The organism is Sorangiineae bacterium MSr12523 (assembly GCA_037157775.1).
GTDB lineage: Bacteria > Myxococcota_A > Polyangia > Polyangiales > Polyangiaceae > Pendulispora > Pendulispora brunnea.
On record CP089982.1, the window covers coordinates 1,152,037 to 1,613,409 of the forward strand.

The 461,373-nt window shown below is 64.8% G+C and carries 285 protein-coding genes and 2 pseudogenes (2 of these 287 cut by a window edge); 147 read left to right on the top strand and 140 right to left on the bottom strand.

Features of this window, described 5'->3' with window-relative positions; translation table 11 throughout:
• The 5 genes in view from LZC95_04950 to LZC95_04970 are tightly spaced (at most 44 nt apart) and all read left to right on the top strand, a layout consistent with a single transcriptional unit that may run on beyond the window.
• Positions 1-945, top strand: the 3' portion of a protein-coding gene (locus tag LZC95_04950; protein ID WXA96183.1) for an aldehyde dehydrogenase family protein. The gene continues 471 nt to the left of window position 1, outside the view; 945 of the gene's 1,416 nt are visible here — the last part of the coding sequence; its start codon lies off the left edge, out of view; its stop codon occupies positions 943-945.
• Positions 942-2,411 (top strand): sugar ABC transporter ATP-binding protein, encoded by a 1,470-nt coding sequence (locus tag LZC95_04955; protein WXA96184.1) that lies wholly within the window; start codon positions 942-944, stop codon positions 2,409-2,411. Before LZC95_04950 ends, LZC95_04955 begins: the two co-directional genes overlap by 4 nt.
• Positions 2,408-3,316, top strand: coding sequence for an ABC transporter permease (locus LZC95_04960; protein WXA96185.1), 909 nt, complete (start codon positions 2,408-2,410; stop codon positions 3,314-3,316). Before LZC95_04955 ends, LZC95_04960 begins: the two co-directional genes overlap by 4 nt.
• 23 nt (positions 3,317-3,339) lie before the next feature.
• The gene (locus tag LZC95_04965) at positions 3,340-4,302 is read left to right on the top strand and encodes a substrate-binding domain-containing protein (GenBank protein ID WXA96186.1); all 963 of its coding nucleotides are present in this window, start codon (positions 3,340-3,342) and stop codon (positions 4,300-4,302) included.
• Positions 4,303-4,346: 44 nt separating this feature from the next.
• Entirely contained in the window at positions 4,347-6,161 is a 1,815-nt protein-coding gene (locus LZC95_04970) for a discoidin domain-containing protein (protein ID WXA96187.1), read from the top strand.
• 1 nt (position 6,162) lies between these two features.
• Here LZC95_04970 and LZC95_04975 read toward each other — a convergent pair whose 3' ends face one another.
• Positions 6,163-8,715: an aminopeptidase gene (locus LZC95_04975; protein WXA96188.1), complete on the bottom strand. Its 2,553-nt coding sequence runs from the start codon at positions 8,713-8,715 to the stop codon at positions 6,163-6,165.
• A 503-nt stretch (positions 8,716-9,218) separates the two neighbouring features.
• On the opposite strand from LZC95_04975, the gene LZC95_04980 reads away from it, so the two are divergent.
• The 3 genes from LZC95_04980 to LZC95_04990 all read left to right on the top strand — a co-directional run bounded on the left by LZC95_04980 (position 9,219) and on the right by LZC95_04990 (position 13,644).
• Positions 9,219-10,031 (top strand): hypothetical protein, encoded by an 813-nt coding sequence (locus tag LZC95_04980; GenBank protein ID WXA96189.1) that lies wholly within the window; start codon positions 9,219-9,221, stop codon positions 10,029-10,031.
• A 69-nt stretch (positions 10,032-10,100) separates the two neighbouring features.
• Complete coding sequence (locus LZC95_04985; GenBank protein WXA96190.1) at positions 10,101-11,648, top strand: ABC transporter substrate-binding protein; 1,548 nt, start codon at positions 10,101-10,103, stop codon at positions 11,646-11,648.
• A gap of 274 nt (positions 11,649-11,922) precedes the next feature.
• A complete protein-coding gene (locus LZC95_04990) occupies positions 11,923-13,644 on the top strand; it encodes a protein kinase (GenBank protein WXA96191.1) in 1,722 nt (573 codons plus the stop codon).
• Here LZC95_04990 and LZC95_04995 read toward each other — a convergent pair.
• From LZC95_04995 to LZC95_05015, 5 genes are all read right to left on the bottom strand, one after another.
• Positions 13,622-16,708, bottom strand: coding sequence for a CusA/CzcA family heavy metal efflux RND transporter (locus tag LZC95_04995; protein WXB00300.1), 3,087 nt, complete (start codon positions 16,706-16,708; stop codon positions 13,622-13,624). The two genes, LZC95_04990 and LZC95_04995, sit on opposite strands and share 23 nt — an antisense overlap.
• Before the next feature lie 71 nt (positions 16,709-16,779).
• A complete protein-coding gene (locus tag LZC95_05000) occupies positions 16,780-18,399 on the bottom strand; it encodes a FixH family protein (GenBank protein WXA96192.1) in 1,620 nt (539 codons plus the stop codon).
• On the bottom strand, positions 18,396-19,871 hold the full coding sequence (locus tag LZC95_05005) for a TolC family protein (GenBank protein WXA96193.1): 1,476 nt from the start codon (positions 19,869-19,871) through the stop codon (positions 18,396-18,398). The genes LZC95_05000 and LZC95_05005 overlap by 4 nt, the downstream gene beginning before the upstream one ends.
• 21 nt (positions 19,872-19,892) lie before the next feature.
• Positions 19,893-20,303 (bottom strand): hypothetical protein, encoded by a 411-nt coding sequence (locus tag LZC95_05010; protein ID WXA96194.1) that lies wholly within the window; start codon positions 20,301-20,303, stop codon positions 19,893-19,895.
• Between the two features lie 228 nt (positions 20,304-20,531).
• Positions 20,532-21,392, bottom strand: coding sequence for a hypothetical protein (locus LZC95_05015; protein ID WXA96195.1), 861 nt, complete (start codon positions 21,390-21,392; stop codon positions 20,532-20,534).
• A 406-nt stretch (positions 21,393-21,798) separates the two neighbouring features.
• Between LZC95_05015 and LZC95_05020 the strand changes: the two genes are divergently transcribed.
• Together LZC95_05020 and LZC95_05025 are read left to right on the top strand one after the other, a co-directional pair.
• Complete coding sequence (locus LZC95_05020) at positions 21,799-23,004, top strand: glutathione-dependent formaldehyde dehydrogenase (protein ID WXA96196.1); 1,206 nt, start codon at positions 21,799-21,801, stop codon at positions 23,002-23,004.
• Between the two features lie 158 nt (positions 23,005-23,162).
• The gene (locus tag LZC95_05025) at positions 23,163-23,597 is read left to right on the top strand and encodes a response regulator (GenBank protein WXA96197.1); all 435 of its coding nucleotides are present in this window, start codon (positions 23,163-23,165) and stop codon (positions 23,595-23,597) included.
• Positions 23,598-23,621: 24 nt separating this feature from the next.
• Here LZC95_05025 and LZC95_05030 read toward each other — a convergent pair whose 3' ends face one another.
• The 18 genes and pseudogenes from LZC95_05030 to LZC95_05115 form a co-directional block, all read right to left on the bottom strand.
• Positions 23,622-24,998, bottom strand: a complete 1,377-nt coding sequence (locus LZC95_05030) for a sigma-54 dependent transcriptional regulator (GenBank protein ID WXA96198.1) — start codon at positions 24,996-24,998, stop codon at positions 23,622-23,624.
• Positions 24,995-26,416 (bottom strand): ATP-binding protein, encoded by a 1,422-nt coding sequence (locus tag LZC95_05035; protein WXA96199.1) that lies wholly within the window; start codon positions 26,414-26,416, stop codon positions 24,995-24,997. The genes LZC95_05030 and LZC95_05035 overlap by 4 nt, the downstream gene beginning before the upstream one ends.
• An 81-nt stretch (positions 26,417-26,497) precedes the next feature.
• Positions 26,498-27,238: a DUF4412 domain-containing protein gene (locus LZC95_05040; protein WXA96200.1), complete on the bottom strand. Its 741-nt coding sequence runs from the start codon at positions 27,236-27,238 to the stop codon at positions 26,498-26,500.
• 93 nt (positions 27,239-27,331) lie between these two features.
• Positions 27,332-27,547: a hypothetical protein gene (locus LZC95_05045; GenBank protein WXA96201.1), complete on the bottom strand. Its 216-nt coding sequence runs from the start codon at positions 27,545-27,547 to the stop codon at positions 27,332-27,334.
• Between the two features lie 27 nt (positions 27,548-27,574).
• On the bottom strand, positions 27,575-28,807 hold the full coding sequence (locus LZC95_05050) for a cytochrome P450 (GenBank protein ID WXA96202.1): 1,233 nt from the start codon (positions 28,805-28,807) through the stop codon (positions 27,575-27,577).
• Positions 28,804-29,529, bottom strand: coding sequence for an alpha/beta fold hydrolase (locus LZC95_05055; protein ID WXA96203.1), 726 nt, complete (start codon positions 29,527-29,529; stop codon positions 28,804-28,806). The genes LZC95_05050 and LZC95_05055 overlap by 4 nt, the downstream gene beginning before the upstream one ends.
• Complete coding sequence (locus LZC95_05060) at positions 29,526-30,695, bottom strand: acyl-CoA dehydrogenase family protein (protein WXA96204.1); 1,170 nt, start codon at positions 30,693-30,695, stop codon at positions 29,526-29,528. The genes LZC95_05055 and LZC95_05060 overlap by 4 nt, the downstream gene beginning before the upstream one ends.
• On the bottom strand, positions 30,692-30,952 hold the full coding sequence (locus tag LZC95_05065) for an acyl carrier protein (protein ID WXA96205.1): 261 nt from the start codon (positions 30,950-30,952) through the stop codon (positions 30,692-30,694). Before LZC95_05065 ends, LZC95_05060 begins: the two co-directional genes overlap by 4 nt.
• A 119-nt stretch (positions 30,953-31,071) precedes the next feature.
• The gene (locus LZC95_05070; GenBank protein ID WXA96206.1) at positions 31,072-32,196 is read right to left on the bottom strand and encodes an HAD-IIIC family phosphatase; all 1,125 of its coding nucleotides are present in this window, start codon (positions 32,194-32,196) and stop codon (positions 31,072-31,074) included.
• On the bottom strand, positions 32,193-33,062 hold the full coding sequence (locus LZC95_05075; GenBank protein ID WXA96207.1) for a 3-hydroxyacyl-CoA dehydrogenase NAD-binding domain-containing protein: 870 nt from the start codon (positions 33,060-33,062) through the stop codon (positions 32,193-32,195). The genes LZC95_05070 and LZC95_05075 overlap by 4 nt, the downstream gene beginning before the upstream one ends.
• Positions 33,059-33,790, bottom strand: a complete 732-nt coding sequence (locus tag LZC95_05080; protein WXA96208.1) for a class I SAM-dependent methyltransferase — start codon at positions 33,788-33,790, stop codon at positions 33,059-33,061. The genes LZC95_05075 and LZC95_05080 overlap by 4 nt, the downstream gene beginning before the upstream one ends.
• A 24-nt stretch (positions 33,791-33,814) precedes the next feature.
• Positions 33,815-35,149 carry a hypothetical protein gene (locus LZC95_05085; protein ID WXA96209.1) on the bottom strand — a complete coding sequence of 445 codons (1,335 nt, stop codon included), beginning with the start codon at positions 35,147-35,149 and terminating at the stop codon, positions 33,815-33,817.
• 22 nt (positions 35,150-35,171) lie between these two features.
• Complete coding sequence (locus tag LZC95_05090; GenBank protein WXA96210.1) at positions 35,172-41,231, bottom strand: SDR family NAD(P)-dependent oxidoreductase; 6,060 nt, start codon at positions 41,229-41,231, stop codon at positions 35,172-35,174.
• A pseudogene (locus LZC95_05095) lies at positions 41,228-60,925 on the bottom strand (SDR family NAD(P)-dependent oxidoreductase). The gene LZC95_05090 and the pseudogene LZC95_05095 overlap by 4 nt, the downstream one beginning before the upstream one ends.
• An 88-nt stretch (positions 60,926-61,013) precedes the next feature.
• Entirely contained in the window at positions 61,014-66,512 is a 5,499-nt protein-coding gene (locus LZC95_05100; GenBank protein WXA96211.1) for an SDR family NAD(P)-dependent oxidoreductase, read from the bottom strand.
• A gap of 2 nt (positions 66,513-66,514) precedes the next feature.
• Positions 66,515-85,159 (bottom strand): SDR family NAD(P)-dependent oxidoreductase, encoded by an 18,645-nt coding sequence (locus LZC95_05105; protein ID WXA96212.1) that lies wholly within the window; start codon positions 85,157-85,159, stop codon positions 66,515-66,517.
• Positions 85,152-93,134, bottom strand: a complete 7,983-nt coding sequence (locus LZC95_05110) for an SDR family NAD(P)-dependent oxidoreductase (GenBank protein ID WXA96213.1) — start codon at positions 93,132-93,134, stop codon at positions 85,152-85,154. Before LZC95_05110 ends, LZC95_05105 begins: the two co-directional genes overlap by 8 nt.
• Before the next feature lie 762 nt (positions 93,135-93,896).
• Positions 93,897-95,837: a pyrroloquinoline quinone-dependent dehydrogenase gene (locus LZC95_05115; GenBank protein ID WXA96214.1), complete on the bottom strand. Its 1,941-nt coding sequence runs from the start codon at positions 95,835-95,837 to the stop codon at positions 93,897-93,899.
• Positions 95,838-95,950: 113 nt separating this feature from the next.
• On the opposite strand from LZC95_05115, the gene LZC95_05120 reads away from it, so the two are divergent.
• Together LZC95_05120 and LZC95_05125 are read left to right on the top strand one after the other, a co-directional pair.
• On the top strand, positions 95,951-96,784 hold the full coding sequence (locus LZC95_05120; protein ID WXA96215.1) for a methyltransferase domain-containing protein: 834 nt from the start codon (positions 95,951-95,953) through the stop codon (positions 96,782-96,784).
• 66 nt (positions 96,785-96,850) lie between these two features.
• Entirely contained in the window at positions 96,851-98,287 is a 1,437-nt protein-coding gene (locus LZC95_05125) for an aminotransferase class V-fold PLP-dependent enzyme (protein WXA96216.1), read from the top strand.
• Here the strand turns inward: LZC95_05125 and LZC95_05130 are convergent.
• The 9 genes from LZC95_05130 to LZC95_05170 all read right to left on the bottom strand — a co-directional run bounded on the left by LZC95_05130 (position 98,238) and on the right by LZC95_05170 (position 107,260).
• A complete protein-coding gene (locus LZC95_05130; protein ID WXA96217.1) occupies positions 98,238-99,809 on the bottom strand; it encodes a hypothetical protein in 1,572 nt (523 codons plus the stop codon). The two genes, LZC95_05125 and LZC95_05130, sit on opposite strands and share 50 nt — an antisense overlap.
• Positions 99,810-99,822: 13 nt before the next feature.
• On the bottom strand, positions 99,823-100,461 hold the full coding sequence (locus LZC95_05135; GenBank protein ID WXA96218.1) for a TetR/AcrR family transcriptional regulator: 639 nt from the start codon (positions 100,459-100,461) through the stop codon (positions 99,823-99,825).
• Between the two features lie 172 nt (positions 100,462-100,633).
• A complete protein-coding gene (locus LZC95_05140) occupies positions 100,634-101,317 on the bottom strand; it encodes a hypothetical protein (GenBank protein WXA96219.1) in 684 nt (227 codons plus the stop codon).
• A gap of 59 nt (positions 101,318-101,376) precedes the next feature.
• Complete coding sequence (locus LZC95_05145) at positions 101,377-102,126, bottom strand: ABC transporter ATP-binding protein (protein WXA96220.1); 750 nt, start codon at positions 102,124-102,126, stop codon at positions 101,377-101,379.
• Positions 102,123-103,586 carry a hypothetical protein gene (locus tag LZC95_05150; GenBank protein ID WXA96221.1) on the bottom strand — a complete coding sequence of 488 codons (1,464 nt, stop codon included), beginning with the start codon at positions 103,584-103,586 and terminating at the stop codon, positions 102,123-102,125. The genes LZC95_05145 and LZC95_05150 overlap by 4 nt, the downstream gene beginning before the upstream one ends.
• 53 nt (positions 103,587-103,639) lie before the next feature.
• Positions 103,640-104,656, bottom strand: coding sequence for an extracellular solute-binding protein (locus tag LZC95_05155; GenBank protein ID WXA96222.1), 1,017 nt, complete (start codon positions 104,654-104,656; stop codon positions 103,640-103,642).
• An 18-nt stretch (positions 104,657-104,674) separates the two neighbouring features.
• The gene (locus LZC95_05160; protein WXA96223.1) at positions 104,675-105,829 is read right to left on the bottom strand and encodes a chromate transporter; all 1,155 of its coding nucleotides are present in this window, start codon (positions 105,827-105,829) and stop codon (positions 104,675-104,677) included.
• Positions 105,830-105,842: 13 nt separating this feature from the next.
• A complete protein-coding gene (locus tag LZC95_05165; GenBank protein ID WXA96224.1) occupies positions 105,843-106,502 on the bottom strand; it encodes a hypothetical protein in 660 nt (219 codons plus the stop codon).
• A 113-nt stretch (positions 106,503-106,615) separates the two neighbouring features.
• Positions 106,616-107,260, bottom strand: coding sequence for a DUF1080 domain-containing protein (locus tag LZC95_05170; protein WXA96225.1), 645 nt, complete (start codon positions 107,258-107,260; stop codon positions 106,616-106,618).
• Positions 107,261-107,362: 102 nt separating this feature from the next.
• On the opposite strand from LZC95_05170, the gene LZC95_05175 reads away from it, so the two are divergent.
• Entirely contained in the window at positions 107,363-108,361 is a 999-nt protein-coding gene (locus tag LZC95_05175; GenBank protein WXA96226.1) for a chromate resistance protein, read from the top strand.
• Between the two features lie 23 nt (positions 108,362-108,384).
• Here the strand turns inward: LZC95_05175 and LZC95_05180 are convergent, their stop codons facing one another.
• Entirely contained in the window at positions 108,385-109,128 is a 744-nt protein-coding gene (locus tag LZC95_05180) for a hypothetical protein (GenBank protein WXA96227.1), read from the bottom strand.
• A 504-nt stretch (positions 109,129-109,632) separates the two neighbouring features.
• On the opposite strand from LZC95_05180, the gene LZC95_05185 reads away from it, so the two are divergent.
• From LZC95_05185 to LZC95_05195, 3 genes are read left to right on the top strand one after another with little or no spacing between them, the layout of a single operon-like run.
• Positions 109,633-111,219, top strand: coding sequence for a VCBS repeat-containing protein (locus LZC95_05185; protein ID WXA96228.1), 1,587 nt, complete (start codon positions 109,633-109,635; stop codon positions 111,217-111,219).
• Positions 111,220-111,232: 13 nt separating this feature from the next.
• On the top strand, positions 111,233-111,556 hold the full coding sequence (locus tag LZC95_05190; protein ID WXA96229.1) for a hypothetical protein: 324 nt from the start codon (positions 111,233-111,235) through the stop codon (positions 111,554-111,556).
• Between the two features lie 10 nt (positions 111,557-111,566).
• On the top strand, positions 111,567-112,613 hold the full coding sequence (locus tag LZC95_05195; GenBank protein ID WXA96230.1) for a hypothetical protein: 1,047 nt from the start codon (positions 111,567-111,569) through the stop codon (positions 112,611-112,613).
• Positions 112,614-112,686: 73 nt separating this feature from the next.
• Here LZC95_05195 and LZC95_05200 read toward each other — a convergent pair whose 3' ends face one another.
• Both LZC95_05200 and LZC95_05205 read right to left on the bottom strand, forming a co-directional pair.
• Positions 112,687-114,438: a phosphoenolpyruvate carboxykinase (GTP) gene (locus LZC95_05200; GenBank protein ID WXA96231.1), complete on the bottom strand. Its 1,752-nt coding sequence runs from the start codon at positions 114,436-114,438 to the stop codon at positions 112,687-112,689.
• 192 nt (positions 114,439-114,630) lie between these two features.
• Positions 114,631-115,632: a sigma-54 dependent transcriptional regulator gene (locus tag LZC95_05205; GenBank protein WXA96232.1), complete on the bottom strand. Its 1,002-nt coding sequence runs from the start codon at positions 115,630-115,632 to the stop codon at positions 114,631-114,633.
• A gap of 51 nt (positions 115,633-115,683) precedes the next feature.
• On the opposite strand from LZC95_05205, the gene LZC95_05210 reads away from it, so the two are divergent.
• Positions 115,684-116,211, top strand: a complete 528-nt coding sequence (locus LZC95_05210; protein ID WXA96233.1) for a hypothetical protein — start codon at positions 115,684-115,686, stop codon at positions 116,209-116,211.
• Between the two features lie 34 nt (positions 116,212-116,245).
• Complete coding sequence (locus LZC95_05215) at positions 116,246-116,935, top strand: tetratricopeptide repeat protein (protein WXA96234.1); 690 nt, start codon at positions 116,246-116,248, stop codon at positions 116,933-116,935.
• Between the two features lie 2 nt (positions 116,936-116,937).
• Here the strand turns inward: LZC95_05215 and LZC95_05220 are convergent, their stop codons facing one another.
• Positions 116,938-117,822 carry an NAD(P)-binding domain-containing protein gene (locus LZC95_05220; protein WXA96235.1) on the bottom strand — a complete coding sequence of 295 codons (885 nt, stop codon included), beginning with the start codon at positions 117,820-117,822 and terminating at the stop codon, positions 116,938-116,940.
• A gap of 201 nt (positions 117,823-118,023) precedes the next feature.
• Here LZC95_05220 and LZC95_05225 point away from each other — a divergent pair, with 201 nt between their 5' ends.
• A complete protein-coding gene (locus tag LZC95_05225; protein WXA96236.1) occupies positions 118,024-118,647 on the top strand; it encodes a hypothetical protein in 624 nt (207 codons plus the stop codon).
• A gap of 18 nt (positions 118,648-118,665) precedes the next feature.
• Entirely contained in the window at positions 118,666-119,877 is a 1,212-nt protein-coding gene (locus tag LZC95_05230; GenBank protein ID WXA96237.1) for a hypothetical protein, read from the top strand.
• On the opposite strand, the gene LZC95_05235 is transcribed toward LZC95_05230, so the two are convergent.
• Together LZC95_05235 and LZC95_05240 are read right to left on the bottom strand one after the other, a co-directional pair.
• Positions 119,874-120,257 carry a hypothetical protein gene (locus tag LZC95_05235; protein WXA96238.1) on the bottom strand — a complete coding sequence of 128 codons (384 nt, stop codon included), beginning with the start codon at positions 120,255-120,257 and terminating at the stop codon, positions 119,874-119,876. The two genes, LZC95_05230 and LZC95_05235, sit on opposite strands and share 4 nt — an antisense overlap.
• A gap of 92 nt (positions 120,258-120,349) precedes the next feature.
• On the bottom strand, positions 120,350-122,746 hold the full coding sequence (locus LZC95_05240; GenBank protein WXA96239.1) for a DUF5110 domain-containing protein: 2,397 nt from the start codon (positions 122,744-122,746) through the stop codon (positions 120,350-120,352).
• 46 nt (positions 122,747-122,792) lie between these two features.
• On the opposite strand from LZC95_05240, the gene LZC95_05245 reads away from it, so the two are divergent.
• A complete protein-coding gene (locus LZC95_05245) occupies positions 122,793-123,113 on the top strand; it encodes a hypothetical protein (GenBank protein ID WXA96240.1) in 321 nt (106 codons plus the stop codon).
• Positions 123,114-123,122: 9 nt separating this feature from the next.
• Here LZC95_05245 and LZC95_05250 read toward each other — a convergent pair whose 3' ends face one another.
• The 5 genes from LZC95_05250 to LZC95_05270 are packed head-to-tail and all read right to left on the bottom strand — an operon-like array spanning position 123,123 to position 127,904.
• Positions 123,123-124,772, bottom strand: a complete 1,650-nt coding sequence (locus LZC95_05250) for a serine/threonine protein kinase (GenBank protein WXA96241.1) — start codon at positions 124,770-124,772, stop codon at positions 123,123-123,125.
• A gap of 3 nt (positions 124,773-124,775) precedes the next feature.
• Positions 124,776-125,357, bottom strand: a complete 582-nt coding sequence (locus LZC95_05255; GenBank protein WXA96242.1) for a hypothetical protein — start codon at positions 125,355-125,357, stop codon at positions 124,776-124,778.
• On the bottom strand, positions 125,354-126,661 hold the full coding sequence (locus LZC95_05260; GenBank protein WXA96243.1) for an ABC transporter substrate-binding protein: 1,308 nt from the start codon (positions 126,659-126,661) through the stop codon (positions 125,354-125,356). Before LZC95_05260 ends, LZC95_05255 begins: the two co-directional genes overlap by 4 nt.
• 39 nt (positions 126,662-126,700) lie before the next feature.
• Positions 126,701-127,579 (bottom strand): hypothetical protein, encoded by an 879-nt coding sequence (locus tag LZC95_05265; GenBank protein WXA96244.1) that lies wholly within the window; start codon positions 127,577-127,579, stop codon positions 126,701-126,703.
• A gap of 10 nt (positions 127,580-127,589) precedes the next feature.
• Entirely contained in the window at positions 127,590-127,904 is a 315-nt protein-coding gene (locus LZC95_05270) for a hypothetical protein (protein ID WXA96245.1), read from the bottom strand.
• A gap of 517 nt (positions 127,905-128,421) precedes the next feature.
• Here LZC95_05270 and LZC95_05275 point away from each other — a divergent pair.
• Positions 128,422-129,216 (top strand): trypsin-like serine protease, encoded by a 795-nt coding sequence (locus LZC95_05275; protein ID WXA96246.1) that lies wholly within the window; start codon positions 128,422-128,424, stop codon positions 129,214-129,216.
• Positions 129,217-129,423: 207 nt separating this feature from the next.
• A complete protein-coding gene (locus LZC95_05280) occupies positions 129,424-130,353 on the top strand; it encodes a dienelactone hydrolase family protein (protein ID WXA96247.1) in 930 nt (309 codons plus the stop codon).
• On the opposite strand, the gene LZC95_05285 is transcribed toward LZC95_05280, so the two are convergent.
• Positions 130,350-130,541 (bottom strand): hypothetical protein, encoded by a 192-nt coding sequence (locus LZC95_05285; GenBank protein ID WXA96248.1) that lies wholly within the window; start codon positions 130,539-130,541, stop codon positions 130,350-130,352. The genes LZC95_05280 and LZC95_05285 overlap by 4 nt on opposite strands.
• Positions 130,542-130,622: 81 nt before the next feature.
• The gene (locus LZC95_05290) at positions 130,623-131,024 is read right to left on the bottom strand and encodes a hypothetical protein (GenBank protein ID WXA96249.1); all 402 of its coding nucleotides are present in this window, start codon (positions 131,022-131,024) and stop codon (positions 130,623-130,625) included.
• Positions 131,025-131,254: 230 nt separating this feature from the next.
• Here LZC95_05290 and LZC95_05295 point away from each other — a divergent pair, with 230 nt between their 5' ends.
• Together LZC95_05295 and LZC95_05300 are read left to right on the top strand one after the other, a co-directional pair.
• Positions 131,255-131,566, top strand: coding sequence for a hypothetical protein (locus LZC95_05295; protein WXA96250.1), 312 nt, complete (start codon positions 131,255-131,257; stop codon positions 131,564-131,566).
• Between the two features lie 176 nt (positions 131,567-131,742).
• On the top strand, positions 131,743-133,443 hold the full coding sequence (locus tag LZC95_05300; GenBank protein ID WXA96251.1) for a serine/threonine protein kinase: 1,701 nt from the start codon (positions 131,743-131,745) through the stop codon (positions 133,441-133,443).
• Between the two features lie 5 nt (positions 133,444-133,448).
• On the opposite strand, the gene LZC95_05305 is transcribed toward LZC95_05300, so the two are convergent.
• Entirely contained in the window at positions 133,449-134,990 is a 1,542-nt protein-coding gene (locus LZC95_05305) for a BMP family ABC transporter substrate-binding protein (GenBank protein ID WXA96252.1), read from the bottom strand.
• A 248-nt stretch (positions 134,991-135,238) separates the two neighbouring features.
• Here LZC95_05305 and LZC95_05310 point away from each other — a divergent pair, with 248 nt between their 5' ends.
• Positions 135,239-136,000 carry a class I SAM-dependent methyltransferase gene (locus LZC95_05310; protein ID WXA96253.1) on the top strand — a complete coding sequence of 254 codons (762 nt, stop codon included), beginning with the start codon at positions 135,239-135,241 and terminating at the stop codon, positions 135,998-136,000.
• Positions 136,001-136,020: 20 nt separating this feature from the next.
• Here the strand turns inward: LZC95_05310 and LZC95_05315 are convergent, their stop codons facing one another.
• Positions 136,021-137,271, bottom strand: coding sequence for a hypothetical protein (locus LZC95_05315; GenBank protein ID WXA96254.1), 1,251 nt, complete (start codon positions 137,269-137,271; stop codon positions 136,021-136,023).
• Positions 137,272-137,342: 71 nt separating this feature from the next.
• Positions 137,343-138,206 carry a S1 family peptidase gene (locus LZC95_05320; GenBank protein ID WXA96255.1) on the bottom strand — a complete coding sequence of 288 codons (864 nt, stop codon included), beginning with the start codon at positions 138,204-138,206 and terminating at the stop codon, positions 137,343-137,345.
• A 400-nt stretch (positions 138,207-138,606) separates the two neighbouring features.
• Between LZC95_05320 and LZC95_05325 the strand changes: the two genes are divergently transcribed.
• On the top strand, positions 138,607-139,227 hold the full coding sequence (locus LZC95_05325; GenBank protein WXA96256.1) for a hypothetical protein: 621 nt from the start codon (positions 138,607-138,609) through the stop codon (positions 139,225-139,227).
• Here the strand turns inward: LZC95_05325 and LZC95_05330 are convergent.
• Both LZC95_05330 and LZC95_05335 read right to left on the bottom strand, forming a co-directional pair.
• Entirely contained in the window at positions 139,224-139,811 is a 588-nt protein-coding gene (locus LZC95_05330) for a hypothetical protein (protein WXA96257.1), read from the bottom strand. The two genes, LZC95_05325 and LZC95_05330, sit on opposite strands and share 4 nt — an antisense overlap.
• A gap of 27 nt (positions 139,812-139,838) precedes the next feature.
• The gene (locus tag LZC95_05335; GenBank protein WXA96258.1) at positions 139,839-140,957 is read right to left on the bottom strand and encodes an aminotransferase class I/II-fold pyridoxal phosphate-dependent enzyme; all 1,119 of its coding nucleotides are present in this window, start codon (positions 140,955-140,957) and stop codon (positions 139,839-139,841) included.
• A gap of 101 nt (positions 140,958-141,058) precedes the next feature.
• Here LZC95_05335 and LZC95_05340 point away from each other — a divergent pair, with 101 nt between their 5' ends.
• From LZC95_05340 to LZC95_05360, 5 genes are all read left to right on the top strand, one after another.
• Positions 141,059-141,580 carry an RNA polymerase sigma factor gene (locus LZC95_05340; GenBank protein ID WXA96259.1) on the top strand — a complete coding sequence of 174 codons (522 nt, stop codon included), beginning with the start codon at positions 141,059-141,061 and terminating at the stop codon, positions 141,578-141,580.
• A complete protein-coding gene (locus LZC95_05345; protein ID WXA96260.1) occupies positions 141,577-142,245 on the top strand; it encodes a hypothetical protein in 669 nt (222 codons plus the stop codon). The genes LZC95_05340 and LZC95_05345 overlap by 4 nt, the downstream gene beginning before the upstream one ends.
• A gap of 92 nt (positions 142,246-142,337) precedes the next feature.
• Positions 142,338-144,104 (top strand): caspase family protein, encoded by a 1,767-nt coding sequence (locus tag LZC95_05350; GenBank protein ID WXA96261.1) that lies wholly within the window; start codon positions 142,338-142,340, stop codon positions 144,102-144,104.
• Positions 144,105-144,155: 51 nt separating this feature from the next.
• The gene (locus LZC95_05355; protein ID WXA96262.1) at positions 144,156-144,665 is read left to right on the top strand and encodes a hypothetical protein; all 510 of its coding nucleotides are present in this window, start codon (positions 144,156-144,158) and stop codon (positions 144,663-144,665) included.
• A 419-nt stretch (positions 144,666-145,084) separates the two neighbouring features.
• Positions 145,085-145,549, top strand: a complete 465-nt coding sequence (locus LZC95_05360) for a hypothetical protein (GenBank protein WXA96263.1) — start codon at positions 145,085-145,087, stop codon at positions 145,547-145,549.
• 353 nt (positions 145,550-145,902) lie between these two features.
• Here LZC95_05360 and LZC95_05365 read toward each other — a convergent pair whose 3' ends face one another.
• A complete protein-coding gene (locus LZC95_05365) occupies positions 145,903-148,161 on the bottom strand; it encodes a molybdopterin-dependent oxidoreductase (protein ID WXA96264.1) in 2,259 nt (752 codons plus the stop codon).
• A gap of 47 nt (positions 148,162-148,208) precedes the next feature.
• On the opposite strand from LZC95_05365, the gene LZC95_05370 reads away from it, so the two are divergent.
• Both LZC95_05370 and LZC95_05375 read left to right on the top strand, forming a co-directional pair.
• Positions 148,209-148,706 (top strand): helix-turn-helix transcriptional regulator, encoded by a 498-nt coding sequence (locus tag LZC95_05370; protein ID WXA96265.1) that lies wholly within the window; start codon positions 148,209-148,211, stop codon positions 148,704-148,706.
• Positions 148,707-148,729: 23 nt separating this feature from the next.
• Positions 148,730-149,197 carry a nuclear transport factor 2 family protein gene (locus LZC95_05375; protein ID WXA96266.1) on the top strand — a complete coding sequence of 156 codons (468 nt, stop codon included), beginning with the start codon at positions 148,730-148,732 and terminating at the stop codon, positions 149,195-149,197.
• Positions 149,198-149,327: 130 nt separating this feature from the next.
• On the opposite strand, the gene LZC95_05380 is transcribed toward LZC95_05375, so the two are convergent.
• Together LZC95_05380 and dauA are read right to left on the bottom strand one after the other, a co-directional pair.
• Positions 149,328-149,792 (bottom strand): universal stress protein, encoded by a 465-nt coding sequence (locus tag LZC95_05380; protein ID WXA96267.1) that lies wholly within the window; start codon positions 149,790-149,792, stop codon positions 149,328-149,330.
• 6 nt (positions 149,793-149,798) lie between these two features.
• Positions 149,799-151,571: a C4-dicarboxylic acid transporter DauA gene (gene dauA, locus LZC95_05385; GenBank protein ID WXA96268.1), complete on the bottom strand. Its 1,773-nt coding sequence runs from the start codon at positions 151,569-151,571 to the stop codon at positions 149,799-149,801.
• Between the two features lie 152 nt (positions 151,572-151,723).
• Between dauA and LZC95_05390 the strand changes: the two genes are divergently transcribed.
• Entirely contained in the window at positions 151,724-152,227 is a 504-nt protein-coding gene (locus tag LZC95_05390; GenBank protein ID WXA96269.1) for a formylmethanofuran dehydrogenase subunit E family protein, read from the top strand.
• An 8-nt stretch (positions 152,228-152,235) separates the two neighbouring features.
• On the opposite strand, the gene LZC95_05395 is transcribed toward LZC95_05390, so the two are convergent.
• Positions 152,236-152,610: a hypothetical protein gene (locus tag LZC95_05395; GenBank protein ID WXA96270.1), complete on the bottom strand. Its 375-nt coding sequence runs from the start codon at positions 152,608-152,610 to the stop codon at positions 152,236-152,238.
• 402 nt (positions 152,611-153,012) lie between these two features.
• Here LZC95_05395 and LZC95_05400 point away from each other — a divergent pair, with 402 nt between their 5' ends.
• On the top strand, positions 153,013-153,294 hold the full coding sequence (locus LZC95_05400; protein ID WXA96271.1) for a hypothetical protein: 282 nt from the start codon (positions 153,013-153,015) through the stop codon (positions 153,292-153,294).
• Between the two features lie 208 nt (positions 153,295-153,502).
• Positions 153,503-154,474: an ester cyclase gene (locus LZC95_05405; protein WXA96272.1), complete on the top strand. Its 972-nt coding sequence runs from the start codon at positions 153,503-153,505 to the stop codon at positions 154,472-154,474.
• A gap of 77 nt (positions 154,475-154,551) precedes the next feature.
• Here LZC95_05405 and LZC95_05410 read toward each other — a convergent pair whose 3' ends face one another.
• Complete coding sequence (locus tag LZC95_05410) at positions 154,552-155,421, bottom strand: NAD(P)-dependent oxidoreductase (GenBank protein ID WXA96273.1); 870 nt, start codon at positions 155,419-155,421, stop codon at positions 154,552-154,554.
• A gap of 64 nt (positions 155,422-155,485) precedes the next feature.
• On the opposite strand from LZC95_05410, the gene LZC95_05415 reads away from it, so the two are divergent.
• The 3 genes from LZC95_05415 (at position 155,486) to LZC95_05425 (ending at position 158,111) form a co-directional block, all read left to right on the top strand.
• The gene (locus LZC95_05415) at positions 155,486-156,367 is read left to right on the top strand and encodes a VOC family protein (protein WXA96274.1); all 882 of its coding nucleotides are present in this window, start codon (positions 155,486-155,488) and stop codon (positions 156,365-156,367) included.
• Positions 156,368-156,449: 82 nt separating this feature from the next.
• Positions 156,450-157,136, top strand: coding sequence for a TetR/AcrR family transcriptional regulator (locus tag LZC95_05420; GenBank protein WXA96275.1), 687 nt, complete (start codon positions 156,450-156,452; stop codon positions 157,134-157,136).
• A 42-nt stretch (positions 157,137-157,178) separates the two neighbouring features.
• A complete protein-coding gene (locus LZC95_05425) occupies positions 157,179-158,111 on the top strand; it encodes an MBL fold metallo-hydrolase (GenBank protein ID WXA96276.1) in 933 nt (310 codons plus the stop codon).
• Here LZC95_05425 and LZC95_05430 read toward each other — a convergent pair.
• On the bottom strand, positions 158,108-158,914 hold the full coding sequence (locus tag LZC95_05430) for an SDR family oxidoreductase (GenBank protein ID WXA96277.1): 807 nt from the start codon (positions 158,912-158,914) through the stop codon (positions 158,108-158,110). The genes LZC95_05425 and LZC95_05430 overlap by 4 nt on opposite strands.
• A 90-nt stretch (positions 158,915-159,004) precedes the next feature.
• Here LZC95_05430 and LZC95_05435 point away from each other — a divergent pair, with 90 nt between their 5' ends.
• The gene (locus tag LZC95_05435; protein ID WXA96278.1) at positions 159,005-159,958 is read left to right on the top strand and encodes a GlxA family transcriptional regulator; all 954 of its coding nucleotides are present in this window, start codon (positions 159,005-159,007) and stop codon (positions 159,956-159,958) included.
• On the opposite strand, the gene LZC95_05440 is transcribed toward LZC95_05435, so the two are convergent.
• Positions 159,955-160,845 carry an SDR family oxidoreductase gene (locus tag LZC95_05440; protein ID WXA96279.1) on the bottom strand — a complete coding sequence of 297 codons (891 nt, stop codon included), beginning with the start codon at positions 160,843-160,845 and terminating at the stop codon, positions 159,955-159,957. The two genes, LZC95_05435 and LZC95_05440, sit on opposite strands and share 4 nt — an antisense overlap.
• 89 nt (positions 160,846-160,934) lie before the next feature.
• Between LZC95_05440 and LZC95_05445 the strand changes: the two genes are divergently transcribed.
• The 17 genes from LZC95_05445 (at position 160,935) to LZC95_05525 (ending at position 221,769) form a co-directional block, all read left to right on the top strand.
• A complete protein-coding gene (locus LZC95_05445; GenBank protein ID WXA96280.1) occupies positions 160,935-161,525 on the top strand; it encodes a TetR family transcriptional regulator in 591 nt (196 codons plus the stop codon).
• A gap of 467 nt (positions 161,526-161,992) precedes the next feature.
• Positions 161,993-162,178 carry a hypothetical protein gene (locus tag LZC95_05450; GenBank protein WXA96281.1) on the top strand — a complete coding sequence of 62 codons (186 nt, stop codon included), beginning with the start codon at positions 161,993-161,995 and terminating at the stop codon, positions 162,176-162,178.
• A gap of 238 nt (positions 162,179-162,416) precedes the next feature.
• A complete protein-coding gene (locus LZC95_05455; protein ID WXA96282.1) occupies positions 162,417-163,247 on the top strand; it encodes a metallophosphoesterase in 831 nt (276 codons plus the stop codon).
• A gap of 280 nt (positions 163,248-163,527) precedes the next feature.
• The gene (locus tag LZC95_05460) at positions 163,528-164,304 is read left to right on the top strand and encodes a 4'-phosphopantetheinyl transferase superfamily protein (protein WXA96283.1); all 777 of its coding nucleotides are present in this window, start codon (positions 163,528-163,530) and stop codon (positions 164,302-164,304) included.
• Positions 164,305-164,574: 270 nt separating this feature from the next.
• Positions 164,575-165,783 (top strand): acyl-CoA dehydrogenase family protein, encoded by a 1,209-nt coding sequence (locus LZC95_05465; GenBank protein WXA96284.1) that lies wholly within the window; start codon positions 164,575-164,577, stop codon positions 165,781-165,783.
• A gap of 631 nt (positions 165,784-166,414) precedes the next feature.
• Complete coding sequence (locus tag LZC95_05470; GenBank protein ID WXA96285.1) at positions 166,415-166,618, top strand: hypothetical protein; 204 nt, start codon at positions 166,415-166,417, stop codon at positions 166,616-166,618.
• A gap of 98 nt (positions 166,619-166,716) precedes the next feature.
• Positions 166,717-167,274, top strand: coding sequence for a DUF3291 domain-containing protein (locus LZC95_05475; GenBank protein WXA96286.1), 558 nt, complete (start codon positions 166,717-166,719; stop codon positions 167,272-167,274).
• A gap of 112 nt (positions 167,275-167,386) precedes the next feature.
• Complete coding sequence (locus LZC95_05480) at positions 167,387-183,973, top strand: SDR family NAD(P)-dependent oxidoreductase (GenBank protein ID WXA96287.1); 16,587 nt, start codon at positions 167,387-167,389, stop codon at positions 183,971-183,973.
• Complete coding sequence (locus tag LZC95_05485) at positions 183,970-194,517, top strand: SDR family NAD(P)-dependent oxidoreductase (protein WXA96288.1); 10,548 nt, start codon at positions 183,970-183,972, stop codon at positions 194,515-194,517. Before LZC95_05480 ends, LZC95_05485 begins: the two co-directional genes overlap by 4 nt.
• Positions 194,514-200,822 (top strand): type I polyketide synthase, encoded by a 6,309-nt coding sequence (locus LZC95_05490; protein ID WXA96289.1) that lies wholly within the window; start codon positions 194,514-194,516, stop codon positions 200,820-200,822. Before LZC95_05485 ends, LZC95_05490 begins: the two co-directional genes overlap by 4 nt.
• A gap of 17 nt (positions 200,823-200,839) precedes the next feature.
• A complete protein-coding gene (locus LZC95_05495) occupies positions 200,840-215,161 on the top strand; it encodes an amino acid adenylation domain-containing protein (protein WXA96290.1) in 14,322 nt (4,773 codons plus the stop codon).
• 180 nt (positions 215,162-215,341) lie between these two features.
• Complete coding sequence (locus LZC95_05500; protein WXA96291.1) at positions 215,342-217,513, top strand: FkbM family methyltransferase; 2,172 nt, start codon at positions 215,342-215,344, stop codon at positions 217,511-217,513.
• A 136-nt stretch (positions 217,514-217,649) separates the two neighbouring features.
• Positions 217,650-218,501: a 3-hydroxyacyl-CoA dehydrogenase NAD-binding domain-containing protein gene (locus LZC95_05505; protein WXA96292.1), complete on the top strand. Its 852-nt coding sequence runs from the start codon at positions 217,650-217,652 to the stop codon at positions 218,499-218,501.
• A 29-nt stretch (positions 218,502-218,530) separates the two neighbouring features.
• Positions 218,531-218,788 carry an acyl carrier protein gene (locus LZC95_05510; protein WXA96293.1) on the top strand — a complete coding sequence of 86 codons (258 nt, stop codon included), beginning with the start codon at positions 218,531-218,533 and terminating at the stop codon, positions 218,786-218,788.
• 17 nt (positions 218,789-218,805) lie between these two features.
• The gene (locus LZC95_05515; protein WXA96294.1) at positions 218,806-219,930 is read left to right on the top strand and encodes an HAD-IIIC family phosphatase; all 1,125 of its coding nucleotides are present in this window, start codon (positions 218,806-218,808) and stop codon (positions 219,928-219,930) included.
• 61 nt (positions 219,931-219,991) lie between these two features.
• On the top strand, positions 219,992-220,516 hold the full coding sequence (locus LZC95_05520) for a dihydrofolate reductase family protein (protein ID WXA96295.1): 525 nt from the start codon (positions 219,992-219,994) through the stop codon (positions 220,514-220,516).
• 38 nt (positions 220,517-220,554) lie between these two features.
• Entirely contained in the window at positions 220,555-221,769 is a 1,215-nt protein-coding gene (locus LZC95_05525) for a cytochrome P450 (protein ID WXA96296.1), read from the top strand.
• A gap of 170 nt (positions 221,770-221,939) precedes the next feature.
• Here LZC95_05525 and LZC95_05530 read toward each other — a convergent pair whose 3' ends face one another.
• Positions 221,940-223,100: a beta-lactamase family protein gene (locus LZC95_05530; protein WXA96297.1), complete on the bottom strand. Its 1,161-nt coding sequence runs from the start codon at positions 223,098-223,100 to the stop codon at positions 221,940-221,942.
• Between the two features lie 356 nt (positions 223,101-223,456).
• On the opposite strand from LZC95_05530, the gene LZC95_05535 reads away from it, so the two are divergent.
• A complete protein-coding gene (locus LZC95_05535) occupies positions 223,457-225,235 on the top strand; it encodes a hypothetical protein (GenBank protein ID WXA96298.1) in 1,779 nt (592 codons plus the stop codon).
• Positions 225,236-225,343: 108 nt separating this feature from the next.
• Here LZC95_05535 and LZC95_05540 read toward each other — a convergent pair whose 3' ends face one another.
• Positions 225,344-227,047: an amidohydrolase gene (locus tag LZC95_05540; GenBank protein WXA96299.1), complete on the bottom strand. Its 1,704-nt coding sequence runs from the start codon at positions 227,045-227,047 to the stop codon at positions 225,344-225,346.
• 151 nt (positions 227,048-227,198) lie between these two features.
• Between LZC95_05540 and LZC95_05545 the strand changes: the two genes are divergently transcribed.
• The 6 genes from LZC95_05545 to LZC95_05570 all read left to right on the top strand — a co-directional run bounded on the left by LZC95_05545 (position 227,199) and on the right by LZC95_05570 (position 234,596).
• Positions 227,199-229,604, top strand: a complete 2,406-nt coding sequence (locus LZC95_05545) for a hypothetical protein (protein ID WXA96300.1) — start codon at positions 227,199-227,201, stop codon at positions 229,602-229,604.
• A gap of 175 nt (positions 229,605-229,779) precedes the next feature.
• Positions 229,780-230,358, top strand: a complete 579-nt coding sequence (locus tag LZC95_05550; GenBank protein WXA96301.1) for a hypothetical protein — start codon at positions 229,780-229,782, stop codon at positions 230,356-230,358.
• An 82-nt stretch (positions 230,359-230,440) separates the two neighbouring features.
• A complete protein-coding gene (locus tag LZC95_05555; protein WXA96302.1) occupies positions 230,441-231,310 on the top strand; it encodes a LysR substrate-binding domain-containing protein in 870 nt (289 codons plus the stop codon).
• Positions 231,311-231,369: 59 nt separating this feature from the next.
• Positions 231,370-232,050, top strand: coding sequence for a TetR/AcrR family transcriptional regulator (locus tag LZC95_05560; GenBank protein WXA96303.1), 681 nt, complete (start codon positions 231,370-231,372; stop codon positions 232,048-232,050).
• Between the two features lie 168 nt (positions 232,051-232,218).
• Positions 232,219-233,391, top strand: a complete 1,173-nt coding sequence (locus LZC95_05565) for a hypothetical protein (GenBank protein WXA96304.1) — start codon at positions 232,219-232,221, stop codon at positions 233,389-233,391.
• Entirely contained in the window at positions 233,388-234,596 is a 1,209-nt protein-coding gene (locus tag LZC95_05570) for a beta-lactamase family protein (protein WXA96305.1), read from the top strand. Before LZC95_05565 ends, LZC95_05570 begins: the two co-directional genes overlap by 4 nt.
• 11 nt (positions 234,597-234,607) lie before the next feature.
• Here LZC95_05570 and LZC95_05575 read toward each other — a convergent pair whose 3' ends face one another.
• Positions 234,608-237,160 (bottom strand): aminopeptidase, encoded by a 2,553-nt coding sequence (locus tag LZC95_05575; GenBank protein WXA96306.1) that lies wholly within the window; start codon positions 237,158-237,160, stop codon positions 234,608-234,610.
• Positions 237,161-237,449: 289 nt separating this feature from the next.
• On the opposite strand from LZC95_05575, the gene LZC95_05580 reads away from it, so the two are divergent.
• Entirely contained in the window at positions 237,450-238,991 is a 1,542-nt protein-coding gene (locus LZC95_05580) for a hypothetical protein (protein WXA96307.1), read from the top strand.
• Positions 238,992-239,000: 9 nt separating this feature from the next.
• Here LZC95_05580 and LZC95_05585 read toward each other — a convergent pair whose 3' ends face one another.
• Positions 239,001-241,001 (bottom strand): pyrroloquinoline quinone-dependent dehydrogenase, encoded by a 2,001-nt coding sequence (locus LZC95_05585; protein WXA96308.1) that lies wholly within the window; start codon positions 240,999-241,001, stop codon positions 239,001-239,003.
• Between the two features lie 308 nt (positions 241,002-241,309).
• Here LZC95_05585 and LZC95_05590 point away from each other — a divergent pair, with 308 nt between their 5' ends.
• From LZC95_05590 to LZC95_05605, 4 genes are all read left to right on the top strand, one after another.
• Positions 241,310-243,067: an FG-GAP-like repeat-containing protein gene (locus LZC95_05590; protein WXA96309.1), complete on the top strand. Its 1,758-nt coding sequence runs from the start codon at positions 241,310-241,312 to the stop codon at positions 243,065-243,067.
• Between the two features lie 124 nt (positions 243,068-243,191).
• Positions 243,192-244,568 (top strand): FAD-dependent oxidoreductase, encoded by a 1,377-nt coding sequence (locus LZC95_05595; protein WXA96310.1) that lies wholly within the window; start codon positions 243,192-243,194, stop codon positions 244,566-244,568.
• On the top strand, positions 244,565-245,014 hold the full coding sequence (locus tag LZC95_05600; protein ID WXA96311.1) for a nuclear transport factor 2 family protein: 450 nt from the start codon (positions 244,565-244,567) through the stop codon (positions 245,012-245,014). The genes LZC95_05595 and LZC95_05600 overlap by 4 nt, the downstream gene beginning before the upstream one ends.
• Positions 245,011-245,547: an ester cyclase gene (locus LZC95_05605; GenBank protein ID WXA96312.1), complete on the top strand. Its 537-nt coding sequence runs from the start codon at positions 245,011-245,013 to the stop codon at positions 245,545-245,547. Before LZC95_05600 ends, LZC95_05605 begins: the two co-directional genes overlap by 4 nt.
• Here the strand turns inward: LZC95_05605 and LZC95_05610 are convergent.
• A complete protein-coding gene (locus tag LZC95_05610) occupies positions 245,544-247,028 on the bottom strand; it encodes a PLP-dependent aminotransferase family protein (GenBank protein ID WXA96313.1) in 1,485 nt (494 codons plus the stop codon). The two genes, LZC95_05605 and LZC95_05610, sit on opposite strands and share 4 nt — an antisense overlap.
• Before the next feature lie 135 nt (positions 247,029-247,163).
• Between LZC95_05610 and LZC95_05615 the strand changes: the two genes are divergently transcribed.
• The 5 genes from LZC95_05615 to LZC95_05635 all read left to right on the top strand — a co-directional run bounded on the left by LZC95_05615 (position 247,164) and on the right by LZC95_05635 (position 258,809).
• The gene (locus tag LZC95_05615; protein WXA96314.1) at positions 247,164-248,726 is read left to right on the top strand and encodes a hypothetical protein; all 1,563 of its coding nucleotides are present in this window, start codon (positions 247,164-247,166) and stop codon (positions 248,724-248,726) included.
• A 16-nt stretch (positions 248,727-248,742) separates the two neighbouring features.
• Positions 248,743-252,087, top strand: coding sequence for an AAA family ATPase (locus LZC95_05620; protein ID WXA96315.1), 3,345 nt, complete (start codon positions 248,743-248,745; stop codon positions 252,085-252,087).
• Positions 252,084-255,437 carry an AAA family ATPase gene (locus LZC95_05625; protein WXA96316.1) on the top strand — a complete coding sequence of 1,118 codons (3,354 nt, stop codon included), beginning with the start codon at positions 252,084-252,086 and terminating at the stop codon, positions 255,435-255,437. The genes LZC95_05620 and LZC95_05625 overlap by 4 nt, the downstream gene beginning before the upstream one ends.
• The gene (locus tag LZC95_05630; protein ID WXA96317.1) at positions 255,434-257,725 is read left to right on the top strand and encodes an AAA family ATPase; all 2,292 of its coding nucleotides are present in this window, start codon (positions 255,434-255,436) and stop codon (positions 257,723-257,725) included. Before LZC95_05625 ends, LZC95_05630 begins: the two co-directional genes overlap by 4 nt.
• A gap of 292 nt (positions 257,726-258,017) precedes the next feature.
• Positions 258,018-258,809 (top strand): SGNH/GDSL hydrolase family protein, encoded by a 792-nt coding sequence (locus LZC95_05635; GenBank protein WXA96318.1) that lies wholly within the window; start codon positions 258,018-258,020, stop codon positions 258,807-258,809.
• 4 nt (positions 258,810-258,813) lie between these two features.
• Here LZC95_05635 and LZC95_05640 read toward each other — a convergent pair whose 3' ends face one another.
• The 7 genes from LZC95_05640 to LZC95_05670 form a co-directional block, all read right to left on the bottom strand.
• Positions 258,814-259,755, bottom strand: coding sequence for a hypothetical protein (locus tag LZC95_05640; GenBank protein ID WXA96319.1), 942 nt, complete (start codon positions 259,753-259,755; stop codon positions 258,814-258,816).
• Between the two features lie 11 nt (positions 259,756-259,766).
• Positions 259,767-261,173, bottom strand: a complete 1,407-nt coding sequence (locus LZC95_05645) for a serine/threonine protein kinase (GenBank protein WXB00301.1) — start codon at positions 261,171-261,173, stop codon at positions 259,767-259,769.
• Positions 261,174-261,494: 321 nt separating this feature from the next.
• Complete coding sequence (locus LZC95_05650) at positions 261,495-263,723, bottom strand: beta-propeller domain-containing protein (protein ID WXA96320.1); 2,229 nt, start codon at positions 263,721-263,723, stop codon at positions 261,495-261,497.
• A 66-nt stretch (positions 263,724-263,789) separates the two neighbouring features.
• Entirely contained in the window at positions 263,790-264,986 is a 1,197-nt protein-coding gene (locus LZC95_05655) for an acyl-CoA/acyl-ACP dehydrogenase (protein WXA96321.1), read from the bottom strand.
• A gap of 8 nt (positions 264,987-264,994) precedes the next feature.
• Positions 264,995-265,426, bottom strand: a complete 432-nt coding sequence (locus LZC95_05660) for a hypothetical protein (protein ID WXA96322.1) — start codon at positions 265,424-265,426, stop codon at positions 264,995-264,997.
• Positions 265,401-265,943, bottom strand: coding sequence for a hypothetical protein (locus LZC95_05665; GenBank protein ID WXA96323.1), 543 nt, complete (start codon positions 265,941-265,943; stop codon positions 265,401-265,403). The genes LZC95_05660 and LZC95_05665 overlap by 26 nt, the downstream gene beginning before the upstream one ends.
• Positions 265,928-267,472: a type I 3-dehydroquinate dehydratase gene (locus LZC95_05670; GenBank protein WXA96324.1), complete on the bottom strand. Its 1,545-nt coding sequence runs from the start codon at positions 267,470-267,472 to the stop codon at positions 265,928-265,930. The genes LZC95_05665 and LZC95_05670 overlap by 16 nt, the downstream gene beginning before the upstream one ends.
• A 64-nt stretch (positions 267,473-267,536) precedes the next feature.
• Between LZC95_05670 and LZC95_05675 the strand changes: the two genes are divergently transcribed.
• Positions 267,537-268,199, top strand: coding sequence for a nitroreductase (locus LZC95_05675; protein WXA96325.1), 663 nt, complete (start codon positions 267,537-267,539; stop codon positions 268,197-268,199).
• On the opposite strand, the gene LZC95_05680 is transcribed toward LZC95_05675, so the two are convergent.
• The 3 genes from LZC95_05680 to LZC95_05690 all read right to left on the bottom strand — a co-directional run bounded on the left by LZC95_05680 (position 268,187) and on the right by LZC95_05690 (position 274,014).
• A complete protein-coding gene (locus LZC95_05680; GenBank protein ID WXA96326.1) occupies positions 268,187-269,683 on the bottom strand; it encodes a hypothetical protein in 1,497 nt (498 codons plus the stop codon). The two genes, LZC95_05675 and LZC95_05680, sit on opposite strands and share 13 nt — an antisense overlap.
• A gap of 435 nt (positions 269,684-270,118) precedes the next feature.
• The gene (locus tag LZC95_05685; protein WXA96327.1) at positions 270,119-273,343 is read right to left on the bottom strand and encodes an efflux RND transporter permease subunit; all 3,225 of its coding nucleotides are present in this window, start codon (positions 273,341-273,343) and stop codon (positions 270,119-270,121) included.
• Complete coding sequence (locus tag LZC95_05690) at positions 273,340-274,014, bottom strand: hypothetical protein (GenBank protein ID WXA96328.1); 675 nt, start codon at positions 274,012-274,014, stop codon at positions 273,340-273,342. The genes LZC95_05685 and LZC95_05690 overlap by 4 nt, the downstream gene beginning before the upstream one ends.
• 907 nt (positions 274,015-274,921) lie before the next feature.
• On the opposite strand from LZC95_05690, the gene LZC95_05695 reads away from it, so the two are divergent.
• The 4 genes from LZC95_05695 to LZC95_05710 are packed head-to-tail and all read left to right on the top strand — an operon-like array spanning position 274,922 to position 282,903.
• Positions 274,922-277,582: a multicopper oxidase domain-containing protein gene (locus LZC95_05695; protein WXA96329.1), complete on the top strand. Its 2,661-nt coding sequence runs from the start codon at positions 274,922-274,924 to the stop codon at positions 277,580-277,582.
• The gene (locus LZC95_05700; GenBank protein ID WXA96330.1) at positions 277,477-280,608 is read left to right on the top strand and encodes an amino acid adenylation domain-containing protein; all 3,132 of its coding nucleotides are present in this window, start codon (positions 277,477-277,479) and stop codon (positions 280,606-280,608) included. The genes LZC95_05695 and LZC95_05700 overlap by 106 nt, the downstream gene beginning before the upstream one ends.
• Complete coding sequence (locus LZC95_05705; protein ID WXA96331.1) at positions 280,605-281,552, top strand: NAD(P)-dependent oxidoreductase; 948 nt, start codon at positions 280,605-280,607, stop codon at positions 281,550-281,552. Before LZC95_05700 ends, LZC95_05705 begins: the two co-directional genes overlap by 4 nt.
• Positions 281,553-281,559: 7 nt before the next feature.
• Positions 281,560-282,903, top strand: coding sequence for an aminotransferase class III-fold pyridoxal phosphate-dependent enzyme (locus tag LZC95_05710; protein WXA96332.1), 1,344 nt, complete (start codon positions 281,560-281,562; stop codon positions 282,901-282,903).
• A gap of 3 nt (positions 282,904-282,906) precedes the next feature.
• Here LZC95_05710 and LZC95_05715 read toward each other — a convergent pair whose 3' ends face one another.
• Both LZC95_05715 and LZC95_05720 read right to left on the bottom strand, forming a co-directional pair.
• Positions 282,907-283,695, bottom strand: a complete 789-nt coding sequence (locus tag LZC95_05715) for an ABC-2 family transporter protein (protein ID WXA96333.1) — start codon at positions 283,693-283,695, stop codon at positions 282,907-282,909.
• A gap of 9 nt (positions 283,696-283,704) precedes the next feature.
• Positions 283,705-284,508, bottom strand: coding sequence for an ABC-2 family transporter protein (locus LZC95_05720; GenBank protein ID WXA96334.1), 804 nt, complete (start codon positions 284,506-284,508; stop codon positions 283,705-283,707).
• Positions 284,509-284,581: 73 nt separating this feature from the next.
• Here LZC95_05720 and LZC95_05725 point away from each other — a divergent pair, with 73 nt between their 5' ends.
• From LZC95_05725 to LZC95_05735, 3 genes are read left to right on the top strand one after another with little or no spacing between them, the layout of a single operon-like run.
• A complete protein-coding gene (locus tag LZC95_05725) occupies positions 284,582-285,064 on the top strand; it encodes a hypothetical protein (GenBank protein WXA96335.1) in 483 nt (160 codons plus the stop codon).
• Between the two features lie 40 nt (positions 285,065-285,104).
• Positions 285,105-285,419: an NIPSNAP family protein gene (locus LZC95_05730; protein WXA96336.1), complete on the top strand. Its 315-nt coding sequence runs from the start codon at positions 285,105-285,107 to the stop codon at positions 285,417-285,419.
• Between the two features lie 10 nt (positions 285,420-285,429).
• On the top strand, positions 285,430-286,317 hold the full coding sequence (locus LZC95_05735) for a dihydrodipicolinate synthase family protein (GenBank protein WXA96337.1): 888 nt from the start codon (positions 285,430-285,432) through the stop codon (positions 286,315-286,317).
• Positions 286,318-286,362: 45 nt separating this feature from the next.
• Here LZC95_05735 and LZC95_05740 read toward each other — a convergent pair whose 3' ends face one another.
• Positions 286,363-287,421, bottom strand: coding sequence for an SDR family oxidoreductase (locus LZC95_05740; GenBank protein WXA96338.1), 1,059 nt, complete (start codon positions 287,419-287,421; stop codon positions 286,363-286,365).
• A 77-nt stretch (positions 287,422-287,498) separates the two neighbouring features.
• On the opposite strand from LZC95_05740, the gene LZC95_05745 reads away from it, so the two are divergent.
• The 3 genes from LZC95_05745 (at position 287,499) to LZC95_05755 (ending at position 291,476) form a co-directional block, all read left to right on the top strand.
• The gene (locus LZC95_05745) at positions 287,499-288,389 is read left to right on the top strand and encodes a LysR substrate-binding domain-containing protein (protein WXA96339.1); all 891 of its coding nucleotides are present in this window, start codon (positions 287,499-287,501) and stop codon (positions 288,387-288,389) included.
• A gap of 451 nt (positions 288,390-288,840) precedes the next feature.
• Positions 288,841-290,820, top strand: a complete 1,980-nt coding sequence (locus LZC95_05750) for a hypothetical protein (GenBank protein ID WXA96340.1) — start codon at positions 288,841-288,843, stop codon at positions 290,818-290,820.
• Positions 290,820-291,476 carry a hypothetical protein gene (locus tag LZC95_05755; GenBank protein WXA96341.1) on the top strand — a complete coding sequence of 219 codons (657 nt, stop codon included), beginning with the start codon at positions 290,820-290,822 and terminating at the stop codon, positions 291,474-291,476. Before LZC95_05750 ends, LZC95_05755 begins: the two co-directional genes overlap by 1 nt.
• A gap of 10 nt (positions 291,477-291,486) precedes the next feature.
• On the opposite strand, the gene LZC95_05760 is transcribed toward LZC95_05755, so the two are convergent.
• From LZC95_05760 to LZC95_05775, 4 genes are all read right to left on the bottom strand, one after another.
• Positions 291,487-292,251: a response regulator gene (locus LZC95_05760; protein WXA96342.1), complete on the bottom strand. Its 765-nt coding sequence runs from the start codon at positions 292,249-292,251 to the stop codon at positions 291,487-291,489.
• On the bottom strand, positions 292,248-293,294 hold the full coding sequence (locus LZC95_05765; GenBank protein ID WXA96343.1) for a histidine kinase: 1,047 nt from the start codon (positions 293,292-293,294) through the stop codon (positions 292,248-292,250). Before LZC95_05765 ends, LZC95_05760 begins: the two co-directional genes overlap by 4 nt.
• Before the next feature lie 10 nt (positions 293,295-293,304).
• Entirely contained in the window at positions 293,305-294,030 is a 726-nt protein-coding gene (locus LZC95_05770) for a hypothetical protein (GenBank protein ID WXA96344.1), read from the bottom strand.
• Between the two features lie 68 nt (positions 294,031-294,098).
• Positions 294,099-295,010, bottom strand: coding sequence for a LysR family transcriptional regulator (locus LZC95_05775; GenBank protein WXA96345.1), 912 nt, complete (start codon positions 295,008-295,010; stop codon positions 294,099-294,101).
• 81 nt (positions 295,011-295,091) lie between these two features.
• Between LZC95_05775 and LZC95_05780 the strand changes: the two genes are divergently transcribed.
• Positions 295,092-296,099, top strand: coding sequence for a pyridoxal-phosphate dependent enzyme (locus tag LZC95_05780; GenBank protein WXA96346.1), 1,008 nt, complete (start codon positions 295,092-295,094; stop codon positions 296,097-296,099).
• 3 nt (positions 296,100-296,102) lie between these two features.
• On the opposite strand, the gene LZC95_05785 is transcribed toward LZC95_05780, so the two are convergent.
• From LZC95_05785 to LZC95_05795, 3 genes are all read right to left on the bottom strand, one after another.
• Complete coding sequence (locus LZC95_05785; GenBank protein ID WXA96347.1) at positions 296,103-297,407, bottom strand: erythromycin esterase family protein; 1,305 nt, start codon at positions 297,405-297,407, stop codon at positions 296,103-296,105.
• Positions 297,408-297,592: 185 nt separating this feature from the next.
• Entirely contained in the window at positions 297,593-298,348 is a 756-nt protein-coding gene (locus tag LZC95_05790) for a MerR family transcriptional regulator (GenBank protein WXA96348.1), read from the bottom strand.
• A complete protein-coding gene (locus tag LZC95_05795) occupies positions 298,345-299,097 on the bottom strand; it encodes an alpha/beta fold hydrolase (protein ID WXA96349.1) in 753 nt (250 codons plus the stop codon). Before LZC95_05795 ends, LZC95_05790 begins: the two co-directional genes overlap by 4 nt.
• A gap of 156 nt (positions 299,098-299,253) precedes the next feature.
• Between LZC95_05795 and LZC95_05800 the strand changes: the two genes are divergently transcribed.
• Positions 299,254-300,741 (top strand): B12-binding domain-containing radical SAM protein, encoded by a 1,488-nt coding sequence (locus tag LZC95_05800; GenBank protein WXA96350.1) that lies wholly within the window; start codon positions 299,254-299,256, stop codon positions 300,739-300,741.
• Between the two features lie 292 nt (positions 300,742-301,033).
• Here the strand turns inward: LZC95_05800 and LZC95_05805 are convergent.
• From LZC95_05805 to LZC95_05820, 4 genes and pseudogenes are all read right to left on the bottom strand, one after another.
• A pseudogene (locus LZC95_05805) lies at positions 301,034-301,489 on the bottom strand (ATP-binding cassette domain-containing protein).
• A complete protein-coding gene (locus LZC95_05810; GenBank protein WXA96351.1) occupies positions 301,486-302,451 on the bottom strand; it encodes an ABC transporter permease in 966 nt (321 codons plus the stop codon). The pseudogene LZC95_05805 and the gene LZC95_05810 overlap by 4 nt, the downstream one beginning before the upstream one ends.
• Before the next feature lies 1 nt (position 302,452).
• The gene (locus LZC95_05815; GenBank protein ID WXA96352.1) at positions 302,453-303,544 is read right to left on the bottom strand and encodes a sugar ABC transporter substrate-binding protein; all 1,092 of its coding nucleotides are present in this window, start codon (positions 303,542-303,544) and stop codon (positions 302,453-302,455) included.
• A 77-nt stretch (positions 303,545-303,621) separates the two neighbouring features.
• A complete protein-coding gene (locus LZC95_05820; GenBank protein WXA96353.1) occupies positions 303,622-304,773 on the bottom strand; it encodes a mandelate racemase/muconate lactonizing enzyme family protein in 1,152 nt (383 codons plus the stop codon).
• A 57-nt stretch (positions 304,774-304,830) separates the two neighbouring features.
• Between LZC95_05820 and LZC95_05825 the strand changes: the two genes are divergently transcribed.
• From LZC95_05825 to LZC95_05850, 6 genes are read left to right on the top strand one after another with little or no spacing between them, the layout of a single operon-like run.
• Positions 304,831-305,562: a FadR family transcriptional regulator gene (locus LZC95_05825; protein ID WXA96354.1), complete on the top strand. Its 732-nt coding sequence runs from the start codon at positions 304,831-304,833 to the stop codon at positions 305,560-305,562.
• 11 nt (positions 305,563-305,573) lie between these two features.
• Entirely contained in the window at positions 305,574-306,503 is a 930-nt protein-coding gene (locus LZC95_05830) for a U32 family peptidase (GenBank protein WXA96355.1), read from the top strand.
• Positions 306,500-307,543 (top strand): alcohol dehydrogenase catalytic domain-containing protein, encoded by a 1,044-nt coding sequence (locus LZC95_05835; GenBank protein ID WXA96356.1) that lies wholly within the window; start codon positions 306,500-306,502, stop codon positions 307,541-307,543. The genes LZC95_05830 and LZC95_05835 overlap by 4 nt, the downstream gene beginning before the upstream one ends.
• The gene (locus LZC95_05840; GenBank protein WXA96357.1) at positions 307,540-308,985 is read left to right on the top strand and encodes an aldehyde dehydrogenase (NADP(+)); all 1,446 of its coding nucleotides are present in this window, start codon (positions 307,540-307,542) and stop codon (positions 308,983-308,985) included. Before LZC95_05835 ends, LZC95_05840 begins: the two co-directional genes overlap by 4 nt.
• 6 nt (positions 308,986-308,991) lie before the next feature.
• Positions 308,992-309,855: an SMP-30/gluconolactonase/LRE family protein gene (locus tag LZC95_05845; GenBank protein ID WXA96358.1), complete on the top strand. Its 864-nt coding sequence runs from the start codon at positions 308,992-308,994 to the stop codon at positions 309,853-309,855.
• 44 nt (positions 309,856-309,899) lie between these two features.
• Entirely contained in the window at positions 309,900-310,523 is a 624-nt protein-coding gene (locus LZC95_05850; protein ID WXA96359.1) for a class I SAM-dependent methyltransferase, read from the top strand.
• Here LZC95_05850 and LZC95_05855 read toward each other — a convergent pair.
• From LZC95_05855 to LZC95_05875, 5 genes are read right to left on the bottom strand one after another with little or no spacing between them, the layout of a single operon-like run.
• Complete coding sequence (locus LZC95_05855; GenBank protein WXA96360.1) at positions 310,520-311,197, bottom strand: DUF4328 domain-containing protein; 678 nt, start codon at positions 311,195-311,197, stop codon at positions 310,520-310,522. The two genes, LZC95_05850 and LZC95_05855, sit on opposite strands and share 4 nt — an antisense overlap.
• Positions 311,198-311,217: 20 nt before the next feature.
• On the bottom strand, positions 311,218-312,051 hold the full coding sequence (locus LZC95_05860) for an alpha/beta fold hydrolase (protein WXA96361.1): 834 nt from the start codon (positions 312,049-312,051) through the stop codon (positions 311,218-311,220).
• 5 nt (positions 312,052-312,056) lie between these two features.
• Positions 312,057-312,935 (bottom strand): alpha/beta hydrolase, encoded by an 879-nt coding sequence (locus tag LZC95_05865; GenBank protein ID WXA96362.1) that lies wholly within the window; start codon positions 312,933-312,935, stop codon positions 312,057-312,059.
• Positions 312,932-313,546, bottom strand: coding sequence for a TetR family transcriptional regulator (locus tag LZC95_05870; protein ID WXA96363.1), 615 nt, complete (start codon positions 313,544-313,546; stop codon positions 312,932-312,934). The genes LZC95_05865 and LZC95_05870 overlap by 4 nt, the downstream gene beginning before the upstream one ends.
• Positions 313,547-313,581: 35 nt before the next feature.
• The gene (locus LZC95_05875) at positions 313,582-314,040 is read right to left on the bottom strand and encodes a hypothetical protein (GenBank protein WXA96364.1); all 459 of its coding nucleotides are present in this window, start codon (positions 314,038-314,040) and stop codon (positions 313,582-313,584) included.
• A gap of 66 nt (positions 314,041-314,106) precedes the next feature.
• Here LZC95_05875 and LZC95_05880 point away from each other — a divergent pair, with 66 nt between their 5' ends.
• Positions 314,107-315,069, top strand: coding sequence for a YafY family transcriptional regulator (locus LZC95_05880; protein ID WXA96365.1), 963 nt, complete (start codon positions 314,107-314,109; stop codon positions 315,067-315,069).
• Here LZC95_05880 and LZC95_05885 read toward each other — a convergent pair.
• The gene (locus LZC95_05885) at positions 315,025-315,762 is read right to left on the bottom strand and encodes a TetR/AcrR family transcriptional regulator (protein WXA96366.1); all 738 of its coding nucleotides are present in this window, start codon (positions 315,760-315,762) and stop codon (positions 315,025-315,027) included. The two genes, LZC95_05880 and LZC95_05885, sit on opposite strands and share 45 nt — an antisense overlap.
• A gap of 211 nt (positions 315,763-315,973) precedes the next feature.
• On the opposite strand from LZC95_05885, the gene LZC95_05890 reads away from it, so the two are divergent.
• Positions 315,974-316,840, top strand: a complete 867-nt coding sequence (locus LZC95_05890) for an alpha/beta fold hydrolase (GenBank protein WXA96367.1) — start codon at positions 315,974-315,976, stop codon at positions 316,838-316,840.
• Between the two features lie 189 nt (positions 316,841-317,029).
• On the opposite strand, the gene LZC95_05895 is transcribed toward LZC95_05890, so the two are convergent.
• The gene (locus LZC95_05895; GenBank protein ID WXA96368.1) at positions 317,030-317,866 is read right to left on the bottom strand and encodes a hypothetical protein; all 837 of its coding nucleotides are present in this window, start codon (positions 317,864-317,866) and stop codon (positions 317,030-317,032) included.
• Between the two features lie 150 nt (positions 317,867-318,016).
• On the opposite strand from LZC95_05895, the gene LZC95_05900 reads away from it, so the two are divergent.
• Entirely contained in the window at positions 318,017-319,339 is a 1,323-nt protein-coding gene (locus LZC95_05900; GenBank protein ID WXA96369.1) for a DUF2156 domain-containing protein, read from the top strand.
• A gap of 6 nt (positions 319,340-319,345) precedes the next feature.
• Here LZC95_05900 and LZC95_05905 read toward each other — a convergent pair whose 3' ends face one another.
• Both LZC95_05905 and LZC95_05910 read right to left on the bottom strand, forming a co-directional pair.
• Positions 319,346-321,553, bottom strand: a complete 2,208-nt coding sequence (locus LZC95_05905) for a prolyl oligopeptidase family serine peptidase (GenBank protein ID WXA96370.1) — start codon at positions 321,551-321,553, stop codon at positions 319,346-319,348.
• A 9-nt stretch (positions 321,554-321,562) separates the two neighbouring features.
• Positions 321,563-322,564 carry an LLM class flavin-dependent oxidoreductase gene (locus LZC95_05910; GenBank protein WXA96371.1) on the bottom strand — a complete coding sequence of 334 codons (1,002 nt, stop codon included), beginning with the start codon at positions 322,562-322,564 and terminating at the stop codon, positions 321,563-321,565.
• 177 nt (positions 322,565-322,741) lie between these two features.
• Here LZC95_05910 and LZC95_05915 point away from each other — a divergent pair, with 177 nt between their 5' ends.
• Positions 322,742-325,048: a DEAD/DEAH box helicase gene (locus LZC95_05915; GenBank protein WXA96372.1), complete on the top strand. Its 2,307-nt coding sequence runs from the start codon at positions 322,742-322,744 to the stop codon at positions 325,046-325,048.
• Between the two features lie 1,481 nt (positions 325,049-326,529).
• Here the strand turns inward: LZC95_05915 and LZC95_05920 are convergent.
• The 6 genes from LZC95_05920 to LZC95_05945 all read right to left on the bottom strand — a co-directional run bounded on the left by LZC95_05920 (position 326,530) and on the right by LZC95_05945 (position 333,459).
• Positions 326,530-327,720, bottom strand: coding sequence for an MBL fold metallo-hydrolase (locus LZC95_05920; protein ID WXA96373.1), 1,191 nt, complete (start codon positions 327,718-327,720; stop codon positions 326,530-326,532).
• Between the two features lie 59 nt (positions 327,721-327,779).
• On the bottom strand, positions 327,780-328,487 hold the full coding sequence (locus LZC95_05925) for a VTT domain-containing protein (protein WXA96374.1): 708 nt from the start codon (positions 328,485-328,487) through the stop codon (positions 327,780-327,782).
• A 2-nt stretch (positions 328,488-328,489) separates the two neighbouring features.
• The gene (locus LZC95_05930) at positions 328,490-329,143 is read right to left on the bottom strand and encodes a hypothetical protein (GenBank protein ID WXA96375.1); all 654 of its coding nucleotides are present in this window, start codon (positions 329,141-329,143) and stop codon (positions 328,490-328,492) included.
• A gap of 60 nt (positions 329,144-329,203) precedes the next feature.
• Complete coding sequence (locus LZC95_05935) at positions 329,204-329,782, bottom strand: TetR/AcrR family transcriptional regulator (protein ID WXA96376.1); 579 nt, start codon at positions 329,780-329,782, stop codon at positions 329,204-329,206.
• A gap of 1,257 nt (positions 329,783-331,039) precedes the next feature.
• Positions 331,040-332,035, bottom strand: a complete 996-nt coding sequence (locus LZC95_05940) for a hypothetical protein (protein ID WXA96377.1) — start codon at positions 332,033-332,035, stop codon at positions 331,040-331,042.
• Between the two features lie 500 nt (positions 332,036-332,535).
• Positions 332,536-333,459, bottom strand: a complete 924-nt coding sequence (locus LZC95_05945; GenBank protein WXA96378.1) for an alpha/beta hydrolase — start codon at positions 333,457-333,459, stop codon at positions 332,536-332,538.
• Between the two features lie 93 nt (positions 333,460-333,552).
• Between LZC95_05945 and LZC95_05950 the strand changes: the two genes are divergently transcribed.
• The 6 genes from LZC95_05950 (at position 333,553) to LZC95_05975 (ending at position 340,361) form a co-directional block, all read left to right on the top strand.
• A complete protein-coding gene (locus LZC95_05950) occupies positions 333,553-335,607 on the top strand; it encodes a prolyl oligopeptidase family serine peptidase (protein WXA96379.1) in 2,055 nt (684 codons plus the stop codon).
• A 56-nt stretch (positions 335,608-335,663) separates the two neighbouring features.
• Positions 335,664-336,080, top strand: coding sequence for a MarR family transcriptional regulator (locus LZC95_05955; protein ID WXA96380.1), 417 nt, complete (start codon positions 335,664-335,666; stop codon positions 336,078-336,080).
• A gap of 69 nt (positions 336,081-336,149) precedes the next feature.
• Entirely contained in the window at positions 336,150-337,478 is a 1,329-nt protein-coding gene (locus LZC95_05960) for an SCP2 sterol-binding domain-containing protein (protein WXA96381.1), read from the top strand.
• A gap of 271 nt (positions 337,479-337,749) precedes the next feature.
• Positions 337,750-338,241, top strand: coding sequence for a hypothetical protein (locus LZC95_05965; protein ID WXA96382.1), 492 nt, complete (start codon positions 337,750-337,752; stop codon positions 338,239-338,241).
• A 197-nt stretch (positions 338,242-338,438) separates the two neighbouring features.
• Positions 338,439-339,248, top strand: coding sequence for a hypothetical protein (locus LZC95_05970; GenBank protein WXA96383.1), 810 nt, complete (start codon positions 338,439-338,441; stop codon positions 339,246-339,248).
• Between the two features lie 114 nt (positions 339,249-339,362).
• Positions 339,363-340,361, top strand: coding sequence for an MBL fold metallo-hydrolase (locus LZC95_05975; protein ID WXA96384.1), 999 nt, complete (start codon positions 339,363-339,365; stop codon positions 340,359-340,361).
• 25 nt (positions 340,362-340,386) lie between these two features.
• Here LZC95_05975 and LZC95_05980 read toward each other — a convergent pair whose 3' ends face one another.
• Genes LZC95_05980 through LZC95_05995 form a run of 4 tightly spaced genes read right to left on the bottom strand, consistent with a single transcriptional unit; the run spans position 340,387 to position 354,264 of the window.
• Positions 340,387-341,172, bottom strand: a complete 786-nt coding sequence (locus tag LZC95_05980; GenBank protein WXA96385.1) for a helix-turn-helix transcriptional regulator — start codon at positions 341,170-341,172, stop codon at positions 340,387-340,389.
• A 35-nt stretch (positions 341,173-341,207) separates the two neighbouring features.
• Entirely contained in the window at positions 341,208-344,234 is a 3,027-nt protein-coding gene (locus LZC95_05985) for a hypothetical protein (protein ID WXA96386.1), read from the bottom strand.
• The gene (locus LZC95_05990; protein WXA96387.1) at positions 344,231-347,275 is read right to left on the bottom strand and encodes a hypothetical protein; all 3,045 of its coding nucleotides are present in this window, start codon (positions 347,273-347,275) and stop codon (positions 344,231-344,233) included. Before LZC95_05990 ends, LZC95_05985 begins: the two co-directional genes overlap by 4 nt.
• The gene (locus LZC95_05995; GenBank protein ID WXA96388.1) at positions 347,272-354,264 is read right to left on the bottom strand and encodes a hypothetical protein; all 6,993 of its coding nucleotides are present in this window, start codon (positions 354,262-354,264) and stop codon (positions 347,272-347,274) included. The genes LZC95_05990 and LZC95_05995 overlap by 4 nt, the downstream gene beginning before the upstream one ends.
• A 197-nt stretch (positions 354,265-354,461) precedes the next feature.
• On the opposite strand from LZC95_05995, the gene LZC95_06000 reads away from it, so the two are divergent.
• From LZC95_06000 to LZC95_06015, 4 genes are read left to right on the top strand one after another with little or no spacing between them, the layout of a single operon-like run.
• Positions 354,462-356,231 (top strand): sigma 54-interacting transcriptional regulator, encoded by a 1,770-nt coding sequence (locus LZC95_06000; GenBank protein ID WXA96389.1) that lies wholly within the window; start codon positions 354,462-354,464, stop codon positions 356,229-356,231.
• Complete coding sequence (locus tag LZC95_06005; protein WXA96390.1) at positions 356,224-357,777, top strand: VCBS repeat-containing protein; 1,554 nt, start codon at positions 356,224-356,226, stop codon at positions 357,775-357,777. Before LZC95_06000 ends, LZC95_06005 begins: the two co-directional genes overlap by 8 nt.
• A gap of 13 nt (positions 357,778-357,790) precedes the next feature.
• Positions 357,791-358,339, top strand: coding sequence for a hypothetical protein (locus tag LZC95_06010; GenBank protein ID WXA96391.1), 549 nt, complete (start codon positions 357,791-357,793; stop codon positions 358,337-358,339).
• A gap of 43 nt (positions 358,340-358,382) precedes the next feature.
• Complete coding sequence (locus LZC95_06015) at positions 358,383-359,357, top strand: hypothetical protein (protein WXA96392.1); 975 nt, start codon at positions 358,383-358,385, stop codon at positions 359,355-359,357.
• On the opposite strand, the gene LZC95_06020 is transcribed toward LZC95_06015, so the two are convergent.
• Positions 359,350-363,054: an AAA family ATPase gene (locus LZC95_06020; GenBank protein WXA96393.1), complete on the bottom strand. Its 3,705-nt coding sequence runs from the start codon at positions 363,052-363,054 to the stop codon at positions 359,350-359,352. The genes LZC95_06015 and LZC95_06020 overlap by 8 nt on opposite strands.
• A gap of 278 nt (positions 363,055-363,332) precedes the next feature.
• On the opposite strand from LZC95_06020, the gene LZC95_06025 reads away from it, so the two are divergent.
• The 5 genes from LZC95_06025 to LZC95_06045 all read left to right on the top strand — a co-directional run bounded on the left by LZC95_06025 (position 363,333) and on the right by LZC95_06045 (position 369,715).
• Entirely contained in the window at positions 363,333-364,007 is a 675-nt protein-coding gene (locus tag LZC95_06025; protein WXA96394.1) for a class I SAM-dependent methyltransferase, read from the top strand.
• A 30-nt stretch (positions 364,008-364,037) separates the two neighbouring features.
• Positions 364,038-365,780 carry a bifunctional isocitrate dehydrogenase kinase/phosphatase gene (aceK, locus tag LZC95_06030; GenBank protein ID WXA96395.1) on the top strand — a complete coding sequence of 581 codons (1,743 nt, stop codon included), beginning with the start codon at positions 364,038-364,040 and terminating at the stop codon, positions 365,778-365,780.
• A 98-nt stretch (positions 365,781-365,878) separates the two neighbouring features.
• Complete coding sequence (locus LZC95_06035) at positions 365,879-368,041, top strand: beta-propeller domain-containing protein (protein ID WXA96396.1); 2,163 nt, start codon at positions 365,879-365,881, stop codon at positions 368,039-368,041.
• A gap of 112 nt (positions 368,042-368,153) precedes the next feature.
• Positions 368,154-369,431 (top strand): type II toxin-antitoxin system HipA family toxin, encoded by a 1,278-nt coding sequence (locus tag LZC95_06040; GenBank protein ID WXA96397.1) that lies wholly within the window; start codon positions 368,154-368,156, stop codon positions 369,429-369,431.
• Complete coding sequence (locus tag LZC95_06045; GenBank protein ID WXA96398.1) at positions 369,431-369,715, top strand: helix-turn-helix domain-containing protein; 285 nt, start codon at positions 369,431-369,433, stop codon at positions 369,713-369,715. Before LZC95_06040 ends, LZC95_06045 begins: the two co-directional genes overlap by 1 nt.
• On the opposite strand, the gene LZC95_06050 is transcribed toward LZC95_06045, so the two are convergent.
• Positions 369,716-370,783 carry a hypothetical protein gene (locus LZC95_06050; protein ID WXA96399.1) on the bottom strand — a complete coding sequence of 356 codons (1,068 nt, stop codon included), beginning with the start codon at positions 370,781-370,783 and terminating at the stop codon, positions 369,716-369,718.
• 140 nt (positions 370,784-370,923) lie between these two features.
• Here LZC95_06050 and LZC95_06055 point away from each other — a divergent pair, with 140 nt between their 5' ends.
• The 5 genes from LZC95_06055 (at position 370,924) to LZC95_06075 (ending at position 378,475) form a co-directional block, all read left to right on the top strand.
• Positions 370,924-371,637, top strand: a complete 714-nt coding sequence (locus LZC95_06055) for a siderophore-interacting protein (protein ID WXA96400.1) — start codon at positions 370,924-370,926, stop codon at positions 371,635-371,637.
• Positions 371,638-371,716: 79 nt separating this feature from the next.
• Positions 371,717-372,847: an AAA family ATPase gene (locus LZC95_06060; protein ID WXA96401.1), complete on the top strand. Its 1,131-nt coding sequence runs from the start codon at positions 371,717-371,719 to the stop codon at positions 372,845-372,847.
• Positions 372,844-373,272 (top strand): hypothetical protein, encoded by a 429-nt coding sequence (locus LZC95_06065; GenBank protein WXA96402.1) that lies wholly within the window; start codon positions 372,844-372,846, stop codon positions 373,270-373,272. The genes LZC95_06060 and LZC95_06065 overlap by 4 nt, the downstream gene beginning before the upstream one ends.
• Positions 373,269-375,035, top strand: coding sequence for a hypothetical protein (locus LZC95_06070; protein ID WXA96403.1), 1,767 nt, complete (start codon positions 373,269-373,271; stop codon positions 375,033-375,035). Before LZC95_06065 ends, LZC95_06070 begins: the two co-directional genes overlap by 4 nt.
• Positions 375,032-378,475, top strand: a complete 3,444-nt coding sequence (locus LZC95_06075) for a protein phosphatase 2C domain-containing protein (GenBank protein WXA96404.1) — start codon at positions 375,032-375,034, stop codon at positions 378,473-378,475. The genes LZC95_06070 and LZC95_06075 overlap by 4 nt, the downstream gene beginning before the upstream one ends.
• A 24-nt stretch (positions 378,476-378,499) precedes the next feature.
• Here the strand turns inward: LZC95_06075 and LZC95_06080 are convergent, their stop codons facing one another.
• The 5 genes from LZC95_06080 to LZC95_06100 form a co-directional block, all read right to left on the bottom strand.
• Entirely contained in the window at positions 378,500-379,204 is a 705-nt protein-coding gene (locus LZC95_06080; protein ID WXA96405.1) for a nucleotide-binding enzyme, read from the bottom strand.
• Positions 379,201-379,494 carry a sigma-70 family RNA polymerase sigma factor gene (locus LZC95_06085; protein WXA96406.1) on the bottom strand — a complete coding sequence of 98 codons (294 nt, stop codon included), beginning with the start codon at positions 379,492-379,494 and terminating at the stop codon, positions 379,201-379,203. The genes LZC95_06080 and LZC95_06085 overlap by 4 nt, the downstream gene beginning before the upstream one ends.
• Positions 379,469-379,930 (bottom strand): HD domain-containing protein, encoded by a 462-nt coding sequence (locus LZC95_06090; GenBank protein ID WXA96407.1) that lies wholly within the window; start codon positions 379,928-379,930, stop codon positions 379,469-379,471. Before LZC95_06090 ends, LZC95_06085 begins: the two co-directional genes overlap by 26 nt.
• 54 nt (positions 379,931-379,984) lie before the next feature.
• Positions 379,985-381,496 (bottom strand): tetratricopeptide repeat protein, encoded by a 1,512-nt coding sequence (locus LZC95_06095; GenBank protein WXA96408.1) that lies wholly within the window; start codon positions 381,494-381,496, stop codon positions 379,985-379,987.
• 177 nt (positions 381,497-381,673) lie between these two features.
• A complete protein-coding gene (locus tag LZC95_06100) occupies positions 381,674-383,125 on the bottom strand; it encodes a cellulase family glycosylhydrolase (GenBank protein ID WXA96409.1) in 1,452 nt (483 codons plus the stop codon).
• A gap of 270 nt (positions 383,126-383,395) precedes the next feature.
• On the opposite strand from LZC95_06100, the gene LZC95_06105 reads away from it, so the two are divergent.
• Together LZC95_06105 and LZC95_06110 are read left to right on the top strand one after the other, a co-directional pair.
• Positions 383,396-383,827, top strand: a complete 432-nt coding sequence (locus tag LZC95_06105) for a YeeE/YedE family protein (protein WXA96410.1) — start codon at positions 383,396-383,398, stop codon at positions 383,825-383,827.
• A complete protein-coding gene (locus LZC95_06110; protein WXA96411.1) occupies positions 383,824-384,246 on the top strand; it encodes a YeeE/YedE family protein in 423 nt (140 codons plus the stop codon). Before LZC95_06105 ends, LZC95_06110 begins: the two co-directional genes overlap by 4 nt.
• Here LZC95_06110 and LZC95_06115 read toward each other — a convergent pair.
• Positions 384,236-385,153 (bottom strand): crotonase/enoyl-CoA hydratase family protein, encoded by a 918-nt coding sequence (locus LZC95_06115; GenBank protein ID WXA96412.1) that lies wholly within the window; start codon positions 385,151-385,153, stop codon positions 384,236-384,238. The two genes, LZC95_06110 and LZC95_06115, sit on opposite strands and share 11 nt — an antisense overlap.
• A 53-nt stretch (positions 385,154-385,206) precedes the next feature.
• On the opposite strand from LZC95_06115, the gene LZC95_06120 reads away from it, so the two are divergent.
• The 3 genes from LZC95_06120 to LZC95_06130 all read left to right on the top strand — a co-directional run bounded on the left by LZC95_06120 (position 385,207) and on the right by LZC95_06130 (position 388,665).
• On the top strand, positions 385,207-386,055 hold the full coding sequence (locus tag LZC95_06120; protein ID WXA96413.1) for a hypothetical protein: 849 nt from the start codon (positions 385,207-385,209) through the stop codon (positions 386,053-386,055).
• On the top strand, positions 386,055-387,005 hold the full coding sequence (locus tag LZC95_06125) for a fatty acid desaturase family protein (GenBank protein WXA96414.1): 951 nt from the start codon (positions 386,055-386,057) through the stop codon (positions 387,003-387,005). The genes LZC95_06120 and LZC95_06125 overlap by 1 nt, the downstream gene beginning before the upstream one ends.
• Before the next feature lie 184 nt (positions 387,006-387,189).
• Positions 387,190-388,665 carry a L,D-transpeptidase gene (locus LZC95_06130; protein WXA96415.1) on the top strand — a complete coding sequence of 492 codons (1,476 nt, stop codon included), beginning with the start codon at positions 387,190-387,192 and terminating at the stop codon, positions 388,663-388,665.
• A gap of 194 nt (positions 388,666-388,859) precedes the next feature.
• On the opposite strand, the gene LZC95_06135 is transcribed toward LZC95_06130, so the two are convergent.
• The 4 genes from LZC95_06135 to LZC95_06150 are packed head-to-tail and all read right to left on the bottom strand — an operon-like array spanning position 388,860 to position 392,385.
• The gene (locus tag LZC95_06135) at positions 388,860-389,651 is read right to left on the bottom strand and encodes an ABC-2 family transporter protein (protein WXA96416.1); all 792 of its coding nucleotides are present in this window, start codon (positions 389,649-389,651) and stop codon (positions 388,860-388,862) included.
• A complete protein-coding gene (locus tag LZC95_06140) occupies positions 389,648-390,451 on the bottom strand; it encodes an ABC-2 family transporter protein (protein ID WXA96417.1) in 804 nt (267 codons plus the stop codon). Before LZC95_06140 ends, LZC95_06135 begins: the two co-directional genes overlap by 4 nt.
• Positions 390,448-391,458 carry an ATP-binding cassette domain-containing protein gene (locus tag LZC95_06145; GenBank protein ID WXA96418.1) on the bottom strand — a complete coding sequence of 337 codons (1,011 nt, stop codon included), beginning with the start codon at positions 391,456-391,458 and terminating at the stop codon, positions 390,448-390,450. Before LZC95_06145 ends, LZC95_06140 begins: the two co-directional genes overlap by 4 nt.
• Positions 391,459-391,470: 12 nt before the next feature.
• A complete protein-coding gene (locus tag LZC95_06150) occupies positions 391,471-392,385 on the bottom strand; it encodes a LysR family transcriptional regulator (protein WXA96419.1) in 915 nt (304 codons plus the stop codon).
• A gap of 49 nt (positions 392,386-392,434) precedes the next feature.
• Between LZC95_06150 and LZC95_06155 the strand changes: the two genes are divergently transcribed.
• Complete coding sequence (locus LZC95_06155) at positions 392,435-393,124, top strand: hypothetical protein (protein ID WXA96420.1); 690 nt, start codon at positions 392,435-392,437, stop codon at positions 393,122-393,124.
• Here the strand turns inward: LZC95_06155 and treZ are convergent.
• The 4 genes from treZ to LZC95_06175 all read right to left on the bottom strand — a co-directional run bounded on the left by treZ (position 393,119) and on the right by LZC95_06175 (position 398,165).
• Complete coding sequence (treZ, locus tag LZC95_06160; GenBank protein WXA96421.1) at positions 393,119-394,921, bottom strand: malto-oligosyltrehalose trehalohydrolase; 1,803 nt, start codon at positions 394,919-394,921, stop codon at positions 393,119-393,121. The genes LZC95_06155 and treZ overlap by 6 nt on opposite strands.
• 163 nt (positions 394,922-395,084) lie before the next feature.
• The gene (locus LZC95_06165) at positions 395,085-396,182 is read right to left on the bottom strand and encodes a hypothetical protein (GenBank protein ID WXA96422.1); all 1,098 of its coding nucleotides are present in this window, start codon (positions 396,180-396,182) and stop codon (positions 395,085-395,087) included.
• 135 nt (positions 396,183-396,317) lie between these two features.
• Positions 396,318-396,776, bottom strand: coding sequence for a MarR family transcriptional regulator (locus LZC95_06170; protein ID WXA96423.1), 459 nt, complete (start codon positions 396,774-396,776; stop codon positions 396,318-396,320).
• A gap of 36 nt (positions 396,777-396,812) precedes the next feature.
• Positions 396,813-398,165, bottom strand: a complete 1,353-nt coding sequence (locus LZC95_06175) for a glutamate-cysteine ligase family protein (GenBank protein WXA96424.1) — start codon at positions 398,163-398,165, stop codon at positions 396,813-396,815.
• A 504-nt stretch (positions 398,166-398,669) separates the two neighbouring features.
• Here LZC95_06175 and LZC95_06180 point away from each other — a divergent pair.
• Genes LZC95_06180 through LZC95_06205 form a run of 6 tightly spaced genes read left to right on the top strand, consistent with a single transcriptional unit; the run spans position 398,670 to position 418,194 of the window.
• Positions 398,670-403,964 (top strand): acyltransferase domain-containing protein, encoded by a 5,295-nt coding sequence (locus LZC95_06180; GenBank protein WXA96425.1) that lies wholly within the window; start codon positions 398,670-398,672, stop codon positions 403,962-403,964.
• Between the two features lie 2 nt (positions 403,965-403,966).
• Entirely contained in the window at positions 403,967-407,131 is a 3,165-nt protein-coding gene (locus tag LZC95_06185; GenBank protein ID WXA96426.1) for an acyltransferase domain-containing protein, read from the top strand.
• On the top strand, positions 407,128-414,879 hold the full coding sequence (locus LZC95_06190; protein WXA96427.1) for an amino acid adenylation domain-containing protein: 7,752 nt from the start codon (positions 407,128-407,130) through the stop codon (positions 414,877-414,879). The genes LZC95_06185 and LZC95_06190 overlap by 4 nt, the downstream gene beginning before the upstream one ends.
• Positions 414,876-416,228 (top strand): aminotransferase class III-fold pyridoxal phosphate-dependent enzyme, encoded by a 1,353-nt coding sequence (locus LZC95_06195; protein WXA96428.1) that lies wholly within the window; start codon positions 414,876-414,878, stop codon positions 416,226-416,228. Before LZC95_06190 ends, LZC95_06195 begins: the two co-directional genes overlap by 4 nt.
• 5 nt (positions 416,229-416,233) lie before the next feature.
• Entirely contained in the window at positions 416,234-417,172 is a 939-nt protein-coding gene (locus LZC95_06200) for a DMT family transporter (protein WXA96429.1), read from the top strand.
• Complete coding sequence (locus LZC95_06205) at positions 417,169-418,194, top strand: hypothetical protein (protein WXA96430.1); 1,026 nt, start codon at positions 417,169-417,171, stop codon at positions 418,192-418,194. The genes LZC95_06200 and LZC95_06205 overlap by 4 nt, the downstream gene beginning before the upstream one ends.
• A gap of 150 nt (positions 418,195-418,344) precedes the next feature.
• On the opposite strand, the gene LZC95_06210 is transcribed toward LZC95_06205, so the two are convergent.
• Positions 418,345-418,794: a DOMON domain-containing protein gene (locus tag LZC95_06210; GenBank protein WXA96431.1), complete on the bottom strand. Its 450-nt coding sequence runs from the start codon at positions 418,792-418,794 to the stop codon at positions 418,345-418,347.
• A gap of 68 nt (positions 418,795-418,862) precedes the next feature.
• Between LZC95_06210 and LZC95_06215 the strand changes: the two genes are divergently transcribed.
• From LZC95_06215 to LZC95_06225, 3 genes are read left to right on the top strand one after another with little or no spacing between them, the layout of a single operon-like run.
• Positions 418,863-419,432 carry a carboxymuconolactone decarboxylase family protein gene (locus tag LZC95_06215; protein ID WXA96432.1) on the top strand — a complete coding sequence of 190 codons (570 nt, stop codon included), beginning with the start codon at positions 418,863-418,865 and terminating at the stop codon, positions 419,430-419,432.
• Positions 419,433-419,489: 57 nt separating this feature from the next.
• Positions 419,490-420,644, top strand: a complete 1,155-nt coding sequence (locus LZC95_06220) for a methylated-DNA--[protein]-cysteine S-methyltransferase (GenBank protein WXA96433.1) — start codon at positions 419,490-419,492, stop codon at positions 420,642-420,644.
• Between the two features lie 13 nt (positions 420,645-420,657).
• Positions 420,658-421,536, top strand: a complete 879-nt coding sequence (locus LZC95_06225; protein WXA96434.1) for an AraC family transcriptional regulator — start codon at positions 420,658-420,660, stop codon at positions 421,534-421,536.
• A gap of 178 nt (positions 421,537-421,714) precedes the next feature.
• On the opposite strand, the gene LZC95_06230 is transcribed toward LZC95_06225, so the two are convergent.
• Positions 421,715-423,553: a peptidase M14 gene (locus LZC95_06230; GenBank protein ID WXA96435.1), complete on the bottom strand. Its 1,839-nt coding sequence runs from the start codon at positions 423,551-423,553 to the stop codon at positions 421,715-421,717.
• A gap of 257 nt (positions 423,554-423,810) precedes the next feature.
• On the opposite strand from LZC95_06230, the gene LZC95_06235 reads away from it, so the two are divergent.
• Positions 423,811-424,725 carry a LysR family transcriptional regulator gene (locus LZC95_06235; protein ID WXA96436.1) on the top strand — a complete coding sequence of 305 codons (915 nt, stop codon included), beginning with the start codon at positions 423,811-423,813 and terminating at the stop codon, positions 424,723-424,725.
• Here the strand turns inward: LZC95_06235 and LZC95_06240 are convergent.
• Entirely contained in the window at positions 424,703-426,064 is a 1,362-nt protein-coding gene (locus LZC95_06240; protein ID WXA96437.1) for a sigma 54-interacting transcriptional regulator, read from the bottom strand. The genes LZC95_06235 and LZC95_06240 overlap by 23 nt on opposite strands.
• Before the next feature lie 381 nt (positions 426,065-426,445).
• On the opposite strand from LZC95_06240, the gene LZC95_06245 reads away from it, so the two are divergent.
• The gene (locus tag LZC95_06245; GenBank protein ID WXA96438.1) at positions 426,446-427,069 is read left to right on the top strand and encodes a hypothetical protein; all 624 of its coding nucleotides are present in this window, start codon (positions 426,446-426,448) and stop codon (positions 427,067-427,069) included.
• Between the two features lie 95 nt (positions 427,070-427,164).
• On the opposite strand, the gene LZC95_06250 is transcribed toward LZC95_06245, so the two are convergent.
• Both LZC95_06250 and LZC95_06255 read right to left on the bottom strand, forming a co-directional pair.
• Positions 427,165-428,940 carry a serine hydrolase gene (locus LZC95_06250; protein WXA96439.1) on the bottom strand — a complete coding sequence of 592 codons (1,776 nt, stop codon included), beginning with the start codon at positions 428,938-428,940 and terminating at the stop codon, positions 427,165-427,167.
• A gap of 3 nt (positions 428,941-428,943) precedes the next feature.
• The gene (locus LZC95_06255) at positions 428,944-430,239 is read right to left on the bottom strand and encodes a DUF1343 domain-containing protein (protein WXA96440.1); all 1,296 of its coding nucleotides are present in this window, start codon (positions 430,237-430,239) and stop codon (positions 428,944-428,946) included.
• Positions 430,240-430,461: 222 nt separating this feature from the next.
• On the opposite strand from LZC95_06255, the gene LZC95_06260 reads away from it, so the two are divergent.
• Positions 430,462-431,130, top strand: a complete 669-nt coding sequence (locus LZC95_06260; GenBank protein WXA96441.1) for a hypothetical protein — start codon at positions 430,462-430,464, stop codon at positions 431,128-431,130.
• 142 nt (positions 431,131-431,272) lie between these two features.
• Here LZC95_06260 and LZC95_06265 read toward each other — a convergent pair whose 3' ends face one another.
• The 7 genes from LZC95_06265 to LZC95_06295 all read right to left on the bottom strand — a co-directional run bounded on the left by LZC95_06265 (position 431,273) and on the right by LZC95_06295 (position 439,749).
• Complete coding sequence (locus tag LZC95_06265) at positions 431,273-432,331, bottom strand: 2-oxoacid:ferredoxin oxidoreductase subunit beta (GenBank protein WXA96442.1); 1,059 nt, start codon at positions 432,329-432,331, stop codon at positions 431,273-431,275.
• Positions 432,328-434,175 (bottom strand): 2-oxoacid:acceptor oxidoreductase subunit alpha, encoded by a 1,848-nt coding sequence (locus LZC95_06270; GenBank protein ID WXA96443.1) that lies wholly within the window; start codon positions 434,173-434,175, stop codon positions 432,328-432,330. Before LZC95_06270 ends, LZC95_06265 begins: the two co-directional genes overlap by 4 nt.
• Entirely contained in the window at positions 434,157-435,947 is a 1,791-nt protein-coding gene (locus LZC95_06275) for an FAD-dependent oxidoreductase (protein ID WXA96444.1), read from the bottom strand. Before LZC95_06275 ends, LZC95_06270 begins: the two co-directional genes overlap by 19 nt.
• Positions 435,948-436,049: 102 nt before the next feature.
• Positions 436,050-437,312 carry a diaminopimelate decarboxylase gene (locus LZC95_06280; protein WXA96445.1) on the bottom strand — a complete coding sequence of 421 codons (1,263 nt, stop codon included), beginning with the start codon at positions 437,310-437,312 and terminating at the stop codon, positions 436,050-436,052.
• Positions 437,313-437,329: 17 nt separating this feature from the next.
• Complete coding sequence (locus LZC95_06285) at positions 437,330-438,355, bottom strand: 1-aminocyclopropane-1-carboxylate deaminase (GenBank protein WXA96446.1); 1,026 nt, start codon at positions 438,353-438,355, stop codon at positions 437,330-437,332.
• Positions 438,352-439,032 carry a GntR family transcriptional regulator gene (locus tag LZC95_06290; GenBank protein ID WXA96447.1) on the bottom strand — a complete coding sequence of 227 codons (681 nt, stop codon included), beginning with the start codon at positions 439,030-439,032 and terminating at the stop codon, positions 438,352-438,354. Before LZC95_06290 ends, LZC95_06285 begins: the two co-directional genes overlap by 4 nt.
• A gap of 360 nt (positions 439,033-439,392) precedes the next feature.
• Positions 439,393-439,749 (bottom strand): four helix bundle protein, encoded by a 357-nt coding sequence (locus LZC95_06295; protein WXA96448.1) that lies wholly within the window; start codon positions 439,747-439,749, stop codon positions 439,393-439,395.
• Positions 439,750-439,890: 141 nt separating this feature from the next.
• On the opposite strand from LZC95_06295, the gene LZC95_06300 reads away from it, so the two are divergent.
• Positions 439,891-440,508, top strand: a complete 618-nt coding sequence (locus LZC95_06300) for a four helix bundle protein (protein WXA96449.1) — start codon at positions 439,891-439,893, stop codon at positions 440,506-440,508.
• A 199-nt stretch (positions 440,509-440,707) separates the two neighbouring features.
• Here LZC95_06300 and LZC95_06305 read toward each other — a convergent pair whose 3' ends face one another.
• Positions 440,708-441,517, bottom strand: coding sequence for an endo alpha-1,4 polygalactosaminidase (locus LZC95_06305; protein ID WXA96450.1), 810 nt, complete (start codon positions 441,515-441,517; stop codon positions 440,708-440,710).
• Positions 441,518-441,983: 466 nt separating this feature from the next.
• Here LZC95_06305 and LZC95_06310 point away from each other — a divergent pair, with 466 nt between their 5' ends.
• The 9 genes from LZC95_06310 to LZC95_06350 all read left to right on the top strand — a co-directional run bounded on the left by LZC95_06310 (position 441,984) and on the right by LZC95_06350 (position 456,501).
• Positions 441,984-444,881, top strand: coding sequence for an endo alpha-1,4 polygalactosaminidase (locus LZC95_06310; protein WXA96451.1), 2,898 nt, complete (start codon positions 441,984-441,986; stop codon positions 444,879-444,881).
• The gene (locus LZC95_06315) at positions 444,868-446,016 is read left to right on the top strand and encodes a hypothetical protein (GenBank protein WXA96452.1); all 1,149 of its coding nucleotides are present in this window, start codon (positions 444,868-444,870) and stop codon (positions 446,014-446,016) included. The genes LZC95_06310 and LZC95_06315 overlap by 14 nt, the downstream gene beginning before the upstream one ends.
• Positions 446,016-448,763 (top strand): tetratricopeptide repeat protein, encoded by a 2,748-nt coding sequence (locus LZC95_06320; protein ID WXA96453.1) that lies wholly within the window; start codon positions 446,016-446,018, stop codon positions 448,761-448,763. Before LZC95_06315 ends, LZC95_06320 begins: the two co-directional genes overlap by 1 nt.
• Positions 448,764-449,015: 252 nt before the next feature.
• On the top strand, positions 449,016-449,432 hold the full coding sequence (locus LZC95_06325) for a hypothetical protein (GenBank protein ID WXA96454.1): 417 nt from the start codon (positions 449,016-449,018) through the stop codon (positions 449,430-449,432).
• On the top strand, positions 449,429-451,024 hold the full coding sequence (locus LZC95_06330; GenBank protein ID WXA96455.1) for a hypothetical protein: 1,596 nt from the start codon (positions 449,429-449,431) through the stop codon (positions 451,022-451,024). The genes LZC95_06325 and LZC95_06330 overlap by 4 nt, the downstream gene beginning before the upstream one ends.
• Positions 450,993-452,012: a hypothetical protein gene (locus LZC95_06335; protein ID WXA96456.1), complete on the top strand. Its 1,020-nt coding sequence runs from the start codon at positions 450,993-450,995 to the stop codon at positions 452,010-452,012. Before LZC95_06330 ends, LZC95_06335 begins: the two co-directional genes overlap by 32 nt.
• Positions 452,009-453,724 (top strand): GT4 family glycosyltransferase PelF, encoded by a 1,716-nt coding sequence (gene pelF, locus LZC95_06340; protein WXA96457.1) that lies wholly within the window; start codon positions 452,009-452,011, stop codon positions 453,722-453,724. The genes LZC95_06335 and pelF overlap by 4 nt, the downstream gene beginning before the upstream one ends.
• 4 nt (positions 453,725-453,728) lie before the next feature.
• Positions 453,729-455,099 (top strand): exopolysaccharide Pel transporter PelG, encoded by a 1,371-nt coding sequence (pelG, locus tag LZC95_06345; GenBank protein WXA96458.1) that lies wholly within the window; start codon positions 453,729-453,731, stop codon positions 455,097-455,099.
• Between the two features lie 217 nt (positions 455,100-455,316).
• Complete coding sequence (locus tag LZC95_06350) at positions 455,317-456,501, top strand: aminotransferase class I/II-fold pyridoxal phosphate-dependent enzyme (GenBank protein ID WXA96459.1); 1,185 nt, start codon at positions 455,317-455,319, stop codon at positions 456,499-456,501.
• Positions 456,502-456,575: 74 nt separating this feature from the next.
• Here the strand turns inward: LZC95_06350 and LZC95_06355 are convergent, their stop codons facing one another.
• From LZC95_06355 to LZC95_06375, 5 genes are all read right to left on the bottom strand, one after another.
• A complete protein-coding gene (locus tag LZC95_06355; protein ID WXA96460.1) occupies positions 456,576-456,740 on the bottom strand; it encodes a Flp family type IVb pilin in 165 nt (54 codons plus the stop codon).
• Between the two features lie 316 nt (positions 456,741-457,056).
• Positions 457,057-457,674, bottom strand: a complete 618-nt coding sequence (locus LZC95_06360) for a hypothetical protein (GenBank protein ID WXA96461.1) — start codon at positions 457,672-457,674, stop codon at positions 457,057-457,059.
• Complete coding sequence (locus tag LZC95_06365; GenBank protein ID WXA96462.1) at positions 457,671-459,587, bottom strand: thioredoxin domain-containing protein; 1,917 nt, start codon at positions 459,585-459,587, stop codon at positions 457,671-457,673. The genes LZC95_06360 and LZC95_06365 overlap by 4 nt, the downstream gene beginning before the upstream one ends.
• A gap of 11 nt (positions 459,588-459,598) precedes the next feature.
• Positions 459,599-460,075 carry an RlpA-like double-psi beta-barrel domain-containing protein gene (locus tag LZC95_06370; GenBank protein ID WXA96463.1) on the bottom strand — a complete coding sequence of 159 codons (477 nt, stop codon included), beginning with the start codon at positions 460,073-460,075 and terminating at the stop codon, positions 459,599-459,601.
• 308 nt (positions 460,076-460,383) lie between these two features.
• The gene (locus tag LZC95_06375) at positions 460,384-460,545 is read right to left on the bottom strand and encodes a Flp family type IVb pilin (GenBank protein ID WXA96464.1); all 162 of its coding nucleotides are present in this window, start codon (positions 460,543-460,545) and stop codon (positions 460,384-460,386) included.
• 296 nt (positions 460,546-460,841) lie between these two features.
• On the opposite strand from LZC95_06375, the gene LZC95_06380 reads away from it, so the two are divergent.
• Positions 460,842-461,373, top strand: the 5' end (the start) of a protein-coding gene (locus LZC95_06380) for a M48 family metallopeptidase (GenBank protein WXA96465.1). It continues 1,469 nt past the right edge of the window; the window shows 532 of its 2,001 coding nt (coding positions 1-532); it begins with the start codon at positions 460,842-460,844; the stop codon falls past the right edge of the window.

A 461,373-nucleotide genomic window follows, 5' to 3' on the forward strand; every position in this document is an offset into this window, starting at 1 on the left:
GCGCTGGCTGCGGGCAATGCCGTGATCGTGCAGCCGCCGGCACGGTGCCCGCTCACCCTGATGCGCATTGCGGAATTGATCCGCGAAGCCGGCGTACCCGCGCCCGCGCACCAAGTGGTGACCGGTGAGGTGCGGGTGTCCCAACTCTTGGCGCAGCTACCGGGCATTGCGGCCGTTACGCTCACCGGAAGTACGGCGGCCGGCCGTGAGATTGCGCGGCTCGGGGCGCAGACCTTGAAAAAGGTCATGTTGGAGCTTGGCGGCAACGATGCGCTGATCGTGTGCGACGACGCAGACGTCAAAGCGGCCGCGAGGGCCGTGGTGCTTGGCCGATTGGCACGTGGCAATGGGCAGATCTGTTGCGCGGTGAAGCGCGTTTACGTGCAGTCGGGCGTGCACGACGCATTCGTCGCGGCGCTGCTCGAGCAAACGGCGAATCTCGTGGTCGGCGATCAGCTGCTCGACACCACCGACGTCGGACCGCTCATCGCCGAGCAAGCGGCCCAGCGTGTCGAGGCGGCGGTGCGCCGGCTCGTATCGGATGGTGCCCGCTTGGTCGCGGGCGGTTCTCGCCGGGGCGCATTCGTGGATCCGACGGTCCTCGTGGGCGTGCCCAATGCCAGCCCGGCATTCGCCGAAGAGATCTTCGGCCCGGTGGCGCCGGTCGCGCGCTTTTCCGACCCCGCCGAGGCCGTGCGGCTGGCCAACGACTCGCCCTATGGATTGCATGCGGCGGTATTCACCCGCGACATTTCGAATGCCTTCCGCATTGCCAAGTTGCTCGACGTGGGCAGCGTCATGATCAACGGCTCGACGGCGCTGCGGGCGGAAAATCTGCCCTTCGGCGGCACCAAGGATACGGGCGGCTATCGGGAGGGCCTCCACGAGACCGTGCTCGATTTCACGCGGCAGAAGACCGTCGTGGTGATGGACGCCTTCGAATGAGCCGTCTCGAGCTTCGCGACGTGCAGAAGGACTTCAGCGGGGTGAAGGTCCTGCAAGGCATCGATCTGCGTGGCGGCGCCGGCGAGGTGCTGGCCGTGGTCGGCGCGAACGGTGCGGGAAAGTCGACACTGATCAAGATTTTATCCGGTGCGCTGCCAATGAGCGCCGGCCAAATGTGGATGGACGGTGCGCAAGTCGATCTGCGTTCACCGCACGATGCGCACGATCTCGGGATACGGACGGTCTATCAAGAGATGTCGCTCGTGCCCGAGCTGTCGGTCACCGAGAACCTGCTGATGGGCGCCTTTCCGGTGCGCTTCGGCATGATCGACTGGGGGGCGGCACACGCGCAGGCGGAGGACGTGCTTCATCGGGTGGGATTTGGCTCGATCCACCCGCGGACCAAGGCCAAGCGCCTGTCGGTGGCGCGCCAGCAGATGGTGGAGATTGCCAAGGCGCTGGTGAGCGAACCGCGCGTACTGGTGCTCGACGAGCCTTCGGCGGTGCTCGCAGGCTCCGATTTGGAGGCGCTCTTTGCATTGGTGCGCCAGCTGCGCGAGCGCGGTGTTTTGGTCATTTACGTATCGCATCGCCTGGCCGAGGTGCTCGATCTGGCCACGTCGATCGTGGTGATCAAAGACGGCCAGGTCATCGAGACGACGGAGCCTGCGAAGACGAGCGAGCAGGAATTGATCCGGCTCATGGCCGGACGGCGGCTGGAGCAGATTTATCCGGAGCGACGCGGGGCGCCGGGCGACGTGCTTTTCGCGGTCGACGCTCTCGGTCGCCCAGGGCAATTCGCAGATATCTCATTTCGCCTTCGGGCGGGCGAAGTCGTGGGATTGTTCGGCCTCGTCGGCTCCGGTCGCAGCGAATTGGCCCGATGCATTTTTGGCGCAGAACCGGCCGAATCGGGGTTTTCGAGCCCGGCGGAGGCCATTCGAGCCGGGCTGGCGCTGGTCACCGAAGACAGGGCCCGCAGTGGTCTCGTGCTCGGAATGACCGTGCGTGACAACATATCGATGACGACGTGGCGCTCGAACGATTGGAGCCCCCTCATCGATGCCCAGAGCCAAAAGCGCGACGTCGCGCGGATGGTGGAGCAGCTCGACATCCGCCCGGCCCACTGCGCATCGATGCAGGCCGTGCATCTCAGCGGGGGCAACCAGCAAAAAGTGGTGCTGGCCAAATGGCTGCTCACCGGCCCGCGCGTGCTCTTGCTCGATGAGCCCACCCGCGGTGTGGATATGGCAACTCGGGTCGATATCTATCGCACGATCGATGCATTGGCCCGGCAAGGATTGGCCATTTTGCTCATCTCCTCGGATCTGACGGAGGTGATCGGCGCCACGGATCGCATTCTCGTGATGAACCAGGGGCGCATCACCGGCGAGCTTCGCTCGGCCCACGCCACCGAGGACCAAGTCCTCACACTTGCGATCAAGGGCGCATCGGGTATGTCATGAAATGGGGATTCGCACTGGCCATCGCTCTTTTCGTGGTGCTGGCGGCATTGACGTCGAATGCATTTCTCACGCAGGCGAACATCACCAACTTGCTCAAGCAAATGGTGACCGTAGGCTTGCTCTCGTTTGGCATGCTGGTGGTCATCCTGACGGGCGGGATCGATCTTTCCGTCGGGTCGGTGGTGGCATTTGCGGGCATCGTTACCGCCGGTCTCGTGGCCCATTTGCCCATCCCGCTGGCCATGGCAATCGGTATCGTGAGCGGAATCGGCTTCGGCGCCATCAATGGCGCGCTCGTCGCCTGGTTTGCGCTCGCGCCGTTCGTCGTCACGCTCGCGTCGCTGACCACCATTCGAGGATTGGCCTTCGTTTATTCGGAAATCCCCATCTCGCCGGCCCAACCCGCCTTTCTCTGGCTCGGTACTGCGATGATCGGACCCGTTCCGCTCACCACGCTCATCATGCTGGCGGTCTTCGTGGCGGGGAGTGTATTTCTCGAACACACGCCCGCGGGCCGGTCCATCGTGGCCATTGGTGGAAATGCCGAGACGGTTCGCCTCGCGGGCATCGACGTGCGACGGCACGTACTCGGCGCCTACATTCTCAGCGGGGCATGCGCGGGCGTGGCCGGGGTCATCCTGGCCAGCCGGGTGGGCATTGCTCAACCCAGCGTGGGCGTTGCTTTCGAATTGGATGCGATTGCGGCATGCGTCATCGGTGGGGCCAATCTGGCCGGCGGACGCGGCTCCGCGAAGGCGACGTTCGGCGGGGTCCTCGTTTTGGTGCTCATCAACAATTTGCTCAACCTCTACGGCGTGCAGAGTTTCTGGCAGCAGGTTCTCAAGGGCCTCATCATCGTCGCGGTCATCCTCGTGCAGCGCACGAACCGATTCCGCACGGCCTGACCCACACCTTTTTGGAGATTGGAATGAAGAGCCATCGACTAGGTGCGTTGCTTTTGATCGGAGCTCTCGCCGCGGGCACGGCTTGCAAATCCGAAAAGGTGAACAGCGGAAAGTCGTACACCATCGGTGTGGCGAATTTCATGCTGAGCGGCCCCTATTTCAGTGGAATGGACGCGGCCATCGCGGCGCAGGCCAAGGGCAAAAGCGCCGGAGACGTCATGGTCAAAGTCATCAGCACGGATGCCAACGGCGATGCGGCAAAGCTTGCGGCGGACGTGGAAGATCTGCTCAGCAAAAACGTGGATGCCATCATCATCTCCGGTGGCCCATTGGAATCGGCCCCGGCCGCGCTCAATGCCATCAAGGCGGCGGGCAAGCCCGTCGTGCTCGTCGACCGGAAATTCGGCAGCGGCGAATACACGAGCTGGATTGGACCGGACAATGAAGCCATTGGCCGGCAAGACGGTGAGTTCTTGACGAAGCAGTTGTCCGGTACGGGCAAAGTGGCCATCATCAAGGGCGGCCCCGCGGACAACAGCATTGGCTTGGCGCGGACCAATGGCCTGAAAGCATCGCTCGCCAAGGCCCCCGGCATCACCCTCGTCGAAGCGCCTGGTTTCGGTGGGTGGGGCTCCGACGGCGGGCTCACGATCATGGAAAGTCTGTTGGCGACGCATCCCGATCTCGCCGCCGTCTTTTGCGAGAACGACGCCATGTGCCTCGGCGCACAACGGGCCATCGAAGCCGCGGGCAAGTCCAAGCAGATCGTCGTCGCGGGTGTCGACGGACAACGCGAGGCCGTGCAGGCCATCGTGGGTGGAACGAACTACGCCGTGACGGGGTTGAACAGCCCGAAGACCATCGGCAGCCTGGCCCTCGACCGGACGATGCAGATCCTCGGCGGGGCGAAGGTGGAAAAGGACACCGTCGTTCCGTCTCCTCAGATTACCAAAGACAACGCGGCCCAGTACCTCGACCCGAAGTGACGGAAGGGAGAGCTCCGATGTTGCGAACCATGCGACGAATGCCAATGCTAGCGGCGATCATCCTCGTGGCCATGGGCGGTTGCACAGTAGATACCGAATCGGAGCCCCATGCCGGCACCATTTCCGCGAATGTGGCCGCGGCGGCCCCGCCGGGCTGGCAACTCGTGTTCTTCGAGAACTTCACGACGCCGCTCGACACCAATGGCGCACCGTGGGTGCGCGACACGTACGCGACCGGTTTCGATACCATTAGCGACGACCCGGGGCTTTGGTACCACAATGATTACGGACCGGCGTGGGACGCTGCGCTGGCGTCCTTTCATACGTACCGCAAGGACATCCGATTTGGCCAGAGCGGGTGGTTGACGGCTTCGCTGTCCGCCCGCGATTTCAACAAGGACGGCGTCATCGAATCGCCGCCATCGATCACGACGCAGGCTTTGGGCAACGAGAAGGTCGCGGTCATTCGCGTGCCGGAGAGCACGGGCGGGGCCATTTTTCGGCCCACGAACAAACTGCCCGATCAATACCGCATCGAATACAAGCTCAAGACGCTCGACTTCGGCGGCAAACGCAATGGATCCATCGATTACGACGGCCGCACCAACGGGTACAGCACCGCCGGCTGCAAGACCCAGCATCCGTGGGGCGAAGGCCAGAATACGCCCGGCTGGGGTGGCGACGCCTCCGCACCCTATTGCGAATGGCAAAGTGTGCGCAACGGGCCGTACGGCTACAATGGCTTTCACTTTCTCACCATCGTGGATTTTGCCAATCCGGCGCCGCGCAACAACCATTTTTGGCACTACCACCGCAAGGTGCTGATGGACTCCTTCTCGCAGCATCCCGACCGCATCGGCAGCGGCACCGGCGGGCGGATCTGCGATGCCGCCACGAATACGTATTACAATTACCGGGACAGCAACTTCAATACCGTCAATATGTGGATCAGCGGGATGCCCAACTGGACGCCGGGCGCTGGAGGGCTTCCGGGCAATTCCCAGTGGTTCATGACCAGCTGCTCCGGCGGCGTGGCCGAAAACCAGCTCTCGACGGCGGGCGAGCTCCAGCCCGAGCTGATGCCCAATCAGTTCTATACGTTTGCCATCGAGCGCAGCGCAACGGGCTACACCCTCGAGGTCACCGGCAACTTTGCCCGCTCGGGTCAGCGGACCTTGCGCTTTACGCGCCCGTTCGTCGTGGGCAACGTACCGATTTGGCATTACAACACGAGCGCCGGCGAATACGACGGCCGGTTCAACGGCACCTTGGTCCAGAACGACGACCACGGAACGGGGCAATGGCCCGATCAATGGCCGGCAGGGTCGTCCTACCCCGATTATTTCGTCATTGGTGATTTGTACACCAACGTGTACGAAGGGCGCGCCAGCCTGACCGACATTGCGCTCTACGTTCCGCAGACGAACCCGCCGGCACGGAACCTGGCGCTGGACAAACCGGCGACGGCGTCCAGCCAATGCGCCGCCGCGGAAGCACCGGCGAAGGCCGTGAACGGCAGCTGGACGGGCGGCAACTCGGACAAATGGTGCGCGCTCGACGCGGAAAAATGGCTGCGGGTCGATTTGGGGAGCGCGCAGCAAGTCGGCAAGTTCGTGGTCCGACACTCGGGCGCCGGCGGTGAGAAGGTGGCGTGGAATACGCGCGACTTCGACCTTCAGGTCAGCACGGACGGCAATCAATGGACCACGGTCGCGCAGGTTCGCGGAAATACGGCCGACGTCACCACGCACACCTTTGCGCCGGTGACGGCACGGTACATCCGGCTCGACGTGGTCACGCCGACGAACGACAGCGACACGGCCGCCAGAATTTACGAATTCGAGGCCTATGCCAACTGAGTCAGAACCAATCGGCGCAGCGGGAGGGGTCGTCGATGAATGCGCGAATGTCCGGCTTCAAGTTGGCGTCGGACAGACCCTCGACGAAGCTTTGCCATGCGGGCGATGCGGCGTCGCCGATGACGGTGTAGGCGGCGCACAAAGCTTCCGTGTGCGTGATGCCGTTCCAATAATCCACGGGATCGTGAAGAACCGCGTTCAAACCCGATAGAAAATCCGCGTTGCCGGCCAAGGTGTCGGCCTTGATGGCAAATGCGCCCTCGATGGATGCCTCGAGCACCGCGAACGACTGCGATTGCGTGAGTCGTTCGACGAAAAAGGCGCGCCACGAAGGAATGGCCTCGGCCGGCACGCGGGAAGTGTACGCGTACTTCGATAGAGCTTTTACCGCTCGTTCCCGCTGATTCAGGGAGGTGGAGCGTTTGGCCACGTTGGTCCAAACGGACCACGCGCGCGCGGGTGGAAGGTCGAATTGCGAGAGATAGGCCACTCGGGCCTCGGACAAACCTCGGTCCGGGGGATTGGCCTCGAGCTTGGCCCAATCGGATGCGAACACGCTTTCGACGTCCACCACGTTGCTGCAGGCGGGAAAGCCCGTGGTTCGAACTTCTTGTAGGCCGATCGTGCTCGGCGGCGATCGGAGCGCTCGGCTCAATGCCTTGGACCATGCGGCGCGCAGATTGGGGTCGAGCGATGAATCGCTTGCCACCTCGCACGCCCGCTGAATGGCCAGCATCTTGGCGCCTTCTGCGCCCAGTTTCGCAACGAACGGCCCGAATTGCTCCGGCGAAAGGGCAGGCAGCTTTCGCGAGAGAAGCGCCGTGTGATGCAGCCCGCCCACGCGCAACCACTGCGCCAGCGCGCCGGCTCCCTTGGGCACGAGCAACGGAACGACACTCGATTCGTAGTTCTTTCCCGATGCGACGCTGTCTTGGGTCGCGAACTTCTTCGCATTCGGGTGAACATCGAGCGGGTCCACGACGAGAAATTCTCCCGGCGTTCGAGGCGCCAGCTCCACGCGTGCGTCCACCGTGAGCTCTTGATCGCGTTTCGTCCCGTCGGGGGCGATCCAACGCGCCACCATGGGCGTAACCAGAGCGCCATCGGGATCGCGCAACGTGACGAAGGCCCCCGCAGGTGCAGGTTCCACCTGCAGCCTCGGAATGCGCTTTGCCACCAGCGCGCGCTGCACCTGCGCGGTTGCCTCGGAGCCTAGGTGCGGAGCAAACTCGTGGACGAAGGCCTCGGTGCCAATCGTACCAAACCGATGCTCGCGCAGGATCTTGCGGAGCGTGCTCCAGAAAACGCGCTCGCCGGTGAGGTATCGAATTTGGCTGAGGACCCAATTGGCCCGCGCATAAGGCCCCGTGCCATAGGGGAGAATGGGCATCGAGCGGTCGCGCACGACGGGCTCACCGTCTCGCGGATCGCGCCGCTCCACCCCCAGGGTGCCCACGTTTCCCTCGTCCAAATAGCCGCGCATGTTCTCCATTTCGAGGAGCGTGGCCATTCCTTCCTTGATCCATAAATCGTAAAACGTCTCGACGGTGACGAGATCTCCGAACCATTGATGGCCGAGCTCGTGCCCTGCGATGTTGATGCTCGGGTATAGGGAGTAATCCAAGTACGCCTCGCCGAGGAGCGAGATCGTCGTGTTCTCCTCGCCCATGGCGCCGGGAGCGAATACTTGGGCATAGTGCTCGAATGGATAAGGGCCCAACAAGCGCTCGAAGGTCTCGAGGGCTCGAATGCTTTCCCGAAGTGCCGTGCGGTCGTCGTTGGGGATGCCGCGCCGGTGCCACAACGAGATGGGCAACCCCGAATGCGCGCGCCTTTCCTCGACCGCGAAGTCGCCGACGTTGAAGGCCATGAGGTACGTCGGCAGGGTGAATCCGCTGTCGTATTTGACGCGATGGGTACCGGTGTTCTCCTCGGCCTCGTCGAAAATGAGCCTCCCGTTGGCGAGCAATTTCTCGTTCGATGGGAGCTTCAGTTCGATGGAGAAGACCGCGCGGTCCGATGGCGTGTCGTGGCAAGGCATCCACGAGGGCTTGGACGATGGTTCCGAGAAGGTGAACGCCACGCGTGAGGCGGCAGGGTCTCCCTCGAGGGGCGGAAGCATGAAGAACCCATTCTCCAGGGAACCATCCGAGTAGACGCCTTGGGCTTCGTAGTCGATCGCGAGCTGCGTAGCTCCGCCGGCAAGCGGGGATAGGTCCACCCGCAGCTTTCGATGTTCCGCATCGACGCTGAACGGCAAAGGAATGCCGGTGGCCGAGCGCACGGCCTTGACTTGCACGGCACTGTCGAGGACCAATGTTTCGAGCCCTCGAGCCTTCACGGTGATCCCGACGGTCGCCACCAGTCGTTGGTGCTCCCAATCGAGCTCCCCTCGGAGATCGTAGCGTTCCACATCGTACTCGCCGCCGTCGTGAGGAGCGGCCTCGTCGGCGGCCGACACCTTCAAGGGGGCTGACTGGAGGCCGAGTCCGTCGCTCGAGCTCGAGCAAGAAGCGACCAACGATGCCCATGAGAACACCAGGAACGGGGCCACCCCCCATCTCCTGCAAAGCTTGGAGGCGCGCACCATAGCGGTAGATTTTAGAGGCGTCCCCGAACGGAGCTACGCAAATCATGCGACAATTAGCGACGAAATGGCGCCATTCGAGACGCGGCAGGGGGCATGAGACCGTTCTCGTCGGACACTTTCGACCAACTACCCCGCCGGGGGAATCGCGCACGGATGGAGCAGTCGGTACACGCGCGCCACGCTGCCGAGTCTCCTTCTGGCGGAAGGAGAGATTGCCGACGAAACCTCCCACCCACTCAATCTGCTGTTCTCGACTGTCGTTCGCGTTGGAGCGAATCGTTTGCCGACGATAATTTCGAATATCAGTGCATCGTGGGGCCAAAAAGGCAGGATCTTTTCATCGGCATGTGAATTAAGAGGTGAGTTGCCGAAAGTTTTTCGTCGCGCTCACGCGTTCACCCGCATCGCGCATCGTAAGCGATGGACCGAGTGATACTTGCGGGTCCAATTGTAGATAGGGGGATGACATGAAGAAGGCAATGTTGCTCGTTGTGGCCCTCGGGGTGTCGATTGCGACGACCGCGCAAGCCGCGGATCCGCCGGCTGCAGCGTCCCGCGGTTCGAGCGAGCCGACCCCTCAAGAGCAGGCGCAGATGCTTGCAGACCGCGCGTACCAAGCCTTCGATCGCGGGGATTATACCACCGCCATTGGCATGTACCTCGATTCGTATCGGCTCGTTCCCGTCTCCGAGGTCCTCTTCAACATCGCGAGCATCTACGACAAGAAGGTGAAGGCGCCGAAGCAGGCCCTCGAGTACTACCGCCGCTACGTCGAGGCGGTGGATGCTCAACCCGATCTGCTCGCGAAGGCGAACGCGCGCATCGCTGCGCTGGAGGCGGCGAGCTCCTCGCCTGCACCCGCTGCCGCCACCGCGCCCGCCGCCCCCGAGAGTTCCGCGGAGCAACCCGCGTCGAACGCCTGGTCCAGCCTTCGGATCGCAGGGGCCGTAACCGCGGGGGTCGGTGCCATCGGCCTCGGAGTCGGTGTCGTCTCGGCGATGGTCGCGAAATCGAAGCACAACGACGCGACCGACAAAGGGTGCTCCGGGAGTACCTGCCCGAACGACGCTGCGGCCAGCACCGAGCGGGATGCGGCCACGATGGCCAATGTTTCGACCGTTGGCTTCATCGCGGGAGGCGTCTTGGTGGCCGGCGGTGTCGCCTTGTTCTTGTTCGCCCCGAAGGGCGCATCTTCTCCGAAGAAAACCGGCGTCGTTGTCACCCCATCCGTCGACCCTCGTGGGGCGGGTGGAGTCGTCGTCTCCGGCCGCTTCTTTTGAAAAACACCGATTCGTGAGGGATTACCGAGCCGGTCGCCTACAAAGGTTGAGCGGAAAGGAGAGGGGAGCATGAAACCTCGTCACACCGTATTGCCGTTTTTGATCGCGTCCACGTTGGCCGTGAATGGATGTACAGGGATCCTGGGTATCGATTCGGATCCTCAAGTCGTGACCCAGTCCGTATCGAGTTGTCAGGGAACCGTCTACGTGCGCATCGCGTCTGATTTTTCAGGCACGGCCACGGACATTGCGATTCCCTACTTCTTCGGGATCTACGACTACTTGAGAACCCTCAACGACAACGGCGGGCTCCGAGGTTGTAAGGTCGATATTCAAGTAGGAGATAATAAGTACACGCCAGGCGACACGGAGAAAGTGGTCCAATCGTGGCGAGCGTCCGACGCGCATTGGAAGGACGTCAACACCGTCTTTCTGTTCGGGACGGGACCGACGACCGCCGTCGGACCGGAGCTCGAGCGCGAGAAAAAGCTGATCATCCCGGGATCGTATGCTGGTTCGCTCGCCTCGCCCGATCCCATCGACAAGAGTGTGACGTACACGCGGGTCAACGATTCGTTCCAGGAGGCCCAGTTCAACGACGCCAAAACGAGCTCGGGTTGGCCTTACGTGTTTTTCCCGGCGACGGACTACGCCACGGCCATTCGGGTCGCGATCAAGGCCGCATTCTCGATTCAACCGGGCCGCATGGCCTTCGCGCACGAGGTTAGCAACATCTGCGCGTACTGCACGGATCCGCTCGCCGCGGGCGCATCGTTCATTCCCTCCATCACGGGAATGTCGCTCGGTCGAGATCTCATCATTCCGCAAACCTCGAGCGAAGCGGATACGGACACCATCCTGCGGAACACCGCCGCGTACTTCGATGCGGAGATCAAGCATTTCATCAGCGCGAATACCGCGAGTTGGACCTACGATCCGGTGAGCTGGGTGTGGTCCGGAAACAGCGTGTTCGCATCCGCGATCCTCGCCCGCGGGGTGTCCATCGCGCAAAATACGATCGACGCCAGCCCCGAGGTACGCAAGATCCTCGAGGCCAATCCTACGAAGAAGTGGAAGCTTCGGGTCATGGCCAACAATTGGGGGATCGGCGAAACGGCTTCTGCGACGTGCGGGCCCGGCTGCAACAATGATTTGTTCTACGGGTTGTTCCCGGTGCCGCGTTATGGCGATATCCAGAATGCGACGGAGATGGTTCAGCTCATCGCCGTGCACGACAATTACGCCGCCAAGGACAATGCCTTACCGCCGGAGGCGCCCATTACCATGGTCCCACGTTCCACCGAGCGCCGGAAGCCCGAGAGCTTTCGCGATGTCCGCTACGTGCAGGGCTTTGCAGCCGCCGTCCTCTGGGAAAAGGCCATGAATCTGGCACTGGATGCGGGCCATCGAAACCCGACGGGCGAAGACCTCAAGAACGCGTTGGAGACGTTCCGGTTGGTCGACATGGGCGGTCTGACCGCAGGGCCCATATCGTTCTCGCCCAAGGATCATCGTCCCCAATCGAATGCGTCGATCTACAAACTCGACAGCAGCGGGCAATTGGCATTCGTCGACAAACTCTCGATTTCGCTCGTCAATGAATGGCTCGGCTACTGACGAATTCCGAAGACCGCGGGCTCGACCTCGCGGTCTTCGGGCGCCACGCCGGTGGCCGTCGAATGCTGAAATGCGTCGACGCGCCGGGAACTGCCTGCTTCCGCGAAACGCATGCTCGGCCGCTCACGTCCAAGATGTTGATCGGACTTGCAGTTGCCCACACATGCGCACTGAGGTTCGCTGCTTCGTATGTTCGCTTCTGCTGATGCAGGATGAAAGGGTTGGGTTTCTGAATCGCGCAACTCCTGACAGGAGAGGCGGGGAGTAGCCGACGATGATTGCACGCAGCTCCATTCCCGAGCCCATGTTGATGCAGGCCGCAGGAAGATATCGCCATATCTTGGAGCTCGGGCGCGGCGGCATGGCGGACATCGTTCTTGCCGTCGTTCAAGGGCCCGGCGGATTCAACAAGCTCCAAGTCGTCAAGCTGCTGCGCAAAGAACTGTCCTCGGACAGTGACTTTTGCACCATGTTCCTCGACGAGGCGCGGCTCGCGGCGCGAATCAACCACCCGAATGTCGTCCAGACCAACGAGGTGGGGTTCGACGGCGAACGGTACTTCATGGCGATGGAGTACCTCGAAGGCCAGAACCTCGATCATTTCATGAAGGCGGCTCGAGCGTCGGGCGGCATTCCGCTGGGCATTTTCCTTCGGGTGTTGTGCGACGTGTGCCAGGGTTTGCACTTCGCGCACGAGCTTCGGGATTTCGACGGTGCATCGCTCAACGTGGTCCACCGCGATATTTCTCCGCAGAACGTTTTCATCACGTACAGCGGAACCACGAAGGTTCTCGACTTCGGAATTGCGAAGGCGAACGATTCCAATACGGAGACGCAGGCCGGTACCTTCAAGGGCAAGGTCGCGTACATGGCGCCCGAGCAGATCGTGGCGCGGAACGAAGTGGATCGGCGCGCCGATATTTTTGCCGTCGGAACCATCCTTTGGCGGGCCGTCACGGGAAAGCGCATGTGGAGCGATCTTTCCGAGTTGGAGATCCTTCACAAGCTCGCCAGTGAGGACATTCCCGAGCCGGTCGCGCTCGAAGGTGTCCCGAGCAAGCTGGTCGATATCTGCCGTCGCGCGACGGCGGCGGACATCGATGATCGCTACAAGACGGCCGCCGAGATTTGCTCGGCCCTCGAGGAAGTCCTGGCGACGCTCCCGCATGCGACGCATGCCGATGTGGGCGCGCTGATCTCGGACCTCTTTGCGGAACATGCGCAAAAGGTGAGGGAGGCCATCGATGCTCGCCTTGCGTCGGCCGTTTCCAGCGTATCGCCCATGAATCTGCCGCCGTTCCCGGTCACGTCCCATTCGGCCGTGCTTCCGCTCAGCACGGGGCGCGGTGTCGCGGCGGGCGACGGCGAGCGATTGTCCGTGCGGGTCGAACTGAAGGCGCGTCGTCTCTTCGCCGCGTCCGGAGCGGTGCTCGCGCTGGCGGCATTGCTCGTATTCGGCGGTCGCATTCTGAGCAAATCCTCACTAAGGGCGGATCTTCACGCCGCGTCGGGTGCGAATGTGGCCCAGGCGGTGAAGCATGCTCCCGCGACGACGGTCAGGCTGGATAGCCAGCCCTCGGAAGCCACCGTCGAAAAGGATGGAGCCGTGCTCGGGCATACGCCGCTCACGGTCGATCTTCCGCCGGGCGCGCAGTCCCTCGTCGTAACGCGCGATGGCTATTACGAGGAGACCCTGAATATCGACGTTCCGGCGGACGCGACGGAGCCGATCCAGCGCGTCCTCACGCTTCGTTCGAAGGCATCGCCGTCGGGGGCGGATGCGTCGACGCCACGAGCGCGTTTCATGCCGAACCCGCGGCCGGGGGCAGGGCCGCAAGCCATGGCCAAATCGCAGGCGCCGAGCGCCGAGCCGCCCCCCGCGCCACCGCCGCCGTCGGCGACGACAACACACAGTGCCGAGCCGTCGAAGCCGAAGGTCAAGATCGTGGACGACAACGGACCTCGTCGGAAGATCACGGTGATAACGGACTCGTAACTCCGTCGTCATCGCGAAGGCCGCGTTGCTTCCAGATGGCGAAGATCGCGGGGTAGACGGTGAGCTCGAGAAGAAACGAGGTGACGAGCCCGCCGACCATCGGCGCCGCGATGCGCTTCATCACGTCGGCCCCGGTGCCCGTGCTCCAAAGGACCGGCACCAGGCCGATGATCATGGTGGCGACGGTCATCAGCTTGGGGCGGAGGCGCTTGGCCGCCCCCTCCACGATGGCTTCGCGCAGATCGCCGCGGGTGACGAGGCGGCCTTCGCGTTGATGGCGCTCGTGGGCCAAGGTCAAATAGAGGAGCATCACCACGCCGGTTTCCGCGTCGAGTCCGGCGAGGGCAATCACGCCGACCCACACGGCCACGCTCACGTTGTAGTGCAGCAGATAGAGAAGCCAGATGGCACCGACCAAGGAGAATGGCACCGCGAGCATCACGATGAACGTCTCGGTGACCGACTTCGTATTGAAATACAGAAGCATGCACACGATTCCCAGCGTGAGGGGGATAACCCACTTCAGCCGTTCTTTTGCGCGCTCGAAATATTTGAACTGCCCCACCCACGCTAGGCGCGTTCCCGGTGGAAGTCGAACCTCCCGTGCGACGGTTTCCTTCGCCTCGGCCACGTAATCGGCAATGGGGCGATCGGTGTCCACGAAGACGAAACCGACGAGTTTTCCGCCTTCGCTGCGAATCATGGGAGGTCCGAGCCGGCTGCGAATGTGGACCACCTGCGAAAGTGGGATCTGCGCCCCATCCGGGGTGGAGATGAGCGTGCGGCCGAGCACCTCGGGATCGTCGCGGAACTCGCGCGCGTAACGCACGTTGATGGGAAATCGCTGGCGGCCCTCCACGGTTTCCGAGACGTTCTCGCCGCCGATCGACTGGGCGACGACCATGTTGATGTCCTGAGCCGTCAGGCCGTGGCGACCGGCTTCTTCGCGATTGACCTCGAAATCGATGTAGAAGCCGCCGGTGGAACGCTCGGCGAACGCACTGCGGGTTCCGGGGACGGTGGCCACGGCGCGTTCTACGGCAATGGCCGCCTTTTCGATGGAGTCGAGATCGTCGCCGAATACTTCGATTCCGAGCGGGCTGCGCACGCCGGTGGCCAGCATTTCGGTGCGTGTCTGAATGGGCATCCACCAGACATTGGGCATGCCGGGCAAGCGGAGTTTTTCGTCCATCTCCTTGATGAGGCCATCCCACGTCACTCCTTTTCGCCATTCGGACCGCGGCTTGAGCACCACGGTGACCTCCGCCATGCCGAGCGGCGCCGGGTCCGTCGGGCTCTCGGCACGGCCCTCTTTGCCGAAGACGCTCACGACCTCGGGGAACTTTTTCAGCTCCCGATCCATGGCCTGGAGTAGCACCGCCGATTCGTTTTCGGACATTCCAGGCGGGGCGGTGGGCATGTACAGGAGAACGCCCTCGTTGAGCGGCGGCATGAACTCGTTACTCAGACGAAAGAGGGCAGGAACGGTGAGTGCCATGGCCGCGACGGCCAAGGCGATGACCTTCCAGCGGTGCGTGACCACGAACCGCACGACGGGCGCATACGCGGCCGTGAGCCAGCGGTTGAGCGGGTTTCGCATCTCGTCGTGCACTTTGCCGCGGATGAACAGAACGGCGAGCGCCGGCGTGAGGGTGACGGCCAAGACGGCGGCGAAGCCAATGGAGTACGTTTTGGTGAAGGCGAGCGGCTTGAAAAGCCGCCCCTCCGTGGCCTCCAAGGTGAAGACGGGCAAAAAGGAAATGGTGATGACCAGGAGCGAAAAGAAAATGGACGGCCCGACTTCCTGCATCGCCGAAACGATGGCGTCCCTGCGGGAGCCTTGGCGCCCCCCCTCGTCCCATTCGTGAAGTTTCTTGTGAATGTTCTCGATGATGATGATCGACGCGTCGACCATGGCACCGATGGCGACCGCAATACCGCCCAGGGACATGATGTTTGCCGTAAGGTGCTGCTCGCGCATGGGAATGAATGCGAGGAGCACCCCCACCGGCAGGGTGAGAATGGGAATGAGTGCACTGCGAACGTGCAAAAGGAAAATGAAAATAACGAGGCTTACGACGATCATCTCCTCGAGGAGCGTGTGCCGCAAGGTCTCGACGGAATCTTCGATGAGCTCCGAGCGGTCATAGGTGGTAACGACCTTTACGCCTTCGGGAAGGCCCTTTTCGAGTTCGCGCAGGCGCTCTTTCACTCCTTCGATGACCGTGAGCGCATTTTCGCCGTAGCGCATGATGACCACGCCGCCCGGCGCTTCCCCCTCGCCATTGAGCTCGGTGAGTCCGCGCCGGATGTCGGGGCCGAGGTCCACGCGGGCCACGTCCTTCACCCGAATGGGCGTACCCTCCACGACTTTGATGGGGCTCTGGCCGATGTCCTCGGGTTTCTTCACGTAACCGCGTCCACGAATGACTTGCTCGTGGCCCGCGATTTCCAGCACGCGCCCGCCCACCTCCTGGTTCGAGGCGCGCACCGCCCGAACCACCTCGTCCATGGTGATGCCGTAACCGAGCAGCTTGTTGGGGTCGACGTTGACTTGGTATTGCTTCACGTACCCGCCGACGCTCGCGACCTCGGCCACGCCGGGCACGCTGGCGAGCGCGTAACGGAGATTCCAATCTTGAAGCGCGCGCAGTTCCTGCAAATCGTGTTTGCCGCTTTTGTCGACGAGGGCATATTCGAATACCCAGCCCACGCCGGTCGCATCGGGGCCCAAGGTCGGATTCACGCCCTGCGGGAGCTTGGCGCGGGCCGAACTCATGTACTCGAGCACGCGGCTTCGTGCCCAATAGATATCCGTCCCGTCCTCGAAGATGACATTGACGAAGGACATGCCGAACATCGAGGTGCCGCGCACCGCTTGCACCTTTGGCGCCGATACGAGGGCCGCGCTGATGGGATACGTGATTTGGTCCTCCACCAGGTCGGGGCTTTGGCCCATCCACTCGGTGAAGACGATGACTTGCACGTCGGACAAATCGGGAATGGCATCGAGCGGTGTTTTTCGAAGCGACGCCACACCCCACGCCGATAGCGCGACGACCATGAGAATGGTGAGAAAAGGCCGGTGCGCGCACGCCGCGATGAGCCGCGCGATCCACCCTTGGTTTCGGGCGCTCACGGGGTGCTCTCCCAGTATTTGGCGGCGGTGCTGATGCGCGCTTCGGCGGCAATGAGAAAGACGCCCGACGTCACGACCACGTCGCCGGGTTTCAGCCCGTCGAGCACCTCGTACATGCCATCCGATTCCGCGCCGACGTGGATTTCCTGCGGGCGGAGCCGTCCTTCTCCGACGTCGACGAACACGAGGCGCCGGGGGCCGGTGTAGACGACGGCCGGCGCCGGGACCTGCACGCGTTTGCCCACGTCGGCGCCCAGTGAAACGCTCGCGTACATACCGGGTCGCAATTCGAGATCGCGATTGGTGAGCACCACGCGCACGCGGCCCGTGCGCGCCTTCGATTCCAAATAGGGATACACGTATCCAACCTTCGCCTGGTAGGAACGGCCCGGGAGGTAATCGAGCGTGACCGTCGCGGGCTGCCCCACGCGCACGTTCGCGAGATCGGCCTCGTACACATCGGCTTCGATCCACACCTTGTCGATGGCGGCAATGCGAAAGAGGCGCATTCCGGCTTCGACCGAGGCTCCCTCGACGACGTTCTTCTCGATGACGATGCCGCCGGCCGGTGACGGCACCGCGACGCTCTCCATGGGCGTGCCCTTTTTGGCCACGGCATCGATTTGGGCATCCGTCATTCCGAGAAGGCGCAGCCGCTGGCGTGCCGCCACCCGCAGGGATTCGACCCGATTCGGTCCCGCGTCCGATGCCGGCGGCGACGCATTCGCCCCCTGCGTGGCGAGCAGGAAATCCTGCTGCGCGTTGTAAAGCTCGGGGCTGTACATGGTAAACAAGGTTTGGCCTGCTCCCACGCGTTGGCCGGTCTGGCTCACTTGAAGCTGCGTGATCCAGCCGCGCACCTTGAGGTTGACGTCCGAAAGGGACGATTCATCGTAGGTGACCCGTCCCACGGCTCGAAACGAGCTGCGCATGGGGCCTTCGGTCACAGGCGCGGTGCGCACGCCAATGAGCTGACGGCGTGCTTCGTCGACCGTGACGAGTCCCTGTTCCTGTTGGTCTTTCGTGACGGGCGTAAGGTCCATTCCGCAAATAGGGCACTTGCCGGGCCCTGGCTGCTTCACCGAGGGATGCATGGAGCACGTGTAGTGATCGATCGCGCCGGGGGCTTCGGTGCTCGAGGACGTGCCGCCGCCCGTGGCGGAAAGCCCTTTGGTCCCGACGGTGAGGCTCATGCCCTGCGATCCCGAGGCCCCGCCTGCGCGAATGCTCAAAACGAGTGGCCAGTTGCCGCCCATCGGCAGATCGAATATCGCGCGGTAGCGCCCGTTCTTCTCGGCGGTCACTTTGGCGCTGCCCTTCATCTCCGGCATCGTCGCCATGGCCGGCATGTCGTAAACCAGCTCGATGGTCGCGCCGTCGACCGGCTTGCCGCCCGCATCGCGCACGTCGAGCACGAGGGCGTTGTCCTTCATGGCCGGTGGATCCGGCTCGAGTGCAGCCTTGACCGTGAATGGGCCCACCTGCATGGCGGTGGTTTCACCCGCACCCGAGACGCTCTTGCCGGTGAACCACGCGACGAGCGGACCGCGCAGTGCGATGCCGGCGACGCCGAGGATCGCGACGAACGCGATGGAGACGAGGAAGCGCCGGTTCATCGCGCCACCTCCTTCGCGTCTTTGGCGTCTTTACCATCCAAACCGGGAATGCGGCCGAGCGCCCGATCGAGTTCGGCCCTTCGCCGGTCGCAGGTGGCGCGCGCCATTTGGTAATCGAGCTCCACGCTGCGAAGGTTCTTTTCCGCGTCGATGACTGCGACGAACGGGTTTTGCGAGGCAATGAAGCCAGCCCGGGCCGCATCGACTTGGTTTCGCGCGACGGGAAGCAATCGCTCTTCGAACAGGTGGAGGACGTGCTTCGATTCTTCGAGCTGCTTGAGGGCCACCACCACCTGCGTCCGGGCCATGTCGGAAAGGCGAACCGCCTCGCTTTCGAAGCGTTGCCTCGCGGCATTGGCCTCGTCGACCATGGCGGCGCGGCGTCCGACTTGAATGGGCAAATTGAATCCGAGCCCCACCATCCAGCGGTGCTCGGGCATGTCCCACATCGAATTGTACGACGTGGAGACGGTGAAATCCGGATAGTACTCGCGATCGCTCTTGTCGGCCCGCGCTTGCTCGGCGCGTGCGTGCAGGCGTGCCGACTCGATGTCGGGGCGGCGCTCGAGCGCCTCGGCCTGCAAGCGCTTCGCATCGTGCACATCGCCCGAAGGCAGGGGGAGATCCTTCGGCGGGGGCAGGGGCAGCTCGGGATCGCGGTGCAGAAGCTCGTTCATCTGCGCGACGATCACCTCGCGCTGCGAGGTCAGGATGACCGCGTCGTGCTCCAGGTGCGTGAGCTCGGCCTCGGCCTGCAGGGGATCCTGCACCGACGCACGCCCCGCTTCGAATTGCGCCGTGGCGCCTGCCCGCAGGGTGCGCACCAGCGCAATGTGCTGCGCGTTGATTTCTTGAGAGCGAACGGCGACGAAGTATTGGTCGTAGAGCACGGACGCCGTGAGGGCGAGCTCCCGCCGCGTGGCCTCGAAGTCGCTTTTGGCCGCGCCGGCCTCCGCCGAGGCGACGGCGCTTTCCAAGTTGCGTTTGCCGAACCAGGGCAGCTTCTGGCTAATACCGACTTCGTAACCCGTTCGCACACTCGAGGAGCCGATGGAGAGCGGCGCCACGGAGAGGTCGACCATGGGATCTTCGAAGGAGCCGGCCTGTTTGATGCGCGCAATGGCCGCGCGCCACCCATGGCGCGCGGACTCGATGGTCGGATTGCGCTGCAGAACGGCGCGCACGTACGAGGGGCGATCGAGCGCGCTCGTTTCGAGGACGCGTTCATCGTCGGCCCGCGCGGCGGGCGAAGTCGGTCCCGCACGGTCGTAGTCCGCGCGCATCGCATCGAAGCTCGATGCGCCCGCCGTTGCACAGGCATTTAGAAATAAGAGAGCAAGTGCGATCCCATGGGCTCGCGCCATTCCAGCAAGCATTTCCCGGATTCCTTCCTCGATGCGAAACCGCGCACGCGTGCGCAAACGGCCAGCGCGCGGCATCGCGCCGGCCGGCTTCGAAATGCGAGGACGCACGAAGCATCCTCGCGGATCGCATCAAATGAGGAAGACGCCGAGCCGCGCGCAGGCCGCGGCCGGGGAGGGTGGTGGCCGTATCCGATGAAGATCTGCAGCCGATGGCGGATACCCCGATGGCGCCGCCATGGCATGGCGCCATGGATGATTCGGCTCGAGCACCGCGGTCAAAGGAGCCGCTGGCAGACCCGGCGGCGTTTCCGCCGTAGCGCTCGGCGGGAGTGCGGGCAGCGCGCCCGGCTCGCAGCAACACGGCGCCTTCGCCAGGACTGCGTGGGCATCGGGCGGCGATCCGTGCGGACAACAGCAATGCGCCTGCAGCGTCCCCATCGCTTGGCAGTACAGGTACGACCTGCCCGCCTGGGCGATTCCGCTCAGCACGATCAGCGTCGCCACCCACACCAAAAGCGCCATGGCCAGGCGTTTCAGCATGGATTTTGGCCTCGGCGATCGCACGTCGTCACAATTATCATCGGGAAACCTGCACGGCAAACTCGGCGAATGGGACGCTTTCCCTTCGTCTAGGCGCGACGCCCGCCAAGCGTGACAGGTGAATCCGACTCCATCGATGGACGTTCCAAAGCCCCGCCGATGCCATGTGGCAAGGGCGGGGCTCTCGACAGTATGGAACGCGTCCCTAGGACGAACCGTCTACCCGCGTCAGCGGCACTTGATGCCGGCGCTTGCGCGCGCGACCTTCACGTCGACGATGTCCGCGACGGTGACCCGCAGTGCGGCCGCGTCGATGGAGCCGCCATCGGCGCTCTTCTCCTGGTCGTTGATGGCGATGCGAACGATGCCCAGATCGATGATCTGGTTCGGGTCCGTGGAAACCTGGATGGGCTTCCCATTGATGCGCAGATTGAGGATATTTACACCGGCGGCCGAGCGGGCCTTGCCATCATCGCACCACGCTTTCGCGTCTTCCTCGACCACGTCCACGAGGATTCCGTGCTCGAGCAAGCCGCCCTTGCCGAAGAGGTCCGAAACGAGATCGGTCACACCGAGGTCGCTGAGGATCTGCCGCAGGTCGATGGCAATGGTTCCGCCGTGTCCATCCTCGCCGAGAACGTCGCCCAAGAGGCCGCCCACCGGCGCGTCACGGAAGAGCGCCGCATTGGCGACGGCCGCACGCGAAACGGTTTTGCCCTTCCCGCCCTCGGTCGAGGCATTCGCAACCCCAGCCTTCACGAGGTTGCCGGCGTTGAGGGTCAGCAGGCTGGCCGTCTGATGGCCACCGCTCGACGGAAGAGCCTTCGTATCCGACACGAAGACGGTGTCTTCGTAGTCTCCGAGCCCGTTGGGCTTACCCACTTTGACGGTCGCCGCAACCGCGCGGCCCGAGTACGATTTGCAATGGCAGGCATCTCCATCGGCCGCAGGATCTTGCTGAGCCGAGGGATCGCCGGTGAGGTTATTGCTGGACGAAGTATCGCTGTCGCCCGCAGCGCAGCCCATGACTCCAAGCGTGGCCGCAAAGAGTCCAAGCATGCCCGTGCGAATCAAGTTCGAGTTGATCATTGTCTTCCCCCCTGACTTACGCTTGCTCTACAATAAGCGCACGTCTCGTTCCCTCTGATGCAATGTGGGGAGATAGCGCGTCGACCCACTCGAAAAGACGATCGCCCGTGAGCTGCTTTTTTCTAGGCACTTCAAGTGTCATCGCATGATGTGCGACAGCCATCTACGCTTGCGCACTGTTTTAATAAAGGTCGTCCGTATGTCGAGGATTGGAAATGTTATTTGGGATTCGAACGTGAAGTTCCAAATCGGGAATCGCGGTCATTCATATAGTGTCGGTCGATGACGCGTATGCCTCCATATCCACTGCGTGGATGCAACGTGCCGTATCGGGGTGAGCCTTCGAACGCAGGGCTCGCCGATTCGGCACGAAATGCGCAACGTGACGTTCGCAAGGAGGCCGCGTATGAAAGCAGTCGTATTCCACGGTGTTGGCGACATTCGTCTCGACGATGTAAAGGAGCCCCGAATCCAAGAGCCCTATGACGCCGTCGTTCGCCTTACCGCGAGCGCCATCTGCGGTACGGATCTTCACATGGTTCGCGGGACCCTTCCAGGTATGAAACCGGGAACGATCTTGGGCCATGAAGGCGTAGGCACCGTGGAAGAACTCGGAAAGGGCGTGCGCAATTTCTCGAAGGGGGATCGGGTGGTGATCCCATCGACCATTGCATGTGGCGTCTGCGTATATTGCCGTGCTGGCTACTATTCCCAATGCGATCAGGCCAACCCACGGGGAACGGGCACGGCATTCTTCGGCGGACCGGAGGAGAGCGGGCCATTCCACGGCTTGCAAGCGGAATACGCCCGGATCCCCTTTGCGAATGTCGGGCTGGTCAAGCTGCCACCGGACGTGTCGGATGAACAAGCCATCTTGCTCTCGGACATTTTTCCCACGGCCTATTTTGGCGCCAAGCTGGCCGAGATCGAAGACGGCGACACGGTCGCTATCTTCGGTTGCGGGCCCGTCGGCCAATTTGCCATTGCGAGCGCGAAGCTGCTTGGCGCCGGACGCGTCTTCGCCATCGATGCCGTTCCCTCACGTTTGAGCATGGCGCGCGCACAAGGCGCCGAGGTGATCGATTTCAACCAAGAAGATCCCATCGAGGTGCTGCGTGAGCTGACCGGCGGTACCGGTGTCGACCGGGTCATCGACGCCGTTGGGGTCGATGCCGAGTGCCCGCACGAGGGGCCGGCCAAGCAAAAAGCCGAGCAGCGAGCGACCTTTGCGTCGGAGGTTTCCGCCGTCGCGCCGAAGACGAATCCTCGTGGCGACAATTGGCACCCCGGCGATGCGCCTTCCCAAGTACTGCGCTGGGCCGTGGAGGCGCTCGCCAAGGGCGGTTCGCTCGGCATCATCGGCGTTTACCCCAGCGGAGCCACGACGTTCCCCATTGGCACGGCGATGAACAAGAACCTCACCGTGAAGATGGGCAATTGCAACCATCGGAGATACATTCCCAAGCTCGTGGGGCTCGTTCGGAGCGGCATCATCGACCCCGCCGAGATTTTGACGCAAAGCGATCCGTTGCAATCGGCCATCGAAGCGTACCAGGCCTTCGACAAGCGCACCCCCGGTTGGACGAAAGTCGAACTCCGGCCTGCTGCATAACGGGTGAGGCTCTCCGTAGGTGTGTCCGGGGGGCCCTCCGTGTCGAAAAGAAACTTCGCGGCGCGCGGCCTCGACGTCTGACGTTTCGCGCAAATGGCGGGCTTTTTCGGCATCGTGATGTGGCACGTCCGCTGCTCTTGAAGACTGCGATGTGCAAGATGACTGTCCCTGGCGAGGCGGGGCGTGGCGGCGGATCTCAGCGCCGGCCGCTCCACGATCCGCCTCGCGTGCTCGTTGCAGAGGACGATCCCGAGATGCGGCGGATCGTGGTCGAAGCTCTGCGGCGCGACGGGTACGACGTTCGCGAGGCCGCCGACGGCGGGCGCTTGTTAATTTGCATCGATGCGCAAAGCGAGAGCCCGAGCGCGGAGATCGATCTCATCATCTCCGATGTTCGAATGCCCGTATGCACGGGGCTGCAAGCCCTCGATGCCGTTCGAAGGACACAGTCGCCCCTGCCCATCATCCTGATGACGGCCTTTGGGGATGACGAACTGCGCACCCACGCGGAGGCGCGGGGAGCCCTCCTCTTCGACAAGCCTTTCGCGCTCGAGGATTTGCGGGCTACGGTCAATATGCTGTGCCGAGGTTGATTCGCCCTCGGCCCAGGCGATACCTCACTCCGATTGCGCTTTCTCGCGGAGCTCGTAGCGCTCGAGCTTTCGATAGAGCGTTTTTCGCTCCAGCCCCAGCACGCGCGCCGCCGCAGCCTTGTTTCCGGCAACGGCGTCGAGAACGCGCAAAATGTAGCGCCGTTCCACCTCCTCGAGAGGGACGAGCTCCGCCGGATCGTTGCCGGCAATGAGGACGTGCGAAAATCGGTAGTCTCGAATCTTTTCCGGCAAGTCGTCGACGCGAATCTCCTCGAACCGGGTGAGCGCAACGGCGCGCTCGATACTATTCTGCAGTTCGCGGACGTTGCCGGGCCAAGCATAGGCGAGCAACTTTTGAGCAACTTCCTTCGAGAGACCCGTCACGTTCTTCTCCGACTGCGCCGCGAACATGCGAATGAAGTGCAGCGCAAGTGGGAGAATGTCGGCCTGCCGTGCCCGGAGTGGCGGCAATGGAATGTGAACGACATTGATTCGATAATAGAGGTCTTCTCGAAATCGCTTCTCGTCGATGGCCGATTCCAAGTCGCGATTGGTTGCGGTCACGATGCGTACGTCGATCGATACCTCGGACTTGCTCCCGAGCGGCCGTATTTTGCGCTCTTGCAGGGCGCGGAGAAGCTTCGGTTGAATCGACGGGGGCATGTCGCCGATCTCGTCGAGGAACAGCGTCCCGCCGTTGGCTTGCACGAAGAGGCCGGCGCTCGCGCTTTTGGCGTCCGTGAAGGCTCCGCGGATGTGGCCGAAAAGCTCGCTCTCGAGGAGCGACTCCGGAACCGCCGCGCAGTTGATGGCAATGAAGGGCCCCGCCTGGCGCCGGCTCCGGTCGTGAATGGCGCGCGCGACGACTTCTTTGCCCGTGCCGCTCTCTCCGGTCACCAGTATCGTGGCATCGGACCCGGCGACGCGGGAAATGAGATCTTGGGTGCGCCGCATGGCCGTGCTCTCGCCAATGAGCGTCCGATCACGCGGACGATCCAGGACCTCGAGCCGGAGCCGTTTGACCTCCTCACGCAGCCTGCGGTGGTTGGCGGCGCGGTCCACGGCAATCGCCAGGGCATCGATTTCGATGGGTTTGCTGATGAAGTCGTAGGCGCCTGCTCGTATGGCCGCGACCGCGGAATCGAGATTGCCAAATGCGGTGAGAACGATAACCGGTACATCGGGACGGTTGAGGGCGATGCGTTCGCACAGCTCGATACCGTTCATCTCGGGCATGTTCAGATCCGTGACCACGACGTCGAAATCGGTCGATTCGAGCAGATGCAGTGCGTCGCCGGCCGACGTCCGCCATTGCGCACGAAAGCCCCGCTTCCCCAGTCCGAGGGTGAGCGTCTCGCAGAGTGGCTGGTCGTCGTCGACGAGAAGGACGTCGGCGGTCACGTCGGTATCTCCCCGGGAAGGTGAATGGTAAACGTACTTCCTTTGCATGGTGTGCTCGTCACCTCGATGAACCCTCCGTGATCTTCCACGATACCGTGAGCCACCGATAATCCTAATCCGGTACCGCTGCCGACCTCCTTGGTCGTAAAGAAGGGCTCGAAAATGCGAGGTAGATGCTCTTCGGCAATTCCTTGGCCTTGGTCGCGCACACTGACGATGACGCCTTCGCTGGCGGTCGAATTGCGCGCGCGGTCGACGAGTACGTCGATGGTACCACCTCGAGGCATCGACTGAATCGCATTGACGAGGAGGTTGGTGACGGCCTGCTGAATTCCATCGCCGTCGATTTCCGCAATGAGCTCCGGTGGGCCCTCGACGAGCTCGATGTGCGCGTGGCTTTTGTCGGCCAGCGGTTGGAGCAGCTCGATCGTGTCGCGGGCGATGCGCCGTAGGTCACGTGGGGCCTTCTGTGCAGGTTTTCTCCGCGCGAACGTCAGCAGTTGCCGAATGATCTTGGCCATCTTGTTCGCGGCGTCGACGATGACGCGAGCGTAGTCGACCCGTTCGGGCGGTGTGACGTCCTCCGACTCCAGCAGCTGGGCGCGCGCCAGCACGATGTTCAGCGGAGTGCCGAGCTCGTGGGCGATGCCCGAGGAAAGCATGCCGACGGTCATGAGCCGGTCGGCATGGCGGAGCTGCTCGATGGTCCGGATGCGCGCTGCGGTTTCCTTTTCGGCTCGGCGTGTCGCTTCCTCGAGTCGGTCGCACATGGCATTCATCTCGCCGGCGAGAAAACCGAGTTCGTCCTTCTGCTTCAACGCGAGCGGCTGGGAAAAGTCGCCGGCGCCGATGCGGCGTGCTTTGGCCGATAGCGCACGAATGGGCCGGCCGACGAGCCATAGCCCGAGAACAATCGCGATGACGCTGCAAACGAGGACCATCGTCAATGTCGTCAGGAGGGTGTCGATGACGATTCTGTGCGACGCGCGCTCTTCGGCGTCCAACGATTCCGACAGCTCGACGACGCCGACCCGTTCCGTGCCCACCACGACGGGGGTGTCGCTCGAACGCTTGTCCCCTGCGGGTGTCCGCTCGATGCGCGTTGGGATGGTATCCGTCTCGAGGGCTTTGCGCGCGGCCTCGTCGTCGACCGTCGCGCTCGCGTCGACCCACCGCGCGTGCACGCGCCCTCCTTGCGCATTGAGCCGATCCACGGCCCGCAGTGCAGCGGTCCGGCCTTCCGAGCGCCACGCCGCAGAAACCGCCGCGCTCAAGGAGCGCCCGAGCAGCGCGTGATCTCCAATGCGATCGGCCTGGAGAACGGCGACCTCACGCCGCACGCGCAAATAGCCATTCGCTGCGAGAACCAGGCACATCGCTCCAACCATGGCGGTGGCGAGCTTCGGGACGAGTCTCATGAATACGGTATCCCATGAGGTGAATTGGCGGAAAAGGTCTGCCGTTTGCCTGCGGGGCAAGCTGCGTGCCGCTTACTCATCTCAAGGAAGGTAGCTGCCCTTCAAATCCAATTTGGCTTTCTTGAAGGTTCGCGGCACCTGGAAAACCGCATCGTCGAGCTTCTTGCGGACGATGGACGTGGCTTCGGCACGAAGCGTTTCATTCCCATCCCGGTCGTGGACGACGACGCGCAGCGGGAAGGCTCTCTCCTTGGTGAGGGCGGCGGCCCAGGGGGGCTCGACGCTTCCTGACTTTGGATAGCTCGCCAGATCGAAATAAGGAATTCCCTTTGCGGCGCAGACGTGGGCACCATCGCTGCCCCATTCGATCGTCCAGCCCTCGCATTCGAGGGTCGCGATCTTTTCGACTTTGCCGCTCTTCGTGATCGTTGGCGCGGAAGCGGTGCCACCGTTCACCGGAGCTTTCGTGTCGATCTCTTGGTAAGTTCGCGTCCAGTCGTCGAGTACATAGCCGCGATGCATGGCAACGTCGTCGATGGCATTGACATTCGTCGATGAAGGGACGGCACGCACCTTGTCTCCCTTGATCTTGTATCGAATCGATGCAGAAAGGTCTTCTTTGGATGCTGCGCCCTTCACGCTGACCACGATTTCGCCTTCGAAGGGCAGATTCGCGGCGGGGGGCTGCGGTGCGCTCGAAGTGGATGCCGCGGGCGTTGCCGACGGTGCCGTGGCCGCGGCCTCCTGCTTCTTCCCGCATCCGCAAAGTGCAAGGACACAGGCCGCGAATACGGCCTTTCTAGCGGTCGTGAACGTATCCATGTCACGAATATAATACATGGACGCGCCTTTCCCGCGGCCGCAGCGACTCGGGTTACGTGGTTGAGTCATTTCGACACAGTGGGTCGAAAAGACTCATAGGAAGTCGTGCCACATTCCGCCGTGGGCGAGGATTACACCGATGTTGATCAACGCGACGAGGACGAGCCCGATGGTGCCGCCGATGCGTGTTCGCGAAGTCCTCCGTCGCGGGTCGCGGGCGAGAAATATGGCCGCGAGCCCGCAGGTGATGGCCACGAAGATATGAACGCACAGGTAGAGCGCTTCGAGCACGCTCTCACCGTTAACCACGGACGATCGTCCTGTCCCGCGCATCAATCAGCGGATCGCGACTTCGTATTTCTTCATGGAGCGCATCAACGGGTGTGGTTCGAATTCCGGCTCGCCGAGGGGCTTCATTTCGGGGAAGCGGCTGAGCAACGAGGAGACGGCGGTGAGGAGTTGCATGCGTGCAAGGGCGGCGCCCAAGCAGGTGTGTTGCCCTGCGCCGAAAGAAATGGTGTGGCGCAGGTCGCGCCGAATGTCGAAGTGGTCCGGATTGGGGAAGGCTTCCTCGTCGCGCAAGGCGGCGGTGAGCAGGGGAATCACCATTTGGCCCTTTCGCAAGGGGATGCCTGCGAAGTCCATGGCCTCCGTGCAGTATTTGGGAAATCCCGTTTTGGCGAACATGTCGAACCGCAATGTCTCCTCCACGGCGTTGCGCAGCAGCGACGGGTCCCGCTGGACGGCCGCGAGATCGGCCGGGTGGTGGAGCAAGGTGTGCACGGCCCAGGCGATGCCGTTCTTGGTGGCGTCACCACCGGCCACGAAGAAGGCGAACACCAGGGAAAGGAGCTCGTCCTCGGACAGCTTGGCGCCTTCGTCGCGTGCGTCGATGAGGGTGCTCAAGAGATCGTCCGCGCGGGGATTGTCGCGGCGATCGTTGATGACCCGGCGCAACATGGCCACCCAGCGGGGCGTGGGAGAAATCGCCGCGAAGATCTCGTCGATGGGCAGCGCGATGTTCGCGCTTCGCGCGGCGGCGAGGCCGAAGGCGCAGAGATCGTCGCGCATGTCGAGCGGGATGGCCAGGAGATCGCAGATGACCCGCGATGGCAAAAGCCCCGCGAACTTGGCGACGTCCAGGCGATTCTCCGAGATGCTTTGCTCGAGGAGCTCGTCGATGGCCTCTTGAATGCAGGCCTGCATCCGCTCGACGCTGCGGGCGCTCATGGTGCTGCTCACCAACTTGCGCACGGGTCCGTGGCGGTGGTCGGGCAAAAGGCTCAATCCGTTGTCGATGAGCCTCTGGAAATCGGCGAGCTCGGGGGGCCATTGCTCGGGCGGGGCGAATTCCCACAATCGATAATTGTTGCTGAAGCGACGATCCGCCAGCATCGCTTTGACGTCGCGGTATCGGCTGATGACCACCGCCTGGCGGGCCTGCCATTGGTAGACGGGCGCGTTCTCACGCAACCACCGGAACGTCGGATGCGGGTCGACGAGAAAGCTCGGAGCATCCATGTCCAGGACGAAATCCTCTATCTTTTTCTCGCTCAAAATATCCATCATCGCATCTCCTTGATCGACAACGTCGTTGGCTGTGGGGCGAGTGCTCGCTCGATGATCCGCGCAATGCCGGGCCAGTGGGATTGAAGGAAGAAATGGCCGCCTCGAAGGACATGAAAGTCCCACCCGGCCGCTGCCACCTTCTGCCAACCTCGCACGAGATCGGGCGTGATGGCATCTTCGTCGCCGGCAAAGGCCGTTATGGGGATATCGTGCGCAGCATCCGCTCGCTCGTCACACGTTTCCAGTACCTCGAAATCCGCACGAACGACCCGGCAGAAGTACTGCATGAGCTCTTCGTCGGCGAGGACGGCCCGGGGGCAGCCGCCCAGTATTTCCAAGTAGGCGCGGAACTCGTTCTCGGTGAGAAGGTGCTTTGGCGCGGCGGCCGGCGCGCAGCCGGGGCCTGATTTCCCCGACAGAAAAAGGTGACTCGGCCCGCGAAGTCCCCGCGATGCAAACCGCAGTGCGAGTAGGTGCGCCACGAGTGCCCCCATGCTGTGGCCGAAGAAGGCGAAGGGTTCCAAGGACCGTTCGAGTCGCGGCTGGATTTGCCGTTCGTATTCGTCGAGAACGGCCTCCATGGAGGTGAGCAGGGGCTCGCGGAAGCGCATGCCCCGCCCGGGGAGCTCCAGCAGAATGGCATTCGTCCGCGAGAGGGCCTGCTTGAGTCCAAAGTACGATTGGGCACTTCCTCCGGCGTACGAAAAGCAAAATAGATTCATGGATATCCCGTCGCGCGTGCATACGTTTGCAGCCCGTAGTCGCCGAGGAGAAGCTGCTGGATCTGTGTGCTTCCCTCGATGATCTCCAGCACCCGTGCCTCGCGAAAGAGACGTTCCACGTCGTAGTCGCTGGAAAGGCCATTGGCCCCGTGCAGCTGCAGCGCGGCGGCGGTGGTTCGCGTGGCCACGCGGGCGGCAAATTGCTTGGCCACGTTGGTGGCCATGATGGCTTCGGGATCCGCGGCCCGCCGGAGTTCTCCCGCGTGCAGGCATAGCGCGCGTGCGGCGTGCGTGTCGGTGACGGCGTCGCCCACCATGGCTTTGACGAGTTGAAAGTCCTGCAGGGGCCTGCCGAACTGCTCGCGGCGAAGGGCGTACGACACCATGGCTTCGATGGCGGCTTGTGCGACGGCCACCGCGCTCCAAGCGACGCTGTAGCGGCCTAGATCCAGCGCCGTGGACGTGACGTAGGTGAACCCCGCGCCGGGCCGGCCCACGGCGTCGGCGCGGGAGAGCTTCACGTTGTCGAAATGAAGTTCGGCAATGTGCGAGCCACGCGCGGCCATCATGCCTCGAATCGGCTCGACCCTGACCCCCGCGAGCTGGCGCGGAACCAGAAACGCCGTGACAGCCCTCCCGTTTTCGCCGTTTGCGTCGCGCGCAATCACCAGAAAGACGTCGGCCAGCGCCCCGAGCGAGGTCCACCGCTTGGCTCCGCGAAGGATGAAGCCGTCGTCCGTCTTCTCGTAACACGTGCGCACCGAAGCGGCGTCGCTCCCCACATCGGGCTCGCTCAAGGCGAAGGCGGCGAGCGCCTCCCCGCGCGCCAGGCGCGGGAGCCATTCCGACTTTTGCGCGGCGGAGCCCCAGCGGGCGAGCGTGCCGGCCACGATGGAGGCGTGAACGGTCAGGATGTAACGTGTATTGCAACAGACTTTCCCGATTTCCTCCGTCACGAGCCCCCAGGTCACGGGATCGAGCGGGCGGCCTCCCCATTCGTCGCCCACGAGGGCGCCGAGAAGGCCCGCGTCCCCGAGCTCGCGCACGAGCTCTTTGGGCACGCCTCGCTCTTCGAATTCGGTCACGCGTGGATGGAGGCGCGCTCGGGCGAATGCGCGCGCCCCCTCCACGGCGGCTGTTTGCTCGGGTGTGAGCGAGAGCTTCATGACTCGATCGGGTTGCCGAGTTTTCGTTGGAGAAATTGCCGAATTTGGCTGATGGTGCTGAAGGTCGAGATATCCAATTCGTCGTCGGCGACTTTGATGTTGAACTCTTTTTCGATGAAGGTAACGAGCTTCAGGGCCATCATCGAGTTGACGAATCCCAATCGAAAGATGTCGTCGTCGTCGCTCAGGGTGACATTTTGCTTTTGTGCCAGCACATTTCCTTGGATGAATTTGCGTACGGATGAAATCGTGGCCATGGTGGTCCTTTTGTATGATTTGTCTGGAACGAAACTCTCGAATAGGAAGAAGGAAACCGCCAAGACGCCAAGGCCGCCAGGATCGCCAGCGGAAATGGCAATAAACCAAAAAGAAGGGTTTATGGTTGGTTCACTTGGCGATCCTGGCGGCTCTTTACTGGCGTCCTGGCGGCTTCTTCTTCTATTTGTGATGGGGTGGTGACGACGAGGTAATCGGGAAACGGCGGGGCGCGTGAGAGGTCGGCTTCGAGAATCTTCAAGGTGTCCGACGGCGCGCTGCCGTCGCGTGTGTCGGTGTCGCGGAAGCCGTTGAACTTGAAGGCGACGAGCATGGCGCGGTTTCGATCCGTGGGGACGAAGTCGGCCAAAAGGCGGACGCCTGCGCGTGCGGCCTCGCGCATGATGAAGCCGAGAAGCACGGTGCCGACGCCCCGCGACATCACGCGGCACGACATCAATAGTAACCGCAAATGCCATGTTGTCTCGTTCTTCTCGACCAACGCAAGTCCGATTTTGCCATACGAACCATAAACGTCGGTGAGCTCGCACATGTAGAGCGCGTGCCGATCGGAGCGTCGAAATGCATCGAGCTCCTCGTACGAATACGTCTTACCCGTGGCGTTGAGTTGGTTCGTGCGCACGGTCAGCTCCACGGCGCGCTCGAGGTCGTGCTCCCCGGCACGCGAGATGGCGAAGCGCATGCCCAGGCTCTCCAAGAACGCCTCGTTTGGCCCGGTGAAGGTCTCCTCGGCGCGTTTCCGCTGGTCGTCCTCGACGTACATCTGCCGCCGGCGCGCGGAATCGGAGGTAATGAACCGGGGAATCAAACGCCGATCGGCCACCAGCTCGCCATAGGTCTCGGCGGCCGCACATTGAACTTCCGTGTGCGTCGTGGCGACTTCATCGCGCTCGAAAGGATCGTCATCGATGAACAGAATGCTGTCGGCGCCGATGTTGAGATTCTGCCGAATGCGCGCGATGGATTCCGATTTCGCGCCCCAATGGATCTCCGGATAGAGAAAATAGTCCCAGAGCCCCTCCTCGCGAAGCTTGGCCGCGGCGTCCTCGAAATTGTTCTTGCTGGCAATCGAAAGCAAAATACCGCGCTCGTCCAAGGTGCGGAGGATGGTCGGGATCTCCGGCTTCAGCGCGACGGTGCCCGATTCGGTGAGCACGCCGTCCCACAGCGTGCCGTCGAGGTCCCACACCACGCACTTGACGTCTTTTCCGGTCGCCTGGGTCATGGTGTCTCCGCGTAATCGAAAAAGCCTTTTCCACTCTTTCGACCGAGCTGGCCGGCGTCGACCATCTTGACCAAGAGCGGGCAGGGGCGGAATTTGGGATCGCAGTAGCTTTGGTAAAGCACTTCCAAAGAATGGAGAATCGTGTCCAACCCGATCAGATCGCCGGTGGCCAGTGGCCCCATTCGGTGGCCGAAGCCGTCGGTGAAAATGCGGTCCACCTTGTCCGGTGAGGCCACGCGATCTTGCACGACGAATGCCGCCTCGTTGATGGTGAGCATCAAGATGCGATTGGTGACGAAGCCCGGGCTGTCGTTGACCACCACGGCCTCCTTGCCGAGGGAGCGGAGCAGCGCTTCGGCCTCGCCGATGGTTTCTTTCGAGGTATGGTGTCCGACGATCACCTCGACGAGATGCTTCAACGGCACGGGGTTGAGCAGGTGCATGCCGATGACCCGATCGGGGCGCGACATCCACGAGCCGACCTTGGTGATGGAGATGCATGACGAGTTCACCGCGTACACCGTTTCCGGGGACAGCAATGGCCCGAGCTCGCGGTAAACGCGTTGCTTGGCCTCGATGTTCTCCACGATGTTCTCGATGACGAAGCTCACCTCGTTCGCGTGCTCGTAGCGCGTGGTCATCACGATGCGCGCCAGCACGTCGTCCAATTGAATGCCGGCGTACCGCTTGCGATCCATGAGGTTCACGAGCCGCCACAACTCGGTAAAACGGGTCTTGGCACGGGCGAGTGCGCGTTCGTCGATGTCTTTCAGAATGACCGAGTGGCCGTGGCTCGCCAGATCGAGCGCGAGATCGGCTCCCATCGTGCCGGCGCCGACGACCAATATCGTACTTCCAGAGCTCATTGAACAATCCTCCTTCGCCGGCAGACGGCGCCCATCATGTCGTAAACGTACCCGCGGCTCGTCTCGACCCGCTCGACGTCGAAGCCATGGCCTTCGAGCATCGTTTGAAATTCGCGTGCGCTCCAGAGCTCGCGGTACCCCAGATTGAGCTCCGGGTGAAGTTCGTAAAACAGTCGCGATAGTGGTGTATCCATCGGCACCAAAAGAAGCAACCGGCCGCCGTCGTGGAGATGATCGGTATGCGCGCGCAAAATATCCGTCTTGTCCGCAAAGTGCTCGATGACGCCGAAGCTGCACACGACATCGAAGCGCTCGGCCGGGCGATAGGAAAAGAGGTCGGACATCACGTAATCGATGCTCGATTTGGTGTCGTCGTCGAGCGCGTCGAAGGCCCGGCGTGCTTCGGCGTTGTTGTCGACCAGGGTGCCTTTCATGCCGTAGGTCGAAACGAGCCAGCGCGTGAGAAATCCCGTGCCGGCGCCCAGCTCGAGGACGTTGCGCCCGCGCGTTGCCGACGGTGCCTCGAGGTCCCGGAGCAAGGCGCGGAGCATGCGGGTCACCACGAAGGTGAACTGCGGGCGGCTCTCTCGAAGAAGGCCCCGAAGGTCATTGACCAAGGTGAGTGGATCCACTTGGCCGAGGTGCCGATCGACATTGCCCCGTGCGAAAAAGTCGGACCAATCGAACGCGGCCCCGCGGTCGGGGAGCATATTGCGTGTCAAGTACATGGATATTCCTTCGTTCGGGTGAAATCAGGGCTGCCCGCCGAGGGCGCGGTAGATCATTCCGGGGGAAAGAAGCGCGGACGGTGGACTCACCAAGTGGAGGACTTCGAGCATCCGCTGGCTGACGGTCGCGGAGACCGAGCCCGCGCGCATCAACCGCTGCATGTACCAATTGGCCATGCGCCGTACCGCGGCGATCAGAAAGGGCGTGGGCCCGGCGGTGCCGGGAAGGGTCAAATCGCCGCCGGTGGCCATTTGCCAAAGCGGAACGACCGATTTCGCCGCACGCCGGTAGAAGGCGCGGGCGAGTTGCTCATCCAGTCCGGCGGTCTGCTCCAGCGTGGCATCCAGGGCCTCGGCCTGCAAGGTCGCCGACGTCATTCCCTGGCCGTAAACGGGATTGAGGCTGCATATGCCATCGCCCAACACGACCAGGCCGTGCGGCAGGCGCGTGGCCCGGGTAAAGTGGCGCAATTGGCTGGAGAGAAAGCGATACCCGACGACGGGCCCGAGCGGCTCGGATCGGGTCAAGAGATCGGCCACCACGGAGGAGGGTAAGCTTTTGGCGAATGCCAAATAGCCGGCGTCGTCAGTCGGCGGATGATCGCCGTGATACCCCGCGAGCGTCACCACCCAGCGGCCGCGTTCCATGGGATACAAGGCGCACAATCGCGTGGGCGGATCGGCGGAGACCATGGCAAAGCGCCAATCGCGCGTTTCTCCGGGCGGCGGACGAATCACACGGGTCGCGTAGCCCACGTCGATGGTGACGTTGTCCGTGGGCGGCGCCTCGTAGCCGAGCGGCGCGAGCCAGCGAAGCGAACGGGCTCCCCGGCCCGATGCGTCCACCACGAAGTCGGCGCGGTAGCTGATTCCATTGCCCAGCCGCACGCCGGTGATGCGCCGGCCGTCTTCGGTGCTCGTGAGATCGGCAACCGAGGTGTCGGCGCGCAGGATCACGCCGCGCAGATCGCGAACGCGTTCCCGTACGTAGTACTCGAGCAACGAGCGCGAGCAGGCGGGCATTTTCAAGTCGGAATCGAAGCGAATGCGCGTGCCCCCATTCATGTAAAAATGCCCGTCGCGCGTGAGGCTGATGGGAACGGCGCCGCCGGCGATCAATTCATCGGTGAATCCCGGGAACCAGCTTTCCAATCTTCGCTGGCCGGCGATGAGGAGACCGTGAAAATGGCGGCCCTGGGGAACCCCGCGTCGATCAGCCGGGCTATTGGGCAATGCATCGCGCTCGAAAATGGTAACCGTTTGAAAGTGATTGGCCAATGCGCGCGCGGCGCATAGACCGGCCATGCTCGCGCCAATGACGATGGCCGCACCACGCGGATGATCGAGTTGCTTGGACATGGATTCTCCGTTTTGGGTTGAATTAGAGCCAATCGTGAATGGCGCGCGCCGACGCGCCCGCGTGCTCGGCAATCATGGTGACGTGGTCACCCGGTATTTCGATGAGGTCGTGCGTGTGCTCCCAGTGCGCGCGCCACGCATCGCCATCGCCCATGCCCGGCAGGGGCTCCGCAACGCGAATGACCAGGGTACGTGCCGCAATGGCGGCGGGCCGATAGCCGGCGAAAAGGCGGAAATACCACATCATTGCGGTGAGCTCGTCGTCCATGCGGGGCGCGGAGTCGAGCTGCCCCATCCAGACGCGCCGCAGGGCCTCTTGAAAGCGCGGTGGAACCTCGTCGGGCAAGTACGTATCGAGAAGCACCACCCCGGCGGGCGAGACGCCCCGGCGTTCGAGTTCGCGCGCGACCTCGTAGGCAATCCACCCGCCCGAGGAGCATCCAACGAGTGCGAAGGGTTCGTCGGCGCTGCATCGAAGTACGTTGTCGGCGTGATCGCGAATGACCGAGGCAGCTTCGCGGGGGAGCGGCTCACCGCGGGCAAATCCGGTGTGCGGGAGAACCCATGTCTCGCGGAGATCCTTGAGCGATGCCGCCAGGCGGGCGTACTGAATGGGACCCGTCGGCGCGGCCAGCGAGGGAAAGCAGATCAAACGCGGTCGCACCTCGCCCCGGGCCAGGCAAACGGGGGCCGGGGCACTGTCCTGCGAAGCCTCGGCGGCCATGCGGGGGGCGCGTGCGCGGGCGGCGATTTCGAGCAGCTCCCAGGCGTGATCGTGCTGGCCCTCCGCGTAGGCCCTTCGGAAGAGGGCGAGCAGCCCGGCGGGCAGATCGAGCGCGGGCGCATGGTCTCCGTCGTCGTGCTCGGCCTCGAGCCTTCGTAAAATCGCCGCGGCGGCCTTGCGCGGGGTGGGGGACTCGAAGAGCAGCGCCGCGGGAAGCTTGGTCCCGAGGTGCGCGCTCAGTTCCTGGCGCAGCTCGACGGCCATGAGCGAGTTCAGGCCGAGCTCGAGCAGCGATCGATCGTGCGCCATGTCGCGCGCCGATCGAAGGCCGAGCTTTGCCGCTGCTTTTTCGCAGAAGATATCGAGCACCGCCCGGGCGCGCTCGGCCTCGGGCAGCCGCTTGATTTTCGCGCGCAGAAGCGGCGATGCCGAGGATCCGTTGGACGAGGGCGCCGCCACCAGGGCTCGAAGCAGCGGTGGAACGGCCTCGCCCGAGCCCGAGTCCGCGCGCGAAAGCGTAGCGCGCATGCGTCCGAGGTCGAAGGCCACGGGCACGGAGAGCACGTCGCCTGCTTCCAGGGCGCGCTCGAAGAGGCGCATCCCTTCGTCGACGGCGAGGGGCGCGAGGCCGAGGCGGCCCATGCGCGCGATGTCCGCTTGCTGAAGGTGCGCCGTCATGTTGCTTCGAACGGCCCAGTAGCCCCAGGCGAGGGCGGTCGCGGGAAGCCCGCGCGCCCTGCGATGATGGGCGAGGGCATCGAGGAAAGAATTGGCGGCCGCGTAGTTGCTTTGGCCGGGGCCACCGAGCAGGCCCGCGACGGAGGAGAACAGCACGAAAAAATCGAGCGGGAGGCCTTTCGCCGCGCGATGCAGGTTCCACGCGCCGGCGACCTTCGGCGCCATGACGGCGGCAAAACGCTCCGCGGTTTGCTTGCGCAGGACCCCGTCGTCGAGCACCCCCGCGCAATGGAAGATGCCGCGCAGTTCGCGCACCCGAGAAAGCGAGGACACGAGCGCGTGCACGGCACCGGCGTTGGCGACGTCGCACGCGAGCACCGTGACCGTCGAGCCCAATGCGCGCAGCGCATCGAGCGCTTGGACCGTTGCATCGTCCGTCGCCGGCAGCCGCGAAATGAGGGCGATGTGCCCGGCCCCGCGCTGGGCGAGCCATCGCGCCACCTCGAGCCCCAGCGCACCGAGTCCGCCCGTAACGAGGTACGTCGCACGTCGCTCGATCGCGGGCAGGGCCTCGTCCGTCGCCGGGCCCGGGCGCACGAGCCGGGGCGCGAGGAGCTGGCCATCGCGAATGGCCAGCTCGGGCTCGTCGTCCATCGCCAGCGCGGCATCGAGCAACTTCGCATCGACCTCGCCGGTGCCGACGTCGATGAGTCGAAGCCCGAGCTCGGGGTGCTCGTTGCGGGCGGTGCGGCCGAGGCCCCAGAGCGGTGCCTGCGCCAGCGACAGCGCGGGATCGGCATCGCCGGTGGCGACAGCGCCGCGCGTGAGCCATACGACGCGACGGGGCGGCTCTTCTCGGACCACGAGCGCCTGCAGCTCGGCGAGTGCTTCGGCTGTCTGCGTGTGCGTCTTCGCGACCAGGGTGTCGGGATCGTCCGATGGCGCGGGCCAATCGTGGAGGAACCCGTCGAAGCCCGGGCGGGTCTCGCGTGGAGGTACGCGTGTCCATCGCAATTCATATCGATGACGCTCCGCACCGGTTGCGCGACGCAGGGCGCCCTCGTCGGCCCGTTTGAGCCGAAGCCCGCGAAGCTCGCCCAACGGCACGCCATGGTCGTCGTAGAGCACCACCTCGACCCGATGGATTTCCTCGCTTTCGCGATGGCGTTCGACGCGCGCCCAGACGGCCGTCGCGCCCTCGCGCCAAACGGTCATGCCTTCGAGCGAGAAGGGCAGAAACATGCCCTGTTGGGCCTCCGCCTGCCATAGACCGAGCGCGTGCAAGACTCCGTCGAGCAGCGCAGGATGCATCGCGTACGCCGTCGCCTCGGATTGCAGCGCCTCGGGCAGCTCGCTTCGCACCCAGCGCACGGCGCCATCGCGAAACGATGCGCGCAGCGTCTGGAACGTGGGACCGTAGTCCAGGCCGTGTTCTCGAAGTGCGGCGTAATACCCGTCGAGGGATTCGGGCTCGGCGTGCTTCGGCGGAACCTCCCAGAGTGCCGGCGGCGGTGAGGCCGCGGCCTCGCACGGCTCGAAGAAGGCTTCCGCGTGGAGCGTCCAAACGACGTCGTCTGCGCGCTGCGCGACGGGGGCGCTGTGGATGCGAACGCGAAAGCCGATATCATCGGGGGCGACGCTCACCTGCACGCGAACTTCGCCGCGCTCGGGCACCAAAAGCGGTGTGTGCACCAGGGCTTCACGCAGCACCGGCACCCGTGTGGGATGGCTGGCCGAGGCAGCCGCCTGCGCAAGCCCGAACAGGGCCACCCCGGGGAGAAGCGTTCGCCCGAGCGCCACGTGATCGCTCACCCACGCCGGCGAGCGCCGCGACACGGTGCCGTTGAAGAGCCACGTGCCGCTGTCCGCGACCATGCTCGCGGCCCCGAGGAGCGGGTGCTTGCTCGGGATCCAACTCGGGCCGCCCGATGCCTTCGGCGCGCAGAGCCAATGCCGTTCGCGTTGGAAGGCGTACGTCGGAAGAGCGACCGTGAGGCCGGGCGGCAGAATCTTCGTCCAGTCGATGGCGAGGCCGTTGACGTGCAGCTCCGCAATCGAGAGAAGAAGGCGCCCCATGTCACCTTCGCCGCGTCGCAAGGAGCCGGTGACCACGCCGCCCTTCTCGTTTTTCTCGCCGCCGCGTGCCCCATCGAGGCTCGCATGCAAGGTAAAGGTCAGCGTGGGCATGGGGCTCGCCTCGACGAAGAAGCGATGGCCATCGGCCAGGAGCCCTTGAACCGCGTCTGCAAAGCGGACGGTGTGCCGCAGGTTGCGAAACCAGTAATCGGCATCCAGCGCGGTGTCTTCGAGTTTGCGTCCGGTGAGCGTCGAGTGGAACGCCACCGCCGGCGGCCGGGGCGCGATGCCCGCGAGTTGCTGCAGGATCTCGTCGCGAACGACGTCGACTTGCGCGCTATGGGAGGAGATCCCCACTTTGCGGGCGAAGACGTCGGCACCCGCGAGCTCGGTCATGAGTGCGTCGATGGCTTCATCGTCGCCGGACACGACGGTGGATCGCGGGCTGTTGATCGCCGCGATGGCCAGGCGCTCGCCCCCGCGCGCGAGGTACGGCGCCAGGTCGTCGGCTGCGAGCTCGACGGCGGCCATCGCGCCGCGGCCTTCCAGCTTTCCGAGCGCGCGGGCGCGCACCATGATGGCTCGGGCCGCGTCCTCGAGCGAGAGGGCGCCCGCAATGCAGGCGGCCGCGATTTCACCTTGGCTATGGCCCACGACGGCGTCGGGCTCGATGCCCAAGGATCGCCAGAGCGCTGCGAGCGACACCATCATCGAAAAAAGGGCAGGCTGCACCACGTCGATGCGCTCCAACGAGGGTGCCCCGGGCTCGCCGCGGAGGACGTCGAGCAGCGACCAGTCGATGTGCGGTGCCAAGGCCTGGGCGCACTCTTCGATGCGCGCGCGGAACACATCGGATGCCTCGAGCAGGTCACGCGCCATCCCGGTCCATTGCGAGCCTTGCCCCGGAAAGACGAAGGCGACCTTGCCTGCGGTGTCCGCATCGCCCACCACGACGTCGGCGTGCACGTTTCCCGCCGCCAGCGCATCGAGCGCAGTCAGCACCGCGTCGCGGTTTCGTGCGACGACGACGGCGCGACGCTCGAAGAGGCTGCGCGTCGTCGCAAGTGAGTGCGCCAGATCGACGAGCCCGAGCTCCGGATGCGCCTCCATGTGCTCACGCAGCCGCGCCGCCTGCGCACGCAACGCCGAATCCGTTTTTCCCGAGAGGAGAAACGCCGTGACGGTGTCGTCTTCGGCACGAGCCTGGTGCGAGGCCCTGGGAGGCTCTTCCAAGATGGCGTGCGCATTCGTCCCACTGAGACCAAACGACGAAATCGCCGCGCGGCGCGGATGGCCATTCACCGGCCACGGGGTGGCCGCACTCAAGAGGCGGACAGCGCCCGAGCCCCAATCGACGTGGTGCGACGGCACATCGGAGTGCAAGCTTTTGGGCAAGAGCCCGTGCTGCATCGCGAGCACCATCTTGATGACCCCCGCGACGCCGGCCGCCGCTTGCGTGTGCCCGAGGTTGGCTTTGATGCTGCCGAGCCAGAGCGGCTGCTCCTTCGGGCGATGACGCCCATACGTCGCGAGCAGGGCCTGCGCCTCGATGGGATCGCCCAGGGTGGTGCCCGTGCCGTGCGCCTCGACGACGTCGATGTCGCCGGGTGCGAGCTGCGCATTGAGAAGCGCCTGCCGAATGACCCGCTGCTGCGCGGGGCCATTGGGCGCGGTGAGGCCCTGGCTTCGCCCATCCTGGTTCAGCGCCGAAGCACGAAGGACGGCCAGCACGGGGTGCCCGTTTCGCTGCGCATCGGAAAGGCGCTCGAGCAAGAGCATCCCGATGCCCTCGCCCCAGCTCGCGCCATCCGCCTTTTCGGAGAACGGTTTGCACCGTCCGTCGGTGGAGAGCACGCGTTGGCGGCTGAATTCGACGAAGGACGTGGGCGTCGCCATGATGGTGACCCCGCCGGCAAGGGCGAGGGTGCATTCGCCGTTGCGCAGGGCCTGGCATGCGAGATGGATGGCGGTCAGCGACGAGCTGCACGCGGTATCGACGGTGACGGCGGGGCCGTGCAAACCGAGGGTGTAGGCCACGCGGCCCGAGGCGATGCTGCCGCCGCTTCCGATGGCCACGTACCCTTCGGAGCTTTCCGCGGCCTGCATCAAGTTGGCGCTGTAGTCCTGGTACATGATGCCGACGAAGACGCCGGTCGCACTGCCCTGCAGCGAGGTGGGCGCGATGCCCGCGCGCTCGATGGTCTCCCACGAGGTCTCGAGCAGCAGTCGCTGTTGCGGATCCATCGAGGCCGCCTCGCGCGGTCCAATCCCGAAGAAGGCGGCGTCGAAGCGATCGGCGTCGTAGAGAAAGCCGCCCTCGCGCACGTAGCTTTTCCCATGGGCATCGGGATCGGGATCGTAGAGCCCGTCCACGTCCCATCCGCGGTTGGTGGGGAAGCCGGAAATGGCATCCTTGCCTCCCTCGAGGAGCTTCCAGAATGCCTCGGGGCTGTCGGCGCCACCTGGGAAGCGGCAGCCCATGGCCACGATGGCCACGGGTTCCTTCGTTGCGGCCTCGATGTCACGATTGCGCTTCTTGAGGCGCTCGACTTCGCGCAGGGAGGTACGAAGGGCTTCGGTGATTTTGTCCTGGGAGATGGTCATGCAGGTTCCTCGGCGAGAGCAAGTTGAACGAGGGCGTCGAGGTTCATCGACTCGAGGGCATCGGGTTCCTCCTCCGTCGCGAGCGCCTCGACCTTCGGCGCCTCGCTCTCGGGAACGAGTTCGGCGCGAAGGAATTGGGTGAGCGCGTCGGGGGTCGGATAATCGAAGAGGAGCGTGGCCGAGAAGCGGAGGCCGGACGCGGACGCGAGTCGATTGCGAAGTTCGACGGCCATGAGGGAATCGAGGCCGAGCTCTTGGAGAGGACGCTGCGGTTCGATGGATGAAGGATGGGCATCGAGGACAGCGCCCACGTGCTCTCGAACGAAGTCGAGGAGCAGGCGTCGCTGGGCGGCCTCGTCGAGGGTGCGAAGCCGCGCGGCGAGCGGATCGACCTGCATGACGCCATGGCGCGCACCGCGTGCTGACGTTGCACGAACGAGGCCGCGGAAAAGCGGCGGCAGGGAATCGCCGCGGGCCGCGAGGGCTGCCGCATCGAAGCGAACGGGAACGAGCAGAGGCTCGGCGCGCGCGAGCGAGGCATCGAAGAGCGCGAGCCCCTCCGCGGAGGCAAGGGGAACGAGGCCCTGCCGGCGGATGCGCGCGCGGTCTTGCTCGGCAAGACGAGCGGCCATGCCGATGCCGTCCCAAGGTCCCCATGCGAGGGAGCTCGCCGGGAGGTCGCGGGCCAGGCGATGCGCCGCCAGCGCATCGAGTGCCGCATTGGCCGCCGCGTAGCTGGCTTGCCCCGGGCTGCCGAGCACCCCGGAAAGCGAGGAGAAGAGGACGAAGGCTCGCAGATCGAGGAGGCGGGTGAGTCGGTGCAGATGCCACGCCGCATCCAGCTTGGGCCGAAGGACCGCGTCGATGCGCTCGGGTGAAAGGGAGTCGAGGAGGCCATCGTCGAGGACCCCCGCCGTGTGCACGACGGCGGTCAGTGGATGTTCGGGCGCGATGCGGGCGAGCATTCGCGCGAGCGCGTCGGGATCGGCCACATCGCAGGGGCAAAGGTCGACGTGCGCGCCCGCGGCTTGCAGCTCGGCGACGAGATCGGGGGCGCCGGGAGCGTCGGGACCTTGGCGCGAGGTGAGGAGCAAGTGCCGCACGGCGTGCTGGTTCACGAGATGACGCGCCAGCTCGGCACCAAGGGCTCCGGTGGCGCCGGTGATCAAGACGGTGCCGTTCGGATCGAGGGCGCGCGTCGTGCCTGCGACCGGCCTGGCGCGCGCAAGGCGTGGAACGCGAAGGGTGCCCTGCCGAATCGCAACCTGAGGCTCGGCGAGGGCAACGGCCGCGTGGAGCGTGGGCATGTCCGCCTCGTCGGCATCGATGAGGACGATGCCGCGCGACGGGTTCTCGATTTGCGCGGATCGGGTCAGGCCCCAAAGCGGGGAATGAACGAGGTCGAGGACGTCTTCATCGGGCTGCGTGGCGATGGCGCGACGGGTGAGCACGACGAGCCGGCACGGCCCCAGGGCATCGTCGGCGAGCCACGCCTGCAGCCGCGCGAGCAAGCGGTGCGCGGCTCGATGGGCGCGGGCGGGGACGTCGGTGTCGCGTTCATCGCCGAGGAAGCCGAGCGCGACGACGTTCGGCAAGGGCGCGCCGTGCGCGATGGCATGACGGAGCGCATCGAGATCGGGGTACGCAGGGACCGTGTCGACGCCGGGTGGGGTGTCCCCGACGAAGGCCCACGTCGGGCTGGGGGAGGGCGCGGGAGCAGGCAGCTCGTTCCAGAGGACGGCGTGCAGCGGGGTTGCGGCGTTGTCCGCGAAGAACTGCGCCGCGGGCGCCCGCCGCGTGGAGAAGCCTTCGATGTGGGCGACCGGGACACCGTCCCTGTCCCAGAATGCAAGATCCGATATACTGACATCCGCGTCGGTGTCGATCGCGCCGCGCAACGCGTGCTCGGTCCACGCCGGAATCGAGGCGCGTCCGTACCAAACGAGGCGCTCGACGGCGAAGGGCACGCGGGCGATCTGGTTCGACGACGAGGGATGCTCCCCGCCCAGTGCGGCGGACGCGGTCCAAAAGCCGAGCCCGAAGGCGCTGTCGATGAGCCCACCGGGAAGGGGCGCATCGATGGGGCTGCCCTCCGGCACCGCCAATTGACCGAGCCCCGTGCGTTCACGGGTATATCCGACCTCGCGGAGCCAGCACCACTGGGGCCCCCAATCGATGTTCATCGATTGAAAGAGACGAATGACGGCATCGTGCGACGCTCGGCTCGAAGTCTCGCGCAGATCCGTCTGCAGGGAAGCGCGCTCCGGCACCGCACTGGGAGCGATGGTGGCCGTCACGTGCGTCGACCAGCCTTCTTCCCCGCGGGTGGAGAGCGTGGCCGAAAACCCCGTCGGGACCAGCGGTGAAAGTTGTACATGCAAGGTCGTCGGCTCGAGCGCGCCCTCGAACGTCAACGCTTTGACGAATTGGAGATCGCGCACCTCGAGGGGCTGGTCGGGCCAATGCGACGCCGCAACCGCGAGAAGCACGGCAACGTAGAAGGCACCGGGGACGACGATCTGTCCGTAGACGACGTGGTCGTGAAGGTACGACTGCACCGTCGGCCCGATGTCGAGCAGGTGCAGCCCCGACCCATCGGGCAGATCGATGCGCCGTCCCGCCAGCGGGTAGCGCCCACTCGAAGCGTCGCGGGCCTGCGCGGGACGGCGCGCGTTGCGCTCGAGCCAAAAGCTCTCCTGCTGGAAGGGATACGTGGGCAGTGCCACGCGCGATGGCCGAAGGGGCGCGAAGAAGGTCTCCCAGTCGATGGGATGACCGTGCGCGTGCAGCGCCCCGACAGCGGAAACGAGTGCCTCGACGCTGCGGTCTTTGCGCAGGGCCGTCACGAACGCGAGGTCGTCGTCGTGGTTCTCGAGGCAAGCTTGGGCAAGCGGCGCGAGGACACCGTGGGGGCCCACCTCGAGGAAGGTGGTGACACCCTGGGCGTGGAGCGACCGGATGCCATCGAGGAATCGGACGGCGTGCCGTGCGTGCCGGACCCAGTATTCGGCCGAGGCCATGTCGTTGGCCTGTCCACGCTGGCCGGTGAGGTTGGAGACGATGGGAATGCGCGGAGGCTGGTAGGAGAGCGTCTCGGCCACGCGCCGGAACTCGTCCAGCATGGGATCCACGAGGGGGGAGTGAAAGGCGTGGCTGACGCGCAGTCGGGTCGTCTTACGGCCGAGGGCTTCGAAGTGCCGCGCGATGGCTTGAACGGCGTTCTCGTCGCCGGCGATGACGGTGGACTGGGGCGCATTGAGCCCCGCAATGTCGACGCGCGCGTCGAGGTGAGGCCGGACCTCGTCCTCCGTGGCCTGGAGCACGATCATGGCGCCTCCCGGCGGAAGGGCCTGCATGAGGCGCGCGCGCGCTGCGACGAGGGTGCAGGCATCCTCGAGCGAGAGAACATCGGCCACATGGGCCGCGACGATTTCGCCGATGGAGTGCCCTAGAAGAACATCGGGTCGAAGCCCCCAGCCCTCGAGGAGCCGAAACAGCGCAACCTCGAGCGCAAAAAGCGCCGGCTGCGTGAACCCCGTCTCGTGGATGCGCGCATCCTCGGTAAGGAGCACGCCGAGCAACGCAGGATCGATGTGCGCGCACACGGCATCCAGCACCTCGCGAAACGCTGGGAAGGCCTCGTAAAGCGCCCGCCCCATGCCCGCATATTGGCTCCCCTGTCCCGTGAAGAGCACCGCGAGCTTCCTTCCGCGAAGGTTCGCACGGGGCGCCAGCGCCACCAGCTCCTGCTGCACCTGCTCGCGCCCCCGCGCCACGAACGCCGCCCGCCATTCGAAATGCGATCGCGTGGTCGCAAGCGAATACGCAATATCGACCAAGTTTGCATTGGGATTCGCCCCGATATGAGCACCTAGCCGCTCACCCTGCTCGCGCAGCGCTTTTTCCGTCTTCGCCGACAGCACGAAGATCGTTGTGCTTTCCTGCGGACTTAGGAGAGGCAGCTGCGGCGCCTCTTCGACAATGACGTGCGCATTGGTTCCGCTAAGGCCAAATGCGGATATCCCCGCACGCCGCACCTTGTTTCCGGCGTCCCACGTCAGCGCGGCATCCACCACGCGCACCGGCAATGCATCCCAATCGATATGCCGATTGCGCGGTGTCGTATGCAATGTCGGCGGCAGTGAACCATGCTGCAAGCACGCGACGATCTTCGCCACGCCCGCCAATCCGGCCGCCGACTCGAGATGGCCAATGTTCGACTTTACGGCGCCCAACAAAAGGGGGCTCTCCGGCTGGCGTCCCTCACCGTAGACCGCGGCCAACGCCTGCACCTCGATGGGATCCCCGAGCACCGTGCCCGTCCCATGGCACTCGATGACATCGACATCCCCAGGGCGCAATCGTGCATCCTCGAGCGCTGCCCGCAGCACCTTCTGCTGTGAAGTCCCGTTGGGTGCGGTGATACCGCTGCTCGCCCCGTCGTGGTTCACCGCAGACCCACGCACCACGGCCAGCACCCGCCGGCCATTCGCACGCGCCTCCTCGAGCCGCTCGAGGGCGAGCACCACCACGCCCTCGCCCCGTCCGTAACCGTCGGCGCCTTCGGAGAATGTCTTCGACCGCCCATCGGCGGCGAGCGCCCGCGTCCGCGACAGCGTCACGAACCCTTCCGCGGCGGCCATGACCTGGACGCCACCCGCCAGCGCCAGCTGGCACTCCCCGCGCCGCAGGGCCTGACACGCGAGATGCAAGGCTACGAGCGACGAGCTGCACGCGGTATCCACGGAAAGCGCGGGTCCTTGGAGGCCCAAGGTGAATGCCAGGCGGCCTGCGGCAAACGACGAATGCGTTCCGGTCACGGCATACGCCTCGGCGTCGTGATCCTGCAGACGCAACTCGTAGTCGCTGGGCCCGATGCCGACGAAGACGCCCGTCTGCGAATCGCGAAGCGACCCAGGAACGATGCCCGCGTCCTCGAGCGCTTGCCATCCCGCCTCGAGCAGCAGCCGATGCTGCGGATCGATGTGCCGCGCCTCCCGCGGGCTGATGCCGAAGAACGCGGCATCGAACCCGTCCACGCGATCCAGAAAGGCCGCGTGCCGGACATAGGACTTGTCCTTGGCGTCGGGATCGGGATCGTACGTCGCCTCGGCGTCCCAGCGAGCCCGCGGGACGACGCGCACGGTATCGACGGAGGATTCGAGGATCCGCCAGAAGCCGTCCAAATCGACGACGCCACCCGGAAGCCGCAAGCCGATGCCCACGATGGCAATCGCGGAGTGCTCTTCCTGGACGGATTCCCTGGGCGCATCGTGCGCCGTGGCGGCGGTGAGCCCGAGGGTTTCCAGCAAAAAGGCGGCGACCCGCCGAGGTGACGGGAAGTCGAAGGTGAGCGTCGCCGGCAGCGCGACGCGCGTTGCATGCTGCAAGCGGCGGCGCAGCTCGACGGCCATGAGGGAATCGAGCCCGAGATCGACGAAGCCCGTTTGCGGATCGAGGCGCGCGGGATCCTCGTGACCGAGGACGGCCGCGCATTCGGCGCGCACCATGTCGACGAGATGCTCGAGCCGTTCGCCATCGCGAAGGCCGCGCAATCGAACGACGAGCGCATGCTCCTCGCCGGCCACCGCGGGGGCCGACCCTTCGAGCGCGCGGACCGCATCGGGCAGCGCATCGAACAGAGGCCGATGGCGCGCCGCCGCAAAGGAGGGCGCAAATCGGGTCCAATCCACGTCGGCGACGGTGAGCGTCGCATCGTTGGTCTCGAGCGCGCCTGCGAGCGCAGACACCGCGCGGGAAGGCACCATCGGCGACAGCCCGCGCCGGCGCAGGTGCTCGTGGGCACCTTCACCCTCGGCCATGCCGCCGTCGGCCCAAGGACCCCATGCGATGGCCGTGGCCACGAGCCCGCGCGCGCGCCGGTTTTCCGCGAGCGCGTCCAGGTACGCATTGGCGGCGGCATAGGCCGATTGCCCTGCGCTTCCCCAGACGCCCGCAATGGACGAAAAGAGAACGAAGGCATCGAGCGGCTTGTCGCCAAGGAGCCGATCGAGGTGCGTTGCCCCACCCACCTTCGCGGCCAGGACGTTCTGCACATCGTCGAGCGAGGCTCGTTCGAGGGCTCCATGCTGGAGAACCCCCGCGGTGTGCACGACCGCGCGCACGTCGGGAATTCGATCGAGCAACGCGGCCAGAGCCTCGGCATCCGAGCTGTCGCATGCTTCGACGGAGACGCGGACCCCCATGGCCTCGAGCTCCTCGTGAAGCTCCTGCGCGCCGGGCGCACTCGATCCGCGCCGGCTGGTGAGGACGAGGTGCTCGGCACCTTCGCGCGCGAGCCATCGCGCCACATGGGCACCGAGCGCGCCCGTGCCGCCGGTGATCAGAATGGTCCCCCGCGGTTTCCACGTCGGTGCATGGGACGGCTCGGGGGCCCGCACGAGTCGCCGCGCGAACAGCCCCGAGGGCCGCAGCGCAACTTGATCTTCCCCGCGCCCGAGGGCGGCCACCATGCGCGACAGAGCGATCGCATCGAGCGAATCGGGCAAGTCGAGCAAACCGCCCCAGCACCGTGGATGCTCGAGCGCGAGCGCGCGGCCGAAGCCCCAGGTCAGCGCTTGGAGCGGCGACGCCAGCGGATCGGAGCGGCCGATGGATACGGCACCGCGCGTGAGAATCCAGAGCGGCGCCGCCAGGGAAAGTTCACCGAGGGTTTGCGTCAGGGCAAGGGTGGAGGCGAGGCCGCGCGGCACGGTGGAATGCGACGGCAAAGACACTGTGTCGAGCGCGAGCAACGAGACGATGCCCCGCGGAGCCGATGCGCGGTCGAGCGCCTCGCGCAAGCGTGCGGCGTCCTCGAGAACCACGGTCTCGACGTGCGCACCGTGCTCGGTGAGGGCACGCGAAACGGCATCGGCGAGGTCTCCATCGTGGGCCGAGCGCACGATCCACCAGGTGCCTTCGAGCCGCGTCGGCGGGGCCGCAGGCAGCGGCTTCCACGTGATGCGGTAGCGCCATGCATCGAGTGCGTCGCGATCGGTGCGTTCGCGGTGCCACGCCGAAAGCGCGGGCAACAAGGCGGCGAGCGATGCGCGTTGCGCGGGCTCGTCGATGCGCAGCGACGCGCTGAGCGCATCGAGGTTGCCCGCTCCGACGGCGTCCCAGAAGCGCCGATCCCCTGCGGTTGCCGGGCCATCCTGCTTCGTGGGAGCCTCGATCCAAAAGCGCTCGCGCTGGAAGGGATACGGGGGCAGCTTCACCCGAGAGGGGCCGAGGGGCGCGAAGAAAGCCTCCCAGTCGATGGGGTACCCGCGCACGTGCAGCGCACCGAGCGCCGCCACCAAGGAATCGGCGCCCCGATCCTTCTGCATGGTGTGCAGGAAGGTCAGATCGTCGGTCCCTTCGAGGCACGCCTGCGCGAGGGGGGTGAGCACGCCGTGCGGGCCGAGCTCGAGAAAGGTGGTCACGCCCTCGGCATGCAGCGTGCGGACGCCATCGAGAAAGCGGACCGGCTGCCGCACATGGCGCACCCAGTAATCCGCGGATGCGATGTCGCGAGGATCCACGCGCTCGCCGTCGAGGTTGGACACGATGGGGATGCGGGGCGGCTCGTACGAGAGGGTTTCGGCCACGCGCCGGAAGTCGTCGAGCATGGGCTCGACCCGTGGCGAGTGAAACGCGTGGCTGACGCGCAGGCGCGAGGTTTTTCGTCCGAGCGCCTCGAAATGCGCGGCCACGGCCAAAACCGCCGCTTCGTCGCCCGCCACCACGGTGGCGTTGGGTGCATTGAGGCCGGCGATGTCGACGCTCGGCGGGAGCAGCGGGCGCACCTCCTGCTCCGAGGCGCGAATCGCGACCATGGCACCGCCGGCGGGCAGTGCCTGCATGAGTCGAGCGCGCGCGGCCACCAGGGTGCATGCATCCTCGAGCGAGAAGACGCCCGCAACGTGCGCCGCGACGACCTCGCCAATGGAGTGCCCGAGAAGGGCATCGGGGCGAAGGCCCCAGCCCTCGAGCAGTCGAAAGAGGGCGACCTCCAGCGCAAAGAGCGCGGGCTGGGTAAATCCGGTTTCGTGAATACCGTCTTCGTCGGAAAAGAGCACATCGCGCAGCGGTCGCTCCAAAAGCGGATCGAGTTGCGCGCACACGCCGTCGAGCGATTCGCGAAACGCCGGAAACGCCTCGTACAGCGCACGCCCCATCCCCGCCCACTGGCTCCCCTGTCCGGTGAAGAGCACCGCAAGCCTTCCTCCGCGATGGCTCACGCATGGCGATAACCGCGCCAGCTCCTGCCGCATCTGCTCGCGATCGCGCGCAACGAAGGCGGCGCGCACATCGAAATGCGATCTTGCCGTCGCGAGAGAATAGGCCATATCGGTCAAGCTCGAATGGGGATTCGCCTCGAGATAGGCACTTAGCCGTTCACCTTGATCGCGCAGCGCCCTTGCCGTCTTCGCCGACAAGACAATGGCCGTGACGTTGTCGTTCGGGGTCGGGCGTGAGAATGGGCGCGGGGCCTCCTCCACGATGACGTGCGCGTTCGTTCCACTGAGTCCGAACGCCGAAACACCTGCCCGGCGTGCCCTATCGCCGGCGTCCCAGGTCACCGCGGCATCCACGATGCGCACGGGTAGCGCATCCCAATCGATATGCCGATTGCGAGGCGTCGTATGCAACGTCGGCGGCAATGCCCCACGCCGCAAGCACGCGACGATTTTCGCCACGCTCGCCAGCCCCGCGGCCGACTCGAGGTGCCCGATGTTCGTCTTCACGGCGCCAAGCCACAGCGGTCGATCCGGCGCGCGCCCCTCACCGTAGACGGCGGCCAGCGCCTGCACCTCGATGGGATCGCCGAGCGCAGTGCCCGTGCCATGGCACTCGACCACATCGATATCTGCGGCACACAATCGCGCATCCTCGAGTGCGGCCCGCAACACCTTCTGCTGGGAAGTGCCATTGGGCGCGGTAATGCCGCTGCTGGCTCCATCATGGTTGACCGCCGTCCCTCGCACGATGGCGAGCACGTCGCGTCCCCGTGCCTGCGCATCCTCGAGTCGCTCGAGCGCCATGACCACGACGCCCTCTCCTCGACCGTACCCATCGGCCGCTTCGGAGAACGTCTTCGAACGCCCATCGGCGGCGAGCGCACGGGTCCGCGACAGCAGCACGAACGGCTCCGGAGCCGCCATGACTTGAACGCCGCCCGCCAGCGCAAGCTGGCACTCGCCGCGTCGCAAGGCCTGACACGCGAGGTGCAGCGCCACGAGCGACGAACTGCACGCGGTATCCACGGAAAGCGCGGGGCCTTGGAGGCCCAAGGTGAACGCCAAGCGGCCCGCCGCAAACGACGTGTGCGTGCCGGTGACGGCGTACGCCTCCGCATCGTTTCGTCGAAGGCGCAACTCGTAATCACTGGGCCCGATGCCCACGAAAACACCGGTCCGCGAATCACGCAGCGTCCCAGGAACGATGCTCGCATCCTCGAGTGCCTCCCAACTCACCTCGAGCAGCAGCCGATGCTGCGGATCGATGTGCGCCGCCTCGCGCGGACTGATACCGAAGAACGCGGCATCGAACGCGTCCACGCGGTCCAGAAAGGCGCCTTCCCGCACATAGGATTTGTCCTTGGCGTCGGGATCGGGATCGTACACATCCTCTGCGTTCCACCGATCCTCCGGGACGCCGGAGACGGCATCCACGCCGTGTTCGAGCAGCTTCCAGAAGCCGTCCAGGTCGACGACCCCACCCGGAAGCCGCAAGCCGACACCCACGATGGCAATCGCACCGTGCTCCGCACCGGCGTTCTCGCTTGGCGCCGACGCCGCGATCTGCACGGCACGGTCGAGGCCGAGGGCCTGGAGCACGAAGCCGGCAACGTGACGGGGGGAGGGAAAATCGAAGGCGAGGGTGGCCGGCAGGGCTACGCGCGTCGCCCGTTGCAATCGCCGCCGAAGTTCCACGGCCATGAGCGAATCGAGCCCGAGGTCCGCGAATCCCGTTTGCGGATCGAGCCGCGCGGGCTCGGCGTGTCCGAGAACCGCCGCGGTTTCGGATCGCACCAGGCCCACGAGGTGCTCGAGCCTCTCCGCGGCGGATAGGCCGCGCAGCTGGGCGAGAAGCGCATGGTCCTCTCCGGACACGGGGCCCGCGGCTTCGAGCGCGTGGACGGCCTCGGGCAGGGCGCGCAGCAACGGGCGAGGCCGCGCCGCCGCGAAGGATGGAGCAAAGCGGCTCCAGTCGACATCGGCCACCGTGATGGCCGTCTCCTCGGGATCCTCTGCGAAGGCGAGCATCGCGCGGGAAGGCGCCATGGGTGACAGGCCGCGCCGGCGCAGGTGCTCGTGTGCGCCCTCGGCATCGGCCATTCCGCCGTCGGCCCAGGGGCCCCAGGCGATGGCGGTGGCGGCGAGCCCGCGTGCGCGCCGATGTTCGGCAAGCGCATCGAGGTACGCGTTGGCCGCGGCATAGGCCGACTGCCCCGCGCTGCCCCAAACGCCGGCCACCGAGGAGAAGAGGATGAAGGCATCGAGTGCTTTCTCGCCAAGGAGCCGATCGAGGTGGAAGGCCCCCGCGACCTTCGCCGCAACCACACGGTGCATGTCCTCCACCGAGGTCTGGGTGAGTGGCCGTTGTTCGACGACACCCGCGGTGTGCACGACCGCGTTCACCTCGCCGATTCTCTTCAAGAGCGCTTCGAGCGCATCGGCATCGGAGGTGTCGCACGCTTCGATCGAGACGCGGGACCCCAATGCCGTGAGCTCGTCATGCAATGCGCGTGCACCCGGGGCATCGGCCCCGCGCCGGCTGACGAGCACGAGGTGCTCGGCGCCACGATGGGCGAGCCACCGCGCGACATGCGCCCCGAGCGCACCCGTACCTCCGGTGATCAAGGTGGTGCCGCGCGGATTCCACGTTCGCGCAGTGTCCTTCGGCACCGCCCGGACAAGCCGCCGTGCGAACAGGCCCGAGGCGCGAAATGCGAGCTGGTCTTCGTCGTGCCCCAGCGCGAACACGAGCCGTGCGAGCGCCGCCGCATCGGGCGTCGCGGGGACGTCGACCAATCCGCCCCAGAGCTGCGGATGCTCCAACGCGAACACGCGCCCGAGGCCCCACGTCAAGGCTTGCAGCGGCGCGGCCAGCGGGTCCGAGCGTCCGATGGACACGGCGCCCTGCGTGAGAAGCCAGAGGGGCGCTTGCACGGAGCTTTCCGCGAGAGCTTGCGCGAGCTCGAGGTTGGCCGCGAGGCCACGCGGGATAGATGGTTGCTCGGGCAGCGATTCGATGTCGAGCGCGAGCAACGAGAGAATGCCTCGTGGCGGTGATTTCGCGAGCTGCGCGGCGAGGTTCTCATGTTCGAAGACCAGGACGTCTGCACCGTGTTGGGCCAGCGCGTTGGAAAGGGCTTTCGCGATCTCCGAGTCGAGCCCTTGGCGGGAGGTGACGATCCACCAGTTGCCCTCGAGGCGCGTTTCCGTCGCGACGGAGGAGAGCGGCTTCCACGCGATGCGGTAACGCCACGCCTCGACTTTGTTCCGCTCCGAGCGCTCACGGCGCCACGTCGAGAGAGCAGGCAGCAACGACGCAAGCGAGTCGCGCTGCTCGGGCGCATCGATGCGCAGCGACTCGTGCAGCGCTTCGAGATTGCCTTTTTCGACGGCATCCCAGAAGCGATCCTCCCCTGGCACCGCCGGCGCGTTGGCCGAGGGCGATGCTTCCAGCCAAAAGCGTTCCCGTTGGAAGGAATACGTCGGCAGCGTGATGCGTGAGGGCTGCGCAGGGGCGAAAAAGGCCTGCCAATCGATCTCGTGCCCGCGCGTGTGGAGGTTGGCGAGGCAGGCCACGAGCGAGGAGGATGCGTCGCGGTTCTTGTGCAAGGTGGGGATGAAAGCCAGGTCGTCGTCGGCCTCGAGGCAGCGCTCGGCGAGGGGAGCCAAGACGCCATGCGGCCCGAGCTCGAGGAAGGTGGTGACGCCCTGGGCGTGCAGAAAGCGGACGCCATCGAGAAAGCGGACCGCGTTGCGTGCATGGCGGACCCAGTAATCGGGGGATGCAATGTCGCTGGGCTCGACGCGGGTACCGGTCAAATTGGAAACAATGGGAATGCGTGGCGCGTTGTAGGTAAGGGTCTCCGCGACGCATCGAAAATCGTCGAGCATGGGCTCGACGAGGTGCGAGTGAAAGGCATGGCTGACGCGCAGCCGCGACACTTTGCGACCGAGGGCTTCGAAGTGGGACGCGAGGTCGAGGACGGCATCTTCGTCCCCCGCGACAACGGTGGAATTGGGAGCATTGACGCCCGCGATATCGACGCGCGCGTGGAGGAGCGGCCGCACTTCGTCCTCGGAGGCCTGCAGAGCGACCATGGCACCGCCAGGAGGAAGGGCCTGCATGAGTCGAGCGCGTGCGTTGACAAGGGAGCAGGCATCCTCGAGTGAGAACACGCCGGCAACGTGAGCCGCGACGACTTCGCCAATGGAGTGCCCCAGGAGAAAATCGGGACGAAGGCCCCAGCTCTCGAGAAGACGAAATAGTGCTACTTCGAGCGCAAAGAGCGCCGGCTGGGCAAATCCGGTTTCGTGAATCGAATCCGCGAGAGTGGAGTCCACGTGAATGGATCGTGCGACGCATGGAGCGCCGGCATCTTGCCGGCGGTCCGCCGGCCTCCGGCCGGCTGGAGGCGAGAGGAAAGCCGCCTGGAAGGCGGCGGACCGCCGGCTGGAAGCCGGCGCTCCATCGTCGGACCGTCGGCGAGAGGTGGGCGATCCATCGTCGGACCGTCGGCGAGAGGTGGGCGCTCCATCGTCGGACCGTCGGCCAGAGGTCGAGGGGGAAACATGCTCGAGGCGGGCGACTGCCGCGTCGAAGGCGTCGCGGAAGACGGGGAAGGCGTCATAGAGCGCGCGGCCCATGCCCTCGTACTGGGAGCCTTGGCCGGTGAAGAGCACGGCGAGCTTTTGGGAGCGCAGCGCATTGCAGGGGGTCGCCGCCGCAAGCGCTTGGCGGATGGACTCGACGTTGGGCGCCACGCAGGCAAGGCGCCATTCGAAGTGCGAGCGCCCCGTGGCAAGCGAATAAGCGACGTCGTGCAAATCCGCATCGGGCCGCTCCTCGAGGAACGCGCACAACTGCTCGACGTGAGCCCGCAACGCCGTCTCACCCTTCGCCGAAAGGAGCACCGGTACGCCCCCCGCCGTCCCTCCCCCCTCGACACCCTTGGCGTGAGGCGGCGCTTGCTCGAGCACGACATGCGCATTGGTTCCACTGAGCCCAAACGAGGAAACGGCGGCACGGCGAGGCCTATCCAATTGCGGCCAAGGCCTGGCCTCATCGAGCAGGCGCACAGTGCCATCGGCCCAATCGACATGGGGCGATGGCGCCGCCGCATGGAGCGTCTTGGGCAAGAGCCCATGCTGCATAGCAAGGACCATCTTGATGACGCCCATATTGGACTTAATGGTCCCAAGCCAAAGAGGAGCATCTTTCGAGCGCGCGCGCCCATAGGTGGCCATGAGCGCCGCAGCCTCGATAGGATCGCCCAGGGAAGTCCCGGTACCATGAGCCTCGACGGCATCAACGTCACCGGCAGCCAAATTCGCAGAGGCGAGCGCCTGACGAATGACCCTTTGCTGAGCAAGCCCATTGGGCGCGGTGAGGCCCTGACTCTTTCCATCCTGATTGAGCGCAGAGCCCCGAAGGAGCGCGAGCACGGGATGCCCAAGCCGGCGCGCATCGGACAGACGCTCCAGGAGCAACATGCCGACACCTTCGCTCCAGGCCACACCATTGGCATCCGCCGAGAACGACTTGCATCGCCCATCGGGCGCAAGGCCCCGTTGACGACTGAACTCGATGAAGCTGGTCGGGGTGGCCATGACGGTGGCCCCTCCCGCGAGGGCAAGCGAGCACTCGCCCTGACGGAGCGCCTGCGCGGCAAGATGGACCGCCACCAGCGACGAACTGCACGCCGTATCGACGGTAATCGCCGGCCCCTCGAGCCCGAGCGTGTACGCGATTCTTCCGGAGGCGATGCTCGGCGCACTGCCGATTCCAATCTGTCCTTCGAAGCTCTCCGGCGGCGCTTGAAAGAGCCGCGCAGCATAATCCTGATACATGACACCGACGAAAACGCCCGTGGAGCTACCCTGAAGCGAAGCCGGCGCAATGCCCGCACGCTCGAACGACTCCCACGCAGTCTCGAGCAAGAGCCGCTGCTGCGGATCGATGGTCAGGGCCTCGCGCGGACTGATGCCAAAGAACGCGGGATCGAAACCGAGCGCATCGCGAAGAAACCCGCCCTCGCGGACATAAGACTTGCCCTTGGCATCGGGATCCGGATCGTAAAGGCCGGCAAGATCCCACCCGCGGTCCGTAGGAAAAGCAGAAATGGCATCGGTGCCGTCGCAAAGAAGCTGCCAGAGTGCCTCGGGGGAGGTGACCCCGCCTGGAAAACGGCACGCCATCGCCACGATGGCCACGGGATCCTCCAGGTCCTTCAAGACCGTCTGCACCGCACTCGCGGCGGCGGGAACCGACTCCTCGCCGAGCAGCTCGGTGCGGAGCCACCGCGCAAGCCCATCGGGCGTCGGGTAGTCGAAGAGCAGCGTCGTCGAGAGCCGCAGACCCGTTGCCGACGCGAGTCGATTTCGAAGCTCGATGGCCATGAGCGAGTCGAGCCCGAGCTCCTGCAAAGGCCGCAACGGCTCGACCGACGCCGCCTGGACGTTGAGCACCGCGGCGACGTGCGTCCGCACCAGGTCGAGCAGCGCCCGAAGCCGCTCCGCCTCGTCGAGGGGGCGCAACCGCTCTTGGAGCGACGCATTGGCGCGACGGGATGCGCCCGTGCGCGCCTTGGAGGCCACGACCGCCGCATCGAACCGAACCGGCACCAGCAACGCTTCCGACCGGCCAAGCGCCGCATCGAACAGCATAAGCGCTTCCTGGGACGACATCGGAACGAGCCCTTGCCGTCGGATGCGCGCGCGATCCTGTTCCGGCAAACGCGCCGCCATCCCCACGGCCTCCCAAGGCCCCCACGCAAGGGAGCAACCCGGCAACCCTCGCGCACGACGGTGCGCCGCGAGTGCATCGAGCGCGCTGTTGGCCGCCGCGTAGCTCGCCTGCCCCGCGCTGCCGAGCGGGCCCGCGAGCGAGGAAAAGAGCACGAACGCCCGAAGATCGAGCGATGCCGTGAGCCGATGCAAATGCCACGCGCCATCGAACTTCGGTTGCAACACCGTTGCGAATCGCTCGGGCGAAAGGGATGCGAGAAGCCCATCATCGAGAACACCCGCCGCATGAACGACGGCTGTCAGCGGATGCTCCGGCGCGACATGCTCGAGCAGCTGCGTCAGCGCGTCGAGGTTCGAAACGTCGCACGCCCGCAGGCACACCTGCGCTCCCGCGGCCGCCAGCTCGGCGACGAGCTCCTCGGCGCCGGGTGCACCGGGCCCTTGGCGCGACGCGAGCAGCAGATGCCGCACGCCGTGACGGGCCACCAAGTGCCGCGCGAGCTCGGCGCCGAGGCCTCCCGTCGCCCCCGTAATGAGGACCGTTCCCTCCGCATCGAGGGGCTGCACGGATTCATCGCGGTTGGCCGTTGCACGTGCGAGTCGCGGCGAAACAAGCGAACCTTTTCGCAGCGCCAACTGCGTCTCCGGCCGAGCGAGGACCGCGCGAAGAAGCTTCCCATCGACGGCATCGACATCCACGAGCCGCGGCGCCCGCGTCGGGTGCTCGAGTTGCGCCGAGCGCACCAGCCCCCAGAGCGGTGCATGCACCAGGTCCGTGACATCGTCCTCCGACCCCGCCGCGACCGCGCCCTGCGTGAGCACCACGAGCTGGCACCCGGCGAAGCGTTCATCGGCAAGCCATGTTTGCAGCAAGGCGAGCACTCGGCCCGCGGCGACGTGTGCCCTGGCAGGCGTGCCCTCGTCGCCCGACGCTGACGCGCACGCGAGGATCACCACCTCGGGCCGGTGCGTCCCTTGCTCGATCGCCTCACGCAGCGTCTCCAGATCCGGATACACACCGGCCTCGAGGGCCGTGCCCAGGCCGAGCGAGTCCTCGCCCACGACGGCGCACGCCGCATCGCCGCCCGATTCGGAGAGAGGCAGCCGCGTCCACTCGAGGTGATGCATCGCCTCGTGAACGATGCGTGGGACTCCGCGCATCGACTCGAGGGACGCGGGCCTCGTGGACAGTGAATCGACGGTGGCCACGGGATGCCCCGCGGCGTCTGCAATGGCCATCGACACGGCGGCCGATTCTTCACGCCGCGAGAACCGAACGCGAAGCGACGTGGCTCCGGTCGCGTGAAGCGACACGCCCGTCCACGCGAAGGGCAGCGACAGCGGCCCCCCCTCGCGAAGGGCACGAACGCCGAGCGCATGGAGCGCCGCATCGAGCAGCGCCGGGTGAAGCAAGAACGCGCCCTCGGCGGGGCCCGACGGGAGCTCCACCTCGACGAAGAGATCCTCCCCCCGCGTCCACGCTGCGCGCAGCCCTCGAAACTCCGCCCCGTACGCGATCCCCACCGCCGCAAGTTCCTCGTAAACACTGGCCACATCCATGGGCACCGCCTGGGGCGGCGGCCAAGTGTGAAGGTCCGCGGGCAGCGCATCGTCCGCGCGCTGGAGAGCGCCGCTGGCGTGGAGGGTCCACGTGACGTCATCCGTGTTCGCATCCACGGGGCGGGCGTGAAGGGCGAGCGTTCGCTGCGCGGCATCGTCCTCGCGCCCGAGCACGAGTTGCACATCCACGGCACCCGCCTCGGGGAACGTGAGCGGCGCATGAAGCGTGAGCTCGCCCACCTGCGCAACCCCCGCGCGCTCCCCCGCGACCAGCGCAAGCTCGAGAAGCGCGGTTCCCGGCAGCACGACGGCACCGTGAACGGCGTGACCTGCCAACCAAGGATGGCTCGTCAGCGAAAGGCGACCCGTGAAGATCCACTCATCGCGCTCGGCCAGGTGAATCACCGCACCGAGCAGCGGATGCGACGCCGGCACGAGACCGAGCGATGGCGCATGAGTGGGGGCCGGGGCATTGAGCCAATAGTGCGTTCGCTCGAAAGGGTACGTCGGCAGCGCGACGGGCGCGGGCTGCGCGGGTGCGAAGAAGGCTCGCCAATCGACGTCGTGCCCGCGGGCATGGACCTCGGCGATGGCCGCGACGAGGAACGACTCGTCGCGGTCCTTGTGCAAGGTGGGGAGAAAGGCCAGGTCGTCGTCGGCCTCGAGGCAGCGCTCGGCGAGGGGAGCCAAGACGCCGTGCGGCCCGAGTTCGAGGAAGGTGGTGACGCCCTGGGCGTGCAGGAAGCGGACGCCATCGAGAAAGCGGACCGCGTTGCGTGCATGGCGGACCCAGTAATCGGGGGATGCAATGTCGCTGGGCTCGACGCGGGTACCGGTCAAATTGGAGACAATGGGAATGCGTGGCGCGTTGTAGGTAAGGGTCTCGGCGACGCATCGAAAATCGTCGAGCATGGGCTCGACGAGGTGCGAGTGAAAGGCATGACTGACGCGTAGCCGCGACACTTTGCGACCGAGGGCTTCGAAGTGGGACGCGAGGTCGAGAACGGCATCCTCGTCCCCCGCGACGACGGTGGAATTGGGCGCATTGACGCCCGCGATATCGACGCGCGCGTGGAGGAGCGGCCGCACTTCGTCCTCGGAGGCCTGCAGAGCGACCATGGCACCGCCAGGAGGAAGGGCCTGCATGAGTCGAGCGCGTGCGTTGACAAGGGAGCAGGCATCCTCGAGTGAGAGCACGCCGGCAACGTGAGCCGCGACGACTTCGCCAATGGAGTGCCCCAGGAGAAAATCGGGACGAAGGCCCCAGCTCTCGAGAAGACGAAATAGTGCTACTTCGAGCGCAAAGAGCGCCGGCTGGGCAAATCCGGTTTCGTGAATGGAATCCGCGCATGGAGCGCCGGCATCTTGCCGGCGGTCCGCCGGCCTCCGGCCGGCTGGAGGCGAGAGGAAAGCCGCCTGGAAGGCGGCGGACCGCCGGCTGGAAGCCGGCGCTCCATCGTCGGACCGTCGGCCAGAGGTCGAGAGGGAAAAATGCTCGAGGCGGGCGACTGCCGCGTCGAAGGCGTCGCGGAAGACGGGGAAGGCGTCATAGAGAGCGCGGCCCATGCCCTCGTATTGGGAGCCTTGGCCGGTGAAGAGCACGGCGAGCTTTTGGGAGCGCAGCGCGTTGTATGGAATGGCCGCTGCGAGCGCGTCCTGCAGCGCGCGTCGGTTTGGCGCCACGCAGGTAAGGCGCCATTCGAAGTGCGAGCGCCCCGTGGCGAGCGAATAGGCCGCATCGCGCAGATCCACATCGGACCGCTCCTCGAGGAACGCGCACAATTGCTCCACGTGCGCGCGCAACGCCGTCTCGCTCTTCGCCGACAGAAGTACCGGCACGGCCACCGCCGTCCCGCCCCCCTCGACGCCCCTGGGTGGAGGTGGCGCTTGCTCGAGCACGACATGCGCATTGGTTCCGCTGAGTCCAAACGAGGAAACGGCGGCACGGCGAGGCCTATCCAACTGCGGCCAGGGCCTGGCCTCATCGAGCAGGCGCACGGTTCCCGCAGCCCAATCGACATGCCGCGATGGCGCCGCCGCATGGAGCGTCTTGGGCAAGAGCCCATGCTGCATGGCGAGGACCATTTTAATGACGCCGGCCACCCCTGCAGCAGCTTGGGTATGCCCCATATTGGACTTGATGGTCCCAAGCCAAAGAGGCGCATCTTTCGAGCGCGAGCGCCCATAGGTGGCCATGAGCGCCGCAGCCTCGATGGGATCGCCCAGGGAAGTCCCGGTACCATGAGCCTCGACGGCATCGACGTCACCGGCAGCCAAATTCGCAGAGGCGAGCGCCTGGCGAATGACCCTTTGCTGAGCGAGCCCATTGGGCGCGGTGAGCCCCTGGCTCTTTCCATCTTGATTGAGCGCAGAGCCCCGAAGGAGCGCAAGCACGGGATGCCCAAGCCGGCGCGCATCGGAGAGCCGCTCCAGGAGCAACATGCCGACACCTTCGCTCCAGGCCACACCATTGGCATCCGCCGAGAACGACTTGCAGCGCGCATCGGGTGCCAGCGCACGCTGCCGACTGAACTCGATGAAGCTGGTCGGGGTGGCCATGACGGTGGCCCCTCCCGCGAGGGCAAGCGAGCACTCGCCTTGACGGAGCGCCTGCGCGGCAAGATGGACAGCCACCAGCGACGAACTGCACGCCGTATCGACGGTAATCGCCGGCCCCTCGAGCCCGAGCGTGTACGCGATTCTTCCCGACGCAATGCTCGGCGCACTGCCAATCCCCACATGCCCCTCGAAGATCTCGGGCACATGAAAAAGCCGCGCAGCATAATCCTGATACATGACACCGACGAAAACGCCCGTGGAGCTACCCTGAAGCGAAGCCGGCGCAATGCCTGCGCGCTCGAACGACTCCCACGCAGTCTCGAGCAAAAGCCGCTGCTGCGGATCGATGGTCAGCGCCTCGCGCGGACTGATGCCGAAGAACGCCGAATCAAAACCGAGAGCATCGCGAAGAAAACCACCCTCGCGGACATAAGCCTTGCCCTTGGCATCGGGATCCGGATCGTAGAGGCCCGCAAGATCCCACCCGCGGTCCGTAGGAAAAGCAGAAATAGCATCGGTGCCGTCGCAAAGGAGCTGCCAGAGCGCCTCGGGGGAGGTGACCCCGCCCGGAAAACGGCACGCCATGGCCACGATGGCGATGGGCTCGAACGACTTCTCCTCCACCTTGCGCAACCGTGTTTCGGCCGCGTGCAGCTCGTGTGTGACGCGTTTGAGGTACTCGGCGAGCTTCTCTTCACGAGCTGACATGGGCATTGTCTCCGAACTTCTGATCGAGGATGTGAAGCAACTCGTCGACCCCGGCGGCATCGACCTTTTCGCTGAACGTGGCATCGGCACCCGGACCGCCCGCCCACCGGCTCAGAAGCGCCCGCAGACGATGGGTGAGCGCCTCGCGCATGGCCTCGTTGGCATGGAGCTCCGTCAGCGCGCTTTCCACCCGATCGAGCTCCGCGCCCATCGCGAGCACCGATGCGCCGTTCGCCTTCGGTGCATCGGGCAGCATTTGCTCGAGCAGCAGCCCCGCGAGTGCCGCCGGGCTCGGATGGTCGAACAGCAGCGTTGCCGGAAGACGTAGTCCAGTTGCAGATGCAAGTCGGTTTCGAAGCTCGACGGCCATGAGCGAATCGAGCCCCAGTTCCTGCAAAGGCCGCAATGCCTCGAGCGCGTGCGGATCCGCATCGAGAACGGCGCCCACGTGCTGCCGAACCACATCGAGCAAGCTCCGAAGCCGCTCGGACGGCTCCAGCGCCCGCAGCCGTCGCGCGAGCTCTTCGCCTTGCCGCGCGGGCGCATCGATGCGCCGGGCCGGTGCACGCGCCAGGTCTCGCAGCATCGGCGGCAGCGAATCCCCGCGCGCGCCCAGGGCCGCGGAATCGAGGCACACCGGGACGAGCAACGCCTCGGGGCGGCCCAGCGCCGCATCGAAAAGCGCGAGAGCTTCCTCCGCGGAGAACGGGATCAACCCTTGACGGCGCAGGCGCGCCCGATCTGCCTCGGGAAGGCGTGCGGCCATGCCGGTGCCATCCCAAGGTCCCCACGCCAGGGCACATCCCGGCAGGCCCAGCGCATTTCGTTGGACCGCCAGTCCATCGAGTGCTGCATTGGCCGCGGCATAGTTGGCCTGCCCCGGCCCGCCGAGCACCCCGGCAAACGACGAGAAGAGCACGAACGCGCTCAGCCCGAGGTTCATCGTGAGCCGATGCAGATGCCACGCCGCATCGACCTTGGGCGCGAGCACCGCATCGAGGCTCTCGCGCGTGAGCGACGCGAGGAGCCCATCATCGAGCACGCCCGCCGCGTGCACGACGGCGGTCAGTGGATGCTCCGTTGCAACGTGCTCCAGCGATTGCGCGAGCTCGTCGGCACGACTCACATCGCAGGCCCGAAGGGTGACCCGAGCCCCCGCGGCTTGCAGTTCGGCGACCAGGTCCCCTGCGCGTGGTGCCTCGGGGCCACGACGCGAAAGCAGGAGCAAATGGCGCACGCCATGGCGGCTTACGAGGTGCCGCGCAAGCTCCGCGCCGAGCCCGCCCGTGGCCCCCGTGACGAGGACCGTCCCATTCGGATCGAGTGCCCCCAACGCCGGCGATGCCTTGGCCCGCACGAGGCGCGGCACGCGCAGTGTTCCTTGCCGCAAGGCCAACTGCGGTTCGGCGAGGGCGACGGCGGCGCGGATCGCATCGATGTCGAGCGCGTCGACGTCGAGAAGCGTCATCGGCCGGGCAGGGTGCTCGAGCTGCGCCGAGCGCGCGAGCCCCCAAAGCGGAGCGTGCACGACGTCGACCGTGTCCTCCGCCTGCGCCGCGACCGCCCCACGCGTGAGGACCACCAGCCGGCACGGCGCGAAAGCTTCGTTCGCGAGCCACGCCTGCAAAACGGCGAGAAGCCGCTGCGTGGCACCGTGCGCTCGCTCGGGCACGTCCGGCGCATCCGGTTTCTCGGGGGCGAACGCGACCGCCACCACATCGGGCAAGGGTATCCCTTGCGCAACGGCGCGACCGAGCTCGTTCACGTCGACATACGTGCGTGCCTCCAACGCGGCGCCCAAGCCGACGGCATCTTCCCCGACGACGGCCCATGTGGCGTTGGCTGGACCCGCCGGCGTCGCGATCTCTCGCCATGCCACCGTGTACAGATTCGAAGAGGCCTGGCCGGCAAAAAACTGCGCGGCGGGCGCGCGCCGGGTGGAGAACCCTTCGATGTGCGCGACCGGGGCACCCTCGGAATCCCAAAAGGTCATATCGGCATGCGTGACGTCGGCATCGGCCGCGGCGTCGGTGCGCAGTGCATGCTCGGCCCAGGTGGGAACGACGTGCCGTCCATACCAGACGACCCGCTCGATGCCGAACGGCAACCGCGGCACCTCGCTCGTCGTGGCGTGTCCGGCGCTCCAAATCTCGAGACCAAACACATTGTCGATGAGCCCACCCGGAATCGGAGCATCGTCGCCACCGACACCCTGCGGCGCATCGAGCCGCCCCAGCGCCACGCGCTCGCGAACGCGCGAAGCCTGCCGGAGCCAGCGCCATTGCGGACCCCACTCGATCTGGAGCGCACGCAGCACGTCCAGGTAATCGAGCGACGCCGGTTCCTCCGCCGGCGGGCGAAGGGGCGAACGCTGCGCGGACGGCGGAAGGGATGCCACATCGAGGGTCGCGGTCAGGTGCGTGGTCCACGCGTCGCCCTGCCTCGTGCAAAGGCGAACGGAGAACCCCGAGTTGCCCGCCCCACGCGCGAGCTGCAGATGCAGCGTGACGCACTCCGAGGCCCGCTCGAACGAGATGGGCCGCAGAAATTCGACCTGGCGCAGCTCGAGAGGCTGGTCCGGCCAATGCGACTCGGCCACCGCGAGAAGAATGGCGACGTAGAAGGCACCCGGCACCACGATGCGCCCGTAGACGAGGTGGTCCTGCAAATAGGGTTGGACCGACGGTCCAATATCGACGGTGTGCAAAACGGAGCCGTCCGGCAGATCGAACCGCCGCCCGGCGAGCGCATAGCGTCCCGCCGCCGTGCCCAGGGACGAGCCTTGGCGTTGGCCTGCTTCGACCCAATAGCGCTCGCGCTGGAACGGATACGTGGGGAGCGTTCGGCGCGAAGGCCGCAGGGGCGCGAAGAACGCCTCCCAGTCGACATGGTGCCCGCGCGCATGCACCGCCCCGAGCGCCGAGACGATCGCATCGACGCCGCGATCCTTCTGCATCGTATGCAGGAAGGTGAGCGCGTCGGTTCCTTCGAGGCACGCCTGCGCGAGCGGTGCCAGCACGCCGTGCGGCCCGATCTCGAGATACGTGGTCGCGCCCTCGGCGTGCAACGTGCGGACGCCGTCGAGAAAGCGGACGGCCTGCCGCACGTGACGCACCCAGTACTCGGCAGACGCGATGTCGCGCGCCTCCGCGCGCGTACCCGTTGCGTTGGACACGATGGGGATGCGGGGCGCCTGGTAGACGAGTTTTTCCGCGACCCGCCGGAAGTCGTCCAGCATGGGCTCGACCAGCGAGGAGTGAAACGCGTGGCTGACACGGAGCCGCGTCGTCTTGCGCCCGAGGGCCTGGAACTGCTCGGCCAGGGCCAGGACCGATTCTTCCTCCCCGGCGATGACCGTGGAGTTGGGCGCATTGATGCCTGCCACATCGACGCGCCCGCGAAGGCGAGACCGCACCTCGTCTTCGGAGGCTTGGATGGCCATCATGGCCCCGCCCGCCGGCAACGCCTGCAGAAGCCGAGCGCGCGCGGCCACCAGGGTGCACGCATCCTCCAGCGAGAAGGCGCCCGCCACGTGGGCCGCCACGATTTCTCCGATGGAGTGCCCGAGCAGAACATCGGGTCGAAGCCCCCACGCCTCGAGCAGCCGAAAAAGCGCGACCTCGAGCGCGAAGAGCGCCGGCTGCGTGAACCCGGTCTCGTGAATGCGCCCTTCGTCGGCGAAGAGGACCTCGCGCAGAGGCCGATCCAGATGGGGGTCGAGCTGCGCACAGACGGCATCGAGCGCGTCTCGAAAGACGGGAAACGCATCGTACGCGGCCCGCCCCATTCCGGCCCATTGGCTGCCTTGCCCCGTGAAGAGCACGGCCAGCTTCTTCGAGCCGATCACATGATGCGGCGCCAAGTTTGCCAAGGCTTCACGCACCTGCTCGCGGTCCCTCGCCACGAACGCGGCCCGCCACTCGAAATGCGACCGCGTCGTGGCGAGCGAATACGCCACATCGAGCAGCCCGGCCTCGGGATGCGCCTCGAGGTACGCCCCCAATTGCTCCCCCTGCGCCCGAAGTGCGGCCTCCGTCTTCGCCGACAAGATCAGCGTGGTGGTCTCGTCGGGAGGGCTCGCGATGGGCGGGGCAGGCGGCGCCTCCTCGACAATGACATGCGCATTGGTCCCACTGAGTCCGAACGCCGAGACCCCCGCACGCCGCAGCCTGTCCCCGGTGCCCCAAGGCACCACCGAATCCACGACCCGCACGGGCAACGTGTCCCAATCGATATGCCGATTGCGCGGGTTCGTGTGCAACGTTGGCGGCAGCGCTCCGTAGCGCAAGCAGGCAATGACCTTGGCCACACCCGCCAACCCTGCGGCCGATTCGAGATGCCCGATGTTCGTCTTCACGGCGCCCAAGAGGAGAGGCCGTCCCTCTTCACGTCCTTCGCCATAGACGGCGGCCAGCGCCTGCACCTCGATGGGATCGCCGAGCGCGGTGCCCGTGCCATGGCACTCGACGACGTCCACATCCGCCGGGCGCAGACGCGCATCCTCGAGGGCCGCCCGCAGCACCTTCTGCTGCGAAGTGCCATTGGGCGCCGTAATGCCGCTGCTCGCCCCATCGTGATTGACCGCCGTGCCTCGAAGGACGGCGAGGATCCTTCGCCCATTCGTGCGAGCATCCTCGAGCCGCTCGAGTGCGAGCACGATGACGCCCTCCCCGCGCCCATATCCATCCGCGCTCTCCGAGAACGTCTTCGAACGGCCATCGGGCGCCAGCGCCCGCGTTCGCGACAGCATCACGAACCCCTCGGGCGCCGCCATGATCTGGACCCCGCCCGCCAATGCGAGCTGGCACTCCCCGCGGCGCAACGCCTGACATGCGAGGTGCAACGCCACGAGCGATGAACTGCACGCGGTATCCACGGAAAGCGCGGGCCCCTGCAGTCCCAACGTGAAGGCCAGGCGCCCGGCCGCAAACGACGGCTGCCGCCCGGTGAGCACGTAGGCCTCGGCCTCGTCGCTTGGCCCGCGCACGAAGTCGTAGTCCCCGGGCCCGATGCCCACGAACACACCCGTCTGCGAATCCTTGAGAGCGCCCGGAACCACGCCGGCATCCTCGAGGGCGTGCCAACTCGCTTCGAGCAGCAGACGATGCCGCGGGTCGACGTTCTTCGCCTCGCGCGGGCTGATGCCGAAGAACGCCGCGTCGAACAGATCGATGCGATCCAGAAAGGCCGCCTCCCGCACGTACGACTTGTCCTTCGCGTCGGGATCCGGATCGTACACGTCGTCCGCGTTCCATCGGTCTTGGGGCACGAGGCCGATGGCATCGCCGCCGCTGGCGAGGAGATTCCAAAAGCTCTCGAGGTCGACGACCCCACCCGGCACGCGCAGACCCATCCCGATGATGGCGAGCGGCTCGTTCGATGCGGCTTGGCTCGCGGCCAGGCGGTCGCGCAGGCGTTCCACCTCACGAAGAGACCGAACCAGAGCTTCGCGGAGCTTCGATTGCGACGGGGTTTCCTGTCCCATGATCAGCTCACCTCCAGAAAGGTGCTTGCAACGGCGAGAAGGGCTTCGTCTTCGAGCGCTTCCAAATCGGTGCGAAGAGGGTCGTCTTTGGTGCCGCGCTTGCGCTCGAGGGTGCCGCTTTCGCGGGGGGCCTCCTCACCCAAGGCGTCGCGCAGCTGTGTAAGCACGAAGCTCGCCACCCTGTGCGGCGAGGGATGATCGAACGCGAGGGTCGCGGGCAAGATCACCCCGGCCTTTCGCTGCAAGCTTCGCCGAAGCTCCACGGCCATCAAGGAGTCGAGGCCAAGGTCGACGAATCCCGTGTGCGCATCCAATCGCGAGGCATCGGGATGGCCAAGGACTGCGGCCGTTTCCGTCCGCACGAACGCGACGAGATGCTCCATCCGCTCCACCTCGGAAAGGCCACGAAGCGTTGCGATGAAGACGTCGCCCGTGCTCTCCGCTGCAGAGGCGCGCGCGAGCTCCTCCACGACGCTCACCGCATCCGGAAGCGCATCGAGGAGCGGGCGACGCCGGCCCGATGCGAACGACGGTACGAAGCGCGTCCAATCGACATGGGCGACCGTGAGTGTGGCTTCGCCGTCGTCGACGGCTTGGCGCAACGCCGCGAGGGCGCGTGCGGCCGGCATGGGCAACAATCCGAGGCGCTGCAGGAAGCTGCGAGCCTCCGCACTCGAGCCCATCCCGCCCTCGGCCCACGATCCCCACGAGATGGCCGTGGCCACGAGCCCGCGTGCACGCCGGCTTTCGGCGAGGGCATCGAGGTAGGCATTGCCGGCGGCATAACCGGCTTGCTGCGCGCTGCCCCAGACGCCCGAAATGGAGGAGAAGAGGACGAAGGCATCGAGCGGCCGATCGCCGAGGAGCCGATCGAGGTGGAAGGCCCCGGCCACCTTGGCAGCCACCACGTCGTGCAGATCGTCGAGTGTCGTCTGCTCGAGTGCCTTCTGCTGCGTCACACCCGCGGTGTGCACCACCGCGCGCAGATCGCCGTGCCGCTCGAGAAGCGCGGCGAGGGCCTCCGGATCGGAGCTGTCGCACGCCTCCAACGAGACGCGTGCACCCATGGCCTGGAGCTCGTCGCACAGCTCGCGCGCGCCCGGCGCATCCGGGCCCCGCCGGCTGGCCAGCACGAGGTGTTCGGCTCCTTGCCCTGCGAGCCATCGCGCCACGTGTGCGCCCAGAGCTCCCGTGCCGCCGGTGACCAGGACGCTTCCGCGCACGTTCCACGCCGACGCGGGCATCGCGTCGCCCGAGGGGGCACGCACCAAGCGACGCGCGTACAGGCCCGAGGTGCGCAGCGCGAGCTGGTCTTCGTCGCCCGCGAGGCCCGCGACGAGTCGTTGCAACGCGGTTGCATCGAGGGTCGCCGGAAGATCGATCGACCCGCCCCAACGCTGCGGATGTTCGAGCGCGAGGACGCGGCCCAGGCCCCACGTCAGCGCTTGGAGCGGCGAGGCCAGCGGATCGGAGCGACCAATGGACACGGCGCTGCGCGTGAGGAGCCAGAGCGGTGCCACCACCCCGAGATCGCCCAAAGCTTGCGCGAGCGCGAAGGTGCCTGCAAAGCCGCATGGCAGCGTCGGATGCGCGGGCAGCGGGGCGGTGTCGAGCGCCAGGAGCGAGACAATGCCGCTCGGCGCCGGGCCGCGGTCCAGGATCTCCTGCAGGTGCGCCGCGTAGCTTGCGCGGTCTCCGTCTCGGTCCACGGTCACCCGTACGACCTGCGCACCATGGTCGGTGAGCGTGCGCGCCAAGGTGTCGGCTTCGCCTTGGCCCTCGGCGGTGAGCAGCCACCACGTGCCCTCGAGCCTCGCGCCCGAGGCCGACGGAGAGAGCGCCTTCCAAATGACGCGGTAGCGCCACGCATCCACGGTGTTGCGATCCGCGCGCTCACGATGCCACCGGGCAAGGACCGGCAGCACGGATGCGAGGGAATCGCGCTGCACGGGGTCGTCGATGCGGAGCGACGCGCTGAGGGCGTCGAGATTTCCTTTGGCAACGGCGTCCCAGAAGCGCGCATCGCCTGGGGCGGATGCATCCGTGGCATTCGTCGGCGCTTTGGCGTCCGTCCAGAACCGTTCGCGACGGAACGGGTACGTTGGAAGGGCAATGGTTCGCGCGCGCGGAAGGACGGCGTTCCAATCGAGCCGGAGTCCGGCCACGTGAAGCTCGCCGAGCGAGGCGAGCAGCCGCATCATGCTGCCTTCGTCGCGCCGCAGTGAAGGCAGCACGGTCCCATCGCGCTTCGCCGTCTCGAGGATGGTCTGCAAGGCCATCGAAAGAATGGGGTGCGGGCTAAGCTCGACGAAGAAGGTGAAACCATCCGCAACGAGCTTCTCGGTGGTCTCGGCGAAGCGCACCGGCTGGCGCAGGTTGCGGAACCAATAGGCCGCATCGAGCGTCTGCCCATCGATCGGCGCAGCCTCCACCGTCGAATACAGCGCCGTGGCACCGGCGCGTGGCCGCACGTCGTCGACGATGTGAAGGAGCTCGTCACGAATCGCATCCATGCAGGGCGAATGGGACGCAATGTCGACGCGCACCTTGCGCGCGAAGATTTGCGCGGCGGTCATTTGCGCGACGAAGTCGTCGATGGCCTCGGGCGCACCCGAGACGACCGTGGAACGAGGCCCATTGATGGCCGCCACGCAGAGGTGGTCGCCATAGGCTGCGATGCGCTGGGTGACGGTCTCGGCGTCGAGCTCGACCGACGCCATGGCACCGCGTCCCGCGACCTGCAGCAGCGCCTTGCTGCGGAGGGCCACGATCTTGGCTGCATCCTCGAGCGAAAGCGCACCCGCGACGCAGGCGGCGGCGATCTCGCCCTGGCTATGCCCAATGACGGCATCCGGCTCGACACCGAGTGAACGCCAGAGCGCCGCGAGCGAAACCATCATGGCGAAGAGGGCCGGCTGCACGACATCGACGCGTTCGAGCGAGGGTGCCCCGTCCTCACCGCGCAGCACCGCGAGCAGCGACCAATCGACGTGCGGGGCGAGTGCACGGTCGCACGCCTCGAGCTGCTCGCGGAAGGCGGTGGACGACGCGAGCAACGCACGCGCCATGTCGGGCCATTGCGAGCCTTGGCCGGGGAAGACGAAGGCGATCTTTCCCTCGCCCTTCTTCCTTCCCGATACGACGTGCGGTGCGGTCGCATCGTCGTGGAGGGCGGAGAGCGCGCCGAGCAACTCGTCGCGATCGCGCACGACGAGGGCGGCACGCCGCTCGAAGTGCGAGCGCGTGGTGGCCAGCGAATGCGCGATATCGGCGAGCGCGAGCTCGGGGTGCGATTCGACGTGCGCGCGAAGCTGCGCGGCCTGCGCGCGAAGGGCCTCCTCGGTCTTGCCCGAGACGGGGATCAACAGAGGGCCCGTGACGGCGGCTTCGTCGAGGGGACTCTCCGTGCGCGGCGCCTCCTCGAGGATGACGTGCGCATTCGTTCCACTGATTCCGAAGGCCGAAACGGCTGCGCGCCGCGCCCTCCCGTTCGTGGGCCATGGCGTGGCCTCGTGGAGAAGCCGCACCGAGTCGCCGGACCAATCGATGTGCGGTGACGGCGAATCGGCGTGCAGCGTCTTGGGCAGAAGCTCGTGCTGCATGGCCAGGACCATCTTGATGACCCCCGCCACGCCGGCCGCAGCCTGGGTGTGCCCCACGTTGGATTTGACCGTGCCGAGCCACAGCGGCCGCTCGGGCGAATGCTCGCGGCCATACGTCGCCATGAGGGCCGAGGCCTCGATGGGATCGCCCAGCGGCGTGCCGGTGCCGTGCGCCTCGACGGCATCCACGTCTTGGGGCGAGAGCTGGGCACGTGCGAGTGCCTGCCGGATCACGCGCTGCTGCGCAGGCCCATTGGGGGCGGTGAGGCCCTGGCTCTTTCCATCTTGGTTGATCGCGGATCCGGGAACGAGCGCGAGAACGGGATGCCCATTCTTGCGCGCGTCCGAGAGCCGCTCGAGGAGCAGCATGCCCGCGCCCTCGCCCCAGCCCGCGCCGTCGGCATTGGCCGCGAACGCGCGGCAACGGCCTCCGGGTGACAGTGCCTTGAGGCGGCTGAAGATGACGAGCGGCTCGGGGGTGGCAAACACCGTCGCACCACCCGCGAGGGCGAGCGAGCACTCACCGTTGCGCAGTGCCTGACACGCGAGGTGAATCGCCACCAGCGACGAGCTGCACGCCGTATCGACGGTGACCGTCGGGCCTTGGAGCCCCAGCGTGTACGCAATGCGTCCAGACGCAATGGCCGTGGACGTTCCCAATGCGGGATATCCATCTTCGGCCTCCCGCGGGGCCGGCACCGCAAGGCTGTAATCGTTGTAGCAAACGCCGACGAAGACCCCGGTCGGCGTCTCGTTCATCGAGAGAGGATCGATGCCCGCCCGCTCGAAAGCCTCCCACGACGTCTCCAGAAAGAGCCGCTGCTGCGGGTCGAGGTACATGGCCTCCCGCGGGCTCAATCCGAAGAAGGCGGGATCGAAGAGATCGGGCCGCTCGAGGAAGCCGCCTTCGCGCACGTAAATCTTGCCCTTGGCGTCCGGATCGGGATCGTAGAGCGCATCGATGTCCCATCCCCGGTCCATGGGGAACGCGGCGACGGCATCGCGTCCATCGTGAAGGAGCTGCCAGAGATCCTCCGGCGAGCGCACACTGCCCGGATAGCGGCAGCTCATGGCCACGATGGCAATGGGATCCTCGGTGTCGTGGGTCGGGCGCGGTGCGGTGGGCACTGCGGGGGAGGCCGCCGCCAGATCGCCGAGCAACTCGGTGCGAAGCCACCGTGCGAGCGCATCGGGCGTGGGGTAATCGAAGAGAAGCGTGGCCGATAGCCGGCGCCCGGAGGCGGAGGCAAGCCGGTCGCGGAGTTCGACGGCCATCAGGGAGTCGAGGCCGAGCTCCTGCAGCGGGCGCAAAGGCTCGATGGAGACGGGGTTGGCATCGAGCACGGTGCCCACGTGCTGCCGGACGAAGTCGAGCAGCATGCGGACTTGGTCGGCCTCACCGAGCGATCGAAGCCGCTCGGTGAGGGCATCGATGGCGCGGGCCGGCGCCTCGACTTTGCGCGCGGGTGCACGAACCAGGGAGCGGAGAAGCGCGGGAAGGGCATCTCCCCGCTGCGCGAGCGCTGCAGCATCGAAGCGCACCGGAACGAGCAGCGCCTCCGGGCGTGCGAGCGCGGCATCGAAGAGCGCGATGGCATCTTGCGTCGAAAGGGGCACGATCCCCTGCCGCCGGATGCGCGCGCGGTCTTGCTCCGGCAAGCGCGCGGCCATGCCGATGCCGTCCCAAGGTCCCCAGGCGAGCGAGCACGCCGGATACCCTTGGGCGATCCGGTGCGCCGCCAACGCATCGAGCGCACAATTGGCCGCCGCGTAATTGGCTTGCCCTGCGCTGCCGAGGACACCGGAGAGCGAGGAGAAAAGGACGAACGCGCGCAGATCGAGCGGGCGTGTGAGCTCGTGCAGATGCCACGCCGCATCGAGCTTGGGCCGAAGGACGGCATCGAGCCGATCCTCGGTGAGGGATGCGAGCAGGCCATCCTCGAGCACGCCCGCCGTGTGCACGACGGCCGTGAGCGGATGCTCGGGCGCGACGTGCTCGAGCAGCTGCGCGAGGTCGTCGCGGTTGGCGACGTCGCAGGCGTGGAGTACGACCCGCGCACCGGCCGCGCGCAGATCGGCGAGGAGCGTATCGGCCCCGGGGGCGGCAGGTCCCTGGCGCGACGTGAGGAGCAGATCGCGCACGCCATGGTTGACCACGAGGTGTCGCGCGATTTCGGCGCCGAGCGCACCCGTGGCACCGGTGATCAGGACGGTGCCGTTCGGATCGAGGGACCGCGTCTCCGCCTCCGCCTTGACCCGCGCGATCCGAGCTGCGTGCAGCTTGCCTTGCCTCAGGGCGAGCTGCGGCTCGGCGACGGTGGCCGCGGCGCGGATGGCCGGAGCATCGATGGCGTCGACGTCGAGCAGCACGATGGGCCGCGTCGGGTGCTCGAGTTGCGCCGAGCGCACGAGGCCCCCAATCGGCGCCTGCGCAGGATCGAGCGCCTCACCAGGGTGCACGGCGACGGCATTGCGGGTGATCACGAGGAGACGGCAGGGGGCGAAGTCGTCGTGGGCGAGCCACGGCTGCAGAAGAGCAAGCAGGCGATGCAGCACGCGATGGGCGCGCAGGGGTGCGTCGGCATCGGGCGCGTCGCTCTCGTCGGGCGCGAGGACGAGCGCCACCACCGCGGGCAATGGATCGCCCTGCGCGATGGCATCGCGGAGCGCATTCGGATCGGGGTAGGCGCGTGCATCGAGCGCGGTGCCGAGACGAAGGGCGTCATCGCCGACGACCGCCCACGTTTCCTGGGGCGCGGAGGGGGCCGGCAGCTCGCTCCAGGCAACGGAATACAGGTTGGACTGCACCTGGTCGGCGAAGAACTGCGTCGCCGGTGCGCGCCGGGAGGAGAATCCCTCGATGTGCGCAAGCGGCGTGCCCTCGGCGTCCCAGAAGGTCATCTCGGAGAAACTGACGTCGCCATCGGCCGTCTCGCCACGGAGCGCGTGCTCGGCCCACACGGGAACGGCATGCCGTCCGTACCAAACGAGTCGCTCGACGGCAAACGGCAGACGCGGCGTCGGGTTTTCGACCTCGCGCCCGCCCGCCTCCGAGCGAATCCAAAGCGCCAGGGCAAAGACACTGTCGACGAGACCACCGGGCATGGGCGCATCGTCCGACGGAACCTCCTCGGGCGCGTGCAGCCGCGCAAGGCCCGTACGCTCGCGGGTGCCATCGATCTGGTGCAGCCACCGCCACCGAGGACCAAAGTCGACCTGCAGTGCGCGCAGCAGTGTGTCGAGGCGCGAGGTGGCCTCGGGCGTTTCATCCGATGCGGGTGCCCGAAGGGGAGCGCGCTGCGAGTCGGGCGTAAGGCTCGAAGCATCGATGACCGCCGTCACATGGGTCGTCCACTCGTCGGCGTGGCGGGTGCAGAGGCGCACGGAGAACCCCTGCGGCGCGCGGGAGAGTTGAAGATGCAAGGTGACGCGCTCGCTGGTTCGCTCGAACGAGATGGGGCGTAGGAACTCCACCTGGCGCAGCTCCAGGGGTTGGTCCGGCCAATGCGCCTCCGCCACGGCGAGAAGGACCGCGACGTAGAAAGCGCCCGGCACCACGATGCGGCCGTAGACCAGGTGGTCCTGGAGATACGATTGGACCGCCGGTCCAATGTCGAGGGTGTGCAAAACGGTGCCATCGGGAAGATCGAACCGCTGTCCCGCGAGCGGGTAGCGCCCGGCCTGCGCGCCGCGGCGTTCGGCGCGCTCGATCCAAAAGCGCTCGGGCTGGAAGGAATAGGTAGGAAGGGCCACGCGCGATGGACGAAGAGGCTCGAAGAAGGCCTCCCAGTCGATGCGATGCCCACGGGCGTGGAGCGCGCCCACGGCGGAGGCGAGCGTCTCGACGCCGCGCGACTTGTGCAGGGTCGGCACGAACGCGAGGTCATCGTCGGGATCGAGGCAAGCCTGGGCGAGGGGAGAAAGCACCCCATGCGGGCCGAGCTCGAGAAACGTGCTCACACCCTCGGCACGAAGCGCACGGACACCATCGAGAAAGCGAACTGCGTGCCGCGCGTGCCGCACCCAATAATCGGGCGAGGCGATGTCGGACGCCTGGGCGTGAAGCCCCGTGAGGTTGGAAACGATGGGAATGCGTGGAGGCTCGTAGGAGAGCGTTTCGGCCACGCGTCGGAAGTCGTCGAGCATGGGCTCGACGAGCGGCGAGTGAAAGGCGTGGCTGACGCGCAGTCGCGAGGTCTTTCGGCCAAGGGCCTCGAAGTGGAGGGCGACGGCGCGAACGGCGTCGTCATCGCCGGCGATGACGGTGGAGTGCGGCGCATTGAGCCCGGCAATGTCGACGCGCGGGTCGAGCCGAGGCCGTACTTCCTCCTCCGAAGCTTGCACCGCGATCATGGCACCCCCGGGTGGAAGTGCCTGCATGAGGCGCGCGCGCGCCGCGACCAAGGTGCATGCATCGTCGAGGGAGAGCACGCCCGCGACATGAGCGGCGACGATCTCGCCGATGGAGTGCCCGAGGAGCAGATCGGGCCGAAGGCCCCACGATTCGAGAAGCCGAAAGAGGGCGACCTCCAGCGCAAACAGCGCGGGCTGCGCGACACCGGTCTCGTGAATGCGCTCGTCGTCGAGCCACTCGAAACGTGAGCGAACGTGATCGAAGACCTCGCGAAAAAGCGGAAAGCCGTCTCGAAGAACGACGCCCATGCCGGCGTACTGACTGCCTTGCCCCGTGAAGAGCACCGCCAGCTTCCTTCCGCGCTTCGCGTGCGAAGGCACCAGCGACGCAAGTCCCTGCCGCACCTGCTCGCGATTGCCCGCCGCAAAGGCCGCGCGCCACTCGAAATGCGACCGCGTGGTGGCAAGCGAATACGCCACATCGCCCAAGTTCACATTGGGATTCGCCTCGAGGTAGTCGCCCAATCGCTGGCCTTGCGCCCGCAACGCTCCCTCCGTCTTCGCCGACAAGACAAAGGTGGTGGCAACCGACGACGCAACGGATGGTTCTTCATGCTCTGGCCGCCCTGGCCCCTCCTCGATAATGACGTGAGCATTCGTCCCACTGAGTCCGAATGCCGAAACACCTGCCCGGCGCGCCCGATCCCCATTCGCCCAAGGCACCATCGCATCCACCACGCGTACGGGCAACGCATCCCAATCGATATGCCGATTGCGCGGCGTCGTGTGCAACGTCGGCGGCAGTGCCCCATGCTGCAAGCACGCAATGACCTTGGCCACCCCGGCCAAGCCCGCCGCCGACTCGAGATGTCCAATGTTCGTCTTCACGGCGCCGAGCAACAGCGGCCGCTCCGGCTCGCGTCCGTCACCGTAAACGGCAGCCAACGCCTGCACCTCGATGGGATCTCCGAGCGCGGTGCCCGTGCCATGGCACTCGACCACGTCGATATCGGTTGCGCGAAGCTGCGCATCGTCGAGGGCCGCCCGCAGCACCTTCTGCTGCGAAGTGCCATTGGGCGCGGTGATACCGCTGCTCGCCCCGTCGTGGTTGACCGCCGACCCGCGCACGACGGCCAGCACGCGCCGGCCATTCGCGTGCGCATCGTCGAGGCGCTCGAGGGCAAGCACGACCACGCCTTCCCCGCGCCCATAGCCATCGGCACCATCGGAGAAAGTCTTCGATCGCCCATCGGGCGCGAGCGCCCGCGTTCGCGATGCCAACACGAAGGGCTCCGGGGCGGCCATGACTTGGACGCCACCCGCCAGCGCAAGCTGGCACTCCCCGCGGCGCAAAGCCTGACACGCAAGGTGCAGCGCAACGAGCGACGAGCTGCACGCGGTGTCCACGGAAAGCGCGGGGCCTTGGAGGCCCAAGGTGAACGCCAATCGCCCCGCCGCAAACGAGGTATGCGTACCGGTGACGGCATAGGCCTCCGCGTCGTGATCCTGCAGCCGCAACTCGTAATCACTGGGCCCGATGCCCACGAAGACACCGGTCTGCGAGTCACGAAGCGCATCGGGGACCAGGGCCGCGTCCTCGAGAGCTTTCCAACTCGCCTCGAGCAGCAACCGATGCTGCGGATCGATGTGCCGCGCCTCGCGCGGACTGATCCCGAAGAAGGCGGCGTCGAACAGGTCCACGCGATCCAAGAAGGCCGCGTGCCGGACGTAGGACTTGTCCTTCGCGTCGAAATCCGGATCGTACACCGCATCGGCATCCCAGCGGTCCTCCGGGACCACGCGCACCGTGTCGGCGGACGTCTCGAGGAGATGCCAGAACGACGCGAGGTCGACGACGCCACCGGGAAGGCGCAAGCCCATGCCCACGATGGCGATGGGCGAGTTGCCGTCGGAAACGAGTGCGCGCGGTGCATCGTGCGTGGTCGCGGCCGCGAGCCCGAGGGCCTCGAGCAAGAAGCCCGCGACATGACGAGGCGATGGGAAATCGAAGGTCAGGGTCGCCGGGAGGGCCACCCCTGCCACGCGTTGCAAGCGGCGGCGCAGCTCGATGGCCATCAGGGAATCGAGTCCGAGATCGGCGAAGCCGGTCTGCGGATCGAGCTGCGCGGGATCGTCGTGGCCGAGCACCGCGGCGCACTCACCGCGCACGCGCTCGAGGAGGTACTCGAGCCGCTCGCCCTCGCCAAGGCCGCGCAGCCGCGCCGCGAGGCCGTCGTTGGCGTCGCCCGGCGCGGATGCCTCGCTCGCCTCGAGGGCACGGAACGCATCGGGGAGCGCGTGAAGGAGCGGACGCGCTCGCCCCGAGGCAAACGCCGGTGCAAATCGAGGCCAATCGACGTCGGCCACGGTGCGCGTCGCCGCGCCCTCGGAGAGCGCGCGATGCAGGGCTTCGAGCGCACGGGAAGGTGACATGAGCCGGAGGCCGCGCCGCTGCAGGAAGCTTTGCGCATCGGCGTCCGCCGCCATGCCGCCGTCCGCCCAAGGCCCCCATGCGATGGCGGTGGCGGCGAGCCCGCGGGCCCGCCGGTTCTCGGCCAGCGCGTCCAGGTAAGCGTTGGCCGCGGCGTAGGCCGATTGCCGCGCACTGCCCCAGACGCCCGCAATGGAGGAAAACAGCACGAAGGCATCGAGCGGCGCATCGCCGAGAAGGCGATCCAGATGAAACGCGCCGGAGACCTTGGCCGCGAGCACGTCGTGCAGATCGCCGATGGTCAGCGCGTCGAGCTCCTGCTGCCGAACGATCCCCGCCGCATGCACGACGGCACGCAGTCCCTGAAGCCGCCCGAGCAGCGCCGCGAGCGCCTCGGGATCGGCGCTGTCGCATGCTTCGATGGAGGCGCGAACGCCCAGCTCCTCCAGTTCGCGGCGCAGGACGCCGGCCCCCAGCGCCTCGGGACCGCTTCGGCTGGTGAGCACGAGATGCTCGGCACCCTGCCGCGCGAGCCACCGCGCCACATGGGCACCGAGCGCCCCCGTACCCCCCGTGATCAAGACGGTTCCGCGCGGTTTCCATGTAGGTGCAATGGATGCCTCCTGATGCCGCACGAGGCGACGCGACAGCAGGCCGGACGCGCGAAGTGCGATCTGGTCCTCGTCACCCGCCAGGGCGCCGACGATGGATGCGGCCAAACCGGCATCGAGGTGGGCGGGTAGGTCGAGCAATCCGCCCCACCGTTCCGGGTGCTCGAGCGCGATGACCCGTCCTATGCCCCATGTCAACGCTTGCCGCGGCGACGTCAGCGCGTCGTTCGCTCCGGCGGAGACGGCGCCTTGCGTGAGCATCCAGAGCGGCGCGCGAAGATCGACATCGCCCATCGCCTGCGCGAACCCGAGCGTCGCGGCGAGTCCGCGCGGCACGGTCTCGTGCCCCGGCAACGACTCCGTATCCAATGCCAGCAAGGAAACGATGCCGCGCGGCGCCGCCTCGCGGGCAAGCGCTTCACGAAGGCGTTCGACGATCCGCGCGCGGTCGTGCTCGTCGATCTGCAATGGCACGACATGGGCACCACGCTCCACGAGCGCGCGCGACAATGCCTCGACGAGCGCCTCGTCGACGATGCGCGTGGGGGTGACGAGCCACCACGCACCCTCGAGGGAACCCCCGACGGGTACCGTGGGCATCGACTGCCAGGAGATGCGATACCCCCACGCGTTCTCGGCGTTCTGCGGCACGTCGACCCAGAAGCGTTCGCGCTGGAAGGGATACGTGGGCAGCGCGACCTGCGAGGGCTGCTGGGGTGCAAAGAATGCGTCCCAATCGACGTGATGGCCGTGGGCATGGAGAGCTCCGACGGCGGCGAGGAGGCTCTCGTGGCCGTGGTCTTTGTGGAGCGAGTGCAGGAAGGCGAGATGGTCGGAGGAGCCCAGGCAGGCCTCGGCCAAAGGAGCGAGGACGCCGTGGGGCCCGATTTCGAGAAAGGTGGTGACGCCTTCGGCGTGCAACGTGCGGACGCCATCGAGAAAGCGGACGGCGTGCCGGACATGGCGCACCCAGTAATCGGGGGAGGCGATGTCGTGGGTTTCGGCGCGCCTGCCCGTGAGGTTGGAGACGATGGGAATGCGGGGAGGCTGGTAAGAGAGCGTCTCGGCCACGCGACGGAAGTCGTCGAGCATGGGGTCGATGCGGGGAGAGTGGAAGGCGTGGCTGACGCGCAGTCGCGAGGTCTTTCGACCAAGGGCCTCGAAGTGACGTGCCAGGTCGAGAACGGGTTCCTCGTCGCCGGCGACGACAATGGACTGCGGCGCATTGATGGCGGCAATATCGATGCGTGCGTCGAGCAAGGGGCGCACTTCGTCCTCGGAGGCCTGGAGCGCCACCATGGCGCCGCCCGGAGGAAGAGCCTGCATGAGGCGGGCGCGCGCGGCGACCAAGGTGCATGCATCGTCGAGGGAGAGCACGCCTGCGACATGAGCGGCGACAATCTCGCCAATGGAGTGCCCGAGGAGCAAATCGGGGTGAAGGCCCCAGGACTCCAGGAGCCTGAAGAGCGCGACCTCGAGGGCAAAGAGCGCGGGCTGCGCGACACCCGTTTCGTGAATGCGCTCCATATCGAGCGGGTCAAAGCGCGCAGTCACGTCATCGAAGACCTCGCGAAAGCGCGGAAAGGCGTCATAGAGCGCCCGCCCCATGCCTGCATACTGACTACCTTGCCCGGTAAAGAGCACGGCAAGCTTCTTCGTGTGCTTCACATTCGAAGCCACCAACGCCGCGAGCTGCTCGTGAACCTGCGCGCGATCGCGCGCGACGAACGCCGCGCGTACATCGAAATGCGATCGCGTGGTAGCAAGCGAATACGCAATATCGACCAAGTTTGCATTGGAATTCGCCTCGAGGTAATCGCCCAGTCGCTGACCTTGCGCCCGCAACGCCCCCTCTGTTTTGGCCGACAAGACAAACGGAGTGACGGCAACCGACGACGCTCCATGCGCTTCTTCATGCCGCCCTGGCCCCTCCTCGATAATCACATGCGCATTCGTCCCACTGAGCCCGAATGCCGAAACACCTGCCCGGCGCGCCCTATCCCCATTCGCCCAGGGCACCATCGCATCCACCACGCGCACCGGCAGCGCATCCCAATCGATATGCCGATTGCGCGGCGTCGTGTGCAACGTCGCAGGCAGTGCCCCATGCTGCAAGCACGCAATGATCTTGGCCACACCCGCCAACCCCGCGGCCGACTCGAGGTGTCCAATGTTCGTCTTCACGGCGCCGAGCAACAGCGGCCGCTCCGGCTCGCGTCCGTCGCCGTAGACGGCAGCCAACGCCTGCACCTCGATGGGATCCCCAAGCGCGGTGCCCGTGCCATGGCACTCGACCACGTCGATATCCGCCGCGCGAAGCTGCGCATCGTCGAGGGCCGCCCGCAGCACCTTCTGCTGCGAAGTGCCATTGGGCGCGGTGATACCGCTGCTCGCCCCGTCGTGGTTGACCGCCGACCCGCGCACGACGGCCAGCACGCGCCGCGCATTCGCGTGCGCATCCTCGAGGCGCTCGAGGGCAAGCACGACCACGCCTTCCCCGCGCCCGTAGCCATCGGCGCCATCGGAGAACGTCTTCGATCGCCCATCGGGCGCGAGCGCCCGCGTCCGTGACAGCAACACGAACAGCTCCGGCGCAGCCATGACTTGGACACCGCCCGCCAACGCAAGCTGGCATTCACCGCGGCGCAAGGCCTGACACGCAAGGTGCAATGCCACGAGCGACGAGCTGCACGCCGTATCCACGGAAAGCGCGGGGCCTTGGAGGCCCAAGGTGAAGGCCAATCTTCCCGCCGCAAACGAAGGCTGCGTCCCCAAAAGCGCATACGCCTCCCCATCGCTGGCCCGGCGCTGAAGAATCTCGTACTCGCTCGCTCCGATCCCCACGAACACGCCGGTTCGGGAACCCTCGAGCGACTCCGGAACGACCCCCGCGTTCTCCAGCGCCTGCCAGCTCGCCTCGAGCAGCAACCGGTGCTGCGGGTCGACATGCCGCGCCTCGCGCGGGCTGATGCCGAAAAAGGCGGCATCGAATCGATCCACCCGATCCAGGAAGGCCGCGTGCCGAACGTAGGCCTTCTCCTTGGCGTCGGGATCGGTGTCGTAGATGGCCTCTGCATCCCATCGATCCGACGGAACGGCTCGGAGCGTGTCCGTCGACTTCGCGAGCACCTGCCAAAGGCTCTCCAGATCGACGACGCCGCCCGGAAGCTGCAATCCCATGCCGACCACCGCAATCGCGGCGTTCTCGTGCGCGGTGCCCGTGGCACGACGCTCGGGCGTCGTCGTCGCGGTGGTGCCGCCCAGGGACTCGAGCAGAAAGCTCGCGACATGGCGCGGTGTCGGAAGATCGAATGTCACGGTTGCCGGAAGCGCAATTCCGGTTGCGCGGCGGAGGCGCTGCCGGAGCCCCACCGCCATGAGTGAGTCCAGCCCGAGGTTCGCAAAGCCCGTGCGCGCATCGATGCGCGACGCATCGCGATGGCCCAGAATGGCCGCCGTCTCGCGCAGCACCAACGTTTCGACGTGCGGCAGGCGCTCGCTCTCGCCGAGGCTGCGAAGGCGCTCGAGAAGCGCCCGCTCGTCCGTTGCGGAGGCCAGCCCATCGAGCGCACGCCGCGCCTCGGGCACCTCGAGGAGCAAGGGCCGCGTGCGCGCAGCCGCGAGAAACGGCGCGAATTGGGCCCACTGGATGTCGGCCACGAGCAGCGCCGGCTCCGCGCGACCCAGCGCTTGCTGCAACGCCTCGAGCGCGCCATCGGGATCCATGGGCAACAGACCGCGGCGGCGCAGGTGCTCTTCGACGCCATCGCCCGCCCCCATGCCATCGCCGGCCCAGAGTCCCCACGCGATGGCGGTCGCCGCGAGCCCGCGTGCGTGGCGATTCTCGGCGAGCGCGTCGAGGTACGCATTGGCAGCCGCATAGGCCCCTTGATGCCCATTGCCCAGCGTGCCCGCGACGGACGCGAAGAGCACGAAGGCATCGAGTGGCCTGTCGCCGAGAAGCCGGTCCAAGTGAGACGCACCCGCGGCCTTGGCGGCCAGCACGCGCTCCACGTCCTCGCGCCCCATCTGGTCGAGGGGCTGCTGCTGCGTCACGCCCGCCGCGTGGAAGACGGCGCGCAGATCGTCGAGCCGCCCAAGAAGCGCCGCCAGCGCGTCGGGATCCGAGCTGTCGCACGCCTCGAGGGAGACGCGTACCCCCAGGCCGGTGAGCTCCTGTTCGAGCTCCCGCGCGCCCGGTGCATCGGGACCTCGCCGGCTGGTGAGCACGAGATGCTCGGCCCCGTGGTGTGCGAGCCATCGTGCAACCCGAGCACCCACGCCTCCGGTTCCGCCGGTGACCAGCACGGTGCCGCGCGGTTTCCACGGCTGCGCGTCCTCGGGTTTCGTGAAGCGTGCCCGCACCAGCCGTCGCGCGAACAGGCCCGATGCCCGCAGCGCCATCTCGTCTTCATCGCGCCCCAGGGCCGCGACCAGCTTGCGCGCGGACGTCGCGTCCAACGACGCGGGAAGATCGAGCAGCCCGCCCCACCGCTCCGGGTGCTCGACGGCAAGCGTGCGCCCCAAGCCCCATGTCAGCGCTTGAATCGGCGCCGCGAGAGGATCGGAGGGCGCAACCGACACGGCGCCCTGCGTGAGCATCCAAAGCGGGGCCGCCAACGAGAGCTCCCCGAGGGCCTGCGTGAGCTCGAGGGTCGTGGCGAGGCCGCGGGGCAATGCCGCATGGCCGGGCAACGACTCCGTATCGAGCGCGAGCATCGAGACGATGGTGTGCGGCGCCGATGCTCCCGTTTCGCGCAAGAGCGCCACGATGCCCGCACGCCCAGCCGTGCTGTCGATGGCGATGGGCATCACGTGCGCGCCCTGGTCCGTGAGGGCGCGCGACAGCGTTGCGACAAGCTCGTGCCGCGGATCCTCTGCCGACGTCACGAGCCAAACGGTGGCGTCGATGCGGGGCCCGGCTTTCGTGGAGGGCAGCGCCTTCCAGGTGACGCGGTAGCGCCATGCATCGCCCGCCGCATCGTTCGACGGATCGGCGTCGACCCAGAAGCGTTCACGCTGGAAAGGATACGTGGGCAGCGCGATCCGCGAGGGCTGCTGGGGTGCAAAGAAGGCGTCCCAATCGACGTGATGGCCGTGGGCATGGAGAGCTCCGACGGCGGCGAGGAGGCTCTCGTGGCCGTGGTCTTTGTGGAGCGAGTGCAGGAAGGCGAGATGGTCGGAGGAGCCCAGGCAGGCCTCGGCCAAAGGAGCGAGGACGCCGTGGGGCCCGATTTCGAGAAAGGTGGTGGCGCCTTCGGCGTGCAAGGTGCGGACGCCATCGAGAAAGCGGACGGCGTGCCGGACATGGCGCACCCAGTAATCGGGGGAGGCGATGTCGTGGGTTTCGGCGCGCCTGCCCGTGAGGTTGGAGACGATGGGAATGCGGAGAGGCTGGTAAGAGAGCGTCTCGGCCACGCGACGGAAGTCGTCGAGCATGGGGTCGATGCGAGGAGAGTGGAAGGCGTGGCTGACGCGCAGTCGCGAGGTCTTTCGACTAAGGGCCTCGAAGTGACGTGCCAGGTCGAGAACGGGTTCCTCGTCGCCGGCGATGACAATGGACTGCGGCGCATTGATGGCGGCAATATCGATGCGTGCGTCGAGCAAGGGGCGCACTTCGTCCTCGGAGGCCTGGAGCGCCAGCATGGCACCGCCGGGAGGGAGAGCCTGCATGAGGCGCGCACGCGCCGCGACCAAGGTGCATGCATCGTCGAGGGAGAGCACGCCTGCGACATGAGCGGCGACAATCTCGCCAATGGAGTGCCCGAGGAGCAAATCGGGGTGAAGGCCCCAGGACTCGAGGAGCCTGAAGAGCGCGACCTCGAGGGCAAAGAGCGCGGGCTGCGCGACACCGGTTTCGTGAATGCGCTCGACATCGAGCGGTTCGAAGCGCGCACTCACGTCATCGAAGACCTCGCGAAAGCGCGGAAAGGCGTCATAGAGCGCCCGCCCCATGCCCGCATACTGACTACCTTGCCCGGTAAAGAGCACGGCAAGCTTCTTCGTGTGCTTCACATTCGAAGCCACCAACGCCGCGAGCTGCTCGCGAACCTGCGCGCGATCGCGTGCGACGAACGCCGCGCGCACATCGAAATGCGATCGCGTTGTAGCAAGCGAATACGCCACATCGACAAGATTCGTTTCAGGATGCGTCTCCAAATACGCACCCAATCGCTGGCCTTGCGCCCGCAACGCCCCCTCTGTTTTGGCCGACAGTACCAAGGTGGTGGCAAGGGATGGATCGCCGGCATCCTGCCGGCGGACCGCCGGCCTCTGGCCGGCTGGATGCGCTCCATGCTCCTCGATCACGAGGTGAGCATTCGTCCCACTGAGCCCAAATCCCGACACCCCCGCAATGCGCCGCCCATTAATCGGTGCCCACTCCACCCCTTCCGTCAAAGGACACAACGGCGTCCCCCCGAGCCGCACCAGCGGGCTCACATGCCGTAGGTGCAAGTTCGCAGGCAGCCTCCGATGCCGTAGCGCCAGCACCACTTTGATGAGCCCTGCCACCCCGGCCGCGGCCTCCAAATGCCCAATGTTCGTCTTGAGCGCGCCGAGCCACACCTTCGAGCCATCCTCCCGCGCGGCCCCAAACACCGCCCTCAGGGCATCCGTCTCAATCGGATCCCCCAGCGACGTCCCCGTCCCATGGCACTCGATGAATCCTATCGAATCCGGTGCCACCCCAGCGCGCCCCAATGCATCCCGAAGCAACGCCTCCTGCGCGAGCACATTGGGCGCCGTGAGCCCCGTGGAGCGCCCATCCTGGTTTACCGCGGAGCCTCGCACCAGGGCCAGGACCTCGTCGCCATCCCGTTTTGCATCCGAGAGGCGCTTGAGCACCACCATGCCGCAGCCCTCGCCCCGCACGAAGCCGTTCGCCGATGCATCGAACGTCTTGCAGCGGCCATCGGGCGAGAAGGCCTGGGTTCGCGCCAGGGCTGCCGTCGTGTGCTCCGACAGAATCAGATTCACCCCGCCCGCCAGCGCCAAATCGGACTCTCGCGTGAGCAAACTCTGACAAGCCATGTGAATGGCCACGAGCGAACTCGAACACGCCGTATCGAGCGTCACCGCGGGCCCGGAGAACCCAAATACGTACGAGAGCCGGCCCGCCGCGGTGCTGGCCATATTCCCGGTGACCTCGTAGGCATCGCGCTCCCCATCCGCACGGCGCTTCACGTGGTGTTGGTAATCGTTGAAGCAAAGCCCCACGAACACACCCGTTCGCGAGGCACGCAATCGATCCGGGACGAGTCCCGCATGCTCCAGCGCATTCCAGCCCACCTCGAGCAAAAGCCTCTGCTGCGGATCGAGTGCAACGGCCTCGCGCGGCGCAATACCGAAAAAGTCCGCATCGAAACTGTCCGGCTCCTCGTCGAGCAGACCCGCCCACCGAGGCACGCCTGCGGGCCATGGCCCTACGAGGCGCGAATCGGGCACCTCGCGGATCATGTCCTTTTGCGATTGCAAAGTCTCCCAGAACGGCTCGAGGCCGTCGCCTCCGGGAAACCGACAACCCATCCCAACGATGGCGATGGGCTCGCGCAATCGCGATTCCAATTCTTCGACACGGCTCTTCGCGTTTCGAAGCGCGAGGAGAATGCGTTGGGCATCGACGGGGGAACTACCATTTCGATCAGCCACCGAGAACCTCCTCGAGTTCCGTCAATTCTTTGAGCAGCGTGTCTTCCGCCACCGGGATTTCTGGCCACGGCACCGCGGCAGGCTCATTTTGCTTCTGCGTCGAATTCCCTTCGCCCTGCCCGCCGCACAGCCGCTCGACCAGCAAATCGGCCAATGCACGCGCCGTCGGGTACGTCCACACCACCGTGGAGGGAAGAGCCTGGCCGATGCTCACCTCCAATCGATTGCGAAGTTCGATGCCCATCAGGCTATCGATCCCCAGCGCCTTGAAGGGTGTTGCAGGATCGAGATGGGTTGGATCCGCACGTAGAACGCGCCCGATCTGCACGAGCACGTGCGCCGTCAGCTCGCGCCGCGCTTCGGCCACCGATGCCGTGCGCAGGTTCTGCAGCCAATCCACATCGCGCTGGCGGTCGGACGTGCGGGGCGCCTCGGCCAGCAACGCACCGAGGTAGGGCCATCCGGCGGCCTCGGGGTAGAACTCCACCCATTGGTGCACGTCCAGAGGGCAGACGGCGATATGCGGAAGATTGGCCAAGAGGGCTTTTGCGAACATGGTATTTCCGTCTTTCGGTGAGAGCAGATCCATTCCGCGCCCGGCGAGCCGTGCCCCGCGTTGCTCGTCCCTGGCCGCCAGGCCCACCTCGGAGAACGCTCCCCATGCGATGGATACGGCGGGCAGGCCCAGGCTCCTCCGGTGATGGGCGAGGGCATCGAGAAACGCGTTGGCCGCCGTGTAATTTCCCTGCCCCGGGCTTCCGAGCAAGGTCGTGATCGAGCTGTAGAGCGCGAAAAAGTCGAGGTCGAGATGCCGCGTAAGTTCGTGCAGCGCCTGCGCTCCCGCGACCTTCGGTGCGAGCACGCGTTCGAAGCGATCCACGGATTGGTCCACCAGCAGCCCATCGTCGAGGAGTCCCGCGGCATGCACGACGCCCTTGAGCGGATACTCCGCCGGGACCGCATCCAGCGCCGCCGTCAGCGCCGCGCGATCGGCAACGTCCCCCGCCATCACGGTCACGCGGGTGCCGTGCGCACGCATCGCCTCCACCGCCTTGCACTGCTCGTCCCGCGTGATGCCTTGGCGGCCCATGAGCACGAGGTGCCCTGCGTGGTGCTCGGCCATCCAGCCCGCGAGCGAGGCTCCAAGTCCGCCCAGACCGCCCGTCACCAGATACGTCGCATTCCGTTTTATGAGGGTCGCATTGGAATCGACCGGGGCGGTAATGCACGGGGGCTCCGGCTCGCGGACGCGCAATACGAATTTGCCAATGTGCTTGCCACGGCCCATTTCCCAGAAAGCGTCCTGCGCGCGGGAGAGACCCATCGTCTGGTGGACGAGCGGCGTCAGCGTACCGCGCCGGACGTGCTCGAGAACCTCGAGAAATACGGACCGCACGAGCGCGGGCTCGCGCTTCAACATGGTGGCCACGTCCACCAAGGTGAAGGACAAACCTTTCAGAAATGGCTTCAATCCGATGCCGCGGTTGGCGAGATAATCGCGTTTTCCCAATTCGACGAAGCGGCCGCCCTCCCGCAGAAGCCCGAAGCTCTTCTCCAAATATGGACTGGAAAGCGAATTGAGCACGACGTCGATGCCCTCGCCGTCGGTCCAGCGCTGGACGTCCTCCACGAATTGGTCGGAGTGCGAGTCGGAGACGAAGCGAATTCCCTTTTCGCGGAGCCATGCGCGCTTTTCCTCGGTGCCTGCCGTGGCGATGATGGTGGCACCCACGTGGCGTGCCCACTCCAAGGCCGCGAGTCCCACGCCGCCGGTGGCCGAGTGAACGAGCACGCGGTCCGTCGCCTTCAAACGCGCGACGTGATGAAGTGCGTAATACGCGGTCAAATGCACGATGGGCAACGTGGCCGCTTGCTCGAGGGTCATATCCTCCGGAACCCGGAAAACCAGCGATTCCGGCGCCGTGACGTGCGTTGCGAATGCATTCATCCCGAGCGCGAGCACGCGGTCGCCCTCGCGGAACGCCGAAACACCATGTCCCACCCGAACGACGCGCCCTGCACATTCGCAGCCCAGTCCCGCGCCCGGAATTTCACCCAATGCGGAGAGCACATCGAGAAAATTGAGCCCCGCCGTCTCCACCGCGATCTCGACTTCGCCCGAGCCCGGCGGCGTTCGCGTGAGTGGTGCGAGGCGCAGCGTGTCCGTCTGGCCGGGGGTGCCAATCTCGAGCCGATACGGCCGATCCCCCGCGGGCTCGAGGCGCTGGCGGATCGTCTCGGGCAGCGTTTGGCGTTGCAAGCGCGCCACGAACACCGCGTCGCCGCGCAGGGCGACCTGGTCCTCCTCCGTGTCGCTCAAGGCCAAAAGGGTCAGGGCTCGCAGCTCGGACGCATCCTCGAGGTCACCGAGGTCGACGCGAAGAGGCCGCAGCGACGCGTGCTCCGAGCGCACGGAGCCACCGAGCCCCCAGAGCAAAGCCTGCTCGGGGCGCACACCACCCGAGGCGCGTGGCGATTGCGAGCGATGGCAGACCATCACGAGGCGCGGTGGAAAACGCGATGTTCGCGATGCAAGCTCCTGCACGAGGTGCAGCGCGCCCAGCCATCCCGACGGGGCATCGAGCCCGCCGAGGAACATCACGCCGTGCAACGTCGGGTCGAAAAAGCGCGCGATGGCCGCGCGATGGCGCGCCAGGGAGGCATCGACGACGTCGACCTGAATGCCGCGCGCGTTCATCTCCGCCGCGACACGCCGGCCTGCATCGCCGGCGCCGGCGAAGATCACCCAGCGCTGTCGGGTCGGGCCCGAGGCCGTGTTCGCGAACCAAGGTTTACGCTCCTCCCATGCGACGGTGAGCAGGGCATCGGCCAGCGGCTCTTCGGCGCCCCGCGCCCCGCGTTCGAGCCGCGCCATGCGCAGCCCGCGGATCTCTCCAATGGACGCACCGTGGTCGTTCCATAGCGACAGGTGCGCAACGAGATCGCCCGCGGCGTCGCGCGTGACCTCGGCCTCGCACCAGGCGCGCGCAGTCGATGCCGTTTCACCCATGCGAACCTGCCCGACGAAAACGGGGACCATTGGCCCATCCTCCGGTGTGCATTCGGCCGCGGCGAACGCCACGTGGATGCACGCATCGAGGAGCGCGGGGTGAACGACATAGCCCGCAGCATGCGTGGCTTGCGCAGGCAACTCAGGCAACTCGACTCGCCCCAGCGCACGCACGCCGCCGGTTTGGCCAAAGAGCTCGCGGACGCCGCGGAATGCTGGCCCATATTTCAGGCCCATGCGCGACAGCATCGCGTAGAACGCATCGACCGCGCGCGCGTCCGTGCACCGCGCCTTTGCGACCTCGAGGGAAGGCGGCGCACCTTGCGCTGGGCGAAGGCCCGAACGGGCCCGCCCCGAAACGAGCTCCTGCCACGACGCCTCTCCGTCGGCGCGCGATAGATGGAATCGCCACGAGGCGGGGCCGTCTTCGCGCCAGGCCATTTGAACCAGCGCCTTCTCCTCGGAGAAAACGAGGGCCTCTTTGAGCTCGATGTCCTCGAGGACGATATCGCTGGAGGACGCTTTTGCGGCGGCCAAGGCCATTTCGATGGACGCGGCGCCGGGAAAAACACACGCCGCTTCGACCTGATGATCGCGAAGCCAGGGGAGCTCCTTCAGGGACAGCTCTCGCTCCGAAAAGACGACATCGGGAAGGGCCGACATGCGAAAGGGGCGCGTTCGTCCGGACGCTGCCGAAGCGCGCGGGGTCGCGGCCTCCACCCAGAAGCGCTGCCCTTGAAAGGGATACGTGGGCAGTGCGACCTTTCGCCCGAAGGGGAGCGTCGCACTCCAATCGAGCTCGAGCCCGGCGACGTGAAGCTCGCCCGCGGATGCCAGGAGCCGCGCGATGTCGCCTTCATCGCGCCGCAACGAAGAAACCACGATCCCCTCGCTTCCCGCAGCCTCCAAGGCCGATTGTACGGCGAGGGTGAGCACGGGATGAGGGCTGATCTCGACGAAGAAGGCGAAGCCATCGGCAAGAAGCTTGTCGACACCCTCCGCAAACCGCACGGGCTGTCGCACATTGCGAAACCAATAGCCGGCATCGAGCGAGGCGCCATCGATGGGCGTCGCGTCGACCGTCGAATACAAAGGAACGGTGCCATCGCGCGGGCGCAGGTCGCCGAGATCGTGGTGCAGCTGCTCGCGAATCGCCTCCATGCGGGGCGAGTGCGAGGCGATGTCGACGCGCACTTTGCGGGCGAAGACCTGGGCGTAGGACATTTCGGCGACGAAGCCGTCGATGGCCTCGGGTTCGCCCGAGACGACGGTGGAGCGAGGGCCGTTGATGGCGGCCACGCAAAGGCGATCGCCATACGATGCGATGTGTCGCGATACCGCGCCGGCGTCGAGTTCCACGGAGGCCATCGCCCCTTGCCCCGCGAGGCGAAGCAGGGCCTTGCTGCGAAGCGCGACGATCTTGGCGGCATCCTCGAGGCCGAGGGCGCCGGAGACGCAGGCCGCCGCAATCTCGCCCTGGCTGTGCCCGATGACGGCATCGGGCCGCACCCCGACCGATTTCCAAAGGGCGGCGAGGGAAACCATCATGGCGAAAAGCGCCGGCTGCACGACATCCACGCGTTCGAGCGACGGAGCCCCCGCATCGCCGCGCAGCACCGCGAGCAGCGACCATGCGACGTGCGGAGCCAGGGCCCGTTCGCACGCCTCGATCCGTGCGCGAAATTCCGAAGATGACACGAGCAGCGCACGCGCCATCCCGGCCCATTGCGAGCCTTGGCCTGGGAATACGAAAGCGACCTTGCCGTCCGCCTTCTTTCTTCCGGTCACGACACGCGTGTCGACCGCGCCGCTGCGCAGGGCCGCCAGCGCCCGCAGCAGCTCGGCCCGATCGTGCACGATCAGCGCCGCCCGCCGCTCCAATCGCGCGCGCGTGCTCGCCAGCGAATACGCGATGTCCGTGAAGGCGAGCTCGGGGTGCGCCTCCACGTGCGCGTGAAGCGCGGCAGCCTGCGCGCGCAGCGCCTCCTCCGTTTTGGCCGAGACCGGAACGACGCGATGGCCCGCGGTCTCTTCGCACGCGTGCATCCGCTCTCGAAGCGAGGGCTCCCGCACGACCAGCGCGCGTGTGCCCGTTACGGCGGACCACCTTGGATCGATGCCCAGCCGGAAGAGCGCGGCAAGGCTCTCCAGCATCGCCCCGCGTTCGTCCTCGTGGCGAAAGCACGACGGAAGCACGTAGGCCTCGGCGTTCATCGCACGCAGCGTCTCGTCGATCGGCTTGGTCAGCACCGCGTGCGGGCTCAACTCGACGAACACCGCCGGGCCGCCCTCCGCCAGCGCCTCGATGGCCGATCGAAAGCGCACGGGATTGCGCAAATTGGAGGCCCAGTAATCCGGCCCGCACTCGGGCCCGGCCAGCCAAGCATCCCACGCCGTTCCACGCATCGACAGACGGGCCGGCTTCGGCGAAATCCCTTTTACGCCCGCCCGCAGCCGTTCGAGCAAAGGATCCATTTGGCCACTATGGGAGGCGTAATCGATTTTCACGCGATGGCATTTGGCCCCGCGAGCGGCCAATTCTCCGCGTGCGCGCTCGATGGCGGGCAGCGATCCCGAGAGCACCGTCGAGCGAGGACCATTGAACCCCGCAATCACCAGGCCATCGCCATCGACGTCATCAACGAGAAAACGTACTTCGTCCTCCGGCAATGACACGGCCAGCATGCCACCTTGGCCCAGCGCATGTTCGGCGACGACCCGGCTCCGTTCGACGACCACGCGCAGGCCGTCCTCGATGTCGAGAATGCCCGCCAAGCAGGCGGCGGTGATCTCCCCCATGCTATGGCCGACCACGGCATCCGGCTCGATCCCCCACGCGCGCCACAGGGCGCCCAGGCCGAGTTGCACGGCGAAGAGCAAAACTTGTACGACGACCGCGTCCTCGAGGCGGGAGTGCGCCTCATCGGCCAGCAATTCCTCCACGATGGACCAACCCAGGAGCGCCGAGCCGTGCCGATCGCATGCCTCGATGGCGCTCCGAAACGACGGCTCTTGCAGCAGCAGCGCGCGCCCCATCCCGAGCCACTGCGAACCGTGTCCCGGGCATACGAACACGATCCGCGGAGGCCCCTCCACGGGTGGCTGCGCCTGAAGCCCTCCTGCGAGAAGCTCCGACAGACCGCGCACCAGCTCATCCGTGTCGCGGCCCATCACGGTCGCGCGATGCTTGGTTCCGGTGCTCGCCGGCGAGGTCGCTCGGCAAAGGGCCGTCGCATCATCCAAGGTTCGCAACCGGAAGGCGACATCCAAGGTGGCGAGTGCTTGCTCGCGAAGCTCCGTGGCGGTGTTCGCCCCCAGCGCGAGAAGAACCTTCGGGCTCGCCGGCGCCGCCTCGAGCACGGCGTGGCAATTGGTGCCCCCGAAGCCGAACGAGCTGATCCCGGCGCGCGGCGTTTCTCCATGATGCGGCCATGGTTCGAGCTCCGTCTGGACTTTTAGATTCAACGCCTCGAACGCAATATGCGGATTGGGTTCATCGAAATGAAGATTGCCCGGGAGCGCACCATGATGAAGCGAAAGCGCCACCTTGACCAAACCAGCCACGCCGGCGGCGGCCTCCAAGTGACCAAGGTTCGTTTTCACCGATCCGATGCGCAATGGCCGCTCGGCCGAATGATGCGGTCCGAAGACGGCACCGAGTGCACCCGCCTCGATGGGATCTCCGAGAATGGTGCCCGGGCCGTGTGTTTCCACGTAGTGAATCGAGCCCGGATCCACGGACGCCGCCGCATGCGCGGCCCGCAGCATGGCTTCTTGCGCTTGCGGATTGGGGGCGGTCAGGCCATTGGAGAATCCATCGTTGTTGGCGGCGGTGCCCCGAATGAGCGCATAAATGCGATCGCCATCGGCGATGGCGCGACGGAGTCGTTTCAAGACGACGACCCCGCCGCCCTCGCTGCGGACATATCCATTGGCCCCGCCGTCGAACGCGCGGCATTGCCCTCGGGGGTTCATCGCACCGAACTTGGTCATCGCCACCGTGCTTTCCGGGGAGGCAATGACGTGAACCCCGCCTGCGAGCGACATCGTTGTCTCGCCGAGTCGCAAGCTTTGGCATGCAAGGTGGACGGCCACCAACGAGGAGGAGCACGCCGTGTTGATCGTGAGGCTCGGTCCTTCCAGGCCGAGAAGGTAGCTCACGCGTGCCGAGATGATTGACGTATCCTGCCCCGTGGCGGTGTGCGTATCGATGGCCTGCGCATCGCCATGAGAAAGACGCGCGTAGTCGCTCCACATGGCGCCGGCGAAGACTCCCACGGGCAGGCCTCGAACCGTCGATGCATCGATCCCCGCGTCCTCGAGCGCGTGCCACGCCATCTCGAGAAAGAGGCGCTGCTGTGGGTCCATATGCTGCGCCTCGCGCGCCGAAATGCCGAAGAACGCGGCGTCGAATGCGTCGACCCTATCGAGGAAGCCTCCCCATCGGGTGCTCATCTTCCCAGGGGCCGCGGGATCCTCGTCGAAGTACGCATCGGCGTTCCATCGTTCGGCGGGCACCTCACGGATGCCATTCCTCTTCTCACAGAGGAGGGACCAAAATTCCTCCGGCGAGCGCACTCCGCCCGGCAAGCGGCACGCGATCCCCACGATGGCCACGGGCTCCATGGAGGTTGCATTCGCCCGCACGCGGGAAGAAGCCGACGCATCCTTGGACACGGACGGTGACGCTCCTGCATTGGCCGCGAGCGAGGCTGCATGCTGCGACAGCGCGCGCGGTGTAGGGTGCTGCCAAGCGACGGTGGGGGAGAGGTCGCGGCCGATGCGATGCGAGAGGCGCGCAATGAGGGCGGTGATTTGCCCCGACTCGAGGCCGAGCTCGCGGAACCGCACTGCCGTATCGATGGAGCCTGCACCCACCCCCAGCGAGTGAGCGATGTCTTCACGCAACCACGCGCACAAATCTGTCACATTCGTCGCAGACGAAGAGGGATTCGATGGTTTCATGTTTTCTCACCCGCCTCGCGTCCTGAAAACGCGAGAAAAATGACGGTGCCGCCCCAGGGAACGCGCTGCCGACCGCAGTCTAATACGAGGGTTCGCAATCTGCCACGCGATTTCGAATCGTCGGATTCACAAATGTGATTGGGAGTTTATATTCCAAATACCAATCGAAAGGACGGCGATATGCGCCGTCATGCTTGCTTGAGCCAAATATTAATTTATGGCTCGCAATTCGTGAGAGCGAGTTTTGGTAATGGCAAGCCGATGTAGACATTTATATTCGTGATGTCTACCGGTTACCGTCGGCGGTATAGCCTGTCCTTTACTGCGGTCAATGGGTTTGACGTCGTCGTCACGTGTGGAGCATATCGTCCACTCCACCGCATCGGAGTGGACGGCGGCGTCCAGTCAACCAATCGACGAATATCGCATTATAATGTCGATCGTTTGCATTGGCGTGTGCGGAAGAGACATCGTATATCGATTTAAGTCGGTAAATTCGTGCTACCTAGGTCGTGGCGTCGTGCGGCGTTTGCGCAAAGGCGCTGCCGCTTCCCTTCGCATATGCGAAACACGAACCGTGGCACCGGTATTGGATCGTGCGTGATAGGGGATTTTGCGTCCTTTCGACGTGCCCTTCGATCCATCCCAACGGTCAGGGTCGGACATGGCCGCCAAAACACGCGGACGAGCGCCAAATTGGCGCTCGTCGTACGAAACTTCATTTGCGCAATGCGGGTGACGATGCGCGTTCAACCCCGAAATTCACGGCAATGCGAAGGCTACCAAGTGATCTCCTGCCGGCCGCCCGAGCCCGATGCTTCCGCCCGCGGCAATGACCACGAACTGTCGCCCTTTGGGCGAGCGATAGGTCATCGGTGTGGCTTGTCCACCGGCCGGCAATGCGTGCTTCCACAGTTCGTGGCCGGTGTCGGTGTCGAAGGCACGGATGGCATCGTCTTGCGTAGCGCCGAGGAAGGCGAGGCCGCCGTCGGTGACGATGGGGCCGCCCAAGGTAAAGGAACCCCATGCCTCGGAGCCGGGCAGCTGCTCGGTGCCCGGGAATCGCCCGACGGGGATTTCCCATCGGATGCCGCCCGTCGTGAGATCGACGGCGACCAATTTTCCCCACGGCGGCTTGGTGCACGGCCGTCGCGTCGTGGGGTGCGACAGCAAGCGCCGCCCCACTTTGTAAGGGGTCCCGAGCTGCCCTTGGATGACCTCGCCCGGCAGCGGAGTATCCGGCTCCGAGCGCGGGATCAGCCTTACGACGTTGCCGAAGCGGTTGACGCTCGCAAAGAGCAAGGCGCGCCCTGCGTCGACGGCAACGCCTCCCCAGTTGATGCCGCCCAGCGAGCCCGGATATTCGATGGATCCGTGCAAACTCGGCGGTGTGAAGATGCCCTCCGACCGCGCACCCGCGATCATCGCGCGGCAATCTTCGCGTTCGGCATCCGTGACGCCCCATGCGTCCTCCGGGCGAAGTGTGGTATCCCCAACGAGATTCGGCGTCACCTGCGAAAAGGGCTGCGTCGGATGGGCTTCTTCGCCGGGAACGTCACTCGGGGGCACGGGCCGCTCCTCCACCGGCCAGAGGGGTTTGCCCGTATCGCGGTCGAGAAAGAACAGATTTCCCGCCTTGGTGGCCACGGTCACAGCGTCGATCGATTGGCCGTCACGCTGGATGCGCACGAGCGCGGGCGATGCCGGTACATCGTAATCCCACAAATCGTGATGAATGGCCTGGAAGGCCCACACCAGCTTTCCCGTCGATGCGCGCAGCGCCACCACCGAATTCGCGTGCGGTCCCGGGCCCTTGCGCATGCCACCGTAAAAATCGGGGGAAGGGGAGCTCGTGGGCAAAAACACGAGATCGCGTTGGGGGTCCGCCGTCATCACGCTCCAAACGTTGGCCGCCCGGGTGCGTGCGGCATCTTCCGGAGCCCAGGCCTCGTACCCGGGATCGGCGGGGCTGCGCGGAATCGGATCCCACGCCCAGATCAGCCTTCCCGTTCGTGCATCGAAGCCGCGAACGGTGCCCGGGGACACGTCGACCCCCACGTTGTCGGCCACGGCGGATCCCACGACGACGACATCGCCGACCACCGCGGGGGGCGACGACACGCTGTAAATACCGGGCGACGCGTCAGGGATCCCTTCGTTCAGATCCACGGTCCCACCCGTGCCGAAGCCTGGGCAGAGCTGGCCGGTTGCCGCGTCGATGGCCATCAGCCGCGCATCCGTGGTGGTCACGAAGAGACGCCGCGCGCATACGGCTCCGCCATCGTCGCGCCAGGCGCTGATCCCGCGCGAGACGAGGTAGCGACCCGGGACGTTGGTATCGACCTTCGGATCGAAGATCCATCGTGGTACTCCTGTATCCGGGTCGAGCGCGAACACGCGATTGTAGCCGCTGCTGACGTACAGCGTACCATCCAGATAAATGGGAGTCGCTTGAAACGTATTTGCTTTGGATTCGCCGGCGTTCGGCATATCGCCGGTGCGATACGTCCAGGCGACGCCGAGCCGTGCCACGTTGTCCCGCGTGATTTGCGCAAGCGGCGAATGCCGTGCACCGCCGGGATCTCGGCCATACGCAGGCCACTCGGTCGCTGCCTCGTCGAATGGGTCTTTGCAACTCCAACCTGCGGCGATGAGCCAAGCCAGACCCACGAAACCAGCATAGGGAAAAATTCGTATTGTCATGTTCGTTCATCGATGCACGACGCGGACCAACATTTTCGACGATCGAAAGATCCGCCGACCGGATCGAAAACGGCGCCCTCGAAGTCCATCGCCGTTGGGACTACATCGAATGCATGGACGAAATGAATCAACGGCAGATCGACGATTGGAACGGCGCGCGAGGGGCTCGGTGGCTCGCGCACCACGAATGGCTCGATCGAAGTTTCACCGCGTTTGGCGAGGCCGCTTTCAGCGCGGCGAATCTGCGCCCGGGCGAAGTCGTGCTCGACGTGGGCTGCGGCCCGGGCGCTACGACACGCGAGATCGTGCGTCGGGTGCTCCCCGGCGGACGCGGGGTCGGGGTCGACGTTTCGGGCCCGCTGATCGCACGGGCCCGCGAGCTCGCACAAGGCACGAATGTCGCCTTCGAGTTGGCCGACGCCAGCCGCCATGGTTTCGCCCCCGAGAGCTTCGACGTTCTGTTCTCCCGATTCGGCGTCATGTTCTTCGACGACCCCGAGGGAGCGTTCGCGCATCTTCGCACGGCGCTGCGACCCAACGGTCGCCTCGCGTTCGTTTGCTGGCGAGGCGCGATGGAAAACGATTGGTTCCGCGTTCCATATCGCGCTTTGCAGGCGGTGCTCCCGAATATGCCGCCCGTGGATCCGCTCGTGCCAGGGCCATTTGCGTTTGGCGACCAACAGCGCATTGAACGTGTCTTGCGCCAGGCGGGATTCACCAACATGGCGATCGCGCCCTTCGATGCACCGTTGTACGTCGCGGCCGATGCCGACGAATCGTTGGACCAAACGCTGCGCGTCGGCCCATTTGCGAGCATGTTGGCGGAGCAACCGGAGGATGTGCGTCGACGGGGCCTCACCTCGATCCGTACGGCATTGGCAGAGCGGGCCACCGATCAGGGCGTCTCACTTTCCGGCGCCGCATGGATCGTGACGGCTTCTGCGTGAACTGTTCTGCAGGAATCCATCGCGACTGTGTCTTTTGCCAAAGAGTGTGCTCCCTATAGTGGGGGCATGCACAAAGCGCCTTTGCAGGCGGCGTTCGACGCTGCCACGCAGTATCTCGAGCACGTAGCGGACAGGCCGGTCGCGCGGCCCGTCGCGGCCAGTACGCTTCGCGAGCGATTGGGCGGGCCTTTGGCCGACGCGGGGGAAGACCCGTCGGAGGTGATTCGCGCGCTTGCGAGCCATGTCGATGCCGGGCTCGTGGCCAGTGCGGGGCCTCGTTATTTCGGTTTCGTCATTGGAGGGTCGCTGCCTGCCGCCTTGGCCGCGGACTGGCTCACGGCGGTCTGGGATCAAAATGCGGCGCTCTACTTGACGTCGCCGGCGGCGTCGGTCGTCGAAACGGTGGTTGCGGAATGGCTGCTCGATCTCTTGGGCCTACCGGCGTCGGCCAGCGTCGGCTTGGTGACGGGAGGGCAAATGGCGAACTTCTCCGGGTTGGCCGCGGCCCGCGACGAAGTTTTGCGGCGGCTCGATTGGGACGTGGAAGAACGCGGTCTCGCGGCGGCCCCCAGGATCACGGTGGTGGTCGGGGCCGAAGCCCACGCGACCATTTACACCGCGCTGCGATTTCTGGGCATCGGCAGGGAGCAAGTCCGCGTCGTCGAAGCCGACGAGCAAGGGCGCATGCGAAGTGCCGCTCTGCAATCGACATTGGCGGCCTGCACGGGGCCCGTCATCGTTTGTGCCCAGGCCGGGTGCGTGAACACGGGCGCGTTCGATCCGCTCGGTGAGATCGCGCAGCTCGCACATGCGCGGGGTGCGTGGCTTCATGTCGATGGCGCCTTCGGCTTGTGGGCCGCTGCGAGCACGAGCAAGCGGGCGCTCGTCGCCGGCGCCGCCGAGGCGGATTCTTGGGCCATCGACGGCCACAAATGGCTCAACGTGCCGTACGACTGCGGCATCTCCATCGTTCGCGATTCGGCGGCCCACGCGCGTGCCTTGCGCAATGCGCGCGCAGCGTACCTCGTGGGGGCGGCGGGCGGCGAACGCGATGGCCAGGATTGGGGTCCCGAGTCCTCGCGACGGGCGCGCGCCTTTCCCATCTACGCGGCCCTGCGCTCGTTGGGCCGCCGGGGCGTGAGCGATCTGGTCGATCGCTGCTGCGCCCACGCGGCCGATCTCGCCGGGCGCCTCCGCACGCTCGAGGGGGCCACCGTGTTGAACGAGGTGGTGCTCAACCAGGTCCTCGTTCGATTTCACGCGCCAGATATCGATGCCGGGGAATTCACCCGCATGGTCATCCGCCACGTGCAAGAGGAGGGCACCTGTTGGCTGGGCCCCACCTCGTGGCACGGCACCACGGCGATGCGCATCTCCGTTTCCAATTGGCAGACGACCGCGCACGATATGGGACTTACGTTCGCCTCCATCGCACGCGCCGTCGAGCGCGCGGCTACTTCCGCTCGACCAGCACGCCTTCCGCCATCGCCGGGAGTGCGATGAACCGATCGACCAAGTCTTCCATCGTCTTTCCGTCGTTCGCCGCGAAGACGAAGAGGTAGGACTTCGCGGTGCGGGGCGCGGCATAGACGAAACCTGGCAGACCTTTACCGAGCGATGGCATGACCGCGGAACGCTTGCTGGCCGGCGCGAGCGTCTCGAGGAGTCCAGGGGAAGGTTGCCCCTGAACGAAAAGTGCCGCGTTCATGAAGGGGTGGGCCACGAGATAGGTCTTTGCTTCGACATCCAACGAGGTGTACTCGCGAAGATAGGGAAACCCCGCCCACGCAGCATCGCGCAATCGCTGGGCGGCGCTCCCGAATGGCGGTTCGGCAATCGATACTTCATTGTGCAAATAATCGATCGGGCGCGGCCGCCCTCCCTCGTACGACGCCTGCACGGCGGCGCCGAAGGTGCGCCAAAATTCAGGAGACGAAATGAGCGTGCCCCGATCGAGAACGGCTTGCATCGAGGGCAGCAGCTCGCGCGCCACCGATCCCGCGGCCCGATACTGAATGAAGCCGCGCGCGACTTGCGCCGAAAACGCATCGGGCGGCATATAGTGCCGGCCGACGATGCCATTGCCGAGGGTGGCCGCAACCGCCTCGTCGAGCATCCCGTACGCGGCGACGGAAAACGGATCGTCCGAAGTGCACACGCTGGTGAGGAGCGCGGCTTGGCGCTCCGGGGCCATTCGGAAGAACAGATAATGAAACAACTCGTGTGCGACGACATCGATGAGGCTTTCCGGCGTTCCCCCTTCGGGAGCCTCGACCACGGCATCTCCTTCGAGCTGATAGGCTACGCTCATTTTCCTGGCCGAACGCGGTTGGACCAGAACATGAATCTGGAACGTCGTTCCCGAAGGAAGATCCGATTCGTAAAAGTGAGCCGCCTTCTCGATGGTCGAATCCAAAAAGGAATCAGCTAGCACACGCTCAAATCCGTCGAAAAAAGCCGACCCTGCGGCGAACCCGCGCTGCCGCCACCACGTTCCAAATCGGGGCGCGAAGCGCTCGAGCACGTCGTGAAGCCCTGCCGCATCGGCGTCGCTCGAGAGCAACGCCATCGTCTGCTGATGCGCGTCCAAGGTGCGCGCGCGGAGGCCGGCGATGCGTTGGCGCTCCGCCACGTCGAACACACCGGACGAGGCCAAGAGCGGCTGCTCGGACCGGTGGAGGTCGAGCCGACGGAGCTCTCCTCCGTGCCGTGCACGCAGCGCTTTCCACTTTGCCAGGGCCGCTTCGTCCGCCGCATCGAGGCCGAATGTGGCCCAGAGCTCGCGATAGATGGCCTGCGCGCAGAAAGCAGCGCCCGTGATGCAATCGAGGTGATAGACGAGATTTGGCTGCTCTGCGAGATGAAGCGCATAGCGAACGCGGTGTCCCGTGACCACGGTGTCGCGCTCGAGCGCAGGTTGCGCTTTTGGAATCGAGCGAGGCTGCTCGACCGAGGCCCGGCCCGAACATCCCGTTGCGAGCAGGGCGAGGATGGCGGCGACGGCAATCACCCAGCGAACGGCCATGCATGCTCCAATCTTATTTCGTAGTTCCGGAATCACGATTGCGGCGGCTTCGCGGAGCGGGGCGTTCCGGTGTGGGAATTTGCGCCATGAGCAGGCCCGTGACGATGCGGACCAATTTATCGGTGTGCCGCGGCAGGTTCTCGGCGCCCTCGAGGAAGACGACCCGATAGAGCGTTTCGTTCACGGCGCCAATCACGGCGAGTGCGTGTGCCTCCTCGATGGCGCGTGCCTCCGGCCGGTGCGCCGAAACGTCTTGGCTCAACGCGACCAGCAGGCGGGCGATCTGACGATCGACGTCGAGGCGGCGCGCAATCACTTTGGGGCCGGTGGCCCATATTTCGACGAGAAAGGTGCGTGAGTACGCCGGGTGCTGGGCAAAGACTTCGAGCATGCGGCTCACCGACTGCTGCACACGCGAGTACAGATCCAGCTCGCGATCGTGGGGGCGGATGATGGTCGCGAGGATCTTTTCCGCGAAGTGTTCCGCCGCGGCAAGAGCACACGCGTCCTTGTCGGGGAAATAATCGTAAAAGGTTCGCTTGGCCAGACCGCCGAGCGCCACGAGATCGCCGATGGTGACGTTGGCATAGCCTTTCTCCGCCGCCAACTCGGCCATGGCATCCATCAATCGCGTACGCTGCGAGGTGCGCACTTCTTCGCGCGTAAGCCCGTGGCGGCCTCGCGGTAGCCGCTCGGCGTCTCCGCGTCGGACCGGTCCCGCTGAAGTGGATGTGTCTCGTTTTCGGGTCGCCACGTCGAGCTTCGACCTTACTAGAAACCCGCGGGTTCCCAAAGAAGGTGTCGCAGGGCGCGGCGGAGGCGCGTCACCGCCCGCGAACGGAGGTGGACTCGAGTTCGCGGAGAAAGCCTTTGGTGAGGGCGTGCAGCATCACGTGTGCATCGCGCGGCGGACCGAAGGTGGGGCGTGCGCGAGGCCCACGGCTGATGAAGGAGGCCACCGGAACGACGAGCCGGTCGTCCTCGGCGACGATGGTCACCTCGCGGTCGAACACCACGATGGCTCCCTGCTTCCCTTTCTCGGAGACATCGAGGGATTGCCGCATGGCCAGCTCGGATAGACGAGCGCGTTCCCAGGTGACGTGTTCCTCGACATGCCCTTTGTCGAATACGACATAGTGCAAATGCGTCGCGGACACGGCCAGATAGACACCGCAATCCTTGTCGACCACCTTGACGCCGGCAAACTGCCCCACGAAGTTGAACACCCCGCGCACGGCGGCGCCGGATGCCGACTTGGGAAAACCCGCCTCGACCACACCGACGATGCGCTCGTCGCCCACCAATCGGGCAAGCGGCGCAAACCAATCCTCGTCCCGAAGTGCCTGCTCCCGCAGCTCGGCCTCGGACAGCGAAGATTCGGCGACGCTCCGATCGAGCCGTTTGGTGACCGCCCCGCGCGCCGCCTTGGAGAGGAACGACGAGAGGAGCCAGGCGAATACTGCCAAGGCAACGAACCCGCCGATGACCAAGGGAAGGGGAACCGTCATGCCAAGTGCCCTAGCGGATCCCCGTCGACGGGTCTTGAACGAAATGCAGATGGCCAGCCTTACTCGAGCTTGCGCGCGTGCTCGTACCGTGTAAAGGCGAGGATGAACGCGCTGGCCGGCGCCATGGCCAGCGCCGCCGGCGTGCCGAGCTGCACGAGTTTTCCCTCCTCGAGGACGGCGATGCGATCGGCGAGGCGCATCGCTTCTCGGGGATCGTGGGCCACGACGAGGGCGGCCGCGTTCCGGGCACGGAGCAGCGACGCGAGGAGCTCGAGGATATCGTCTTTGAGCACGATATCGAGGTTCGTGAACGGCTCGTCGAGGGCGACCCATTTGGGCTCCAGCACCAGTGCACGTGCGAGGGCGACGCGCTGCTGCTGTCCGCCGGAGAGCTCGTGCGGTTTTCGATGCGCGAGTCCCGACAGGCCCACCTGGGCCAACATCGTTTCGATGGCGTGTGCACGTCGTGGCTTTGGAAGGCGCTTTGCCGCGAGCCCGAAATCCAAATTGTCGAATACCGTCAAATGCGGCCAGAGTGCGAGATCTTGAAAAACGGCCCCGGCGGTGCGCCCGTCGGGCGGAAGCAGAATACGGCCGGGAGCACTGGCCGGCTGTCCGCCGATAATAACGGCCCCTGAGGAAGGGGCAACGAGTCCGAGGGCGACGCGCAAGAGGCTCGTTTTTCCGCTTCCCGATGGACCTATCAGTGCGAGACTTTCTCCTTCGTGCAGCGAGAGGGAGACGTCGGACAGCACGGCCCGTCCGCCGAGTGACAGCGAGACGTGTTCCAGCTCCAGCACGATAGTCATGGGAGACTCCTCAGGACGATCGCTCCGATGCTCACGACGGCGAGCGTGAGGATCACCTGAAGAAGCGCGAGTGCGGCGACAACCGACGATGGGCCATTGGCCTCGAGGGTAAAAATGCGAACCGTGAGGGTCTCGCCGCCCGGCGGGTAGAAGAGGACGGCGGTCTCGAGATCGCGGAGGCAGAAGACCAAGGTGATGCCCATGGCCACTACGAGTTCACGAGCATGCATGGGCGCGACGATTCGAGAGAGCCGGCGGAAATATCCTGCGCCGGCCACGGAAGCGGCGTCTTCGTACGCTCGGGAGGTGTTCGCGATCGAGGCGGCCACGATGCGCAGGCCGAGTGCGGTGTAGCGCGCGACGAATCCCACGATGATGATGGCGAGGCTGCCGTACAGGACTTGCGTGGCAGGATGATTCCATGCGGCGATGATGCCCGAGCCCAGAACGGCGGATGGGAGGAAGAAACCGGTTGCGGCGACGCGATCCATGGCGCTTGCCCACACCGATCCGCGCGCGAGTGCGTGCCCCGCGAACAGGGCAATGCTCATGGTCATGGCTGCCGCCGCACCGGACACCGCGAGGCTGTTCACGAGACTCGAGCCGGTCCATGACCAGCATCGTCCAACGCCCGGAACGGCACGGGCCGCGAGCGCGAACAGCGGAAAGGCGGCGACGAGTCCCGCGGCTGCGGCCATGGCCAGCGGCCCTGCACCGAAATCGAGGGGAGAGCGCGCCTGCCATCGAAAACGGAGCGAGCCGCTCGACGGAGCAAGCGCCCGCTCTAACGCGATGAGAACGAGACCCAGCACGATCATCGGCAATCCGAGCGAGGCCGCTTCGCCGGGTGCAAAATCGACCCCGCCGAGCCGTGCAAACACCGCGGCACCGTACACGGGAACGCGCAAGAACATGGGCACGCCCACCTCGGAGAGCGTCAAGGAAAAGACGATGAGCGCCGCGACGGCAATGCGCGATCGCACGGCAGGCACCAACACGTGCGCGAGCACACGCCATGGGCGTGCCACGAGCAGGGCGGCTTCTTCGATCGACGGATCGAGGCCGGTGATCCCAAGCATCGTGAGCGCCGTTACGACGGGGGTGAACGCCGTCGTGAGAACCAACATGACCCCGGCGGGGCCGAAGAATAGGGCGGACGTGCGCACGGAGCCTGCGAGTCCGCGCTCACCGAGCAAGTGGAACCATCCGAGCGCGACGATGAACGGCGACAGAAAAAGCGGCAAAGCATGAATGGCCATCCACCATCGCCGCGCCGGAATTCGAGCACGCGCAAATACGGCTCCGAGTGGAATACCAAAGACCGCGGTGGCTGCCGTCACACCGAGGCCCAAGGCGACCGTGCGACCGAGAAGTACCCAGGTGGTTCCACGCGCGAGAACGGAGAGGCTTTGCGCGTCAATGCCGAGCAGTACGTGCGCGAGGGGCCACACGATCGCCATGCCCAGAGCTACGGCGGCGAAAAGAAGCGCGGCGGGTGCTTGCGCTCGTCGCGCTAGAGTCCAACCCATTGCTTGAGTCGACCTTGAAGGCGGTCCATGGCATCCGCAACCTTGGAGAAGTCCACGTTCATCGCGTGCAGATCGCTGACCCGCCGCACGCCCTCGGGCACCGGCACACCCGAGCGAAGCGGCATGTGCGCCCCGGACTCGGCCATCCGTTTCTCCGTGTCGGCGGAGAGAAGGCCGTCGATGAGCTTCTTCGAGCCCTCTGCGTGCGGTCCGCCCCGCACCCGCACGACGGCGCTAGGGATGACCAGCGTGCCGAGATCACGTTGGTCGGGATAGACCGCTTCGACCGGTGCGCCATCTTTGCGGGCTTCATCGGCATCGTCGGTGTCGGTCACGCCAAAGGCCACATCGCCGGAGGCGACGAGTCGCTTCACCTCCCCATTCGAGCTGGCCATGCGCGCGCCGTTCGCCCGTGCGGCATCGAGAAAAGCCATCAGTGCATCGTCGCCCCAAATCGATGCGAGCGCTGCCACGTGCATCGTCGTCGTTCCGAAAAGTGGATTCGCCAATGCGATTCGTCCTTTCCAATGCGCATTCACCAGATCACGAATCGTAGTGGGTCGCTCGCCAGCGGGGACTTTGGAGGTGTTGACGAGAAGAACCCTGGCGCGTGCGGCAATTCCGGTCCATGTTCCGTCACCTGCGCGCAGTAGCGCGGGGAGTGCGGCGGCTTCGGGCGAGACATACGGTTCGACGAGTCCGCGTTTGGCCAGCGAGAGTGGCCTCACGGGATCGCCTGACCAGAAGACGTCCGCCTGCGGATTGGAACCCTCCGCGATGATGCGGTTCATCACGCCCGTGCTCTTGGTCTCCTCGGTGTCGAAGACGGGACGAACTTTGATTCCGGTTTTCGACTCGATGGCCCGAAACACGGGCTCGGCGAAGACCTGATCGACGGACGTGTAAACCACCGCCTCCGAGCTGCCTCGCTTGCAGCCCACCATCACCGCGCCGAGGAGCGCCGCGCCGCCGGTCAACACCTCCCGTCGTGTCGCTTTCATGTCCTCGGCCTCACCATCTCACGACCAACCCCGGAGCAGCAACCCAACGGCGCCCGCGCCGAGGATCACCAACGGCTCTGGAGCCTTCTTCAGCTTCATCAGGGCGAGCAATGTCACGGCGGCAATGATGACCGTCGGCGCATCGAGAAGTGCCCGGCGACCCAACACGAATCCCGCGCCGGCAATCGCACCGGTTGCCGCGGCCGTGACGCCACTCACGAAGGCGCTGATGCTCGGGTTTTTCGCGTATCGCTTGAAGTAGGGCGCGGGAATCACCACGAAGAGGTAGCAGGGCAGAAAAACGCCGAGTGCGGCGATGGTCGCACCGAGTGGGCCCGCCACGAGGTAGCCGATGAACGCGACGGTGATGACGACCGGGCCCGGCGTAATCATGGCCACCGCTACCGCGTCGAGGAACTGTCGCTCCGTCAGCCAATGGTGCTCGTTCACCACGCCGCCGTGCAAGAACGGAACGATGGCTAGCCCGCTCCCGAACACGACGGCACCGCCCTCCGCGAAGAAGAGGCCGATCCTCCAAAGTGTCTCGTTGGACGCGGCGCCCGAAAGGCCCGTAACCACGATATCGAGTGGAAACATCGCCGACACTCCAGGTGTCGCCAGCGGCCCCGTGGGACGGCCGCGCAGAAAAAAGAGAAGCAATCCGCTGGCGAGAAAGAGCCACACGATTTCCGACTCCGTCCACGCGGTCACGCCGGCGTTGATCGCGAACACGGCCCAAAGGAGCCGATCTTTGATCAGCGTCATTTTGGCAAGTTTGACGACGCTTCGGGCGATGATCGCGATGACCGCGGCGCCAATTCCATAAAAGAGCCCCTTTATCCATTCGAGCCCGCCGAACCGCAAATAGGCGGCCGAAAGGGCCACGACCATGAGAAACGAGGGCAAAATGAACGCGACGCTGATGAGCGTCGCACCAAAGACGCCACCGCGTACCCAACCGAGGTACGTTGCGAGCTGGGCGGCGAGCGGCCCGGGCGCAAGTTGCGCGAGCGCAAGACCTTCGACGTATTCGTCTTTCGTGATCCATCGCTCGCGTTCGACGAGATCGCGTTGCATGTATCCTGCAAGTGCGATGGGACCGCCGAAACCCAGCGCCCCCAAGCGTAAGAAATAGAGGGCAAGAGCTCGAAGCGAATAAGAAGAATCGTTCATCGTGGAGAGAGCCCTATGCGCGCAACGCGGCGGCTGCCCGGCGCGCGCGCTCGAGGCGGCGGTTTACTTCGTCCCAGTGGATGTTGGCGAAAAAGGCGTCGATGTATTTCGCCGCCGCGGCACCGTAATCCATTTGATAGGCGTGCTCGTACATATCCATCACGAGCAAGGTGGCCGATGCCGAGAATGCCTGCGTGTGATTGCCAGACCAGAACGTATAGGGCACATCGCGGTGCAAATCCCACGTGGTCACGACCCAGCCGCTTCCACCGCCGAGGCTCGCGCCCGTTGCGCGAAAGAGCTCTTCCCAACGAGGGAAGCTGCCGTAAGCCTCGCCGAGCACCTTCTCGATGTCTCCGCTCGGGCGGCCGTTGCCACCGAGGTTCGCGAAATACAGTTCATGCAGTGTGGCCGAGTTGCGGAATGTGAGTTCGCTCTGTTTCAATCCACCCACCACGAAGGCGGGCGTCTCCTTCGTGACGCGGGAAAGCTCTTCCTCCACGCGATTCAAGTTTTTGACGGCGCCCGCGTAATTGTTGTCATGATGGGACACCATCAGCTTTTCCGAGAGCCCCTTGAGCGACGAGGGTTGGAAGGGCAGGGGCTTCACCTCGTGCTTGCCCGCGAACGCGATGCCCTGCGGGACGGGGTTCAGCAATGCGGAAGAAGGCATGGCCGTCCCCTTTGCTTGCGCGGCGGGCGCGCACCCTGGCGTAAATCCCGAAAGAAGGGCGGTGCCTCCGGTCGCTGCGGAAATCATCGCTCCACGTCTTGAAATCGCCTGCGTCATAGCGCCTCCACACTGAGGTCATCGAAATAGGTGACCGAGTCAGCCTTGGTCCATACTCCGGCACGCCCGGCATCGAGGAAGGTACCGTCGTGGTGATCGAGCACTTTCGTACCGTCCCATTTCACCTCGATGTGGTCGCCTCGCGCCTCGACTTGGAAGTCGTGCCATGCGCCGTTCTTCACGGTTCCACTCCACGTTGCGATCTGTTTGCGGCTGCCGTTCTTGACGACGTAGAGCCTCACGTTGTTCTCGAGCGCGTTGGCACGGGTGAGCACGTAATTGTTCTCGTCTTGGTAACGAAAGACGAGGCCGCACGCCTGGTCGACTTTGCCCGATACCGGCTTGCAACGAACTCGGACGCGTACGTCCTTCGGTGAAGGTTCATTCGCCACCGCCACGGGAAATCGATAATCGGTATTGTCCGTATCCACCTGCGCCAGCACGTTCGGCTTGCTGGGCGCATCGGGCTCGGCACGGACGATCCAGCGTCCCGGTTTGCCCTGGCCGGTCCGCCCGAAGGTGAAGCCTTGCGGCGCCGCCGAGACCGAGTCTTGGTCGAAACTTCGTGCATGCGGTGCGGTGTGCTCGCTCGTGGCGCCCAAGGCTGCGCCGAGGCAGAGACTCAAGAGTGCCATCCTCATCTTGCACCCTCCTAGGCTTTCCGTTGTCCGACGAAGAGCTGCCTGAACTCACAACTGTGATACCATGGGTGTCCAGTTGCACAACTGATATATTCGTCGGACATGCGCGACGAAACCCATGAGCCGCGGTGGCTCCTCCTTATTCATCAGATCCCCCCAAAGCCGGCGTACTTTCGCGCGAAAGTCGGCAGGCGGCTGGCACGGCTCGGCGCCGTCGCCATCAAGAACTCGGTTTACGTCTTGCCGCTCAACGAGCAGACCCACGAGGATCTGCAATGGGTCGCGCGCGAGATCGCCACAGAAGGCGGCGAGGCCACACTCTGCAAAGCCACCTTCGTCGAGGGGCTTCGTGATGATCAAATCGAGCTACTCTTCCATGCGGCACGGGATGCCGATTACATGCAATTGGCCGAGGAAGCGCGCCAGATCACCCGCGAACTCCCACCTCGTCTCGCGCGCGACGACGAACGCCGTCCCGTGCTGGAGTCGGACCTGGTGCGTTTGCGCAAGCGCCTGAGTGAGATTCTCGCCATCGACTTTTTCGCGGCCTCGGGCCGCGAATCGGCCGAATCTGCTCTATTGGCGTTCGAGAAGCGGTTTCGCCGTGGGGAAAAGTCGGCCCCTGAGGAGACGTCGCGTCCGCGACCCGAGGTGTACCGCGGACGCACCTGGGTCACGCGCAAAAACGTGCACGTCGATCGCATTGCGAGCGCATGGCTCATTCGCCGCTTCATCGACCCCGATGCGAGGTTCTCCTTCGTTCCGGGCCAGGGATACCGCGCCAAGGAGGGCGAAGTCACCTTCGACATGTACGAGGGCGAGTTCACACACGTCGGCGATGCGTGCACCTTCGAAACGCTGCTCGAGCAATTCGATATTCGAGAGCCAGGTCTCTCGGTCATCGCAGAAATCGTCCACGATATCGATGTCAAAGATGGCAAATTCGGTCGCGCCGAAGCCCCGGGCATTGCCGCGCTCATTGCGGGCATCGCCATAGCGGAACGAGAGGACGACGCGCGCATCGAGCTCGGGGGGCGCATGTTTGCGGCCCTTCTAGAGCTTTTCCGCCGAAAGCGCGGCGCACCTCGGAAGGATGAGTGACGAGGCCTGGACACCGCGCGGAATCAGCGCGCGATTTGCAGCACGGCGAACGATGCGATGATGTGCGGATCGAACGCCGTGTGATGATCGCGCGTTTCGACGGCGAGCATCATGTGGTCGACTTCGCACGCGAAGCTCACGCGCGGGGTGAGATGCATCGCGAGTCCCGCGCTGAACTGCACGGCGAATTCCTGCTGGCGAGGGAACAGCGGCATCAAGTTCGGATCGAAGCGCCATGTCCCGGCGCCGACGTGCACGAAGGGAACGAAGGGCCCCACCTGGGCGCTCAGGCGACCGACCAGGACGCGACTCGAACGCGTGAGCGGATAATGGTCCGTAAGGAGCGCACCGCGTCCGAAGATCGACACCGATCCATTCCAATCGCGTGCGACGAGCGACACCTGCACGGAGTCCCCAAGGGGTAACTCCGAAACACGGACGGCGGGCCTCGGGATACCGAAATGGCGTGCACGGTGGGGTGTGAGCGTCGCCCCGAATGCCGTGAGCTGAACGAAACGATCCCGAAAGGCGGGGTCCGGCGAAGGAAAGAGGGACTCCGCCGTCACCAGGAAGGAGAGGCGCCAAGGATCGGCCATCGTGCTCGCATCGGGATCGTTCGTGTGCGTCTTGTCATGAACGAAGCGAATGCTTTGCTCGACGAGGCGACCGAGATCGAACGTGCGCCCGCCCTGGTTCGACTCGGCGCGCGTGGGGCGTGCCGCCAAAGTCGTGACGAGTAGCACCAAGAGTCCCAGGATGCGGGGCACGCGGAAAGTGCGTCGCGTGCGCGGGGCGTTGGCTCCAGGCATCAATGGGGAATTCGTATCGCAAAGGACGTGCCCCGGTCGCGCAGGCCTCGGAGTCGTACGCGCACATGAAAACACAGTGCATGCGGAGCCATCGGTTAAACGATTGCGCCCGGGCCGCGCGCTGCGATTTTTCCCGTGTCATGGCGGTACTGCGTTGGTGTGCGTTCGTGCGCTCCTCGGGATCCGGTCGGAGAGGCGACCATGCGCCGAAACGACGTGTGTCCACCGCCCGTCGACCTTGCTGCCGTCCATCTCACCTGAACGGTGTCGTGGGCTGCCGTCTTTGTTGATTGTACTAAATTCGTACTTCGATGTTGCGTGTCTGCGAAGCAGAAAGCGCGCAACAACTGATCACGGTGGTCGAGATTCTTTTTGCTTCTTGACCGACCCTGAACGAAGACGCATAAGGACCTTCATTCGCGGAATCACGGCACGAGGAGCATCGCATTGGCCATCGACCGCATGAAATCCAAGTTGCGCATCCACGCGGAGGCCGTCGCATTTCTGGTAAGTCTCGCAGGCTGTGCCGCGGGCCATGCGGGGCCTGATCGCGTGTCGAATCGCATACCCGCAGCGCACCCACGGGAGCCGCTTGCGGCCATTTACGGCCGAGCGCCGCCGTTCGAAAGTGCCAAGGATGGCGCCTTCGCCACGGGCGTGGCGCTCACGGATTTCGACGGAGACGGGGCTCCGGATTTGATCGTCGCCAACGGCAACGATATGAGCCCGCAGCCTCTGACGCTCTATTTGAACCACGCCGCCACCAAGTCCGGTGCTTCGACCCCGTTCTCCGCTTACCCTGACTGGTACTCGGACGATATCGACTATCTCGGCAACGTCGCGGTGGGCGATATCGATGGGGACGGATGGACCGACGTCGCCGTCTCGGTTCCACTCGACAAGTCGCGGCACACCCAGGGCGGCGGCATCAAGATTTACATGAACCACCAGGGCCGTCTGGAGAGCCTGCCCTCGCAGCGGATTGCAGAAGGCTACGGTTCCTTCGATTGCGATCTCGCGGACATGAACGGAGACGGAAAGCTCGACCTGGCGGTGTCCGCGTTCAATATGCCGGTGCCGCCCCCCACCCAGGAGCGCAGGCGCGAACCGGCGCGCGTGTACCTGAACGAGGGAGGCCGGCTGCATCCCGCGCGAGATTGGACGAGCGAAAAGCCCATGTTCGGCTTCAGCGTGCATGCGGCCGATGTCGACCAGGACGGGTGGATGGACCTGGCCTTTGGCGGTGAAGACATTTCGCTCTTTCGAGGTAGCCCACCCGCACCGCGGTTTGCATTGAAAGCCGCATGGCAATCGGAGTCCACCGCCGGCGTCGTCTTTTCGATCGACTCCGGTCGCATTGGGCCCGGCCCGCATCTCGCGCTTGCCGCCACACGTACGTGTGTTCCAGGCGGTCCACCCTGCGTGAGCGATGTTGTGCTCTTTCGCCCGGATACGGCTCGATCTGAGTCGGTGTGGCGGTCGCGAACGGCCCATTACGCATCCATGTTGCTTCTCGCCGACGTGAACGATGACGGCTTTCTCGATTTGGTGGCCAGCCAATGGGGCGAAAAGGTAAAGGGCGGACCCTTGTGGTTCTTTCGCGGTCGCGCCGAGGGGACGTTCTCCCGTGAACCCGATTTCGAAACGGCGGGCAAGGGCATCGCCGTCGGGCAAGGGCTGGCCGTCGCCGACACGCGCAGCCGCGCCGTCACCGACCGAGAATACGTGTGGCGCAGCCACCAGGAGCCGCACGGCCCCGTGATCACGCTCCCGGAGCGTCGCGTCGTTTCGATCACCAGCGTCCGCGTTGCCGGACGCGAGGTGCCCCGGAACGGGTGGGCATTCGTTCCCGGCGAGAACTGGATCTCGCTTGCCGGCGGCATCGCGTCGGGCGTCGAAGTCCGCATCACATATCGCGCCTCGCCCGTCCACGATTTGGTTGAGGCTACGTGGGATTCCAACCGCGGGAATCTCTTCTTCGCGAGTGCCCTCCCGTCCCGTTTTGCGCCTGAAATCACGGATGCGGGGCTCGCCCGCACCTTGCCCTGAGGAGAATACCAAGATGAATATCCATTCCAACGGACACCTTCTCTTTTTGCTCGCGGATCTCGCACGGGACCGCCACCTGGTCGATCGATTGGCGCTCGACGCTCCTGCCGTTTTCCAGGAGTACGGCGTACCGCAGGAGACCCTAACTCTATTGCGCAGTCGCAACGTCGAGCACATCGTTGCGGAGGTTGCACGCCAGGCCGCGTTGCTGCTTCCCGTCGTGACCACACCTCCGCACGGGCTCTTGGCCTGGGCGTGGCCGGAAGAAGAGGAAAAGAAGAGCATCGAAGGAACGAAACCGGCGGCCGCGCGAACCACCCACGCAACGATGAGCTGATCGAACGAAGATGCCCACTCTGCCGCCGCGCGCGCTCGTTCGAGCGCTGTTGCCGTATGTATCCGAAACGCTGATTTCGCCTTCGGTGCGGTCCAGGCTCGAAGCCCATACCGCGCGTCTGCCGGCCATCTTCGAGTGGGGAATCTTCGAATGCCGCTTTGCGCCCGCCGTGGACCGCGTCGATATGCTTTTTCGCGTATCGCGCCCCGTGGCGGGCGCAAATGGCACGCAGCTGCCGGAGGAGTCCACTTGGCCCGCCGATCATGGCCTCGAGCCTATTTTGCCGTTTTTCCGTACCTGGCTCGCCGCGAACAATGAGCTCGCCGATGTGCCGCTGTTCTGGGTCGAGCACGATCTGGCGACCTCCGGCGCGAGTCCGAGTCCGAGTCCGAGTCCACCGTTCATTCAATTCTGTGTCGACCCGGGTTTCCCTCATGCCTCACGCGCGTTGCCCATCGTACCTTTGCGCGTGCGCGCTCTGGCCGAACGTGGCCTCGCGCCCTTGCTCGGAACGGCGGTGGACGGTGCCGCGCTCGATGGCCTTCGCAGGTGCGCGCAGAGGTTGCCTTCCAAGGGGCGCGTGCTCCACGTCGGGGTGATTCCGCATCGAGGCTCGCGCGACCTGCGCGTTCTCGCGGCCGTGCCGATGGAGAGCGTGCTCGATTGGCTCGCCGCGATCGAGTGGCCGGGCAATCGCGCCCTGGCGGCCGAAATCCATGGGTGGCTCGGCACACACTTCGAAATGGCATCCGTCCAGCTGGATCTCGGCGAGACCGTGCGTCCGTCCCTGGCCATGGAGTTTCCGCTGCCATCGCGCGATGGCAACCACCCTGCGTGGCGTGCGTTCATGCGCATCTTGATCGATCGCGGCCTCGCGAGCGCAGAAAAGAGCCGCGCTGCGCTCGATTGGATGGGCGACGCCACGCATGATCTGCCCGAGACACCCTGGCTGGTGAACCTGCAGCGGCAGCTCGACGTGAAAGTGTCGCTCTCCGCCGACGGGGAGCTCACCGCCAAAGCCTATTTGGGTTTCTGCCCGAGTTTCGTCCTCGTCTGAGAATCAGGCTGCACCTGCGCACGGAGCAGAAACCAAGCCAGGGTCGGCGAACCGCGAAGTCGAGCCGCGCCCCTCATTGGAGCGCGCTGCGGAGGCGAGCGATGAAGGCGCGGTGCTCCTGTTCGAGTCGTTCGGGCCAACGCGGCCCGAATTGATGCAGGAACGGCTCGTTCCTAAGGGCCTCGTCCAGCCACGCGCGCGGCTCCACGTCCATGAGCTCCTCGAATCGGTCCGGGCTCATATCCAATCCTGCGAGGTTCAAATCCGTCCGCGTGGGGATCCGCCCGAGCGGCGTTTCGATCGCGTGGCCGCGTCCCTCGACCCGCTCGAGGATCCATTCGAGAACGCGAATGTTCTCACCGAAGCCTGGCCATAGAAGCTTGCCTTCGTCATCGGTGCGGAACCAATTGACCTGGAAGATGCGCGGCGGGCGAGTCAATCGCTCGCCGATGCGCAACCAGTGACGAAAATACTCGCCCATGTTGATGCCGCAGAACGGCAGCATGGCCATGGGATCGTTGGAGGGCATTCCCCCGGAGCCGTTCTCGGCAATGGGCGTCTCGGAAACCAACGTTGCGCCCGTGTAGACGCCGTGCGCCCAGTCGTGCGTTTCGAAGACCAGTGGCACCAGCTTCGAGCGTCGCCCGCCGAAGAGGATGGCCGAAATGGGAACACCATTGGGCGCATCGAAGCTCGGACCCACGGTCGGGCATCGGCGCGCCGACACGGCGAATCTTGCATTGGGATGCGCCGCCGGACTCGAGTTTTTCGACGTCCAAGCCTTTCCGCGCCAGTCGATGAGCGTTTCGCCATTGGGAACTGGCTCGAGCCCTTCCCACCAGGGCGAGCCATCCGCACGCAGGGCCGTGTTGGTGAATAGAACATGCCGCGCCATGGCCGCGAGCACGTTGCGGTGCGTCTTTGGATTCGTGCCGGGCGCCACGCCAAAAAAGCCGGCGAGCGGGTTGAGCGCCCAAAGGCGGCCGTCGTCGCCGACATGCATCCAGCAAATATCGTCGCCGATGGTTTCCACCTTCCATCCGGGCAGCCCCGGTGTGAGCATGGCCAGGTTCGTCTTCCCACACCCATTGGGGAACGCGGCGGCGATGTACCGTGTGACGCCGCTCGGGCTGGTGAGGCCGAACACCGTCATGTGTTCGGCCATCCAGCCCTCCTCGCATGCTTCCGCACTGGCCAGGCGCAGTGCGTGGCATTCCTTGCTCAAAATGGCATTCGTCGCATATTCGGAGCCGAGGCTCCAAATGGTCTTCGTCTGCGGAAAATGAAAAACGAAGCGCCGGTGGGGCGAAAGATCGCCCACGCTGTGAAGCCCTTTGACGAAATGCGGATTCGGGCCGAGCTGGCGAATGGCGAGTTGGCCGACGCGGGTCATGATCCCGAGGCTCGCCGCGACGTAGGCGCTGTCGGTGATCTGAACTCCGATGCGCCCGTGCGAAGAGTGGGCCGGGCCGAGCAGGTACGGCACCACGTACATCGTTCGTCCGCGCATGATGCCGTCGTAACGAGGCCAGACGGTGCGTTCGGCGTCCTCCGGGCTCATCCACTCATTGGTGGGCCCGGCGTCATCTTCGTATTTCGTGCAGATGACCGACACGCGGTTACCGTCCTCACCGTCCATGGGATCCGTGCGATGAAGGAAGCTATGCGGGAATCGCTCGTTGAGCCGGACGAGTTCTCCGCTGGCGACCATCCGATCTTCGAGTGCTCGGGCTTCCAAGGGCGTTCCATCGCACCATCGGACGGCGTCGGGCTTGGTGTGTTCGGCGACCTTCTTGACCCATGCGTGAAGTTCCTCGTTCCTCATCCGCGTCTCCTCGCTCGAAAAGGGCAAGTCCCGATCCAGTGCGAGGATGCGGCGCTCTCCGAACGCGCGAGGACCCGCGCCGGCCCCTTTGGGGCCGTTCGGAGGCTCGATCGGCTAGAAACGACATTTTGTCGTAGCTTTTGAAGCGAACGACGCTCTGTTCAAAGCGAGAAGCACGCGATTCTCGTGTCGTCAATGCGTATGCGGCGCACGCGAGGCGTAGCGCTGCATCGTTCGAACGCTGATGCCCAGCCGGCGCGCCGCCCGCGAGCGGTTTCCTCCCTCGAGATCGAGCGCGGCACGGAGGATGAGATCGATAATCTCTTCGAGCGGCTGGTCGAGGCGCACTTCGAGAATTTCGAGCCCAGGCGAGGCGACGAGGTTCGCCGGGGTCGGAGGCATCGGGGCAGCCTCGCGCAAGGCGACCGGCAGATCGCGCGTGCGAACCTGCTTGCCATCGCGCAGAAGGCAAACGAGTTCCACGAGATTGCGCAGCTCCCGGACATTGCCGGGCCAGGAGTAATTGCGGAGAGCGGCCATCGCACTTCGCGTGAGTCGGGGCGGCTTGGTCCCGTGCATGGCCGATATCGTCGCGATGAATTGGCGCACGAGAACGGGCAGATCGGCAAGTCTGTCCCGCAGCGGAGGAACGTCCAGGCTGATGCCCTGAATGCGATAGAAAAGGTCGGCGCGGAATCGACCGAGTTTCACCTCCGCCTCGAGCGGCCGCAGGGTCGCCGTGATCAGCCGGATGTCGACGGCAATCTTCGTCGTTCCGCCGACACGCATGAACTTGCGATTCTCCAGGAAGCGTAGAAGCTTCGCTTGAACCCCGACGGGCATCTCGCCAATCTCGTCCAGGAACAAGGTTCCGCCGGCTGCCGCTTCCACCTTGCCCCGCGCGCGATCCGTAGCACCGGTGAAGGCGCCCTTTTCATGGCCAAATAGCTCGCTCTCGAACAGAGCCTCGGGGATGGCCGCGCAATTGATGGGAATGAACGGTCCCCCGCAGCGCGGGGACAAATCGTGAATGCGCCGTGCGAGCACCTCTTTCCCCGTGCCGCTCTCGCCAATGAAGGTGACGATCACGTCCTTGTCGGCAACCTTGCGAATGATGCGGTCGAGATCGCGCATCGCGGTCGACTGCATCACCGGTTGGAGAACGACGTCGAGCTGGCGCTTCGCACGAGGCATGGGACCAGGATAGGCCACGCGATGGCCTTCGCCCAATAGTCAGACCTCGAAATGCTACGACAAAGTGTCGCAAGTGCGGCCGATGCATGCTCGAAGCGCCCTGCGGCGGAACGCGATGCGCCGATCGACGCGCGAATCTTCGATGGCATCGCCGTTGCTGAAGCTTCGATTGGCATGCCGTCTCGTCCCGAGAATCCAGCGCTCCACGTCACCATCGTCTCCGACAATCCGGAAACGCGGGATGGTCTGGAGCGCTACCTGCGTGCGGCGGGCATCGAGGTGCGGAGCACGGCGCAGTTGGCCGACGCGTCGAAGCTCGTGCCCGTCCGCGTGGCCGCCCTCGTTTTGTTTCCCGACGACTTTGCGACGGACGCCGTCCTCGCGTCCCTCGCCGAGCTTCGCTCGCGCCGTCCTCGCATGCTTCCCGTTCTCGTGACCCGGGAGCCGAAGCCTTTTCAGGCCCTCCCTTTCTTGGCTGGGCGTGCTGCGCCGTTGATCGTGCCGAAACCGGCCTGGGGCTCGACGATCTTGGATGCCATTCGGGCTCACCTCGACGGTGGGCTCGGAGGACCAGCTTGACAGCAGGGGCGCGAACGCGTTCCTTGAACGAACGGTGGGGGAACGCGCGACGACGAAGGACGAGACGGATGCGGTGCAATGGTCCGTGCTCGTCGTGCCGCTCGTCGCCTGCATCGCGAGCGTCGTCTTGACCGGGGTGGCCACCAGCCTGCTGCATGCGCCCGACGCGCCGGCGCCGACCCCGGAATCGGTGCAGGTATCCACGGGCGATCCCGAACCCGCGACAACGAGCGAATCCGACGACGCGGACCCGTCGGATACGGCGGCGCCGCTGCAAACGAAAGATGGCCCCATCGAGCGTGCCCCGCGGCCCGGCTTCAAATCGGCACCGCCGACGAGCGAGTCGGCGGCGCTTTTTGCCGACGCCGGGCGCGCGCGCAGGGTAGGGGCCGTTCCAAAGGCCATAGCGCTCTATGAGCTATTGCAAAAACGCTATCCGGGAACGCCGGAGTCGCGTTCGGCGGATATGGCCCTCGCGCTCCTGTTCACGCGCCAGGGCATGCATGCCGCGGCGCTGGAGCACTTCGATCGCTACTTGAGGCACAGTCCGCAAGGAGATCTCGCGGCCGAAGCCATGTGGGGCAAGGCGCAGGTCCTCTCCATTCTGGGACGGAGCACGGACGCGTTCCGTACGCTCCAGAGATTGCAGCTTCTTCATCCCAATTCGCCCTACGCCATCGAGGCGCGCGCCCGATTGCAACCCGAGGCATCGCTAACGCAATAGGCTTACCCGCGCGCGGTTGGATTCCGAATCACGTCGAACAGACTCGTCCAGCTTTCGTGCCCGCGACCCGCGGCGATGGCACCATCGTATTGGGCTTTGACGGCCGCCGGTAGACCGATATCGATACCTGCTTCGGTACTGGCTTCGACGATATGATGGGCCGTGGCTCCCATCATGGTGACGTTGGCGAGCTCGCCCGGATGCCGGCCTTCGTCCAGGTGCTTCGCCGCCTCGGCCAAGTACGAAGAGATCGAGTTGAAGTTGTCCACCGCATAGGGCACGAACGACTTTGCCGAGACACCCGCCGAGCGAAGGAGGGCAGCGGCATGAAGATAGGCCGACAGCGATGTTAGGAAGATATCGAGCTGGGCCTGGTAATGGAGCTGCGCCAGGGCATGATCCTCCCCGAGGTAATCCGCTCGTCCGATGACCTGCAACGTCGATTGGTGGACTTCGAAGAACCTGCGCGGCCCGCTGTAGAAGACGTACGCGGCTTCTTGGCCCACCAGGGGCGCCGGAACCATCACGCCTCCAGCAATGAGTTGCGCACCGCGCTCGGCCAGCCACGCCGCCGCCTTGCGCGTCTTTTCCGGGCTGTCCGAGCTCAGATTGACGATGACCCGACCCGCGAGGGCATGGCTGGCCTCGCCAAGAATATCGTACATGGCCTGGTAGTCGGTCAGACTGAGAATGACCAATTCGTTGGCGGCGAGTGCATCGGCAACCGTGTCCGCGCGAATGGCTCCTTCGCGAACCAGATCGTCGGCCCGGCTGGCGGTGCGATTCCACACGGTCGTCGGGTGACCTTTCTTCAGCCATGCACGGACCATCGCCTGGCCCATTGGCCCCAATCCCATCACCGTCACCGGATTACGCTTGTCGTTCATCGTGCTCTCTCCATGCTCCTTCAAAAGCATTGCTTGGTTCTGACCCAATCATGGGGCCCCATGTCGAGGCCGTCGCGCACGTTTGGCCGTTCGAGGAGCACGTTCGGACGACATCGCGCCAGGAAGGTTCATTGAACAACTTCGACGCGAGCGGCCATTAAGGATCGTCGCATCGAGTCACGAACCACAGGACCGGATGCCATGGAATTCGTGCGTGAACTTTGCCGCATCGGCGGCAGCACCATCGTGGGCCAGAAGGTGGACATCGCGCGGCTTCGTGCCGCCTTTGGAGACGACGAATCCGCCCATGCCGTGAGTAGCCTTTTGGCGATCAAGAATGGCTTCTACGCGTTCAACCAGGCTCTACATGTCTTCTCGGACGCCGGAACGCCCCGCGAACCCGGCCTCATCGAGTGGAACTCGCCGAAATGCTGGAAGCAGTTTTACGGCGCCGCGGCGCGCGGTATCCATTTCGCGGAGGATTGCTTCGGAAATCAATTCCAATGCATCGATGGAAGAATATCGCTCTTGACGGTCGATCGCGCGACCTCGCGGGTGATTGCGGAGACCATCGATGACTGGGCGCACCTGATTCTCGACGACCCATGTCGGTGGGCCAAGCAACATGTGAGCGACGAGTGGCAGCGCAAGTACGGTCGGTTGGCTCCTGGTGACCGTCTGGTTACCGAAATTTCCCCGCTCGCGGGTGGGGATTTCAGCCACCTGAACGCAAGAGCCGAGGAAGAGATCGAGGCCATGCGTTATCGGGGACGGCGTCTTCGCGAACTTCAAAAGCACCCATGTGAGCGAATCAATTGGCATTAGCCTTCCGAAGAAGCCATCGTGAACGCCACCATGAACCTTCCGCAGGCGGGTGGGGCGTGGCGAGCCTCTTGGCTCGTCATCATGCTGTTTGCATTCGAGGCATGCATCACGACCTCCGAGGTTGGGCTCTATCCGCCGGAGGAAAAGGCCGGTGCGCCGGCCTTACCGCCGGATCCCGGAGGTGGCGCGGCTAGCGCCGATGGAGGTCTGCCCGTTGGAAAGAAAGAGCCGCCGCGCCTCGCCCCGGTGCGTACCCGAATTGCCGCGGGTGCCACGAGTACATGCGCCATCGATTCGAAAGGCGGCGCATTCTGCTGGGGGGACAAGGAACGGGGGCAGCGGGGCGCGGGCGATCGTCAGAACATCGATGCAAGCCGAGAGTACTACGTGTGGGGGCTAGACCGCGATGTCGACGCGATCTTCGGTGGAGGAGACGCTCACTGCGCGCGAAAGAGGAATGGCGAAGTCCTCTGCTGGGGCGATACGGTGTACGAAGAATCGACGGACGGCATCCTGCGACACAGTATCGAAGACACACCGCGTCCCATCGAGGGTCTTTCGGACATCGCCACGGTTGCCTTAGGCCAATATTTCGAGTGCGCTCTCACGACGAGCCGGCAAACGAAATGCTTCGGGCTGGACGACGACGAAGTGCCCGAGATGGGCGATGAAGGTGAAAGTTTGGCGGCGGGGCAGTCCGGGCATTTCGCGTGCGCGGTCACGACCGCGGGGGCATTGAAATGTTGGGGCGACAACGGCCGCGGCCAACCTGAAAACGATACGTCCCACCCCGCACCGCGACCGACGCCGGTTATGGGCCTCGAAACCAAGGTTACCGGCGTCGCCGTCGGAAGCGAGCACGCGTGTGCCATCGTATCCGGGGGCGTGCAGTGCTGGGGCAGAAATGACGATGGGCAGGCCGGCGCCATCGATTCCGACGAGTTCTTGACGCCTCGACGGGTTCCCCAACTCACGAACATCGTCGCATTGGCCGCGGGCGAGCGCCACACGTGTGCCCTCTCTCGAGCGGGCGCCGTTCATTGCTGGGGCAACTACAAGGCCGACGGTGTCCGTTCACCGGTGGAGCTCGTCATTCCCTCGGGTGCCGTGGAGCTGGTTGCAGGCAGCCGGCATACCTGCGCGCTACGCTCCAACGGTCTTCTCCAGTGTTGGGGGTCGAACGATCACGGCCAACTCGGTATTTATGGTGGCGACGGAGCCTCTCTCTAATGATCCGAGGATTTGCGCGCCACGCACCACCTTTTGGAATTGCGCTCCGTCATGGCATCGACGAGCCGTTCACCAGCGGTCAATACGGCCCTCAATTGCTCGAGATCGTCCAACAATCGTCTTATCCTTCGCCTTTCGCTCCTGCTCGAGGCGCCCTCCGAGCATGAAGTGAGATAACGCTCGCGGGCTGCGAGCCACTCCATCTCCTGACCGAAAAAACGGTCCCAACGAGCCAAGGAGGCGTCTTCGAGCGGATCGCAGCGCGCATGGGCATCGTTCAAGATTGCCACCTGCTCCGTGACCCGCCCGAGTGCCTCCTCGACGCGAAGTGCGAGGACGACGAGCGCCTCGACCGAGTATCGCTTCACGTGTTGCATCATGACAACCTGCTGCCTTTGAAATGCAATGGCTGCGGGCGAATCGATGCTTCATTCGAAATCAATGCGAACGCGATGATTCGTAGTTGGCGATCTCAATTCGTGAAATCCACCTGCACCGTGTCGGCGGTTCCCGCGGGCAGGCGCACCTCGCGGACGGTGTGCAGATCGCGAGGATCGCGGACACGGAGCCGATACGAGCTGAATCTGGGCGCCATGGATCCCTCGGCGGCGTCCCCTCGAACGGTGACCTTGCGCCCGTCTGTGGTGACGGAGATCGTTTGCCGAAAGTACACGCCGTTCTCGTAGGCATAGGTCAAGCCGTCGTCGTCGTACACATCGAACGATGTCCCGTGGCTCGATGGGTAGATGTCGAGCACCCCGCGCCCGCTGGGAAGAATGCCCCCTTCTCGGATGAAAAGAGGGATATCGAGCCAGCTGTGCGCGTCGACGGCATAGTGCAGTGTTTGCCCGCCTGGATGGACGGTGCCGCGGAAGTAGTCGATCCAGCGTGAGCCCTCGGGCAAATAGACGTCGACGGACGTGGCATCTTCCTCGACGACGGGGCGCGCGAGGAGAAAGTCTCCGAGCATCCACTCCGCGACGTCGTTGGTAGCCCTCGGGTCGGAGGGGTAGTCGTACATCAAGGGCCGCATCACCCCGACGCCCGTTTCGTAGAGGGTGCGCTCGTAGGCGTAGAGATAAGGGAGCAGGCGGTGCCGCAAAGCAATGGCTGCGGTGGCCGCCCGCTCGGCAATGGGGCCGTAAACCCATGGTTGGCGCTGCTCGTTGAAGGTTCCGTGCACGCGCATGATGGGGATGAGTGCCGCAAACTGCATCCATCGGGCGTACGCCTGCGGCGTGGGGTGTCCCCCGAAGCCGCCGGTGTCCATGGTGGGCCACGCTTGGCCGACGTTCACCAACGTCAGCATGCGTTGGCGCTGCTCGCGCATGGTCGCGAAAGCCTTCGGTCCGTCGTTGTTGCCGGCATCGATGTCGCCCGTCCACGTCGCATACGCGTAGCGCTGGGCGCCGAGGTAGTAATTGCGGCTCAGCGAGAAAACACGCTTGTCGGACACGGACCGCTGGCCCTCGTAGAGGGCGCGCTGCATGTTCGCGTGCTGAAGGGAATTCAGGACGAAAGCGCCGATGGCATCGGCCTCGTCGTTCCACCAGCCGGCGATTCCCGTGTCGAAGAGCGGTTTTGCGTGCGTCCAGTAGAAGCTTCGGCAGGTCTCCCCGGCAAAGTCGATATCCCGCGCGTAGCGACCCGAGAAATATTCTTCGTAGGGGTCCTGGCCCGGATAAAAGCAGTCGAGGCTTCCGGCTTCGATGGCCTGCCGCGTCGGCTCGTGGTCCACGTTCTCGATGAGGATGCGGGGTTTCATGATTCCCACGAGCGTGACCCCTTTGGCCGCCATATCGTGCGCGAATTTGCCCGATGCACCGTCAGGAAACTTGTTGGGATGAACGTTGCCCGGATTGCTCGTCGAGTTCCAGCGGAATTCGCCGAAGTCGTCTTCTCCCCATGCTTTGAAATCGAAATCGAGAACGAAGGCATCGAGTCCAATGCCCTTTGCCCGGTACGTATCGACGATTTCCGTCACTTCGTCCTGGGTCGTGCCCCACTCGCTGTTGGCGAAGCCAAGCGCCCATTTGGGCAGCATGGGCGCGCGGCCGCTCAGGATCGCGGTCGCGCGCATCGTGTCCTTGGGTCCTCCGGCTACGACGTAAAAGGCCGTGGCCTCACGGGACGCGCCGGAAAAATCCAACGTGCTCTCCGTCGCATCGAATTCGCCGTCCACCGAATCGACCACCAGGCCGTAGCGCGTCGTGAACGCGATGGGGGCGCCTCCGTTGCCTTGCGCCCCGGCCTTCACGCTCGCGCCCGCGTTGCGCACCATGTTGTCCTCCATGGTCACTTTCGGATCGTGAGGGTCTCCCGGAAGGGCGATGCCCGCCATTCCATAGAGCGCCTCGCCCGGCGCGCGATCGAGGCGCACGCCGCCCGGTTGAATTCCCCCGCTGGCCTGCTCCCGCACGAGCAACTGGCCGTCGGGACCAAAAACGGCAACCCGGGCGGGATGGCGCGCGATCTCCACGCGAAGTCCCCCGGTGCGCACGGTGATGGGATCCGACTGCGTGTCGGCATCCAGGATGTGCGGTCCCGCCGGCCAGCGCCCGTGGGGGTCGACAATGAAGCTCGGTGTCTCGGCTTGACCGCGCGGCCGGTATTCCACTTTGACCACGTCGGGCGCGAGAACGACCACATCGAGATGATCGGTTTCTTGCCCCGAGCCAAGCGTCAGATCGAGCGCATCACCGTGACGCGCCACATCGATCACGTCGCCCACTTCCTGATTCGCCCGCACGAGCGAAGAGCTGCCGGTGCCTCGGTTCGAGGGCGCCCGATCCCTCGCGGAGCAACAGGACGCACCGAGCCACGGCATGATCGCTGCCAAGGCCGTTAATGCCATATGAGATCGAGCCATCACTTTCTCCTATGTTGCGCGACTCGCCGGCCATATGCAGGTGCAGATGGACTGGGAGCACGAGACAATCTCCGAACTTCGCTATTCACAAGGATACGTGGAAGGCTGGACGGATGCCCAAGTGCGAAGCATTCTGCTCGTGCTCGAGGCGCGCGACGTCGAGGTTTCCAGTGAGCTGCGGGAACGCCTGTTCGCGTGCCGCACGCCCGAACAGCTCGAAGCGTGGCTTCGTCTTGCGGCCACCGCCCGGGGCACAAGCGAGTTAGCCGGCGGCCCCAGCGTGGTCCGCGCTCTCGTTGCGCGGGTGGAATTCGAATCCGGCAACTCGGAATTGGTCGTGAAGATCGTTCCGTCTTCAACTGAATGACTCCCATTACTAAAGGCACTCGGCCCGTATCTTTTTGATTCCGCGATCATCGATGTAATACGGTGCCGCGCAATTCGCCGCCTTTGGACCCGATGCGGCCGAGCTGGCCGGCGCCACTGGCGTGGGTGCCAGCGCCGGCGCCGATGGGTGCGGCGGGCTGGACGCCGCCGCTTTCGCGAGCGTGAGCGTTACTGTGGAGCTCTTGTCGAACGTGACTTGAACGCTGCCCGAATGGTAGCCGCGCGCCCGCCCGCGAAGCGCGTGGACGCTTCCGTCCGGTGTGGCCTTGCGGCGGAATGGATTGGTCGGCAGCCTCTCCTCGTCCAGAAACAGCGTGACGCCTGGCGTCGAGGATGCGAGCTCGATGGTAATCTCGTCCGACGCGGCTGCCGAAGCGGGCGACGACGGAAGGGGCCGATTGGTTTCGACGCCCGTCTCGGTCCCGCGAACCTGGTCTTGTGGCAGACGCGCCGGGCGCAGAAATCGAATCGTCACGGTGGCGAGCGCCCCGAGCAATGCGAGGGCGAGCAAGACGGCCGCGGCCCGGGGGCGTTTCGCTGGTTTGCTGGAAGACACCGGCGTGGGCTCGGTCATGGGCGGGGTCGATGCAACGGAATGTGCCAGCGGCACCGGGACGAGAAGGCGGTAATGTCCGGAGGTCAACGTATCCAACTTCCCGAGTTGCGCTTCGATGGCCGTCTTTCGCGCAGCGCGTACATCGGAGAAGAGCTCTGCCACGAAGCGACCGATATCGCGCGATCCGATTCGCGCGTTGGTGCGGCGCAACTCCTCTTCGAGCGCATTCGCGAAGTCGGCCGCCGTGGCATAACGATCGGCCGGATGCGGTGCCAGCGCCTTCATGCAGATCCGCTCCAGATTCTGCGAGATATCCGCCTTCAGGCTGCGCGGGTGGGGAATGTCGCCGTCGACGAGCTTGCGCATGATGCGCACGTCCGACTCTCCCTTCCAGAGCGGTTGCCCCGTGCACGCTTCCCAGAGCATGACGCCCACGCCGAAAATGTCGGCGCGCCGATCGACTTTGCCCGAGATTTGCTCGGGCGCCATGAATCGGACCTTGCCTTTGACCTTCCCCATTTCCGTGTCCATGCCCGGCGCGGCCATGGCTTTGGCAATACCGAAATCGAGAATTTTTACGCAGCCATCGAAGGTCACGAAGATGTTCTGCGGTGATACGTCGCGGTGCACCAATTGGAGCTTCTGGCCGTTGAAGTCTTCGAGCTCGTGCGCATGGTGGAGGCCTGCCAGCGTGTCGGCGAGCACCTGCAGGAGCATGGCCATCGGCACGCATCTGCCACCTTTGCGTGCACGCAGCAGAATTTGGGAGAGCGGCTGTCCGTCGAGGTACTCCATGACGATGACGGGTACACCGCCGTCGTCGTTGACCTCGTAGGTCTGGACGACATTCGGATGATTGAGGCGCGCGGCCAGCCGCGCCTCGTTGAGGAACATCTCGTAGAACTCCGGATCGTCCGCCAAATACCGCCGAAGCGATTTCAAAACCACCAACTTGTGAAAGCCCGCCAGGCCGCGCAGCGCCGCCAGGTAGACGCGAGCCATCCCGCCATGCCCGAGTTCTCCAATGACGAGATGCCGACCATCCATCGGCGGGGCATCGCCCTCGGGCTCGAATTGCACCATGGGTCAGCCACCCTCGCCCGACGTGCAGTGCGACATCACGCATTGGTGACTCGGGGCACACGTCTTTCCACACTGGCCACAATGCAGAGAATTCGTGTCGATGGGCGTCTCGCAGCCGTTTTCGGGCTTGCCGTCGCAATCGCCCCAATGGGGCAGGCAAGAACCCACGACGCAAGCTCCGTTCGTGCATCCTGCGAGCGCATTGGGGAGATCGCATTTCCCTCGGCAGCTCCCGCAGTGATTGGGGTCGAAATCGATGTCCGTCTCGCACCCGGTCAGGCCGTTTTCGTCACAATTCTCGAATCCGGGGCGGCACGCCGAAATGGTGCAGGTGCCGTTCGGCGCGCATCGCGCCGTGGCATTGGCCAGCGAGCACGGTGCGCATGTGTCGAGCGAGCATCCGGTGCGCGGGTCGGCCAAGCCCACGCACCGCTCGTTGCAGCTTTTCTGGCCCGTACCACATTGACCATTGTCCAGCGGATCGAGCTCCGCCGTGAAGGTGCACGCTCCGATGTAGCAGGCCCCCATGATGATGCCGGTCGTAGCCAATCGCACGAGAGGAGGCATGGTGCTGCTGGGATTCATCGAAGGCGCGCGTAAGTTGCACGAAGAACGCCCAAGGCTTTCTCCACATTTCGATCGACGAAGAATGCAGCGAGTGCAGCGCCCGTCGAGGTGACGTACTCCTCGTCGGCCGCCGAGCCGTGCGCGAGACTCGGGACAAGGTCCACCGTGGAGAAATCGCGAATCGTGGCGCGCGCCATCGCATCGAACTTCGAGGCATCGACGTCTTTGCGCGCGGGGATGGAGCCTTTTTTCATGCTGAACGCGGACTGAATTTCCCTGCTGCCGGCCAACCGAATGAACTCGATGGCGTTCGCACGCGACGTGGCGCCCCTCGGGAGGCAAAATGTATCGGTGATCACGATGAAGCTCTTCTCCGTACCGGGCGACGCAAATACGTCGAAGTCCGTCTGCGGTTCGAGACGCCCGCCTTTCTCCGAGCTGAAGAATCCCTTGGCCCAATCGCCCATGAAGGTCATCGCGGCTTCTCCGAGGGCAACCTTTTTGGCGGCTTGGTCCCACGAGAGCGTTCCGGAATCGGTATTGACGAATCCGAAAAGCGCATTCAGATCCTCCAAGCTACTTCGAACGATCGCCTCGTCTCCGCGCAGCCTTCCGGCGAAATAGTCGTTGAAGAATGCAGGGCCGCCACGGGCGAGCAACAAGTCCTCCCACATCATGAGAATGGGCCAGGGATATTTCGTGGCCAGCGCGAAGGGCGTTACCCCTCGCGCCTGGAGCGTTGTGGCGGCAGTTTTCAGCTCTTCCACGGTTTTCGGCACACGAATGCCATGCTTCGCAAAAACGTGAACGTTGTAGAATACACCATTGCCTCGATGGATGGTGAGCGGGACGGAGTAAATCCGTTGTCGGAAGCTCACGATATCGAGTAGTCGCGGTGGAAAGGCCCTCCTCCAGCCCTCCTCGTCGAAGAGAAAGGTCAGGTCCTCCATCTTGTTCGCCGAGTCGTCGGAGATGCCCTTGGGCTGGACCCACACCCCAATCAACTCGCGCCCGCCGTGAACCTGAAAGACATCTGGCGGCAGGTTGTCGGTCATGCGCTTTCGCAATTCGAGTTCGCGCGCCATGGTTCCGCCGGACGTGGCCCCGTTGATGACGGTGACGCTGGGGAATTTCCGCTCGTAGGCATCGACGATGACCCGCAGCGCTTCTTCTTCGCCTCCCGCCGTCCAGTTCGAGAATATCTCGACTTGCCCGTGATGCTGTTGGTCCGCATCGCGACCCGGCTGCTCGGTGCAGCTCACCGCCATCGAGAGAAGCGTCGTGATGACGAGCTTCGAGAAATGCCTTCGCGAAAAAAACATCTGCCTACTCCTCGGGTGCTCCTCGACCGGTCAGCTCCTTCAGAAGCTGCCGGCTACGTCGAGTCGCCCCAAACCGAGGCCCACCCGCATCCGAACATGGCCGGCTTTTGGATGTTGTCGTCTTCTTTCGTCTCGGCCCTCCTCTTTTTCGTCGCGCGGTACCTCCGGTCGGACGGCGAACCATAACGTCGCCCCCACGAGTGCTCCGATCCCAATGCCGAGCGAGATGTCGGCCAGCAAATAATCGGTTCGGACGGCCTGCATTCGATCGGCCGAGCAGAATGGTGCACACGTATCCGCGAGCTCTTGTTTCTTTCTTCCCGCCAGCACCGCGAACGTGGCGAAGCCACCGATGCCGGCGAGACCCAGGCCGCCCAACACGAATACAGGGGCAGGGATGGGCCGAACCCAATCGCCCTGTACCGGCGAATGCGGCTCCGTGGGGGCAATTGGGGGCGGGCGCCAGTTTGCCACGAGGGTTCGGCTCTTCTCGCCTTCGCGCACGAGGATCTTCTGCTCGATGCTGGGCTTTCCCTCCCTGGAGAATCGTACCGTGTGCAATCCAGGATCGAGCTCGATGGGGCGCCCGTCCAAGCTACTTGCGATAGGGCGACCGTCGAGTGCAACGGCAACGTCGAAGACGTCCCCCTCGTCGGATTTCGCCTCGACCAGAATCGAGGGGATGGCGTGATCGACCTGTCCGAGCCATTCGATGCAATCCGTACGCACGATGCCGGGGCACGTTTCCCCCGCACAAATGCGAAGTTTGGCCCGTGCGGAGAGCAGCTCCCCATTTTTGCGGGCCACTTGCGATTCCTCGTACGCATCGCGACACGCGACTTTGCTTTCTTGTGCCGCGCACGGAATCGCGGTCACGAGAAGGGTGAAACTCGTGAACAGAGAAATAGTAGCGTACATGGACTCCTCCTCAGACCCACGCGAGGCAATGAACGATGCTCGTAGGCTCGCGCGTGGGGATCTCCCTCACATACGCGACATTTCGGAGCATTCGCGCGATTTGGGTGACGAGAAGCAGGAATGCACGGCGAAAATAAGGAATCGTGGCCAGCGTGCACCCGACGTATTCCACGCGCGCATCCTTCGGACCCTCTTGGTAAATGGCAACGCCACCCCCGACGAAATACCGTCTCCAGAGGTGGGGAAGCTGACCGAGAACGGGCCACGGCGAAAATGTGAATCGTTTCGAAACCTGACTTGCGGTCGTCAGCAATAGGTTTTTCATCGGCCGCGCGAGTAGGAGCTCGACGGAGGCGTGCTCGTTTCTCGACATGCCCAAACGGTCGCATGCTCTGTAATGGACGGCCGCGATGTCGATGGGAAGCCACGCGCCAACCAGCAAGTTCAGAAGGGTTTCACGATGAGGATCGTTTCGGATTTGTGCCGTATACCGCGGATAGTGCCCGCAATCGCGCAAGGCGTTTTGGGAGGAAACGAGCAAGGTGCTCCATACTTGGGTCGTGGAAGGTATGCGTTCGCGGGGGCATTCGAACGGGATGACGGTCTGCTGCATGCAGCGTAATGGCTGCGCGTTGGACATCTCGTGAATGAAATTCGGCACGATCGGGATGGCCGAGTGCAGCCTGCGTGCGCTCATTTGATGCCAATCGAAGCATCGTTGGCCATTGCCATCATGATTGAGATTGGGCGCTATTGACAGGGCCCAATCGATTGGTCGCGGCGGAGCGCTGCGTCAGAAATTGAACCCCAATATCGCAAATGCCCCAACGATGGAGGTGGACATGATTCGTTATAATGGTGCCCCGGTGTCATTTCTCAGTGTGCTCGGCGTCGCGTTCATGATCATGGGGTGTGCCGAAAGTACGGAAAACCTCGATCGGCAAGCGGAGACGATGGATCGTTCCGCCACCCCCATCATCAACGGTGCCGCGGACAATCACGACGAAGTCGTTTCCCTCGCGGAGACCGAAAGCGGTGCGGGACTGTGCACGGGCACCATCGTCGCCACCAAAGGAAGCACGGGCTACGTGCTGACCGCGGCCCATTGCTGCGAACCCGGTGCGCTTCCCACGATCGTCGGGGTGGGGGCCGCCTTTCGGACTGCCGTAAAGCACCCGATCACGGACGTTTTGGCACATCCTTCGTACTCGGGGGAGGCCAGCTCGCCCTATGATTTCTGCATGGTCTCCTTCACGGGGGCTGACGCAAGCACGAAGACCATCCCGCCCATTCCGCCCGAATTGGACGCAGTCGAAGCCGGTGCGGCGTTGGATGCCGTCGGTTTCGGGCGAACGAATACCAATCCACAGGTCCCACTCACCGATCCAAGGCGACTTCACGTTATGTACCGTGTCATCGACTTCCCGAGCGATCGCCTGATCACGCGTTTCGACGGGCGTGAGGGCGGAATCTGCCCCGGCGACAGCGGCGGGCCCGATCTCCTTACCCTCGGCGAGAAGACGTATGTCTTCGGCGTGCACTCGACCGTCAGCACGGCCCACTGCAACGGGACCAGCAAGAGCGGCACGGTGTCCAAGGTTTATCCGTGGATCATGGCGTATATTCGAAGACCATGACGAATCGTATCTGCTGAAGAACGAAAAGCGGCGTCCTGCGCGCGTGGGCTCGTCAGGACGTCGTTTTCGCAGAACCGATCGCGATGGGGCTGAACCTTATGTGCCATCCGGTTGGTTCCTGGGCACCAGGTTTCCGATTCGTCCTGCGAAAACGACCGCTCGTCGGCCTTTGGTGGTCCGAGAAGTGTGCGCTCGTAGGTTTTCGCGATGAACGACCTCCAGCGGTACCTCGTCTCGGAAGTGGCCACCGATCACGTCGATGGCTTGATCACGCGTCGCGAGGCGATGCGCCGGCTGCTGCTCATGGGGATGACGGCCGCCGCCGCCTCCAGCCTCATTGCGGCATGCTCGGATTCGAAAGATCCCAACGCCCCGCCCAATGCACCTCCCTCGGACGCAAGCTTCGATGCGGGGCTGGACGCGGGCTCCGACGCGACGCTTGCCACACAAGAAATTACATTCGGCCCGCAGGGCAACCTGCTCGGTGCATGGGCGCAGGCCGCGAGCCCGCGCGGTGCGGTTCTCGTCATTCACGAGAATCGCGGATTGCTGGACCACTTTCGCGCGGTGGCCACGCGCTTTGCGTCGGCCGGCTATTCGGCCCTCGCCCTCGATTTGCTCTCCGAAGAAGGAGGCACCGCCGCGGTGGCACGCGAAAATGACGGCGGCGACGCGGCGGTCACTGCGGCGCTCAACAAAGTTGCAGGCGAGAACCCCGGGCGATTCGTCACGGATATGCGCGCGGCGTTGGACGAGCTCGCGCGCCGCACCCCCGGCGTCAAGCTCGGTGCCATTGGCTTTTGCTTCGGTGGAGGCATGATATGGCGACTCGTGGCTGCCAAAGATCCACGCCTTGCGGCCGCCGCGCCCTTCTACGGCCCGCTGCCCGACGGTGCCGACTTCACGGGCGCGGTCACCGCCGTTCTCGGCGTTTACGGCGCACTCGACACGCGCGTGAATGCCTCACAATCCGCCGCTCGAACCGCCCTGGAGAAAGCGTCGCTCCCGCACGAGATCGTGACCTATGAGGGGGCCGATCATGCTTTTTACAACGATACAGGTGCACGCTACAACGCCGATGCCGCGGCCAAGGCGTGGGCCAAAGTCCTTGACTGGTACGGCCAATACATCGGCTAACTTCGCCATCGGTGAAAGTAGAGCATCGCCAGGAACGTGATGACGCTCGTTCCCACGAGGAGGCCCAAAAGGAGCGACGATATGCCCTGCGTGGTGAATATGAACAACGACGCAGCGATGCCCGCGGCCAGCATGATGCGGAATGCGACGCGCGCCTCTTCCCATTGAACGGAGCTCAAGTGCTTCATGCGACACCTCCCACGAACCAAATTTGGATCGAACGAGGGGACTTCTCACGGCCTGTTTGCGATGACCTTCGGCCGTCCGGCTCAGGGGGAAGGCGACTCCGTCCGGCGTCCAATGCTTTCGAGGATTCGGTAGCCTTCGGCCAAGGTCGCGTACGTCAACGAGAGTAGGTCGCGCAGCCGCTCGAGCTCACGGTGCTGATGGGCCTCGATGGGCTCGCGCGACCACTCGTCGATTTGCTCGCGATGGATGGCGTGCACGGTGTGCTCATTGTCGAGGTGTCGCCCGATCTGGTTCAAGGTCGACTCGTCGGGTGGTAGGAGTTGGTTCGCCTGCAGCCGCCTCAACGCGTGAACCTGTGACCGTGCATCTTGCAGACTTTGCTTGATGAGAAACGAGATGACGGCAAATGTCCTCGGCGGCTCGTGATCCATGAAATGGTCCTCCCGGTCGCGGTTCAGCGTGAGGGTGTGCGTACGACGCATCCTGCCAAACTCCCGACCCTTTTTGCTGAAAATGGCCGAGTAATGTCCATTTGGTGCCAAAAAGGTGCGCGCTATTTTGTAATCGAAGGGTCATTCGCGCCCCGCGACAAATGGTCGCATGCCGGGCGACGAAAGGATGTTCACCCAACGATTTCTGGCCATAGGCGAGCATGGCTACGACCAAAAAAACGGGTCCCCTTCTCGGGAGGCCGATTCAAGCTCCGCTCCTCATGGGGCATCAGGTGAAGTTGCGCCAAAAACCAAGCAATGCGCGCCCCAACGTTTCGCCGCAGGAGCGCCTCTCGAAGCAATTGCTCTTCGATACGGCGGATCTTCTGGAAGATGTCAAATTGCTTACCAGGCGCCTGAGGAAGGAACTGCATTTGAGCGCCGGAGACGACGGCCGTCCCGTACACCCCGCGATCGAGGCGAGTCGGAGTGCGGAATCTGCACTTCGGCAGGTGCGCGGCCTGCTGATGGCTGGGCTGTCATCCCCTCGCGAGGATGACTCCGAGGAAATTACACCCGATGACTTTTTGTGATGACCGTCACCCACCGACCGATACATTGCCAATGTCGCGAACCGGCGAGATGGTATTCCAACTGATATCTCGCCCAACGCATTGCGTTGGGGGAAATGGCCAATCGTATTTGGGATTGGATTTGACAACAACGCATGGCTTTTCGATGATACCGCTCCTTCTTCGGTAGCGTCCGCATGTCCATCGATCGAAACGAGTGGCTGAAAAAGCTGTCCGCATCGGGCAAGTACCGGCTCGTCGCCGAGTTGGGGCGCGGAGGTATGGCCCATGTCTACCTCGCCATGATGCGAGGGCCTCACGGGTTTCACAAACTCGTCGTCTTGAAGGTGCCGCACCCTGGCGTTGCCGATAATCCCGAGATGATGGAGATGTTTCGCGAGGAGGCCCGGCTGGCCGCCCGACTGAATCATCCGAACATCGTGCAGACTTACGAAGTCATCCAGGAAGGCGATCGGGATGTCACCGTCATGGAGTACCTGGACGGGCAACCCCTTCACAAATTGATTGCGCACGGGAAGCGGCTCGGGCGCCCGGTGCCATGTGGGATGCATTTGCGCATCCTCTCCGAGGCGCTCACCGGATTGCACCACGCGCACGAGGCGAAAGACTTCGACGGGCGGCCGCTCGAGCTGGTGCACCGAGACATTTCGCCGCCCAATGTCTTCGTCACCTTCGACGGGGTGGTGAAGATTCTGGACTTCGGTATTGCGAAAACCGCGGAGTCGACCATCGAAACGGCATATGGGACCTTCAAAGGGAAGGTTCGCTACATGTCGCCGGAACATCTGCTCGGGCAAAAGGTCGATCGCCGCAGCGACGTCTTTGCCATGGGGGCCATGCTCTGGGAGGCTGCGGTTGGCGAATCGCTTTGGAAAGGGCGGGCGGACGTCGAGATCGTGAGCTCCGTCGTCGGCAATCAGGTGCCCTCTCCGCGAAGCGTGTGCGCCGATGTGCCCGCCGCCCTCGACACGATCGTGCGAAAAGCCATGGCGCACCGTCGAGACGCTCGTTATGCGAATTGCCTGGAACTCCAGGCCGACATCGAGGCATTTCTCGCCGCCGATAGGTCTACCGCGTTCGATCTTCGCACCAAGATGGCGGAGCTCTTCGAGCCGCTTCGTGCGGAACGACGGCGCCTCATCGAGGCGCAAATTCGAAAACTGTCCGCCGAGTCGACCGCAGAATACGTCGCGCTCGGGCGCGACTCCGCGGCGATGCCCAGTGCCGTGCGCTGGCCCACCTCGGTGTACGAGGCGCCGCCGCCCTCGAGCGCGTCATCCTCCGTCCGCGGGGTCGGAATGGATATCGTCATGGAGCCGTCGGAGAGCGCGGGCAATGCGCCGGCACCGAGGCGTCGCGCGAGAGCACTTGGATTGGGTGCGTTCGCGCTGCTTGCCGCTGCGACCGGAATCATGGTCGCCATGGGACAGCGGGAACCTATCGTGCCCGCGGAATCGTCGACCCCCGCAGCGCACGGCCTTCCCCCGGCGATCGAGCCACCCAAGGAAGACGTGGTGATCGTGGTGCGCACGGAACCTGCCGATGCGCGGCTTTTCGTGGACGGTGCGGGGGTACACGACAATCCGTGGATCCATCACGGCCCGGCGGAGCCTTCGACGCGCGAGGTTCGCGCCGAGGCCAAGGGATACGCGCCGCGAAAGGTACGTGTCGCCATGGATAAGGATGGCGACATCGTGATTCACCTCGCCAAGGAGGCCGCGGCGCCGTGGCACCCGCCCGCGCGTGCGCTACCCGCGCGCCCGGCGGCGGCGCCATCCTCGCCGCCTCCCAATTCAGCTTCCACGGAGCCTTCGGCAACGGCACCGGCAGGAAAGCTCGTACGCCCCGTCGATACGAGCGATCCCTGGAGCCGGTGAACTCTTCATAGGTTCTTCGAGCAGATGAACGCCTCGTTCGTCGTCACGCCCGGTGGGCGCAGCATCTCGTTGATGACTTTATCGGGATGAAGGACACGCTGGGCGTCGGGAACGGTGGCCGGCTTATCTGGCGAAGTTGGATTGTCGAGGTCCTCCTTTTCGACCAATCCCTCGGGCAACCAGCACATTCTCTCCTGCTCCTCGAGGGTCATCTTTTCGCCGTCCTCGCCAAAAATCTGCTTTGCGTCGTAGATGCCGTCGCCATCGCGATCCCGCTGGCCCGTCGTCGCGTAGGGCCGTCCTGCCGGACCGTCGTAGATATGTTGCCATCCTTGCTCCACGACGTCGTTCATGTAACCGCGAACCGAGGTGTCGTCGATTCCCGCGTTGTTATTCACTCGAAAGCCCGTCACGCTGTTTTCGTCGGCGGTCATTCCCAGGTGAAGGTTCGTCGCCGTATCCAGGAGATCGGCGTGAGCGTCTTTGAAAACTTTCACGTACAAAGGGCCCCAGTTGGCATGAGGGCTTGCCAGGCACGTTTGCATGGGCGCGCCGCTGAGGGAGTTGTTCACGAGCTCGTTGCATCCGTTGGCGTTATCGTTGCTGATCGAATACACGGGCCACGGGAGTTTTGGATGCGTGCGCAACCTTTCGACCAGCCTCACCGATCTTCCCGTATCCGAGGAGTGAGCAATGACGTCGGCACCGTCCTCGATGAGGCGATAGGTCAGCAGCTCCTCGCGGTACACCATGCCGTCGCCGAATTTCCCGTGGTACGGAAAAATGGGATCCTTGATGTAGTCGGACCAAAAGCCGAGCCATTGGATTTCCACCTTGATATCGGGCTGGAGGCCGCGCGCCCCCAAGGTGAATGCGGCGGCGTCACGCACGACCTCCGGCGTCACGAACGAGGCGATGAAGCCAAGGCGGCGCTTGTTCGTTTTCATCGCGGCCACCCGCCCGGCGAGCCACCAGGCTACCTCCGGTCTGTACCCGATCGAGAGGACGTTGCCTCCCGACTTGTTTCCGAGAACATTGATGAATTTTACGTTGGGATAGCGTTTAGCGCGTAGCAGCATTTCGTCGCGCTGGCTGAAGGAATTCAATACGACGACGTTTGCTCCGCGCTGGTTTACGGCAATGTCGATCTTTTGCGCAATCGCCCCGTGCTCGGGATCGGTCGGGTTCGGTAGTACATTTTCTTCCTCGTAGGCATTCACCCAGGGGAGCTTCTTTCTCGCGTATTCGAGTCCCTCGTGGTGCGTCAATGTCCAGCCTTCACCGGCCGTGTTCAATCCCACGTACAGCATGGCAACCGTGAGTGGCGGATGGCATTCACCGACGAAGCATTTCGTCGACCCGGGACAATCGGCGTTCACCGCGCAGCTTGCCACGCAAACGCGCTCGTTGCATCGCCCCGCGTGGCAGTCGTCATTGGTCGTGCACGTCGAGCCGATGCCGCGGCCGCGGATATCGCTTTCGACGAGCAGCGTGCACCCCACGGAGAAAGCGGCAACGCCGAGAATCCACAATCGTTTGGATAACATGAAAGGACCCTCCCAAGGATCGTATGGGAGCGAGCGATTGGTCGATGAACGACACCGATCGCGCTCGCAGTGACTACAGGTCTGCAAGTGCATCATGGCCGCGCTTCGCGCGAGCGTGTGACCAAATGATGGTGATGAACATTTCGATACGAAATGTCTGTCCAATCATTTGCATTGGAGTATAACCGTCGCCCCAATGACGGTGATTGTCCAAAAGGGCATTCGCCGCGGGCGGAGGACGAGGGGCCATGCGACGCGATTTTCCAACGGAGTTGGCTCGCCTCAGGGCGTTGGAACGATGGGCCGACCCCACGTCGAAAGCCCTGATCGAAGGCCTTGCCATTCGTCCGGAGTGGCATTGCCTGGAAATGGGGGCAGGCGCCGGGGCCCTATCGTATTGGTTGGCCGAGCGGTGCCCACGCGGTCGCGTCATCGCCGCCGAGATCGACCCGCGTTATCTCGACCCCTTTCCCGTACGCGAAAGGCGCATGCCCAATTTGGAGGTGACGCAGGTCGACCTCGTGAAAGACGATTTTCCGAGCGGCTCGTTCGACTTCATTCACGCCCGTTTTCTATTGTCGCACCTGCCGGACCGCGACGCGATTCTGCAGCGCGCCGTCGGGTGGCTCAAGCCGGAGGGCAGCATCCTCGTGGAGGACGCGTACATCCTTCCGCGCGACGAGCTAGCCCGTAAGGAGATCACGGCCGTGCATCACGCCTTTCTCGACAAGATGAGCGGGGAAGGTTTCGATGGCCGATGGATCCGCCGGGTGCCTTCGAAGCTGGCGAATCTCGAGGTCATGGACCTGCAAGTGGTCGCAACGCCCGTAACGTTTGGAATCGGTGATTCGATCGAGGAAAGCTGGAGCCTCGGCTTCGAACAGCACCTTCTCGCTTTTCTCCGTACGGGCGTTTTGACCTTGGACCAAATTACAACATATCAGAATATGCCACGGGCGGATGCGGTCTACATGCCGTGGCTACTCGTTTCGGTCTCGGGACACCGCTGATTTCGTGCGGGCGGTGATCATCAATAGCCAGGCGGCATCATGACCGTCCACAGAGGCACGGTGCGGCCGCGGCACGTGGCGGGCGACGGATCCTCTGCATCGGGGCACCAGGCGATGGGGCCGTTCAGATAATCCATGTACAAATCGTGGTATCCAGGGAATCCCGGCACGCTCGACCGATCGGCGCGCACGGTACCCCATGAATTTTTGACACGCAGGAACTGCACCGTGGTCGACGGCAAAAGCGCGGCTTCGAGCTTGGCCCGATCGGCCGCCTGGTTCGGATCGAGCGTCGTTCCGGCGGCCAAGAGTCCGAAGTTCTGCGTCATGGCCTGGTAATCCTCGAGCACGACCATGTGCCCGCCCTGATGTCCCGGGCCTCCGCTTGCACCGAGCGTCGTCATATTGAACGAGCCGCGCCGTGCGTTCGTGCTCTGCTCCAGCGCGTTGAAATCCACCGCCCACGACAAGACGACGGGTTGCCGATCGTGCAGCGCACGCTGCACGCGAATCATGAAGTTGCGCCGATTCGTCGCACTCGATGGATACTGTTCGCTATGCCAATCTCGAATGGCCTGTGACAAATTCGTGTCCTTGGGGACGCTCGGGCGCGAGCTGGCGGTGCGCTCCGTATAACGGACGCGAAATGCCGCGGGGGACAGAATGGGCGTGCCCTCGATTTCGGCGCCGTCGTCCAGCGTGCGGGAGGCATCGTCGCCGAAGGCGGTATCGAGCCACGTGCGCGTCGCCGTGGGGAGGCCCCACGCCTTGTCGAGCACACTTCGGACGAGCTTGCGGTCCGCACGTGCGCTCGCCGTCGAGAGCCGGCCGGAGCGAAGTTCCGCGTTGACCGCATCGAGGGCCTTTTTCTGCTGTGTCGACATCTCGACGCCATTGTCCGCGAGGACGAAGTCCGCCTGGCGAACCAGGCCTCGCATCGTGATGATCCGATGGGCCGTGGCCTCCCACCCACCGGTCTGGACCTCCGTCGCATCGTCTTCGGCGATCTGATCGAACCAATGCCAGTACGTCCAGTAGGACTCGGACGCTGTAAAGGACTCACCCGTTGCCGAAAGGTGCATCGACTCGACCCAGGCTGCCTCGGCGTAAAGCCAGCAGTTGCCGATGGACTGACGCTCCACGGGCGTCTGCGGCACATCGACGATTTCGTCCGAACGGGAGGCTACTTCGGAATCTTGATGGGGAATGCTGCACGCGGGGATCGACAGAACGGTACAAGTTGCCAATGCGAAATAGGAACGAGGTCTCATGACCGTGTATGGCTGCTTCCTGGGCTCGCCTTGTCGAAAAGAGACCTCGTGGGAGACGATTTCGAACGTTGTTATTCGGATTGCAGCTCGTGGCCGGAGGCTGCGGCCGCGCGCTGAATCACATCCTTGGCAGAACTCGTTTTCGTGTAAACACCCCAGGTTTTGCCGCCGCCGCCGGCGTTGTCGATGCAGTGGAGCACGGGGTGCCGTTCATCGGGCGACCCGTTGTCGCCGCGCGAGACGACTCCGATGACCGCGTGGGTCTTTTCGCTGAGCGCCGGTCCACCGCTATCCCCGTGGCATGTGGATTCGCCGACCTGAAAGTCCGCGGCCGTTCCGCGCTCAGGGGTGGAACCCGGCCGGACCGAGTCGATCTCGATGCCCGTGCGATGCTGGCGAACCGCGGGATCGTCCGTTTTTTCGGTCATCCCCCAACCGACGGCGGTGATCTTCTCGCCCGCGCGCGTGGAATCCGTCAATCGAACTTTGGCAATCTTCGCATTCGGAATTTCCCGATCGAGGAGAACGAGTGCGATGTCGTGACCACAGAGACCTTCGGTCGTCTGGTCGTGAAAGATTTGCTTGCCTTTGGCTGCCGGCTTCGTTCGGGCGCCCGGTCGGCGAGGCCCCACGAAGAATGACATGTTCTCGGCAGGAGAATCGTCGCCCAGCAGGCGAGGATCGCACGTGTCCGTAATGGTGGGGTCGTCGTCGTGGAGCTGCGACACGCAATGACGTGCCGTGAGAACGAGGTTGGGCGCGAGCAAGGTCGCCGTACATGCGTACATCCCGAGATCGGCGCGTATCTGCATGAGGACCGCTTCGTCTTCGCGGGCATCCGAGTCCGAGCCATGAATGATGGGGGCGGATGCGAGGCCCGTGGCATCGTCGATCCCCGTGTCGCCTGCGGACGAACACGCGACGAGAATGGACATCGAGAGACCTGTTGCGAGAACGGTCGAAGTCTTCATATGGATATATCCCTTTCGAAATGCGATTTCCCGCCGATGAGTGCGGGCGGCCATCTGCAATTATGAGACGCCGGCGCAAATTTTGAATGACATATTGCGTCAAATTTTCAAAATGGGACGATACGCGAAATCGAGTCATGAGAATCGGTAGTGGCCATTCGAGCACCGCATTCGATGGTGCGATATCGTTGTTGGTCTTCCCTTCCGCGCTCACATGGGAGGCCTGGCTCGGTGCTACCGGTTGCTAGAGCGACGCCGAGCTTCCGCCGGCGGACCGCCTTTCACTGGGAGAGACGCGCGCCATTGAAATACCGTAAGAGCGAATTGGTGAGCCAATACTCCAGCTCGAGGTTACTGCTTTGGTATGCGGAGCCGTCGAGCCGTCCTATGGGCCGTGGGTCTATGCCTGCCGGCGCTGCATGCGTGGGCTTGCAGCCTTGCCGAGGGCGGTTTCGGCCCGATGATGGGCGCCGACGCCACCGTGGATGCTTCGTTCAGCGTTCCAAAGGATACAGGCTCCGAGGAGGTGGCGCCGGACACCACCACGGACGCCGGCGTGGAGGACGCTGCGGATGCTGGCATGGACGCCGACGCAGACGAGCAATGCCGCCGGGCTTGCGACGGTGGCGTATGCGTCGCTGGCGCCTGCACCATCGAGTGCTCGCCGTCCTCTCCGTGCGGGCACGATCGTTGTCCCGCCGGCGTGCCGTGCAAGCTGCACTGCAAGGGCCAATTCGCGTGCGACGCCGTCGAGTGCACCAATTGTGAGGTGCGCTGCGACGGGCCGCAGGCCTGCAAGAACAAGATTTCATGCGAAGGGTCAGGCTGCGCCATCTTGTGCTGTGGAGCGCAATCCTGCCTGGGCAACGTGGAATGCGAGGGCGCGGGCTGCGGTGTCGTTTGCGATCCGAGCAATTCGGCGTGCGCCAACACCCCCAAATGCGAGAACGGCCTTCCCACCTGCGACGCCGGCCACGAATGCTAATGCGACGCGAAGATCCGGGCCATTCGGGTCAGATTCACGAGAACCTCGGTGTATTCGTACGCACCATTGATCCAAGGCATGGCGCAAGTGAGGTATTCGCTCGATAGCCGGAGCGTCGTCCAGCCGTCCCCGGAAGGATTGAAAAGGCGATGGGCCTCGGCAATGGTCTCGTTTCGCCCGCTGGTGCGATAACCGGCGGGGACGTTCGATTCCGACAAGATGCTCTCGAACTCGTCGAACAAGGCCGCACGATACTTGATGACGGGTCCCACGACTCCATTGAGCCGTTCGAGCAGGCCAGCGGGCAGCGCCGCGGGAAGGCGCGCGGAAAAGAAGACACAATGGCGATCCCCCGTACTGCCGCCGATGGAAAGTTGGATTTCGACCTCCAATTCGTCGTAAATCCCGCACAATCGCATGCTTTGCGGAGCCTCACCGAGGATCAGCGCGAACCCGTGGCGACTCGCCACCGTCTCCCATTCGCCGAGTCGAGCCCGAAGAAGTGCGCCGTTGGGATCGCGCGCGCTGCTTGCGAGGGCCCGTCGAAAACGCCAGAAATTCGTCCAGCGATTCAAGACATCCACGCGGGCCCCGCTTTCGTTGGTGCGAGATTACGACGTTGCGGCGAGGGCGGAGGCGAGATCCGACCAGAGATCTTCCAGGTGCTCGCAGCCGACGCTGAAGCGGAGGAGGCTGCCGGGCACGTGCTCCTGCCGCGGCAACTTGGCGCGCCGCTCGATGGTGCTCTCGACGCCGCCCAGGCTCGTGGCGGAGGTGATCACGCGCACGGCTTCGCAAATGGCGTCGGCGCGCTGGCTGCCGCCGCGCACCTCGAACGAGAGCACGGCGCCAAATCCGTCCATTTGCGCGGCGGCGCGCTGATGGCCCGGATCGTTGGGCAAGCCGGGGTAGCGCACGCGCGACACCTCGGCATGCTCGTGCAAGCGCTGCGCGAGGGCCGCCGCCGTTCTCTCGCCCTGCCGCAATCGAACGGGCATGGTTCGCAGCCCGCGCAATGCGAGGAACACCTCGAGACCGCCGGGGGTCGCACCCGCGAGTTCTCGCCGCCTTCGCAGGCGTTTGTACAAATCCGGATCGGCGGTCACCGTCAGCCCGAGCAGCAGGTCGGAGTGGCCACCAATGAACTTCGTCGCGCTGTGCACGACGATGTCTGCACCCATTTCAATCGGGCGCTGCAAAAGGGGAGTCGCAAACGTATTGTCGACGACCACCCGCACCCCGGCCGCACGTGCACCTTTGCACAATGCAGGAAGGTCCGCGACGTCGAGCAATGGATTGGTTGGCGATTCGAGCCAGAGCAAATCCGCGCCTTGCGCCGCGGCCAGGGTGGCTTCCGTGTCCGTGATGTCGACGGTGCGGATCTCCCAGCGCCCCGCTTCCTCGAACAGCGCGCGCATGGCGATGTACGAATCATTGGGCACGACGATGCGCGCGCCCGCGGGCAACAGATCGGCAACGGCCGCCGTCGCGCCCATTCCCGATGCGAACGCGAGCGCAGAGCCGCCCTCGAGCGCACCGACAGCGGCCTCGAGCGCAGTCCACGTTTCCGTTCCATCATCGCGCGCGTACTCGCCCGTGTGCCCCGCGCGGAAGTTGGACGCCATGACCAGTGGCACGTTCAGCGGCTCGTTGGCGCGTTTTTCCGTGCGCCCCGCGCTCACGCACACCGTTTCCGCATGCAGCCTCCCTGCAGAGTGCTCCTTGCTCATGCGCGCGAGAATACTCGCGATTTACGGCTCTGCCCAGGACGGCGACCTTTTTTGGCCGGATCGGGTCCGTGCCGGCGTCTTAGGGGGTGAGGATTCGCTTCGTGCCTGATTCACCCACCTCGTTTCCCGCTGCCTATGTTCGCTTCCTTGCGCCCGTGCGCGCGAAATGTCGACGTCTCCTCGGTTCGTCTGCCGAGGCCGAAGAGGTTGCTCAGGACGCTTTTCTTCGCCTGTGGCAATCGGGGTTCGCGGAGGCCGAGCTTCCGCCGAATGCCGATGCACGGCCCATCATGGCGTGGCTTTATCGAACTTGTACGCGCCTGGCGATCGATGCATTGCGAAAACGGCGGCGGAGCATCACCACCGACGATCACCGTGATACCGCCGAACGCGTTCCATGCGGTGTGGGCGTGGAGCAATCGATTGCGGCCAAGAAGATCATGTTGGCCCTTCACGCGCGCGTGCCAGGGGAGGAACTGGAAGCCGCGATTCTCTGTCGGATCGACGGTCTCTCGCACACGGAGACCGCCGAAGTTCTCGAGGTTTCGGAGCGCACCGTCCGGCGTCTGCTCGAGGGGTTCGACGTCCACGCCGACGCGTGGCGAAAGGAGTTTGCATCATGACGGCCAACGATTCACGGCACGAGGTGTCGACGTTTGCCCTCGACGTGTACTTTGCAAATGGCAAAACCGGGGATCCGGAGCTCGCCCGGCATCTTGCGACATGCGGGCGCTGCTCGGGCTATTTGGCCTCGCTCGAGGGCGATTCCATGTCCGCGTTGCCGGTGACGAGAAAGAAGGTTTCGCGCATTCGCACCATCATGGTGGCGGCGGCGGGTGCCGTGGCCTTGGCCGCGGCCATTGCCCTCGCGGTGCATTCGGTGCCCGACGAATCGACGGGATCGTACGTGGCCAGCAAAGGTGCTCCGGCCGCGCAAGCGCTCGTTCGCAGCGAAGGGCGTTCGCGCATCTGGGATGGCCGTTCACCCATTCGCCCGGGCGATGCCATTGCCCTTCGCGCCGGGTGCGAGGGATTCACGCACGTGGCCGTCGCGTCTCGGTCCGGGGATTCGTGGTCGCGGCTTTTCGATGGCGGCTGCCCCTCCGGGAGTGCGCCATTGCCATTCACCATGATTGCCGACGCTCAACCCGGCGACGAGCGAATTGCCCTCGTATTCAGCGGCGCCCGTCTCGACGACGATGCCTTTGGCTCGGCGGTCCGCCAGCGCCTCCAAACGAACAAAGTGTGGGTCATTGAATTCGTATTCCCCAAGGCCGTGAGTCCATGAGATTTTCCCTACTTCGAACGATCATTTCTGCCGGCGCACTTTTGGCGTCGAATCTTTTCACAACGGCTGCTTCGGCGACGCCTCCGGCCCACGTGCGCAGAGTCGCCGTGCTCATTGGCGCGAATGCGCCGCCCCGGGGCCGTTCTCCTCTTCGATTCGCGCACGACGATGCGACCCGCATGGGCAAAGTGCTCGAGAGCGTCGGCCGTTTCGCGCCGGCCGACGTTCATGTGCTGATCGAGCCGAGCCCCGCGGAGATCGGCCGCATTCTGGACGAAGTCGCCGCGCAAGTTCGCACGGCGGGGGCAGACGAGACGCTGTTCGTTTTTTATTATTCGGGCCACTCGGACGGGCAAACCCTATTTCCGCACGGCGAGCCGATGCCGCTCGCGGCACTTCGAGACCGGCTCGCGCACATCAACGCGCGCGTTCGCGTGGGCATTCTCGACACGTGCCGGGGCGGCGCATGGACGCAGGCCAAAGGGGTCTCGGTGGGCCCGCCGCTCGAGCCTGCGGATCTCGCCGCATTGACGAGCGAGGGCTCGGCGCTGGTGTCATCGAGCTCGGGCTTCGAGAATGCACACGAGGCGGAGGTCGTCCGTGGTTCGTTTTTCACGCACCACCTCGCCGCCGGGCTTCTCGGGGCCGCGGATCGGACGGGCGATGGCAACATTACGCTGCAAGAGGCATTCGACTATGCCAAAGAGCGCACCATCCGCGACAGCGCACGCTTTGCCACGGTGACGCAGCATCCGAGCTTCGATGTCCAGCTTCGTGGACGGCAGGATGTCGTGCTCGCGCAGGTGGCTTCGAGCCCGAGCGCGCTCGAATTGCAAGAATCGCAGGGACCCTTGGAGGTCATTCATCTTTCGAGCGGCATCGCCGTGGCGGAGGTGCCTGCCGGTCAGCGTCAGCTTCGCCTGGCGCTGCCGCCGGGCCGATACATGGTCCGTCGCGTGCAGAATGGACGCGTGCACTCGAAGGAAGTGGAAATCCCTGCGGGCGCAGCGGTGACGATGTCGGAGGGGCAGCTCGAGGCTTCGGGCACGGAAAAGCTCGCACTCAAGGGGGATGGCGAGGAGAAGCCGGTGCCGGTGAGCACGGCCAGCACCATGCCCAAAGGCTGGTTCGAGGCTCGAATCGGGGTCGGAATCTTGTCGGGGCCCGCGCGCTCGTGGGGGGAGCCGACGTACGCGGCCGATGGGGGCCCGCGGGCGAATGAAAACCAGCCCGACCAATACACTGCCCGCAACTTCCACGCGATTGGCGTTTTGACGTACGGAATCACCGACCGCCTTTCGTGGACGATTCCGCTGCCGGCCATTGCCTACCGATTCGGGGAACCAGGCAAGGTCGAAGTGATTCCGCGCATTGGATTGACCGGCTTCGATTACGCCGATGCCTGGGTCACCACACCCGACGCGGGCGTGACGGTGCGGATATGGACACACTACGATCAGAGCATCATTCTCGGTGTGACGGCACGAAGCCGAATGCGCTTGCACTCGAAGACCTCGGGCGGTCCGGGGCAGGCTCCGACGACATGGGGTACTCTTGCCACGGCCGGCTACAGTTGGACGATTCGCAATTCCGTAACATTGAATGCCGCCGTCGGCGTGGTCGACGATATTCGATTCAGCGACGACGAGCCCTATTACGGCAAATCGTCGATGATGACCCCCGGCCCGGAGCTGGTCATCGGCTCCTTGCAGAGCTTTGGCTACCGGCCGCTCCCGCTCCTGCAGGCGCACTTCACCCCGCACCTGTCCATCGACGCGTACGTATCCTTTGGCTTCGCCCTGCGCAACGCCGACGGCATCCGCGAACGTTACCTCGCGGGCTTGACTTGGAATTTCTGAACTTGGCTTCCTTGGTAAATTTTGGACCTGTTTCAAAGAGTAGGATGATGAATGAAGTCTTTGGTCATGGTATCTATTTTGATTGGATCGATGTGTGGCTGCAACAACGAGGTCATCGCCCCGGACCGAAAATCCGATCTCACGGGCAGTGATCTTTGCGCCTCGATCAACTTGCGCGCATCGACATGCGACGAGAAATCGAGCGAATCCCTCTCGAATTGCGACCGAACGGCGGACTTCATGGAGTGCGCCTACGAGCCACGCTTCGCACTCGATTACTCCGACTGCCGCGGCACCAAGGAGTGCAGCGCCAACGTCGACCACGCCGCGTGCATGGCCGCCGTGGGCCGCGCAAACAACGAAAAGGAGACCGCGGCCTGCATGGCCATGGCCCAGGCCTGCCGCGGCCAATGGAACATCGATGTCTGCACGTACCCCCGATTCCAGCCCATCTATCGAAAGCGCATGGAGGACTGCATGGCCCTTCCTTCATGCACCGAGCAAACGACCTGCATCGACAGCGTCGTCGCGGACATCAACGCGACGTGCCGCCAGCCGTAAAAACGTCGCGCCGGAAGCTGTTCATGGCTTCGTGAAGCCTCGGGTCGTTGATGCCCGTCGAGAACATCATTGACGGGTAGGCGGTGTGCGACACCACATGATGGTAAGCATCTGTGGCGAGCAGAGAGTCATTCGTGTTTCGTAGGTGGCTTGCAGGTCCTAGTTCACAATAATGACTGCTTTTGCCGGTTGTCGCTACGCGGTGTCAGTCCGAAATGGCTCGAACGCAATAGGCCGAAGCGGTGGCAACGCGTCGCCGACGGGAAACAATGAGGGCTGGGTTTGGAAGGACACCTTCGCTGGAACGACGCTGCAGGTAACGATTTGGACGTGGATGGAAATGTGGTACCAATTTCCCACCCGCAGTTCAACGAGCTCACATATATGATGTATGAGGGACCTACTAATTAGGAGAAGTGATGGAAGCGTTGGAAGATGCGAGTACCGCGCTCCCGCTGTTAAGAGAGTATCTGTTAATCGCGTTCAAATACGATTCGGCCCGTGCTGTCCTAACAATGATCTGCGACTATGCCGTCGTGAGCGAGGGTGCTCGACGCGCCTTCGTGATGTTGGTCTTTGAAGGGGTCGACCATTACGAAAGATCTGTTGGTGATTCCGGCGATTATTGCAAATTTGTCGATTCTTATCAGGCCGACACTCAAAGCGCTCCAATTGTTATTCAGGACGTCCGGCTGCATCGTGAAGGGACCGTTTTGTCGATGAATGTATTTCTGGGTACTGATTTTGGCGAATTTGAGTTTCGGTTCAAAAATATTAGTGGATTCGTTCGAAATGCGAAGGTTGAGCAGCAGGGTGATCGGTTTGTCTATAGGGATTGGCGAACGAATAGGGAGTTCGACTTTTTTAATCCATTTTCTCTTTAATTTTTGCTAGTGAGCGCGGCGAAGCTCGCCCGGGTGGTAATCGAGGGCTTCGCTCAGAATAGGTGACCGGTCCGGCGTTACGGCCCACCCCGTGACGACGCATACCATGTTTCATGGTCCGAAGTCGTGCGAACAGCGTTTCATCCAGCGCGCCATAACTGGCAGGATTCTCGAGCCCCGCGATATCCCACTCCACCGGTCCACGGCACGCGCACTCGAAGTCGTGCAAGCGCAAGCCCCGCGGTGTCACCAGAAGGTGACCGGTGTGAAATTCGCCGTGAAGCACCTGCTGCACCGTCCACGACGTTGCTCTTCATGAATAACACGGAGCACGTGGTTCGCGATCGACGACGCTAGGCGAGCGCCGTGCCGTCGGTGCGTTCGATGCGCGCGGGCACGTGTTTGTGCCACGGTGTGCCGGCGAAGGGATCGCGCTCTTCCAGGGCGGTGAGCTCGTTGGGGGCTACGCCGCCAAGGAGGCCATCGCCGCCGGGACCCGCGCCCATGCCATTGGGCAGCGATACGTGGCCGCGTTGCATGGCGTTGGATATCTCGGTGGCAACGATGACGCTGCCGCGCTTCGTCGTCAGGCGGACGGTGTCGCCGTCGCCGACGCCGAGCGCCGCGGCATCCTCGGGGTTCATGCGCAACGCACCGCTCGCGTCCTTCTTTCGCCACGACGGATCGCGAATAATCGTATTCGCCGTGAACGAGCGACGCTCACCCGCCGAGAGCACGAAGGGAAAGCGCTCATCGTGATCATTCGGCCCGGAGCGCATGCACTTCTCGAGCTCCTCGAGCAAATCCGGCAGCGAAACGTGAATCTTTCGATCCTTGGTGCCGATGCGTTGAAGCACCTCGCTCCATTCGTCGACGGCAAAGATCACACCGGACGGTGACGTCAGGATGGCCTCGAAGAGTCGCACGGCGGCTTCGATGGGCGTGCCACTGAATCCAGCGCGTGCAAGCTGCACGGGACTCTCGAAGGCCTTCTTGAGCACGAGGGCGAACATCACCGCGCCCTCGCGAACGGCCTCGGGCAACTTCAGTGTCCGATACAGAATTACCGGTGCCAGCCATTGGTACATTGGGTCGCTGAAGAGGCGTGCGGCAAACGCCTCCGCGTAGGCCGCGAGCCCTCGCGTGGCGGCTTCGCGCAGCGGGGCGAGCATCTCCTCGGTCACGGCCCCGAGCGCCTCGGCCAAGCGTGCGTGGATTTCCGCCTCTGGCAGGACCCCCTCCGGCCGATCGAAGAGACGCGGCCTCAGATGAAACGCGTTCGACGGAAAATCAAAATTGAAAAACGTGGCCTCTGCCTTTTCGAATTGTGTGGCGGCCGGCAGAACGTAATGGGCTTGCTTCGCCGTTTCGCTCATCGCCACGTCGATGACCACCACCGTGTCGAGCGCGGCCATTGCCTCGCGAAACCGCTTCGAGTCGGCCAGGGAGTGCGCCGGATTCGCGGCTTCGACGATCATCGCACGGTACCGCTTGGGATGATCGCTGAGGATCTCTTCGGCGATGAGGTTGCACGGTACGAGGCCCGCAATGATGGGCGCATTCGCCACGGGCGAACGCCGCGAGGCGCCGCCGCCCATGAATTGGACCAGCGTGGTCGGTGCGAAGTGCGTCCCCGGCCTGCCGATACTTCCCGTGAAGACGACGAGGAGCCGGTGAAGGTAGCTTACCAACGTCGATTGGCGATTCATCTGCACGCCCAGATCTTCGAAGCTTGCGAAGGCACGCGCATTTCCGATGATGCGTGCGGCGCGGCGGACGAGCTCCGGATCGATGCCCGCGTGTTCGCAGCATTCACCGAACGGAATCGCGCGCAGAACGTCCAGTGTCGGCTCGACCTCCACGGCATTTGCTTCGAGGAAATCGTGGCGCACCAGATCTTCCGTCACGATCACGTGGAGCATGGCGGCGAGCAGCCATGCATCCCGTCCCGGGCGAACTTGCAAATGGATATCCGCCAGCTCCGCGGTTTCGGTGCGCCGTGGATCGATGACGATGAGCGTGCGTGCGGGATCTTTCGCAATTTCTTTGAGCGTCACCCGCGCACGCGGGATCGAGTGCGAGTGCCACGGGTTCTTGCCGAGGAAAAGCCCCACGTCGCAATGCTCGAAGTCGGCACGGGTGTACGTGCCGAACATGCGATCGCTCACCCAGAACTCCCCCGTCTTCTCTTGTGCGAGCGCGTTCGAGCGCCAGCGCGACCCAAGGGCACGGCGGGTCGTGGGCGAATAGGCACCCGGAAGGTGATTTCCCTGTCCGCCGCCACCATAGTAAAAAATGGTATCGCCACCGTAGGTGTCACGCACGGCGGCCAGGCGCGCTGCGACTTCGCGAATGGCCGTGTCCCAATCGATGGGCTCGAAGGTGCCATCCGGACGCCGCCGGAGCGGCGTGGTCAGCCGATCGGGACCATGTTGATAATGGTCGAGGCGGTGAGCTTTTTCGCAGGCATATCCCTGGGAAACGGGATGCCGTTTGTCCCCGCGAAGACGGACGAGGTGCCGCCCATCCTCACCGCCCAGCTCGACTTCGAGCCCGCAATTGCATTCGCACAATATGCACGCTGTCTGTTTCCAGTCCGTGGTCGCGGCCATTTTCGGACTGTGGACAATTCGGTCCCTTCGTGCAACCATTTTTGGCCATGCGAACTCGTTTCGATGGAATGAACTGCTCAGTCGCCCAGGCGCTGGAGGTGCTCGGCGATTGGTGGACTCTTCTGATCGTGCGCGACGCATTCATGGGCATGCGCCGCTTCGGCGAGTTTCAAGAGAGTCTCGGCATATCGAAGAACATCCTCGCGCAGCGGCTGTCCCACCTCGTCGAGCGCGGCGTCCTCGAGCGGGTCGACGTGGGCGAGCACGGCACACACTACGAGTATGCGCTCACGCCCATGGGCAAAGACCTGGCGGTGGTGCTGACCGCCCTTCGTCAATGGTCCGATCGCTGGGTGCTCGGCCACGGCAACGAGCCGCTCTTGGTCTACGATCGCCGCACGGGCCGGCCCATTCCGCCACTCCGTATCTGCGGCGAGGATGGGCAGCCTTTGCGGGCACGCGATATGGAACTACGCCCCGGCCCGGGAATCACCGAGGAGACCTTGGCGCGTTATCGGGATCGTCTCTCGTCCGACAAGGGCTGAGTTTTTTGTCATAAGATGGGAGCATGCCCATCTCTCGAAACATAGCGGCACTGGCCGCGGGTGTGATGACATTGACGTTGCTCGATGGCTCCAGCCACGCGGCCACGCCTGCAGAACAAGCTGTATTGGCGCCTTTTCAAGCCACGTTGGACGGCATCGCCAAACGCGACAAGGCCATGATCCGCGCTCAGCTCTTGCCCGGCGGCAATGCGACGCTTCTCCGCGAAGGGGGACGGATCGTCCAGCTGCCGTTCGAAGCATTCGTCGAGAAGCTGCCCTCCACCGGCTCCGAGCGGCTCGAGGAACGCATTTACAATCCGCTGATTCGGATCGACGACAACATCGCGGTCATCTGGGCATCGTACGATTTCTTCATCGATGGCAAAGTGGACCACTGTGGGACGGACATGATCAACCTCGTCAAACGCGACGGGCGCTGGCTCGTCTCCGGCATCACGGACAACAGTCGCAAAAATTGCCCATCGCGCTGACCCCGGTCCTCGATCAGAAGAGGAAACCGCCAAGGCGCCAAGGACGCCAAGAGGATGGGGGTGCTGACGCGCCAAACACCAAATTCTTGGCGTCTTGGCGGCTCCTCTCTCTCTCTTCCGCGGAAACAATTCAGTGTGCGTTCCGCGCAAGGAGCGCGCACACCTCGGGCGATTTGGCCACGATGACGGTGCGCGGGGCCAGACGGACGACGTGTTCGGCAACCGAACCAAGCACGTGCCCGAGCCCCGTTCGGCCGTGGGTGCCGACCACGATCCATGATGCATGGACATCGGCGGCATACCGCAAAATCTCACGATACGCTTTGCCATAGCGCACGGCCGTCGACACACTCAATTCCGCGGGCAGCATTTTCCCTCGTCTGGCATGGTCAATCTCGGTCGCAACGTACGTTTCGAGCTCTCGTTTCAATTCATCCCATCGATCGACTTCGTGTTGCACGCTGTCGATGCGCTCCACCGTTTCATGCACGTGCAGCACGTGTAGGCTCGCGCAGCGCAGCAAAGGCGCAAGCTCCAGGGCGGTGTCCAGGGCATGTCGTGACGTTTCCGTGAGATCGGTCGCACATAGAAGCATGACGTGTTAGCCCCCTTGCACGACGTTGGCCGTGGTTTTTCGCAACGACGAAGGCATGGCATCGACGAGGCTCACGGCAAATTCCATCGCCGTTTGGGCATTGGCGCGAATGAAGAGACCTTGGTGCTTTGCCTCCAACTCGGCTTTGTCGAAAATGCGATGCGGTTTCGGAAGGGGGCCGGCGAGCACGACCTTCTTTTTCGCGCGCAGCACGCTCGAAATGGCATTTTCGAGCGCGACGAGCCCCGTGGCATCGATGACCGGCACGCGCTCGAGGCGAATCACCAGCACGTGAAACGCGTCCCCGGCCGTGGCGCGAAGCGTGGCGAGGGCCTTTTGCGCGGCCCCGAAGAAGAGCGGCCCATTGATTTCGTAGACCATGACGCCGTCGGGGAGCGACGAAGAGCGGCCACCCTCGCGCGAGGCGTCGAATTCGAAATGCGATTCGGTGAGCTCGGACATACGCCGCATGAACAGAATGGCTGCGAGCACGAAACCAACCGAGACGGCAATGACCATGTCGAAAAAGACCGTCAATCCAAAGCAGGTCACGAGCACGAAGACATCGCTCTTCGGCGCAATTTTCACGACGCCGATGAATCCGTGGATTTCGGACATGTTCCACGCCACGAGGAGCAAGAGCGCCGCGAGCGATGCCATGGGCACGTACGACACGCCGGGGGCCAAAACGAGCATGGCCAAGAGGACGACGACGGCATGTGTGACTGCGGCGAAGGGCGAGCGAGCCCCGGTGCGAATGTTCGTGGCCGTTCGCGCCAGCGCGCCCGTTGCCGCAATGCCACCGAAAATGGGCGCCACCACATTGCCGATGCCCAGCGCCACGAGCTCCGAATTGGGATCGTGTTTCGTATCCGTCATTCCGTCGGCGATGACCGCCGAGAGAAGCGACTCGATGGCACCGAGCATGGCGATGGCGAAGGCCGCGGGAAGTAGATCCTGCACGAGGCCGAATCCCACGCCTCGAACACCCCACGGCATGGAAGGCGACGGCAGGGTGGATGGGATGCCCGCGATTTCCACGCCATCGACGATGGTGTGAAAGCGGCTCCCAATCGTCGCGACCGCGAAGTCCGGATAGGCGCGATGCAGGAGCGCGCTGCCGAGCGACACCGCGCCAATGGCGATGAGCGGAGCCGGTATTCGTTTCACCACGCGCGGAATCAACAGAAGAAGCGCCAGCGTGACCGCCGCCACCCCGAGCTCCCGCGCGCTGGCCGTCGAACGCGCACCCCAGAGGGCCGCGATCTTTCCAATGTACGGATCGGGCATGGTTCCTGCGCGCAGCCCGAAAACGTCCTTGAGTTGCAGGGTGGCGATGACCGTCGCGATGCCGGTCGTGAAGCCCGTGGTTACCGGGTGCGGGATGTATCGAATGAGGTTTCCCAGGCGTGCCATGCCCATGGCGATGAGCATGAGCCCGGCCATGAAGCCCGCGCTGAGCAAGCCCGCGAGTCCATGTTTGCTGGCGATGGGCGCGAGAATCACCACGAACGCGGCCGTGGGGCCCGTGACTTGAAACTTGCACCCACCGAGCAGGGCCACGACCGCGCCCGCCACGATGGCCGTGTAAAGGCCATGCTGCGGCGGAACGCCGACCGCGATGGCCAGCGCCATCGACAGTGGCACCGCGACGATGCCCACGACGGTTCCGGCGAGGAGGTCCGTGCGTAGATCGGTGAGGCGATATCCTTTGGCGAAGACGCGCCGGAGCGCAGCTCCGATGGGCAAGGTGCTTTCTGGGGGATCGGGGGCGGTCATTCTGGGTCTGCGGTGCATCAGCAACCCAGATGCCATCGAGGATTTTTGCCGTTTCCGACCCATGGCTCGGTCCCCGAGCATGCGCGAGCGGCCGATGCGACAATTTGTCGTAGCGATGGACACCGCGCGCGTACGGAGCGACACTCCTGCGCATGCCTCGCATTCTCTCGATCGCGCTCTTGGTCTTGGCGGCCTGCACCTCGTCGGCTCCTCCGAACGCGCACCCCAGCGCGCCCGCGAGCGATGTGGCAATCGAGCGGGTGGCCGCCGTGCATGGTGGCGCAGGCCCTTGGGTGGTCGCGGGATACCGCATGGGGGAATATGCACGCACGAAGCTCGGCCTCGAGCGTGGCAGCTTCGATATGGATATCGTGCACTTTACACCGCGCGAGGTGCAGTATTCGTGCATCGCCGATGGCGCCGCCGCGGCCACGGGCGCGAGCCTCGGCAGATTGAATTTAACGCTTTCGGAGGCGCCCGCTCCCGAGACGCGAACGACCTATCGGCGCAAGTCGACGGGGCAGGCGATCACCTTGCGGGTCACCAAAGCGTTCGCCGCCCGCTATTCCAATGTTCCGCGCGCGAAGCTCGCGGATGCGGGCCGCGAGGTCCTGACCCTGCGCGACGAGGATGTTTTCGAAGTCGTGCCTTCGTAAAATAGACCTTACAACGATCGAGGCGCCACGGCCTTTCGTCGTGCCATGTGCTCTTTGAGTGTTCCGATCATCCACTCGCCCTCGGCCAACGTGGCGCGCGTATGCGCGAGAACCTGGCGCAGCCGGGTTAGCTCGCGTTGTTCGTGTGCGTTGGCCGGCTCGCGTGACCAACGGACGACGTACCCTTCGTAGATCGTTTGCACACCGAGTTCGTCCGCAAAAAACCGACTAAAACGGTCGAGTGTGGCGGCTTCCACCGCATCGCCCTTCGCGGACGCGCCTGCCAACAAGCCAAGTTGTTCGCGTGCGTGGGCCAATCCCTCTTCGACGAGAAGCGCTATGACGGGTAGCGATTCCGTCGGTCGTCGATTCGTGCACTGCATCTTCCCTCCACCATTTTGCGTAATGAATGGCTTGGGTGCCGTTAAGTTGGCATTAAAACGCGGTCAGCTTGCCTGAAAAAAGGCTGCTAACGACCGTTAGTCCTGCTTCGAAACGATTCAATAGTAGGCATTCACGCAAGCACGCTCGCGACGGTCCCAGATGGCGACCACATCGCAACGATCGCTCCCCGCAAAGCCTGTCGAGGGATCTAGCATAACGGTGTGGCTCACGAATAATGATTAATTCATCAACAATGCGTCGAGTGACCATCCGTTGCGAGTTGGACCATAGCGAGCATTAATATCGACGGGCGGGACAAGAAAAGGCCATAAGGCCGGCCACGTTGGCGCACTCATATCCAAATCGCGCGCGATGAAAGCGCGCGAGGAGAGGGTGTCGAAATGATTTGGCAAGATGGTTGGGCTCACGGTTGGGCCGAGGCTCGCGTGCATGATGTGCTTCTCTTGCTCGAGCTGCGCGGAATCGTAATCCCCGACGCGACCCGCCGGCGCATTCGTGCATGCTCCAGCGCTTCGCAGCTGGATGCCTGGTTCATCCGTGCCGCGACGGCCACCAACGCCTCCGAAGTCGTCGACGGTGACGACGGCTTGCGCTCGGTGGGCCACCTTCTACCGCGCCCGACGACCAAAGCCGTTCGCGCCTCCACGCCCGTCGACGACTGAAATCGATCGTACCGATGTGAAATTGTCATTCCCATCCGCAAGCATGGCGCGCCGAAAACCGGACTGAATGCCGCGTGACGCACGTGGGTCCTACGATTTCCCTACTGGATTCATAGGATGTGGTCGCTATTATCGCTTGAACTTATGATTGGAACGATTCAGGTTTGCAGCGACGAGCCGTAAAAATGAGGCGGTAAGGAGGCTTCGTTTGCTGCGAAAAGTCCATAGTCGAGCGCTCGCTCGGTACTTGGGGGAGGCGTGGAGTGAAGGACGTATCGAGGTTCTCGACCAAGTGGTTCACCCCCGATACGTCAACCATCGGGATGCGCAGTCGATGGGGCCCGCGGGGCTGAAACGAATTGCCACGTCGTTGCGCGAGGCATTTCCGGATCTGTGCTGCGACGTTCATGACGAGATTCACGACGGCGATCGCGTGGCCGTGCGCTTTACGATTAGCGGGACGCACACGGGAAATCTGTTTGGGATTGCCCCGACGGGCTGGCGTGTGGAAATCGGCCAGACCATCGTCAAACGCTTTCACGAGGGAAAGATCATCGAGGCCTGGCGCACGGCCTGGTTTACCAACGAGGAACGTCAGCGATATGCGGCTTTGCAGGCTCGCATTGCGGCTTCCGGCACACCCGATTTCGCCATGATTGGCAATGAGTTCGTGCTCGCATTGGCCATGCAAGGCGTGCAACGCTTCGGCGAAGCGCAGCGATCGGGCCTCGACCATGAAGTGCGCCTGGTGAACGAGCGATTGGCGCTCCTTTTCCGACCGGCCGCCGCACCGTCGCCCGGGTTGATCCGGCAGCTCCGTGAGTGCGTTCGCGACGTGCTCGCCAAGGGCGCGGGGCGCACGCTTTCCGTGAGCAGCGTGGCGCGCCAGCTCGGGGTGAGCCAGCGCACCCTTCAGCGCCGCTTGCAGGAGGCTGGGAGCAGCTTCAGCCAAGAAGTGGACGGCGTTCGGCGCGAGCTCGCGTGCTGGTACGTGGCCGATACGGATCGGCCCTTGAGCGAAATCGCATTTCAGCTCGGCTTTACCGAACCGGGATCCTTCTTCCGCACCTTTCGTCGCTGGACCAAGACGACGCCGCGGCGCTTTCGCCTCGGTCGAGCGCATATGGCGCGTGCGGGTGCAAGCGATGGACACGCTTGGATGGGGCTCGCGCACGCGTAAGGAATGGCGTCGGCCGTTCATTCCACGGCCTCCCGGACGTGCGGCAGCGATGACGTAGTGCGGTTTGCGTTCCATGGTCAGCGAAGTTCGGTCTCCAGAACCTCGATGATGGCGGCAATGTCATCGTCGTCGCGGCCCGTGGATTGTGCGCGACGGTAAACGTCCGATGTGGCGCGCAAGAGCGGTGTAGTGGCGCCACATTCGTCCGCCAATTCGCGTGCCCGCGCCAGATGGCCGAACATATGACGGAACGGACCCCGGCCGGGCCGAAAGGATCGTGAGACCATCAACGGCGCCTTGTTGACGAAGGTCGCCGAGGCGGCGGCGCTGGGCGCGAGCACCTCGATCATGCGCTGGGGGTCGAGGCCTGCGTGCACACCGAGGTTGAGCGCTTCGGCGGTCATGAGGTTGTGAACGCAAACCATGGTATTGGCGATGAGTTTCATCTTGGTGGCGGCGCCGAACTCGCCCACGTAGAAATGTTGCTCGGCCATGGCGTCGAAGATGGGCCGTAGCTCGTCGATCACCGCGGCTTCCCCCGATTTGAAGATAACGGCTTTGCGCTCGGCCACTTGGTGGGGCAATCCGCTCACCTCGCAATCGAGCATGATGGCGCCGCGCGCAGCCACGCGCTCCGCCTCGGCGCGTTTGTTGGAAAGAGGATAACTGCTTATGTCGATGATGACCTGCCCCGGACGAAGCACGGGCAACAACGCGTCGATGGTATTTTCCAGTGCGGCTAGGGTGGGTAGGCTCTGGATGATCACACTGGCGGCAGAGACGTGTGCGGCCTTGGTCATGGGGCGGCCACCGCGAGCCACGAATGCGGGATTGGCGCGAATGTCGTAGCCGAGGACCTCGAAACCTTGGGCCAAAAGGTTGGCCGCCATGGGTTCCCCCACATTTCCCAGGCCGATGAACCCCAAAAACGTTTTGCCCGCGTTCATCCCTCGCCGCTTTCGAAAAGTAAACTACACTGAGTAGTGTAATTTGTCGAGGAGGCGACGGACCATGATTGCGACGACACACCTGCGAGGCGTTTTGCTCGAGGCCCCCGATCTGACGACGGCGAAAGTTTTTTACGAGGACGCCTGGGGTCTCGAGTCCCTTCGTTCGAAGGAGGCGGCCGCGCTGTATTTCCGCGGGCGAGGGGACGAGCCGTGGATCTTCGGCTTGACCTCCGGCCCGCGCCGCCGTCTACGGCGGCTGCGGTTGGGGCTTGCCACGCGGGAGCACGTCGACCTTGCATACGCGGAATTGCAGCACGCGGGCGTGACCGTGGTGAGTCCTCCCGTCATGCTCCCGGGGCCGGGTGAATACTATGGTCTGCTCTTCAAGGATCCGGACGGGCAGCTCGTGGAGCTAAGCGCGACGCAGAAAACAGCCGGTCCCGGATGGATCGCCAAGTACCTGCCGGAGCGAATGAGCCACGTCGTGTTGAATTCTCCGAACGCCCGCGATACTGCTCGGTTCTATGTCGACATCCTCGGCTTCGCCGTCTCCGATTGGTACGAGCGCGACGCGATCATTTTCTTGCGTTGCAATCAAGATCACCACTGCATCGGGCTGAGCCAGTGCGAGCAGGCTTCGTTGAATCACGTAGCGTTTTTGGTGGACGATCAAGGAGCCGTTCTCCACGCCGGAGCGCGCGCGGGCAAGCGGGGGGCAAAGTCCATTTGGGGCCCGGGCCGGCATGGGCCCGGCGGGAATGTGTTCGATTACTTCGAAGATCCTTCGGGCTTCGTGGTGGAGTACACCGCCGAACTCATTCAGATTCCACCCGACACGCCGTGGAGCGCCCGGGAGTGGGAGCGCACATCCGCGAATGCGAACGTGTGGGGCACGGGCGGCCCCACGCCCCGAGCGCTCGAATTGATGGCCGGCCCCCGGTAAAATCAGCGAGCACGATCCTCGAACAGAAGAAGGAAGCCGCCAAGGCGGCAAGATTGGTGGATGTGCTGAAGGTGGGGGCGTGATGGAACGGCCCCTCCGCAATTCGAGTCGGAAGAAGCGAGAAGCCATGGTGGAGGCGGCCACTAGGCTGTTTCTCGAATACGGATTCGAAGGCGTCAGCATGGATACCATTGCCGAGCAGGCGAATGTATCCAAGCGGACGCTGTACAATCATTTCAATGACAAATATGCGTTGTTCGAAGCGGTGATGGCGCTGCTCTGCGAATCCGTCCTTCCCTGGCCAGGGCAGCCCAGTCAAGGCATTCAAGGCAGTCAAGGCGGGGGCCTGAATCGCGGAGAGGTGCGCGACACCCTGGAGAAGCTCGGTGTAGCGTTTCTGGGCAGCATCTACGCCCCCATCCAAATCGAGCTTTATCGCACGGTCGTCCACGATACGCGCCGCTTTCCGCAATTGGGCCTGATGATGCTGGAAGGCCCCATTCGGCGATCGCACAAGCTGGTGAGCGAGTACCTGCGCGCGTGGCAGGCGGCAGGAGAAATCGACGTTTCGGACCCCGATTTGGCCGCCGCTCAATTCGTGGGCATGTTGAAGGCCGATGTGCAGATGAAGCTCCTCTTCGACGCACGGCGGAAGGTGTCCCCCGGGGAGATTCGCCGGTTGGCTCGGACGGCCGTGGAGCTCTTTCTGAACGGCGCCGGCCCTAAAAAACGTCGCGCGGCGGTCTCCAAAAAGACACCGCGGCGGTAGCAAGGGCAATCTTGAAAGCTGGAGGTGCTATCCTCCGGCACCGTGCTCGACGTTCTCCGTCATATTTCCAGCCTGGCTTCCTTTGCAGCGCATCGCACGCAGCGCGAGCACGCCGACGGCGCGGTCTTGCGCGAGTTGAGCGCGGTTCCCTTGCCATTGCCCGCGGGGCTCGAGTTGGAATGGCTCGGCACCGCCGGATATCGATTGAGCTACGAGCAGCACACGCTGTTCATCGATCCGTATTTGTCACGCGTGCCGCTGCGCACGGTGCTGCGTCGCGAGCCCGCCTTGCCCGATGAGCCATTGCTCGAGCGGATGCTCGGCGGAATATCGGGCAAGGTCGCCGGCGTGCTCGTGGGGCATTGCCATTTCGATCATGCGCTGGATGTTCCGGCCATTGCGAAACGCTTTCGAACCCAGGCGTACGGCTCCACGTCGCTCGTGCGCCTGATGGAGCTTCACCGCCTTGGCGAATCGGCGGTGAGCGTCGAGCCGCATCGAAGTTACGAACTCGGGCCGTTCACGGTGACCTTCATTCCCAGCGTGCACTCGAAGCTCGTTTTGGGATATCGCGTGCCCTTCGAGGGGGAGCTCACCTGCGAGCACCTCGACGCGCTCTCGCCGGGCGCCTACAAGTGCGGCCAGACCTGGGGGATCCGCGTCGAGGTTGCAGGCACGAGCTTTTACCATCAAGGCAGCGCCAACCTCATCGACGACGAAATTCCTCGCCGCGGTGTCGACATTTTCCTCGCCGGCATTGCCGGCCGCCGGTTCACGCGCGATTACTGGTCGCGCATTCTCGGACGGCTCGATCCCAAGGTGGTCGTGCCCAGCCACTTCGACGATTTCTTCCGTCCGCTGGGCGCCCCTTTTGGGTTCTCCACCAATGTGAACCTCGCGGCATTTCCGGACGAGATTCGCCGAGTGAGCGCCGATTTCACCCTGGCGAGCCTCCCCGTTCGCTCGGTGGCTTAGCGATTCCGGGCGACGCCATATCGCGCCGCCGGCTCACTGTGCGACAAATTCGGGCGCAGCGCCTGACGCGCGGCCTCGAAGGCGTCCCAATCGGCGCTATTGGGCAATGACGGAATGGTGACGAATTCGCCCTGATCCAGTCCTGCCAGTGATGCGTCGACCAGCGCTTCGGCGGACATCACGATTTGCTCGGAAAGTTGCGCAAGCGGTCTGCCGGCGATGTCCCAAAAGTCCGTTGCCGTCGCGCCGGGGATGACGACATGAACGCGAATGCCCTTGTCGGAAAGCTCGTGTTTGAGCGATTGGCTGAAGGCCAACACGAAGGCCTTGCTGCCGCCGTACACGCCATTGAGTATCTCGGGCGAGATGGCTACGATGGATGACACGTTGATGATCGTGCCCCCACCGCGTTCGACGAAGTTCGGCACCGCCGCGTACGTCAATCGCGTGAGCGCGTGCACGTTGATATCGATCATGGCGCTCATCGCACCGATATCGGAACCGAGAAGTGGTGCCGTGGCACCCACGCCGGCATTGTTCACGAGCATCGCGATGTCCGTGTTGGTTCGAAGCTCGTGCTCGACGCGCCCGCTTTCGCCAGGATTGGCCAAGTCCGCAACGAGAACTCCGATCGAGCGGCCGGTCTCGCGCGAAACGCGGTCGGCCACGGCGTGCAGCCGCACTTCATTGCGTGCCACGAGCAGCAAATCGTGGCCACGCCTGGCGAGCCGATCCGCGTAAACGGCGCCGATTCCCGACGACGCGCCGGTGATGAGAGCCGTCCCTTTTGCATTGGTAGACATGAGTCCGTTTCCCTTTCAAAGGGCATTGTGGGGTCGCTTTCGCGTGTCGCAAATGTCATAGATATGACCGTTTAGGACATGGAGAAGAACATGCAACGCGTAGCCTTCATCGTCGCCCCGGACTTTCAGGTCATGAGCTTCGCCGCGCTCTCGGTGTTCGAATTCGCGAACGTCTCGGCGGACGCGCCGCTCTACGACGTTCGCGTTCTCTCGGAAACCGGCGGGCCCGTTCGCAGCTCCATGGGCGTATCCATCGAGACGCGCCGCTTTCGGACACCCGCGTCGTTCGACACCATCATCGTCGGCGGCTCGATGGACATCGTTCCCGCGTCCCCCGCGGTTCTTTCATTCGTGCGCAAAGCCATGAAGAGCGCGCGTCGCGTCGCATCCATCTGCACCGGGGCTTTCATTCTCGCGGAGGCGGGCGTTCTCGACGGCCGTCGGGTGACGACGCATTGGTTCGGCGCCCGCGATCTGCAGGCTCGCTTTCCCAAAGTAAAGATGGACGAAGATCGCATTTTCATCGTCGATGGCCCAATATGGACGTCCGCCGGCGCGAGTGCAGGTATCGACCTCGCACTGGGAATGGTGGAGGAGGATCTGGGGCCCGAGGTGGCCCGTGCCGTGGCCAAGAAGCTCGTGGTCTATCACCGCCGCGCCGGCGGCCAATCGCAGCATTCCGTCTTGTTGGAGCTGGAGCCGAAAACCGATCGCATTCAAAACGTACTCACGTATGCGAAACGGAATCTGCGAGCGCCGCTGTCCGTTCGGCAGCTCGCCAAGGTGGCACACCTAAGTCCGCGCCAATTCAGCCGCGCTTTCCGCGCGGAGACGGGCCGACCGCCGGCCAAGGCCATCGAAGACCTGCGCGTGGAGGCCGCGCGCATCATGATGGAGCGCGGGCAGGACTCCATCGATATGGTGGCACGCGAGAGCGGCTTCACCGGGCGCGAACACATGCGCCGTGCCTTCCTTCGTGCCTTTGGCCAGCCGCCCCAAGCCATTCGCCGCAACACCCGCGGTGAGGCCGCAAGTGGGGATTAGAAATAATGACCCGCGTCGAGATCCTCGAGCAGCCCGGGGTGGGTTGGTTGCCAATCGAGGAGCTCTCGGGTCAGCGCGCTGGATGTGGGGCTGTCCAATTGGAGGAGCGGTGCGAGCCAGCTGAAATGCGCGCCCGCATCCTCGGAGGCAATGGACCCGACGGGAACCTTCAAATGCCGGCCGATGACGTCGGCAATGGTGCGAATGGGGACTCCCGCGTCGGCAATCGCATGCACCGCCGACCCGGCCGGAGCCTTCTCCAGCGCCAGCCGAAAGAGGCGTGCGGCGTCGAGCCGGTGCACCGCCGGCCAGCGGGCTGTCCCGTCTCCGACGTAGCCGGAGACGGCCTTGTTTCGCGCTATTGAGACCAACGCCGCGAGAAACCCATGATCGCCCGGCCCGTGAACCGTCGGTGCAAGACGGACGATGCACGTACGCACACCGCGCGAAGCAAAGGAGAGCGTTGCCAGCACGCCGGCACGCCGTGGCGACTGAAATGAGTCCGGGGCCGGCTCGTCGCGTTCCGTGAGCACGCGCCCCGGAGCAAGACCGAGGACCCCCGAGGCGATGACGAGCGGCCTGCCCGAGCCCTCGAGCGCGGCGCCGAGCGTCTCGATGGCCCGATGTTCCGTGCGCGCCGAAGCCTCGAACCGCGAGAAGTCGTGAATGAATGCGAGATGGATGACCCCATCCGACGCGGCCGCGCCCGCGCGCAGGCTCTCGAGGTCCTCCAAATCGCCGCGAAGCACCTCCGCGCCGGCTGCGCGCAGGGCTTGGGCCGACGCATCGGACCGAGCGAGCCCGACCACGTGATGACCCGCAGAAATGAGCTCGGGAACGACCGCGGAGCCGATGAAACCGGATGCGCCGGTGACGAATACGCGCATGGAAAACCTCCTTGTGGCGAACGATGTCAGTCGCTGACATCACAGTTAACACCTGATGTCAGTGACTGCAATCGCGTAGGATCGATTTCATGAGCCGATGGGAACCCAACGCGCGCGAGCGGCTTCAGCAGTCCGCGATGGAGCTCTACACCGAGCGCGGTTTCGATCAAACGACGGTCGCGGAGATCGCCGCCCGCGCAGGGCTCACCGAACGGACCTTCTTCCGCTACTTCGCCGACAAGCGCGAGGTGCTCTTCTGGGGCTCCGCGATGCTGCAAGATTTTCTCGTGGAGAGGGTCGCCGGCGCTCCGGCCGGGACGCCGCCGATGGACGCGGTCACCGCGGCCCTCGAAGCCACCGGCCCCATGTTCGAAGAGCGGCGCGACTTCGCGCGCCAGCGCCATGCGCTCATCGTCGGCCATCCCGAGCTGCGGGAGCGCGAATTGATCAAGCTCGCCTCCCTCGCATCGGCCCTCACCGAGGCTCTACGCGGCCGCGGCACCGCCGACCTCATCGCGCGTCTCACCGCCGAAACGGGCCTCGCCGTATTCAAGGTAGCCTTCGAGCACTGGGTCCACGACCCGCATGAAAGGGAGCTCCCGAGCCACCTACGCGACGTCCGCACCGCCCTCGAAGCCATTGCCACGGGCAACACGATGGCGAATGTCCGGCACGGGTAAATGGAAAAAGTTCTTTAGATCGAGTTTCGGGTCGTGCACTTCTCGGTCCAGCAAGACCACGTCCACCTCATTGTCGAAGCGCACAACCTGTTAGGCAGAATGCGCGGACTTCCGATTCGGGTGGGTGCGAGCAATCGTGGTCTCACACGGCATCTGGAAAGAGCGGTATCGGATTGAATCACTTGGGCGAGGCCCGCGCCGCACTCCATGCCATTGCCACAGGCAACGCGAGGCCCAGTGCTTGGCAAGCGCCAAGCGCAGGAAGGGCCGTGCCAGATTGACGGCCTGGTAAACCGAAATATGGGTCGGAGGAAATACCGGCGTCGAGGTACTCCGATTGCGGGAACTATCTTGATTTACCCGATGGTGGATATTAGCCTCAATCAAGATGGAGCGCGCAAGTAGGCTAGCAAGACCATGTCCATCTCATCGTCGAAGCGGACGACAAATCGAGCTTGTCACGCGGAATGCGTGGACTTGCGATTCGGCTGGCGCGTGCGATCAATCGTGGTCTCACACGGCGTGGCCCCGTCTGGAAGGAGCGGTATCATGCTCACGCACTCACGCGACCACGAGAGGTTCGCAACGCGCTGCTTTACGTACTCATGAACCATAGAAAGCACGGTGCATCTCCAATTGCTCCGTCGTGTTGAATCCATTTGCCCGTCGGTTGGGATCGTCTCAAAATCTCGGGGCGCATCGGCGATGGGTATTCAAAATTGCCGATAGCGAAAGCTGGCCTAGGTTTCATTGGACGGGGCAGGGACATGATCTGGTCGATCTGGACCTCGCCAAAGAAACGCGCATCATGCGAAAAAACACGACCCGACCGCAGCTGGGAGCTTCCCGAGACGCGCGAAGCGCTTCTTCGTGATGCGCTAGACTGACGCCGTGCGCGTTCTTTCCATCGAGTCGAGTCCCGTATACGAAATGACGTACCTCGCCGCGGCGTCGGGTGGAGGAACGGAGAGCCGGAGGCTACCGGTGCTGCGGGCGTCCGTCGATGGATTGCCGGCAGGCCTGGATGGGCTGCTCCTCACGTCCGATCTGCAAGGCGTGGCTCCGCTTGCGTCTCAGGAAGGGGCAGTGGGGCTTCTGGGCGAGGTCTTGGCCGAGGACTGGCGCATGTTCGCCGAAACCGGCGAGCTGCCCTCACCCGGTGGCTTGGGCGTGGTGCTCGCCGGTGACCTCTATTCGGAGCCTGCGGCCAACAAGCGGGGTGCAAGCGGCGATGTGCGGCCCGTGTGGCGCGCGTTCGCGGAATCGTTTCGTTGGGTCGCGGGGGTGGCGGGCAACCACGATCGATTCGGGAACTCGCCGCGCGAGGAGGCCCGATTTGGAATGCAACCGGGCATGCACCTGCTCGACGACGGCCACGTCGTGACCTTGGACGGATTGTGCATCGGCGGTGTCGGCGGCATCGTGGGGGAGGCCGCGAAGCCGCGCCGGCGGGACGCTCGTTCGTTCGTTCGAGCCGTGCAGCGCGCCCTGGAGAATGGCGCGGAGCTGGTGGTGCTGCACGAAGGTCCGGATGTTCCGCACGATGGCCGCCGGGGCAACTCGGATGTGCGCAATGCCCTCGATCCTGGCATTTGGCGCGAGGGGCCGGCGCCTATCGTGGTCTGTGGGCATGTGCATTGGCACGAACCGCTCGCCGAAATTCGAGGTGGCGTGCAGGCCGTCAACGTCGATGGAAGGGCTATTTTGCTCGTGCGCGCGTAATCGTGTGCCAGTGTCATCCAGTTGGGCGACTGCCGCTCACGCCGTACAGGGCCAATGATGCGGTACCGTCGCAGCCAACACTGCAAACATGGATGAAAATCGATCCTGTGGTGTTGGCCTGGACGCGAACATGTCCTGGACGCCGAATTGTCGCTGAATCTCGTGGGTTTTCGGCATTTTTATGTGGCGCCGCCAGTACATTTGGACCGTTGAGCGTATAGTTACCAAGGAAGACGTGACGAGATCGAGACGAGCCTCGTCGTGCCAATCGTAGTTCGTTATGGTGGTGTCCGGTTCGAATGTTTCATTGTTTCCCGCGTTCGTGGCGCATCACAGCGTCGCGTTCGATCGCGAGGTTCCGTCGTCTTTCTCCGAAATCCCGATACCCGAATCGATTCAAAATGCGCCCATCAGGCGTCAGGTGGAATTTCGCGCAGGTCGTGAGTGCGCGCGCCGGGCTCTCAAAAGCCTCATGAAACACCTGACGACGAAACACCTGACGACGTCGAACTCCCTCGTTCTCGGCGATGCAGCCATTGCAGTCGGCTCGGACCGCGAGCCCGTCTGGCCCGAGGGAATCGTCGGAGCTATCACGCACACGAACGAGCTCGCGTCCGCCGCTGTCGCACGAGCGAGCGACACGCGCGGGATCGGCCTCGATGTCGAGGTGGTGATGTCGGAAGAAAATGCCGCCAGCTGGATGGCCAAGATCGCTGCGCCGCACGAGGTGGCCGAGCTCGCGCGCGCCATGAACTGGAGCCCGGCCACCGCGCTCACCGTGATCTTCTCCGCCAAGGAGACGCTCTACAAATGCTTGTACCCGCAGGTCCGTCGGTACTTTGGATTTCGCGCTGCCGCGATCGAGTCCGCTGACGCTTCCGGCTACCTTTCCGTGCGCCTCCTGGAAACGCTCACGCCGGAGCTCGTATCGGGCTGCTCTTTCGAGGGCCGCTTCGAAATTTGCGATGGCCTCGTCCGAACTGGGATGGTGCTTCCATCGAGCGCAGATGGAAAAGTGATCCGACGGCTCCCGGACTCTGCTCGTCCAGATGGGTGACATTGCGACATCGCGACGCCTCCACGTGGCCGGTGCAGCAGCCAAGATCATCGTATTGAACGTATATGAAAGAAGACCGGCAGGCCGGAGAAGAAGCGGAAGCAGGAGTCGAAGCCCACGCGGCGTAATCGCCAATCAATCGAATGCATTTCAAATTCGATTTGAAGAGAACATCATCGATGCTAAGTATGATTTCGTGGGAAAGTTTGCACTGGCATCGAAAATTGCTCCGCACACTGCGGAAAGCCCAAATCGGGGATGCTTGACGAAATGAACACGGGACTTGCTCCGGAACGACTTGCATTGGAACACCTGGCCGCAGAACATCTCGCCGCCCAGTCGGAGTTCCAGGAATTCGTCGAACGGCACATCGCACCGTTCGCCGACGAGTTTCATCGAACGCAGCGCACGCCCCCCGAGCTGGTTCGCACCCTTGCCGAACGCGGCCTTCTAGGTCTTTCCATCTCGAAAGAATTCGGCGGAGGCGGTCGCGATGCCATCACACTTGGCATCTTGGCTGGCACCATTGGACGAGCCTGTTCGTCCATTCGGAGCCTCCTCACCGTGCACACGATGGTGGCCCACGCGATTTCGCGCTGGGGAAGCCGGGCTCAAAAAGAAACGTGGCTCCCCAAGCTCGCCACCGGTGAGTGCATTGGCGCGCTGGCCCTTTCGGAACCCAATGCAGGAAGTGATGCCAAGAGTGTGGCTACACGCATTTCTTCCGATGGATCCGATTGGCGCATCGACGGGCACAAATCGTGGATTACCTATGGAGAGACCGCGACCCTCTTTCTCGTCGTCGGGCGCACGGAGGAGGGGCCCACGGCCTTCTTGGTCGAGCGAGAAACACCCGGTCTGAGCACGGAGCTGATTACGGATCTCATCGGCATCCGCGCCTCGATGACCGCGAGCGTTCGATTCGACGGATGCCGCGTTCCCGAGAAAAACCTGCTCGGCCGGCGCGGTCTGGGCGTATCGCAAGTAGCCTCGACCGCGCTCGACCTCGGCCGCTACACCGTCGCCTGGGGATGCGTGGGTATCCTCGAGGCCTGTCTCGAAGCCTCGATCGCGTATGCCAACCAGCGCGAGACGTTCGGATCGCTCATCAAAGAACACCAGTTGATCCGGCGCATGATTAGCAACATTTTTACGGATTTTCGCGCGGCCAAGCTGCTGTGCCTCGAAGCCGGCAGGCTCCGCGACGCGAAGAACCCGGGTGCCCTCGAAGCCGCGTCGGTGGCGAAGTATTTCGCGTCGACGGCGGCAGTTCGTGCAGCTTCCGATGCATTGCAAATTCATGGCGCGAACGGCTGCAGTGCCGACTATCCACTGCAACGCTACCTCGGTGATGCCAAGATCATGGAAATCATCGAGGGCAGCACCCAGATCCAGCAGGTGACGTTGGCGGAATATGCCTATCACGCCTATGCCGGTGTTCGGAGTCGGGGCGGCAATGCCCCCTGGCGGCATCGATAGGCAATGCCGTTCGGTTAGCCCGTACACGTTCCCGTTCCCCTTCCCGATCTTCTTCTCGGGCTTCTACGTGTACGGGAACGGGAACGGGAACGTGTACGGGGAAAGAGATTCGCTGCCCGCAGCCGGATCGTTGTACTCCAGGTGGGCGACTGGGAAGTGCGCCGGCAAGATTTATCATGGACTTGCAAGCCGCCGCTTACCCAGTTCCGGTTAGCGTACCTGGTTTATTCCCATAACGTGCAAATTGCCATTTGGGGGTGTGCCTCGATCCTGGACGTGACTGTGTCCTGGTCGCGAATTGGTGATTCATATTGCGGGATTATTAAGTTGGAATCGTTCTCAATCAATGCGTCGGATTGTTGACGCCACATCCTTGACCCGAGCGCGTGCAACGCTACAGTGAGATAAATTGACTAAGAACGACGTTTTGCCCCGACGCAACGACTCACGATCTTCGACTTCGAAAGGCCGGAAGCGTTGGGGCGCCCTGATAGCCTCTATCCTCCTCGCCATATCCGCCACGGCCTACTTTGGTTGCCGGCACGGCTCGAAGGTCGACTCCTCCGGCTCGCCCCTGGCCAATTCGGATTTCGAGTTTCGTCGCGAGACCTTCTCTGGCCGTGTCGAGAACGTGTTGGATGCAGGTTCGTACACGTACTTTTCGCTGCGCATGCCCGACGATCGCGAGCGCTGGGTCGTCGAGCTTTCGCGCTCGCATCGCAACGCCAGCTGGATGAACGTGAACAGCTACGGATTGCGTCGGAACTTCGATTCTCCTCGTTTGAACCGTCGTTTCGACGAGCTCTATTTCGTCTCGGTTTCCGATAGTAAATAGCATTTGTTACGTATTTGTCACATGGCCGAGGTTGATTTTTGCAGTCAATCTCGGCTGCTTGGTATTCACGAATTGATTGGATGAATATGGAGTGTAAAATGACACGTCTAGGCTATGTATTGGCGTCGGGCGCCGTGATGGCCATCGCCGTCGGTTGCTCGTCGTCGGACAACAACGACAATACGCCGCCCAAGAAGACCATTGCCGAACTCGCCAAGTGCGACGAGTCGGACACCGTCGACGACCTGCCCTGGAGCGGCACGCAGATCGACTCCGGCACGGGGAAGCTCAAAGAGCCGCTGCCCGCGGGCTTCGTCATCGCGACCACCGTCGGGTGGCCCACCGACGAAGGCCGTCCGGTGATTCAGCAGAAGACCATCGAGTCGATTGGCATTTCCTTCACCTATCCGGGATTGCTCGCGGCGAAGTTCGGCACCTCGAAGCGTTGCGGATCGGGCCGCAGTCTTTCGATTTGGAAGGACGAGGCATCGATGATGGCTTGGGTCATCGGCAAGGACCATCGCGCGGTGATGCCGCTGGCCGGTACGCACACGCACGGTTGGGAGACGACACATTGGTCCAGCGCCACGAACAACGAATTGCCCACGTGGGACGACGCGCGCGCGAAGCTGGACGCCGCACGCAATGGCAAGTGAATTCAGTTGATGACGTAACCGGAGACGGCCTCACGACAGCGTAGGTCGATCCCATTCACTCCAACGAAGAACCAAATCGGAACGTCGTTTCCGACGAGGGCGACGTGTATCCATGAGCCACGACAACGCTTCCGCCAGTTCATCCCACCGCCTCATCGACATCGAGAAGTTCGTTCGGGCCGAGCTCGCGAAGCTTCTCGCGGTCCATGCAGACCAGATTCACGCAGAGCAGATTCAGCCGGATCAGTCATTGCGCGATCTGGGCCTCGATTCAGCGCGCACGCTGTCCTTGGTCGAATCGTTGTCTCGATGGTTGGGGAGGCCGGTGCCCAGTTGGGTCGTGTGGCAGCACGCCACGGTCCGGGCGCTATCTCGGTATTTGAGCGAGGGGTCGGGCGGCGCCGTCCTCACGGAAAGCGCTCCGGAACGGGCATTGCGCGCGTTTTCGGAGAACCGTGAGCCCGTGGCCATCGTGGGCATGGGGTGCCGCCTGCCGGGAGGGGCCGATTCGCCCGAGCGCCTTTGGGACTCACTTCGAGCCGGCGTAGACGCGATTCGCGAGGTGCCGCAGGACCGTTGGAATATTCGCGAATGGCTCGACGCGGACGCGCGCACGCCGGGGAAGATGACCACGAAGTGGGGTGGCTTTCTGGACGACGTGGCCCGATTCGATGCCGAATATTTTCGTATTTCGCCCGCGGAGGCGAATCAAATGGACCCGCAGCAGCGCCTCTCGTTGGAGGTGTGCTGCGCCGCCCTGGAGGATGCCGGAATTCCGCTCCTGAGCCTCACCGGTTCGCGAACCGGCGTGTTTTTCGGCGCCATGTGGCAGGAGTACCATCTGCTGGCGGGGAGCGATCCCTCGGCCATCAAGACGCACTCCGCGGTGGGGTGGGACAATTCGATCATTCCGGCGCGGGTTGCTTATACGCTGGGATTGCAAGGCCCCACGATGTCGATTGCGACGGCCTGCAGCTCGTCGCTGGTGGCTTTGCACTTGGCGGTGCAGAGCCTCCGCCGGGGCGAGTCGGACATGGCCATCGCCGGCGGCGTCAGCTTGATGCTGCACCCGCACACCACGGTGGCCATGACCAAGTTCGGTGCGATGAATCCGGACGGCCAATGCCGTGCATTCGATGCCGGCGCCAATGGCTACGTGCGCGGCGAAGGCTGCGGCGCCGTCGTGTTGAAGCGATTGTCCGACGCGCTGGTCGCCGGAGATCGCATTTATGCCGTGGTTCGGGGAAGCGCCGTCAACAACGACGGGGCCTCGAACGGCCTGACCGCGCCCAATCCGCGCGCGCAGATCGACGTGGTGCGCGATGCATGGCGCGACGCGAACGTGGAGCCCAAAGAGGTGGCGTACGTCGAGGCGCACGGAACGGGCACCCTGCTGGGCGATCCCATCGAGGCCGAGGCCCTGGGAACGGTTTTCGGCGAGGGACGCGAGCAGGCGCTGCGCATTGGGTCGGCGAAAACGAATTTCGGCCATCTGGAGCCGGCGGCGGGCGTCTTGGGGCTCATGAAGACGGCCCTGTCGCTCTACCACGGTGAATTGCCGCCCAGTTTGCATTTCGAGCGGCCCAATCCGCACATCGATTTCGAGGCGAACAAGCTTTCCGTGGTCACCGAGCGGCAGCCGTGGTCCGGGCGCCGCTTGGCCGGGATCAGCAGCTTTGGCTTTGGCGGCACGAATGCCCATGCCGCGCTGGAGGGGCCCCCGCGCATCGTAAATGCCGTAAGGCCGTCGCCGGCGACGTCGGAAACGCCGAGGCTCGCCTTCTTCTTTTCCGGGCATGGTGGACAATGGCTGGGCATGGCGCGCGATCTGCTCGCCGGCGAGCCCGCCTTTCGCGCAACGCTCGGGGAGTGTGACGAGGCCGTTCGTGCGGTGACCGGATGGTCCGTGATCGAGGAGCTCGCGGCGGGCGAGTCGAACGCGCGCCTGCATCGCACGGACGTGATCCAGCCCGTGTTGTTCGCGCTGCAGGTGGCCCTCGCGCGCACGCTGCGCGCCTGGGGAATCGTGCCCGATGTGGTGTTCGGGCAAAGCATCGGCGAAGTGGCCGCGGCCGTGGTTTCGGGCGCGCTTTCGGTGCAGCAGGGGGCGCGCATCATTGCGGAGTGGTCGTCGCTCGTGGCGGAGCGCGCGAGCGGGCGGGGCACCATCCTGGTGTGCGATGTCGCGCCGGAGGCCGCGCAAAAGGTCGTGCGTGAATACCGCGGCGTTTCGCTGGCGGGGCATCTTTCGCCGGGGAACGTGGCCTTCTCGGGCACGCTCGATGCGATGGCGGCCTTGCAGAAGGCACTGGAAGCAGACGGCGTTCGCGTGCAGCGCGTTCACATCGACTATGCCTGCCACGGCGCGGAGATGCAGGCGCTGGTGCCCGAGCTGACGCAGCGCCTCGAGGGCATCGTCGGTGATCTGGGCATCGTGCCCATGTGGTCCACGGTGACGAACGGCCGCATTCAGGGGCCGGCGCTCGATGCCGCGTACTGGGCCCGCAACATGTGCGAGCCGATGTTCCTGTTGGAGACGGCGCTCGGCCTTGCGGCGGAAGGCGAGCTTCGCATCGTGGAGGTGGGGCCGCACCCGGTGGCCTTGCGCAGCTTCGAGGCGACCCTCGCCGGAACCTCCGCCAAAGTGTTCGCCACCTGCCGTCGCGGCGAGCCCGCGCGCGCGGGCCTGGAGGCACTGGCGGGCGAGCTCGGGCGCGATGGATTCGCCATCGATTGGGACGCGGTCGCGGGCAAGCGGCGAAACGAGGTCCTCGAGGCGCCCATCTGCCTGACCGTCTCGGGCAAGACGCCGCGCGCCCGCGCGGAAAACGCGGCGCGGGTCGTGGGCCTGCTCGAGGCCGATCCGGGGCTTTCGCTGACCGACGTGGCGTTCTCGCTGGCCACCACGCGGTCGCATTTCGAGGCGCGCGGTTCGGTCGTGGCGCGCAACACGGAAGAAGCCATCCAGGGGATGCGCGCCCTTGCAGAAGACCGGTCACGGCTGGGGTCGGAGTCGGGAAATGCCCGCAGCGGCAAGCTCGCGATCCTCTTCACCGGGCAGGGAAGCCAGCGTGCGGCCATGGGCGAGGCCCTCTATTCCGCATCCGCCGCGTTCCCGGTGTTCGCTGCCGCCATCGACGAAGTGTGCGCCGCACTGGATGCGCACCTCGATCGCCCGCTCCGCACGGTGATGTTCGCACCGGCCGGCACGGACGAAGCGCAGCTCCTGCACGAGACGCGGTACACGCAGCCGGCGCTGTTCGCGCTGGAGGTCGCGCTTTACCGCCAGTGGCAAGCGTGGGGCGTGGAGCCGGCCGTGCTCGCGGGGCACTCGATTGGAGAGCTGAGCGCGGCGCACGTGGCGGGCGTTCTCGATCTAGAAGATGCCGCCAACCTGGTGTGCGCGCGCGGGCGTCTGATGCAGGCGTGCCGCGCGGACGGGGCGATGGTCTCGCTCGAGGCGAGCGAGGCGGAGGTGCTCGAGGTTCTGAAGCTGGTCTCCGGCAGCGTGTCCATCGCGGGGCTCAATGGCCCGACGCACACGGTGTTGAGCGGCGACGAGAGCGCGGTGCTCGAGGCCGTGGAGCACTTTACCCAGCGCGGCCGGCGGTGGAAGCGGCTGCGCGTCTCGCACGCGTTTCATAGCGCGCACATGGACGGGATGGTCGCGGAGTTCGCGAAGGTGGCCGGCGCGTGCACCTTCCGCGCGCCCGCGCTCCCCATCGTGAGCACCGCCTCGGGCGCGTGGATGGGGCCCGAGCTTCCGGCCGGCGAGGGCATGCGCTCGGCGCAATATTGGGTCGCGCAAGCGCGCGAGGCCGTTCGCTTCGTGGACGCCATGACGACGTTGCACGAGCAGGGCATCACGCACTACCTGGAGTGCGGGCCGTCGGGGGTGCTGTCGGCCATGGGGGCCGCGTGCAATCTCCCGGAGGAAACCGGGAGCACGTTCGTGCCCAGCCTGCGCGACGCGAAGTCGGGCGAGCCGGACGATGCGCACGCATTGGTCTGCGCGCTGGGCGCGCTGCACGTAGCGGGCCACGGCCTCGACTGGAAGCGCGTCTTCGCGGGGCTCGGGGCGGCACGCGTGGCGCTGCCGACGTATGCGTTCCAGCGTCGCCGCCATTGGATCGAAGCGCCCGCGGCATCGTCCCGGGCGACCGCAGGCTCCAAGGCCGAACGCGCGCTGTGGGCCGCGGTGCACAATGGCGAGGCCGAGCGCGTGGCCGACATGCTCCATCTGAGCGACGGCGCTCGCGCGGACGTCGCGCCGCTGTTGCCGTACCTGGCGACGTGGCACGCCAAGCTGGACGAGTCGGCCGAGGTTTCCGATTGGCTCTACGAGACGGCGTGGGTTCCGGCCGAGGGCGAGTCGCTCGGGCATACCTCCGCGTCGGGGCACTGGGCGGTCATCGTTCCCGCCGCCGCGGCCGACGTTTCCGCGGCCGTCATCGGGGCGTTGGAGACGGCCGGTGCCACGGTCCACGCGATTCCCGCCGCTGACCGCGCGGAGCTGGCCACGCGCCTCGCCGCCGCGAAGGACGAATGGCGCGCCATCGTGACCTTGACGGCGCTGGACGAGGCGGCCGATGCCGCGCAGCCGTCGGTCTCGCGCGGCCTGTTGCAGACGCTGGCCGTCGCGCAGGCGCTGCAAGACGCGGGTGTGCGCGCGCCGCTCTGGACGGTGACCCAAGATGCCATCGCCACCAACGATGCGCGTCGCGCACCGATGCCGCGCTGGCAGCAGGCCACGGCCTGGGGCCTTGGGTTCGCCGTGGCGCAAGAGCACTCGGAGCGCCGTTGCGGCTTGCTCGATCTCCCTGCGGTGGTCGATGCGACCATTGCGAAGCAGTTCCTCTTCACCGTGACGGACGAGTCCAGCGAGGAGCACGTGGCGCTGCGCCCGTCGGGTCGTTACGTGCGCCGGCTGCGTCGCGCGAACGACGCTGCCGAGCTGCGAACGTGGACCCCGCGGGGCACGGCGCTGGTGACCGGCGGTAGCGGCGCGCTGGCCGCACACGTGGCCCGCTGGCTCGTCGAGCGCGGTGCGGAGCACGTGGTCCTTGCCTCGCGCCGAGGTGCGAACGCGGACGGAGCGGCCGTCCTCGAGGCGGAGCTCTCGGCCAAGGGCGCGCGCGTGACCTTCGCGCCCTGCGATGTCGCGGATCGCGGCCAGGTCGACGCCATGCTCGCGCGCCTCGAGCAGGATGCGGCGCCGCTGCGGGCGGTGTTCCACGTCGCCGGTGCCCTCGACGACAAGTTCCTCATGCACCTGGACGCGGCCAGCGTGGCTGCGACGGTTGCGCCGAAGGTGGGCGCAGCGTGGCATCTTCACGAGGCCACGCAGAAGTACGAGCTCGACGCGTTCGTTCTCTTCTCGTCCATCGTGGGCGTGTTGGGCAACGTCGGCCAGGCGAACTACGCGGCCGCCAACGCAGGCCTCGATGCGCTGGCGAGCTTCCGCCAGCGCGCCGGGCTTCCGGCAGTGAGTGTGGCCTTCGGTCCATGGGCCGACGGCGGCATGGCGCACGGCGAGGCGGAGACGCAGCTTCGTGAGTTGGGCCTCTCCCCGATGCCGCCGAGCGGTGCGCTGATGGGCCTCGAGGCGTGCGTGCAGTCGGGGCGCTCGCTGCTCGTGGCCAAGGTCGACTGGTCGGCGGCGGCCCCGGTGTTTTCCGGGAAGCGATGGCGCCTGCTCCTGCGCGGCATTCACGAGGCACGCGAGGCGCTGGCCTCGTCCGAGGTGGAAGCGCGCCGCGCCAATCCGTTGCTCGAGCAAGTGATCGGCTTGCCCGAATCCGAGCGAAAAGACTTTCTGCAACTGCTGCTGGCCACCGAGGCCGCGGCGGTGCTCGATACCGAGAACCCGCGCGCGCTCGACCCGAACAAGGGCTTCAACGATCTGGGCTTCGACTCGATGATGGCCGTCGAGTTCAGCCGGCGCGTGCAGCAGCGCACGGGCATCACGACCCCGCGCACCTTGGTGTTCGACCGGCCCAACTTGGTGACGATGGCGCAGTGGCTCTTCGAGCAACTGGTGCCGGTCGCCTCCGAGGCGAGCCGCGCGGATGCGGGCGGGCGTGCCGACGAGCCGCTGGCCATCGTGGGCATTGGCATGCGCATGCCGGGTGGGGCGAACGATCTCGACTCGTACTGGGAAGTGCTTGCGCAGGGCAAGGACACCGTGTCGGTCATTCCGAAGGACCGCTTCGACATCGACGCGTTCTACGACGCCGACCCCGACGCCGAGGGGAAAATCTACGTGCAAAAGGCGGCGTTGGTCGACGACGTTGCCGGCTTCGATGCGGCGTTCTTCGGCATCAGCCCGCGCGAGGCGGAGCCGATGGATCCGCAGCATCGCTTGCTGCTGGAGGCGGCATGGGCCTCGTTGGAACACGCCGGCATCCGTCCCCGCGAGCTGCGTGACTCGACCACCGGCGTGTTCGTGGGGGCGGGGCCGAGCGACTACGGGAAATATCGGCCGAGCGCGAACCACGATACGTACATGCTCACGGGCAACCTGCCGAGCTTCACCGCGGGGCGCCTGGCGTACCATCTCGGTCTGCAGGGACCTGCGCTCTCCGTGGACACGGCGTGCAGTTCGTCCCTGGTGGCCTTGCACCTGGCCTGCGAGGCATTGCGCAATGGCGAGTGCGATCTGGCGCTGGCGGGTGGCGTGCAGGTGCTCGCGGATCCTGCGGCGTTCATCGCGTTGTGCCGCGCGCACGCGCTCGCGCCGGATGGCCGCAGCAAGACCTTTTCGCAGGCCGCGAATGGCTATGGCCGCGGCGAGGGTACCGGTGTGCTGGTGCTGGCGCGCTTGTCCGAGGCCACGCGCCGCGGCCTTCCCGTTCTCGGTGTGATCCGCGGGACAGCGGTGAACCACGACGGTGCGAGCAGCGGCATCACCGCGCCGAATGGGTCGTCGCAGCAGAAGGTGCTGCGTGCGGCGCTGGCATCGGCCGGCCTGGCTCCGAACGACGTGGAATACATCGAGTGCCACGGAACGGGGACCGAGCTGGGTGATCCCATCGAGGTGCAGGCCCTCGCCGCCGTCTACGCGCAGCAGCGTGACGCGGCATCGCCATTGGGACTGGGCACCGCGAAGAGCACGATTGGCCATCTCGAGTCCGCCGCCGGCATTGCCGGGATCTGCAAGGTGCTCGCATCGTTCCGACACGAGGCGCTGCCACCGACGTTGAACAGCACACCGCGCAATCCGCACATCGCGTGGGACGAGCTCGCGGTGCGCGTGATCGACGAATTGACGCCCTGGCCCCGCCGGGCGAATGGGGCACCGCGGCGGGCGGGCATCTCGTCGTTTGGGTTGAGTGGGACGAATGCCCACGTGATCCTCGAGGAGCCCCCCGCTCCCGTGCCCGTGCCCGTGCCCGTGCCCGTGCCCGTCTGCATGATCCCGGTGTCGGCCCGCGACGAAGCATCGCTGAAAGCGCAGATCGCAAAATGGGGAACATGGCTCCGTGCTCATCCCGAGCAGCGGCTGGACGACGTGGCCTACACATCGTGGGCGCACCGGACCCAGTTCGAAGTGCGCGCGGCAGTGGTGGCACGCAGCGTGGAAGAGGCGGCGACGGCATTCGAACAAGGCCGTGTGCTGCGCGGGACGAGTGGCGGGCCCGAGATGAAACTGGCCGTGCTCTTCACGGGGCAGGGAAGCCAGCGTGCGGGAATGGGCCAAGGTCTGTACGCGGCCTTCCCGGAGTTTCGGCGCGCCTACGACGAGGTGATCGCGGCACTCGATACGCCGATCGACGAGTCACAGCTGGATCGAACCGAGTACACGCAACCTGCGCTGTTCGCGCTGGAGGTGGCGCTGTATCGGCAGTGGCAGGCCTGGGGCCTCGAGCCGAGCGTCCTGGTGGGCCACTCGATCGGAGAATTGAGCGCCGCGCACGTAGCCGGCGTGCTCAGTCTCACCGACGCCGCAAAGTTGGTCTGCGCCCGCGGCCGTCTGATGCAGGCCTGCGAAGCCGGCGGCGCGATGGCCTCGATCGAAGCCACCGAAGCAGAGGTGCTCGCAGTCCTCGAAGAAGGCGCATCCATCGCGGGATTGAACGGCCCACGGCAGACGGTGGTCAGCGGAGACGCCTCGGCCGTCCAATCCGTCATGTCGCACTTCGAGGCGCAAGGCCGTCGCGCGAAGCGGCTGCGCGTGTCGCACGCATTCCACAGCGCCCACATGGACTCGATGCTGGAGGCGTTCGCCAAAGTCGCAGAGAGCTGCACGTACCACGCGCCGACCGTGACCCTCGTCAGCACCTTGACCGGCGCCGTCGAAGAAATGGCGACCGCCGCCTACTGGGTCAAACAAGTGCGCGAGCCCGTTCGCTTCCTAAACGCCATGACAACGCTGCAATCGCAGGGCGTCACGCATTACCTGGAGTGCGGCCCATCGGGCGTGCTGACGGCCATGGCCACCGCATGCCTGCTCGACGACTCGCACGCGACCTTGGTGCCAAGCCTCCGCGGCGAACAAGACGAAGCACGCGACCTCGTGAGCGCACTGGGCGCGCTCCACGTGAGCGGCCTCGCCATCGACGTTCAAAAGATCTACGCCGACGCGCACTACGTCGAAGTCCCGACGTACGCCTTCCAGCGCACGCGCTATTGGCAAGACATTCCCCGCACGCGCAACGACCTTCGTGCGACCGGTCTCATCGCGCGTGAGCACCCGTGGCTCGGCGCCGTCACTACGCTCGCGGATGGACAGGGCCATCTGCTGACGGGCCGCATCTCGGCACGAGAGCACGCCTGGCTGAACGACCACGCCATCTTCGGCTCCGTCCTGGTACCCGGCACGGGCCTCCTCGAGCTCGCGCAGGCTGCCGCCGAAGCCGTCGGCGCCAGCGTCGTCGCGGAGTTGACCCTTTCCGAACCCCTGATCCTGCGCGACCAAGACACGGCCGTGCGCCTCCAAGTCCTCGTGGGGCCCGCCGATGGACAGGGACGTCGCGCCCTCGCCATCCACAGCCAGGACGACGGCACCTCGGATCCCGCGTCGTGGCGTCAGCACGCCACCGGCGAATTGCGCGATGACCGCGGCCCCGCCGAGCTTGCTCAATGGGACCTCACCGACACCCAGGCCGTCGATCTCGGTGACTTCTACGCGCGCCTGCAGACCCGCGGCCTCGCGTACGGCACGACCTTCCGCGGCTTGACCGAGCTCCGTCGGCGCGGCTCCGTCGCCTACGCGCGCGTCGTCCTTCCGCAGCCCGCCACCTCCAACGCCGCCGACTACGCGCTGCACCCGGCGCTGTTGGACGCTGCCCTGCACGCGGTGCCCGCGCTCCTCGACACTGCCGACGGCGTATGGCTTCCCTTCTCGTGGGCGGACACGGAGCTGTATGCCGCAGGCGCCACCGAGCTCCGCGTGCGCGTCGAGCTCGATGCGTCGGACGACGGCGTTCGTGCGAACGTCACCGCGTACGATCCGGCAGGAAGCCCGGTGCTGCGCGCCGGACGCCTCGAGCTTCGCCGTGCCCGCGCCGAGCAAATTCAGACGGCAACGCGCACCGAGCACCTGTACCGCGTCGAATTCCAGCCGCTTCCCTCGGTCCAAGACGCACCCGCGCAGGACGACACCCTGGTCATTGGCAGCAGTGGGGAGCTGAGCACCGCGCTGCGCGTGCCCGCCGTCGATGATGTGGACACGCTCCTCTCGTGGATCGACGCCGGCCAGACGCCCCCGCGACGGTGCATCGTAGACGCGACGAGATTCGCCGGTGGCGATGCCGCGACGGGCCTCTCGCCCCAGCGCGCCACGCTTTTCGCGCTGGGCATGTTGCAGCGCCTCCTCTCCGAGCCGCGCCTGGAGTCCACGGAGCTCGTTTGGGTCACGCGCGAGGCGGTGAACGTGCCCGGTGTGCGTCAGGCCATCGACTTGGAGCACGCACCGCTCTGGGGCCTCGTTCGCACCGCCCGCACCGAGCACCCCGAGCGGACCTTGCGCCTGCTCGATGTGGGCTCCGGCCCCATCGATCGCGCCTCGATGGACCGTGCGCTCGCGCATTCGGACGAGCCGGAGCTCGCCCTGCGCGAAGGCCGCATCCTCGCCGCGCGCCTCGTTCGCGTGACGTCCGACGCTTCGCCCCAGCAGGCCTGGCCTGGCTTCGCGCCGGAGGGAACGGTGCTCGTCACGGGCGGTACCGGCGAACTCGGTCAGGCGCTCGCACTTCATCTCGTGAAGGCGCACGGCGTCCGCCACCTGATTCTCACGTCCCGCCGCGGTGAAGAGGCCCCGGGCGCCTCGTCCCTCGTGGACGCGCTCAAAGCACACGGCGCCGAGAGCGTGCGCGTGCGGGCATGCGACGTCTCCCAGCGCGAGCACGTGGCCGAGGTGCTCGCGAACGTGGATCCGGTGCATCCTTGGACCGCGGTGATTCACCTCGCGGGCGTGCTCGACGACGCCACGGTGCAGAGCCAGAGCGAGGAGCGCTTCGAGCGCGTGATGGGCCCGAAGGTGCAGGGCGCACTGCATCTGCACGAGCTGACGGCGAGCATGGACTTGCGCGCCTTCGTCGTGTTCTCTTCCGCGGCGGGCACGCTGGGCAGCGCGGGTCAGAGCAACTACGCCGCGGCGAACACCTTCCTGGACGCCCTCGCCGCGCACCGCCGAAGCTGCGGACTGACCGCGACCAGCCTGGCCTGGGGACTCTGGTCGCAAGCCGGCATCGGCATGACCTCGCACCTGGGTAAGGCGGAGCTCGCGCGTCTTCGCCGTCAGGGCATCCTATCCTTGTCGGTCGCGGAGGGCCTGCACCTCTTCGACCAGGCGCTCCTGCGCGACGTCGCCGATTGGGTGCCATTGAAGCTGGACATCGCCGGCGCCGAGCGAAGCGACGCTCCGGTCCCCGCGCTCTGGCGAGCCTTGGTGCGCCCGCGCTTGCGTCGCGCCAGCGAAGTGCCGGGCGCCTCGGGCCTGCGCGAGCGCTTGCTCGCATTGCCGGAGGCCGAGCGCACGAAGTACCTGACGCAATTGGTCCAGCGCGAGATTGCCGCGGTGCTCGGCCTCACGCATCCAGGCGCGGTGCAGCCGCAGCACGTTCTGCGGGACATGGGGCTCGACTCGCTCATGGCCGTGGAGCTGCGGCGTCGTCTGGTCACGGAGACGGGCACCTCGCTGCCGGCGACCTTGGCCTTCGATCATCCGACGCCGGCCGCGATTGCGCAGCTCCTTCTCGAACGCGCCGCCCTCAAGGAAAAGATCGCGACACCGCGAAGCCGCACCTCTTCGCGCAACACGGACGAGGCCATCGCGATAGTCTCGATGGCGTGCCGTCTGCCGGGCGGCGTGGAAGATCCCGAGGCCTATTGGGCGCTTTTGCGGGACGGCCGCGATGCCATCGAGGAGTTCCCCCGCTGGCAGGAGCTCGACATCTACGATCCAGAGCCCGAGACGCCAGGCAAGACGTACGGCCGCGAGGGCGGATTCATGCACCGCATCGACGAGTTCGACGCAGGCTTCTTCGGCATCTCCGCGCGCGAAGCCACCTCGATGTGCCCGCAGCAGCGCTTGATCCTGGAGACATCCTGGGAGGCATTGGAGCGGGCCGGTTTGCTTCCCGAGAGCCTGCGCGAGAGCCGGACGGGCGTGTACGTGGGCTGGATGGGCTCCGACTATGGCAGCAACCAGCGCACGGAGATGGAGCTCTTCGACGGCTACCAAGGCACGGGCAGCGCGGCCAGCGTGGTCTCGGGCCGTGTGTCGTACGCCCTCGGCCTCCAAGGCCCCGCAGTCACAGTGGACACGGCCTGCTCGTCGTCGCTGGTGGCATTGCACCTGGCGTGCGTGTCGCTGCGCCAGGGCGAGTGCGAGTTGGCACTCGCGGGCGGCGTCTCGCTGATGTGCACCCCATCGCTGTTCGTGGAGTTCAGTCGCCTGAAGGGCCTTGCCAGCGATGGCCGCTGCAAGAGCTTCTCGGACGACGCCGACGGCACCGGCTGGGCAGAGGGCTGCGGCATCGTGGTGCTGAAGCGCCTCTCGGACGCGCAACGCGACGGCAACCGCGTGCTCGCCGTGATCCGCGGGTCGGCGGTGAACCAGGATGGTCGCAGTCAGGGCCTGACGGCGCCGAACGGACCGTCGCAGCAGCGCGTGATTCAAGACGCGCTGGCCGCGAGCGGCTTGGTGGCTGCCGACATCGACGCCGTCGAGGCGCACGGCACCGGCACGACCTTGGGCGATCCCATCGAAGCGGGCGCGCTCGCCGAGGTATTCGGCCCGGGGCGCGAGGCAGGAAGACCGCTGTACCTAGGTTCGTCCAAATCGAACCTCGGGCACGCCCAGTCGGCCGCGGGCATCGCGGGTGTGATGAAGATGGTGCTGGCCCTCGAGAACGAGTTGCTGCCGAAGACGCTGCACGCGGAGGTGCCGAGCCGGCATATCGCGTGGGAGGGCAGTGGCCTTTCGCTCCTGCGCGAAGCGCGCGAATGGGCGCGAGGTGCGCGGGTTCGTCGCGCCGGGGTATCGTCGTTCGGGATTAGTGGGACCAACGCCCACGTGATCCTCGAGGAGCCCCCCGCCCCCGTGCCCGCCCCCGTGCCCGTGCCCGTGCCCGTGCCCGTGCCCGTCTGCATGATCCCGGTGTCGGCCCGCGACGAAGCGTCGCTGAAAGCACAAATCGCGAAATGGGAAACATGGCTCCGTGCTCATCCCGAGCAGCGACTGGAGGACGTGGCCTACACGTCGTGGGCGCACCGAACCCAGTTCGAGGTGCGCGCGGCCGTGGCAGCACGCAGCGTGGAAGAGGCGGCGACGGCATTCGAACAAGGCCGCGTGCTACGTGGAGTGAACGGTGGGCCCGAGACGAAACTGGCCGTGCTCTTCACGGGGCAGGGAAGCCAACGTGCGGCGATGGGCCAAGGCCTGTACGCGGCCTTCCCGGAGTTTCGGCGCGCGTACGACGAAGTGATCGCCGCCCTGGACACACGAATCGACGAGTCGCAGCTGGACCGAACCGAGTACACGCAGCCGGCGCTGTTCGCGCTGGAGGTGGCGCTGTATCGCCAGTGGCAAGCCTGGGGCTTGGAACCGAGCGTCCTGGTGGGCCACTCGATCGGAGAATTGAGCGCAGCACACGTAGCCGGCGTGCTCAGTCTCGCCGACGCCGCAAAGTTGGTCTGCGCCCGCGGCCGTCTGATGCAGGCCTGCGAAGCCGGCGGCGCGATGGCCTCGATCGAAGCCACCGAAGCAGAGGTACTCGCAGTCCTCGACGAACGCTCATCGATCGCGGGATTGAACGGCCCACGGCAGACGGTGGTCAGCGGAGACGAATCGGCGGTCCAATCCGTCATGTCGCACTTCGAGGCGCAAGGCCGTCGCGCGAAGCGGCTGCGCGTGTCGCACGCATTCCACAGCGCCCACATGGACTCGATGCTGGAGGCGTTCGCCAAAGTCGCAGAGAGCTGCACCTACCACCCGCCGACCATGACCCTCGTGAGCACCTTGACCGGCGCCGTCGAAGAAATGGCGACCGCCGCCTACTGGGTCAAACAAGTGCGCGAGCCCGTTCGCTTCCTAAACGCCGTGACAACGCTGCAGTCGCAGGGCGTCACGCACTACCTGGAGTGCGGCCCGTCGGGCGTGCTGACAGCGATGGCGACCGCATGCCTCGGCGACGACTCGCGCGCGACCTTGGTGCCAAGCCTCCGCGGCGAGCAAGACGAAGAGCTCGACCTGGTCCGCGCCCTGGGCGCGCTCCACGTGAGCGGCTTTGCCCTGGACGTCCACAAAGTCTACGCAGGACGCGACGTACGCCTCACCGAGGCCCCCACGTACGCCTTCCAGCGTGAGCGCTACTGGCAAGATCTGCCGCGCGGCCGCAACGATCTTCGCGCGACCGGCCTCACCTCGCGCGAGCACCCGTGGCTCGGCGCCATCACCACCCTGGCGGAAGGCCAGGGTCACCTGCTGACAGGTCGCATCTCGGCGCGAGAGCACGCCTGGCTGAACGACCATGCCGTCTTCGGCTCCGTCCTGGTACCCGGCACAGGCCTCCTCGAGCTGGCGCATGCCGCCGCCGAAGCCGTGGGCGCCGGCGTCGTCGCCGAGCTCACCATCTCCGAACCACTCGTCCTGCGCGGGGACGCGGGTGTACGCCTTCAGGTCAACGTCGGCCCGGCCGACGACGCGGGCCGCCGCAGCCTCACCATCCACAGCCAAGACGAGGCCTCCGAGAACGCACCCTGGATCCGCCACGCCGACGGTGAGCTCGCCGACAACCCGTCGAACATCGCCCCGAGCGAAACCTGGAACCTTGCCGACACGCAGCCCATCGACCTGGCCGGCTTCTACGAGCAACTCCAGACGCGCGGCCTCGAGTACGGCCCCGCGTTCCGCGGTCTCGTGGAGCTGCACCGACGCGGCACGGTGGCGTACGGCCGTGTTGCACTTCCGCCCTTGGTCAAGAACGGCGCTGCGCAGTACCACCTGCATCCCGCCCTGCTCGATGCGGCGCTTCACACCTTGGTCGCCCTCACGACGGACGACGACAGCCGCGTGCTTCTCCCGTTCTCGTGGACCGGCGTGGAGCTGTTTGCCACGGCCGCGACCGAACTGCGCGTTCGCCTGGAGCTCTCGTCGGGCACAGAAGGCGCCCGCGCCACCCTCCTCGTCTCCGACGAAACCGGCGAACCGGTTCTCCGCGCCAGCTCCCTCGAGCTGAAAACCCTGGACCGCACCAGCGCCGCGCAGATGAAGGCGCCCTCTCGAGTCGAGCGCGAGCACCTTTACCGCGTCGCCTTCGAGCCGCCGCAGGACACGCCGCACGCGTCGTTCGAGACCGAGCGCGCCCTCGTTCTCGGCGGCGAAGGGGCCGTGAGCGGACCGCTCGGCCTCACCGCCATCCCCGATCTGCGTGCCCTCATGGCCCGCCTCGACGTGGGCGACCCGCCGCCGCGCAGCTTGATCATCGATGCCACCGGCACCGCCCGATCGAGCGCCCCGCAAATGCGCACGAGCACCGCGCACGTCGCCGAGCAGGAAGCGATTCTCGGCCTCACCATTCTCCAACGCGTCCTCGCGGATGCGCGGCTCGAGGGCACGGAGCTCACCTGGGTAACCCGTCATGCCGTGGGCGCGCGCGAAGATGACGCCCGCATCGACTTGGATCACGCAGCCGTGTGGGGCCTTCTCCGCTCCGCACGCATCGAGCGCCCGGAGCGCACCCTGCGCCTGGTCGACCTCGACGGCGAGCGCCTCGATCGCGATCTGCTCCTGCGCGCCCTCGCCATCCCCGGCGAACCCGAGCTCGCCCTTCGCGAAGGCCGCATCCTGGCTGCCCGCCTCGCCCGCGTCGAATCATCCCATGCGGAGCCCGGTCCCACGCTGTCCCTCGACTCCAGCGGCACAGTCCTCATCACGGGCGGCACCGGCGAGCTCGGACAGGCCCTCGCGCGTCATCTCGTTCTCGCGCACGGTGCGCGTCACCTGGTGCTCACCTCGCGCCGGGGGGCCGAGGCCGCGGGCTCGCTCGAGCTGATCGAATCGCTCACCAAGGCCGGCGCCGAAACGGTGCGCCTCGTCGCGTGCGACGTTTCGCAGCGCGACCAGGTCGCGAGCCTTCTCGCCAGCGTGCCCGCGGAGCATCCGTGGACCGCGGTCATGCACCTGGCCGGCGTGCTGGACGATGCGACCTTGCAGGGCCAGAACGCGGAGCGCTTCGAACGCGCCATGGGCCCGAAAGTGCACGGCGCGATGCACCTGCACGAGCTCACCGAGGAGATGCCGCTGCGGGCCTTCGTCCTCTTCTCCTCCACCTCGGGCACCTTGGGCGCAGCCGGGCAAAGCAACTATGCCGCGGCCAACGCCTTCCTCGATGCTTTGGCGGCGCATCGGCGCACCAACGACCTTCCCGGAACGAGCCTCGCGTGGGGCCTCTGGGCGCAAGCCGGCATCGGCATGACGTCGCACTTGGGCAAGCAGGAGCTCGCGCGCCTGCGGCGTCAAGGCATCCTGCCCATCGCGGTCGACGAGGGCATGCGTCTCTTCGACGCCGCGTTGACCCTCGGCGACGCGCACCTCGTGCCGTTCAAGCTCGACATGGCCAGCGCCGAGCGCAGCGGCTTCGTCGAGACGCAACCGCTTCTGCGCGGCCTCGCGCGTCCGTCGCGGGCGCGTTTGCGCCGCGCCGGCGAGTCGAAGCAAGGTGGCACGGGCCTGCGCGAGCGGCTGCTTCTCTTGGACGAGAGCGCGCGCCTCGCCTTCGTCACCGAGCTCGTTCAGCGCGAGGCTGCGGGCATCCTGGGCACGCCGCGCTCGTCGGCGGTGGAGGCGGACCACGTGCTTCGCGATCTCGGCCTCGACTCGCTCATGGCCGTGGAGCTCCGGCGCCGTCTCGTCTCGGAGACCGGCGTCTCGCTTCCTGCCACCCTTGCCTTCGACTACCCGACGCCCGGTGCGATTGCGGAAGTCGTACTGGGTCGCTTGGAGCTCGGCTCGGCCACGCAAGCGACCGTGCCCGACGATCCGGACTCGGTCCTCGGCTGGGTCCTCCAACGCGTAACCGCTACGCAACTTCACCAGAGCGGCCTGCTCGAGCGCCTCGTGGAGCTGGTGAATCGGCAAGCGACGAACGGCGCCCAAGCTGGTCAGAGCGAGGTGCCCGGCCCCGTCCTCCACGAACGAACCGTCGACGACCTCAACGCAGAACTGAACGCACTCCTGGGACTCAGCGCATGACAACCTCCGCCAACAACAAGATGGACCTCGCCCTGCCGGCCATCCGCCTCCTGCAGCAGCGCGCCGCCGAGTTGGAGGCTCGCAGTTTCGAGCCCATCGCCATCGTCTCGATGGCGTGCCGCCTGCCCAGCGGCATCGAGACGCCCGAGGCTTACTGGAACGCGTTGGTCGAAGGTCGCGATGCCATCGGTGCGTTCCCCGCACGCTGGGCCAGACTCGATCTTTACGATCCCGATCCCGAAGCCACCGGCAAGTGCTACGCGAACGAGGGCGGCTTCGTGCGGGACATCGAGCAGTTCGACCCCGCGTTTTTCGGCATCGCCGCGCGCGAGGCGAGCGCCATGGATCCGCAGCAGCGCCTGGTGCTCGAGACGGCGTGGGAGGCGCTGGAGCGTGCGGGGCGTCTGCCGGCCTCGCTCAAGAACACGAAGACCGGCGTGTACATCGGCGCGATGAACCCCGACTACGTGAGCAGCCAGCGCACGGACCTCACGCTCTTCGACGGTTACCAGGCCACGGGCAGCGCTTCGAGCGTCATCTCGGGCCGCGTTTCCTACGTGCTCGGTTTGCAAGGCCCCGCGGTGACGGTCGATACGGCGTGTTCGTCGTCGCTGGTGTCGCTGCACCTTGCCTGCACGGCGCTTCGTCAGGGTGAGTGCGATCTCGCGCTCGCGGGCGGCGTGACGGTGATGAGCACCCCCGCGACGTTCGTCGAGTTCAGCCGGCTCAAGGTGCTCGCGGCCGATGGTCGCTGCAAGAGCTTCTCGGCCAACGCCGACGGCGCGGGCTGGGCCGAAGGGTGCGGCATCGTCGTGCTCAAGCGCCTCTCGGCGGCGCAGCGCGATGGCGATCGCGTGCTGGCCGTCATCCGCGGCTCCGCGGTGAACCAGGACGGTCGCAGCCAGGGCCTCACGGCGCCGAACGGTCCCTCGCAGCAGCGCGTGATTCGCGATGCGCTGGCGGCCTGCCGCCTCACGCCCGCGGACATCGATGCCGTGGAAGCCCACGGTACGGGCACCGCGCTGGGCGATCCCATCGAGGCGGGCGCGCTCGTGGAGGTCTTCGCAGCGGGCAGGCCCGCGGACCGGCCCGTTCATCTGGGGTCGTCCAAATCGAACTTCGGGCACATGCAGGCTGCGGCCGGCGTGTCGGGCGTGATGAAGGTGGTGCTCGCGTTGCAGCATGGCCTCTTGCCGAAGACGCTGCATGCCGAGGAGCCCACGCCGCTCATCGATTGGGCGAAGAGCGGTCTCTCGCTCCTCCAAGAAGCGCGTCCGTGGCAGCCGAAACAGGGGCGTCCGCGTCGCGCGGGCGTGTCGTCGTTCGGCGTGAGTGGGACGAATGCGCACGTCATCATCGAGGAAGCGCCTGCGCAGCCGACGCCGTCGGCGCAACCGGCGGTACTGGAGGCGTACCCTCTTTTGATCTCGGGCCGAGACGAGGCGGGACTGCGCGCGCAGGCCGGTCGCTGGGCGGCGTGGTTGCGCGAGAACCCCGCGCAGTCGCTGTTCGACGTCGTGTACACGGCGGCGGAGCATCGGACCCACTTCGAATCGCGGGCGTCGGTCTCGGTGAAAAACGCGGCGGACGCGGTGGAGGCACTCGAAGCGCTCGCCGCGGGGCGTTCGCACCGCGCGGTGGTCCAGGCGACGGCGCAGAAGCGCGCCAAGGTCGTCTTCGTCTTCCCCGGGCAGGGAAGCCAGTGGCGCGACATGGGCAAGGAGCTTCTCGCGGCCTGCCCCGAGTTCGCCGCGGTGGTTGCGCAATGCGACGCCGCGCTAAGGCCATGGACGGGGTGGTCCGTCGCGGCGCTGTTGCGCGGCGAGGAGATGGCCGATGCGCCCCTCGATCGCATCGACGTCGCGCAGCCGATCCTCTTCACCATGTACGTGGGCCTCGCGGCCGCGTGGCGCTCGCTCGGTGTGGAGCCGGCGGCCGTGGTGGGCCACAGCCAGGGCGAGGTGGCCGCCGCCGTCGTCGCGGGCGCGCTGACCATCGAAGAGGGCGCGCGTGTGATTGCGGTGCGAAGCCGTGCCCTGCGCACGGTCAGCGGTCAGGGCGAAATGGCCGTGGTGGAGCTTCCCATCGCCGAGGTGGAGCGGCTCATTTCCCGCTACGACGGAGCCGTCTCCATCGCCGCGGTGAACACCGCGACCTCCACGGCCATCTCGGGCGATCCCGACATGGTGGCCGAGCTTCTCGACGAGCTGGACGAGCAGGGCGTCTTCTGCGGGAACCTGAACGCCGACGTCGCCTCGCACAGCGCGTACATGGATCCGATTCTGCCGGGCATCGCCTCCGAGCTCGCGGTGCTTCGGCCCAAGGCGGCGCAGGTGCCCTTCTACTCGACGGTCACCGGTGCGGTTCTCGGTGGTGAGGCGCTGGATGCTGCGTACTGGTGCCGCAACTTGCGCGAGCCGGTGCGGCTCGACATGGCCCTCGCGCAGATGCTCGCCCAGGGGCACGGCGTGTTCGTGGAGGTGAGCCCGCACCCGCTCCTGGCGATGCCATTGACGACGGGAACGTCGGAGGCGGGCGGGGTCGTGGTGGGCACCCTTCAGCGTGAGCAAGGCGGTCTGGCGCCGCTGCTCGCCAACCTGGCCACGTTGCACGCGTACGGCCACGACGTCGATTGGAAGCGCGCGTTCGCGCGGCAGGGGCAGCTCGTGGCGGAGCTTCCCACGTATGCCTTTCAGCGTGAGCGCTATTGGCAAGAGACCCCGGCCGAGCGGCGCGATGTGCGCCAGCTGGGGCTCGGGTCGCCGGATCATCCGTGGCTCGGCGCCGTCACCGCGCTGGCCGATGAACAAGGTCACCTCTGGACGGGGCGCCTCTCGCTCCGCGAGCACGGGTGGCTGAGCGATCACGCCGCCTTCGGCGTGGTGCTCGCACCGGGCACGGGGCTGCTCGAGTTGGCCCTGACCGCCGCCCGCGCCATCGGCGCCCCGCGCATCGCCGAGCTTACGGTGAGCGAGCCTCTGCTCCTCGCAAGCGACCCCGTTCGCCTCCAGGTGATGGTGAATGCACCGGACGGTGCCGGCCGCCGCGCCATCTCGATCTGGAGCCAGCGCGAGTCGGAGGACGGCGTGTGGACGCGCCACGCCGCCGGAGAATTGAGCGCCGAGGAAAAGGGCGCTCCCGAGCCCGGGCCGTCTCTTCCCGAGAACGCGGAGACCGTGTCGCTCGACGGCTTCTACGAGCGCCTCCGCGAACGCGGCCTGGAGTACGGGCCGGCCTTCCGCGGCCTCGTCGAACTGCGCCGCCTCGGGGCTGTCGCCCACGCCCGCGTGGCCCTTCCCGAGAGCGTGAAGGCGAGCGCCGGCGCCTACGGCATGCACCCCGCGCTTCTCGATGCCGCGCTCCACGCCCTGGCCGCGCTCTCCGAGGGCGCACTGCTTCCCTTCTCGTGGTCCGACGTGGAGCTGTTCGCCACCGGCGCCACCGAGCTCGATGTCCGTGTGGAGCTTGCCCATGCCCAAGGCGGCGACAGCGCCCGCGCGAAGATCCTCGTCGCCGACGCCTCCGGGCAGCCGGTGCTCCGCGCCGGAGAGCTCCACCTCCAGCGCGCGAGCGCCGAGCAATTGCAACGCTCCAAGGCGAGCGGCACGCGCGATCTCTACCGCGTCGAGTTTCAGCCGGTGCAGGCGCCCGCGAGCGCCGAGGAACCGCGCCGCGTCATCGTCGATGCGACGGGCGCCTTCGAGGGCAACGTCGGCGCCGCCGCGCAGGTTGCGGCCGTCGAGGCACTGACGAAGCTGCAGGCCATGGTTGCCGACCCCGAGCTGGAGTCGGCCGAGATCGTGTGGGTCACGCGAAATGCCGTGCGCGCGAGCGGCACGGAGACGCTGGACCTCGTGCACGCCCCCGTGTGGGGCTTGATTCGATCTGCGCGGAGCGAGACCTCGGACCGCGTGCTGCGTTTGCTGGACGCGGGCACCGAGCCGCTGGATGGCGACTTGGTCGAGCAGGCGCTCTCGATGGGCACCGAGCCCGAGCTGGCGCTTCGCGATGGCCAAATCCTGGGCGCGCGCCTGGTGCGCGTCTCCAGCGAGGGCGCGTGGAAGGGCCTCGACCCCGAGGGCGCGGTGCTGATCACCGGCGGCACGGGCGAGTTGGGCCAGGCGCTCGCGCGTCACCTGGTGGCGGCGCACGGTGTGCGTCACCTGGTGTTGACGTCGCGCCGAGGTCCCGACGCACCGGGCGCCGCGGAGCTGGTCGCATCCTTGAAAGAGCACGGGGCCGAGAGTGTGCGTGTGGTGGCGTGCGACGTGTCCGATCGCGCGCAGGTGGCCCACGTCCTCGCAGGCACCGCGTGGACCGCCGTGATGCACCTGGCCGGCGTTCTGGACGACGCCACCGTCCAGGGCCAACACGCGGATCGCTTCGCGCGGGTGATGGCGCCGAAGGTCCAAGGCGCGCTGCACCTCGACGAGCTGACCGCGGGCATGGACCTGCGCGCCTTCGTGCTGTTCTCGTCCGCCTCGGGGACGCTGGGCGCCGCAGGGCAAAGCAACTACGCCGCGGCGAACACCTTCCTGGACGCGCTCGCCGCCGATCGGCAGCGTCGCGGCCTACCCGCCACGAGCCTCGCGTGGGGTCTCTGGAATCCCGCCGGCATGGGCCTGACCGCGCGCCTTGCGCAGGCGGATCTCGCGCGTTTCCGTCGCCAGGGCATCGCCGCGCTGTCGATCGAGGAGGGCATGGGCCTGCTCGACGCGGCGCTGGCGCACGGCGACGCGCAGCTCGTGCCGGTGAAGGTCGACGCGACGGCGTTGCAGCGTGGCGTCGCCACCGAGGAGAGCCTTCCCGTTCTTCTGCGGTCCATCGTGCGGCCGCGTCTGCGTCGCGCCGCATCGGGCGACGCGAAGTCCTCGAGCCTGGGCGAACGCCTCGCGGCGATGCCCGAGGGCGAGCGCCTCAAATGGCTCGTGCAACTGGTTCAGCGCGAGGCCGCGGTGGTCCTGGGCCTTGCGGGCCCCTCGTCGGTGCAGCCGCAGCATGTGCTCAAAGAGCTCGGTCTCGATTCGTTGATGGCCGTGGAGCTGCGCCGCCGATTGGCGACGGAGACGGGCGTGTCGCTGCCGGCGACGCTCGCGTTCGATCATCCGACGCCGACCGCGATTGCGACCCTGCTTCTCGCGCGCACCTCGCTGTCGCGAGGCACATCGCCCGCCCGTTGGCACACCACGCGAACGACGCGCGCCAAGCACGACGAGCCGATTGCCATCGTATCGATGGCCTGCCGCCTTCCGGGCGGGGTGGAGAGCCCCGAGGGCTACTGGGACGTTCTGCGCGAAGGGCGCGACGTCATCGAGGAGTTCCCTGCGCGCTGGCAGGCGCTCGACGTGTTCGACCCCGATCCCGAGGCGATTGGCAAGAGCTACACGAACCGAGGCGGCTTCGTGCGCCGCATCGACGAGTTCGACGCGGGCTTCTTCGGCATCTCGGCCCGCGAAGCGGTGGCCATGGACCCGCAGCAGCGCTTGATCCTGGAGACGTCCTGGGAAGCGCTGGAGCGCGCCAAGTTGGTCGCGGAGGATCTGCGCGAGAGCCGGACCGGCGTCTACATCGGCTCGATGGGCTCCGACTACGGAAGCAACCAGCGCACGGAGATGGATCTTTTCGACGGCTACCAAGGCACGGGCAGCGCGGCCAGCGTCATCTCGGGCCGTGTGGCCTACGTACTGGGTCTCCAAGGCCCCGCGGTGACGGTGGACACGGCCTGCTCCTCGTCGCTGGTGGCGCTGCATCTCGCCTGCACGGCACTGCGGCAGGGCGAGTGCGAGCTCGCGCTGGCGGGCGGTGTGACGGTGATGAGCACTCCGTCGCTGTTCGTGGAGTTCAGTCGGCTGAAGGCCCTCGCAAGCGACGGCCGTTGCAAGAGCTTCTCGGCAAGCGCCGATGGGACGGGTTTTTCCGATGGCTGCGCCATGTTGGTGCTGAAGCGCCTTTCCGCCGCACAACGCGACGGAGACCGCATCCTGGCCGTGATCCGCGGGTCGGCGGTGAACCAGGACGGGCGCAGCCAAGGGCTGACAGCCCCGAACGGGCCGGCGCAACAGCGGGTGATTCGCGATGCGCTGGCCGCAAGCGGCTTGGTGGCCGCCGACATCGACGCCGTGGAGGCCCACGGCACCGGTACGACCTTGGGCGATCCCATGGAGGCGGGGGCTCTAGCCGAGGTCTTCGGGCCAGGCCGTGATGGCGAGCGCCCGCTCTATTTGGGGTCGGCCAAGTCGAACTTGGGTCACACGCAGGCGGCCGCGGGCATCGCGGGTGTGATGAAGATGGTTCTGGCCCTCGAGAACGAGCTGCTGCCGAAAACACTGCACGCCGAGGAGCCGAGTCCGCATGTCGCGTGGGAGGGCAGCGGGCTTGCGTTGTTGCGTGAGTCGCGTGCGTGGGGTCGTGGGGAACGGGTGCGTCGGGTGGGGGTGTCGTCGTTTGGCATCAGCGGGACCAATGCCCACGTGATCCTCGAGGAGCCCCCCGCTCCCGCTCCCGTGCCCGTGCCCGTGCCCGTGCCCGTCTGCATGATCCCGGTATCGGCCCGCGACGAAGCGTCGCTGAAAGCGCAGATCGCGAAATGGGAAACATGGCTCCGGGCGCACCCCGAGCAGCGGCTGGAGGACGTGGCCTACACGTCGTGGGCGCATCGGACCCAGTTCGAGGTGCGTGCAGCGGTGGTGGCGCACAGCACGGAGGAAGCGGCAGCGGCATTCGAGCAAGGCCGCGTGCTGCGTGGAGTGAACGGTGGGGCCGAGACGAAGCTGGCAATGCTCTTCACGGGGCAGGGAAGCCAACGTGCGGCGATGGGCCAAGGCCTGTACGCGGCGTATCCCGAGTTCCGGCGCGCGTACGACGAGGTGATTGCGCACTTCGATCGACCGCTGGACGAGTCACAGCTGGATCGAACGGAGTACACACAGCCCGCGCTGTTCGCACTGGAGGTGGCGCTGTATCGCCAATGGCAAGCCTGGGGCCTGGAGCCGAGCGTCCTGGTGGGCCACTCGATCGGAGAACTGAGCGCAGCGCACGTAGCGGGCGTCTTGAGTCTCGCCGACGCCGCAAAGTTGGTCTGCGCCCGCGGCCGTCTGATGCAGGCCTGCGAAGCCGGCGGCGCGATGGCCTCGATCGAAGCCACCGAAGCAGAGGTACTCGCTGCCCTCCAAGGCCGCATCTCGATCGCAGGATTGAACGGCCCGCGGCAGACGGTGGTCAGCGGAGACGAGTCGGCGGTCCAGGCAATCCTTGCGCACTTCGAGGCGCAAGGCCGTCGCGCGAAGCGGCTGCGCGTGTCGCACGCATTCCACAGCGCCCACATGGACTCGATGCTGGAGGCGTTCGCCAAGGTCGCGGAGAGCTGCACCTACCACCCGCCGACCGTGACCCTCGTTAGCACCTTGACCGGCGCCGTCGAAGAAATGGCGACCGCCGCCTACTGGGTCAAGCAAGTACGCGAGCCCGTTCGCTTCCTAAACGCCGTGACAACGCTGCAGTCGCAGGGCGTCACGCACTACCTGGAGTGCGGCCCGTCGGGCGTGCTGACGGCCATGGCCACCGGCTGCCTCGGCGACGACTCGCGCGCCACCTTGGTTCCAAGCCTTCGCGGCGAGCAAGACGAAGCGCGCGACCTCGTGAGCGCTCTGGGCGCCCTCCACGTGAGCGGCCTTGCCCTCGACGTCCGCAAGATCTACGCGGGCCGCGAAGTGCGTCGTGCAGAAGTACCGACCTACGCCTTCCAGCGGCAACGCTACTGGCAAGAGACCGCGAGCGCACGCAACGACGTACGCTCGGTGGGGCTCACCTCGCGCGAGCACCCATGGCTTGGCGCCGTCACCACCTTGGCCGAGGGCCAGGGCCACCTGTTCACGGGCCGCATCTCAGCGCGGGAGCACGCCTGGCTCAACGACCACGCCGTCTTCGGCACGATCCTGGTTCCCGGCACGGGTCTCCTCGAACTGGCCCACGCCGCTGCCGACGCGGTAGGTGCCCAGATCGTCTCGGAGCTGACCCTGGCAGAGCCCATGGTGCTGCGCGAGAAGGGCAGCCTGCGCCTCCAAGTCACCGTGGGTGCCGCAGACGCGGAAGGACGCCGCCCGATCGGCATCCATAGCCAGGACGAAGACGGCTCCGACCCGGCGGCGTGGCGCCATCACGCCATGGGTGAGCTTCGCGACGAATCGAACCTCGCGCCCGCAAGCCCCGAGTCCTGGGACCTCTCCGACGCCGAGCCGATCCCCCTGGAAGGCTTCTACACCCGCCTGCGCAGCTACGGCTTGGAGTACGGCCCGGTCTTTCAAGGCTTGGTCGAACTCCACCGCCGCGGCAACGTGGCCTACGGCCGCGCGGTGCTTCCCGAGGGTGCGCACGCCAAAACCTACGACCTCCACCCAGCTTTGCTTGACGCCGCATTGCATTCACTGGCCGCCCTCACGGAGACCGACGAAGCTCGGACCCAGCCGCCCCAGAGCGTCTTGCTCCCGTTCTCCTGGAACGATGTCGAGCTCCACGCGACCGGCGCGACCGAGCTTCGCATCCGCATCGAGCTGGAGACCGGCACCGAGCACGCGACCGCCAAGGTCCTCGTCTCGGACGCAGACGGTCAGCCCGTTCTTCGCATCGGCTCTCTGCTTCTGCAGCCCGCGAGCGCCGAGCAAATCCAAGCCTCGCAGCGCGCCGAGCACATGTACTGCGTGGAACTGCAACCCGTTCGCGCTTCCGAGAACGACGACTTGGCGCCCGCCGATGACGTCCTCGTCTCGGCCGACGATGTGAGCGCGCTCCTGGCGCGGCTCGACGCCGGCGAGCCGGCTCCGCGCAGCGTGGTCGTCGATGCCACGGAGCCGTCGGTGCCCCAAAGCTCCGAGCACGCCCGCCTCACCCTTGGCCAAGCGACCTTGCGCTCGACCCTCGAAGCATTGCGCACCTTGCAGCGTCTCGTCGCGGATCCGCGTCTCGAGTCAACCATGTTGACCTTTGTTACGCGGGAGGCGCTCGATGGCGTCGATCTGGAGCATGCCCCCATCTGGGGCTTGGTCCGGGCCGCGCGCAGCGAGCATCCGGAGCGCGCACTGCGCCTCGTCGACATCGGCTCCGAGCCCGAAGGCCGCACCCACTTGGATCGCGCCCTCGCCATCGCGAACGAACCCGAGCTGACCCTTCGCGATGGTGAAATCCTCGCCCCGCGACTCGTTCGCGCCTCCTCGCCGAACACCGCCGAGGCCACGCCCCGTCTCTCCCCGGAGGGCACCGTGTTGCTCACAGGCGGCACGGGCGAACTCGGTCGCGAACTCGCGCGTCACCTGGTGGTGGCCCACGGCGTGCGCCACCTCGTTCTGACCTCGCGACGCGGCATGGACGCGCCCGGGGCGCAGGCCCTCGTGGATTCGCTTCGGGAATGCGGCGCCGAGACCGTGCGCATCGCCGCGTGCGACGTGGCCCAGCGTGACCAAGTGGCCGCGCTCCTCGCCGGCGTCGAGCGCCCCTGGACGGCGGTCGTGCACCTCGCCGGCGTTCTCGACGACGGCACCTTGCAGACGCAGAACGCGGACCGTTTCGCGCACGTGATGGGCCCGAAGGTGGACGGCGCCGTGCACCTCCACGAGCTCACCCAGGACAAGAACCTCGATGCCTTCGTCCTCTTCTCGTCGGCGTCCGGCACCTTCGGAACCCCAGGCCAGAGCAACTACGCCGCCGCCAACGCCTTCCTCGATGCCCTCGCCGCGCACCGCCGTCGCCAGGGACAGCACGCCGTCAGCCTTGCCTGGGGCCTTTGGGCGCCGGGTGGTACAGGTTTGACCGCCGGTCTATCCAAATCGACCCTCGATCGATTCCGCCGCCAAGGCATCGCCGCGCTATCGACGGACGAGGGCCTTCGCCTCTTCGACACCGCCCTTCAACGGCCCGAAGCGCACCTCGTGCCGCTGAAGCTCGCCACCACGCCGAGCGATCCGCATCCGCTCCTTCGCGCTCTCTCCCGACGAACGCGGAAGCGCGCAGGAACGTCGCCGGCGGGCGAGTCCAATCTGCGCGAACGCGTGCTCGCACTGCCCGAGAACGATCGCCTGAAGTTCCTCACCACCATCGTTCGGCGCGAAGCGGCCGCGGTGCTCGGAGCCTCGGGCATCGACGGCGTGCAACCGCAGCACGTGCTCGCGGATCTCGGCCTCGATTCGTTGATGGCCGTGGAGTTGCGCCGCCGCCTTTCCGCGGAGGCCGGCGTTTCGCTGCCCGCCACCTTGGCCTTCGATCATCCGACGCCCGCCGCGATTGCGCAGCTCCTTCTCGACCGTACCCAGGCTCTTCCAACGCAAAGCCGGCGAAGGCTCACCAAAGCGCAGCTCGATGCCGTCGCGGAGCTGTTGCTCGGGGCCACGCCGGAGCAACTGGAAACGGCGGGTGTGGCGTCTCGCCTCTTCGATCTTCAACGCGCGCTGTCCCAAGTCGTCGTTCCGCAGCGCGCCCCGGTGGTGGACATCGACACCGCCAACACGGACGACCTCTTGGAATTTCTGGACCGCAAGCTCGGGATGGCCGAATGAACACGTCAGGTACGGAGAAGCTCGAAGTCTATTTGCGGCGCACCACCAACGCGCTTCTCGAGGCCGAGAAGAAGCTCGCCGCCGAGCGCGCGAGCCGCACGGAGCCCATCGCCATCGTGTCGATGGCCTGCCGTCTCCCCGGTGGCGTGGACAGCCCCGAAGCCTACTGGGAGCTGCTCCGCGAAGGCCGCGACGCCATCGAATCCTTCCCCGAACGATGGGACGCACTCGACGTCTTCGACCCCGATCCGGAAACCGCCGGCAAGAGCTACGTGCGCGAGGGCGGCTTCATTCGCGGCGCAGATCGATTCGACGCGGGCTTCTTCGGCATCTCGCCGCGCGAAGCCATGTCCATGGATCCGCAGCAGCGCTTGATCCTGGAGACGACCTGGGAAGCGCTCGAGCGCGCGTCGATGGTTCCGGAGTCGCTGCACGGGACCAAGACGGGCGTCTACCTCGGCACGATGGGCTCCGACTATGGTCACAGCCCGCGCGGGGATCTCGCGGCCTTCGATGGCTTTCAAGGCACGGGCACCGCATGCAGCGTGATCTCGGGCCGGCTGTCCTACGTGCTCGGTCTGCAAGGCCCCGCGGTGACGGTGGACACCGCCTGCTCGTCGTCGTTGGTGGCGCTGCACCTTGCATGCACAGCGCTGCGGCAGGGCGAGTGCGATCTGGCCCTTGCGGGTGGCGTGACGGTGATGAGCACCCCCGCGGTGTACGTGGAGTTCAGTCGCCTGAAGGGCCTCGCCGGCGACGGGCGGTGCCGCAGTTTTTCCGCGCAGGCGAGCGGCACCGGCTGGGCGGAGGGTTGCGGCATCGTGGTCCTGAAGCGCCTTTCAGCGGCCCAGCGAGATGGTGACCGTGTGCTGGCCCTGATCCGCGGGTCGGCGGTGAACCAGGATGGTCGCAGCCAGGGCTTGACGGCGCCGAACGGGCCGTCGCAGCAGCGCGTGATCCAGGACGCGCTGGCCGCAAGCGCCTTGGTGGCCGCGGACATCGACGCCGTGGAGGCACACGGCACCGGTACGACCTTGGGCGATCCGATCGAAGCGGGTGCACTGGCCGCCGTATTTGGCCCGAATCGCGAAGAGACGCGGCCGCTGTACCTGGGGTCGTCGAAGTCGAACATCGGGCACGCACAGGCGGCCGCGGGCATCGCGGGCGTGATGAAGATGGTGCTGGCCCTCGAAAACGAGCTGCTGCCGAAAACGCTGCACGCCGAGGAACCGAGTCCTCATATTGCGTGGGAGGGCAGCGGGCTTGCGTTGTTGCGTGAGTCGCGTGCGTGGGCTCGTGGGGAACGGGTGCGTCGGGCGGGGGTGTCGTCGTTTGGGTTTAGTGGGACGAACGCCCACGTCGTCCTCGAGGAGCCCCCCGCCCCCGCCCCCATGCCCGTGCCCGTGCCCGTGCCCGTGCCCGTGCCCGTCTCCCTTCTGACGGTGTCGGCCCGCGACGAAGCCGCGCTGAAGGCGCAGATCGCAAAATGGGCAACATGGCTGCGGGACCACCCCGAATCGCCGCTGGAGAACGTGGCGTACACCTCATGGGCGCACCGTACGCAGTTCGAAGTGCGCGCGGCGGTGGTGGCGCGCAGCACGGAGGAGGCGGCAGCCGCACTGGAAGCGGAGAAGGTGCTCCGCGGAATCTGTGGTAGCGGCGAGACGAAGCTGGCAATGCTCTTCACGGGGCAGGGAAGCCAACGTGCGGCGATGGGCCAAGGCCTGTACGCGGCGTATCCCGAGTTCCGGCGCGCCTACGACGAAGTGATCGCGCACTTCGATCGACCGCTGGACGAGTCACAGCTCGATCGAACCGAGTACACGCAGCCCGCGCTCTTCGCACTGGAGGTGGCGCTGTATCGCCAATGGCAAGCCTGGGGCCTGGAGCCGAACGTCCTTGTGGGCCACTCGATCGGAGAACTGAGCGCAGCGCACGTAGCGGGCGTCTTGAGTCTCGCCGACGCCGCAAAGTTGGTCTGCGCCCGCGGCCGTCTGATGCAGGCCTGCGAAGCCGGCGGCGCGATGGCCTCGATCGAAGCCACCGAAGCAGAGGTACTCGCTGCCCTCCAAGGCCGCATCTCGATCGCGGGATTGAACGGCCCACGGCAGACAGTGGTCAGCGGAGACGAATCGGCCGTGCAATCCGTCATGGCGCACTTCGAGGCACAAGGCCGTCGCGCGAAGCGCCTGCGCGTCTCGCACGCATTCCACAGCGCCCACATGGACTCGATGCTGGAGGCGTTCGCCAAAATCGCAGAGAGCTGCACCTACCACGCGCCGACCGTGACCCTCGTCAGCACGCTGACCGGCGCCGTCGAAGAAATGGCGACCGCCGCCTACTGGGTCAAGCAAGTACGCGAGCCCGTTCGCTTCCTAAACGCCGTGACGACACTACAGTCGCAGGGCGTCACGCACTACCTGGAGTGCGGCCCGTCGGGCGTGCTGACGGCCATGGCCACCGGCTGCCTCGGCGACGACTCGCGCGCGACGTTGGTTCCAAGCCTTCGCGGCGAACAAGACGAAGCGCGCGACCTCGTCAGCGCCCTGGGCGCCCTCCACGTGAGCGGCCTCGCCCTCGACGTCCGCAAGATCTACGCGGGCCGCGAAGCGCGTCGTGCAGAAGTGCCGACCTACGCCTTCCAACGGCAACTCTATTGGCAACAAACCCCGAGCGCACGCAACGACGTACGCTCGGTGGGCCTCACCTCGCGCGAGCACCCGTGGCTTGGCGCCGTCACCACCTTGGCCGAGGGCCAGGGCCACCTGTTCACAGGTCGCATCTCGGCGCGGGAGCACGCCTGGCTGAACGACCACGCCGTCTTCGGCACCATCCTGGTCCCCGGCACGGGCCTTCTCGAACTGGCCCACGCCGCCGCGGACGCGGTGGGCGCCCAGATCGTCTCGGAGCTCACCCTGGCGGAACCCATGGTGCTGCGCGAGAAGGGCAGCCTGCGGCTCCAAGTCACCGTGGGCGCCGCGGACGCGGAAGGACGCCGCCCGATCGGCATCTACAGCCAGGACGAAGAGGCAGCCGACCCCACCGTGTGGCGCCGTCACGCGGCGGGCGAGCTTCGCGATGAAACCGGCGAAGCCCCCACGGCTTCGTGGAACCTCACCGACGCCGAGTCGATCCCCCTGGAAGGCTTCTACGCGCGCCTGCGCAGCTACGGCCTGGAGTATGGCCCGGCCTTTCAAGGCTTGGTCGAGCTGCGCCGCCGCGACAACGTCGCCTATGGCCGCATCGTCCTCCCGGAGACCCTTCGCCCGAGCGCGTCGGCTTTCGCCATCCACCCCGCGCTCCTGGACGCCGCCCTTCACGCGCTAACGGTGCTCGCTCCCGAGCAGCAACACGATGACACCATCCTGCTTCCCTTCGCATGGACCGACGTCGAGCTCCACGCGACGGGCGCCACCGAGCTTCGCGTTCGCGTCGAGCTGGACGCCGGCGAGCACGCCCGCGCGAAGCTCGACATCACGGACGGCGCCGGCCAGCCGATTCTTCGCGTGGGCGCCCTCGTCCTGCAGCGCGCGAGCGCGTCCCAGCTCCAGGCCTCCAAGGCCACCGGCGCCGAGCACCTGTACCGCGTCGAGTTCCAACCGCTGAAGGGCACCCACGACAGCGCGCCCGCCTCCAGCGATACGGTCACCCTGAAGACCGTCGCCGACGCCGACGCCCTGATCCGCTCCCTCGACACGCACCCCGCGGGGCCGCATCGCATCCTCGTCGATGCGACCTTCGCCAACGAAGCCGCATCCCCCCTCTCCGAAACGACGGACGCGCTGACCCTCCTCCAACGCTTGCTCGCCGAACCCCGTCTCGCGGCGGCGAAGCTCGTTTGGCTCACGGCGGGTGCGGTCCACGCCACCGCCGACGACGCGCTGACCGATCTCCGGCGTGCCCCGCTTTGGGGACTGCTCCGAACGGCTCGCGCCGAGCACCCGGATCGCATCATCCGGCTCATCGATGTTGGCGCCGGCAACGATCGCAGCGACCTTCTCACCCAGGCCCTCGAGGCCGATGCCGAACCGGAGATTGCGCTGCGCGGCGAGCGACCCCTCGCGGCGCGGCTGGTGCGTGCACGCAGCTCGAAACAAGCTCTCACGTCGCCGGCTACGGCGCACTGGCAGCTCGATATCCAAGAGAAAGGCCGCCTCGACACATTTGCCTTGGTTCCGTCCGAGCTGCCGGAGGCGCCGGCACCTGGGTACGTTCGGGTCGCCGTGCGCGTGGCCGGGATGAACTTCCGCGACGTCCTCAACGCGCTCGACATGGTCTCGGCCCCGAAGCTCGGGCTCGAGTGCGCGGGGGTCGTCGTCGCCGTCGGTGCGGGGGTCGAGCACTTGCGGGCCGGTGATCGCGTGATGGGCCTGGGCACGGGCACCTTCGGCACCCACGTCGACACGGACGCGCGTTTGCTGGTGCGCATCCCCGACGCGCTGGATTTCGCGGAGGCCGCCACCATCCCGCTCGCCTTCCTGACCGCCCTCTATGCCCTCGACGATCTCGGTGCGCTTCGGGCCGGCGAGACGATCCTGGTGCACGCCGCCGCCGGCGGTGTGGGCATGGCCGCCGTGCAGCTCGCGAAACACCGCGGCGCACACGTTCTCGGCACCGCGAGCCCGGGCAAATGGGGCGAGCTGCGCAAGCTCGGTCTCGCCGATGACGCCATCGCCTCCTCGCGCGATGCGAATTTCGCCGGCGCATGGTCTCTGGCCAAGCGCCGCGTCGACGTCGTGCTCAATTCGCTGACCGGCGAATTCGTCGACGCCTCCTTGAATCTTCTCGCCTCGGGCGGGCGCTTCCTCGAAATGGGCAAGACCGATGTTCGCGATCCCAGCGACGTCGCCATCCTTCACCCCGGCGTCGGCTACCGCGCCTTCGACCTGATGGACACCTCGGCCGAGCGCATCGCCGAGATGCTCGGCGAGCTTGCCTCGCTTCTCGCCCAGGGCGCCATCCGCCCGCTTCCCCATGCCGCGTATGACCTGCGTGAGGCCCCGAGCGCATTCCGCTACATGGCGCAGGGGCGGCACGTCGGAAAGCTCGTCCTCACCGTGCCGCGCGCGCTCGACCCGCACGGAACGGTTCTCGTGACCGGTGGAACCGGTGAGCTGGGGCAGCTCGTTTCCGAGCACCTCGTGCGCCAGCATGGTGTGCGCCATCTGGTGCTCACCTCGCGGCAAGGCGCATGCGCACCCGGCGCCGACGAAATGGTGCGCCGCCTCCACGCGGCCGGCGCCGAGACCGTGCACGTCGTGGCATGCGACGCCGCGGACCGCGCCCAGATCGCCGAGGTCCTTGCGACGGCCACGGAGCGGCCGTGGACAGCGGTGTTTCATCTCGCGGGGCTCCTCGATGATGGCATGCTCGCGGGGCAAACGGCGGACCGATTCGCGCGCGTCATGGCGCCGAAGGCAGGCGGTGCGCTGCACCTGCACGAGCTCACGCGCACTATGGACCTTGCGGCCTTCGTGCTCTTTTCGTCGGCTGCCGGAACGCTCGGCGCAGCAGGGCAAAGCAATTACGCCTCCGCCAATGCCTTCCTCGATGCGCTCGCGGCGCATCGGCGTCAGCGCGGGCTTCCGGCGAGCAGCCTCGCGTGGGGCCTCTGGGTGCAGCAGGGCACCGGCATGACCGCGCACCTCGGAAAGAACGAGCTCGCGCAAATGCGCCGGCAAGGCGTGGTCCCTCTCTCGGTCGAGCAGGCGCTCGCCCACCTCGATGCCGTGCTCGCGCGACCGGAGCCGCACCTCGTTCCCATTCGCCTCGAGACCGCGACGTTGCAGCGCAAGTCCGACCATGGCGGTGAGCTGCCGCGCCTCCTCTCGGCGCTGGTGCAGGCTCGCGGACGCAAGACGGCCATCGCGGGCGAAGGCAAGCGCGGGCCCGCCGAGCAGCTGGCGGCTTTGCCCGAGGCCGAGCGGCTGCCCTGGTTGGTCGAGTTGGTGCGGGCCGAGGTGGCGTCGGTGTTGGGACTCGCAGGTGCGGACTCCATCGCGGGCGACAAGTTGCTGCGCGATCTCGGACTCGATTCGCTGATGGCCGTCGAGCTGCGCAACCGCCTTTCCAAGTGCGCGATGGTCACGTTGCCGACGACCTTGGCGTACGACTACCCGACTGCGCAGGCCATCGCGGAGCTTCTGCTCCGTCGCCTCGGACCGAAGCACACCGAAGTACGCAAGGAGGCGCCGCCTCCTCCGGAAGAAGCCGTGAATTGGGACGCGATGCGCGAAGCCGAAACGCTGACCCTCGCGCAAATGGATGAAGCACTCGATGCGCTCTTGGGCGCGGACGCACGCTGAGGCACGTGGAGAAATCGATGACGACGACGACCGATACGAACGAAGCGCGACTGCGGCGGGCCATGGCCGCGGTTCTCCAGCTGCAGCGACGCAACGAAGAACTCGAGCATCAACGCTCGGAGCCCATCGCCATCGTGGCCATGGCTTGCCGTCTTCCCGGCGGCATCGAGACGCCGGCGCAATACTGGGAGCTCCTCGCGCAGGGCAAAGATGCCATCGTGGGCTTTCCTTCGCGGTGGGACGGGCTCGATGTCTACGATCCGGACCCCGAGGCCATCGGCAAGACGTACACGCGCGAGGGCGGCTTCTTGCGCGACATCGAGCGGTTCGATGCGGGATTTTTCGGCATTTCGGCGCGCGAGGCGCAGTCGATGGATCCGCAGCAGCGGCTCGTGCTGGAGGCTTCGTGGGAAGCGCTGGAGCGCGCGGGCATCGCTCCGGAGTCCCTGCGCGAGAGCAACACCGGCGTGTACATCGGCGCGATGTCCTCGGACTACGGCTTCGAGCATCGCAGTGACTTGGATGCGCTCGACGGCTACCAGGGGACGGGCAACGCGAGCAGCATCATCTCGGGGCGAGTCGCTTATGTCCTGGGGCTGCACGGCCCGGCGGTGACGGTGGATACGGCGTGTTCGTCGTCGCTGGTGGCCTTGCACTTGGCGTGCGGCGCGCTTCGCCAGGGCGAGTGCGATCTTGCACTTGCCGGTGGCGTGACGGTGATCAGCGGTCCGGGGCAGTTCGTCGAGTACAGCCGCTTGAAGGCTTCGTCGCCCGATGGGCGCTGCAAGAGCTTCTCCGCGAATGCCAGCGGCGCGGGTTGGTCGGAGGGGTGCGGCATCCTGGTGCTGAAGAAGCTGTCCTCGGCCCAGCGCGATGGCGACCGCGTGCTCGGTGTGGTCCGCGCCTCGGCAGTCAATCAGGATGGACGGAGCCAGGGCCTCACCGCCCCCAACGGGCCGGCGCAGCAGCGGGTCATTCGCGATGCGCTCGCCGCGGGCCGTCTTTCGCCCGCGGACATCGATGCCGTGGAGGCGCACGGCACGGGGACCACCTTGGGCGATCCCATCGAGGCAGGGGCGTTGGCGGAGGTGTTCGGCGAAGGCCGCGATGCCGCACGGCCGCTGTACCTGGGCTCCTCGAAATCGAACCTCGGGCACACGCAGGCTGCCGCGGGCGTGGCGGGCATCATCAAGATGGTGCTCGCACTGCAACACGAGCGCCTTCCGAAGTCGCTGCACTCGGACGAACCGAGCCCGCACATCGCGTGGGAGAGCAGCGGCCTTGCCTTGCTGCAAGAGGAGCGCACCTGGACCCGCAACGAGCGCGTGCGTCGCGCTGGCGTTTCGTCCTTCGGCCTGAGCGGCACCAACGCCCACGTCATTTTGGAAGAGGCACCCCCGGTCCAGCCGTCGAGCGATGCAGCGGCTACGGATCGTGCCGCCTTTCCTCTCGTCATCTCCGCGCGCGATGAAGCGTCCCTCGCCGCGCAGGCCCGCCGCTGGGCCGAGTGGCTTCGTGACGAGCGCACGTCCTTGCGCGATCTCGCGTACACGGCGGCGGTTCACCGGTCTCACTTCGAGGCGCGCGCCGCGGTCGTGGTCCGCGATCGCGCCGAGGCCATCGAGGCGCTCACCGCCTTGGCCGAGGGCCAACCCCACCGCGCCGTTACCGTCGGCACCCGCGCCGCGGAAGGCAAGGTCGCCGTCCTCTTCACGGGCCAAGGCAGCCAGCGCGCCGAGATGGGGCTTCGCCTCCATGGTGCCTTCCCCGCCTTCACGCAAGCCTTCGACGAAGTCTGCGCCGCGTTGGACGCGCACCTCGATCGTCCGCTGCGCTCGGTCATCTTCGAAAAAGACTCCGAGCTGCTCCACGAAACGCACTACACGCAGCCGGCCCTGTTTGCTCTGGAGGTCGCCCTCTTTCGCCAATGGCAAGCGTGGGGCCTCGCACCCGGCGCGGTGGCCGGCCACTCCATCGGAGAACTCGCCGCCGCCTACGTCGCCGACGTCCTCTCGCTCGACGATGCCGCCAAACTCGTGTGCGCCCGCGGACGCCTCATGCAGGCCTGCGAAAAAGGCGGCGCCATGGCCTCCATCGCCGCCAATGAGGCCGAGGTTCTCTCCGCGATGAAGGGTGTTCCCGGCCGCCTCGCGATCGCCGGTCTCAATGGCCCCAAGCAAACCGTCATCAGCGGCGACGAAGCCGCCGTGCTCCGTATGATGGAGCACTTCGCGGCCCAGGGCCGCAAGACGAAGCGCCTGCGCGTCTCGCACGCGTTCCATAGTCCGCACATGGACGGCATGCTCGAGGCGTTCGCCAAGGTGGCCGAGACGTGCACCTACCGCGCGCCGAAGATCCCGCTGGTGAGCAGCGTCACGGGCAACTGGATGGGATCCGAGCTCGCCGACGGCGAGGGCATTCGCTCGCCCGCATACTGGGTGGAGCAGGTGCGCGATGCCGTGCGCTTCGTCGACACCGTGCAGACGCTGCATGCACGCGGCACCACCGTGTACCTCGAATGCGGTCCGTCGGGCGTCCTCACCGCCATGACCGCGGGGTGCATCCCCGACGACGGACATCGTCTTCTCGTCGCGAGCCTCCGCGGCGAGGACGACGTGCGCGATCTCGGCGTCGCTTTGGGAGCGCTGCACGTCACCGGACGTGGCCCGGTGTGGTCCAGCGCCTTCGCCGGCACCGGTGCGACCTGCGTCGATGCGCCGACGTACGCGTTTCAAGGGCAGCGCTATTGGCACGAGCCCGCGAAAGCCCGCGGGGACGTGCGCTCGGTGGGCCTCGAGTCGCGCGAGCACCCTTGGCTGGGCGCGGCCACGACCCTCGCCGAGGGCGAAGGGCATCTGCTCACAGGGCTTCTTTCATCGCGTGACCACGGCTGGCTCGTCGACCATGCCATCTTCGGCACCGTGCTTCTCCCTGGAACGGGGCTCCTCGAGCTCGCCCAGGTTGCCGCTCAGGCCGTGGGCGCGCAAGGTGTCGCCGAGCTCACGATTTCCGAGCCGCTCGTCCTCGCCGAAGGGCGCGACGTTCGCCTGCAGGTCGCCGTCTCGGGGCCGGATGCCGATGGCCTCCGCGCTATCGCGATCTACAGCCAGGAGCCCGAGTCGGGCGGGACGTGGAACCGCCACGCGACCGGCCAGCTCCGTCCGACGTGGGCCAGCGTAACGAGCGCGCGGGATGAAAGCTTCGCGGAGCTTGCGACGTGGAACTTGGGCGGCAGCGAACCCGCGGAGCTCGACGGCTTCTACACGCGCCTTCACGAGCAGGGGCTTCACTACGGTCCCACGTTCCAAGGCCTCACCGAGCTTCGCCGCCGGGGCAACGTCGCCTACGGCCGCGTGGTGCTTCCCGAGGCGGCCAAGGCCCATGCCGCGGCGTACGCGGTCCACCCTGCGCTGCTCGATGCTGCGCTGCACAGCTTGGGCGGTGCCCTCGAGGCCGGGGCGGAGCCGGGAACGGTGTGGCTGCCTTTCGCGTGGAACGACGTGGAGCTGTTCGCGAGCGGTGCCACCGAGCTTCGCGTTCGCGCCGAGGTCGATGGGAACGGGCGGGCCAAGCTTTGGGTCACCGACGGCGTAGGCCAACCGGTGTTGCGGGTGGGGGCGCTGGTCCTGCAGCGCGCACGCCTCGAGCAGCTGCAGGCGATCTCACGCTCCCGTGCCGACCATCTGTACCACGTCGAGCTGCAGCCGGTCGCGGCGAGCGAGGTTGCACCCTCGCTCGAAGGCACCGTGGTGCTCGGCGGCGACGGCACGTTGGCCCGCGCGCTCGGCGTGCCCGTCTTCTCCGACGCGAGCGACGCGTTTTCAATCCAGCGCGTGGTCCTCGACGCACGGACGGCAAATCCATCAAATCCAGAAGAGGGCATCGCCGAGGCGGCGCATCGGGCGGCGCTCGAGGCGCTTGCATCCGCGCAGCGGCTTCTCTCCGAACCGCGCTTCGCCTCCGCCGAGCTTCTCTGGGTGACGCGCGGCCTGGAGCATGCGGCCGTGCGTGGCTTCGTTCGGTCCGTGCGGAGCGAGCACCCGGAGCGCGTGGTTCGTCTCCTCGACATCGACACCGAAGCCTCCGATGCGCTGCTCACACGCGCCGTTGCCACCTCCGGTGAGACGGAGCTCGCCCTTCGCGATGGCCGCATCCTCGCCGCGCGTCTCGTGCGCACGCCGCCGGCGTCCGAGGTTCGTCCCGAGCTCGCGCCGGGCGGTGCCGTGTTGATCACCGGCGGCACGGGGGAGCTCGGGCAGGCGCTCGCGCAGCACCTCGTTCGCGCCCACGGCGTGCGTCACCTCGTCCTCACGTCGCGCCGGGGCATGGATGCTCCGGGCGCCGAGGCACTCGTGCACGGATTGAAATCGGCCGGCGCAGAGACCGTGCGCATCACCGCGTGCGACGTGGGCCACCGCGATCAGGTCGCGGCGCTGCTCGCCCATCCCGAGCACCCGTGGACCGCCGTCGTGCACTTGGCCGGCATCGTGGACGATGCCGCGCTGCCAGCTCAAAACGCCGAACGCTTCGCCCGCGTCCTGACGCCGAAGATCGACGGTGCCGTGCACCTGCACGAGCTCACCGCGGGGCTCGATCTTCGCGCCTTCGTGCTCTTCTCGTCGGCCGCCGCCACGTTCGGCGCCGCGGGCCAGAGCAACTACGCCGCGGCAAACGCCTTCCTCGACGCCCTTGCTGCACACCGCCGCGCGCGCGGCCTCGTGGCCACCAGCTTGGCCTGGGGCCTCTGGGAGCCGTCCGGCACCGGCATGACCTCGCACCTCGGCCACGCCGACCTTCAACGTCTGCGCCGGCAAGGCACCTCGCCGCTCTCGCTCGCCGAGGGCCTCCGCTTGTTCGACGTGGCGCTGGGCCGGCCCGAGGCCGCGCTCGTTCCGGTGAAGCTGGACCTCGCGCAGATGCGCCGCAGCTTCGACGAAGCGGTGCCCGCACTGATGCGCGCGCTCATCCGCGCTCCTCGCGTGGGTGTCGCCAAGGCCCAGGCGAGCGCGCAGCCTGCCTCGCAGCTCCGCGATCGCCTCGCGTCACTGCCCGAGACCGAGCGCCTCTCGGCCTTGACCGAGCTCGTTCAGCGCGAGGTCACTGCCGTTCTCGGCGCGCCCTCCCTCGTTGCTTCCAGCAAGCAGCTGCAGGAGCTCGGCCTCGATTCGCTCATGGCCGTGGACCTTCGCAACCGCCTCGCCAAGGCCACGCAAATCACGTTGCCGGCGAGCCTGGCGTTCGATCATCCGACGCCCGACGCCATCGCCGGGCACCTGCTCGCGAGCCTCTTCTCCGGGGCTGCAGCGGCCAACGCGTGGCCGGCCGTCGAACGCGCCGAGGCGCGCGACGTTCACCCGGCCACCGAGGGGCAGCGCCGTCTCTGGTTCCTCGAGCAGCTCCAACCCGGCAGCGCGCAGTACCACATGGCCGTGCGCCTCCGCGTCGAGGCCGACCTCGACCCTGCCTCCCTCGAGCGTGCCGCCCAATGGCTCGTCGCGCGCCACGAGGCCTTGCGCACCCGCTTCGAGATGCGCGACGGCGATCTCTGGCAGCTCGTCGACGACCGCCCCGCGCGTCCGCTCACCGTGGACGATCTTTCCGGCGTATCCGAACTCGAGCGGCCCGAAGCCCTTCTCCGCGTTCTGCGCGACGAAGAGACCACCCCCTTCGATCTGAGCGATGGCCGTCTTTTCCGCTGCCGCCTCATCGTTCTCGCACCGAAGGAGCAGGTCCTCTGCGTGACCATGCACCACACCATCACCGATGGTTGGTCGGTCGCGCTCCTGCTCGAAGAGCTCTTCGACGCCTACCAAGCCATCGACGCCGGCGGTGAGCCGTCGAAACCGGCCGCCGAGCATCACCTCGGCGACTACGCCCGATGGGAGCGCCGCTGCCTTCAAGAGGGCCACTTCGATAGCGCGCTCCGTCACTTCAAGGGCGAGCTGGCCGGTATGCGCCGTCTCGAGCTGCCGCCGCCGCCCGAGACGCCGAACCCGGGCGGAGACGCCGTCTACTTCACCGTGCCCATGGCGCTGCGTTCCTCGCTCGAAGCCATTGCCGCACGTGCCTCGGTGACGCCGTTCACGTTGCTCTCCAGCGCGTTCGCCGTGCTGCTTGCGCGCTACTCGGGCCAGGAGGACTTCGGCCTCGGCACGGTGCTCGCGAATCGCCAGATGGGCGGTGTCGACGGCACGGCAGGGTTCATCTCGAACACCTTGGTCCTGCGCTGCACCGTCGAGAACGACCCCACCTTCGAGGAGCTGCTCGGCACCATGAAGCCGCGCGTGCGCGGCCTGCTCGAGCACCAGCACGTGCCGCTCACCGAGGTCGTTCGCGGCTTCGAGGGGGAGCGCACGGGCGACGAGAATCCGCTCTTCCGTGCGGCCTTCATCTACGAGAGCTTGCCGCTGCCCACGCGCGCCGAGCAGACATGGCACACGCTGCCCTACGACAGCATCGTCGGCAACGTGCGCGGTGTCTCCAAGTTCGAGCTCGGACTCATCTTGACCCCGACCGCTGCAGGCCTGCGCGGTGAGCTCGAGTTTCTCCCCAGCGTCCTCGATCGCCCATCGGCCGAGCGCATGGCCAAGAACCTCGAGGCACTGCTCGCATCCATTGCCGAGGATCCCGCGCGCAAGGTCTCCCAACTCGGCCTGCTCGGCGACGACGAGCGCGCCTGGCTCGATGCGCACGCCGGTTCCCTCGAACCGGAAGGTGCGCCGTTCGTCTCCACCTTGGACCTCGTGCTCGAGCAGGTGCGGCGCACGCCCGATGCTATCGCGCTCGCCTCCAAGGACCGCGAGCTCACGTACGCCCAAATGGCCGAGCGTGCGGGCGAGCTTGCCCAGCGTTTGCGCGCCGCCGGCGTCGGTGCCGAAGACCTCGTGGGCCTCTACCTTCCGCGCTCCATCGACCTGTCGGTGGCGATGCTCGCGACGTGGATGGCCGGCGGTGCGTACGTGCCGCTCGACCCCGGGTTTCCCAAGGCGCGCATCGATCACATGATCGAAGACAGCGGCCTCCGGGTCGTCGTCTCCAGTGAGGCGCTGGCGGACAGCCTCGTCTACGAGGGCGTCCAGATCGTGCACGTCGATCGCGACGAAGTCTCCGTGCCCGTCACCATCGCCGAGCCGCTCGCCGCCTCGCGCCTTGCCTATGTGCTCTACACCTCGGGTTCGACGGGCAAGCCGAAGGGCGTCATGCTCGAGCACGGCCAATTCGCCAACTTCTGCCGCGCGATGGACGCCCGGGTCGACGCGGCGAACGGCAAAGCCACGGGCAAGACCTGGCTGGCGGTGACGAGCATCTCGTTCGACATCTCGGGCCTCGAGCTGCTCTGGACCTTGACCCGCGGCTTCCGCGTCGTCGTGGCCGAGGGTGGGGTGGCCGAGCTTTCCAGCTACGGCCGTTTCGCACCGACGCACCTGCAGTGCACGCCCTCGATGGCGCGCCTGCTCCTCGCCGACGCGGCCGGGCGCACCTTGCTGCAGGGCCTCGAGCGCATGCTCGTCGGAGGCGAGGCCCTCGATCGCGGTCTCGCGAAAAAGCTTCTCCGCGCGTGCAGCAACGGCCGCGTGATCAACATGTACGGCCCGACCGAGACCTGCGTCTGGTCGTCGACCTGGGAGGTGCGCGACGAGGCCATCTCGCTGGGTGAGCCCGTGCTGAACACCACGTTCTACGTGCTCGACCGCCATGGCCAGCGCGTTCCCAAGGGCTGCCTCGGGGAGCTCTGGATCGGCGGGCTCGGTGTTGCGCGCGGCTACTTGGGCCGCGACGAGCTCACACGCGAGCGCTTCGTCGCCGACCCGTTCCTGAAGCAGGGGAGGATGTACCGCACCGGCGACACCGTTCGGTACCGCGCCGACGGCACCCTGGAGTTCTGCGGGCGCGCCGATGCGCAGATCAAACTGCGCGGTCACCGCATCGAGCTCGGTGAAATCGAGTCCGTGGCCGGTGAGCATGCCGCCGTCCTCGAATGCGCCGCCGTCGTGCGCCGCGATCGCGACGATGATCCGCGCCTTTGCCTCTACTGGGTCCTCGCACCGGGCCGCGATGCCGCCACTGCCGAGCGCGATCTCACCGCGCACCTGGGCAAGCGCCTCCCCGTCTACATGGTGCCGTCGCAGTTCGTCCGCATGGAGGAGCTGCCGCACACGCCGAACAAGAAGGTCGATCGCAACGCGCTCCTTCGCCTGGCCGCCCCCGAGCCGGCGCGCCCCGTCGTTGCAAGTGCCGCGGCGGGCGACACGACGGAGCGCTTGGTGCACGACGCGTGGGCCCGGGTCCTCGGCGTCGCATCCATCGATCGCGATCGAGGCTTCTTCGAGATTGGCGGCACCTCGATGACCGCACTCGCCGCGCACCAGATCATCTGCAAGGGCGTAGGCCGCGAGTTTCCGCTCACCACGATGTTCCGCTACCCGACGGTGCGCAAGCTGACCGCCTTTCTCCAGGGCGAGACCTCGGCGCCGTTGGTCGAGGAGAATCGCGTGGCGAAGGGCGAGGGCTCCGGCGCCATTGCCATCGTGGGCCTCGCCGGACGCTTTCCGGGGGCGCCGAACCTCGACACCTTCTGGAACAATCTGCGAAACGGCGTCGAGTCCATCGTTCGCTTCAGCGACGAGGAACTGCGGCAGGCCGGGGTCACCGACGAGGAGCTGGCCGATCCGAGCTACGTGCGCGCCAAGGGCTTTCTCGCCGATGCGGATCTCTTCGATGCGGACTTCTTCGGCTATTCGCGCATGGAGGCCGAGGTTCTCGACCCGCAGCAGCGGCTCTTCCTCGAGTGCACGTGGGAGGCGCTGGAGCACGCGGGCATCGTCCCGGAGCGCTTCGACGGGAAGATCGCGGTCTTCGGCGGCGGCGGTTACGGTGGCTACGAGCCCGAGGCCCCGGAGGACGTGGCCTCGTTCTACCGCACCATGACGTCGACCAAGGACGACTACATGGTCACGCGCGTCGCGCACAAACTGAACTTGCGCGGCCCCGCACTCACCGTTCAAACGGCGTGCTCGACGGGTTTGGTCGCGCTGCATCTGGCGCGCGAGAGCCTGCTGCGCGGCGAATGCGATGCGGCGCTCGCGGGGGCGTCGTCGCTGTCGATTCCGCTCCAGCGCGGGTACGTCTACCAAGATGGCCTGGTCGTGTCGCCCGATGGCAAGTGCCGCGCGTTCGACGCCAAGGCGGCGGGGACCGTGTTCGGCAACGGCGTGGGGGCGGTGGTGCTGCGCCGGCTGGAAGATGCCGTGCGCGACGGAGAGCGCATTTACGCGGTGATTCGCGGCAGCGCGATCAACAACGACGGCTCGAACAAGGTCGGATTCACGGCCCCCAGCGTGGAGGGTCAATCCCGCGTGATTGCCTCCGCCCTGGCCACGGCGGGGGTGGGGCCCGAGGACATCGGCTTCGTGGAGACGCACGGCACGGCGACCACGTTGGGCGATCCCATCGAGGTGCAGGCGCTGCAGCAGGTCTTCGGCCAGTCCGAGCGCGCGGAACCGTGCGCCTTGGGTTCGGTGAAGACGAACATCGGTCACGTCGATGCGACGGCGGGTGTCGCGGGGCTGATCAAAGCGGTGCTCTGCTTGCACCACCGCGAGCTCGTCCCGACATTGCATTACGAGCGACCGAATCCCGAATTGGGCCTCGACCCGAATACCTTCTACGTGAATACCGCTTTGCGTTCCTGGGAGGCGTCGGACAAGCCGCGCCGCGCGGGCGTGAGTTCCTTCGGCATGGGCGGCACCAATGCCCACGTGGTGCTGGAAGAAGCTCCCGTGGCATCGGCGGCCAACGAGGCCGCGGGCAGCTTCCCCATCGTTCTCTCCGGTCGCAACGAGGCGGCGCTTCGCGCGCAGTCGGGGCGATGGGCGGAGTGGCTTCGTCAGCACCCCGGCACGTCGATTCGCGATATCGCCTACACCGCGGCGGAGCATCGCACGCACCTTGAGTGGCGCGCATCCGTGGTGGCGGGCTCGGTGGACGAGGCCATCGAGGGCCTGACCGCGTTGGCCGAGGATCGCCCGCAGCGATCGCTCACGCGCGGCAAGGCCGAGGGGCTTGGCAAGGTCGTCTTCGTGTTCCCCGGCCAGGGAACGCACTGGCGGGCCATGGGCAAGTCTCTGCTCGACGAGTCTCCGGCCTTCGCGGCGGCGCTCACCGCCTGCGACGAAGCCTTGCGCCCGTGGACGGGTTGGTCGGTGCTCTCCGTCGTCCGCGGCGAAGCCGTCGAAGGTGTGCCGCCCCTCGAGCGCGTCGACGTCGTGCAGCCTGCGCTGTTTGCGATGTACGTGTCGCTGGCTGCCGCGTGGCGTGCGATGGGCGTCGAGCCGGCGGCCGTCGTGGGCCACAGCCAAGGCGAGGTGGCCGCCGCCGTCGTGTCGGGGGCACTCACCCTCGAGCAGGGCGCGCGCCTCATTGCGGTGCGATCACGCGCACTCTGGAACGATGCCGAGCGCGGTGAAATGGCCGTCGTGGAGTTGCCCGTGGCCGAGGTGGCGCCGCTTCTCGAGCCGTACGGCGACCTTCTCTCCATTGCGGCGGTGAACAACGCGGGCTCCACCGTCGTATCCGGCGACGGTGAGGCGCTGCAGGAGCTGCTCGGCGATCTGGACGATCGCGACGTCATCTGCGGCGATCTCAATTCGGATTACGCATTCCACAGCCCGTACATGGACGTCTTGCTCCCGGGCCTTCGCTCGGAGCTCGCGGACCTCGCACCCAAGCCGACCGACGTGCCCTTCTACTCGACGGTGACCGGCGGCGTTCTCCCGGGCGAGGCCCTGACCATCGAGTACTTCTGCCGCAACCTGCGCGAAACGGTGCGCCTCGATCGCGCCGTCGATCGACTCGTCGCCGACGGCTTCCAGGTCTTCGTCGAGGTGAGCCCGCACCCGGTCCTCGCGCTGCCCATCACCAATGCGACCTTGGACGCGGGCGCCGTCATCGTGGACACCTTGGAGCGCGACCACGGCGGCGTGGTGCAGATGCTCCGCACCCTCGGCGTGCTTCACACCAAGGGCCACGCCATCGACTGGACGCGCGTCTTCGCAGGCACCGGTGCGCGCATCGCCGAGCTGCCGACGTACGCCTTCCAGCGGCAGCGCTACTGGCGCGAGGGCAAGAAGTCGCAACGCGCCGCCGGATCGCTCGAGCATCCGTGGCTCGAAACGGTGACGACCACGGCGGATGGTGCGAACCACCTCGTGATGGGGCGCATGTCGCTCTCGGAGCATCCGTGGCTGCGCGAGTATGCCGCCGGAGTCCCGAGCTCGGTGTTGGTCGAGCTCGCGCTCGCCGCTTGCCGAGAAATCGCGGGCCTTCGGCCTTCCACGTCGGCCTGCCTCGGCGGTGTCGCCTCCAGCCGCATCACGGAGTTGACCTCGCACGAGCCGCTCGTCATCACCCGCTCCGCGCGGCTGCAGATCCTCGTGGGCCGCGCCGATGTCCATGGCCGCCGTACCGTGAGCATCTACAGCCAGCGCGACGAGGCCGCGGATCCGCAGGCGTGGACGCGGCACGCCACCGGCGTCCTGGTGGACGAGGATGACGCGCACGATGGCGAGGCCGAGCTCGCGGTGCTTTGGCAGCGCGATCGCGCGGGCTTCCGCACGGCGGTCTTGCCCGAGTCGAAGAAGGCCAGCGCCGCGTCGTACGAGCTGCACCCGTCCTTGCTCGAGGCCGCCGTCCGTGAATTCGCAGGCGACGCGCTCGTGCCCACCGCGTGGCGCGACATCGAGCTGTACGCGACGGGCGCGACCGAGCTTCACGTGCGCGCCGAGCACCTCACGGTCGCCGCACCCGAGGAGCCGCGCCTTCGCCTCTGGCTGTGCGATCCCAACGGCGGGCCCGTGGCCCGGGTGGGCGAGGTTCGCCTCGCGCGGCCCGCCGCCGCGAAGGTGCCCTGCGCCGCCGAGCACCTGTACGCGACGGAGCTCGTTCCCGTTCGTCCCGCGCGCACCGTCGCCCCGGCGCCGACCATCGTTGCAATGGCTGACGTCGAAGCGTGGCTCGCCGGGTTGAACGCGCCGCCCGAGCGACTCCTCATCGACGCGACGTCCGCGTCGGGCGACCCGCTCGGTGCAACCACCGACGCGTTGGCGGTGCTCCAGCGGCTCTTGGCGGCGCCTGTGCTGGCGAGCACGCCGATCGCGTGGATGACCCGAAAGGCGGCCCACGACGTCGTGGAAAACCTGGCCCAGGCTCCCCTTTGGGGACTGCTCCGCGCCGCCCGCGCCGAGAATCCGGAGCGCAATTTGCGCCTGGTCGATCTCGACGACGGCACGCAGGCCGATGCTGCGCGCGCCCTCGCCACCGCCGGCGAGCCCGAGCTCGTCGTTCGTCGCGGTACCGTCCACGTACCGCGCCTGGTGCGCGCCGCGCAGAAGGCCGAGCCGATTCCGGCCCTGCGCCGCGATGGGACCGTGCTCGTCACCGGCGGTACCGGTGACCTCGGCGCCGCCATCGCGAAGCACCTCGTGCGCGCCCATGGCGTGCGCCATCTGGTCCTGACCTCGCGTCGTGGCCCCGAGGCTCAGGGCGCAACGGCCCTCCTCGAGGAGCTGCGCGCGCTGGGGGCCGAGGCGGTCCACCTCGTCGCTTGCGACATCGGCCGCCGCGACGAGGTGCAGGCACTTCTCGCGGGTGTCGACCCCGCGCATCCGTGGAGCGCCATTTTCCATCTGGCCGGCATCCTCGACGACGGCCTTCTGGCCAACCAGACGCCAGCCCGCTTCGAGGCCGTCATGACCCCGAAGGCCTTGGGCGCCCTGCACCTGCATGAGCTCACGCGCGGTCTCGAGCTCGATGCCTTCGTGCTCTTTTCCTCCGCCTCCGGCGTCATGGGCGCGGCGGGTCAGAGCAACTACGCCGCCGCGAACGTCTTCCTCGACGCCCTCGTGGCACATCGTCGCGGGCTCGGCCTGCCGGCGCTCAGCCTGGCCTGGGGCCTCTGGGCGCAGCAAGGAACGAGCGGCATGTCCGCGCACTTGAACAAGGCCGATCTCGCGCTCCTCAAGCGCCAAGGCATCGCCGCCCTCTCGCTGGACGAAGGGCTCGCGCTCTTCGATGCCGCCCTTTCCACCGACCGCGCGACCGTCGTTCCCGTCAAACTGGAGCGCGGCACCCTGCAGCGTGCGCTCGATCGAGGCGGCGAGCCGCCCGCCCTTTTGCGATCCCTGCTTCGCGCGAAACCGCGGCGGGCCGGCCGCGCATCCTCCACGCCGTCCGCCCTTCGCGAGCGCCTGCGTGCCATGCCCGAGGGCGAACGCCTCGCCTGGCTCACGCAGATCCTCCGCCACGAGGTGGCCGTCGTGCTGGCGCTCACCCCGGAGGCCGCCCCGCCCGAGCAACCGCTGCAGCAGCTCGGCATGGACTCCCTTCTCGCCGTGACCATCCGCGGCCAGCTTTCGCGGCTGACCGATCTGCCGATGACCACGGAAATCATCTTCCGTCATGCCAGCTGCTCGGGCATCGCGCGGCACCTCCTCGAGCGCCTCGTGCCCGAAACGTCCGTCGTTCGTGCCACGAGCGCGGAAAATCCCTGGCTCCGCGTTCTCAAGCCGGCCGCGCAGCCGCGTGCTCGCATCTTCTGCTTCTCCGGCATGGGTGGTGCGACCTCTGGGCACCTCCCGCTGATCCGGCACATTCCCGCCGATCTCGAGGTGGTGGCCACGCAGATGCCCGGTCGCGAGGCGCGCAAGAGCGAGGCCGCCGTGCACGATATGGATCGGTTGGCCGGCGACATCGCATCGGCCATTGCCGAGCACTTCGACGCGCCCGTCCTTCTTTACGGGTACTCGCAGGGGACGTGGCTCGCCCTCGAGGTGGCTCGCCGCCTCGAAGTGCTCCCTAACCGCCCGCCGCTCGCCTTCGTGGCCGCAACGGCCGTCCCGCCCACGACGGAAATGTCCGCCGGCGTGCGCGAGCTCGCCGAGATCACCGAGTCCTGGGAAGACGGAAACGTTCCCCTCAGCGAAATCGCACGCCGTTTCCAAGGAGCGCTCCCGGATGATCTCCTCAATAACGACGAACTGTTCGCCGAATATTTCATTGCACTACGCGACGATATGAAGCTCGCGCTCAATCACAAACGCGATCTCGCCGCGCGCGAACACTCGGCCCTGAACATTCCCATCGTGGCCATATCCGCCACGCACGATCCGCTCATCGAAAAAGAGACCATGAACATCTGGGCGTCCCTCACCACGGCGGATTTCCAGCATCGCAGCATCGAAGGCACCCACGCAGCCCCCATCGAAAACCCCGCCGCCATGGCTCGCGAACTCGTTCGCGCCGTCACCCTTTCGGACGACGTGCATCTTCTCTGCGCAGAATAGAAAATAATAGTCGCGAATATGGGTTGCGTAGTTGGTAATCGGAAGTAAATAGTAAATTCGAATACATTTTAACTCAGACGCTCGACGCGAGCAGGAACCTATCTGGTTATGACCCTATCCAATTCGATTGTGACAGCGCCCCCCGCGTCGGTCCCGCGCGCAGCTGTGGAGTCCGCAGCCGTGGGGACAGCGCCCCGCCTGCCGGTTGCCCTCATGTTCCCCGGCCTGGGAGATCATTACCTCGACATGGGGCTCGAGCTGTATCGCACGCAGCCCATCTTCCAGAAGAACGTCGACCTGTGTGCGGAGCTTTTGAAGCCCGAGCTGGGCGTGGACATTCGGGATATCATTTACCCGAATCGCGCATCGAACCCCGCGCCAGCAGCCACGCCGGCCCCGAGCAAAGGCATCGATTTGCGCAAGATGCTGGGCCGCGACAAGCCCTCCAAGGCGGAAGAAAACGCACCCATTCATCGGACTTGCTACACGCAGCCGGCGCTGTTCGTCGTGGAGTATGCGCTGGCCTCGCTCTGGCGCTCTTGGGGCCTTCGTCCCGACGCGATGATTGGCTATAGCCTCGGCGAGTACGTGGCGGCGTGCGTGGCCGGCGTGCTCTCTTTGCAGGATTCGCTCACCCTCGTGGCCCGCCGCGCCGCGCTCATCGAAACGCTGCCGCCGGGCGCCATGCTCGCCATCTCCCTGCCCGAAACGCAGGTGCTCCCGCTTCTCGGTGCGCACCTTTCGCTGTCGGCCATCAATGCTCCCGAGCTGTCCGTCGTCGCGGGTCCGCCCGAGGAAGTCGAAGCGCTCGAGCGCCGGCTCGCCACCGACGGGGTGGCCTCGCGCCGGGTCAAGTCCTCGCACGCGTTCCACTCGCACATGATGGAGCCCATTGCCGAGCAGGTCACCCAGCTGGCCAAAGGCTACGCGCTGAAGGCGCCGCGCATTCCCTACGTGTCCAATGTCACGGGCGCCTTCATCACCGCGGCGGAGGCGACGGATCCTTCGTACTTCGCGAAACATCTTTGCCAGCCGGTGCGGTTCTACGATGGCATCTCGCAGCTGCTCGGCGTCGAGCGCATTCTGCTCGAGTCGGGCCCCGGCCAAACCTTGAGCAGCATGGTCATGCAGCACGGCGGCACTGGCAGGAAGCCCATCGTCATTGCCTCCATGCGGCACTCCTACGATCCGCAGTCGGACGTCGCGGTCCTTGACAAGGCGGTGAGCCGCCTCTGGCAGGGCGAGGTTTCCAACCCGAGCCCCCAGCCCGCCGCCGCCGTCTCCGACACGGAAGACAAACTCGCGGGCATCTGGAAGAAGACGCTCAACCTCGAGACCCTCGATCGCGACGTCAGCTTCTTCGACTTGGGCGGCAACTCCCTCGTCGCCACGCGCCTCATCTTCCGCATCTCGCGCGTCTTCGGCGTCAAGCTCTCGCTGCGCCGCCTCTACGAGGTGCCGACCCTCGCGGACATGTCCAAGGCCATCGACGCCTTGAAGTCCGGCGAACCGGCGCCCACCAAGGCACCGAAGCCCTCGCAGCCCGGAAAAGGCGCCCTCAAGCCGCGCCTCCAGCTGCCGAACGGCTTGCACGTCACCCATCAGAACGAGGCGGAAACGCGCCACTTCTATTCGGATATCTTCGACCATCGAACTTACGCGAAAAACGGTGTCACCATCGAGCCGGGCGCGTGCGTCTTCGACGTCGGGTCGAACATTGGCCTGTTTACCTTGTTCGCGCACACGGAGACGAAGGGCGATATTCGCATCTTCGCCTTCGACCCGGCGCCGCCCATCTTCGAGATTCTCGGCCGCAACGTGGCGGAGCATGGCATCAACGCCACCCTGATCAACTGCGGTATTTCCAATCGCAACACGGAAGCGCAATTCACCTTTTACCCGCGCAGTGCCGGCATGTCGTCCTTTCATCCGGACGTTGCCGAGGAAAAGCACGTGCTGCGGTCCATCATGCGCAACCAGCGTCAGATTGGCATGGCCGACGTCGTCGACCAAGTCGCCGATTACACGGAGGAACTCCTCGACGCGCGCTTCGAGGCGGTGCCCTTCACCGCGAAATTGCGCCGCCTGAGCGACGTCATTCGCGAGCACGGCGTGGAGAAAATCGATCTCCTCAAGGTCGACGTACAAAAGTGCGAACTCGAGGTCCTCGAGGGGATCGACGAATCGGATTGGCCGAAAATTCGACAAATCGTGCTCGAGGCGCACGACGTCGACGACCGCGTCCACACCATCGAGACGTTGCTCAAGCAACATGGTTTCTCGGTCAAGACCGAGCACGACGAAATGTACGAAGGTACCAACATTCACAACATCTACGGCGTTCGCCATTAGCCCAATCCCGTTCAGTTAACCCGTACACGTTCCCGTTCCCGTACACGTCCCCGAAGAACGGCCGAGAGGGGAGAACGGGAACGGGAACGTGTACGGGGAACGGGAAGAGACCTCCTTTACGAAAGAAAAGACAGCCATGGAATTCAAATCAGTCGGAGTCGTGGGCGCCGGAGTCATGGGTGCGGGGGTGGCGCAGTCGCTGGCCCAAACGGGGCATCAGGTCGTACTGGTCGATATCTCGGACGACGTGCTCGCCAATGCGAAGAAGGAAGTGCGCAATGGTCTGCGTGCCTTTTCGCTCTTCAACAAGAAGGAAACCATCGACCACAAGGCCTCGATGGAGCGCATTTCCTACACGACCGATTACGAGCGTCTCGCCGAGGTCGACTTCGTCGTGGAAAACGTCACCGAGAAGTGGCCCATCAAGAAGGAAGTCTACGGGCGCATCGACACCATCTGCCGGCCCGACGTGGTGTTCGCGGTCAACACCTCGGCCATCTCCATCACCAAGGTCGGCGGCATCACCAAGCGCGCGCCCAAGGTCGTGGGCATGCACTTCATGAACCCCGTGCCGATGAAGCCCATGGTCGAAGTGATCCGCGGCTTCCACACGGCGCCCGAGACCATCGAAACCGCCAAACGCTTTCTCGCGGAGATCAACAAGCAGTGCGTGGTCGTCGAGGACATGCCCGGCTTCGTCTCCAACCGCGTGCTGATGCTCACCATCAACGAAGCGGCCTTCCTCATCCAGGACAAGGTCGCCTCGCCGGCGGACGTCGACCGCATCTTCAAGACGTGCTTCGAGCACCGAATGGGCCCGCTGGAGACGGCGGACCTCATCGGGCTCGATACGATTCTCTATTCAATCGAAGTTCTCTACGAGAGCTACAACGATAGCAAATACCGTCCGTGCCCTCTTCTGAAGAAGATGGTGGACGCAGGGCTCCACGGGCGAAAGAGCGGCCGGGGCTTTTTCTCCTACGAATGACCTAACCAAAGAACCAAACGGGAACCATCATGACCACGCAAGACAACAAATCCAAAATTGCCACGTACCTCGTTCGATTCTTCCCCGGCCACGAGCTTCGCGAGGACGAAGACATTTTCAGCCTCGGTTTCGTCAGCTCCATGTTTGCGATGCAACTCGTCACCTATGTCGAGCACGAGTTCGGCGTCGAGGTGGAGAACGAGGACCTCGAGTTGGACAACTTCCGCTCGATCCGTGCGCTGGACGCCTTCGTCACCCGCAAACTGACCCGCGCCAACGCTGCCTGATTCTCTCGGAGACCACCATGACGACGCTGAACATGAGTGAGCGGATTGTGGATGCGGTGAAGGAAAGGCCGCGGTCCGAAGAGAACAAAGAAAACAAAGAGAACAAAGAAAAGAAGAGCAGCAGCATCAAGTGCGTCGTGTGGGACCTGGACAACACGGTCTGGGACGGCGTTCTCCTCGAGGACTCCAACGTCACCTTGCGGCAGGACGTGGTGGATGTCATCCGCACGCTCGACGAGCGCGGCATTTTGCACTCGATTGCCAGTCGGAACGACCATTCCGCGGCCATGGCCAAGTTGAAGGAGTTCGGCCTCGACGAGTACTTCTTGTACCCGCAGATCAACTGGGGCAACAAGTCGGCATCCGTGGCGGCCATCGCCAAGGCCATCAACATCGGCTTGGACACCATCGCCTTCGTGGACGATCAGCCCTTCGAGCGCGACGAGGTTGCGTTCGAGCACGCGGTCGTGCGCTGCATCGACGCTGCGGATGCCGCGAGCATTCCCCGCCTGCCCGCGATGAATCCGCGCTTCATCACCGAGGACTCCCGAGTGCGCCGCAAGATGTACCTGGCGGACATCGAGCGCAAGAACGTGGAGGAGGCGCACGAGGGTAGCCCGGAGGCGTTTTTGGCCTCGCTCGAGATGGTCTTCGACATCTCGTCCGCGCGCGAGGAAGATCTGAAGCGCGCCGAAGAGCTGACGGTCCGCACGAACCAGCTCAACGCCACCGGCTACACGTATTCGTACGAAGAGCTGGACGTCTTCCGCAAGTCGCCCGACCACGACTTGCTGGTCGCTTCGCTCGACGACAAATACGGCACGTACGGTAAAATCGGCTTGGCGCTGGTCGAGCGCACGTCCGAGGTATGGACGCTCAAGCTCTTGCTGATGTCGTGTCGAGTCATGTCCCGTGGGGTCGGCACGGTGCTACTCAACGCCATCCTTCAGCGTGCCAAGGCGGCCGGCGTGAAGCTGCGCGCCGAGTTCGTGCCGACCGATCGCAATCGAACCATGTACGTCACGTACAAATTTGCGGGCTTCCGTGAGATCGAGAAACGGGGCAATATCTCCGTGTTGGAAAACGATCTCTCACGGGATCCGGATTTTCCGCCGTACATGAAAGTCACGGTCGACGTCTGATCGACCGGGACCAGCAAGAACGGCCCCCAAAGCGGGGCCTTGGGCGAAGGAAGGGTTCACCATGCGAAAATTGTCCTACTACATTGCCTCCACCGTCGACGGATTCATCTCGCATGCAGATGGAAGCCTCGAAGGCTTTTTGATGGAAGGCGACCACGCGAAAGACTTCTTCGAGTCGCTGCAGGCGTACGACACCGTGCTCATGGGCCGCGAAACGTACGATCTCGGGCGCAAGTTCGGCGTCACGAATCCGTATCCCGCCCTGGAGCAGTACGTTTTCTCGCGCACGCTGAAGGAGAGCCCCGACCCGGCCATCAAGCTGGTTTCGGAGAACGCGGCGGGCCTGGTTCGCGAATTGAAGAACCGGCAGGGCAAGGACATCTGGCTGTGTGGTGGTGCCAACCTGGCAACGCAGCTCTTCGCCGAAGGGCTGATCGACGAGGTCATCGTCAAGACGAACCCGGTTATCTTCGGCGCTGGAAAGCCGTTGTTCACCGAGCAAGTCAAACTGACCGCATTGGAACTCGTGGACAAAAAGTTTTTCAACAACGGCGTCGTGGTGCTTCGCTATCGCGTGAAGCACTGATTACTGCGACGGCCGCCGATACATTCGAGGAGCGGACGATGAAAGAAGAGTACCCGAAAGGCATCCAGTTAACCCCTCTCGACGACGCGTGGCGGGAGAATCCTTATCCCATCTTGAAGCGCATTCAAGACGAGGCTCCCGTTTATTACGATGACCAATTCGGGCGCTATATCGTATCTCGCCACGACGACGTGGCGAGCATCGTCAAAAATCGCAATTATTGGGTCGATGGCCGCAAGGGCAATCCCGGCACCTTCCCGCAGATGCTCATGGATCTGACGGAAGAGCCGATGATGATTGCCATGGACGATCCGGATCACAAACGGCTTCGCAACCTGGTGACCAAGGCGTTCAGCCAGAAGGCCGCCGAGGCCATGCGAGGCCGTATCCGGGAGATCTCCGAGGAGCTGCTCGACGCCATTGGCGACGAAACGGAGTTCGATTTCGCCCAGCGCTTCGCGGCGCCGTTTGCCATCACGGTCATCGCGGACATGATGGGATTTACCAAGAAGGAGGACCAAAAGCACTTCAACGAGTGGTCCGACACCTTCATGAATGCCATCTTCAGCGTCAACGCGACGGAGGAGCAGAAGGCCGCCGGCAAGGTCGTCGAGCAGAACCTGCGTGAGCTGTTCACTCAGGAGATCGCGGCGAATCGCAAGCAACTGCAGCGCGGCATCATCGGCGACATGGTTGCGGCGCAAGAGGGGAACGACCGCCTCAACGACGGCGAGATCGTACGCATGTGCATCCTGGTGCTCATCGCCGGGAACATCACCGCGCGCGACACCTTGGGCAATGGCCTCAAGGCGTTCCTCAAGCACCCCGAGCAGCTGCAAAAGCTACGCGACAATCCGTCGCTCATGCCCCGGGCCGTGGAGGAGATTTTGCGCTACGACTGCCCGGTCCAGTCCTCGGGGCGCATCCCCAACGAGGATACGGTGGTGAGCGGCTGCCCGATCAAAAAGGGCGAATACATCGCCACGTCGCTGTCCGCGGCCAACCACGATCCGCGCGCATATCCGAACCCGACGAAGTTCGATATCGAGCGCGAGGACGTGCACCATCACGCCTTCGGTGGCGGCTCCCACTTCTGCCTGGGCGCGAGCCTCGCCCGCGTCGAGCTTCAAGAGGCCTTTTCCGCCGTGTTCGCGCGCTACACGCACCTCGAGGTTTCCGACAAGGGCGAAGAATACGTCCGCGTCCCGAACTTCCGCGGCCTCTGCAAATTCTGGATCAAAGTGACCAAGTAGACGTCGCGCGCGTCGTGGTCCAAAGGAGAATTTGAACAGGGAGGCGGGGAGGCGGGGAGGACTTACGGCGCGAGGCGTCGCTGAACGCTTTTTTTTGGGGTTTCCATTTGGCCAGCGGGCAAAGTGGAAAACAAAAAACTCCCCGGCCTCCCCGCCTCCCTGTTCAATCCTCAGGTTGCGTACACCGAGTGCCAGAAGTCGCGGCACACTTTGGGGGGCGTCGGGGAGGTCCACGCTCGCTGCGTCATCAAAATGCCAATGAGCTTTTTCTCGGGGTCGATGTAGCACGACGAGCCAAATCCCCCGTCCCATCCGAACGATCCCGGTGAGCGCTTCAATTTGTCGCCCTCGGTGATGACAGCCATCCCAAAGCCCCAACCTTGGTGGGCGAAGAAATCGGGTATCCATTCGGATGCCCGTTTTTGTTCCTGGGTCAGATGATCGGTGTGCATCTCGTTTACGGATGCCTCGGAGAGGATGCGCACCCCCGCGTGCGCACCGCCGTGGAGCAACATGCTCGCAAAAGCGAAATAGTCGTCGGCCGTCGAAACCAGCCCCGCGCCGCCTCCAGGAAATGCCGGGGGACGGCTCCATTGGCCGGCGGGCTGGTCGAAGGCTTCCACCACGCCCAATTCGAAATTGGTCCAATATTGGACGGGCAATCGGTGGATCTTCTCGGCGGGAACGTGGAATCCCGTATCCTTCATACCGAGCGGCTCGAAAATGCGCTCGCGCAAAAAGGCATCGAACGGGCGACCGGACGCGCGTGCCACGAGTACGGCCAGTACGTCGGAACCTGTATTGTACAACCAAACGGTGCCCGGCTGGCACATCAAGGGCAACGTTCCCAGCCGTCGGATCCACTCGTCGGGCGCGGGCGTCGAAGCCGGGGTAGGGGCACCCATGCCAATGAGCAATTCATTGGCCGCTTGCATGATGGGATAAGCGCCTGACGGCACGAACAGCTGGCCGAAGCCCATGCGAAACGTCAAAAGGTCCCGCACTGTGATAGGGCGTTTTGCCGGGACGGTTTCGGAAAGGGGACCATCGATCTGCGCGAGCACGCGGCGATTCGCCAGCTCGGGGAGCCATCGATCCACGGCGTCGTCGAGGCGCAGCGTGCCCTCGTCCACGAGGATCATCGTGGCCGCCGCCGTGACGGGCTTGGTCATCGACGTAATGCGAAAGATGGTATCGCGCTGGACGGGTACATGGCTATCCATCGCCATCGTCCCGAATGCCTCGACGTGCACGTCGCCGGCTCGACTCACCAGCGTGACGATGCCGGGGACCTCCCCCCGCTCGACATAGTCATTCATCAGGTCGCGCATGCGTCCACTCCTCTGTTGAGCTTCGGTGCTTGTCGTCATTTGGTGTGCCATTTCGAGGAACTTTCGTCGTCGCTGGGCGTTCAAAAGGCTTCGGAGAGGAGCAGCCTATGCCTACGCGAACGCATGCCCTTATGGTTTCACTGTGTGCATTCGTTTCGTCCGGGATCGCGACGCTCGATGCGCGGGCCGAACCCGCCGTCAGCGGATCCGTAGAGGAGTGCTCTGTGCATTGCTCGATTCTGGAGCAGCTTACGATTTCCTCGGACAATGAGAAGAGGGTGGCGCACTTTACGTTGACGGGTCACGTTCTTGCCGCCGGCCCACAGTTCATCTCCTTATTTAACGAGCCGAGCACGGTGGGCATCCGAGACGCGAAATTGAACGGTGCGCCGGCGCTCATTGGCTTCGACGAGGATCGCTGGTTCGTTCGCACCGCGGAAAGGCGGTTTACGCTGACGGGCACCCTCGTCTTCGGCGAAGGCAGCAGGCTGGTCGTGGCGGGGCCCGTCAATGCCGTCGACGTGGCGGTGAAGCATGGGTCGGTGGAGACCGTGTCCGGCGACGACCGGACGCATTTCGACGCCGCGGAGTCGCTCGAGCTTCTCTTTCACACGCCGGAAAGCAAGGAGGCGGCCGAGGCCGAGGAGGTGCAGTCGGAATTCGGTGTGACGCGGATCCTCCGCGTGGGCGAGCGCACCAGCTTCGAGTACCGCATCGACATGTTCGATGCGCAAGGCCTGGGCGTGCAGACCTTCCCGCTTCGCACGGGCGAAGAGGTGGCAAGCGTCTTTGGCTCGGACGCGTGGGAGGTCAAAGGCGGAGAGCTCACGCTGCAACTTGCGAGAACGAAGGCGGTCGTGACCGTGCATGGGACCATTCCCAAGCTGGGGCCCATCGTCGTCCACCCGCGCTCGACGAATGGCGAGTGGCTCATCGTCGAATCCGATGCCGAGCACGAGGTGAAGGTGACCGGCGTGTCACCAGGTCCTTCCCGGCGCGAAATGCAGGTTCGCCCGGGCCAAGAGGTGACTGTGTCCGTTTCCAAACGCGTGCCCGGCGAGGACTGGCTGGGCGCCGCCGTGTGGCGGCAGGATCGGCAAGCCGTGCTCCTGGCGTCGGGGGGTCTGCTGGTGAACGACGCGATCACCTACGACAACGGGACCCTCGACGAGTTGCCGCTTCGAGTCCCGGGACGCCTTTTGTACGCCGCAACGGACGGTTCCCCGCAATTGTGGGGTAGCCAAGGGCCCATGGATATTGCCATTTCGCATGGCCGCCATACTCTGCAATTGCAGTCGAGGCAGGATACCGCGTTGCGCTGGCTCGGCGGTCGCCTCGACGTGGCGGGTCCCACTCTTCCGCTGGCCGCGAGCACCGCCGCGCTCTCCCTCGGGTTGCCGGCCCAAGTGCATCCCATCGTGAGCGTCGGTGGGGAGGAGCCGCATTGGTTCGTAGGGCACGTGCGCGATGCCATCGCGCTCGCAATGTCCATGGCGCTCGCATGGCTTGCATTTGCGCGCCGGCGCAGTCGCGTGGCGTGCGCCGTTTCCGCATTTGGCCTATGGTGCTTTGCGCCGGCGGTTTTTGCCGTCGCGGGCACGCTGGCGGTGGGCGGCGCGGTGTTTTTCGCAGCATGCAAGCGCATGGGCGCGGGATGGGCGCGCCGCCTGGTGATGGGGGCGGGCTTGGTCGCTCTCGCGGGGCCTGCCCTTTATCTGGGTCGCCTCGCCGCGCCCGAGGTGCGGGCGGAACATGCGCTGCTCGAGCCGTCGTGCGAGGAGTTCACCACGCTGCCTGCCCCGAAGGCCCCCAGCGATTCCGAGCAGGGCTCCTTTAGCGCGCAGCTGGCCATGCCCGACGCGCCCCGCACCCTCCGCATCACGCGGGCGATGGTCACATCAGGCCGGCCGTTTTCGCCCAGTGTGTATTACGTCACGGACAACTTCCTTTGGCTCGCATTCGGCGGCTGGCTGGTTGCCCTATCGTTCCTCGCCTGGACGCACCGCACCCATCTGGCACGCCTCCGCGGGCGCCTGCGAACCGCGTTCGTCCCGCAGGATTTGCCTCTCCCGCGCGAGCCTTACCGCTCCCCGGCCTCCTGCGTCCCCCCGTCGACCGGACTCGGCCCGGGCTAACTTTTCGCCACGTTGCCAGCTTCGCCGAATAGGCAGATTGAACCCCCAAAAACCTTCCCGCCTTCCCGCCTTCATGTGAACTCTCTCTGTTTCGAAGCCCAAGATGCGCTAGCGGTTCTCGTGCACGACTTGGCCGCCTGCGATGGTGAGGACGACGCGGGTGTCGGCGATCGTGTCTTTGGCGGTGTCGTCGAGGATGTCGCGGGAGAGGACGGCGATGTCGGCGAATTTGCCGCGGGCGAGGGAGCCTTCGTCGCGGTCGCGACCTGCGGCGATGGCGGCGCTGCGCGTGTAGGCGACCACCGCTTCGCGCGCGGAGATGCGCTCGGCGGCGTACCAGCCCTCGGGGTGCTTGCCATCGAGGGTGCGGCGGTTGACGGCGGCGTCGATTCCCGAGAGCGCCGACAGCGGTGCGACTGCCCAGTCCGAACCAAAGGCCAATACCGCGTGCACGTTCAACAGCGAGCGCCACGTGTACGAACTGGCCGCGCGCGAAGGGCCGATACGTCCCTCGACCCAGCGTCCATCGTCGATGGCGTGGTACGGCTGCATCGATGCGACGACCCCTGCGGACGCGAAGCGCCCGATGTCTTCGCGCCGCAGATGCTGCGCATGCTCGATGCGAAAGCGGTGCGCACGCCCCGGGTTCGCACGGGCCACGTTTTCGAACATGGAGAGCAACTCCGCATTGGCGCGGTCGCCAATCGCATGCACGGCGACGGCGAGGCCGGCGGCATCGGCTTCGCCAATCCACGCGCGCAGCTTCTCCGGCGGCGTCACGTAAAGCCCCGTCGAGCTGGGCTCATTGAGATAGGGCTCGAACAATCGCGCGGTGCTCGATCCAATCGAGCCATCGACGAAGCCTTTCACCCCGCCCAGGCGCAGCCAATCGTCATCGAAGTTGCCGCGTGACCGCACGCGCGCCGCCTCCGCGTATTCCGCTAGTGGCCAATACAGGTCCACCCGCACACCGAGCTCACCGCGCGCTCCGAGGCGCCGGTACACGTCGATCAACCGCGCACGCGTCGGGGGATCGCTGCCATCCATATCCTCCACGGCGGTGACGCCATTCTGGTGCGCTTCGCGTGCAGCGGCGCGCACGCCCTCGAGGATCTCCTCCTCCTCGAGCGGCGGCACCTTGGGCCACACCAGGTCCATCGCATTGTCGCGCAAAAGGCCCGTCGGGGTGCGCGTTCCCGGTTGGCGATAGACGACCCCGCCCTGCGGATCCCGCGTGCGCGCATCGATGCCGGCGAGCTGCAGTGCGCGAGCATTGGCCAATGCCATATGGCCGTCGTAGCGCATGAGGAACACGGGGCGATTCGGGACATATTTGTCGAGCAGCGCAGCATCCGGCAGACGCCCCGCGAGTGCGCGATCGTGATCCCAATTGCCGCCGAGCATCCACCGACCCGGCGGCAACTTGCGATCGGCCTCCACCAAGCGCCGTCCGAGCTCGGCCTCGTTGGCGGCGTCCTTGAGGTCGACCCGCGAGAGCCCGAGCCCGCCGAAGAGAAAATGGACATGGCTATCGCGAAATCCGGGCACCGCGCGCCGGTTCTGCAAATCGATGATCCGTGTATGCGCGCCGAGGAATGGCCGCACCTCTGCATCGCTTCCGACGGCGGCGATCCGGCCATGCGCGATGGCCAGCGCCTGCGCCTCCGGATGCTCCGGATCCGCGGTGAAAATGTGCCCGTGCACCAAGGCCACCTCCGCCTCGGTCGCCGACGACGTGGAGACGGCAGCCGGTTTCGTCGAACCACCGCATGCGACCGACAGGAGAAGCGCCAAGCCCAGAGAACGTTTCATGATGACGCCATTATGCCATCTAATACCGAGGAAGAATTCATTCTCGTCGGTGGCACACCGTGACACGGGGATCGGGCCATTTCCGGTGATTCGTACGTCGAAACCCATGTGGTTCGCGCGTTGCTTCGCTTCCGGAGTGGAGGTCCTTTTGATGACGATGATTTCAAATCGAACGACGGCCACGCTGCTCGTCGGAACGGCAGTGGCGGTTGCCGTCGCTGCGGGCTGTGGGGACGATGCCATGCACTCGAACACGAATCCGGATGGCCATCGCGATCCGGATAGCGGCGCAGGCGGCACTGGCGTGGACGCCGCGACGAACTCCGATGGTGGAGCGACCGAAGATGGGTCGGTAGCCGACCTCGATTGCGCGCCCACCGGCTTGCCGGATTCCATCCAGCGCGGCAATTGGGATTCCCGATTTACCGTGGCCGGCCTTTCGGGGCACGACGGAATCAGCCCCATGGTGCACGACTTTGCGCGCGATACCGACGGCTCGATTCTCGCGGCGGGGTATTTCCAATGGTTGGGAACCCAGAGGGTCGAGCCCCTGGTGCGATACAAAAATGGCCAATGGGAGCCGGCCCGCACCGAATGGAATCGCCCCGTTCCCCGCGGCGGGTTTCGCGCGATGGCGGTGCAGCCCCGAGGTTTGGCATTGGCCACGAACAATGGCTACAACGGACCCAGCGAAATCTGGCTGGACACCGGCGGCGGCTTTTCCGTGGTCGGTCACGCGGATGGTCCCATCCGCTCCCTCGCATGGTACGGCGGAAAGCTGTGGGCGGCCGGTACCTTCTTTTCCATGGACGGCACGGCACTTCGCAATATCGCAGTATGGGATGGTACCGCGTGGTCTGCTCCGCCCGGCGGCGGCCCATCGAACGATGGTCTCGTGTACAAGCTTTTCGTCTCCGACGAAGGCTTATTCGTCGGAGGCGCCTTCGATGGTATCGGTGGTATTGCGGCGAAGAACATCGCGGCCTGGAACGGAAGCTCGTGGAAGGGCTACCCCAACGACGAGCTCACGGTGGTCTTTGCCTTTGCGCGCGGTGCAGGCGGAGAGCTTTTTGCGGGTGGTTTCCGGCTCGATCGCATTGCGGGCGGAATCACGCGGTGGACGGGAGCCAATTGGGAAGCCGTGGGCGGCGGCGTGAGCGTCCAAGATCCCGCGGTCACCGGCGTGGTGAGCGATTTGGCGTTTCACGACGGTGCGTTGTACGCCACCGGTTGCTTCACGCACGTGAGCGAGCCATCGTCGAATCCCTCGACATCGCCGGCCCGTTCGTTCGCACGCTGGAATGGTTCGAAATGGGAATCGCTCGATGCCGTTCCCGCGTCCGACGTCCCCGGCAGCCCCTGGGCGAATTATCCCGTTTGCGGCTACGAGGGGCTCGGCATCTACGATGTCGTGCATCAACGCCTCTGGAGCGATGGTCCACGCTTGCTTGCCGGGGGAGGCTTCGCCGGCGCAGGCACCGTTCCATCGCAAAGCCTGATTGCCTACGATGGCCGGGATTGGATCGCGCAGGGAGGCCCGGGCGATCGAGGCCTCAATGGTTCATCCTCCGACATTGCCGTGGGCGGACCTCGTTGCGCCGTTCACGTGTTGGGCTCCATGAGCCACGCCGGCGGCAAGCGCGTGCGCTCGCAGGTCATTCGATACGACGACGGATGGACCGAATTGGGCGACGCATTGCCCAGCGGCAGAACATGCGGTCACATGGCCGTGGACCGGCGCGGGGCGGTCTTCGTCGGCTGCGCGAGTGGCGGTGGTCCATTCGAGCTCTTGAAGCTCGACGGCGCGAATTGGAGGACCATCGGACGAATCGATTGGGGCGATGGCGGAGAATTTGGCTCCGTGCACGACATGAAGATCGATTCCCATGACAAGCTATGGGTCGTCGGCGCCACGGGAGGCGACATTCAACCGGCCAAAGGATTCGTGGCTCGCTGGGACGACGATCATTTCACGACGGTGGAGAACTCCGTCGACGGCGCCATTCGGCGCATCGCGTTTCCTCGCGGGGCCCGCGACGAGGAGTTCGTCGTGGGAGGAACGTTCACCCATATCGGCCATCGCGAGCTCCTCCACATCGCGCGATGGGACGGCGCGAATTGGAGCGCACTCGGGCCGGGCATCGGTCAACCGGTGAGCGCCGTCGAATACGGTCGAAATGGCATTTATGCGAGCACCGAACCAAATTTCACCACGCATACGGTATCCACCGTGGCGCGTTGGGATGGTGCCCGATGGGCCGACCTCACCCAGACGACACCAGGCCTCCCCGCAGAACGCGCCGTCGACCATCTGCTGGAAATTGGCAATGAGCTCGTTCTCGCCGGAACCTTCGACACGGGCTCACCGACGGAAGGTCGAGGCGTCTACGTCTACGAAGGCTCCCGATTCGTTCCCTTGAAAGGCGGTATCCAGAGCGGCTTCATCTCGACCCTCACCGCCAGTCGCGATGCGCTGTGGTTCGGCGGTCCCATCGCCGTGGCCGGCGGAGATACGCAACCGCTGCCAACGGCGGGCATCGCGCGCTTTCATTGGTGAGCCGTTGGCGTCGTGGTGTCCAGTTGCAATCATCCGCGCCCATCTGTGCCACGCGCGACGCCTCGATCGTGCGACGTCGAACTACCGCGCGATTTAAATCGTATTGGCGATCTTTTTGCCTAGTTGCGACGGCGAAACCTTAGGAGGTCTCATGCGAAATTGGGCATTTGTAGCTATGTTGGCTTTATCCGCGTGCGCGGGAAACCCGAGTGAGAATTCCAATGCGACGCAGGATCCGCTCGGGCAGAAATCGGGCGGAGATACGCCGACAACGGGCGGTGGAGGTGGACCGACCAACCCTGCGAACATTCTTTGCGGCTGCTTCACCGGTGGTGGCTCGCCAGGCTCGCCGGGGAATCCTCCGGGACAGCCCCCGACGCAGCCCACCGAGCCGGGGACACCGCCGTCCAAACCGAATCGCGAGCCGGCGCCGGCGGGCTCCGGAGGATCGCATCCGCCTTCGCCGCCCGCCGGTATTCCCTGCACCGTGTTGCTCTCCGGCCCCGGCTCCGATCCCACGCAGCCTCCGCCAACGGGCGGCTCGGGAGGTGGCTCCACCGGCAGCAATCCCGACGATCCCGTCACCGGTTCGGGCGGCGGTGGTAACCCAGGGCATCCCGGTAGGAGCCTCACGGGCCACTATGCATGCATTTCAATTGGTTCGGATTTGCCAACGCCGCCCCCCACGCAACCGACGGAGCCGCCGACCCTGCCCGGCGACCCCACACCTTTGCAGACGGCGCACAAGCGTTGACAATCGAGCCTGATGCGGAATAACTGTTTCCGATTGCTATGGGAATCGCGGAATCGGAGCAGTGATGGACGTTTTGCGCGGCATGCGAACTTTTCGAAGTGTCATCACCACGGGAAGCTTCGCAGCCGCCGCGCGTTCCGCGCAGGTCACCACGGCGTCCATTAGCAAACAGGTTTCCCAACTCGAAGAGCACCTGGGCAGCCAGCTTCTGAATCGCACCACGCGCCGTCTCTCGCTCACGGACGCGGGGCGCATCTATTTGGAGCACTGCGAGCGCATTCTCGACGAGGTCGACGAGGCCGAACGCTCGCTGAACAACCTTCATGCGGAGCCGCGCGGCCGTCTGCGCATCGCCGTGCCCATGTCCTTCGGTCTACTTCGCATCGCGCCGCTTCTTGCGCCATTCGCGCTGCGCTACCCCGAGATCGAGCTCGACGTTGCACTCAACGACCGTGTGGTGGACCTCGTGGAGGAAGGGTTCGACCTCGCCATCCGCATCTTTGCGCGGCCGCTCGAGGACAGCGCCCTCATCATGCGCCGCATCGGTGGCGGAAAGCGCGTCGTCTGCGCCGCGCCCGCCTACCTGCGCGCGCGTGGCACGCCCAAGCATCCGCAGGATCTCGAAGCGCACGACTGCCTTCGATATGCCTTGCACGCCGCGCCGGCCGTTTGGGAATTCGACGGGCCACATGGCCAAGTCAGCGTGAAGATCCGGGGGCCGCTCCTCACGAACAACAGCATCGCCATTCGCGATGCCACGGTTGGCGGGCTGGGGATCGCGCTCGTGCCCGATTTCATCGTGACCAAAGAGCTCGCCGAGAAGCGAGTGAAGCCGCTGCTCGAACGCTATTCCGCCAGCGGCTACGGTATTTTCATGGTGGCCCCGCCGTCCCGGTACGTGGCGCCCAAAGTGCGCGCATTTGCAGAGTTTCTCACCGAAGCCCTCCGCTAATACGGCGGCGGCATTCGAATTGTCTGCCGTTGCTGCATGCATCGTTGCATACTCTTGTCGTGGCCCGACCGTCCGCCGATCGAACACGTGCCGTAGCCGCCCGCGCGCCCGGGCTGCAGCTCGGAGAACGCCAAGCGCGCGCCATGATCATGCAAGGTGCCGCGACCACCTTCGCGGAGCTCGGCTTGCGCGCCGCCTCCGTGGAGGACATCCTGAACGCGGCCGGCGTCTCCAGGCGCACATTTTACCGCCTTTACGGCAGCAAAGAAGACGTGGCGCTGGAATTGTATCGGCTCGGGACGAAGTTCCTGCTCGACGCCTGTGAGATGGCCGTGCGGGAGGAGAAGGATCCCATCCGCCAATTCGAACGATGCATCGACGCGCACCTCGGCAATGCGCGCCAGTTCGGCCGCCTGGTGTTCGTGCTCGGCGGGGAGGCTCAGCGGCAAGAATCGCCGCTGCACGCGCGGCGCATGCAGGTGCACGACTCCATCGTGGAGCTTCTCCGCACGAGCACCGCCAAGGCCAACCGCGCGCTCGAGCACGCCGATCCACTGCTCTTTCGCATGCTCCTTCTGTCCATCGAATCCATCGTGCGCATCCTCCTCGAGGAAGGCGACGAAGGGCGAAACGTCAGCGACGCAAGCCTCGCCCGCGCACGGCGCGTGATGGTCCGCGTGCTCACCGCCACGCTCGATGGCACCGGCCCGCGCGTCACGCCCATGCCGACGGTGGAATAGTTTCGCAAAATTGTATACGGCGTGTATACGTCTTATCTTTTTCGGCCGTCCGAGCGGCTAGTAAAAGGATAATTTCCTATTTCAACGAATTCCGTGGCGCCAGGCCATCAGGAGGTATACGTGATGTATACTTCGTTTCTGACCCGCTCTTCGTTCCTGGAAGGTGCCATGAAAACATCCGCAAAAACGCTGCTCGCCGCGGCGATGGGGGCCGGTGCGCTCGTTTCGACCACGTCCGCCCACGCTGCAGGCTTGAACGATCCGAATTGTGCGCCCACGGCCGCGCGCCCGTACCCGGCCATCGTCGTTCATGGCCAAGCTGGTAACTTCGAAGGAATGCGGGGCATCACGGACACGCTCGTCCAAGATGGCTACTGCGTGTACGCGAAGAATTACGGACACGTCCCGGGTGGTGCCAATGGGCAAGATCACTTGTCCGTTTCGGCCGGCCAGATTGGCGATTTGATCGACGAGGTCCTGGGCAGGACGGGCGCCTCGAAAGTGGATGTGGTGGGGCATTCGGCGGGCACCGGAGTTCTGGACAATTACATTTTGAAGAAGGGCGGGGCGGCCAAGGTTCATCGCTTGGTTTCCTTTGGCGGCCTTCACCATCCCTACGCGCACGCGGGGGCGCCCAAGTTCCTCGATGCGAGCCTGTTTTTGCCGAACCTCACGGCCACCGCACGCAAGTTCATCCCCGGCATTTCCGTTCAGCAGGTGGTGACCCTTGCGCTGGATACGTATGCCGCGGCGGGTGCGCCGCTCGGACCGGTCGATCCGGCCCTTGCCGCCACCGCGAAATCGAACTTCACGGCCGACCTGTTCGAGCCAGACTATTGGAACGACCTTCATGGCTCTTTGTCGGAGGCCGATGGCACGTACATCACGGTTGGCAACGGCGGCCGCTCGCGTCCGACGAACGATGCCGCGCCGAACGTCTGCTACACGAACATCGTCGCGGTGGCGGATCTGGTGACGGGAGGCTCGGCGGGCTTCCAGGACGAGGCTTCCAACGTGGAGAACTATTTGCTCACCACGACGGTCACGGCCAATGCGCACGTCGATATGATTGCCGATCCCGTGGCGCTCGCGAAAATGGTCTCTGGGCTGAATGCACCGTGCGCGGGCGGTGCGGTGGTGAAGAAGGCGTCCTTCACGGAATCGGTCAATGATGCGAAGGGCGCGGAGGCTTTCGAATCGGCCTTGTCGTCGGAGGAGCAGAGCTCCTCGGGCGGGTGCTCGGTTTCGCACGTGGGTTCGGCGGCGACGGGGGGAGCATGGCTGTCGGTGATCGGCGGATTGGCGCTGATCGTGCGGCGCCGCCGTCGCGGGGCTGCATGAAAAAGGCGATTCTGCTCGCGGCCCTGGCGCTCGTTGCCTGCAGCGACGCCTCGGGCTCGGGGGATGCGCAAAACGACAAGGGCCCCGGCGGCGGGCAGAATGGCCCAGGGCCAGGCTCGCGCGCTCCCACCGATTCCAAGCCGCCGTCGCCCCTCGATCCTCCGCCTGCGGGCGGCGGCTCCGTCGCGTGCGATCAGGAGACCGCGGCCATTCAAACCGCGATGGACGCGGCGCACCCGACGAACACGGACGCCGTGGCGACCATCAAGACGCCCGCGTGCGGTGTTCGATTCTTCACCAGCGGCCCGGCCAAGGTGGACGCGACGAAGCTTCATCGTGTTGCCAGCGTGACCAAAACGTACACCGCCGGTGTGGTGCTGAAGCTCGTGGAAGAAGGAAAGCTCTCCCTCGATGCCTCGGCGTCGCAATGGCTCCCATCGATTCCCGGCGGTGCGGCGGTGCACGTGCGGCATCTTTTGCAGCACGTGAGCGGGTTGAAACCCTTCGACAACACGTTGGGCTTCCAGGCTTGTCTCACCTTCGGCTGCACGCCCGATCGCTTGCTCTCGCTCTCGTTCGACCAAGGGCAAGCTTCGCAGCCCGGGACGACCTTCGCGTATGCCAACGTGAACTTCGTCGCCCTCGGCGTCATCGCGGAAAAGGTCGCGGGCAAGCCGCTGGCCACGCTCCTTCACGAGCAGGTTTTGACCCCGATTCATGCGGAAAAGACCTTCTTCGCCGGGGGCGAAACCGTGGGCGGCACCCTCGCCATCGGTCGCGACGAAGGCGGGCGCGATGCCACCAACCGGCTCAACATGACCGGCCTTTACGCGGCGGGCAACATTGCCGCCAGCCCCGGGGACGTGCTCACCTGGATCGAGGCGCTGGGAAGCGGCACGTTCTACGGGCCGGATCTCCAAGGCGAGATTACCAAGTTCATACCCTTCGCCGGCACCACCGATTACAAATACGGTCTTGCCATGATGGAGCTGCAGCCCAGCGCGAGCTTCGGCGGCGGCCCCGGGCGAGGCCACAACGGTGACCTCATTCCCGGGTACCACACGCAGGCGTTCTACTTTCCCGAACGCCAAACCACGGTGGTCAGCATCATCGACTACAATCCGCCGGGCTTGGCGCAAAATCCGCAGCCGATTTATGCGGTGTTTCGCGCGATCTTGAAGACGCTGTTCAGCGCATCCCCGTAGAGCGCGTCTCCTTAGAACGGCAATCCGGATGCGCAGCGCGCCGGGTCGTTGACGAAGGAGAGAACCGACGGCTGCAGGTTCGCGTCGGAAAGGCCGGCGACGAAGCTTTGCCATGCCGGCGACGTTGGCGCGCCAGGAATGAGCGCGTACGCAGCGCACACGGCGTTTCCGTGGACCCGGCCGAACCAGTAATCGACCGGGTCGTGCAGCACGGCATTCAATCCCTCGATGGCCGCGGCATTCTCGGATAGCGTGGTGCCTTTCGTGGCTACGACGCCGCGGATCGTTTGATCGAGGACGGTGTTGTCTTGCGATGCCGTCAGGAGGCGCGCGAAGAAGGCGCGCCAGGAGGGTAGGCTAGCGGCCGGGACGAGGGATTCGGCCGCGTACCTCGTCAAGTTGGTGACCGCGATGCCGCGCTCGTTGAGCGAACGGGAGCGCGTGGCAACACGGGACCAAATGGCGAATTGCCGCGCCGCCGGAAGGTCGAATTGCGAGAGAAACGCGGACCGATGTTCGGAAATGCCGCCGAATCCCTCGAGCCGTGCCCAATCGACGGCAAAGAGCTTTTCCACGTCGACGACCTTGCCGCACGTCGACCATCGCTTCGGTCCGAGCGCACGAAGACCGAGGGAGGGCGGTCGCTGGACGAGCGCGCGGGCGATGACGCCGGACCATGCCGCGCGCGTTGGCGCATCGAGCTTCGGATCCACCGCCACGTCGCACGCGCGCTGGATGGCCAGCGCCTCCGCCTCCTTGGCGTCGAGGCCGCGCACGAAGCCATCGAATTCGCCCGGTGACATCGTAGGCAGAGCCCGCGAGAGCGTAGCCATCTGATGGAGCCCGCCCGCATGAAGCCATTGGCCGATGGATTTCCGGCCTTGCGGCACGAGCAACGGCGCGAGGCTCGTCTCGTACTTCGCGTCCGACGCCGCACCGTCCTGCGCCGCGAACAGCTTCGCATCGGGGTGCACGTCCAGGGGATCGATGACGAGAAACTCGCCCGGTACTGCGCGCGACAACGAGACCGGCCGATCGAGCTCCAAGGTCTGTTCGCGCGAGCTGCCGTCGGGCGAAACCCAGCGCACCACCATGGGCGTGATCAGGGCCCCATCCGGATCGCGCAAGGTCACCGTCGCGCCCCCGGCCGCGGCCTCCACGTTCAGCCGGGGAATGCTTTTGGCGACGACTGCCCGTCGCACGGCGGCGGTCGTATCGGAACCGAGTTGCGGTGCAAAGGCTTCGATGAACGCGTCGGTGCCAATCGTGCCGTAACGATGATCGCGCAGCACGCCCCGCAGGGTCTTCCAAAAGCCTTCATTGCCGATGCGGCTGCGAATTTGCGAGAGAAGCCACGCGGCGCGCGCGTAGGGACCCGTTCCGTACGTGGTAATCGGAATGGACCGATCGCGAACGATGGGCTCGCCGTCGCGCGGAGCATTGCGCTCGCTGCCCAGGAGGCCGAGATCTTCCTCGTCCAAATAGCCGCGCATGTTCTCCATCTCGAGCAGCGTGGCCATTCCTTCTTTGAACCACGCGTCGTAAAACGTCTCGTTGGTCACGAGATCGCCAAACCACTGGTGCGCGAGTTCGTGCCCGGCCACATCGACACCATCGTAGAGCGAATAATCCAGCAGCGTCTCGCCCATGAGGGTGATGCTCGCATTCTCCTCGCCCCAACCACCGGGCATGAAGACTTGCGAATAGGCATTGAAAGGATATGGCCCCACGAGCGCCTCGTACGTCTTCATCGCCCGTGCCGTTTCCTGGAGTGATGCGCGGTAGTCGTTCGGAATGCCGCGCCGATGCCAAATGGAAAGAGGCAGGTTGCGCCCGCCGGAGCGCACATGGATGGTTTCCACGTCGAGATCGGCCACGTTGAAGGCCATGATGTAGGTGGGCAACGTGAAGCCGCTCTCGAACTTCACGCGGTGCGTGTTCGTGGCCTCATCGCGTTCATCGGACACGAGATCGCCATTGGCCACGAGTTTCTCGTGTGCCGGTATTCTCATATCGACCGAAAAGAATGCGCGGTCGGAGGGGACGTCGTGGCTTGGCATCCACCAATGCGCGCCCCATCTCTCGGAGAAGGTAAACGCCGCACGGACCGGCGCCGGATCGCCCTCGAGCGCCGGCATCATGTAAAGGCGCGCACTCTGGCCGACCCCGCCCGAGACGGCGCCTTCGGCCTCGTAGTCGATTTCGAGCCGGACGCTCTCCGCACGGCTCGGAAGCTCGACGCGCAATTTCTGGTGCTCGCGATCGACCGCAAACGGGAGCGGCGTGCCATCTTCGAGGCGGACGGCCTTGATCTCGGAAACGGCGCTGTCGAGAAGCACCGCGCCGTGCCCGCGCAGCTGAATGCCCACCGTGGCCACGAGGCGGCTGCGCGCCCAATCGAGTTCCCCCTTCAAGTCGTACCGCTCCACGTCGTAATCCGTTTCCGACGAGGGCGTATCCAGAGCGCTCTGCAGGGCGCCAGAATCGTCGCTCGCGCTGGAGCAGGCCGCGGCGAACAAGGTGAGGGAAAGAACGCCAGCCTGCTTTGCGCGGTTCGTGTTCACGAATTGGTTATTAGTCCAATTCGCACCCCAGCGTCTTGACCGAATGGCCTCACGGTATTCGGCACGAGGAGCGAGCGCGGCAGTGGGCTTTGGCGGCGGAATATCGGGCGTGGCGCTTTTTTCCGCCGGGCGAAAAAAAAAGACGTGATCCACGACGTCGTCAACTGGACATTGCTTGGGTGGGCGCCCGCGGAGGCGCCTCCTCGATGTCGTGATCGTGCAGGGCGCGCCGCTTGGCTTCGCGTCCGAAAGGGCTATTTTGCGCGCTTCAACCAGGAGCATGGGCCGCATGGCGTGGCTCGGACTCGGCGTTCTTCAATTGGCTTGCTTCGTGCGGTTCTGTCGATTGCCATTCGACGAGAAGCTCGCCCGCGTTCCCGACGACGGATTCTACTACCTCAATCTGGCGAGGAACTTTGCCCTGCGCGGCGATTGGTCCTTCGACGGCGGGGTGAGTCATACGACGGGATTTCACCCGATTCACGCGTTCGTCGCCTCGTTCATCGCCCGATTGGTGGAGGACGGCAATCTGCTGTTGGTGATTCACGGAGCACTCGGATGCTTGCTAACCCTTTTGGCCGCGCACTGTGTGCTCTCCGTGTTCGCACACGACGTTGGCGCCTCGTGCGGTGTGCTCTTCGTGTTCGCGGGCGGCGCCTGCCTGAGTTGTCCGCTCATGGCCATGGAATGGCCCTACGTCGTCGCCATCCATGGGGCGCTGCTCTGGCTCGTGCTGCGAGAGCACACGCTTGCGGCGTTCGTGGCGGGCACCCTTGCGGTGCTCGCGCGGATCGATGCGGTCATTCCCACGGCCTTCACTGCCCTTGGTGTCGTCGCGTGGACGATTCACCACGGCCTTCGCCGCCGTCCCGTGCGACCGGATCGCGCGCAGACCGCGGTGGCCGCGTTTGCCGGGGCGCTGTTCACGTTTTTCGGATACGGCGCCTACCTGTGGATGTCTACCGGTTACTTCTTCCAAGGTAGCGCGCGCATGAAGTCCCATTGGGCGTCCTTGCAGGGATTCGAGCCCGTTCGTCTGCTCGCCTTGCCATGGCGCGCCGTTCCATTCGGGTGGTGGCTCGTGGAGAATCGAGCTCCCGTGGTGACGGCGATCGGGATTGGCGTGTGCATCGTGGCCGCGGCGATCGGCGCGAGGGATCTCCGCCGCACGCGCGTTCCGGCACCGCCAGTCGATTCGCTCCCCATGTGGATGGCCGTTCCCGCGTTGCTGGGCACCTACGCCGTCTATGCGGCGCGCCTCTCATCGTCACAACCTTGGTATACGGCGCATTTCGTAGTGCCCATTGCGGTGTTGGTGGGCATGGGCGCGCGCGCCCTCTTTCGCGCCACCCCCGCTCGGGTTCCGTGTGCGGCGCTCGTGATCCTAGGAGCATTGAGCTTCGTGGCCACACGCACGGCGATTTGGCCGCATCAGCGGCTTCTCGCTGCGGCCGGGGAGTGGATTCGCGCATCGGGAAAGCTCGTCGTATCGTACAACGCGGGAATCCTGGGTTACGTCTCCGATTCGCATGTCGTCAATTTGGACGGACTCGTGAATGACGATATCCATCCCTATATTTTCGACGGCACCGCGGCTTGCTACATCGAAAAGATCGCCGTCGACACCTTCGTCGACACGGACTGCAGCGGCCGAGCGGACCGCGATCTCGACCGGATCAAGGACGATCTCTTCGGAGATGCCACCCAGCGCGAGCGCACGTTCGGGCGCGATCCCGAGGAAACCATGTGCGTCGTCGCCGCCTGGCACCTCGACCGCGACAAGCTTCACGAGGCATGCCGGCGCGCGAGCTTGCGCGATGGGCGCGACTGACGCGCGTGCCTATGGCAAGGCAAACGCGACGAGCTTCGCGGGTTGTCCACCTCCGCCCACCGGCAGCACGATGAATTGCCGCCCATTGGCGACGTAGGTCATGGGCGAACCCGAGGCGTTGCCCGCGGCCATGGGCGTTTCGGAGAGCATCGTTCCACGATCGGGATCGAAGGCCCAAAGGTACGCTTCGCTGTTTTGGACTTCGTACACGCTGGTAAACGTGCTCGGTTGCTGTTGGCGCCGTGTGACGATGCCCTCCTGCGCGACGAAGAGCAGATCCTTCGTGGCCAGCACGAAGCTGCGGCGCGGCCAACCCAGGCCGGAAAGATGCAGATCCTTCAGCGCGGGGTGATCGACCGGCCCGCGACCGATGGGCGTCTGCCATCGATGCTCGCCCGTGTTCAAGTCGATGGCCGTTACGCGGCCGTACGGCGGCTTCGTAATGGGCAATCCATTCGGAAGCGTGATGGGCGCCACACTTCCCGCGTAGCCCGCCCCGAGAAACAGCGTGAGCGACAACGTCACCGGGCGCGTGACCGATGGCACGAAGAGAATGCCTTTGTCCGGATGGAAGGCTGCCCCCGACCAGCTGCTGCCACCGAGGTTGCCCGGCAGCGCAATCGAGCCCTTTTTCCCGCCGAGGAGTGAATTGTCCACGCTGGGCGGCGTATAGATTGGTCCGTAATCGTAGGGTTTGACGGCCGCGAGCGCTTGCTGGCGCAGCTCCGGTGTGAAGTCGATGAGGGCATCTTCCGTGAGGCCTTGTCGATCGACGGGGGCAGGCCGCGTGGGAAAGGGCTGCGTGGGCGAGGCATGCTCGCCCGGCACCGTCGATGCGGGCACGGGCCGTTCCTCGATGGGCCAAATGGGTTGGCCGGTCACCCGGTCGAGCACGAAGACCATGCCCTGCTTGCTCACCTGCGCCAGCGCCTTGACCGGGCGCCCGCCCACGCGAATGTCGACCAACGTCGGTGCGGCGGGAGGATCGTAATCCCACAAACCGTGGTGAGTCATTTGATAATGCCAAATGCGCTCACCGGTCGATGCATTCAACGCCACGACGCTGTCGGCAAACAGATTGTCGCCTTGACGTGCACCGCCATAATAGTCATTGGCCGGCGTGCTCACGGGCAAATAGACATTTCCGAGCTCCGGATCGCAACTCATCGTCTGCCAGACGTTGGCCCCACCGAAGGTCTTCCACGAGCCGTTCTTCCACGTGTCGGTGCCGAATTCCCCTGCTTGCGGCACCGTGTGAAATGTCCAGCGCAGTTGGCCGGTGCGCGCGTCGAAGCCCCGAACGTCGCCGGGAGGCATTTCGGGAACAAGGGGAAAATCCAGAATGCTGGACCCCACGACGACGGTATCACCGCACACCATGGGCGGCGACGTCACCGAATAGAACTTCGCCGCCGCGGGGCGCCGCAGTCCCTGCTTCAAATCGATACGCCCGCCGTTTCCGAAGCCGGAAATGAGCCGGCCGTGGATGTCGAGGGCGAGCAGCTGCGCGTTGCCCGTGCCAAAAAAGATGCGCTTGTCCTCCCCATCTTCCCAATACGCCACGCCGCGTGCGACGAACCCGAAGTTTGGCGGGAACGCCACCGACTTACCATCCTCGGCCAAATAGCTTTTAGGATCGTACACCCAAAGCGTCTGGCCCGTTGTCGCATCGACCGCCGCGACCTGGCTGAGTGAGGTACTCGCATAGAGCACACCGCCCACCATGAGCGGTGTCGTTTCGTAGGCATGCGGCCAAATCTTCACGCCGTCCTTGTTGATCTCCCGAACGATCGCTTCGTCGGGCGATGTCCAGGACCATGCCTCCTCGAGCGACTTTACGTTGTCCGGCGTAATCTGATGAGCGGTCGAATACTTGTTACTCGCCCCATCGCCCGCCGCAAGGCGCCACTCGGCCGACGAGGTGTCTTTGGGCTCGCACGCGGACCAGCTTAGCCACGCTACGCAGGCAAGGGGAACGGCGCCGACCGGCAAACGGCTTCGCAGCGACATGGTTTTCTCCTCCGACGGAAATGCCATGTTTCGGCGACGAACGTAAGTGGGATTGCGCGGCCTCCCAGCAGATGTACCGCGGCGTGTACCAAGGCGCCCGGTGTACCGGATGTGAATGCGCCATTTGGTACACCCGACCGATGGCGCCTCGGTACATGTGTGCTGCAAGGTCGCGAATTCACATGCTGAAGCGGCGGGCACTCGCGTTGCTAAGGACGGCGACCGACGGCAAGCGACGACGACGCGGGGAACCTATCGACGTCCAGAACCCAAAACAAGAACGATGAATAGAAAGGTGTTGAACGAGAATGCGCCGACATGATCCCCTTTTGCTCGTGACGTTTCTCGGCGCGCTCGCCGTGGCCTGCGGCAGCAAGAGCGACGATTCGCCCGGCGACGACCCGCCGGGCCACGACAATCCGGTTCTCGGTGAGAAGTTCGAGCTTTCGCCCATCGAGTACACCTTGCCGGTGGCCGGCATGCGCCTCGCGGGCATCTACACCACCGCCAACCAGGGTGCCTACACGACCGAGGGCGACGAGTTCTGGTCCCTGCGTGACATGAACGGCGACAAATATCCCGATTTGGTGATCACGACCAACATCCGCCAAGTCCTCTCCGAGGAGCCGGGCGACGACAACATTCTCGACGAAGTCTTCGACCTGAGCGCTTCGCCGAATTGGCACGTGTACCTCGGAGGCCCCGAGGGGTTCCGCAAAGACTTCATCCAATGGTCCGTGCCGCAGGGCGGCCGCACGGCGCGCGGATTCAACCGCATGGCCATGCAGGGCGGGACGGATCGAATCCACAATAGCCATGGCCAGGTGAACAAGCAGGGCGACCTCGCCTGGGTGGTGCGCGACATGGATGGCGACGGCAAACCCGATTTGGTGGCGACCGGTTCGGCGGAGGAACTCGTGCAAGTGGGGTATATCTTCCGCGTCTTCGGTGGCGATGCCGAGCCGCCGTACTGGCGCGTGTACCTCAACAACGGTTCCGGATTCTCCAAAGAACCGACGAAGTGGCTCGTTCCCAAGACCCCTGTTTGGGATACGTTCGCGGGCCTCTCCCTCGAAGCTTCCAGCGTGCGGGCGAACTACAAGACGCAAGTCTGGGAAATGCGCGACATGAATGGCGACAAGCGCCCGGACATCGTCGCCTATGGCAAGGTGGAGGAGGTCAAACCTGGTCCCGACGCCGGCGCTGGAGGCTTCCGCGCCCGCCCGCCGGGCCAGCCGAATGCGCCCCATTGGGATGTGTATTTGAACGACGGTAAGGGATTTTCCGCAACGGCGACGCCCTGGACGCTCCCGAAACAGCGCGGCGTCGGCGACGATGGCCTCAATGGAACCTCGGGGCCCACCGTGGGCCAAACCGAAGATGGCGACAATACCTGGACGCTCTTGGACATTACCGGCGACGGGAAACAGGATTTGGTCATCACCGCGTCCCAAATCAGCTTTCAGATGAAGGCCTTCGGTTATCCGAGTACCGCGCATTGGGAGGTTTACGCCAATACGGGCACCGGGTTCGAGAGCATGAAGCAATGGCCCTTGCCGCGTGGCGGTCTTGGTGCGGGAGGCTTCTCCGCCACCGCCATCAGCTCCGCGAACGTACCGGGCGACAAGGTGTGGAGGACCGTCGACATCGATGGCGATGCCAAGCCGGATCTGGTCGTCACCGGGGAATTCTCTGCGGGGGCCGACCCGGGCGTGTACAACCTCGGTCGCCAGGGGGACAATCCATTCTGGCGGGTTTTCCGCAACAAGGGCGACTCGTTCGAAAGCGAAAACGAAGGCAAGGAATGGAAGCTCCCGCAACCCGGCGGCCTCCGCGACCACGGTTTCGCCACCACCGAGAGCCTTTTCGGGAACGAAGGCGACAAGAAGATCGGTGACGAAAACTGGACCTTGCTCGATTTGACCGCCGACGGCCAACCGGAATTGGTCCGATTGAGCGACGTCATCGAAGATCCCCGCAACCCTGGCAATCCATCGGCCACCATCGCCCGCGTACAGGGCTACGACCGCGCCCCGCACTGGACGGTGCACAAGAACGTTCCCTGATCGAGCCGGACGAAGCGTGCGCCCGTCAAGGGCGTACGCCTCGAAAGTGGCATCACGCGATCGAGCCATAGTGGCCGTAACGAAGAGACCACTTTTGGTTCACGATGCTCATGGAGGAGAGGCCATGAAGGATTGCATCGTGGTGGGCGCCGGCGTCTCCGGGCTCGTCACCGCTCGAGAGCTCGTGCGCCGCGGGCATGCCGTTACCGTATTGGAGGCCCAGGACCGGGTCGGCGGGCGCACGTTGAGCGTTTCGTTCGATGGACGCCGACTCGATATCGGCGGCCAATGGATTGGCCCGCGCCAGAAACACATCGCCGAACTCGTTCGCGAACTCGGCCTGGGCACATTTCCGCAACACCACGCGGGAAGCAAATTGCTGGCGCGCGGGGAGGATACCTTTCGCTACGGCGGTGTGTTCGCACTGCCGCGGGTGTCACCTTGGGCCATGCTCGACCTGTTCGTCGCGCGCCGTCGTCTCCACCGTGGCCTCGCCAGGCTCGATCCGCGGCGCCCGTGGGCATCTCCTGATGCCCGCGCATGGGACGCAATCACGCTCGAGGCCTGGATGAATGAGAATGTTCGCACGAAGGACGCGCGGTTTCTGCTTTCCAATATCGCCCGGGCGGTGCTTGCCGCCGAGCCGGATGAAGTCTCTTTCTTGTTCTTTTTGGACTTTCTACGGCGCGGGGGCACACTCGATGAAACCGCAGGAATCGCGGGTGGTGCGCAGGAGACCCGCATCATCGAGGGGATGCAAACGGTGTCCGAGCGTATGGCGTCGGCCCTCCCCGAGCCGGTGCACCTCGGCGAACCCGTGCGGGCGATCCGGCAGCGCGATCGTGCCGTCGAGGTGGTGACGGATCGCGAAACCTACGCGGGGCGCTTCGTGGCGATCAGTGTTCCACCTGCTCTTGCGGCGCGGATCGACTACAGCGTGCCGCTCGGACGCGAGCGACAGCGGCTCATGGACCAATTGCCCATGGGGTCCGTCATCAAGTTTCTCGTGCAGTACGAAACGCCTTTTTGGCGGCAAGCTGGGCTGAGTGGAGAGGCGGCCAGCGATCGCGGGACGATCCTCATGACGATGGATGCCACCTCCTCCGATGGAGGGGTTGCGGCGCTCGTCGCGTTCTCGCTGGGGACGTCGGGCCGCCATTGGGCCAAGCGAACGGCGGACGAGCGAAAGCGAGCCGTCCTCGCCGAGTTGGCGCATCTCTTCGGTCCGAAAGCGGCTCGTCCTGTGCGGTTCGAGGAAAAAGTGTGGGTGGACGACCCTTGGAGTGGCGGTTGCTATTGCGCCGTACCGGGCCCGGGCGCGCTCACCGCATTCGGTGACGCGTTGCGAGCCACGTGCGGGCGCATTCATTGGGCAGGTTGCGAGACGGCGTTCCAATGGCCCGGGGTCGACGGCGCCGTCGAATCGGGAAAACGGGCCGCCCAGGAGGTGCACGCTCGTCTTGCCATCGAGCGTTCGCACACCACGGAGGTACGAGCATGACACGCGCGGAGCAATTGGTGGCCAATGCAGAGCGTTGGTTCAATACACGCAACCTCGAGGCCATTATGGATGGCTATACGAAGGACGCCGAGGTCGAGATCCTCGCCGACGGCATCTCCGCCATCGGTGTGGGCTTGTCCGAGATCCGACGTCTATGGCGATTGGCGTTCGACACCTTTCCGCAATTTACCGTCGCGAAGAAGCTCATTTCCGTCGATCCCGACGGCGCCATCGTCAACGAGTGGCAAGGCCAGATCGATGGTACCGGCTGCGCGCGAGGGCTCGATCTCTTCTGGCTCGACGGCGCGGGGGCCATCACGCGCCATCGGGTCATCAGCTTTGGCCAAGTCGTGGAGTACGGAACTGCGACGAGCCGGTTGCGTTTCGCCTTGCTGCACCCACGCCACGTTCTCCGCGCGCTTCGAGCCGAACGGCAGGCACCATGAATCCCCGCGACCCACACGACTTGCGCGCCGCGCGCGAACGAATCGTCGAGGCTCATCTCGCTGCGGAGGCGAAATACGATTTCGCCGCGGCACTGGCGACCTTCGCGCGTCCTCGCTATGAAATCATGGCCATCTCCGAGGTGCACGATGGCGCGGACGCGGTCAGTGCATTCTACCGAGAATCGGTGACGGCATTTCCCGATTTTCGAATCGTCACGGAACGCGCTCACTATGCGGGGGACGCTATTTTTCACAAAGTCGTCTTTCACGGCACGCATCTCGGCGCGTGGCGCGGATTGCCTGCGACCGGTCGCTGCATCGAATATCCGATGCTCAATGTGTTTCTCTTCGAAGAAGATCGGTTGATCTGCGAGGAAATGTATTTCGACTTGCTCACGCCGCTCAAACAACTGGGCATTGCGCGGGATCCCACGACCCTTCCGGGGCGTATCGGCACGGCGATTCAACACCCGCTCACGGTGGGTGGGGCTTTTCTGCGGGCCGCCCTTCACCGAACCGGATCCAAGGGCTAACGGGTGAGAATGGCGCGGCCGAGGCGGCGAATGGCTTCGCGCAGAGAGGCTTCGTCGAGCAGGCCATAACCGATCAGCAACCCACTGCGCGGTTCGCCTAGATAATAGGGCGCAATGGGGTAGACACCGACCTCCAGCGCCCGGGCACGGGCCACGATGCGCGCGATTTCTCGCGGCGAGGCTTTCGGGAGCCAGAGGACGACATGAAGGCCGGCCGCGCTTCCGCCCACGGAGTGAGGCACGCCATCGAGGGCACGTGCGAGTTCCTCCAGGAGAACGCGCCGCTTGCTCGCGTAGCGGAGGCGCGAGCGGCGAAGGTGGCGGGCAAAGTCGCCGGATTCGATGAAGCTCGTGAGGGCCACTTGCTCCAGGTTGGGGCAGGACCAATCGCTGGTCCACTTGGCCGCACGCGCGACGTCGATGAGCGATGATGGCAATACGATGTAGCCGATACGGAGCGACGGAAAGAGCGTCTTGGAGAATGTCCCGGCGAAGATCACGCACTGTTGGCGATCCAGCGCGTGGAGCGATTCGAGCGGGCGCCCTTCGTAGCGGAGCTCGCCGTCGTAATCGTCTTCGAAAATGTACGCATCGTGCTCGGCCGCCCACGACAAGAGCATTTGCCGCCGCGAAAGCGACAGAATTTCACCTGTCGGAAACTGGTGGGACGGCGTGACGTAAACGAGTTTGGCGCGAGCGCGGGCTCGTTTGGGCACGGCTTCGATGTCCATACCCTGCCCATCGATGGGCACCGGAACGAGATCTGCGCCGGAGGATGCGAGCACGGCGCGCGCCCCGAGATAGCCCGGCTCCTCGAGAAGCACGCGGTCACCCGAATCGAGCAGCAATCGCGCGATGAGTGCGAGTCCCTGCTGCACGCCGGCGACGACGAGGATTTGGTCCGGATGGCAGCGCACACCGCGAGTGGACAAGGCATGGCGCGCAATCGCACGTCGAAGCGACGCGTTTCCCTCGGGCTCCCCATAGGAAAGGGCGCGCGGTGTCGCGTGCCGTGCGGCGTCGGCCAGGGCTCGTCGCCACGCATCCAAGGGAAATGCACGATGGTCCGGCAGTCCGTAAAGCAACTCGAACCGGGCGAGATCCATTTCGGCGAAGCTGCGGTAAGGATAGCCAAACGGCCCTTCGGCCAGGCGCCGTCCGTACGCCGAGAGCTCGCGCGATGACGGTAGCGCCGGCTCGTGCGATGCATCGGGCAATGGCCCCACCGTGGATGCAACCCGAGTCGCCGAGCCCTGGCGTGCCTCGAGGTAGCCTTCCGTGAGCAACTGCTCGTACGCGTGCTGCGATGTCGTTCGCGAAATATGGAGCTCGCGCGCGAGTGTCCGTGTCGAGGGCAGCCGCTGGCCAGGCGAAAGCTCGCCTCGAAGAATGGCAGCGCGCAACGCACGAACGAGCTGCAACTGCAGAGGGCCGTCCCCATTCAGGGTGAGCCAGTGTTGAACGATGCGACGTGCCCGCAACTGGCCTTACAGAGTACGCCATTCGTGGCGTTTTGCAAAGGCCAGCACACGAGCGCTCCCGAGTCGCGACGTCGCGAAAAATCAACGGATCGCGCCGTTTCGACTCCGCGCCATCCCGGTGGTATCGCCGATGATATGAACCTTTCTCTTGCGCGTCGTGCATCTATCTTCGCTGCGGGGGCGCTTTCGCTCACGCTCGCTACCAAAGCTTACGCCGGCCCGGCGGACCTCGACCCACGTTGGGGGGGCACCGGCAAGGTGTCGACCGACGTCGATGGAACGAACACCAACGATGATCGCATCGTCCGGGTGCTTCCCAGCCACGATGGTGGCTTGATCGCGCTCGCCAATGTTAGGAAATCGGACGGGGATTACAGTGCCGTGGTGCGCTACACCGCGGCCGGTCGCCTGGACTCCACGTTTGGCACCGCGGGCCATGTGATCCTTCCGCACAACCAGCAGCCGGGCCTGCCGGCATGCTCATCGCAAGAAACGCGCGCCGGAGCGCTCCAGGCCGATGGAAAGATCGTCCTTACCGTCGTATGTCGTCCACAGGATCATTCCTCCCAACCCGCATACTTGAATGTCGTGCGGCTCAACGCCGACGGCAACTTCGATACGAGCTTCGGAGACGCCGGGCATGTGTATGATCGTCTGGGCGGTACGGTGGGCTTCATGGGCGACGTCGTGCCGTCCGACTTGGCCCTTTCCAGGGACGGAAAAATTGTCGTTCCGTTTCACTATTTCGAGGACGACTCACGGCTCGACAACTACGGTGTTGCGCGGTTCAACGCCGACGGCTCGCGGGACACCACATTTGCCTTCCGTCGCACCGCGGGCACGGAGGGGGCGCGCGTGGCGGTGCAATCCGACGGCAAGGTCCTCGTGACCGGTCGCGATAACCCGTTTACCCCCTATGGGATCTTTCGACTCAATGCCGACGGTAGCTCCGACACGACCTTTGGCGGACCAATCTTCACCGGTTCCATTGCGCTCGACGTCATCAACGAAAATGGGGTGGAGGCCCGTATCTCCGGTGTTTCGAACATGGTCGTCCAGCCCGACGGGAAGTTCCTCGTCGCGGGTAATGCTCGTTTCTCGGGTTCCACCCAGGACGACATCTTCGTCGCTCGATTCAACCCGAATGGCTCTCCCGATACCACGTTCCACCAGAATGGCGCCGTTGTCACGGATGTCGCCGGCGGCGACGATGGTGCCTCGCGCGTAGCGATTCAGCAGAATGGCCAAATCGTGGTCGGTGGCTACGCCACGCTGCCCGCGGACGGCGGAGCCGGCTCGCTCGGCGTCGCCGTTCTTCGTTACAATGCCGACGGCTCGCTCGACACGGCATGGAACGGCAACGGAATCGCCAGGTTCGACAATACGACCAGCTACGAAACCCTGAACGATCTGGCCATCGGCCCGACCGGCCGCGTTTTTGTTGCGTCGACGCCGCCCGCAGCGAACGCGCATGACCTCTTCACCTTCGCACTGCGAGGCACCCGCGTTTGCCAAGAAGGCTCGCGCATCATGTCCAACGAGGAGGAGTTCTCGATCGCCGACAACCAAGCCGCCGACAGCGGGTGCCAACTGGCCAACACCGGAGCCGGCCACAAGGGCCTCGCAGGCTATTTGATGCTCGCCCTCGGTGCGGTCATCGCCCGTCGCCGGCTTCGTCGACAGAGCGCCCGGGCCTAAAGTACGCTGCCGTAGCGTGCCCGAATTCATTCTGAAGACCCCCGTCGTCGTCCGTGAATGGGCCAGCGGGGACGTGCTCATCGTCCCCGTGGCCGACCCAAAGCTCGTGAGCTTTGGAGACGAAGAGGAAGCACACCTCGAGGCGAGGATGTTCCTCACGGAATACCTCGCCCGGTGTGAGCCGGAGGTCGCGGCGCGTTTCTCTTTTCCCGATGGTGTGCGCTTGCACCACACCGATGTCCTGGTGCGCCGCCCGGATCTGCCGAAACGTGTCGCCGTCGATCGCAAGATGGCGGTCACCAGTGTCGTCATCCCCGCACCGAGGGGCGACGCCTGGGTGCTCGTTCTTTCGCTCGATCACGTCTTCTTCCATTCCGCCGGAGAGGACCTCGATGCGAGCGTGGCTGCGGAGGTGACCCGGATCACCCTGGCGCAGGAGTTGTCGGCGCCGGAATACCTAGGGCTTCTCCCCGCCAAGGAAGACCGGCTCGAGTTCCTCGAGCTGACCGTGCGCCGCGGGGATGACGCGCTTGGAAGCGCGGCGGCCCTTCGTCGCCGCATCCTCGAGCACGAAGCCAAAAGGGCCGCGGTGGCGGTGCTCGAATCGATTGCCACACCGCTGCACCCGCGTGGGGCATTGGACGAGGCCGAGCGACCGTTCCCATTTCGCGATGCGGAGCTTTCGCTCCTCGGTTCCCTTCTTACGCAGCGCGCCCGTCGCGATAGCGCGGCGTGTGCCTTGCTGATCGGGCCCGAGGGTGCGGGAAAGACCGCGCTCTTTCGCACCTGGTTGCACGGGGAATACCGCGCGGGGCGGGCACCTCTCGCGTACGCCACGTCCGGGGCGCAACTCATTGCCGGAATGAGCGGGCTCGGACAATGGCAAGAGCGCATTCGTCGCGTCATGGAGGCGGCGCATACACTCGATGCCATTCTGTACTTCGACGAGCTGGCCGACCTCTTTTCCGAGGGGGCCGGCGGACACATCGATCTTCCCAGCGCCATGCGCCCGTACCTCGATGACGGGCGCGTGCGCATCGTCGGCGAGGTGCGCGACGATGCCGTTTCGCGCATCGAACCGCGCAATCCGGGCTTCTTTTCGCACTTCAGCCGGGTGCGCATCGAGCCTTTGACGGCCGCGCAGACCAGGGACACGCTCGCCTCGCTCCGCAAGAACGACGCCGACGCAACCGACGCCATCGTGGAACTGGCCGAGCGTTACCTCCCGTATACGAGCTTTCCCGGAAAGGCCATACCGCTCTATCACGAATTGCGCGACGCGCACCGCGCGGAGGCCCATGCGCCGATCACCGCGGACGCGGTTTACGCGTGGTTCAGTATCCGAACGGGCGTGCCGAAATTTTTGCTTCTCGAGAGCGAATCCGTGCGGCGCGAACTCCTCGAGCAACGACTGCGCACGCGCCTCGTCGGGCAGGAAGAGGCCGTGCGGCGCGTGGCCGATCTGGTTTGCGTCATCAAGGCGGCGCTCCAGCCCACGGGCAAGCCGTTGGCCACGCTTCTCTTCGTCGGCCCCACCGGTGTCGGAAAAACGGAGCTTGCGCGCTCCTTGGCGGAGTTGCTCTTCGGCCATCCAGACCGCCTCGTGCGCTTCGATATGAGCGAATACACCGACCCGTTCGCGGCCGAGCGGCTCTTCTCGAGCGATGGCCGTGGCGAAGGGCTCCTCACCCGCAAAGTGCGCGAGCAGCCTTTTTGCGTCGTTCTGTTGGACGAAATCGAAAAAGCCCATTCCGCCGTTTTCGATTTGCTCCTTCAGGTTTGCGGCGAGGGCAGGCTCACCGATGGTCGCGGCAAAACGGCATATTTCCACAATGCCATTCTCATCATGACGAGCAACCTCGGCGCCTCGCATCGCGCCGGGGGCGATGACAAGTACCAGAAGGCCGTGGAGCAGACCTTCCGCCCCGAGCTCGTCAATCGGCTCGATCGCATCATCGTGTTTCGCCCGCTCACGGCCGAGCAGATTCGAACCGTGACCCAGCTGACCATCGAACGCGTCGCCGAGCGCCGCGGCTTCATCGATCGAGGCATCGATCTGCGGGTGGGTAACGAGGCCATCGAGCACGTAGCTGCATGCGGAATGAGCGAAATTTACGGCGCCCGCGCGCTCCGCCGTTACGTGGAGAACGAAGTCATCGCGCCCATCGCCGGTTTGATCTCGGGCTGGGGTGACATGGGCGGCCACGCCATCGTCGTCGTGCCCGAGGGCGACCTCACCATGGAAATGGAGGCCGCCGTGGTGCGTGGTGGCCTTCGATTCGGTGTGGTGCGCGTACCGGGAAAGGCCGTGGTCCGCGCCACGCACGCCATGAATACCGTGTCCGAGGTGAGGCACGCCATGCAGAGGTACCTCCGTCTCGAGCGGGTGCGCGAGCTCCACGATCGCGTGGATTACCTCGTCGCCCAACTTGGATATGGCTCCGATCGAAAGCGCCGAAAGCAGCAAAAGAGCAACATCGACATGGGTGAGCTCCAGGAAGAGCACCATCGCCTGTCCACGATCACGGGCGAGCTCCAAGATACGTTTCAGGCGATGATGTCCCTCGAGGAAATCGCCCTAATGGCTTTTCTCGATGGGGAATCGCTCGAGGCATTGGAGCCCGACGTGCCGCCTTTGCGCGCACGGTTCGAAGCGGCATTGACGCGTGCGCTGGTTGCACGTGAACCGCGGCGTGACGGTGTGACCCTGATGCTCCAGGAACTCGACGACCGCCGCGGATTCGATATTTGGCTCGAACCGCTGCTGCGGTATGCGCGCCGGTTCTCGTGGCATATCGAGTGCCATATCGACGGCGGCGGGCGCGATCGGCGAGGTTCGCATTGGCCCGCGGATCGTCGCTGGGGCCCGCCCGAAACCACGGAATGGATGGTGGCGCAGCTCGCCCTTCCGGAGCGCCCTTTCAAGAACGTGATGATGACGGTTCGCGGGCCTCACGCCATTTGGCTCGCGCTCGAGGCCGGCGTTCATCGATTCAACGGCTACGCGAGCGACTCCGAGCCCGCGCACCTTCGCATGGCCTTCGTGGCCCCGCGCAGTTCGCTCACCGATGCCGAGTGGACGCCTCCACGCCTCGATCCTCCGCCGCCGGCCATGAATCCGGAATACCGCCGACAAAAAGCCGTTCGCGAGCGCACGGCGAACGTCCCGTCCGTGAACGTCGGCCTCCGCCGCCGCACGCTCGTTCCGCTCACTCGGCTCGGCTATGACGATTATTGGGCGCATTTCGAGAATATCGCATTGGCGCATCTTCTGCTCCTCGAACATCCGCCCGAGGGCAACGACGCCGACGACGAACGCGAAGTGCAATTCCGCCCCATGCTCGAGGAGGAGACGCGATGAAGCTCTCCTTCACGGTACCGGTTTACCGGGTGCGCCATGGCAATCTGTTCGACTTCGTCACCTTGGGGCTCGGGGCCGCGACGCAGAGGCGCTCCGGCACCAATGCCCAGCGGGTCGAAGAGTTGCTCATCGAGCAACTGCGCCGCGTCATCTCCGAGGCCGCGCCGCGCCTGCTCCCGTCCTTCGAGCTCAAACGGGGCACGCGCCTCGAGCGGGTGCGTATCTCACTCAATTTGCGTGACAAAGGGCGCAAGCGCAAAGCCTCCGGCCTGTGCCCCATCATCATCGAACCGCGATCGCTGGGGCCCGACCGGCACGTGGATATCGCGTACCATCCTTTTCGCCAGGGCGAATGGTTCCCACTCCGCAGTTCGGAGTCGTTGGCCGATCAGGCGTCCGTGTACTTCTCTCAGGCGTGGGGCGCCTTGGACGATGTCGATATCGACGCGCTATGGGGCCATTTGCGCGACACCATTCGGGTCGTCTCGTTTTCGACGAACGTCAAAACGCTGCTAGGCGAGCTTCAAGCGAAGGAAAAGGGCATTTGGGACGACTTGGACGTCGACCCGGCGCGCGCTGGAAAAAAGAAGCCCGCGGGCGGAATGAAGGTGCTGCCGAACCTCGGCGTCGATCTCACCGCCCGGCTTGCCGGTCGCGGTGCGGCGTCGCTCGGCATGCCCCGTTCTCCGTACCGTGAGCAGCTCGACAGGCTCCTCGTCGGCGAACGCAAGCGATCCACCCTCGTCGTCGGCGGTCATGGTGCGGGCAAATCCGTGTTGCTCGAACGCGCCGTTGCCGACCTCCTTTCCGCCGAAGACTACGAATCGCACCGCAACCTCGACCGCGTGACCCGCGTTTACCGAATTGGCGGCAAACGAATCATCAGCGGCATGTCCTACGTTGGCGATTGGGAACGCCGCTGCGTCGAGCTGGTCGAGGACGTGCGCGGCCGAAAAATCGTTTTGCTCGTATCCGATCTTCACCTTTTTGGCCAAATCGGCCAGGCGCGGGATAGCACCCGCTCCCTCGCGGACTTCTTCCGCGGCCCCGTTGCACGCGGCGAGGTCGTGATGGTGGGCGAAGCTACGCCGGAGCAGCTGCGTCGGCTGGAGGAAGACGCGCCCAGTTTCGCGTCGCTTTTCGTGCGCGTGCACGTGCAACCGGCCACCGCGGGCGAGACTTTCCGCATCATGCTTCATCGGACGCGCGAGCTGGAGGTCGAACGCCACGTGCGGTTTCAACCGTATGCGTATCGGACCATCCTCGAGCTGGGGGCGGGGCTGTTCCCCTCGCAGGAGCTCCCGGGCAAGGCCGTGGATCTCGCCACGCGATTGGCCGCCGAAGGTGAGGGGACCGAGGAGAAGCCACGCACCATCGATTCGGCGGCGGTGATCGAGCACTTGTCGCGGCGCACGGGCCTTCCGTGGATTCTTTTGTCCGACGAGAAGCCGTTCGCCGTGGACGAAGTCGCCGAAGCCCTCGGCGGGCGCGTCTTCGGCCAGCCCGTCGCCATCCGCCGCATGGCCGACTTGGTCGTACGCATACGCGCGGGCCTCACCGATCCGCGGCGGCCGCACGGCGTGTACCTCTTCACCGGGCCCACAGGCACGGGGAAAACGGAGCTGGCCAAAGCCCTCGCCGAGTACCTTTATGGCTCGGCGTCGCGCCTGGTGCGTTTCGACATGAGCGAACTTCGCACGCCCGATGCCCCGGCGCGTCTCATCGGCGATGCATGGAATCCCGAGGGCCTTCTCACGCGTGCGGCGCTCGAGCAGCCTTTCAGCGTCATCCTGCTCGACGAAATCGAGAAGGCGCATCCTTCCGTCATTCATCTTTTGTTGCAGATGTTCGACGAGGGGCGCCTTACCGATGCTGCAGGCAACACGGCAAGCTTCAAGCAAGCGGTCATCGTGATGACCTCCAACTTGGGCACCATGTCGCGTGCCCCTGCCGGCTTCGATGCCCCGCTGGATGCCGTTTTGCACGACGTCGCCCGCGCCGTGCGCGAGTTTTTCCCGCCCGAGCTCTTCAACCGCATCGACGGCGTCGTCCCATTTTCGCCGCTCGACCGCGAAATGGCCATTTTGGTCACCCGGAAGGAACTGGGCAAACTGCTCGTGCGGCCTGGCCTCCGCGATCGCAACATCTTCGTGCAGCCTGCACCCGGGGTCGTGGAGCGCGCCGCGCGCGAAGCCTTCCAATCGCGCGACGGTGCGCGCTCGCTCAAGCGCTTTCTCGACGACCGCATTGCCTCGCTTCTCAGTGCCGAAATCGCTCGCGCACCCGACGCGGCCATGCAGATGATGCGCCTCGAGGAAGGCCTCGACGGCTTTCGTGTCCACCACCATCCGCTGGTCGAAGCGAAACCCGTGGCGTTGCACTTCGCCCTCGAGCCGCTCTTGCAGCGGCCCCTGTCCGAGTTGCATGCCGAGCTCCCGAAGGTGCACGCGCGCATCGACCGCATCGAGTCCAGCGACGAATTGCGCGAGCTGTCGGACCAACTCCGCCATCACTTGGGCGAGCACAATCGCGGCCGGCGAGAGCACGGCGAGCTCCTTTACAACATGGAGTGGATGCGGCTCACCCTGCAGACATTCCGGGAGCAGGTCGAGCGCCTCTCCATCGAGTCGCGCGATCTCGAGCACGACGAAATCGAACGAACCATGGAGGAGCCCGAGCTGCGCCGCCGCCGCTACGTCATGCCGGCGCGCGGCACGCGCCAGGAGATTTTTTCCTGCATCGGCGAGTCGTACGTGCTCGAACGGGCCCTCGCCCGCGTGCACGATTCGGGAGAGCACGCCGTGCTCATCGAGCTCGCGCCCATGGCGGGCGGGCACACGCTGTTCGAATGGATGGCCCGTGCATATGCGCGGGCGCGCGGCAACTTCGACGGGTTTGCCTGCCTTCGCAAGGACGGCAACGTACTCGAGGCGGCACGCTGGCCCGAGGATCCGGCTTTCTTCGCGTCGGCGGAGATGCTCGTGCTCAAAGTCGTGGGCCTCTGCGTCAAAGATTTTTACGAGTTGGAAACGGGAACGCACGTGTGGCAACCGCTGGCTCGCGAACCCGAGCTCCTGCGGGTGCACGTCACCCCCGCGCATTTCGGCGACGTGCCCCGTTCGCGGGTGGAACGTTACGCCGCGGCCAAATTGGATATCCGGCGTGATATCGAACTACCGCCCATCGTGCGCAACCTGCGGTTCGACCCGCCGCCTCCGCGCAAAGCCGCGACCTTGCTCGAATTGGAGGATTACCGCCTGGGGTTGTCCCTGGAGTGGCACGTCCAGGAACTCTATCAGGCCCTGGCATCCCTCTGGCTGGTGCGCCTCTCTCGCACGGAGCCCTCATGAGCGGCAAATCGTTTCGCGTCTACTTCGTCATGCACGAGGACGGCCACCGCACGGGCACCCTGATGCGCACCTGGGACGAATTCTTCGACCGAGCGCCGCCTTCGGCCTACGGCGTCACGCCGGAAGACGTTTTTGCGGAGCTCGAAAGCAAGCTCGAACGCATGCGGATCGAGCGAAGCGATCGCATCGAGCGGTACCTTTGGGACGTGCCATTCCAAGTGCATCGGGTCCGCGTCGACGTGCATCCGATGTCCTTCGTCAAGAAGCGCCCGGTCATTGCCATGAAGGAGATCCCCCTGCTTCTTCATTATGCGGCCTGCGCGCTCGAAGGCGGAGGATACCGCATCATGGTGCCTCGATTCGGCGGCTGGTTCATCGTGGAGGATCTCGCGCTGGCCGCCGACGTCCTTCGCCATGCCGTGGGCAATTGGCTCACGGGTGAAAATGCCAAATCGATTTACGACTTTCGCACGGTGGGGGACGAATACGTTGCAGACTGGTCGCCTCCGCTGCTGCGATCGCTCGATGAAAGCGCATCCCGCACCGCTGGGCAAGACGGCGAATACCCCACGATATCGGCGGTGTCCGAAGAATGGACCGAGCGCGCCGCCAAAGGAAAGCTCGCCCCGGTCATCGGGGCCTCGGCGCGCTTCGAAGCCCACGTGGCCAAGCCCCACGACGCGTACCTGCCATCGTTGCTCCTCGTAGGAAAAAGCGGCGCGGGCAAAACGACGTTCGTGCGCCGGTTGGCCTTCTGGCTGGCCTCGCAGCGAAAGGCCAAGCGCGAGAAGGGCGAAACGCCGGTGCGCCTCTTCGCCACGTCGGCCGACAAGATCCTCGCCGGTATGGTGTACCTCGGCATGTGGCAGGAGCGCTGCCATTCCCTCGTCTCGGAACTCTCGTTGGAGGGACATTACCTCTATGTCGATCAGCTTCATGGCATTTTGAGACCGCAGCACGATGGCTCCACGATTGCGGATTTTCTCGAGCCTGCAATGGCCGCGCGTGAGCTCAGTATCATTGCAGAATGCACCGAATCGGAGCTCGAACGCGCACAGCGTACCCATCCCTCGTTGATGGGGCATATGGAGTTGATTCGCCTGGAGGAACCGGAGACTCCGGCGGTCATCGCGCTCCTCGATGCGTATGCGCATCGTTTGAATTTGCCCGTTCACCCCGCGGGGCTGCGCCGGCTCACGCGGCATCTTGCGGCCTTGTCGCCGGGCGTGGCCTTTCCGGGAAAGGGATTTCGCTTTCTCGATTGGCTGGCCAAAGATGGCGAAACGCGAAAATCTCGTACATTGTATGCGCGCGATGCCTCCGAGGCCTATTCGCGTTATTCGGGTGTACCCCTCATGCTCCTATCCGACGATCTCGCGGCCAGCGCCGGAGATCTGGCGAATGTCCTGAAGAAACGCGTCATCGGACAGGACGAGGCCTGCGAAGCCTGCGGGCGGCTGCTCGCGCGCTTCAAAGCCAACATGGTGGATCCCGAGCGCCCGTGCGGCACCCTGCTCTTCGTCGGGCCTACCGGCGTGGGCAAGACCGAGCTCGCGAAGCAACTCGCCCGCGCCACCTTCGGCTCGGACGACCGGATGCTGCGCCTCGATATGAGCGAATACATGCTGCCCGGCTCCTCGCGCCGGCTTCTCGAATCGGGCGGCGACGTCAAGAGCCTCGCGAGCCGCGTGGAGCAACAGCCGCTCTCGTTGGTCCTGCTCGACGAGATCGAGAAGGCGCACCCGGAGGTGTTCGATCTCTTGCTCGGAGTGCTGGGCGAGGGGCGGCTCACCGCGTCGTCGGGGCGCTTGGTCGACTTTCGCAGCACCATCATCGTGCTCACCTCGAACATCGGCGTGAGCGAAACGCGCAGCATGGGCTTCACCCCGCAGGAGCACGGCAGCCTTGCGGCGCGCGTGCGCGACTTCTTTCGCCCGGAGTTGTTCAACCGACTCGATGCCGTTCTGTCGTTCCGAGCACTCTCGCTGGACGACATGGAGCGCATCGTCGAGCTGGAGCTGGAGAATGTGCGGCAGCGTACGGGCTTCGTTCGCCGCGGCATCGGCATCACCGCCACGGCGGCCGCGCGGCGCCGCATCGCGGAGCAGGGCCATCATCCGACCCGTGGTGCGCGCCCGCTCAAGCGCTGGATCGAGGAGCACCTCGTGACGCCCATCGCGGCGCGCATGGCGGAAGACGTACACTTTCGCGCGGCCGAGGTGCTCGTCGTCGCCGCGACCGATCCGCCGCAACGCGGTGGTGAGTCGGCGATGATCCTGCGCGTATGACATGTGATCTCGCCATTCATCGCGATGTAGTCGCGAAGTCGTGCGACACATGTTGCCCAATTGCGAATAGACACTGTGCGTCATGACCGCAAATGCATCCATTTCCGGAAAGGGCGGACTATTCCATGTGACCATGGAACGTAGAATTGCCTGGAACTACATGGACTTTTGATTCAAGCCTATGAGAGTATCTCGCGGAAATAAGGTGTTCATCGAGTTTCGAAATGCTCAATTGAAGCATAGCGATCTCGATTGCATCGCGGATCGCCGGACTCGATGCGGAGGGCCTGACATGAAATGGACTGCGTTGTTGCCGTTGGCGTTGATCTTGGTTGGATGTGCAGCGCGGGAAGGCGACGAAGACTCCGAGGGAATCGAGAGTCAGCTCGTCTCGAACAACTACGTGGCCCTGGGTGACTCGTACGCATCGGGTCTCGGCACGCGCGAATACACGGACGACGGCTGCAAGCGCTCCAACCATGCTTATGGTCCGCAGCTCGCCTCGGCGAAGGGGCTGAACTTGACCTTCGTTGCCTGCTCGGGCGCCCGCGTCCCCGACGTGCGCAATCAGTTGGGAGCTCTCAATTCCAACACCGGCCTGGTCACCGTTTCCGTCGGCGGCAACGATGCGGGCTTCGCCGATGTCATCACCAAGTGCGCGGGCCCCTGGCCCACGACGTGCTGGGGCGACATCGACAAGGCGAACAACTTCATCAAGAATACGCTGCCCGGCCAGCTGGACAGCCTCTACAACGACATTCGCTCCCGCGCGCCCAATGCGGTGGTCATCGTGGTGGGCTACCCGCGCATCTTCAATGGGGAGACCTGCAACGCGCTCGCCCGCATCAGTTCTGGCGAGCAGGCGGAGCTGAACAAGACGGCCGATCTTCTCGCCACGACGATCAAGGGGCGCGCCAGCGCGCACAGCTTCAAGTTCGTCGATGCGCGCACGCCGTTCAGCGGCCACGCCGTTTGCGACGATGTGGAATGGGTCAATGGCCTCTCCAATCCGATCACCGAGTCGTACCACCCGAACCGCGCGGGCCACGACGCGTTCACGAATCTGGTCTCGGGGCTCTTCTGATGGACTAGAAGCGGCCCGTGAGGGAGATCCCCGCGGTGCCGTGAGAACCGGCTCCTGGCGGGGCGGTGAGCACCAGCGCCAATCCACCGGCGCCCAGTGCTACACCGCCCGCGAGGCCGGCGATGGCAATCGCCTTCCATGTTCCCTCGGAGTCGACGTGCGATTGGCACTGCGAAGGCCGAGGGCCCGGGTTGTCGATCCCCGGGCAGCTTGGATCGTCATTGTAGGCGGACACGGCGCTCGATCGTGCGATGAGGCCGATCACGCCCGTCACGAAGGCCGCGCCGCCCACGCCGGTCAGCACCCAGCCCAAAGTGCGTTGCGTAGAGCCGTTGGAGGAGTGCACGCCGTCGTGGGGGCGTGGCTCGCGCCCCGGCTTCGCGGGTTCCTCTTGCGCGACATTGGGGCGCAGCTCGATCGTCTCGCGCGCCGTTTCCCCGGGCGAGACGATGATCGTGCGCGATGTCGATTGAAATCCCTGGGCGCGCACCTCCAGGGCGCGGTGCCCCACCTCGATGCGAAGGCCGCGCTCCAGCGGCAATTGGCCAACCCGCGCGCCGTCGACGAAGAGCACCGCGCCCGGCATTCCGCGCACCTCCAGGGTGCCGAGATGTTGCGCGATGGTTCGGAGCGATTGCTCGAGCGCCGCGCGGTTCTTCTGGATCCAGGGGTCGGCGTCGCTCTTCAGCGCATCGCGCACATGCTCCTCGGCGGCGAGCCACAAGCCCAGCGCCTGCTCGGCGAGTCCCATCTGCGCTTGCGCGCGGGGCGTGGGGGCGAGGGCATACGCCTTTCGAAACTCGGCGAGCGCTTCCTCGTCCCGACCCTGCTCGCGCAGCGCCACACCGTGCTCGATCAGCGCGTTCGGATCTTCCGCCGACGCCGGCGAAGCGAGCGCGATGAAACCGAGGATGGCGGCGATGCGGGCGAAATGCAACGGAGGCACTATAGCGTTTCCTAGTGGAGGATCGGCGCCCCGTTGGGCGACGTTCTCGGCACTTCCGCGGGCGCCTGCGAGGCGGACACCCGAGGCGCCGGCGCACTTGCCGACCCGGCGGGCTGCGTTGCCCGCCTCGGCGGACGCCGCGCCGGTGGAGAATTCGCTTTTGCCGGAGCCCCCGCATCGACCTCCGCCTCGGCCTGCGGCGCCGGCGCCGCGGCATCGACCTCCGGCTCCGTGATTCGGGGCGGGGCAGGGGAGCCCACCACCGCGGCCGGCGCCGGTGACGATCCCGCGCCGTGCAGCGCAAACAGCCCCGCGCCGGCAACGGCCGCGATCACCAGCGCCGCCGCCACCACGACGCGACTTCGTCGCCGCGGCAAATCGATCCCCGAAGGCCGCGTCCCACCCCACGTCGAATTCTCCGTCGCATTCGGCGCATCCGTCGCGTTCGCCGGATTCATCGCGGGCGCCGCCACATCGTCCAGCGGTGCCATGGTCTCGGCGAGCGATCGCCACACGCGCTCCGTCACCCCGCGCGCTGCGCTCGACGAAAAGGGCTCGAGCGCCGCCGCCAGCATGGCCACACTCGAATAACGCGCGCTCGGATCCTTCTCCAGGCACCGCATCACGATGCTCACCAACTCCGGAGGCAGATCGCGTCGCACCTGGCTGGGCGGCGCCGCAGGATCGCTCACCACCTTGAGGCAAAGCTCGGTCAACGTCTCACCGTGGAAGGGGACCTTGCCGGTGAGCAATTCGTACGTGATGATGCCCAGCGCCCAGATATCACTCCGCGCGTCCACCGCGCGCGCCGATCGCAGCTGCTCCGGCGCCATGTACAAGGGCGATCCCAAGACCGCCGTCGACTGCGTGAGCGCGGCCGCATCCATGGCTCCCGGGCCAATTTGCTTCGAAATTCCGAAATCGAGCACCTTCAGCAACGGGGCCCCATTGGGCCGCCGCGTGACGAACAGGTTGGCGGGCTTGAGATCGCGATGCACGATTCCCAAGTCGTGCGCCTCCACGATGGCCTCGCACGCTTGCACGACGTATTCGACTGCATCCGCCACGGCCATGGGCCCCGCGCGCAGCATCAAGGTCGCGAGATCGTTTCCCTCGAGGAGCTCCATCACCAAATAGGGGAGTCCTCCTTCCGTGGTACCCACGTCGTAGACCCGTGCGACGTGCTCACTCCGCAGGCGTGACGAAGCCCGTGCCTCGCGCAGAAAACGCTCTCGGAAGGCATCCATCGCCGCCACCCGCGGCAGCACGAACTTGAGCGCCACGGGCTGCTCGAGCTGCAGGTGCGTGGCGCGGACGACCACCCCCATGCCACCTTGGCCTAGGATTCGCTCGATCCGGTATTTGCCATCGATGACGTCTCCGATTTGGATCGGGAGTTGTTCTTCCGTCATCGGCATCACTGGTCGGCGCCTAGACTACCAGAGACCCAGCGCCATTGCGCGCCGCGCCGTCGGCAGAGGCCGTTGGCGGCATTCGCCATTTCCCTACACGACGGAAAATTCGAACGAGGGTTTCACCCAAGGGCGGCCGAAGAGAGATTCACAGGGAGGCGGGGAGGCGGGGAGGACTTACGGCACGGAGCTCGCGGGAGGCTTTTTTGGGGTTTTCAATTCACGCACTGGGTCGAGTGGAATCCAAAAAAACTCCCCGCCTCCCCGCCTCCCTGTGAATTCTCTTCTCTTAGCCGCGCTCGATCGAGGAACGGGCGGTGGACGTGGTTACGGCGAAAGTGGAAGGTCCGCCACGTCGACGCCTAGGTGCCCGAGGTATTGCACCTTCGCGCGATCCGAGGCGATGGAGTAGACCAGATCGTCGAGAAAGATGCTGCGCTTTACCGCCGACGTGGCATTGGACCACCACGTGCCGCATCCCGTGTGGCTGCCGCTGTGGTTCACGCCCCCGAGTCGCGTGAATCCTTTTTCGATGTCCACGTCGTAGACGAGCAATCCGCTGAACGAAACCTCGTTCCCGTTGCTTCCATCCCCGCCGCCTTCGCAGACGGTCATGGGCACGGCCAAAAGCCCCTCCTCGCCAAAGTAATTGAACGCCAGATGATTGGTGGCGGCCTCGGAGCTCGAGCCGCGCGTACCGATCTTCTCCTTGTGCACGAGCCGTGGATCGGTCGGATTCTTCACATCGAAAAGCTGCAGGATGACCCCATCGAAATACGCGAAGTTGCCGTGATCGTTCGCGTCGAACCCAATCGACAGCAGATGGTCCGGATCGATGCGGTGCATGTACGTCGAAAAACCCGGAATCTTCAGCTCCCCGAGGATCGCGGGGTGTGCCGGATGGTACAAATCGAGCACGAACAACGGGTCCGTCTTCTTGAAGGTGACCACGTAACCGCGGTCGCCGTCGAAACGGACGGCCCGAATGTCCTCCCCCGGGGCGATTTTCGCGATAGCGCCGACGCGGGCCAGGTTGTGCCCTTCGCCTTCGCGTAAAATGGATACCGTGCTTTCCACCTTGGGATCGGGTACGTGCCCGCGGGTGGTGGCGATACGCAAGTAGCCAGCCCATTCATCCATGGCAAATTGATTGAGCACGTGCCCGGGTACCACGCCGCTGCCCAGGTACTTCGTTTCACGCGGATCGGAGCCAATGCGGAATTTGTGAATCTCGCTCACCTCGTCCGAAGACGCTTTTTGATGGGTGACCGACAAATAGAGCCCACTCGCCGAAGCGAACACCGCACCCGGCCGGCTTTTGACCATCGCCGTGGTGGCGGGGGCTTTGTCGTCGCGCAAGTCGAAGGAGACCACCGTGGTGAAGGCTCGACCGTCGTGGATACGCGTGCGCAGCAAGCCCGTTTTGCAAATGGGTTGCTCGGCGCCTTGATCCCGAACCGTGGGGAAACTCGGGGATTGCTCGCGGAGTATGTTCTCGTTGCGGAGTTTGAGTTTCCAGAACTTCGCCTCCGCCTCTTTCTCGGTGATGCGCGCATCGCAACGCTGCAAGTCTTCCGGCCATGTCGAGTACGAGGGTGCCACGGAATCGCCATCGGCCACGACGGTATGCACCGCGTGCCCGATGCGTCGTGCGGCCATGAGGGATCCGGATAGATCGATTTGCCGCACGAGCCTCGGCGCGGTGCGATCGGCAATGTCGTAAACGGCAATGGTCGTTTTGGTGCCGTCCCCGGCGAATTGGCAATCGTAGCCGTAGGTGCAGGGCGAGCTGGCCGGCGCGTCCGAGGTGTAGACGACGGCGCGATCGCCTTCCACGAACAGCTTGCGCGCGTCCCCCGGAAGCTTGGTGACCGATACGATGTGCGGCTGGAGCGCCTCGGCGATGCGCAAGGCGCCGTTGGCTGCAAAATACACATAGCGGCCGTCATTCTTCACGATGTCCGCCTCGTCGACCCCGGCAACCTGATTGTTCGTGCCCGAGGCCTTCTCGGCCTTCGACGGGCCCTCTTGTTTCGTCGCGACCTTGGCATCCTCCGTGACTCCGTAGCTGAGGGCCGCCGGGGGCGGCGCTAGGGACGTGGTGGGGGCGCCCGCATACGTCCCGGCGGCGCCGACGATTACGTAGCGCCGCTTTGGGAAGCGTCGCTCCTCGAGGCAACTCGGTTGTTGCTTGCGCCATTGCGCGAAAGCACGGTCCACTTCGGCGTGCATGGACTGGATGCGCGCCGTGCGGTCCTCGGCCGCCGCCTTTGCGCAGCTCGTGGTTTCCAATCGCGTCGTGGCGGCCAAGGTCGCGGCACTCGGTTCACCTCGCATGGCGGCCGTAATCACCGGGGGCGGTGGACGCTGCGGCACGGGTGGTCGCGACCGATGCACGAAACGAGGAGGCGCCGGCGCCGGTGCCTCCACCTTGGCGACGTGCACCGCCGCCGGGGCCTTACTTTGCGACGCCGGCGGTGCATGGCCAGACGGCGCACAACTCGCCACAAGTGCACATCCCATCACAGCCGCCCAACCGTATTGCACGCGTCCCATGAGCGCCTCCTACGAATGAGAGACGCCAAACGATCTCGATTCTTTACGGATTGGCGCGACTTGCCGTCAGGGCTTGTAAAATGACAGATCGTGCGGTTTGCCCAGGCGCGCGCGGCCGATGGTGGCGAGGATGTGATCGTCGTTGTCGTGTCGCACGTAGAAAGTCAAATCGCGCAAGATGCGCTCCACGGGGCTCGGGCGGATCAGGCAGCGCGCACCGCATGCGCGGATGCAATGATCCACGGTTTGAACCGCGAGGTGCTCGACCACGTGTCGGGCCCTCGAGCCTGCGAGCTGCGCTTCCGCGCGAGGCCCTCGGTCCCACAGATCCGCGACGTGTTGCAGCCACAGATCGGCTGTCTCCACCGCTACCGCCATGGCACCCACCCGTTGCTGCACGTACGGATCGCCCGTCTTGTCCTGTTGCGTGACGTAGCGGAGCGCATACTCGTAGGCGGCCTCCGCCGCGCCGAGAAAGCTTGCCGCATAGTGCGGAATGAAGGCAGTCTGCCACCCCTCGCGCAGGTACGCGCCCGGTTCGCCGATGCGGTTGGCATCGGGGATGCGCGTTTGATGGAAACGAACGAGATGACTCACGGTGGCGCGCATGCCGATGGGATCCCACCAGGAGCCGTCGATCGAGACGGTCGGATCGGAGAGATCGCACGCCAGCATGAACACGGTCTCCGGCGAGTCGGAGTGGCGTGCGCCCCCCGGGCCCGTGGTGTCGACGAGCAGGATTGCCCAGTTTGCGCCGCTGGCGCTGGTGGCGAAGATCTTCGTCCCCTCGACGATCCAGTCATTGCCGTCGCGGCGCACGGTGGTGCCGAATCGCGGCGCGCTCTCGGAACCTGGCCCCTTTGGTGCTTTGGGTTCACCGCTCCACGCCACCCATTTTTCCCCGCGCTCGACGACACCGCGAAACCAGCGCTCCTTTTGGGCCGGTGATGCCATGGCATCGATGAGCACCAGCGAGTTCGCGTGGCCCTCCCAGCAGCGCGCCAGTGAGAGATCGGCGGCGGCGAGGGAACGCGTCATCTTCCACAGGACGTACGCGTTGCCCTGTAGCGGGCCGAGTCCCAGTCCTCCGTACTCGCGTGGCACCGTCGGCGCGTGCAGATTCGCGGCGAACAGCTCGTCGAAGTCTTCCGCGGGGAACGCGGCCGTGCGATCGTAGCCCTCTGCGCGGCTCTCGAACGACCGTGTCAGTGAATCGAGGCGGCGAAGTAGACGTGCTTGATCCTCGGGCATGTGCGCGATCATGGGGCCCCTCATCGTGGAAGACGGTAGAAGTGGTGACGCGTGAGATATGGCGCGCGTGCGCTGCCGTCCGTGAAGATGGTCGCAGTCTCGAACGACAAGTGACCTCGATTGAGGTAGCCGACCACCAGCACGCGCTGGAAACCTTGATCGAACGAGGCGGTAAGGCCGATGGCCCGCAACGAGGAGACGTCGTCCGAGAGCACGGCCGCAGGTGCGCTGCCCCACGGAATGAGACCACCTTCCGTGCCGCCATAAGGTCGGAGTGCAAGAGCGTGGCCGCGGCCCGTGATGTAGGCGATGTCGGCGCGAACGATGCCGCACGAGTTCACATTGCAATTCACCCACGTTCCCAGGAGACCCGTCACGTCGAGTTCGGACGCGGCTGCGTCCGTTCCCGGCGCTCCATCGAAGTGATCACGGTCGCGCGTGATGGGTTGCATGGGCCACCTCCTGCTCCTGCAAATGAAAGAACTCACGGGTCCAATAATCGGTACGGCCGCTCTGATCACGGAAGGTGTTGTACGTCGTCGTGACGAGGACACCCAATTTGACGTAGGCAACGATCAGTGTCTCGAGGAAGCTGAAATCGTACGTCGCCGTGAATGCCCACGCCTCGCGCGACGACACGTCGGGTGCGAAAGGCACGGCGTCGATCGCTCCCCAGTCGTTGGGCTCGGCCGCCTCGGATCCGAACCCGTTGGCGCCATAGGCGCGCACCTGCAGCACTCCCCGGTTTTCCATGAGTTCGATCCGGAGGATGCCGCCCGACTCGCCCTCGTCACAGTTGTACCACTCGCCGAGGATTGGACGAAAATCGAGTTTCACCTCGCTGCCCGCGCGGAGCGATGTTCGCGATGCCAGGAGCTCGGACCGTGCGGGGAGATCCTCTCCGCGCGAAAAGGCCAATGCGGTCACATCGGTTTGCGGCTTCGGGGATCCTGTCAGACTGGTTTCCATGGTTCCTTCCTTTCTCGGTTGAGCACGACGCGGGCGTCGCGGATCGGCATGCGCTGGCCGGTCATTCGATGGAACTGCTGGGCGGCGTCGGCCGAGAGCACCGTCCAACCATCGATGACCACGAGTCCCTTTTCGTGCGCATCCGCACGAGCGGCGGCTACCGAAGCCGTCTCCTCGAGGCCGTACCCCATGTCGACGAAGATGGCTCCCCTCGCGAGGCGTTCGATGCCGAACGGCGTCTCTTCGCGCAGCGGTGTCGCGTGCACGATGAGTGAGTAGCCTTCGGGTGCGAACTCTTTCAAGGGTACGTACGACAATCCGAGTAGGCGGGCCGCGTAATGACCGCGATCGGCCCCGCGGTTGACCATGTCGGGTCGGAGGCGTGCCCGCATGAGCGCCGCTGCGGCGGCTCGGCCCGCGCCGCCGCAGCCGATCACCGCCGCACGACGGCCCCCGATGCGAACGCCGGCACGGCGCAAGGCTCCAATCAATCCGGATGGATTCGTGGTGTCGGCGATCCATCCTTCGTTCGTGCGTACGAGGATATTGGCGGCCCCGGCGCGTGCGGCCATACCGCTCGCGCGATCCGCTGCGGCAAGTGCCGCCTCTTTGTGCGGGCTTACGACGGTGATGCCATCGAGGGAGAAGCCGAGCTCGCGCAGGCCATCCGCGATCTTCGGCCAGAAGAGGGAGAAGTCGTCGACGGCCATGGGCACGTAAAGCGCGGGCAGGCCGGCAGCGCGATAACCCGCGTTGTGCAGACGCGGTGACATCGACGCACCGGGCGACTTCCCGACGATGGCGAAGAGCCTCTTCAGCGGTGGTAAGGTGGGCAATCGGTAATCCGACGTAAGCTGCTCCACCGTGGGCACGGAGTCTTCGTTGGTGCGCAAGCGACCGTAAGCGATGGGCGCGCCGAGGCGCGGTGCGAGCAATCGACTCCATATCCCCGCCGGAGCCGTTCCGAATGCGGTGACGTCGGAGCGGCGAAGCTGTTTGAGCAATCGCAGCGGGATGAGCGCCTGCTCGGCGGAGCGAAGATCCGGAGCAAGCAAATAGAGGAGGGCAGGCGTGCCGGCCATTCGTTCGAATTGCTGGGCGAGCTCCTGTATATCGCGCACCGATCCATGCCAGGAGATGCGTCGCCGGTGCGGTGGGATGCGGAGCAGGAGCTTGGGCAACAAATCTCGGTCCGCCTCCAGATCGACGACGTCGTAGTGTTCGAGTGCGGCGACGAGCCTTCGTGCGCGTTCGCGTGCATCTCCTCCAAATGCGCCACCGTTGCTCACGCTACGCAGACTGAACGTGAGCTTTCCCGTGCTGCGCGCGCGCAGAAGCGCAGGATCGATGTCGTCGAGGAGGTCGGCTCGTACTTCGATGTCGCCGACCATGGGTAGGTCGTAGCCATGGACTCTGGGTTTGCTCGTCAGCGTCGTCACCACGGTGCATTTCCGCGTCGCGGTTTCGGTAGGCGCAAAGGGCCACTCGCCATGGAGGATCGATCGCTCGGGCCTGGACAGGTGGTTCATGGGATCAATATTCCAGGATATGAATGTCGTGGATGGCGTGAATGGGGATGGTTATGCATCGTTCATGCGAGTCATGCGAGCGAGGCATTGCAAGCGCGCGTACCTCGGTCGACCTGTCGCGCGCCATGTTTTGATGGATGTCCTTCGTGCGGCGGGCCACGCCCCATCGACCCGCAACGGCCAGCCGTGGCGCGTCGTCGTGGTGAGCGGAGCGGCGCGCGATGCCCTGGCGCGCGTCCTGTGCGCAGAGTTCGATCGGAATGTTCCTCCGGCTCCCGATTACGACAATCGGCCGCCCGTGTTGGATGCCACCATCGAGCGTCGCGCAGCCGAAGCCGGGGAAGGTGTGCTGGTCGCCAAGGGGATCGCCCGCGACGATGCGGTGGGCCGGCGCCAGCACCGCCGGGACAACTTGCGATTTCACGGCGCCCCCGTGGAGATGATCTTTCATCTGCCGAAAGGCGCACCGCCGGGGTCGTTCTTGGAGATGGGATTTTTCGTGCAGAACGTGATGCTCGCGCTCGTGGCGTGCGGGCTCGGGAGCTGCCCCCAGTACAGCGTGACCCATTACGCCGACGCGATCCGGAGGCACCTCGGTCTGCACGATCGGCTCGTGGTCTGCGGGCTCGCCGTGGGCTACCCGGATGAAACGATGCCCGTGAATCGATTCGTGCCGGAGCGCGCCGACGTCGAGGATTATGTGACGTGGCATGATCAAGCTCCCTGACGCAATCTCTGACGCAACGGAGGCAATTCGAACAGCCGTGCGCGCACCAACATGCGAAGCTGCACGGCGCACTCGACGTAGGCCTCGATGGCATCGCCCTTTGGCTCCGCCACATCGTCTTTCGGATCGAGGCACATCACGCGATCGGACACGGTGGGTGCCATCTCGAGCACGGCGGCGCGATGGGCTCGCGTCATGCAATACACGGCCGCGCTCTTTTCGCACAAGTCGGCCGTGAGCGAGCGCGCCGTATGCTCGGGGACCGGCACATTCAATTTGCGCAACGCTACCGCTGCATACCGCGAAAGCGGTCCGCCCGGCTCGTGCACCGCGACCCCGGCGCTTTCCACCCGCCATGTCCGATGGGCTTTGCCCAGCGCAGCAAGCTCCACCCGCGCGAGGGCGGCGGCCATGGGCGAACGAATCGCGTTGCCTCCGCAGACGAAGAGCAGCACTTCGTCCGTGCGCGCGCGCGCGATCAGCCGACGGCTGATCGCCGGATAACCAAGGGCACACGCGGCCAGCACCACGCAGAGCGCGGCTGCGAACGTCGCCGTACTCGGCGCCGGGAGCCCGAACGCGGCGTGAAGCGCGAGCGAGGCTGCGACACCCGCCAGCATGCTCGAGCACACGTGCACCGGCATGCAGAACGAATATTCACGTGGATCGAGAAAGATCAGCGTGGTGCAGACGAACAGTCCTTCGTACAAGACGCCGATCGCCAGAGCCGGAAGCGCCGCCGGTGACACCAGAAACGTGGTGAACCCGTCGTGCAAGGATCGCGATATGGAATCGGAACCGAGGAACGCTGGCACGGCGAGCAGCGCCACGAGGAATACCGGCGTGGCCATGTGCTCCTCGACGAAGTACTGGCGATCCGACTGGGTCGACCCGCTCTTGGCGTGGCGGCTCATGATCAAGAATCGATTCGTATAGCCGAGCATGTAGGCGAGCAGGCTCAAGGCCGCGGTCAAGGTCAGCTTGTAGTTGTTCACGTCCGCGAGCGCGACGATCGCCGACAGCCCGCTCAGACCGATGGCGACCCACGAATGAGGAGGGATCCTTCGCTCCCGAATCAGGTCGACCGTGGGCGAGATGATCAGCGTTTCGATCCGCATCAAGACGAGCATGAGGAGGATCGAGACACCGGGGAACGTGAAGTTGAGCGTCGTCGTGCCCACGATCAAGGACATCCAAAAAGCGGCCGCTGCGGTCTCGCGCCCGAGGAAGGGAACCGAGCGTCCAAAGATCGTGCGGTGACGTGCATACTTCCACCATCCGAGGATGGTGATGGTCAGCGGCATCGCGCAGAGCGTTCCGATGGCCGCCGCCGGAAGCAGCACGAAACCTCCAATGGGGCCATGCGTCGAGTCGAAGAGACCGCCCGACATGGCCTTCGCCACCGCACTGTAGGGCGCGTACCAGAGGAAGTAGCAAAGGCCGAGACCGAACATGCCAATACGGCGAGTAAAAGGATGCGTCACGGCAACCTCGTTCAAATAGGTTATTAAATCATGTACATGCAACGTTTGCTGCTTACAGATGTTCGCTATGCGAACTTATGTTCGAGCATTGCTTGAGGCGTTGCTGCGCACTCGTCCTGCGGAGGACTTATCGAGTTTCCTAATTAATTTAGAAACATGCGAATGCTGGTATGGCCCGAACACGCATGAATGACGGCCGATCGGCTCGTCATCGAGGGCAACTCGCTGTGGGCCCATCTCGTTCGCTGCAGCCGACGGGGCTCGAGTGAATCGCTATAATGCACCTATCAGAAACTGGTAGATAAATTACAACCCGCAGAAGAAAAATGATGGACGACGTCTCGACAACGAAGCCAATAGATCAGGTGCAATGAGATTCGATATATCTAATTAATTGTCGATTTCATGGAATTGATATTCATGCAATGTAATGCGTCATTGAAATGAAATGACGCGCGAGGGATCGGAAATTAATTCGGAACCAAACGATTGGGCGCGCCGGAGCTGATGCCAACGCCAGATCGTATAGATTACCGGCAGCACCTCGAGGGTGAGGGCGGTGCTGGTGACGAGACCGCCGAGCATGGGGGCGGCGACGCGCTTCATGACGTCGGCGCCCGGGCCCTCGGTCCAGAGCAGCGGCAGAAGGCTCGCGGCCATCGTGGCGATGGTCATGATCTTCGGCCGTAACCGCAGGATCGTGCCTTCGGCGTGCGCCGCGACGATATCGTCGCGGGTCTTGATCAGGCCTTTGCGCATGCGCGCGTGGAACGCTTCGTCGATGTACACCACCATGACCACGCCCGTCTGCATGGCCAGGCCGACTGTGGAGAGCAGGCCGACCCAGACGGGAGCCGATAGCGGATAGGAGAGTAGAAAGAGCGTCCACAAGCTTCCGACGAGCGCGAATGGGACAGAGACGAGAATGATGGCGGCCTCCGCGACGCTTCGAAACTGAAGCCAGAGCAAAAGAAGCATGGAGACGATGACGGCGGGGATGATCCACGCCAGGTGTTTCTTTCCCGATGCGAGAAGCTCGTATTGGCCGGTCCATTCGATGCGGACAGCGCGGCCCGCCATGGCGCGGTCGACGTCGAGCCGCGCTTTCTCCACGTACCTTTCGATGTCGACGCCGTCTTCGAGGTCGACGTAGACATAGGCGACGAGCTTGCCGCCTTCACTCCGCAGGACGGCAGGCCTGGTCACGTAGGTGGGCCGTCCGAGCAACGCCAGTGGGATCGGTTGCCCGCTCGAGGAGCCCACCGTGATCGTCCGCCACTCCTCCGCCGTGCCGTGCGCTCCGGTGTGCAACGTCGGTGCAATGCGAACGCGCAGACGCTTTCCGCCATCCTCGATTTCCCCGAGCACTCCGCCCGTGGCAAGAAGGGCTACGGTCGCCTCGAGCAATATCGGATCCACGCCGTAGCGCGCGAGTGCCGCAGGATCCGGTTCGAACGAAGGCCATGTCTCACCGCCCTGTGACTCGAAGACGGCGCTGCGCGTTCCGGGGATCCGGGCGACGATGTCCCGCAGCTCCGTTCCGACCGCCTCGAGGATATCGAGATGCTGCGCATTCGCATCGGGGGGGGCGACGATGCGAATGCCGACGGGCGTGCGAACACCGGTGGCCATCATGTCCATGCGCGCGCGGGCGGGGGCTGTCCATGCGCTCGTCCATCCAGGGAGGCGCGCGGCGTGATCGAGCGCGTCCACGAGCTCCGCAGTCGTGCGCGGCGTTTGCTCGGGCCACACGAGGCCGAGCACCCGCCGCAGCGGCTCGGACGCCCACGTCGAGTACCAGCGGGTGCGGGCGATCTTCGGCCACTCGGAGCGAGGACGAAGTCGTACGACGGTTTCGGCCATCGTATAAGGAGCAGGATCGGTGCCGGTGTCCGCGCGGCCGACTTTGCCGAACACCGTATCGACCTCGGGGAGCTGGCTCATCGCCCGATCCTGCCAGGAGAGCTGCACGGCAGTTTGCTCGGGAGGCGCGCCGGGCTGGGCGGTGGGCATGAAGAGCAGATCGCCCTCGTCGATGCGCGGGAGGAATTCGCCGCCCAACTTGGGAAGGAGCGGGATGCACGAGATCACGGCCAGCGCGGCGGTTGCCAAGGTAAAGGACGGCCGCGCGAGGGCGAAGTGAACGAAGGGGCGATAGATCGCCACGAGGTTGCGCGTGAGCGGATTCGTGAACTCGGGGACGACCTTGCCGCGAACCAACAGTGCGCGCAAGGCGGGGGCCAACGTGAGGGTGACCACCGCGGCCGACACGACGACGAGCGTTTTCGTCAGCGCCAGCGGCTGGAGCAGGCGTCCCGTCTCACCGGTGAAGGTGAAGACTGGCAAGAAGGACAGCACCGTGATCATCAGAGACGTGAGGATCGCAGGGCTATAGGCGTGCGTGGTGATGCCCGCGGCTTCGAGCCGGCGGTGGGAGGCTTCGAGCGCCACCACCTCGGCATCGACGGCAATGCCCAGTGCGATGCCAATGCCGCCAAGGCTCATGATGGCGGCGGGGACGTCCGCGATCCACATGCCCGCGAACGTCAGCAGGAGAACCATGGGCAAGGTGACCAGCGGTACCAGCGCACTTCGCCAGTGCAGGAGAAAAAGGAGGACGATCAGAACGACGGCCGCGATTTCCTCGCTCAATGCGCGGAGCAGCGTATCGTGCACTCGAGTCGCGAGTTCGTTTCGATTGTACACGGTGACCAGGCGAACTTCCTTGGAGAACCCAGGCTCGATCCGGCCAGGGTCCTTGGGGTCGTGCGGGAGTTTGACGCGCTCCCGATCGAGCGTGCGCTGAACGTCGGCAACGAGCCGTGCGATGTTCGCGTTGCGCCGGGCGATGACGATGCCTGCCACCGCGCGCGTTCCTCCCACGTCGGCGAGCCCGGTCGGCATCTCGGCACTGAGCTTCAGATTGGCCACGTCGCGAAGTCGGACCGTGCCGTCCCCCTTCACGATGAGCCCCGGGAGCTTCTCGGGATTGGCGACCCCCGTGTCGAACACCGGTTTCAACGCGGACGTAAGATCGGTAAAGGCGACGCCGCGTTCGCGCAGCTCGTCGGCATCGACGTCGATGCGTGCCTGCTGCTGGGAGCCGCCCACGGTAGCGACTTCCGCGACCCCTGGAATCTCGAGCAGCGCCGGGCGAAGGATTTCGTCTTGAATCTTCCTCAATACGGAGAGTCCTGTCGTCTGTGTGGGCGGCACCAAGGCATATTGAACGACCCATCCGGTGCTGGAAGCAGCCGGGCCGACTTGCACACGCACGCCGGCCGGTAAAGCGCGACGGACGCCATCGACACGCTCGCGGACGGCGCGATGGACCGTCTCGGGGTGCGCGCTCGATTCCAAGACGACGTCCACGTACCCCATCCCGGACATCGTGGAGCCGCGAATCGCGTGAACCCCCGTAACGTCACGGAGCGAGTCGGTGAGGATCGAGGTTGCGGCGGCTGCGACCTCGGGTGCGGGATGGCCCATCCAATCGACCACGATTCCGATCCGTGGCTCGGAGAGATCGGGAACGACGTCATCGGCGAGCCCCCGCCGCGCGATCTCACTGCCAGTCGCGATGAACAGTGCGACCAGGAGTACGGCCCACGGATGGCGCGCACACCAAGTGACGCACCGTGCAATCATCGGCGCAATCATCGCGCAGCCTCTTGCTTCGCGGTGCGTTCGCTCGACCGCAGCTCCGTGTCGAGGAAGAATGCAGCCCGCGCCACGACGCGTTCCTCCGCATACAACCCCGAGAGCACGACGGTGGTGTCCGAAGGCCGGAAGGTCTCTCCGAGCTCGACGGGTCGCTTCTCGAAGGTGGAACCGTCCGATCCCACGACCAACACATACGAGGCGTCGGGTGCGTGCAGAATGGCGGATGTGGGAACGGTGAGTCGTTTCTGCGGTTTGCGCGCGAGCGCGACCCACCCGACGACACCCGGAACCAGAGTGCGCGTCAGGTGGAAGCGAAGTCGCGTCGAGGACTTGTCCCACGGGATGGGGGCGTCCAATGCCCGTTGCACGGTCATCCGCGACTTCGGATCAGCCGTGGGAGCAAACGTTCCCTTCTCGCCCGCGCCGAGTGACTCGAGTTGCTCATTGTAGAAAATGGCGCTTACCAGGCCATCGTCTTCGACCCATGCCGGGGCGCGCAACTCGGGTACATTGGATGGAAGGTCATGGATCTGCGCAACGTCGAAGGCATCGTGACGCCGTAGGTTCTCCAGCGCCCGTGGGTCGATGTGTCCTGGTGCTTCTCGAGCGGCCGACGGCTCCAACGCCATGCGGCAGATGGGGCAGGGGGCCTTTGCATCTGCCCTCACGTCGGGATGCATCGGGCACGCGTATCGAACCGGTGCACCGCGCGCCGATGCAGGGGGCACAATGGATGCGGTCGCTATGGCGCCCCCCGCCACCATTAATAGAAAGATACGAATACCCGCCATCAGCCATCGGTGACGCGTGGACATGGGGCACTATTTGGTCCTCCGAAGTCTCGTGCGCAATGAGCATTGTGCGTCATGTGGTCCTTATGGGTGTAAAATGCAGATTTTTTATCGTCCCGCGCGCGCTCGTACGGCGGATTTCAGGTCAACGTCTCGGGGGTTCATCGAAGAACGTTGCAAATAAGGTCAATTGATACATTTGATTGTGAATGCTCGCGTGAATGTCAAAATCGTAGTCGTGGCGGCAACCCACCGTTGCTCGATTCATTTGATTGATGCAATACGGCGAACATATGTGCGCCTAGCGAACGACGTCGGTGACTCGTCAAACCGATGGAATGTGTTCATAAATTCCATGAGAAACCGGTAGCATTCTGTTTGGACAAAACGACACCATGGCCAATGCATCGGGTGTAACGCCTCGTTGATTGTAACTGCACGTAGTTCGAGTGGTTTGGTTTTAATGCGTTAACGGTAGAATGATACTAATTATAAATTGGAATTGCGGTCTGATTGTGGGGTCCGATCGGACGGTCCTTTGCAATTCATGCAAGTGCCCACGCAGCTGCCCGACGCTTAGATGCGCCTACATGTTCATCGCTCGCCATGATCGGCGAGATCACTGGTCCATTGCGATTTGCGCAATGAATTTGAAGTTCGCGCGCTGACTGTAAATTAATTGCTTTGTCGATTGTATTGCCCAAGGGCCGGTGTTAAGTAGCGACGCCAGCCCACGGTCGTAGACCGATTTCCTCCGTTGCATCGCGGCAGAAAGGAATGGCTCATGAGAACACGCCACCTCGCGCATTTGTGCGTCCCGGTCGTGATAGTTGCAGCATGGACAGGCTGCGGGCCGGCTCCCGAAGACGCCGACCAGCAGCCGATTGGCAAGGTCGAGCAGGCGTCGGGTCCACCATCGACGAATCAACAGCTTCTGGACCCCACGACGATTCCACAATTCGTTGACCAGCTTCCGATCCCTCGCACGTTCGCCCCGACACTCATCAGGGACGGTAGTGGCCGAGTCGTGCGGCAGGAGTTCACGGTGTCGGTGGCCCCATCCAAGGCACAAATGCTGCCCCCTGGGTTCCCCGATACGACGGTCATGGCCTTCGGCGGCCAGGTGAAAATCCCCGGCTCGACGTCGACGGAGTTCATTCGCTCGGTACCGGGGTCCGTTTTCGAGAATACGCGGGGGATTCCGACGACCTTGCATTGGCTCAACCAAATCACGACGAATCATTTCCTCCCGATCGATCCGACGCTCCACTGGGCAAACCCTAATTTCATCGAGCCACCGTCTCCTCCGTTCAGCCCATTCCCACCCGGCTACTCGAAGGCGCTCAGCAATGTGGGCATGGTCACCCACAATCATGGGCTGGTGGTCCTATCCGGCCACGATGGAATCGCGGAGGAGTGGTTTACCAACAGCGGGGTGACCGGTCCAATCTACGTGACGCGGGACTACGACATGCCCAACCAGCAGCCGGGCACGCAGCTCTTCTATCACGATCATACGATGGGGATGACGCGCATTGGCCTGTATGCGGGGCAACTGGGGGCGGCCTATTTCATTCGCGATCCCAATAGTCGGCTCGATCAGAGTACGTCGCCTCTGCCGCGCGACGGCTTCGAGATCCCGCTGGTCCTCTCGGACCGCGCCTTCTTTACGGATGGTGAGCTGAATTTCCCCAGGGAGAGCGCCAACGTGAGCAACGCGTATTGGCAACCGGGAGAGGACTCGGACGTCATCGTCGTGAATGGGAAAACCTGGCCCAATTTGAATGTCCAGCGACGCCATTACCGCTTCCGGACCTTGGGCGCATCGAACTCTCGCATCTTCACCGTGCAGCTCGACAACAACGGCACGATCGTACCGTTCACGATTATCGGCTCCGACGGTGGATATCTACCGGCGCCACAAGTCGTGAACGAGGTGACCCTCGGCATCACGGAGCGGGCGGACATTTTGGTCGACTTCTCTAGGTTTGCGCGGGGCACGAAGATCCTCATGCGAAACACCAATGTGGACCCCGACGTGGAGAACCCCGAGACTGTCGGCAAGATCATGCAGTTTACCGTTCAAGATTCCCCGGCGGTTTCGCCGCCCGCGCTCCCGGCATCGCTTTTTCCGCCGCGTCCCGCCCTTAGCGCGAATGCGCCGCGGCGAATCAAGACGTTCCACAACATACTTGCGCAAAATGGCGACCAGCTCCGCTCCGTCGATGGCGGCATCGACTTCACGGCACCCACGACGGAGTTTCCACTGGTTGGTTCGACGGAAGAGTGGACGCTCGTCAATATCCCGGGTGGGGCATCCCACCAGATCCATATCCATTTGATCGAGTTCCAGGTCGTGAACCGTCAGACGTTCGATTCCGACGCGTACCTGCAACGCTGGCTCTTGCTCAATGGGCATCGGCCGGTGACTCGACCGATTACGCTGGATCCCAACCCATACCTGACGGGGACGCCGACGACCCTTCCTTACGAGACGGGGTGGAAGGACACCGTCCGCGTGGCGCCGGGTGAGGTCGTGAAGGTCCTCGCCCGCTGGGCCCCGCAAGAGACGCCTGCCGGTGGCGTTCAACCCGGAGAGAACCAGTTCCCAATCGACCCGACGACACCTCCCGGCTACCTCTGGCACTGCCACATCGTCGCGCACGAGGACCACGATATGATGCGCATGATGCCATTGGTCAATTCGTGGGGGCCGGGCATCGCCTACAAACGCGGAACCGTCGTGGCCTATCAGAACGTCGATTACCGTGCTCGCGTCGATCACACCTCCATTTCCAATCAACCGCCGAGGGGTACGCTCAGCGTTTGGGAACGCGTCAACAACAACGACGGAACATGGCAGCCGCAGATCATCTACGCGGTGGGCGATCGCGCGCTCTACAACGGGCAGCTTTACGTGGCGAAGCAGATCCATCAAGCGCAGTCCGACTGGCAGCCGAGTACCACGCCATCCCTATGGGATCCCTACCCCATGACGGCATGCGCGCAGCTTGCGATCCTTTGCAGAGGGGAGGCGGATCCCGCCGCATCCAAGTGCCATGACGATGGTGCGGCGGGCGACGAAAACGTGTGCGGCGGGGAATTCCAGGATTGCCTCGCGGCGTGCACGGACAATGGTGGGCTTCCGCACGAAGCGGCGCCGCCGTGCTCGGGGTTGTGCACGGCGAACGCCTTCAAGGTGCCGGATGGCGCCACGTTCAACTCCGGTGCCCTTGGCACGAATTCCAGCTGCTTCGAGACGAGGTCCGAGATCCGCACGGGTACGTGTCAGGGCTTCGCTGCCGGGCGCGAGCTCACGGTCAATGGCGTGAGGATGGCATGCGACGGCAGCAACTGGAGGCTGCCGCGCCAGCGCAACGGCGGATACTGCATCCAGACGAACGCGGGCAACAACTCGAGTGCCTCGTTCAGCGTGCGTCACTGATGATGGGCCCGGAGCAAGCCGTCCACCGTCTCTTTGCCGCGCAGGCTGTACGCAGCCCGGACGCGGAGGCGGTGGTCGGCGGGGGGGCGAGCCTGTCCTATCGAGAATTGGACCACCGGTCCAATGAAATAGCAGCGCAACTGCGACGCGCTCGTGTCGGCCCCGACGTGGTCGTTGGCCTGTGCACGGAGCGGTCGATCGACATGGTCGCCGCGCTGCTGGGGATCTTGAAGGCCGGGGGCGCGTACCTCTATTTGGATCCGCAGCATCCCCGCGAGCGGCTCGCGTTCATGTGCCAGGACACGCACACCAAAGTCGTCCTGGCCTCGGCCGCTGCACGCGCGGCGATACAGAACGAGATCGCCGCGCAATGGCTGCCGATCGAGGCGTCGTTCGAAGATGACGGTGCGCGCGTTCCCGTGTCACCCTCGGATTTGGCGTACGTCGTGTACACCTCCGGATCGACCGGACGTCCGAAGGGGGTCGCTATCGAGCACCGAGCGCTTTCCTACCTGACGCGGGCCCTCGTGGACGCGTTTGACGTGCGGGCGACGGATCGCGTGCTCCAGTTTGCATCCCCGAGCTGGGACACCATGGTCGAGGAGGTCTTTCCCACCTTGGTCGTCGGCGGAACGCTGATCCTGCGCGGTGCGGATATGATCGAATCCAAGGCGCTGATCGCCGGCTGTGCCGCGAACCGTGTCACGATCGTGGATCTGCCCACGGCCATCTGGCACCGTCTGACCTCGGCACTCGAGGAAGACGAGCTCGCGTTGCCGGTGACGCTTCGTACGGTCGTCATTGGCGGAGAACCTGCCTCTCCCGATCGGGTCGCCGCCTGGCATGCGCACGCCCGGCCGGATATCCGCCTGGTGAATAGTTATGGCCTGTCGGAGGCGGCCGCCGTGTGCACCATTGCCGAGCTTACGCGCACCGAACCGGAGATCGTCATCGGCCTACCGCTGCCACACGTCGAGGTGACCATCCGGAACGCACGTCTCGAGCCCGTCTCCATCGACGTCATCGGCGAAATTTGTATTGGCGGTGAAGGTCTCGCCCGCGGCTACGTGAATCGGCCGGAGGACACCGCATCGAGGTTCGTTCATGTCGGCGGCCAGCGGATCTACCGGAGTGGGGACTCGGGCTATCGCCGTGCCGACGGACAATTCGTGTGCACGGGAAGGCTCGACGACCAAATCAAGGTGGGGGGTGTACGCATCGAGCCCGGTGAGATCGAGGCCGTCTTCCGCCGGCACCGCGGTGTCGCCGAGGTTGCCGTACGGGTGCACGCGACGGGAGTGGACAAGCATCTCGTGGCGCATGTCGTTCTTCGTGATTCGTCGAATCATCGTGACATTCTCGAACATGTCCGCGCCCATCTTCCTCCGGCCATGGTCCCCGAGATCATGCTTTACGGAGCGCTGCCGCTCACGGCAAGCGGCAAGATCGATCGCGAGAAGCTGCGTTACGAGGAGCCCGTCGAGGCAGCTCTCTGTTCGCTGGCCAGCGCCGTCTTGGGCGGCAATGGGCTTGGCCCGGCCGACGACTTTTTCGAGGCCGGGGGCAACTCACTGCGCGCGTCGAGCTTCATCATCCGCGCCCGGCGCGAGCTAGGTTTGGACATCTCGTTCGAGCAGATGCTCCGCGCGCGAACCATGGGTGCAATTGCCTCCGTGACGACCCGGGTCCGGGGGCGCGAAAGCTCCCGCATCGAACCATGCAAACCGGAACAGGCTGGAACTCCGTCGCTCGCGCAGGAGTGGTATTGGCGCATCGGCCAGCATACCTTCCACTCGTCCGCCGCGGCCACGGCGTACAACATGTCGTGGGTCCTCCACATACGGGGTCCGCTCGACCCGAATGTCGTCGAAAGCGTCATGACCGCGCTCACCATGCGTCATGAAACGCTGCGAACCGTCTTTGCCGAGGACACGCAGGCGGGGTTGCGTGCGCGCGTCCTTCCGAGTCCGCGCGTGACCTTGCGCCGGATCGATTGGGCCGAGCACCGGGCAACCTCCGATGACGTGACGGCGTTCGCCGAGCGCGATGCGGGGATGGCTTTCGATCTTTCGGGCGCGCTGCCGTTTCGCGCCACGCTGATCGATCGTGGGGACTCCGTGTACGCGCTCGTCCTATGCATTCACCACATCGCCGTGGACGGGTGGTCCTTTGGAATTTTGGCTCGGGAGGCGGCCATCGCGCATCGAGCCTTCCAGCGTGGCGAAGAGCCGTGCTTTCCACCGCTCCCCATCGTGTACTCGGATTACGCCGTGTGGGAACGCGCCTTCGCGACCTCCGACGCCGCGAAGGCGCAACTCGCGTACTGGCGGCGGCATCTCCACGATGCACCCGCCATCGTCGCGCTCCCGTTCGACCGCCCGCGCCCGCTGGAGCGCGCATTTCGTGGCGGTCGAATTCGACGCGTCTGGTCGGGCGGCGCGTGGTCCTCCGTCCGGAGGCTTTCGCGCGAACAGGGGGCCACGCCCTTCATGATTCTCCTCGCCATGTTCGCGGCATCGCTCTCGGGCTGGTCCGGCCAGACCGACGTCGTCATCGGCACGCCCGTTTCGGGCCGCAATCGGCCCGAGCTCGAGCCGCTCGTGGGGTTCTTCCCGAATACGATTGCGCTGCGCATCGATCTTTCGGAGGAGCCGACCTTCGCCGAACTCGTTCGCCGCGTCCGCACCGTTTGCCTGGGAGGCTTTGCGAATGCCGACGTATCCATCGACCAAGTCATGGCCGCGCTGGATGTCACTCGCCTCTACAGCGTCATGCTCACGCTCCAGCACGAGGCGATCGATCGACCCGTTTTCGAAGGCCTGGAGCTCGAGGTCGAAGAACTGGAGCAGGTGACCGGGTTCCACGATCTCCTACTCGACGTCGAGGAGCAGGGGGACGGCGCCATTCTCGTGTGGGAGTACAATTTGGATATTTTCGATGGGCCGACGGTCCATCGAATGGCGAACGATTTCGACATCCGAGCCATGAGGCGGCTCGAGACGAACGAGCCAGGGGAGAGCCCATGACCCACGACATACATCGCATCCTGCTGACCGGTGGCGCCGGTTACATCGGCTCGGTGCTGGTCCGGCAGATGCTCGAGCAAGGCCACCACGTGACGGTGCTCGATAACTTCGTCGCGCAGCCATCGGGGCTGCTCGACTGTTGCGCCTTTCCCAACTTCGACGTCGTCCGAGGCGACGCGCGCGACGAGCGTCTCGTGCCCGAGCTCGTACGAAAGCACGATACCATCATTCCTCTGGCCGCCTTGGTGGGATCGAGGATTTGCGATATCGAACCCATTGCTGCCGAGAGCACCATGTCCCGGGGGATCAAGCTACTTCTCGATCATGCTTCGCCGTCTCAGCGATTTCTGTATCCTGCGACCAATAGCGGATACGGCGTGGGCAAGGGCGATGAGCCATGCACCGAGGAGAGCCCGCTCTCACCCGTGTCTTTGTACGGCCGATTGAAGGTCGAGGGGGAAGAGCGGATCTTGGCGCATGCCAATGGTCTCGCGTTCCGCCTGGCGACGGTGTTCGGCGTCTCGCCCCGCATGCGGCGCGATCTCTTGGTGAACGACTACGTCTACCGCGCGGTGCACGACGGGACGGTGGTGTTCTTCGAGGGGCACCGCCGGCGCAATTTCATTCACATCCGCGACGTGGGGCGCGCGTTCCTGCACGGCCTCGAGCATTTCGAAACGATGAAGGGCCGCGCGTACAACGTCGGGCTCGACGATGCGAACCTCACGCGACCGCAGGTCTGTGAAGCGATCCGGCGGCACGTGCCTTCCTTCGTGTACATCGAGGCTCCTTCCGGTCACGACCCCGACCTACGCGATTGCGTCGTTTCCAGCGCGCGCATCGCTTCGACCGGGTTTCGTCCAATGTGCTCGCTCGACCAGGGCATTCGTCAGCTCGTGAAGTGCTTCACCATTCTGCCGCGCGCCCCCTACGCCAATGCATGATCGCACGATGAACGCCGCCCAGAAGAAATACCTGGAACAGTTCATCGATACGTACGTCGATAGGACGCGTGCATCGCGCCTCCGCCGCGAGCAAAGTGTGGCCATGAGCGACCCGCGGTCGTCGAGCGGCTTCGCGTCGGGATCCGCGCCAGAGGTTCGCGATTTTTGGCTTGCGAGCAAGGCTCTGCGCTACTCGCTGGTGGGCGTGCGCGCCGACGGGGCACGCGTTTGGGATCTCGATGGAAACGAGTACATCGATTTTGGTTTTGGCTTCGGGGTCCATTTCTTCGGACACCGACCACGGTTTCTTCTGGACGCGATGAGCATGCGGCTCGTTCGAGGGGCGCCGATGGGACTTCAATCGGAGGACGCGGCCGAGAACGCGGCGGGCATTTCTGCTCTTACCGGCGACGAGCGCATTGCCTTTTGCAATTCGGGCACGGAGGCGGTGATGATTGCGGTGCGCCTCGCACGTGCGGCGACGGGCCGCATGAAGATCGCGCTTTTCGCGGGCTCGTACCACGGGTCGTACGATGACGTCCTCGGCGGGATTCCGTCCGCGCTGGGGCTCGGGGCCGGTCATCGGGGGGCCGCCCTCGTTTTGAAATACGGTGATCCCGAGAGCCTTCGGGCCATCGAGGAACACGCGTACGAGCTCGGCGCCGTTTTGGTCGAGCCGGTCCAATCGAGAAACCTCGAGGTGCCTCCACATGGCTTCTTGCGAGAGCTGCGCGCCCTCACCGCCGCGCGTGGCATTGCGCTGATCTTCGACGACGTGATGCTCGGGTTTCGCGTTCATCAGGGAGGAAGCCAAGCCTACTTCGGTATTCACGCCGACCTTGCGACCTATGGAAAAGTGATCGGAGGGGGGATGCCCATGGGGGTCGTGGCCGGGAAGGCCGAGTATCTGAACTTCATCGACGGTGGCCCCTGGCGCTTCGAAGGCAACGACTATCCCAAGGTCGACAAGATTTGGTTCGCGGGCACGTTCAACAAGAACCCGCTGACGATGGCGACCGCGAAAGCGATGATCGGGCGCCTCCGGTTCGAGGGAAACGCCCTTCAGGAGGGCCTGAATCGGCGGACCTCGACGTTCACCGAGAGACTCGGAGCATGGCTCGAACGTGAATCGTTCCCCGTGCGGATCGCGCGCTATGGGTCCATGTTCCGATTCATCCTGCCGCCGCACGGCGCCCTTTTGGTTCAGCACTTGCACATGCGCGGAATCTACACGTGGGAAGGCATGCTCTTCTTCGTTTCTCCTGCCCACTCGGAGGCTGATCTGCAGTTGTTCGAGGATGCCGTCAAAGACAGCCTCCTCACCATGCGTCGCGCCGGGTATCTCGTTTGAAGCTCAGCCTCCCGCCGATGTGTACTGCGATATCGCACGCAACCAAATGGCCCTCGAGCCGGCGGCAAATACGATGGCCACGACGAACGAGAGCACGAAGGCGTGCCACGGCAATCTGCCCAGCAAGGCCAGCGACGGGTACGTCGTCATCAGCGCGAGCGGGATCACGAAAGTGAAGACCAGGCGAAGGGCGCCGCGGAATACCGCAACCGGCCAGCGCGCCGCATCGAAGATGGAGCTGAAAAGCTGGGACAGGTTGTCGACGCGAACTACGTGGAAGGCGGCGCTTACGGTGAGAATTCCCAGCGAATATAGGATGACCATCGCGGCCGCGAGGAGTGCCAGGGCGCCTGCGATACCCCACGGCGTCGGGCCATGGCCGATTTTGCGGAAAGCGAGAACGAAAAGGATCATGGCGGTGACCGCATTGACGGCGCGCCACGGTTGAAACCGCGCGGTGCTGACGAGAAATTGTGCATCGGCAGGCTTGAGCAACACGAAGTCGAGCGTCCCCTTTCGAACGTGTTCGACGACCGCGGCGAGGCTCGGATGGATCGCCCCCTCGAGCACGCCGGTGAGCAGCGTGAACCACGCTACCACCAGCAGCGACTCGCCGAAGCTCCATCCGGCGACGGACTCTCGTTTGCTGAAGACGATGAAGAGTGGGACGATCGCGGTGAGCGCCCAGAAGATCTCGATAATGCCGTCGAGCACGAAGTCGACGCGGTATTGCAGTCCGAGCAAGGTGGACGTGCGAATCTGGGCGGCGAGCAGGTGCAGGTAACGGCGCATGATCCTCGGCTAGCCTCCGTAAGCCGCGAAGCGTCCGATGCCGCGCCGCCAAACGAATGCGGTGAAGGCGCCGAGAACGACCACCATGAGCCATTGTCGGCCGAGCATCGTGAGCGAGGCCGCACGGTCGTAGACGCCGGTCATGAGCTCGACGGGCAAACCGATCTGGTACCGAAAGGGGAGCCAGTCTCCGATGGCTCGAACGATGGGTGGAAACAGCTCGACGGGGATCAGGTATCCGCTGAACACGAAAAAAAGAGCCAGCCAGATATCCATGATCTTGAGGCTGCTCTCCAAAAAGAGAGAGGAGCATCCGACGATGAAATTGACGAACAGACTAATGAGCCAGGCACCCAACATGGAGAGCGCCCAGCCCATCCACACCAGGGGATCGTGTGGGAAAGGCGCCGTGCCCAACCAGATGAGGCCCGCGATGGCGATAGGCAACGAGAAGATGCCGCGTACCGGTACCGAGACCAATTGCTCGGCGGCGTAGGCCAGCATGGGATGGACGGGCCGCAAGAGGCGCATCGCCAAGGTGCCGTCGCGCACTTCGGTGTTGATTTGCCAACAGGCCCATGAACCCGTGAATTGACGCACGATGAACGTCGATAGGAAGTAGGCTATCAACTCGGTCTCACCCAATCGTCCCACGGGCCCTTCGCGTGCCACGGCAAGCCAGAGCGCGAGCATGATGAGCGGCATCGTTGTGGCGAGCATCCATACGAGTACCTCAGCGCGGTACGCCACCGCCTCCGCAAAAGCCACGCGCAACATGGTGGGAAGCGCGCGGGCCGTGCTGCGGACGCTCATGGTGCATCCTTATATCATGAATATACGTTGCGCGATGCGCTAGGAACGGCGTTATGAGGTATAACGCAAAGCCATGCCGCGGACGTACTCACTCCACTTCGCCTCCGAGTTGAACGCCCCCGTCGAGGTGGTATGGGACGCCGTTGGCACCATGAAGGGCGTCAATGCGGAATTGGGTCCGTGGCTGCGCATGACCGCGCCGCCGGAGGCTGCCGGCCAGCGCATCGAGGATGCCCCGCTCCGCACACCCATGTTTTCGAGTTGGGTGCTTTTGGGCGGCGTCTTTCCCATCGACCGGCATCACTTCATGCTGGCCGCGGTCGAACCCGGGCGCGCCTTTTGGGAAGAGTCCACGTCGTGGAGTCAAATGCGTTGGGAGCATCGTCGCCGCATTGCACCGCGGGGAGACAGTGGGTGCGTTTTGACGGACGCGCTGACGTTCACCCCTCGCCTGGGCGCGCTCGGACCCGTGTTGAAGCGCGTGATCGGTGCCATCTTTCGACATCGGCATCGGCGCTTGCGCAGACGCTTCGGTGAGCTTACATCGCTAAGATAGCGGGCGTGCGTGCCCGCGCCCAGCTTTGGGGAGGCCATGCATGTTCATCGAGGTGCGGACGTACACGCTTCATTGCGGCAAAATCCCTGAATTTTATTCTTTGTACGAGTCCCAAGGGCTCGAGAAGCACGCCCGAACGCAGGGAAATCTCATCGGGGTGTTCTCGTCGGAAATTGGCGAACTGGATCAAATCACGTTCATGGTCGGCTACGACGACCTGAAACAGCGTTCCGAGCGCCGCGCCCAATTGTATGCCGATCCGGATTGGCAGAGGTATGCCGATCGCGTGCGCCCGCTCATCACGCGGCAGGAGAACAAGATTCTCATCCCCGCGCGCTTCTCCCCATTGCGATAGTCCTACGACCATGGGTGAATTCCAAGGACTCGTCGCCTTTTCGGTGACGCCGACCCGCCCGGACGAATCCATCGACGAAGACCGATGGTGCACACACATCGACACGCTCATCGAGGCCGGCGTCGATGGAGTCGCCATTTTCGGCAGCACGGGATCCATTGGCTCGTTCACCGAGGCCGAGCGCCGTCGTGTCGCCGAGGTGATCACGAAACACGTCGCGCGCCGCGTTCCCGTGGCCATTGGCACGGGCGCCATCACCACGGCCGAGGCCGTGCGCCTTTCCGAACACGCGGAGAAATCCGGCGCCGACGCCATTCTGGTCGTGCCCATTACGTATTGGCCATTGAACGAGGCCGAACTCTGCGCCCACTACCGCGCCATTGCCGCCGCCACGCATGTTCCCATTTTTGCGTACAACAGCCCCGTGCTCACCGGCGTGGACATGACGCCGAACATCATCGTGCGCCTCTGCGAAGACGGCCGGGTGCAATACCTCAAAGAGAGCGCCCGCGATCTTCTGCGCATCCCACATATCAAAGAGGCCACCGACGGCCGCCTGCGCATCTTCGGCGGCCGCGACGACTCCATCGTCGAAGCCCTGCGCCTCGGCGCCACCGGCTGGACCTCCGGCGCCGTCAACATCGTCCCCCGCGCCTGCCGCCGTCTTTTCACTCTTGCGAACGGGTCGCAAGAACTATCCGCGACCCATTTGCTGCAGCGCCGCCTGACCCCTCTCATGTCCTTCCTCATGGACAAGGGCCACGTCAGCGTCTGCCACACGGCACTTGAAATCCTGGGCCGCCCCGTCGGTGCCCCCCGCCGTCCGATTCTGCCCCTCGCCGGCAAAGACCGCGTCCAGCTCGAGGCAATATTGAGAACCCTTGAGGAGGACCTTTAGCGATCGCTCGAGGAAGTGGGCCAACCTACGAGGAAGGTGGTCTCGTTAGGGAATGACCTTACGCCGCCGGAAGTCGGTAAAGACGCGCGTGAACATTTCTTCGGTATCCACGAATTCATGGAACCCGAAGCGGCGCGCTTTGGAGGCGTCGGCGATCATGTCGTAGTCCGCCGAGAAGATGCCGTCGCCGAAGCGCCAGGACGACACCTCGGCGAACGAGTGGCGCTCGAGTCCGTACTTCTCCACGATGGAGTTCCATACTGCCTCTTTGTCGGCCATCACCACGGCAAGGGGCATCGGCAATGGCGGCGCCACCTCCAGCTCGAAGAAGCGCGCGATCTTGGGCCACATCTCGCTCCATCGGAAAAGGTCTCCGTTGTTGATGTTGAATACCTGGTTGGCGCACCTTGGATCGGTGGCGGCCCAAACGGTGGCGCGTGCAAGCAACCCGGCGTCGACCACCTCCAATAGATTGTCGTAGGCGCCGCGCTTGCCGGGAAAGCGCAGAGGCACACCGAGTTCCTTGGACATGGTGGCGTAGATGGCGATGACCATGGCCAAGTTCATCGGGACCCCGAGCGCGAAGCCGCACACCATGGGCGGCCGGAGTGCGGACCAAGTCCATGATTGGCCCTTCTGGCGCGCTTCCAGGAATTGCTGCTGATCCACATTGAATTCCGGCGGCATGTGCGGCGGATCGCTCTCGCGCGCGGGCGTCTTGAACGGCCCCAAGTGCGCGCCATATACCTTCGTGCCCTGCATCAGGCTCACGTGCTCGAGCCCCTTGGCCACCGGTTCGATGGCCTCGACCACGTGAACGAGCATGCTCAAATTGGGCGCCACCAGCTCGGCCCAGGTCGGCCGGTCCTGGAAGGCGGTGTAAAACACGTGCGTCACGTCCGTGAGGTCGCGAAGCTTTTGCCGCGTCTGGTCGGCGTCGAGCAAATCGACCGCAATGTGGCGCACACGGTCCGTCGAAACCCCGCCGCGTCGGGACAGGCCAACGACATCCCACTCGCCGGCCTCGACGAGGTGATCAATCAAATGGCTGCCAATGATGCCGCGAGCGCCTACCATCAATGCGACTTTCTTTCGTTTCGTCATGCTCGCTTGCGTAGGGTCGGGGGGCGCTGCTCGAGAAATGGCCTGGACCCGACAACACCTTTCGATAAATTCGAAAGATGAGCGTCCTTCTCGAGATGCAGACCTTCCTGGAGATCGTGAACCGCGGAAGCCTCAGCGCGGCGGCGAGGGCCATGTCCACCGTGCCCTCGACCATCAGCGCGCGCCTCTCCGCCCTGGAAGATCGCCTGGGCGTGGCCCTGCTCGTGCGCAGCACGCGCCGGCTCCGCCTCACGGACGAGGGCGAGCGCTACCTGGTCGACTGCCGGCGCATCCTCGACGAGATCGAGCGCACCGAGGCGTGCATCGGCCGCCTGAAGGGCTCGCTGCGCGGAAGCCTGCGCATCACCGCCCCCTCCGACCTAGGGCGTGGGCGGCTGCGCCCGATCCTCGATGCCTTTGCCGAGGAGCACCCGCGCGTCCAGATCCACCTTCACCTGTCGGACGGAGTCGTGGATCTGGTGCGCGATGGTTTCGACGTGGCCTTGCGCACGGGCGAGCTCGAAGACAATCGCTTGGTGGCGCGCAAACTCGCCCGCTGCCACCGCGTGGTCTGTGCCTCACCGAGCTACTGGTCCCGCCGTCCACGCCCGCTCACCCCCGCGGATCTAGCCGAGCATGAATGCCTGCTCTGGATGCCTGACGGGCAAAATCACGCCACGTGGATGTTCACGACCGAGGATCGCGGGCCGCTCGAAGTGCGTGTTCAAGGGCGCCGCAGCTCGAACGATGGGGAGCTCGTGCGAGCGTGGGCGCTCGAGGGATTGGGGATTGCTCTCAAGTCCTTCTGGGCCGTGGAGCGCGATCTGGAATCGGGCAAATTGGAGTCCGTATTGAATCGATACGTGCGCGCGGCTGACTTATACGCCGTCTATCCAAGTCGACGTCATCTTCCGAGCCGCGCGCGGGCCCTGATCGACCATTTGGCATCGGCGTTCGCTACTCCTTAGGGTCGATGGGCATACGCGATATCGACTCGCGGAAAAGGAATGCGAACACTTGGGCGTCTTCCTCGACGCGCTTGAAGACATTGGTGCCAATTCCATGGCCAGAATCGAGCCACGTGCGCAGAAAGCAGTTGTGCGCTCATTCGCGACGCCTTCAAAATATCGCCTTCGTCAAAAATTACGTTTACCGCGTCGATGGCGAAAAAAATCGAACCCAATGGCGTCGGCACGCCCCGTGATAAAGACTCGTTCACCTTTGGCGCCGGTGACAGCCTTGTTACCGCGTGAAGGATTCCGGCCGCGCCTATTCCGTGAAGCTCACGGCGGATTTGTGACGCGTTACGCTTCAGCACCCATCGTTAAAAGAGACGGGCCATAGATCTTTCCGAATTTCGAGACGTAGCTCGGAAGCGGCTTTCGAAGATCGGCGTTGGCTAGGCGAGAGGTGCGGGCGATGGCGCGAGGATGGGTGCGCGGGGTCGGGGTTCTCGGTGTGGTCGTGGCCTCCGGATGCGGTGCGGGCCGCGGAGTCCTTTCGGAAGCGCGCCCGCCGGCCAAGTTGGCGAGTGCATGCTTGCGCACGCACCCAGCCGCGGTGCCCGCGACGCAGGATCGGAACCGGCAGGGCGCGCTGGTGGTGCTTGCAACGGCGGGGCCGAATCGTCTGGCGTACGTGGCGGATGAGGATGATGGGTCGATTCATGTCATCGACCTGGGATCGATGCTCGAGCGAACAACGTTCGATGCGGGCGGAACCCCAGGGCAAATGATGATGACCGCGGACGGTCGTCTCTTGGTGACCCTGCGCGACAAAGCCCAGGTGCGCGTGTTCGAGCCCGCCGAGGGCGGGACGATGGTCGAGCGGTGCACCGTCGATACGGCGACGGAGCCGGTGGCGCTGGCGATGACCCCCGACGATGCCACCGTGATCGTGACCTCGGGCTGGGGCCATGCGCTCACCGCGCTGGATGGCAGCGACTTGCACCGAAAATACCAGGTCGATCTGCCGCGGGAACCGCGCAGCGTCGTCGTTTCCGACGATGGCGCCAAAGCCTACGTCGCGCATGCCGTGGGCTCGGCGATGAGCGTCATCGATCTTCGCGCCGACGCGCACGCGGTGGCCAGCATCGGCCTCAAAGGCCAAGACGAGCGACCGAGGTTTCGCGGGAAGGGGGCTCGCCGGCCCATTTCGAAGCGCCGCGCGAAGTCGCTGGAGCAGCCCATCGAGGCGCCGGAGAAGGTCGAACGGCTTTCGTGCCAGGGATTTGCCCTGGCCAAGAGCGTCGCCCCGACGGGGCGCGTGCTTGCGCCGCAGGTGCTCGTGGAGAACGGCGACACGCGCGAGCCGTCGGACGGGTACGGCTCGGTGAGCGGCGGTCCGACCGAGGTACCGGATGTCGCGGTGATCGATCAGGGCTCCGATCGGCCCTTCGAGGCATCGCTGCTGGTGCGCTCGGATCGAAGCCATTCCCCGCAGGACACCGAGTGCCTCTTGCCGCGCGCGGCGGCGGTCGATCCGGGAAGCGGATCGCTGTTCGTGACCTGCGTGGGAAGCGATGCCCTCGTCGAGTACGACGCAGCCTCCACCGAGCCGCATCGCACGGAGCTGCGTCGTTGGCGCGTCGCCTCGGGGCCGGTGGGCCTCGCCATCGATGCGCCGTCGCATCGCGCCCTGGTGTGGTCGCAATTCGACCGAACCTTGAACGCGGTGCCGTTGGGCGACGCGGCCGAGCCGGCCCCTGTGCTGCGCCTCGCGTTGAGCCGGCGTTCGGCCCGCGCCGAGACGGCGGATCTGTCGCTGGGCCGAAGGCTCTTTCACGCGGCGGGCGATGCGCGCATTTCGTCCGACGGCCGGGCCTGCGCGTCGTGCCATCCCGATGGCCGCGACGACACGATCACATGGGCAACGCCCGATGGTCCGCGGCAGACGCCGATCCTGGCGGGACGTCTCGAGGGAACGGCGCCTTACGCGTGGGTGGGAAGCGGCGACGACGTGGCCGCCCACCTCGGGCACACGTTTCAGCGGCTTCGCGGGCGCGGTTTGGCACCGCACGAGCTCGACGCGTTGGTGGCCTACGTGACCCAAATGGCCCCCCCGCCGCCACGTGAGAGCGATGCGAGCACCGTACGCCTCGAGCGCGGTTCGCAGATCTTCCACTCGACCGAGGCCGGCTGCGCCTCGTGCCACGGCAAGAACGGCGGCAATCCCGACGGGCTGCGGCACGACGTCTCGAGCCGCGCCGCCTCCGACGTGACGGGGGAGTTCGACACGCCTTCACTGCGCTTCGTCGGCGGCAGCGCGCCCTACTTCCACGACGGCCGCTATGCATCGCTCCGTACTTTGCTGGTCGAGACCGATGGCAAAATGGGCAAGGTCTCGCATCTGACGCCCTCGGATCTCGAGGCCCTGGAAGCCTACGTTCGGAGCCTGTGATGAAGCCATTGATCGCTGCCGCCGTCGTATTGCTTTCCGAACTTCATCAAGCTCCGATGCGAGACCCAGCGTTGCAAAAGCCGCCCGCGAGCGTTGCAGCCGGGGAGGGCGTGCCGGGGCTTCGGGTGGTATCGACCTCCGGCGACGGCCTCGATGTCGTGGCCGATGGTTGCGTGGCCCACGCGGGCGTCGAGTCGATGGCAGCCTCCGTCTCGATTTATGGCCCCGAGCGGATCGTGCCCGTGCGTGTCGAGCACTTGCAGGAGCAAGACGGCGCGGCATCGCTGAGCATCGAGCACGTCTTCGTCGACCGGCGCACCCGCGCGGCCAAAAGCTTTCGCACCGAGACCATGGATCTGAAGCCGGTGGCAAGCTTCCTCGCGGCGGCGGGCGACACGCGCAAGGTCTACGCCTACCGCGACGATCACTTCGTCCACGTGGTGTGGCCCACCGCCGACAACTGCAGCCACGGGCACCTGCGCATCGACACGGCCGATCCCAACGGCCCCAAATCGAGCGCCATCGCCCGAACCTGGACCGCCACCTCCACCTCGCCCAAGTCACGCCGCATCCGCGTGAGCGCGAGCCTAAGCAAATCGACCCAGGACCCCGAGCCGATTCTCAGCGTGAGCGTCGCCGTGCACGCTACTCCTTGAGATGAACGGACTACTCCTCGTCCGCCGAGCGGCGGAGGCCGAGGCGTTTGCGGAGGGCGCGGGCCGATTGGCGGGAGATTTCGACGGTGGCGCCGGTGCGGGTGCGGGCGACGTAGCCGCCGGTGGGGCAAGGTTCGAGGTGGACGACGTGTTCGAGGTTCAAAAGGGCCTTGCGGTGCACGCGTTCGAAGGGGAAGCGGGCGAGCTTTTCCGACAAGGTCTGCAGCGAGAAATCGGTGAAGTACTTTTGCCCGCCGACGTAAATGGTCACGAGCTCCCCCTCGAGCAACGCGTGGCTCACCTCGCGCGGGTCGACGAGTACGATGCCCTGCTGCGTGGGAATGGCCAATCGCGCCAGCGCAGTTTGGGCAATTTGGCGCTGCTCGCGCAGCTCGGCGTGGAAGCGCTCGCGGGCCTCGCGGGAACGGGCGCGCTGCAGCGCTTTTTCCAGGCGCTCGCCCTCGATGGGCTTGAGCAGGTAATCGATGGCCCCCACGTCGAACGCGGCGACGGCGTGCTCCGCGTAGGCGGTGCAAAAGATGGTGTACGGCCCGTCCTCGGGCAGAAGGGCCATGGCCTCCAGGCCGGTGAGGCCGGGCATTTGAATATCGAGTAGCATCACATCGATATCGCCTTCCGCGACGCGCTTGAGCACGGCGATGCCATCGGCGCACTCCCCGCGAAGTTCGATATCGGGAATGCCCTTCAGCAAACGCGTAAGGCGCTTTCGGGCGATTTCCTCGTCGTCGGCAATGAGGACGCGAAGCGCTGTCATACGAGCACCCCGGCATCGGGGCCCTTGGTGGGAAGTCGCAATTGGGCGCGCGTGCGCTCCCCCAGCGACGCCATATCGAGTTTCACGGTATTGCCGTACGCGACGGCGAGCCTTCGCTCCACGATGGGGAGCCCCTCGCTTCCCGGGCGCGCGCCGCGGTATGCCCCAGGGTTCTCCAGCGAAAAGAGCACCGCGCCGGCATCGAGATGAACGCGCACCGCGATTTCGCCACGATGGCCCGCCGCGGGACCGTGTTTGACCGCGTTTTCGGCCAGCGGAAGAAGAACCATGGGTGGAACCTTGGTCTCGGCGGCGGCCTCGTCGACGTCCCAGGTGAGCGAGAACGCCGCGGGGTCACGAATCAAGTGCAGCGAAAAAAGAGCCTTCATGAGCTCGAGCTCCTTGGACAGAGGCCACGTGGGGGAGCGGACGCCTTGAAGGATGGTTCGCAGCATCGAGGACAATTGCAAAATAGCACGCTCCGCGGTTTCGCCGTCGTCGCGGCACCACTCGGCAATCGCGTTCAGCGTATTGAAGAGAAAATGCGGATCGAAGTGTGCGCGCAGCGCGAGAAGCTGAGCGCTTTCCGCTTCGCGCGCAAGCGCGGCCGCACGCGCCCGCTCGCGGGAAAGGCTTGCCTCGAGGCCGATGTCGCGGCCCAGGCCCCAGCCGCCCACGAGAAACAGCGCCACCGACACGAAGAGGCTCGGGGCCGTCGTCAAGAACGTGAGGCGCATGGAAAGAAGCTGCGGCACGGCGACGCCGAGGGTCACGACCACGCCCGTGCCCAGGCCCGCATAGGCCAAAAGCCCGAGGATGCGCCGGCGTGGACTGCCATCGTCGGGCACGAGCACGCGCCACGCGAGGGGAGCGATGAGCACGAACGCGAGGCAATCGACGATGGCCAAGGAGACGGCCAGCGGATCGTCGCTGAAGCGGCCCTGGGCAATGATCAGCGGGATGGCCACGAGAAGCACGGGCACGAGCCGCTTCGGCGCGAGAAGCGCGCGGGTCGTTTCCCGAACCGTGGACCGTACCGACATGGGAGAGAGCTTACCTCGTGAGCCACGAAACCACCGCATGGTGGGTCTCCTCCGCCCGAAGCAACATGGCGAAGTGCCCCGCATCGAGCTCGACGTACTTCCCGCCCACGCGCCGGGTGTACGCGCGAACCATGGACGCAGGCATCATCGTGTCGCGCCGGCCTTGTACGGCGAGCACGGGAATGCCGGGGTTGGCGGCGCTCGCGGAGGCGCCGGAAAGAAGAATGAGCCCCTTGAAGGTGCCGCGCATGCGCGGTGCCAGAAGGGTCGCGCCAACACCGCCGTTCGAGAGGCCCGCGAGGTAGAAGCTTTTGACCCCGCGCCGGCGCAGGGCGGCGACGGTGGCGCGGAGGGTTCGCTCGCCCGACGCGGACCACCAGTCGCCGTTCACGCCCGTCGAAGGGCAGACGGTGGCGAGGTTCGCACGGGCGGCGGCGCGCGAGATTTCCCAACACGGGAGAACGAAGCTGCCCGCGAAGCCGTGCAGAAAAATGAGGACACCGGCCGCGTGCTGGACATCGCCGAACTCGATGGGATCGCGCGGCATAAGCTCGACGTCGTGCTCGCGAGCCCGCGCATACGCTGCGGACATCACCTCGGGGAGCTTCGCCACGTCGGGATCGCGGTAGTAGCCGGTGATGCGAATCATGTGGGCGGCCGCCACGGCGACGTGGCCCTCGTCGACGGTGCTGGCCACGCCCAGGGACACAACGAGAACGCCGAGCCACTTGCGCATGGTGCAAAACTAGGTCGCCCGCGCACGGCGACGATGGCGGCTCGGGCCGAGCGGTCGCAAACCCTCCGTCAGCGGTCGCGGGATGCGGGGCGGCCTCGGCGGCGGGCCGAAACGGCGAGCGCATCGAGCAGGGCCACCGTCGCAGGCGGATCCGGCGGTTGACCGTAGGTCGCCGCCAGCACATAGCGCTCCGCCCCTGGAAGAGCTCGCGTGATGAGGCCCGGGTGGCGCGCGGAAAGAAGCGCCAGCTCGGGCAAGGTCGTGACCCCCAGGCCTGCCGCGACCAGCGCTTGCACGGCGATGTAGTCGTCCGTCGTAAAGGCGATCTGCGGGGTGAATCCCGCCAGCGCGCACTGCGCGAGCAGGTGGCGCCGGCAACGCTCGCAGCCTGCGATCCAGCGCTCTTTCGCGTACGCCGCGAGATCCGTTCCGCGGCGCTGGCCCTTGGGCACCACGAGGTACACCGGCTCGGTGAGAAGGCGCGTGAGGCGAATGCCGTGCTCGCCCTCGTCGTCGGCGGCCGCGAGATCGTGCTGGAACACCACGGCCACGTCGACGTTGCCCGCGCGAAGCATCTGCAGTGCCTCCGGGGGCTCGGCCTCGAGGAACGAGAGCTGGAGGCGCGGGTGCTTCTCCGCCAGGATCGCGGCGGCGGCGGGAACGAAGGTACCCAGCGCCGACGGAAATGCCGCAAGGCGCACCCTTCCTTCGCGCAGCCCGACGTGCGCCGCGAGCTCCGCCTCCGCGGCGTCGAGGCGGCCGAGGATCTCGGTAGCCCGATCGGCGAGGAGCCGGCCCGCATCGGTCAATCGGATCCCGCGCCCCACCCGCTGTACGAGCTTGGCGCCGGTCTCCTCCTCGAGCCGGGCCAGGTGGTGGCTGACCGAGGGTTGTGCATAGTGCAACACCTCGGCCGCCGTGGTCACGGAACCGTGTTTTGCCACGGTGGCGAGCACACGAAGGCGCGTCAAATCAAGCATGACGCAAATATAGACCGCATCTATGTATTGTCGCCAACATTGGCATTGGACGTATGTACCAAACGTTGCGACGGTGACCCCATGCGCATTCCGAACTTCACCGATGTGCTACGCGCGCGGCGCGTGATCAAAGAACATCTCACGCCGACCCCGATGTGGTCTTACCCCGTGCTGGACGCAGCCCTCCGCACGAAGGTGTACGTGAAGCACGAGAACGTGCAGCCCACGGGGGCGTTCAAGATCCGCGGCGGCCTCACCATCCTGTCCTCGATGGACGCCGAGTACCGAAAGCACGGCGTGGTCACGTACTCGACGGGCAACCATGCGCAGTCCATCGCGTACGCGGCGCGCCAGTTCGGGGCGCCTTGCGTGATCACGATGCCGGAACGCGCGAACGCCGAGAAGGTGCGGGCCGTGCGGGCGCTGGGGGCGGAGGTGCTGCTCGAAGGCGCGACGGTCGACGAGGCGGCGGCCACTGCAGCACGCGTCTCCGTGGAACGAGGGATGCGCCTGCTCCACGCCGACGAGCCCGAGCTCGTGGCGGGCGTGGGCACCTGCTACATGGAAATCTTCGAGTCGGTGCCCGATCTCGACACGGTCATCGTGCCCGTGGGCAGCGGCACCGGAGCCGCCGCAGCTTGCTTGGTGGCCGCGGCCATGGCCCCGAAGTGCCGCGTCGTCGCGGTGCAATCCGAGGCTTCGCCGGCGGCGCACGAATCCTGGCGCCTCGGGAAATGCGTCTCGCAGTCGAACCGCACCATCGCCGAGGGCCTCGCCACCGGCCGGGGCTTCGCCCTTCCGCAGGAAATCCTCCGCGGGAAGCTCGCCGACTTCATGCTGGTAAGCGATTCCGCGATCCGCTGCGCGCAGCGCCTGATGCTGACCCACGCGCACACGCTCGCGGAAAGCGCAGGCTCCGCCGCCGTCGCCGCCGTGCTCTCGTACCCGGAGGATTTCGCCGGGCAGCGCGTCGCCGTGGTGTGCAGCGGCGGCAACGCCAGCGAGCGCGAAATGCCCGAGGTGCTCTCCGCCGAATTCAAGCGCGAGAACTTGGAGCGCAAGATCTCCATCGTGACGGCGAGCGCGTAACGCTCACCAGAAGAGAGCCTTCATCGGAGGCGAATGCTCGAGAAACACGAGGGCCCGATATTGGTGCGACGGCACCATGTTCCCGCCCTCGGGTTCGCCCACCATGTACACTTGCTCCTTTCCTATCCAAGGAGACTCCGTATCCACGATCAGGGAGGGATGCCCAAGGGCGTGCAGTTTGCCCTCCAACGACGTGGCGCTCGCCATGGCCACCGGCTCGTGACCCGGTCGATTGATCTCCATGTAGTATCCAACGACTCCGACGGCCACGTAGGCGCTTCCCACTTCTTTTGCGAGCTCGGTACCGAATGACGTTGCCCCCGCGATGGGGTTGTCGGTCACCTCGTGATTGTGGGCGGTCACGTGTGTGTTGTGGGCCGAAATGACGACCTTCTTCCCGGCGAAGTGCAGATCACGGGTGCGGCGGAAGATGCGATGCATGGCGACGTCGCGAACGTTCCGTACCGTCTTTTCGTCGTTGTTTTGGATCGCCTCCAATTCGGTTTGCCAGGACCGAAAGCTGATGGCCGCCATCTCGGCACGCGCGATACCGTCTTTCGAGCTCGCGGCTTCAAGCTGCGCCCGGTTTTCTGCGATGTAGCCGTCCACGGCATCCAGGCCACGTAGACATTCTTCGAGTTCGCTTTTGGGATACGGCTTCGTCTGGTCTCGTGTGATCGGTGCCTCCCGTTGGCAGCTGCGCAATCCATCGATCAGACGCCGTGAGTCCTGCGGGTTTGCGGCCGCCATGAAGGCTTCGAGTTCGGGATAATCCCATTCCGGCTGCTGAACGTCGATTCCGTAGAAGTGAACCTTGTCCGTCGGATGGGCCGTATTGAATTCGCATATCCAGCCGAGAAGTGCCTCCATGTTGTCATCGGCAAAAGAGCCGTAGATGCCGCGATTGGCGAGGGCATCTCGAACGGGACCTTGGCAGGTCTGAAGATGCTGCTCGACCCTCGCCGCAGGTGTGCGTGGAGCCTCGAGCGCAAAAACGCGGGTTCCCCGCTCGATCAGGCCCTTGACGATGCGCGCTTTTGCCGCATTGAAGCCTCCCGACGTGTGGACGCTTTCTCCGAGGCCCACGTATTGCGCGTCGCCAATCCATCTGAATAGCGGTGACAAATCATCCGCGGAAGGGGCGGGGGCGGAATCGGAAAAAGAATAGACGCCCGGCACGATCTCCACGGTTCCCGAGCCATGGTACTCGAGGCTATCGTCGTGGGTACTGCATCCCGCCATGGCCACCACGAAGGCGAGTGCCCAGCCGACACCCTTCGGCCGAATCGCCGTTCTCGACGCGAACATTCGAAGCTCCTTACCAACGCCATCACGGGAGGTGGGCGTCGCGCCCACGAAAACGTCCCGTTGCTTGGCGGCGCATTCTAGCGGCCAGCCGCCGATCGTCCATTCACGATAGCCTAACGGTTCGTTTATCGAATTTGAACGATATGGCGCAACGGGCGAGTCTGCGAGGCAATATCCAAATACGCCTACCCGTCGGAGGCCGGTGTGACGGGCAGCTGTACCTCCAACCATCCGTCGTTGTTCTCGTCTCGATAATAGAGTTCTCGATAAGGGCCGGCCTGGCGATGACCGCGCCGCCGGCGCCAATGGCTCAAGGCCCGGTAGGCGAGGTCGAAGTCGTCGGCGCCGACGAGGCAGGAAGCGCAGGTCAATCCAGGTAGCGTCGTGGCATCGGGGCGCGCCTTCGTCTGCTTGGGGACGAGGAAGACCTGGGCATCGACGTTTCCCGAGCGCGAGCCGCAGTCGTGCCAAATGGTCCCGGAGATGGCCGCCGAATCGCGCTCGAAGAGCGAGTCGAGCAAGGCATCGGCCTCTCCCTGGTGGCCGAGCCTGTATCGCTTTGCAATGACGCGCATGCTGGGAACGCGTTTGACGACGACGGCCGGTGCGCTGCCGGCATCCGGTAGGGAGGTGCTCGCGAGCGCCTCGTTTACGGCGCTCAATTGCGAGGCAAGGGCCTCCATTTGCGCTTGGAGCGTGTCGCGGAGTGAGAGAAGCGACCCGCGATCGGTGGAGCCGCGTCGCACGCCGACGAGGGGCATTCCCATTTGCCGGAGCGTGAGAATGCGCTGCGCGTCGACGAGCTGCGCGAGGCGATACCGGCGGTAGCCGTTGGCTCGGTCGACCTCGGCAGGCCTCAAAATGCGCGCGGCGTCGTAGAGGCGAAGCGCCTTTACGGACAAGCCCGTCAAGCGTGAGAATGCGCCGATGGAGAGCGTCATGCCTCCCTCGAAGGTAGCAGACCGCTCCGAGTCCTCAACCAATCGGTGACGGTGTGGACGAGCCACGGCCGGGCCATGCTGAACGCGTGATCGGTTCGCTCCGCGCGCGCCCAATGGCCATTCGGGAGCCGGGCGGCGAAATCGGAGTAGTGCGAAGGGGGAAACAATTCATCGCCGTCGGCGGTGACCAGAAGAATGGGTCGCCCTGCCAATGCGTCGACGACCTCGTGGAGCGAGCGCACGCGCTGCCATTGGTCCAGAAGCTCGCGCGGCGTGACCCCATTCAGCAAGGTCGAAAACTCATGGGCCATGGCCTCGGGAAGTTCGAACGCGCCCGGGTCGATGAGCGGACACATCGCGACCACAGCGCGCACCCGTGCGTCCGTTGCTGCCACCAGGAGCGCGGCATGACCGCCCATCGCCCCACCCACGAGCGCGATGCGCTCCGAATCGACAACCGGATGCCGGCGCACCCAATCGAGCGCCGCGCGCGTATCGTCGGCCAAATGGGCGAAGGAAAACGACCCCTCCGATCCCCAACTCCCTCGAAAGTGGAAATACAGGCAATTGAAGCCGAGGTCTCGCAACCGATACGCGATGTCCAGGTGCTTCTCGATGCCCGGCGTGCCATGGAGCAGCACCACCGTGGGCCGCGGCGTGTCGCCGGCAGCGCGGTAGAAACCGCCCAAGAGTTTGCACCCGTTCGAAGGAAAGGTCACGCCATCCAAGCCCGCTTCGTACTTGCTCATGAATCACCTCGGTCGCCCATCCTGGAGGTCTCCCCCGGGGGAGGGTCAAGGGGCGTTGTCCAGCGACCGCTCGCCCCCGGGTTTCGACCGCTCGCGGGATCGTCGTGAATTCCGTGCGCTTCGCAGACGTACTTCCTTCGAACGAAAGGACGTACGATGCCCGATCCAATGCAGAATGCACCCATCTTGCCGCCCGCGGTGCGCGGCGAGCCGGTGCCGTATACGGTGCTCTTGATCAATCCTTTTTACGCGAAGGACATCCACGCCAGCTTCGGCAAGCATGTGCTCACGCCGAGCCTCGCGCTCACCAGCTTGGCCGGCGCGACGCCCGAGCCGTGGAAGGTCCGCTTCTGGGACGAAAACCTCCTTCAAGGCCCCCCGCCCGCGGACGATGTCCCCCAGGTCGTCGGCATCACCGTCCATCTCACCTTTGCCAAGCGCGCGTACGAGCTCGCGGCCTGGTACCGCGCACGCGGCAGCATCGTCGTCCTCGGTGGATTGCACGCGCTCTCGTGCCCCGACGAAGTCGCAGAGCATTGCGACGCCCTGGCCATCGGCAACGGCGTGCCCATTTGGCCGAAAATTCTCTCGGACATCGAGCACGGGAAACTCGAGCGCCGCTACCATGCCGAATACCGCAATTACGCCTCCGACCCGTCGCCCGATCGCAGTGTTCTCCCGCGCTGGGGATTTCTCACCCCGGCATCCCTCATCGCCACCCAGGGGTGCCACAATCGTTGCGACTTTTGCTACTTGGCCACGGGCGATACGCGCATCAAGTACCAAATGCGCACCGCGCAGCAGGTCGCCGCGGAATTCGAATCCACCGGCGCGCCGTACGGCGTGTTCGTCGACAACAATCTTGGCTCCAACCGCCGCTACCTGCGCGAGCTCTGCACCGCCCTCCGCCCCCTCCGCAAAATCTGGAGTGCGGCCGTTACCCTCGACGTGAGCGACGACCCAAGTTTGGTCCGCGACATGGCCCTCGCCGGCTGCACGGGCGTGTTCATCGGATTCGAAAGCCTCACCGACGACAACATGCGCCTTGCCGGCAAGCGCTCACCGCGCGCGGAGGATTATGCGGCGCGCATCCAGCTCTTTCACGCGAATGGGATTCAAGTGAACGGCAGCTTCGTGCTCGGCTTCGATCAGGACCGGCCCGAGGCTTTCGAAAAGCTGGCCAACTTCATCGAGGAACAGCGGCTCGAGTGCGCCACGTTTCACATCCTCACGCCCTACCCCAATACGCCGCTCTTTGCGCGCATGGAACGCGAGAATCGCATTTTGCACAAGGATTGGTCCCTCTACGACACCGCCCATTGCGTCTTTCGGCCCAAGCACATGACGCCGGAGCAACTCGAGGCGGGCTACGAATGGATTTACCAGCGCCTCTTCTCGCTGCGGTCCATTTGGGCGCGGCGCCCGCGGCAGGCGCCGGCCGTGTTGCCCTATCTTGCGATGGCCTTGCTGTACAAACGATCCAATTGGCTGTGGAAGTTCCTCATTCGCCACCGCCTCACGCACGCGGTGTGGGCGCCTCTCGTCCATGCGACGCGCCTGCGCCACCTGCGTTATCGGAAGCGGCTGGAAAAGGCGCCGTCGGTTCCGGGGCCTCTCGTGTGGCCGGTTCGGCCGAGCGTGTAACGCCGTTGAAGCGGTATTCCGCGTGCACCAAATCGAGCAGCTCGGCGACGGAGGTCTCCTTGCACGGCTTGTCGAAGGTGATTTCGCCGTGCTGCAGCAGATTGACCCGATCGCACACGTCCACCACCTGGCTGTAGTTGTGGGCAATGAGGATCATGGCAATATCGCCGCGCTGTTTCAGTTGCGTGAGCAACCGCAGAATGAGCCCGCCCTCCTTTGCCCCCATGGCCGCGAGCGGCTCGTCCAAGAGAAGCAGCTTCGCATTCGACGTCACGGAGCGGGCCACGGCAATGGCCTGGCGCTGTCCGCCCGAGAGGTTCCCCACCTCGGTGGTCACCGAGGGGATGTGAATCCCAATGGCATCCAGTGCCTCGCGCGCACGGCGCTGCATTTCCTTCCGCCGCAAGAACGGAAAGGGCTTGTGCACGAGCTCTTTGTTCAAATGCAAATTGAGGTACACCGGAAGCTCGTTCACCATGGCCAAGTCCTGGAACACCGTCTCGATGCCCAGCGACCGCGCATGGGTGACCGAGCGCAGCTCCACCGGCTGCCCCTCCCAGAGCATTCGCCCTTCGTCCGGGCGGTGAAAGCCGGTGAGGATCTTGATGAGCGTGGACTTCCCGGCGCCGTTGTCGCCGATGAGGCCCAAAATCTCGCCCTTGCGGGCGTACAGATTGATGTCCCGCAGCGCTGTGACCGGGCCAAAGCGCTTGCTGATGTGTTCGACCCGGATCACTTCGGCAGTCATGCCGTCCTCCGCAGCGAGCCCGCGCGCTTGCGCAGCGCGGTGAGGTAAACGTTCAGCAACATGGCCACCAGAATGGCAATGCCGAGGACCACGTTGAAGGCGTTGGCGTTTACACCCGTCAAATTGAATCCATCGTAAACGATGCCCAGGAGCATGGCGCCCAGCAAGGCGCCCACCACCGTGCCCGAACCACCCAGCAACGCGGTGCCTCCGATGACCGCGGAGGCCACCGCGAAGAACATGGTGTTGAACCCACCGTTGGTGGGATCGAACGAACCTACGCGGATACCTTGTAAGAGGCCCGCGAAACCCGAAAGTGCGCTGGTCAGCGCAAAATTGACGACCTTCACGCGGTTCGTGAGAATGCCCGACTCCGCGGCACCGACCGGGTTTCCCCCGGTGGCTTGCGTGTGAATGCCGAACCGCGTGGCCGAGAGCACCATCTGCATCGTCGCCACGATGACCAGCGCCCAGAGAAACTCCGCCCAGCGCGAAGCACCGAAGATGCCCACCAAGCCACTGTCCGCCGACGTGGGCGCGGGGACCGGCGAGCCATTGGAAATGATGAGTGACGAGCCCTGAAGGAGAAAGGCCATCCCCAACGTCGTGATGAACGACGGAAGATTGAGCCGCGTGCGGATCGAACCATTGACCGCGCCGATCAGCGCCGCGACCATCAGGGCCCCGATTAGCGCGACGGCGAACGGCGCGCCATTCTTGAGGAACAGCGTGAGCACGAATGGGGTCAACGTGAACACGAAGCCCGCGGAAAGGTCGATTTCGCCGCAAATGAGCAGCATGACCTGTCCGCTGGCCACGATGGCCCACGGGGCCACGTACTGCGCAATCGTGCGGTAATTGTCCGCGCTGTTGAACCCCGTGCTGGTGGCCGTGAAGTAGATGCCGGCCACCAACGTGACCAGGAGGATGCTCAGCTCCTTGATCTGAATGAGGTTGCGCACGTTACTTGTTCGCCAGGGTCGCCGGCGGCAACGGGATGGAGCTCGGCATGGTGATGAGGTCCTGCTTGGAGCCTCCTTCGAACTTGCTGTCCGCCGATGCGTACGGACCGACGCTGTCCTTGGTCACGAAGGTGAGCCCGGTGTCGGTGACCGGCGGCGTGACCAAGGTGCCGGACAATCGGTACAAGTACATGTAGAGCACGGGCAAAAAGCCCTGCAGGTACGCCGATTGATCGATGGTGAACTCGAGCGCGCCGTTGGAGATGCCCTTGATGGTGTCGGCGAGAAGGTCGAACCCACCCGCGTGCACCTTGCCTTGAATGCCGCGCGAGGTCACCAGCTGCGCAATGGCCGCCGTGCTTCCCGCGTCGACGGCGTAGATGCCCTTGGCGTCCTGCTTACCCAGAAAGGCGGCGGTCATGGCATTGAGCTCGCCCGCTTGCTCGGCGCCCGTGTTCACGGATTGCACGGTGACCTGGGGCGCGGCCTGCTTGAGCGCGGCCAGGATTCCATCGAGCCGCGGTTGCACGTTGTTGCCACCGGGCTGCGAAATACCCACGAGGATGGTGCCCGATTGCACGTGCTGCGCAATGCGTTGGCCCATCATGAACCCCGACCGGAAAAGGTCCTGCCCCACGTACGTCAGCGGGAAATTGTTCGCCGCCGTCGCATTGTAGGCGATGACCGGAATGCCCTTGCCGAGCGCTTTTTTGGTCGGTTCGATGAACGCGTTGTTGTCGGTCAGGGCCACGGCGATGCCGTCGGCGCCGCTGTTGATGGCGGTGTCGAACGCATTCACCATCTCCGCCACATTGCCCGATTGCGAACCGGTCCATTGTGGCGTGGGAAGGCCGAGAAGCGCGGCGGCATCGGTCAGGCCATTGCGCGTCGGCACGAAGAACGAGTTCGTGGTGACGTGGTTGACGAATACGAATTTCCACCCTGGGGTGCTCGGGAAGCTCCCCACCGACTTTTGCGCATTGGCCAGATTTTCGCTGGCCGCGCCTTTACAGGCCGCCAGCAATGCGCCAGCGCCCCCCGCACCAAATAGCTTCAGCGCTGTCCTGCGCGAGGCAAGGCTTTCCTCTTTCATGATCGCTCCCTCGAGTGTTTCGCTCCGGCCCACGCCTCGAGCGAATCTACGAATCATTGGATGATTCATACATTCCGTCAAGACTTCGCTTGCCGGCGCTCCCAACCTTCCGCGAACAAATTGAAATTCACTTTTGCGCGAGGATACTTGGCCAGGGCTTCTCGATTGAGCTCGACCCCCAGGCCCGGTCCGTTTGGCAGAGGAAAATAGCCATCTTTAACTTCGGGCAACCCCGGTGCGCACTCTTTGACGTAGCTGTCGGCAAAGTCGTTGAAGTGCTCCTGGATTTTGAAATTGACGGTCGTTGCCGCCAAATGCAGATTGGCCGCCGTGGAAATGGGACCACCCACGTTGTGGGGGGCCATGAGCATGTAGTGCGTCTCCGCCGTGCCGGCGAGTTTCTTGGCCTCGAGCAGGCCGCCGGAGTGCGTAATGTCGGTCTGCAGAATGTCGGCGGCCTGCAGCTCGAACAGCTCGCGGTAATCGAAGCGCGTGTGCAAGCGTTCGCCGGTGGCGATGGGAATATCCGTGTGTTCGCGCACCTTTGCGAGGGCCTTGAGGTTCTCCGGCGGCACCGGCTCCTCGAGCCATTCGGGTCGGTATTTGGCCAGCTGCCCGGCGAGCCGGATGGCCGTATTCGGGCTGAAACGCCCATGCATTTCCAGGAGAATCTCCACATCGGGCCCCACCGCATCGCGCACGGCTTCCACGAGGGCCAGAGAGCGCGAAGTTTCCCCTGCGTCGAGCTCGAACATGCCCGCGCCGAACGGATCGAGCTTCAGCGCGCGGTAGCCGCGTTCGAGTACGCGCTTGGCTGCGGCATGGAACTGCTCGGGCGTGCGCTCCACCTGGTACCAGCCATTGGCGTACGCTTTGATCTTATCGCGCACTGCGCCACCGAGCAGTTTGTACACCGGGAGGCCCAGCGCTTTTCCTTGAATGTCCCAGCACGCGATTTCCAAAATGGCCAATGCGGACATCGCGATTTCGCCCGGGCGGGCGTAGTCGTGCCGCGTCATGCGCAGCACCAGTCCCTCGATCTCGAAGGGGTCTGCCCCCAACACGTGGTTGGGCACGGCCTCTTGCAGATAACCGAGGAGCGCGTCGGTGTGGTTGAGCATGCGCACCTCTCCGAGGCCGGTAATGCCCTCGTCGGTGAGCACTTCGACGATCGTGAGGTTGCGCCACGGCGTGCCGAGCACGTGGGTGCGTATTCCGGTGATCTTCATGCTGCACCCAAAGCTAAGACGTTTGACAGAATGGATCAATCATCCAATGATTGGGTCGTGAACAACGCAAATTCGAGTCCCCTGGGGCAGCATCGCACGATGCACGGCCAAGTGGTGGAGTGGTTGGGGCGCCGCATCGTCTCGGGAGAGTTGGCCGACGGTACGCAGTTGCCCAACGAGGCGGATCTGGCGGCGCAGCTCAAAGTGAGCCGCGGTGGCGTGCGCGAGGCCGTCAAAGCGCTCGCGGCCAAGGGCCTGGTGGAGCCGCGTCCGCGTCTTGGGACGCGGGTCCTTCCACGCGAACAGTGGAACTTGATGGACCGCGAGGTGATCGATTGGCATGGCCATGTCGCCGATCCGGCCTTTCTCGAGGATTTGCTCGAATTGCGGCTCATGGTGGAGCCTGCGGCTGCGCAGCTTGCTGCGGAGCGGGCCAGTGCCGAGCACATTGCCACCTTGGAGTCGTCCTACGCCGCCATGGCGAAGTACGCACCGCGCTTGCCGAAGGCCGAGGCGGCGTTCGTCGAGGCGGATCTCACGTTTCATTTGACCCTGCTGCGCGCGTGCGGAAATCGGCTCATCGAGCACCTCGGCCGCTTGCTGGAGACGAGCCTTTACCACGGGTTGGAGGCGAGCTCGCATGCCCCCGGCGGGGTAGAGGCCACCTTGCCGCTGCACCGAGCCGTGCTCGTGGCCGTGCGCGCCCGCAAACCGAAGCAAGCCGCCAAAGCCATGCAAAAGCTCCTGGAAACGACGAGCGAAGCCGTCAAACGGATCGAGAGGCACTGAGAATGGCACCGATGCATCTGCGACATTGGTTGAATGCGAACGGATTGCCGCATTCCGACGGCGGCGCGCTGCCCGACAGCCCGAAGCGCTTTCCGGATGGTGCGCAATACCGCGTGGAAATCCCCAGCGTCGAAGGCCCCGAGGTATTCGCCGCCGTGCTCGCCGAAGCGGAATCGCGCGGCGTTCCCGTGCACCGCGTGTCGCAGGGAAGCGGCGGCATGCTCCTCACCGACGGCGAGCTCGCCGCCATGGCCGATCTCGGCGCGGCGCGTTCCATCGAGGTGAGCCTGTTCGCACGTCCGCTCGCAGGGTGGGGGACCTCGGCGGCCGCCGTGGCCTCGGCGGGCGGCTCGCTGGCCGCGCAGGCTCGCGGCACCGAGCAGTTGCTTCAATGCTTGGCCGATATCCACCGCTGTACAGAGGCGGGCATCCGCAGTGTGTTGGTCACGGACATCGGTGTGCTCGATACCGCGGCCAAGCTGCGGGCTTCAGGGCATTTGCCGGAGGACCTGCAATTCAAGATTAGTGTGCAAATGGGCATGGCCAACCCTGCGTCCATTCGCATCGTCGAACGACTCGGCGCTTCCACGTACAATGTGCCGACGGATCTTTCCCTCGGGCAGCTTGCCGCGATCCGCGCGGCCGTGGACATTCCGCTCGATATCTACATCGAGGCACCGGACGATTTGGGCGGCTTCGTGCGGCACTTCGAAATTGCGGAAATCGTTCGGGTGGCCGCCCCGGTGTACGTCAAGTTCGGGCTGCGCAATGCCCCGAACATCTACCCCTGCGGAACGCACCTGCTTCCCACGGCCATCGCGCTCGGTCGGGAGCGCGTGCGGCGCGCCCGCATCGGGCTCGATTTTCTCGCGCGGCACATGCCCGAGGCGGTGGGCTCGCAGCTGCCCGCGCAGGGGCTCGCCGTGCCGAGGCGAAGGTGAGCGCCCCTCCTGCTTTGCGCGATGCACGGGCCGTGCACATCGACGCGCCCGAAACGCTGCGCTTGGCCCCCGTCGAACCGCGCGCGCCCGGCCTGGGTGAGGCCCTCGTCGAGGTGGCGTGGGCCGGCATCTGCGGCTCGGATCGCGAGGTGCTCGCGGGCACGCGCCCGAAGGACTTCGTGCGCTACCCGCTGATTCCCGGGCACGAATGGTCCGGTACCGTCGTCGCCGTCGGCGAGCAGTCCGATGCTTCGCTGGTGGGGCACCCCGTCGTGGGCGAGGGATTTCGCTCCTGCGGGCGCTGCCCGGCGTGCTTTCGCGGCGATAGCAACCTTTGCCAGGCCGAGTACCGCGAAACGGGTTTCACCGAGCCGGGGGCATGGGCGACGTACCTCACCGTACCCGCGCGCTTGCTGCACGTGTTGCCGAAGGAGAGCGATTTGCGCGCAGCTGCGGCCCTCGAGCCCGCAGCGTGCGTCGCGGCGGCGTGCATGAAGGCGGCGGTCGTCTCGGGCGAGCGCGTGGCCGTGGTGGGTGCGGGCACGCTCGGATTGCTGGCCACGCAGCTGCTTCGTGCGAGCGAGCCGTCGAAGTTGATCGTGGTCGATCCCCGCCGCGATCGCGGCGAGCTCGCGCGGCGGTGTGGTGCAAGCGAATGCCTCTCGCCGGAGGAGGCCCAGCGCCGGGCGGGGCAGTTCGACGTCGTTCTCGAGGCGGCGGGTGCGGCCGATACGGCCCGTCAGGCGATGCTCCTCGCTCGACGTGGCGGACGCATCGTGCTCACGGGTATTCCGCCAGCCTCGACCGGCGAGACCAACGCACTCTCACCCACGGAGCTGGTCCTGCGCGAAATCACGGTCCACACGGTGTTCGGTGCGCCATCGCGCGCATGGGCGCATGCGGTGCGTGCGTTTGCATCGGGCATCCTCGACCCGTCGCCGATCATCACCCACGAGGTCCCACTCGATGACGTGACGGAAGCGTTTCGGATTCTCACCGACTCGAGCGCCCGTGCTGTAAAGGTGTTGCTACGCCCATGAGTGAACTCGAACGAATGCTCACCGCGGCGGCGGCGGCGCATGCGCCTCTTGCTGCCCTTCGTCCGGCTGCGCGCGCGGGACTCTTGCGCCGTGTCGCCGTTGCCCTCGATTCGGCTGCTCCCGAGCTCGTCCCGCTCGCGCGGGAGGAGTCCCATCTGCCCGAGGCGCGCCTCACGGGGGAGTTGAAACGCACCACGTTCCAGCTGCGCTTCTTTGCCGATCTGCTCCTCGAGGGTAGCTACCTCGAGGCTACGCTCGACGCGGCCGATCCGAAGTGGCCGCCCGGTCCGCGGCCGGATCTGCGGCGCATGCTGCTGCCGCTCGGCCCGGTGGTCGTGTTTGCGGCGAGCAATTTCCCGTTTGCCTTCAGCGTCGCCGGAGGCGATACGGCATCGGCCCTCGCCGCCGGTTGTCCGGTGGTGCTCAAAGCGCATCCCGGGCATCCGCGTCTCAGCGATCGCACGGCGGCCATCGTTTCGGACGCCTTGCGCGATGGCGGTGCTCCCGACGGGTCGTTCGCGCTCTTTCACGGCGACGAGGCCGGCCGCTCGGCGCTGCTCGATCCGCGCATCAAGGCCGGCGCCTTCACGGGGTCCACGCACGGCGGGCGCGCCCTGTTCGATTTGGCGTCATCGCGTCCGGTGCCCATTCCGTTTTATGCCGAAATGGGCAGCGTCAATCCGGTATTCGTCACAGAAGCGGCCGCACGCGCGCGCAGTGCCGAAATCGCGTCGGGGTACCTCGACTCGTACACCTTGGGCGCGGGTCAGTTTTGCACCAAGCCGGGGTTCCTGTTCGTACCGGAGTCGGTGGCCGAGGAGTTCGAGCTGCGGCTGGTCGCAGGCGTCCTCGATCGCGCGGCAGCGCCCCTGCTCAACGAGCGCATCGCGTCCGGGTATGCGTCCGTGCTGCGCACCTTGAGCGCGAACCCGGCGGTTCGCGTGCTTCACGCGGGGACGGACTCGCCGAATGGCCCGTCGCCCACGTTGCTGGGCACGACGGCGAGCGCGCTCTTCGCTGATCGCGAGAAGGCGTTGCTCACCGAGTGCTTCGGTCCGACCTCCGTGGTGGTGCGCTATGGCAGCGAGGCCGAACTCCCCGAGCTGGCGCGTCTCTTCACCGGCGAGCTCACGGCCACCGTGCACGGCGAAGCGGGGGATGCCATCGCCGCGCCGCTCTTGGCCGAGCTGTCCGAGCGCGCAGGCCGCGTTTTGTGGAACGGCTGGCCCACCGGCGTGGCTGTATCCCATGCCATGCACCATGGTGGACCGTACCCCTCGGCGACGTCGTCGCTGTACACGTCCGTGGGCTCGACGGCCATTCGCCGATTCTTGCGCCCGGTGTGCTATCAGAATGTGCCGCAGCACTTGCTGCCCGAAGCGCTGCGCGACGACAACCCGCTCGACATCCCGCGCTGGATCGAGGGCTCACTTCGCCGGTAAACGTCCATGTCCCACGCCGAGCAGATCACCGATCCGAACGCCTCGCACGGGGAGGGCCCCGTGTGGCATCCCAGCTGGCCGGGCCTGCGCTGGGTCGACATGTTCGGGGGCGAGGTCCTCCAACTCGACGCGCGCACCGGGGCCGTGACCCGCTACCCCGTGGGCAGCCGCATTGCCGCGACCATCCGGCCCCGCACGGATGGCGGTGCGGTGATCGCCATCGAGCGCGGCTTCGCCCTGGCCGACGCAGACTTGAGCAACATCCGCCCGCTCCCCGAGGTATGGGACGATCCTCGCGTTCGCATGAACGACGGCGACTGCTCGCCTGATGGCCATTTCTATTGCGGCAGCATGGCCTACGACGAGTCACCCGGCGCGGGCAGTCTGTACCGAATGGATCCCGACGGGAGCACCGTGGTCATTCTCGAAGGCGTCACCATCTCCAATGGCTTGTCCTGGAGCCCCGACGGCCGCACGGCCTACTACATCGACACGCCAACCCATCGGGTCGATGCGTTCGACTACACACCCAATGGTCGCTTCAGCAACCGCCGCACGCTGTTTCGCATTCCCGAGGCCGAAGGCTCCCCCGATGGGATGAGCGTCGACACCGAAGGGCGCCTCTGGATCGCTTTGTGGGGTGGCTCCGCCGTCCATTGCTACACGCCCGCGGGGCGCCTCGAAGAGCGCGTGGAGCTGCCGGTGTCGCAAGTCACGGCCTGCGCCTTCGGCGGGCCCGAGCTCGACGAGCTCTACATCACGACGTCCCCTCAGACCGTCGCACCGGGCACCCAGCCCGCCGCGGGCGCCTTGTTCCGCGCCCGCCCCGGCGCCCGTGGTTTCCCAGCCCGCTGCTACGCGACCACGTAGCTCGAAAGCTGGACCGCCGTGGCTCGCCGGAGTCACTGTGGAATGTGAATCAAGCCCATCGCCGCATCTACGCAGAGCGCCGCGTCGCACGCCCCCGCGCGCGGGCGGCGACGCTGCAGCCTGCAGAAACGACCATTCTCGAACGACTGCACGTCGAGCTGCCGGGCATGACCATGCTCGATCTCGGGGTGGGTGGCGGCCGAACCACGGAGCATTTCGCGCCGCGGGTGAAGCGCTACATTGCGCTCGACGGATCGCCGGCCACGCTTCGCGCATGGTGCAAGCGTTTCGCCGGGACGCCCTACGAGTTCCTGCTGGGCGATGCGCGAACGCTTCCTTTCCACGACGATACCTTCGACCTCGTTCTCTTCTCGCGCAACGGCATCGACGACGTCGACCATGACGATCGCGGCCGCGTGCTCCGCGAAGTCCGGCGCGTGGCCCGGCACGGCGGGACCTTCGTCTTTTCGACGCACAATCTCGAACGCGTCTTCGACTTTCGAGCGGCGACGTACCACATGTGGCTCTCCGAGCAGCTCGCGCAACTTCACCAAGCGGGCTTCGAGCGCGTTCGCGCCTTCTCCGCAACGACGGGCACGGAAATCGTGTCGCTCGCACACGAGTGCCCGCCGGAACGGTGGCTCTATTTTCTCTGCCGTGTGGCCTAACGCAATTGCGACGGTGAGATCCCCGCGCGCTCGGCGCCGTCGAGTTGACCTTGCGAGATGGCGCGCATGACGGCGATGCAGAAGTAGGCTGCGATGGCCGTGAACAGCGTTCCACCCAGACCGATGGTCCCGGCGAGGGACATGTCGCTGATGCGACCGGCCGCCGTTTGAAGGAAGCTCGAGATGATCCAGGTGGCCCACCAGGCATCGAGCATGCTCTTGGTGCGGTGCGCCCGCGGATGACTGGCCACCCATAGCTCGGAAACAGCGCGGTAAGGCTTCACCCAGTTTGCGAAGGGGACGAAAAACCAGCCCACGCATGCCCCCGGCGAGAAGGTCATGTAGCCGCCGAACGCGTGCACGTTCGAGGCCGCCCGGTGAAGCCATAAGCAATAGCAAAGCGCCGCCGCCAGATGGGCCAGAACGGTGAAGAGGCCACTCCCGCCCACAATGAGGGCCGCCCCCACATGTTCACGGGTGCCATCGAGTTGCCCTGCAAAGGTCAGCTGGGCGACGTCGAGCGTTCCCGATGCGACCACCGCTAGTCCGATGGCAAGCGAGGCGACGAGCATGCGGTTCTGCAGGGGGACGAAGCCGCCATAACGTCCCCATGCATCTTGCGGAGATACGTACTGGCCATAGTTTGCCGCCGGCGGATTGTAAGGATTATCCATTCGCACCCTCCGAAACGAGATTATCGGCCGGCGTTTTGCGGAGTTGCGGGGAAAGTCGCAAAGCGCGCAATGGTCGCGGGGACGAAGTCGTCGTTGCGGAAAAAGAGGTCGCCGTGGTGCCCGCCCTCGACCAACGCGAGCTGCGCCTGCGGAAACAATGTCGCGAGCTTCTTTCCCATGGTCACGGGGATGAGCTCATCCGCTGTGCCGTGCAGGATCAACACGGGTATATCGATACCCGGCGCCTTCGAGGCATTGTCGAATCGGTCGCGAACCATGAGCGACCCAGGAAACATGGGCAGCACCACCCGCGCCATCTCGGCGATGCTCGTGTACGGCGAAAGGAGCACGAGCTTCGAGCCATGCCCGCGTCGTGCCATTTCCGTTGCGGCCCCCGAGCCGATGGACTGGCCCACGAGCACGATGCGCTCGCGCGGAATGCCCAGCTCCTTTTCCAAGTGAACGAGGCCCGCCTCGGCGGCCTCGTAGACGGCCGCTTCCGAAACGGATTGCGCGTGCGCCAACCCATAGCCCGGGTACTCGATGGCGTAGGCGCCTAGCCTGTACGTGGCAAAGAGTCGCAGGATGACCGGCAGATCGGCCAGCTGCTCGCCGTTGCCGTGGAAGAACACCAAGGTGGGAGCATCGGCATCTTTCGCCGGAGCATGAAGGGCAAACACTTCGCGCCCCTCCGCCGAGATGCGCACGAGCTGACCCTCGGGCATCACCACATCCCGCGGCGCGCCCGCCGGAAAGAGAATGGCTCGCTGCTTCGCAAATGCGAGCGCTGCCGCCGCCGCGTACACCACGCCCACGGCTCCTACCGCAAACCGAACGATCTTCCCGAGGCCCATCGTCCCTAGCTTGCCAGAAATCGCTCTACGCGCGCGCTCGACGACGTGCGGAAGGCGTCGGTGGTTGGCGGGCAGTGCTTCGTGTGCTCGAGCAGCTCCACCTCGGCGTGGGGAAGCAGCTCGCGCACGCGCGCCAAAAGGGCGCGACCTGGAAAGGATATGTCTTCATCGGAGGCGAAGACCAGAACGGGGCAGGTGAGCCCCTCGAGCTCCTCCGGCTTCACCAGCGGTGGCACCCGCACGTCCAGCCGGTATGCGCGCAGCGCGTCCCCGAAGTAGCGCGTCCAATCGGTGTCGTCGACGGTGGAAAAGAGCGGCTCGATCACGCGACGGAGGCGCTGCTCCGACGGAAAGAGCCGGAACATCAGCAAGGGCCAGCCCATGGCCTTGAGACCTTTCCATGCCGAGTTGGCGACCCATCCCGCGGGGTTCAGCAGCGCAAGGCGCCCCACGCGCGCGGGGGCCGCCTGCGCCGCACGAAGCGCCACGAAGCCGCCCCAGCTCACCCCGTACAAATCGTAGTGCCGCAGCCCCAGTGCGTCGGTGGCCTCGACGACCCAGCGCCCGTACGAATCGTCATGTACGTCGATGCGTCGGTCTTCGCTCAGGACCGATTGTCCGATGATGTCGAGCGCGTACACGCGCCGTTTGCTCACGAGGCTTCCGAGCTCGGGAAGGACATGCGCCGACGATGCGAGTGCACCGTGCAGCACCACCAAGGGCTTGCCATTCTCTGGACCCGCCACGAGGGCGTGCGTCCGCCCAAACGACGTCTTCACGGTGCGGTCTTCGACGGCGATCGCGATCCTCTTTCGAAATTCGCCGCACCACGTTTGCACGATGGCCTTTTGCTCGTCACTCACGAATACGATCGATGCCGTCATCGCTTCCTCCTTGGCGCGAGTCCGTCGAGATGCTGGCGAAGCAGCCGTTCGAAAAACTGCAACGGATGAGCATGTCCGCCTTGGAGCCATGCCATGAGCGCGAAGTAGTAAAAGGAGAAGAACGCGGCGCCGAGGAGCGCCACGTCCACATCCGCCTCGAGCTCGCCGCGTGACTTGGCCGCCCCCGCGAGCTGGGCCACGTGCGCATGCACCTCGGCCACCTGCGCGGCGAAGCGCTGGCTCCACGGTGGTGCGGCAAACAGCGACTCTCGCAGCAACGCCCGCGAGAGCGCGGGCCTTTCGGCGTAGTAGTCGAAAAAGGCCCGCGCCAGCGCCGTGAGGGCCCGCTCGAGCGAGCCCTTTTTCTGCATTTTCTTTTCACTGACTTCGCGCGCGCGCGCCCACGTCGTCTCCAGATCGTCGAACAGCGCGGCGTGCAGCAGGTCCTGCTTGTCGCGAAAGTGGAGCAGCACGGTGCCTGCGGCCACCTTGGCCTCGCCGGCGACGCTGCGGATGCTCGTCCCGTCGTACCCGTCCCGTTCGAGCTGCTTGCGCGCCGTTTCCAGAATGCGCGCGCGTGTGGCAGCCTTCTGTTCCGTTCTGATGAACACGTTCACTGAACATGTTCATCATTAAAGAACCGGCGTCAATCCGCGCGTGGCGAGAAATCCATGATCCAGTTCGTTTCCCAGGTCTTTCCGCCGTCGTTCGAGAACGCTTGCTCCCAGCGCGGCGTCTTCGTGTCGATGCGCGACCAAATGAATCGAACGCGGATCGGTTGGCCCTCGAGGACGTCGTCCCCGTAGAAGGTTCCCGTGTTCTCGGAGAACGAGCCGGTCACCGGAGGCTCGAGTACGCCGGTGCGGTTGCTGGCCCAGTAGATGGACCACTGCTTCGTGGCGCGATTGAAGAAGCGGAAGCTCATTCCGATGAAGCCGCCGTCGTGGTCGGTGCGGAACTCGTCCTCGTTGCCCACGCCGTCGAGGAGCGGGCGCGCGACGTTGGTCGCGTCGAACTCGTCCCACTGGGTCGAGCCTTTGAGCCGCTCGCGAAGGCGGCGGTTGCGAACGTGCCAGGAGCCCATGAGAAAATCGAAGTCGTTCATGCGGAAAACCCGTACTGCACAAATAGGACACATTTGGCCCTAATTGCCGCGTTACACTGGAAAGCGATGCCTCGTCCCACCACGCGCGTGCTGACCGTCCTCGAGTTGCTGCAGACGCACGGTCGCATGAGCGGCGCGGAGCTGGCGCGGAGGCTCGAGGTGGACCCGCGCACGGTGCGCCGTTACATCGCCATGCTCGAGGAGATCGGTATCCCCATCACCGCCGAGCGCGGGCGCGATGGCGCGTACATGCTCGTGGCCGGCTTCAAACTGCCGCCGATGATGTTCACCGACGACGAGGCGCTTGCGCTCTCCATCGGGCTGCTCGCGGTGCGAGGTCTCGGGCTCGCCGAGGCGGTGACCTCCGTGGCCAGCGCGCAGGCCAAATTGGAGCGTGTGATGCCCCCCAACTTGAAGCGCCGCGTACGCGCGGTCGACGAGACCGTGACGCTCGATCTCGCGCGGCGCGGGCGGGATGCACCGGAAAGCAACGCCGCGCTCGTGGCACTCAGCTCCGCCGCGCAAACGCGCACCCGTGTGAGCATGCGCTACCGCGCCAGCGCCCACGAAGAGACGCAGCGCGATTTCGATCCGTACGGCCTCGCCTACCGCAATCGGCGCTGGTACGCCGTCGGCATGTGCCATCTGCGCGGTGGCCTGCGCTCCTTCCGGCTCGACCGCGTGGAGGAGGTGCGCGCGATTGCCGCGCGCTTCACCCGGCCCGAAGGCTTCGATGCGCTCTCGTACCTTGCGCTGTCGCTGGCCACGTTGCCGCGTGCACACTCCATCGAGGTCCTGCTCGAGGCCGATCTCGAGACGGCGCGGCGTGCACTTTTTTCTGCCGCCGGTGTGCTCGAATGGACCGGCGAGCGCACGCTCCTGCGCAGCACCGCCGACGATCTCGATTGGTTCGCCCTCGAGCTGGCGCGCTTGCCGTTTTCCTTCGAGGTGCGCGCGCCCGATGCGCTGCGCATCGCCGTGGTGTCACTCGCTGAGCGGTTGCTGCGACTCGGGCGCCCGCACGCCTAGGTAGGCGAGCAAGCTCGCGGTCATCTCTTCCGCCCACGTCGACCACGCGAAGTGCGTCTCCTTTGGCGTGTGCGGCGCCATGAGGGAGCGAAACTGCATCGTGCCCATCACCATGCGCACGGCGAAGCCGACCGCCACGCGCGGATTCGGATGCGAGATCTCGTCCTTTCGTTCGGACATGATCGCGAACAGAACCTCTTCGAGCTCGACCCCGGCCTTGCTCAAGTGCGCGATGACCACGGGATCCTTGTGCGCCTGCTCGTAGAAGGCGCGCAGAAAGCCCTCGTGGCGGCGATGCAGCTCCACCACCAGCGCGATGATGCTGCTGATGATGGTCTCCGTGTCGGCCTCCTTCCAGCCTTCGCCCGTGGCGAGGCCGCGCAAGGTGAGGAGGCCTTCCTCCAAGTGGTGCAGGACCACGTAGCGGAAGAGATCGCCCTTGTCCTTGAATCGCGTGTAGAATGCACCCACCGAGCAGCCCGCCTCGCGCGCGATGTCTGCGACGGTGGCGCCATCGAGCCCGCGTTCGGCGACGAGCTTCTCGAAGGCCGCGACGATTCGATCGAGTTTGAGCCGGCTGCGCTCTTGAAGGGGCAGGTTTACCCACCGAATCACACTCGGACTGGTGGGCTGCCGGCGCCGGTCGGAATTCTTCCTCGGTGGCATTTCCTTGGGGGCGCGGCTGGTGGACATCGAACCAAACGAATATGAGCGGTCATTCATCGCCGGTCTAGAGGTTGACGGAAGTCGCATCATCAGCTAGGCAAAATATGAATCAAGATTCTGGTTCGCAATAGTCAAAACCAGAGAAAAAAACAGTCCTGCTCGAACAGTGGTGGACGCGACAAAGCATCTACTGAAGTCTACGAGCGGGGAGAGTCCGTCGTTCCGAAAGGGGTGAGTCATGGGTCCCAGGTTCGCAAAAGCCGCCATGGGCGTGCTGGCCATAGGCATGATCGCGGTCTCGGGTACGAGCGCAGACGCCGCCGAGAGCGCGCCTTCGTCTGGGTTCAACGACTGGAGTTGTAGACCTTCCGCCGCGCACCCGAATCCCGTGGTGCTGCTCCATGGGCTCTTCGGCAATGGTCCTGGCAACTTCAGCTTCGTAGGCCCTTATCTGGCCCTGAATGGGTATTGCACCTTCGCCCCAACGTACGGTCAGGCGATTCCCGGAATCCCGGTTGGAGGCTCAATCCACATCGCCGATTCGGCCAAGGAAATTGCCGCATACATCGAAAAGGTGCGCACCACCACCGGAGCCGCCAAAGTCGATATCGTCGGGCACTCCGAGGGCGGATTCCATTCGATCTATGGTCCCAAAATGCTCGGCTATGCCGACAAGGTCGGGCACGTGGTAGCGCTGGCGCCCCCCACGCACGGGACGACGTTCCTCGGTTTGGTGAGCGTGGGCGATTACCTGGGACTGCGCCCCTTCGTCGATCAGGTGCTCAACACGGTGGGCTGCCATGCGTGTTCGGAGATCATCGTCGACGGCGCAGAGGTGAAAAAGCTCGAGGTAGGTGCCATCGCGCAGCCGGGCATCGACTACACGATCATCGTGTCCAAAGCCGACCCTCTAGTCGTTCCCCACGAGAACTCGTTCATCAAAGAAGAGGGAGTGAAGAACGTATACCTGCAGGACACGTGTCCGTTCGATCCGTCGGGCCATATCGGGCTCGCGTTCGATTTGGATGTGGCCCAGATGATTGGCAATGCGTTGGATCCCGATCATCCGCGCCGTATTACTTGCAGCTTCGGCCCACCGATCTAATTGGGATAGCAGTCCCGTGATCGTGCACGTGCTCGTGTCCCGTGATCGTGATCGTCTTTCGTGGTCGTGATCGTGCACGCGCACGCGCTCGTGCACGAAGCGGTGCGTGGGAAGCGCCCCCGCTGGTCTCTTCGAGCGCGTGCGCGTGCACGACCACGATCACGTGAACGATCACGGTTCACGATCCCGCTACCTCGCGTGGACGCCCAACGAATTCACATCGAAACTGAAACTGCGGCCATTGGCGGTGGCGGTGACCTTGATGGAATCGGCGTCCACGCGGGAGTACGTAACGGTGAGCGTTTTGTCCTTGGGCGTCTCCAAGATGTAGGTGCCTGCCTGCGGCACGGGATCTTTCCAGCGCATCTCGACGCCTTGGATCGAGAGAGCCCAGTGGCCGCGCGGGCTGCTCCAGTTCAGGTTCCCGCTGTCGGTGAAGCCCACTCCGATGTCGCCGCCTAGCGCGGTTTGCGTGCGGTCGCCCGTGCCGTGGCCGGAGCGGCCGTCGGAGATGCGCGTCCACGTGACGTTGTGAACGACGCGGCGAGAGGGATTCGCCGTGTTCCAAGTGACTTCCGCGGTGCCGTTGACCTTCACCAGGCCGTTCGAAAAATCGGTCCACGTGTGGTCGACGATGATGCTGCCCGCATCGTTGTGCGTCACCTTGACCTGCGATTTGCCCGAGAACGTGTGGCCTCGGTAGACGCAGCTTCCAGGGCGCGCGCCGTACGTGATGCTCAACGTGCTGCCGACCAAGGTCGTCTCGGCACACGGAAGCTGCGTTGCGATGAAGGTGCGAAGCTGCGTCGCAGCGGCTTCGACGGCGCCGCCGATGGTGAAGTTCGTGGAAATCTCGATGCTTGCGCTCGTCAGGTTGTTCGCCTGCGAGCTCAGTGAGCTCTCTTCGACGGCCTCGAGGGCCTCGGATTGCGAGAGCGGCTCTTCGTTGTTTCCCGTCTTGCTGGCGCAGGCCGGCAAGGTCAGCGAGACGAAGGCCACGGACGACAGGAGCCACGAGATGCGCATGAGGGCGCATCGTTGCAGGCTCCTTGCCATGGCATTTTCTGCCAAAATGGGCCCTTCCGCGCCCGAGGTGTGTACGTCCGGTAACACGAAGCAAGTGGACGCCGGCCTCCGCCAGCTCTAAAAATCGACCAAGTCGAGATGCGGTCGCGTGTGCTCACCCTGCTTCGGGACCACGGGTTCAATCGGACATCGTTCCAGGTACTCGAGGTCGGTTTTCGCTATTGGTTCTGCGAGCAGGGCTGCGTCGCCTACGCCGACACCGGCCACGCGTGGGTGGCAGCCGGCGCGCCCATTGCCGGCGACGATGCACTGGCCTCCGTGACCGCGGCGTTCATCGCGGCCGCGCGGGAAAAGGGGCGCCGTGTTTCCTTCTTTGCCACCGAAACGCGCCTTCTCACGGCCTCGAACGACCTCGCGTCGCTGCAGATCGGCGAGCAGCCGGTATGGGATCCCGCGGGCTGGCCGGACATCGTCAAAGGCAGCCGCAGCCTTCGCGAACAGATCCGCCGCGCCCGCGCCAAGGGCGTGACGATTCGCAAGCTCGCCACCGAGGAAGTCGCACCCGGCACCGTCGCCCGCTACGCGATGGAGACGCTCGTCGCGCGCTGGCTTTCCACGCGCGCCATGGCTCCCATGGGCTTTCTCGTCGACGTGCAGCCCTTCGATTTTCCCGAGGAGAGGCGTTACTTCGTCGCCGAACGGCAGGGCGCCATCGTCGCGTTCTTGGCGGCGGTTCCCGTGTATGCGCGCGGCGGCTGGCTCATCGAAGACTTGGTGCGCGGCTCGGGTGCGCCCAACGGCACGGGCGAAATGCTCATCGACCAAGCGATGCGCCTGTTTGCCGCCGAGGAAAGCCACGACGTCACCTTGGGCCTTGCGCCGCTCTCCGGCAGCGTGAACCGCTGGCTCGGCGCCGCGCGCTCCGTCGGGCGGGCGCTCTACGATTTTCACGGCGTGCAAGCCTTCAAGGCCAAGCTAAAGCCGGATCGCTGGGAGCCCACGTACCTCGCGTACCCCAAGGGCGCCAGCGCGGTGCTTGCGGTCTACGACGTGCTCGTCGCCTTCGCGCGCGGCAGCCTCTCGCGCTTCGGCATGGAGACGCTCCTGCGCGGGCCCGCCTTCGTCGTCCGCGTGCTCGCGGCGCTGCTCGTGCCATGGACGATTTTGCTCGCCTCCGTCGAGACGCGAAAATGGTTCCCCGCACCTTGGATCAAGTGGGCGTGGGTCGGCTTCGACATCGCCGTGATGATCGGGCTCTTCGCCCTGTCCTCGCGCTTTCGCCCCCGCCTCGCGCGTCTGCTCGCCGCTGCGGTCACCATGGACGGCCTCCTCACCTTGACGGAGGCCGTCACCTTCAATGTGCCGCGCGTGCACGGCCCGACGGATTGGGTCGTCATCGTGCTCGCGTGCCTGGCGCCCACCCTGGCCGCCATCGTCCTCTGGGGCGCCCAGGCCACGCGAACGTCCGCGTAGATCCCCTTATTTCTCCGCGCGGTACTGCACGCCGAGCTCGCGGAAGAGGAACGCATACGTCTGCGCATCTTCCTCCGCGCGCTTGAAGACATTGGTGCCCATGCCGTGGCCCGAGTCCATCCACGTGCGCAGGAGCACCGGCGAATCCGACGTCGAGATGGCCTGCAGCTTCGCCGTGAAGGTGCGGGCATCGGCCGGGTTCACGCGCCCATCGGTCACGCCCGAAATGACCAGCACCGAGGGATACGCGGCAGGCTTTACGGTTTGGTACGGCGAGTACGCGAGCAGCTTCGGCGCCATGGCCGGATCGCTCATCGAGCCGTACTCGGGGACGTTGAACTGCCCATTCGGCCACGCCTCGTAGCGGGCCATGTCCAGAATGGGCACGCCGACGATCGCGACGCGCGCAATGTCGGGCCGCTGGGCGAGCACCGCGCCCATGAGCAATCCGCCGTTCGAGCGCCCGATGATGGCTAGCTTGGCGCGCGACGTGTATCCGGCACTCACCAGGTGATCGGCGCTGGCGATGAAGTCGTCGAAGCAGTTTTGCTTGCGGGCGAGCTTCCCGTCGGCATGCCACGCCGGGCCCATATCGCCGCCGCCCCGAATGTGGGCGATGGCGACAATCCCGCCTTGATCGAACCACACCCGATTGCGTGCATCGAACTTGGGGGTCAGCGAGATGCCGTAGCCGCCGTAGCCCGTCAGCAACACTGGCGTCTCGGGCGATCGCTTCGCGCCTCGAACCTGCAGAATCGTGACGGGGATGCGAGCGCCGTCGCGCGAGCGAGCTTCTTCGTCGATGATCTCGATATCGTCGAAGTTCACCGGCGACTCGGAGAAGATGGGCGTCTTCTTCAACTCGAGACTCTTCGCATCGAGGCGCTGCACCGACAGCGGGGACGAGTACGAGATGACGTTGACGTACAGCGAGCCATTCGCCTCCGCCGCCGGGTACACGTTCGCCCTCGCGGGAAAATGCGCATCTCCGCGCAGCTTGCCCGTGAGATCGAACACCCGCCCGCGGACGTTGGCGCGAATGATGTCGAACACGACGAGGTTGTCGCCCGACACGGAAATCCCAGAGATGTTGCGCTCCTCGGCGGGTACGACGAGCTTACCCGCCGCGAGCTTCGGCGTGCGCGCGGGCACGCGAAGGACCGACCCGGGAGAATCGTTCTTCTGCTGCACGACGAACAGGGCATCGCGCGAGGCCTCGACGAAGGTCACGCCATCGCCCACCTCGGCCAGAAGGCTCCACGTGTAGCCTTTGGCCGACGGTGTTCCGACGAACCAACGGTGATCGCCGCCGTCGCCGATGGCGACCCGGCACACGATGGTGCCGGTTTCCGTGGCACGCGATAGGTCCAGTTCCGCGATGTCCGTCAGCCCGGTGAGCGGCACCAACTCATCGCGCTCGATCGGCGTGCCGAGCACGTGCCGATAGAGCTGCTGGTAGCGATGGACCTCGCCCGGCGGCCGCTCGCCGGGCGCCGGGAAGCGCGTGTGGAAGATCGATTTCCCATCGCCCGAGAAGGCCGCGCTTCCACCCGCGGTGGGGTACTGCACGCGCGGGATGGGGCCGTCGACCAGCTTGCCGGTGGCGGTCTCGAAGATGGAAAGGCTCCCGTCCTCGCTGCCGTTCTTCGACAGCGACAGCGCGATGCGCTTTCCATCGCGCGAAACGGTGAACCAGTCGATGGAGGTCTGCCCGCTCGGATCGAGCACGGCGGGGTCGATGACCACACGCGCCGCATCCGGCTTTTCGAGCGAGGAAACGTGCACGATGGCCGGCTGCGGCGCCGAGGGCGCGCGGCGCATGGCGTAGTAGCCGTTCGTCGTGCCCTGGATATCGGTGAGCGTTGGCTTGGAGCGCTTCGTCAGGCTCGTGAAGCGGGCCCGCAGCGCATCGAGGTGCGGGTAGCCACGCAGGTTCGCCGTGGTGAAGTCGTTCTGCGCATCGACCCACTTGGTGACCGCCGGATCCGCCGAATCGCGCAACCACGCGTAGTCGTCCTCGAACGAGATGGCGCCGGCCTCGATCGTCTCCGGCTTTTTTGCCGTGGGCGGATACGCGAGGCGCGCCTTGGCTGCGGCGGCGGCCGGCGCGGGTGCAGGCTCGGCCTTGGGTGGCGGCTCGGAAGACGGTGGCGGCGACCCGCCGCAGGCTGCAAGCAACACGGATACGAGGGGAACGACGCGGGAACTACGCATGATACCGCTTTACGACGAGAACGCGCCGGCGACTAGCTCGTACGACCTACGCCGCGCAGCAGCATCGTAGGCGTGGGTCGCCAGCATGACCTCGTCGGCCGCCGTGCTCGAGACCGCCGCCTCGATGCGCGCGCGCACGTCCGCCGGGGTCCCGACGATCTGCATCCGCCGGAAATGGGCCACCGCCGCTTCTTCCAGGGGCGAAAACTCGTGGGCCAAGGCCTCGTCGGGGCTTACCAGGCGCCCTGGCTTCCCGGCCCGGAGCTGCGCGAACGAGACGAGCACGGAGGAGGCCAGACGCCGCGCTTCCTGCACGGAATCGGCACAAAAGACCGAGAGCGCCAGGATGGCATGCGGCCGCTCCAGCGGGCCCGGACGAAAGCGCTGGCGGTAAATGTGCATCGCTTCCTCCGGCGGATCGGGGCTGAAATGCCCTGCGAATGCGAACCCGAGACCGAGCGCCGCCGCGAGCTTCGCGCTGTACGAGCTGGAGCCCAAAAGCCAGATGGGCGGAAGCTTCACGTCGTCGGGCATCGCGCGGATCTTCGCGAAGGGATGCTCCGCCGGCATGGCGTCGTTCCCGAAGCCGCGCAGCTCCTCGAGCTGGTCGATGAAGTCGTCGGCCACGAGCGCCTCCCGCGAGCGGCGCAAGGCCAGCGCGGTGAGCGTGTCCGTGCCCGGCGCGCGGCCGAGGCCCAAATCGATGCGTCCCGGGTGCAGCGCCTCGAGCAGCCGGTACGACTCGGCGACCTTGAGCGGCGAGTGGTTCGGCAGCATCACGCCGCCAGCGCCCAGCCGGATCCGCGAGGTGAGCGGTGCCACATGGGCGATGAGGATCTCGGGCGTCGTGGTGGCGATGCCCGGCATGTTGTGGTGCTCGGCGTACCAAAGGCGCGTGTAGCCGGCCCGTTCCGCCGTGCGCGCGAGCTCGACGGAGGCTTCCAACGTTTCCCGGCTGGTCATTCCGCGACCGAGCGGGACCAGGTCCAGAACGGAGAGGGGTAAGGTCATGCTCGCCGAATCTGGGTAGTGTCCAGCAAAACCTTTGGCAATGGCACCGGGGTCGAGTGCCCAACCTATTGTGGAGGTGGCGAGGTCCATCCACCGCATGACGAGGTTCGGGTGTCCAGCACGAAGCGCTTAAACAAGCTTCTCGCCTTCTTTCGCCAAATCTGATCAAAAGGAGGCGTGAATTTCGTTCCGGCGGTCCGCTTGCACGCGGAAACGGTGATGGTGACCCGAACCGAAGGCCTGGGAACCTCGTACGAGGAGGTCACCATGCCGCTGATCACCTTGACCTTCCACTACGACACCGGTGCGGCGCGCGATATCGCGGCCGAAACGCGTTGCCGGCACGCGCTGGAACGCCTGGGGGCGGTGGATCTTGCGTGCGTCGACGACGTCGCCCCGCCGGTCGATTGCAACGCCGACTTCATCGTCCGCATGGACGGGGATGCCCATTCGTACTGTGCCTTCACCGCGCAGGCGCTGCCCAAGCTTCGCGCGCTGGGCTTTCGCGTTACGGTGGACGAGAAGTACCCCTTCCAGGTCGTCGACACCCACGCGCCGTGGTTTCTGTCGATCAATTCCGCCGGCGAGGAGCTGCCCGACTGGTTCAGTCTGGAGCTGGGCGTCGAGGTCGATGGCAAGAGGGTCGACCTTCTGCCGATGGTGATCGAGCTCATCGAACGGGCCAATGGCGAGGAGGGCGGCCTTCCCGCGCTGGAAAAGACCTTCCCATCGCTGGTGTCGATGCAGGTGAGCGAGACGCACCACGTGACGGTGAGCCGCGAGCGGCTTCGCGCGCTGCTTCACGTGGTCATCGAGCTATGGCAGGACAGCTTGCACGGCGGATTTACCTTTCCGCGGGCGCGCGCGACGGCCTTGGTGCCGCTCGACGAGCAATTCCGCAGCGAGGGCACGCGTATCAGCTGGCGCGATCCCGAGCACGTGGCCGACCGCGCCTTCGCCCTGGCCGCGCGCCCCAAGAAGGTGGAAAAGCCCGCGCTGCTGAAGGCGACCTTGCGCTCGTATCAGGAAGAGGGCCTCGCGTTCTTGCAGCACCTGCGCGCCAATGGCGTGGGCGGCGTGCTGGCCGACGACATGGGCCTGGGCAAGACGCTGCAGACGATTTCGCACATCTGCAAGGAGAAGGAAGAGGGGCGCATCACCTCGCCGATCCTGATCGTCGCGCCCACGAGCCTGGTGGGCAATTGGAACAACGAGATCAAGAAGTTCGCTCCGCACCTGCGGGTAACCTTGTTCCGGGGGCCGGGGCGGCATGCGCTGTGGGACGAGATCCCGACGAGCGACGTGGTGGTGACCACGTACCCCGTGCTGGTGCGCGACGAAGAGCGCTTCGAGCAGCTGCAGTTCCACATGGTGGTGCTGGACGAAGCGCAGGCCATCAAGAACGTGACCAGCCTGGCGCACAAGGCCATCAAAAAGGTCAACGCCGAGCACAAGCTTTGTCTGACGGGCACGCCGGTGGAGAACCACCTGGGCGAGCTCTGGGCGCTGTTCCATTTCTTGAATCCGGAGTTGCTCGGCAACGAGGCTTCGTTCCGCACGCGCTACCGCCAGCCCATCGAGCAGCTCAAAGACGAAGACCGCCTCGAGTCACTGCGCGAGCTGGTGGCGCCCTACATCTTGCGCCGCATGAAGCGCGAGGCCGCGCGCGAGCTGCCGCAGAAGACGGAAATGATGAGGCTCATTCATCTTTCCGGCAATCAGCGTGAGCTGTACGAACAGATTCGCGTGGCCGCCCACGCGGACGTGCGCAAGGTCATCAAGCAAAAGGGCCTCGCGGCGTCGGCGGTGCCAATCTTCGGGGCGCTCCTGCGCCTGCGGCAAGTGTGCTGCGATCCGCGGCTGGTGCAGATGAACGCCGCGCGCTCCGTGCGGACCTCGGCCAAGTACGATTCGTTCTTCGAATTGCTCGAGGGGCTGCTCGAAGGCGGGCACCGCGTGCTGGTGTTCTCGCAGTTCACGAGCATGCTGTCGCTGCTGGCCAAGGGGCTGGAAGAGCGCGAAATCGAGCATTTGATCCTGACCGGCGCCACGCAAGATCGGCAGGCCAAGGTGGATGCGTTCGAGCAGGGGCTGGCGGACGTGTTCTTGATCAGCCTGAAGGCGGGCGGTACGGGCTTGAACTTGGTGAGCGCCGATACGGTGATTCACTACGATCCGTGGTGGAACCCGGCGGTGCAGTTGCAGGCGACGGACCGCGCGTACCGAATCGGCCAGCAGCGCCCGGTGTTCGTGTACAACCTCGCCGTGGCGGGCAGCGTGGAGGAGCGCGTCATGATGATGCAGCACCGCAAGCGCCGCGTGTCTTCGATGCTCTTGGGCGACGAGGAGCAATCGGCGGGGCTCACCGCCGACGACGTGGAGACCTTGTTGGCGCCGCTGCAGGACGATGACCGGCCCGCGGTTTCGCGGGTGGCATCGCACAAGCCGGGGGCGGGCGCTTCGCCGGTGGCCGCGAGCGCGTAGTGGACCTACGCTTCTGAGCATCGGTGGCCGATGCTGCGGGTCGCGTTCTTTCTCGTCGCCGTTGTCATCGGGATCGCTCTCGGCAACTCGTACATCGGGCGTCTTCCGAACCATGCGGGGTACTTTCTCGTCGCGGCCGACGACGAGGTGCGCGTGCCCCTCACGGTGAGGCCGCGGCACACGGTCGTGATTGTCATCGATGGCCTGCGCCGTGACTCTGCGGAGACCATGCGGGTGATCCGGGTGCTCGAGGCCGCCGGTCAGTGCCGCGTTTCCGATCAGGGGCCATGGACCGTATCGCGGCCGGTCTACGCGCTGCTCTCGACGGGGCTCGAGGTCGCTCGCCACGGTTCGCGGAACAACGATCGGACGACGCCGTTGGCCGCCGAATCCATCTGGCAGATCGCCCGAGCGTCCGGCCGAAGTGTCGCGGGGAGTAGCCACCTGCCGTGGTTTCGGGAGCTCTTTCCGAGTGGCTTCGATCGCTTCGCCGTGCACGAGATGCACGACGTGAACATCTTCGAGGGCGCCGAGCTCCGCGACTTCGATTTGTTTCATCCGCTGTACGTCGACGAGGCGGGCCACCATCATGGCGCGGCCTCGTCCGACTACGCTGCGGCGGTCGCACGCGCCGACCGCGAGACGATGGAGCTGTTGAAGGGCGTGGATTTGGCGCGCGATCTCGTCGTGTTCACGGCCGACCACGGTCACACGGCGAAGGGCGGCCACGGAGGGCCGCAGCCGGAGGTGAGGGACGTCCTTGCGTGCTTCGCAGGGGTGAACGTGGCAAAGCGCAGCGATCGCGGCCCCTTCGACGGCCGCAATACGGCCCCGGCGCTCGCCGTGCTCACGGGATTGCGATTCCCGCACCACATGCGCGCTGGTGAGGATGCTCTCGACGAGCTTTGGGAGATTGCCCATTTTTCCGAGGCCGACCGCGCCTATGCGCAGGATCGCCGTGCCGCGGTCGAGCGCTTTCGCGAGACCAACCGCGCGGCGCTGGTGCGATGGCTGGGGGATGAACCCGGAACATGGTCGCGCCTTTACGCGCGGGAGTCCCGGGCGCAGGCGCTTCGTGGCGTGGCGGTCGGGGTGCTTGCCGTGCTCTTTCTCGCGGCACGACTCCGGCGTTCGGGGAAGGTGGGGGCGACGCTCGGCTGGATGGCCGCGAGCGGTCTGGCGCTCTGGATGGCGCACCGGGGCGTGCTGGGCGCATTCGACTTCGGCTCGATCAACCTGCGCGAGAACTACGTCCCACGCGCCTTCGCGGTGGCCGGCTTGGGCACCATCGCGGCCCTTGCGGTGCATCGGGCGCTCCTTCACGGGGCAGGCCGGCTTGCCAGGGATTTCGCCACGCTGATCGGCTTATTCCTCTTCGTGAACCTCGGGCACGTCGTCGTGTATGGCTGGCCGCTCGGCTTTCCGCTGCCATCGGGCCCGGCGAGCTACGTGCCGTTCATCGGCGCGTTCGTGCTCGTGGTCTACGGCATCACGGGCTTTTTCATCTGCGTGGCCACCACCGGCGCCTGGTCGGCGGTGCGCCAGGGAATATCGGGCCACCAGCGCTCGCGCACCGGTGGCAGCCCGGGCTCGAAGCTCTGACCGGGCTTGGGCGTGACGATATCGATCTTCGCGCGTTCCGCCGCCGCGAGCGCGCGCTCGATGGGCTCCGTCCAGCCGTGGTACGCAAGGTTGAAGAGGCCCCAGTGCATGGGCACCATGAGCTGCCCTCGGACCATGCGGTGGGCCTCGACGGCCTGCTCCGGGCCAAGATGCCAATCGGGCCAGGCGGCGTCGTACTCGCCGACTTCGAGCATGGCCACGTCGAAGGGACCGAGCCGCGCACCGATGTCACTCATGAGCGGAAAGAGCCCCGTGTCCCCCGAGAAGTACGCGCGATGCTGGGCGCCGATGAAGGCGTAGCCCGCCCATAGCTTGGTGTCATTGTCGAAGAGGGTGCGGCCCGAGGCATGGCGCGCGGGCGTGCACACGATGGTGAGATCGCGAATGTGTGTACTTTCCCACCAATCGAGTTCGACGATGCGGTCTTCCGCGACACCCCAATAGGCAAGGTGCGCCCCCACGCCGAGCGGCACGACGAAGGTGGTATTCCAATCCTTCATGGCGACGATGGTGCCGTAATCGAGATGATCGTAATGGTCATGCGAGATGACCACGGCATCGATGACCGGGAGCTTCTCTTGGACGATGGGCGCCGTGAGAAGCGGCGGAAACCAGCGTTCGGGTCCGGCAAAGGTGACCGGCGATGCGCGCGGGCTCCACGCGGGATCGGTGAGGATGCGGTGCCCGTCGATTTCGACGAGCATCGAGGAGTGCCCCAGCCACGTGAGACGCAAACCGGACGGCGGGGAAGTCGCAAATCGGTCCGAGGGCACCGGGAGCGTTGGAATCGGCTGCGTGGGGCTGCGATAGGGGCTCGCGTGGGCCATGTTTCGGATGGTGAGCCACGCGTCGTTGTCCAGCGGCTGCGGGTTGGCGAAGTGCCCATTCTTCCAATGAGGAGAGCGCTCCATGCGCGCACGCCGGGCCCCCTCCGCGCGATGTCCAAAGGCCGTCCAACCCGCAACGACGGTCAGCGCCACCGCAAGGAGGACCAGCAGGCCAACCGCCCGCACGATGCGACGCCACCAGCTGCGCTTGCGCTGATTCATCCGGGCCGTACGGCCCTCATAGGCCTCATCAGCTCCGGAGTCCTCAGCCTGCGCCCCGCTCATTCGGAAGAGGTGCTACCACTTGGACAATGTTTGTCAAACCTGTCACACCTGTCACGTCTGGTCGTTCCGCTCCCGTAGACTCGGACGAGCACGACGATGAGCAGTGAAGCGCCGAGCAGGCCGGCGAGAATCGGCCACGCGCCAGGTTGCATTTTCCCCGAAGCATCGAACATCTGCCCGCCCAGAAAGCTGACGAGAAGAATCGGTGGCACGTAGCCGATGAGCGAACCCCAAACTTGGGTCCAGAACCCCACCTTCGAGACACCCAGGAAGGAGTGCAGCACCTGCGGCATCCAGAAGATCAAACGGAGGAGGACGACGCTCTGAAATGCGTTTCTCTCGAGCGCGTCATCGTACTTTCGAAACCGGGCGGGTATGCGCGCCGAGACCCAGTCCTTCGCCACGAAGCGCGCGAACGAGAAGCCGACGACGCTGGCCAACATCGTCCCGGTCATCGAGAGCACGAACGCCGTTTTCCACGGCCAGATGAGCGGCGCCGCGACGACGAAGACCGTCCCAGGGACGCCGAACGGCTGCAGAACTGCATAGGCAACGACGAACGCAAGATAACCCCACGGCCCCATCGCGACGAGCGTCCGGGCGAGGGTCTTCGGCTCGGAGACCTGCGCGAAGATGCCCAAATGATAGGCACTCGCAAGCGCAGCTATCACCAGGACAACGGCGCCCATCTTCGCGTAGCGCACCGTTATGCTCCTAGCCGATTGATGTCCTCGGACTCGAGTATGAATCGATCGGCCTGTCCTTCGACCACGCGCAACATGGCGCGTCCGAGCGTCTCCGACGTGGTGACCAAGGATGGCCAGAAGCGCATGAAGAGGGGGAAAATAGGCTTCAACAGGACGATTCCAGCCTGATAGAGCCACACGCGGCTCTTGATCCCCGCTCCGGGCCGTATGAAGCCCGGTCGGACCACGCCGGCATGTTGGAACGTCATCGATTGCAGCGCGCCCTCCACGCGCTGCCGCACGCGCGCCCACATCGCGTTCCCACCCGCGCCGGCGCCCGAGCAGTAGCAGAACGAAAGCTGGGGGTTGAGACGAAGGAGCGCGCGCGCCCAGGCAAGTGTCAGCTCCTCGGTCACCTTGGCGTAGGCCGCCTCGTCGAGTCCGACCGAGCTGATACCCACCGCCCAAATGCAGGCGTCGTAGCCGACGAGTTGGTCTTCGACACCCGTGAAATCGAAGAGATCTGGCAAGAGCAGCTCACGCAATTTCGGATGCTCGACGCCGCACGAGCTTCGTCCGACGCTCAGCACCGACTCCACCTTGGGATCATCGAGCGCTTCACGGAGGGTGCCTGCGCCGACCATGCCCGATGCGCCGAAAAGGATGACTCTCATTGGAAACCCTTCGTGGCCCGTGCCTGGGCGGTTGATGTCCAAATGTTCGTGCTGTACACGTCAGTTCCCTTTCTCTTCCGGGCGCCGGCGACGTTTTCCCGTTCGTGCGAAGCGATCCACGAGAATCCGCATACGGTATTCGAGCACCGCCGTCGTTGGTTCATCTGCAAGAAGGCCATCGAGGGCAAGAAGGAAGACTTCGGCCGTGTCTTCATCTCCAAGCACGGCCGCAACGCACCGGAGTGCGACCTTTCGGTGCTGCGCGGCGATCTTGGGGTCCAGCCGCTCGCAAACATCATAAAACTCCGCCCCCATAGGTGCCCCAACCATATCGGACCAAGGTTCGAGCACCATCACTTTGCACACGTTGAGCAGTCGCTCCTTTGCCTTGCCTGGGCCGGTGGCAGCCTGCTGGGCAGCCGGGTATCGTGCGACCAACCAATCCGCGAACACCGCCGTAAAGACGTCTTCCTTGTCCTTGAAGATTCGATAGAGCAGCGTGCGCGAAATATTCGCGCGCTTAGCAATGTCCTCGAACGAGGTCTTCGAAAAGCCAAAATTGAGAAAACACCATCTCGCCGCGTTCAAGATCCTCGAGCGACGCGCCGCAGCCTCTTCCTCCGTCATGCTGGCCGGCATGGTGCATGTTGTGACAATGGGAGCTCCAATTGTCAAGATGTCCCAATCCGGTCGCGCGCTCCTTGTTCAGCTGGGCCCGATTCGATTTCTTTTCGGGAGTGCGAGCACGCGTTCATCGAACCGCCCGCTCTTGATCTCGCGACTCTCGCACTCACTCCTGCGACGTGCATTCCACCCGCACGAATCGAGTAGCGGATCTAGGTTAGCCGGCCTCCCGGAGCGCGGCAGGCAGGCCCTCGAGCGCGCAAGAAAAATGCCGGTCAGCAGACGCTCTTCCGCAGGTGCACAATATCGAGCCATGGCGCGACGAACCCCACGTTGTAGCTACCCGTTCTCCGCAACGCGCGAATGCGGACGTCGACGTCTTGACGTGTCACTTAATACACCATTTCAACTCAGCCACTTTAGCGGCCCCGCTGCCACCGGCAGCCAACACAAAAAACTGCGCGAAATCGTCTATGGCAACTTTTCGCAACCTTTCCGACATTGCCGGCGAGCTTGCAGACTACGATGTATGTTGTTCTGCCTCGGCGTCTAACGCGTGCTCGAGGCGACGGATTTGGTTGCAATAGGGCGGGAGACCCAAGGCATGCCATCCGTTGTGGGCAAACTCTGATTCGAGGGGCTGTCCGCCTCTCCTGGTACATGAAATTCCGTTACCTCATGCGCGTCGCGTGGTAAGCGCTGGCCGACGTTCATGTAATATGGTGCAAATGCCACTCATCTTCTGCCCGGACTGCGCCGCACAAGTCTCCGATGCTGCTCCGGCGTGTCCTCGCTGTGGCCGGCCCCACGAGGGGGCCAAGACGCAGCATGTACCGCTCCAAGCTTCAAACGAACGGATACTGTTTCAAGACCGGTCAGTTACGGTCACGAATCTCCGCTTGGTTGTTGGCAAAGACACAACCTATGCCATGTCGAACATCACGAGTGTGCGAGAGCTGGTGCAGCCGCGACCAACAATTGCACTATTCGCTGGACTAGTCATGACGGTTCTGGGCACGTCCCGCTGCAATCAGGCTGAGAACGCAGATTCGGGAATGATATGGATGTGGATTGCTCTGCTTGGTATTCTACCGCTCTACGTCTACGTCCGAACCAAACCAAAATATTGGGTTCGCGTCGGTACGGCCGGTGCTGAGACCAATGCAATCTCGTCAGAGGATCCCCGATGGACGCGTACCGTGGTCGATTCCATCAATGCCGCAATCGTTTCTCGCGGTTAAGGTTCTTGCCATTAGACTGGTTCGCGATCTTCTACGTCAAAAGTGAGAGCGCTTCGCGAATGATTGTTTCGAGGGATGGCGTCAATGTTGCCGTGCGCTCCGCGATGGTTGTGAGTGCGTGGTGTGCTTGGGATTCCTTGAAACCCATGGCTATCAGCGCAAGGAGGGCCGTCTCCGATTCGTGCACGCGCTGGCGCGGGTGAATGGAAGACTTCGGGGCAGGTTCAGGACGCGAGGCCCGTCTCTCGGTCCTTTTCTTCTCGATGTACTCGCGACCGAAATCGCGTTCCGCCGCGAGGCGGTTATGAGATCGGCACCGGACCCTCAGGTTGATTGCTTCATCGGTGCCGCCGAGTGCACGGGCCTTGATGTGGTCGAGCTCGAGGAATGACCGAGATTCACAGCGCCGGCCGGTCTCGTCGACGAACGTGCATTGTCTACCGTCGCGTTCGAATACCTCGTGCCGAATTGCCCTGGTTACATAACCTGCGCGGGGCCTGCTGCGACGAGCTTCCACGGTTGGACGGCTCGCTTTGCCAAGCCGTCGCTTCTCGAGATCGACGAGGAGCAGATCGAGTGCACGTTCGAGGACGACCGCCAGATCTCCATTTGGATTCGCATGGCGCATGAGATCCGCGGCGCGCTCGATCTTTTTCTTGAGCTCCGCAGACGCAGTGAATTGCACTTTGTACCGTTTCGACGACAGGGGTTCGATGCGAGATGTTTTCGATGCGGACGCGGGCGTTCCCGCGCTGGGCTGAGCGACGGCCAATTCGGGCACCGCTCGAATCAACGAAGGCGCGTCAGCACGAGGAAAGTGCGTCGCAAGGAGTTCCTGTAACTGCGCCTTGGTCTTCCCTGCAGCGGCTTGCAACAATTCTACATGATTACTATCCGTCATATGCTCGCGTAGCAGCAGCAGGCCGGTCAGGTGAATCTCGCCTCGTTCGATCATGGTGAGCGCCAGTGGAAATCTTCGGGCGAGGCGCGATGCCGCGACCCGCCGGCACGCTTCGTCCTCGCTCATCCCTAGCCTGCGTACGCAAAATTCGAAGAGTGACGAGCAGGCGGACTGTAAATCGAGGCGCCTCTCCTCGACATCAATCAAATAGGCAAGAAGGCGCGCGAGAAGAACGTGGCTTTGGCCGACGAGGACGCGAAGGCCCGAAAGCAGCTCTTCATTGGAGAGATCGGCGAGCTTCATAGCTCCTACTTACCATCGCCTTTTTTGTCCCTCTTCAATGCGCCTCATGACTCGATCGGGCGTGCGGAGGATCGTTCGGGCTTCGTCGTTCCGACCATCGACGGATGCCGCAATACGCGAGTCTCTCGGCCGATACTCGGCAGGGCGCGACCGCCTCGAGGACGTGATTGCAAAATGTCCGTCAATGGAAATCGACGCTGTCTATCCCATATCCCGGTTCCTCCTCCATCGCGGAGGTGGGGTTATCTTTTTTGAGATCCGTTCCGGACCGCTCACGCGCTGCAGGCTCAACAAACGCGTTTGCATCGGCGCGTCGCTCGAGATTACCGTGTCGTGGTGCGAGTGCCGCGGTCGATGGCTTGTTGGAGCAATGAATCGAATTCGGCGGGGCGCTCGAGCATGGGCCAGTGGCCGACGTTTTTCATGACGATGACCTCGAATTGCGGGGCGTATTTGCGGTTTTCGTCCAACTTGGTTGGCTGGAGATCCGAGTTGACGGCGACGATGGGCGCCTTGACCTTGCGGATCTCCGTGCGGCCGTCGTAGGCGAATCCGCTGCGCAGGATGGGGATGACCACGTCCGGCTTCATCGTGGCGACGCCGTCGAGCACGCGCCGAACGACGGCGGCCGGGGAGCTCGCGACGAATCCCCTCTTGAGAATGGCCTGCGCATTGGGAACGAAGTCCTTTTGCAGCGGCGCGAAAAACGCGTCCGTCTCCTCGCGCGATGCAGGCCCACCAATTTCTTTCAAGGTGTCGATTGGAATGAGGCACGCGGTGCGGTCCGGCAATTGGTTGGCTGCATCGATGATGATTTCTCCCGACATCGAGTGCCCGATCCACACGATGCGCTTGAGCCCCAGCTCGTCCGCGATCGCACGAGCGTCGGCGGCGGCGGCCTGGTACGTCGAATCCTTTCGGTTCGTGCCCGACGCCCCATGGCCTGCGATGTCCATGGCAACAACCCGGTAGCGTTGTGAGAATTGCGTGAGTTGCTCGTCCCACCAGTGCGCGTCCCCGAGCCAGCCGTGCAGGAAGAACAGCGCGATCTCTCCACGACCGCCCTCTCGGTAATGAATCTTGACGCCATCGGCGGCGGTCACGAATCCGTCACGGATCGACGTCGTCTCGCCGCTCGTCGTGGCACCGGTCGTTGGTGAAGCCGCAGGTTCGGGCGCGTGCCCGCCGCACGAAGCGATGCCCAGAGCGATACCGAGGAGCCATTCACGGCGCATTTCGAAAAGCATGGCGCAATCATCGCGCCTGTGGCGTGCCGCGATCAATGGTGCCGCAGATCCAAAATCCTCTTCCAGCGCCGCAAGCGCGTATGATGACGCACCATGAATCCGATTTCCCGCGTCGTGGTCAGGGCCATCGTTCCCATTGCGACACTTCTGACGGCTTGCGGCGGTGGTGAGGCCGTGGCGCCGCCTCCACCGGCGGCGACTCCGCCGGCGCCGCCGCCCCCCGCGGCGGCGACCCCCGCGCCCGCGGCCTCCGCATCGTCGGAGCCGACGGTCCTCACGGAAGAGCAGAAGCGGCGTGACGCGGCGCGGGTTCCTCTGGCGTCCTCGGTCATCGATGCATTCGCCAATTGGAGTGGCCTCTTTTCATCGCTGGTGGCGGCCTATTCGCCCGATGGAAAACGAATCATCTTCGGCTCGCTCCGCGATGGCACGCCCCAGATCTACGCGGGAGACGTTGCTCGTCCCGCCGATTCGCCCAAAGCGCTAACCACCGGGCCGGAGCGCGCCATGTCGGCGGCGTTCACCCGCGATGGCAAAGCCGTCCTGTTTCTGCGCGATACAGGTGCCGACGAAAACTTCGCCATCTGGCGCGTCAACGCCGATGGCACGGGCCTCACGAACTTGACGCCGGGCGAAGTGCTGCATCGTCAGGACGTACTCCTGCCCCGGCGCAAACCACAAATGATGCTCTACGGCGCTCAAAAGGTGAGCGAGCTGGCGACGAAGGTCTTTTCCCAATCCATCGATGGCGGCGAGCCCAAGATCGTCTACACCCACCCAAAACCCGGCTATGCCGTGGACACCACGCCGGATGGGGCGCGCGTGCTCTTCCTCGAATACCTCTCGCTCAGCGACAGCGTCTTGAGCGAGATCGATCTGGCCTCGGGCAAGCCTCGCCGCATCTATCCCGCCGAGGGCAAGAAGGGCAATGTCTTCTCGTCGCTCTACTCTGCCGACGGCAAACGCATCCTGATTGCGACGGACGAAGGGAGCGAGTCTTCGCTGCTTCTCTCGCTCGACGCGGCAAGCGGCAAAGAGCTGGCGCGTTATACGAATACCTCGCCCAAAGGCGCGATGCTGCAGATTGCCGTTTCACCCAAAGGGGATACGCTCGCCATGCGGGTCGATGCCGGAGACCACGGTGAAGTGCGCATTCTGGATGCGAAGTCGCTCAAGTTGCTTCGCGCGGTGAAGGTTCCCCTTGGGCAGGTGGAGCTGGGAACCTTTCGCGAGGATGGACGCCGATTCAGCATCATGATCTCGCTCCCGAGCCAGCCACCCAATGTCTTCGAGGTGGACGTGGCCGCGGGCAGCGTGCACCCTCTGCGCGACGACAAGCATGCGGGGCTCGATCGCTTGCCGCCCGTGCAGGCCACCATCTCCACCATCGCGGCATTCGATGGGATGAAGATCCCCGTCAATGTGTACCTTCCCGCCGACCGCGCCGGCACGGAGAAGAAGAAGCTTCCGACCATTGCGATTTTCCACGGCGGGCCCGCTGGAAGCTATGCGGTGCGTTGGAGTCCGGTGAATCGGTTTCTGGTGGCATTGGGGTATGCCGTCGTCGAACCCAACGTGCGCGGCTCCACGGGATTCGGACGAGCCTACGAGATGGCCGACAACCGCGAGAAGCGCGCGGACTGGCTGAAAGATCTCGAGGCCGTGAATGCATGGGCCAAGGCGCAGCCATGGTGCGATGGCGAGCGCGTGGTCGTTTGGGGCGGAAGTTATGGCGGCTACACGACATTGATGGCCCTCACGCGGCAGCCATCCATCTGGCGCCTTGGGGTCGACCTCTTCGGGATTGCGGACTTGAAGGCCTTCTTGCGCACGACCTCTGCCGAGATCCGCAGCGCCTTCGTCGATGAATTCGGCGATCTCGAAAAGGACTCTGCGCTGCTCGACCAATTCAGCCCGATGCGCGATGTCGACAAAATCGTCGCGCCCCTTTTCGTGTACGCAGGGCAAAACGATCCACGCGTACCCCGCTCGGAGTCGGATGCCATCGTTCGCGCGCTGCGGACGCGTCGGATCCCCGTCGAGTACATGCTCGCCGCCAACGAGGGGCACAGCTTGGACCGCCGCGAGACCAAAGTCGAACTGTTCACCCGCGTAGCCCGCTTCCTCGAGGACAACCTGAAGCCCTGAATCAATGCGGGCATCACCCCCTTGCCACTTCCTCGATCGGGTTGTATATACAACGCGTGTCCACTCGGAGCGTGGCGAAAAGCATCGCGGAGCAGTGCCTTGCGATGCGCATGCGGCGTTTGAATCGCGTGATTACGCGAATCTATGACGAGGAGCTGCGGCCGTACGACGTGGGGGTGGCGCAGCTCAATGCCTTGGTGGCGTTGGGGCTTGCGGGCGAACTTCAGCCGGCGCAACTTGGTGCCGTGCTCGACGTGGAGAAGTCCACGCTCAGCCGGAATCTGCGCCGGCTCGAGGAGCGCGGGTGGATCGATATCGTCGGACAGGGCAGTGCCCAGCGGGTTAGCCTCACCGCGCGTGGGGAAGCCGTGCTGGGCAAGGCGCGTCCTGCGTGGGAGCGTGCTCAGAAGAGGGCGCAGGAAACGTTGGGAGGCGAGCTCGCGGGCGCGCTTGGCGCGATCCCCGTCATTTGAAAGCGCAAAGGCGCGTCCCCCGCGCCATTTTTCGTGTGTGCGGGTTGTATATACAACGTGGAGAGAACCGTGAAACTCGATTTGCATCCCACCGTGAAGCTCGTGAAGAAGAAGGCCACCACGGTGCGTCCTGCGATGGACGCGGCGAAGCTGCGCGCGCTTTGCCTCGAGGCAGGTGCCGATGACGTGGGCTTCGTCGCGCTCGATCGGGACGAGGTTCGCGATCAACGCGACGAGATCCTCTCCGTGCTACCGGGGGCGAAGACCCTGGTTTCCTTCGTCGTTCGCATGAACCGAGACGACATTCGCTCCCCGGCGCGGTCGATGGCCAACCTCGAGTTTCACCATACCAACGATGCGATCAACGACGTCGGGCGCGCCATCGTTCGGGCGCTGCTCGATCATGGGCATCGCGCGGTGCTTCCCTCGGCGGGATTCCCCATGGAAATGGACCGCTTCCCCGGTAAAACGTGGCTCGTTTCGCACAAGCCCATCGCCGTGGCCGCAGGGCTCGGGGCCATGGGCATTCATCGCAATGTGATTCACCCGCAATTTGGCAATTTCATCCTGCTCGGCACCGTCGTCACGGACCTCGCATGGGCCGCCGACGAAGCGAGCACCCCGCTCGATTACAATCCGTGCCTCGAGTGCAAGCTCTGCGTCGCGGCATGCCCCGTGGGTGCCATTGGCTCGGACGGCCATTTCGACTTTTCCGCGTGCTATACGCACAATTACCGCGAGTTCATGGGCGGTTTCACCGATTGGGTCGAAAACATTGCGGACGCCGCCAACGCACGCGACTACCGCGCACGGGTCAGCGACAGCGAGTCCGCGTCCATGTGGCAGAGCCTCTCGTTCGGCGCCAACTACAAGGCGGCGTATTGCCTCGCCGTCTGCCCCGCGGGCGAGGACGTGATCGGGCCCTTCTTGTCCTCGCGCAAAGACTTTACCGCGCAGGTGGTTCGACCGTTGCAAGACAAAGTGGAACCCATTTACGTCACCGCAAAGTCCGATGCGGAGGCGTACGTCGCGAAGCGCTTCCCGCACAAGCGTATTCGCCGCGTCAACAGCGGCCTGCGCGTGAACAGCATCGAGGCGCTCATCCGGGGCATGCCCCTTCGCTTCCAACGCGGCCAATCCGACGGCCTGGCGGCGCGCTACCACTTCTCATTTCATGGCAGCGAGCGTGTCGACCTCACGGTCGACATTCGCGATCACGTGCTCACGATCGAGCGTGGCCTCGCGGGGGAGGCCGACGTGCACGTTACCGCCGACGCCGAGGTGTGGCTCGCTACGCTCCGAAGGGACAAAAGTCTGTTCTGGGCTCTGCTCACCCGCCGTGTTCGCGTACGGGGAAAACTCACGCTGCTGCGGCGGTTCGGCGCGTGCTTTCCCTAAGACCGACACGCGGCGGGTTTGGGAACCTGGCCCAGGGAGGCGATGCAATGGCTGATTCGTGTGTCGCAATCCCGCTTTGCCCCTCGGTTGCACGTGGCGTCGGTGCGCTGGAACACGCAGACGTAAGAAGGAGGCAGTACACGCTTGGATGTGGTGGTCTCATATCCGGCTGACCGCCGATGCACGCGATTTCTTCCCACATGCATGTGGCTCGCTCACACACCGGCGCGTCATTGGAATAACAACGAGAGGTCACTCGGTTCCACAGCCCATGGAAGTCTCGATAAACTTACAAGTCGCCGACCAGGACGAAAGACCGGGGGACCCGCTCGGTGATGCCGCCGGGTTGGCGGCACTTCTACGATTGCGATCGGAAGATTGGTATTCGCGTCGCACCGCCGTCGAAGACCTTCGGGTCCTTCGAACGCGCTACCACGATGCCGGCTACTATTTCGTCGATGCGGAGCCGCGGAGGTCGTTGGACGTGCAAGCCGCACCCGCGTCGATCGACGTTCGAATCCGTCCCGGCCCCGTCACCACCATCGAGCGGATCGACGTGGCGGGCGCCACGCGAATCCCCGAGGCGAGCATTCGAAAAGAGTTACTCGTGAAAGCTGGAGATCGTTACCGCGAGAGCCGAGTGGCCGAGACGGCGGATCGTTTGAAAGCGCTCGGGTTGTTTCGTCGTGTCGACGTCAAGTACGACCGAATTGAAGGGCACGACGACCGGGTGGCCCTCACCATCCAGGTGGAGGCGAAATAGGCGCGGAGGATGGCGTCAGAAATGAGGGTCCACGGGAGCTGGGAAACCCCTCCGATGTTCACGGTCCGGCTGGTGAGTTGCAGGTGGAGCGGCTGCGCTTCCAACGGAATCGGCCCGGCCGTGACCGCGATTTTTCTCGGTTTTTTGCACGATGTCGGATCCGCACGCCCTTGAGGATGGCATACTAAAATGGACCGATGCCCTATGTGCGCCAAGCTTCGTGGTTTCTCTTGCCGCTTGGGCTCGCCGTGGTCTTCCTCGGCGCCTATGCAGTTTCCGGCGAAGACCGTGCTGCGACCATCGCCAATGGGATTCTCCTGATGAAGCTCTTCGCCTTGGTGGGCTTCACCATGGCGACCACCCGGTTTTCCTGGGGCGATCGCATGCACACCGTCTGGATTCTCTTCGTGCTCAACATGGTGCTGCTTCTTTCGAAGGATCTTTTGTTCGGCTATTCGCAGCAAGGCCTGGGACTGCATCTTTCGCGCGAGTGGCAGAAGGCGATGTACGCCATCATGGTGTCCATCGCCAACATCGCGTCCACGGCCGCCACCGTGCTGCTCGCGCGAACCTGGCGCGAGGCGGGGCTGGAGATCTCTCCCTCGAGAAGCCGCCAGATCGCCAAGTTGGCAGTCGTGCCCTTTGCCGCCCTGCTCTTCGTGGTCGGCCTGCGCGCAAACCTGCAGCGGCTTCCGCCCGACGATATGTGGAAGACCACACTCCTGGTGCTCGTCCCCTTTGGAGACTTGCTCTGTTTTAGCCTGATTGGCCCGCTCGCCGTGACGGCCTTCTCCTTGCGAGGTGGAGCCCTGGCGACACCTTGGGCCATGTATGCCTTGGGCGCGGGCCTCTGGCTCGTTTGGGACATGGCCAATGCCTTCGCGCACCTGTCGGGTGTCATCGTCGAAGTGAACCGCGTGTTGGCCCTCGGCTACACGGGTGGCGCGGGCATTGCGCAATGGTGGGTCCTCCGCCACGTCAAATCGACGGCACCCGTCAGCGGTTGACCGGCGCCTGGCCGCGGCGAGCAATTTTTTGGCCGCAGCCCGGAAGCCGGAAATCGTGAAGCGGTGCATCTTCCTCGCGCTGTTCGCGTTTCAGCGAATCGAGGGAGAATCATCATGGGTTCACGTTTTCGAGTCATCGCGGCGAGCGCGATGTTTGCAGTTTCGACAATGGTCGCAGGGGTTGGCTCTTCGGGGTGTGGGGCGTCGGAGGCTGCGCATTCCCGACCGGCGTCGAGCCAATTGGGAGTCTTTACGTCGGATGCGGCCGGCTTCGAGACGCACTCGTTCTGGTACGACACGGGGCGCGAGGTCGTCGTGTTCGATGCGCAATTCACCGAGGCGTTGGCGCGCAAGGTGATTGCCGAGATTCACGCGGCCACGGCGTCGCCGATACGGTATGTGGTGGTCACGCACCCCAACCCGGACAAATTCAACGGGGCATCGGCATTTCGCGCGGAGGGTGCACGCATCGTGGCGAGCAAGGCGACGGCCGCCGCCATTCCCGACGTGCACGCGTACAAGAAGCATTACTTCGTCGAAGTTGCCAAAATGTTCACCGCGGAAACGTACCCCGCACAGGCCACCATCGACGAGACCTTCGAGGGAGATTTCTCCCTTCCGTTGACCGGAGAGGGGCGTGTGGAGTTGCACGAGTTGAAACACGCGGGCGTCTCCTCCACGCAAACGGTGGCCTATGTGCCAGGCATCGGCGCACTGGTGGTCGGCGATCTGGTGCACGTGGGCGCGCACGCATGGCTCGAGGGTGGAATCGTGCACGGTGCGCCGCAGCCGCGGGTGGACGATTGGAAGCTGGCCCTGGACGAGCTTCTCGCATACCCCGGTGCCACCGTTTACGGAGGACGAGGGGCGAGCGCCAAAGTCGAAGACGCCGTCGCAGCCCAAAAGCGGTATCTCGATGGCATGCACCGATTGGTGGCGGATTATGTGAAAAGCCTCGGACCCCGCAAAAGCGAGCTCCTGGGCGACGGCGGCGCGCCGCATTACCAGGCATTGACGCAAAAAGCCGAAAAGGCGTTTCCCGAGCTTTCTCTCTCGTATTTGATTGCGTATGGCGTTTACGGCCTCGCGGGACAAATTGCGAGTGGTTCTTGAATGCCATGAATGATGGCTCGAACCGTCACTCGATTGCGGATCGGCGCTGTCGGTAGTCCTTTGGCGTCTCGCCGGCAAATTCGGTGAAGGCCGCGGTGAAGGCCCCTAGGCTGTTGAACCCTACCGCGTAGGCCGTTTCCGTCACACGCACCTTGGGCGATGACAAGAGCTCCATGGCGCGCAGCATCCGTGCAGTATGCACGAAAGCGCGCCACGAGGTGCCTGTCTCCTCGGCAAAGCGACGCGTCAGCGTTCGCACCGACACGCCCGCCGCGCGCGCGCCGTCCTCGGCGGAAAGCTCGCCCTCGAGATGATCGAGCGCAAAGCGCATGGCGCGCGCCAGCTCGGGACTTTTGGCCACGGGCAGCCGATACGGCTTTTCGTCGGCGATCCACCCAGGTACGAGCGCCGCGAGCGCGGCGAAGAACGGTTTGGCAACGGGATCGTCGGGCCGCGTCCCCGGCCCCCACTGCATGGAATGAAGAATCATTTCCCGCGCGAGCGACGTTACCCCAAAGACGCAGCACGCCGCAGGCGCCGAGCGCACGAGCGACCGCGCCATGTAAATGGTGCGCAGCCGAATCGGCACCCGCGTGCGCACGACGTGGACGACGCCTGCGGGAATCCACGCCGCGCGCTCCGGGGGCAGCACCCATTGCGAGGACTCCGCCTCCAGCGAAAGGACACCCGAAACGGCATAGAGGATCTGATGCCGCGCATGCGCATGCGGCGCCGAGTGAAACGGCGCATGATCGTCCTTCAACCCGAACGCGGGCGCCCGTGCCGTGTCGACGTCGACGATCGAGCCCATGGGCGTGAGCTTACGGTGATGGCACCGTTTGGCAATCAGACCCGCGATGGGCCGAGGGTGGCGAGGAGGTCGGCAAAGGTTGCCAGAATCGTGGGGAAGCCGCGACCGTCGGGATCGGCGATGGTACGGGGGAGGGCGGGGAGCTCGGATTCGGGGAGGCCGGACCAGAGGGGTTCGATGAGGCCGTCGCCGCCGCGGGCGAGTATCTCGGAGACCAAGGTGAAGGCGGTGCGGGGATCTCGGGTGCGGACCCAGGAGGCGTTGGCCGTGGTGGCGCCCGTAGGGGCGGAGAGAGAAAGCGTGCGTGCCATGGCGCGGCGGCGGAGATCGCGGATGGCGACGGAGGCACCCTCGTGGAAGGCGCGGTCGGTGAGGACTGCGTCGATGCTGCCGTCCAGGGTGAGGCCTCGGCGGCTCACCGAAGAGGATCCGACGAGCGCCCACACGTCGTCGATGACGGCGACGGTGCCGCGGATCACTTCGGGGCGGCCAGGAAAGCCCACGGGATGGTACAGCGCGACGCGGCCGGGGGCGGCGGCCTGGAGGGATGCGAGGGCCGCGTTGCGCAGGAGATGGAAGCGTTGCGCGAACGACTCGTAGCCCGGGCCGAAGGGAATGCGCTTGGGTACCGCGAGGATGACCCGCAAATCGCGGGCGGCCGCGAGGCGCGCGGCCAACAGCGCGACGAGATCGACCTCGTGTGCACTGCTGCCATCCGCCGTCGCGCCGAACAGCGGTGTCTCGATGTAGACGAGGCGTCGCGCATGGCCGATGGCCCAGCGCAGGCTCCATTGCGTGTCGCGGCGGCCATGCTTCGCGGCGAAGGCCTCGCGGCGCACTTCGGCGACCCAGCGGTCACCGGCCGCGGGGGCGGGTAGGGAAGGCAGCGCCGAGCCCAGTGCGGAGACGACGCCGTTCCAGTCCGATGGCAGCGCGTGGACGGTGGATTCGGGCACCACGGACAGCTCGGGGCTCTCGCACGTCTCGGCGACATTCTGCAGGATGGCCGCGCTCAGGGTGCCCGTGCCCGCGGCGCTCGGCGCATTCCAGCGGGACGAATCCAGCTCCGGAAGACGGCGGGCCAAGTGGTGCGTGCGACGAAGCGCCGCGCGGGCGAGATCCAACGCGAGACGGCCCGTAGCTCGCACACCGGGTGCGTGATCCTCGGGCCCCGCGTCCTGGCCCGGGTTGCCGAGCCGTGCATCCCCGCGCACCACGCGCGCATCGAGAAAGCCCGGCGTGAGCACCGCGGTCCAGGCCGAGCCGTCGTGCGCGGCCACGACCGACTCTGCGCGGGCCATGGTCCGGAAACGCGGCGACTCGCGGGGCGCGGCCTCTCCGAGCGCCGCGAGGAGCGGATCGCTGCCCGCCGCGGGGGTCGTGGGCGTGAGCCCAAGCCGCGGTGACGGCGCGAGACCGCGTCGATCGAGCGGCACCGCCGACAGCGCGTTGCTCACCGGCGGACGCGCCGGCGCCGTGGCGCCCGTGCCCACGGGCACCTCGAGCCCTCCGAGGAGTCGCGTCTGCACCCCCGCCGGGCCACGCGACACGATGAGCAGATCGAACCGCAATCGAGGCGCGGCCGGGCGCGGATTCGTTCCCACGCGGTACGGATCGCGCAGTAGCAGCAGAAGGGCCGTCGCCCCTGCGGTCACCACCGTGGCACCGCCATCGCCGCGTCGCGCGAAATCCAGCTCCGCCAATGGAACGATGGCCGGCCCCGGATCGACCCGCGGAAACGCGCGCACGTGCGCGCCGATTGGAAGCGCGCCCGCGGGCCACGACAGAACGACGTCCGGGCTCGCCCCCGCGTACGCAGCCGTGGCCTCGTTGCGCGCCCGCGCCGATTGGGCCGCCGAGAGATCTTCGGCCGTACCCGACACCGCGGGGACCGCTGGCCACCGCGCCGTGCGATTCGGCGGAAACGCGACATTGTCCGCGAGGGTGGGACTCGCGGCCAGCGCGAACGCCGACCCGCTCACGGCCTCCGTGATGGCCCCCGCGGTCGCTTGCCCATCGACGAGCAGCTCGATGCCATCGCCTTCGCGCACGGCTGGACCCGGCTCCAACCGGGTCGCCTCGTCCGCGGCCGGAATACCGTCTACGGCATCGGCCGAACGATTTCCCAGCAAATGCAACTCCGTATGAACTGCAACGACGCGGAAAAACTGCCGTGGCAGCACCGGCGCGGACGAGCCGGACGGAAACGGTGTCGCGGGAAACGCTGGCCGCGAAAGTCCCGCCATTCCCAGCGTTCCTTCGGGCGAAAAGCCGAATCGCAGATCGCCCGGATCCGTCGCCGTCGCTTGCAGCGTTCCCTCGGGCCAGTCGTGCGGCCCGCCTCCGAGTGCGCCGCCCGACCCGATGCGAAGCCCCGCGCGCCCGGTTCGTTGGACCCATGGTCCACCGAAAATATCCACGATGGCCACACGCACCCCCGTGGCCAGTGCGCACACGGCGCCGATGCCGCCGGCGCTGCTCGTCCCGCTGTCCAGATCCGTGGCCGGCCCCGCGTCCCCCTTTCGCAGCGCCGAAAAGGCGCGCATCAAGTCGCGGTGAAGGCAGGCCACGGCCACCGGATCGACGATGGCGCCTTGCTCGTCGTGAAACGTCAAGGTGCCCCCCACGAGCGCCGTGCCCGTGGTTGCCGCATGCGCCGCCAGCGGCGCCTCGCTCGACGCCGGCAACGCCGCACCGCGAATGGCTGCGAAGAATGGAACGGGACGGTTCGCGCGATCGTCGCTGCGCCCATCGAAGCGCTGCCCGATCAGCCTTCGCAAGCGCAAGGCCGCCTGCGGATGGAACCGCAGCACCGCCACGACACCGGTAAGCCCGTTCCCCGCGGAGTCGGTGAGCTCGGGCGCGCCTTGATCGCGCCAGAGCAGCGTTCCCCCGACCATCGCATGCCATCGGGTCGACCCCGCCGTGGTCAACGTCATCGCATTTGCGTCGTACGAAGCCGCACCCTCCGCCCATTGTGCGGCGAGCTGGCCCGAGGCGGCGCCCATGGCATCGAGCCCGGCTTGGTTGAAGGCCGTGGTCGCGATCGTGCTGTTGATCATGGAGCTCTCCAGGTCAGTCGGCTGGTGCGGCCGGCGGGGTCGGCGATTTCGACGACGATGGCGCGCACATCACGGGGGACCCAGGCGCAGTTGCGACCGGAGCGCGGATCCGTGGCGTGGAATCGGAAAATCGTGTTGGCCTGCGACGCCGGATCCGGCGCATTCGGTTGCAACAGCAACGTCAATGCATCTGCATCAACCCTGCGAACGCCGACCTGCGCATCGGCGCCGATGGTTTGCACGGCAAAGGTGTGCGCCCCGCGCATACTTCGCACCAAGGTGGCATCCGTGAGAAAGCTCACCAAGCGGTGCGCGGGCGCCGTTGCCACGTCCTCCACGCGCAGGTCGCTCAACGACGGAGCCGCATTGCGGGTGACCACCACGTCGACGGCCCGTGTCGCTTCCGACGAGCCTCCGTACACCCCGCGGGTCAAATCGGTGGTTGCCCGGGCAACGGTACGGTAGAACGCAGGCTGCCAGGCCCTGCCCGGTGCGACATCTTGGAACGTGAACCGCGCGATTCCATTCGCGCGCACGGCGGTCGATCCATCGAGCACCGCAATGGGCGGCCCCGCATGCTCGAGGGTCACCGCGCGGGCACGATTCGGCGCGCGGTGGATGGTCACCCGGCCCACGGGTACGTTCGTCTCCGGCACCTCGATGGTCAACGTCACCACGCCACCCGCGTCGCGGGCCAAGAGCCGAGGCACCTCCGGCGTGAGAATGCGCGGCGCCGCCACGGCGAAGTACGCATTTCCCGCGGCCGGCAGCGGGCCCTCCACGCCGGTGACCCCCACCGGGGCCACCCCGTAAAAGTGAATCAACTTGGACCCGCGCGAAAGCTCGACAGGCAACGACGGTTGCGCGAGCGGCCCGGCGACCCGTTTGAACGCACGCCGCGCGGCGCCGAAGTCGAGCGCGCGCAGAGCAGGAAGCCGCGCCTCGGGAGGGCTTGCCAGATCGGCGGAGGGCAGCCCGAGCTCGCGCCGAATCGCCGTCTCATCGGCGACGTAGACCACGTACGAGGGCGCGGAGCCCGTCCAGGTGAGCGTGGTGCGCGCCACCCCGCGCGGATCGGGGATCGAGGCCCACCACATCTGCGCAGGCACGAACGGCGGCGGCGGCGCGAGCGGGCTTGCCACCATGGTCGTGCGCTCGGGCGACCACGCGCTCACGGCGCCGAAGCCGACCCGTTCCGTGGCCCGCGCCCGCGCCGAAAGCGTGATGCGCGGGTGCAAGCCGAAGGCGAACGACAGCCCGTTGATGGTCACGCGGTACGTGCGCAAATTCCCCAGCGATTCACTGGCAATGAGCTCCACACCCGCGGGCGGCGTATCGATGGTCGCCGTCGAAAAATCGAGCACGCGATCCACTTGTTGATCCGGGGTGACCACACGAATCGTGATCTGCTTCGGGCTTCGGTGCGACCAGTCCCACGCGAACTCCACCTTCGCCGTGCCGTGGGCGGCATCGGCCTGGATATCGCGCGTGGCCGGCACCTGCGGTGCGACGCTCGCGCGCGGATGATCCGCCGAAGCCCACCCGCTCCAACGCCCGAACCAATCCGTGGCGGCCACGGCATAGACGGCGGTGTTGGGTTCGCTCGGAAACACTTCCGGCAATCCCGCCTCCACGTATTCCACATTCGCCGGCGTCTGCTCCCGCGGGTTGGTCGCCGGCACGAACGTGCGCCAGCCCCCTGCAGCTGCGCGCTTCTCCAGCTGGATTTCCATGGCGCCGGTGCCGAATCCACGGGCCACCGCATACGCCGTGGGCCGCGCCTGCGATCCCGCGAGCGTCTGCGGCGCCGCCCATGCGACGCGCACCGCCTCGAGCCATCGCCCATCGCGCACGCCCGGAGGATCCAAATGCACCGCCGACGACAAAGCCGACACGCCGCTGGGCACGGCCGGCGCATTGTTCTGCGGCTCCACGTACAGGGCGGCCAGTTCGCCGGCCAGCGACAAGGTGACCGGCGGCAGCGGCGCGGGCATCTGCATCTTCACCTGGTGCTCCACCGTCACCATGAAGAACACGAGCGTCCGCGGATTGGTCGCCTCGACGTGCGTCAACACCGTCGGGCGCAGTTGTGCCGCCACATCGACCGTCGTACCAAAGCCCAGCGCCAATGCCGCGTACGAGTCGGTGGCGGCCGGCAGCAACAGCGAGACCAGCGGCTGCACGTCCGCATCCTGCGCTTGATCCTGCCAGCGCGCCGGTGCGTCCACACCATGAACCGAGCGAGGGGCGCGCGTCTTGATATGCACCGTCGCCTTTACGTGCTCCGCGGGATCGCTCACGTCGCGCAGCAAGGTGCGGATCTGTTCGCGCACTGGCTTCAATTCGTCGACGACCAGTGCCGATGCATCGGGGGCCGCGAACGCGGGAACCGCCGTACCGCGATCCGTCGTCGCCGGCCACCCCGTGTCGATGGAGCCCTCCTTCACGCGTCGGATGGCCGCGTCGATGGGTTCGAGCTCGCTGCCCACCGGCCCTTGTTTGTCCAGGGGATAACCGGTTCCCGAGAACGACTTGTCCACGGGCAGGCCCACCGTTTCCAAAAGCTTCCACCCGTCGGCATTGACCAATTCGTACGCGAGGACGACGGTCGCCGTGGCCGTGATGGTGGCGTTTCCCGTCGCCGTCACGCTGGAAAGCGGGCTCCCGAAGAGAACCACCGACGCATTCGTCGCCGGTCCCACGACCGTCTCCACATCCACCACGTGCCCCGCCGCCGCGGCACCGCTATGAGCTCGCACGGTGAAGCTCGAGCCCGCGGGAACCGTGACGGTGAGCGCAATCGCCGCCGCCGGCCCCTCGTTCCAGGTGACGAGCCGCTCGCCGCCGTCGAGCGTGCGCTGGGTGAGCGTGACGCTCTTCGTCGGTAGCGCCTTTTCGTAGCGCCATACGCGAAACAGCGCTCGCGGCAAGCCGAGGCTCGCATGCAGAATCCATCGCAGCGCCGTGCGCGCTTTTCCCTTCACGGGGATCTGCGCGCCGACGACGTGGAACAACTCCGGAAACAAGTAACGGGTGCTCATTCCTCCTCCCACGGCGGCCGGCCCAGCGAAATCTCCAGCAACACGGTTGGCGTGTCCGTCGCATCGGCATCGAGCAGCGGATGCAGATTCCGCGCGAGCCCCAGGCTCACCACGGCACCGCGTGCGCCCGGTTTGAGCACGGCGAGTGTGCGCGTGCCGCTCGCATCGCGCACCAAGCGCGCGACCAGCGACGCGGGCGGTGTCACGATGGGAGGCGGATCCAGCGGGCGCGGACCGATGTAGCGTTTACGCAATTCGGGAATCGTGGGCGCGGTCACCGTGCGTGTGCCGGTGGCGCGGCGCACGAAGTCGCCGCCATCCTTGACGAGGATTGGCCCGGCGCGCACCAATTCGTCCACGGAGAGCCACTGCGCGGCGGCCATGGTCCATCGCTGGATGTAGACCCCCGCGTCGTCGTATTCCGGTTTGGGCTCGGTGCGCGTGCGCCACAGCGGCTCCGGGGTCTCGATGAGCACCGCCACGGGTTGCGCCACCGCATCCTGACTCCAGAGAACCGTCACGCGGGCATCGTCGGGGCGCGACGTCACCTCGAGGCCGGCCTCGTGCAGTGCCCGGTCGAAGGCCTCGTCGCCGAGTTGCTCCGCGAGGGCGCGGATCAGCGCGGGATTCTGCACCGTGCGCGGCACCGGTAGCGCAAGGCGCACCGATTCGGCGAGCTCCCCGCGGTTGCGGTAACGCGACGTGGTGAACGAATGCCGGAACAGCGGCCGCCGTCCCAGGTCGTCCGGCCGCGTCGACGGCGGCGCGGGCGCGCCGGCGTTGGTGAGCGCCTCCACGTCCACGACGTAATCCGTCAACGGATCGAGCTTGAACGGCAAGGTCACGCGGCCATGGCGGTTTGCATTGGGATCGAAGCTGCCGCACGTCTTATTTCCAATCAGCCGCCGCACGGTGGCCTCCCAAGGCGAGAGCACCACCCCGCCGACGCGTTGGAACAGGGGCGTCAGCATCAAGTGCGTGAACGGCGCATTCGGCGTCCCCGCCGAGCCACGGAACGACGCTGCACGCGCCACCGCGCGAAGCTGCCGCTGGTAGGCTTTGAACAACTCGAGCACATCGTCGGTACCGAACACGATGACCACGGGATCGTCGGTGAAGTGGTACCCATCGCCCGGCGAAGGGAACTGCGCGAGCATCCACGGATCGAGGCTGCGCGGCGGTTCGGCGTCGGTGTAGAACGTGCGCGCATCGGACGCATCGTTCACCGTGCGCAGCACCACGATCTCGTCGGGATCTTGCCCTGGCTCGGGATCGGTTGGCTTCTGGCCGATTTCGGCGTCGTAGCGTACCCGCACCTCGTAACGCGCATTGGGAATGAGCAGCGCGTGCTTCTGGTCGCCGAGCGCGTCCTCGAGGCCATCCTTGTCATCTTCCGCTTCGGCGCCATCCTCGCCCGCGCGGCGCGATTCCTTCTCGGAAAGGCCGCTCGCCACCGCCAGATGCCAGGAGGGCGGCGTCAATCCGAATTCCTGAACGGCTTTGGCCAGCGGCGATATTCCGATATCGACGATGAGCGCGGCCGATGGTAATTTTACCGTAACGAGGTATTCGCTCCAACCACGCTGCGAGAGGCTCGTCGCAAAGTAGGCGCGCGCGAGGGCCACATCTTCCTTCCACGGCCCTGCACCATCGCGCCACGCACCTGGAAGCTCCGCGCCGCTGCTCGATACCGCCTTGAAGTCGACGGGGGCCGGGAGCTCTAACCCGCCCGACGCGAAAGCCCGCACCTTCAAGAGCCCCGCATCGACCATCTTGATGCGCGCGAAGACCAGCAAGGTCAGCTCGAGGAAAGGCCCGCCCGTGATGCGGACCACGTCGCGCAGATCTTCTTTGCGCTTCGATTCGAGCTCCTGCAGCGCCTTGCGCAGCGGATCGGACACGCCCACCGGGAAGGCCTCGGCGAACATCTCGGACGGCGCTTCGAGCACCTTCGCCAGCACTTTGTCCTTGGTCCACGTTCCGACGACTTTGGCGGGCAACGCCGGCAGCAGCCCATCGAGCAGTGAATGCGTGCGCCACGTCTCCTCGACGCGCAGTTTCGTCTCCACGGGCAAACTGCGGCGCGTGCCCGGGGCATCGGGCCACGGTTTGCCAACGAGCTGCCACCCACCGGGCGACGGCCCGAGCGGCGGAGCGCGGAAGGTCCAGAGCACGCGCGCGGCTTCGGCGACGCTGGTGCACACGTCACCCCAGCGATCGCCCACGACGCCGTCCAAGGCTTTGCCTTGCACCATGACTTTGTCGGCGTTGGTCGGCTTCCAATCGAGCAGTGCGAGCTCCACCGGCAATCCGTCGCTGCCGCTCTGTTGCGCGGGATGCCGCCAGGTATAAGGCCGCGGCCCCTCCGTCGTCGAAGGCGTGCCCGGTGCGACCGGAACACCGCCAATGGCCAACAGGCGCAGCTCGATCGAGCGAATGTGGTAACGAAGCCAATTGGGTCCGCGTTTTTGCCAACCGTTGCCAAAGCCGGGCGGCAGGCCCGACGAGAGCTGCCCATCGATGGTGGCACTCGAGGGAACGTCGGGCGCAACCTCGAATTGGATTAGCGGAATGGTATCGATGGGCACATAGACGTCCTGCAAGGTGACCACGTCGCCATCGCGCACTTCGACCTTGGGAACGGAGCCATCATCGGTGCCGCGGCAAAGAACGGTATCGATGCCTCGATCCACGCCGGTGCCGTCGACCAGCGCCGGCGAGCGGCTTTGCAATTTCAGATCGCGAATGGGCGCGGGCGGGAAGGGGGCGCCCGGTACATTGCCCAGCGCGAAGCCCACGCAGCCTTCGACGGAGAAGAAGAAGAAGTCGACCCGCCCGCAGATGCGCCCCTCGAGCCTCGTATCCTGCCCATCGGAGAGGAACTTCAAATCCCCGCGAACGCGCAGCCCGATGATGAACAGCCGCAGTTCGCCTTCCAGAAAGACTCGGCCCGCGAAGAACAGCGGTGCAAATCCGATTCCCGCATCGAAGCCGGCCGCAACACGCAAGTACAATCCGATATCGGTGTTGCCCCAGGTGAAGGAAACGCGAAATCCGGTGGCAATGGCAAAACCCTGCAATTGCCCCAGCGGAAAATCGGGAATCCCGTCGCCGTGCACCATGAAATACGCGGTGGCATCGAAGAGCTGCAGGATTTTCGCCGTGACCGGGCGTGCGATGCTTCCCACATCGACGTAAAAGTGCTCGGGCGGGAACGCCGGCGGGTCGTAAAAGAATCCAGCGTCGATGGGAATCATCAAATCGAGAACCGATTCGATGTGGTACTCGAATTGAATCCCAATCAAGACGCGCTGCGGGCTCACGTCGACGACCGCGAAGAGTGTGCCGGTGGCGGTGCCCTTGGTGGGCGGCTTCTTCGAGAGCACGTTCGCCTTGACGAACAAGAGCACGCGAGGGCCGGGGATCTCGAGAGCGAGCATCCCTTTGAGGTTCAACACCGTGCCGCCCTCGATGGTGCCCGCGACGAGCCCTACGCCGAAGGCCCATTGATCGAGCTTCGGCCCCCATGCGCGCAGATCCGTGGGATCGCCGTGGGCCACGTTGACGAGCCAATCGAGCGCGGGATTCCTCGCCGAGCCGTTCTCGAGCCGCTGATGATGCATGGCGAAGAGCCCCAGGAACCCGAACAGCGCGAGCCCCGTTCCACCGAGCGGAATGCCCGCGGGGAGCTCCACCGCCAGGGTGACCATGACGCCGGTGGCCGAGCGTTCGGCTTCGGTCACGGTGCGGATGGCCAGCGCTCCGGCGACGCGCATGCCGACGCTGGGCAAGGTCAGATCGAGTTGTCCGGCGAAGCCGTCGGACTTGATCTCCAGGTACCCCGTTCCTTTGAGCACGTCGGGGATGTTCACCCCCACGCCAATCGCCGTGATGGATGGCGCACCCAAAGGATCCACGGGCAGGCGGAAGCCGAATCGATCGACCGAGAAGACGCCCAGGTCGACCCCCAGGCCCAGCTCCACCTCGATGTTGAGCGGGTTCGTTCGCGCAATGCGCGCGCCCATGACTTGAATGATGTCGCCGATGGTATCGCCCAGAGCCGGCAGCACGCGCAGCGAGCCCGAGTCGGCCAGATCGATGGTGTACCCGCGCGAAGAATCGAACACCGGCAGAAAGCGCGTGGGCTGCGAAGGCTGCACGTCCAGGCCGAAGCCGATGGCCTTGTAACGAACCTTGATGGGCTTGTCGGGTCGGCAGGTGACGATTTCGAAGTCGCCGATCTTCAGATTCAGCCAGAGCGCGCTCTCCACGTCGAAGAGCAGCGAGGCGTGCACCTCGTCGTCGTCGTGGCGAACGTCGAGCTCCACGCCGTAATGGGTGAAGCGAAGCACGTGCGCGACGCCGGTGACCGTAATGGCCACGGGGGCGGCGAGGCCGATGACCAAGGGAACGATGTCGCCACCGTTGGCCGCGTTCGACGCGGTCGTGGCCAGCAGCGGGGCCAACGTAAAATAGAGCCCGAGGACGTCGCGCCAGCCGTTGGTCTGCGGCGCACCTGGTTCACCTGCGGCATCGGCGCTGGGAATGGCGCCCCAGCTCCAGAGCCCATCGCGATCGCCTTCCCCGGCGCGCGCGACGAGGGTCTCCGTGAAGGTTCCCGTCGAGGGATCGTGTGTGATGGCCAGGCGAAACTCGACGACCCCGTCATCAGGATTGGGGTTGCCCTGCGGAAGGCGCGCCTCTTCGGCAGGCTCGAGCCCGGGGCCGATGACATCGACGTCGTTGCGGAAGCGCTCCAAACCGTCTTCGTGGGCGGTTTGGAAATCGACGGTCAATCGCAATTCACCTGCAACTGGAACCGCATCGCGGTCGAAACGCACGGTGCCGCCGAGATGCCGCAGCCAATTCGGGTGCTGCCCTTGCGGCGCCGGTGGCTCCACGCGTTGGATCTCGTCGTGCCGCGTGGGATCGCGCACGAGGCGGCCTTCGAACGTGTCCGTGACGGGCGTGGGGCGCAAAATGCTGGCCACCGCGACCCAGTAGCGCCGCGGATCGTAGTTGGTTCCCGTCGCGCGCTCCACGGAAGCAGAGTGATCGCCGGGGACTTGACCCACGGTCAAAGGACTGCCGGTGCCCGGGTGGGATTCGTTGCCCCAGCCACCACCGGCGAGCTCGCTCGCCGTCGGATGGACACCGGCGGCGGCCAGTACCTCGAGCAGGTACGCGCGCCGGTTCTCCGAGAGCGTCGTATTGTGCGCGGAGTACGCATCGTCCGAGTCGCGGCTGGCGTAGGCGTCGACCCGCAACAGCCTGCCCCCCGAGGGAAGCCCATTCCACTCCGCGGCAAAGTCGGTGAGGCTTCCCTCCGGTGCAAACGGGGGCGTGCCGATGTTCCAGTGTCCGCCGGCATCCCGGCGCCATGGATGGTCGTACTCGAAGTACACCGAATAGCGACGCAGCTCCTCTGCGCCGGTGCGGTTCCAGGTGATGCCGAGCGCCCGCTCCCCGCCGCCGGCCACGCGCACGCGCGCGCCTCCATCCGTCACCGCTAAGGGGCTGCCGTCCACGGTCAGCGTGGCCCCTTCCGGTGGACTCAGTCGAAGGAGCACCTCCTCCGAGCGCGCATTCTCGACGCTCACGCTCCCCGCGTTCGCGGCGTGCGTCGTCAGGATGCGTGCGCCTTCCAGGGTATCTTCCCGCCGCCGCGGCGAAGCCTGCAAGTCGGGATACACGTCGAGCACGATGATGCGCCGCTGCTGCGGATTTCGACTGGTGACGCGCACCGCCACGCGCTGATCGTGTGAAAAAAGGCGCGTGCGCTGGAGAACGGAAATGTTCTCCGGCGAGTGGCTCGGATCGTCGAAGAACGCGTCGTTCGGAAAGGTATGCAGGTCGCTGGGATGCTCCTCACCGCCGACGAACGTGATGGTGAACGGCGCCGCCCCGCTCAGGACGTCCACGAACAACACGTAGTTCTCGGTGTCGGGGCCGGACGTCGAAGGTACGGTGACCCGATAGCGGTCGGCGTGCAGCGTCTCGTCGGACTCGACCCACTCCGGATCGAGCCGCTGGCCGTTGACGCCATAAAGACGCAGCCCTACGCGGAGCTGGTCGCCGAGCACCTCCACGTCGAAATTGAAATCACCCCACAGGCCCGCCGTCGGTTCGAAACCGATGAGCATCTCGCGCGCGCCCACATTGAACGCCACGCCCGCGGAGCGTTGCGTCGAGACGAAGAAACGAACCTCCGGACAATAGAGGCCCTTCCAATCGTCACCCACTCCGAATCGGTCGAGAATGTCCGGTGGTGTCTTTTCGGCGGACAGATCGAGGACCACCTTCTGCAGGCCAAACCCAAATTGGTCACCTGGGACCAGTGCCAAGGGCGGCTTCATCGCAATCAGGCTGTTGATGGCCGGATCGTGATCGTCGATGGTTTCCGCGCCAAAGCTGCCCAAGTCCACGTTGAACGCCGTGTCCGCCGCCGAGTCCTGGGTGAGGATCAAGAGGAGGCGCGGCACCGTCAGCTTGACGTGGGGGTTTTCCGGATCGGGTACCATGACCCAGCCGTCGAGCTTCGCCCCCTTCAGCCCCGGAAGTGGGATATCCACCAACTCGAACAACAGCTCCATCCGAAATTGCGTATTCGGATAATCCGATTGCGCTGTACCGGTGGCTGGGCCCAGCGCACTCAGCACCTTGCGCACCTCGGCATCGCTGATGTCGGTAATGGGAAGTGCCGCGGCGGGTCGTCGTGCCGCAGTCATGCGAAAACGGATGGCCAGATCGTGCCATTCGATTCCATTTCCCGGTGCTGCGGCCCCCGTTGTACTGGGCGAGAACACCGGCGAGGTGGAATCGGCCGAATCGATGCGCGCGACGCCCCAAATGACGACGGCGTCATCGTCCCAGGCCGTGTCGTACTCATCGACGTGCAGCGCCGCGAGGATGTCGCTTACGCCTGGACCGAGATCCATGCCGACGAAAAAGTGTGCCCGCAGAATATCGATCAAAGCGAGTCGAGACATGGGGCTTTCCGTTGCGCGGCAGCAATGATGCGGCGGGCGTCATGCCCCGCCCAGCCGCGACCCACTGGGAGCGGCGAGCTAGCTGCGCTTGGTATTTCGTAACCCAGGCAACAAAATCGGAGCAGTCGTCCAAATGAGCGACGCACGTACCTGAAGGAGTCGATTTGGACCTATCGGAACCAAGTAAGAGGTGTAATGTGGACTCCGTGTTGGATATGGGCGGGGTGGACGCCTTTTTGGCGCGGGTGCACGCATCGAGCTATTTCGAAGAGGCGGCGGCGCACACGCTCGCAGCCATGCTCTCCGAAGTGGAAGGTGCGCTGGTCGGAAGTGTCCATTCGCAGGGCGCTCGAATGGCGCGCGGCATGGTTCATTTGCGACCCTCCGATGGATATCGGCAGCTCGTGGTCCTCGAGGCCGGGGCCCACGAGGCCGTTGCACCCGAGCCAGGATCGACGCGCCTTCCATCGATGACCGCGTGGCGCCTGGTCGCGAAGCACCGTTGTGCAGCCGCCATCGACGTCAATTTCGGACGCATCGAACCGGAGGATTCCGTTGCACCTGCGGAGTGGAGCCATGCTTTCGGAAACGCGGGAAGCAGCCAGGACAAAGGCGAAACACGGCAGCGCCTTCTCGAGCGCGGCACGACCCACGTCTATGTGCTTCCGTTGCGCGGCGCAGGCGGTGCCATCGAGGGAATGATCTCGCTCGAGGCGGAGTGCCGCGCCGCCGTGGGTCAGCCTTTCATATGGAGTGCGTGTGCATCGCGCTTGCGCACGCTCGCAGATATTGCAACTCCGCACCTCACTGCGTTACCGCTTCGCCCCGTGGTGACCGAGGAGCAGGACCCCTTGCTGCCCGTGCAAGGTGAGGCGATGAAAGGACTCGTTCGCATGCTGCGCGTTTTCGCGCTGCAGGACGAGACGATTCTATTGTCCGGCGCGACCGGCACCGGCAAATCGCGCCTTGCGCGCTGGTGTCATGAGCGCTCGCCCTATCGAAAGGGGCCATTCGAAGTACTGGATCTTTCGACCGTGCCGGAAGATCTGCAGTTGGCAGAATTGTTTGGCTGGCGCAAAGGTGCTTTCACCGGTGCCGCGCGCGATCATGGCGGTGCCGTCGAGCGCGCCGCCAAAGGCACCTTGTTCATCGACGAGATCGACAAGCTCTCGATGCGTGCCCAGGCGGGCCTCCTCTACATGCTCGAAACGCGCGCGTACCGCGTGCTGGGCGATAGCGGCGGCGAACGGCGTGCGCAGGCGCGCTTCATCGTGGGGACCAATGCCAATTTGCAGGCCGCGGTGCGCGCCCAGCGCTTTCGCGAGGACCTCTATTACCGTATCAACGTGCTCCCCGTTCGCTTGCCCGCGCTCAGCGAGCGTCCCGACGAGATCCCCGCGTGGGCGCGTTTCATGCTCGAACGGCGTCATCGCGAGCGCGATTCTGCGGGCAGCGTCGATCTCACGTCCGCCGCGGAACGGCGCCTGCTCACGTTCGCGTGGCCAGGTAATTTGCGACAACTCGACAACGTGATGCGCCGCGCATACACCGTGGCGCTCGCAGAGCAAGGCGGGGTGCAGCATGCGTTCGCCGTCGACGAACCTCACCTCACACGCGCCCTTGCCTACGAGGACGCGGAGCCGAGTCGCTCGCTGGTCGAGCTGCTCCACGCGGCGGCGACCGCGTTCGTTCGCGAGGCGGAGCGCCGCGCTGCTTTGGGCACGCCCCTTGAACTGGACCTCGCCAATGTGTTCCCCGGAATGGTCCTGGCTGCGGCCACGGAAAAGCTCGAGAACCGCGATGAAGCGTTTCGCCTCTTCGGGCGCGATGCGCAGGTCAAAAGCCGCAACCACCACCGGGTGCTTCGCCGCGAGCTCGAGCGCGTCGAGGCTCTCTTTCGCGCGCTCGGGATCGACTCCGGCTCCCCCTTCGGCCGGCTCCTCGATGGGCTCGCGGAAGATGGCTAGCACCGTTCCAATCCTGCTCCTCGGCGCGTTCGCGTTTGGCTGCGCGGGGCCCAATCATCCGCAGCCCCGCAGGCGCCCGGTCGTGTTGACCAGCGCCGAACCTTTTGGCTCGATCTACCTGCGCCAGCCGTCGTTCGAGACCGCCATGGACGGCTCCTTCGCCACGGGCATCACCTTTGCCGACATCAACGGCGACGGAATGCCCGATGTGGTCGTGGCCAATGGCAACGACATGAGCCCGCAGCCGCTCGTGGTTTACACGAACCATTGTTCATCGAAACGAACCTCGTGCTTCACGCCCTACCCGCAGTGGTACTCGAGCGACTTCGATTACCAGGCCAACGTGGCCGTCGGCGACATCGATCACGATGGCTGGCTCGATGTCGCGGTGTGCGTGCCCTTGGACAAATCGCGGCGCAGCCAGGGCGGCAGCGTCAAAATCTACATGAATCGCAAGGGCCGGCTGGAAAGTGCCCCCTCCCAGCGCATTGCCGACGGGTATGGCACCTTCGCATGCACATTGGCCGACGTGAATGCAGACGGACTGCTCGATCTCGTGGTGGGGGCGTTCAACGCGCCGCCGTCGCCCGTAGCCTCCGTGCCACGCGGCTCCATGCGCACCGCCCCCGCCGGCGTTCGCGAGCCCGCGCGGATTTACCTCAACGAGGGCGGCCGGTTTCACACGGTGAGCGATTGGAAAAGCGACAATGGCATGTTCGCCATGAGCTCCCTTGCGGCCGACTTCGATCAAGACGGCTGGATGGATGTCGCCATGGGCACGGAACGCGTTTTCACCTACCGAGGCTCCGCACCCTCGGGAAATGGCGTTCCCATCGTGCGGGCTCCCGCCTGGAGCTCCGAGCCGACACCCGGCCTTGCGTTATCCCTCGACGCAGGGACCATCGGAAGTGACGCCGCGCTGACCCTTGCCGTTTCGCGCGGCTGCATCCCCGGCGATGCGAATTGCACGAGCGACTTTGCGCTTTTTCGCCCGAGCGCCGGGCCTTTGCCCGTTTGGAAATCTGCCCCGAATCAGCTGGCCGCCATGCTCTTGCTGGCCGATCTCAACGATGACCACCTGCTCGATCTCGTTGGCGGCCAATGGGGCGACCATGTTCAGGGCGGACCGCTCTGGTTCTTTCAAGGGCAGCTGGGGGGAACCTTTTCCTCCGAGCCCGACTTCCGCACCGATGGCTCGGGAAGTGCAGTGGCCGAGGCGCTCATGGTCGCCGACACCCGATGCCGCGCCGTTACGGATCGCAACTATGCGTTGCGCCCCAAAGCACGTGGCGCCGTCATCACGTTGCCCGATCGCCGCGTCGCATCCATCGTGGCCGTCGTCGTGAACGGTCGCAGCCTTTCACCCGATGAATGGGCATTCGCCGTCGGCCAAAACTGGATTTCACTCGCACATCCGTACGAACCCAATGCCGATATTCGGGTTAGTTACCGCGCATCCCCGGTGCAAGATTTGATTGAGGCCACCTGGAGTCCTCAGCGCGGAAATCTTCTTTTTGACAGCTTCCTGACCGCACCCGCGAAATAGGAGAAACAAAACCATGACGACTCAAGCTGCCTCGCCCAGTGGCCTGCTCCTCCATCTATTGGCTGATTTGTCCCGCGATCCGGCCCTCGTCGAGCGATTTGCCGTCGATGCCGTGGCCGTTCTTCAGCAGTACGAGGTTGCGCAGGAAAAGCTCGAGATCTTGCGCTCTCGTTCCCCCGCGCGCATCGCCGGCGCGGTTGCGGCCGAGGTGGAATTGCTGCTTCCGGTGCTGACGAAGCCACCGCAGGAAATCGTGGGATGGCCCGCGCCTCCGGCCGTTCAGATCAAGACCATCGAGCCGAACGATGGCCCGATCAACGAGGTGATCCCGGTGACCGTGCTCGGAAAGGGGTTTGCGTCCAATGCCACCCTGACGTTCACGAGGCCCGGCGCGCAAGTCCAGGGCACGGGGGTCGAAGTGATCACCAAGCCCAATGGGGTGACCGTTCTCACGGCCAAGGCAACATTCAAGGTGGCTGGCGGCTACGACGTGACCATCGCCAATCCGGGCACCTCGGACTCGGGTACGCTCCCGCAAGGGTTCACCGCAACATCGAAGTAGCGCGAATATGGCATTTCTGCCACCGAGTGCTCTCGTTCAGTCCGTGGCTCCGTACGTGTCGTCGGCGCTGGTTTCGCTACCGGCGTCGGCGCGCATTGGGGCGCATACGGCGCGGCTTCCCCCGATCTTCTCGTGGGGGATCTTCGAGTGCCGCCTTGCGGCCGACGACATGCGCGTGGACATGCTTTTTCGTGTTTCGCGCCGCGGCGGTGGCGAGGAGAAGCTCGCCGAGGCGTGGCCTCGGGTCGAGGCCCAGCTTGCACCCGTCGCACCGTTCGTGCGCGCGTGGCTCGCGTCGGAGGGCGAGCTTGCGCGCAGTCCGCTCTTTTGGATCGAGCATGACCTTCTCGCGGGCGCACCGAGCGCGCCCTTCGTGCAGTTCTGCGTCGATCCGCGTTATCCGGAAGGGCGCGAGGCGTTGCCGCCTGTCGCGCTTCGTGCCCTGGCCAATGCGGGGATCGCGCTTCTCTTTGGCCATGAGCCCGACGCGGCGCCACTCGATTGCCTCGCGCGGTGTGCCGCGCGCTTGCCCGAGCACGCCAGCGTGCTTCACGTCGGCGTGACGCCCCACCGAGGAACACGTGATTTGCGCGTGCTCGCCGGTGTACCCATCGCACATACCTGGGAATGGCTCGCCTCCATCGGTTGGCCCGGCGATCGCGCACGCGCCTTCGATTGCCTCGATCTGCTCGGCGAGCACTTCACGCATGCTTCCGTACAGCTCGATCTCGGCGAGGCCGTGCGACCGACGCTCGCCTTGGAGTTTCCGCTGCCACGCGCCGGCGACGATCCCGCGTGGAAACGCTTCATGGCCCGTCTCGTGGCACGCGGACTCGCCGACGTCGAGAAGGCCGAGGCCGCGCTACGCTGGATTGGCGATGCGACGAACGAGGTGCCTGGCGCCCCCTGGCTCGTCAACGTTCAGCGTCAGCTCGACGTCAAACTCGTCCTTCGCGCCGATGGATCGTGCGAGGCGAAAGCGTATCTCTGCTTTCACCCGCGGTTCGTGCTCATATGAAGGGCGGCAGCATCGCGTCGGTCCAGTTCTCGGGCTGCGCGATGCCATGCCGCCGGATCTCGGCATCGGCCGAACGCCGTCGTTCCTCATTTCCGAAGAGTTCGCCCAACCGCCGTTCGGCGCACGCCGACATCAATCGCATATCGATGCTGCGGTACTCGTCGCGGCATTGCTCCAAGAGACTTCGAGCCTCGGTCAAATGCCCGCGTGCGGCCGCCACCGCCGCCTCGATGACCTTCCCGTGAATCGGCCCATCCAATCGCTGTTCGCGTGAAAGTCGTTGCGCGAGCCCCTCCGCGGCCTTGAGCAACTCCTCGCGCTCTCGCTTCGACCGCCGTGTACGCGCCCGCGCGACCTGCAGCAGCGCCCAAAGATAGAGCGTGGGCGAGCGCGCAATCGGCATCTTGAGAAGGTGCGCGCGTTCGATCTGGGGCAAATCGCGCTGGAAATGCTCCCAGGCGCTTCCCAGCTGGCCCTCGTACAAATCACAATAGACGCGCAGGAAAAGCGCATACCAATGCTGGGCCGTGTAACCTCCGCGCGCCCAGCGCTGCATGAGCCGCTGCTCCTGTTTGCGCGCTGTTTCGATATCGCCGCGGGCGATGAGTGAATACGCGTGACATTGTCCGGCGATGATCTCGGCGAATAGATCGCCGCGCTCCTCGGCCTCGCGGTAATCTTTCGTGGAACGGCGCGTGATCTCTTCCAGATCGCCCATGGCCTCCAACGATTTGAAGGCGATGCCCATTCCAAGCGCAGCCTCCCAGCTCGTGCCGCTGGACTTTTCACGCAGGGTGGCCACGCCTTGGTCGACCAGCTCGAGTGCCACTTTCCAGCGTGCCGTCTGCGACACGTGCCCGAGTGCCCGCATGATCTGCGGGAAGCCCTCCAGGTACGGATCCTTGGTCTCGCGTCCGAGCGCCTCCGCGCGTTGAATGTAGGTTGCACCTATTGCCCAGGGCGCGAGCACCGTGCCGCCCACGAGGGCGAGCCCGCGCCCCACCCGCCGAGGCTCGCCGAGTTGCAGTGCCGAGACGAGGCTTCGCACCAGAAAATACGTGCCCTCGAGCGGCAGCACATTGCCCAGCCCTTTGCCCAGCGACCAGCATAGATCCACGGAAAAGAGCTCCTCCTGCGAGAGATCGCTCTCCCCGCGCCGTGCGAACTCGATACCGCGCAGCCGCAAATAGCCGAGTTGCGAAACCAGCGAGAGCATCGCCCGCGAAGGGGTGCTCGGGTATGGCAGCTTGCTCTCGTGAAGCAGCCCGCGCGCGACGGCCATGCCCTCGTCGACGTGGCCCCCGAAGAGGAAGGCCTCTGCGGCAAGCCCGCGCAGCTCGCGCCGTTCGGGCGGTGGCGCACCATCGGCGGCAGCCTGGTAGGTGGTGGCGGCTTCACCGCATCTACCAGCGTTGAACAAGGCCTGGGCCCTTCGTACTTGCAACTCCCGAGCGTGGTCTGTCATGAAATCGCCCCAGCTCCATGCGTTTGCGTAGAGCTCCGCCGCGCGTTCGAAGGCCAGTGCGGTCGCGGCTTGGTGCGCGGCACGCTCGGCATACTCGGCGGCACGACGTAGCTGACCCGCCTCTCGCAAGTGATAGGCCAACACGTCGGCCGGGGCCCTCCGCGCGGCCTCGAGGGTCGTCGCGAGCCGTTCGTGAATGGCCGTGAGCTCGGGCTTCGGCATCGATGCGGCGACATTTTGCCGGATTCGGTCGTGGTAAACCTCGACGATGTCGCTTCCGCGCGACCCGCGCGTTCGAAGCATGCGCGCCGAACGAAGCTGCGCGAGGATGGCCTGCGAATCGCCGCTGATTCGCGCCGCGGTGAAGGCGAGTGCCTGCTCGATGGGCCGGGCCGCGATGGCCACCACTTGCAGCATGCGTCGCGCATCCTCCGACATCCGCTGCAGCCGCGCCTCGAGGACGCGATCGAGCGATGGGGCCGCCATTTCCACGCCAAGACCGCCGTCGCGCGCCAGCAAATCGATGAAGAACGGAATGCCGGCAGCCTCCCGTGCGACGTCGGCCGCCCGCTCGACGTTGCCGTCGGTTCCGATGCACGTGCGCGCGAAGCGAATGGCATCCTCGTGCGGAAGGGGACGCACCTCCATCGTGCGTTCGTGAAATGGCAGCGTCCCCGCGCGACGCCGTGCACGGATGTCGCGCAAAAATGGGCTGTAGTCCTCCTCGTCTTCCCGGTGGGCGGCCAGCATGACCAGCGCCGGTGCGTCGGGCGCGCCCAAGAGCTCGCACAAAAGGTGGGCGCTATCGGCATCGGCCCAGTGCAAATCGTCGACGAAGAGCACCACCTTGCGGCGCGCGCACAGCCTCACGAAAAGCCGCTTCAATCCCGCGAATGCGCGCTGGCGCAAGGCCAAGGGCTCGAGGTGCATGTTCGCCGGCGTGGGGATGGACGCGAGAACCTCGAGGTCCTCCAGCACGGAAAAAATGCGCGCCGTGTGGTGGATGTCCTCGTCGAACAATGCCCGCTGTTCGCCGTAGGGCATCCCCGAGAGCTTGCGGCAGAGCGCATCCACCAGCGCGTCGAAGCCTTTGTAGGGCACCGACTCGCGCTCGTAGCATCGCCCGCGAAGCACGATGCTTTGGGGCACCTCGTTCTCGATCCGTGCGAGCAGCTCGCGCACCAGCGCCGTCTTTCCGACGCCGGAAGCGCCCTTCACGAAGAGGCACGAGGCCGGCCCCGCATTGCACCAGCCGCGCAGCGTTTCGAGCTCGTTCTCGCGACCGATGAGCGGCCACTCGGACATCGCCCGCTCCTGCGAGATCCGCGTGGCCTTCGAGCGCACCGAGTAGGGAGAGTCCCCGCACACCTCGAGGATGTCGTTTCCTCCCGCCCGGCGCGCCGGATCGCGTTCCAGGAGCTGGTTGCACAACTGCACCAAATCGGGGGGAAGATCGTCGCGGCGCGATGCCGGATCCGGCGCCGGCCCTGTCGTGCGGGCCATGGTCACGGCGAGCGCGGTGCCGTCGAAGGGCGTGGTGCCGGTGAGCGCCTCGAAAAGAATGGTTCCCACGGCGTACCAGTCGCTCGCCGCCGTGGGCCGCGCGCCCAACACCTGCTCCGGCGACACGTAGACGGGCGTGCCCGCGATCACGCCTGCATCGTCGTCCGTTCCGCCGCGCTCAAGCGACTGAACGAGACCAAAGTCCAGGATCACCACACGCCCCGAAGGCTCCACGAGCGCATTGGCTGGCTTCAAATCCAGATGCAAGAGCGACGCGGCATGCAGAAATTCGACGCCCACGGTGAGTTGCCGAAGCGCCGCGCGCAGGCGTGCCTCGGCCTCCAGCGGGAGCCCGGGCCCCGCTGGGATGCTGGACCCGCCCCAGACGTACTCGAGGAAGTGCTGCCCATCGACGAGCTCCATGGTGAAGAACCAGGTGTCATCGATGGCCATGAGCTCGTAGAGCGTGGCCAGGTTGAAATGGGTGAGGTCGACGAGGCTTCGATACTCCTTTTTGAAGCGGAAGAGGGTTCCCGGCTCCGCTGCGGGGAGTGTCTTCAATGCAACCCGCGCGCCGCGCTCTTCGTCGAGTGCCTCGTACACGACGCCCATGCCACCCGAGCCCACGCACCGCACGATGCGGTAAGGGCCCAGCCGTTCTGGGACGACACCTTGCCGGACGACCGGCCCCCGCACCTCGAGTTCCGTGTCGGCATGCATGTCCGCCATGATGCATTCACGAACATTCACCCGACGCTGTCAATCGCGTTCCTTTTGGACGTGGCTGCGTCACCAACCGACGCAGCCGAGCCGCTCTCCGACCCGTATTCCGACCCGTACACGTACACGTTCCCGTTCCCGTTCCCGATCTCCTCTCTCTCTCCTGGAGACTTCGGGCACGGGCACGGGCACGGGCACGGGGGTTACGGCATCAAGTGCACGCGATGCAATGACAAGCTTCGCCAAGTGCACTGGAGAGCATGTCGGCTGCGGCCTAGCTTGAGGGCATGAACAACACCTCATTGTACTCCCCGCGCGTGACCTCCACCGTCGAGCGCTTGCTACGCACCGCTGAAACCGTCGATGCCGAGATCACGCCCCGCGCCTTTGCCCACATCAAGGCAACCGGCGGCGTGAGGGACGACCAAGCCGTTGCGCATTTGCTTCGCGACGCGTACATGGCGATCGACGTGCCGACGGCCAAGTTCCTTTACAACCTCGTTCGCGCCCGCGGTGCTGCGACCGTCGTCGAATTTGGAACCTCGTTCGGCTTCTCCACGATTCACCTTGCCGCCGCCGTCAAAGATCTCGGCGCGGGTCGCGTCATCTCCACCGAGCAGGAGCCGGCGAAGGTCATTGCCGCGCGCGCGAACCTCGAGGAGGCGGGCGTCGCCGACGTGGTGGAAATCCTCGAAGGCGACGCCTTGGGCACCTTGGAGAACCTCGAGGAGTCCATCGATGTGCTTTTCCTCGATGGCTGGAAAGCCCTGTACCTGCCGGTGCTCAAGCTGGTCGAGCCGCGCCTCGCGCCCGATGCCGTGGTGGTCGCGGACGATCTTGCCATCATGCCCGAGAAACTCGCGCCCTATCTCGAATACGTCCGTAATCCCAAGAATGGCTACTCCTCCGTGGAAATCCCGCTTGGAGACAGACTCGAGTTTTCCGTTCGAGCGCATGCGTAACCGGTAATCTATCTGGTATTCTAGGGGGGCATGAGCGCAAGCTTCTACATCGCGAGAGCCATCCTCGACGGGTTCGACAAGCACTACCGGCTCTTTCGTGAAACCACGGCCCGCGCCAAGGAGCGGTTCGAGCGCGCCGATTGGGAGGGGGGCCGCGCGGCCGCCTTCGCGCGCATCGACATGTACGACCAGCGCGTGCGCGAAGCCGTCGAGGTACTCGCCGAGCGCTTTCCCGATTTGGGGCTCGACGATACGCTCTGGCAATCGATCAAGCTCTCGTACGTGGGGCTCTTGCACGACCACAAGCAGCCGGAGTGTGCGGAGACCTTCTACAACTCCGTGGCCACGCGCGTGCTCGACCGCCGTTACCATAGCAACGAGTACATTTTCTCCCGCCCGGCCGTCTCCACCGAGCACCTCGATGGGGACGAGCCCACGTACCGCTCGTATTACCCAGCGGAACTGGGCGATGCCTTCCGGCAGATTCTCCTGAGTTACGACTTGAAGAGCCCCAAATTCGAAAACCCATTCCAGGATTTGGAGCGCGACGTGCGCCTCATGTTGCGCGCCGTGGAGGAGCACTTCCCGGAGGGCTGGGATCGGCAGCCGAATTTCCAGATCCAAGCCCTGCGTTCGCTCTTCTTTCGCAACAAGGCCGCGTACATCGTGGGGCGGGTGCTCAATGGCAACGTGCTCATCCCGCTCATGGTTCCCATTCTGCGGGACGAGGAGGGCCGCCTCTTCGTGGATGCCTTGCTTCTCGACAAGCGCAGCATCGGGCGCGTGCTCAGTTTGAACCACGTTTACTTCATGGTCGACATGGAGGTGCCCGCCGCCTACGTCTCCTTTCTCGAGACTGTGGTGCCGCAGCGCCCGCGGGCCGATCTCTATACGATGGTGGGGCTGCAGAAGCAGGGCAAAACCTTGTTCTTTCGCGATCTGCAGCAGCATTTGAAGCACTCGACCGACACCTTCGTGCTCGCGCCCGGAACGAAGGGCATGGTCATGCTCGTCTTCACGCTGCCGTCGCTCCCGTGCGTCTTCAAGATCATCCGCGACTGGTTCGAGCCGCCGAAGGATACGGATCGCAATGTGGTGTTGGATCGGTACCAGCTGGTCAAGCACCACGACCGGGTGGGCCGCATGACCGACGCGCTGGAGTTCACCCACGTAGCCTTTCCGCGTGAGCGCTTCAGTGTCGAGGTGCTCGAGGAGATGGAACGCGTTGCACCGTCCAACGTCACCATCGAGGGCGATCGCATCGTGCTCAAACACATTTACGTGGAGCGCCGCCTGGTGCCCCTGGACATGTACATCCAGGATGCCAACGACGACGAACTCCGCGACGTGATTCGCGAGTACGGTGAGGCCGTCAAGGACCTGGCGCGCGCGAACATCTTCCCTGGCGACCTCCTGACGAAGAACTTTGGCGTCACGCGGTACGGACGGGTCGTCTTTTATGATTACGACGAAATTTGTTATCTGACCGATTGCCGTTTTCGGAGCATGCCCAAACCGCGCGACGACGAAGAAGAGATGGCCAACGAACCATGGTTTGCCGTCGAGCCGAACGACATCTTTCCGGAACAGTTTCCCATGTTTCTCTTTCCGGAAGGGCGCACGCGGGAAATCTTTCTCGCCGAGCACCGCGACCTCGCCCAAGCTCGCTTTTGGATCGAGCGTCAAGCCCACATTCGCGAGGGCCGCGAGGAAGAGGTATTCCCCTATGGCGAGGCACACCGATTCGCCAACCGCGATCACAAGGGCGGGTAACGACGATTCGGTTGGCACAGATTGGCCCGCTCGGGCCGCGATAACGCTAGGAAATCCGGGCTCGAATGGGTGGCACTTCCTTTGCGATGCCACGCTTCATGCGAAATCGATCCGTTGGCTTTTTTGCCGTTTCAGCGCTCTCGCTTGGCGCGGTCGGAATCGTCCCGAGTGCCTGCAACTCGACGGGAACCCCTTCGTACCAAGCGGCGTACGAAGCCTGTGTCGCCTCGGTGCCGAAGCCCGCACCGCAGGTCGTGGCTGGCAACGCCTCGAAAGTTCAGTCGGGCCTGGTGGCCAGCGACGAGAATGCTGCCGATGCCACGATGCGCGCGGCGGCCGTTGCCGGAATGAGGCGCGCCGTCGACAATGCCAAATACAATGCCCTGGTGAATCTGCGCTGCTCCGCGCTCTCGAAGGGTAGCGGTGAATACGATAGCGCGGGAGGGGCAGGGTCGGGCGGCGTGCCGGCGCCGGCGAACGACCATGGATCGCCGACGAACGTGTCGGGCACGAACAACCAAGTGAGCGGTGTCGACGAAGCGGATTTCGTCAAGAACGATGGACACTACATATATACGGCGACGGGGTCGGCGCTGCACATCGTGGAGGCATGGCCGGCGAAGAGCATGCGCGAGGTGGGCAAGGCCACCCTCGAGGGCACGCCGCTGAAGCTCTTCGTCGTGGGCGACCGAGCCTTGGTGTACTCCTCGGTGCAGAAGCAGAATGCTGCGCCCAGCCGCTTGCGATCGGCTCCCATCGGTGGTGGCAGCAGCGGGGCCTGCACCTACGGCTACGATTGCGACTTTTCCGGCGATGGCACGGCGACGACGCTATCGCTGTTCGACCTCACCGACCGCACGCACCCGAGGTTGGTGCGAACGCTCAAAAGCTCGGCCTCGCTGATTGCGGCGCGGCGCATTGGCAATGCCGTCCACACCGTGCTCGGGCAAAGGGCGACCACGCCCAGCTACCGCACCTACCCCGAGGGAAGCCCGAAAACGGAGGCCGAGGCCGAACGAGCCTTCGAGGCCCTGAAGATCGACAACGAGAAGGCCATGGCCAACCTCACTATGAAGGACCAGCTTCCGACGTTGGATGCCGGTGGCGGGGCGGCGCCGATTACCCATCTTCTGCAGTCCACGGTGCCGGACGGCGTGGCCTTTACCACGGTCCTATCCCTCGACATCGCCAACGACAGCGCGCCGCTGAACTCCGTGACCGTATTGAGCCGTGCGGGTGCCGTGTATGCGTCGGCGAAGTCGCTTTACATGGCCGTTCCGCATCAGCGCGACGGGTATTACGGCTGGTTCGATGACGCGCCCAGCTTCGACGAAGTGTCCTCCGTGCACAAATTCGCGATTGGCGATGGTGTGCTTGCGACGGAATACCGCGCGAGCGGTACGGTCAAAGGGCGCGTGTTGAATCAATTCTCGATGGACGAAAAGGACGACCATCTCCGCATCGCCACCACCACGGGCCACCTCCCGAGCCCCAATGCGCACAACACGCTGTCCATTCTCGGGCAAGAGGGCCCGGCGTTGAAGGTCTCGGGCCAAATCGACAACATCGCCAATGGCGAGGACATTCGCTCCGTGCGGTTCGACGGCGACCGCGGCTTCATGGTGACGTTCAAGAAGACCGATCCGCTCTACGCCTTCGATCTCTCGAAACCGAGCGCGCCGGTCATTTTGGGCGAGTTGAAGATCCCGGGGTTTTCCACGTACATGCACGTGATGGACAAGAATCACCTTCTGACCATCGGTTACGACGCCAACGATCACGGTGATTTTGCCTTCTTCGACGGCGTTCTTCTGCAGATCTTCGATGTCTCGAACCCGAAGTCGCCGGCCTTGGTGCACAAGGCGAAGATTGGCACCCGGGGATCCAGTTCCGAGGCGCTGTCGGATCATCTCGCGTTCAACTACTTCGTTCCGAAGGGCGCACTCGCTCTGCCCATGACCATCTGCGAGGGCGGCGGCGACGGTTCCTATGGCACCAACATGACATTCAGTGGCCTCATGGTCTACGACGTCTCGCTGGACCGCGGCTTCGCCCTTCGCGGCACCGTGGCACACCCCAATGCGGAAACCGGCAACGGTTACAACAACGGCGGTTGCTACAACTGGTGGACCAACGCCTCGAGCGAGGTCAAGCGCAGCATCTTCATGGACGACATCGTCTACAGCGTCTCCACCTCCCGCATCAAAGCCAACGACCTGCAAACCCTCGCCACCGACGTTGCCGAGGTCTCGATTCGCTGATTTGCCCGTATAGTGACAAATGCCGGAGCTCGCTTAGCTTGAAATTGCCATTCAATGGACAAAAATGAGACCTGGCTTGGGCCGATTTTTGTCACTAAAATGGCAACAGGCCATGGCCAGCACAACCGCCAGTCTCGAAATTCACGTGAAGGGTCGCTGGCACGTGGCGGGAGCGCTGTCCTTCTCGGCGCCCGAGCGAGGCATTTCGTCGCCGGGAGCGTTCGAATACGATCTCGACTACCTCGACACCATGTCGACGGCGCTTGGTGTGCGCGACGCCCGTGCGGTGTCGTGCGGTTATCCCTTGGCGTACGACACTCCAACGGAGGCGGCCTGGCCTCCGTTTCTGTTGGACATCATTCCCACGGGGGCTGCCCGACGGTACTGGGAGGATCGTTTGCAGCTGCCGAATACGAGCAGCTCCGATTGGCAGGTGCTCATGCATGGCGCGGGAAACCCGACGGGTAACCTTCGCATTCGAGAGGCCGTTGACTCCCCCAATCCGGGGACGCATCCCGGATTCTCACGCGCCGACGTCCTCGAACGGGCCGAGCACTTCATCGAGTACGCGCACGCGAGTGGTGCACCCGTTTCGGGTTCGAGCGGGGCAGGCGGCGATTCCCCGAAGTTTCTTCTGCGGGAAGACAAGAAGGGGCGCTGGTTCGCCGATGGCGTGTTGCCGGATTCGAAGACCCGGCACTGCTGGTTGGTGAAGTTTCCCCGGACGCGTGACGCTTCCGATCGGCTGATTCTCGAAGCGGAGGCGGCATACCATGCGGTGGCCAAGCGGCTTGGCGTGCGCACCTTCGGTGACGTGACGTGGGAGAGTGACTGCCTGTTCATCCCCCGGTTCGATCGTGTGGTCCGCAAAGGTGTCATCGAGCGGCTGGGGCTCGAAAGCCTTTGTTCCCTCGTCGGCATCGCCGAATTTGGCGTGCCGCTACGCAAGGAGCGGCAGGTGAGTGCGCTCATGCGCTACGTCACCGAGCCCCAGCAGGAGCTACGCGAGTTTCTCCTTCGAGACGTTCTCGACGTGGCGATGGGAAATACGGACAATCACGGGCGCAATACTTCGGTGTTGAAGACTGCCGATGGGTTCATTGCGCTGTCGCCGCTGTACGATTTTGCCCCGATGATCCTGGATCGGCGTGGGGTGGCCCGAGTCAGCCGCTGGGAGGATAATGCCGATTATCCGAATTGGACGGGGGTCGCGGAAGCTGTGGCTCGTTTTGCAGACGTTGGCCAGACGAAGCGCTGGCTTCGTCACCTCGGCGCTCGGATCGAGGAGCTTCCGAACACCATGAAGGACGTGGGGGTTCCCGTTCGCGTCATCGCACGATGCGAAGAGCGCATTCGGCGTGTCGCATCCGGATTGCGTACGGTGCGGTGATGGCAAGTGTCCGGAAGAAAAAAGAAGACCGCGCCGCTCTTCGTACCGAGTTGTACGATCGCGTAAAGCGCGGCGAGATCTCCCTGGTGGAAGCCGTGCGGACGATGCGCAAGATCGCTGGTAAGACGCAGGCGGAGTACGCGCGCCTCGTGGGCGTTGGGCCGCGCGTGCTGATCGACTTCGAGAGGGGCGTAGGCAATCCCACCATCAAGACGCTGGAAAAAATGCTACGCCCCTTCAACCTCGAGCTAACGGTTCGCAGAAAACCCGAAGAGCGCGATTGACTACTCCTCCGGTTTTACCCAGATGCCGCGTTCGTGCATCAATCGGATTTGCCGGTCGATGACTTCCTCGCGGTACTCGGCGTGTTTCATCGGGGCGCGGTGGAGGTACAGGTTTTTCGGATAGATGGGGCGGCGGTAGAGCAATTGATAAAGTTCGGTCGGTAGATCCTTCATCCAATTGTCCCATTGGGCGCGGGCGCGGTGGTCGCGCAAGGCTTGGATGTCCACCACGCCGGCAACGTAGGTCGAACCGGCGCCGTAGCGTTGCTCCCCCACGATGCGGCCTTTGTAGTCGATGACCATGGATTGCCCGCCGAAGGTATCGATGGGCGTGTTGTCCTCGGGGTGCAAGTAATAGGTGCCCATGTTGGGGGCGACGACGTACACGTTGTTGTCGAGCGCCCGTGCCCGGCTCTGAATTTCGAACATGCCATTTCCGACGGCCGGGTGCGGGTAGGCTCCGCGGTAAATGACCTCGGCGCCATTGAGCGCCAACGCACGGGCATTTTCCGGATAGGAGCCCTCGTTGGCCATCATGATGCCCAAGCGCCCTATTTCGGTATCCACCACGGGCCAGAAGGCATCGAGCTCGTTGCCGTACTTCGCAACCCATGCATCATACACATTGTGTGGAACCACCGAGTGCTCCACGGGAAACAGCGGTGCCACCTTGTGGTGGCGCAAAATCAGCTTTCCCTTGGGATCGAGGATGAAGCCCACATTGAAGAACCGCTCGGGAAAATCCGGGTGACGCGCCTTGGCCTGCGCAATGACGTAAGCGTCGAACTCGCGCGCAATCTTTCCGAGGGCCTCCGTTTCCGGGCCGGGGATGTCGATGGCGCACTCGCGTGCGAAGGTGACGTGATCCAAATCGAGCACTTCATCGTTGAATCCCTGCAACGCCCCTTCCGGAATGGCGATGAGGCGCACCGGTAGGTCCAAGCTCGAAAGCCACCCGGCGGCCTTGGCCAGGTGCCCCAAGTGCTCGATGTTGATCCCGATGTCGGCGCGCTTGCGAATACCGCGAACCGTGGGAATGAGTCCGACCGCCGTGTACGGTTTGATCATGGAACCTTCCTCCGCGCGAAAGTAAGAATGGATGGCCTGACAGCAGACGCCTTCGTGAAGCCTTTCGCAAGGAGACAGAGCGAATCGTGAAGAAAGGTTAATGAAGTTGCAAATCGATATCATCATGGCACGACGTCACCATGGCTAGTGGTCAAGGGCTGCTCGGAAAGATGTTGGGACGCCTCCTGTTTCGCCACGCGACCGCAACCGCGGTGCACGAGGTTTCTGCCCACTTCCGCCGCGTCGAACTGCGCGGGGAAGCATTGCGGAACGCGGGCTGGGCCGCCGGCGACAAGGTCCAAGTGTTCCTTCCGGACATCGGCATGCGCACGTACACGCCGCTCTCGTGGCACGAGGCGCGCGGCACCACGGAGTTGTTGCTCTATGCGCATGGCGATGGGCCAGGCAGCCGCTGGACGCAGAGCCTTCGCGAGGGCGACGCGTGCCAATTTTTCGGCCCGCGACGTTCGCTGAGTTTGCGCGAAGACGAGCCGATTTTTCTCGTTGGCGACGAAACGGCGTTCGGCGTGGCGCACGCCTTCAAATCCTCGATGCGCGCGGGCGGGATGCGGGCGGCTTTCGAAGTGACATCGCGCCCCGAATCGGAGGGGGTGCTCCACCAAATCGGCCTCGCCGATGCGGAGTGTTTCGAGCGCGCGCCGGAAGACCTGCACTTGGATGGCGTCTGCGGATCGATCCGGCGTGCGGTGACGGCGCGCCCCGATACGCGCCTGGTGCTCACCGGACGCGCGCAATCGATCCAATGGATCCGTGCGCGGCTCAAACGCGATGGGCTTCGCGCCCCGAGCACGGTGAAGCCGTATTGGTCCGTCGGCAAGCGCGGACTCGACTGAATCACCTGGGATTACCTGTTGCGGACACGGCGTCGGGACAATCCGGGCCTTTTGGCGCGACTTCTGATAAAGATAATCTGTGCCAAATAGCCATTTGAGCCGGGAAGCCGTTCGGCGCGCCATTTCAGAGGCGTGCGAGGCGCTGGTCGATCGTGAGACGTTGGTGGAGCTTGTCGTGCTTTGCGCGGTCGCCGGTGAGCACCTTTTGGTGGTGGGCCCACCCGGTACCGGAAAAAGCGAAGCGGTTCGCCGAATCGCGCGCAGGCTGGGTGGCCGGTATTTCGAGTACCTGATTGGACGGTTCACCGAGCCGACGGAGCTCTTCGGGCCGATCAACCTGCGCAAATTGAAGGAGGGAATCGTCGAAACCGAGACCGCCGGCATGCTGCCCGAGGCGGAAATCGCCTTTTTGGACGAGGTTTTCCTCGGCTCCACCGCTATTTTGAACACGCTTTTGAGCTTGCTCAACGAGCGCACCTTCCGCCGCGGGCACACCCTTCTCGATTGCCCATTGCGCGTCTGCGTGGGCGCGTCCAATCGTTTGCCGGAGGACGAGCAGCTCGCCGCCTTCGCCGACCGCTTTCTCGTGCGCGTCTTCGTCGAGCCCATTGGCGATGCCGGGCTCGAGGAGCTGCTCACCGCGGGCTGGTCGCTCGGTGCGGAGCGACGCGATCCTGCGCCGGCCACCATGGCGGATGTCGACGAGCTGGCGCGCTCCGCACGGACGATGGACCTAGCGCCGGTACGCCCGGCGATGGCGCATGCCGTGCGCACGCTTCGAGCGGCGGGCATCGAGTGGACCGATCGACGCATCGTGCGCGTGCAGCGACTCGTGGCCGCGGCGGCGGCGTTGGCGGGAAGGAAACGGCCCAGCGAGGCGGATCTCTGGCCCATGGTGTTCGCATTGCCAACGGAGCAAGCGCAGCGCCTCGGGCGCGATGTCTTGCGCGATGCGCTCGGGGCAGCCGAAAACGAGAGCCTCGCTTCGGCGGCGGCGGAAGGCTCGCTCGGGCTGCGGGCGCGCGGCGCGAAGATCCTCCAGCGAGCTGGCGCGCTGCTGGAGGCTCGACCCTCGGAGCATGAAACGCAGGCGTGGCGGCTGCAGCTCGAAGGCGTGGCCCGCGAGATCGACGCCACGTTCGGCAAAGAGACGATGCCCGACGACGTGGCCGGGCTGCGGGCGCGCGTGGTGGAGATCCTCGCGGAATGAACCCGGGAATCGCGGTGACGTTTTCCGCGCGGGGCGATCCGCTCGAGCCCGTGGGCGTGGTGGGCGTGGGGCCGGCGGCCCTGGCGCTGGCCCGCCGCGTGCTCGCGGAGGACAATGCCACGCTGGCGAGGTGGCGTGGCGTGACGGCGCAAAATGCCTTGCTTCTCCTCGGCGCAAGCGACGCGTTGCCTTGGGTCGACGGCGCGCACTACCTCGGTCGAGACCCGGCGGCGCCGCGCCTCCTCATGCCCACGACGCATCGCCCGGACGTGCCCCTCGAGGCCTTCGAGCGCGCGCTATTGCACCATGCGGCCTCGCTCGCGCCACCCTTGGCCATTCTGCTCGAGCCCCGTTGCATCGTGTCCGTGGCGGAGGCGCGGCCGGTGATGCGCGAGCTTCTGCAGGCATGGGTGGATCGATCGTGACATCGCTTCCGCGTACCCTCGCGCCCTGGGCGAAGCAGTTGGAGATCTTTCCAGAGCCCATCGCCATGGCCCTTCGCGATTTGGCGTCGCGGTTGGCGGGCCTGTTGGGCACATTGGGGGCGCATGCCGCGGGGGAGGGGACCTTCGATGGATTCGATGGCCTCACGCGGCGTGGTTCGTACGAGCGATTGCTCCTTACGGAGTGGTTTCTCCAAGACGAGTTGCCCGAGGAGTTCATTCGCCGCGCCATCTCGGGCGAGCACGCATTTCTGAAACGCGCGTACCGCCAGCCGACGGAGACGCTGCGTTCGTGCGTCCTGCTCGATGCGGGGCCGGAGCAGCTCGGCGCACCGCGCATTGCGCATCTCGCGGCCCTCGTGGTGCTGGCGCAACGTGCGGAGGCGCGTGAAGCCGAGTGGACGTGGGGCATCCTCCAGGACGGTGCGCACAAGCTTCACACCAAGGTGCACGCGGCCAGCATCACCGAGTTTCTCCTCGCTCGGAGCACGCGTCCGGTCTCGGAACACGATTTCGAGGCCTGGAGGAGCATCGTTCACCCGGGCTCGGAATTGTGGTTCGTCGGTGGCGAGCGACTCGAGGCCGAGGCCGAGCGACGAAAGGCTTCTCTGCTCGCCGTCTCGGAGCTTCTCGAGCCGGGTGCACCGGCGGCCCTTCGCGTGCGCGTGCGCGCGCGGACCGTCACCTTGGAGCTTCCGCCCGCGCCCATTGCGACGCGTTTGCTGCGCGATCCATTCGAGGTGGGCGTGGCGCCACGCACGTCGGCGAAGGTGGTGCTCGATCCGCGCTCGAATCTTCTTTTCTCGGTGGATGCTCGCCTGCTTTACGCGCGAGGTGCCGCCGGATCGCTTCTCACGTTCCGCATTCCGAATTCGCCGCATGGCACGGTGGGCCCTCCCACGGCCTTCGCGCCGCCCGGTCAAGGTGTCGTGGTGGCCGTGGGGCAGTTGGATGCGAAAAAGCGTTTCGCCGTCGTTCAGGAAGATGAGCGCGTCATGCTGCATTACCTATCGAGACGTGGCGCGCAGAGTCTTGCGGCGCAGCCCCATGAACCCGTCCGCGGTTGCGAGCCCACGCCGGTGCGCGAGGTGCAGGCGCTGCAGCCGCTCGGTGTTCTTTCGCAGGGAACGTATTTCTTTCTTCAGGTGGACGGGACGCTGGTGGAGCTTCGCGAGCGCCAATTGCGGAGTTGGCCGACGCGGGCAGGGGGCCGACCTTCCCGCGCGGTCCAGGGGGGATTGATGTACATCGACGAGGTCGAGTACCCCGTCGGGGTGACGACACCGCGATTGATGTGGGCCAAGCACGACACGGCATCGGGGCCGCTCGTTGCGGTGAGTGAGCGCGTGGATCTGTCGGGTATTGGCGATGAGATCGGGCACTTGTTCTTCGGGGCGACCCACGACTTGGTGGCCTGCGCCGAGCCCGAAAGCACCCGTTGGACGATTCTCAAGAAGAAGAACTCCGTGTCCGTTTGCGTGCCGCAGGGCAGCGAGGTCGTCGGGGTCATCGAAGATCGCGTGCGCCCGCGGCTCGTGGTGCTGGACGAGACACGCACACGGATTGCTTTGATGGACCATGAGTCCAACGAAATTGTGGTGACCACGACGTCGCCCATTCTCCGTGCGGCGGCCAGCGACGCGTCCTCGGATATTGGCTATTTCACGCGCGACGGGCAGCTTGGTGTGCACTCGTGCCGCTACGGCGCCGCCGTGCTCCGCGTCTCCGTGGAGATGGTGCCATGATCAGGCCGCGCCACCTCGTGCATCGCGGTTCGGTGCCCGCGTCGGGGTTCGTCCTCGATACGCGGCTCGTCCCCGAGGCCACGGCGCGCGCGCGCATTCTGAGCATCGCCGCCAGCGTGATGGAGGTGCGCCGCGCGGACGATCGACTGATTGTGCGCCTTCGCCGTCCCGTGCGCCTGGACGCGGCGACCGCCATTGGGGCGCCGCTCGTTTCGTACGGGCGCCTTCATGCGGCCATGGCGCTCGATCCCGACGAGGTGCAGTCCCTCGCAACGGGGTCGGAATCCGTCGTCCTGGCCGCGGGCGGTGAATGCGTGTCGTTGCCCTTGGCGGGCATCGCGCTGGAGGACATCGCGCAATGGCTCGATGTTTCGTCCTTCGACGTGCGGACCGATGCCGTGTCCCTCGGTGAGATTGCGATGTCCCCCGCGGCGCAGTGGGTGCCTCCGTCCGAGGACGTGCGCGCGCCGCTCGGCGTGGAACCGATGGCGAAAGCGGGAGAGGCGCTGCTGGCGGCCCTGGCATCCCCGCCGGGTGCTGCCCCGCCGCCCCGTCCGTGGCTCTCGATGATCTGGCGCGCGTTTGCGTGGCTGATGACGTGGCGCGCGCCAGCTTCATCGTCGTCGGACGGGACGGCGCCGCCGGCATCGCCATCGTGGTTCGAGCGCGTTCGCGGCTGGTTCGAAGGTGTGGCGGCGCGTCTCTTGTTCTGGACGCGGCTCGCGCCGCTCGTGGGGCGCCGGCATGCGCAGTATTTGGAGCGGCTGTTCGACATGTTCGCCGCGGACGATCTCGAAGGGGCGCTGCGCCATGCCATTCCCCTGAACGACTCCGTGGCGGGAGCCCTGAAGACACGGCCATTGCTGGCCACGCCGTCACCTCGTTCCAATCTCGCCATCGTGCCTGCGCGTGGCCTGGCGACCGCCACGATGCAACTGGGCGACAATCTGTTCGATACGCTCCGGCAAACGTACCGGCGTGCATTCGATGCCTTGGTTCAGCGCGGGGACATCGAGAAGGCCGCATTCGTTCTCGCGGAGCTTCTTCAATCGAACCTCGAGGCCGTGTCGTTTCTCGAACGGCACGGCCGCTGGACATTGGCGGCGGAAATCGCCGAAGCGCGAAAGCTCACGCCCGCCCTCGTGGTGCGTCAATGGTTCCTCGCCGGCAACAAGGAGCGTGCGATCCGCGTCGCCCGCCGCACGGGGACATTTGCCGAAGCGGTGTCGCGGCTCGAGTCGTCGCACGCCCAAGAGGCCTATGCTTTGCGCCTCGCCTGGGCCGACATGCTGGCGAGCAGCGGGGCGTACGCCGCCGCCGTCGACGTGGTGTGGCTCATTCCGGCTGCGCGGGGGCTTGCGGGCGAATGGATCGAGCGGGCCATTGCCGTCGGCGGAATCACCGGCGCAAAGATGCTCGTTCGCAAGCTGCACATGGACGCGGGGGCGTTCTCCGAAGTGCGCGATCTGCTTGCATCGCGGATGGCGATGGAGGGCGAGGGCGCGGCCGTCGCCACCGCGGTGGGCCAAGCCGTGCTCTCCGAGGAGAAGCGCGAGGACATGGCCATTCTCGCAAAGTTGGCGGCGCGTGCCCTCATGCCCCACGCGCATGCGAGCCCGGCTCTCGTGCAGCAGCTCGTGGAACGCGCGGCCGATCCTGTCTTTTCGGCCGACGCGCGTCCGCGTGGCCCGGCGCGGGAGTCGGCGGTGCGCCTGAAGGCGTTCGCGCTCACGCATATGGGCACCACGCGCATGAGCAATGAGGACGCGTGCATCGCGACGACGCTTACGAGGATAGGGCAACCACGTTCGGGGACGCTGCTCGACGTGGACGTTGCGCATGACGGTGTATTGATCGGTGCATTCGACGGGACCGGTGGTCACGCGTCCGGTGAGCTTGCGAGCGCATTGGCCGCGTCCATCATCGCCGACGCACTGCAACGCGCCTTCGCCAAAAACCTGCTCACCGTCGAGGTGGCGTCTCGCGCACTCACGGCCGCCGTAGAATGCGCAAACCGGGCCATTTTCAAAAGGGCAACCGAGGACCGATCCGTTCGCGGCAGTGGGAGCGAGGCGACCGTCGCGACAGTGCAGGGAAGCACCCTGCTGGTTGCGCAAGTGGGCGCCACGCGCGCCTATCTTCTCCGCGAGGGTGAACTGCTGCAGCTGACGAAGGATCACTCCCTGCTCAACGATTACCTTGCGAAGCAAACGCTGACGCCGGAGCAGGTCGCCGGTATCCCAGGGAATGTCATCACGCGTGCGCTCGGCATGAAAGAGGACGTGAGTCCCGACATCGTTCGCATCGATTTGCGACGCGACGACACGGTGCTGCTTTGCTCCGATGGTCTCTGGCAAAACCTCGAAGGACGAGTGATCCAATCCATTTTGCAGGGTCGGTCCCCGCAGGCAGCCGCCGAGGAACTCGTGCACGCTGTTTTGTCGGCCGGCGCACCCGACAATATTTCCGTCGTGGTCGCCCAGATCGCCGGCGATGTTCTTCCTGCGAAGTCCCTATCGGAACACCGCGTGGCGGGGGACGCAGGTGCCATTCCCATTTACGATGCCGTTGCACTTCCCGACGGCCGGCTCCTCGTGGCCCTTGGTGAAGTCGGCGTATGGCTGCTTTCGCGCGAGGGCAAAGTCCTCACCCGCTTCGGCGAGCCCGCGCACCAACTCGTGATCTCCGACCACGGCGACCGCGCCATCCTCGTTGCCCCCCGCGGAGAGACCTGGCGCCTCGCACGATTGGACATCCTCGCCCGCAAAGTGCGACCTTGGTGCGACGCGCGCATCGACCATTTTGCCGACACCTTCGACGGCGCGGTCTGGTACGTCTCCCGCGGCGACACCCTTTTTGCCATCGATGTACTCTGCACGGATTGGGAGCACCTCTGGGAGGTCCACGACCCGGACTTCTCCATCCGATCCATCGGCCGAAGTCCCCAAAGCGTGAGCGCCTATTTCCAGCGCCGGACGGACCTTCACGACGAAATCTGGACCTTCGAGGCAAAGACCCACACCTTGCGCCAACGCGCGCCGGTGAATCCTCCAAGTGCGCTGTTCCGTTTCGATGCCGCGGGGCCAGGAGGTGCTTGTGCAGGTTGGTTCAAAGTCGACAACGGTGACGAATGGGAGTCCTACGTCTACAACCGCAAGGAATGGATTCGCATTCCATTGAGCTCGGCCTTACCGGAGCCATCGAGCGCGAGCCACGAGCACGCCGCCTTCGCCCACTGGGGCAACGACGGCCTCTCGATTCGCATCTACGACATCATGGCCAAGGAATGGGCCGCATTCCGACTCGACGGCGACCGAGGCGCCCACATCTTCCGATCGCGGCACGTCCGCTTTCAAGAAGACTGCACCCTCGTCTTCGACCCCTGGGGCCGAATCCTCATCCTCCAATCCGGCCGCATCACGCGGGAATACCGTATCTAACGTGGCAAGCAGGCAAGGCCAATCTCATGATTCGTCGTCCTCCAACTCGAGAATCTCTTCCAATCCTGGGACTTCGCCGTTCGCGAGGTAGCGCGCCCACTCGTCGGGGTGCTCGCGCGCGATGAGCGTGCGTAGAACGGACGACTTCAAGCGGGTGATCGGCTTTCCGTCGGTGCTGCTGCGCGGGCGGATGCCCAGCTCGCGCGGGGCGTAGATGGTGAGCTCGATGGGGAAGACATCGGGGACCAAAATGTGCGTGAATTCCATCACGCGGCCGTGTTTCATGATGCTCACGCGTTGCACCTCGTGCGTCCATCCGAGCGTGCGCACGTGGGTGAGCACGTCCTCCTCGTCATGCGCGAACACGTGCAGGTCGATGTCGCTGCCGCTGCGCACATGGCCGGTGGCCACCGAGCCAATCAACCGCGGAAAGAAGGGTTCGAGCTCCTGCATCGCCTCCAGCGCCGCAATGCGCATCGCAAAAAGCTTTCGCGTGCGGGCCTCGCCCTCGATTTCCTCGGCGAGCGTCAACAAGGCGTCTTTGATCTCGCCATTCGACGGAAGGTCCCGAGGTCGATACCGCAGACCGCGGACGCCGGTTTGGCCGAGCAAACGCTTCGCCGCGATGCGTTTGGCCGTGAAATACTGCTTTACGCCCTCCCCGTACATGATCTGCGCGGCAAGCTGCGCAATCGCCGCCCGCAGACCGCCATAGCGCTCCCAGCTCATGATTCGCGCTCGACCTGCTCGATCGAATAGAGCGGCGAAAGCACCTCGCGCAGCCGCGCAATGGCTCCACCCACGGTGGTTCCGTGCCGCACGGCCCCGTAAAGCCGTTTTTGCACGACCTGCTGCGAAATGCCGAGGCGCCTCGCAATTTCTGACTGCGACAGCCCCTCGAAAAAATGAAGCTCCACAGCCTCACGCTGCTTGTCCGTGAGCGCTGTTTCGACCGCGTGCCTTACGGCATCCTCGAGTCTTTCCCTTTTGTTCTCATCGGGTAAAAACGTTCCTTTCATCGTCGTCGATAGCGGAGTGCACGAGAAGGTCGACGGCCTCCTCGGCAGATAAAACACGAATACCAATGCGCCGCCCGCCGAGGTCCCACCGGCGAAGGCGCTCGAGATCCGCGAGTTCGCGCGTACCTCGGTATTTGCGACGTGTACGCCGCGGCTCGCGCAGAAGGTCCAAGTGATGACGCACGAGCCACACGGCCCGCGGCGCGAGCAGCCCTTCGAGCAGGTCTGCGCCTACTTCATCGTGCGTCCGACCATCGATGGCTTTTCCCACGTCGTGAAACAGGGCCGCGGCCCATAAAACGGCATCGTCCGACTCACGCCGGGCGAGATCGAATACCTGAAGCGAGTGATAAAGTGCGTCTTCCTCGGGATGATAGCGCAAAGGCTGCCGCACGCCATCGAGCCCGAGGAGCAGGTCTAGAAGTTCGTCGTGCATCGTCCTCACCGCCTCTACCCAAGGCGGCGGCTACACCCACCTCGCGCTGGACGATTATGGGCGACCCATGGCATCGATGTCCGGGCCGATGGCCGTGAGCAACGCTTCGTGCGCCGGCTTGGGGTGCTCGGCCGCGGGAACGTAATAGCAACGCGCGGCTTCTTCTGCGCTGTAGGCGCCTTGCGAACAGAAGGACGCCGCCCAATGGACATTGGCGGACGAGGACGTGCGCTGCACGATGGTCGGAAGCTGCGCGGTCCAAAAAGCCTCGCGGCTGGGCAAATTCGCGCGTGAGGGCTCGACACCGGCGGGCGGGAAGGACGAATCGTGATCCAGTCCGCTCTTTCGCTCCGACGTGGACAGGTGCACCGCAAACGGGGAAATACCCTGTTTGAGATCGATGGTTGCGCCCACGTCGACCTCGTAATTGGCCGAACGCTCGACCGCTTCGAAGGTAAAAACGCGATTCTCCTCGCGGTATTTCGTCACGGGCCGCGTCTTGGTTCGGTAGGCCGTGCGGTTGCGGGTCACGGGCCGGGTGCGCGACACCTGGCGATATTTCGTCACCGGGCGGCTGTCCGTGCATGTGCTCTTCCCGTCCGAGCACGTATGCGTGTACGTCTCGTGATCGGTATAGGGCTCGTTCTCGAAGTACGTCTCGGTGTCCTGATAATATTCGGTGTACGCCTCTTGGTACTCTTCGGTTGCCTGGTAAGCCACCTGCTCGACCCAGGGACGCGAAAGCGTTCTCGGTTGCGAGCGGAACGACGCGCGGTTCTTGCCCTGGATCGTGGCCACCGCGGACACTTCCGCACGCGGATCCCAGAAAACCGACGTTTCCAGTCCTTTGCGAAGCGCGGCGGCGAAGGCATCGCGCCCCTCGAGGGACATGCCTTCCACCTCGCCCCCGAGAACCACCTGCGAAATGTGGAAAGGCAGAACGGGAACCCGCGGCGTCTGCACATTGAAGTGCGCGCAGTACTTCCCGATCAAATCGGACAGATACGGATTCGTCCCGGGGGTGGCCGGCGCGAGCTTGCCGCAGCGCGCAGCACCCGCGGCCATGATGGCATCGTGAATCGTGCTCTTGATCGGCGCGAAATCCGGATGGCGCAGCACCTGCCGCTCGCGCGCGGACAAGTGCGCGTCCGCGAGAAGCGGTGCATTCTTGTCGAGCATCACGCCGCACTCGGTCGTGATCTCGTTTTCCACCCAGGTCATCTCTTCGCGCGTGCGCTGCTGGATGGCCGGGCTCCCCCGGTCGTTCCAATCGCGCGCGTGTTGAAGGAGGTTGCCCACCCCTTCGATCGCTCGATCCTTGTTGCCGCCGCGACGCGACTCGGCAATGGACGACAGGATCCCTAGAAAAACGCGCTCACGAGCTTGCGCGAGGCGACCCCGCAGCTCTTGATCGGCGGGATCCTTCGCCACGAGCTGCGCGTAATCGCGCGCGGCCGCCTCGTAATCGCCGCGCTCGAATGCGCTATCTGCGCGTCCGCGCAGGCCTGCGCAACCGAAGCTGGAAAGAAAGAAAAGAAGACCAATCGAAGCCCAACGAGCTCTCATTGCTTATTGCCGAGAGCTTATACCACCAATTGGCGCCGGATCTTCCCTGGCCCCCCCCGTGCCCGTGCCCGTGCCCGTGCCCGTGCCCGTGCCCGGTGGCCGTATCCTCGCCCGATCGAAGATCGGGCACGGGCACGGGCACGGGCACGGGCAGGGGGGGGAGAGAGAGAGAGAGGCTCAGAAATCGTCGGGGGTTCGTGTTCGGTCGCGGACCCAGACGCCAGCCTCTTTCAGTGGGGCGGTACCGGTGTACGGCCCATTCGGGCAGGTACCGCCCTTGAAGACGGCCCCCGAGCGCTCGTCATCGGAGTAGTTCCAGTTCACCCAGCTGATTTTCTTGCTGGCCATCAAGTCGATGTACTGCTGGGACCGCGAAAAGTTGTTCCCACCGTCGCCGGACGCCGTTTGCGTTCCGAACTCGGTCACGAACATGGGAATGCGGTCGGCCGCGCGCGACAAGGCGTTGATGTACTCGGACCCGTGCGATGCCGCGTAGAAGTGGAACGTGTAGAGCACGTTCGAGGCGTTGACGGGGTTGTTGATCACCTCCGTCTCGTTGGCGTCGTCGGAGACGCCCAGGGACGACCACGCCCGCGTGCCGAGCAGGATCACGGAGTCGGGATCCTTGGCGCGGATCACGGGGATGATCTGCTCGTGGTAGCTCTTGATGCGCGCCCAATCCACGCCGCTCGGTTCGTTGGCCACCTCGTAGAGGATGTTGTTCCGCGAACCATGCCGCTCGGCGATCTCGTTGAAGAACGTCTTCGCGCGGCTCAAGTTGTAATGCGGATCGCCCGGCTCGAGCATGTGCCAATCGACGATGACGTACATTCCGCGCTGGCTCACCTGCTCGATGAGCGAGTGCACCAAATCGGTGTACTGGCGCGGGTTGGTCTCGTAGCCGCCCTCTTGAATGTACATCGAAAGACGGACGACGTCGGCCTTCCAATCATTGGCCAGAGCGTCCAACGATGCCGAGTTGATGCACTGGCGATACCATTGCAAGCCGTGCGTGCTCATACCGCGCAATTGAATGGCCTTGCCGTTCTGATTGCAAAGCTTCGTCCCACAGACCTTCAATTGTCCATTGGCCTGGACGGGCGTGCCCGATGGCTGGGTGGTGGTTCCCACGGTCAGCTTATCAAGATTCGGGCCTCCGTTTGCCGTGGTGGCCGTGGCACGAATGGTATTCGAGCCGGCAGCGAGATTGACGCTGATGGTCGCGTCGCTCCACGTCGTCCACGCACCCGTGCCATTGAAGGCGAGACCGCTGCGCACCACCGTGCCATTTACCGCGATATCCATGGGCCGATTGGTCGTCGTACCATTCGCGAAGCGGAACGTGAGATTCGTTGCGCCGGCAGCCGACGCATTGACCGTGAATTGGACGTAACTGCCCGTTACGTTGTCATAATTGACGAACCCCGAGCCGCTGTACCCATCGTGGTTGGATTCCACGACCCCTTGCGAAATGCTCGCACCTTCGGCCTCGTAGTCTGTGGCCAGGGATTGTTCCGCTGCAGCGGCCTTTTCGCCCGCATTGTCACTGCACGCGATGCTGCACGATAGACCTAGGATTGCCAATGATGTCGCGGCGGGTCGAAACCGCCTTCGGACCATAGGAGACATTGGAAAACCTCCCTTCCTGAGCGCAGGACGGTGCAGCACCATTGGGCGAAGGTCAATGTTAATAATTAAGAAAGTTTCCTAATTATAGTCTGGCGCAACCATTGCGAAACCAGCGCAGCTCAACGGACTATATTTGACGCACCGCGAAGTGTCACCGGAAATGCCGCGGGCTCGAGGCCGGGATGGGTTGTTGCCTGAGCATCGTCCTTGGACAAGACGAGAAGAACGCGGTTCTCTTTCGAGGAAGCCTGTGGAGAAAGTGCTGACGCTATGACGAACTTCACACCTTGGTCGGCGATGCTCGGGGGAGTCCTGATTGGACTCAGTGCGTCGATGCTTCTTTTGCTGACCGGTCGCATTGCGGGGATCAGCGGCATTGTCGGTGGCCTGCTTCGCCCCATGTCGGGGGAGGCGGTGTGGCGTGCGTGGTTCCTTGCCGGGCTGATTGCCGGCGGACTGGCACTTTCCGTTCTGCACCCTGCCTCCCTCGGCGCGACGCCGGTGCCCATCGGATTGGCCATCGCCGGCGGATTGTTCGTGGGATTCGGGACACGTCTCGGTCATGGATGCACCAGTGGTCACGGAGTGTGCGGTTTGAGCCGGCTTTCGGTGCGCTCGCTGGTGGCGACGTTCACCTTCATGGCGACGGGCGCGCTGTCCACGTACATTGTCCGCCACATCGTGTACGGGGGCCAGCCGTGACCAAACGCGATGCTGTTGCATTCGCATCAGGGCTTCTCTTTGCGCTCGGTCTCGGAGTGGCGCAAATGACCCAGCCGGCCAAGGTCCTCGGCTTTCTGGACATCGCAGGGGCATGGGATCCCAGCCTGGCCTTCGTCATGCTCGGGGCCATCGGCGTGCATGCGCTGTTCGTGCGGTACGCAAAAACGCTTCCACGGCCGCGCTTTGCCGAGGCGTTCTCCTGGCCCGAGGCCACGGGCATCGATGCGCGTCTCGTCGCCGGCGCTGCGCTCTTCGGCATCGGCTGGGGCATCAGCGGTTTTTGCCCGGGCCCGGCGCTGGTCTCGCTGGTCACCTTGTCGGCGAAGACCGTCGCCTTCGTGCTGGCCATGCTCGCTGGCATGGCCATTCATCGGCTTTTCGTGCGCTCTAACCCTTGAATGTCGACGGGCCGAAATCTCCGAATGGCTCATCGCGCTCGCGCACGGCTTCCTTGAAGCCCGCCTCCGCGGCGCGGCGTTGAAAGGCGTAGCCCTCGCGGGTGTGCCGGGCAATCCCATCGAACACGGTGCCGAGCACCTGCGTCGTGGAGAGCCCGGCGCCCATCACGGTTTGGTTGACCAATAGCTTCATCATGACCAGCTGATTCACCGGCACGCGCGCAATGCGCTCGAGCAGCACCTCGAAGCGCGCATCGAGCTCTTCGCGCGGGGCCGCCTCGCACGCCAGGCCCCAGGCCACGGCCTCGGTGCCGGACAAGCAGTCGCCGGTGAAGAGCAGACGCTTCGTCTTTTCGATGCCAATGCGGTGTGCCCACACCGCGGTCGTGGGCACGCCCCACACGCGTGCCGGCGGATAACCGATTTTCGCCTTGTCTTCGATGACGAGCAAATCGGAACAGAGTGCCATGTCCGTTCCGCCGGCCACGCAGAATCCATGTACTTTGCATACGACGGGCTTGTCGCTGTGAAAGAGGCTCATGAAGCCGCGCACATTGCGATTCATCATTTGGAAATCGAGCATCGGGTCCCACGTTTTGCTGGGATCGTGGTTCTCGAATAAGGTGAATGGATCCAGCGGCGAGCCGGGCATCGGCTCGCCAGCGGGTTCGAGATCGGCCATGCGTGCTTCGGCGCTCACCACCAGGTCGTATCCGCCGCAGAAGCCTTTGCCGTTTCCCGCCAGCGCAATCACATGCACGCTCGGGTCGAGGTTGGCGCGCTCGACGGCGAGGGCCAATTCGCGCGGCATGTCGGGGGTAATGCCATTGCCGCGCGATGGGCGATTCAATGTGATGCGCGCAATGCGGTTGGCGGTCGAGTACGTTAGGGTTTTCCAGTCGCTCATGCGCAAACATTACCACGGTTGACGGATGCTGTTCGTGGATGTAATGTTTGCTCATGCGGCCGACGGCAAAGAGTCTCATCCTTGATTTGTTATCGGTCGCGGGCGGCCTGGCGTTTCCCGTGCGAAAGCTCACCGTAGCCTGCTCGTTGTTCGACATCAGCGAAAACAGCGTGCGCGTCACCTTGGTCCGCCTTTCCGCGGCAGGGCTCATCGAGGCCGCCGGTCGCGGCGCCTACCGGCTGGGCGAAAGCGCCGTGGAATTTGCCTCCGAGGTTTCGTCTTGGCGCACCGCGGAAACACGCGTGCGCCAATGGAATGGCGACTACATCGCCGTGCACGGCGGCGCCCCCATCAGCGATCGCGTGGCGCGCAAACGCGGACAGCGCGCATTGCAAATGCTCGGCTTTCGCGAGCTCACACGGGGCTTGTCGGTCCGTCCGGACAATCTGGAGGGCGGTGTCGATTCGGTGCGGACGCGTCTGCACACACTGGGCCTCGAATCGGAGGCGAGCGTCTTTCGCGCGTCCGCCTTCGATCCCGCGCTCGAGGTGCGAGCCCGCGGCCTGTGGGACGCAAAGGAGCTTGCGGCCTCGTACAAGCGCTCGCGGGTCCGCCTCGGAGCATGGCTCGAGCGCGCACCCGGGCTCGAGCTCGACGTGCAGGCGCGGGAAGCGTTTCTGCTCGGCGGCAGCGCCATTCGACAGCTCGTGTACGATCCGATGTTGCCGGCACCGCTGGTGGACGTGGACGAGCGCCGCGCCTTCGTGGAGGCCGTGCGCAAGATGGACAAGGCCGGAAGGGCCATCTGGAAGCGCTTTTTGGGCCTCAGCTTGGGGTCGGCCGTCCCGTCCACCGTGCAGCTCACCGACGAAAACCCGCCGCCCGGCGGATGGATCCAGTGATGTTCAGGGCCAAAGACGTCCTCTCCAACGACGAGATTCGCGCACTCACGGCGCGGTCCGATGCCGCGGGCTTTTGGGCCGTGGGTTCGACGTGGGCCATCATCGCGCTGACGTTCGCGGTGCTCGCGCGCTGGCCGCATCCCGTAACCTTCGTGCTCGCGCTGGTCGTGTTGGGCGGTCGGCAGCTCGCGCTATCCATCCTGATGCACGAGGCGGCGCATCGTTCGCTGTTTGCACGCCGCATGTTCAATGACGTGCTCACGGACTGGCTCTGCGCACGCCCCGTGTGGAACGACGTCGCGCGCTACCGCAAGCACCACGCGATGCACCATGCCCATACGGGTACGGATGCCGATCCGGATCGGAGCCTCGCGGATCCCTTTCCGGTGTCGCGCCGCTCGCTCGCGCGGAAGTTCGCCCGCGATTTGGTGGGCATTACCGCGGTCAAGCGCATCATCGGTCTCGTGCTGATGGATCTCGAGGTACTCGACTACACCGTGGCCGCGAATGTGACGCGGCGGCCTCGCAATGGGCGTCGCTTCATCGATTATGCGAAGGCCGGTTTGCGCAATGCCGGGGGCATGCTGCTCACGAACGCCGCAATGGCCGGGGTGCTGGCGGCGACCGGCCATCTCTGGCTTTATTCGGCGTGGGTCGTTGCGTACTTCACCACGTACAGCCTCTTTTTGCGCATTCGTTCGCTTGCCGAGCACGCCTGCACCGAGCGCGGGGACGACCCTTTCCGCAACACGCGAACGACGCGCGCGGGCCTTCTCGCGAGGCTCACCGTGGCGCCGTGCCATGTGAATTACCATATCGAGCATCATCTCTTGGTCGCGGTGCCCTATTACCGATTGCCCAAGCTGCATCGTTTGCTGCGCGCCCGCGGCGCCATCGGTGAGCCGGTGCCGAACTACACCGCGGTGCTCGGCATCGTTACCGCGCCTTGATGGTGGCTGCCGCAGGGCCCGTTTGATGCCGAGGGTGTCTCCCGGCCCACGCGTGAGGGAAGGCGGGACACGGTTTGCGCGCGCACGGCGGGGCATCCCGCGGTGAAACACGTGTGCGCGCTTGGCATGCGCTCTTGCAGTTCGCCCCGGCGACATGGTTCGCCAAGCTTGCTTCGTTTTCGTGATGATGGCGTCCGCATCGCTCGTAGCCTGCGCGGGCACGAAGGACGACGCGGCGCCGGCGCCCTCCTCGGAGGAACCCGCGCCCGCTCCTGCGCCGCCGCCCGTCGCCGAGGCGGCGGATGCCGGTACCGCCCTCATCGGTGCGCTCTACATGCAGACGCCGATCATGAGCGAGATGGCGTGGCAGAAAGAGGGCGGCGTCCGCATTGGCTACGTTCGGCAGGGGCAGAAGGTGCCGGTATTCGCCCAGCCGCACCCGCAAGAGAATTGCAAAGCAGGTTGGTACGAGCTCGTTCAAGGTGGATTCGTCTGCGGGAAATACGCATCTCTGGATCTGAATCAACCGAGCTTCCAAAAAGCAGGGCATCCGCCGGACATGCAAGCGTCGATGCCTTACGAGTACGCGTACAATCTTACCAACGGAACGCCGCTCTACCGCACGCCGCCTTCCCGTGAGACGCGGCTCGAGTCGGAGCCCTGGCTTTTGCCCAAGAAAGAAGCGCCGGAGGACGAAGCGCAAGTCGATACACCGGACGCAGGGGCTCCGTCCGACGGCGGAACGCCCTGGTACCTCCGCGATTACGGTGGCGCGAAACCGCAGGTCACCTTGGACGAATTGCGCGGGGGCAAAGGCCCTATTGCAAGCCGCATGGTGAGAGGCTTCTTCCTTTCGCTCGACAAGGATGTGACCACCGACGGGGGCCATTGGTGGAAAACGCAGGACGGTCTCTATGCGCCGTTCGAGCGGCTCGTCGCGTACAAGCCTGCCACGGACTTCCATGGCATCTGGCTCGAAGGCGACGGCCCCACGGCGGTGGGCGTGATCCTTTCGCAGAAGGCCAAGAAGTATACGGTTTCGGCGAACAAGAAGACGGTCACCGCGGGGGCTTCATTGCCGTACCACACGGTGCTCCGGCTGACGGGGGCGAGTGTGACCCTCGATGGCGCGCGCTACGACGAGACCTCGGAGGGCTTTTGGACCAAGGCCTCCGAGGGCACGAAGACCCGCGCCGCCGACCCACCGAAGGATCTCGCGCCCGGCGAGAAATGGATCGACATCGACGTCACCGCGCAGATGCTCGTGGCCTACGAGGGCGATAAACCGGTATTCGCCACGGCGGTGTCGACGGGGGTCATCGACAAGAAGGACAAGACACGCGACCACCACACCGTGCTCGGCTCATTCCGCGTTCGCGAAAAGCACATCTCGTCCACGATGGACGACGACGTCCCGGGCGTGGGCCCGTATTCGCTCCAAGACGTGCCCTGGATCATGTTCTTTCAAGGCAGCTACGCGACGCACACCGCGTTTTGGCACAATTCCTTCGGCCGCATGCGCAGCCACGGTTGCGTGAACATGGCCCCGCAGGACGCAAAAGCGCTTTTCATGTGGAGCGAACCCCGCCTGCCCGAGGGCTGGCATGGCGTCCTAGCCACCGCCGAACGCCCCGGCACACGCATCATCGTGCGCGAGTAGCAGGCTGAATGACCGAGCGCGCACGCGTCACGAAGAAAGAATAAACCGCCAGGACGCCAAAAGAGAGGCGCCAGGATCGCCAGAGGAACCAACGATGAACCCTTCTTTGGGTTTATTGCGTTTCCGCTGGCGATTGTGGCGGCCTTGGCGTCTTGGCGGTTACCTTCTTCCTGTCCGAGCATCGTGCGCGCCATTTAGCTTGCGGATGTGTACTTGCCGAGGGCCCGTAGCCAGACCAGGCGCGATAGCCCGACGAAGATGGCCGCGCCGAGGAGCGAAAGCACGAAGGTGGACACGGGCAGGGTGCCCAAGAGTGCCTGCGCGGGGTACGTCGTCATGAGCGCGAGGGGAATGACGAAGGTGAAAATGAAGCGAATCGCCCCGCGAAATACCGCCGACGGCCAACGCGCTGCATCGAAAATGGAAATGAAGAGGTGCATCAAATTGTCGATGCGAACCACGTAAAACGCTGCGCTCACCGTGAGGATCCCCAACGAGAAAAGCACCGCGGTGGAGGCCCACAAGAGCGCCAACGACATGGCAATGGCGCCGAACGTGGGCGTGCGGCCGAGCAGGCGGAACGCGTAGCCGAAGACAACCAGCGCCGTGACGACGTTGACGGCGCGCCAGGGAAGCAATCGCGCCGTGCATACGAGGAACTGCGCATCGGCGGGCTTGATGAGCACGAAGTCGAGCGTGCCCTTGCGGATATGTTCGACCACCGTGGTCAGGGCGGGGCTGACGGCGCCTTCGAGCACGCCGGTCAGCAAGGTGAACCAGCCGACGACGAGGAGCGACTCACCGAAGTTCCACCCGGCGACGGACTCGCGCGCCGAATACACGACGAAGAGCGGAATGATGGCGGTGAAGCCCCAAAAGATCTCAATCAAGCCATCGAGCGCGAAGTCGACGCGGTATTGCATGGCCATCAATGCCGACGCGCGCAACTGAACCCCGAGGAGACGCAAATATCGAATCAAGGTCACCCGCCGAACGCCGCGAACCGACCGAGTCCACGGCGCCAAACCAGCGCGGTGAAAACGAGATGCAGCGCCACAATCCCCCATTGCTGGCCGACCAGGGTCAAGGCCGTCGCGCGGTCGTGCGCGCTGGTCATGATTTCCACCGGCAGGCCCAGTTGATAACGAAAGGGCATCCAATCTCCAATGGCGCGCACCGCGGGTGGGAACAATTCCACCGGAATGAGGTATCCGCTGAACACGAGAAACAGCATGAACCACACGTCCATGAGGCGGATGCTGCTCTCCATGAATAGCGAGAGGCACCCAATGGCGAAATTGGCGAGCAAGGTGATGAGCCACGCCCCCGCCATGGAGAATGCCCAGAGCACCCACAAGACGGGATCACGCGGAAGCGGCGTCGTACCGAGCAACGCCAGCGCGACGATGGCCACGGGCAGGGAAAGAAGGCCCCGCAGCGGAATGGCGGCGAGGTTCTCGGCGGCATACGCCACCAGCGGATGCACCGGGCGAAGGAGCCGCATGGCGAGGGTGCCATCGCGTACTTCGGAATTGATCTTCCAACAGACCCACGAAGCGGTGAGCTGGCGCACGACGAAGGTGGCCAGAAAATAGGCGATCAACTCGGGTTGCCCCAGGCGCCCCATGGGCGCGTCGCTCGCCACCGCGAGCCAGAGGGCCAACATGATGAGCGGCATCGTGGCGGAGAGCGTCCACACGAGCATTTCTGCGCGGTACGCCACCGCATCCGCGAAGCCGATGCGCAGCAACGTCGGCAGGGCGTGGACGTTGTTCCGGAGGCTCACGACAGAGGTTCCCCTCCGTCCTTTCGGGCCGTCATGGCGCGATTCTGTTCGAAGAGCTCGCGCATGACCTCCTCGAGCGGCGCATCCTCGACGGTCAAATCCTTCACCGGCAACGCCGACAATGCATGGGCCACCGTGCGGCTCACGTCCTCGTGGCCGACCTGCAACACAGCTTCACCATTGCCATGACGCACCACCGTGCCCACCGCGGAGAGCCTGCCGACATCGACATGGCCGCCGAGCCGCAGCACGACCCTCTTGTCCGGGCGGATGCGGCGCACCAACTCTTCCAGCTTGCCGTCGAAGGAGATGCGCCCCTTGTCGATGACGATGACCCTCGGGCAGAGCGCCGCGACGTCATCCATGTAGTGGCTCGTCAGAATCAGCGTGGCCCCGTAGCGCTCATTGTAGTCTTTGATGAAGCGCCGGATCGTGGTCTGCATCGACACATCGAGGCCGATGGTGGGCTCGTCCAAAAAGAGCACTTTGGGGTGGTGAATCAGCGCGGCGGCGAGCTCGCATTTCATGCGCTCGCCCAGCGAAAGCTGACGCGAGGGTCGCCCGATCAGGTCACCGATTTCGAGAAGCTCGACCAGCTCGGCCAGGGTGCGCGCGTACTCGTCGCGCGGCACTTGGTAGATGGCGCGATTGAGCTCGAACGTCTCCGACGGTGGCAGATCCCAGAGCAGCTGCTGCTTCTGCCCCAGCACGAGCATGATGCTCTTGAGAAACGCATCCTCCCGCTTGCGCGGCTCGCGCCCACCGACGGAGACCTGACCGCCGCTCGGGTGCAAAAGCCCCGAGAGCACCTTGAGGGTCGTCGTTTTTCCCGCACCATTGGGGCCCAGAAAACCGACGCGCTCGCCAGCCGCGATCTCGAACGAGATGCCATCCACGGCGGCCACCTCGGTGTATTGCCTTCGAAAGAGCGAAAGCGCCGCAGCTTTGAGGCCTGCCGCACGCTTGTGCACCCTGTAAATCTTTCGAAGGCCACGGACGGAAATCATTCCATCCGCACCTTACCGCATGGCGGCCGCGGTGAGCGCATCCAGAATGGCGGCGAGTGCAGGTGAGCGCTCGCTGCCATCGCGCACGGCTGCGTAGATGCTGCGGCTCGGTGCAGAGCCGGCGATGGGCCGGACGGCGACGTTGGCGAGGGCGCTGCCCGCGAGCGCCAAGCCGGGGACCAGCGAGACTCCGGCGTTGGCCGCGACCAAGGCCACGGCGGCTTGGTAATCGTTGACACGATGCTGGATGTCCGGGCGAAACCCGGACGCCGTGCACGCAGCCTTTGCCACCTCGCCGCAAGGTCCGTCGTCGGCGCCCATCACCCACGGCTCCTCGGCGAGCTTGCGCAGCGGGATCGCACGCCGCTTTGCCAATGGGTGCGATTTGGGCAGCACCGCGAAAAAGGGATCGCGCAACAGGTCGCGCCGCACATATCGAGAATTTCGATGACAGGGGCCTTCTTGATAATCCACGGTAATCACCACGTCGAGGCTGCCCGTATCGAGTTCGCCGAAGCATTCGGGCGCCTCCACCTCGCGCACCACGCATCGCGGTAGTCGCTTGGAGCGCATCAACGCCGGTGCCACGAGGTTGACGATGGCGGTCCCGAACGCGCCGATGGTCATGGGCCCCGGCTCTGCGCCGTTGAAAGATTCGAGCTCCGTGCGGGCGCGCTCCATCTGCCGCAGCAGCACCGCCGCATGATCCAAGAGAAGTAGGGCTTGCGGCGTGAGGTGAACCCCTCGTCCGCGCCGGGTGAGCAACGGCACGCCGAGCTCGCGCGACAAGGCGGCAATCTGTTGCGAGACCGCCGACGGTGTGAGGTGCACGGCGGCCGCCGTGGCCACGACCGTGCGCCGTTCGTGGATCTCGCGGAGGATGGCCAGGCGGCGCACATCGATGAAGGTTTCGCTAATGGGTTTCATGTAAAAAATGTAGATGGACCTAACGTTTCCCCAAGCCTAGCGTCAGGGCATGAACAACGCATCCCCCCGCATCGCCATCATCGGCGATTATGACGAACGCAAGGTCGTGCACCAGGGCACCCACGCGGAATTTCCCGCGGCCGGTGCCAAGGTGACGTGGATTCCCACCGATTCCATCGGCGATCCCGCGAAGTCGCTGCGCGATTTCGATGGAATCATCATTTCACCCGGCAGCCCCTACATCGATGAGGAGGCGGTGATCGCGAGCGTCCGCTATGCCCGCGAGAACCGAGTTCCGCTGGTGGGGATGTGCGCGGGCTTTCAGTACGTGGTCGTCGAGTTCGTGCGCCATGTCCTCGGCGTAGCCGGTGCCAACCATGCCGAGACGCATCCCGATGCCGAGAAGCTCGCGGTCACGCCGCTGGTCTGTTCGCTTGCCGGCGAGTCCCATCCCGTGCTCGTGGTTCCCGAGACGCGCGCGGCCTCGGCCTATCGGCAAGAGCGCGTGATCGAGCCCTTCTTTTGCAACTACGGAATCAATCCCGAGTTCGAACCCCGACTCGAGGCGGCCGGACTCCATGTGAGCGGCCGTGACGAGATGGGGCGTCCGCGCATCATCGAGCTCGCGGACCACCCCTTCTTCCTCGCCACGCTCTACGTCTTCCAGGTGCGCGAGCGCTATGTGGAGCCGCACCCGCTCACGGCGGCGTTCCTCGAAGCGGCTCGCGCCCGTTCATGAAGACCCGAACAAGATAGCCGTGTGCGCGGGCACGCGCCCCTCGGTCCATGGCGCGCCGCTGCTTGCCACGGGACGGAGTCCCGCGATCGACTCGCCCGCACCCTTCGCGTCGATCGCGTCGATCGCGTTGACCGCGTCGTTCGCGAAGTTCACCAGCAGCACCCGCACGTCGGCCCCGAGCCATTGCCGCACCACGAGCAGACCGTTGCGCACCTCGGCGGTCAATCTTTCCCGCGCGCCCTGCCGAAACACGCGATCCGTGCGCCGCATCGCGAGCAACTCACGGTAAAGCCGGTGCACGCGCGCGTGAGGCTCCTCGCCGCGCTCCTCCCACCGAAGGCACGATCGCTCGAAGGTGTCCACCTTCTGCGGATCCGGAATCGCGGCGGCCGCCGCCGGATCGGAGAACGCCTCGAATGTCTTGAACTCCTCCCGGCGCCCTTTGGTGATGGCCCGCCCGAGGGCGGCCTCGTGGTCGGTGAAATACAGGAAGGGCGTCGACGCCGCCCACTCTTGCCCCATGAAGAGAAGTGGCGTCATCGGCAAGAGCAAAAACAGCATGGATACCGCACAATAGGCATCCAGCGATATCGTATCGGATAGACGATCGCCCAATCCACGATTGCCGACTTGATCGTGGTTCTGAATGTAATAAACGAAGGAGCGCGCGGGCAATCCGTCATCGCTCTTGCCTCGCGGTTTGCCCGTGGGCTGGTACATCGCGCCCTGGTAGAGCCATCCACCGGAAATGGTGTCGGCGATGCCGCGCAGGCCCGGTTCGTAGGCGCGGTAATAGCCATCGCGTTCGCCGGTCAGGGTGGCATGGACCTGGTGGTGGAAATCGTCGGTCCAAACGGCATCGAGCCCGAGCTCGCGCATCAACGCCGGATCGTTCCGGTCGTCCTCGCCGATGAGGATCTTGCGCGGCGCGAGCTCGGCGACGCGGTCGGAGAGCTCGCGCAAAATGGGATACGCGCTCGGATCGTGAATCGCCTGCGTCGCGTCCAGGCGCAGGCCATCGAAGCGAAATTCGCTCAGCCAATAGCGCGCATTGTCCACGACGTAGCGCCGCATCGGTGCAAAGGCAAAATTGGGCGCCTCGCCCCAGGGCGTATCGGCATCTTTGGTGAAATACTTGGGGCAGTATTGCGCGAGGTAATTCCCCGCCGGACCGAAATGATTGTAAACGACGTCGAGAAACACGCCGAGCCCCAGGCCGTGGGCTTCGTCGATGAACCGGCGCAAATCGTCGGGGGTGCCGTACCCCGCGAATGGCGCGTAGAGCGCGACGCCGTCGTATCCCCAATTGCGCGCCCCCGGAAACGCGGCCAGGGGCATGAGCTCCACGGTGGTGACGCCCAGCTCCACGAGCTCGGGCAAGCGCGCGCGCGCCGCATCGTAGGTGCCCTCCTTGGTGAAGGTTCCCACGTGCACTTCGTAGAGAACCTGCTCCTCGAGCGGGCGCGTGATGCCCTCTCCATGCTTCCAGGCGTGGCCCGATGCCGTGACCATCGCCGGCCCGTGCACGCCGCGCGGTAGAAAGCGCGCATAGGGATCGGGAAGCTCGCGCCCGCCAACGACGAACTTGTACAGCGCCCCGGGCCCGACGCCCTCGAGGAACGCTTCGAAATAGCCCGCCTCCGATGAGGGCGAGCGCGTCATGGCGTGCGTGGCGACGGCCCGGCCGTCCTCGCCGTAAAGGCGCACCGCGCACGCCTCCGACGTGGTTACCCAAGCCCGAAAGCGTGTGCCATATTCTTCGACGATCGAACCGAGCGGGAGCGCCTCTTCATGCATCGAGCTCCCGTGTTTACTTCGTTTTTCATCGCGATGGATCATGTACGCGATGGAGCGCCGGCATCTTGCCGGCGGACCGCCGCCTTCCAGGCGGCTTGCCGCGCTCGTGCGGCCGGCCAGAGGCCGGCGGACCGCCGGCAGGATGCCGGCGCTCCATGACCGCTCACATATCGTGGTCGTGCATGCCGCTGTCGGTCGGGCCCGCATCCACGGGCGGCGGGATGGAGGCGTCGCCGCCATAGGCCTCGCGGAAGGCGAAGTCCTCGAGCGACATGAGGTAATCGTGGCGATCCGGGCGGTGGCGCGAGCAGTACGTTTTGGCGTACCAACCACGGATCTCCACGTTGGGCTGCTGGATCACGGGTTTGCACTCGTTGGGGTTGCCCTTCAACCAATCCACCGAGGTGACCGGCTCCCAGAAAGAGATGTGCCCGTCGTAGAGACCATAGGCGAAGGCCTGCGCGAGCCCTTTGCCCTGCCATTCGGGGCTGTTCTTGTTGATCATGTGGTTGCCCATCCGGCCTTGAATGCCCTTTGCATTCAGATAGCCCGGCGGCCAGAACTCGATGGGAATGTCCTTGGCGGCCTTCGCCCACTCGGGACATGGAATGAATTGGTCACACGGACCGGTGCGCATGTAATTGCGCTCGACGTAGTCCATAATGAAATAGTGCAAATCGAAGTGCGGCACGCTGAAGACGCCTTCCGGCGCGTGTCCGTGGCCCTGCCAGTTGAACATCATCCATTTGATGGGCAAATCTTTGATGTCCGGGAACCACATGACGCGCTCGTGCCCGCCGCTGCATTCGGTCATGCGGTTGATGACGCCGTCGTTGTTGTTGTCCCAACAGGTGGCGCCGTCGTTGACTTCGTTCGTGGGAAGGGTTTGCAGGCCCTTTTCGTCGATGGTGATGCCGATCATCTTCGGCGAGCCATCGTCGTTCAGTTGATAGACGCTCTGGACGTAGCCTTGGCCCAGAGAAAGACGGTTTTCCACGAGCTCGCAGTTGCCGCGTGAGCCGCCGTGACTGACGAGGATGTTCGCTTCCTCGTCGCCGAGCAGCATCTGCTGCCCATTGAAGCAAACACGCGTACCGTGAGTATGTTGATGAGAGGCATCACCCGTATGCAGGTCGTCCTCGTGATGATCCCCGTCGTCCGACTGGCTGCAGCCGCCGCTGGCGAGCGCAAACGAGCCGGCCGATGCAATGGCCGTGAACACCGCGCAGATCTGTGCAACGCGGGATCGTTCGATCTTCATGATTGTCCCCTTCGAGTCTCAAGAGCGCACGAGACGCGCGCGCCAATACACAACGGCGTACGGCTCGCTCAACTCGTTGTCAAGGCAACAGACTCGATCGGACGGATGACACCAGACGCGTGAACTTGGTCGGTATCAGGACTCCGCGGAGATGTTCTCCTCGATTTGCGAAACGATGCGCACGAGCTCCGCGAGATCGCCCTTGGTCAACTTCGAGAAGAGGCGTTTGCGCTCGTCCATCACGCCAGCCTCGATGCGGCCGAGCACCGCGGCACCCTGCGACGTGAGCGAGACGCGCAGCTTGCGTGCGTCGTTCGGGTCGGCCTCGCGCCGCAACCAGCCGTTGCGTTCCATGGTGGCAATCATGCGCGTGAGATTGGGCCGATCCGAGAAGAGCTCGTCGCCCAGTTCGATCTGCGACTGTCCTGGTCGCTGACCGAGTTTGTGCAGGATGAAGAATTGCTCCTGGCTCACTTCCACGCCGAGGCTCGCCGTGTACTGCGTGAATCGATAGCGGAGCAGGCGGGCGCACCGATAGATGTGGTAAGCGAACGAGTCTTCCAGGCGCACGGTGTTTCGCGAGTGCTTCGGCATTGCCCAAGAATACACACTACCAGTGCATTATTGACATCAATACTCAGCACGAAGTGCGATCTGGCGCGAAACGGTCTGACCAAGTTCGACGGGACTTCCCTCGTCGAAGCCTTCCAGCATACGATCCGCCGGGCAGCGACCGCTTCCGACAAGGTCGGCGAGGGGGGCCAGCAAGATGGTCTCGTCCGCACCGTTTTTGCCTGGGCAACCCCGCCTCCGGAGGCCGCCTTCTGCGATGGCGAACAACTGCAGTGCGACATCGCGCACCTTATGCCTGCCGAAAAACGAGGCCCCGAGCCCGTCGCGGGCGACGGCCCGGCGTAGATTCTCCATCCGCGGGTAGGTCCAGTCGGCACTGAGTTCCTCGGCCTGGCCCAGTGCCTTTTGATCGTAGAGAATGCCGGTCCAGAGAGCGGGCAGTGCACAGACTTCCCGCGATGACACGGAGTCGGCCCCGCGAACCTCGATGGTACGTTTCAAACGGACTTCCGGAAAAAGCGTGTTCAAGTGCATTTCCCAGTCCGCGAGCGTGGCCCCGTAGATAGAATGCCCCTCCCGCCAGAAGCTCCGAAAGGTCTGCCCCGTGTTGGCGATGACCTTGCCGCCGCGTTTGAAAAGGAACATGGGAACGTCGAGGGCCCACTCCACATAGTCGCGAATGCGCGATTTCTCGTCCCAAAGTGCCGGCAACAGGCCCTGCCGGTCCGGATCGACCGATAGCCAGACGCGCGCCCGTTCGCTGCGCACTCCTCCTTTTCGACCCTCGACGAAGGGCGAGTTGGCGAACATGGCCGTGACGATGGGGGATAGCTTCAGGGCCACCCGCAGCTTCCGCATTGCGTCCTCGTCCGAGGCGTAGTCGAAGTTCGCTTGCACGGTGCACGTGCGGCGCATCATGTCCAGTGCGCGGGTGCCGCGTTGCGGTAAGTACTCGCGCATGATCGGGTAGCGCGCCTTGGGAACCCACGGCAACTCTGTGGTGCTCGCCAGCGGGTGAAATCCGACGCCGAGCCACCGTATTCCGAGCTCCTCCGATACCGCGCGAAGCTCCTTCCCATGTCGCGCGACCTCGTCGGCCACGCGATGGAGATCCGCCATGGGTGCACCGGAGAGCTCCAATTGGCCCCCCGGTTCCAGCGTAATGGACTCCCCGTCGCGGGAAAGCGCGAGGAGAGGCCCGTCGGGATGCTCGCGTACCGGCGAAAAACCGAAATGCCGCGCGAGCGATGAAAGAACGGCGAGGACGCCCCGTTCTCCTTCGTAAGGGAGCGGCGCGAGGGTCTCCGCGTCGATCCCGAATTTCTCGCTTTCGATACCCACTCGCCACATTGGCTCGGGCTTCATCGCTCGAACGAAAGGCTCGAGCAGTTGCTCATACGAAAGTGTCATGTTCTCGTCTCCTGAAAGAGAAATTCACAGGAAGACGCGAAGACGCGAAGGATTTTGGATTCGGATCAAGTCTTTCCGAAAACAAAAACTCCCCGCCTCCCCGCCTCCCTGTGAATCTCTTCTCGGGGCCTCGCGTGATGACACGCGAAGGGACCCACTGGACATGAAATGGTGAACTTGGATTGGACCAGTCCAAATGCAAGTCGTCAAAACTGTTCACAAGGAAGCTAATCAAACTTGATATCGCGCGCACGGCCGAAACGGTACATTTCTAGGCTGTTTCGCGTCTTCGCTAAAACGAAGCGGTGTCTGCGAATCCAAAAATGTTGCCTAGGCAGCGAAGTGTCTTGCGCCCGGTTCGATTCGTTCCTAACGTGTACGTTCGAGATTGACTGCCGCATTCTGCCCAGCGAGCGTCGTGAGCGCCTCTTCGTGACGGCGCAGTATTTCTAGCTGCATCGGGTATCGGGGTACCTGCAGCGCGCCTACAAGAGGAGGGACAGCGTGACCGGTCAACGCGACTTTACCGTCGATTCCGCGAAAGAATGGCTCGTGGCCGAGCTCTCGGCGCGCCTGGGCATTCCACCGGCGAACATCGACCCCCACGAGTCCTTTCACCGCTACGGCTTGGACTCGGCCGGCGCCCTCGCGATGGCGGCGTCCCTCTCCACCTCATTGAAACGATCCATCGTTCCGATGGTGTTTTGGTCACATCCCAACATCGAGGCTCTCGCCACGTATTTGGCAAACGGCATGGATGTCCAAACGCCAAAGTGGCAGTTCGCCGAAGGTGAATCGAATGATTTCGAGCCTTTGGCAATCGTGGGGATGGCATGCCGCTTTCCCGGTGCCGACGGATTGGATGCATTACGGACTTTATTGAAAGACGGTATCGATGCGGTGCAGGACATTCCTGCGCATCGCTGGCATTCCCAACCCCGCGGTCCGGATGAGCCATTGCCCCCGCGCGCCGGTTTGTTGGAAAACGTCGACGGTTTCGACCCGCTGGCCTTCGGCATCTCACCGCGGGAAGCCTTGGAGATCGACCCGCAACAGCGGCTCGCCCTCGAATTGGCTGCCGAAGCTTTCGACGATGCGGGCCTTTCCTCGGACATGCTTCGTCAGGGCCGCGTGGGTGTCTTCATCGGTGCCATCTGGCGCGACTACGGCGAATTGGCCTCCCTGGATACCGCACGTGTCACCCCGCACAGCGCCGTCGGGCAATCGCTCAACATGATTGCCAATCGGGTTTCATTTGCTTTCGGATTGACCGGCCCCAGTTTGGTCGTCGACACCGCGTGCTCCTCGTCGCTCATGGCCGTGCACCTCGCGTGTCAGAGCCTGATTCACGGTGAAGCCACCGTCGCTTTGGCCGGGGGCATCAATTTGATCCTCGCATTGCGCACGATGGTTGCCTTGCAACGGTTTGGCGGGCTCGCGCCCGACGGCCGGTGCAAGGCCTTCGACGCGAGCGCCAACGGATTTGGCCGGGGCGAAGGCGGCGGCCTCGTGGTGCTCAAACGGCTTTCGAAGGCCATGGCCGATGGAGATCGCATCTACGGTGTCGTCCGCGGAAGCGCTTCCAACAACGATGGACCGAGCAACGGCCTCACCGCACCGAATCCACGCGCACAAGAGGATGTGCTTCTGGATGCCTGCCGCCGTGGCGGGATCGATCCCGCGCGGGTAGGCTACGTCGAGGCGCATGGAACGGGCACCGCCCTGGGCGATCCCATCGAGGCGGGCGCGCTGGGCGCGGTGTTCGGCCAAGTGCGGCCCAAGGACAACCCGCTGCGCATCGGCTCGATCAAGACGAACATCGGGCATCTCGAAGGCGCCGCGGGGATCGCCGGCCTGATCAAAGCGGTGCTCTCCGTGAATGCGCGCACGGTGTATCCGAGCCTGCATTTTCACGAGCCCAATCCGCTCATCGCGTTCGAGGACCTGCACCTCGAGGTCCCCCGAACGGCGCAGCGTTGGCCGGACGAAGAGCATGCCGCGCTGGCCGGCGTGAGCGCGTTCGGCTGGGGCGGCACCAACGTGCATGTCTTGGTCGAGGAGGTTCCGCCCCCCGATACGGTGCGCGTTCCCGAGGTGGCTCCCCGCGCGCCGGCATTCGCGGGCGACGAGAACAAGCGCGACAGCGGGATCCGGAGCAAGCCACGCATCGTCTTCGTCTGCGCCCCGCAAGGCGGACAATGGGTGGGCATGGCCCGCGCCATGCTCGCCTCGGAGCCGGTCTTCCGCGCGTCGTTGGAGCGGATCGATCGGCATCTCGTGAAGCGCGTGGGTTGGTCCGTGCGGGCCGAGCTCCTTCGTCGAGAAGGCGAGGCGCGTTTCGACGACGTGAGCGTGATTCAGCCGGTCCTATTTGCCATTCAGGTGGCGCTGTCCGAGTGGTGGCGGGCAGGGGGCGTGGAGCCCGACGCGGTCATAGGCCACAGCCTCGGCGAAATTGCCGCGGCGTACATCGCCGGCGCGCTGTCCTTGGAGGACGCGGTCGAAACCGTGTGCCATTACAGCCGGCTGCAGAAGACGACGGCGGCCGACACGGGCATGGCGCTGGTGGACTTGGACGCAAACGCCGTCGAGGAGCGGCTCGGTGCGTATGCGGATCGCATCGTCGTGGGGGCCTACAATGGCCCGTCGTCCACCGTGGTCTCGGGCGCGGCCACCGCGTTGAACGACTTCGTCGCGGAGCTGAAATTGCAAGGCATTCGCGCGAGCCTCGTGCGGGTCAACGTCGCGGCGCACAGCGCGGCGATGGATCCCATCGTGCCGGAGATCGTGCGGGTGCTTTCGGGGATCCGCCCGAAGGCGCCGAGCGTGCCCATGATGTCCACGCTCCACGGGCGCTTCGTCGAGGGGGCCGAGTTGGATGGCGCGTACTTCGCCGCCAACTTGCGGCAGCCGGTTCGATTCTCCCAAGGCGTCGATGCGCTTCTGCGCGAGGGGCACGAGGTCTTTCTCGAGATGAGCCTCGCTCCGGTGCTGCAGCACGCGCTCGAGCAGTGTCGCTCGGGCCGGGGCGACATCGAGGTGTGGCCCGGCATCCGCCGCGGTGCGGACGAGCGCTCCGTCCTGTACGAAGCACGCGCGCGGATTGCCTCGCGCAGCATTCCCATGGATCGCCTGGCGCCGGTGCACGTCCTTCCGGTGTCGGCCAAGTCGCCCGACGCGCTGCGAAGCTTCGCCGAGCGCATCGCGCGCACCCTCGAGGAGCAGCCGGATCGAAGCATTGAGGACATCTGCCACACCGCCGGCGCACGCAGGACGCACCATCCAGTGCGCATGGCCGCGGTGGGCGGCACGCGCGAGGAGCTTGCGACAGCGCTGCGCGCGGCGTGCGACGAGGTGGAAGGCTACGGCGCCTCGCACCGTCCCAAAGTGGCCTTCGTCTTTCCTGGACAGGGGGCACAATGGCTGGGCATGGGCCGCGACCTCTTTGCACGAGAGCGCGCCTTCCGCGAGGCGATGCTCGCCTGCGATCGCGCGGTGAAGGGCATCGTCGGCTGGTCCATCGTGGACGAGTTGCTCGCGTCCGAGGACGTGTCCAACCTGGGGCGGCTCGACGTCGTGCAGCCGCTGCTGTTCTCCATCGAGGTGGCGCTCGCCGCACAGTGGACGGCGTGGGGCATCGCGCCGGATGCCGTCATTGGCCATAGCATGGGCGAGGTGGCGGCGGCCCACGTGGCGGGGGCGCTGTCGCTCGAGGACGCGGCGCGCATCATCTGCCTGCGCAGCCGTTTGATGCGCACCATGAGCGGCCTCGGGGCGATGATGGCCACGGAGCTCACCGTGGAGGAAGCCCGCGAGACCTTGCGCGGGCGGGACGGAGTCTCCATTGCCGTGAGCAACAGCCGGCGCTCGACGGTGCTCTCGGGTCATCCGCAGACATTGGAAAGCATCGGCCAGGAGCTCACCGGGCGCGACGTTTTCTGGCGCTGGGTGAAGGTCGACATCGCCTCGCACAGCCCGCAGATGGACCCTTTGCGCGACGACATCCTCGCCGCCGTCGAGCCCATTCGCCCGCGTGAGGCGCGCATCGCCATGTACTCGACGGTGGTGAACGCCCGCGTCTCCGGGGGCGAGCTCGTTCCCGAGTATTGGGTCAAGAACCTGCGCGATCCCGTGTTCTTCGGCGACGCCGTGCGCGCTGTCGTAGCCGACGGCATCACGGTCTTCGTCGAGTTGAGCCCGCACCCCATCTTGGTACCCGCCATCGAACAGGGCCTTACGGAACTCGACGCGTCCGCGCTCGTCGTTCCCTCGCTGCGCCGGCACGAGCCGGAGAAGCACACCATGCTCGCGTCGCTCGCGCGGATCTATGCGGCGGGGCACGAGCCCGATTGGAGCGCGATCCACGGCGGAGGGAAGGTCGTGTCGCTGCCGTCGTATCCTTGGCAGCGCGCCTCGTATTGGCTGCCTGCGGCGGCTGCACCCGCGATCCCGCGCGAAGGGCACCCGCTGACGGGAACCCACATCGAATCGGCGCTGGAGCCAGGTACACATTATTGGCAAACGCAACTCGATTGTGTATCGCTGCCGTACCTGCGCGATCACGTCATCGACGGCGACATCGTGGCGCCCGGGTCGGTCTTCGCCGAGATGGCACTGGCGGCGGCCGCGGTCGCCCATGGCGATGGCTCGGAGTCAATGCTTTACGATCTGCGCTTCGACCGTGCCTTGCCCATTCCGACCGAGGGCGGGCGGCGCGTGCAAGTCGCCCTGAAGCAATTCGACGGGGCCGCGTCGTTGCACATCCTGTCGCGGGGCGACAGTGGGAACACGTCATGGACGGTGCATGCGCGTGCCATGGTTCGCGCGCGCACGGCATCGCCCGCCGTCTGTCCCTCGCTCGAGGAGCTGCGCGCGCGCATTTCGGGGCGAATGCACGTGCGCCCGGACGTCTACGCGTGGATGAACACGAAGGGCCTTGCGTACGGCGCACGCCTGCGCGGCATCCAGCACGTCAGCCTAGGGGAGCGCGAGGCGCTCGCGCGCATTGCCTTCGACGAAGCGCCGCTCGATCACGTGGACCGGTACATGGCACACCCGGCGCTGGTCGACGCTGCATTTCAAGTCATGCTGTCGGCCATTCCGGCAGAGGCCCTGGGCGAGCAAAGCTGCATCACCGTGGGCATGGACACCTTCCAGATCCACACGAGGCCGGGGGCGTCGGGCTATGCCTACGCGCGCTGTCTGCATTGCGATGGCGGTGCCGTGCGGGCCGATGTCTTCCTATTCGATGACAACGGCAACGTGACCATGAGTGCAACGGGGCTGCATTTGCGACTCCTTCCGGCGCGCGCGGCGGTCTTGAGCGCTGAGGACGCGCCGCCGCAAAGCGTGCGCAGCCAGGGGGTGCACGAGGGGGTGCGGGCGATGCTCGACACGTTGGCACCGGCCAAGCGCCGGCGCGTCGTCGAGAACGAAGTGCGCGATTCGGCGGCGCTGGTGGTGCGGATCCCCGCCGCAAAAATGCCCATGGATGCCCCGCTGCGTACCTTGGGGCTCGATTCGGTGATGTCCCTGGAGCTGCGAAATCGGCTCGAGCGGAAGTTCGACGTGCGCCTGTCGGCGACGGCCATCTGGAACCATCCGACCATCGTCGATCTGGCGTCGTTTCTCATCAAGGAGATGAAACTCGCGGCGGAATCGGTGCCCGAAGAGGTCACCAAGCCGCCGCCTTCGGTCCGAAAGGCCGCGGCCGATTTGCCGCCCGAGAGCAAGGATGCCCGGCACCATTTGGCACGTGAGCTCGCGCTCGTGGCCGATCTGTTGAAAGAGGCGATATGACAGTGAGTCCTCCTGGCGGAAGCGACGAAACGGCGTCGCTCCTGCGTCATAGTTTGATGGCCATCCGCGAATTGCGGGCGAAGCTCGAAGCGTACGAACAGGCGAAGCACGAGCCGATGGCCATCGTGGGCATGGGCTGTCGCTACCCCGGCGGGGCCGACTCTCCGGGTGCATTTTGGAGCCTGCTGGAAAACGGCGTCGACGCGATCACGGAGGTCCCGCACGCGCGGTGGGAGCCGAGCGAGTGCGCCATGCGATATGGCGCTTTTCTCGAGTCGCCGGATCTATTCGATGCCGCGTTTTTCGGCATATCGCCGCGCGAGGCCGCGCGCATGGACCCGCAGCAGCGCCTGTTGCTCGAGGTGGCATGGCATGCCATCGAGGATGCCGGCCTCACCGCGGAAAAGCTCGCAGGCAGCGCCACCGGCGTCTTCGTAGGGGCCAATTCGACGGATTATTGGCAATTGCAGCTTTCGGAGTCGGCGGGAATCGACACGTACACGGTGATCGGCGCGAGCAATTGCATCATTGCCAATCGGCTTTCGTACTGCCTCGATCTTCGCGGACCGAGCATGACGGTGGACACGGCGTGCTCCTCGTCCCTCGTGGCCGTGGCCTTGGCCGCCCAGAGCCTGCGCGCACGCGAATGCGATACCGCCATCGTGGCGGGCATGAACATGGTGCTCTCGCCCCAGGTGAGCACTGCCCACTCCAAAGGCCTTCCCTTGGCGGCCGACGGTCGCTGCAAGACCTTCGATGCCCGTGCGGATGGTTACGTGCGCGGCGAAGGCGTTGGCTGCGTCATCCTGAAGCGGCTCTCCGATGCAACCCGCGCCGGCGATCGCATTTGGGCGGTCGTGAAGGGATGGGCGGTGAACCAGGATGGCCTGAGCAACGGGCTGACCGCGCCGAATGGTGATGCCCAGCGCGCGGTCATTCAGCGGGCGCTCGCCGGCGCGCGCATTTCGCCCGACCGAATCGGCTTGATCGAGGCCCACGGCACGGGCACCGAGCTGGGCGATCCCATCGAGGTCGAGGCGCTCAAGGAAGAATACGGCACTTCCGGCGCGCGCCCGTGTGCGCTGGGGTCCTTGAAGACGAACATCGGGCACCTGGAGGCGGGGGCGGGCATTGCGGGTCTCATCAAGGCGGCGCTCGCGATTCATCATGGGGCGATCCCGCGGAACCTGCACTTCGAGCAATTGAACGAGCACATTGGGCTCGATGGGACGCGTTTTTTCGTACCGACGGCGCGCACGCCGTGGGATGTCGCCATCGAGGACCGTTACGCAGCGGTGAGCTCGTTCGGGGCGGGGGGAACGAACGCGCACGTCATTTTGGGTGGACCGTCGGTCCAATCAGAGCCTCGCACCGAGTCTGCGGCGGAGGAGCCCCGCCTTTTGGTGCTCTCCGCCCGAACCGAGCGCGCGCTCATCGGGCTGGCCGAGCGGTATGCCGACGTGCTCGATGGACCGGAGGAGAACACGGTGTCGCTGCGCGCTTTGTGCGCGTCGGCGGGCCTGCGCCGGACGCACCACCCGAGGCGCGCGAGTGTGGTTGCATCCACGAGGGCGGAGGCGGCATTCAAGCTGCGGGCGCTCGCGGCCGCGGGGGTGGCGCGCGCGGAAGGAAAGAGCGTCGTCTTCGTCTTCCCCGGGCAGGGCTCGCAATGGCCGGGCATGGCGCGGGGGCTGTTCGCCTTTTCCAAAGCCTTCCGCGCGAAGCTCGAGGAGTGCGATCGCGCCATTCGCGTCGAGACGGGATGGTCGGTCACCGAGCGCCTCTTCGAGGGTGACGGCTCGGCGTGCCTGGAGGGCGTGCACGTCATCCAGCCCATCTTGTTCGCGTTGCAGGTCTCGCTCGCAGCGGCGTGGCGCTCCTTCGGCGTCGAGCCCGACGCCGTGGTGGGCCACAGCATGGGCGAGGTGGCCGCGGCGCACGTTGCAGGCATTTTGCAGCTGGAACACGCGGCCGCGATCATCTGCCGTCGAAGCGCGCTTTTGCGAAAGGTGGCGGGGCGCGGGGCCATGGCCCTGGTCGCGCTCTCGGCGGCCGAGGCGCGCACGCTCTTGGTGCCCTATGGTCATCGCATCGAGGTGGCGGCGAGCAACAGCCCGCATTCCACGGTGCTCTCGGGCGAGCCCGAGGCGCTGGAGTACCTTTTGGGCGAGCTGCGCGGCCGCAACGTGTTCTGCCGCGCGGTGAAGGTCGATGTGGCGTCGCACAGCCGCTACATGGATCCGTTGCGCGAGGATCTGTTGCGCGCGCTCTCGGACATCGCCCCCCGAGAGGCCGAGGTGCCGCTCCTTTCCACGGTCCTCGGGGCCGAGGCCAAAGGCCCGGAGTGCGGGCCGTCGTACTGGGTCAAGAATCTGCGCGATCCGGTGCTGTTCACCGAGGCGGTGCAGGCGCTCGCCGACGACGAGGATCGCATCTTCATCGAACTGAGTCCGCACCCCATTCTACTCACGGCCATCGAGCAGACGTTCTCGAGCCCCGAGCGCGCGCTTCCCTTGGCGTCGATGAGCCGCGACGAGAACGAAGTGGGCGTCTTTCTCGCTTCACTGGGCGCGGTGCATGCGCGTGGCGTCGCGGTCGATTTCGAAGCGCTCTTCGGCCAGGCGGAGCACGTCGCTTTGCCGCTCTATCCCTTCGACCGGGAGCGATTCTGGTATCGGCAGGCCCCGCGTGTCGCCCAGCCCATCGCGGTCGACGCACCTACCGCATCTGCCGCGAAAGAGACGCCGGCGGAGCCCGTACGTCGCAGTTTCCGTCAGGAGCTGAGCGCACTCGGACGTGCCGAGGCCGCAGCCCGCATCGAGCAACTCACTTGCGATTGCGTGGCCGGTGTACTCGGAATGCACGCCGATCGGCTCGACCGGCGCGACGGCTTCTTCCAGATTGGAATGGACTCCCGCATGGCCGCGCAGGTCGCCGCGCGTCTCTCCGCGGAGCTGGGCGAAAAGGTGCCCGTGACGACCATCATCGAGAATCCGCGGGTGGCCGCGTTGGCGCGTCATCTCGAACTTCGCATTCTGGGTCCGGCCGCCCCATCCCGACGAACGGAACCATCGGAGCCTGTGGAGCCCTCGGAGGAGGAGCTCCTCGCTTTGCTCGCCGGCGAGCTATCGCCCCACTTGGAGACTTCGGAGATTTCATCGACATGACCAGCGCCGTCGACACGCGTCCGAACCAAGACCCGAAGAGCGTCCTCTCTCGGGCCCTGCGCGAAATTCGCGAATACCGATCCCGCGTGGCCGTCCTCGAAGCGGCCCAAAACGAACCGATTGCCATCGTGGGCATGGCCTGTCGCTTGCCCGGCGGCATTTCCGATCCCGATGGCTTGTGGCAATTGTTGGTATCCGGCGGGGATGCCATCGGACACGTACCGGAAGGCCGCTGGAGCGCGGCCGAGTTTCAAGAGTCGTGCACGCGCGCAGGCGGATTCGTGCCGGATCTCGATGCCTTCGACGCGCAGTTTTTCGGCATTTCTCCGCGCGAGGCCGTATCGCTCGACCCCCAGCAGCGGCTCTTTCTCGAAATGAGCTGGGAGGCCCTGGAGAACGCGGGGCAGTCGCCGGACGAGTTGGCGGAGACGGCGACCGGCGTGTTCGTGGGGATTACGAACTACGACTATTGCCAAGTCATGATGCAAAAGACGGATCCGTCCGAGCTCGATGCCTATTGCCTCACCAGCAATGCCTCGACGTTCGCCGCGGGGCGTCTTTCCTATTGGCTGAATTTGCGCGGGCCGAGCCTCTCGGTGGACACGGCGTGTTCGTCGTCGCTGGTGGCCGTGCACTTGGCCTGTCAAAGTTTGCGCTCCGGTGAATGTGCAACGGCCATTGCCGGCGGGGTGAATGCGCTGCTCGCGCCCGAGTGGTTCGTGGTGCTTTCCCGTGCGCGCATGCTTTCGCCCGACGGGCGCTGCAAGACCTTCTCGCGCGACGCCGATGGATACGCACGCGCCGAGGGTGGAGCCGCGGTCGTGCTGAAGCGACTCTCGGATGCGATTGCGCACCGCGATCACATCTACGGCGTCATTCGCGGTTCGGCGATGAATCAGGACGGCCAGAGCGGCGGGATCACCGTGCCGAATCCCGCCGCGCAGCAGGCGGTGATTCGCGAGGCCTTGAAGCGAGCGCGCGTGGCACCTTCCGCAATCGGCTACGTCGAGGCGCACGGTACGGGCACGCCGCTGGGCGACCCCATCGAGCTGCGCGCGCTCAGCGCGGTGCTGAGCGACGGGAGGGCGCGCGATCGCCGGCTCACGGTCGGTGCGATCAAAGCGAACGTGGGCCATCTCGAGCCCGCGGCGGGGGTTACGGGGTTGCTGAAGGTGGCATTGACCCTGGAGCACGGGGCCATTCCTCCGCAGATCCACGCGGACGAGCTCAATCCGAACATCGATGTCGACGAGCTCGGCGTGCGCATTCCCACGGAGACCGTCCCGTGGCCGCGCGGAACGGAGGCGCGCATCGCCGGTTTGAGCTCCTTCGGTGCGAGCGGAACGAATGTCCACATGGTGGTGGAGGAAGGGCCGCGGCCGTGGACACGGTCATCCGCGAACGCGGAGCGGCCGCTTCATGTTCTGACGGTGTCGGCCAAGAACGAAGGCTCGTTGATCGAAGCCGTGGCCGATCTGCGCGATTATTTGGCGCGCCATCCGCACGTACCGCTGGCGAACATCGCCTTTACGCGCAACGCCGGGCGAGCGCACTTCGCCCACCGATTTGCCGTGGTGGCGAGCGATCACGCGTCGGCCATCGCCGAACTGGATGGGTTCGCGCAAAGCGGACACTGTACCAGGACGCCATCGCGCGGGCGGCCGCGGGTGGCGTTTCTCTTCACCGGGCAGGGGGCCCAGTACGCCGGGATGGCGCGCGGCCTCCATGCGGCGCACCCGATGTTCCGCAGCATCATCGACGAGTGCGACGCATTCTTGGTGCCGCACATGGACCGGCGGCTGAAGGACGTCCTCTTTGGGGACTCCGACGCGTGGATCGACGAGACGCAATACACGCAGCCGGCCCTTTTCGCCGTCGAGTATGCACTGGCCAAGCTCTGGATGTCGTGGGGCGTGCAGCCCGCTGCGCTGCTCGGACACAGCGTCGGCGAGTACGTCGCGGCCTGCATCGCGGGGATCTTTTCGCTGGAAGATGGGCTCAAGCTGATTGCCACCCGCGCGGCCATGATGCAGCGGGTGACGTTGCGCGGGGCCATGGCCTCGGTGGCCGCTACCCGCGCGCAGGTGGAGGCGGCGCTGCGCCCGCACGCGCACGAGGTCTCGCTGGCCGCGATCAACGGCGCCGAGAGCATCGTGATCTCCGGAGACGAGGCTCGGGTCGAGGCATTGATGGCCCAGTTCGGCGCGGAGGGCATCAAGTGCAAGCGCCTCACGGTGTCCCATGCCTTTCACTCGCCGCACATGGACGCGGTGGTGGACGCCCTCGCCGCGGCTGCATCGGAGATCGAGTTCGAGCGGCCGCAGATCCCGGTGATTTCGAACCTAACCGGGCAGCCACTCAGCGCGATGCTGCCGATGACCGGGCAATACTTCGCCGACCACGCGCGCCAGCCGGTCGACTTTCTGGCCGGCGTGCAGCATTTGGCTGCCCAAGGCGTCGACACCTTCGTCGAAATTGGACCGGCACCGGTGCTGCTGGCCATGGCCAAGGCGAGCGTACCCTCCTCGGAGGGCGCCCAGTTCTTGCCGTCGCTGCGCAAGGGACGCTCGGACTGGCAGACACTGCTTCCATCGGTCGCGGGGCTGTACCAAGCGGGGGCCGACATCGATTGGGACGGATTCGATCGCGATTACGAGCGCGAGCGGGTCGCACTCCCGACGTACCCCTTCCAACGTAAGCGCTTTTGGTTTTCGGCCAAGGAAAGGGCCACCCCGGCGACGCCGAAAAAGTCGTCTTCTCTGCTCGGAGAGAAAATCGCATCGCCGTTCGAGGGGATCCAATTTCAAAATACGTATTCCATTGCAGCGCACCCCTGTTTGGGGGATTGCATTCTCGACGATTTGAAGGTCGTCAACATTGGCGTCTACATCGAGGCCGCCCGTCAATCCGCCGGCAAGACGAGTGTGATTCGCGATTTGGTGGTGGTCAGCCCCTTCGTGCTGGGCGATGACGAGGAGCGCCCGGTCCATGTCGTTCTGCACCCCGAGGGTGACGGGCATCGATTCGAGTACTTCAGTCAGGCCGATCGATGGACCTTGCACGTGCAGGCTCGCATGGAGTCCATGGCGTCGCCCATCGAGGGGACTCTCCCCATCGACGAACTCCAGGTCCGCCTTCGCGAGGAAATCGACGCGGCGACCTTTTATTACCTGATGGCGCAGCGCCGATTGCATCTCGGGCCGTCGGCGCGGTGGATCGAGCATGCGTGGCGGACCGACGGAGAAGCCCTCGCTCGGATGCGCGCGCCCAGGGCAGGGGAGGCGCAGCCTTATCTGCTTCACCCGGGGTTGGTCGATGCAGCGCTGCAGCTTCTGTTTGCCTGTTTCGGGAAAGAGCAGTCGCGCGAAGCGACGTACATGCTCGTCAGCATCGACCGCGCATTCTTCGCGGCCTACCCCGGCGGGGAGACGCTCTGCCATGCGAAGTTGCGCGAGTCGAAGGGCGATGGCCGCTCGTTGGTGGCCGATGTGACGCTCGCCGATGCGCGCGGGAGCGTGTTTGCGCGTCTGGAGGGGGCGCATCTTCGGTTGGCGAGCCGCCATGCGGTTGCCGAGGCGATTCGAAGCTCAGCTTCCACGCCACCACATCCGAACCCCCGTCCATCCGGACAGAATGCACCGCAGACGATCGTCGAACGCGTGGCCGCGATCCTTCGAATGGATATCGCGGACATCGATCCCAAAGTGCCATTGCACACATTGGGGTTCGACTCGTTGATGACCGTCGAATTGGCCAATACGACGAAACGCGACTTCGGCGTGACGTTGCCCATGACCTTGGTGGCCGACGGTGCGTCGCTCGAGACCATCATCGAACGGGTCACGTCGCGAGGGCAGGGAAAGCCGAGCGACGAGAGCCAGATTACCCACGACGCCGCCGGACGCCATGCTCCCTTCGGCCTCACCGATCTTCAACAAGCCTACCTCCTCGGCCGCAGCGGCCTATTCGAGCTGGGCGACACCTCGACCTACTTCTTCCTCGAGGTCGACGTCACCGATCTCGACCTCCCGCGCTTCGAGTCCAGCTTCCGCGAAGTCATCCGCCGCCATGACATGCTTCGCGCCGTCGTATCGCCCGACGGCGAACAACGGGTCCTCGCCGAGGTCCCCGACTACGTCATCGACACACTGGATCTGCGCGGCCGCGAACCGGCCGACGTCGAGGCCGCGCTGCTCGCCACCCGCGTCCAGATGTCCGAGCAGGTCCTCCCCGCCGAGCGCTTTCCGCTCTTCGACGTGCGCGCCACCTTGCTCGACAAGGGGGTGACCCGCGTCCATCTTGGCTTCGACGCGCTCATCGTCGATGCCTGGAGCACCTCCCTGCTCTTGCGCGAGTGGGCCACCATTTACCGAGGCGGCGGCGCGTCCCTGCCCAAACTGGAAATCACATTTCGCGACTACGTGCGCGGTCTCGAGCGCCTCGAGGATACCGATTCCTACCGCAGCTCGCGCGCCTATTGGATGGAGCGCCTCCCGACCCTGCCTCCTCCTCCGGAGCTGCCCCTCGCCAAATCACCGTCGCTCGTCAAAAAAGGCCGCTTCGTCCACCGCAGCACGCGCCTCGGCGCCGAACGATGGCAACGCCTGCAAGAACACGCGAAGCGCCTCGGGGTCACCACCTCGGCGGCCATTTGCACGGCATACGCCGAGGTGCTCGCCGCTTGGAGCAAGTCGAGCCACTTCACGCTCAATGTTCTCTTCTTCAACCGACGCCCGCTGCACCCGCAGGTTAGCCAACTCGTTGGCAACTTCAGCGCCACCTCGCTCCTCGAGGTCGACGGCGATCCACGTGAAAGCTTCACCAGCCGCGCGCGCAAACTCCAGCGCCAGCTCTGGAGCGATCTCGAACACTCGGACATGAGCGGTGTCCGCGTCTTGCGCGAGTTCAATCGGCTCCACGGAAACCGCGCCCGCGCCGGCATGCCCGTGGTCTTCGCCAGCACGATCAACTTCCGTTCGGACGACGAGCCGGTACCGCTCGGACTCGGGCAGCACCTTTCGGCCATGGGCACCTCGGCGCGCGAGATCGGCAGCTCGATCCGCACCCCGCAGGTTTGGCTCGACCATCAAGTCGTTCAAGACGGCGGTGAGCTCATCGTCAACTGGGACGTGGTCGAGGAGCTCATGCCCGAGGGCATGATTCCCGCGATGTTCGCGGCATACCGCGACCTCCTCGTTCGCCTCGCCGACGATCCGCAGGCATGGGAATCCGCGCGTCTCCTGACGCCGGACGAAGACCTGGAAACGCGGCGCAAGGCCAATGACACAGCGGCCCCTGTTCCCGAAGGCTTGCTCCACGACGCCTTCTGCCGCCGCGCCGCGGAAGACCCCGCGCGCATCGCCATCGCCACGGCCACCCGCACTCTGAGCTACGGCGACGTAGACCGCCTCTCGAACCGCCTCGCGCATTGGCTGCGTCGAAACGGTGCACGCCCCAACCAGCTCGTGGCCGTGCGCATGGAAAAAGGCTGGGAGCAAGTCGTGGCCGTGCTCGCCGTGCTCAAGGCCGGCGCGGCCTACGTCCCCATCGATGCCCGCCTTCCCGAGGATCGCGTGCGCACTCTGCTCGTGGACGCGCAAGTGAATCTCCTTTTGACGCAATCGTGGCTCGAGCCCGTACCCGTCGACGGCATCGCCACCCGCTCCGTCGATCCCGAGCTGCAGGCCGCGCCCACGCAAGACGACGGCCGCGCGCTCGCCGCCGTCCAGCGCCCGACCGATCTCGCGTACGTCATCTACACCTCGGGATCCACCGGCGTTCCCAAGGGCGTCATGATCGAGCACCGCGCCGCGCTCAACACCATCGTCGACTTGAACGAGCGCTTTCACGTGACCGCGTCCGATCGCGTCCTATCGCTCTCGGCGCTCAATTTCGATCTTTCCGTCTACGACATCTTCGGTCTTCTCGCCGTGGGAGGCGCCATCGTCCTCCCCGATCCGCGCGAGCTTCGCGAGCCCGCCCATTGGACGAGCCTCGTCGTGCAGCACGGCGTCACCATCTGGAACACCGTCCCCGCACTCATGGAAATGCTCGTGGGGCACGGAGCATCCCGCAATGAGCCGTTGCCGCTTCGCACCATCATGATGAGCGGCGATTGGATCCCCGTCACCCTTCCGGACCGCATCCGCGAATGGCTCCCGGATTCGGATGTCTACAGCCTGGGCGGCGCCACCGAGGCGGCCATCTGGTCCATCTATTATCCAATTACCGAGACGAAGCCCGGCTGGACCAGCGTGCCGTACGGCAAGCCGCTGCGCAATCAGCGCATGTACGTCCTCAACGATGCCATGCAGCCGTGCCCCACGTGGGTGCCGGGCCAGCTCTACATCGGTGGCGAAGGGGTTGCCCGCGGCTATTGGCGCGACGAAGTGAAAACCCGGCGAAGCTTCATCCGCCACCCCATCTCGGGGGAACGCCTTTACCGCACGGGCGATTTGGGTCGCTATTGGCCCGACGGCCATATCGAGTTTCTCGGTCGCGAGGACGGCCAGGTCAAGATTCAGGGATACCGCATCGAGCTCGGTGAAATCGAAGCGGCCCTCGCGCAACATCCCGCCGTGCGGGCCGTTGCAGCCACCGCCATCGGTGAGGCCCGCGGCAACAACAAGCGCCTCGTCGCCTTTGCACAATCCGACGATGCCGCGGTCTCGGGCGACGACTTGCGCGCATGGCTCCTGGGGAAAATTTCCGAATACGCCGTCCCGCAGGCCATCACCCTCGTCCCGAGTCTTCCGCTCAGCGCGAACGGCAAAGTCGACCGCAGCGCGCTCGTGCAAATGGCCTCGCACGCTGCCAGCGACAAGGATGCGCCGGTGGCACCGCGGACGGAGACCGAAACGGCGTTGGTGGATATCTGGCGGCAACTTCTCGCCGCCGACGAAATTGGCATTCGCCAAAGCTTTTTCGACTTGGGGGGAAGCTCGGTGACGGCCGTTCGTCTCATGAGCCGCATTCACCAGCGCTTCGACATCGAACTTCCGCTTTCCACCTTGTTCGAGCACCCCACCGTCGAACAGCTCGCCCAATCCATCGAGACGGGCGCCCATCGCCGTGCCTTGGTGGCCATTCAACCGCGGGGCACGGGCACGCCGTTTTTCTTCATGCACCCCGTGGGCGGCAATGTCCTCTGCTATGCCGAGCTTGCCCGCCTCCTTGGAACGGAGCAACCGTTCTACGGACTCCAGGCGCTCGCCGAGCAAGGCGAGACCCTGGAGGAAATGGCCGGGCACTACATTGCCGAGATCCGCCGGGTGCAGCCGCATGGCCCGTACCGCCTCGGCGGTTGGTCGATGGGTGGCGTTCTCGCCTTCGAAATGGCCCAACAACTCCGAGCCGCGGGCGAATCCATCGAGCTCCTCGCGATTCTCGACATCACCGAATCCCCTTCGTGCGATGGGAACCCTCGCGTCGTCGACGACAGCGCCCTCCGGACCTGGTTCGAAACCGATCTCGCCGCCCTCGCCGCGGGTGACGAAACTTCGGCTCTCTTCTCACTTTTCAAACGAAACTCGAGAGCTCTTCTCGCCTATCAATCGAAGCACTACGATGGCCCAATCCTCTTTTTCCGAGGAACGGACCGCGGCGGTGCCCGCGCCGAGGTTGCGCGGGAGTGGCTCCAGATGGCGCAGGGCGGACGGGTCGTCGACCTCGCCTGCGACCATTACGGCATCGTCCGCGCGCCCTTCATCCACACCATTGCGACCGAGCTTCAGAAGGAAATCCAATGAGCCTTAGCGACGCCCAGAAAAAATACCTGAACCAGTTCGTCGACGCCTACGTTTCCAAGAGCCGCGCCTCGCGCGAGCGCCGCGAGCAAGGTTGGCCCAAGCTCGCCGATCCGCGGTCTTCGAGCGGCTTTTCCTCGCGCTTGCCGCCCGTCGTTCGCGATTTCTGGCTGGCCACGAAGCGTCTGCGATACCCCCTCGTGGGTGTGCGCTGTGAGGGGGCGTACGTGTGGGACCTCGACGGAAATCGCTATACGGATTTCGCATTTGGATTCGGCGTTCATCTCTTCGGGCACCGGCCCAAGTTTCTCGTCGATGCCATCACCGAGCGCGTGGCGCAGGGAACCCCCATGGGCTTCCAATCGGAGACGGCCGCGGAGGTCGCCGCCGCCATTTCCAACCTGACCGGCGACGAGCGCGTGGCCTTCTCCAACACGGGCACCGAGGCCGTGATGACCGCCACCCGCCTGGCCCGCGCCGCCACCGGCCGGTCCAAAATCGTGGTCTTCGCGGACTCCTACCACGGCTCGCACGACGACGTGGTGAGCGCCATCGACTTCACCTTGGGCATCGCCCCGAATCACCTGGCCGACTCCATCGTTCTCAAATATGGGGACCCCAAGAGCCTCGAAACCATCGAGCAGCGCGCCGACGAAATTGCCGCGGTGCTCGTCGAGCCCGTGCAAGCACGCCACCCCGAGCTGCAGCCTGCTGCATTTTTGCACGAGCTGCGCGCCATCACCGCGCGCCGCGGAATCGTCCTGGTCTTCGATGACGTGCTCCTGGGCTTCCGCGTCCATCAGGGCGGCAGCCAGGCTTATTTCGATATTCGCGCGGACCTCGCCACCTACGGCAAGGTCATTGGCGGGGGCATGCCCATCGGCATCATCGCCGGCAAGCCGGAATACATGAACCTCATCGACGGCGGGCCTTGGCAATTCGACGGCGACGAATACCCCAAGGTCGACAAGATCTGGTTCGCCGGCACCTTCAACAAGAACCCGCTGACCATGGCCACCACCAAAGCCATGGTCGAGCGCCTCACGGCCGAGGGCCCCGCCTTGCAAGAGGGCTTGAACCGCCGGGCCGCGGCCCTCACCGACGGCCTTGGCGCATGGCTGGAGACGGAGGGATTCCCGATTCGCATCGCGCGCTATGGCTCGATGTTCAAATTCGTCATGCCTCCGCACGCCACGTTGCTCATTCAGCATTTGCACATGCGCGGCATCTTCACCTGGGAAGGAATGGTCTTCTTCTTGTCGCCGGCCCATTCCGATGCGGATCTCGCATCCTTCGAGGACGCGGTGAAGGACAGCCTTTTGACCATGCGCAAGGGCGGATACCTCGTCTGACACCCATGCACCGCTCCTTTTGGATCATCGCATCGGCGGTTTGCTTCGGCACCGGTTTGACCGTATCGCGGCTCGGGCTGGCGGCTTTCTCGCCGTTGGTCTACACCGGGTTGCGGCTTCTCGTCGCCCTCGGTGCGTTCGCCGTCCTGTCCTTGGTGCGAAGGCGCGTTCCGCCGCGCGATGCGCGCCTTTGGATTCCTGCGCTTTGTTTGGGCATCACCGGCACGGCGCTGCCGATGTTGAGCATCGTCTCCGCGCTGCAGATGGTGTCGAGCGGTGTGGCCGCCATCATTGCCACGTGCGGTCCGGCGTTCGCGGTGGTCTTTGCCCATATCGCGTTACCGGACGAGAAATTGAACGTGCGAAAAGCGCTGGGCATTGCGGTGGCGGTGGCCGGCGCCGCCAGCCTCGCGCTGCAACGTGAAACGGGATTGGGCACATCGTCCGGGCAGGGCAATCTACTTGGATATGGCCTCTTGGCGCTCGCCCTCGCGGCGAGCCACGCGTCGCTGGTGCTAACGCGGAAGTATCTGCGCAACTATGCGCTTTCCGACGTCGTGCGCATCCAGATCCTCGCGGCCACCGCGGTGCTCGCCCCCTTCGTCGTCACGGGGCTGGATCTGGAGCGCGTGCACGATCCGGCCATGGCCTGGTTCAGTGTTCTATTCGGTGGCATCGTCGGCACGTTCCTGGCGTTCTCGTCGCGCTTCCACGTGTTGCGCACGTTCGGTGCGACGGATGCGGCGGCCATCGATTACGTCGTGCCCATCGTGGCGTCGGCGGGTGGAGTCATCATTGCCGACGAGACGGTCACCTTGCCGATGCTCGCGGGCGTCTGTGCGATTTTTGCGGGGGTGGCGCTCCTTCAGGGAAGGAGTCCCAAGAAACCGCAAAAGGTATTCGAAGAAACATTCGTTTCCACTTTCGAGGAGCCTAATTCATGAAATCGGTCGAAGTCTTGAATGAAGAGCGCAGTGCTGGAACCATCGCATTGGACCTCGCGGTCGTAGACCTGGCGAAGTTCGAGGCGGCGGAAGGGGAGGAGCGCGCGCGCATGGCCGCCGCCTTCGACCAGGGCATGCGCGAAATCGGTTTTGGCGTCATCACCGGCCACGGGCTGCCCGCCGGCCTCTTTCAGCGCGTGCTCGACGTCACCCGCGGATTGTTCGACCTGCCGCTCACGGAGAAGGCCGAGATCTCCTCGCGCGTCGCGGAAGGGCAATTCTGCGGCTGGGTACCATTCGCGGCCGACGCCGCCTCGCGCGTGTACGGGGCCAAAAACGACACCCCGGCCGATCTGCGCGAGCGTTTCCGCGCGGTGATTTCCAATTGCGACGAAGTCCGCCAAAAGGTGGGCCCGAACCAGTGGCCGGCCTCGTTGCCCGAGGTTCGCGAAACGTGGACCGAATATTACCGATTGATGGAGCAGGTGGGCGCGCGGGTCATGCGCCTCGCGGCGGCCTCTCTCGGGTTGTCGGATTGGTATTTCGACGAGTACTTCGAGCGGCATTTCAGTGTCATGATGGCCACGCATTCGCCGCCGTTCACGGGAGTGGCCCAGCCCGGCCAATCCCGCTGCGGAGCCCACACGGACACGGGCACGATGACCTTCGTGTACCAGCCGAACACCCGCGGTGGCCTTGAGGTGCAGATCGACGGCCAGTGGCGCATGCCCGTGCCCCCCGAGGGCAGCTTCGTGGTCAACTGTGGAGATCTCATGGCCCGCTGGACCAACAACCGATGGCGCTCGACCGTCCACCGCGTAGGCGGCCCCGGCGCCCCCTTGCGCGAGCGCCGCCAATCGCTGGTCTTCTTCCACCAGCCCGCCCTCGACGTAAAACTCCAATGCGTCCCCACCTGCACCGACGCCCGCAACCCGCCCCGCTACGCGCCGATTACCCTGCGCGAACACTTCACGCATCAGCAACAACTGCTGGCCACGCGTGATCTCTCGGTCGCAAGCTGAGGAGAGAACGCCAGGATCGCCAGGGGTTCAACGCCAGGGCCGCCAGCAGTAGGCACAATAATAAACCAAATTAGGGTTTATTGTTGGTTCACCTTGCGATCCTGGCGATTCTTTTCTGGCGTCCTGGCGGTTTTCTTCTAGCCGTTTCCCTCAGAGCACGAGCTCAATCGCCGTCCTGTTGGCGGAGTGGTGATACAAATCGTCCTCGTGGCTCCAAGCGAACGTCACGTAGTAGCGTTGGCCCTCCGCGAGCGGCACGCTGAACTTGTCGCCGCTATCGAGATCGATCTCGAAGTCGATGCTCGTCGTCCTCCCCGACTCGGTACCATGGCTCGAGCGCACGGCGTTGCGTCCGCCCAGGGCGGTCATGGGGCGGTGGTTCGGGGGGTCGGCGAGGTGCTCTTCGACCACCGTGCGGCCGTCTTTGACGTAGCCCATGACCAGGCGCGTGCCGCGCAGATCGCGCACACGATTGAAACCGACGGTGACCCATCCCAACGTGGACGCAGTCATCCGACCTTGGAGAACGTTGCCGTGGATCTGCCACTCGAAGGTCACACCGGCAGCCGTCGCTTTCTTCGTCTTCCCGTTTGACTTCATCGCACCACTAGTTATCTTGGCGTCGAGATCTGTTGTCAAGGCAACAAAAAATACTGAGGGAGAGAAGGATGGCTATCCAAACCGGCTTCGTCGTTCACACCGCAGAAACAGCCCCCGAGGGGTCACGCCCCTTCCTGGTGGGCGCCAAAGAGCAGTTCGGATTCGTTCCCACCCCCATGGCCAAAATGGCCAGCTCGCCCGTCGTGCTGGAGTCATTTCTGTCCAACCTCCCCATTTTCGAGAAGAGCAGCCTGTCACCCATCGAGCGCGAAGTGGTGATCATGGCGGTCGCCGTTCATAACGGCTGTCACTATTGCGTGCCCATGCACACCGCGATCCTCAAGCGCATGGATGCGCCGGAGGACCTCATCAATGCGCTTCGCGATGGCACGCGTATTGGCAACCCCAAGCTGCAGGCCTTGGCGGAGTTCACCCGCCGCGTTCTGCAGACGCGCGGTCACGCGGGCGAGACCGCCGTGTCGGCGTTCTACGACGCGGGCTTCAACCAGCAGAACGCACTGGACGTCGTGTTGGGCGTTTCCGTGTTCACCCTCACGACCTATGCCATCGCCCTGACGGAGCCGAAGCTCGACCCTGCCTTCGAGCCCTTCAAGTGGACACCCCCCGCAGGTAAGTGACGATCGCAAGATTCTCCAAGTTTGGCTGCCGGCTCAGGTGCTAGTTTGAAGCGGTAAATGACCGCACATGGGTTTGCACTGTTCGAGACGGCCATTGGTCGATGCGGCATCGCGTGGGGGGAGCGCGGTGTCGCATCGGTGCAGCTTCCCGAGGCACGCGAGGCCGACACGCGGGCGCGCATGCTTCGGCGATTTCCGGGCGCGCAGGAATTGCCCCCGTCTCCGGAGGTGCAGCGCGCGGTCGAAGCCATCGTAGCGCTGCTTCGCGGCGAGCGGACCGATCTCGCGGACATCCCGCTGGACATGAACGGCGTGTCGCCGTTTTACCAGCGCGTGTACGAGGTCGCGCGCACCATTGCACCGGGGGCCACGCTCTCGTATGGCGAGGTGGCCACGCGGCTTGGTTCGCCGGGCTCGGCGCGTGCGGTGGGGCAGGCCCTCGGGCGAAACCCGTTTCCCATCGTGGTCCCGTGCCATCGCGTCCTCGCGGCCGGCGGCAAGATGGGCGGCTTTTCGGCGAACGGTGGCATCACCACGAAATTGAAGCTGCTTACGATCGAGGGCGCCCGGCACGAAGGCGCGCGCAGCTTCGACGCCGACGAGGCCATTGCGCATTTGCGCGCCAAGGATGCACGCCTCGGACGCCTTTTCGACAAGGTGGGCCCTTTTCGCATGCGCGTCGACGAGACGCCGAGCATCTTCCTCGCGCTGGCCGAATCCATCGTGTACCAGCAGCTCACCACGAAGGCCGCGGCCACCATCTTCGCGCGGGTGCGTGCCCTCTTCCCGCATGCGGCCGAAGGCTTCGCGCCCGAGCACGTCTTGCGCGCATCCGACGAAAAACTCCGCGGCGCCGGCCTCTCGCGTGCCAAGCTTCTCGCCCTGCGCGACCTCGCCCAAAGGGCAAAAGATGGCGAGCTTCCCACCTTGGACGACGTTCGAGGCATGACCGACGAGACGATCATCGAGCGCCTCACCGAGGTCCGCGGCATTGGCCGGTGGACCGTGGAAATGCTGCTCATCTTCCGTCTCGGCCGGCCCGACGTCCTCCCCGTGGACGACTACGGCATCCGCAAAGGCTTCATGCTCGCGTTCGGAAAGAGTGAAATGCCCGAGCGCAAGGCCCTGGAAAAGTACGGAACCCGCTGGAAACCGTACCGCTCGGTGGCAAGTTGGTACTTATGGCGGGCCCTGGAGGCGACCTGGCCCTAGACTTCCTTCTGGGATGAAGGCCAAGGTTCTTTTTTCGTCGACCTCGTCAGCCTCGGTCGGTTCGTCGCCTTCCATGGCGTCGGTGGTGGACTGCGTGTGCGACGCCGCGCCGGGCGACACGCCCTTCGTCGAGTTGCACACGGGCTACTCCGTCAATTACGTGCGCCGTGGAAGCTTTGGCTACAAATCGCGGGGCCAGTCCTTCGAGCTGGTCGCGGGCTCGCTGCTCATTGGCAACAAGGGCGACGAGTTCATGTGCACGCACGAGCACACCGGCGGGGGCGACGAGTGCCTCTCCTTCAAACTGGCCCCCGCGCTGGTCGACACCCTAGGCGACCGCAGCGAAATCTGGCGCACCGGCCGCGTTCCCCCGCTGCCCGAGTTGATGGTCCTCGGCGAGCTCGCGCAGGCCGCCGCCGACGGCACGAGCGACATTGGCATCGACGAAGCGGGGGTGCTTCTGGCCACCCGATTCGTCGAAATCATCACCGGGAAAAAGCGCCCCGTTTTCGGTCCGCCCGACACCTGGGCCCGCGATCGCCGCCGCGCCGTCGAGGCCGCCCTCTGGCTGGACGCCCACTCGCACCAAGAAATCGATTTGGAGGCCGCCGCCAAAGAAGCGGGCCTCAGCTCGTTCCACTTCCTGCGCCTCTTTTCCAAAGTGCTCGGCGTCACACCGCACCAATATTTGGTCCGCTCCCGCCTTCGCCGCGCCGCCCGCCTCCTCGCCGACGATGGTCAATCGATCACCGAAATCGCTTATGGCGTCGGCTTCGGCGATTTATCCAACTTCGTGCGCACCTTCCACCGCGCCGCCGGCGTCTCCCCCCGCGCCTTCCGCCGCGCCGCCAAAGGCGACCGCGCCATCCTCCGCGACCGCCTCGGCGCATAGAAGAAACATTTCGCGAATAGGAAGAAGGAAACCGCCAGGACGCCAAAAGAGAGCGCCAGGATCGCCAGGGGAACCAACAATAAACCCTCATTTGGTTTTATTGCTGTTTCCGCTGGCGATCCTGGCGACTCTGGCGTCCTGGCGATTCCTTCTTCTGCGGTTTTCCCTCCGCAAATGCTTACATCGGCGACGTGGCTACGCGGTAGATCGGGACCAGGTTCATGCGCTCGTCCCATGAGGGGTGGCGCTGGTAGAAGAAGTCCAGGCGTGCTTTTGGATCGGCCGCGAATTTCGGATCTTTCAGGCGCGCGTCGAATTCCGTCTTCAGCGATGGATTAGCCGCAATCATTTTGCGCGCTTCTTCCTCGGCGACGTAATCCTCCATGTACTCTTTTTGCTCGAAGGCACCATTGAAGAAGCCCCACGCCACCAGCGAATCCGGTGCAAGCGGCTCGAACAAGTGCAGCAACACCCGCGCGCGCGGCTGCGCAATGGGAACGAAGAGAGAGCCCTTGGGAAGATCCTGCGCCTCCGTTTTCCACGAGCCCTTGACCGTCACCGGCGTGTGCCCCTCGAACGACTTGCCGGGGGTCACCTCCTCCGCGCGAAATGCGCCCACGGAAAAGTGCGGCCGCGCCGCCGTCATCACCTGGTACTGCAGCCCGTGCGTGCGAAGCTTGGCCCCAACCCATTCGGCATGCGCCGCCGGCACCACGTACCCGGCCGCCGGAGCATCCACCGTCAACGCCGGCTCCGCCGTGTCGAACAGGGGCACCCGCCAGATCTCGGGCTTCGATTCGTCGTACGACAGCCATGTGGCCCCGGAAATCTCCGACGCCCTCTTCTGGTACGCATACCCCCGAAACTCGATGGTATGCGAGGCCTCGCTCGGCTTGTACGTCAATGCCACGCGCGTGCCGCCAAGCCGCGCCCCGGCGGCATCTGCCGCATCCGCGACCTTGCGCCACCCCGCCGCGTCCGCGCGGGCCTGATCGAACAGCCCCAATAGGAAATCATGAACGGAGCGCACGCGCTGGGCGTTCGGACGCCAGCTATGCGTCTCCACCAGGATGCCAATGCGGTTCCGCAATGCCGTATACGCTTGCGAAAAGCGGGGCGGGGCGGGTGCCTTCGAAAAGCCGGACAAAGGGTCATCCGACTTACGAAACGAAGGATAAAACGCCACCGGAAGGTGCCCCGTTGCGGTGAGACGCGCTTGGATCGCATCGGCCAATGCATTGGCAGGTACCTGCAAATTGCCTGGCGACGGCGCCGACGGCTCCACGAGAACCGCCACGTCTTGCTCGAACTTGGCTCCGTCCGTCGTGTGCAAATCGACGTACACCACGGGATCCCACGCCTCGAAGAATCCGAGAATCGCTTTCATCTCGGGCGCTTCCACCTTGAGGTAGTCGCGGTTCAAATTGAGATTCTGCGCCGTCGTGCGAAATCCCATCTCCTCGGGGCCGCGTTGGTTCGGCCTGTGGTTCGGCCCGAAGCGCTCGTGTCCATCGATGTTGAGCACGGGCACGAATACGGCGGTGGTCTTCGCCAGCGCCCCGGGCACCAGCTTGTCCTCGAGCAGCTCGCGCAGGGCCCAGAAGCCGCCGTCTTTGCCGTCGATCTCCCCCGCGTGAATCCCGCCCTGGAACAGGATCACCGGGCGGTGCTTCGCGCGCGCTTGTTCCTGGGTCAGCACCCCGTCGGACGAGGCCACGATGGCCAGCATGGGCCGACCCTCTGGGGTCGTGCCAAAACTGACGCAGCGCGCACGTTGCGGATAGGCGCGCTCGAAGGCTGGGCACAATCGCTCGACCTCCTCGTACCGTGCGGTGCGCCGGAAGCCGCTGCGCTCGGCCTCGGCGACGAGATCCTGCGGGCGACCTGCCGGCGAGGCCGAGGTGCGCACCTCGCTCGAAGGGGTTTGCGCCGGCTGGCATGCACCGAGGACGCCGGGAATCGCTGTGAGGATGGCTACGCAAAAGGTGCTCTTGAATGTGCGGTGATTGAAACGCATGGCTGGCTCGGTTTGAAAAAAAGGACTGCGAGCATGGCGTTATAGGGCCTGGCTTCGAAGCGTGTAGCCCTTGAGCCGCGTACAGTGGCTCCATCTGGCACATCACGTGCCCCTTTTTTGGCGCGTCAGGTTATTGTCACGGCGGGGCCGCGAAAGCGAGCATCGAATGCGGGAGGGCGTGCAGCCTGATGACGTCGGACGATTCCCCGCTATCGTCTCGGATTTCCGGACCCGCAGCAGCGTCCGAGTTGGTATCCTTGTTCGTTTTCGTGCGTCTCGTGGAAACGGGCTCGTTTTCGCGTGCGGCGCAGGAGCTTGCGACCAGCCCCGCCACGGTGAGCCGGCGATTGTCTCGATTGGAGGAGCACCTCGAGGTGCACCTGGTTCATCGAACGACGCGTCACTTTGCCCTCACCGAGGCCGGCTGGCTCTTTTACGAGCGGGCGCGCGAGATCTTGCGGGCCGTGGAGAACGCCGAGCGCTCCATCAAAACGATGAACAACGTGGCCGCGGGCAGTCTGCGCGTCAGCGCATCGACGGCATTCGGGGCCATGCACCTCGGGCCCTTGCTGCCCGAGTTCATCGACCGGCACCCCGGATTGAGGGTGGAGCTCATTCTGGAGGACCGCTACGTCGACCTCGTCGCCGAAGGCTTCGACGTGGCCGTCCGCATCGGCGGGGAGTGGGCCTCCAATCTGCGAAGCCGCCGACTTTCACGCGAGCGCGCCATCGTCTGCGCCGCCCCCGCGTACCTCGATCGCCGTGGGATCCCCAGCACGCCCGCCGAATTGGAAGGGCACACGCTTCTGCGTCACACCGTCGTTCCGCGGTGGCTGTTTCGCGTGGACGGCAGCATCGTCGAGGTCGAATCGGGCACCAACATCGTTTGCAACAACGTGACGGTTCTTCGCGAGGCTGCAATTCGGGGGCTCGGCTTGGCCTACCTGCCGCACTTTGCCCTCATCGATTCGCTGGCGAAAGGGGAGCTCGTGGGGGTGCTCGAGAATTACGCGGCGCATGAAATCGCCATCGATGCACTCTATGCACCGACGCCGTTCAGCGCCGCGAAAGTACGCGCCTACATCGATTTTCTGGTGGAGAAGGTCCCCGAACGCCTCGGTGTGCTCGATGGCGCCTCCACCCCGACGACTAACGCCTATCCTTTGCCATGATCATATGAAAATAGCGGCGGGTCATTCCCGAGGCCATAGCCGCCCTGCTCACGTTGCCGTTGTGATCGCGCACTGCGCGATCGACGAAGCGCTTCTCGAATTCGCGAATGAGAAGTTGGCGCGCGCGGCGCATGGGCAATCCTTGGGTGATGAGGTACTCGATGAAATCGATGGGGCGGGTGCGCTCTCCCAGATGAAACTCGAGATTGTCGTCTTGGCCCAAGGTCGTTGCGCGCGAGATGGCGTGCTCCAACTCGTGCACGTTGCCCGGCCAATCGTGGCGCGCTAGCCGGATGAGGAAGTGCTTCGGCAATTCGCCCTCCCCGCCGGAGGTGCGCCAGAAGTGTCGCGCGAGCAGCTCCACGTCGCCGTGGCGCTGGCGCAGCGGCGGCACTTGAATGCGTGCCCCGGCCAGGCGAAAGAGTAGCTCCTCGCGGAAGGCGCGCGCGGTCACCAGGAGGTCCAGATCGGAACGCGTCGTCGCAATGACGCGCACGTCGGCCCGCACCGGCACATTCTCCCCGGCGCGCCAGATCTCCCCGCGTTCGAGGCTCGCCGTCAGCCGGCGCTGCGCCTCGCCGCCCAATTGGCCAATCTCGTCGATGACCAAGGTCCCGCCCACGGCTCGTTCGAGTGCGCCCGCGCCCTGGGGACTGCCGAAGAGCGCCTCGATCTCCGTGGTCTCGTCGTGCGCCGCACAGTCGAAAAAGACGAGCGGGCCCCACGCGCGCGTCGAGGCATCGTGAATGGCTTCCGCCAGCGCGTCTTTGCCTGTACCCGTTTCGCCTTCGAGAATGACCGGCAGCATGGACACGCTGAGCGCCTCGCATGCCGTAAACAGTTTGCGCATGGCATTGCTCTGCCCGAGCACACGACCGAAACGGTCGCCCTCCACCGCGCCCGCCTGCAGTTCGCCCGCGCGCATGAGTCGGAGCGTGGTTCCTCCGAGCTCGATGGTCTCGCCGCCTTCCAAGAGGGCTTCGACGACGCGAATGCCACCCACCCGCGTCCCCTCGCTCGAGCGGCCATCGACCAGGCGCAGGGCGTTGCAATTTTCCTCGGGGCTCAAGGATAGGTGCCGTCGTGCGACGCGCGCATCGGTGATTCTCAATTCGCACGAAGGCGCGTGACCCACGACGGCTTTCGCCGTTCTACTCCAATCGAGAACCAGACTTTTGCCCATGTCGGGCCCTTTGATGACGCGCAAGACGTACGAGGGCGGTGGTTTGGGACGGACCGCTCGTCCGTGCGCGTCTTGTGCCGGCTCTTCGGGCACACCCGGCACACGCCCGGTGCGATCTTCGAATGCCGACGTTCCGTTTTGCGCAAATTGGGTCATATGCCGAATACTCCGTCGAGGTACACTCTGCCTCAAGTCCCATTTGACGAAAATGCTTTTTCGTATCCAGTAAATGTGACGTGAATGGAGTATTCGCCGTCGAAGGATCCATCACTCCGCCTGGATCCATCGTGTCCCAATCGCGCCAGGCAGATGGCTCTCGCACGATCCAGATCGCGCGAGTCAACATGTGCCAACCTCGCGAATTTGCGAGGTTTTTGCGGCTTCGATGGATGGAGAGCCACTGGCACCGGGGTTGCTGAATAACTGGAACGAACTGCCACCGCCCTCGACACCACCCGAATGGGCAGCAAAGGATAATCGTGTCTTGATTCGTTGAAATGTCATTTTGAAATAGGAAGTACGTGGCATGATTGAGGTATGAGGATCTCTGGATATCGGGGAGCCTTGCTGCTTCTGCCCACGTCGATTGCATTCTCCGCAATTGGAGGCGCATGCTCGCTGGAGGGCGGCGGTTTCGGTGCCATCGTCCGTCTGCCGGATGATGGCGATTCCGCCGCGGAGGCGGGCCCCCTCGCGCCCGGCGACGATGCATCCGACGCTACCGTCGCCGACACGGGCGATTCGTGCCCCAGCGGGTGGTACCGGTGCGGCGCCGGTTGCGTGCCCGATTGTTACAAGGATTGCGCACAGAGGGTCGTCTGCGAGGCCACCAAGTCGTGTGTCTCCGCGTGCGCGTCGTGCGGAACGGCGAAAAAGGTTTGTTACAAGTGCCCCGACGGCCTCGCGCCATTTGCCAGCTGCGAGAATCCCAAGAAAGAGTGCTACGGCGGCGTCTATACGCCTTGCAGCTGCAGCACGACACCCCAGAGCCCCTCGGGCGACCCTTCGAAGTGTCCCGGCGACGACATGGTCTGCCTCCACCTCAACGAGCAAAACTTCGTTTGCAAGAATTGCGGTGACCGCGAGACGGAGGAGAAGACGTGCGGCAAAACCGGTAGCCGCAAGTGCGAATTCGACGACGAGGCGGCTACCTGCCGCTAGCGAAGGGGTTGGGGGTTAGGGATCAGGGGTTAGGAAAGAGAAGAGAAGGACTTTCTCCCCCTAACCCCTAACCCCTAACCCCTAACCCCTAACCCCTAATCCCTCTTAAGAAGCCAGCCGTCGGTGGTGAAGCGCTGGGGATCGCGTTCGCCGTCGAGGAGGATGCCGCCGTCGTCCCAAACGCGGATGCCGTCGAGGTAGACGCCGCGACCGGAATACATCTTGTCCGTGACGTAGCGCCATCGGAGCGTGAGCCCTTGTGCCTGCGGGAGCGCGGCATCGACGAACCACCACGCGCGGTGGCCTTCGCCCGAAAGGGTGGTGACCGAGGCATCGGGGGCGCCGACGCCGTAAGCGCGAGCCGATACGGCTTGCCAGCTTGCACCGTGATCGACGCTGGACTCCAAGAGCAGCGTGTCGGTCGGCTCCGTGTCCACGAAGGCGTGGAATGTCGCATGCACCGGACCGCTGCCGCGCGGCCGAAGCTCCGCGGTCGCCAAGGTGGCCGTGCGCTCGTCGCCCACGCCGGAGAACCATGCATCGCGCCCCTGAAGCGGCCGAACGGCCAGCGCTTGCGCGAGCCCCTGCGCGATCGCGCGCCGTGATGGATTGTTGGAACCCCAATCGCGTGTCGGGTGAACGCGGTTGGTCAGCAGAATGGCGATGGATCGCGATTGAAAATCCACCACGAACGAGGTCCCGGTAAATCCGGTATGCCCTGCCGTTCGCGTGCTCGACAGGCCATCCATGTACCACATCTGATCGAGCTCGAACCCCAGGCCGTGTGCATTGCCTGGGAACGCCCCATTGTTGTCCTGGAGCATCTGCTCGACGGTGGAGGCCCGCAAGATGCGCCGTCCGCGGTACGTGCCGCCGTTGAGCAGCGCCTGCCCCAACACGGCCATGTCCGAGGCCGTGGAGAAGACGCCCGCATGGCCCGCCACGCCGCCGAGCGACCACGCGTTCTCGTCGTGCACTTCCCCGCGCACCATGCCCCGCGGCGGAATGGCTTCGTATTCCGTGGCCGCCGCTCGATCGCGTGCCGTCGGGTTGTATCCGGTGTCCACCATGCCCAGCGGTGCGGTGATGCCCTCGCGCACCAGTACATCGAGCGGCCGGCCCGAAACGCGTTCGCACAGAACGCCGAGCGTGATGAGATTCAAATCCGAATAGAGGTACTTGGTTCCCGGCGCATTGAGCAGCTTGGCCTCGAGCGCCGCCTTGATGCGGGACGGCTTGTCCGGCCAATCACGCCAGAGGGGCAGGCCCGAAGGTAACCCCGAGGTGTGCGTGAGCAACCGCCGCACGGTGATGGCCTCTTTGCCATTCGCGGCGAACTCGGGAACGTAACGGCTTACGGGGGTATCCAGATCGACCCGCCCGGCCTCCACCTGCTGCATCACCACGATGGAGGTGAACAGCTTGGACACGGAGGCCATGTCGAAGATGGAGTCCGCCCGCATGGGGACCCATTGTTCGTGCGGCAGCTCGGTTCCTGCCTTGTCTGCGTAGCGCAGCGCATGACCGGTCACGTCGTGCGTGACCACGACCCCATCGTGCACCAGCAAGGTGACCGCGCCGGCGAACATGGCATGCGCGGTACCCTGCGGCTCCGTCCATGCGTGCACCTTCTGCAGCGCCGTTCGAATCGGCGCCGGATCCAGCCCCACCTGCTCCGGAGCTCCCCGTCGCAACGTGGTCCACGGCGATGCAAAACCACTTTGCGGGCGATCGAATCGCCCGCTCGCACCAAAGAATCCGTCGGCCCCGGGCCACGCTTTGGGGGCCGGATCCGCCGGCGCGGACCCGCTGAAGATGCTAATCGCGAGAAGGCCAGCCAGGCCAATGACGGTATTCTTCGTCAAGCGCATGAATCATCCATAGAGCAAATACGGCGCGCGTTGTTTACGAAATGCGGACAGTTCCGCTTGCCATGCGTCAATCACATCGTTGGAGCTGGCTCCGGCATCGATCATCGTGCGCAGCCGATCGGAGCCGAACAGCTTGTCGACGAACTTGTCGGATCTCCACGCAAAGACGCTGGGAAAGAGCTGTTTGACGCTTACCAGCATGGCAATGACCGTCTTGATCGGTTCGAATGTGGCGCGATCGGTTACGTGGAGTTGTACGCCACCGCACAACGCTCCCTGGAACTTGGAAAACGTTGGTACGAAATACGTCTCTCGAAACTGGATTCCACGGAGACCCAATTCGTTCAACCGCTCTGCCCAACGCCAATCGATGTTCGGCGCACCAATCGTCTCGAAGGGCCGCGTGGTTCCGCGACCTTCCGACAGCACGGTGCCCTCGAAGAGGCAATTTCCGGGATACACCAGTGCGGTATCGGGCGTCGGCATGTTGGGGCTCGGCGGAACCCAGTCCAACCCCGTGTCGTGGAATGTCGAACGACGACGCCATCCGCGCACGGGCACGATTTCCAAGTTGGAAACTCGGCCGCCGGCATCGGCGGGGAGAAATTCCGCATCGTACAATCGCGCCAGCTCACCCGCGGTCATGCCGTGTTGCTGCACGATGGGTTTTCGCCCGACACCCGACGAAAACCGCGGATCGAGCTGCGGCCCGAAGGCCTGTCCGCCAACCGGATTGGGCCGATCGAGCACCATCACCGAGGCGCCTGCGGCTACGGCCGCATGCATCGCCGTGTAGAGCGTCCAGATGTACGTATAAAAACGTGCGCCCACGTCTGCGATGTCGAACACCACGGTATCGACTCCGGCCTTGCGGTAAAATTCGGCAAGTTTGGATGCGCTGATGCCATATGCGTCGTACACGTGAAGGCCGGTGCGCGGATCGGTGTATTCGCCCTCCGACCCTCCCGCTTGCGCCGTGCCGCGAAAACCGTGTTCCGGTCCGAACACGGCAACCACGTTGACCTGACCACTGGCCACCATGGCATCGACGATATGGCGCTTATCGGACAAGACGCCGGTTGGATTGGTGACGACCCCCACCTTCCTCCCGGTCAAAGAACGCCAGTCCGTCGCAGCCAGCCAATCTGCGCCGGTGATGACGCGAGAGCCCCATAATTTCAGCTCGGAGGCCTCCTGTTCGGTTTTCGCCAATTCTTCCGTTGGCTCATTTGCCTGGTTGCTGCAATGAAGCAGCGGAAGCGCAGCCGCCGTCGCGGTGAGGAACTTCCTACGATCCATGGTGCTCATACGGGGCATATTGCCATATTCGAGTTCGATAATTCGATGTCGAATTGCGCCGAATTGCGCGGGCGGCGCATGCCCTGTTTTGCGCTTCGCGGCAAGTGTCACCTGTGTGAAAAAATCGTTTTCTGTGGCGCTGCTCGGCACGGGGGCGGGCTCTGCGCAGATCGAGCCGTTTCCGTCTTGCGTTCGGGCGCCGCAGACCGTCTCATGCCGCGCATGGCAAGCAAAAAGTCCGAAGGTTTGGCGCGTGGCGCCGCGCTCATTAAGAAATCCATCGAGGCAGCGAAGGCATCCGGCGCGATCGACAGCCCGGAGGCCGTGCCAGCGGGGGTGCTCAAGAAGCTGCGCCTTCCGAACGATGAAAAAATCTCGCCGGCCATGAAAGAGCTTCTCTCGTTCGACGCGACCTGGATCGGTTGGTCCTTCGACGACGAGGAGCCCGAGTTCGAGCCGATGTCGCTCGAGGAGTTCGTCGAGGAGGAGCTCGGCGAAGAGGCGGCGGCTTCCTTCGGTGAGGCGGCCGAGCTGCTCGGCGAGGACTGCATCCCGCTTCCCAGCGACGGTGAGGCGCACTCGTTCCTCTACATCGGCTCCGCCGACGAGCGCGGCGAGTACCCGGTCATCACCTTGGAGGCCGGCGGCAAGGTCAGCGGCTTCGTGCCGTTCGACGTGTGGGTCGCCCAGCGCCTCGGCGCCCTTGAAAAGGGCGAGCTTCCCGAAGCTTACAAAGCCGTGTGCCAGGCCCTCGCCGAAGAGAACGCAGACGGCCGCGTGAACTTCGTCTCCGAAGCCCGCGACGCCGCCGACCGTGACGACGACGACGAGGGTGAGGACGAAGACGAGGACGAAGAAGGCGACGACGAGGACGAAGACGACGACGAGTGAGGCCTAGCAGCAATTCCGTTCGATTGGCCCGTACACGTACACGTTCCCGTTCCCCTTCCCGATCTTCTTCGGGCTTTCTTCGTGTACGGGAACGGGAACGGGAACGTGTACGGGGAAGAAATTCACTAAGTGAAGATTGGCGCTAGCGGTACGCCGCCTGGAGTTTTTCCAAGGCGTCCCGTCCGGGGCAAAGTTCGTCGAAGGGCACGTCCACCAGGGGCGTGGAGACGGTCTTTGCCCCGCGGTGCATTTCGGTGCCGCCGGTCGAATCGAGGAAGAGCAAGCCCGTGGGGATCTCCCCGGCGGCTTGCCGCTCGCGCAGCATGGTCATCGCCCGCGTCCGATCCGTCGGATCGTAGTCCGCAGCCATCTTGCGCAGATGGATCGTCGTCCCGTCGTGCGTCGTCACCTTGGCCACGCTGCCCTCGGGGTATTCGGCCGTGATCTCGGCGGCGAGCGGAACGAAATCCGTTTGCACGATGGGCACTTGGTTCTTGCGCGTGTGCACGTAGCTCTTGGTCGATCCCTCGTGGTCATTGAATGTGACGCACGGTGAGATGACGTCGATCAGCGCGAACCCATCGTGAAGCAGCCCCGCCTTCAAAATGGGCACGAGCTGCGCCTTGTCGCCGGAGAAGCTGCGCGCGACGAAGGTGGCACCAAGGCCGAGGGCCAGCATCACCGGATCGATCGGCGCCTGCGCATTGGCCTCGCCGCGCTTGGACTTCGAGCCCACGTCGGCCGAGGCCGAAAATTGCCCTTTGGTGAGGCCGTACACACCATTGTTCTCGATGATGTACAGCATCTTCACATTGCGGCGGATGGCGTGGCTCATGTGCCCGAGCCCGATGGACAGCGAATCACCATCGCCGCTCACACCGATGTACGCAAGCTTCCGATTGGCGGCGGCTGCCCCCGTGGCAATGGCCGCCATGCGCCCGTGGGCGCTGTTGAAGCCGTGCGCACCCGAGAGGAAGTATGCGGGCGTCTTCGACGAGCAGCCGATGCCGGAAAGCTTTGCCACCATGTGCGGCGGCGTATCCAGCTCGAAGAACGCACGCACGATGGCCGCGGTGATGGAGTCGTGCCCGCACCCCGCGCACAAGGTCGACATGGCGCCTTCGTAATCGCGCACCGTGAGGCCCAATTGATTCGTCCGCAGGGAGGGATGCCGGACCAGCGGTTTCTTGATGTAACTCATGGCAGTGCAATCCCTTCGATCACTTGGTGCGCCTGCAACGGGAACCCACCGTATGCGGTGATCGAGCGCAGTTTCTCTTTGGGCACGGACGTCTCCAGGATGAGCAGCGACCGCAATTGCGCATCGCGATTCTGCTCCACGACGTAGACGACCTCGTGCTCGGCGAGGAACGCCTCCACCTCGTCGCCGAACGGAAAGCCGCGCACGCGCAGGAAATCGCCGTGCACGCCGCGTTCTTCCAACGTTTCCAATGCCTCACGCACCGCGGGATCGCAACCGCCGACGGTGAGCACTCCGAACGTGGCCCCTTGTCGCTTCTCGATGATGGCCGGCGGAACGAGGTTGCGTGCCGCGCGATGCTTTCGCGCGAGCCGGTCCATCACCTCTTGGTACTCGTCCGGTATTTCCGTGTACCCGCCCAGTTTATTGTGCCCCGATCCGCGCGTGAAAAAGGAACCCTTTTCATGCACGCCGGGCAAGGTGCGCGCCGCCACGCCATATTCGTCCTCCGGCGAATACCGGTAATACTTGGGTGTGGGCAACGCGAGCAATTCTTCCTTGGAGAGCACCCGCCCGCGGTCCGGTTTGTAATTCTCGTCCCACTCCAGGCGGGGCACGACCCAGTCGTTCATTCCGATGTCCAAATCGGACAATAGGAATACCGGGGTTTGCAGCTTCTCCGCCAAGTCGAACGCTTTGACCGCAAACGAGAAACACTCGTTGGGATTCGCCGGAAAGAGCAATACATGCTTCGTATCTCCGTGCGAAGCGTACGCGCACAACAGGATATCGCCTTGTTGCGTGCGCGTGGGCATTCCGGTGGAAGGGCCCACGCGCTGCACGTCGACGATGACTGCCGGAACCTCCGCGTAATAGGCCAGCCCAATGAGCTCGCTCATCAACGAAATGCCCGGGCCCGACGTCGACGTGAAGGCTCGCGCACCGTTCCAGGCAGCGCCGATCACCATGCCGATGGCCGCGAGCTCGTCCTCCGCCTGCAAAATGCAATAGCGCTTCTCGCCGGTGGCTTTGTCGGTGCGGTACGTTTCGCAAAATGCTTTGAAGCCATCGAGCACGCTGGTCGACGGCGTGATGGGGTACCACGCCGCCACGGTGGCCCCGGCGTAGACGCATCCCAGGGCGGTCGCCGTGTTGCCATCGATGAGGATGGATCCCTTGGTGGCATCCATCTTTTCGAGCTTCATCGGCAGCGGGCAGTCGAAATGCTCGCGCGCATAGTCGTAGCCCAGCTTGATGGCCTTGGCGTTCGACTCCATCAGGGCGGGCTTGCGCGCGAACTTCTCCTTGAGCATCCCCGTCACGATGTCCATGTCGATGTCGAACAACGCGACCAACGTACCCACGTACGCGATGTTCTTCATCAAGGTGCGTTCGCGCACCTCGGTGAAATGCTCGTTGCACAACTGGGCATAGGGAACGCCGAGAAACGTCACGTCATCGCGTGATAGCGAAGGCGAAAGTGGCCATGTGGAATCGTAGAGCACGTAGCCGCCGGGTCGCACCTCGCGGATGTCGCGGGCGTACGTCTCGGCGTTCATGGCCACGATGAGGTCGTAGACGCTGGTGCGCGCCGTATGGCCTTTCGCATTGACGCGGACTTCGTACCACGTGGGCAATCCCTGGATGTTCGAGGGAAATAGGTTTTTCCCCGATACCGGTATGCCCATGCGAAAAATGGCCTGCATGATGAGGCCATTGGCACTGGCCGAGCCGGTGCCGTTCACATTGGCCAGCTTGAATGCAAAGTCGTTCGTGCGATCGCGTACTTCTTCGCCCGAGGGTTGAACCTGTTCTGCAGAGGAGGCTACGGCTTCGTGTTGCATGGAGTACCGGCATAGGGAATGAGCAGATTGAACTTCTGCATGTCCCACGCACCGGTGGGGCATCGTTCGGCGCATAGGCCGCAGTGCACGCAAAGGTCTTCGTCTTTGAGCATGACGCGCGCCGTTTGCGGCAGCGGGCCCGAGGCGAAGATGTCCTGCTTCGGGTTTTCCGCGGGCGCGCTGAGGCGTTTGCGCAGCTCCTCCTCCTCGCCGTTGGGCGCGATGGTCAAGCAGAGCACCGGGCAGACGTCGACGCACGCGTCGCACTCGATGCAAAGTTTGTCGGTGAACACCGTCTGGATGTCGCAATTCAGGCAGCGCTCCACTTCGTGCGCGACCTGTTCGGGCGTGAAGCCGAGCTCCACCTCGATGTTCATCTGTTTGAAGCGCTCGGTCAGGGCCACGTGGGTCATCTTCTGCCGGCCCACGGGGTTGTAGTCGTTCTTGTAGCTCCACTCGTGCAGGCCCATCTTGGCGCTGACGAGGTTCATTCCCCGGGGCAGCCGCTCGGTGAGCGATTGTCCTTGGCAGTAATTGTGGATCGAAATGGCCGCCTGGTGCGCATGCTCCACGGCCCAAATGATGTTCAGCGGTCCCCACGCAGCATCGCCGCCGGAAAAGATACCCGGCCTCGTGTATTGGTAGGTCGTCTTGTCGACGATGGGCATGTCCCATTTGTCGAACTCGATGCCGATGTCGCGCTCGATCCAGGGAAACGCTGCCTCTTGGCCGATGGCCAGGATGACGTCGTCGGCCGGCAGAAAGACCGTGTCGATCACCTTCGACTTGGTGGGCTCGCCCTTTTCGGGGATTTCCCATTCGACGCGGTCGAACATCATGCCTTTGAGCTTGCCGTTCTCGACGACGAACGACTTCGGCGCGTGGTTGATCAGGATTTCGACCTGCTCTTCCTCGGCGTCGTCGAGCTCCCAGGGGGAAGCTTTGAAATAGCCGCGCGGCTTTCGAGCCATCACCTTGATGTCGTTGCCGCCGAGCCTGCGCGACGAGCGGCAGCAGTCCATCGCCGTGTTGCCGACGCCGATGATGAGGACCTTTTCTCCAATTTTGTCGATGTGCCCGAAGGCCACCGACTCGAGCCAATCGATGCCGATGTGGATGCGATCCGTGTCGTAGCGTCCCGGGATATCCAGGTTTTTGCCCCGCGGTGCGCCGCTTCCCACGAAGATGGCGTCGTAGCCCATTTCGAGCAGTGCTTTCATGCTCTCGATGGGCGAGTCGTAACGCACTTCGATGTTGCCGATGCCGAGGATCATGTCGATCTCCTCGGTCAGCACCGCTTCGGGCAGGCGGAAGGCGGGGATGTTCGAGCGCATCAACCCGCCGGGCACGTGCAGCTTTTCGAAGATGGTGATCTCGTAGCCGAGCGGTGCAAGATCGTTGGCCACGGCGAGCGAGGCCGGACCTGCGCCGATGCAGGCGATGCGTTTGCCATTCTTCTGCGCGGGGGCGCGCGGCAAACGGGATGTGATGTCACTGCGCAAATCCGCGGCGACGCGCTTGAGTCTGCAGATGGCCACGGGCTTCTGGTCGACGCGCGCGCGACGGCAGGCCGGCTCGCACGGGCGATCGCACGTTCTTCCGAGGATGGCCGGAAAGACGTTCGATTCGCGATTGACCATGTATGCATCCGAATACCGTCCTTGGGCAATCAGACGGATGTACTCGGGCACGTTGGTGTGAGCCGGGCAGGCCCATTGGCAGTCGACGACTTTGTGGAAGTAGTCGGGGCTGCGAACATTCGTGGGGCGCACGAATCAAAGGCGTAGCACGTGCTCCGCATAACGCAGTGCTCAATAAAGTGTCCCGGCTCCGGAATCCAACGTGGGCCCGGTGGAATGGCCTCGTGCGCCGGATCAGCTCCAAAAACGAATCAGGTCTTCGGTCGTCTCCGCCGCCTTCATCAAATGAAGTGCACTGCCCTCGTAACCGTACACGGCGGGGACCAATCGGCTGTTGTAGCGGGACCACATGCTGAGTGTGTAAGCGCCCGCGTCGTGAACGACCACGAAATCGCCTGGTTCGATGGCCGGGAGCTCGCGGCCGACCGCGATGAGATCGCCCGAGAAGCAGAGCGGACCAGCTATGTCCCATGGTGCCGCGGGGCCGCTCTTGAGCGCTCCCGTTGCGTCATGAATCGTAATGCGGTGCGCCCATTTGTCGGGTTGATAGACCGCGCGAACGAAGAGTTCTGCGCCGGCATGCGTCACGGCAATGCGCCGGCCTCCCGCTGACTTCGTGTATTCGACGCGGCTCGCCACCCAGCCGGTCTTGGCGTGAAGTGCACGTCCGAACTCGGTGGCAATGCGGAAGGTGCCATCGAAAATCTCCGGGACGTGTTCGCGCAACATCGACGCGTACTCCGCGAACGCGGGCGGTGCATCGCCGCCGGCGTAATCGACGGACAATCCGCCACCAATATCCAATATATCGATGGTGTGTCCCCGACCGCGAAGCGCTAGCGCCAAGTCCACGGCGCGTCGTGCACCGCGGACCAAAAGATCCAGCCCGCACCCTTGCGAGCCGACGTGCACATGGAGGCCGCGGAGCCACGGGTACTTCGCGAACGCGTCGAAGATGGCGTCCCGATGTTCGTCGAGCGTGATGCCAAACTTCGACGTCGACGTGGCCGTGCTGGTGGACGCGATCGTTCCGGCGCCGACTTGCGGGTTCACGCGCATGCCGACGATCGCGTTGCTCTTCACCTTGCCCAGAGCTTGCGCGATCCGCTCGACCTCCTGGAAGTTGTCCACGTTGAGGATCACCCCGCGCGAGAGCGCGAGCTCGATTTCCGAGCGCGTCTTGGCAGGCGAGTCGAAGAGGATGTTCGAAGGTTCGAATCCGAGCTCGAGGGCGTGCACCAGCTCTCCGAGCGACGCGCTCTCCGCGCCGAGCCCGAAGCGCTTGGCCTCCTTCAAAATAGCGGGCAAGCCATTGGCTTTGACGGCCGTCGTGTGCAGCGCGCCCTGAGGAAAGACACGCTGCACTTCGCGAAAGCCCGCGCGCAAGTCGTCCAGATCGTAGAACACGCAAAGCGCCGGTCCGTCGTCGTTCACGCCGGAAAGGGCACCTTCGCGCAATGCGCTCGCCAGGACTCGTTCGATCTTGCTCGTCTCCATTCCGGTTTACCTTTCGTTCAGGCGACTCGAAAGAGCGCGCTGTAGGCGTTGAGGGCGAGCTGGCCGCCCAGGTGCGCGTACAGTACGCGCGAACCCGGCGGAATGATTCCCTTCTGCACCAGATCGATAAGTCCGGCCATCGACTTTCCCTCGTACACCGGGTCGACGATCATCCCCTCGAGACGGCCGACGAGGCGGATCGCATCCAGCGTCTGCGCATCGGGGATGCCGTAGGTCCCTGCATGGTAGCCATCGAGCAAGACGACATCGTCGTCGCGGACGTCGCGCCCGAGCTCGATGACGTTTGCCGTGTTGCGTGCGATGCGGGTGACCTGCTCCCTGGTTTCCGCGGGCTTCGCGGAGGCGTCGATGCCCACCACTTTGCGTGGCCGTCGCCCGTTTGGCTGCGCCAAGAAGCCCACGATCATGCCCGCATGCGTGCTGCCGGTGACGGAGCACGTGAGCACGGTGTCGAAGTAGATATCCTGCGCCCGCTCTTGCTCGGCGACCTCCATCGCCCAGCCCACGAAGCCGAGACCGCCGAGCGGGTGATCCGACGCGCCCGCAGGAATGGCATACGGCTTACCACCGGAGGCGCTGACATCGGCGAGCGTGCGCTCCCAGCTTTCCTTGAAGCCGATGCCAAATCCGGATTGCACGAGCTGGATGCGCGCGCCGAGGATGCGGCTCAATTGAATGTTGCCCACGCGGTCGTAGACGGAGTCGGGCCAATCGACCCAGCTTTCTTGGACCAGCCGGCATCCGAGTCCGGCCACGGCGGCGGCGGCGGCGACTTGCCGCGTGTGATTCGATTGCACGCCGCCGATGGACACCAACGTGTCACAGCCTTTGGCGATGGCGTCGGCAAGCAGGTATTCGAGCTTGCGCATCTTGTTGCCGCCGAAGGCGAGGCCGGAGTTGCAGTCTTCGCGCTTGGCCCAAATCTCGACTTTGCCGCCGAGGTGCGCGCTCAGGCGGCGCAGCGGATGGATGGGGGAGGGGCCAAAGAGCAGGGGATAACGAGGAAATGCATCGAATTTCATGGTTTGCTCCGTTGTTCGAAGAGCGCGCGATCGATCAATTGGCCGAGCGTGGCCCAGTTTTCGACGGTGAGCTGCGCCGCCGTGTCGATGTCTTGATTGGCCGCCGCACGGATGATGCGCGCGTGAACCTTCACCGAGGCACGACCGGGCAGGGTCCCAAATCGTAAACGCTCGAGCCGTCGAATCGATGGCGTATACCGTTCGATCGTCGCCGCAATGGCTCCATTGCCCGAGGCGCGTACGAAAATATCGTGAAACTCGTCATCCGCGGCGAGCGCTGCTTCCACGTCTGCGCTATCGAGGGCATCGGAGAAGCGCTGGTTCGCGCGCGTGAGCATCTCGATGTCCGCCCGCGTGATGCGCGGCACCGCTTTCTTCACCGCGAGCTCGTGCATGGCTTGCACGACCGCGTGCGCATCCATCACTTCACGTCGGAGGACCGGCGTCACCCGGGTGAACGCTCCCGGCTTCGATTCGACGAGCCCCTCATCGATCAACCGCGCGAGCGCCTCCCGCACGGGGGTGCGCGACAGCTGCAGCCGCTCCGCAAGCTCCCCATCCCGAATGGCCTCCCCCGCCTCCAGCGTCCCATCGAGGATCGCATCCCGAATGCGGCCATACGCCTCATCCCGAAGCAACCGCCGCGGCACCGCCTCCAAGGGTTTCGTCTTTTGCATGCAATATATTGGATGTCACATGCTGGAGTGCGGGTCAAGCGCACCCAGCCGATCTGTCGACGATGTGCTGTCCTGCTCCCGGATCGCGTTCTGGATTCAGAGTCAGAGTCAGAGTCAGAGTCAGAGTCAGAGTCAGAGTCAGAGTCAGAGTCAGAGTCAGAGTCAGAGTCAGAGTCAGAGTCAGAGTCAGAGTCAGAATCAGAGTCAGAATCCGAATCTGAATCTGAATCCGGAATCGGAATCGGAATCGGAATCGGAATCGGAATCGGAATCGGAATCGGAATCGGAATCGGAGTGGGGCGCGGCGCCCGAGGCGGGGAGCGGGACGGTGTCGCCCGCTCCCGTGGTGGGCGCGGTGGGCTACCGCGTGGCGCCGAGGCGGTAAAGCATGGCAGCGATGCGATTGAGCAAATCATCGCCGGCTTCGATCTCGTGGGCGTGGACGTAGCCCCATGCGACCGCGACGCGCAAGGCAGCGCGCGATTCGTTGTTGGAGCCTGCGGCCGTGGAGAACCGTGCGATGCGATGGCCGCCTTGGCTACGGTCGCCTTCGGCGATGTTTAGCGCAACGGAGCTAAGGGCCCGTCGCAACTGCTCGCCCAGGTCGCGATCGCAGCGACGGATATGCGCCACGATGGGGCGAAGAAGCTCGATGGCTCGAATCGCAAGGTCGAGAACATGAAAGCCAGAGGGGCGGTGGGTCGGTTTTGCTTGCATGCCCACCCAAGCGAAAGAAGCGTGACAGCGCCTAGGTTTGAACGCCACCTCATGCGGGCGCTGGCGCGCTTCTTTCGCGTCAGGCAGGCAAGCAAAACCGACCCACCGCCCCGAATTCAGTTCGAGAACGATTCGCCTCCGATGGCGCTCGCCGAGGCGGATGCGATGGCGCTCGCCGAGGCGGATGCGATGGCGCTCGCCGAGGCGGATGCGATGGCGCTTGCCGAGGCGGATGCGATGGCGCTCGCCGAGGCGGCTTCGGAATCTGCAACTCGGATCGAATTCCGGTGCGGTGGGATGTTCTTGCTTGCCTGCCCGGGCGCGAAAGAAGCGCGCCAGCGCCCGTCGTGCGGCGGCATTCGGGCTCACGGGCGCTGTCACGCTTCTTTCGCTGGAAGGGGCATGCAAGCAAGAACACCCCACCGCCCCTCCAAGTTTCATGTCCTCGAGCTCGCAATTCAAGCCATCGGGCATCTTCGCCCCACGGTGGCGCATATCCGTCGCTGCGATCGCGACCTGGGCGAGCAGCTGCGTCGAGCACTCAGCTCCGTCGCGTTGAACATCGCCGAAGGGAATCGCAGCCAAGGCGGACACCGCATCGCACGGTTCTCTACGGCCGCAGGCTCCAACAGCGAATCACGCGCTGCCTTGCGCGTCGCGGTCGCATGGGGCTACGTCCACGCCCACGAGATCGAAGCCGGCGAGCGGTTGCTCGACGAAGTCGCCGCCATCCTTCATCGCCTTGGTGCCGCGGGATAGCTCCGCCCACGGGAGCTGGGCGGCACCGCCCAGTTCCCGCCATCGCAGGGGCGATACCGATACCGATACCGAATCCGGAATCGGATCCGGAATCGGATCCGGATCCGGATCCGGACCCGGACCCGGACCCGGACCCGGAATCGGAATCGGACCCGGAATCGGACCCGGAATCGGACCCGGATCCGAACTCACCCTTCCTTCAGAACGACCAGTAGCAAACGACGTTCTGCCCGCCGCTTTCGTCGGAGATGTACGGCGAGAAGCCGTTGCGCTGGCTCTTCGCCCAGGCGTCGCGGGCGGCGCGCTGGTTGGCGCAGCTTCCGACGTAGTCTTCCGTCGCAATCCACAAAGGACGGCCCGATTTGGTGCGAAGGTTCAATTGCTTCCAGGCAAGAAGCTCCGCCTCGGCGTTGGCATCGTGGCGGGGGGCGTAGACCTCCTCGTGCGCGATCCCGTCGAGCAACGTGGCGAACCGCACACCGCCGGTGAGCCCCAGGCGCGTGACTCTGCCGGTCGCGTTCTGCATCACCAGCAGCAAATCGGGGAACTTCTCCCGCAACCGCCGCACCAGATCGAGCCCGCCCTGCTTGCAGCGTGCACTGCACGGACCGTTGCCCCCCGACTTCGGGTGCTCCACGATCTCCATGTTGTCCAAATAGAATCCATCGACCTTGCGAGCTGCCAGTCGTGCGGCAACGAAGTCGACCATGAGCGCCTGATAGTCCGGGTCACTCGGGTCCATCCACGTCTCCTCGGAGTAGCCCGAGTACGCACCCAATTGCGCCTTCTTGTTCTTCCCGCAAGGAACGAACGGCGCCGGAGCCCGCGTCCAATACGAGCGTGTTCGTTCGCATGAACCCAAGTTCAAATAACTGAGAACCCTATTTTTCCCACTGGCCCGCAGCACCGCGAGCTGCGACTCCGAAAAATTGGCCTCGCCATCCACGTCCGGATCGGCGTCGATGTTGATGATCCGGTACGTCCGGGCCACCCGCGCGAGGTCCTTCATCTTCGCCGCCGGCCCATAGAACGAAACCCACGGCCCACTCTCCGGAAATCCCGGCCCAACCCCTATTAAAGAGGTGCCATCCGCAGGTCCTGCAGGCGCCACTGCACCGGTTTGCGACTCCTCGTCGCCCTCATTGGGTGAGCCCGGTACAGTGCTTGCTCCCGCCGCCGCTCCTGGAGAGCTTGGAGCGGACTTACCACCGCCGGATTGTGCACCACCGCACGCGTAAATGGTCGCTCCAGCGACCAGGCCGGCCGCTGTGGGGATCAAGAATGCAATGTAAAAAAATCTATTCAGGCTGCAGAACATACCATACGCTCCGCCGCGTTGCGGTATTTCGGAAGCTCTCCTCCGCGCGGAGGAGGAAAGGCCGACCTTTCCACAAGGGGGCAACGTCGTGACTCGGTCGTTACAAGAATGGCGTTTGTTTTCAAGGAAGCCCCCCCGTGCGGCCATTAGTCCGAAAGTGAGTGTACCCAGTCTCTGGACGGTCCTCGCATCTCTCGTGAGCGTCATCGTACTCCTCTCGGGTGGCGACGCCCGTGCCGAGGTTGCGACGTCCGCTCCGCGTTTGCGCACCGCCTTTTATTACGCGGCCAACGTGCCGCCCGAGCTTTTGAACCACTACGATCGCGTCGTCGTCGAACCGGAATACGCGACCGCGCTCCCGCCCCGCGCCGCTTCACGCGCCGAACTTTTCGCCTACGTGAGCCTGGGCGAAGTGCACCCAACACGCGCGTACAGTAAGCAGGTACCGACGGCCTGGGTCCTCGGCAAGAATGGCGAATACGGAGCCGACATCATCGATGCCGCCCGCCCCGAGTGGCGTCCTTTCGTGCTCGATCGCATCCTCGAGCCGCTCTACCAAAAGGGCTATCGCGGCTTCTTCTTCGACACGCTCGAAAGCTACAAGCGTTTTGCGCCCCCCTCCACCTGGCCCCGGCACACGGCGAGCCTCGCGGCCATCGTCACCGGCTTCGCCCAGCGACACCCGGACGCGAAGATCCTCCTCAATCGCGGTTTCGAATTCCTCCCGCAGGTGGCCACTTCGGTTGCCGGGGTCGTGGCCGAATCGCTTTTCAACACCTGGGAACTCGTGCCTGGCCGCGAAGGACAAGCGCCCGCGCAACGCGCCGTTCCCGTTGCCAAGGCGCAAAGCGATGCACTCCTCGCCAAGCTCCGCGAGGTCACCACGCGCTATCGCCTGCCGGTCACGGTCATCGATTACGTACCTGCCTCGGCCGGTGCCGACGCGCGCAAAGCCGCTGCCAAGAAGATCCTCGCCGTTGGATTCGCCCCGTACATCACCGGATTCAACGTGGACGAAGTTGGCCTGGGCGAGGTCGAAAGCATCTCCCGGCGCATCTTGCTTTTGCACAAGGGCGACGACCAAGGCTACCTCGGGGTGCAAGATGCCAACGTCCTCATCGCGCCCGTGCTCGAGTGGATGGGATATCGAATCGACTACATGGATGTGCGTCGGGCCCTCCCGGCGAACAACCTAGCGGGGCAGTACGCCGGCATCGTCGTCTTTCTGCCCGAGGGCGCCCCGAACGAGGCCCCGCTGGAGCGCTTTCTCATTAGGCAGCTCGATGCCGGAATGAAGATCGCTTTCATGGAGGGCTTCGGATTCAGTCCCAACGAGCGCTTTCTGCGGCGCATCGGCCTGGCCGCGGCCAGCGTCGAGGTGAAGGCGCCCATGGTTTTCAACCCGCCCGCACTCTCCCCGTACGTCGGGTTCGAGGCCAAACCCCGGGCGCACGTGCGCGAGCTCACGCCGGTGACGTTGGGCCCCAATGCCGAGGCCCTCAAGACGAAAAGCTTCCTTCGCCTGGAAGACGCCACCAAGCGAACGTGGGATGGAGTCGTGATTGGCCCCTGGGGCGGCGCCGCATTTTTCCCGTATGTCCTGCAAGAAGGACTCGAGGGTGAGCGCCGGTGGATCCTGGATCCCTTCCGGTTTCTTCACGATGCCCTGGATCTTCCGAGCATCCCGGTTCCCGATGTGACCACCGAAAGCGGCCGGCGCGAACTTACCGTCCATATCGATGGCGACGCCTTTCCGAGCCTCGCCGAGCGCCATGGCTACCCGTACGCGGGCCAAGTCGTCCTGGACGAAATCCTTCGAGCGTACCCGCAACTCCCGCACACGGTTTCGGTCGTGGAAGGTGAAGTTGGGCCTGCGGGGCGGTACCCGGAGAAGTCACCCGCGCTCGAACGCATCGCGCGCGAGATCTTTCGACTACCGAACGTCGAGCTGGCGAGCCACACGTACAGCCACCCGTTCTTCTGGGCCGACGCGGAAGCGGGAAAAACCGAGCCGCACGGGCTCGAGCCGGTGCATCTCCCGATACCCGGTTACAAGTTCTCGCTTCAACGCGATATCGCCGGCTCGGTCGACTACATCAACAAGCGACTCGCCCCGCCGGACAAGAAAGTGAAAGTCCTCTTGTGGCCGGGAGATTGTTCCCCGAGCGGTCGGGCCGTGGGCATGACCCAGGACATCGGCGTGTTCAATGTGAACGGGGGCGGGGCCACCCGAAGCCGAGAAACTCCGTCTCTCACCCGTGGCTCGGCGATGGGCGTGCCAGAGGACAATGGATCGTTTCAAGTCTTTGCGCCTGTTGAAAATGAGAACGTTTATACGAACGACTTCCTCGGTCCGTATTACGGATATCGTCGTGCCATCGAAACGTTCGAGCTGAATGAGAGCCCCCGGCGACTAAGCCACATTCCGATTTACTTTCATTTCTATTCGGCTACGAAGACGGCTGCGCTTTCGGCGGTTAAGGAAGTCTACGCATGGGCGCTCCGGCAGGAAACGACACCGCTCTACATGAGCGAATACGCGGCGAAAGTCCTGGCGTTTCAAAAAGTGACGCTGGCGCGTCGAATCGAGGACGGGGCTTGGGAGATCGGCCAAAACGGACCATTGCGCACGGTTCGCGTGGACGAACAGTGGGGCTTTCCCGACTTCGAACGATCTTCGGGAGTTGCGGGCTTGCGCGATGTGCCGCAAGGGCGTTACGTTCACCTCGTGTCGGGGGAGAAGGTGGTGCTCGCGCCCAGCGCGACGCCATCTCGGGGGGTGTTTTTAGAACACGCGAACGGGCAAATCCATTACTGGGCTCGCGAGGCGAAGGGGGCGCGCTTGCGTATTCGGGGGCATGTACCGTTGTCCATCACGGTTGGGGGAGTGCAACGCGGTGCGAACTGCGTGTTGCGGTATGGCGGCGCGGGAAGTGCATCGAGGGTCGCAAAAGGGGTGCTGGCAACTGTGAGGAGTGCGAGCGCGCAAACGGTCTCCATCATGTTCACGCTGAAAGAGACAGACACCGGGGAGGGGAGTCTTGAATGTCAATGATCACCTACGGCCCGCGAGCGGGCCTGGGTTTGCCCGACGGGCGCCCGCCATCCCGGTAGAGCATGCGCGCCTCGCCGGGTATCCGGGGCTGGTGGGCTTTGCCGTGGTGCTCACGGGCATGCTCGCCCTCGTCTTCCCGACGGGGAAGGAATATGCCGACTTCACCAGCGTGAAGACGCCGGATCGGTATTCCATTGCGTATCTGGACGTTCTCACCCGCGCAAATCCCGAAGAACTCGAGTTGCGCCTCGTTTACGTGAAGCAGCTCGGCACGCTCGGTCGCTTTTCCAAGGCGCTCGCCTTGCTCGAGCCGGTATCCCGCTCGCCACGCTACGAGGCCATGGCCAAAAACATGCGGTTCGACCTGCGCCTGGCGCAGGCGCGCTCCATTCCGGAGGGGGACCCCCTTCGGCAACAGACATTTGATCTGGCGCTCGTCGACTTGGAAGCATTGCGTCCTCTTCCCCATGACGCACCCCGATTGCGTGAGCTCGCCAAAGTGTCCTTGGAGCTCGAACGGCCGGCGATGGCGTCGGAGTTCCTTTTGCGTCTCGCGGAGCAATCGGACGATGGTGCGCGTGCGTCCATTTTGGCGGAAGCCGCCCATTGGCAGCGAGCCTCGAGTGACGGTAAACGTGCAGCCGTGAATTACGACAAGGCGGCGGCCTTGAGCACCGATCCCACCGTCGGTCGCGCCTACGCGCTCGCGAGCATTGCGGCGTTGGAAGCGGAAAGCGCAGTCACCGAAGCCGCCGATCGCGCGGCGATGTACGCGGCCAAATACCCGAACGACGTGGAAATCCTCATCCGCGCCGCCCACTTGGCCACCGCGTGCTCGCGTCAATCGGTCGCGCGGGAGCTCGGGCAAAAGGTGATTGACCTTTCACCGGACGACGAAACGTCGGACGCATTCCTGCGTGAACAAGCCAAGCGCGATCTTGGGGTGAATGACCCACAGGCCGCATTGCGCTCGATCAAACGGCTGGTAGCACGCCATCCGAACGATCTGGATCTTCGCGAGACCGAGGCCTTCGTGGCCGAGTGGGCGGGCGATCGGCACCTCGCCTACCGCGATTGGCTTTTCGTGATGAAGAATGAACGGGCGGGCCGTTCGCACGGAGGAATTCGCCTCTAATGCGGTTGTACGGTTACGGCCTGGTGTGCGCCCTCTCGATGGCGCTCCTCGGAAGCTCGCCCGCGTTGGCGGCGAAGCCTCGCAGTACGCCGCGTCCTGCTCGGAGTGCGCGCGACAACGTCGTGCGCCTTGCGACCATGCTCGACGACGAGCGCACCTTGGCGGAGTTGAAACGCGAGGGCGCGCTCAATCCCCGCGCCTCGGAAAAATCGGTGCTCGACGCGATGCGCGCGTTCGAGGCACTGGGCGATCCCGAGGGTGCGGTGGACATCCTGCGAAAACGCATCGCGCGTTTCCCCGAGGAGACGATGCCGCGTGTGCAGTTGGCACTGCTCTTCGAGCGCATGGGCAAATCGGAAAACGCGATTCCCGTGTGGCAGGCCCTCGACGAGAAATTCGGCCTCACCACCGAGCAGACGGTTCAATACGCACGCGTGCTGTCGCGGGTCGGTCGCCTCGAAGACGCCCTGATCGTGCTGAAAAAGCATCGACCCAATCCGAACGAGCCGCCGCCCAAGCCCCCGCCGCCCAATCCGGCTTCGCACGAACCGTGGATTCCCCCCGCGCAGGCCTATTGGCGTGACGTGGGCACGCTCGCTTGGCAATTCGACGACTCGGCGGAGGCCCTCGATGCCTACCGGCGCGTCTGGGCCGCCGATCACCGCGCCCCCGACGCGTCCTTTCGCTTGATGACCCTGGCCGCCGAAGTGGGCGCGCGCGAGGAGGCCACCGCGGTCGCCCTCGAAGGTTACAAAGCGGAGAAGAACCCGCGATATCTGCTTTTCATCGCCGAGCAGTGCGAGCGCGTCGAAGATTGGACCTGCGTCGCGCGTATCTTGAACGTGCCCATTTCGGAGCAGGCCCTCTTCGAAGGTCGCGAGCAATTTTGGCTGCTGCGCGCCGAGGCGTACGACCATCTGGGCAACAAGAACGCGGCCCGCGACGCTTACCGCGCAGCCCTGCGGTTGAATCCGGGCTCGGTGCCGATTCGCCTGGCGCTCCTCTGGGATGCCATCGATCGCAAAGAGACGCAGACGCTGAGCGATTACCTCAATGCATGGAAGGATGACGTCAACGGCGAGCCGGAGATGTGGAGTCCTTATGCCATCGCGCTGGTCAGGCTCGGGCGCGTGCGGGAGGCGATTCCCTTCTTCCAGCGCCGCATCCGCGCGCAACCCGGGGAATACGTGACCATGCTCGGCTACGCCGACGCCCTCGACCTCATTCATCGAGGCGACATGGCGCAGCGTTTGCGGCACCACGCCTTTGCCAAATTGCGCGAAGGCCTCGTTTCTCGCTTGCAAGATCCGGCGCGCCTTCCGCCGGACGAGTTTCACCAGCTCGAGACGCACGCGGAGCTCACGCGCAACCTGATGGGCGTCCAGGAAGGCGAGCGCTGGTTTTCCTATGCCATGACCCACTCCAAGCCGTCGGAGTACCGTGAGGACTTCGCGCTGGGTTGGTATCTAGGCAACGATAAACCGGATTATGTCAAAAAGCGGCTCGCGTCGCCGGAATCGCTCCGCTACGAGCGCCCCATCTGGGATTCGTACCGTCTCAGCCTGGCGTCCACCGAGGACGACCGTGCGGAAATGGCACGGATTCTGGGGCGTTCGCAAACCTTGGGGTACGCCGAGAAATACAAGGCGGAACTCGAAATAGGACGCGACGATCTGGCGCAGGCCACCATCCAAGAGCAGCTTGTTCGCGAAGAGCCCATCGCCGACGAAATTGAACTGCGAAAGGCCCAACGCGATATCTTCGAACGACACGCTCCTATCGGGCGCGTCGGCGGCACGTACGAATACGTCGATGGCTTGCACCTTGCGGGACCGGACATCCTCGCAGGGCATGACGTAGGAAGAGACTGGCGTCTATTCTACGACGGCTTTGGTCGAGAAATGACCTCGCCCAATCAGTCGGTCACCCTTCCGGGTGACGGACGCCGGTTCGAGGCTGACTTGGGTGCAACCTTGCGTTTTCAACAACGCGACAGCATCTTCGAAGTCGGCGGCGGAGCCAACTACCAACCCAGCAACGGCGGTAGCAAAGCGACTGCCGTACCGCATCTCGAGCTCTACCACGCGCGCGATTTCTTTCGCGATCGGGTGAGCGCCGTGTTCAGCGCGAAGCTGAACACTCAAATTGACGACACGCCCTTCATGCGTCTCGCCGCCGTGCGGGACGAAGTCAACGTCATCGGCCACTTCGGAATTACGGAGCACCTTTACGTCGTGGGCGATGTACTTGCGCGCGAAAACACCTCGCGCACCTTCGAACACCTGGGATCGGAACTTGGCGGCTCGGCCGACCTCGGGGTTCACATCTTGCGCCGCACCCCCGAGCTGAATATCGCGGTTCGAGGCAGCGTCTACCACCGCGCCAACGTGTCGGCGATTCCGGGAGATCTTCAGGATGTCATTCCCGTCGGCACCGCGAAGGACGTCGAAGCCTACCTCGCTCCGTCTTACCGCATGATCAGCGGCGTTGTGCAGTTGACACGCGGCGACTTCTTCGAGCGACAGCGAGCCGAACGGTTGCCGCTACCGCGTTATGACTGCGCGGCGGAATTTGGATATCTCTTTCCCCAGAACGCGCCAGCGGGGGGACTTCGTTGCTCGGGCAGCGTTCGCGTCTCCTCCCATGGCTACGTGAGTCTCCTGGGCTCCTACACCCTCGGCCTCTTCGGCATCGAGGATTCGACGATGTTTCGCACGAGTCTTGCGTATTCGCAGTTCTTCAATTGAACCCCCTCCCGTTTTCCCACCGCCCTACCGAGCGGATCCCTCAAACCACGGCCATTTGAAAGCAAGATGAAAACGAACACGCCATCATTCGAGACCGGCCGCCAAAGCCGGACCTGGGGCAGGCACCGGGTATCTCACCTCGTCCTTGGAGGCCTCGTTTGTGCATTCGTTGCATCGACGACCGTCGGATGCGGCAATACACAGACGCGCGTCCAACACGGGCAAGCCACGCGCCTCAAAGCGCGTTGGGCGATGCTTCCGTTCGCGAATCACTCCGAGGCGCCGCAGGCCGGTGAGCGCGTGGAGGCGATGCTGGCCACCCTGCTCCGCACGCGCGGGGTTACGGGTTTGGAGATGTACCCGGCACCGAAGGACGATGAGACGCATCTGACCGCGAGCGATCGCCAGCGCTACGAGGAAGCGCTGTCGTGGGCGCAGCAGCAGCGCGTCGACTACGCCGTCGCGGGCAGCGTCGAAGAGTGGCGGTACAAGAGCGGCCTCGATGGCGAGCCTGCGGTCGGCGTCAGCGTGCGCGTGTTCGACGTCGCGACGAAACGCGTTCTCTGGTCGGCCTCCGGAACGCGCAGCGGCACCAGTGGCGAAAACGCCAGCGGCGCCGCCCTCTCCCTCATGGATTCGATGGTCAAAGAACTGGACGTGGTGCCATGAACCGGAATTCGACCTTTCGCCCGCGTAACGCAGGGCCTCCAGAAGAATCTCCCCTTCGCGCCGTCAGCGGTACCTCCGAAGTCTCGGGTCCGCCGAACTCGTTCTCGCGCATCTTCCTGGCGTCGCTCGACAAGTATCAAAAGTCGCACGGCCGCGCGCGGCACATTGGCTCGGCCATCGAAGAGTCGGCGGGCTACATCGCGCAGCAGACGGCGACGCACGATCGCCATGCCGGCAGCGCCGCCATCAAGCTTCGGTCACCCCGCGCGGTGTTCGAAACGGTGCTCCTCACGGCGCTCCTTCCGGTGATTGGCTACTTCACGAATCCCGAGGATCCCTTCTTCTTGAAGTCGGATTGCTCGTGGCTCGTGCTCGCGCCCGTGCTCTTGGGCCTCCGTCACGGCTTCGCGCCGGCGGTGGCCAGCGCGCTCGTCCTCGATGGCCTCATGCTCGCCGCGTGGCGCACCCACTCGTTCGGTGTTTCCGTGCTCCCGGGCGCGAGCCTCATTGGCCTTTTCGTCTTCGCGATGATCACGGGCCAATTCTCCGACGTGTGGAAGCGCGAAATCGTCCGCCTCGACGGCGCCTTCAACGTCGCACGCCGTCAGCTCAACGAGCTGTCGCGCGAGCACTTCCTCCTCGAGGTCTCCTACGACAAGACCCTGGACGCCCAGGCCCAGCGTCTCTCGCCGAATCTGCGTGATGCGATTGCCGCAGTCCGCAAGCTCACCAGCGACGTGCAGGAAGTCTCCATGGATAGCCTGGCCACCCCGATTCTCGAGGTGATGGCCCAGTATTGCCTCATCGAGACCTGCTCGATTTACGCCGTGCACGACGGCGTCCTCGCGGCCCGTCCCTCCGTGTGCATGGGCGGCACGCAGGGCCTGGTCATCGCGAACGACCTTCTGGTCGCCGAAGCCTTGCGCACCAAGAAGCTGACGACGTTGACCGAGGCCGGGCGCGACTCCGCCAAGGCCAAGATGCAAACGAGCCTTCTCGCGGCCGTGCCCTTCGTCGACACGGCGGGCAATGTGCACGGTGTGCTCTGCATCGAGGCGATGCCCTTCGTCGCCTTCGACCGAAAGCACCTCGAGACGCTGTTCATCTTGGGCGGGCACTTCGGCGACATCTTGGCCGCGCGGGGCTCGACGAGCCACCTGGAGCTCGGCCGCCGTTACGAGTTCGAAGTGCGCATGCGCCGCGCACTGAAGGACCTCAAGGATTACGACATTCCGTGCAGCGTGTTCGGCCTCGTCGTGCAGCGAAAGAGCGCGGTGAAGGAGCTCGTGAACACCGTTCTCGGCGACGCCCTGCGCGTGCTCGATTTCCCGCTCGTCGAGCGCACGCCGGATGGCAACTACGCCGTCTTCAACTTATTGCCGATGACCGACGAGGCGAATGCCCAATCACTGGTTGCGCACTTCGCCCACCTCGTCGAGAGCGAGCTTCACACCACATTGCTGATGGCTGGCGCCGATCCCTTCATTCACGTGCTTCACAAGGAGCAGTCCGTGGACGACGTGATGGCCCTTCTCTTGCACAAGGCGCAGCCGGGTCGACATGTCTCGTTCGAACATACTGCGGTGGGTTAGCGTCGCGACCCTCGCGGCGTTCTCGGTGCTCGATCTCGCATTGATCGGTGCCGCGCTTGCCTATCCGTTCCTCACCTTCATGTTCGTGGCGCTCCTCGCAGTGAGGGGCGCCTTGTCGGCGTTGGGGAGCGTGGTGCATCTGCTGGGCGCCCCTCAACAGGTGTCGTCGGCGAAGGTGCCGTTTCTGCTCTTCGCCACCTTGATGCACTTCTTCGTCCCGGTGGTGGGCTTCGTCGGCATGTCCGCGGTGCTGCGCCTCGGGCTCGGCGCGCAGCGCGTGGAGGAGGCCCCCGCGTGGACCTCGTTCAGCTTCGAGGGCGAGGCCTTGCCCAAGCGCACCTCGCCGAAGCAGCGCAGCATCACCCCCGCCGCGCTGGAAGATCTTCTTCGCTCGCAGCGGACGACGCCGGACAAGCGTTTTCAAACCGTACTTCAGATTCGCCACTTGCCGCAGAAGCAGGGTATCGCCCTGTTGAAACTTGCGCTCAAGGACACCTCCGACGAGGTGCGCCTCTTTGCCTTTTCGCGCCTGGAGCGCTTTCGGAACGACTTGGAAATGCAATCGCGCGAGCTGACGGAAAAGCTCACCATCACCGATGGGCCGGGAAAGCCGCTTTTGCATCTGCGCCTGGCCGAGGCCTATTGGGAAATTGCTTATCTCGGGCTGGCCGAGGGCGCGGTGCTCACGCACGCATTGAAGAACGCGCAGGACCATGCGACCGCCGCGTGCAAATTGCGGCCGGGAAGCGCGCCCGCGGAGTTTCTCTCGGGGCGAATTGCGCTTTTGCAGAAAGACTACGGTGACGCATTCGGAGCTTTCGAGCGCGCGGTGCATGCAGGGTACACGCGTTTGAAGGCGCTGCCCTACATGGCCGAATGCGCATTTCATCAGCAGCGTTACGACGACGTTCGCACGATGCTCCACGAGGTGGAAGCGTCGGGTCGCGAGGCGGCTCAATTCCAATCGGTGGTGGAGTTCTGGCGATGAAGACGGGTCGAGGTCCCAAACTCCGTCCCGGCGAGGTGGCGGACGTGACCTTGCTGCTCGAAGGAACGTACCCCTTCGTGAGCGGCGGCGTTTCGAGCTGGGTGCATCAGATCATCCGCGGGCTGCCGGAGATTCGCTTTTCCCTGGTGTTCATCGGCGGCTCGCCCGACAAGACGGAGAAGCTGCGCTACGAGCTGCCGCCCAACGTGGTGCACCTCGAAGAGCATTACCTCTCCGATGTTCCCAAAGAGCAGCGCGTCGTCGCCCGTCGCGGCGACGAGGCGTTCCATCAGCATGCGCGCGCGCTGCACGACATGCTGGCGACCGTCGGAACCGTGGCCTCGCCCCCATCGTCGTCGTGGAGCGGAGGTTGGCCATCGTTGGGCCAGCAGCCCGTAACGCAACAACGTGTTCCGCGACGCGTGAGCGGCTTCGTGGCCTCGGGTTCCACGTTCGAGAGCTTGGCCCAAGCTGCGCGTGAGGTCCTCTCGCCCGGTCCGGCGAGGGGTGGTGCGCTGGCCGAGGTCTTGACGCCCGTGGTTGCGGACATGATGAAGAACCCGCACGGCTGCGAGCGCGACTTCCTCTTCAGCGAGCGCTCTTGGGAGATGATCACCGAGCGCTACGAATCTGGCGCACGCGAGCGCTCCTTCCTCGAATATTTCTGGTGCGTGCGCTCGATGCACACGCCCCTTTTCGTCATGGCCCGCGCCGCGGAGAGCATCCCGCCGTCGCGCGCGTTCCACGTCATTTCCACGGGTTTTGCCGGCTTCCTCGGCATGCTCCTCAACCGCGCGCGCAACGTCCCGCTCATTCTGACGGAGCACGGCATCTACACGAAGGAGCGCCGCATCGAGCTCCTTCAAGCCTCGTGGATCAAAGACGAAGACCTGCCCAGCGAGACGTTCGGCGGCATGAGCGGCATCGGCCACTTTCGGCAGATGTGGATCCGCTTCTTCGAAGCGCTCGGCACCATGACGTACGCGGCGTCGAATCCCATCATCTCGCTCTACGAAGGCAATCGCGCGCGGCAGGTTCAAGACGGCGCCGACCCCTCGCGCACGCGGGTGCTGGTCAACGGCATCGACATCGCCCGCTTTGCGCCGCTCCGCGCGAAGCGCACGCAGGGCGTGCCGCGCGTGCTCGGTTTGATCGGCCGCGTGGTGCCCATCAAAGACATCAAGACCTTCATCCGCACCATGCGCGTCGTCTCGACCGAGCTCCCCGGCACCGAAGGCTGGATCATCGGCCCGGAGGAAGAGGACCCGAATTACGCTGCCGAGTGCCACGACTTGGTCAAAGGCCTGGGCCTCACCGGGGTGGTGAAGTTCCTCGGCTTCCAAAAGGTGGAGGACATTCTCCCCAAACTCGGGCTCAACGTGCTCACCTCGATCAGCGAGGCGCAGCCCCTGGTCGTGCTTGAGGCGTTTGCCGCCGGTGTGCCTTGCGTCTCCTCCGACGTGGGCTGCTGCCGCGAGCTCATCGAAGGCTCCTCCGAGCAAGACCGCGCCATCGGCACCGCGGGAACGGTGGTCAAAATCGCCGATCCCGAGGCCACCGGCCGCGCGGCCGTGGAGCTCTTGAAAGACGAACGCGCCTGGTACGCCGCGCAGAAGGCCGGCATCACCCGCGTCGAACGCTATTACACGCAGGCCCAAATGATCGACCGCTACCGCGCGGTGTATCAGTCTGCGTTGGGGGGCAACGGATAGAGCGATGGCAGGCATTGGTTTCGAGCTTCGGCAGCACCTGCAGAAGGAGTCGTACACCGACCTCTTTCGTGCATACCTGGTCGCAGGTGTCGTCGGCTCCGGGCCGTGGCTCATCTCGATCTGCTCGCTGTTGCTCATCAATTTTTGGGGGCATGCCTATTCGCGTGACCCCGAGGCGATCACGCAGTTCTCGGCGACGGTTACCCATCTCATGGCCACGTCGCTCGTCGTTTCGGGCCTCGTGCAGCTACTTTTTACCAGGTACGTCGCCGACCGCATTTTTCAGAAGAACGCCGACGCCATCGTCCCGAACCTATTCGGCGTTCTGCTCCTCACGGTCATTGGCACGGGCACGCTCGGCTCGCTGGTGTCGCTCCTCCTCTTTCCCGAGGGAGGGCATCTCGCATTCCGCGCGCTGCTGGTGACGGGCTTCGTGTTGCTCTGCAACACGTGGGTCCTCACCGTGCTCTTTAGCGGCATGAAGGCCTACCGGTCCGTCGTCGTGATCTTTCTCGGCGGCTACACGGTGACCGTGGGCGCTTCGCTCGCCTTGGCGAGTTACGGGGCCGGTGGCTACCTGGCGGGCTTCTGCCTGGGCCATGGCCTCATGTTCTTTTGCATGCTCGTGATGGTGCTGCGCCAATATCCGAGCCAGCGTTTCATTGCGTTCGACTTCCTCAACAAGAAGCGCGTCTTTCCCGAGCTGGCCCTCACAGGCTGCCTTTTCAACGCGGCCATCTGGGCGGACAAGTTCATCTTCTGGTGGAACCCGGTGACCTCGGAGCCGCTCATTGGCCCCATTCGGTACTCCGTCGTTTACGACATACCGATTTTCGTCGCCTACCTATCCATCATTCCGGGAATGGCCGTGTTCTTCGTGCGCATCGAGACCGATTTCGCCGAGAGCTACGAGCTGTATTACACCGCCGTGCGCCAAGGCGAGACGCTGAACGAGCTTCGCCGCCTTCGCAATGGGCTGGTCGAGGCGGCGCGCGCGGGCATCTACGACATATTCCGCATCCAGGGCCTGGCGGTGGCGGTGCTCCTTCTGATTGGCTCGAAGGTGTTGAACCTGTTTCGCATTCCGCCGTTCTACCTGTACCTGTTTCGCATCGACGTGGTGGGCGTCGGCTTTCAGGTCGTGCTGCTCGGCCTGTTCACGATTCTGTTCTACCTCGATTACCGAAAGCTCGTCTTGTACATGTGTGCTTTCTTCCTGGTGGCCAACGTCGTGCTCTCCTTGGTGAGCCTGCATCTCGGCCCCCGCTTCTACGGCTTCGGCTTCGCCGTGGCCGTCGCCCTCACCAGCGTACTCACCCTGGGCCTCCTATCGCGCAAGCTCGATCGGCTGGATTACGAAACGTTCATGCGCTGAGCCCCCCAGAAGATTGAACAGGGAGGGGGGGAGGCGGGGAGGGAAACAACGCGAATCCCACCGCGTGCCAAGGCTTTTTTAGGGTTTCAGTTGGCTTCGTGAGCCAAATGAAAACCCAAACCAGCCTCGGTGCGCGGTGGGATTTGTGCCGTATCCCTCCCCGCCTCCCCCCCTCCCTGTTCAATCTCTCAGGCGTTGGGCTACTGTGCCACGGAGCATGAAGCCCATCGCTGCGAGGATTCGCGATTTTCCAACGACGGTTTTCACGGAGTTCAGTGCGCTGGCGCAGAAGCACCAGGCGGTGAATCTTGGGCAGGGGTTTCCGGACTTCGATGGGCCCGAGGAGATTCGTGAGGCGGCCGTGCGCGCGGTGCGGGGTGGGGTGAACCAGTATGCGGTCTCGTCGGGGGCCGTGGTGCTGAAGGAGGCCGTGGCCGAGCATGCTCTGCGCTTTTACGGCCAGAAGGTGGACCCCGGGTCGGAGGTCATCGTGACGAATGGTGCCACCGAGGCGCTCTTCGATGTGACCTTGGGGCTCGTCGATCCGGGCGACGAGGTCATCGTGTTCGAGCCGTACTACGACTCGTACGTGGCCAACGTCACCATGGCCGGAGGCGTCCCGCGCTACGTGCTTCTGCGGCCGCCGGACGCGGACCATGCGCGCTGGTGGTACGATCCTGCCGAGCTCGAAGCGCAATTCACGAGCAAAACGAAGTTCATTTTGCTCAATACGCCGCACAACCCCACGGGCAAAGTCTTCGACCGCGCGGAGCTCGAACACATCGCCTCGCTGTGCATCCGCCACGATGTGCTGGCCGTCGCCGACGAAGTGTACGAGCACATCACCTTCGAGCCGGCGCGCCACGTTCGCCTCGCGACCATTCCTGGCATGGCCGAGCGCACGATCACCATCAGCAGCGGCGGAAAGTCATTCAGCTTCACGGGGTGGAAGGTCGGTTGGGCGATCGGTACGCCGGCTCTCTGCAGCGCCGTTCAGAAGACGCACCAATTCGTGACCTTCGCCGTGGCCGGGCCGATGCAGCATGCGATCGCGGAGGCATTGCGGCTCCCCGATGCGTACTTCATCGAGCTTGCCCAGAGCTACCGCAAGAAGCGCGATCTCTTGGTCGAGATGCTCGACACAGTCGGTCTGCGTCCCATCGCACCGGATGGTGCGTACTTCGTCATGGCGCAGATTGGCCATTTGGGCTTTCCCGACGACTTCGAGTTCTGCCGCTACCTCACGCGCGACATCGGCGTGGCCGCCATTCCGCCGACCGCCTTCTACGCGGAGCACCATCGCGTCCACGGAAGCCACCTCGCGCGCTTCGCATTCTGCAAACGCGACGAGACACTGCTTTCCGCGCGCGAAAAGCTGCTGGCGCGCCTTTCGGCAAAATAGGACAAAATAAGAAAGAGCCGCAGGTGAGTGAGAACCTGCGGCCCTTCGAAGCTACGCAAACCCTAAGCGGACGATCAGAACTCGCCTTTGGCGTCGTTCGCGGCGCCCTTGACGGCCTTGCCGAGCTTCTTGTACGCGCCGGCAACGATCAGGAGAATGGCAACGAGGAGCAAGCCGTACTCGATGGCCGTCGCGCCTTTTTCATCCTTCACGAGCTTCATGATGTCTTGGTTCTTCATAGGAATTCTCCTGGATTGATTTCGTAGTTTGGGAGTGTTGGGGTGCTGCTGGGTACTGCGGGTACTGCCTGCAACGAGACGTTCTGTTGGACCTTACCGAAACGTTGCGCCTGCGCGATTCTCGTCTGTCACCGAGCGTCGCCGGCTTCGGGAGGACACTAGTACACGCTCCGTGCCAGGCCTTCGCGGTGACGTTGGTGGAAGCGTGATTGCGCTAAGTATCGGTAATCATTGAGCATGCGCGAGGGCGAAGAACCTGGTCCGAGCCGGACCAGGGCTCGTTCATCGACTGGTAAGCGATGATCCAGCGTGTGCACTACGGGCGCGGGGTCCACCATTTCTCCTGCGGGAGGGCGGGCCCCGTTTCGGTCTCGATCGTCCACCCCGGGCCGCGGATTTGGACGTCGCCGCTCATGTAGCGACCAAGCTCCTCGCGGTAGTCGGCCAGCCTCTCCACGAGTTCCGCGCTGCCTTCTTCGGGATGCTGCCGCACGCGTTCCTGGAGCGCTTGCCCCACGCGCTCGAGCACCTGTTTCAGCCGCGCCTCGTCGCGGATCTCCAGGAGCCGCGGGTCCTGGCGCACGCCCAGGGCAATGTCCCCGACCTGCGCCAACGTCACGACGGGCGGCTCGTCGGCGTTCGAGCCAGGTTCCTCACGCGCCACGGGCGGCATCTGTTGCACTTGCACCGGAACCACCGGCTTCGAGGACGGCGTCGATGGATCCGCCTGACGCACTTCCACCGCCGACGCCATCCGGGGCGCGGCCATGGGCGACGCCGCCGCAACGGTTTCCCGCGGAGCGGATACCCGGAGATCCTCGGTCTTTGCGGCGGCGGCCTTCGGCTTCTCGCGAACGTGAAGCCACACATCCAGCGCAATCACCGGCACGAGCAGCGCCATCAACCAGAGGAAACGCGGCCGACGTTCTCTCATCGCAACGCCTCGTCGATGACCTGCCGAAATGTCTCGAACGGAAACGCGCCCGGCATCAAGCGTCCATTCACGAACACCGTCGGTGTTCCACTCGGCCCGGCCAAGCTCACGCCATATTCGGTTTCCTCGCGAATCGCCGCCTCGAATTTCCCGCTATCCATGTCGCGACGAAATCGATCCATGTCCAGCCCGAGCCGCTCGGCATGCCGTTCCAGCATGGCGCGCCCGAGCACGTAAGGCCGGCTGAAAATCGCATCGTGCATTTCCCAAAAGCGCCCCTGCTCGCCGGCCGCACGCGCAGCAACGTGCGCCCCCATCGCGTCCGGGTGGATATCCGTCCCTGGTGCGTCCTTCCACACGATGCGGACTTTGTCGCCGTAATGCGCCCGCACCTTGTCGAGCGTCTTTTCCAATTTTGCACAATAGGGACACTGGAAATCGGAAAACGTGACAATCGTCACCGGCGCATCCTTCGGCCCGCGCATGGGCGAGGTTCCCACGTCCACCGGATAATGCCCTTTGGGGAGCGGCGGCAGCTCGGCCGCGCGCAACCCCAGTCCTTCTTGTCCCTGCGCGATGATGCTCTCGTATGGGCGTGCGGCGCCTTTCAGTTCCTCCCTTACGCGCGCACGAATCGCGTCCACCGTCGCCTCGGCCATCCGCTTGCCATTGATGAAGAACGTCGGCAGATTGCGAATGACCAAATCCTCCGAGAGCGCCAGGTCTTTCGCGACCGATTCGGAATACGGCCGATCGTCCAGCGCTTCCCGAAAGCGCGCGCCATCGAGGTTCAGCTTTTTCGCATAGCCCTCCAGTTTTGCACGCCCCTCCACCGGCCCCAAAAAGAGCAAATCGTGCATCTCCCAGAATTTTCCCTCGCGTCCGGCGGCGAGCGCGGTCTCGGCGGCCAACATCGCTGCGGGATGATCGGGAATCGGCCGGAATTTCCACACCACACGAACATCGCGCTCGTAAGGTGCCAGGGCCGCGTCCAACTCCTTTTCGAACGCTCCACACCGCGCGCACTCGAAGTCCGACCACAACACGATGGTCACCTTCGCATTCGCCGGACCTTTCGCCGGTGAATCACCCGTCTCCACCTTGTAGACGATGTTCGGATCGAGCGGCGGCGGCGTATTGTCCGCCGGCACCGGTTCTTCCTTCACCGGACCTGCATCCACCGGCCCGCTTCCGTCGTGCGCGATGCGGCGATACAGCGCCGCCGGCTCCGTGCCGGATTTCAGCAGAGCATCCGCCGCGGCCCATTCTTCATCGAAGATGCGCTTGTACGTCGCATAATCCCGAAGACCGCGAATGCCTCTCCCGTTCACGAAGAACACGGGCGCCCCGCGCACCTGGAGTTGCGCCGCCAAAATCGAATCACCGTCGACCTTTTTCCGAGCCCGCTCGGACTCGAGCGCCTCCCGGAACCGATTCATGTCGAGCCCTAGCTCCGTCGCATACCGATCGAGCGACGCGCGATCCAACGCCTCGCGATGCTCGGTGAGCCGATCGTGGTACGCCCAGAATTTCCCCTGTTCGGCCGCCGCCGCCACGGCTTCCGCCGCCGATTGCGAATGCTCGTAAATGGGCAATGGATTGTGCCGATATTGAATCCGAAGTGCGTCCCCGTACTCACGCCGCAATCCACGCAGATGCTCGAAAGCACGGGCGCAGTACGGGGACTCGTAGTCGCAAAACACCACCAAGGTGAGGGCTGCCGTGGCAGGCCCGCGCAGCGGTGTTTCGTCGAGTGGAACCCAGGTGCGTGCCTCACTCGACGCGCCCGCACCCGCCGCCCCGGTCTTGGAGTCCGGTGCCCTGGCTTTGCACCCCGCGCAAACGAGCGTGCAAACGATGAAACAGCCGAACAGAAATCGTTCTACGGCGGAAGAAGGTCGCGCGACGAACATGGGGTCATCGCCTAGAAGTAAAAGGTGGCCGACTTTTGGCCGTAGCCGTAGGTGAAATGGCCTTTGCTGGTGCACGTGCCATCACCGTGCGGGATGGCCAATGCATCGAGCATTCCGTCGGTTCCTTCGAATCGACTGCAGCACGACTGATCCCACACTTTGGCATTCACGCTTTTACCATTTGCGGTGACTTTGACGACCGTCCCGCAGCTGGCCCGTGACGCGTAATCGCGCGCAAAACGCGGCTGGGAGTCCGAACAGCCGTATCCGCACGCGCCCGTGGCATTGTTGCCATTGGCACATTTGAGCCACCAACACGCGCCTTCGTAATAGAGGGTTTTCGTTACGGCCGCCGCCGCCGAAACGGCGGCCTGATTTTCGCCTTCGTTCGGTTGGCTCTCCGTATCGGTGTCGCCATTGTTGGCCGCACACCCTCCGAGCATGGCCCAAAGCACGGTTGCAAAGGCCACCTTGCCATACGTATTCATCCTATCGCCTCCTCTCACACACTCGAAAACTGCGTGAAAAATCGATAAGGACTACGGGCCGGTGGATCGTGAATTGTTTAAGCGGTGATCCACCCGAGGGATCACGTCGTTCTATTTCGGGATCGAGGACAAGGCAGATCGCAGCGGCCCAATCGCGGATTCGAACTTCGAATACGATGAACGACGGTCACGTGAACCGTCGCCGCCGATAAAGCAGCAAGGTGCGGTCCATAAGGGCGCAAAACGCAAAAAAGGGCCGGAGGTGATAGCCTCCGACCCTTTGAAGTCACGCAAATCCCAAACGACGATCAGAACTCGCCCTTGGCGTCGTTCGCCGCGCCCTTGACGGCCTTGCCGAGCTTCTTGTAGGCGCCAGCAACGATGAGGAGGATGGCGACGAGGAGCAGACCGTACTCGATCGCGGTCGCGCCTTTTTCATCCTTCACGAGCTTCATGATGTCTTTGTTCATAGGAATTCTCCTGGTTGTTATCGTTCTTTAGGGGGGTGTTGCTGCATCGCCCTATTACACGGCCCGTGCCACGCTCGAAGCGCACGTTTGCGCACAGGTCGTTCGAGCACCTGGGTTGCGTGATCTGCTGGAAATACCGCGGGATTCACGCTCGATGGGCATTCCACTGTCGACGGAAGAGAGAAGGTGCGACTGGACCGTGACGGGTTCAATGACCGGAACCGGAGTCCAGTTCGAAGAAATCGCGAAACCTCGGCGATTGTGCGGTCGATAGGTGAGGGAACAAGGGGAATCGCATGAAGGGGATGGGACAACGTTGGTCGTGGGCCGTCGTGGTGTGGACCCTGTCCGTGGCTCTCTTGGGCGTGGTGCCGCGGGCGCGTGCCGACGCGGCGAGTGACGCGGCCTTCGAGAAAAAGGTGCTGGACGACATTCGGGCAGAGAACCCCGACGCAGTCCCGGTGTTCACGGAGGCCATGGCGGCGTCCAAGAGAAGAGACCTGCCCGCCGCCATCGCTGCGATGGGGCGCGTCGTTCAATTGGCGCCCAAGAGCGACCATGCGCATCGGCGATTGTGCAACTTCCAAATGGCGGCCGATCAGGATGCATCGGGCCTCAGCCACTGCCGTCGTGCTTTGGAATTGCGCGATGCGCCGGAGAATCATTCCGCACTGGCGAGCGCGCTCGTCGAAGCGAAGGGGGCGACGAAACTCGATATCGACAGTGCCCTCGACCACGCCTCCCGCGGTTTGAAGGATCGCGCGGGCGACCGCCATGCGATTGCCTCGATGCTTGGAGTCCAGATGGCCGCGCGGAACGAGGCTCGGA

Coding starts and splice junctions, on each gene's coding strand:
- LZC95_05765 (WXA96343.1), bottom strand. CDS start 293,294: ATGTCGGTACGGTCCACGGTTCGGGAAACGACCCGCGCGCTTCTCGCG.
- LZC95_05480 (WXA96287.1), top strand. CDS start 167,387: ATGAGCCACGACAACGCTTCCGCCAGTTCATCCCACCGCCTCATCGAC.
- LZC95_05830 (WXA96355.1), top strand. CDS start 305,574: ATGCATCTGCGACATTGGTTGAATGCGAACGGATTGCCGCATTCCGAC.
- LZC95_05790 (WXA96348.1), bottom strand. CDS start 298,348: ATGACGCTCTCCATCGGCGCATTCTCACGCTTGACGGGCTTGTCCGTA.
- LZC95_06245 (WXA96438.1), top strand. CDS start 426,446: ATGAGGATCTCTGGATATCGGGGAGCCTTGCTGCTTCTGCCCACGTCG.
- LZC95_05710 (WXA96332.1), top strand. CDS start 281,560: ATGAACGCCGCCCAGAAGAAATACCTGGAACAGTTCATCGATACGTAC.
- LZC95_05940 (WXA96377.1), bottom strand. CDS start 332,035: ATGAGCGAGGACGAAGCGTGCCGGCGGGTCGCGGCATCGCGCCTCGCC.
- LZC95_05075 (WXA96207.1), bottom strand. CDS start 33,062: ATGAGCTCTGGAAGTACGATATTGGTCGTCGGCGCCGGCACGATGGGA.
- LZC95_05705 (WXA96331.1), top strand. CDS start 280,605: ATGACCCACGACATACATCGCATCCTGCTGACCGGTGGCGCCGGTTAC.
- LZC95_06300 (WXA96449.1), top strand. CDS start 439,891: ATGGCGCTCGCCGAGGCGGATGCGATGGCGCTCGCCGAGGCGGATGCG.
- LZC95_05880 (WXA96365.1), top strand. CDS start 314,107: ATGCCTCGTCCCACCACGCGCGTGCTGACCGTCCTCGAGTTGCTGCAG.
- LZC95_05305 (WXA96252.1), bottom strand. CDS start 134,990: ATGTTATCCAAACGATTGTGGATTCTCGGCGTTGCCGCTTTCTCCGTG.
- LZC95_05945 (WXA96378.1), bottom strand. CDS start 333,459: ATGCTTTTCGAAATGCGCCGTGAATGGCTCCTCGGTATCGCTCTGGGC.
- LZC95_05195 (WXA96230.1), top strand. CDS start 111,567: ATGCCCACTCTGCCGCCGCGCGCGCTCGTTCGAGCGCTGTTGCCGTAT.
- LZC95_05800 (WXA96350.1), top strand. CDS start 299,254: ATGCCCGATCCAATGCAGAATGCACCCATCTTGCCGCCCGCGGTGCGC.
- LZC95_05525 (WXA96296.1), top strand. CDS start 220,555: ATGAAAGAAGAGTACCCGAAAGGCATCCAGTTAACCCCTCTCGACGAC.
- LZC95_05410 (WXA96273.1), bottom strand. CDS start 155,421: ATGAACGCGGGCAAAACGTTTTTGGGGTTCATCGGCCTGGGAAATGTG.
- LZC95_06215 (WXA96432.1), top strand. CDS start 418,863: ATGGCTATCCAAACCGGCTTCGTCGTTCACACCGCAGAAACAGCCCCC.
- LZC95_06065 (WXA96402.1), top strand. CDS start 372,844: ATGAACCCGGGAATCGCGGTGACGTTTTCCGCGCGGGGCGATCCGCTC.
- LZC95_05485 (WXA96288.1), top strand. CDS start 183,970: ATGACAACCTCCGCCAACAACAAGATGGACCTCGCCCTGCCGGCCATC.
- LZC95_05345 (WXA96260.1), top strand. CDS start 141,577: ATGACGGCCAACGATTCACGGCACGAGGTGTCGACGTTTGCCCTCGAC.
- LZC95_05110 (WXA96213.1), bottom strand. CDS start 93,134: ATGAAACCATCGAATCCCTCTTCGTCTGCGACGAATGTGACAGATTTG.
- LZC95_05370 (WXA96265.1), top strand. CDS start 148,209: ATGCGAACTCGTTTCGATGGAATGAACTGCTCAGTCGCCCAGGCGCTG.
- LZC95_05865 (WXA96362.1), bottom strand. CDS start 312,935: ATGACGGCATCGATCGTATTCGTGAGTGACGAGCAAAAGGCCATCGTG.
- LZC95_05980 (WXA96385.1), bottom strand. CDS start 341,172: ATGGGCTCGATCGTCGACGTCGACACGGCACGGGCGCCCGCGTTCGGG.
- LZC95_05905 (WXA96370.1), bottom strand. CDS start 321,553: ATGCGTAGTTCCCGCGTCGTTCCCCTCGTATCCGTGTTGCTTGCAGCC.
- LZC95_06325 (WXA96454.1), top strand. CDS start 449,016: ATGCTTCCGTTCGCGAATCACTCCGAGGCGCCGCAGGCCGGTGAGCGC.
- treZ (WXA96421.1), bottom strand. CDS start 394,921: ATGCATGAAGAGGCGCTCCCGCTCGGTTCGATCGTCGAAGAATATGGC.
- LZC95_05280 (WXA96247.1), top strand. CDS start 129,424: ATGAACGACCTCCAGCGGTACCTCGTCTCGGAAGTGGCCACCGATCAC.
- LZC95_05155 (WXA96222.1), bottom strand. CDS start 104,656: ATGAAAGCGACACGACGGGAGGTGTTGACCGGCGGCGCGGCGCTCCTC.
- LZC95_06080 (WXA96405.1), bottom strand. CDS start 379,204: ATGAGCTGGGAGCGCTATGGCGGTCTGCGGGCGGCGATTGCGCAGCTT.
- LZC95_05815 (WXA96352.1), bottom strand. CDS start 303,544: ATGAAAGAGGAAAGCCTTGCCTCGCGCAGGACAGCGCTGAAGCTATTT.
- LZC95_05930 (WXA96375.1), bottom strand. CDS start 329,143: ATGAGAGTCATCCTTTTCGGCGCATCGGGCATGGTCGGCGCAGGCACC.
- LZC95_05120 (WXA96215.1), top strand. CDS start 95,951: ATGGACGAAATGAATCAACGGCAGATCGACGATTGGAACGGCGCGCGA.
- LZC95_05050 (WXA96202.1), bottom strand. CDS start 28,807: ATGATGGATATTTTGAGCGAGAAAAAGATAGAGGATTTCGTCCTGGAC.
- LZC95_05250 (WXA96241.1), bottom strand. CDS start 124,772: ATGGTGCAATTCGAGCCCGAGGGCGATGCCCCGCCGATGGATGGTCGG.
- LZC95_05625 (WXA96316.1), top strand. CDS start 252,084: ATGAAGCTCTCCTTCACGGTACCGGTTTACCGGGTGCGCCATGGCAAT.
- LZC95_05580 (WXA96307.1), top strand. CDS start 237,450: ATGGCGTGGCTCGGACTCGGCGTTCTTCAATTGGCTTGCTTCGTGCGG.
- LZC95_05510 (WXA96293.1), top strand. CDS start 218,531: ATGACCACGCAAGACAACAAATCCAAAATTGCCACGTACCTCGTTCGA.
- LZC95_05100 (WXA96211.1), bottom strand. CDS start 66,512: ATGGGACAGGAAACCCCGTCGCAATCGAAGCTCCGCGAAGCTCTGGTT.
- LZC95_06145 (WXA96418.1), bottom strand. CDS start 391,458: ATGATTTCCGTCCGTGGCCTTCGAAAGATTTACAGGGTGCACAAGCGT.
- LZC95_06360 (WXA96461.1), bottom strand. CDS start 457,674: ATGAGAGAACGTCGGCCGCGTTTCCTCTGGTTGATGGCGCTGCTCGTG.
- LZC95_05590 (WXA96309.1), top strand. CDS start 241,310: ATGCGCCGACATGATCCCCTTTTGCTCGTGACGTTTCTCGGCGCGCTC.
- LZC95_06195 (WXA96428.1), top strand. CDS start 414,876: ATGAGCCTTAGCGACGCCCAGAAAAAATACCTGAACCAGTTCGTCGAC.
- LZC95_05715 (WXA96333.1), bottom strand. CDS start 283,695: ATGCGCCGTTACCTGCACCTGCTCGCCGCCCAGATTCGCACGTCCACC.
- LZC95_05895 (WXA96368.1), bottom strand. CDS start 317,866: ATGCGCATCTCGTGGCTCCTGTCGTCCGTGGCCTTCGTCTCGCTGACC.
- LZC95_06055 (WXA96400.1), top strand. CDS start 370,924: ATGGCTAGTGGTCAAGGGCTGCTCGGAAAGATGTTGGGACGCCTCCTG.
- LZC95_05660 (WXA96322.1), bottom strand. CDS start 265,426: ATGCAACCCATCACGCGCGACCGTGATCACTTCGATGGAGCGCCGGGA.
- LZC95_05310 (WXA96253.1), top strand. CDS start 135,239: ATGCGACGCGATTTTCCAACGGAGTTGGCTCGCCTCAGGGCGTTGGAA.
- LZC95_06050 (WXA96399.1), bottom strand. CDS start 370,783: ATGATCAAACCGTACACGGCGGTCGGACTCATTCCCACGGTTCGCGGT.
- LZC95_05855 (WXA96360.1), bottom strand. CDS start 311,197: ATGGATAATCCTTACAATCCGCCGGCGGCAAACTATGGCCAGTACGTA.
- LZC95_06165 (WXA96422.1), bottom strand. CDS start 396,182: ATGAAGATCGAACGATCCCGCGTTGCACAGATCTGCGCGGTGTTCACG.
- LZC95_05185 (WXA96228.1), top strand. CDS start 109,633: ATGAAATCCAAGTTGCGCATCCACGCGGAGGCCGTCGCATTTCTGGTA.
- LZC95_05650 (WXA96320.1), bottom strand. CDS start 263,723: ATGGGACGCGTGCAATACGGTTGGGCGGCTGTGATGGGATGTGCACTT.
- LZC95_04970 (WXA96187.1), top strand. CDS start 4,347: ATGCTAGCGGCGATCATCCTCGTGGCCATGGGCGGTTGCACAGTAGAT.
- LZC95_06100 (WXA96409.1), bottom strand. CDS start 383,125: ATGTCTCCTATGGTCCGAAGGCGGTTTCGACCCGCCGCGACATCATTG.
- LZC95_04955 (WXA96184.1), top strand. CDS start 942: ATGAGCCGTCTCGAGCTTCGCGACGTGCAGAAGGACTTCAGCGGGGTG.
- LZC95_05990 (WXA96387.1), bottom strand. CDS start 347,275: ATGAGCACCCGTTACTTGTTTCCGGAGTTGTTCCACGTCGTCGGCGCG.
- LZC95_05820 (WXA96353.1), bottom strand. CDS start 304,773: ATGAAGATCACCGGAATACGCACCCACGTGCTCGGCACGCCGTGGCGC.
- LZC95_05770 (WXA96344.1), bottom strand. CDS start 294,030: ATGCGCAAGTGGCTCGGCGTTCTCGTTGTGTCCCTGGGCGTGGCCAGC.
- LZC95_05445 (WXA96280.1), top strand. CDS start 160,935: ATGAGCCGATGGGAACCCAACGCGCGCGAGCGGCTTCAGCAGTCCGCG.
- LZC95_05010 (WXA96194.1), bottom strand. CDS start 20,303: ATGCTGAAACGCCTGGCCATGGCGCTTTTGGTGTGGGTGGCGACGCTG.
- LZC95_05175 (WXA96226.1), top strand. CDS start 107,363: ATGCGCGACGAAACCCATGAGCCGCGGTGGCTCCTCCTTATTCATCAG.
- LZC95_05170 (WXA96225.1), bottom strand. CDS start 107,260: ATGAGGATGGCACTCTTGAGTCTCTGCCTCGGCGCAGCCTTGGGCGCC.
- LZC95_06220 (WXA96433.1), top strand. CDS start 419,490: ATGACCGCACATGGGTTTGCACTGTTCGAGACGGCCATTGGTCGATGC.
- LZC95_06225 (WXA96434.1), top strand. CDS start 420,658: ATGAAGGCCAAGGTTCTTTTTTCGTCGACCTCGTCAGCCTCGGTCGGT.
- LZC95_05415 (WXA96274.1), top strand. CDS start 155,486: ATGATTGCGACGACACACCTGCGAGGCGTTTTGCTCGAGGCCCCCGAT.
- LZC95_05140 (WXA96219.1), bottom strand. CDS start 101,317: ATGACGGTTCCCCTTCCCTTGGTCATCGGCGGGTTCGTTGCCTTGGCA.
- LZC95_05505 (WXA96292.1), top strand. CDS start 217,650: ATGGAATTCAAATCAGTCGGAGTCGTGGGCGCCGGAGTCATGGGTGCG.
- LZC95_05785 (WXA96347.1), bottom strand. CDS start 297,407: ATGTTCGCGTCGAGAACGGCGATTCGGCCGAAGGGTGTCGGCTGGGCA.
- LZC95_06200 (WXA96429.1), top strand. CDS start 416,234: ATGCACCGCTCCTTTTGGATCATCGCATCGGCGGTTTGCTTCGGCACC.
- LZC95_05655 (WXA96321.1), bottom strand. CDS start 264,986: ATGATCGCGCACATGCCCGAGGATCAAGCACGTCTACTTCGCCGCCTC.
- LZC95_05745 (WXA96339.1), top strand. CDS start 287,499: ATGAGCGTCCTTCTCGAGATGCAGACCTTCCTGGAGATCGTGAACCGC.
- LZC95_05190 (WXA96229.1), top strand. CDS start 111,233: ATGAATATCCATTCCAACGGACACCTTCTCTTTTTGCTCGCGGATCTC.
- LZC95_04960 (WXA96185.1), top strand. CDS start 2,408: ATGAAATGGGGATTCGCACTGGCCATCGCTCTTTTCGTGGTGCTGGCG.
- LZC95_05875 (WXA96364.1), bottom strand. CDS start 314,040: ATGAACGACTTCGATTTTCTCATGGGCTCCTGGCACGTTCGCAACCGC.
- LZC95_05000 (WXA96192.1), bottom strand. CDS start 18,399: ATGAACCGGCGCTTCCTCGTCTCCATCGCGTTCGTCGCGATCCTCGGC.
- LZC95_05490 (WXA96289.1), top strand. CDS start 194,514: ATGAACACGTCAGGTACGGAGAAGCTCGAAGTCTATTTGCGGCGCACC.
- LZC95_05910 (WXA96371.1), bottom strand. CDS start 322,564: ATGACCTTACCCCTCTCCGTTCTGGACCTGGTCCCGCTCGGTCGCGGA.
- LZC95_05555 (WXA96302.1), top strand. CDS start 230,441: ATGCGAACTTTTCGAAGTGTCATCACCACGGGAAGCTTCGCAGCCGCC.
- LZC95_05565 (WXA96304.1), top strand. CDS start 232,219: ATGAAAACATCCGCAAAAACGCTGCTCGCCGCGGCGATGGGGGCCGGT.
- LZC95_06090 (WXA96407.1), bottom strand. CDS start 379,930: ATGCACGACGAACTTCTAGACCTGCTCCTCGGGCTCGATGGCGTGCGG.
- LZC95_05090 (WXA96210.1), bottom strand. CDS start 41,231: ATGACCATCTCCCAGGACAAAATCACCGAAGCCCTTCGTACCTCCCTG.
- LZC95_05860 (WXA96361.1), bottom strand. CDS start 312,051: ATGGGCCTCGGGAAGATCGTTCGGTTTGCGGTAGGAGCCGTGGGCGTG.
- LZC95_04990 (WXA96191.1), top strand. CDS start 11,923: ATGATTGCACGCAGCTCCATTCCCGAGCCCATGTTGATGCAGGCCGCA.
- LZC95_05260 (WXA96243.1), bottom strand. CDS start 126,661: ATGTTTTTTTCGCGAAGGCATTTCTCGAAGCTCGTCATCACGACGCTT.
- LZC95_06250 (WXA96439.1), bottom strand. CDS start 428,940: ATGCGCTTGACGAAGAATACCGTCATTGGCCTGGCTGGCCTTCTCGCG.
- LZC95_06005 (WXA96390.1), top strand. CDS start 356,224: ATGGCTAGCACCGTTCCAATCCTGCTCCTCGGCGCGTTCGCGTTTGGC.
- LZC95_06265 (WXA96442.1), bottom strand. CDS start 432,331: ATGAGTTACATCAAGAAACCGCTGGTCCGGCATCCCTCCCTGCGGACG.
- LZC95_05360 (WXA96263.1), top strand. CDS start 145,085: ATGGAAGCGTTGGAAGATGCGAGTACCGCGCTCCCGCTGTTAAGAGAG.
- LZC95_05015 (WXA96195.1), bottom strand. CDS start 21,392: ATGATCAACTCGAACTTGATTCGCACGGGCATGCTTGGACTCTTTGCG.
- LZC95_05440 (WXA96279.1), bottom strand. CDS start 160,845: ATGCGCGTATTCGTCACCGGCGCATCCGGTTTCATCGGCTCCGCGGTC.
- LZC95_05335 (WXA96258.1), bottom strand. CDS start 140,957: ATGAGCAAGGAGCACTCTGCAGGGAGGCTGCATGCGGAAACGGTGTGC.
- LZC95_06205 (WXA96430.1), top strand. CDS start 417,169: ATGAAATCGGTCGAAGTCTTGAATGAAGAGCGCAGTGCTGGAACCATC.
- LZC95_05495 (WXA96290.1), top strand. CDS start 200,840: ATGACGACGACGACCGATACGAACGAAGCGCGACTGCGGCGGGCCATG.
- LZC95_05970 (WXA96383.1), top strand. CDS start 338,439: ATGCCCTATGTGCGCCAAGCTTCGTGGTTTCTCTTGCCGCTTGGGCTC.
- LZC95_05315 (WXA96254.1), bottom strand. CDS start 137,271: ATGAGACCTCGTTCCTATTTCGCATTGGCAACTTGTACCGTTCTGTCG.
- LZC95_05210 (WXA96233.1), top strand. CDS start 115,684: ATGCTACGACAAAGTGTCGCAAGTGCGGCCGATGCATGCTCGAAGCGC.
- LZC95_05450 (WXA96281.1), top strand. CDS start 161,993: ATGCGTGGACTTGCGATTCGGCTGGCGCGTGCGATCAATCGTGGTCTC.
- LZC95_06270 (WXA96443.1), bottom strand. CDS start 434,175: ATGCAACACGAAGCCGTAGCCTCCTCTGCAGAACAGGTTCAACCCTCG.
- LZC95_05920 (WXA96373.1), bottom strand. CDS start 327,720: ATGAATCAGCGCAAGCGCAGCTGGTGGCGTCGCATCGTGCGGGCGGTT.
- LZC95_05115 (WXA96214.1), bottom strand. CDS start 95,837: ATGACAATACGAATTTTTCCCTATGCTGGTTTCGTGGGTCTGGCTTGG.
- LZC95_05270 (WXA96245.1), bottom strand. CDS start 127,904: ATGAAAAACCTATTGCTGACGACCGCAAGTCAGGTTTCGAAACGATTC.
- LZC95_06350 (WXA96459.1), top strand. CDS start 455,317: ATGAAGCCCATCGCTGCGAGGATTCGCGATTTTCCAACGACGGTTTTC.
- LZC95_06105 (WXA96410.1), top strand. CDS start 383,396: ATGACGAACTTCACACCTTGGTCGGCGATGCTCGGGGGAGTCCTGATT.
- dauA (WXA96268.1), bottom strand. CDS start 151,571: ATGACCGCCCCCGATCCCCCAGAAAGCACCTTGCCCATCGGAGCTGCG.
- pelG (WXA96458.1), top strand. CDS start 453,729: ATGGCAGGCATTGGTTTCGAGCTTCGGCAGCACCTGCAGAAGGAGTCG.
- LZC95_05795 (WXA96349.1), bottom strand. CDS start 299,097: ATGAGCAAGTACGAAGCGGGCTTGGATGGCGTGACCTTTCCTTCGAAC.
- LZC95_05275 (WXA96246.1), top strand. CDS start 128,422: ATGATTCGTTATAATGGTGCCCCGGTGTCATTTCTCAGTGTGCTCGGC.
- LZC95_06115 (WXA96412.1), bottom strand. CDS start 385,153: ATGAGCGACTGGAAAACCCTAACGTACTCGACCGCCAACCGCATTGCG.
- LZC95_06335 (WXA96456.1), top strand. CDS start 450,993: ATGTCTCGTTCGAACATACTGCGGTGGGTTAGCGTCGCGACCCTCGCG.
- LZC95_05205 (WXA96232.1), bottom strand. CDS start 115,632: ATGCCTCGTGCGAAGCGCCAGCTCGACGTCGTTCTCCAACCGGTGATG.
- LZC95_05670 (WXA96324.1), bottom strand. CDS start 267,472: ATGAACCACCTGTCCAGGCCCGAGCGATCGATCCTCCATGGCGAGTGG.
- LZC95_05685 (WXA96327.1), bottom strand. CDS start 273,343: ATGATTGCGCCGATGATTGCACGGTGCGTCACTTGGTGTGCGCGCCAT.
- LZC95_05390 (WXA96269.1), top strand. CDS start 151,724: ATGCCTCGCATTCTCTCGATCGCGCTCTTGGTCTTGGCGGCCTGCACC.
- LZC95_04995 (WXB00300.1), bottom strand. CDS start 16,708: ATGGTCGTCGCGCTATCGGCGTGGGGTGTGGCGTCGCTTCGAAAAACA.
- LZC95_05085 (WXA96209.1), bottom strand. CDS start 35,149: ATGTCCAAGCAACTCGATCATCCGCGTGGTGCGGCCATCGTCATTGGC.
- LZC95_05290 (WXA96249.1), bottom strand. CDS start 131,024: ATGCGTCGTACGCACACCCTCACGCTGAACCGCGACCGGGAGGACCAT.
- LZC95_05635 (WXA96318.1), top strand. CDS start 258,018: ATGAAATGGACTGCGTTGTTGCCGTTGGCGTTGATCTTGGTTGGATGT.
- LZC95_05515 (WXA96294.1), top strand. CDS start 218,806: ATGACGACGCTGAACATGAGTGAGCGGATTGTGGATGCGGTGAAGGAA.
- LZC95_06365 (WXA96462.1), bottom strand. CDS start 459,587: ATGTTCGTCGCGCGACCTTCTTCCGCCGTAGAACGATTTCTGTTCGGC.
- LZC95_05020 (WXA96196.1), top strand. CDS start 21,799: ATGAAAGCAGTCGTATTCCACGGTGTTGGCGACATTCGTCTCGACGAT.
- LZC95_06290 (WXA96447.1), bottom strand. CDS start 439,032: ATGCAAAAGACGAAACCCTTGGAGGCGGTGCCGCGGCGGTTGCTTCGG.
- LZC95_05395 (WXA96270.1), bottom strand. CDS start 152,610: ATGCAGTGCACGAATCGACGACCGACGGAATCGCTACCCGTCATAGCG.
- LZC95_06075 (WXA96404.1), top strand. CDS start 375,032: ATGATCAGGCCGCGCCACCTCGTGCATCGCGGTTCGGTGCCCGCGTCG.
- LZC95_05160 (WXA96223.1), bottom strand. CDS start 105,829: ATGAACGATTCTTCTTATTCGCTTCGAGCTCTTGCCCTCTATTTCTTA.
- LZC95_06305 (WXA96450.1), bottom strand. CDS start 441,517: ATGAAGGACCTCGCGCGGGTGGCCCGGACGTACCGGATCATCAACATC.
- LZC95_05965 (WXA96382.1), top strand. CDS start 337,750: ATGGAAGTCTCGATAAACTTACAAGTCGCCGACCAGGACGAAAGACCG.
- LZC95_06175 (WXA96424.1), bottom strand. CDS start 398,165: ATGACACTTTCGTATGAGCAACTGCTCGAGCCTTTCGTTCGAGCGATG.
- LZC95_04965 (WXA96186.1), top strand. CDS start 3,340: ATGAAGAGCCATCGACTAGGTGCGTTGCTTTTGATCGGAGCTCTCGCC.
- LZC95_06035 (WXA96396.1), top strand. CDS start 365,879: ATGCGAAATCGATCCGTTGGCTTTTTTGCCGTTTCAGCGCTCTCGCTT.
- LZC95_06240 (WXA96437.1), bottom strand. CDS start 426,064: ATGACCCAATTTGCGCAAAACGGAACGTCGGCATTCGAAGATCGCACC.
- LZC95_06095 (WXA96408.1), bottom strand. CDS start 381,496: ATGAGAGCTCGTTGGGCTTCGATTGGTCTTCTTTTCTTTCTTTCCAGC.
- pelF (WXA96457.1), top strand. CDS start 452,009: ATGAAGACGGGTCGAGGTCCCAAACTCCGTCCCGGCGAGGTGGCGGAC.
- LZC95_05570 (WXA96305.1), top strand. CDS start 233,388: ATGAAAAAGGCGATTCTGCTCGCGGCCCTGGCGCTCGTTGCCTGCAGC.
- LZC95_05285 (WXA96248.1), bottom strand. CDS start 130,541: ATGAAGCACTTGAGCTCCGTTCAATGGGAAGAGGCGCGCGTCGCATTC.
- LZC95_06085 (WXA96406.1), bottom strand. CDS start 379,494: ATGAAAGGAACGTTTTTACCCGATGAGAACAAAAGGGAAAGACTCGAG.
- LZC95_05035 (WXA96199.1), bottom strand. CDS start 26,416: ATGAGACTCGTCCCGAAGCTCGCCACCGCCATGGTTGGAGCGATGTGC.
- LZC95_05325 (WXA96256.1), top strand. CDS start 138,607: ATGCGGAGCCGTCGAGCCGTCCTATGGGCCGTGGGTCTATGCCTGCCG.
- LZC95_05840 (WXA96357.1), top strand. CDS start 307,540: ATGAGTGAACTCGAACGAATGCTCACCGCGGCGGCGGCGGCGCATGCG.
- LZC95_05545 (WXA96300.1), top strand. CDS start 227,199: ATGACGATGATTTCAAATCGAACGACGGCCACGCTGCTCGTCGGAACG.
- LZC95_05760 (WXA96342.1), bottom strand. CDS start 292,251: ATGACAGCGCTTCGCGTCCTCATTGCCGACGACGAGGAAATCGCCCGA.
- LZC95_06130 (WXA96415.1), top strand. CDS start 387,190: ATGATGGCGTCCGCATCGCTCGTAGCCTGCGCGGGCACGAAGGACGAC.
- LZC95_05995 (WXA96388.1), bottom strand. CDS start 354,264: ATGTCTCGACTCGCTTTGATCGATATTCTGCGGGCACACTTTTTCGTC.
- LZC95_05070 (WXA96206.1), bottom strand. CDS start 32,196: ATGACCCAGGCGACCGGAAAAGACGTCAAGTGCGTGGTGTGGGACCTC.
- LZC95_05245 (WXA96240.1), top strand. CDS start 122,793: ATGGACTGGGAGCACGAGACAATCTCCGAACTTCGCTATTCACAAGGA.
- LZC95_05730 (WXA96336.1), top strand. CDS start 285,105: ATGTTCATCGAGGTGCGGACGTACACGCTTCATTGCGGCAAAATCCCT.
- LZC95_05125 (WXA96216.1), top strand. CDS start 96,851: ATGCACAAAGCGCCTTTGCAGGCGGCGTTCGACGCTGCCACGCAGTAT.
- LZC95_05700 (WXA96330.1), top strand. CDS start 277,477: ATGCGACGGCAGCAACTGGAGGCTGCCGCGCCAGCGCAACGGCGGATA.
- LZC95_05145 (WXA96220.1), bottom strand. CDS start 102,126: ATGACTATCGTGCTGGAGCTGGAACACGTCTCGCTGTCACTCGGCGGA.
- LZC95_05665 (WXA96323.1), bottom strand. CDS start 265,943: ATGGAAACCAGTCTGACAGGATCCCCGAAGCCGCAAACCGATGTGACC.
- LZC95_05165 (WXA96224.1), bottom strand. CDS start 106,502: ATGCCTTCTTCCGCATTGCTGAACCCCGTCCCGCAGGGCATCGCGTTC.
- LZC95_05220 (WXA96235.1), bottom strand. CDS start 117,822: ATGAACGACAAGCGTAATCCGGTGACGGTGATGGGATTGGGGCCAATG.
- LZC95_05380 (WXA96267.1), bottom strand. CDS start 149,792: ATGCTTCTATGTGCGACCGATCTCACGGAAACGTCACGACATGCCCTG.
- LZC95_06370 (WXA96463.1), bottom strand. CDS start 460,075: ATGAATACGTATGGCAAGGTGGCCTTTGCAACCGTGCTTTGGGCCATG.
- LZC95_05255 (WXA96242.1), bottom strand. CDS start 125,357: ATGAATCCCAGCAGCACCATGCCTCCTCTCGTGCGATTGGCTACGACC.
- LZC95_06230 (WXA96435.1), bottom strand. CDS start 423,553: ATGCGTTTCAATCACCGCACATTCAAGAGCACCTTTTGCGTAGCCATC.
- LZC95_06170 (WXA96423.1), bottom strand. CDS start 396,776: ATGCCGAAGCACTCGCGAAACACCGTGCGCCTGGAAGACTCGTTCGCT.
- aceK (WXA96395.1), top strand. CDS start 364,038: ATGAGCGCAAGCTTCTACATCGCGAGAGCCATCCTCGACGGGTTCGAC.
- LZC95_05060 (WXA96204.1), bottom strand. CDS start 30,695: ATGAAGCTCTCGCTCACACCCGAGCAAACAGCCGCCGTGGAGGGGGCG.
- LZC95_06260 (WXA96441.1), top strand. CDS start 430,462: ATGGCAAGCAAAAAGTCCGAAGGTTTGGCGCGTGGCGCCGCGCTCATT.
- LZC95_06025 (WXA96394.1), top strand. CDS start 363,333: ATGAACAACACCTCATTGTACTCCCCGCGCGTGACCTCCACCGTCGAG.
- LZC95_05420 (WXA96275.1), top strand. CDS start 156,450: ATGGAACGGCCCCTCCGCAATTCGAGTCGGAAGAAGCGAGAAGCCATG.
- LZC95_06020 (WXA96393.1), bottom strand. CDS start 363,054: ATGGCGGACATGCATGCCGACACGGAACTCGAGGTGCGGGGGCCGGTC.
- LZC95_05585 (WXA96308.1), bottom strand. CDS start 241,001: ATGTCGCTGCGAAGCCGTTTGCCGGTCGGCGCCGTTCCCCTTGCCTGC.
- LZC95_05735 (WXA96337.1), top strand. CDS start 285,430: ATGGGTGAATTCCAAGGACTCGTCGCCTTTTCGGTGACGCCGACCCGC.
- LZC95_05430 (WXA96277.1), bottom strand. CDS start 158,914: ATGTCTACCAATGCAAAAGGGACGGCTCTCATCACCGGCGCGTCGTCG.
- LZC95_06355 (WXA96460.1), bottom strand. CDS start 456,740: ATGAAGAACCAAGACATCATGAAGCTCGTGAAGGATGAAAAAGGCGCG.
- LZC95_05300 (WXA96251.1), top strand. CDS start 131,743: ATGTCCATCGATCGAAACGAGTGGCTGAAAAAGCTGTCCGCATCGGGC.
- LZC95_06150 (WXA96419.1), bottom strand. CDS start 392,385: ATGAAACCCATTAGCGAAACCTTCATCGATGTGCGCCGCCTGGCCATC.
- LZC95_05025 (WXA96197.1), top strand. CDS start 23,163: ATGACTGTCCCTGGCGAGGCGGGGCGTGGCGGCGGATCTCAGCGCCGG.
- LZC95_05265 (WXA96244.1), bottom strand. CDS start 127,579: ATGTACGCTACTATTTCTCTGTTCACGAGTTTCACCCTTCTCGTGACC.
- LZC95_06280 (WXA96445.1), bottom strand. CDS start 437,312: ATGGAGACGAGCAAGATCGAACGAGTCCTGGCGAGCGCATTGCGCGAA.
- LZC95_05935 (WXA96376.1), bottom strand. CDS start 329,782: ATGCCGGCCAGCATGACGGAGGAAGAGGCTGCGGCGCGTCGCTCGAGG.
- LZC95_05355 (WXA96262.1), top strand. CDS start 144,156: ATGAAGTCTTTGGTCATGGTATCTATTTTGATTGGATCGATGTGTGGC.
- LZC95_04985 (WXA96190.1), top strand. CDS start 10,101: ATGAAACCTCGTCACACCGTATTGCCGTTTTTGATCGCGTCCACGTTG.
- LZC95_06125 (WXA96414.1), top strand. CDS start 386,055: ATGTTCAGGGCCAAAGACGTCCTCTCCAACGACGAGATTCGCGCACTC.
- LZC95_05295 (WXA96250.1), top strand. CDS start 131,255: ATGGGGCATCAGGTGAAGTTGCGCCAAAAACCAAGCAATGCGCGCCCC.
- LZC95_06330 (WXA96455.1), top strand. CDS start 449,429: ATGAACCGGAATTCGACCTTTCGCCCGCGTAACGCAGGGCCTCCAGAA.
- LZC95_05460 (WXA96283.1), top strand. CDS start 163,528: ATGGTGGTGTCCGGTTCGAATGTTTCATTGTTTCCCGCGTTCGTGGCG.
- LZC95_05475 (WXA96286.1), top strand. CDS start 166,717: ATGACACGTCTAGGCTATGTATTGGCGTCGGGCGCCGTGATGGCCATC.
- LZC95_05885 (WXA96366.1), bottom strand. CDS start 315,762: ATGTCCACCAGCCGCGCCCCCAAGGAAATGCCACCGAGGAAGAATTCC.
- LZC95_05365 (WXA96264.1), bottom strand. CDS start 148,161: ATGGCCGCGACCACGGACTGGAAACAGACAGCGTGCATATTGTGCGAA.
- LZC95_05845 (WXA96358.1), top strand. CDS start 308,992: ATGTCCCACGCCGAGCAGATCACCGATCCGAACGCCTCGCACGGGGAG.
- LZC95_06010 (WXA96391.1), top strand. CDS start 357,791: ATGACGACTCAAGCTGCCTCGCCCAGTGGCCTGCTCCTCCATCTATTG.
- LZC95_05600 (WXA96311.1), top strand. CDS start 244,565: ATGACACGCGCGGAGCAATTGGTGGCCAATGCAGAGCGTTGGTTCAAT.
- LZC95_06040 (WXA96397.1), top strand. CDS start 368,154: ATGGCCAGCACAACCGCCAGTCTCGAAATTCACGTGAAGGGTCGCTGG.
- LZC95_06255 (WXA96440.1), bottom strand. CDS start 430,239: ATGGATCGTAGGAAGTTCCTCACCGCGACGGCGGCTGCGCTTCCGCTG.
- LZC95_05775 (WXA96345.1), bottom strand. CDS start 295,010: ATGCTTGATTTGACGCGCCTTCGTGTGCTCGCCACCGTGGCAAAACAC.
- LZC95_05720 (WXA96334.1), bottom strand. CDS start 284,508: ATGAGCGTCCGCAGCACGGCCCGCGCGCTTCCCACCATGTTGCGCGTG.
- LZC95_05780 (WXA96346.1), top strand. CDS start 295,092: ATGCGCATTCCGAACTTCACCGATGTGCTACGCGCGCGGCGCGTGATC.
- LZC95_05080 (WXA96208.1), bottom strand. CDS start 33,790: ATGTACTTGACACGCAATATGCTCCCCGACCGCGGGGCCGCGTTCGAT.
- LZC95_05540 (WXA96299.1), bottom strand. CDS start 227,047: ATGAAACGTTCTCTGGGCTTGGCGCTTCTCCTGTCGGTCGCATGCGGT.
- LZC95_05550 (WXA96301.1), top strand. CDS start 229,780: ATGTTGGCTTTATCCGCGTGCGCGGGAAACCCGAGTGAGAATTCCAAT.
- LZC95_05200 (WXA96231.1), bottom strand. CDS start 114,438: ATGAGGAACGAGGAACTTCACGCATGGGTCAAGAAGGTCGCCGAACAC.
- LZC95_05055 (WXA96203.1), bottom strand. CDS start 29,529: ATGAATCTATTTTGCTTTTCGTACGCCGGAGGAAGTGCCCAATCGTAC.
- LZC95_05435 (WXA96278.1), top strand. CDS start 159,005: ATGCAACGCGTAGCCTTCATCGTCGCCCCGGACTTTCAGGTCATGAGC.
- LZC95_05150 (WXA96221.1), bottom strand. CDS start 103,586: ATGGCGATCGTGTGGCCCCTCGCGCACGTACTGCTCGGCATTGACGCG.
- LZC95_05235 (WXA96238.1), bottom strand. CDS start 120,257: ATGATGCAACACGTGAAGCGATACTCGGTCGAGGCGCTCGTCGTCCTC.
- LZC95_05755 (WXA96341.1), top strand. CDS start 290,820: ATGAAGCCATTGATCGCTGCCGCCGTCGTATTGCTTTCCGAACTTCAT.
- LZC95_05645 (WXB00301.1), bottom strand. CDS start 261,173: ATGCCGATGACGGAAGAACAACTCCCGATCCAAATCGGAGACGTCATC.
- LZC95_05595 (WXA96310.1), top strand. CDS start 243,192: ATGAAGGATTGCATCGTGGTGGGCGCCGGCGTCTCCGGGCTCGTCACC.
- LZC95_05465 (WXA96284.1), top strand. CDS start 164,575: ATGAACACGGGACTTGCTCCGGAACGACTTGCATTGGAACACCTGGCC.
- LZC95_06320 (WXA96453.1), top strand. CDS start 446,016: ATGCGGTTGTACGGTTACGGCCTGGTGTGCGCCCTCTCGATGGCGCTC.
- LZC95_06375 (WXA96464.1), bottom strand. CDS start 460,545: ATGAACAAAGACATCATGAAGCTCGTGAAGGATGAAAAAGGCGCGACC.
- LZC95_05375 (WXA96266.1), top strand. CDS start 148,730: ATGCCCATCTCTCGAAACATAGCGGCACTGGCCGCGGGTGTGATGACA.
- LZC95_06295 (WXA96448.1), bottom strand. CDS start 439,749: ATGCAAGCAAAACCGACCCACCGCCCCTCTGGCTTTCATGTTCTCGAC.
- LZC95_05740 (WXA96338.1), bottom strand. CDS start 287,421: ATGACGAAACGAAAGAAAGTCGCATTGATGGTAGGCGCTCGCGGCATC.
- LZC95_05975 (WXA96384.1), top strand. CDS start 339,363: ATGGGTTCACGTTTTCGAGTCATCGCGGCGAGCGCGATGTTTGCAGTT.
- LZC95_06285 (WXA96446.1), bottom strand. CDS start 438,355: ATGAAATTCGATGCATTTCCTCGTTATCCCCTGCTCTTTGGCCCCTCC.
- LZC95_05750 (WXA96340.1), top strand. CDS start 288,841: ATGGCGCGAGGATGGGTGCGCGGGGTCGGGGTTCTCGGTGTGGTCGTG.
- LZC95_05615 (WXA96314.1), top strand. CDS start 247,164: ATGAACCTTTCTCTTGCGCGTCGTGCATCTATCTTCGCTGCGGGGGCG.
- LZC95_06045 (WXA96398.1), top strand. CDS start 369,431: ATGGCAAGTGTCCGGAAGAAAAAAGAAGACCGCGCCGCTCTTCGTACC.
- LZC95_05130 (WXA96217.1), bottom strand. CDS start 99,809: ATGGCCGTTCGCTGGGTGATTGCCGTCGCCGCCATCCTCGCCCTGCTC.
- LZC95_05605 (WXA96312.1), top strand. CDS start 245,011: ATGAATCCCCGCGACCCACACGACTTGCGCGCCGCGCGCGAACGAATC.
- LZC95_05675 (WXA96325.1), top strand. CDS start 267,537: ATGCGAGTCATGCGAGCGAGGCATTGCAAGCGCGCGTACCTCGGTCGA.
- LZC95_05530 (WXA96297.1), bottom strand. CDS start 223,100: ATGCGCGACCTGATGAATGACTATGTCGAGCGGGGGGAGGTCCCCGGC.
- LZC95_06155 (WXA96420.1), top strand. CDS start 392,435: ATGAACAACGCATCCCCCCGCATCGCCATCATCGGCGATTATGACGAA.
- LZC95_05040 (WXA96200.1), bottom strand. CDS start 27,238: ATGGATACGTTCACGACCGCTAGAAAGGCCGTATTCGCGGCCTGTGTC.
- LZC95_04980 (WXA96189.1), top strand. CDS start 9,219: ATGAAGAAGGCAATGTTGCTCGTTGTGGCCCTCGGGGTGTCGATTGCG.
- LZC95_05950 (WXA96379.1), top strand. CDS start 333,553: ATGAATCCGATTTCCCGCGTCGTGGTCAGGGCCATCGTTCCCATTGCG.
- LZC95_06190 (WXA96427.1), top strand. CDS start 407,128: ATGACCAGCGCCGTCGACACGCGTCCGAACCAAGACCCGAAGAGCGTC.
- LZC95_05890 (WXA96367.1), top strand. CDS start 315,974: ATGGGTCCCAGGTTCGCAAAAGCCGCCATGGGCGTGCTGGCCATAGGC.
- LZC95_05695 (WXA96329.1), top strand. CDS start 274,922: ATGAGAACACGCCACCTCGCGCATTTGTGCGTCCCGGTCGTGATAGTT.
- LZC95_05400 (WXA96271.1), top strand. CDS start 153,013: ATGATTTGGCAAGATGGTTGGGCTCACGGTTGGGCCGAGGCTCGCGTG.
- LZC95_05630 (WXA96317.1), top strand. CDS start 255,434: ATGAGCGGCAAATCGTTTCGCGTCTACTTCGTCATGCACGAGGACGGC.
- LZC95_06210 (WXA96431.1), bottom strand. CDS start 418,794: ATGAAGTCAAACGGGAAGACGAAGAAAGCGACGGCTGCCGGTGTGACC.
- LZC95_05225 (WXA96236.1), top strand. CDS start 118,024: ATGGAATTCGTGCGTGAACTTTGCCGCATCGGCGGCAGCACCATCGTG.
- LZC95_05725 (WXA96335.1), top strand. CDS start 284,582: ATGCCGCGGACGTACTCACTCCACTTCGCCTCCGAGTTGAACGCCCCC.
- LZC95_05520 (WXA96295.1), top strand. CDS start 219,992: ATGCGAAAATTGTCCTACTACATTGCCTCCACCGTCGACGGATTCATC.
- LZC95_05320 (WXA96255.1), bottom strand. CDS start 138,206: ATGTCCATTCTCGTCGCGTGTTCGTCCGCAGGCGACACGGGGATCGAC.
- LZC95_06120 (WXA96413.1), top strand. CDS start 385,207: ATGCGGCCGACGGCAAAGAGTCTCATCCTTGATTTGTTATCGGTCGCG.
- LZC95_05985 (WXA96386.1), bottom strand. CDS start 344,234: ATGATCAACAGCACGATCGCGACCACGGCCTTCAACCAAGCCGGGCTC.
- LZC95_05065 (WXA96205.1), bottom strand. CDS start 30,952: ATGGCCACGATTTCATCCGTACGCAAATTCATCCAAGGAAATGTGCTG.
- LZC95_05240 (WXA96239.1), bottom strand. CDS start 122,746: ATGGCTCGATCTCATATGGCATTAACGGCCTTGGCAGCGATCATGCCG.